We start from the raw sequence: 461,373 nt of genomic DNA on the forward strand, positions 1-461,373 counted from the left end.
TTTTTTCTTGCTATCACTTGATCCATCCCCAAGATCAGAGTTCAATTAAGTTGAACCACCGACCAGTGAACATTTTTGGGGCTTTTATGATTTCAGCACATTTTTTTCTCACGGCCCTGGTTGTCGTACTGGCACCGGGAACGGGTGTGATCTTTACAATCGCAATGGGGCTGGGCCGTGGACCAAAGGCCGCTCTTTGGGCGGCTTTGGGATGCACTTTCGGCATACTTCCCGCTCTAATAGCTGCAGCTTTAGGTCTAGCAGCGATCCTGCATACAAGCGCTGTTCTATTTAATATCATGAAACTCCTTGGTGTTGCCTTCCTGCTATATCTTGCTTGGCAGGCCGTGAAAGAGGGCGGAGCGCTCTCTGTGCGCGCCGAGACTGACCGAAGCAGCGGATGGACCATCTGTCGGCGCGCCGCTTTGATCAACATCCTGAATCCAAAACTGTCCGTTTTCTTCCTCGCTCTGCTTCCGCCTTTCCTGAGCGGCCAAACAGCCACGGCCTCTCAAGAAATGTTTCTGCTTGGTGGCGTATTCATGGCCATGACGTTTTTCGTTTTTGCCGGGTATGGCATCTTTGCAGCTCAAGCGCGTGAAGTTTTGCTAGGGTCCGAGCGCATCATGCGCTGGCTCAACCGCAGTTTTGCCGCGATTTTCGTCGCCCTCGCAGGACGCCTTGCATTTGAACGCGCATGAACGGTATGGCTGCCGGCCAAGAACTTCAAAAAGGATAGCAGGCCATGGCCGAACTCTTTGCCTATACCGACGGAGCCTGCTCAGGCAATCCAGGCCCCGGCGGATGGGGCGTGCTTCTGCGTGCCACAGACGGTGATACCGTTGTGAAAGAACGAGAGCTGAGTGGCGGCGAAGCAGAAACGACCAATAACCAGATGGAGCTGATGGCAGCAATCATGGCGCTTGAAACGCTCGAACGCGCCAGCACGCTCACGGTGGTAACAGACAGCGCCTATGTGAAAAATGGCGTCACCGGATGGATTCATGGCTGGAAGCGCAATGGTTGGCGTACCTCCTCAAAAAAACCGGTTAAGAACGTTGAACTTTGGCAGCGCCTAGATGCGGCGCAAGCGCGTCATTCGGTGACTTGGGAATGGGTTAAAGGCCACGCAGGCCATCCAGAAAACGAAAAAGCAGATGAACTGGCCCGTGCGGGTATGGCCCCCTTCAAACCTAGCAAAGCATCATGACGGCGATCACGTTTCTCGACTTTGCATCTGTCTTTGTCTTTGCTTTGACGGGCGCGCTGGTAGCCAGCCGCGCACAGCTTGATCTTGTCGGGTTTGCCTTTGTCGCCTGCCTCACTGCAGTCGGCGGGGGCACATTAAGAGATCTACTTTTGGGCCGCGACCCTGTCTTCTGGGTCGGCCAACCCAGTTACATCCTACTCGCCTGCGCAGCCGCACTGCTTGTGTTTTTCACAGCGCATCTTTTCGAAAGCCGGTATCGTCTGCTGCTTTGGCTCGACAGCATCGCACTTTCGGTTGCTGTTGCCGCGGGTGCTGGCGTTGCAATGGACTTAAATCAGAACGCCATCATTGTGGTCCTGATGGGCATTTCAACCGGGTGCCTCGGCGGCCTCATGCGCGATGTGGTTTGCAACGAAGTACCATTGGTTCTGAAACAGGGTGAAATCTATGCCACAGCAGCCTTTGTAGGTGCCACCAGCGGTGTTTTGGCCATGTATGCTGGCTTAAATGGGCTACCTGTTCTTGCCATTTGCGCGGCAGTGACATGGGTCCTCAGAGCCGGCTCGATGATCTGGGGTTGGAAGCTGCCTGTTTACAAAGCACGACCACCAAAACAATGATCAGTTGAAAACTGTACCAACTTTCACAGACATGCCACGCGCAAAAACATCTGCGTCCTGCGCGCCCTTGCCCGCACGCTGCAACCGCAGCAGCTGCACGGCACCATCACCGCAAGCCACGATCAACTCATCCGACAGCACTTCGCCAGCTGGGCCAGTGCCCTCGGCAAGACGGGATCCTAGCAATTTGACACGTTGCCCATCCAACTCGCACCATGCGCCAGGGAACGGCGATAACCCACGTATCTGACGATCCACTTCGATCGCAGGTTTTGTCCAATCAATTCGCGCCTCTGCCTTGTCGATCTTATGCGCATAGGTCACGCCAGTTTCCGGCTGAACCTCGGGCACCAACTGAGACAAATTAGCCAGCGCATCAACAATCGCGCTCGACCCAATCTGAGACAGGTGATCGTGCAATTGCGCAGTGGTTTCTTCTACACCAATCGACGTGGATTGACGTAGCAAAACCGGCCCAGTATCCAGCCCGGCTTCCATCTGCATGATGCAAACACCGGTTTCGGCATCACCCGCCATGATCGCGCGATGGATCGGCGCAGCCCCACGCCAACGCGGCAAAAGGCTGGCATGAATATTCAAACATCCGTGTTTCGGCGCATCCAAAATGACCTGCGGCAGCAAAAGCCCGTAGGCAACAACAACAGCCACGTCAGCATTTAACGCAGCAAAGGCATCTTGCTCTTCAGCCTCCTTCAACGACTCCGGATGGCGAACATCAACGCCCAACTCTTCAGCGCGCGCATGAACTGGCGTTGGGCGTAGTTTTTTCCCGCGCCCGGCTGGACGTGGCGGTTGGCAATAAACTGCAGCGATCTCGTGGCCGGCATCAACCAAAGCATTAAGCACCGGAACCGAGAAATCTGGCGTGCCCATAAAGACGACCCTCATGAAAGCTTCCTCGCCTTCTTGATCAACATCTCGCGCTTGGTGCGGCTCAGATGATCAAAGAACATTTTCCCGTTGATATGGTCGATCTGGTGCTGAACCGACGTAGCCCAAAGACCAACAAAGTCTTTCTCCGTCATCTCACCATTTTCATCCATATAGCGCACAGTCAAAGCGCGCGGACGCTTGATCACGGCAGACACACCCGGCAAGTTTGGGCTCGCCTCTTCGTGCTCGCGCAGCTCGATCGACTTATGCAGGATTTCTGGATTGGCCATTTTCACGACCTGGCCACGTTCGTTTGAAGCATCGACGACAATCAATCGACGCAGCACGCCAATCTGGTTTGCTCCCATGCCAACGCCGGGCATGGCTTCCATCGTGTCGATCAGATCATCCCAAGCTTGGCGATCTTCATCTGTCAAAACTTCAACCGGCTCGGCAGCGGAGCGTAGGCGCTTATCGGGCCAAGGCAAACATGTCCGAACAGTCATGACCGCGCCAATTCGCGTTTCATCTTGGCAGATTTGCGCGTCATCATCTGACGTTTCATCGGACCTAAATAATCAATGAACAGCTTGCCGTTCAGGTGGTCAATCTCGTGCTGCACACAGGTCGACCAAAGCCCGTCAAAGTCCTTTTCCTGCGGATTGCCGTCGGCGTCGATCCAGCCCACTCGCACCTCTTTCGGACGCGTGACTTCGGCAAATTGATCCGGGATCGACAGGCAGCCTTCTTCATAGACATTGGTGTCATCAGACGACGCAAGAACTTCTGGGTTAAACATCACCACCGGCTCCGGTTCACCGTCTTTCACGCAATCCATCACGATCAACCGATCAAGCACACCGATCTGCGGTGCAGCAAGACCAATGCCCGGTGCTTGATACATGGTCTCAAGCATATCCTCGGCCAATGTGCGCAAGTCATCACTAAGGTCAGCCACGGGTGCGCAGACCTTTTTCAAACGGGGATCAGGGTGGATCAGGATCGGTTTTAACATGGCGCTGACATAGGCCAAAGGGGCTGCTACTGCAACGCCTCTTGCGCTCGTCTCGGAATTGGATAGCGTGCCGTTGAACACTGACAGGAGAGCCACATGAGCTTTGATAACATCGTAAATCGCCTCGGCACTGGATCGTCCAAGTGGGATCTAATGCAACGCGGCTTTGGTGTGCCGGAAGATGGCGGCATTGCGATGTGGATTGCGGATATGGATTTCGCGGCCCCTGAGTTTCTTAAGAAGGCCACGCAAGGCATCGTGGACAATGGCAACTATGGCTATTTCTGCGGCATGGAAGCTTTTCACGAGGCCATGCATTGGTGGATGGACACGCGCCATGGCTGGAAAGTGGACCCTACCTGGACATTCGTCACCTTTGGTCTTGGCCACGGGATTGCGACGGCAATGCAGGCCTACACGGCAAAGGGCGACAGGATCGCTACCTTCACGCCAGTTTATCACGAGTTCCAGTCGAAGATTGAAAAATCAGGCCGCATTAATACCCAATTGCCTTTAAAAAAAGATGCGACCGGTCGCTATGTCATGGACTTTGACGCCTATGACTCCCTGATGACCGGTGAGGAGAAAATCCTGCTGATCAGCTCTCCGCACAACCCGGCGGGCCGCGTGTGGACACAAGACGAGCTAACAGCCATGGCTGCTTTTGTCGAAAAACATGATCTGCTTTTAATTGCGGATGAAATCCACCACGACTTGGTCTTCTCTGGGCACAAACATCTGGTGGCCCCGCTGGCGATGCCAGAAATTGCAGACCGCATGATCATCACCACGGCCGCATCTAAAACCTTCAACATAGCCGGCGGGCGCTGCGGGTGTGTCATCATACCGAATGAAAAACTACGCGCGACCTTCGAAGCCTTTTACAACTCTTTTGACATCAACCCCAACCTTTGGGGCGTCGAGCTGACCAAAGCCGCCTATTCGCCTGAAGGCGCTGCATGGGTCGACCAATTGGTCCCCTATCTCGAAGAAAACTACCAAACTTTCAAAACTACGTTTGATTCCATACCAGGCATCGAGATGATGCCAATGGAGGCAACTTATCTTTCGTGGGTAAATTTTGCAGACTGCGGCCTGTCGATGGATGAGGTGAACGATCGTGTCTACAAACAGGCAAAAATCGCGGCCACTCCAGGCAAAGGTCTGGGAAATGGTGGCGAGACCTATTTGCGGTTTAACCTCGGCACTCAACGCGCTCGGATCAACGAGGCGGCAAGCCGCCTAGCTGATGTGTTTTCTGATCTAAACGGCTGATGACGCATCGCGCCGTCACAGGTCAATTGCGTTGGTCAGTCACCAAAGCCACAGGCGTGTCGTCTTCGACAACATAGTCCCGCGCCGGCGCATTGCTGGCGGCGGTGGCCCGTTTGAACTCGTAAAACATCTCCCCGTCTTCTTCGACGGAGGCGATGACAAGACACTGATACAGGTGTTTGGCCCCATCATAGAGGTCCACGAAGCCGCGCAGATGCGGGGCTTCTTCGACGTCCAACGTAAACCCGTCCTCTCGGAAACGCAGCACTTTGAAAATTTCTTCGCCCGCCTTCACACGCAGGCGGTTTTTCTTTTTCAACTCTGCTTTCCGAGCCGCGTCTAGACCGGCTTGAACTTCTTTCGGAAGATACATTTTTCTCTCCGTTAACCGCTAAACCCTCGCGTTAAATACACATAACGTCAAGCGAGGGCTGACTTTTCCGAACCGTTATGTGCGCATATGCGCAACACTTCTGCGCAGGCTTGGGTTTGAGCCACTTTGATTTGGCCCTAGTTTAAAGCCGAATGATTAAGGAGATACGACATGGGTTTGCTCGTAGACGGCAAATGGGTCGATCAATGGTATGACACTAAGGCAAGCGGCGGAAAATTTGTGCGTTCCGAAGCGCAATTTCGCAATTGGATCACTGCCGACGGTAGTGCCGGCCCCAGTGGCAAAGCTGGATTTATAGCCGAAAGTGGGCGCTATCACCTCTATGTGTCACTTGCATGCCCCTGGGCGCACCGCACATTGATTTTCCGTAAGCTCAAGGATCTCACCAACCATATCTCGGTCTCCGTTGTGCATCCGGACATGCTGACCGAAGGCTGGACCTTTGAAACAGATGATCATGGCGCTACTGGCGACACGCTTTTTGGGAATGCGTTTGCCCATCAAATCTACACGCGCGCGGATCCTACCTATTCCGGCCGCGTCACAGTCCCGATCTTATGGGACAAGCATCAGAACACCATCGTTTCCAACGAAAGCTCTGAAATCATCCGCATGTTCAACTCGGCATTCAACGGGCTAACGGGCAACACATTAGATTTTTGGCCAGAAAATCAACGTGATGCGATCGAAGAAGTCAATCAACGCATCTATTCGAACGTCAACAATGGCGTCTACAAATCAGGCTTTGCCACAAGCCAAGAGGCTTATGAGGCGGGCGTAAAACCGCTCTTTGAAACTCTTGATTGGCTTGAGAAACGTCTCGAAACTTCGCGATACTTGATGGGTGATCACATCACCGAAGCAGACTGGCGTCTATTCACCACACTGATCCGCTTTGATCCCGTTTACCATTTGCATTTCAAATGCAATCTCAAGCGACTGATCGATTACCCCAATCTGTGGGCCTATACGCGCGAACTTTACCAGGTGCCGGGCGTGGCTGAGACCGTGAATATGCAGCACATTGTGCGCCATTATCACTACAGCCATGAAAGTATTAACCCGCACCGGATCATCCCGATAAATCCTAAAATCGATTATCTGGAACCCCACGGACGCGGCGCATAACCCCTACCCTGCCCGCCGCAATATCAACGCGGCGGGTTCGAAACATTGACCCAAAAATCCCACGAGCACCCCGCCGCCCCTTGCCAAAGCGTTCAATTTCCGCAAACAGGCTAGGGACGGACGGAGGGTGTTATGCAAGAAAGAGATCACGGGGGCGGGCTAGACGCAGCCATCGCACGCTGGGGGGGAATGCGTTCTGATTGGCTCGATCTATCTACAGGCATCAATCCAACCCCCTATCCACTGCCTGAATTTTCGGAAAACGCGTGGACAGCCCTTCCTGACAAAGCCGCGCAGACCGCTTTGATAGAGACTGCACGCAGGTTTTGGAACGTCCCCGATGGTGCCGAAATATTGGCCGCACCGGGTGCCTCAAGTTTAATTGCGCGCATGCCGCAGCTTTTTGAGCAGCAATCCGTTGATATTCCCAAGCCTACCTACAATGAACATGCCGCAGCCTTCGCAGCGCAAGGTTGGGATGAAGACACATCCGCAAGTGTCCGCGTGCTGGTTCACCCAAATAATCCGACAGGTCAGCTTTGGACCCAAGATGATCTGACCGCGCCGGTCACAATCATCGACGAAAGCTTTTGTGACGTCACGCCTGAACACTCACTTATCGCAGAAGCAGACAAACCTGGTCGCGTTGTATTAAAGAGTTTTGGCAAATTCTGGGGCCTTGCCGGTTTACGCCTTGGCTTCATTGTGGCTGAACCAACCCTGATCGCCAAAATGCGCGATATGATTGGTCCATGGGCCGTTTCAGGCCCAGCCTTGGAAACTGCCACCAAAGCTCTAGAAGACTTGGCTTGGGCAGAGGAGGCGCGAAAGTCTCTGGCACAGGATGCAAAAAAACTCGACGGCCTAATGCTGCCACAGGGGGCTCAGTTAGAGGGCGGTTGCGATCTTTTCCGACTTTATTCTGTTGATCACGCCCAGCGCTGGCATGATCGGCTGGCGGAACATCACATCCTCACCCGAATTTTCCCATATTCAGACAATTTCCTACGACTGGGTCTTCCCCCCAAATCCGGCTGGCAGCAGCTCGAAACCGCGCTGAAAGGGTAAGTCATGGATACGGCCACCATCCTCTTAATTGCGATGCTTCTGGATGCCATCTTTGGAGAACCAAAATGGCTTTGGGATCGCGTTGCGCACCCCGCAGTCCTGATGGGCAAAATCATCGGCTGGGCAGATCAGAGACTAAACAATGGCAATGCCCGCGCTAAGGGCATCGTCGTATTGGTTGCGCTAGTGCTTGGCGGTTGGTGGATCGGTGGCATCATCGAATGGTTTGGCGCGCTACCAACTGTGCTATTGGCCGCCATTTTGATCGCACAAAAATCACTCGTTGATCATGTCAAAGCTGTTGGCCAAGCCCTGCGCCGGTCGGTTTCCGAAGGCCAAATAGAGGTCGCCAAAATCGTAGGTCGTGACACAAAAGAGATGTCTGAACCCGAAGTTGCACGCGCAGCCATCGAAAGCGCCGCTGAAAACCTATCAGACGGCGTGAATGCCCCAGTGTTCTGGTTTCTGATCGCGGGCCTACCCGGACTGCTGGTTTACAAAGCAGTGAATACAGCTGACTCCATGATCGGCTACAAAAACGAAAAATATGAAGATTTCGGTTGGGCCTCTGCCCGCTTTGACGACTTGTTGAACTGGATTCCGGCTCGCCTCACGGCATTCCTGATTATGCTCAGCAAAGCAGATTTCACATTCGGGGCGAGCTTACGCGAAGATGCGCAACTTCATCGCAGCCCAAACGCGGGTTGGCCTGAGGCTGCCATGGCTCGGGTCCTTGATATAGCCCTGTCAGGTCCACGTTCTTATGACGGTGAAATGCGCGAGTTTCCTTATGTGAATGAATTCGGCCGTCGCACAATCGGGGCAAATGACATCGATCAAGCCACCGCTATCCTATGGCGCAGTTGGGCCATCATGCTGGCTGCCGTCGTCGTGATCGCCCTGATCTAACGGTTGAGCCTCCGTTTAAAACCGCTACTCTGCGACCAAATTCCCTTATCGAGTTTCTAAAGAGGACCTACATGCGTTTTGCTCTTACCTTAGCTGGCTTCTGCCTGTCCGCCACTGCAGCCTTGGCCAATACGCCCTGTGGCGGGCCCTTTTCTGGGTTCGTCGGAGACCTGAAAAAAGAGGCCGTCGCCCAAGGTCACGACCGCAAAACCGTAAACACCTTTTTTGCCAACGTCTCCAAAGATCAACGCACCTTAAAAGCCGACCGCGCGCAGGGCGTTTTTCAGAAACCGTTTCTAGAATTTTCACAACGCTTGATCAGCTCACACCGTTTGAACCGGGGCAAATCCAAAGGCAATCAACACGCAAACACCTTTGCACGGATCGAGCAAAATTACGGTGTGTCTCGCGGAGTTCTACTGGCGTTCTGGGCCTTTGAAACCGATTTCGGCGGGTTCCAAGGCGATTTCAACACGTTGAACTCGCTTGTGACGTTGGCGCATGATTGCCGCCGACCAGAGCTGTTTCGACCGCAGGTCTTTGCTGCACTGAAGCTTTATGAAAGCGGTGATTTCTCTCCAACCAAAACCACGGGTGCTTGGGCTGGCGAAATCGGCATGGTGCAGATGCTGCCTCATGACATTCTGATCAACGGTGTGGATGGTGACGGTGATGGAAAAGTCCGTCTGAAAACCTCGGCCACCGACGCGTTGATGTCTGGGGGTAAAATGCTTCAACACCTCGGTTGGCAGAAAGGCCAGCCTTGGCTGCAAGAAGTCACAGTTCCAGCAAAGATGGATTGGTCGCAATCCGGCCTAAACACCAAGAAGTCCACTAACGAATGGGCAAGTCTTGGCGTGAAACCACGGCAAGGCAAGCTGGCCAATCTGCCAGCCTCTTTGATTTTGCCACAGGGCCACAAAGGGCCAGCCTTCCTCGCTTACCCGAATTTCGACGTTTATTTCGAGTGGAACCAAAGCTTTATCTACGTGACCACGGCTGCCTATTTTGCAACCCGCCTAGAAGGCGCTGCGCCTTATAACACAGGCAATCCTGACACAGGTCTGAGCGGTCAGCAGATGAAACAGCTGCAACGCAAACTGCAATCCAAAGGTTATGACGTGGGCAAGGTTGACGGCATTCTTGGTGCGAAAACCCGTGACGCCGTTCAGCGCGAACAACAACGCCTTGGGATGCCAGCAGATGCATGGCCAACACCTAAGCTACTAAGCCGTCTTTAAGTCTACTAAGGCCGAAGCGGGAAACGATCTCCGGCTTCGGTCAACAGAACCAATCCTGCGCCTGACAACACAAAGCGGTCGCAGCGCTTGAAACCATTGACATAGTCAATGCAGACTACCCCGTTTGGATGCAGCTCAAAATACCCGTAGGCCGTGCCGCCACCATCATACGTGTAGGTATAGCGCCCATCGTCATAAAATTCACTTTTGCCATTGTCGTAGAAAATGATCGTTTGACCGACGATGCGATCCGCCAGTTCACTTTCCGAAAGGAGCTGATCGGTTGCCCTCGCGTTCCAATCCTGCGCCATCAACGGTGTCGCGGTCAGCATCAAACTCAATAAGATTCTGTTCATATTCGCCTGCCCCTTTCCAAGCAGCGTAGCGAATAAAAGTTGAACTGCGCGTCACGATCAGGTGACTAGGCCACCAAAGTTTCAGCTGCCTTCAGATCGACGCTGACCAATTGGCTAACGCCCTGTTCCTGCATGGTCACACCAAACAGTCGATCCATACGCGCCATGGTCACGGCATGGTGCGTGATGATCAGGAAACGCGTATCTGTTTGCCGGCACATTTCATCAAGCAGGTCACAGAAACGCGTGACGTTTGCGTCATCCAGCGGCGCGTCGACTTCGTCCAACACACAGATTGGCGCTGGGTTCGCCAAGAACACCGCAAAGATCAGCGCCATAGCAGTCAGAGTCTGCTCACCACCAGAAAGCAACGACAAAGTCGACAGCTTCTTGCCCGGCGGTTGGCACATGATCTCCAGCCCTGCATCCAGTGGATCTTCGCTTTCCACCAAAACCAGATTGGCTTCACCACCACCAAAGAGATGTTTGAACAACATGGCGAAGTTTGTGTTCACCTGTTCAAAGGCCGTCAGCAAACGCTCGCGCCCTTCTGAGTTCAAACTTGCGATACCTGACCGTAGCGTGCGAATAGCCTCTTCGAGATCCTGCTTTTCGGTCACCAAGGTCGCGTGTTCTTCTTGAACTTCACGACTGTCCTCTTCGGCACGCAGGTTCACAGCCCCCAAAGCGTCGCGCTGGCGTTTCAAGCGGTTTACATCGGCCTCAATCGTATGGCTCGCTGGCATGTCGTCGGGCGCGACATCTATGCTTTCCAACAAGCCTTCAGGAGTCAGCTCCATTTCATCGCGAATTCGTTCAGCAGCGGCCCCGACGGTTTCTTGTGCCGCATCTGTCAAAGCCTCAGCACGCGCCCGGCTTTCACGTGCTTCAGAGGCTGCGCGTTCTGCCTCACGTTCCGCTTTCTCTGCTTCACGCAGCGACGTCTCCGCTTCTGACAAGGCATCCGAAGCCTCTTTGCACCGCATCTCTGCAGTCTCGATGGCAGAGGTGAGCTCTTCGCGCTTTTCTGCAATCTCTTCAGGTGCAAGCTGCGCTTCTTCCAACTCCATCTCTGACGATGTCTTACGTTCCGCGAGCTCCCCGGTGCGCTTCTCAGCGGTTTCTAGGCGATGTTTCCAACCTGAAATTTCTTTGGTGACTTGCTGACTGCGCCCTAACCGACTTTCGCCCTCGCGGCGCAGCTCATCATGCGCTGAACGCTTAGACATCATTGTGATCCGCGCGGCTTCGACGGTCATCTTGATGTCTTCTACTTTGGCCCGCGCAGCATCCAAATCCCCCAGGTCCTGCATTGCACGTTGCGCTTCCTGCAGGCGCCCCCGGGATTCCAAGGCCTCCTCTTCGTGACGACGTACGGCATCCCCTAAAGTTTCAAGCTTGCCCTCTGCCAGATTACGATCGGCTTCTGCACGGCTTAGTGCACGAGCCGCATCCGCCACTGCACGATCAGCAACCTTACGGGCTTCCCGCGCACGTCGGTCTGCTTCGGCCAGTTCTTTCAAGCGCGTTTGCAACGCTTCATGAGCTTGAACTGCACCATCGGCCCGCGCTGTCGCGCGCGCCATTTCCTGCTTGAGCTCTTCCAATCGGTTCAGCTGTTGCAAGCGCAGAGCGGCGGCACTTGGTGCATCCTCGGCCCAAGCCCTATAGCCGTCCCAACGCCACAAGTCGCCTTCCAAAGACACCAAACGCTGACCGGGTTTCAACAAAGGCTGAACCTCAAGCGCATCCTCGGTGGCCACCAAACCAATCTGGCTCATGCGGCGCTCCAGCACCTCAGGCACCGAGACGTGCTGAACCAAGGATGTCACCCCATCTGGCAGCTCTTGATCGCTGTCATAAGGCGGCAAAACATGCCAGCCAGACGGGCCGTCTTCGTCAACTTCGGGTGCGCGCAGATCATCTGCCAGCGCAGCCCCCAAGGCTTTTTCAAATCCTTGCTGCACTTGCAGACGATCCAAAATCTGACCGCCTTCAGCGGTGTCGCGCTCTACCAATTTCGCCAGCGCCGTGACTTCAGCCCTCAGGGCATTCAACTCACCTTCGGCTTCCGAACGTTCAGCCCGAGCATCTGCTTCGCGCGATTGGGTTTCCGCGCGCGCCTCTTCGGCCATGGTCAATGCATCTTCGACCTCAGAAGCTTGCTCAACCGCTGCTGCCTCTGCGCTTTGTGCAGATGCGAAATCGTGTTCTGCATTTTCCAATGCAGATTGGCTGGCCGTAACAGCCATCCGGGCTTTTTCAGCTTCGGCTTCGCTTTTTTCCTGTTGCCGCTGTGTATCTGTCAGCAATCGCTGTGCAGATTGATGCCGCGCCGCCAAGCGCGCCACGTCTTCGGTCAACTCAGACAAATCACTTTCACGATCCTGAAGCAATGAAGCTGCTTCACGGGATTCATCCGCAGCGTTTTCTAGGCGATCATCATGCCCTTCAGCAGCTTTTGCCAACTCACGTTGCTCCCATTCAAGCTGCTGAATGGTTTCGCCCGCATCACGGTTTAGCCCGCCTTCGCGTTCGATATCTTTGGCCAACTGTTCAATTCGGTTGGTCAAGGTAAAGATGATCTGGCGTGCGTGATCTTCCTGATCTTTTAGGCTGTCCCTTTGTACCTGAAGACGTTGCAGAATCGCCGCGGCAACCGCTTCTTCTTCACGCAACGGAGGCAATTTCTCATCCAAGGTTTCCCGTGTCTTGGCAGCCAAGCGCGCGGCAGATTCCCCCTGCGCTGCCAACACCGTCCGGCTGCGAAGTTCTTCGTCTGCCTTTGCACGCGCCTCTTCAGCATCACGCCACCGACGGTAAAGCAGCATGCCCTCTGATTGTCGCAGCTCTGCACCGATGGCCTTATACCGTGCGGCTTGGCGTGCCTGTCGCGCAAGGCTGGAAAGCTGACTCGCCAATTGCTCAATCACATCATCGACACGCGTCAGATTGGATTCTGCGCTTTTCAGTTTAAGCTCGGCTTCGTGACGCCGTTGATAAAGCCCCGAGATGCCCGCGGCTTCTTCCAAAATACGACGACGCGCCTTTGGCTTTGAATTGATCAGTTCAGAAATCTGACCCTGCCGCACCAAGGCTGGCGAATGCGCACCGGTAGAGGCATCCGCAAACAGCATTTGCACATCGCGTGCCCGCACATCTTTAGTGTTAACCTTATAGGCCGACCCCACGTCACGCGTGATCCTGCGGGTGATCTCAAGATTATCGTCATCATTGAAACCTGCGGGTGCAAGGCGTTCATCATTGTCGATTTGCAGTGCCACTTCGGCGAAGTTGCGTGCCGGGCGCGTGGCTGCACCTGCAAAAATAACATCCTCCATACCGCCACCGCGCATGGCAGTCGGGCGATTTTCACCCATCACCCAGCGTAGCGCTTCAAGCAGATTGGACTTGCCACAGCCATTTGGTCCCACCACCCCAGTCAAGCCATCGGCAATGATCAGGTCGGTCGGATCCACGAAGCTTTTAAAGCCGGTCAATCGAAGTTTGGAAAAGCGCAAATGGCGAGTTCCTGTGATTCCTAGTCCACTCAGAGTGCGAAGCCCAGGCCTTACAAGTCAACGTTTTTCCCCCGAATATGGGGCATTTGGCCGAGTTATCCACAAGATATTGCGAATATCACAATCATTGCCATGGAATTTCGACATACACCCAATATGCCCTTTCCATGAGCATTTGGAGTTTCTACCAGCGCTTTGACCCAGCGTATTCATTGAAAAACTGGACCTAGGTGCACATCCCTGCAACATAGGGTGCCACGAAGAGCGAGGACGACAAAATGACAAAACTTGAGGTCACACGCGGCGATCCCAGGGACCCAGAAGCGACCGCGCTTCTTCAACAAAGCCATGCGTTGATGCAAGAGCTGTTTGATCCTGAAGATAATCACTATCTGGAAATCGGTGCTCTATGTGTGCCAGACATTCATTTTTTTGTTGCCCGAACATACGGTAAAATCCTCGGTTGCGCGGCGCTTGCCAACAAAGGCCAGTATGGTGAAATAAAATCTATGTTTGTCGATGCTGAGGCGCGGGGCACCGGGCTTGCGGATGCATTGATGGAAGCTCTGATTCAAGATGCGCGCGGGCAGTCGCTGGCAGTGATCAAATTGGAAACCGGTGATTTGCTGCAAGCGGCGCATCGGTTGTATGCGCGACATGGTTTTGCTGAATGTGGCCCGTTTGGTGACTACCAGGAAAACAAATCATCCATATTTATGGCGAAAGAGCTTTCAGCTCAGTAGCACTCCAGCAAAATGTCGCTCCAACCGCCCCACCGCGAGGGGCTGCTTTGGCCATCACAAATCAAAGAGCGGCGTGGCGGAGCAGTCCATTTTGCCCATTCCCCAACCTTTAATGGCTTGGAGCAATCCAGCTGCCCAACCATAACGGCAACGTCGCCGTAGATTTCGGTCACAGGGCAATGCGCGGCTTCTTCAATCGCACGTTCAGCCTGTCTTGAAATCACACGAATGTCCGGCTTTTTTGCAAAATTGGTGCGAATGACTTGCGCCCTATCGCCTTTTACATGAACCGAAAATGAATGACCGCCGATCTCATGCACGGATTTTTCGCCGTCCATAAATTCAATCGACGGTGAATCACAGGCCACCAGCCCCAACAAAACAAAAGAGCAAAGAAAATACCGCATGCATCCTCTTTGCCCAATCTTGCTTAATAAGTGATTAAGCTCTCAAAGGACGGTCTTAATCACTTTACTCAAACGACGAATACCTTCGCGGATAGTTTCTTGATCCGCGCAGGAAAAGCTTAAACGCATTGTGTTGCGACCCGATCCATCTGCAAAAAAGGAATGACCCGGTACAAAAGCGACGTTTTCCGTTTCAATCGCAATCTTGAAAACCTCTGTCGTATCGACATGAGCAGGCAAGGTCATCCAGACAAACATGCCCCCTTCGGGCTTGGTCCACTCGACACCTTCAGGCATCATCTCAACCAAGGCCGCCAACATGGCATCGCGCCGTTCAGAGTACACACGGTGCAACGTGTCCACATGTTCATCAAAGTAGGCCTCTGCAACCTGGGCCATCGCCATTTGGTTAACTGTGGACACATGCAAATCCCCTGCTTGCTTCAACAGGACCATCTGCGAAATCAAAGGTTCAGCTGCGCAGACCCAACCGATGCGCAGACCCGGCGACAGAGTTTTCGAAAAACTGCCGCAATAAATGGTCCGGCACTCTTCAATGCTGCCTTTACGCTCAATCTCAAGCGCCAAGATTGGCGGGATAACCTCTCCGTCATAGCGCAGCGACTGATAGGCGGCATCTTCGATGATAACGCAATCCAATTCTTCAGCCGTATCAATCAGGTTTTCGCGGCCACGTCGATCGACGGTTTCACCGGTTGGGTTTGAGAAATCTGCTGAAAGGTATGCAAACTTAACGCGGCCCCCAGCAGCTTCGGCGTCAGATGCGAAGTCTGCGGCAGAACGGTTGCCATTAATGCTGAGTTTATCATAACGCGGCTCATAGGCATTAAACGCACCCAAAGCGCCTAGGTAGGTTGGCCAATTGACCAGCGCAGTATCACCCGGCGACAGCAACATCTTACCCAGATAGTCCAGCGCCTGTTGGGAGCCCGAGGTGATCATGATGTTGTCTTCGGTACAAGGCACACCGATCTTGCCCATTTCAGCTGCCAACCATTGACGCAAAGGGCGGAACCCTTCGCTGATCGAATACTGCAATGCTGTACCTGATGTTTCAGAATTCAACGCATCTTGAAAAGCCGCGCCAAATTGCTTTGCCGGAAAATAAGATGCATCCGGGATGCCGCCTGCGAAGGAAATCACCCCTGGTCGATCCAAGAGCTTTAACAGTTCGCGAATTTCAGATGCCTTCATCCGCGATGCACGGGTGGCGAAATAGTGCTGGAAGTCCATCGAATCCTCTCCCTTCCAATGAATTGAAAGGACAGTAATACAGACCTAATTAATGTCAATAACTCTGTCCTAAATACAATCGACACGCGACGTCACTTGCGAGCGCCCATCAGCCGTGGTCAAATGACCTGACCAAAACATTCCGAGGCCCCATGCCCTTTCAAAAAGTTGTCCCCGAGAAACTGTCCACATCGGTTGTGAAGCAGATTGAACTTCTGATCCTTCGGGGCGTGCTGCGTCCAGGTGAACGCCTGCCTGCAGAAAGAGAACTCGCCGACAAATTAGGGGTATCACGCCCCAGTCTTCGCGAAGCCATCGCAGAGCTGCAGGAACGAGGCCTGTTGTCTGCGAAAGCCGGGGCCGGTGTGTTTGTTGCTGATGTCTTGGGCAATGCATTTGCGCCCGCTTTGGTGAAACTTTTCGCAGCACATGAGGATGCGGTATTTGATTACGTTTCTTTCCGCAAAGACATGGAAGGCTTGGCCGCAGAACGGGCAGCGGTTTATGCATCAGACACGGATCTTCAGGTCATAGATTCAGTTTTCAAAAAGATGGAAGCCGCCCATCCAAAACGGAACCCAGCAGATGAAGCCCACCTGGATGCAGAGTTTCATTTGGCGATCATTGAAGCCAGCCACAATGTCATCATGCTGCATATGATGCGGTCGATGTATGATTTGCTGCGCGAAGGTGTCTTCTACAACCGATCAATGCTGTTCAAACACCGCGCCACACGGTCCGAACTTTTGGACCAACACCGGCTCATCAACGATGCGCTACAGGCGCGTGATGCAAAAGCCGCCCGCGCTGCCGTCGAAGAGCATCTAACATTTGTGGAACACTCATTGACGGATCACAGCAAATCTCTTCGCAACGAAGTGGTGGCACGTCAACGTTTGGAGCACGAACAAGCTCGAGGATAACAAAAAACCCGGCCGCTAAGGCCGGGTTCTTTAGATTTGAATGAAGCTCAGCTTAGTGCAGCTTCGCGTCAACCTCAGCAATCGCCGCGTCGATCAGCTTATTGCCGTCCGCCGCAGTAATGCCTTTCGCGATGACTTCGTTGGCAGCACCAACGGCAATCACGATCGCTTGGTCGCGTACTTCTTTCACAGCAGATGCTTGAGCAGATTCAATCTGATCTTCCGCAACGGCCAGACGGCGCGCGATGGATGTTTTTAGATCTTCTTTTGCTTGCTCAGCAGCAGCTTCAGCATCGGTCTTAGCTTGCGCTACGATACGGTCAGCCTGTTCCTGAACTTCTTTTTGCTTGCGCTCATAAGAGGCCAGGATGGTCTGTGCTTCTTCACGCAGAGCACGTGCTTCATCTAGCTCGGACTGAATGCCTTCGGCACGTTTGTCCAACATACCTGCAAGCATGCCCGGCACCTTGAACTTGATAAGAACAAGAATGAACAGGATGAAAGCAAGCAGCACAACGAAGTCTGTGTTGCCCAAAGAAAAGAACGGGCCAGACGCTGCAAAGGCAGGCGTCGCGGCGGTCAGGGCAAGAAGAGTAGCCAGTTTACGCATGTCTCTTACCCTTTCATCCGTGCTTCAACCGCAGCAGTGACAGCTTTGGCATCAGCCTTGCCGCCCAATGCGGATACGATTTCGTTTGCCGTGTCGGCTGCAACGTCGCGGATACTGTCCACTGCGCCTGCGCGGATTTCGGCGATTGCCTTTTCCGATTCAGCCGCTTTGGCAGAAATCTCTGCGTCCGCTTTCGCGGTTGCTGCATCCAGGCCGGCCTGAATGTCTGCTTTTGCTTCAGCAACGATACGCTGTGCTTCCGCACGTGCATCTTGAAGCGCCTTGTTATAGGCCTCTTCTGCTTCAGCAGCTTTCGCCTTCAGCTCTTCAGCTGCGGCGATGTCATTGGTAATGGTCCCCTGACGCTCGGCCAGAACCGCGGCAATACGCGGAAGCGCGATGCGCGACAGGACGAAGTAGATCACAACAAGTGTGACCAAAAGCCAGAAGATCTGGTTGCCCCAGTTCGAGAAATCCAGCTGTGGCATGCCGGGTGCGGATGCAGCCTCGGCGGCGTTTGTATCAGTCGCCATAACGTCCTCCTGGGAACTTCCGTTTGATTACGGGTGGGGCGTCAAGCGCGCCCACCCGCACGTAAGGATGGTTCCGCTAGATTAGACGGCGAACATCAGCAGAAGTGCAACCAGGAACGAGAAGATGCCCAGTGCTTCTGCGAACGCGATACCGATGAACAGTGTCGCTGTTTGGGATGCTGCTGCGGATGGGTTGCGCAGTGCGCCTGCCAGGTAGTTACCTGCAACGTTACCAACACCGATAGCTGCTGCGCCGGAACCGATTGCTGCAAGACCTGCGCCGATGTGTGCGAGTTGACCTTCCATGGTGAATTCTCCTTACGTTGGAAGTTAATAGATAGATAGATGTTCGACTTGCCGTAGGCCGGGCTTCAGCCCGGCACCACGTTGTTAGTGCGATGGATGCAGTGCGTCCTTCAGGTAAACACAAGTCAGAATGGTGAAGACGTAGGCCTGAATGAAGGCCACCAAGACCTCAAGACCGTACATTGCAGTGATTGCGACCACGGACACCGGGGAAACCACGGCGATGGCTGCGAAACCTGCGAAAACTTTGATAACAGCGTGGCCCGCCATAACGTTGCCCGCCAAACGAATAGAGTGGCTCACTGGACGCACGAAGTAAGAGATCAATTCGATGATCGCCAGAATTGGTCGCAATGGCAGAGGTGCTGAGCTGACCCAGAACAGGCCCAGAAAGCCTAGGCCGTTTTTCACGAAACCAACAATGGTCACGGTCAGGAAAACCAGCAGCGCCAGGACAACAGTCACAGCAAAGTGCGAAGTGGTTGTAAAGGACATCGGCAGCAAGCCAAGGAAGTTGGCAAAGACGATGAACATGAAGAGCGTCATGATATATGGGAAGAATTTAATGGCATCTTTGCCAGCAACATCTTCAACCATTTTGTATACAAAACCGTAGGCCAGCTCTGCAACGGACTGACCGCGTCCAGGAACAATTTTGCGGCTGGATGTGCCGAAAACCATCAAAGCAACAACCGCTACGATCGATAGGGCCAACCACAGCGTAACGTTCGTAATGGTGAACATACCAATCGTGTCACCACCGAACAGCGGTTTCACAATGAACTGATCCATTGGGTGGAAAACAAGACCACCCTCTTCTGCGCCATGTGCTTCGCTCGCCACGTCTAGTCCCTCTCATCCTTCTCGGCCTGCTCGGCCAATTGTTTCGACTGGATTTCCTTCGCGCTGCGGATCATCACATTGACCCCGGCGGCAAAACCCAAAAATATGAACAGAATTAGGAAAATCGGCTTAGTCCCGAATAGGGTGTCTAGCCCCAACCCAACTCCGAAACCGATCAAAAGACCGGCAACTAGCTCAATCACCATCCGCCAGGCCAGCTGTGCCTGAGAATAGTGTTCCTCCATGTGGTCCTTGGGTGCCTGGGTCTTTTTGACCGCCTCGATCCGTTCCTCAAGCTGCTTAAGCCGCTCTGTGTCTTCAGGATCGGTCACGCGCATTCCCACTGGTTGAACTTGCGCGCATTCCTAGGCGGGTGAGGGCTATGAGTCAATGTGAGTCTTTAAGCGGCACAAATTCACCCTAAGTCAATGATAATTAATGTTTTATTTTGAGGGCGAATAAGTGAATTTCCTCACCATTCCGCCCCCAAACCTGTCAAAGGTGAGAATTACACGTATTCAACTATTTGGTTGAATATCGCGGCGTTTGAAAAACCGCCCATCTACAAAGAGCATCCCCACAAAAATCACTGCCATTCCCGCATATTGGATTGGCACAAGAATTTCGTTCAGGATCATCACTCCCAAAACAACAGACGCGACCGGCGCAATGAATGTGATGGTTGATGCCGTTGTGCCGCCCACTTTGGGGATGAGCCAAAACAGAAGAATGAATGCCGCAGAGGTCAGAACAAATCCGATCATCAATAATGCGTACCAAGTCTCGGCGTTGGTCACGGCGGGCAAGCCCTCAAACCCAATCGCGAATGGCGCGAGCATGACTGTAGCGATGGTAAGCGACCAGGTCGTCAAAAGCACGCGATCCATCTGGTCAAGGTAACGGATCAAGTTCAAGGCAATAGCATAGCAAAGCGGTGCAGCCATTGTTGCGAATAACGCGAAGGGATCTGACTCGCCTTGGCCTTGCAAAGCTGGCAAGGCAATCAACACAATCCCAAAAAAGCCAAACAAGACACCGATGCTTTTGAGAAAGGTGATCTTTTCACCCTGCGGCCAAAGATGGCTGACAATCACAACCATGATCGGCGTGACCGCATTTACGATGCCTGCAGCTGATGAGGTTATATACTGCTGCGTCAGCGGGTAAACAGTCAGCGGAATCGCATATTGGAAGGCACTGAAGAGAACAAGCACCAGCAGGCTCACCTGCCCTAACCCCAAAGATCCGCCATGCACGGTTTTCTGACCGATAAGCCAAATCCAGCATCCCAACGCCCCAAAACCAACCCGGCCAAAGCCGACCATCATCGGACCAAGCTCTCGCAAAAGAATTTCATTGAAAAAGAACGACGAACCCCACCCCGCTGCAAGTAGCAAAATGGCGGCCCAATAACGCAATGGCATAGCGACCTCGATAAATTGATACCGGAGCACTATGCAAGAATGGGGACCGCTGTCGACCCGTTCCATGCGGAATGGCTTTCACTTGCTGTTTCAGCCCTGTAGGATTGACGCCAATGAGCGACCTCGACACCAAATTTGCGGCCCTTGCCGATGCCACACGGCGCAGCATTCTTTCAATGTTGCTTGAGGACGACATGGCGGTGACAGATGTAGCTGAACCGTTTGATATGTCGCTCGCTGCGATTTCCAAACATCTGATGATCCTCGCCAATGCAGGATTGATCAGCCAGGAAAAACGTGGCCGCGTGAAATGGTGCAAGCTGGAACCTGACGCCCTAAAGGGCGCCAGCGTTTGGATGCAAGGATTTGGGCAATTTGAACCGGTGAACTTGGATGCGTTCGAGAGGTTTCTAGAAACCGAGCTGCCAAGTTCAGATGCGAATAGCGCGCCTGACTAGCTTTATTCCCAGCTCAGCGCCTTCTCTTTTAAGAAGTTCAAAAACGCCTGCACCTTAACTGTTCTATGCAAATCCACGTGGGTCACAAGCCAGACTGCACCATGCCATTCCGCTTCAGGTTTCCAAACCTCATGCAAACCATCTTGATCGCGCGAAAACCACTTAGGTAAAAAACCTATGCCCGACCCCTGCAATACGGCTTGTTCAATGGCGGCGGCATCAGTTGCGCGAAAACTGATATTCTCACGCGGGACGACATTGGACAGCCACTGATAAAATGGTGCGCGGCTTTTCTCATTGTCAACGCCGACAAACCTGTGGTTTCTGAAATCTTCCAAAGTTTCGGGCTTTCCATGCTCTTTGACGTAAGCATCTGTCGCATAAAGTCCCACCTGCATGGTCGCCAAATCTTGCACAACGTTATCAGGTTCCTGCGGCACAGCCCCGGCCCGAATGGCCACGTGAGCCTCACCATATTCCAAGCGAAAAACCCGGTCATCAGTCAGGTACCTGATCGTCAAGCCGGGATGAATTTTCTGAAATTCCGCCAAAATAGGCGTGACCAACCGGGACATCGTTGCCAATGACGTCACAACGAGCTCACCGCTCACGTCGTTTCCGCGTCCTTTAATACGACCTTCCAGCTGACCGAACTGATCGTCTGTTGCCTGACCAACGCGCATCATGTCCTGACCTGCTTCGGTAGGTGTGTAACCTCGAGCGTGGCGTTGGAAAAGTTTCACACCCAGCCGCGCCTCAAGCGCATCGATATGCCGTATGACTGTCGCATGATGAACGCCAAGTACCTCTGCAGCGCCACTGACTGTGCCGTGCCGCGCCACTTGATAGGCGGTTCGAATTTCATCCCAGTTATCCATCAATCACCTTTAAGTCCAAGCAATACTTAATGTGCATAATATCACACTCAGAGTTCATTTTGAGAGATTGAGTTTAAATTTGCAATGCTCAAATCTACCGGCAGATCTGATTGAAGGAAAACAACATGACCAAGACAATCTTGCACATCGATGCATCTGCACGCCGTAACAGTTCTGTCTCGCGAGAGCTCTCCGCCAAATTGGTAACCGAGACCGGCGCCGAAAATGTGATCCGTCGCGATCTGAGCGAAGAAATACCTTACTTAAACGAAACTTGGGTTCAAGGTACTTTCACGCCTCCTGAGAACCGCAGTAAAGAGCAGGTCGCAGCGCTTGATTTCTCCGACACTTTGGTTGCCGAGCTCACAGCGGCAGATACAATTATCATCGGAACCCCGATCTACAACTTCAGTATCCCAGCGGTGCTTAAGGCCTGGATCGACCAGATCGCACGTGCCGGCGTGACGTTTAAATATACAGAGAATGGTCCAAAGGGGTTGCTGGAAGATAAAAAGGTTATCATCGCTGTAGCCAGCGGAGGCACAGCCATTGGCTCGGACTATGACTTTGCTTCGCCATATCTGAAATTCGCATTGGGTTTTCTAGGCATAACCGATGTCACAGTTCTGGATAAAACTGAAATCCTTGGCGCAGAAGCCGCATAAGAACGCATATTAAAGCCATCCCTTTGGGGCTTTCCAAAGGGATGACTGCATTGTGCGCCTTAACCCGCCTCTGCCAGTTCAGGGTCATCGTCTGCCGAGATCAAAGCAACGTCCGCACGCATCAAGGTGAATCGGAAAGTGCTGCCTTCCCCGACCTCGCTTTCGACAGAAATATCCCCACCGTGCATCTCGATGATCTTCTTACTGATCGCCATGCCGAGGCCCGTGCCCCCAACACGTCGTGTCGTGCTGCTGTCCACCTGTGAAAACTTCTGGAACACTTCATCCAGCTGCTCTTTGGGAATACCGCATCCGGTATCCTGAACCGTGACGATCACTTTCGCCCCGTGATCCTGGGCCGAAATTGATACCCCACCGGTTTCGGTAAATTTGATGGCGTTGCCTACAATATTGATCAGCACTTGCCGCAGACGCCTGCTGTCAGCATCCACAAAAATCTCGTCATCATCGGTGATTTCATTTGTGAGATGCAGGGATTTGGCAGAAGCCCGAGCTGCAAATTCCTGAGTAATCCCCTCCACGACATCGCCGAGGCTCAATGGTTCCAGAGCAATATCCATGCGGCCAGCTTCGATCTTTGAATAATCAAGAACGTCGTTGATCAGAGTCAGCAGATGTTTTGCAGATCGATCCACCTTTCCGGCCAGAGTTTTCAAAGCACCCAACAATTGATTGACCTCAGCTGTGAGAGCTTCGGCATCCTCTCCGCGGGCTTCAAGCGAATTGAACAGCTTCGTCGCTGCAGGCAACATTTCTGGTTTGCATAAAAACGGAGTGCCTCCCAATACAACTGTAAGAGGCGTGCGCAATTCGTGACTCATCACATCCAGAAATTCAGACTTTGCCCGATTGGCAGTTTCGGCTGCGTCGCGCGCGTTTTTCAATTCTGTAATGTCGACCCGAAAGCCGATTGTTCCACCTTCAGGAGATTTCGATTCCCTGATTTTCAACCAACGGCCGTCCTCAAGTTTTTGCTCGATATCCACACCGCCTTTGCGGTGGGCTTCAAGCCTTTCTTGCAGGAACTCTTCTTCGCGCCCAACGGCTTCAGCATATTGGCCGTGCACCAGACCAAATCGAATAATATCTTCAAACTTAGCCCTTGGCACCATCGCTTCTGCCGACACCGCATAAAGCGCTTTATACTTATCGTTGCACAGAACCAGTCGGTCATCGCTATCGTAATAAGCGAAACCATCATCGATACTATTGATAGCCGAAGACAGCTGCGCATCTGCCCGCATGCGCAGCTGAACAAGCCGCATGATACAGGTGATCACAAACGCCAAAGCAAGCCCGCTCAAGGCAAAGCCAACACGTACGCTCCAATAAGCTGATGCCGCAATACCCCATCCCATTTCCGGTACCGCCGCCATAACCCAATGACCGTGTGGCAGATCTACGCGCACACGCTCTGGGTCTTGCGCAAAAACAGAAGGCTGCCCAGTGATTTTCCCACCACTGGCACCCAAACCATCTTTCCCACGAATAGCCAAATTTAAAGAAGTTTCCGTGGCTCCTGCCACTTTCAAAACCTCGTCCAAATCCAAGACAAGCGAGACGATCCCCCAAAGCCTAGAATCAAATGCCCCTTTATCAACGACTTCTACAGCTCTGCGCGCGATCAAAGCGCGACCGCCTTGCACCAAATCAACTGGCCCAGCGATCACGACATTGCCTGCATCGATTGCTTGGTTTACCGCATCAAGCTGGGCTTCGTTCGCGGTATAATCCAACCCAATCGCAGCTTGATTGCCTTCGGCAGGGAAGACTTGTGAAATCACCAAATCTGGCGCAAGCGCGACCAATCTAAATTCTGGGCTGCGCAGAAACGTGCGCCGGCTATAGGCCTCAAATTCTGCGGTCGAAATATCAGGGCGCAATGACACCATGGCAGCCAAGGCATCAATCGAACTTGAGTGTCGAACAAATGTGGTTTCAAACGCCCGCGCAATCGAAGCAAGCTCAGATTGCACTTCTGCGCGCTGTTGCTCCAATGCTGCAACACGCGCTTCACGCTCGTAAAAACTCCAGACCACATAAGTGAGCGTCGCAATTAACGCGACAACAGCGACATAACATGCGCCCCATCCTAGACGGCCTCGCAGAAGCATCACGATTTTGACCTTTTAATAGAATTTTCAGTCAACCAAGTCTCCTCAGTGATCTCAAAGGCAGCGTAATGAGAGGGGAGGTTAAAAATCAACCAAAGGTAGACAAAAATTGTATCTTTTTGAGACGATTCTTTTGCTTTCACCGGACAACAAGCAACATTACCTCCCTTCAGCAATGCCCTGAAGAACATCAGCAAGGTCACGCATTCCCACGCCGGCTAAACTGTGCCCCCCAGATATCTCGGTGAAATTCCAGCCGCGCCAGATCTCTAAATGCTTACCGTAGCTTCTAAAAATTTTGGATTTGCTTTCTTTGCCAACAACATATGTACCTGGGGTATCGGGCAACGGGCCGCTGCCGAGTGTAACCTCACCATAAACAGACTTTATGGATTGCGAGGCCAGAACCTGAGAATAGCTTTGCTTCAATCGCGCTGGAACAGGCAACATGCCTTGTTCTACCAATGCGGGATATCGTTCCATGATAAACCTCATCGATTTATGATCCTTTGGAATGGCGATTGAGTCGTCATTCACGGGCGCTACGCTTTCGACGTAAACAACATGCGCAATCTCTTCTCTGAGAGTATCCCATGCGGCCGTCAAAGGTCGGCCGCCATAGCTGTGACCCACGAGAATGATATCCTCCATTTTCAACTGCTCAACGGCAGAGATGATATCAGCCGCATGATCGGCAATAGAAACCTTGGGCCCACCCTCCGCTCGACGTTGACCATGACCTTTTAAAGAAACCGCATGTGGCCGGTGCCCAGCTGATTTTAAAATTGCAACCAAATCACTCCAATACCACTCGCCAACCCAAGCCCCATGCACCAAAACAATATCCCGCCCAGCAGCATCGTCAGCTTTGGCCCCCATAGAGCAGACGCCAAAGACAATCACAGAAAGAATAGTGCGCGCTACTTTCGCTGAAATCCCCAATAAATACACAGTTTCTCCTCCCTTTCTTGACCCTACATCGCTTGACTCTATGGCGCACCCTCTGTATTCCGCGCAGCAATTCCGGGAGTCCGTAAAAGCTTCCGGTCCTAGGCAAAGGCCAGGATCGCCCCCCGTCAGCGAGTTTCGCCCACGGGGGCCTTCATGCATTTGCTTTTGGAATTGGTCGGATCGTACCTATCTTCGGTCCATGTCGAAACGGTCATAAGGAGCCGAAAAAGATGTTTGAGAATCTAAGCGAACGCCTTTCCGGTGTCTTTGACCGGCTGACAAAACAAGGTGCGCTCAGCGAAGATGACGTTAAAGCAGCGCTGCGCGAAGTGCGTGTCGCTCTGCTTGAGGCTGACGTATCCCTGCCCGTGGCCCGCGACTTTGTAAAAGCGGTTCAAGAAAAGGCCACAGGCCAGTCCGTGACCAAATCCGTCACTCCCGGCCAGCAGGTTGTCAAAATCGTTCATGACGAGCTGCAACATGTTCTGGCGGGCGGCGACGATAATCCGGGCGAGTTGAAAATCGACAACGCCCCTGCGCCTATCCTGATGGTGGGTTTGCAGGGCTCAGGTAAGACCACCACCACTGGTAAGCTTGCAAAACGGCTGACCGAAAAGAACGGCAAGCGCGTTCTGATGGCATCGTTGGACATCTACCGTCCAGCAGCGATGCAACAGCTTGAGATCCTTGGCCAGCAAATTGGCGTTGATACCCTGCCAATCGTGGCCGGTGAATCCGCCGTTCAGATCGCCAAACGCGCCAAGCAACAAGCCACATTGGGTGGCTATGATGTCTATATGCTCGACACTGCGGGTCGCCTGCAGATCGACGAAACCCTCATGCAAGAGGTCGAGGACGTTCGCGATGCGGTGAACCCACGCGAAACGCTTCTGGTCGTTGACGGCCTGACAGGTCAGGTTGCTGTTGAAGTTGCTGAAGAGTTTGACGGCAAAATCGGCATCTCTGGCGTCGTCCTGACCCGGATGGACGGTGACGGTCGCGGTGGTGCAGCGCTGTCGATGCGCGCAGTCACTGGCAAGCCAATCAAGTTCGTCGGTCTTGGCGAAAAGATGGACGCGCTGGAAACTTTCGAGCCCGACCGTATCGCAGGCCGTATTCTTGGCATGGGTGACATCGTTGCCTTGGTTGAGAAAGCTCAAGAGACCATCGAGGCTGAACAAGCCGAGAAAATGATGAAGCGCTTCCAGAAGGGTCGCTTCAACATGAACGACCTGAAGATGCAGCTTGAGCAGATGATCAAGATGGGCGGCATGGAAGGCGTGATGGGCATGATGCCTGGCATGGCCAAGATGAAAAACCAAGCTGCTGCCGCCGGCATGGATGACAAAATCCTGAAACAGCAAATCGCGCTGATTCAGTCGATGACCAAAAAGGAACGCGCCAACCCGCAGATCTTGCAGGCTTCCCGTAAAAAGCGGATCGCGAAGGGTGCAGGCATGGACGTGTCTGATCTGAACAAACTTCTGAAAATGCAGCGCCAGATGGCGGACATGATGAAGAAGATGGGCAAAATGGGCAAAGGCGGCATGCTGAAACAGGCCATGAAAGGCATGTTCGGCAAAGGCGGCATGCCTGATATGCCTGCCGGTATGGACCCATCCTCGATGGATCCAAAAGCCCTTGAAGCTGCGGCCAAGCAAATGGGCGCGGGCGGTCTTGGCAAAGGCATGCCGGGCGGTTTGCCTGGGCTCGGTGGTGGTGCGTTGCCTCCCGGCCTCTCTGGCTTTGGAAAGAAAAAGTAAGTGACCGGCAGCGCCGCATATCCTTGGACCCTTCCCGTCCAAAACCAGCCAGCTGCGCTGGCTGCGTCTTTGCGCGCATTGGTACCAGTGATCAAGACCGAACGGTTGATTCTGCGCGCGCCTGAACTGCTGGATTTTGCGGCCTATGAAACCATCATGGCTGCGGATGTGCACGGCTATATGGGCGGCCCATTTAATACCGAAGATGCATGGCTCGACTTCAACCAAGGCCTCGCAGGTTGGTCCCTGCGCGGCCAAGGCATGTGGACCGTGACGTTGGCGGATGAAACCGTCGTTGGTTTTGTCTGCGCAATGTCGGGCTGGGGCGATCAGGAAACCGAACTTGGTTATCTTTTTCTCGCCGACCACCATGGCCGGGGTTTCGCAACCGAAGCCTGCCGCGCAGCGCGCGACTACGCTTGGGACACACAGGGCGAGACCAGCATGGTCAGCTACATCGATCCCAAAAACCTCACCTCCCGGAAACTCGCTGAGCGTCTTGGTGCTCAGGTTGATGCCAATGCGCCTATGCCGGATGACGCGTCTTCTGAAGACACAATCGTTCTGCGCCACCTATCTGGGAGGCGCTCATGACACAGACGTTGACCACAGAGCGCCTGATCCTGCGTAAGCCGGCGGCACGCGACGTTGATACTGTTGTGGCCTTTTTCCTGTCTGATCGCGCCGCTCACGTAGGTGGCCCGTATGATCAGGGCAAAGCCTGGCGCCAGTTCGCAGCAGAGGTTGGCCACTGGGACTTGCTTGGCTTTGGCATGTGGGCTGTGACCACCAAAGATAGCAATAAAATCATTGGTCTCGTCGGGCCTTGGTGCCCAATCGATTGGCCTGAAACCGAAATCGGTTGGCTGATGTTTGAGGGCTCTGAAGGTAAGGGCTACGCGTTTGAAGCAGCGCAAGCGGCCGTAAATCATGCCTTCACAGAACTCGGCTGGGAAACCGCAGTCAGTTATATCGCTGAGGAAAACACTAGATCCATAGCTTTGGCTGAACGTCTAGGTGCGGTCTATGACCCCAGCGCTCCGCAGCCAAAGCCAGATCAACCTTGCCTGATCTACCGCCATCCACGCCCAGCATCTCAGCCAGCACCCAAGACGGAGACGTCCCAATGACCGACGCAGTCACCCGCGCCGCGGAGCTTTTGAAAGAACACCGTGAAAGCATCGACCGTTTGGATGCGATCCTCGTCTATACCCTAGGCGAGAGGTTTAAACACACACAGGCTGTCGGCCAACTCAAAGCCGAACATGACCTCCCGCCATCCGACCCGGCCCGCGAAGAAATGCAAATCGCGCGCCTCGAAGATCTGGCCAATCGGGCCCACCTGGACCCCGACTTCGCCAAGGCTTTCCTGAATTTCATCATTCAGGAAGTCATCCGACATCACAAGAAACACCAGGAATAACAGAGCTGAGGCTCTGCTCACGCCATCTAAGGAGATTACACCATGGCTATGAAAATTCGTTTGGCCCGCGGCGGCTCTAAAAAACGTCCATTCTACCGTATCGTTGCAGCGGATTCCCGCATGCCACGCGACGGCCGCTTCATCGAGAAGCTGGGCACATACAACCCGCTGCTGCCTAAAGACAGCGAAGAGCGCGTAAAAATGGACATGGAACGTGTTCAGTACTGGGTTGGCCAAGGCGCACAGGTTACTGACCGTGTTGCACGCTTCCTGGAAGCGGCAGGCGTGAACGAAAAGACCGAGCGCAAGAACCCTAAGAAAGCGGAACCAGGCCAAAAAGCTAAAGACCGCGCAGAAGAAAAAGCAGCTAAAGCAGCTGAAGCGGCTGAAGCAGCGGCTGAGCCAGCGGCAGCTGAAGAGTAAGAAGGAGGGGGTTGCGGATGCAGTCTTTCCCAAAAGACTTTCAATCCGAATTGACCCGCCTTCTTCTGTGGCGGCGCGACGTGCGCCGTTTCCGCACCGATCCGGTGGACGAGGCGCTCCTAATAGAGTGCCTCGACGCCTTTCTGCTCGCCCCTTCAGTGGGCTTGTCAGAACCATGGCGTGTTGTACGTGTTGAATCCGACACGGCCCGCAATGCTGCCTATGAGAATTTCAAATCCGCAAACGCAGATGCGCTGACTGGCTATGGAAGCGAAAAAGCCCAAACTTATGCCGGGCTGAAGTTATCAGGCATGTCCGACGCGCCAGTGCAATTGGCAATATATTGCGATGAAGCAACCGACAAAGGATCAGGCCTTGGCGCGAAAACGATGCCAGAAATGCGCCGTTATTCCGTTGTTGGGGCGATTAATTTGTTCTGGCTAACCACGCGCGCGCGCGGGTTGGGTGTGGGTTGGGTCTCGATCTTGGACCCCGAGCAATTGAACAAGGACCTGAATGTCCCCGATGATTGGTCGCTCGTGGCCTATCTGTGTGTAGGATGGCCTGAAGATGTCTCTAAAACCCCTGAGTTGGAACAACTCGGGTGGGAAGACCGACGCAAGCAGTTGCCAATCCAGCGTCGTTGATCACCGCATAGGGCACTTGCACCTTGCGGTGGAATACGCGAAAAACCCAAAGTCTTTGCGCAACCCCATCTAGAGTTGGAAAAACCATGTCTGAAATGATCTGTGTCGGTGTGATCAGCGGCGCATTCAGCGTTCAAGGCGAAGTTAGGCTAAAAAGCTTCACCGCTGACGCGATGGCAATTGCTGACTATGCGCCTCTTTCAACCGAAGATGGCAGCCGCGAATTTGATGTGGTGATCACACGTTCAATCAGCAATGGTCTGGCCGCGCGACTATCCGGAGTGGTCACCAAAGAGGACGCGGATGCGCTCAAAGGCACCAAGTTATTTGCACCACGCGACCGTCTGCCTGAACTGTCCGAAGATGAATTCTACCACACCGACCTCATAGGGCTTGAAGTTCGGGACACAGGCGGAACAGTTTTGGGTAAGGTGAAATCTGTGCAAAACAATGGTGCAGATGACATGCTAGAAGTTCATGGGCCGGGGTTGAAAAACACAGTTCTGTTGTTGTTTACTCGCGCCTCTGTCCCAACGGTCGATCTTGCAAGCGGCCGCATCATTGTGGATCCTCCTGAAGGTTTGTTTGAATAAGTCCTAAAACGCGTGAATGCCGTTCGCGCTTAATACAATTCACCTGAACGCGGTGCGTGCAGAACGGAGCAATGGATGACCAGCCTCAATAAGTCCCTCGGCCGCAAGGCAATTTCAGTATCTCTGAAGCCACGGGAATTGATGACCCATAATCCGACTCTGGCCAATGTCTGGACGGCGCGGATCATCACCTTGCTTCCACAGGCTTTCCCCGGCGTTTTGGGCGAAAGTTTAACAGGCAAAGCCTTGAAAGACGGCAAATGGCAGCTGGAAACCACAGATCTACGCCCTTTTGGGGAAGGCAAACATCGCAATGTCGATGATACGCCTGCAGGCGGCGGCGCAGGTATGGTTTTGCGTCCCGATGTGCTCGGCAAAGCGATAGACCATACTTTGCGCGGCCTGCGCGGCAACACGCCACTGGTTTACCTCAGCCCGCGTGGCGTACCATTCACTCAAAAGATCGCCAGACAATGGAGCCAATGCGACGGTGTCACCATGCTCTGTGGCCGCTTTGAAGGCGTCGACCAACGTGTTTTGGATCACTACAACATTCAAGAAGTTTCGCTTGGGGATTTTGTCCTGACCGGCGGCGAAATTGCGGCCCAAGCGATGATTGACGCGACCGTACGTCTGTTGCCTTCAGTTCTTGGAAATGCGGAAAGCATCGAAGATGAAAGCCATTCCAACGGCTTGCTGGAACATCCGCAATTTACACGCCCAGCCAAGTGGATGGGGCGTGAAATCCCAGATGTGCTGACATCTGGAAACCACGGTAAAGTCGCTGAATGGCGTCAAAAAATGTCTGAGGAGCTCACCAAAGAACGACGCCCTGACATGTGGGAAAAGTGGCAAAGCAGCCGCAAAACCTAAAATGCGGCTGTCGTGAATTGTTCACACTCAATCTAAATGATCTGCGGCAATTTCGATCCAGTCCCAGCCGCCTGATCGCCCTCCAAGGTGTTGATGCAAAAAGTCTTCCACCTTCCGCGCGTGCTGCACTTTGGATTGCCAGCGATTAAGTCCATGTCCTGCTTTTTCGAACAACAACAACTCAGCGTCTTTTCCGAACGCTTCCGCTTGACGCATAAAGCTCTCGGTTTGCTCAAAACCAACGACACTGTCTCGTTTGCCAGCAACCAACAATACAGGCACCTTCAATTTCTCGACAAGTTTATTAGGAGAATACCGATCCATAACAGCAGCATCGGCTTCAAGTGAAGCGTCCCCGAAGTACCGCCTCCATTGCGAAATATTCAGGCCCCAAGAATGAGGTGGATATTGAGACTGGTATTTCACATCCAACATCGCATGTTCAATAATTGCAGCTTTAAAGGGGCTTTCGTCTGTCATAACCGACATTGCACTAGCATAACCGCCATAACTTGCACCCATCACTGCTAAGGCATCGGGAGCAGCAATTCCTTGGCTTACAGCCCAGTTCGCTGCATCAACGAGATCGTCCTGCATTTTGCGACCAAATTGCCGGAAGCCTTTTGATTGAAATTCAAGGCCAGCCCCAGTCGATCCTCGAAAATTCACTGACAAAATCGCATAGCCGCGATTTGCTAGGAATTGTCGGAAATGATCGTACTGCCATTCTACGTGCCCGGCCGGACCACCATGAACTTCAATCACCGTGGGAACAGCGCTCTGAACACCTTTGGGACGAACAAGGATCGCGTTCAGCATTAAGCCATCACGCGCTTGGATTTCGACTTCTTCTGATGTCGAAAGTCGATCCAAATTTCGTCGACGGAAGGCTTGCTCTTGCACCAACTCCGATGTGCCATTTACCAAATCCATCAAAACGAAAACGTAATTCATAGCGTCCGGCGATAAAGAAGCCATCACGCTGTCACCAACGCCAGACCAGCTAAGATGTTCAACTTCAACTCGCTGACCATATTGCGCGATCAACTTGGCTAAGACTTCGCCCTTTTTACTTAATGGAATAACGTCAGACGACCCTCGTTTCGGAAGTACGGCATCGACCAGTCCGTCAAATGGATCAAAGTTCACAACATCAAACACGTCCTCATCAGCCTCAGCGTGAATGACTTCCTCTGTGCCTGTGAGAAGATCCACCTCAACCAACGCTGCTTTGTCTCGGCCGCGTGACGAGATCGCTATCACTGTTTCGTTGTCTTCGAGAGCCTCTACAATCCAAAAGTTTGTGTTTACCGAAAGGTCCAAAACTGTTTGCCATTCGATACCGTCCCAACGCTCAACTGTGCGGTCTAGCAAATCCTTGGCACGACGAATGCGAAGCAGTGGCTCAAGGTCCTTTGACAAAATCCAATTCAAGGTTCGGCCATCATTTTCGACCAAAAGTTGTTTATCGCTGCCGTCCTGTCGAGTGGTATACAAATCGCTGAAAGCAGGATTGCGATCACTTGAAGATACCAACCATCGCTCTTGTGACTGGTGCAGGTGATTGGGCCATGTCCAATGCCCAAAACCACGTGGCGTGACGTCGGACCAATTGTCCTTGTCGGAGGCCTCTGGGTCCACCTTCCAAAGTCGGCCATTTGATACAAGCATCAAATGAGCAGACACATCATTCCAATAAAAGCCGTGAATATCCTTTGCCCAACCGAGGGGTTTCTCGCCAACACGACCGAAAAACACGACCTCTTCAGTTAACCGTGTTCCGCGCCAAGCCAAATATTCGCCATCAAAACTTGCGCGATATGACCACTGAGCTCGCTGATCCGCGTAAAACTCTCGAACCGGGATGATTGATGGCAGATCACTGTTCCGCAATACTTCATGCGTTGCCTCGTAATCGCGTGTCACCCAGGCAAGCCCAACCACACCGAACAAGGTAGCACCTAATAGAATCCCGGCGACCCATTTAAATACACGTTTCAATAATTCAGACCTTTAAAAATAAGTACTAAAAGACGCCAAATGCTTAAAAGGCATCCGTTTCAATTTCAACCTAAAGAAGACCTCAGAACGAAGTTAAAACAATTATAAATTGCAGTGAAAAATTTTGGCCTAACCCCACACCCCTTTGCGAAGCAAGTTTAGACCCGCAAATATCAGTACAATCAGTGTGACCTTTCGAAAAACCGCTTGGTCCAAACGGTCCTGGATCCGAAAGCCAATCCATAATCCGATCATCGCGACGGGCAGAATACTGAGCGATAGTGGGGCTGTTTCTCTGTTCATCACTCCGGATTGAAGATGCGCCATAATCAGCGTGACAGAACCAGCTCCATACACCACTCCCTGAACAATCATCTGCTTAGCCTTTGGGGTATTTATAGCCATCAGATATAAAACTGTGGTCGGCCCCCAGGTGCCGGCAAAGCCTCCAAGTGTCCCGGAAACCACTCCGAGCACCCATTCCGCACGGTTTCTGTTTTCGGGCGCAACAGACATTTGCACCCCTAAAAGCTGGAGCACGGACAAGGCTACTACTGGCACGCCCAACACTAAGTAGAAAACTTGACTGGAAATATGGGGCACCATCTGCGCTGATAAAAAGATGAACAAGCAAACGACCAGCAAGTATCGCCAGTACTCTTGCGCAGCTTCGATCGCAGGGACAACCCCTTGCCTAAACGTCTGAAGGATATTGCTGAACACTGTCGGGATCAGCATCGCGGCAATGGCCAATTTGGGATCGGTCAATGAACTGATGCCGGAGACCAAAATCAGTGGCATCGCAAATCCGATGGCTCCTTTGACAACACCTGCAAGCAGCGCCACCATCAGGCACAAAACAAGCGTGGAAGCATCAAATTGGGAAAGTACGCCGTAGTCCAAGTTACCTCCAAAATATGGGCCAAAGGTCGCGTTTTAATCGCGTAGTTGCAACCTGCGGGTTTGCGGCCGAAATGCAAGCAGGCATTTGCTCACACTTCGGTCCCGAATAGCCTTAAATATTCTCAGATTTCATTTTAGCCATGAATTGCGCTTTCAACTCGTGACCTCGGATCGCTGGGAAGGAGATTGCCGTTAAAGTCAGAACGCCGAGTTTGTTTAGGGCAGCGAAGACCAAGCCATCAAAGAACCACCCCATCGGTGTCGCGAGCGGTCCCCAAAAGGCGGGCAAATCGGCAAAGGCTTGAACAAACCAAGTTCCGGTCGCGCCATGCAAGGCGAGACCAATCCAGAATCCGGCACAATAGGGACAACGCCACTGTTCGTAGAGCGATTTTATTGGTTTTGGCAGTCGCTTCAGAATGGCATTAAACCAACTTCCCCAGTGCGGAAGATGCTCCCAGATGAGCATGTGAATTGAGATGCCAAGTAGCAGATTTGGGAGATTCAGACTTTCCATTGTGAAATCCTTATTTAGTTTGACTAACTTACTATATGGAGAGAGGGAGGTTCCGCTCGATGCAGCCCCTCAGATTTTAGGTTTCTTTGGTTGCAATTGCTTCGGCCACCCGTTCGTAGACCCCGAAGCCCATTTTCAGCAAAGCACGTCCCTTATCGGTTAGCACGATATGCTGCGCTCTTGCGTCCATTTTGCATTGGAACCGTTCCACGAGCTCGCGCCCTTCAAGTTTCGCAATCATTGTGCTGGCCGAGGCTTTGGTAACCCCGAGCGCGTCAACGATATCTTGCAAGTGCTGGCCGTGTTTATCCTCATAGCGTTGAAGGCGTTCTTCTTCATAGACAGCCGAGAGATATTCAAACTCGTTAAAGCTTAACCCCAAACTCCGCGCGGCAGCGTTCCATTCGCGATGGGCAAGCCGATGGACTAGGTGTAGCTGTTCTGCGGATCGGGTCATAGGAAGCTATTTAAGTTAGGCAACCTAACTATTCAAGCCCAGAGTCGGCAATGAGTCAATTTTTTATGGCGATTGCACGCTTGCCAAAGTGCCAAGTTTGCCCTAAACCGCGCCTGTCCGGGACTCTTTTGAGTCGTTCGGACCTGCTTTCTATTGGCACACCCCTTTTTCTTCAAAGGGCCAGCACATTGAAGCAGAAAGAATAAGCAACGACGGACACCCTCTTGCGGGCGCTCTTTTGACTTCAAAGTGCGGACCCGGTGAAGACACAGAGTTCTTGGACGGCACCTAACTTCGTGGACTAAACCACGGGCAACATAGGAGATGGTCATATGGACCTGATCGCACAGCTCGAGGCGGAACAAATCGCCTCCCTGGGAAAAGACCTCCCAGACTTCAAAGCGGGTGACACCATCCGCGTTGGTTACAAAGTGACCGAGGGCTCCCGCTCTCGTGTACAGAACTACGAAGGCGTTTGCATTTCCCGTAAAAACGGTGAAGGCATTGCCGGTTCTTTCACTGTTCGCAAAATTTCTTTTGGTGAAGGCGTGGAACGTGTGTTCCCACTGCACTCCACCAACATCGACAGCATCACCGTGGTTCGCCGTGGTCGCGTGCGTCGTTCCAAACTGTACTACCTGCGCACCCGTCGTGGTAAATCCGCACGTATCGCAGAAGTCACCAACTACAAGCCTAAGCAAGCGTAAGGAGTGGCATCATGAAAAAAGATACGCACCCAGATTACCACTTCATCAACGTAAAGATGACAGACGGCACTATCGTTCAAATGCGCTCCACTTGGGGCAAAGAAGGCGACCAAATGGCGCTGGACATCGACCCATCCGCGCACCCAGCGTGGAATGGCGGTTCGTCCCGTCTGATGGATGCCGGCGGCCGGGTATCCAAGTTTAAAGCGAAATACGAAGGCCTGGGCTTCTAATCCCAATCCTATCGATTTTGAAAACGCCGCTCTTTTTAGGGCGGCGTTTTTTATTGGGGGGCTTTTTAGTAGCCTGATTAATGGCAGCTACGCGGACGAGGCTAGTCGTGGACAGCCACAAAACGAATGACCGCAAAGTGCAGGTGGCGGAAATTGCACAGTTCTGCTCCCAGCCCGAAGCGGACTTTCAGCTTGAAAGCTTTTCCTCAATGCGGAAGCATTAACATAAATCAGCGGCAACAATACTGAGACCGCCAACCTTCACTGCCTTCTCTACTTAGCTTCCCGGAATAACCAGCTTATCTAATGTCCGCCCTTCAGCTTTCAATTGCGCCATCATTTCAGGCGAGCTTTGTACATATTGCCGAAGCTCCGCAGCACTCATCTCGCTCATCTTTAGGTATTCACTGCGCCGCGCATTACCGCTTGCAGTCGCGGCGCCAGACGGATTTTTACCGCCAAAAGGCCGCTTATCGATGCGATCCCAGAATTGAGAGTCATCATAAGCATTAAACCGTTGCGACGGCGGTGCGTTTGGGTCCGATGATCGGGGTGCATCAAAGGCACGCTGGACTTGGCGTGCATTGCCCGCTCGCGCCGCGTCATCCGCCCCTTTCATGGGCATCATCCCGCCAGTATCGAAAAAGACAACGCGGCGGCCCGTAGGCGATTTTAAATCCGGCACAACAGCAAGGTTCGCAAGCTTATGATCGGTAAACGCAATCCCCTGTGCGTTCAGATCACGTATAGCCAATTCCATCGTCAATCGATCCAACGGAGAGGCCGCCGGCGCGCCACGCCAATCATGTTTGGGGTTGAGAGGATTGGCAAATGCGGCCTTCGCATCGGTCACCAGTTCTTCGGTCGCAACGAAATAGTCTTTGCCATTGATCCTCGTGATCCCGTCTTTACTGCTCCGTTTCGCTGTTCGGAAATAGGTGGCCTTGGGCTCGGCCTCTTCCAACAGTTTACGACCCACCTGATCGGCCTCAAAGCCTTTACGGCTTTTACGCGACAAGTCCAATCCCGGCCCTTGTGGAATGCGATCTTTTGAGGTCATCTCAGCAAGCCGTACTGCCTCGCTCCCATCACGTGTTTTATAGACGGTAGAGGTCGTCCCTCCGCCAAGACGTTCACCGACTTTGATGTTCTCGACAGAGCCATCAGGGCGAACAACTTGGAGATCTAGGTCAGCGGCCCCTTCCCGATCTTTCAAGATCGCAGGCTGCCCGTCGGCAGTTTTAGCCGTGCCTTTGATAGGCGTCATCTCAGCCGCGCTTGGCAAGCGGTTTCCATTGAATGGGCTTGCCTCTGATAAGGCCTTTTCCGCTTTCGTCAGACCCTCTGGACGCCCATCCAGCATGGCTTGCAAGGCGGGACTAATCTGAAATTTTTTGTCCTCGGGAACCAACGCGCCGGAATTCGGATTTGCCGCAGCACCTTCAGGTGCATTCGGGACAAATTCATGCGGTGTCGTGACTGTCCCCTCGTCCAGCACACTCGAGCCCGGGATCGGGCCGGTATCTTCGGCAAACATCGCTGCATTGTTGAACGTGCCATCATCCGGCGCATCCTTTACGCTGCTTGGCGGCGCCGTTTCTGCACTGCGTGTCCCCGGTTGAGACGGTGGAGCAGTTTCCGCACTGCGCGTACCGGGTTCCGATGGTGGCGCGGTTTCCGCGCTACGGGTTCCCGGTTCTGACGGGGGCATAGTCTCTGCACTACGTGTACCGGGTTCCGATGGTGGAGTGGTTTCTGCGCTGCGCGTGCCTGGTTCAGACGGTGGCGCAGTTTCCGCACTCCGCGTGCCTGCGCCATCGTTGAATGGAACACGCTCACCTTGATTGGAAAGCGGCGCATCGTTGTTAAAGGTGCCCGGTTCGCTGCGGTTATGTGTCGTTGTACGGTCACCTGACGCATCTGGCATCGCCGAGGTCGTGGGATCAGCGGGGCTATCGGCATTAAAGGTTGCCGTTTTCTCGCCCGTTGGATCTGGTGAAAAGCTTTTAGTCGTCTCAGACGGTGCATCCGCATTGAATGTCGCTGTTTTCTCACTTGGTGCCTCAGGGGTAAAGCTCGCAGTCGCATCCTCTGGTGCGTCCCGGTTAAAGGTAGTTGTGCGATCATCCGGTGTGGCGCTTGGCTGCTTTGACGCCGGCGCAGTTTCCACAGGGGCAAGTGGTGCATCTGTTGGGCGGGTCGGCGGAGGCGCATCTGCCACTTCCGACAGCTTTTGCAGATCAGAGGCATTCCCGCCCTTAGTCACATCCGCTAGCTTATCACCAGACTTCGCAATATCTGTTGCGCTTTCAGCGCCTTCAATTGCTTTCCCAAGCCGTTTGACACCCTTTAGGGCCGATAGTGCTGCAATCCCTGCATCAGAGAACTCACCGACAACCTCGCCCGCGCCTTCGATCGCCACACGCAGCTCTTTTTCGCCGCCTTTAACAATCTTGCCCAAACGCGCATCGCCTGCATCAGCGATAATTCCGGCCGCTTTTTCCGAAACAGAGGCGGTTCGATCTGAAAAAGCCTTGGCGGTTTCTTCCAACATCTGGCCAACTTTACTTGGGTCGTCCCATGCTTCTTTGAGCGTGATGTCATCCCGCACACCACTCCGCGTCTCGGTGCTATCCCAGAATTTTTCCATCGCCATACCGGCTTTGGCAAAGGTATTCGCCGCCGATTTGGTTTTGCGATCTCCGAAATAGTCGATCTTTACGTCTTTGCCCGTCGCCTGGCTAAGTGCATCCTCTAGAATGGCTTCTTGGCGTTCTGCTTCGAGCGCGAGCCCATCCATGCCCAGTTCACCAAGCCCAATCAGGCCCTTTCCCGTCCCGACAATCGCACCTTTGGCATAACGACCGTATCTTTCGCGAAAGGCGATTTGATCATCAACGACTTCTTTCAAAGTGGTTTTACCGTCGGCTATATCCTTAAGCTTTTTAACCGCATCATACGGTGTCATAATCACCTTTTGGCGCTCTTCGCCAAAGGCCATCGCGGTATCGCGGAACTTTTGATAGGAATCGTTTGCGCGGCTGGCGCTGCCCCCTAATGTGGTTTGATCTGACTTGGCAATCCGCGCTGCGCGGTCCATCATGCCGTCTTCGGTGCTCTCTATCCTCTGTTCTGGATCAACGCCGATTTCCGTTATCTGATTGAGAGTTGATTGAACGTCGGTGGGGCCTAAGCCGTCCTCGGCATTTTGCTTAAAGGCCCGATTTAGATCGCGATAGCGCGCTGCTAGACTGCCGCTGGTTTGATCGCTCCAACTGTCGTAGAGCCGCTTATAGCGCGCGCGCGCCTCTTCATAGCCAATGCGCGTGGACTCATCTGGTGCGGTTTTGATTTTTTCGTCATAGTCCCGCAGACCATTTTGATATTCTTGAATGGCTGCAGCGCGTTGTTTTTCGTATTGGCGAACCGCGCGCAGATTGTCTGCCGCTTCTTCTAAACGTTTGGTACGCGCCGCTTTGGTTAAGGCCGGGTCAGCCTTAATCGCTTTGATTTCAGCATCATGGGCAGCTTTGTCGTGTTTCGCTTCTTCAGTTCGAATACGTTTTTCGAGTGTCTCCAATGGATTAGATATCTTGCGAACGGCATTTTCTGCGATTTGGATTTGAACGCCAAGCTTACGCTTACGTTCTGAATCCGTTTCGGTTTTCAAACGCTCGCGCAAGCGACGCAGCCTCTGGCGTGCCGGTTGTAAATCATCTGCGAGGCGTGCAGCCTCGGCTTTCAGAACCAAAAGATGGCTACAGGCCTCCGGTAGGCGGATCGGGCCAGAAACCCGCATATTCGACTGTGGGCTACGTGGCTCTGACGCGATCACTTCCATCTCAAGCGAAGACCACGACTCGCCATTGCTAAGCTCAGTTACCTCTTCGGTTCCAAGGGTAGAGCTCCAGCCCTTCATGCTATTCCCGAGCTGTGATAGATCCTTTCGAATACGCCGCGCGGCCTCTGGCTTGATGCGGTTAACATCAAAATCGACCGACGTATCCACTACGGCCATTTTCACAAACATCGGATCCCCGCTTTTGAAAACGGGCACGACCTTGATCTGACCGTAAGCATAGCGATCCAATTGACGATCAGACACAGAAGGTTGCGTTTCAGCCGTCTCTGCCTCTGAACTGTCTTCTGCGGGTGCGGTCGCTTCTGCAGGACGGTTTAGTTCTGCTTCGGCCTCTGTTGGTGTCAAAGGCGCAACGCGGGTATTCATGTTCAAAATTTCAGACGTAACACCGCAATCGATCGCACCTGTAATACCCCCACCCGAACAAGAGGATGCATCGCCGCCTGTTGGAGCAAACGGAGCAAGTGCATTGTTAAACAAGGCCTCTGAGGTCTCTGGTCGTTCTAAAAGCTCCGGTGGGCGATCCAGATCAAGGGGCCAACGGAAATCCAAGGTCAACGGACTACCTAATAAATCGCCATTATGGCGATGGCAAAATCCATCAGCGATAGCGATCACTGGTGTCGTCATCGTAACCGATAAGGCACCTATACGTAGAAATTTTGAAAAGGCTGGTTTCATTGGTCAGCTCCTCTGACGGTCACGCGCCCATGGTCACTTATCTGCTGAAAGCCAAAGGGCGACCGGTACAAAGGCCAGCTGATCGTCCAACGTCGCAGCGTTTGGTCATCGGTTCCCCTCGTTTCAAAATAGGCATCAACGATTAGATTGGATTGATCTTTTGGTGTCGCTGATAGCTCATAGACATGCACACCGCTTTCAAGCGTACGCAATCTGGTCATTTCGGTCGATTGATCTCCATGACGTAGCACAACGCGCCGCAGCAAATCGCCACCATGGTTGGCAACATTCTTAGCAATAACTTCAGGATGCCGCCCAATGGCTGCAGCAAGACCAGCGTGGGAGGTCCCGTTCACTGAAATCGAAAGCCCAAACAACGTTTGGTTGCCAACCTCAATCGGCGCAAGCTTGGCGGTGCCCGCCAGCCAAAAGAGCTGATGGTTCTCTTTGGCAATCTGGACCGGTTCCAGAAACACACGTGTATCTGCCGCCCCAGTAAAAGGCCCGGTCTGCGCAACCTTTCCACTGGTTGCGACAGACTGATAGGATTTATAGCGACGCATGCCCAAGGTATCATCTGACGCTGCCAAGGCACGGTTACGCATGTAGTCCGGGGCGCTGTCTAAGACATTGATAGACGGGATCGCGTGATCTGCGCGCGCGGTCGCATCTGTCAGCATTTGGTCGGGACTATAAAAAGCGAACCCCCAAGGCTCCGAAAATATGGAGTAATCACGGTTCTCTGGTCTCTCCAAATGGTCCAGAGACGCGCTATCACTTTGGCAATGCGTAGTGCCAGCAGTTGCAACAAACTCTGCCCAATAGCCAGGGCGTGGCACATCGTTTGGAAACAATGTGCCATAGCTCAACAACTTTGATTGCAACGCTTCGGCCCAAGCCGGTTTATCGGCGCGGCCGGCCGTCAGTTTGCAAATGGCAAAGGCAAGTTCGCTGTTGCGCATACCCCTTGGATTTGGGGTGTCCATCGCAACAATGTGCCCCAACAGATCCGCCGGGTTGTCAAAGGCAGGTCCCAAATCAAACATCTGATTCCACTGTGGGATTGGCACATTCAACCGCGCACGGTCCTCCTCTGGCGCAAAGGCGGCCGCATGTAAAAAGGCCTGCAAAAAGGCCGATGACTTATAAAGCCCCTCGTATTGCGCATCCACATCCGCGTCCTTGTGATGCATCAACAAAACCTGTCCTTCAAATTCCTCAACAAATTCAAGGGCAAGTTCGGTGACCGCAGGTACAGGTTCATTCAAGATCACAGAAAACCCAAGAAACCGATCATCATTTGACCACGTCACCGTGGATCGCGTCACAGCAATCGCATCGATCAACGCCTCGGTCGCGTCTCGATCTCCAGATCGAGCACGAAACGCTGCCAAGGGTGCAAAATGAGGATGTTGATAATCTTGTTTCAAAGCGGCCAACGCATCCGCGGTTGCACCAACTGATAATATCCCTAACCGTGTTTCTATCTCGACCACAGTTTCCCAAAGCCGCCGCGCGAGAAAATGCCCCGATCCTCCGATATAAGGGGCCGTTTGAGCAAACAGCCATGACGCATCTTTCTCAGTCCCGACCGACGACAGCACTGCCCGCGCAAGGAGCGTGTGTTGGTAAATGTGCCGCGTCATTTCTTCGCGGGTTTCGCGGCTAAGATCGTTGTATGTCGCGTCTGCGGGGAGGCTGGCAAGAAATTGCACCGCCGCCTCAAGGTCTTTACGCGCTTTTGCACGAGCCAATATGCGGGCTTCAGCCGTTGCATCGGGTCGCGCGACCGGAAGCAATTCATAGGGTCGATACCCAGGCCAACGGCTTTTCATAACTTGCACAAGCTCAGCTTGGCGACGCAACGCCAAAGCCGGTCCGCGACGAATTACATCTCCATCACGCTCTAATCCAAATGGGGACGTGATCGCTGGCAATTCAATCCAATACTCAGCCCCCTCTGCTTGCAGATCAATCTCGGTCCAGCTTTGTTCCTGCTCGAACGCGTAAAGACCCGGCAACATATCAAGCGGCAGATCAGACACATAGATGTCACCAAGCCAATCACGTCGCCCGTCGGCGAAGACCCGGTGCAAATTTCCAAGAGCCGCATTGCCTGACGGCTCAAATGGACTGTTCGATTCAAGGTCAAACAACGACAGGCGTGCCAACCCGCCTTGGGTTTTCGGATAGGCCGCACGCATCGCAGTAATGGCAATGTCTCTGCCTTCGGTATCGGCAGCGCTTACGATATTTTGCCAAAGGACTTGGGCGTCTTCTGCGATCACGATCTGATTGATCAGTGACATATTCGCCGGCGCGGCACCCGCCGAAAGATAACCATCGCCTGGTCCAAAAAAGACCGAATGAATAACTTCAGATGCCCCGAGCGCTTCGCCCCCAAGAGCGATATCTTCGTATACAATGTCGCTTCCGCTCATGTAGAACGGCGCATTAGCATAAACCGCAACACCCGATAGCTCTGGCACAAAGGCCGAATTGGCAATATTAACTGCACCAACCGCTGCGTCTTGGTTAAGCTGCACGCCTGACGAATGTTGCCCGGCAAATTGACTTTCGGCCACATCTAAAGTGCCCGAAAGCACTCCGATCCCAGTGCCTCCACCTTCAAAGACACTTTGCACTACGCTAGCGCCTGCACCACCAGACAGAATGTGAATAGCCTCTTTACCCGAGGTCGTAAAATAAACGCGCTCAAAGTCGACTGGGGAGTGCCCACCATTGATGGACACACCCGTCGCTGCATCGGTCATGTGCACATCGGTAAATGCACCCGCAGCGTCGACCATGGTGATCCCGGTATCCATCGGGCCTGTCAAAGTAGCGCGCTCGACCGAAACCTGTGACCCGTTTTGGGCGTAAATGCCGTAATTCTCGGCCCCTTCTACCCAGATATCTTTTAAGGTTACCGAGGCCGTATCTGCAAAGATTGAGACCTCAGTTGCATTAAAGAACTCAGTATTTTCAACGAAAAGGCTCGCACCATCGTCAACCGCAACCCCCCGTGAACCATAGGACAACAGGCTGTCCTTTAGAACCAACGAAGACTTCTCACCGGTCACCCAAATCGCGCCTTGGACAGAGTTGGAAATTTCTGCGGTTTGAATGGTGCTGGTTGAGCCCTCGGTCAAGGCAATGGCGGTTTGCGCATCCCAAAAACCGCAATCCTTAAGGTTAAGCACCCCACGCCGCATATAGATCGCAAAGCGCCGCTGTGTGGTGAAAAAGCAGTTGTTTAACGTAAGCGTGCCTTGTTCAACATAGACAAGCGTATCGCCGGGTTGGTCCTCTTGGCTGTAAAGCGCAACAAGATCGAGGGTCAAATGCCCCCCATCAACCACCGTAAAGATGGGGGCCTGCGACTGATTGCTAATTGTATAAGAGCTATCGCCATCATTGCTAATTGTGACGCTTCGACCGGCAATAACAGCATTGTCGGCTGTTCCATTTTCAGTCAGCGAAAGTGTGACGTCGCCCTGGTTTTTCCCAAGAAGCGCACCGATATCCTCGGCGCAAAGGGCGTGGCCCGTCGCTAAAACAAAACCCGCAGCGCAGGCCATAGATTTTAGGATTGATACCATAATACCCCTCATCCTTTGGGAAAGCGTAGACAACGATCCCAATCCAATCAAACCCTGAAACAGAACAAATTTCGCGGGGTGTTGGCCTAGAGATCAGTTAGCAACCAATATCAGAGACTTACGAGAGGTAAGGTAATTGCGAAAAAGGTAGTCGCCCTAATAAGGCAACAACCCTCACGCGAATGAAGTTGAAAACCACCTTGGCCCTGTCGCGATATGACGCCGCTTCTTTGATCGCATTTAAGGTAACAAAGAAGACAAACTAAGGACTGAAACGGACGGACGAATTCCACCAGGATGCGGAACGGATCACGTTTAAAAGCGGGCTGACGCGCAGGCAGGTGCCTGACGATCTTGGCGTTGGGATGTCGACGCTGAACAAAAGGATCACTCCGCCTCGATCCGAATTTGTGTCCGCTTTGCAGACAATACTATGTTTACTCCTTGCAATCGAACGGCAGCTTTTTCGCTTTTTTCGACCGTTGCAAACCTCACCTGGGGCGTGGGACCGACATTCGTTTAAAAAGTCATCGAATATGATCCAGATTTGCTATCTCAGAATTTGGACTCGCCAGAAACGAAGCTTTGGCTCAAATGCACTAGACTTGAAAGTTACCTTCAGCACTTTGAAAGAACTAAAGTCACGCTGGCTCCGTTTACTGATCCATTGATTTTAACCTGTCCGTTGTGCCGTTCCGCAACTGAGGCAACGATTGCTAGACCAAGCCCACTGCCGCTTGAGGTGCCAACTTGGGAAAAACGGCTGAATGCAGCGTCGCTTTGGTCTGGATTTAGACCTTTTCCATCATCTTCTACGGTGATTGACGCGGTTTCAGCATCAGCCTTCAGGGTAACGGTGATCTGCGACAAACTTTCGCCGCCATGTATCATAGCATTGTCGATCAGGTTCTTCACCGCCTCCATCAAGTATACCTCGTCGCCTTTGATACAGAGATCTTGATCCGTCACTTTCAGCTCAAATTCCAGACCTTTTGCAAGGACCTGCGGCCCCATGTCAGCGCAGGCCGAATGGAGGAGGTTTCGCAACTCTAGCGGCTCAAAATCCGTTTCCTGGGCTGGTTGTTTAAGCCGATCCAATGAGAGCAGTTGAACAGCGGTTTTCGCGGATTGGCGGGAGGCTGCTATCAACTCGACAACGCGTTGATCTCTTTCCCTGTCATCTTTCGCATCCTTTACCGCCTCTGCCATGGACTGCACGGCAGCGGCGGGATTGCGTAGCTGATGGGCCGCGTTTGAGATAAAGGTTTGCTGTGCCTCAAAGCTACGTTCGACCTGATCAAAAAGCCGATTAAGAGTGCTAACAATACCTTTGGTTTCCTCTGGGATGGCCCGCTTGATACGCGAAAGATCATCGGGGGATCGCATCGCAATTGCGTCTTGTAGGTCAGCTAGGGGGCGCAAACCTAGATGCACGCCAAACCAAACCAGCAGAGAAAGTGACAACAACAACCCACCCATTAAGGCGGCGGCGCGCGTAGCCAGTTCGCGCGCAAAACTGTTGCGATCCGCGACGCGTTGCCAAACTGTGGCAGTGCTGTCTCCGGTAATGCCTTCGATTGTGGTGCGTTCAGTCACCCGCAAGACTCGCACGTCCTCGCCTCTATAGTCGGCCTCAAAAAATTTCAGTGCACTGGTCTCAGTCGTCGATTGATCTAACGAGGGTGGGTAAGCGTAGCCTGTGACGTAAATGCCGCCAGGGCCGGTCGCATGATAAAACACTTCACCTCCAGCGGCGTCATCTACCAACTGCCTGGTAGACGGAGACAACGCATCACCGCCAGAAATCGTAATATCACGCGATATCGCCAATGCCGCTGCGAGAAGAGATCGGTCAAACAGTTCTTCAGCCGTATTTTGTGCGACGGTAAAACGCCAATATCCCAAGAGAATGGACATGATGATCAGGGGGGTCACGATGACCGTAAAGAGCCTAAGCCTTAAGGAATAGGCGCGGCGCATTAATTGGTTTCCTCAAGCATATACCCCAATCCGCGGGCCGTTTTTATGCCAACGCCATAGCCCGAAAGGCGCCCTCGTAACCGCGAGACATGGGGTTCGATGGAGGCTTCATCGACATCCGCTCCCACTCCATAAACAAAGTCGACGAGGTTGGATTTCCCAACGATGCGATCGCGTCGTTCGAGCAGGCATTCAAAGACCGCGAGCTCTCTGCGAGGAATATCGAGCGCCTTCCCATCGGCAAGAATTTCGCGACTATTACGGTTATAGGCAAGCTTTCCGATCACTTCTTGTTCGCCATAATCTAGGTTTTTTCGACGAGATAACGCGCGAATGCGTGCTTCCAATTCGTCCATTTCAAAGGGCTTGACCAGATAGTCATCTGCACCCGCATCCAACCCTTCGACGCGCTCGCTTGTATCACTGCGAGCGGTCAACAAAATGACCGGGGCGCTTTTTCCGTTTGAACGAAAATTTCTCAATATTTCCAAACCATTGATGCCAGGTAGATTGATGTCAAGAATGATCAGATCCGCACCTTCTTGGTGCAAAAACTGCATGCCCTGATCTCCATCGGTGATCACATCCACTGCATGACCTCGATCTCGCAAACGATAGGCGATGGCATTCGCGAGCGTTTCATTATCTTCGATGATCGCAATTCGCATTTTTTGAGACCTACAAGGTTCGCGCAAGGTTGGAAGGTCATGATCAGACGATCGAAACGGGGAATCAATCCCCGAAATTTTTGGTCAAGTTGGTGACGTGGAGGACGTTACCGTGTTTGACTGGTCATTAGGGGAGGAACATATGACCGTATCCAAATTCACTCGTCGGGCCGTGATCGGGGTTATCGCTGCAGCCGGGCTTGCAGCACCTGCAGCGGCCGAAGTTGATTTTTCCGGCAAGACCATCGAATGGATCATCCCATTCTCTGAAACAGGCGGCTCCGCCAAATGGGCGAACTTTTTTGCGCCATTGCTGTCCGAAGAATTGCCAGGCAATCCAACAGTTGTTGTGAAATTCATGCCAGGTGCGGGCTCCACGAAAGGGGCAAACTGGTTCCAAGAGCAAAGCCACGACGATGGAACGCTGCTCTTTGGGACATCGGGTTCGACCCAGTTCCCATATCTGCTTGGCGATCCGCGTGTGCGTTATGAATACAACGACTGGAACCCCGTTATGGCATCCGGCACCGGTGGTGTTGCCTATCTGAACGCTGAAGATGGCGCGAAGTTTGACGGTTCTGCAAACGCTCTGAAAGATGTGGATTTCATCTATGGCTCGCAGGGGGCAACACGTTTGGATCTGGTACCGCTGCTGGCTTGGCAGATGCTTGGCATGAATGTTGAGCCAGTGTTTGGCATCAAAGGCCGTGGCGATGGCCGCCTGATGTTTGAGCGTGGCGAAGCAACCATCGATTATCAAACCTCCTCTGGCTACCTCGGCGGGTCCGTTCCGTTGGTTGAAGCCGGTGCTGCGGTTCCAATGATGACTTGGGGTGCGCTGGACGAAAACGGCGATATTGTACGAGATCCAACTTTCCCAGATATCGCGACCTTCAAGGAAGTCTGTGAAGCAACCGATGGGTGTGAAACCTCCGGTGATGCTTGGGATGCTTGGAAAGCATTCTTCGTCGCGGGTTTCCCGGTTCAGAAACTCGCCTTCCTGCCTGCAGGTACGCCTGATGATGTGATTGCAACCTACACCGATGCGTTCAACGCGGTCGTAGCACGCGCAGATTTCCCGGAAATCTCGTCCAAGCGTGTGGGCAAATACCCTGTCTTCACAGGTGCTGGCTCGCAAGATGCACTCGCAACAGCGACCCAGGTGCCTGACTCAGCAAAAGAGTTCGTCACAACATGGCTGAAAGACGCATACGGCGTCACGCTGAAGTAAGCGACATGCCTCAAGCTCGGCCCAAATAGGGCCGGGCTTCCAAACACACTCAACACTGACATCTTAACAGAAAGCGGCTCCCATGGAGATTTTCGCGACCGCACTTCCTGCGCTTGGTGACGCGTGGGCTCTGATCCTGCAGCCCATCGTTCTTGGTTATCTTATTCTTGGCGTCGTGATGGGCCTCGCCGTTGGGGTCTTTCCGGGGCTGGGCGGCATCGCTGGCCTATCCCTTTTGCTGCCTTTCATGTTCGGTATGGATCCCATTCTGGGTCTCGCCCTGATGATCGGTATGGTGGCCGTTGTTCCCACGTCTGACACTTTCGCATCTGTGTTGATGGGCATTCCCGGCAGTTCGGCATCTCAGGCAACCGTCTTGGACGGCTTCCCAATGGCGAAGAAAGGCGAAGCGGCGCGGGCTCTGTCCGCCGCCTTTGCCTCTTCGTTATTTGGTGGCCTTGTTGGCGCGACCTTCCTGACGATGTTTATCCTGATCGCACGACCAATCGTGTTGGCCTTCGGGTTGCCCGAGATGTTGATGATCACCATCCTTGGCCTTTCCATGGTCGCCATCCTCGCAGGTCGCATTCCCTTGAAAGGTCTCGCAGCCGCAGGTCTGGGCCTGATGATCGGCACCATTGGTGAAGCCGACGCGGGTGGCAGCTTGCGTATGGCGACTTATGACATTCCTTATCTGACAGATGGTCTGAAACTGGTGATCGTCGGTCTTGGCATCTTTGCTGTTCCAGAGATCGTGTCCCTGCTGCGCCAAGATAAATCCATCGCCAAAGGCGCGAAGCTTGGCGGCGGTTGGGCTGATGGCATCAAAGACTGGTTTGCCAATATTTGGTTGTCCATCCGTTGCTCGATCATTGGCGTTATTGTTGGTGTGATCCCGGGGCTTGGCGGTTCTGTCGTCGACTGGATTGCTTACGGCCATTCCGTTCAAACCACAAAAGACAAATCGAACTTCGGCAAAGGCGAAGTGCGCGGTGTGATTGGGCCAGAGAGTTCCAACAACGCGAAAGAAGGCGGGGGTCTGGTTCCAACGCTTCTGTTTGGTATTCCGGGTTCAGGTTCGATGGCGATTTTCATAGGTGCCGTTGCGCTATTGGGCTCGGGCGACATCGAAGTTGGCCCGAACATGCTGAAAGACAATCTGGACATCACCTATTCCATCGTCTGGTTGCTGGCGCTGGCAAACGTTGTCGGCACGATCCTGTGTATCGCGGCTTCTGGTGGCATCGCGAAGCTGACCCAGATCCGCTTCACATACCTTGCTCCCTTCCTCTTCATGCTGATCAGCTTTGCGGCCTTCCAATCAGGTCAAAACTTCGAAGACCTGCTGGCGCTTTTTGTGATCGGCCTGATCGGTATCTTCCTGCGCCGCTTTGATTGGTCGCGCCCAGCTTTCTTGATCGGTTTCGTGCTGTCCAATCCAGTGGAGAAATTCACAAACCAAGCCTTCCAGATCGCAAGCTTCCGCTTCCGCAGGAGTTTTGAGGAAGGCATGGACTATGTGTTCAGCCCAATTGTAATTGTCTTGATCATCGTCACGGTTGTGTCGGTGATCCTGGGAATTCGCCAAGCCAAAACCATCATGGCAGAAGGTGAAGTGCAATCTGGCAGCAAACGTGCACCGCTGGTGTTCCTGCTGATCATCGCGGGTTACCTGGCCTTCGCATTGATCAACGCCAATATGATCCCTGACTACAACATGACGGATAAAATCATCCCGTTGGTTGTGGGTGGCTTTGCTTTCCTGTGCTGCGTCGTCCTGCTGATCCAGATGATGCGCCGCCCCGAAGGCGACGCAATTTTTGCAGACAAAGAAGTGTCAGGTGATGACTCGGAAGCACCCTATGGACTCTGGGGAACATTGGCTTGGTTTGCGAGCCTGATCATCGGCACCTTCTTTGTGGGCTTCATCCTCGCGCTTGTTGGCTTCCTGATCGCTTTCCTGCGCACGCGTGCGCAAGCTAATTGGCCAAAAACACTACTTCTGACTGCCCTAGGCATCGGCTTCATGTGCTTCATGGCTGGCATGTTGAACCGCGACTTCCCTCCTGGGCTTTTGCAAAGGGCAGTTGACCTGCCATGGCCACTGAAATGACCCAGACAGCAATACCATTTGTAATGATGCGCGGCGGGACTTCGCGTGGCCCATACTTCCGGCGGGACGACCTGCCGGAGGATCTGGATCAGCTTGCTGACGTTTTGATCAGTGCTTTAGGTTCGGGTCATCCACTGAACATCGACGGGATCGGTGGCGGTGCTGCCGTGACCACCAAAGTTGCGATGTTGTCTAAGTCTGATGATGACTGGGCTGATATCGACTATTTCTTCGCACAGGTTTCTGTCGAAGAGCAGCTTGTCGATTTCAAACCCACTTGCGGCAACATCTTGTCCGGGGTCGGGGCAGCTGCGATAGAACTCGGGTTGTTCAAGCCGCAGGGCGACAGAACCGAGATCAAAATCCGAGCCGTGAATACCGGCGCACAAGTGAGAGCCGTATTGGACACAACCGGCAAGGAAGTGACATATGAAGGGACCACTGAAATTGCAGGGGTGCCAGGAACGGCAGCGCCGGTGCAGCTGACCTTCATGGGCGTTGTTGGCTCTGCAACCGGGGCATTCCTGCCAACCGATCGATTGCGCGACACCATCGATGGCATCGAAGTCACCTGCATGGACGTTGCCATGCCCATCGTCATGGCGCGGGCTGAGGATTTTCGACTGACAGGCTATGAAAGCGTTGCCGAACTAGATGCAAACACCGAGTTCTTCGCCCGGATGGAGGCCATCCGTTTAAAAGCCGGTGAGTTGATGGGCATGGGCGATGTCTCTAAATCCGTGACTCCAAAGTTTGGATTGCTGGCGCCTGCAAAGAATGGCGGTACCATCGCAACACGCTATTTCATGCCGTGGAAAACCCACCCCAGCATGGCTGTAACGGGTGCCCAATGTCTTGCCTCCTGCGCTTTGACGCCGGGAACAGTGGCAGACGGGCTTCTGGAAAGACCTATCGATAACCCAGCGACTGTTGTTCTGGAGCACGCCTCCGGCACTATCGACGTCATCGTGGATTATGAACAAAACAATGGCTTCAAACTGAATGCAGCCGGTTTGTTGCGCACCGCGCGCAAGCTCGTGGACGGAATGGTCTATGTCCCGAAATCGGTTTGGGCGAAGGAAAGCTGACGCAGCTTGGATGTGAATTGGACCAATCAAGGATGAAAATATGAACGATAAGGCGACGGCTCTGAGCCACATTTCGGATGCGCTTAGGAATCTGGAAGACGCGCGCAAAATCATCAGTGATTTGTTAATCAACAGCACAACGCAAGCAGGTGGCGGGAATGTCGACAAACGCTTCCTTGAAGATTTGCACAAACGCGTCATACAGGCGACTACTGTGTTGCCACATAGCGGACGGAACACGTCCAACAGTACAAAAGGTCGGAACGAGATCTAGGATTGAAGCAGCATCATTGCGAGGCCTTCAGACATTGGGAGTTAAAATGAAAGTTCACATTCTCGATGACTGGTTTGACACGCTTCGCGGGCTTCCTTGCTTTGACACGCTTTCAACGCACGAGGTTACCGTTTGGACTGATCATGTTGACGATGTGAGCATTCTTGCCGAGCGATTGCGCGAAGCAGAGGTTTTGGTTCTGTTTCGTGAGCGCACAAAGGTAACGAGAGCCCTGCTAAATGCGCTCCCGAACCTTAAGCTCGTGTCACAACGCGGCGTGTACCCGCACGTGGATGTATCCGCTTGCTCCGACAATGACGTGTTGTTCTGCTCCAAACAACCCAGCGGCAGTGGGCCAAATTATGCGGCGGCGGAACTCACCTGGGCTTTGATCATGTCTGGCATGCGACAATTGCCGCAGCAGATGGCATCGGTAAAAGCAGGAAATTGGCAGATGGGGGTCGGCAAAACCCTAAGAGGACGCACGCTTGGGCTTTATGGATACGGTCGGGTTGCCAAAACCGTGGCAACCTATGCCGAGGCTTTTGGCATGAAAGTCATATGGTGGAGTTCCAAAGAAGGCCGTGCCCGTGCTCTGGCAAATCAACAGACGGTGCCTGAAAGCCGAGAAGAATTCTTTGCGCAAAGCGATGTTGTCTCTCTACATGTGCGCCTGAAACCAACCACCCGTGGGATCATAACCGCTGAAGATTTTGCGCAGATGCAACCGGGTGCCTTGTTCGTGAACACTTCCCGTGCGGGCCTGATCGAAGAAGGCGCGCTCTTGGCGGCCTTAAACGCGGGCCGCCCCGGTCAGGCTGCCATCGATGTGTTTGACAGAGAACCACTGACAGATCCCAATGATATGCTGCTCAGCCATCCCAATTTGATCGCAACGCCGCATATTGGCTTTGTGACCGAAGATGAGTTCGATCTGCAATTCAGCGACATTTTTGATCAGGTGAACGCATTTGCAAATGGAAACCCAATTCACATGATCAATCCCGAAGCTTACGCAAGTTGATCCGCAACGGATTGGCGGATCGTGTCCTTAAGTGCACTTACCGTGCGTGTCTCCGTCAAACCAAATCGCGTCAACACGCCAATCGGGCGCTTGATCTGCGGGTCGCGTAAATCGCGGAAGGTCAACTCCCGCCCATTTGCTGACGCCATCACCGACTTTGGGAGAAGTGCGAGGCCCAATTGGGACGCTGCAAGATCAAGTGCGGTGGTGGATCGTCCTGTTTCATAGGTCCAAACCAATGAAGCTTCAGCGCGGGCACGGGCTTCGTCAATCAAAAGACGGTTGCCCGTGCCCCGTGCCGGTAAAATTAGTTCCTGATCCGCAATATCGCGCCAGCTTAGATTTGTCTGTCGTGCTAGCGGATGGCTTGGATTAAGCACCACGCCGATTTCCTCTTCAAACAGCACCTCAAAGTCTGTGTTTGCTTCGAGAAGAGGTAAGGAGCAGATCCCAAAATCTGCCTCACCCTGCGCGACCCATTCGGCGACGTCATTGGCGGAGCCATCCTTGATTTGTACCCGTGCATTTGATCCGTGTCCGCGAAACTCGGTTATTGCCGGGGCCAAAATACGGGCCGCAATGGTTGGGATGATTGCAACGGTCACAACTGTACTGCGCTGGTGTTCGAACGCGACGCTTTCATCCCGCATGGCCTGACTGGTTTCAAATGCATCCTCAAGCATGGCCCGCGCCCGCGCCTCAAGCCGTTTTGCTGCCAGAGTGGGTTTCACCGACCGCGTGCTGCGATGGAAAAGCTCAGTGCCCAAAGCTTCTTCAAGCTTCTGCACCCGCCGTGTGACTGCTGATTGTGACAGGTTCAGGCGTTCGCCTGCTAGGTGGAATGACCCGCAATCCTTGACTGTCAGAAAGGCCTCGAGATCCCCGAAATCGTAATTAATGCGCATGACGCATTAATATGGGAACTTACAGCATTGGTCAAAATAATACCCGAAGGCTATCGATGTTTCATCAAGGAATATTGGTATGACCCAGGCTTACGACATCGTAGTGATCGGCGGCGGAAACGCTGCTTTATGTGCCGCCATGACCGCTGCTGAAGCGGGATCAAAAGTTCTAATACTTGAAGCCGCGCCCAAAGCCTATCGTGGGGGCAATTCGCGCCACACACGTAACTTTCGTTGTATGCACAAGAAACCCCTCGGGCCGCTGATTGAGAGCTATCACGAGGAAGAATACTGGAACGACCTTTTGAAGGTCACCGATGGTCAGACCGATGAGACCTTAGCGCGTCTTGTGATCAGCAAAACCGAAAGCTGCTTTGAGTGGATGCAGGACCGTGGCGTGCGGTTTCAGCCAACTTTGTCTGGTACACTATCATTAGGACGCACGAACGCCTTCTTCATGGGGGGCGGCAAGAGTTTGGTGAACGCCTATTACCGCACGGCTGAAACGCTTGGGGTGGACGTATTATACAAAGCCAAGGTCACGCATCTTGAACTGGATGGCGACGCGATCTCCAAAGTCGAATACGAACACGAAGGCGGCACAAAATCCATTTCGCCAAAGGCCGTCGTTGTCGCCTCTGGTGGCTTCCAAGCGGATATGGACTGGCTCGCGAGGGCCTGGGGACCGGCGGCCAAGAACTTCCTGATCCGTGGCACACCTTACAATCGAGGTGTTGTCCTAAACGACCTTCTTGAACAGTGTGCCCAGACGGTTGGCGACCCTACCCAGTGCCATGCGGTCGCCATCGACGGCCGCGCGCCGCAGTATGACGGCGGGATTGTCACGCGCCTTGACTGTGTGCCCTTCTCCATCGTGGTGAACAAGAACGCAGAACGGTTTTACAATGAAGGCGAAGACGTCTGGCCGAAGCGCTACGCGATCTGGGGACGTCTGGTGGCCGCCCAACCGGATCAGGTGGGCTATGCGATCATCGACAGCAAATCGATCGACCTCTTTATGCCATCTGTCTTTCCGCCTTTGAAAGCAGACAGCATCGAAGAGCTTGCAAGCATGATGGACCTGCCGGCGGACGCGCTGAAGCAAACCGTTGAGACCTTCAACGCCGCCTGCGGCGATGATGCCAACTTCCATCCAACCGAGCTAGACGGTGTTACTACCCAAGGTATTGATCCCATCAAAACCAATTGGGCCCGCCCGATCAATTCGCCGCCCTACTACGGCTATTCACTCAAGACGGGCGTCACCTTCACTTACCTTGGTCTCAAGGTTGATGAACGCGCGCAATGCTCCACCGAGCACGGCAAAATTCGCAATATGTGGGCCGCTGGCGAGACCATGGCAGGCTCTATTCTGGGCAAAGGGTACTTAGCCGGCTTTGGCATGGCCATTGGCACCGTTTTCGGCCGCATCGCAGGACAAGAGGCAGCAAATTATGCAAAGTGATCTGATCAATGAAGCCCGGCGTCAGGTGGAGATATGCAACGCGTGCCGCTACTGCGAAGGTTATTGTTCCGTCTTTCCCGCCCTTCACAGCCAGCGCGCCTTTACTGAGGGTGACATCACCCAACTCGCCAATCTGTGTCACAACTGCCGCGGTTGCTATTACGCCTGCCAATACACGGCTCCGCACGAGTTTGATCTAAACCTGCCGAAAGCCTTGGCAAAAGTCCGGCGTGAGAGCTGGGAACACTACGCATGGCCCAGTAACTTCGCGAAGGCATTTCACACATCGGGATCCCGTATAGCGCTTGCGCTGGTTGTCGGCTTCGCCGTGCTGTTCTTTGCGATCCATCTTTTGCGCTCATCAGGCGGCGACGGATTTTATGCGGCTCTGTCACACAACGCCATGGTCGCGATCTTCCTCCCGGCTTTCCTGTTTCCACTGGTAAGCATTGGCATTGGCTTAAAACGCTACTGGTCAGATATTGGAGGCGACCGCATCAGACTACGCGACATCACCGTTGCTTTTGGCCGCACGGCAAAGATGAAAGACCTCGCAGCGGGTCATGGCGATGGCTGTAACTTCGAAGAAGAAGACAAATTCAGTCACGCCCGCCGCTACGCGCATCAGGCAATTATGTACGGCTTCTTGTTGTGTTTCGCCTCCACGAGTGCGGGCACGGTGATGCATTACATCTTTGGTATGCATGCGCCTTATGGATTCTGGTCGCTTCCAAAACTGTTGGGGGTTCCTGGAGGGGTTTTGCTGACGCTTGGCTGTCTGCGGATGGTTGAATTAAAATGGCGGTCCGATCGGGATCTGGGCGATCCGAAAAGCTGGGGTGGTGATATAGCCTTCATTCTTTTGCTGGGCGGCGTCGCATTGACCGGACTTGCGCTCTACGCTGGTGGAAGTACATCCCTCATGCCTGCTCTTCTCGCGATTCACCTCGGCGCGGTCTTGGCCTTCTTCCTGTTGACGCCTTTTACCAAGATGGCGCATGGTTTTTTTCGCTTGGCCGCGATGATACGAAACGCCCAATCAGAATTCGTGAAGTGAGACGGTTTTTCGAAAGATGCAACGTGTGGCGGTTCAGATCATTGTTCTTTCGCTTCAATTTCTTCTGTAATCAAACTCAGCAGAAACCTGCGATTTAGCGTCTAAATGCAGCCCTTAAGGCTGGGCCACATGAATTTCCGAATTATTACGTGCGATTTCAACGCAATTGCCTGCCATTGAAGTCACACGCTGTTCGTACTTGATCTGGAATCTGTACGTATGGGCTAAGACCCGGTATTCGCTGCAAATGGAATTAACCGCTATCGACACAAAAATGGATCGCGGCCAATTTCTAAACTACCTACTTCCGATCCAATACTATCTTTACGATCAACCCAAACACGAGCCCCCAAACCGGGGCGCCGATGTTGAAAAAGCTAATACCGCTGACCACCATCATAAACGTAACCAATGCCGCGTCCCGATCTCGAGCATCAGCCAATGCTGCCGTCAAGCTGGATGTAATCGTGTTTAAGAGTGCAATGCCTGCGATTGCCAGCACCAATGCCTTGGGAGCGATAAGGAACAGGCTAATAATAGTGGCCCCAAACAATCCAGCCAGAACGTTCACTGATCCGCTCACCAACACGGCTTTATAACGTTGTGAAGGGTCTGGGTCCGTTTCAGGTCCTGAACACAACGCGGCAGTGATCGCGGCGAAGTTAAAGGCATACCCCCCGAAGGGTGCGAGCAACAGAGAAGTAACACCAGTTACCGTCAAAGTCCCTGACACCGGTGGCTCATATCCCGCGGATTTCAGCACAACGACGCCTGGCATATTTTGGGATGACATCGTCACAATATAAAGCGGTAAACCGAGCCCTATGATCACGGACCAATTCAGTTCGGGCATCACAAAAACAGGCTTTGCCAAGGCAAGCGTTATGTCGACATCAGGGTTATACATCCCGGTCACTGCGCAAAAAGCTGCGCCTACCAACAGAACGACTGCCACTGTCAATTGAGGGAACCACAGACGTCCAGCCAGCCATGTCATTAACATGATGATCACAAGCAAAGGGGCCTGTTCCAAAGCTTCAAAAGCCCCTAACCCAAAACGAAAGAGAATCCCTGCCAGCATTGCACTGGCCAATGCGGGGGGGATCACTTTGGTAAGGCGCTCGAAAACGCCTGTAACGCCGGTCAGGATCAATAAGATCGCGCAAAACAGAAAGGCGGCGACAGCTTGCTCTATAGGGACGCCCTCGCCTGAAACAGCAATCAATGCAGCCCCGGGGGTCGACCAAGCAGTTAATACAGGCATGCGATACCGAAACGCGAGAACGATCCCGCTGAGCCCCATGCCGATCCCCAGCGCCCAAAGCCAACTGTTGGCCTGTGCCTGCGTCGCGCCTAGCGCCTCAATCGCAGCAAAGATGATAGCAATGCTACCCGTATAGCCTACAAGAGCTGGCAAAATTCCTGAAGTTATATGCGTTAGTTTGAATCCAAACATTCCGACTCGCCTTCACAAATGATTAGCTCAAGCGAGCATCGTGCGTTATAACGCACAAAGCAAGAGGTATTCATGACCGACGACACAATCCAGATCAATCTGAAAGCCATTCGTAAGCAGGCCGGCCTTAGTCTTTCGGCTACCGCGACGTTGACTGGAGTGAGCAAAGCAATGCTTGGACAGATAGAACGTGGAGAAAGCAGCCCTACCATCGCAACGCTTTGGAAACTCTCAAAAGGGTTCAAGCTGCCGCTGTCAGCGTTGATCACTGAACCACCTGTGGCAGGACATCACTTTAAAGAAAGCATCACTGTACAGACCCTATTTGCCTTTGATGCGGCTCTTGGGTCTGAAACATTCATCGTCGGCTTGGCAGCAGGCCTTTCCCACGAATCCGCTGCACACCGCAAAGGCGTGATCGAGGATATTTTCGCGATCGATGGGGACCTCGAGATCTATTTTGATGGCAAGTGGCGCCCGCTTTCACAGGGGAATTCCCTTAGAATCGCCGCTGACCAGCCCCACGGCTACCGCAATCTTGGCCCATTTCCAGTGCATATCCACAACACAATCCATTATCCGAGCTGACCCCGAGCCGAGAGTATTATGAGTAAAAAGTTCCTTGTGCCCCTATTATCGGGCCTGATTTTGATGAGTTGCGTTGAGCCCGCTGGCTCTCCGGAAGTATCCCGCAATGCGCCGCAGAGCCCTCGCATTCTTGCGATGGGCGACTCAATGATGGCTGCGCACAAAGTGTCTGGCCGTGCTGTGGCTGACTATGTTTCCCGCGCATTGAATGAACCCATTAAAGATCACTCCATGGTCGGTGCCAGCATGTCGTATGCTCTGCCGATTACCGGTGCGATGGGATTGAACATTGCGCAACAATTTCGCGGTGGCGAATGGGACTGGGTGGTGTTGAACGGCGGCGGTAATGACTTGTGGTTGGGTTGCGGCTGTAATGGTTGCGAAACCAAAATGGAAAAACTGATTTCCCTGGATGCAACCGTCGGTAAAATTCCAAATCTGGTCACTCGCCTGCGCAACTCTGGCGCACAGGTGCTATGGGTTGGCTATCTGCGCAGCCCGGGAATGAACTCACCAATTGAGAACTGTCGCGATGAAGGCGATGAGTTGGAAAGCCGCCTGCTGCACATGGCGCGATCCCAAGATGGGGTTCATTTTGTATCCATTGCCGATCTTGTGCCACATGGCGACAATTCTTTTCACGGCATTGATATGATCCACCCTTCCCTGAAAGGCAGCGCTGAAATCGGTGCGCGCGTGTCAGAATACATCCGCAGGGTCGATCCGATCCGCTAACTATTGCCCAAGCGCCTTCGAGAAGTCCTCGATCAAATCATCGACGTCTTCAATACCCACTGAAAGCCGCAGCAAGTTCTGCGGCAGGCCAGTGTGGGACTCAATGGAATAACGGTGCTCCACAAGGCTTTCGACTCCACCTAGCGACGTCGCTCGCAGAAACAACTTCAATCGACCTGCCACCTCGAGTGCACGCTCTTTGTCTCCTTTGACTAAGACCGACATCAGGCCGCCAAAGCCGCCTGCCATTTGTGTCTTTGCCAGCGCATGCCCCGGGTCGGTCTCCAAGCCTGGGTACAAAACGGCCTCAACACCGGGATGATCTACAAGGTTTTCAGCCAGCGTTTGCGCATTTGCACTCATGCGTTCCACACGCAAAGCCAGCGTGCGCATGCCGCGCAGCAACAACCACGCCTCAAATGTCCCCATCACTGCGCCTGCATCAGCACGGTCCGTGCGGATGGCCTCCCAAATTTCTGTCTCAGCGCGGCAAGAAAGAACACCGCCCAAAACATCTGAATGCCCATTCAGAGCTTTGGTCGCAGAGTGCATGACGATGTCTGCACCCAGCGACAAGGGCCTAGAAAGAACAGGCGTCGCTGCCGTGCCATCCACAATCAATATACCGCCTGCTGCGTGGGTGACTTTTGCGGCATGCTGGATATCCACCACTTTCAGCCAAGGATTAGAAGGCGTTTCAACAAACACCAAATCCGCGCCGCTGGTGCAGGCCTCCGCCAAAACATAATTGTCACTCGCATCAATCTGGATCAGATCAATGCCGCGACGCGCACAGAATTCTTGAATCCATTTGGTGGTGCCCCAGTAAATTCCCTGCTGCACAACGGCCCGAGCACCAGCTGGTAACCAACGAAAAGCTGCTGCGATTGCCGCCATTCCGGATGGGAAAACCAAAGTATCTGCGGCACCTTCTAGTTCTTTGATCACCGCCTCAACTTGGCGAACATTCTCGCTATGTGGACGTTGATAGATGTTATCTGGATTAAGCGGTGCGTAGCCTTCGTCTCTTGCGAAAGTAGTGGCTGGCTGAATAGCTGGCACAACACCTCCGCTGCTCTGGTCCATGCATCCACCAGCATGCGCCACCCAGGTGGCTGGCTGAACATCTTTCTTCATCGTGATTTTCTCGCGGCAAGGCCTTGTTGTTGCAAGTTAGAGCCAGATTTACGGCGCATCGCAATAGCCATCTCGCCAAGTTGCGTGTAAATGCGGCCCATGCCCAACGTGATCTTATTTAATAAACCCTTCGATGTTCTGTCTCAGTTTACGGATAAAGGCACTGAAGGCAGCCCGCGACGCACACTATCGGATTTCATTGATGTGCCCGGCGTCTATGCTGCAGGCCGATTGGATCGTGACAGCGAAGGTCTGCTTTTGTTGACCGACGATGGCAAACTGCAAAATCGCATCGCAAACCCGAAAAACAAAATGTCCAAATGTTATTGGGCACAGGTTGAAGGCGTGCCTTCAGACGATGCGCTTGAGCAACTTCGAACAGGTGTGACCCTCAAGGATGGAATGACCCGCCCCGCCAAAGCCGAGCGTATGGAAGAACCGGCGATGCTTTGGCAGCGCTCCCCCCCTATCCGGTTTCGCAAGAACGTTCCTGACAGCTGGATCAAGTTGACTCTAACCGAGGGGCGCAATCGACAAGTGCGCAGAATGACTGCAGCTGTCGGCCACCCCACTCTGCGCCTGATCCGCTATCGGATCGGCGCATGGACCATCGACGGTCTTGAAAACGGCGCATGGATCGAAACCCAAGCCTAGGCCGACAACACAAAGCTGTGGATAACCGCAGTGATCGCGCTTCCCCTATTGCCCGACACAACATATAGTGTGACTAACACAGGCTTGGATCGCTCTATCCGGGCAACTGAACATAAATGAGTGGGGACGAGCGCATGGCACATATTATTGTCGTGGGGAATGAAAAAGGCGGTGCAGGCAAATCAACCGTGTCAATGCACGTGGCAACCGCGCTGGCCCGCATGGGGTTCCGCGTCGGGGGCCTTGATCTTGACCTTCGACAGCGCACCTTCGGTCGCTACGTTGAAAACCGTAAAGCCTTTTGTGACACGGCTGAAATTGAACTGCCGAGCCCGTTCTACCACACTCTGCCCGATATCGACCCGGCGACGGTTCAGGAAGGCGAGAACATTTACGATCTGCGCCTATCTGCAGCGGTGGCGGAGCTAGAACCAAAAACCGATTTCATCCTGATAGATTGCCCGGGCAGCCATACACGCCTGAGCCAAGTCGCGCACTCGCTCGCCGATACATTGGTGACGCCACTCAACGACAGCTTTATCGATTTCGACCTCTTGGCGCATATCGACAGCAACGGTGAAAAAATCCTAGGCCCGTCGGTCTATTCCGAAATGGTCTGGAACGCGCGTCAGTTGCGGGCACAGGCCGGGTTGAAACCGATCGATTGGATCGTGGTACGCAACCGTCTGGGCGCGCAGAACATGGTGAACAAGGAAAAGATGGGCAAGGCGATTGAACGTCTGGCCAAACGCATCGGTTTCCGCACCGCACCTGGCTTCAACGAACGCGTCGTGTTCCGCGAACTATTCCCGCGTGGCCTGACACTACTGGATCTGAAAGATATCGGTGTGAAGCAGTTGAATATTTCCAACGTTGCCGCGCGCCAAGAGCTGCGCGATCTGATCAAAGCGCTGGACTTGCCGGGTGTGACCGTCAACTTCTGACGCTGCAGTTCCAACCGCTATATTGGAGAATCAAACCGGCTGAGCAGATTTCATTCAGCAGGTCGGTTTGAACTCAACTCGTACAAAAATCTATCATTTTCGGCTATCGCGGATTTCCGTCCGCTAGGACGCACAAATGCGTTCCATTTCACCATCAATCGTGTTTCGAAATGATAGAAATCACAGGAAAGCGTCGCAGGTGGCCTTTTTTCCTGTGGAAAACAGCGCTAATAGACCACGTCCGAAATTTTGGAGATGATCAATGGGCTATCGCATCGTTGTCGTTGGTGCCACAGGTAACGTGGGCCGCGAAATGCTGAACATTCTGGCGGAACGCCAGTTCCCAGTAGACGAACTTGCCGTTTTGGCAAGCCGCCGTTCGCTGGGCACCGAAGTCACCTTCGGCGAAAAGACCCTAACAACCAAAGATCTGGACACGTTCGATTTCACTGGCTGGGATATGGCTCTTTTTGCGGTTGGTTCTGAGGCCACCAAAAAATATGCGCCAAAAGCCGCAGCAGCTGGTTGTGTGGTGATCGATAACTCTTCGCTCTACCGCTACGACCCTGACGTGCCTCTGATCGTTCCAGAGTGTAACCCACAGGACGTGCATGGCTACGCAAAGAAGAACATCATCGCGAACCCGAACTGCTCGACTGCGCAGATGGTTGTCGCACTGAAACCGTTGCATGACCGCGCAAAAATCAAGCGCGTAGTTGTGTCCACATACCAATCTGTTTCTGGCTCCGGCAAAGAAGCGATGGAAGAGCTGTGGGAGCAAACCAAAGCGGTTTACAACCCAACTTCCGAAGTGCCCGCAAAGGTGTACCCAAAAGAGATCGCTTTCAATGTGATCCCGCATATCGACGTCTTCATGGAAGATGGCTCCACCAAGGAAGAGTGGAAGATGGTTGCGGAAACCAAAAAGATCATCGATCCATCGATCAAAGTCACTGCGACTTGTGTGCGTGTGCCTGTTTTCGTGGGTCACTCTGAATCTGTGAACATCGAATTCGAAGAGTTCCTGGACGAAGACGAAGCACGTGACATCCTGCGCGAAAGCCCGGGCATCATGGTGATCGATAAGCGCGAAGATGGCGGCTATGTGACTCCGAAAGAATGCGTTGGCGACTTCGCAACTTTCATCAGCCGCATCCGTCAGGACAGTACCATCGACAATGGTATCAACCTGTGGTGCGTGTCTGACAACCTGCGCAAAGGCGCCGCGTTGAACGCCGTTCAGATCGCGGAACTTTTGGGCCGTGAGGTTTTGAAAAAGGGCTAACTCCGCCCCAGTACTGAATTTATTAGGCCCCGCCCATTCGGCGGGGCTTTTTTATCCCAGTAGGTCCCGTGCGATCCGTTCAAATATAGCCGCCCCGATTGGGATCAGATCATCTGGAAAATCATAGTCGGGATTGTGTAGCGCTGCATAATCTACGCCTGGCCCTAAACACAGCATCGCTGCCTTGGCATCCCACCCGAACACGCCAAAATCTTCGGACGCCCGCATGGGCAAGCCTTCGTTCCCATGCGCAATACCCAAAGTGCGCATGGCTTTCAGGGCAACCTCGGTCGCATCAGCATCGTTAACCGAAGCCGCGAAATCATCGAAGACGTCAAACACGACATCTAGGCCATGGCGCGCTGCTGCGTCCTGCGCGAGAGCTTTGGCTTGCGTTGAAACACTTGCCATGCCGTCGTCAAACGCCGTGCGTAGAGTCGCATAAATCACAGCATCTGCAGGAGCGATGCCAAATGTTGGCTCACCGATATTCACGTGCGTGATGGTCACCAATCGGAAATTTTCATCAAGCGCCCCACCTTTCCCGAGTGCCGTCAAAGCCGGTATCAACTCCGAGACTGCAAATGCAGGCGAAACGCCATCTTGCGGGTCAGCCGCATGGGCCGTTTTCCCCGTCAATTTGATCTGCAATCCTTGCGATGCGCAATTCATCAGCCCAGCGCGTGTGGCCACAAATCCAAAAGGCTTACCCGGCTCGTTGTGTATTGCAAAAGCCCACTCGGGCGCGATGTCAGCAAACCGTGGATCCGCCACAACAGCACGTGCCCCACTGCCATCTTCTTCGGCGGGTTGAAACATCAAGATCACGCGCCCGTTGGCCACAGGTTGTCGCGACAGCAAGCGACCCAAGGCCAGTAGCATCGTCATGTGGCCATCGTGACCACACAGGTGCCCTTTACCATCAATCTCTGAACGCCAGGGCGCGTCTGACACTTCATGGATGGGCAATGCATCCAATTCAGCGCGAAACAGAACCGTCAACCCAGACTTGCCGCTGTCAAATATGGCAGCAACACCATGGCCACCTAAATTCTTCAAAATTTCAGTCGGGTTTAGCTCTTGAAGTGCTGCACAGATCACCTTTGCAGTTTCCAATTCTTCACCTGAAATCTCAGGGCGACGATGCAAATCGCGCCGGAAGGCCGTGAGTTCTACAAGATCGGAATTTGACAGCATAGGCACCTCTTTGGTTCCACTATGTCATGTGAATTGCATAAGAAACACCATGATCTGGCCTAGATGCAGGTTCTGGACTTGAGACAATTTGGTTTTGATGATTTAAGATTTGTAAAAGTTTGTAACTCATGTCCAATTCTGCACATCCCCCTTCTCCGCGCAGCTCGCGCCAAGTACTCTCCGTGGCCTGGCCATTGGGCCTGAAGGCTGTGATGACCCATGGGCTCATTGCGATCGATGCCTATTTGGTGTCGCCTCTTGGGGAAACTGCCTTGGCCGCGATGGGGCTGGCTGGATCGATTGGCGGATTGATATTGGGCACGCTCTTTGCCTTTTCCACCGCCACGCAAATCCGCGTTGCTCAGGCCTATGGATCGGGCAACGAAGTCTTTATAAAATCCGCCTTTTGGCTCGGCCTTCTGATCAACGCCATTGTTGGATTGGTTGGTCTCAGTCTGGCAGTCCTTTACGCCGATGACATTCTTCGATCCTTCGCACATACGCCGGAAATTGCAGCACAAGCGCAGGCCTATTTGAATATATTTTTGCTGATCGTGGTTGCCGAGATCGGCAATCAACTTTTGACGAGTTATTTTAACGGCTGCGGTCAAACGAAAACGCCATTTTACAGCTATCTTATCATAATGCCGATCAACGTCGGGCTAAGCCTTATATTGATCCACGGACACTTCGGTTTACCAGCCATGGGCGTTGCCGGTGCTGCAGTGGGATCAGCGGTCGCAGCGGGCATTCAAGCCCTCTATTTGGGATCGCGGCTTTACGTGAAAAATCGAGCGTTCAAAGGCGTTCAAGGTTGGCGCAACGACACCTTCATACTGAGCCTCAAGCGCCATTTGGTCTTTGCATTGCCCCTGGCTGCCACGTTTTTTAGCGTCGCATTAACCAATAATATCTGCACGTTGATGTATGCAAAACTACCTGTGAACCAATTCGCAGCCAAGACGTTGATCATGCCATGGGTTCATATCGCAGGAACTGTCGGGATCAGCTGGGCACAAGCAACGGGCATTACCGTCGCCCAGTTGCTCGGCGAGCGCCAGCAGGGATCAACACTTGACGCTTTCCTCAAGCATTCTTGGAAAGGCGCGGCCATTTCAGCTGGAATTGTATCGCTTATTTATCTCGGCATCATTCTAGCGTCCGCCGTCGTCTATGCCGGTCTACAGGATGAAACGAAAGCCACACTTTGGAGTTTTCTTCCGGTCCTGTTGCTATTGCCGTTTCCCAAAACCTCCAATGCCATGTGCGGCCATAGCCTGCGCGCAGGCGGAGATACGGTTTACGTAATGAATATCTTTCTTTCCTCGCAATGGCTTTGCAAACTGCCGCTTACTTTCGCCTTCATCTATTGGTTTGAATGGTCGGCGACCTTGGTCTTTATGATCTTTCTGATCGAAGAGCTGTTTAAGTTCCCCCTGTTTCATTTGCGCCTTTTAAAGGGGAAATGGAAAGAAGGGCCACTTGATGCATAGCTCTGCAATGGGCCCGACAGATTTGCATTAAAAGCCGCGCATTATTTCAGCCAGCTTCAACCAAATCGACAGAGTTCTGTTGTTTGTTCCGCTCGCGCGGGGGTGTGATTTTGAGGTGGCAGAATGGAGCAGGTCAGTGTGCTGTTTCCGGACGAAACGGTATTCTTTGATAGCTTAAAAATCAAAGAACTTGAGGGCCTATTGGGTGCAGAGGATTCAGACAACATCAAGACAAAGGCAATGGAAGAGATCGCCATTCGCTTGTCCCAAAGTGAAAAGCTCTTGGCCCAACTTCAGTGGCCTGAACTACGAAAGGTTTGCGCATCCATCGGTAAGATCAGCGACCAAATAGGCATGACTTCTTTGGTCGAAGTCAGCGCGTTGGTGACCGACTCTATCGATAACAATGATGCTCCCGCAATGGCAGCAACTCACTTTCGGCTGCTGCGGGTCGGCGACAGGTCATTGACCGAGTTTTGGGATCAACAGGATATGTCCGGATAAAAGACTTGCGGCGCGAGGCATAGCGGATAGGTTTAAGAGGAAGAACTACAACCAAAAGAAGAGCAACATGGCCTCTACATTTGCCAAAGTCGCCCCCGACACCATTCCTTTGCATATCGTCGATACCGAGAGTTTCGACGCATGGCTTGGCACGCAACCCAATGATGTGCAGACTCTGCTCAAGGCGACCAGCTTTAAGCCAAGCATCGGTGCGATCTCGATCCTGCCCAACGCCGATGGCTCAATCCTTGCTGCTGTGGCTGGCATTGGTTCTCCTCAAGACCAAAAACGTGGGCGATTTGGACTGGCGGCGGCGGCTTCCAAGCTTCCGGCTCATAGTTATCAAATCATGAGTGCGCCAGACGGTTTTGAAGCTGAAAACGAGGCCTTGGGGTGGTTACTCTCTGATTACCGGTTTGATCGCTATCGCCAGCCTGCCTCGGCTAGACCGTCATTGGTATGCCCGGATGGCGTTGATGCTGCAAAAATTGAAGCCATCGCCGCCGGGGAAGCACTGACACGCGATTTGATCAACACCCCAGCAAACGACATGGGCCCCGATGAGCTGCATCAGGCTGCACGGTCTTTGGCCGATACGTTTTCTGCGGCTATAACAGTAACTGAAGGCGATCAGCTGCTTTCTGACAATCATCCACTCATTCACGCAGTTGGACGTGCATCAACTCGCGCGCCACGATTACTGGACATGCGATGGGGTGATGCCGGACCGAAACTGACGTTGGTTGGTAAAGGCGTGTGTTTTGATACCGGTGGCCTCAACTTGAAGCCCGGCAACTCCATGGGGTTGATGAAAAAAGACATGGGCGGTGCGGCAACTGTACTGGGCTTGGCGCATATGATCATGGCGTTGAAATTGCCAGTACAACTGCGTGTCTTGATCCCAGCCGTAGAAAACGCGGTCAGCGGAAATGCCTTCCGACCAGGAGATATTCTACCTTCCCGCAAAGGTCTTTCGGTTGAAATCAACAACACAGATGCTGAGGGGCGTTTGGTGCTGGCCGATGCGCTGACGCTTGCGGCAGAAGACAACCCTGACCAAATCATATCCATGGCAACTTTGACCGGAGCGGCCCGCGTTGCGGTTGGTCCGGACCTATCCCCCTTCTATGCAAATGACGATGCTATGGCGGCAGCGCTTTCGGACGCCGGCACCCGCGTGGCCGATCCACTTTGGCGCATGCCATTTTGGGATCCATACGAGTCCATGATTGAACCGGGAATCGCAGATTTGGACAATGCCCCTGCCGGTGGATTTGCCGGCTCGATCACAGCTGCTTTGTTCCTACGCCGGTTTGTCGATACCCCGAACTATACGCATTTTGACATCTATGGATGGAACCCGACTGCAAAGCCTGCACGCCCTAAAGGCGGTGTTGGCATGGGCGCGCGCGCAATCCTTGAGGCTCTCCCAGAGGTGCTAAATCTATGAAAGATCGTCGTCTGACCCCCGCCAACAAACGTGTTGCCGATCCGTCGTTGCAATCAGATTGGCCGGGCGTCAGCTACGTCGAACCTGAACCATTTGCAGTACATTGGCCTCTGGTTGATCTGATGAATGCACCCGAAGGCCATCGCGATCGACAGCTGCTGTTCGGTGAAACTGTGGGGGTCTATGAAACCCACGAAGGCTGGGCGTTCATCCGTTCAGACAAAGACGGCTACGTCGGCTATGTGCCTCGATCTTCACTGGCAAGCTCTCCGCAGGCCACGCATCGTGTCTCGGCCGCCGCAACACATGTTTATGATGCGCCAAACTTTAAATCCCGGGACCGTATGAGGCTCAGCCACGGGTGTTTGCTGCACGGCTTAGGCACCGAAGGCAGCTTCTTACAAACCGCAGATGGCTATGTGCCGATGGTCCATTGCGCGCCCATTCAGGAATTTTCGAAAGACCCGGTGTCTGTGGCAAAGACCTTTTTAGACACACCTTATCTTTGGGGAGGAAACAGCCGGTTTGGGATCGATTGTTCGGGTCTCATTCAGGCCGCACTCGTTGCCTGCGGGGCTGCTTGCCCGGGCGATAGTGATCTGCAGGAAGAGACTTTGGGCTATGAGTTGCCTGCAGATGTCTCTTTGCAACGAAATGACCTGCTGTTTTGGAAGGGACATGTCGCAATGATTGTAGACGACGCGCGCCTGATCCATGCGAATGCACATCATATGGCGGTGACTTTTGAAAATACGGAACAGGCAATCAACCGCATTGATCAACAAGGCGACGGCCCCGTGACCTGTCGCAAACGTGTGATTCTATCCCAAGCGGTCTAGACCTTAATCAAGATCAACGGCCCTGATCAGCTTGCGCTCCAGCACCCGTAGCACAGTCTTGAGCTCGTGACCTCGTTTCAAAATCTGCCCATCCATTCCGATCACCGCATAAAGCCCCTGCTTGTTACGCAGCTTCGGACGTTTTTCGATTCGATACAGCGGATGTTCTGCCGTGCGCCGGAACACCGAAAACACAGCGGCGTCCTTTAGATGCGAGATCCCATAATCCCGCCATTCACCTGCAGCAACCATCCGCCCGTAGAGGGATAGGATGACGTTTAATTCTGTACGATGAAAGGCCACCTGCGTGGGGGCAGAGCGATCTCCGGGGAAAGGCGTCGTAGGAGAAATATTCATAAAAACAGGTTCGCCTCGATTTAGAATTAAATCAACCCTGCCTCGATTTTGCCCAAGATTCATCCGTAAAAGGCCTTTGACCTTCCGCGAATCCGCCAAAACCGGTCGTCATAAAGGGATTATAGCGAAAAATACCGCTACCCCGGCGACGTACTCTTTTCTTGCCCCCACCCAGTTACGTCGTCGGGGGCTCTTTTCTCAGAAAACTCCGAAATCACGCAAAGTCGATTTGACTTAGCCACGTGGTCGTGTTGCTTAGATAGTAATCGACCAAAGGAGCACTGTGTGACACGACTGGCAATCATCACTGCATTCACGTTCAGTTTAGTTGGTGCTGCTCTAGCACATCAGGGTGTGAAAGACGCCAAGGTCAAAGCCTGGATGCATGCGATGATGCAGGCGGGCCAAGCCAGCAAAACACTAGGGAATATGGCTAAAGGCACTGCAGCTTTTGACGCAGATCAGGCTGCCGATGCGCAAGCTATTTTGATCGAAGTCTCTGCGGCGATCCCAACTTTGTTTGAAGTGAAGTCCGACGACCCAGTCAGCGAGGCCCTGCCTGCCATTTGGGAAGACTATGCGGACTTTACCGGAAAGGCAGAGGCGATGAAGGCCGCATCTGAGACTTTGGATGTGTCCAGCGCAGAAACGTTGACTGCCGGCATGCGCAGCCTTGGCCGCAGCTGCGGCGGATGTCACCAAAGCTACCGAAAATAAATCTAAAACGACGCAAGCCTGAGGATCGGTGTCGCAGACCGAGTTGAATCGACTCGTCGTTTCGCGCAGAATCCTCACAAATCTATTGGAGGACCGACTATGATGCGTACCCGTGCAGCCGTTGCGCTTGAGGCAGGTAAACCCCTCGAAGTTATGGAAGTAAACCTGGAAGGCCCAAAGGCCGGTGAGGTTTTAGTTGAAATCAAAGCGACTGGCCTGTGCCACACGGACGAATTCACCCGTTCCGGCGCCGACCCAGAGGGCCTGTTTCCGTCGATTCTGGGCCATGAGGGCGCAGGCATTGTGATGGAAGTCGGCGAAGGTGTTACCACCTTGAAGCCAGGCGATCACGTGATCCCGCTTTACACGCCGGAATGTCGCGAATGTCATGCTTGCCTTTCCGGCAAAACCAACCTTTGCACCGCAATCCGCGGCACCCAAGGTCAAGGCTTGATGCCTGACGGAACATCACGGTTTTCCATGTTGGATGGCACGCCAATCTATCACTACATGGGCTGTTCGACTTTCGCGAACCACACCGTTCTGCCAGAAATCGCACTGGCGAAAGTCCGTGACGACGCGCCTTTTGATAAGATCTGCTACATCGGTTGTGGTGTCACCACGGGGATTGGCGCGGTGATAAATACAGCCGGCGTTGAGATTGGCTCATCTGCGGCGGTCTTCGGCCTTGGCGGCATTGGTCTGAACGTAATTCAGGGCCTGAAAATGGCCGGCGCGGACGTCATCATCGGTGTCGATTTGAACAACGACAAAGCGGAAATGGCCAAAAAGTTCGGCATGACGCATTTCGTGAATCCAAGTGAATTGCCAGAAGGGCAATCCGTGACCGAAGCGATCATCGAGCTGACCAAAACCGAACAAGATCAATTCGGCGGCGTGGATTACTCCTTTGATGCAACCGGCAACGTGCAGGTCATGCGCGATGCGCTGGAATGCTCGCACCGCGGTTGGGGTGTGTCGGTCATCATCGGCGTGGCGCCTGCCGGTGCAGAAATCTCAACCCGACCGTTCCAATTGGTCACTGGTCGCATCTGGAAGGGCACAGCCTTTGGCGGCGCGAAAGGCCGCACCGATGTGCCGAAGTTTGTGAATTGGTATATGGATGGCAAGATCGAGATCGACCCGATGATCACCCACAAACTGACATTGGACGAAATCAACCATGGTTTCGATCTAATGCATGAAGGCAAATCGATCCGCGCGGTCGTGGAATTCTAAATTCTGAGAATTCAAACGAAAAGCCCCGCTTATTGCGGGGCTTTTTCATTTTGAAGGATGATCACTTGGGCGCGTAGCTTTTCATGAACATTTCGACAGTCGAGTCTGCGACTTCGCGAATTTCAGCTTCCGTAAACTCAGTGCGCACGCCAAAACACGCCAGATTGAAGTTTCGAGACTTACACAGCTCAGAGAACTGATAGGCCGCCATATCAACGTCCTCAATCTCCAGTTCCCCTTTGGCAACGCTTTCTTTCAAGTGTTCCACCAATTGCTCGTGCCCATTTCCAGGGCCTGCCGCGTAATAGGCCTGACCGAGTTCGGGGAAGCGGTCACGTTCGGCGACACAAATGCGGAAAATCTTTTGCGCGAAATCAGACACCAAGAAGGACGCAAGCCCATAGGCCGCCATGCTTAGCGCATCACAGATCGGCATGGTGTCATCGATCTGCGAGACGATCTCGGTCGACATGCGTTCACATTCCGCCTGTACAACTTCTTGGAAAAGCTGGCGCTTATCAGAAAAGTAGCTGTAGAGCGTAGCCTTTGAAACACCTGCAGCGCGCGCGATGTCATCGACGCTTGCTCCTTCAAAGCCATCCCTTAGGAAGATGTCACGCGCACCGGCAAGGACTTGATCGATCTTGCGACCTTTACGAATGACTGGAGCTTGCGTGTTCATGACTGCCTTTTGAAATTGCTAACTTCGAATATAAACTGATCAGTTCACTTTTGCCAAGGTGACCTAAAGGATGCATCTGCGGAACGCGCTCCAATAGGCGGGGGAACATGGCTTAGCAAGTGATTGAGCAAGACCCTACGCGATATAGCTAATTGTCGCTTGCGATTTGGTCGGGAATTGTTACCAATTCACCATGGTTGATGTATTTCTTCAAACCCTGCCCTTCTTTGCAATTATCGGCCTTGGCTATTTGGCTGGCCGCACCGGTTTTTTTCCTGAGGCAGCCACGGCTTACCTCACAAAATTTGTCTTTTTCTTCGCCTTATCCGCTATGCTCTTTCGCTTTGCAGCCAACCTGTCACTGAGTGAGGTGCTGAATTGGCAACTGATTTATGCCTATCTTGCAGGAACTGGTGTGATTTACATCATTGCTACGGCGGTCGCATTTGCGCGAAACCAAAGCACAGAGGTCACTGCGGTTGAAGCGCAGTGCGCCGTGATTGGCAATACGGGCTTCTTAGGCATTCCAATGCTGGCCTTGTTGATGGGGCCAGAATCCATCGGACCTTTGATGCTGTTGTTGGCGGTGGACCTCATCGTATTTTCCTCGCTGATCGTCATCCTAATCAATGGATCGCGCGACGGACGTATGTCTTTGGCGATCCTGCGGACAGTTGGCATAGGATTGATAAAGAACCCAATGATTGTGTCGATTGTTCTAGGTCTGACCTGGTCCCGCATGGGCTGGCCAGTTGTAGCGCCAATTGATCAGTTCCTGTTGGTGCTCGGCGCTGCCGCGACACCTGGTGCACTCTTTGCCATTGGAGCGTCTTTGGCCAGCAAGTCAGCCGAACGCATGCATGTGGCCACGTGGCTCAGCTTTTGTAAACTGATCTTGCATCCGCTTGCCGTTGCTGGCTTTGCGCTATTCGTATTTGAGCTCAATGCATTCGAAGCCGCAGTGATCATTGCAGCCTCGGCCCTGCCGATTGCGGGCAATGTCTTTATGCTGGCGCAACACTATGGCGTCGCGCCACAAAGGGTATCAGCTTCGATTTTGATCTCGACCACATTGTCGATCATCACATTCTCAATCGCGATTGGCTGGGTGGCTTTGCTGTAATTTTCGACAGTTTGCCCTGAATCCTACGTGCGGCGGACCGCATCGCTTGCCGCCCTGCGCAACGATGTTATAGCCATGCAGTGGATAAAGTGAGGATCACCATGGAAAGCCTATCTGAAAACAGATGTTTCGGTGGCAAGCAGGGCGTATACAAACACGCCTCAACCAGCTGCAATTGCGAGATGACATTCGGCCTTTTCCTGCCCGAAGAAGCCAAATACGGGCCGGTGCCGGTATTGTGGTACCTGTCAGGCCTGACCTGCACCCATGAAAACGCCATGGCAAAAGCCGGTGCACAGGCATGGGCTGCTGAACAAGGCATCGCATTGGTTTTCCCAGACACCAGCCCGCGCGGAGGCGACGTTGCTGATGATGACGCCTACGATCTTGGCCAAGGGGCTGGTTTCTATGTGAATGCAACCCAAGCTCCATGGTCTCCACATTTTCGGATGTGGGACTACATCGCTTCTGAGTTGCCCGAACTACTGGCCGCGAATTTCCCACTGGATATGGAACGCCAAGCCATCACAGGTCATTCGATGGGCGGCCATGGCGCGCTCACTCTCGCGATGTCCCTGCCTGGTCGTTTCAAATCCGTGTCTGCCTTTTCTCCGATCGGCAATCCAACAGGATCGGATTGGGGCCGCAAACAGCTCACCGCCTATCTCGGTTCAGACGAAACCACATGGGCTGGACATGACGCATCGATCCTGATGCGTGACAGGGGTTTTGATGGGCCGGTTTTGATCGACACCGGCACCGATGATCAATTTATGGATCTGCTCAAGCCAGAAACCCTTGCCGCAGCAGCCACCGAGAAACGCCAAGAGGCGACGATCCGCATGCAAAAGGGCTACGACCACAGCTATTTCTTTGTTTCCACCTTCATGGAAGATCACATCTCTTTCCATGCTGAAGCTTTGTACGCGGAGTAACACATGAGCCACTATGATTTGATTGTAATCGGGTCTGGCCCAGCCGGCCGCGCCGCTGCCATCCAAGCTGGTAAGCTGAAACGCCGGGTCCTGGTCATTGACCGCAAGGATCGCCTTGGCGGCGTATCCGTGCATACGGGCACCATTCCCTCCAAGACTCTGCGCGAAACGGTTTTGAACCTATCCGGCTGGCGTGAACGCAGCTTTTATGGCCGCAGCTACCGAGTCAAAGACGAGATCAAAGCAGACGATCTAAAAGCCCGCCTACACATGACACTTGATTACGAAGTCGACGTGCTTGAGCATCAATTCAACCGCAACCACGTTGATACATTGAACGGTGTGGCCAAATTCATTGGTCCACGCAAAGTTGAGGTGGCTACCGAAGCGGGCGAAACAACGGTTCTGACGGCTGAAAATTTCTTGATCGCAACCGGAACCAAGACCTACCGCCCAGAAACAGTGCCTTTTAATGGCAAGAATATCGTCGACAGTGATGAATTCCTGGAAATGGCCAAGATTCCACGGTCTTTAGTTGTGGTTGGCGCAGGCGTGATCGGCGTTGAATACGCCACGATGTTCTCGGCCCTTGATGTGCGTGTGACCTTGATTGAACCACGCGACAGTTTCCTTGATTTCATCGACAAAACCCTCATCCAGGACTTCACACATCAGATCCGCGAAAATGGTGTTGATCTGCGGCTTGGATCGGCCATCGTGAAAGTCGAAGAGCACGGCGACATGGTTGAAATTTCCTTGGAAAATGGCCGCCATGTCCGCGCCGAAATGCTGCTATTTGCAGCGGGTCGCATGGGCGCGACAGAGCGTTTGAATCTGGATGCCGTTGGGCTGGAAACAGATCACCGTGGACGCATCACAGTGGATCGCAAAAACTACCAAACCTCAGTCCCCCACATCTATGCGGCAGGTGACGTGATCGGGCACCCAAGCTTGGCCTCCACTTCGATGCAACAAGGCCGTGTGGCGGCTTGCCATGCACTTGAAACACCGACGTTGCCAGAAAGCCCATGGTTCCCATATGGCATCTATTCCGTGCCAGAAATCTCGACCTGCGGCATGTCCGAGGAAGAGCTAAAAGAACGCGACATCGCTTATGAAGTCGGGGTGGCACGGTTCCGTGAAACCTCGCGTGGGCACATCATGGGGCTTGAGCACGGTATGCTAAAAATGCTGCTGTCGCTGAAAACTCGGCGCCTATTGGGCGTGCAGATCGTCGGCGAAGGCGCAACAGAGCTGATCCACATTGCTCAGGCGGTTATGAACCTGAAGGGCACCGTGGATTACTTTGTTGAAAACACATTCAACTACCCAACCTTAGCTGAGGCATATCGCATTGCGGGCCTTGATGCCTTTAACCGCATGCCGATCCCTGACGAATTCAAAGTTAAACGCGAGGAACGGCTGGAGGAGAAGAAGGCCACCCAAGCGCGCCTAAAAGCGGAAGCAAAGGATAAATCGTGACCGCGATTTATATTGATGCGGACGCCTGCCCGGTCAAAGCCGAGGTCGAAAGGGTCGCCACGCGCCACAAGGTTAAGGTCTTTGTGGTCAGTAATGGCGGCCTACGCCCGTCCCAAAATCCACTGATTGAGAACGTCATTGTACCCGAAGGTCCAGATGTGGCCGATATGTGGATCGCCGATCGTGCAAAAACAGGGGATGTCGTGATCACAGGCGATATCCCTTTGGCGGCAAAATGCGTGGAAGCCGGCGCTAAAGTGTTGAAGCACAACGGCGAAGGCCTGAACGAACGCAATATCGGACAAGCCCTCGCCGTGCGCGACTTAATGAGCGATTTGCGGTCAGCAGACCCTTTCCGCCAAGGTGGCGCCAAGGCCTTTTCAAAATCAGATCGCAGCCGTTTTCTGGATGCCTTAGAACGCGATCTTCGTGCAGCAAAAGCTGCAAAACCTTCAGGTTAGGGTCTATATTCATGACAATCGAAGCAGTGATTTTTGATGTCGGCAACGTGCTGATCGAATGGCAGCCAGAGCGTGCCTATGACCGGTTGATCGGCGAAACACGACGCAAAGAGATGTTCGCTGAACTCGATATGCACGACATGAACAATGACATCGATTTAGGTGCGCCCTTCAAGGAACGGATTTATCAATTCGCCGAGGAAAACCCCAAATGGCGAGATGAAATTCGCATGTGGCACGACAATTGGTTTGACCTTGCCAGTCCAGCGATCGACCATTCTTGGCGATTGCTGCGCGCCCTGCGTGCCAAGGGTATCCCGGTTTTTGCGCTCTCAAATTTCGGTGTTGATAATTGGCCACCAGCGGTTGAAGTCTATCCCGTCCTTGGAGAATTTGACCGCGAATATATCTCTGGCCGCATGGGTCATGTGAAACCCTTCAACCGCATCTATGAAATGGTCGAAGAGGACTGCCAGATCGAACCGGATCGTCTGATCTTTGCCGATGACCGCGAAGAAAATCTGGTGACTGCGCGCGCGCGCGGCTGGAAAACCCATCTCTTTGAAGGCCCGGAAGGCTGGGCAGATCGTTTGGTTGCCGAGGGGCTCCTGACCCGCGAAGAGGCGGCTTAGGCCGCCGAGGCAACCGGTGGCAGGCGTTTTTCGCGAATGGGCAGATGCACAATCGCGCTAAACGCACCCACGCCAACACCGATCCACCAGACCGCCTCGTAACTGCCATAGGCGTCATACATACGCCCGCCCAGCCAGACACCTAGAAAGCTACCAAGCTGGTGGCTAAAGAACACGATACCGTAAAGCGTTCCCATATAACGCAGACCGTAAAGATGCGCGACAAGGCCTGACGTCAAAGGCACCGTCGCCAACCAAAGCGATCCCATGACAATCGAGAAGATGATGACTGTCGTAGGCGTCATCGGCAGCATGATAAAGGCCGCCGCCGCGATGGTTCGACCCAAGTAAATGCCCGCCAATAGATATTTCTTAGAATACCGCTTACCCAGATAGCCCGCATAAAGCGTGCCACCAATATTGGCTGCTCCAATCAAAGCAATCGACCACGCTCCAAGCTGGGATGTCGTGCTGATCCCAACCGAAGCCAAAACGCCTTTTGGATCAATCGCGGCACAGACCTCGGTGACAAAGGCGGGAAAATGCGCTGTCACAAAGGCCAACTGGTAACCACAGCTAAAGAACCCAAGGAAAATCAGTGTATATGATGGGTCTTTGAAAGCGCGTTTCAGGATGGTTCCCATGCTTTCTTCAAGTTCAGCTTTGCTAACGGCTGGTGCACGGACCAATGGCAAAGTGACCAACACAGCCAAGATCATAGCCGCGAATACCAAGAACGTGCTCTGCCAACTCATGAAACTCAGCATCCACTCGGCCACAGGTGCCCCAAAAATCTGCCCCGCGCTCCCGGCAGCAGTGGCAATTGCCAATGACATTGAACGGTTTTCATCAGAACTCGCGCGTCCAACAACCGCCAGAATCACGCCGAACCCTGTTCCAGCGATGCCGAAACCAACCAGTATTTCGTAAAACTGGTGCGCTTCTGGCGAGACTGCGAAGGATGACAAAACCAGACCGGCTGCATAGACCAAAGCCCCCATGATGATGGCTTTTCGGTCGCCGATTTTTTCAGCGATCGCCCCAAAAATCGGCTGGCCGATCCCCCAGGCAAGGTTCTGAATCGCAATCGCCAAAGAAAACTCGGATCGAAGCCACCCGAATTCCTCAGCGATAGGGATCTGGAAAACGCCAAAGCTCGCGCGGATCGAAAACGAGACCAAAATGATGATGCAACCAGCAATCAACACCGGTGTCATAAGAGGCGTGCGTTCCTGCATGGCAGACTCCTTCAGCAGTGAGCAGATGATGCGGGCCACAGCCCCATTTGGTCAATTCATCATTTGTGAGCAAAACGTCACGATCATTGATACGTCAGTACTTATGTCCTGTTTACATAGTATCAGAGTTTGGGAATCGGCCCAACATCTGCTGGAACGCTATACCCACGCTGGAACGCTGGGCGATCTGCCAACCGCAGATACCAGTCTCGAACATTGGGGAAATCATCCAGGTCGATTTGCTGAAACTCGAACCTTGAAACCCAAGGCCAAATTGCAAACTCGCAAATCGACAGGCCACTTAAAATGGTCTCTCGCCCCTTCAGGTGCCCATCCAAAATCCCATAGAGGCGCTTTGCTTCGACCCGAAAGCGCTCTTCTGCATAAGGCGCCTTACCCGGATTGAACTTTAGGAAATGGTGCGCCTGTCCAAGCATCGGCCCCTGCCCCCCCATTTGCCACATCAGCCAGCGCATCATTTCCCAGTACTCGGGATCATCGCGTTTAGGAGCAAACTGACCGGTCTTTTCAGCCAGATATAGCAGAATGGCCCCGCTTTCATTTACGACTGTGTCCCCATCCACCAAAACAGGGATTTTGTGATTGGGATTTAACGCCAAAAAGTCAGGTGTGAATTGATCATCAGCCCCGATGTCGATTGCTTTAACTCCATAGGGCAAGCCCATCTCTTCCAGCGCGATGGAAATCTTTCGGCCATTGGGGGTGGACCAAGTATACAGCGTAATCATGCAAAACCCTTCTCTTTCGACCCACCCTGCCAGCTTTTACCGCACGTTTCTTCTGCTTTTTCTGATCAAGCCTGCGACAGATCACATCTTTTCACGCAGCGCAGCAAAAGCTATGCAGCTCTTATGACTTCTGTCCAAGATACCTACAGCGCGCGTGTTTCGACAGGCGAGCTAACCAGCGACCCGGCGCAAGAAGCCGTTCTCTCCGAATTTGAACGGGTGCGCGCCGGCCTGGCGCAACCTCCTGCGAAAAAGGGTTGGTTTAAAAAGGCCAAACTCGACCCCGTCAAAGGCCTTTACCTTTGGGGCGGGGTTGGCCGAGGAAAATCAATGTTGATGGACCTCTTTGTTGAAACCGTCGACGTGTCTGCCCGCCGTGTGCATTTTCATGCGTTTATGCAGGAAATCCACGCTGGCATGCACCTGGCCCGCCAAGATGGCGTTGACGATGCGCTGGCGCCCGTTGCCGCAAAAGTGTCTGAAGAAGTCCGCCTGCTGGCCTTTGACGAAATGCAGATCACGGACATCACGGATGCGATGATTGTTGGGCGGCTGTTTGAGCTTTTGTTTGCAGCGGGCGTCACAGTTGTCACCACCTCAAACCGCATTCCGGATGACCTTTATAAGGACGGTCTTAATCGTCAATTGTTCCTCCCATTCATCGATGTTCTGAAAGAGCAGATGGTGGTGCATGAAATGGTCTCTCCGACCGATTACCGTCAGAACCGGCTGTCAGGACAGCAAGTCTATTTCGTGCAAGCCAGCGGCGAAGCTCGACAAACCATGCGCGATATTTTTAAAGACCTCTCTGGCGGCGCAACCACTCCTCTCATGCTGACTGTGAAGGGGCGTGAAGTCGAGATTCCCGCATTCCGCAACGGTGTAGGCCGAGCGACGTTCTTTGATCTTTGTGGTAAGATGCTTGGCCCGGGAGACTATCTTGCCATCGCCGAAGCACTGAAGGTTTTGGTGCTTGAAGACATCCCGCGCCTAAGTCGCAACAATTTCAACGAAGCCAAACGTTTCGTTACGCTGATTGATGCGCTTTATGAAGCAAAGGTGCGTCTGATTTGCTCTGCTGCAGCTGAGCCCGAAATGCTTTATGTCGAAGGTGAAGGCACCTTTGAATTCGAGCGTACAGCCAGCCGCCTACGTGAAATGCAGGATGTCGATTGGGGCAAGGATAGCTAAACCACTCTCATGCGTTCCCATGATTTTTTTCACCGAGAATCATCAAAAAATCGGGTGCTTTAAAACGAATCGGGGGACGCCAATTGGCATCCCCCGGTCCCGATAGACTTGCCTGTACTAGGATCAAAGGCGCTGCTCGGCCACCCTCTATCCTACTGCCTTTATTGAAAAAAGTTCTGCTTTGCTAACTATACGCGCCTGTGAGCGAATCGGTCAAGTGGCCGCGAATCGATTTCTTACGCGCGACAACATAACGATTCGCAGAACTGAGTCGTTTCAACCACTTAGCACAGCAAAAAAAATCGCTTTAAGCATTCTCACGCAGCACAACACCGGCCAAATAGAGCGATCCGCAAATCAGCACACGACAATTTGGTGATTTTTCCACAATCGCCTTCAAAGCCTCTGACACGTTTTCTGCGATCTGAGATGGCATGCCGGCCTGCGCCGCCGCAAGTGCGGTTGCTTCAGCGGGCAGCGTGTTGGCCTCACCAGGGATCGACACTGCCGTCAAACTTAGAACTTGTTTGGCAATGGGGTTGAGGTAACCGCTGACGTCTTTCGTGTTCAGCATCCCGCAGATCAAATGGGTTTCGCGCGTTGGCAAAGATTTCAGCAGATCAGCGATTGCGATACCCGCAGCCGCATTGTGCCCGCCGTCGAGCCACAACTCAGCATCACCCGCTACGTCGATTAACGGACCAGCTTTTAAACGCTGCATACGAGCAGGCCATTCCGCCCCCGTCATTGCGGCCTCGCACGCGGCCTCATCCGCCCCTAGGTGGCGCAAGACGGCCAAAGCTGCCCCTGCATTGATCACTTGGTGGGCACCCAACAGGGCAGGCATCGGCAGATCCAGTAATCCGCGCTCATCTTGATAGACCAACCGGCCACGTTCCGTGCTGACATGCCAATGTTGGCCATAGGCCAAAATCGGAGCGCCAAGGCGCATCGCAGTCGCCTCGATGACTTCCATGGCCTCCTCTTCCTGAGGGCCAACCACGACGGGCACGCCACGCTTGATGATCCCGGCCTTCTCTGCCGCGATTTTTGCCAGCGTGTTTCCCAAAAACTGTTCGTGATCGATGGAAACCGGCGTGATTACTGAAATCTCTGGTGTAATCACATTCGTGGCATCCAACCGTCCACCAAGACCCACCTCAAGCAAAGTGTAGTCCGCTTTGCTGCGCGCAAAAGCCAGTAGCGCAGCACAGGTTGTGATCTCGAAATAGGTGATGTCGATGCCACCATTTTTGGCATAACACTCATCCAGCACTTCAGTCAGATAGTCTTCAGAGATCAGCTCTCCGGTCAGTCGGATACGTTCATGAAACCGTGCCAAATGCGGAGAGGTGTAGGCATGTGCTGACTTACCCATGCCTTCGATACCAGCGCGGATCATGGCTTGGGTCGAGCCCTTGCCATTGGTACCTGCAATATGAATGACAGATGGCAGATCATCCTGCGGATTGTCCAGCGCCTTCAGCAGACGCCACACGCGATCAAGCGTCAAGTCAATCACCTTGGGGTGCAAGGCCATCATTCGGTCAAGAATTGCGTCAGATGTTTGGGCTGTCATGGTCAGATCTCAAATAAATTCTATGCAATGCGCTATATAAAAAACGCGCCCGGCTCAATGCGGGGCGCGTCATAAAACTTGGCAAATACGTATAGTTTAATCCGCTTTTTCGACTTCAGGTGCGGCTTCTTCTGCCTCCGCAGCCGTTTCTGCGCCTGGCGCTGGCAAATCACCCTTAATCGCGGGTGGCATATCCAGCAGCATCCGAACGATTGTGATCAACTCTTCGCGCATTTCTGTACGGTTGGTCACGCGGTCCAGCATACCATGGTCCAGCAGATATTCTGCGCGCTGGAAACCCTCTGGCAGCTTTTCACGGATCGTCTGTTCAATCACACGGGCACCCGCAAAGCCGATCAGAGCGTTTGGTTCAGCAATCTGTACGTCGCCCAGCATCGCATAAGACGCAGTCACACCACCTGTCGTTGGGTGAGTCAGCACCACGATATAAGGCAGGCCTGCCTCTTTCAACATTTGAATGGCGATGGTCGTGCGTGGCATCTGCATGAGGCCCAGAATGCCTTCCTGCATACGCGCGCCGCCTGCAGCAGAGAACAGCACCAATGGACGCTTCATCTCAACGGCGCGTTCAGCGGCCGCTATGATGGCGTTGCCCACATACATGGACATGGAACCACCCATAAAGGAAAAGTCCTGCGCACAGGCCACAATCGGAGTGCGCCCGATCTCGCCTTCAGCCACCAGCATGGCTTCTTGTTCGCCGGTCTTTTTCTGAGCCGCTTTCATGCGCTCAGGGTATTTCTTTTGATCTTTGAAGTGCAGCGGGTCCGCAATCGGAGCTGGCACATCGATCTCGGTAAAAATGCCGCCATCAAACAACGCCGTGAACCGATCCCGCGGAGAAATCCCCATGTGATGATCACATTGGGTACAAACGTTAAGATTGTCTTTCAGCTCACGATGGAAAAGCATCGTGCCGCATTCACTACATTTCGTCCAAAGGTTCTCTGGCACTTCTCGGCGAGAGAAGATCGAGTTGATCCGAGGACGGACGTAGTTGGTGATCCAGTTCATGTACAAAACCTCTGATGTCGCGCAACAGAAGTGAAATAATGCGCAATTTCGAGAATTGCAATCAACGCCTGAGCGCGATGCGTGCGATTAGCCAAAAACACAGCAAAATTGGCCCCTCAAGCACGAGGGCCGCCCGCACATGCCCCACATCCTGAGGGCCATAAGGTACATGAAGCAAAGCCAAGCCATCCCAATGATGTTGCATGGCAACAATCATGATCGCGGTGACGTTGTTCACAAAATGCAGTGCTATTGCGGGGCCTAAAGACCCGCTGCGTGCAGTCAGATCAGCAGCTGCAACGCCAAACAACGTGGCCCAAATCGCAATCAGAATTGCGTTTTCACCATATGTCTCTGAACTAAGGTGCAACATGCCAAACAAAACGCTTGGGATCACCATCCAAATCAGTGGGTTGGAGAACCGTGCCGCAAGTTGGCTTTGCAAATAGCCGCGGAAAATCAGCTCTTCAGCGCTGACTTGAATTAAAATCCCAACCAAGGCCGGCAGCACCAGCGGTAACCATCTATCAAAACCCAGATGCATGGTCGGTTGTTGCGACGGCGGAGAAGGCAAGATCATGATCACTGCAACCATGACAATCAGCCACCGAAACACCCGAAAAAAATCCGAAAACGCCAAGCCAAGCGGACCGATCAAACTTGTGAACGACCTGTCATGCACCATGCGCAGAACCACCCACAGAGAGACGATTGGCAGCACAAAGGAATACAGCGTAATCAACAAGGCGCGCGCCGTGTCGCCGGTGATCAACTCGATCTCAATCCGAGCCCAGCTTTCCAAGTTTTGTAGAATCTGCAGCATCCCAACATTGAATGCCAAAATAGCCAACATCAAGACCACAAGCCCGGCACAAAGACGCGGCAAGCTTGAACTTGCACGGGCTGGAGCAATCAATTGCTGATGAGGATCATAGGCGCGCATGTGGCATGGCTATCGTCATTTTCGCCACAGGTATAGAGCGCAATTTTCTTAAACTTGCTCTAATCCAAGCAGTTGACTATCCATCCCGGACCCAAAGAAAGGCCTGTCTAAGGAATGGATATGACCACCAAACGATCGATGATCATGCCCTGCTTCATTATGATGAGTACGTTCTTTTTGACAGCCTGCCTGCCTAACTTTGACAGTTTTAGCAGCGGACGGAGCCAACCCAGCAAACACTTCTTGGCTGACGGAGAAATCGTCGTTGTCGCTCCAAAATCATATTGCGTTGACCCCAACGCCCGCGCATCCCATCAATTCGTCTTATTGACCAATTGCGACCTGCTTGAGGGCGTTCCACAAACCGATCCTAAGGACCGCATCGTCTTAACTGTGAGCTCCGGGAATACACTGAACCAAAGCGAAAGCACTATTCCTTTATCCTCTGCCCTTGGTCAGTCGTCTGCACCATCGACCCGAGTTCCCGGCCTTGTTCTCAGATATATGGCCAACCAAGGCACACCTCGTCTTGCAGGGGCTTCCGCGTCCCATTGGCGCGGAGTGTTCAAATTGAATAACCGAATTGTAACCCTTGCGGCTTATGGACCAGAGGGTGGCATCGTTTTGGGAACAAAAGGGAAAGCTGTGTTAGAACAGCTGGCCGATGAAATCATCTCTGCCAGCCCAAAACTAGTTCAGGATTCTGTAGCCGTCGCACAAAAAAATCAAAAGACTGGTGGGTTTCTTCCACTTCGGAGTTGGTTTCAACGACCTCAATCGGCTAAACAATAAAGAAACAATTCGCGTATTGTTTCTAAATCGCGGTCAGTTGGGGATCATCACGGGGCGGTATGAGTACTCGAACAGGTAAATTTTGGCATCGTTTGGTGAGACGCGGCGTTATTCGCTTTTGGGCACAAGCCGCGCGCGAAGCGGCCGACACGGATGTCCGTGTATTGCGACGCCGACGCAATGTGGCACGCAAACTGCGCAGCCATTTGGACACATTGATTTCCATCGCTGACGGTCGTTTGGCGCTTCCGATCATTGGTTCGAACACTTTCCCTAAGCCCCATGGAACTGACTGGGCTTGGCGCCCCACTGTATGGCGCGACAGCCTGCCTTCGAAAGGCCGCGTTGCTGTGCAAACCAAAGAAGGGCTTGGCGAAGAGGTCACGCTGTTTCACGACTGTTCGATTTCAGAACTCACCCTGCGCCAACTGCGAAATACGCGCGCCAAAGACCTTGCACCCTTTGGCCTGCGCATGGATGTTTTTCGATTTGATGGCTCGTTCTTGTCGCTTGTGATCGATTTCCCCAAGGAAGCATTGCAGGGGTTAGATCGCAAATTTCTAATCCGCATGGATACGATTGTTGAAATGGAAAAGCCGCTGGAAATTTTTGCGCGCTTTAACATCAAGCATGGCCCGAATACGGAGCAAATTGTTCGCGAACTTCCGCTGCATGAAGAAGACATTATGGTGGAATTCGACTTGGCCTATTCCAAGCTGAATGAGAAACGCATTGAACGCGCTTGGGTCGATTTGATTTTTGAAGGCCCGGAAATGAATCAGGTCATCCTACGTGATGTCACCTTTAGCCGCCGCCCACGCGCCGAGATGTAAGGACAAGAGATGAGCCAATACAGCATCAGCAAAACCCGTCTCTTTGAAGGTATCTGGGAAGGTATCGTCACCGCAGAAAAGGGCGTGACAGAGCAACCGCATTTGGAACCTTTGTTCGAAGAAAAACCTTTGGACAATCTTAAGCTGGTCGAAGTGGGTGAAGGTCGCTGGACACTGCGCATTCCGATCCCGGCACATATTCTGACTGACGGTGTGCAAACCATCTTGATCAGAGACGTTCTGGCGCAAGAAACGCTTGAGGTGATCACCATCATTTCTGGTGAACCCATCGCCGAAGACATCCGCGCCGAAATGGACCTGCTGCGTGCAGAACTCGACATGCTAAAACGCGCGTTCCGGCGTCATTGCTTGGAAACCATGTAGTCGCGCTTACGCGACGTTGGCGATGACAGCCCGTCTGGCTTGCGGCACAGTTTAGCCTCGAATATCGGAGGCCGCATGACTCGCTACCCACATCTATTTGAACCATTGGATCTTGGCTTCACCACGCTCAAAAATCGCGTGTTGATGGGATCAATGCACACAGGCCTTGAAGAGACCAAGGATTGGAACCGCGTGGCCGAGTTCTATGCGGAGCGCGCGCGTGGTGGTGTCGCTTTGATGGTGACAGGAGGCATGGCCCCAAGCCGCGAAGGCGGTGTTTTTCCCGGTGCTGCTGGGCTGTTTAGCGACGAAGATATTGCCAATCACAAGGTGGTCACGGATCGCGTGCATGAACATGGCGGCAAGATCGCAATGCAGATCTTGCACGCAGGCCGCTATGCCTATGGGCCGGATTGCGTCAGCGCCTCGCCAATCAAATCTCCGATTTCGCCCTTTCCACCAAAAGAGCTTGATGCAGACGGAATAGAACAGCAAATTCAGGATTTCGTCACAGCAACTCTGCTGGCAAAGCAAGCAGGGTATGACGGGGTCGAAATCATGGGGTCGGAAGGTTATTTCCTGAACCAATTCCTCGTCACACACACGAATAAACGTACGGATCGTTGGGGCGGCGTCTATGAAAACCGCATGCGCCTACCAATCGAAGTTGTGCGCCGCTGCCGTGCAGCCGTTGGTGAGGATTTCATCATCATTTACCGGCTTAGCATGATCGATCTGATCCCAAATGGATCCACACACGACGAGGTCGTTCAACTTGCTCAAGCCATCGAGAAAGCCGGTGCGACAATCCTAAACACCGGAATCGGTTGGCATGAGGCCCGCATTCCCACAATTGCCACCAGCGTTCCACGTCGCGCCTTTGCCTGGGTCACTCAAAAACTGATGGGCAAAGTGTCGATCCCTGTGATCACCAGCAACCGTATCAATACGCCTGAAGTGGCCGAAGAGGTACTGGCCGAAGGCTGCGCTGACATGGTTTCGATGGCACGCCCATTTCTGGCGGATAGCCAGTTTGTTCTCAAGGCGCAGGCTGATCGCGCCGATACAATTGCGCCCTGCATTGCCTGCAACCAGGCTTGTTTGGATCATACGTTCAGCGCGAAAATCTCAACCTGTCTTGTGAACCCACGGGCTTGCTATGAAACCGAACTGCCCATCACGCGCGCGCATGATCCTAAGAAAATCGCGGTGGTTGGCGCCGGACCTGCTGGAATGTCGGCTGCAATGACGGCGGCTGAACGTGGACATAAGGTGACTTTGTTTGATCGTGACACACAATTGGGCGGACAGTTGAACGTCGCAAAACAGGTGCCCGGTAAAGAAGAATTTTGGGGACTGGTCGATTGGTATGCCGCCATGTTGCGCGAAATGGGCGTCACACAGGTTCTCGGCCAAACGGTAGGAACAAGCGAGCTGGACGGATTTGACGAGGTCATTGTCGCCACCGGTGTCACGCCTCGTGATCCAAACATTCCGGGACAGACCCACCAAAAAGTGCTGAGTTATCTTGATGTACTGAAACATGGCGCGCCTGTTGGCAAACGCGTGGCCGTCATCGGCGCGGGTGGTATTGGCTTTGATGTGGCCGAGTTCCTTGTTCAAGAAGGTGAAAGCCTCACTGAAAACCTACCAGACTGGATGGCAGAATGGGGCGTCACCGATCCTGAAGCCGCGCGCGGTGGATTGGCGAAAGCCGGAGCAAAGCCGGAAGCCCCTGCGCGAGATGTCATCTTACTACAGCGCAAGGCCAAGGCTTTGGGCAAAGGGCTGGGTAAAACCACGGGATGGATTCACCGGATGTCGTTGCGCATGAAAAAGGTGCGCATGATCGGTGGCGTGAACTATGAAAAGATCGACGATGCAGGGCTGCATATTTCCTACGGTGAGGCACGTGAGAATCCAGAGGTTCTGGATGTCGATCACATCGTGATCTGTGCGGGCCAATTGTCTGACCGCAGTTTGGCAGATGCGCTTGAAGCAAAAGGTGTCGCTTGTCACGTGATTGGCGGCGCGGATGTCGCCGCAGAACTCGACGCCAAACGTGCGATCCATCAGGGTGTCCGACTGGCCGCTGCGCTTTAACCGTGTTTCGAGAGGCTGTCAGCTGGGACCTCTGCTCGATCTGTCATGCTATAGTCCCGTAGAACCGAAGCAACCCGCAGGCGGTAATTGGCAAATATCCCAGCGCGCCCCTTGGTCTGTGCCATCCGGTGTTCTGCCAAATCGCGCCAGGCAGCGACGGCGCCTTCGTCACGGAAAAACGACAAAGACAGCAACTTGCCTTCATTCGTGAGGCTCTGGAAACGCTCAACAGAGATAAATCCATCGATCTGTTCCAGCAGTGGCTTCAATTCCGCAGCGATGTCCAAATAGTCTGTTTTGCGCCCATCGGCGATTTCGACTTCGAAAATAACAGCGATCATTTAGCGACCCCATGTGGCGTTGAGGCAAGTGTTAGAAAAGTCCGGTCCTCTCGCAAGATGAAACGTTCCTTTTGTGCAAATTCATAGTTTTCACGACCCAGTGGATCTGTTGCCAAACGCGCGCGATATGCTTCGTAATCTGCGAGATTCGCCACATTATAGATACCATAGGCCAGTGTTGTGCTTCCTTCATGCGGCGCATAATAACCAATCAAATCCGCGCCATTGCGTGGAATGGCCTGCCCCCAGTTTCGGGCATACTGTTCAAACTGAGCTTTCTTTGTCGGGTCGATCTGATAGCGAATAACACAGGTTAGCATGGTGACTCCTCTTCGTTGCATCTCACCCTACCCCCTTGCGCGGCTTTAATGCTTCGGCCATGATCGAAGTATGAAAGAAGGCCCAAACTTTGCGCAAATCGCAGCGCTGATCGGTGATCCGGCACGCGGCAACATTCTTACCGCATTGATGAGCGGCAAGGCTTTGACAGCAAGCGAACTGGCAAATGAAGCTGGAGTCAGCGCGCAAACAGCCTCAACCCATTTAAGCAAATTGCGCGATGGCGCTTTGGTGAGCGAACGAAAATCCGGACGCCACAAATACTTCACCCTAGCAAGCGATGACGTCGCTGATGTGCTAGAGGCCTTGATGGGGCTGGCGGCCACAACCGGCAACCTGCGCACGCGCACCGGCCCTAAAGACACGGCAATGCGGGAAGCGCGGGTTTGCTACAATCATCTGGCTGGCGATATGGGTGTTCAAATGTACCGCGCCTTGCGCGCGCAAGGGCATATCGTTGGTTCTGAGGATGCATTGGAACTCACACAGACCGGGCAAGACTTGGTCTCTGCCCTCGGCATCGATCTTGAAACCCTTCCCAATAGCAGATCCCCATTGTGTAAATCCTGTCTGGATTGGAGCGCACGAGAATCCCACCTTGCCGGAAAACTTGGACGCGCATTGTTAACGCGCTTTTATGAATTGGGCTGGGCGAAACAACTGCCCGATAGTCGTGCGATTCAGTTCACGCAGGCTGGTAAAATAGCATTCCAACAACGATTTGGCGCGGATACTAAGGGCTGAGGCAAACCAGTGCTCTGTTTGTTATGTTGTTTCCAGGTTAAGAACGATCCCTGACAAAACCCCGATATTGTCCGCTGCGCGCCCCTTTCACGCCTCATTCTGAGATCAAACCTAGGGTCAACAAGTTTGACCACGAGGAATGCGAAATGGATCGCCTTACGGAAATGGAAGCCTTTGCCACGGTCGTTGACCAAGGTGGCTTCACCGATGCCGCGAAAAAGATGGGCATCTCCAAATCTGCGGTCTCTAAACATGTTTCAAGTCTGGAACATCGTTTGGGCGCCCGCCTGCTAAACCGCACCACACGTCGGGTCAGCCCGACCGAAATCGGCTTGGCCTATTACGACCGTGCCCGCCGCGTCTTAAACGATGCAGGCGAAGCGGACGCCTTGGTGACATCAATGCAATCAGAGCCATCCGGTCTGCTGCGCATTTCTGTAGCCACTGACTTTGGCGTGAATCACCTCAGCCCAGTCTTGGGTGAGTTCCTCGCGGACTTCCCAGAAGTCACGGTGAACATGGTACTGAACAATCGCTACGTCGAGCTGATTTCTGAAGGCTTCGACATGGCCATTCGTGTTGGCGAGTTGGAAGACAGCTCTTTGCGTGCCCGCAAACTGACTGAAACCACGACACGTATGATCGCCAGCCCTGAGTATTTTGAAAAACATGGTCGTCCGGCAAAGATCGACGATCTGAACGAACATAAGCTGCTGCATTATTCGAACCAATCCAATGGTGCGGTTTGGAAGTTGACTGCGCCATCAGGTGAAAAACGTCAGGTGCGCACAGCTGGCTGGCTGAGTGTGAACGACGGGCAATCCCTGTTGAACGCGGCCATTGCAGGTCTCGGCATCGCTTACCTTCCAAGCTACCTTTACGCTGATGCGATGGAGCAAGGATTGGTGACAGATGCCATCCCTGACCTGCCAATCGAAACACAAGGCATTTACGCTGTTTACCCACCCGGTCGGTTCACCCAGCCAAAGGTTCGTGCGTTTATCGACTTCCTTGTGCATTCCTTTGCCGCGAAAGGCCCGTCCGACTGGTAATCAGGTCTGCGCGTTCAATCCCAAAATACCTAGGCCGCTCAAGCCCACTCCCCGGCGTTCCGCGTCGGGGCTTTTTGTTATTTTAGATCAGCACCACGTATTATTCCTGCGGTACTCGGCAATTTTATTGCAAACTCACCCCGATTATAGTCAATGCCATGAAAGATTGCACAAAATGTAGTATAGGGACCGACAGTCCAAAAGGAGGGGTATTATGGACCAGAATATCAATTCAACGGAATATAAATTTGGTGCGGGACAGGCCATACTTGGGGCGCAGATGCTTTTTGTTGCCTTTGGTGCCTTGGTTTTGGTGCCGCTGCTGACAGGCCTAGATCCCGCTGTTGCGCTGTTTACAGCAGGCCTTGGCACACTAATTTTTCAGATAGTTACGCGCGGGCAGGTGCCGGTTTTTCTAGCGTCATCCTTCGCCTTTATCGCGCCAATCATCTATGGGGTTCAGACTTGGGGCATGGCTGCCACAACCGGCGGACTTGCAGTGGCAGGTCTACTGTATGTGGTCATTAGCTTTGCCATTCGCATCTTTGGCACCGACTGGTTGCACCGGGTCTTGCCGCCTGTCGTTGTTGGGCCCGTCATCATGGTGATCGGCCTCGCCTTGGCACCGGTCGCCGTGAATATGGCAACAGGTTTGGCAGGCGACACACAAATTATGCCAAAGGGCCATGCTCTGATCATTGCGGCAATTTCACTAGGCACGACAATGCTTATCGCCATTCGCGGCAAAGGCATGATGAAGGTTCTGCCGATCCTATGCGGTATCATCGTGGGCTATATCTCGGCATTGATCCTCGGTCTTATTACCGGCACGACAATTGTGGGCTTTGCGAACGTGATCAACGCACCTTGGTTTGCAGTTCCTGGATTTATTGCCCCAGAATTCCAGCTCGCCGCGATCTTGTTCATCTTGCCTGTAGCATTGGCGCCGGCCATTGAACACTTCGGGGATATCATGGCAATCGGTGGCGTTACCGGTAAGGACTATATGGAAAAGCCGGGCATCCAAAACACCATGCTTGGAGATGGCTTGGCAACAACTGCAGCAGGCTTGCTTGGGGGACCACCGAATACCACATATTCAGAAGTGACAGGCGCGGTGACATTAACCAAAGCCTTCAATCCAGCGATCATGACTTGGGCAGCGATCTTTGCGATCACCCTATCCTTTGTTGGAAAAATAAGCGGGGCGCTATCTACCATTCCGATGCCTGTCATGGGCGGTATCATGATCCTGATGTTTGGTATGGTGACGGTTGTTGGCCTGACAGTCCTTGCCAAAATCGGCAGCGAAGCCCTGACGAATGCACGCAACATGGTGATTGTCTCCACCATTCTGATCATTGGCATCGGAGGGCTGGCCATCCCATTTGGCGCGGACTTCACGCTTTCCGGAATCGGGCTTGCGGGTATTGCCGGTGTGCTGTTGAATTTGATCTTACCGCAAGAAAGCGCAGCAGATTAATGCAAAACGCCAGCCTTTACAGGCTGGCATTTTTGCAAACAAACTCGAATGAGGCCGGTCTTATCCGGCCTTTTTCAGGTCTGAAATCAGACCATCCAAATCACCACGACGCTTATCAAGCATCGCACCGATTTCACTCTTTTCGGTCAATCGTAGGCTGATGCCTTCGATAACCATATCAAAGAACAAGTCTTTGCCGGTGCGATTGGACACGCGGAAATTCAAGGCAAAAGGTGCCTCGCCGCTCAAACGCGCTGTACTTTGAACTTCGTAATAGCTTTTCACTTTACGTGTGCCATTCACAGTGATTTCAGCGCCAACAAACTCGTTAAACCGCTTACCGTATTTGCGTGAAATATAGCCAGTGAAGGCATCAATATAACGCGTTTTCTGCGAACCGGACAAGCGGCGCGCGTCCGGACCAAGCGCCGAGCCTGCGATAAATGCAACGTCACCGTAACGCTTAAAAATGCGTTCAAAGTCGCTGATCATCCGGTTCAGCGGTTTGCCCGATGCGATCACCTTGTTGATATCGCCCACAACCTTGTCCACGAGAACCTCGGCTTCTGCGCTTGAAAGCGCAAAAAGTTGAGCTGGCAACAAGGCGGCGGCCGCGGAAGTGCTAAGGAACATACGTCTGTTCATAACGTTACTCTCACTGTGCAAATGGGTCGGCAAAGGGATCAAAATCAGGGTCTTCAGCTTCAACGCTTACGCCAAGTTCGAAGCGGCGATTTTGCAAATATAGAATACGGGCCTGCGCGTAGCTATCCGCACTTTCGTACAGAACGGAATCAATTGCACCGCGCAGTTCATAGCGGTCGCCCATGCGATCCGCGATATTGGCTGCAGTGCCTACATAGCTTTCAGGTGCCGGTAGAACCACAGATACCGGATCAAGGGCGAAATCTAGAATAGTGCCCATTGCGTCACGTTCCGTGGACGGTCCAAGAAACGGCAACTCAACATAGGCGCCTTCTTTCATACCCCAGACATGGAAGGTTTCACCAAAATCGGTTTTGCGACGGGGCACATTCAAAGCCTCGGAAGGATCAGCAATCCCGCCAAAGCCAACAACGGTGTTAAAGATAAAGCGGAAACTATTGCTTCCTGCGCTCTTCAGATCACCCTGAAGCAGGTTGTTCACAACATCAGCAGGCAGGGACAAGTGATCCGCAAAATTTGAGACCATTAGACGTGCATTTGGGTGCACGTTTTCACCATAGCCATTAGAGACTGGACGGAAAATAACCCTATCAACCTTAAGATTGAACTCGTGCACCTCACGGTTCGCGGCTTCTTGAGGATCATAAATCTCGGCCGAGCTCACGGCATCATTCTGAGAAGCGCAAGCACCAACCAGAGACAGGCAAACAACAGCGACAGCGCCCCGCACAGGGGAGCGTGATGAAAAGCGACTTAGCGACAACACGGGATTTCTCAACTTACGACAACAGGTCCCATTTAGTTTACAGATTGAAATAGACTACACCCAGCATTGTTTTCACCTTGGGATTGTGGCCGTGCTGCCACAGGCAATTTCTTGCCATTCGGTAAGCAAAACTTTGTAAAGTCGCGATACAAATCAGCACGATGAGCAAAATGAAACTTCAAATCACGCCTGGACGTGATGAATTACGCGCCGTACGTCGCGAAAGTCGCATGCTTTATTGGTCGGTGGCCCTTTTTAGCGCCTTTGCGAATCTATTGATGCTGACGGGGCCGATGTACATGCTGCAAGTATATGATCGCGTGCTCAGCAGCCGTAGCATTGAGACCCTTGTGGCCCTCACCGCGCTGGTGGCCTTTTTGTATTGCATCATGGGTGTTCTGGATTTCACCCGCGGGCGCATATTAGCGCGGATTGGCGCGCGATTTCAGACTCGGCTCGAGCGCCGCGTGTTCGATGCCGTTCTGACCAACTCATCACGCGCGCAAACCGAAGGGGCACAGACTGGGCTCTCTGATCTAGCAGTCCTTCAACGCTTCATCTCATCCCCTGCCCCAACCGTAGTTTTTGATATTCCCTGGACACCCGTATTTTTGGTTGGGCTTTCGATTTTTCATCCTTGGCTAGGCTATCTTGCTATGGCCGGCGGGGGCGTTTTGATTGTCATTGCTTTACTCAATCAGACTTTGATGTCCGGACCATTACAAAGGTCAAACATCAACGCCCACGGTGCGGCACTTTTTGCTGAACAATTGCGCGTTGAATCTGAGTTGGTGCAAAGTCTAGGCTTACAAACAAATGCCTTTAAGCGTTGGCGGACCAAAAGCAAGTTGTCACTTAGAGAGCAACTCGTAACTACAGATATTAGCGGCTTTTTCACAACGTCCACCAAAACCGTTCGACTGTTTTTGCAATCGGCGATGTTGGGTCTGGGGGCTGTGCTTGTCCTACGAGGAGAGCTGTCAGCTGGGGCAATGATCGCAGGCTCCATCCTCATGGGCCGTGCGCTGGCCCCAATCGAGCTCGCAATTGGGCAATGGCCAACGTTTCAGCGTGCACGAAAAAGCTGGGATACCCTTGCTACGCTGTTAAGTAAGACCCCCTATCTCACTCCACAAACCCAATTGCCAAGTCCTAGGGCAAAGCTCAAAGCACAATCATTAACGATTGTACCGCCCGGCCGTACCAAGGCCAGTCTGCGCATGATTAATTTCGTATTAGAACCGGGGCAGGCAATGGGAGTGATTGGCCCTTCAGGAGCAGGAAAGTCAACTCTAGCAAAGGCCATAACAGGAACGTGGCCTGCAGCCGGAGGCAATGTACGACTAGATCAAGCCACGATCGATCAATATCGCCCTGAACGCCTGGGGGAATACATCGGCTATCTGCCACAACGTGTTCAATTGTTTGATGGAACAATTGCCGAAAATATCGCACGCCTATCTCCCGATCCAGATGATGCCCAGATCACTGCCGCCGCCCAGCAAGCAGATGCACACGACATGATCCTAAAGCTCCCCGAAGGATATGACACGCCTGTATCGGCGACTGGTGGGCGATTATCAGGAGGTCAAATACAGCGCATTGGCTTAGCGCGCGCCCTATATTCCGACCCTGTCGTATTGGTTCTGGATGAGCCCAATTCCAACCTCGACAATCAAGGTGCAGACGCACTAAATACTGCCATCCGCCGCGTGAAAGCGCAGGGGAAATCGGTTGTAATCATGGCCCACCGGCCGGCAGCCATTCACGAATGCGACCTACTGTTAGTGCTGAAAAACGGTACAGTTGAGGCCTTTGGACCACGCGACACAATCCTGCATAAATCCGTTCAAAACCACGAAAGCATAATATCTGCATGCGCCGCTGGGGGAATACAATGACCCGACGCAAGCAACATTATTCAGCGATCCGTTTCGTGTGGGTTGGATTTTTCAGCCTAATTCTATTGATCGGTGGCTTTGGCACTTGGGCAGCCCAAACCAAAATTTCCGGTGCGATCATTGCGTCAGGAACTATCGAGGTGGATCGTAATCGACAGGTTGTTCAACATCTAGATGGTGGGCGCGTTTCCAAAATACTCGTAAGTGAAGGGGACACAGTTCAAGCTGGCGATCCCCTCATTCATTTGGATAACGCACCGATCAGCTCACAAATCGCCATTCATGAAAGTCATCTATATGAACTCATGGCGCGACGAGGCCGCTTGGAAAGCGAGCGCGACAATGGCCCCGCAATTTCCTTTGATTCCGATCTTGTTGAAGCTGCTGAAAAATCACCTGAAATCCAAAGCCTGATTAATGGTCAATCACGCCTTTTTACTGCCCGCAAATCCACGCTCGACCGGGAAATTGAACAACTGGGAATACGTAGGGACCAATTACAGAACCAAGTGACCGGTATTCAAGCTCAGGAAGTAGCGTTGTTCAAACAGATTGAGTTGATCGATCGGGAACTATCGGATCAAACGGCCCTTTTAAACAAAGGTCTCGCACAAGCCAGTCGCGTTCTTAACCTGGAACGCGAACGTGCGCGTTTGTCAGGCCAAATCGGCGCCTTAGCAGCAGACAAAGCCCGAACCGAAGGGCGCTTGACTGAGCTCGGCATCGAAGTTCTTAAACTAAAAAGCGCACGTCGCGAAGAAGCCATCACCAAGCTGCGTGATCTTCAATACCGGGAGATCGAAGCACGAGAAGAACGCGATTTGCAAATCGCGCGCTTGTCACGTCTCATCATCCGCGCGCCGGTTTCTGGTGTAGTTTATGGGTTAACCGTGTTTGCCGAACAATCGGTCATCCGACCAGCGGAACCATTGCTGTATTTGATCCCGCAGGATCGCCCTCTTGTCATAGCGACCAAAATTGAACCCATTCATATCGAGCACGTTCACATAAATCAGGATGTGATCTTGCGTTTTAGCGCATTTGATCAGAATACAACGCCAGAGCTAAACGGCATCGTCAGTCGAGTTTCCGCTGATATCTTTGTCGATGACGCCACCCAATTAAGCTACTACCGGGCTGAAATTCTGGTAAACGAAGGAGAGTTGGATAAGCTTCCGGAAAACTTAACTTTGATCCCTGGCATGCCGGTCGACAGTTTTTTGAAAACGGACGACCGCACCCCTTTGGCCTATTTGATCAAACCGTTCCAAGACTACTTTGCTAAAGCGTTTCGAGAAAGTTGATTGACGCAAGAAGTGACTTCTCAAATCAACTAAGAGCGCCTAGCGTCCGCGTAAGATCTTTTTGCGATTCACAGGAGACCGAACATGGGCGTATTCGAAACCAAACTTGCGGAACTGGGCATCACCTTGCCGGAGGCTCCGGCTCCTGCGGCCAACTACGTTCCATATGTTATGGTCGGTGACATGGTTTATGTCTCTGGTCAGATTGCCAACGGCCCTGACGGCTTCATTGTCGGAAAGCTTGGTGATGACATGAGCATCGAGGACGGTGCAGAAGCTGCCAAAACCTGTGCAATTGCTTTGTTGGCACAAGTAAAGGCAGCATGTGGCGGAGACCTAGATCGGCTGGTCAAAGTGGTGAAACTTACCGGATTCGTAAATTCGACGCAGGACTTCACCGATCAACCTCAGGTGATCAATGGCGCATCCAATCTCTTGGGTGAAGCTCTTGGCACGGTCGGGCAACACGCGCGCGCAGCCGTGTCTGCGGCCTCGTTGCCGTTTGGAGTTGCCGTTGAAATCGACGGTGTCTTTCAAATCAAATGATTGGGTTAGATCAACGGTTCCTGACAACACCTATTGCCCATCGCGCATTGCATGACTTGAAAAAGGGCCGGCCCGAAAATAGCCGGGCCGCAATCCGTGCGGCGATTGATGCAGGGTATGGGATCGAAATTGATCTGCAACTGTCCAAAGACAACGTCCCGATCGTCTTTCACGATTATCAGCTTGACCGTTTGTCAGATGGCGACGGGCTTGTTCTTAACAAGACCGCGAACGAATTGGCTCAAATTCCTCTTAAGGGGGGTAGTGAAGGTATCCCAAATCTTGATGAAGTGCTCTCATTAGTAAACGGTAAAACGCCGCTGCTGATTGAATTCAAAGATCAAGATGGGCAAATGGGTGACGCTATTGGGCCACTCGAAGAAAGCGCTGCCGAGTTCCTGAATGCCTATGATGGCCCGTTGGCAGTGATGTCATTTAACCCCAATGCGGTTGCGCGTTTGGCGCAGCTTTGCCCCGATGTTCCACGCGGACTTGTGACCAGCGCTTATGACAGCAAATCTTGGGACAAGCTGCAGGAAAACATCTGTGATCATCTTCGCGAAATTCCAGATTATAACCGTGTCGGCGCCTGTTTCATCAGCCACGAGGTCGCCGATCTGAAACGCGCGCGCGTCTCAGAATTGAAGGCACAGGGCGCTCACGTCCTCTGTTGGACAGTCACCTCCGCCGAAATTGAAGCACAAGCCCGTGAAGTGGCTGATAATATCACCTTTGAGCAGTATCTGGCCGCACATCCCGCTTGAAGCCAGACTGACCAGCGCCAAAGATAGCGCTGTGGAGATCCAGCATGTCAGACACTGCGATTGAAATTCAGGTTCACGGTTCGCTGAGCAGTATTGCGGCTAGCGATTGGGATTCCTGCGCGCAATATGGCGCAAAGGCACGACCCACTGACCCCTTTACAACCTACCGCTTTCTGAAGGCTCTCGAAGACAGCGGTTCTGTTGGTCCGGGAAGTGGTTGGCAGCCGCAATATGTGACAGCACATGCAGGCCATGAAATGATTGGGGCCACACCGCTTTACGCAAAGGGTCATAGCCAAGGCGAATATGTTTTCGACCACAATTGGGCACACGCCTATGAAAATGCGGGCGGGCGCTACTATCCAAAGCTACAGATCGCGGTCCCTTTCACACCTGCCACCGGACGTCGTTTTCTCATCAAACCAGGGCACGCTGAAATTGGGCAAGCGGCTTTGATACAGGGAGCCATGGAAGTAGCTAAAACCAATCAACTTAGCTCAATTCACGCAACCTTTTGCACGGAAAACGAAGCTAAGATCGGTGAAAAATTGGGACTTCTTCATCGCACAGGGCAACAGTTTCACTGGATCAACCAATCCTATGGCAGCTTTGAGGACTTCCTCGGCAACCTTAGCTCCCGCAAACGCAAAAACATCCGCAAAGAACGCGCTCAAGCCAAAGCTTTTGGCGGGGAAATTCGTTGTTACACCGGTGAACAAATTCAGCCTCATCATTGGGATGCGCTTTGGACTTTTTACCAAGACACAGGAAGCCGAAAATGGGGCACACCCTACCTAACCCGCGCGTTTTTTGACATCGCGCATGATACATTGCGCAATGACATCTTGCTGGTGTTTGCCGAACAAGACGGGCAACCCATTGCCGGTGCCATGAACGTCATTGGCCAAGACACGTTGTTTGGCCGCTACTGGGGCTGCACCGAACACCACCCCTGTCTTCATTTTGAAATCTGCTATTATCAGGCCATCGATTGGGCCATTCGGCACGGCATTTCCAAAGTCGAAGCGGGCGCACAGGGTGAACACAAACTGGCGCGGGGTTACTTACCCGTGACCACACATTCTTTACATTGGCTCGCAGATCCCAATTTTTCCGATGCCGTCGCCCGCTATCTGGTGGCGGAACGCGAGGCCGTCGCTGAAGAGATCGAAGTCCTGACTGACTATGGCCCCTTCAAACGCGATGACCGCGAAGAGCAAGACTAATTAGCAAAACAAGTCCTTGTTTCACCTGTCCAAAATACTCTGGGGTGAAAGCGCATCGCGCTGAAGGACAAGGCCCCGCCTCCGAAATTTTCAACAAATTCAGCCCCACTTGCGAATCGATTAAGGCTTCGCCATCTAGGTAATGAATATTCATTATCTAAACAGATCGCAAATGCCTCGCCCGTCAAAAAATCAAATCGCCGAAAACATCCGCTGCGCCGTTGTCCGTGCCACAGCGTCCAAAGGCATCAGTGCTGTATCGATGGCGCATGTGGCTAAAGAAGCAAAAGTATCAGCAGGAACACTTTATCTGCATTTCGACAACAAAACCGACATGCTGCAGAAAACCTATATGCACATCAAACGCGACTTCTACGCGTCACTCATGCAGGCATGCACTGGCCAAGATACCGCAACAAAAGTGCGCCAATTCTGGATGGCAATGTTTGCCTACGTGCAAAAACAGCCAGAGGCCTTTTTGTTCATCGACAACACTGGTGCATTTCAAATCCTGTCGGAGACCCAAGCCAGTGAAACCCGCCTCCTGCAACAGGACATCACGAATGTTCTGTCTGCAGGCATACTGGATGGCACTTTGGCCGACCTGCCACTTAAATTAATGACCACTCTTCTGGTCTCCCCCGCCTTCATCATGGCCCGTACGGGCGCCATGGAGAACTCAACCTACACTCAAGCTGACCTTGATCTGACCTTTGAACGGGTCTGGCTTTCAATCTGCGCGACCACCTTTGAAACTGTCTAACTCTCTACTGGAATCCCTCATGTCTAAAGTCATTCTTGTCACCGGTTGTTCTACTGGTCTTGGTATTTCTATCGCGGTTCAAGCCGCACAAGCCGGTCACATCGTTTACGCAACAATGCGTAATCTCACAAAACGCGACGCCCTCGATTCAGCGGCGTCTGACGCTGGCGTGTCCCTAAACGTTCTGGCCCTTGATGTGCAAAGCACTGAAAGCGTGAATGCAGCTGTCGATCAAGTGATCACAGATCACGGCCGTATCGACGTTCTGATCAACAATGCAGGTGCGGGCTACGTGCGCACCACTGAGCAGGCGACTGAAGAAGAGATCAACTGGGTCATGGACGTGAATTTCAACGGCGTTGTGCGCGGCACAAAAGCCGTGATGCCACATATGCGCAAAGCGCGCAGCGGTCATGTGATCACAGTGAGCTCCGTTGGTGGTTTGGTTGGTCAGCCGTTCAACGAAATCTACTGCGCAGCAAAATTTGCAGTTGAGGGATACACCGAAGCGCTAGCATCATACGCAGGTCCGGCCTTTGGCATCCATTTCTCTGTTGTAGAGCCCGGCGGCATCGCGACCGAATTTGCGGCCAATGTTATGAAACAGGTCGAGGCGACAGGTGGCATGTTGGACGATGAATATCTACCACTTCTGCAAACCTATGTTGCCGGCGCGCAAAATCGCGCAGCGGATGGTCTTTATCAAACGGCTGATGAAGTGGCTGAGGTGATTCTGGATGTCATGAACGCAGAAAAGCCGCCGATCCGCAAACGAACGTCTGAATGGGCTGAAGGATTTGCATCACATAAGACATCTGGTGATCCGGATGGCAAAAAAGGTCAGAAATTAATCCAGACCTTCTTTATGGGCGCAGACACATAAGTGGAAAGGGCGGGGAATTTCCCGCCCTCTTCATAAAACAGCTCGAGACTTAGATCTTTTCAAGCAGTTCCTCGCCAGTTGTCAGGCTACACGCACCGGCTTTCTCCTCAAGGTTCAAAACATTCACGACCCCGTCTTCGGCCAGCAAAGCAAAGCGCTGGCACCGCTTAAAGAATCCTAGTTGTGGCACGTCAAAGGCCAGACCCAGCGCTTCGGTAAGTTCACTTTGCGGATCGGCCAACATCGTGACGCCGGACTCACCCGCTCCGGATTCTTGGTCCCAACGTTGCATTACAAATGGATCGTTTACGGCAATACAGATCACCTCCTCAACTCCCTTGGCCTTGAAGCCGTCAACGGTGCGCACGAAGCTTGGCAAATGCGCCCGATCGCAGGTCCCAGTAAAAGCACCCGGCAAACCAAAGAGCACAACCTTCCGACCTTTCGTCAGACTCTCAAGTTCGACAAATTGCTGGCCCTCTGAACCCATTGTTGAAAGGGTGGCGTTCGGCAAAGTGTCACCAACTGAAATCGTCATACCGCGTCTCCGTAATTGCGTTTCTTTCTTCAAAGGATATAGGGTGAGCGCTGAGAACGACAACGCTATTTATTGAGGTTTGCGCATGTCCCATGTGATTGTAATTGGAGCAGGCCAAGCTGGCGCATCCTGCGTCGCAAAACTGCGTAGCGAAGGGTTTGATGGTCAGATCACTTTAATCGGCAAAGAGCCAGCCTTGCCATACCAGCGTCCCCCATTGTCCAAGAAATATTTGCTGGGAGAAATGGACCTTGAGCGACTGTTTCTACGTCCCGAAAGCTTTTACGCACAAAACGACATCACCCTACGCCTGGGCCAATCCGTTGATCAAATCGATACCGAAGCACAGACCGTCTCTGTAGGCTCAGATACTTTGATCTATGACCATCTGGTACTTGCCACAGGCTCTGATCCGCGGCGTCTGCCTGCTTCGATCGGAGGCGCGCTTGGGAATGTATTTACGATGCGGGATTTGGCGGATGCTGATGCGATGGCTCACGCGTTTGAATCCGGCAAACACGTCCTAATCGTTGGCGGCGGTTATATCGGGCTTGAGGCAGCAGCCGTTGCAGCTGCTAAAGGATTAGAAGTCACTCTTGTCGAAATGGCAGATCGCATTTTGCAACGCGTTGCTGCGGCGGAAACCTCGGATTTTTTCCGCGATCTGCACAGCTCGCATGGCGTCGGTATTCGTGAAGGTGTTGGCCTGAAAACCTTGACGGGTGACGGCAACGTAACCGGTGCGACCTTGTCTGATGGCAGCGCATTGGCTGTCGATTTCGTGATTGTGGGTGTCGGTATCACTCCTGGCAGCGCATTGGCCGAAGCTGCCGGTGTGACCCTGAACAACGGCATCGAAACCAATGCCAAAGGGCAGACTTCTATACCTAACATTTGGGCCGCAGGTGACTGCGCCTCATTCCCATATCGCGGTGAACGCATTCGTCTGGAAAGCGTGCCCAACGCCATTGATCAAGCTGAAGTCGTGGCGCAAAACATCTTAGGGGCGGACAAAGAATATGTAGCCAAGCCTTGGTTCTGGTCGGATCAATATGACGTCAAACTGCAAATCGCTGGCTTGAACGCTGGTTATGACACAGTGATCTCCCGCAAGGGCGACGCGAACAGCCAATCGGTTTGGTATTACAAAGGTGATACGCTTTTGGCTGTTGATGCCATGAACGCGCCGCGCGACTATATGATTGGCAAGCGGCTGATCGAGGCGGGCAAATCGCCAGGCCCAGCGCTGATCCAAGATCCTGACACCGACATGAAAGCCTTGTTGAAAGCATGAGGATCATTGCCGGCCAATTCCGGGGAGTCGCGCTGGCATCGGTTGGCAAAGGCGATGCGGGCGCGCATCTGCGCCCGACAACCGACCGCGTGCGCGAAAGCCTGTTTAACGTCCTGCAAGGTGGCAAATTTGGCGATCCAATCACGGATGCGCGCGTTCTGGACCTATTCGCAGGCACAGGCGCGTTGGGGCTAGAGGCGCTTTCACGCGGTGCAGAACACGTGTGTTTCGTTGATGATGGTCGCAAATCTCAAAGCCTGATCCGCCAAAATATACAAATCACGCGCAGCAAACCTGCCACCCAGCTTCTGGCGCGCGATGCCGCAAGACTACCGATCAACAATGACGCGCCCTATAATCTGGTCATTCTTGATCCCCCATATGGCAAGGGTCTGGGCACCAAAGCTCTCCTGTCTGCGGCCTCTGGTGGTTGGATCGCTGAGGATGCTTTGATTGTATTTGAAGAGAGCTCACCGCAGCTGGCTCCAGAAGGATTCACCCTGCTTGATCAACGCAAATACGGTGACACTCATGTCACCTTTCTTGAGTATTCCACAGTCTAAATTCCGTTAACCCACGCGTTCATCACAGAAAATTTTGACCTTGTGACCCCGGCCGAAGCATTATGTGTTATGCTAACTTCAGGATCGCGGGCCACTCCGGAACTGATGATGACGGCCCGAGGACAAATCGCACTTTAATCGGGCGTATGTTGGTTCCGTGATCACGGCCTGCTTGAGACATCAAGGAGGAGAACATGGTTCAAACCATCGGCAACCCTTTGTCATGGGGGGCGCAAGCTCTCGGCGACGCAGGGCAAACAGCGGGCGAAGTCGCGATACATCTGGGCAGCCACGCCCAGGCAGAGCCCAAAATTCAAACCATCAATATCAACGACGTGCACGCGGCACTGTCGCTTGGCTGGCAGGATGTACTTCGGTTCCGAAGCGACGTGCTGGCCCTGGTCGTGATCTATCCGATGATCGGCTTCGCACTGACTTTCTTAGCCTTTGAACAGGCACTCTTGCCAATGCTCTTCCCAATGGCGGCAGGCTTTGCACTGCTTGGCCCAGTTGCAAGCATCGGCATGTATGAAATCAGCCGCCAACAAGAAGAAAGCGGCACCGCAAGCTGGGGGTCCGCTTTGTCAGCGCTCCGTGGCCGCGTGATCGGGCCGGTCATGATCTTGGGCTTGTTTATGCTCGGCTGGTTCATGCTTTGGATGGCTGCAGCTTTTGCAATCTATTCAATAACGCTTGGCCCCGCGATGCCCACGGGCACCTTTGCCTTCCTATCCGATGTCTTCACAACATCCGCCGGCTGGATGATGATCATCCTCGGCATGGGTGTCGGCGCCTTCTTTGCAATAATCGTTTTGTTTGTTTCCGCGATTGGTTTTCCAATGCTGATCGATCGACCGGTGGGACTGCCCATCGCCGTTGCAACCTCGATCAAAGCTGTCCGTCAAAACATGCGCCCAATGCTGGCCTGGGGCCTAATCGTTTCAGCGCTGCTGGCGCTTGCGACAATCCCGGTCTTTTTAGGATTAATCCTCGTATTGCCATGGCTCGGCCACGCCACATGGCACCTTTACCGGATGGTGATTTCCTACGAATGAACGGCACACGAAAAGGCAAAATGAAAGGGCGCTCACTTGGCGCCCTTTTGCATTAGCTTTGGTAGGTCGGGTGGAATGTCCCGGCGGGTGAGAGCGTAAAGATCTCAAACCCATCTGACGTCACGCCAATCGAGTGTTCAAACTGCGCAGACAAAGATTTGTCACGGGTGACAGCTGTCCAGTCATCAGCAAGAACCTTGGTCTCTGGGCGGCCAAGATTGATCATCGGCTCAATCGTGAAAAACATGCCTTCCTCAAGAACAGGGCCCGTACCCGCGCGACCATAGTGAAGAACATTTGGTGGTTCATGGAATTGTTGACCAAGGCCATGGCCACAGAAATCCCGCACCACGCTCATGCGATTGCCTTCGGCAAAGGTTTGGATTGCGTGACCAATGTCACCAAAGGTATTGCCCGGCTTCACAGCCTCGATGCCCTTCATAAGCGCATCATGGGTGATCTGGATCAAACGTTCCGATTTACGTGACAGTTTGCCTGCCACATACATCCGACTTGAATCGCCAAACCAACCATCCACGATGGTGGTTACATCGATATTCAGGATATCGCCGTCTTTCAGCTTTTTATCACCCGGAATACCGTGGCAGACCACGTGGTTCACAGAGATACAGCTTGCGTGTTGATAGCCTTTATAACCGATTGTCGCAGACTTCGCGCCTGCCTCTTCAACTTTTTCGGTGATGATGCGGTCAATCTCACCGGTAGTTTGGCCCGGGAAAACATGCTCCGCGATTTCATCCAAAATCCGTGCAGTCAACTGACCTGCAGCACGCATGCCTGCAAAATCCGCGTCCTGATAGATTCTGATCCCGTCGCGGGTTCGTCCTGCCTTACCGATCATAAGGGATCTCCACATTCTCAAAGTCCTCCTTACTTAGGATGGTTTCTGAAAAAGAACCAGAGGGGCGCTAACGAATAAATGGCAAGGATTTTCCAACCAAAATTCCTTGCGGAGAAATCTGGCAATCGTAGGCCATAACCTGAACACCCGCAGCGCGCGCCACATCAAACGCAGCAGCATAGGTGGGGTCAATGTCATCCGCCAAAACCACATGATCGCAATCCGTGCGCTGCACCAAATAGAACATCATCGCCTCATGACCTTGGCGCACAACCTCAGTCAATTCGAAAAGATGCTTAGTTCCGCGCGCAGTCACACTGTCGGGAAATTCGCCCTTGCCTGCCACACGCGACAAAGTGACGGATTTCACCTCAACATAAAGATCGGGTGCTCCGTTCTTGGTGAGTAGGAAATCAACACGGCTGTTTTGTCCAAATTTCACCTCGGGCCGGACGGTATCATAATGTGCAAGCTCTGGGATCTCCTTGGCCAATAGCGCGGCCTTCAAAGCGCGGTTCGGCACAGAGGTATCAACACCAGTAAAATGTCCATTTTCGTGATCCACTAGACGCCAGCCGTATTTCAGCTTTTTCTTAGGATCGTCATTTGGCTCTAGCCAAATACGAATGCCTGCATCCTTCAGACCCAACATCGAGCCCGGGTTCGCACAATGGGCGGTGATCTCGCTTCCATCCTCTAACGTGGCATCCGCGAGAAACCGTTTGTAGCGGCGGATCAATTTGGCGGGGATAAGATCTTGTGAAAACTGCATGGGATTTGACTATCCTGCCGTTGAACATTTTCAAAGAAATCTATTCTCTTCTTCCAGTACGTAGCGTTGGTTCATCGGCTTTTACCTTGTCTCCTTCCGCTCGCCCGCTAAGTTGCCGAAGACAAGGAGACCAGAATGCCAAACCCAATCGCAGCAATGATCGTCATCGGTGACGAAATCCTCTCTGGGCGTACCCGCGACGCCAATATGCATTATCTTGCAGGGCAGCTGACGGAAATGGGTGTGGACCTGAAGGAAGTTCGCATGATCAGTGACGATGCGCGCATCATTACTGAGACTGTCTCAACACTATCAGCGTCTTATGATCACGTGTTCACTTCAGGCGGCATTGGCCCTACGCATGACGACATCACAGCTGATTGCGTCGCAGCAGCCTTTGACCAGCATATCGACGTCAGAGATGACGCGCGCGCGCTTTTGGCTGCACATTACGAAAAAACCGGCCGAGAATTGAACGCTGCCCGCCTTCGTATGGCCCGCATTCCCGATGGCGCGACTTTGATCGACAACCCAGTCTCGATTGCACCCGGGTTTACGATTGAAAACGTTCATGTAATGGCCGGCGTACCGTCAGTGTTCACCGCAATGGTGGCGAGTATTTTGCCCACAATCACGGGCGGAGCTCCGCTATTATCCGCCTCTCTCAGAATCGAACGAGGTGAAGGCGACATTGCTGGCCCTCTTGCAAAACTCGCTGAAGACTTTGAAGATCTCTCAATCGGATCTTATCCATTTCAAGACAATGGCGTCTATGGCGCAAACATCGTGGCTCGCGGCACTGACCAAAGCCGCATCGACGCTTTGATGGCTGAACTAAAGGAGGTCTTTGCGTGACTCTCCCGAGCATCCAAACGCTTTACGATGTCTGCGAGCAAACCTGGCCCTGTGCAGCTCAGTTTGAGGCGGGTGGCTTTACCATTCGTGACGGAAAAGGGGGCGGTAAACGAGTTTCTGCTGCAACATTGAACGGAGCGCTTGAAGACGCGAAGTTTGACGACGCTGAAGCCGCAATGACCACCTTAAACCAACCTATGTTGTTTCAATTGCGTGAGGGCGAAAATGAGCTTGATACGCAACTGGAAGCCCGGGGATATCAGATCATTGATCCAGTCAATGTCTATGCGGCAAAAGCAGAGATACTGGCAACGGAATTACCTCCTCGCACAGTGGCAATTCCTGCCTGGGAACCCCTGCAAATCATGAAAGAAATTTGGGCCGAAGGCGGTTTAGGACCTGAGCGCGTCGAGGTCATGATGCGCGCTAACGTGGTCAAAACAGGTTTCATCAGCCGTTGGAACGATCATCCCGCCGGAACGTCTTATCTGGGGATGCACCAAGGGATCTCTATGCTGCACGCACTTGAGATCAAACAAGAACAGCGCCGCAATGGATTGGCCCGCTGGGCCATGCGCCGTGCGGGGTTTTGGACTCTGGAAAACGGAGGGCATACGGTTTCAGTGATTTGTGTCAAAACGAACAAAGCGGCCAATGCGCTTTATCAATCGCTCGGCATGTCACTTATTGGTTCCTATCACTATCGGATCAAAGAACCATACGGCTGACCCGCACAGAGTTGCATCCCCTTATAGGCTCGCGCATACAGAACATTATGAAGACCCTCTCTGCGCTGATACTAGGCCTTTATATGCCCACCGCCTCTTTGGCTTTGGAACTGGCGATGCCGGAAGGCAGCATCTTGGCCTTTGATGATATCGTGGAACAGGGCAGTTACGCGCTCCCTGATGGGCCTTATCTGGACGATGCTTTATCTACACGCCAAATCAATGGGTATGTCTCTCGACAAGCCTGGCACCTATCAGGCGATGGTGTCAGCAGCGAACAACTGATTGCGCCACTACGCAGCCAACTTGAAGCGGCCGGATATGGCATTTTGCTTGATTGCGACGCCGCCAGCTGCGGTGGATTTGATTTTCGCTTTGCAACCGATGTTTTGCCCGCACCAGATATTTTTGTGGATCTTGTGAACTATCGGTTCATCTCTGCAATGCGGGAAACCAGCAATGGGACATTTGCTGTTTCCGTACTCGCCAGCCGCTCTGATGTTCAGGGCTACACGCAATTGATTGCGGTACAGCCTGGCAATGCGGCTGATCCGTTGGAAATCAGCGAAGCCAATCAAGGTGCTCCGGTTGTGCCAGCGCTGCAAATACCAGCGGATGTTTCGGACGTGGTTAAAACGCTCCAATCCACGGGGCACGTGGTTCTTGGGGATCTGGCTTTTGAAACTGGATCAGCAAATCTGGCTGCGGGGGCCTTTGCATCGCTGAAAGCCATTTCTGATTTTCTAAACGCCACACCTGAAGCGCGCATTTCCTTGGTTGGTCATACCGACAACATTGGAAGCCTTGAGGGCAATATTGCTTTGTCAGAAAAGCGCGCGAATGCGGTCAGGCAACGGCTCGAGCAAGATCATGGTATCGCGGCCGAACGAATAGAAGCGCGCGGGGTCGGGTACCTCTCCCCGGTGGCCTCAAACCTGACCGACGAAGGTCGTACCGCCAATCGACGTGTCGAGGCGGTACTGTTGGCTGACTAACTCCTAGTTCCCGCCTAAAATGCCACGCAGCAGCTGTTCCAATACATTTTCACGATTGTTCGGGCGCTGAGGCGGCAAGGGCTGAGGTTTCGCTTTAGGCGTAAATGAAGGCAAAGCAGATGGGGACATGCCGTCTGTGACCCGCAGCATCACTTCCTTCCAGATTTCCGCAGGCAAACCACCACCTGTCACTCCAGTCAAAGGTGTGTTGTCGTCGTATCCCATCCAGACACCCGCCACATAATCCGCCGTAAATCCAATAAACCATGCGTCTTTAGAGGCGCTGGTTGTGCCGGTCTTACCAGCCACCTGCCACCCGGGCAGCTGTGCCCGTGAGCCGGTCCCTTCCGAGACAACTTTGGACATCATATAGATCAGCTCGCGCGCGGCCCCTTCACTAATCACACGTTCCCCGATACCGCCACCGCTGCCCATCAAGGGTTCATTGTCGCCCTGAAGCTTTAGCTCGACCAAACCAAATGGCGTCACCGAAGAGCCACCATTTAGGATTCCAGCATAGGCCCCAGTCATTTCAAGCAATGAAGATTCAGAGGCACCCAAAGCCAAAGCTGGACCATCCGCAAGATCACTGGCGATCCCAAAATCACCCGCGACTTTGCGCACATTATCTCGGCCAACGGACTCAGATATCTTAACGGCCGGAATGTTTAGTGAGTTCATCAGCGACCACTCCAGAGAGACTTCTCCGTAGTGTTTGTTGGTATAGTTGCGCGGACACCACTCCCCTGACCCCGGAATGTTCAAGCAATAAGGTGCATCAAGCACGGTGTCCTGGTGGGAATAGCCAAGCTCAAGCGCAGTTGCATATACAAAGGGCTTAAAGGCCGACCCAGTTTGACGTTTGGCCTGAACCGCCCGATTGAATGCGCCCGACACTTTTGACTGGCGACCGCCAACCATGGCACGCACCGCACCATCGGCTGACATAACCACAATCGCTGCTTCGGCTTTCGATCCTTCGCGAACTTTGTTTTCAAAGACCCAAGCCAAACCTTCCTCTGTGGCTTGCTGGATGCGCTGATCCAGAGTGGTCGAGATGATCACGTCTTCGGTGGTATTGTTCGTAAAGAACTCTGGGCCCGTCGACATGACCCAATCCGCAAAATACCCACCCGCCTTAGCCTGCGCGGCCTCTGACAAAGTGGCCGGATTATCCTGCCACTTTGTGGTCAATGCGTCAGACAAGAACCCTTGATCATTCATCAAGCGCAACACTGTCGCCGCGCGATCCTGCGAGCGCTTCAGATTGCTGGTGGGTGCAAGTCGGGATGGCGCGGTCAAAAGCCCAGCAATGGTCGCTGCCTCAGCTGGGTTCAACGCAGCAGCGCTTTTACCAAAATATCTTTGTGCTGCTGCCTCGGCACCATATGCCCCGCCACCCATGTAGGCGCGGTTGAGATAGATCGAAAGGATATCGTCCTTGGAATACTTGGCTTCCATCGCCAAAGCATAAATCGCCTCTTTGAGCTTGCGCGCCATGGATCCACGGCGGCAATCGGCAACATAAGCCGCTTCGCTCTCCCATTGGTCTTTGTCAAACTCAACACCCAAACAAAGGAGCTTTGCAGTCTGCTGGGTAATCGTCGAGCCGCCGTGACCAGACAAAGGCCCGCGCCCTTCACGCAGGTTGATGCGCACAGCTGATGCTACACCCCGTGGGCTAACCCCGATGTGGCGGTAAAAACGTTTGTCTTCGGTCGCAATCACCGCGTTTTTAAGATGTTCAGACACCGATGTGGCTGTGACTGCGCCACCAAATTGATCTCCCCGCCACGCAAACACATCGCCATTGCGGTCGCGCAAGACCACAGAGCCTTGTGCGCGCCCATCAAGCAAGTCGTCCAAAGCCGGTAGAGACGCATAGACATAGGCGACCGCCAAACCGACGATCAAAGACACAACCATCGCGCTGCGCCAAGTGATCTTCCAGATCAGGGCAAAAACCCAACGGATCAGATTGATGAAAAACCCAAGAATCCCTGTCCGCTTTTTCGCAACGGTCCGCCGTGCAGCACCGCGCGCACGGGTTTTCTTTGGCTTCGGATTCGGCTTTGGCTTGGCCTTGCGTTTCGTCGCAGCCTTACCGCCGTAGCGTTTCTCCGCCACCAAAGGTGGTTTCTTTCGTCTGGAATCAGTCATTGCGATGTCTGCCCGAAATCGTCTCTTTTCGCGCATTCTAACGAAGAGCTCACCAAATGTAGAGCCGATCTTACGGTTAAAATCCCTTCTCTTAACGCACAACTTTTAATCAAAAGCAGTCTTTTGTGCAAAAATTGTGCGTTTTAACCCTATAGAAAGCCCAAAAATCCCGCGTTTTGCTTCGTTTTCAGCCCTTCAGGCGATTTTCTGCCGCTGCATCGGATTGATGGCCGTCTCCCGGCCGTCTGCATTCAGAAAAGGGGAAACGGGTGAAACTGATTATTGCAACAATCAAGCCATTCAAGCTTGAAGAGGTTCGTGAGGCGCTGACAGATATCGGCGTACGCGGCCTTATGGTGACCGAGATCAAGGGCTTTGGTGCTCAGTCTGGCCACACAGAAATTTACCGCGGTGCGGAATACACCGTGAACTTCGTTCCGAAAGTAAAGCTAGAGCTGGTCGTGGCGGAAGCCATGGTCGAGCAAGTTGTCGAGACCATCTCAGGCACCGCACGCACTGGCAAAATCGGTGACGGTAAAATCTTTGTTCTGGATGTGGCGCAGGCTGTGCGCGTTCGGACCGGCGAAACCAACGAGGATGCGCTGTAAGCGCGCGCTTGGGAAAAGGATACAACCAATGAAACTCGTTCAAAAAATTGGTCTAGCCGCTGCGCTGACCACCCTGCCAACTTTTGCACTGGCTCAGGACGCTGCTCCTGGCTTTGACGAAATTGGCCCATATATCATGACAACCCTGCTGTTCTTGGTCGGTGGCTTCCTTGTGTTCTGGATGGCAGCTGGCTTTGCAATGCTCGAAGCTGGTCTTGTGCGCTCTAAGAACGTTGCGATGCAGCTGACAAAGAACATGGCGCTCTTTTCACTAGCCGCGATCGCTTACTGGCTGATCGGCTTTAACCTGATGTACCCAGGTGATGGCTGGTTGATCGGTGGCTGGCTCGGTCCGTTCTTCTCTGTGACATCGCTGGAGCCAGTTGGCCTTGCAGCGGGTGACGCAGCACTGGATTACGCATCCGCTGGTTCTGACTTCTTCTTCCAGCTGATGTTTGTTGCGGCGACCGCATCCATCGTTTCCGGTACCGTTGCTGAGCGTATCAAACTGTGGCCATTCCTGATCTTCGTGATCGTTCTGACTGGCGTTTTCTACCCGATCTCCGGTTCCTGGCAGTGGGGCGGCGGCTGGTTGTCCGAAGCAGGCTTCTCTGACTTCGCTGGCTCCACCATCGTACACTCTGTAGGCGGCTGGGCAGCTCTGACAGGCGCAATCATCCTGGGTCCACGTCTGGGCAAATACAAAGACGGCAAAGTCTTCCCAATGCTCGCGTCTAACCTGCCTCTGGCAACACTGGGTACATTCATCCTGTGGCTCGGTTGGTTCGGCTTCAACGGCGGCTCTCAGCTGGCGATGGGCACAGTAGGTGACGTAACTGACGTATCCCGCATCTTTGCAAACACCAACATGGCAGCGGCATCTGGCGCAGTTGCAGCCCTGATCCTGACACAGGTTGTGTTCGGCAAGGTTGACCTGACCATGGTTCTGAACGGCGCGCTGGCGGGTCTCGTATCCATCACTGCTGAGCCTCTGGCACCATCCCTGTTCGGCTCTCTGCTGATCGGTGGCGTAGGCGGCGTGATCGTAGTCTTCGCGGTTCCACTTCTGGACAAGCTGAAGATCGACGACGTTGTTGGTGCGATCCCTGTTCACCTCTTCGCAGGTATCTGGGGCACAATCGCAGTGGCCTTCTCTGGCTCCGCAACACTGGGTGCACAGATCACAGGTATCCTCGCATACGGTGTCTTCACAGTCGTAGCTTCCGCAATCCTGTGGTTCATCCTGAAAGCGACAATGGGCATCCGCGTCTCTGAAGAAGACGAGATCAACGGCCTGGATAAAGCAGAGCTGGGTATGGAAGCATATCCTGAGTTCTCCAAAGGCTAAGTCCTAAGGACGTAAAACATCTGAAAGCCCGGGGCATATTGCCTCGGGCTTTTTGTTATAGAATTGTCGTAAGCAGTTTTGGGTGTCTATGTAGTGACAATGCGAAAGGACACATAATGGAAACCACCATCTTCCAAGCCGAGGAACTGGCAGCACAGCTCAAAGAGCGTGGATCACTGGTGATCCGTACCATTGCCATGCCAAGCGATACCAACCCCTCGGGGGATATCTTTGGTGGCTGGCTCTTGGCGCAAATGGATTTGGCGGCTGGCAATATGGCAGGTCAGATCGCCCGTGGTCGCTGTGCCACGGTAGCCATCGAAGGTATCCAATTCGTGCGGCCTGTGCATGTTGGTGATGAAGTCACGATCTATGCGAAGCTGGTAAAGCTAGGCCGTTCTTCGATCACCATGGACATCCAAGCCTGGGCGCGCCCGCGTGATGCAGCGCATTCGGAAAACGTGATTAAGGCCAAGTTCATCTTCGTCGCAATTGACGAAGACGGAAACTCGCGCGCCCTGCCAGAAAACGCGCAGGAGAATTTGGTTTATACGCGGCTACCGAAGTCTTAAACGAACTCGATCAAATCCCAAAGGTTGCCGTAAAGGTCTTTGAACACGGCAACCGTCCCATAGCTTTCAGTTTTCGGCTCGCGGGTGAATTCCACACCGCGCTCTTTAAAAAGATGATGATCCCGCCAGAAGTCATCAGTCTGCAAAAAGAACGTCACACGGCCACCAGTTTGATCCACGATGAAGTCATGCTGCCGCGGGTCGCTCGGGCGGCCCAGCACAACCGAGCAACCGTTGCTTCCCTTAGGGCGCACAACCACCCACCGCTTATCTTGGTCTGGCTGATAGCTGTCCTGCAGCAGGTCAAATCCCAAGGTTCCTACAAAAAAATCTATTGCCTCGTCGTAGTCTCGAACAACCAGTGTGACGTGAACCAAATTGTGCTGCAAGGTGAGCCTCCCTTTCTCTTCATATCAAGCCGTAAAACAAAGAAAAGCCCGAGCATCGCTCGAGCTTTCCCTGCGCGCGTCGGGGACACGCATCGGGGTGATCTGGGGATTTGGGCATGGCCCATCACCACCGCAAGCCTTTCGCACCTGTTATGATGATACGGACGGCGCCTTTGGTTCCGTCGCAAAAAGAAAAGGCGCCCCGATACGGAGCGCCTTTGCAATACAATCAGATGTGTTGGGTTACACGCCCGCGTCGATGATCGCTTTTGCCAGAACAGGTACGGTCTGCTTGTTCAGACCTGCGATGTTCATGCGACTATCGCCAACCATGTAGATACCCGCATCCACGCGCATTTTCTCAACCAGCTCCGGTGTCGTGCCGATTTGGCTGAACATACCGCGGTGCTCGGCAATGAAACCAAAGCGGTCAGAGCCAGACAGTTTTTGCAACTCGTCTGCAAGCTGCTGACGCAGCTCGAGCATGCCCAAACGGATCTCTTCCAGTTCAGCCGCCCAATCAGCGCGCAGCTCTGGATCGGTCAGGATCGTGGTCACAACGCGCGCGCCGTGATCCGGCGGAAAGGAGTAGTTCTGGCGGTTCAGGAAGTTCAGGTTCTGCTGAACAATCGGTGTTTGCGCCGCATCATCAGAGATCGCCATCAGGATACCTGTACGTTCACGATACACACCGAAGTTCTTAGAGCAGCTTGCCGCGATCAAACCTTCTTTGATCGAAGACGCTACCAAGCGGGTCGCCGCAGCGTCTTCGTCCAGACCATTGCCAAAGCCCTGATAAGCGATATCGATCATCGCAATCAGACCCTTTTCGTTGATCAGATCAACGACGGCTTGGAACTGTGTGATGTTCAGGTTTGCACCCGTTGGGTTGTGGCAGCAGCCGTGCAGCAGAACGACGTCGCCTGCGTTCGCCTGGGCGAGATCCGCCAGCATGCCTTCAAAATCAACCGCTCGGGTTTCGGTGTCAAAATAGCGATAAGCAACGGTCTCGATGCCCACATATTTCAAGATGGATACGTGGTTTGGCCAAGTTGGATTAGACACAAACACGCGCGCATTTGGATTGGCTAGCTTTACCAGCTCAAACGCCTGACGCACAGCGCCAGTCCCTCCCGGTGTTGCCGCAGCCGCGATATTTTCGCGTGCAACGCTATCACCCAGAACCAGATCAATCATGGCATCTGCAAAAGCAGGATCACCCGCCAAGCCAACGTAGCTTTTGCTGGTTTGTTCTGCGACCAGACGGCGTTCTGCTTCTTTCACAGCGCGCATCACAGGGGTCACGCCCTCTGCGTTCTTGTAAACACCGACACCCAAATCGACTTTTTGGTCGCGCGGGTCTTCCTTGAATTTGGTCATCAAGGCGAGGATTTTGTCAGCGGGCTGAGATTTCAGGTTGCCGAGCATGATTAGGCTTCTCCAGTGGCAATTGGGACGGTTGGGAAGGCACCCCATTCGGTCCATGATCCATCGTATAGCGCATGGTCGGTTTTGCCGAACCGTTCCATGGCCAAAATCAAAATCGCAGCGGTCACACCTGAGCCGCAGCTGGTGATCGCAGGCTTCGCCAGATCGACGCCGGCTGCCTCAAAAATGGCGCGGGTCTCTGCTGGCGATTTCATGGTTTGATCTGCGTTCAAAAGGCTCGCGAATGGCACGTTTCGAGCATTCGGGATATGCCCGGCGCGCATTCCTTCGCGCGGCTCGTCGACTTCACCGCGGAACCGTTCTCCGGCACGGGCGTCAACAATCGCATAGTCCTGCAACTTGGAAGCATGTGACACCTGTGTGACGTCTTTCACCATGTCGCCACGATAGGTCACAAACATATGTCGATCACGGATCACCGCTGGATCAGAGGTCACTGGTCGCTTTTCTGCGATCCATTTCGGCAATCCACCATCCAATACCGCGACATCGTCATGTCCCATAAGCTTAAACAGCCACCAAACCCGCGGTGCGGAAAAAATGCCTTTGCGATCATAGACAACAACCTGATGCCCATCGCCAACGCCCATTGCCCGCACACGTGACATGAACTTTTCAACCGGCGGCACCATATGAGGCAGATCAGAGCGCAAATCAGCGATTTCATCGAGATCGAAAAAACGGGCTTCAGGGATATGCTCGGCTTCGAACTCCGCCTTTGGATCACGACCCTCTGCGGGCATAAACCAAGAGGCATCCAGAATGCGAATGTCTGGATCATTCAAGTGCTCTGCAAGCCATTGGGTGGAGACCAATGTTTTCGGATCATTCTGCGCCATGTCGGACCTCGATTTCGCAGTTCGTGACCTGCCTACATCCGCCGTTCAGCAGAGGCAAGGCCGAGTGCTGTGATAGCATCATCTAGGGCACATATTTGAAGGTATTCATACGAATAATGTGCTGAAATCGACTCTGCTCCAGAAAAGCGGATCAAGTGCTACCGCCCTGCGTGTTTCACAGTGTTGTGACCATGCAGTGAAAGTTTGTCCAAATGTTAAATAATGAGGTAATATGTATCAATTCCTCGAATCGAGGACACGCAATACGAGTGCCAGGGAGTTATGAGTGCCCCCATGCTGTTCAATCGGCATGGGGTTTATTTTTTACTCACCGTGCCGCAGCAAACGCTGCTTTTGACGGCCCCAATCCCGCTTTGCTTCGGTTGCACGCTTGTCGTGATTCTTCTTGCCTTTGGCGATGCCAACCTTCAGTTTCACAAAGCCCTTGTGATTGAAGTACAGCACCAGCGGTACAATCGTCATACCTTTGCGCTGAGTGTCGTTCCAAAGCCGCGCCAATTCGCGCTTGCTGACCAGCAACTTACGGCGGCGGCGCTCGACATGGCTGAACATGGCGCGCTCATAGGGCGCGATATAGCTGTTCACCAACCACAATTCACCATCTGCAACTTCCGCATAGCTTTCTGCAACATTGGCCGAGTTCTCGCGTAGGGATTTCACCTCGGAGCCCGTTAAAATGATCCCGCATTCAATGTCATCTTCGATGGCATAGTCAAACCGTGCGCGCCGATTTTCGGCGATCACCTTATAATTCGGATCTGATTTATCTTTCTTGGCCATAGTCGGGTTTGCTTACAGGTTGCTTGAAACCCTGTCCATCGGATTCACCGCCTCCAGATAAGAGGCGATGATCCACGTTCAAGACCCTATTGATCTAACAAGCGACCGCCATAAGGGTTATCGATCACCATTTTCCAACTGCCATCTTCTTGACGGCGCGCAACAGCCACGGACAGCCCTCCACCTGCGATTTCCTGACCGTCTGGCAGAGTACCTGTCATGGACCAAGGTGAGATATGCAATGCAATATCGCCCTGAACAATTACCTCATGCCCAGAATAAGAAAATTCAGGATTAACAGCCGCGAACTCCTTAAAGGCACCTTTAATCGCTACGAAGTCGCTGGTCTCAACTCCCGGTTCGAACATAATTGTCGCCGATGGTTCGTATGTGGTCATCACCGCGTCGATGTCTTTCGCTTCAAAAGCTGTTGTCATGGATTCGATTAGATTTAGGACGTTAGTTTGTTCAGCGTTCAATTTGCTTTCTCCTGCAAAAGTTGAAGTTGTCGACAGCGCAAGCGCCATCAGCCATGCGGCTGCATGTTTCATCGTGTTTCCTTTGGTTTTAGGTGGGGTGGGTTAGCCGGGAAGTCCCGGCGGGTTGACGATGCGCAGCACATCAGATGCGATGTCGCGCCCCGTATGAAGCGGGCCGGTGGCCTGCTGTAATTTCTTCGAGATCAGGGCCGCATTGGCCTGCTCAGCCATCGCCTCAGTTTCAGAAAAACTTGGTGCGAGCGCAAAAGTCGGCTCATTTTGCCCGATCCGACCCTGCTCGGTCGCAGCTTTCACCCGACGCGGGCAGTGGCACGTCGCCGTTTTAGAGGCGAGGCCGCAGGCACGGGCAGTGAACTCTTGTACCTTTTGCCGAGCCCGCGAAAGCCGTTGTCTGTAGGTCGCGGGTGTGACCTCCAAAACTTCAGCGGCAGGCGCATGCTCCATGTCCAGAATTTCACCCAGCACATAAGCAGCACGGTGATTGGCATCCAAACACAAAAGCATAGCCATGGTGCATTTCAGCCGCAGCTCATTAAGAGCAACCGCATCTACTGCATCCGGTGTATCGTCGGATAACCCGCTTAGAAGGTCATTTTCAAAGGCTGAAAAGTTAAGGCCTGGGTCCGCAGCGCGGACCTTTTTCGCCGTTAGCAAATGGTTCATCGCAACCCGATAGACCCAAGTTTCAAATTTGCTTTCGCCATTAAAAGTCGACAACTTGGTCACGATGCGCAGTAAAATATCCTGAGTGGCATCCTCAGCCAAAGACACATCCGCCATCATGCGCAAAGCCAAGCGATGCACTTGATCTTGAATAGAGCGCACAATGGCCTCCAATGCATTCGCATCACCTTGCTGCGCTTTTTGAACTGTTTTCAACATGCCTATCTCCTGAAGCCTATATTGAGTTAGACAGCGCCGCATGGGAATGTGTGACAAAGAATTTTAAAAATTCGGAGATTTTTATGCCGATGCCCTGGACTTACCGTCACTCACATCGCGAATGGCGTGCGTTTTTAGACGATGTAATGAGTCAAATGTCTCCGCAAACCGACAATACCACTTACACAGCCATTCAAGGTGTTCTGCTCGTGTTCAGACGACGGTTAACCCCGCAACAGGCTTTAAAATTCGCGACGGTTTTACCCACCGTGCCCCGAGCAATATTTGTTGAAGACTGGAATGTGGATGATCCTATATTGCCGTTCTGTGATCGCGAAACATTAACGGCAGAAGTAAAGTCACTCAGACCTCACCACAACTTGACCCCTGATAATGCGATCGAGGCCACCGCCTATGCGCTTTGGCGATCGGTTCAACACCGGGATCTAAACCGTGTTTTGCAATACCTTGGGCCCGACGCTGAATCCTATTGGAAAGTTAATGTGAGCGATCCGCAAGAGCTTGCGCAACGGATCGTTTGATCAAAAATGCTCAGCGAATTCCGCAACAACCTGTTCATAAACCGTCCGCTTAAATGGCACGATGTTGTCCACCAATTCATCAACCGGCAACCAACGCCACTCAGAAAACTCTTGGTGATCGACCTGAATGTTCACCTGATCGTCTGATCCGTGAAAGCGCATAAGGAACCACTTTTGTTCCTGCCCGCGAAAGCGACCCTTCCAGATCCGTGGCACGATGTCATGTGGTAGGTCATAGGCAATCCAACCATCTGTCTCAGCAACCAAAGTCACCAAATCTGCTGAAACACCGGTTTCTTCTTCAAGTTCCCGCAGGGCGGCTGTCGTTGCGTTCTCACCCTTATCGATCCCACCTTGCGGCATCTGCCATGCAGGGACCTCGCTATCCAAACGCTGACCGACAAAGACGCTGCCATTTGCATTCATCAGCATTACGCCAACGTTTTTACGATACGGCAATTTGGCAATCTCTTCGGGGGTCATCGTGTGCTCCTGTATTTGTCTGCGTTAAAGCAGGCCCATCGCAAGGCAGCAAGCCCCGCATCTTGTTCCAAACACCACAAAAAACCCCTCCCCCTGTGGAAGGAGGGGCCACAGGCGCAAGCAATACGCCAAGCATCCACATCAGTGGGGGCTGTCAGACTTTACTCACCCGGAGCCAAGGCAGACAGTCCTTTCAGGATATCGATCGCATAGGCCAACTGATAGTCATCTTCACGCAATTGCGCTGCTGCTTCTGCCGCCGCACGATCATCTTCAATCTGACGTATCTCGTCTTCAGACAGGCTGTCATTGTTCAGACTGCCTCGCAGGTCAGCTTCGGAACGGTTGCGACGCGCGTCTTCCTCTTCGGTCTCGCCTGGACGACGGCGTGGCTGCTCCACCACGATGTCCGGAGAAACACCCAGCGCCTGAATCGAACGACCTGATGGCGTATAATAACGTGCTGTTGTCAGACGCATTGCACCTTCACCGCGCAGCGGCATCACGGTCTGAACAGAGCCTTTACCGAAGCTTTTTGTACCAACCACAATCGCGCGGCGATGATCCTTCAGGGCACCCGCAACGATTTCGGACGCAGAGGCCGAGCCACCGTTGATCAGAACCACCAAAGGCTTACCGTCGATCAGATCACCCGGTGTAGCGTTGAACCGCTCACCATCTGACGCATCACGTCCACGGGTCGAGACAATTTCACCCTTTTCAAGGAAGGCATCGGATACGCGGATCGCCTGGGTCAACAGGCCGCCCGGGTTGTTGCGCAGGTCCAGAACCAGGCCGTTTACGTTATCCAGACCACCGGCAGCTTCGATTTCCTTTTCAATACCTTCTTTCAGGTTAGGATAGGTTTGATCGTTAAACGTTGTCACGCGCATCACCAGTGTGTCGCCTTCACTACGCGCGCGAACAGCTGTCAGCTTGATGGTGTCGCGAATGATGGAAACATCAAACGGCTCAGACTCACCCTCGCGGGCCACTGTAACGATGATCTCAGAACCCACAGGGCCCCGCATCAACTCTACAGCCGCATCCAAAGTCAGACCCAAAACGCTTTCACCATCTACGTGGGTGATAAAGTCGCCCGCTTCGATGCCTGCTTCGTCAGCAGGTGTGCCATCAATCGGAGAAACAACCTTTACGAAGCCTTCTTCTTGTGTGACCTCAATGCCGAGGCCACCAAATTCACCGCGTGTTTGCTGACGCATTTGCGCCGCGTCATCAGGGGCCAAATACCCGGAATGCGGATCAAGTGAGGTCAGCATGCCATTGATGGCCGCTTCAATCAGATCGCCTTCGTCGACTTCTTCCACATATTGCGCACGGATGCGTTCAAAGATGTCGCCAAACAAATCCAGCTGCTCATATACGCTAGCCTGACGATCGCTTTCCTGCGCGATCAGCGGTCCCGCAATCTGAGTTGTCGCCAAAATACCGGCCAATGTGCCGCCCAGCGCTGCAACGACGAATCTTCTCATCTTCATCCATCCTTATTGGTTTGGAACCAATCCTCCGGGTTAATCGGAGTCTTGCCCTGTCTGACTTCTATATAGAGCGTTTCTGAACGCTCCTGACCAGTGCCTTCACTGGACTGTGAAAGAATGGCATCGATCGTAGGATCATTTCCGCCCATTAGACCCACCGGCGCACCACTTGCAACCACTTGTCCAACGTCGCCATAGACGCTCGCGAGGCCGGCAAACACAAAAAGCAGCCCCGGTTGCGGTTCAAGCACCATTACGTTTCCAAAATCCAAAAGCGGACCACGGTATCGTATTGTCGCTGCTGCCGGAGAGGTCACCAATGCATTCGGACGCGTGGCCAGAACCAGCCCCGGTCGCGCCAAACCTGCAGCATCAGCTTCACCCGGCCTGCGTAAGATTTCGGCCTGAACGGGCAGTGGCAAAGCCCCTTTACGATGTGAAATATCTGGTAGTGGCGAAATGCCCTCGGGTTCGGGCGCCATCTCGGTCAACCCGCTGGCGAAACCTTCCAAGGTTTCGGTCGACGCGATCAAAAGCGCAGTCTGAACCGGATCTTCGGTAAAGCGTTGCGGCAAATCAGTGCGATCAGAGATCGCCTTAGCCAATTCGATCCGCGCTGTTTGCGCGCCTTCAAGGCCTTCGCCCAGCGTGTCGGCTGCACTTTGCTGCAACTCCCGCAGAATGCGCACTTCGGTCAAGAGATCCCGAAGCTTGGCCGCCTCACTGTCCATCGCAGGCGTGACATCAGCCAAGATCATCCCGGCGCGTACTGTGCCCTCTGGCCCTTTCGGATGCAGCAGCATCGTTGGGCTTTCAACGCGCCCAACGGCTTGAAGCACCCCCAACAAACGCGCGATCTCAGCCTCTTTGGATTTCAACTGCTGATCCAATTGTTGCTCGCGGATCGCTGCGCGGCGTAGACCTTCCCGCAAGGATGCCAAACCATCTTCATAAGCGTGAATGGTTTGCGTCAATGCCTTCACTCGGTTGCGTGAAGTCTTGGCTTTGGTCAGTGATAACGATGCTTCTTCAAGCTTGGCCGCCGCCGCGCGCGCCGCCGCTGAGGCATCAACCTCAGCAGACACCGGAAAAGCGCATAACACTAGCGCAACAAGGCAGGCGGCTAATCTCATCGCGCTATCAAGCTTTCACCCGTCATTTCACCCGGTTGAGAAATCCCCATCAAATCCAGCAGTGAGGGTGCCAAATCGGCCAGACGTCCTGCTTTCAAGCTTGCACCTTCAGGGCCATTCACCAGCACAACAGGTACCAAATTTGTCGTATGCGCCGTATGCGGACCTTTGGTTTCAGGGTTGATCATGACTTCGCAATTACCGTGATCCGCGGTGACAATCATAGTGCCCCCGACCTTTACCAACGCGTCCCGTACTGCGCCCAAACCTTGATCCACTGCGGCACAAGCCGCCATGGCGGCTTCAACATCCCCAGTATGCCCGACCATATCCGGGTTGGCATAATTGGTGACGATCAAGTCATAGCCTTTCTCAATCGCCGCCACGAATTGCTCCGTCACCTGCGCAGACGACATCTCTGGCTGCAAATCATAGGTCGCCACTTTCGGGGACAGAGGCATAAAGCGATCTTCACCTTCTGACGGTGTCTCTTCACCGCCGTTCAGGAAAAAGGTTACATGCGGGTATTTTTCAGTTTCTGCGAGACGGAACTGCGTTTTGCCCTGCTTTGCAACCCACTCTCCAAGAGTATTCACAATTGCCTTTTTCGGATACGCTGAGGTCATGAATTTCACGTGTTCATCCGAGTAATCCACCATTCCAAGCATGGTCATGGGAGGACGTGCACCGGTATCAAAGGCCTCAAATCCCGGCTGACCAATGGCTGCCAGAATTTCGCGCGCTCGGTCGGCCCGGAAATTCAGGCAGAAGAACCCATCGCCTTCTTTTGCCCCCGCATATTCACCGATCACAGTCGCCTTGATGAACTCGTCGCTTTCGTCACGCGCATATCCATCTTCGACAGCCTGCGCCGCATTTGACGTTTTTAGACCATTTGCAAAGATCATCGCGTCATAGGCTTCTGAAACCCGCTCCCACCGATTGTCGCGATCCATCGTCCAATAGCGACCAATCACCGTCCCAACGGAGGCATTTGCAGGCAAGGCAGCTTCCAAAGCCGCCAAATATGGCAGGGCTGATTTCGGGGCAACATCACGACCATCGGCAATCGCATGAACAACCACGGGCACACCTCGATCTGTCACCGCCTTCACAGCTGCAATTATATGGCTGAGATGCCCATGCACACCACCGTCAGAGACAACGCCCATCAAATGCGCGGTGCCACCGGAGATTTTCAATTTTTCCACAAAGGCGACGATCTCTTGGTTTTCAAAAAACGACCCTTCTTCGATGGCCAGATCGATCTGGCCCAGATCCATCGCGACCACACGGCCTGCGCCGATGTTGGTATGACCCACTTCTGAATTGCCCATTTGTCCAGTTGGCAGGCCAACATCCGGTCCATGAGTAATCAAAGTCGCATTCGGACAGCCTGCCATCATGGCATCAAAATTCGGGGTATCCGCCAGCACAGGCGCGTTTCCTTCAGTGGAGTCTGAAAGACCCCAGCCATCAAGAATACATAGGACAACAGGTTTTGGGGTGCTCATGAGGATCGCTCCGGTCGCAGATTAGCCATTGAGTTTGCCAGTCTTCTAGCCTGCCGAGGCGCGCGTTTGAACCGCTTAGTTGACTTGAAACCGCTATTGCCGCCCCTCGCGCAACCAAGCGCCGATTACGAAGGCAGAAATAATCAACAATATGACCCAAGGCGGCAGCAAAGCTGTTCGTGACACACTCAGGGTTTCATAGGCATTGCGCGGTGTTAGACCGATCCACCCATTGCCAGCGGCAGGCCGTCCGGGACGTACGTTCCGCACAGATGGTAAACCGTCCTCAAACGACAGAATACCGCCGCGCAAGGTTTGAATCACCGGCGCCAGCACTTCACCAGTGGCAATCACTTGGGCATATTCACGCGGCGCAGCGGGCCCGAGGCCGATCACAGAACTCAAATCGCCGTTCGTCAGCCGGTATAGTCCAATTTCTGGGCCATCGTATCTTGCCTCAAACAAACCTGGTTCAATTTCGAGCATCGGCAACGTGGCTGTGTCACCGGATGGAGTTTGCACCTCAACTGAGCCGACTTGCTCTGCCAAAGAACGCCGCAAAATGCGCAGGCGTTGTCCACTAGCTTCGCCCCACAGTGCTTCTTCCTCAAGATCCGGTTCCGCCATCATCCAATGGGCCAAGCGCCGCAGCAATTCTAATTGAGGACCACCGCCATCATATCCACGCGCCCAAAGCCAGGCCTGATCCGAAGCCAAAAGAGCAACGCGCCCTGCGTCAACGCGATCCAGCATTAACAATGGGCGATCATTTGCTCCGGTCATCACCACATGCCCTTTATCAGGAACGACATCGACCAAACGGAGCCATTCGCCCCAAGGCTCTATATCCGGCAGTCCGGCCGTGACGGGATGGCGGCTCCCGATATCACTAACAGTTGGCACGTAGGGTTCATTCAGCACCAAAGCAGTTGGGCCGGCAGGTAGGATTTCAGACAAAGGTGAGCGATAGAGGCTATCTGCTGATGCAAAATCAGGCCCCGCCGCCACCAACACGGCTCCGCCATTGTTCACATATTCCGCGACGTTGCGCAGATACAGAGAAGGCAAAATACCCCGCCGTTTGTAGCGGTCAAAAATAATGAGATCAAAGTCATCGATCTTTTCCAAAAAGAGTTCACGCGTTGGGAATGCGATCAACGACAGCTCATCCACTGGCACGCCATCCTGCTTGGCAGGGGGACGTAAAATGGTGAAATGTACCAAATCTACAGAGCTATCGGACTTCAACAAATTTCGCCAAGTCCGTCCACCCGGATGTGGCTCGCCTGACACCAACAGCACCCTCAGTCGATCGCGCACCCCATTGATTTGAATGATCGATGTGTTGTTACGATCGGTCAGTTCACCCTCAACAGCGGGGGCTTTGAATTCCAATACATTACGCCCACCATGCGGGAGCGTCACAGGGATCTCTATATCCACGCCGATAGGCACCTGGAACGCTTGCGGGGCGCCGCCGTCCACCGAGACTTCGACGCGCGCATCAGCAGACGGCGGCGCTTCTCCAGTGTCTTCAATCCTAAGCCGCAACGTGATCGGCTCGCCTAAAATCGCAAAGGCGGGGGCATCCCTGACGATCAGACGTCGATCCCAATCGCCGGCCCTACCACTGTGCAATAGATGGAAAGGAGCAGGCAATTCTGGCGCCTCTTCAATGTCATGCACGCGGCCGTCTGAAATCGCAATGATTCCGGCAATTCGCCCAAGGGGTTCACTGGCCAATGCCTCATTCATCGCTGCCATCAGCGCTGTACCACCATCTCCGTCGGAATCGGCGACTTTAATGCGACGCACATCTGTGTTTGATCGTGCTTCCAAACGTTCAGCCAAAGTGTTGGCAGCAACTTCAGAGCGTGATGCGCGACCTGACAAAGTCTGACTCGCGGTCGTGTCCTCAAGCAACAAAACCACGTCCGTTAAGGCCTCGCGATCTTCGCGGTGGAGCACCGGCCCCAATAGCGTAGCCAAGATCATAACAGCGCCTAAAGTTCTCAGCCACCAGCCCGTTAATCCGCGCCAAAAAGCAAATCCACAGATCACAAACAAAAGCGCTGCCAAAGCGGCAATCAATCGAAGGTCAATCAAAGGGTCAAAGAAAATCTGACTGTTCATTGGCCCAACCTGTCCAAAAGCGCAGGCACATGCACTTGATCGGACTTATAGTTTCCGGTCAGCACATGCATGATCAGATTGACTCCAAACCGATAGGCCAACTCCCGTTGCCTTTCGCCTGTAACACCGCGGCCGACGCGGAACATTGGCACACCGCGTTCACTGGTCGCCCAAGCCGCAGCCCAGTCATTGCCACCAATCACAACTGGCGTCACACCGTCATTCAGGTTCCGAAAAGGCATACCTTCGACTTGTTCAGCATCCGGTGGCGCCGCCTCGACCCAGACGTCGCGATTGGCATAGCGTCCCGGAAAATCCTGCAGAAGATAAAAGGTTCTGGTTAACACATGATCCCTTGGGATGGGTTCCAGTGCTGGGATCGTTAGACCCGCTGCGATCTGCTGAAGGCGCTTGCCTGCCGGACTGGCCCGACCCAGATGCGCCACATCGGCATCGCGTGTATCAAACAAAATCATGCCGCCAGACCGCAAATAGGCATTCACTTTTTCAAAAGCCTTCGCCGAGGGGAGCGCAAGGTCAGATGTGATGGGCCAATAGAGAAACGGAAAGAATGCCAACTCGTCCTGTTCCAGATCCACACCAATCGGATTGACGGGTTCAACCGAAGTGCGCCGAAACAACACATCACTAAGCCCATACAGCCCGGCGTAAGACACCTCATCAAGGGATTGATCGCCCGTTATCACATAGGCCAAAGCGATCTCATCCGTCAGCTCATTGGGGGTCACAGACTGCGCCTCACTTATGGATGGCGAGACAAGCATCAAAGCAAAGGCCGCCGTCAGCCCGCCTCCACGCAAGCGTCCTGACAGAACCAAAGAGGCAATGGTGTCGACCGCCAACAGGATCAATGCAGAGACTAACAAGGCCCATTTCAAATCGATCGCACTGGGTCTGCCGTAGTCACTCACAATTACACCCGCAGGCCATTGCGCTGGTTCTAAAGATTCACTCTTGCCAACTGTGTTGCGCGCAAAACTGTTTTTGCCACTGCGATACAAGCCTGGCTGCAGATCGGGGCCAAGTGCTCCCGACGCAAGGGCGCTTCCATCCACTCCTGCCAACGCTTGGCCATCGATCAAGCGGCCTTGGCCGGACAACACCTGTAAGGGTTGCCAAACCGTTCCTTCCATAGCGGCAGCCTCATTACTGCCGCTTGCAGATAAGACCGCAAGCCGGTCCAGCATCTGCACAAATAATCCCGATAGCGGCACATCGGACCATTCGGCATTCGCGGTCACATGAAACAGCACGACCTGCCCCTGATCTACATTTTTGCGCGTGACCAAAGGCGTCCCATCACTCAGCTCGGCCAAAACGCGTTCGGCCAAATTCGGATCAGGTTGCGCCACGACCTGAGCGGTAACACGCAATTCGTCTGGAATTTTCAAGCCAGCAAAGGGGCCATCAGATTGAAATGGCGCAAGGGACTTAGGTTCCCCCCAGCTCATCGCGCCACCTACTGATCGCCCTCCGGCCCGCAACCGTACAGGCATCAGCGGATCTTCCTCAACGCGACTTAATTCACTCGCCGCCACCTGCGGACCCGCAAATCGCAATAACAAGCCGCCACTTTGAACCCACTCAAGTAAAGCAGCCTTTTCAGACGGCGCAATCGTCGCAACATCAGCCAAGATAATCACATCAGGATTTGCAGGCAAAACATCGGGAAGCGCGCCTTCCAGTATGTCAGCGGTTTCAACCAATGCCTGTTTTAGGAAATGCGTCGGAGCCAAAAGCTCCAATCCTTCACGGAATGTCCCTTCGGAGATCAAAGCAACCTCGCGGCGGCGAATGCTATCATCGGTCAAAAGAACCGCGCCTGCTGTCGTGCGGTTTTCGATCGCCACGCGCTCCACGCGGCCGCGTAACTCAGCTGGCAGAGCAAACGAAGTCTCAGCCTCCCCACTATCATCAAACGTGAGAGACCCTTTGGCAAAAACGCGATCCACACCTGTCGGATCTTTCCCGATCACTTGAATCACCGGATCCAAAGTAACTGGCGCTGACGTCTTTGCCGACACCACCAAAGCCCCTTCGTTCAATGTTAAATCGCTTAAACCAACAATTGCCCCAGTTCCTTGAAGCACACGCACGTCCCCAGCACGCTCAAGAGCGGCCAACATGTCCAAGCGCCCGTCATAGGCCAAACCATCCGACGCCCAAAGCGTGTCAAATGTCTGCTCTGATAACAGCTCGGCAGCCCGATCAAACTGAGCCTGCATTGGTCGCCAAGGTTTTGGCGCAAATTCGGTAACCCGACGCGCCCAAATCGCAGCTGGTAGGAACTCTGTCGTTTGCGGATCTGTGATCTGCAAAATAGCCGCGTCTTGCCCGCGGCGATCCGCGTCTTCAAGAATGGCCACAAGCGCCGCACTTTGCTGACGCCAAGTTGCGCCGGTCGCCCAGCTGCCATCCATCAGAACCAATAAGGGTCGATCAGAACGGCTTTCGGTGTCTGGATTCAACACTGGCCCGGCGAGCGCAACGATCGCGCAGGCGATAATCAACATGCGGATCAATAACAGCCACCATGGCGTGCGATCCATTACACTTTCGTCGTCTTTTAAACCCAACAACAACACGACACCGGGAAACCGCCGGCGGATCGGGGCTGGCGGCACCGCACGCAACAACAGCCACAACACTGGCAAACCAATCAGCGCAGTCAGCAACCACGGTGTTGCAAAGGCAATCGGCAATCCCAGCATCAGCGCCCCCGTTCTAAGGCCCGGTAGACCCATAACAATGCTGATTGAACCGAGGCATCCGTAAGATGGCATTCATATTGCCAACCCGTAATGCGCGCGAGCTTGCGCAATGCGTCTTTGCGTTCCTGCAACCGCGCCACATAATGATCACGCAGATCATTGGCCTTACGCGTTTCATACAGAACCTGCGCACGCATGCTTTCAAAAATCGCGCGACCCGAAAACGGGAAAGCCTCTTCGGCTGGATCAAGCACCTGCAGGATGACGCCTCTCACACCGCGGTCTGCGGCCTTGTAAAGGGCGTGCTCCATTTGCGCAAAATCACCCAGGAAATCCGAAATGAATAGAGCGCGCGAATGTGGGATCATGGCCCGCGCTTCGGGCGAGCCGTAATCATCCCCTGGATTGTCGTCCAACAAGGCTTGGGACAGTCGCCAAATCTGGCCGTCTCCACGTTGTGGCGGCAAAGCTGTTCCAGCCAAACCAACGCGCTCTCCTGCGCGGATCAACAGGATCGACGCCGCCAATGCCAATAACTGAGCACGGTCCGACTTCGGTGCTAAATCTTTGCGACTGGCGTAGTCCATCGAGGCGGCACTATCGATCCACAGAGAAACTGACTGAGCAATCTGCCATTCTTTTTGACGGACGTATTGCGCATTGGTCTTGGCCGAGCGGCGCCAGTCAATCATCCGGTAACTGTCGCCTTCTTGCAAAGGGCGGTATTGCCAGAAATCGTCCCCAAGGCCCGAACGACGGCGACCATGTTCCCCCAACAAAACTGTATTCGCCAAGTTTTCTGCCCGCGCAAGAAGCGGGGGCAGGCGCGAGGCGGCAGCCTCTGCGCGGCGGCGAAGTTGGGGGTGGGCGCTCACGCAGCAACCTCATTGCTATCCGCGGTCGCGACGATGTTTTCGATCAACTGCCCAAGATTGTCCCCACGCGCACGGGCTGCAAAACTCAAGGCCATTCGATGACTCAACACGGGCCCGGCCAAATCCGCAACATCATCTGCTGATGGCGCAAGTCGACCATCCAGCAATGCCCAAGCACGGGTCATCATCATGAAGGCCTGCGCCGCACGCGGACCCGGCCCCCAGGCCACAACATCTTTGACCTGTTCACTGGCGGTTTCATCATCCGGGCGGAAGGCCCGGACAATGTCGAGAATGCGCTCCATCACGCTTTCGCCAACCGGCATACGACGGAGTAATTGTTGCGCAGCAATCAATTCTTCTGCCGTGAAAATCTGTTTCAACTCATCTTCCACAACGCCCGTGGTAGACAACAAAATCTCGCGTTCCGTTTCGCGATCCGGATAGGGCACATCGATCTGCACCAAGAAGCGATCAAGCTGCGCTTCGGGTAATGGATAAGTACCTTCTTGTTCAATCGGGTTCTGCGTGGCCAAAACATGAAAAGGCTCGTCCAATGCACGATCCTCACCCGCTACGGTCACCTTCTTTTCCTGCATGGCCTGCAGAAGCGCTGATTGCGTGCGTGGGCTGGCGCGGTTGATTTCATCCGCCATCAATAGCTGACAAAAGATTGGCCCTGGGACAAATCGGAACTCCTTGCCACCACTTTTGGCTTTTTCCAGAATTTCAGAACCCAGGATATCCGCAGGCATCAGGTCGGGCGTGAATTGCACACGGTTGCCGTTCAAGCCCATGACTGTAGAAAGTGTCTCGATCAACCGGGTTTTTCCAAGTCCGGGCAGACCAATCAAAAGCGCATGGCCCCCACATAAAAGCGCGGCCAGTGTCAGGTCGACCACCCTCTCCTGGCCGATAAAGCGGTGGGTGATCGCGGCCTTGGCCTGCCCGAGCTTTTCGCCAAGCGTTTCGATTTCACCCAGCAAGCTGTCGGGATCAGTCATGACAAATCTCCTGCTTTCTCTATATTTAAGAGAAGTCTATCGCCTGCAGCAGAAATGGCAAAAACTATGAGTACACAAAATATTGTAAATCTCTCAGCTGACGGAATTGCGGCGAGCGCCAAAAAGGCCAAAGGGCGCGGTTTGCCCCCTGTTCACCTATGGAATCCACCGTTTTGCGGCGATTTAGACATACAAATTCTGAAAGACGGCACTTGGATTCACGAAGGCGGGAAAATCAATCGCCCAGAAATGGTGAAGCTGTTTTCATCTATTCTACGCAAAGAAGGTGAGTCGTATTTTCTAGTGACCCCAGTCGAAAAGGTTGGGATCACGGTCGAAGATGTGCCCTTTGTGGCAACAGGCTTTACGCTATCTGGTGATGGAAAAGACCAAGTACTGACCTTTAAAACCCATGTAGGGGATGAAGTAACGGCGAGCGGCCAACATCCGATCCGGGTCGAGCTGGATTCCAATACCGGGGAACCCTCCCCCTACGTGATGGTGCGCGCGGGTCTTGAAGCGCGGATTGATCGCAAGACGTTTTATCGGATGGTCGAACTCGGTACGGAAAAAGATGGCTGGTTTGGCGTCTATTCCGGTGGCACGTTTTTTTCGCTGATCAAGGCGGATGATCTCTAGGCGTCCCGCCGAAAACTGACAGGGCCATCGGATAGGTCTGTTCCTGTATTCAAATCAGGAGCATTCCCATGACTTACCCCGTAAAAGACACCGTTGTTTGGTGTGAAATCCCCGTCACTGATATGGCCGAAGGTGCTGCGTTTTATGGTGCTGTCTTTGACTCAGAAATGGAGATCACCGACATGGGGCCAAACCCGGTCTCTTTCTTTCCAAAGCAAAACGAAGAAGACGTCGCGGGCCACATATATCCCGGCAAACCTGCGCAAAATGGCGAAGGCATGACCGTGCATTTACATGCACCTGACACACTTGAGGCCACCGTGGGCCGCGCGCAAAAAGCAGGGGCCGAGATCATCGGGCCGATCGTCGATCTGCCCGTTGGTCGCTTTCAATATGCGATTGACCCGTTTGGCAATTCGCTCGGGATTTATTCAAAGCTGCGCTAATCGCGCTTAGTGCGCTTCGGCCCAATTGTCGCCGACGCCTGAATCGACAATCAAAGGCACATCCAGCTGAACCGCTGGGTCTGCCGCCCCCTGCATCACATCGCGCGCTGCTGCAATTGTATCATCGACTGCATCCTCGGCCACTTCGAAGATCAATTCGTCGTGCACCTGTAGCAGCATCTTGGCCGGTAAGTCTTTGATCGCCGTTGGCATGCGGATCATGGCGCGGCGAATGATGTCGGCAGCCGTCCCTTGAATTGGCGCGTTAATTGCAGCGCGCGCGGCAAACCCAGCATGTGGGCCCTTGGCGTTGATCTGCGGCATGTTGATTTTGCGCCCAAACAGGGTTTCCACGTAAAGGTTCTCTTTCGCAAACGCCTTGGTGTCATCCATGTAGGTGCGAATGCCCGGGAAACGTTCAAAATAGCGCGTGATAAAGGCCTGCGCATCGCCCCGTGGGATATGCAGATTGCGAGCCAGACCAAAGGCCGAAATCCCATAGATCACACCAAAGTTGATTGCCTTTGCTTGGCGGCGTACATCGGGCGTCATTTCGTCAAGCGGCACATCAAACATCTCGGACGCAGTCATGGCGTGAATGTCATGCCCATCCCGGAACGCCTGCTTCAAAGAGTCGATGCCAGCGATATGCGCCAAAATACGCAGTTCGATTTGGCTGTAGTCAAGGCTGATCAGCTTATTGCCCGGAGAGGCCACAAAGGCCTCGCGAATACGCCGACCTTCTTCCGTACGCACCGGTATGTTTTGCAGGTTTGGATCGTTGGATGAGAACCGCCCGGTGTTCGCGCCGATCTGAGAGTAGGAAGTATGAACGCGGCCGGTATCCGGGTCGATATGTTCCTGCAGCGCGTCCGTATAGGTGGATTTTAGTTTCTGCAGCTGACGATAGTCCAACACGCGACGTGGGAAATCATGTTGCGCTGCTAGGTCTTCCAAGACATCCGCAGGGGTAGACCATTGACCGGTTTTAGTTTTCTTTCCGCCTTCTAATTCCAGGTCTTCAAACAGGATTTGGCCCACCTGCGCCGGGGACTGCACATTGAAAGGCTTGCCTGCCATCTCATGCAATTCGGCCTCATACTGCGCCATCTTTTGAGCAAAGGAGTTGGACATTCGGCTCAGCGCATCGCGATCAACCTGCACCCCATGCATTTCCATTTCCGACAACACCGGCACCAGCGGGCGCTCCAGTGTTTCATAGACGGTGGTGACTTTCTTCTGATGCAACTGTGGTTTCAGCAACTGCCACAGGCGCAGCGTAATATCGGCATCTTCGGCAGCATATTTCACCGCATCTTCGAGCGGCACCTTGTCGAAAGTGATCGCGGATTTACCAGTGCCGAGCAGTGATTTGATCGAGATCGGTTTGTGATCCAGATAGATCTCGCTCAGAGTGTCCATGCCATGATTATGGATGCCCGCATTCATCGCGTAAGACATCAGCATGGTGTCATCAATCGGTGCGACCGAAACGCCGTAACGTTTGAAAATCTTGCAGTCGTATTTGGCGTTCTGGAAAATCTTTATGACCGCCGGGTCTTCTAGCAGCGGCTTCAGCATCGCCACCGCCTCTTCCAAATTCATCTGCCCTTCAGCCAGATCATCGCTGCCAAACAGATCGTCGGCGTCGCCTTTCTTGTGGGCCAAAGGAATATAGCAAGCCTCACCTGCCTCGACAGAAAGAGAAATGCCCACCAGATCGACCTGCATTTCATTCAGGCCGGTGGTTTCCGTATCAACCGCTATCCAACCGCGCTTATGCGCCTTGGCGATCCAAGCTTCCAGCTCTGCAGCTGTGCTGACCTGCTGGTATTTTTCAACTTCAAACGGCAGCGCAGCTGGTGCCTCAACTGCACTTTCAGACTTGGGTGCTTCTTTGATCACTGGCGCTTCCACACCCAGCTGATCCGCAATGCGTTTCGCCAGGGTGCGGAATTCCATCTCCGCCAAAAACTCCATGAGTTTCTCTGACATAGGATCCTGCGCTTCGAGGCTTTCCAAGCTGAAGTCCAAATCCATTTCGCAATCCAGCTGAACCAGTCGTTTGGACAGTTCAATCTGGTCACGTTTCTCAATCAAAGTCTGACGACGCTTGGGTTGTTTGATCTCTTCAGCGCGATCCAGCAGCGTTTCCAAATCACCAAATTCATTGATCAAAAGGGCTGCAGTTTTGATCCCAATGCCCGGCGCACCCGGCACGTTATCCACGCTGTCACCAGCCAGCGCCTGCACGTCAACAACACGTTCCGGGCCGACGCCAAATTTCTCACGCACGCCATCGCGATCAATGCGCTTGTTCTTCATCGCGTCGAGCATCTCTACCCCGCCACCGACCAATTGCATGAGGTCTTTGTCTGAGCTGATGATCGTACAGCGACCACCGGCATCGCGTGCCTGACACGCCAATGTCGCGATGATGTCGTCAGCTTCAAAGCCTTCGACCTCTTTGCAGGCGATGTTAAACGCGCGGGTGGCGTCGCGAGTCAGTGGAAACTGGGGGCGCAGATCTTCCGGCGCAGGTGGCCGGTTGGCCTTGTATTGATCATACATCTCGTTGCGAAAGGACTTGCCAGAATGGTCAAAAATCACCGCCACATGGGTAGGCGCATCAGGGCCAGTGTTGCCTTCGACATAGCGGTGCAACATGTTGCAAAATCCGGCCACGGCCCCAATCGGAAGCCCATCGGATTTGCGGGTCAAAGGCGGCAATGCGTGATAAGCGCGGAAAATAAAGGCCGAGCCATCAATCAGATGCAGATGGCAACCTTTGCCAAACTTTGCTTCACCATTTTCTGACCCGTTCTCAGCCATGTCGCGCTCCTAAATGTCCTGTCCCCTTGTGCCATGCATGCGTTGCAGCGGCCAGACTTGAATTGCCTGTTCAAAGGTGCTGCTGACAGCTTCTTGCACAAGGTCGCACCCGCGCGATGTCACTTGCTCAGAAACGGCGCTTCGCATAGCGTTTGCGGGGTCTTCTTGAATGGAACGCGCGCTTGATCTTATCCCACCCTCTTCCGCCGCCGTCGGTGCGGCAACAGGTCGGCCAAATTGCACCTTGGACCGAGGATGCACATTGGCAAACGCTGTTCGGTGGACGCACAAATGCGGCTTGGCAAGTCAGTGGTGCCGATGATTCCGCGGTCCTGAAGCTTTATCGTCGTGGCGGGCAAAACCCTCTCTTTCCAAATGATCCAGCCGCCGAGGCCAAGATGCTCAGGCATCTGCAAGGGACGGAAATCGCCCCGCGTCTGATCGCAAATTTCACAACCGACGAGATGGATTGTAATCTATATGAAACCTTGCCAGGTCAGGCTTGGACCGACGGCGTTGAACGGGTTGCGGAACTCATCCAACGGCTACACAAAATCTCCGCACCAACTGGATTAAGGGTGGCGGTGAATGGATCTGAAGAGCTGTTAGACCACGCACTGAAAATCCATAAAGCGGCAGGTATGCGCACAACTCCACCTGAAAAAATGTATCAAATAAGCGTCGCAAAAACCGCATCTATTGGGCTGCTGCATGGGGACATCGTTCCAGGCAACTTGATCGCTGAAGGTGATGATTTGCGGCTGATTGATTGGCAGTGTCCTGCCATCGGAGATCCGACTGAAGATCTCGCGATTTTCCTCTCTCCTGCGATGCAGCTACTTTATCGCGGCGGGGTTCTCTCAGATGAAGAAACACAGTCTTTTCTGTCCGGTTTCTCAGCTGAGCAACAAGAGCGCTATCGCGCCCTTGCCCCTCTCTATCATTTTCGCATGGCCGCCTATTGCCGTTGGCAAATCGCGCGCGGGCAGTTGGATTATGCCGAAGCCTTAACCGAAGAAGAGCAAGCACTCGAAGCGCTCTAACGCAGCTTTTTCAAAATCGCCAAAGACGCATAGCCATCCGGTTCCATACCGATAGACCGTTGATAAGCACGCACTGCATCAATAGTTAAGGGGCCAATCTTGCCATCAATTTTGACTGTATCAAACCCAGCTGCTGTCAGACGCCGTTGTAGCTCTTTGCGTTCGGAGAACGTCAAAGCGCGATCCTGACGGGGCCAGTTTGACTTAAATTTGCCACCCCCTTTGATGCGGTCACTCAAATGGCCCACACCGATGACATAAGCATCGGCGGTATTATAACGCTCAATCGCATCAAAATTTCGGAATATCAGAAGCGCGACGCCATTGTGGCCCGCAGGTAAAAGCAATGAGGCCTGCCCGTGGTTTTTCACGGTCTTACCGTCGAGCCCCTTCACGCCCAGAGCCCCCCATTCGCTGGGCTTCTTTTTAATTTTGCGATTGGCCAGCGCATAGTTAAACCCACGCGGAAGGGTCACTTCGACCCCCCAAGGCTGGCCCGTGACCCAGCCAGACCGCTTCAAGTAAGCCGCTGTTGAGGCCAGCGCATCTGTTGGATCATCCGACCAAATGTCGCGTTTTCCGTCGCCGGTGAAATCCACGGCAAAAGACAAATAAGACGTTGGAATGAACTGCGTATGCCCCATGGCACCCGCCCAGCTGCCAACCATACGGCGCGGTACGGTATCGCCGCTTTGCAAGATTTTGAGGGCCGCGATCAACTGCTGTTCAAAGAAACGACCACGGCGTCCATCAAATGACAATGTGGCCAAGGCCTCGATAATCGGCACGTCACCACGCACTGCTCCGTAAGCGCTTTCCAATCCCCAGACGGCGACAACAACTTCCTTTTCGACGCCGTATTTGCGCTCAATCGCATCCAACGTCTTTCGATGTTTGCGCAGCGCAGCCTTTCCGTTTTTAACGCGGCTGTCAGACGCCGCTGAGTCGAGATACTCCCAAAGGGTCTTGGTGAACTCAGATTGGTTACGATCCCGACGCACGACATCAGCGTTATATTGCACCCCTCGAAAGGCACGATCCAATGTCGATTTTGAGATCCCCTGTCGCGTCGCGCGGGTTTTGAAGGAACGTATCCAAGCTTCAAATCGTGCATTCGCTTGCATAACCGGCGGCTTGATCTGGGCCGGTCTCAACACAGGCCGCACAGAGGTTTCCAGGAAGGCAACCTGCACCTTATCGCTGGCGCCAGTAGACCTTAAAACGGGTCGCAAAGAACTATCGGGCGCGCTGGCCACTGCCATCGTTGCCCCTAAAACCAAAGCGCCAACAATTGCACAGCTATATGTTTTAAATACCATAATTTGATTCACCACTCACTCTCAGAACCAGTCTACTCAGAATTGTAGAGGGCCGAGAAGGGGGAATTCACCCGTAACCATGTTCTAGCGCTTCAGCGCGCATCTGATCCCAATATTGCCGCAGCATGCTAACGCGACGAGGGCGGAAACTTTCGTCCAAAACTTCTAAATTCCCCATACGATCCAAACGGAACACCCTGAAATTATTACGTAAATGGCACCAGCCCACCAGACAATGACTGGATTGCATAAAGACAATCGACAGCGGGTAAACCTCTCGGCAGGAATTCGCACCTTTTACGTCTGAATACTCAAAACGAATACGGCGCTCATCCCAGGTCGCGCGGCGCAACACGCCCGCATCGACCTTGGGTGCAGGCGGCGGGCTATAGCTTTTGGCTGTCAAAACCGCATGTTTTAGACGCCGAGATTGCCCCTCAGGCAGCCGTGCACCCAGTTTGGCCAAAGCAGATTCAGCTCCTTTGGCAAGGGATGGATCACCAACCGCCATGACCTCGCGCAGGCCAAGAACCAAAGCCTCAAGTTCTTCGTCTTCAAACCCCAGCGGTGGCAATGTGGCGTCTTCGATCAACGTATAGCCAAAACCGGCTTCCCCATCGATCACCGCGCCCAACCCACGCAGACTTTCAATGTCGCGATACATTGTGCGGATTGACACATTGGTTTCATCTGCCAACCGCTCAGCGGTGACAGGGGACGGCAGGCTGCGCAGAGCTTGCATCAATTGGAACAGACGTGCGGTACGTGACATGATGGACCTATAGTGCATCACTCCTGCCAAAAAATGGCAAGAGCATCTGCGAGAAAGCGCTTAGACTTGCATTTGGGTTTTACGATGAGCTTTACCGATCCAGCGATCGCCGCCACATTTGACCGCACACCGGAACCTGCACGCACCGGGTTGCTGCGGCTTCGTGATCTGATTTTTGATGTAGCTCAAGGTCTGCCAGATATCGGTCGCGTCGAAGAGGTCTTACGCTGGGGGCAACCCAGCTACATTACGCCTGACAAAAAGGCTGCGACGCCTCTGCGTTTAGGCACACACAAGTCCGCCAGCTTTGCGATTTTCGCCCATTGCCAATCCAATGTGATTGCCAACTACGCCACGCGTTTTCCGGGCTGGGATAGGCTGGATGGCAACAGAGCGGTCTTGTTTGACCGCCCCGATCAGATCGAACCCTTTCGGTTGCGCAGCCTGATTGAGGACGCGCTGACCTATCACCTTCGTTAGCGCCGACGGCGCTCCACCTTGCGTTTAGTTTTCTGCGCCTTTTTCTTAGCGGCAGACATCTTGCGTTTGGTTGGTCGGCCGCGCCCTGACTTGCGCCCTTGCGATGGGCGCTTCCCGTCAATTTCGAGCAGATCAAGAATGACGCCACCGGTCACCGGAGCCGCCTCTGCCAGACGCACCACAACGCGTTGCCCCAATCCAATAACCAGACCTGTATCAGAACCAATCAGCGTATTGCTGTCATGGTCAAACTTGAAATACTCGGTGCCTAGCGCACGCATCGGCACCAAACCGTCGGCCCCGGTTTCATCAAGTTTCACAAAGACGCCAAACCGTGCGATTCCGCTGATTTTACCAGCAAACTCATTGCCCAGACGTTCGCTGAGATAAGACGCCAAATAGCGATCTGTCGTATCCCGCTCTGCCAACATCGACCGGCGTTCGGTTTCAGAAATATGGGTCGCAGTTTGTTCTAAGTTCTCGATGTCATGATGGGTTAGCCCATCCTCACCCCAACCATGCGACGCCACCAGAGATCGGTGCACAATCAAGTCCGCATAGCGCCGGATCGGCGAGGTGAAATGCCCGTAGGATTTCAGCGCAAGGCCGAAATGCCCAAAGTTATTAGGTGAATAATAAGCCTGCGTCATTGACCGAAGCGTCGTTATGTTGATCAGCTCGGCTTCATCCGTGCCGACGGCATCCTTAAGCAACTTATTCAAATGACGTGTTTGCAAAACCTGCCCCTTGGCAAGGTTCAGACCTGAAGACCGCGCCACGTCGCGCAGGCTATCGAGTTTCTCTTGGCTTGGCTCTTCATGGACCCGGAACAGCAACGGAGAGGTCTTTGCTGTCAGAGTTTCCGCCGCTGCCACATTGGCAAGGATCATGAATTCTTCGATCAAGCGATGCGCATCCAGACGTTCACGGAAATTAACCGAAGCGACTTCACCTTCATCCGTCAGAATGATTTTACGTTCTGGCAGGTCTAGTTCCAAAGGCTGGCGTTCTACACGAGCCAATTTGGTAGCTTCGTATGCCTCATACAAAGGCGCAATCACCTCATCCAACAGCTCAGCGCAACGCTCATTTGGCTTGCCATCACGGGCCTGCTGCACTTCTTCGTAGTTCAACGAGGCGACGGATTTCATCATTCCGCGAACGAAACGATGGCCAATCTTATGGCCCTGTGCATCAAGCTTCATGCGCACCGCGACACAGGCACGTGGAACACCTTCATGCAATGAACACAGATCACCTGACAGCCGATCAGGCAACATCGGAACAACGCGATCAGGGAAATAGCTGGAGTTGCCCCGTTTCTTTGCTTCGCGGTCCAGTTCCGATCCCGGCGTCACGTAATGGGCAACATCCGCAATCGCGACCCAAACGATATGGCCACCGATATTGTCCGGGTCGTCATCTGCATGCGCCCAACAGGCGTCATCATGGTCCCGTGCATCAGCCGGATCGATTGTCACCAACGGCATGGTACGCAGATCTGTGCGATCACCCAAGGGCGCGGGCTTGGCCGCGTCAGCCTCGGCAATCACCGCATCAGGAAACGCATCAGGAATGCCGTGCTGATGAATCGCAATCAAGGACACGGCCTTCGGCGCTGTAGGATCACCCAAACGCGAAACGATCTTGGCTTTCGGCAGCCCCATACGAGATCGCGGGCCAATCTGTTCGGCCTCAACTAACTCGCCATCTTTCGCGCCGTTTACTTGCCCATCAGGTACAGACCATTCTTTGTCAGTGCCTTTGTCGATCGGCACAATGCGCCCGCCTTCGGTGCCTTTACGAAAAAGCCCCAAAACCCGTTTCGGATTTGTGCCGATGCGGCGGATCAAACGACCTTCATAAGCGTGGTCTTCGCCTTTGACTTCAGTCAGACGCGCCAAAACCTTATCACCTTCACCCAGCGCAGGATCAGACGCCTTTAAGACCATTAAGATGACGGGTTCCGCGCCCTCACCTTCCCACTCCATCGGCTCTGCGAACAGATCGCCGTCAGAATCGGCCCCCAAAATTTTCAACACGCTAACGGGTGGCAATTGATCAGGGTCACGATAGCTGCGACTGCGTTTGCGCAGATGCCCCTCAGCCTCCAGCTCGCGCAGGATGCGTTTTAAGTCGATCCGCGCGGCGCCTTTGATGCCAAAGGCTTTGGCGATATCGCGTTTGCTGGTGAGGGTCGGGTTTTCAGAAATCCATTCCAGAATCTCTGCTTTGTTAGGCATTTTCATGCCCTCGCCCTAACACGCCCTGCCCGGCGCGTCACCGGGAAAGCGCTTGTAAATCCGCCAGAGTATCCACATCGCGCAAAGTCGCAATTTCTGCGATCCTCAAGCCAGGCATCGTGGCTTTGCTATCTGCTAAGGCATGTTCAGTGGACCAACGGACGCCCTCAAACAGGCGCAAAGGAACAGGTCCAACGCGCTTCATACCGACCAACCAATATCCACCATCATCCGCCGGGCCATATACCGCATCATGTGCGCCCAGCGCCCCAAAAGCCTCTTCGATCCGCACTGCATTGATGCCAGGAATGTCGGCTCCGATAATACAGACTGGCCCGTTTGGCAGGCCACGGAATACCCGCGCCATGCGATCCCCAAGATCGCCTGCACCCTGGCGAATACGTGGTAAATGGCCGGGCCATACTCGGCTACTCATGCCTGCGACATCAGGTGCCACTGCCAGAACCACATCCCATTTAGGGCTCTCAACACGCTTCAAGAGTGCTTTGACTTGATGGCGAAACCACCAGGCCGAGGTCGTCAATCCAATATCCCGCCCAAGACGCGTTTTAACCCGCCCCGGTCGCGGTTCTTTGACCATAACAACCAGCGTTTTCCTCACAGCAGAATTTCCATCTCGCGATGCGGAATTCCTGCGTCGTCATATATTGGGCCACAGACCTGAAAGCCCAGTTTCTCATAAAACCCTATGGCATATTCCTGCGCACCCAACGCGATGCGCGCTAGATCCCCGCGGTCTTTCAACTGCTCTGCACTGAATCGTACAAGTGCAGCCCCCAGACCGGTGCCCCGCTGCGATTGAAGCACACAAATGCGACCGATCTTTCCAGTGGTTCCTGAAATCAACAAGCGCGCAGTCCCAACGGGATTGCCCTCGACCGTCGCCAGAATATGGGTCGCCACATCATCCAGATCATCAATTTCATCTTCTTCGGCAATGCCCTGTTCATCGATGAAAACCGCACGGCGCAAGTCGACACAAGCTGCGATGTCATCTGTCTGGAAGACCTCCCAGTTCATGAGAAATAGTCTCTCAGGATGCGCGTATAAATCTCTTTCAACTGATGGATTTGCGCCACTGGTACATTCTCATCCACTTGGTGCATGGATTTGCCAACAAGTCCAAATTCCACGACCGGACAATGATGCTGCACAAACCGCGCATCAGAAGTGCCGCCACTCGTAGACAGCTCGGGTACCAAACCTGTTTCCGCCGTTACGGCCTTAGCAATCAGATCAGAAAGCGCACCCGGAGGCGTGATGAAGCTCTCGCCAGATACACGCGAGACCATCTCGATCTCAACACCGGTGTCCTGCTGCACTTGATCCACAAGCCCTTGCATCCAATCGATCAAGGATTGGCCAGAATGTACATCATTAAAGCGGATGTTGACCGCAGATTTGCATTCCGCCGGAATGACGTTGGTGGCAGGATTGCCAGTATCCATCGTCACGACAGCCAAGGTTGATGCATCAAAGTGGTCTGTCCCCTGATCCAGCTCGTGCGATGCCATCATGTGCATCAATTGCGCCATGGCTGGCAGAGGGTTTTTTGCGCGGTGCGGATAGGCCGAATGCCCCTGAATACCCTTAAAAGTAAACCAAGCTGTCAAAGACCCGCGTCGGCCGATTTTCATCATCTCGCCCATCTCATTCGGGCAAGTCGGCTCGCCCACCAGACAGACAGACATCTGTTCGTTCTGGGCGTCCATATAGTCCAGCAATGCAGTCGTACCATCGATGGCATCGGCTTCTTCATCGCCTGTAATGGCAAGAATAATCGATCCATCCGGTGGGGTTTCACGCACAAAATCAATCGCAGCAGCAGCGAATGCCGCCACGCCTGATTTCATATCTGTCGCGCCCCGGCCATACATAACGCCATCTTCAATAATCGCGCCAAACGGCGGTTTCGTCCATGCAGCTTCATCACCAACTGGCACAACGTCGGTGTGCCCATTGAAGCCAAAAGTTTGCGCGTGACCCTTGTCACCCCAACGCGCGAACAGGTTTGATACTTCGCCGCGATCCACGCGTTGACAAGCAAAACTAGCCTGACTCAGCAGCTGTTCTAGCAACACCAATGCACCGCCTTCAACAGGCGTTACAGAGGGGCATTTGATCAGATCGGCGGTTAAGGCAGCAGCATCAATTTTGGACATAGGATCCTCGTTCATTTCCGCATCACGCCTAGCCCGAAATCAGGACCGGTGCAAACCTCAGAAATCACTATTGGTTTAGCTTGCTGCCATGTTAGGCTAGGGAAAACCAAAAAACGGCCAACAAATGAGCCGATACATGGGACGCGCAGTGATGACCAAGAATTTGACGCCCAAATCTACACCCGGACTCCGCCCGGAGGGTTACACATGAGTTGGCTGGCACTCGCAGATAATCACACACATTCTTTGGCATCATTCTCATATGATCAGCCTTTGCCGCGTGGCACTGTGATGTTGGAAACACGCGTGGCCCCAGACAGCAAACCGCAGACTATTGTCGGGCTAGAAATGCGTGGCTCAACCACGTGTGATCTGACAGTCCAAGCCATGCCAAATGGTGGGATCCACTTTTTGTTGCGCCATGAAGAAGAAATCATCCACGCTGCGCTCTCTCATGATGCCGAAGATCAGGCGAACCTGCTGCGGATCAGCTATTCTTGGGATATCCCCGCGCAGCTTGGCCGTTTGGTGATCGAGCGACCGGGGACCAACAAGCTTTACATCCGCCACATCGAGCGCGCGTTGCCGCTAAGCCCAGAGGCGATTTTGGCATTAATGCAACCGTCTGGGCTGCGCCATTTTTGTGATGATCTGGTATTCATCGCTGTGTCTGATCAAGTTGAACCCATTGGCCCGATGCCGGGCATCTGTCCAAAAACCCCGGTTCAAACTCCAGAGGGGATGAAACCCATTGGCACGCTTAAGAGAGGCGATCTGGTCACCACCTTGAATGGTGACGCCATTCCGATTTTGCAAGTTCTGCGAAAAACTGTCCCGGCGCGCGGATCCTTTCAGCCAGTGCGCTTACGAGCCCCTTATTTCGGACTGGCGCAGGACATCGTGCTTACGCCCGAAGCGCGGCTGGTGGTTGGTGGCTCTCAGGTGGAATACCTTTTTAGTGCCGAAAATGTACTGGTTCCGGTAAAGCATTTGACCTCCGCAGCTTCGGCCACATTTGAAGGGGATCATAACCTTGTCACCTATGTGCAATTGTTGCTGCCAGACCATGAACCCATCATTGCCGGTGGCACAGCCGTTGAAAGTCTAAGCATTGGTCGCATCAGGCGTAAACGCGATCTGATCGGCGCGACCCTTTTAGGCGAGTTTGATCCACATACTCTACCAGAGCACTCAAAAACTGCGTTTCCGGTGCTCAAAAGCTACGAAGCTGTCACCTTAGCTGAGCTACGCGCCGCATAATTGTTGATCAAAAGCAATGGATTGGGTAGGCAGATTGGCGACGTGGGGACGGCCAATGCTTAAACGCTTTTTCACAATTCTGATTTGGATTGCCTTTTGGGCACTCCCACTTTCGGCACAAACGATTTCAGTTGGCACCGTGGAACGCATGCCCTTTTCTTTTGAAAAGGATGGCGCTGCTGACGGGTTTTCGATGGCGCTCTGGGCACAGATTGCCGCGGATTTGGGTCATCCATTTGAAGTCACCTACTTTGACACATTTGCAGAGATGTTATCTTCCGTTGAAAGCGGTGAAAGCGATGTCGCCGTGGCCAATATCTCAATCACGGCGTCCCGCGAACAGGTGATGGATTTCACCCACCCGATCTTTGAAAGCGGCTTACAAATCATGGTGCCCAAGGATGGAATGTCCGGCTCTCCGCTGTGGGCGGCACTTGCCTCAAAGGACATCCTCATCGCGATCGTTTTGGCATTCGCTCTGCTATTTGGCGGCGGTATGTTGATGTGGGTTTTTGAACGAAAATCCCAACCCTATTTCGACCGGCCAGCAAGCGAAGCCATGTTCCCAAGTTTCTGGTGGGCGCTGAACCTGGTGGTGAATGGCGGATTTGAAGAACGCGTGCCACGCTCATTTTTTGGCCGCATCTTTGCCGTGCTCCTGGTGCTGTCTTCGCTCTTTATCGTATCGGTTTTTGTGGCGCGGATCACAGCCGTTATGACCGTTGATGCAATCAACGAGAACATCACGTCGGTGAATGACCTATACGGCAAAGAGGTCGCCACGATCCAAGGCTCAACCGCTGCGAATTTCCTGAACAATCGCGAAATTGACTTCACGAGTGTTGAAACGCTTGCTGCACTTAAAGCAGGCTTTGAAGCAGAAGAATTCCAAGCCGTGATTTTTGATGCGCCTGTCTTAGCCTTTTACGCACAAACCGCAGGAAAAGGCTTTGCTGATCTCGCAGGCCCGATTTTCCTGCGTGAAAACTATGGTATCGCCCTGCCAAGTGGCAGCACTCTGAAAGAGCCAATCAACCAAACACTTCTGAAACTGCGAGAAAATGGCGAATATGATCGCCTGCACCACAAGTGGTTTGGCTCACTGAACTAGGCTTTCGTCCGCACCTTCTTCACCGTTGAAAAACGGAGTGAGTTGCGCAACCACTACAGAGTTTTCATCCAAAGCACGCTGCATCAGTTCGCGTTCATCCTGCGCAATCTCATGACCCTGTGCCTCACGTTCTTTCAATGTGCCATAGCCAGTCACATCCAAAGGCGCCAAATCTGCTTGTTTTAGAATCGCTACCGTTTCGCGCACGGCCTCGGCCTCATCCACACCAGAGGCATAGATCATCAATGCGCCACCAGTGGCACCTTCTGGCAGGCCATCGTCTTCTTTGCGGCCCACTTGGACCAAAAGCGTGTAGACTTGCTGGCGGGATTTTTTCTTTGGTTTATCCATGGCTCTTCCTTGAAAGTCTGACCTCTGAAAGTCAAGTTGCATTCAGAAATTGATATCGTTACCTTATAACGTAACACCATCAACGCCCCAAATTTCGAACCCCGTGACGAGAAACCTAAACACCCAGCTACGACGGCGCCGGCGTCAGGCAAATCCCATGGCTGAATACGATGCCTTACCCACAGAACTGCGTCTTTGGCTGGCGGATGCCGCACTGCCTTGGTCACCACATTCAGTGCGTAAATTGTGGCAAAAAGCTTTGAACAAGTCCGGCGGACAGACCGAAGGGGCTTTGGCTTTCATGACCAACTGCGAGGTCAACGCCATAAAAAAAGACGCGCCCAAAGTCTGGAGCGCGTCTTATCCAATTGCCTAAAGCGCGAATTTAGTCGCGCAACAGCTCGTTGATACCAGTCTTGCTACGCGTACGCTCATCAACGCGTTTCACAATCACCGCGCAATACAGGTTAATCCCGTTTTTGGAAGGCATAGAGCCCGCCACAACTACGGAATAAGGCGGTACTTCGCCGTACATCACTTCACCTGTTTCACGATCGACGATCTTTGTGGATTGGCCGATGAACACGCCCATCCCCAGCACCGAACCTTCGCGAACGATACAACCTTCGACCACTTCGGAGCGCGCGCCGATAAAGCAGTTGTCTTCAATGATGGTTGGGCCAGCTTGCATTGGTTCAAGAACACCACCGATACCAACGCCACCAGACAGGTGTACGTGTTTACCAATCTGTGCGCAGGACCCAACAGTCGCCCAGCCATCAACCATGGAACCTTCGCCGACATAAGCGCCGATGTTCACAAAAGAAGGCATCAAAACCACGTCTTTTGCGATATAGGCAGACCGGCGAACAATCGAACCAGGGACCGCACGGAAACCCGCAGCACGCCATTGGTTTTCACCCCAACCAGCAAACTTTGACGGTACTTTATCCCACCAAGTTGTATCGCCGTTACCACCGTTAATAGGTGCCATATCGTTCAGACGGAAGGACAACAGAACGGCTTTTTTCGCCCACTGGTTTACATGCCAGTCGCCGCTTTCCAGCTTTTCAGCCACACGCAAAGAACCAGAGTCCAGCGCATTCAGCGTATCTTCGATCGCTTCGCGGGTTTCACCAGTGGTGGATGGCGTGATCGTATCTCGGGCTTCCCAAGCGGCTTCGATCGCTGTTTCCAATTGCGCATTAGACATGAATTTCGGCTCCAAATTTACGGATTCGAGCTTTCATAGCGAACCTGACAAGGCCCGTCACCCGGAGTCCGCCCTATCACAGCTAAAAAACGTCAAAAGTGACGGTTCACACGTCTTGGTGTTTCCCCCTAACCTTCTCTGGTCACACAGGCCGCTTCACGCTAGGCGTTAGGAAACGGCGCACAATTAAGGACGACCCCGTATGAAAGACGATCACCGCACCCCGTTTCGCGACGCCCATTCTGACCGCAGTTCTGCGCAAGAGGTCCCTGATACTCCGCAGACACGCGCCCCGGCCTATCGTTTGGCCTTTGCCGACGAAGATTTTCTATGCCGCGAAGAGCTACGCCCAGTCCGCCTACAGCTTGAGCTGCTAAAGCCACAAATGCTGCTTGATGAACATGGCATCGAAAGCACGATCGTCATGTTCGGTGGCGCACGCATTCCAGAACCGTCTCAGAAGGACAAGGCGCGAACTCAAACGCTGGCAGACCTGTCTAGTTTCTATGACGAGGCCCGTGAATTCGCGCGCTTGATGACAGAACGCTCGATGAAATCTGATGGCCGCGAAGACGTGATTGTCACTGGCGGCGGGCCGGGAGTGATGGAAGCAGGTAACCGTGGTGCGATAGATGCAGGCGGTGCTTCGATTGGCCTTAACATCGTTTTGCCGCACGAGCAGGCGCCAAACGAATATGTCTCGCCTGACCTGTGCTTTAACTTCCACTATTTTGCGATCCGCAAAATGCACTTCCTGATGCGCGCCCGCGCCATCTGCGTTTTCCCGGGCGGCTTCGGAACCTTGGATGAATTGTTCGAAGCGCTCACTCTGATCCAAACCGGTCGAATGGAACGTGTGCCGTTCTTGCTGTTTGGCCGCGCCTTCTGGGAAAAAATCATCAACTGGGACGCTCTCAGCGATGCTGGCACCATTTCTGCCGAAGATCTTGATCTGTTCAAGTTTGTCGAAACCGCCGCAGAAGCCATCGAAGTGATCGACACTTGGGGTGAAACCGAGTGCCGGGACGCGTTGCCGGGTCGCTAAGCGCGCGCAATTCTAAAACGTTCAAGCAATTTGAAGGGCGGCTTTTGAGCCGCCTTTTGTTTGTGCCGCGAAATTTCACGGTAAATCGCGATACGGGCGATATCGCTTACTGCAACTCTTTTATCTCGTGCCAACCGCGTGAGCTCCGACCAAGCCTTGTCATCCAATGACAGATTAATTGGGGCGTCAGGCAAGACAGTTTTCATTGTACGTGCCTAACTGCGGCCACAACCGATTGAGGTTGCGCCAACAGATGACGGCACAAAGCGGTTCGCAAAATGTCAGCCTCGCTGACTTCACGACGTCCAGCTTCCAGTCTTAGAATTTCCAGAAGTCTCTGATCGATTTCAAACATAACAGTCACTTGGTCCATAAGACCAAAGTGACCTCAACGATCTAAGAAACCGTTAACCCTTAAGACCCGCCTCGGCTTCAATTTGCTTGCGCGACTTGCGTGCACGCTCGGTTGCAGATTTCAACTGGCCGCACGCCGCCATGATGTCCTCACCACGTGGTTTACGTACCGGGCTCGCGAAGCCTGCATCGTGAACGATGTTTGAAAAGGCGCGAATGCGGTTGTTGGAAGACCGTTTGTAAGGTGCACCCGGCCATTCGTTAAATGGAATCAAGTTGATCTTCGCCGGGATGTTGTGGCGCTTGATATGACCAATCAAACGATGCGCATCTTCGTCGCTGTCGTTCACACCATCCAGCATCACATATTCAAAGGTGATGCGTTCAGAGTTGGATACCTTTGGATAGGCCGCCAAAGCCGCCAGTAGTTCTTCGATGTTCCAGCGCTTGTTGATCGGAACCAACATATCACGCACATCATCTGTGGTTGCGTGGAAGGAAATTGCCAGCAAACAACCGATCTCATCTGCGGTCCGCGCGATCTCTGGCACCACGCCAGAGGTAGATAATGTAATCCGGCGACGGCTAAGGGAAATCCCTTCAGGATCCATGGCGATTTTCATCGCGTCGCGCACATTGTCAAAATTATAAAGTGGCTCGCCCATGCCCATCAAAACAATGTTGGACAGCAGGCGTGCCTGGTTTGTCGGCTCACCCGGAATGGGCCATTCATCCAAATCGTCACGCGCCATCATAACCTGACCAACGATCTCACCTGCGGTCAGGTTGCGCACCAGTTTCTGAGTGCCCGTGTGACAGAAAGAACAAGTCAGCGTGCAACCAACCTGTGATGACACACACAGTGTTCCGCGGTCTTCTTCAGGGATGTAGACCACTTCAACTTCGTGACCGCCTGCAATCTTAACCAGATATTTCCGTGTCCCGTCGGAAGAGACTTGCTTAGAAACAACTTCTGGAACTTCGATCACAAACTTTTCGTCCAAATCCGCACGGAACGCTTTGGACAGATTTGTCATCTCGTGAAAATCACGTTTGCCCCATTGATAGATCCATTGCCAGATCTGACCCACACGCATCTTCGCCTGTTTCTCAGGTGTGCCATTCTCGATCAGCAATGCACGCATCGCATCACGCGTCAGACCAACAAGGTTGATCTTATCGCCTTCTGGCATTTTGCGCGGAATGGTGTGTACGTCCTGCGTAATCGGTGCGCTGGCGGTCATGGTTTTCATCTCCGGGAGTTCAGGCGCGTCTGATACACGATACACAGAATTTTGCAAATCACCGAACGCACTGCCGTTTTATGGCAGCGCGTTGGTTCATAAGCGCCACACGAGAACAATAAGGAGACATCAATGTCTGTCATCGAAACTGTCCGCTACCGTCTCAAAGAAGGGGCAACCGCAACCGAGGCGCTTGCAGCATGGGAGGAAAGCCAAAGCTTTGCCCGCGCTCAAAAAGGCTTTCTTGGCCGCAAATTGGCTGTCACTTCGGAAGGAGACTTTCTGGATCATGTCGAATGGGCCAGCATGACGGACGCTAAAGCCGCGGCGGCCAATTTCGATCCGGGTAAATACCCCGAACTTTTAGGGCTCGTTCAAGTGCTCGATGAAAGCAGCATGGTCATGACACATTACGAAGTTCTGGGTGAAGCAGCGGCTTAAGCCAAACTTGGTAAGCATTTTGGGAAAGCAAATTTCGACCAAACAGAACTTAAAGAAAAACCCCGGAGCAGGCTCCGGGGTTTCGTAAAATCATAAAGGCGGAAGGCCTTACCCACAGCGTTTGCCCGCATCGTCATGCGCTGCTGTGAACCCAAGCAAAGAAAACGTATCTTTTGTGCGCGTGCCACGGCCACTTTCACCAGACAAAACAGCCTGTTTGCCGCGTTTCATGGCCGCCACGATTTTCGCGTCGTCTTCGACACTTTGTGGCCACGCCCACTCACCCTCGGTGAATAGATCATAGGTATTTTCGTCCACTTGCATGGTCACAGTGGAACCGGACCGAAACGGATAGCCGCCGGTAAATCCAACTTGGCCTTTCACGTTTTTATCTGGACGGAAGAACACCATCAGCAAAGTTTGTGAGCGATTCACAGCCACAACAGCGCCGTTCCGCGTGTTCACACTTTCTTTAAAGGTGCTGACAGCCCAGCATTCTTTTGGACTGCTTTCTACAAAGACGCTCCAATCGGTCTTTGCGGCCACTTGATTGCTGCTTTCCTGTGCCACCACAGCAGAGCCAACAAGCGTTAATGCGCCCAATACTGTCCCGATGACGGACGCGCGCAATGTCTTTGATCCCATATCTACAGCCTCCAAGCTGTCTTTGCCTTCACTTCCGAGGCCCTCAATTCCGAGGTCGACCGCACCGTTATCCGGCTTTCAATTTGCGGCATTCCCTTCTCGATGGGCTTACAATACCCTTATTTTTATCAAACGCGAAAGCCCCGTTGGCACGAATTTGCGCATAAGTTGGGAGCCCCTATGCCTGAACCTGTTAACCTTGTCGAAATCTGGCGTGGATCGCTGCTTGAAAGCATCCATCAAGGCCATGCTGTGGTCTGTCATGCAAACGGAGATATCCTGCATGCCTGGGGTGATCCAGACGCTTTGGTCTACCCACGTAGCTCGGCCAAAATGATCCAAGCCTTGCCTTTGATTGAAAGTGGAGCTGCCGATCGGTTTGGCTTGAATACTGCACAATTGGCTCTGGCGTGCGCCTCGCACAATGGGGCTGCGATCCATACGGATCGAGTGCAATCTTGGCTATCAGACCTGGAATTGGATGATTCCGCGTTCCGCTGCGGGGCACAGTTGCCACAGGAAAAATCGGTACGCCACTCCATGCTCAAAACCGACTCGTCCCCATGCCAATATCACAACAATTGTTCTGGCAAGCATGCGGGCTTTTTGACTCTTTCAAAACATCTGAACGCAGGGTCCGAATATGTCGAGGCTGATCACCCTGTCCAACAGGCTATTTTTGAGGCATTCAATGAGGTTACGGGCTTTGAAAGCCCAGCCTATGGCATCGATGGCTGTTCCGCTCCAAATCCAGCGACAACCATACGTGCCATGGCGCGGGCGATGGCTTTTTATTCCGCCGCCAATCCTGAAGGCGACCGACGCAACCAAGCCGCCGCGCGATTGCGTGACGCCATGATGACTTATCCAGAACTTGTGGCTGGCGAAGGCCGGCCTTGCACACGCCTGATGCGGGCAATGAATGGCAAAGTCGCCATCAAGTTCGGCGCAGAGGCCTATTTCATCGCCATCATTCCGGAAAAGAAATTAGGCCTGGCGTTGAAGATCACCGATGGCAGCACACGTGCTGCAAATTGCGCGATTGCTGCGATCTTGGTGAAACTTGGCGTGCTTGACCCGAACCACCCAGAGGCACAGGCCTATATCAATGAGCCAATCAAAAATTGGCGTGGCATTCAAACTGGCTGGATGCGGCCTGCGTCAGCGCTGAATTAGACCTGAAAAAGGCGGCTCATAAGCCGCCTTTCTGTTTTTTTGTCACTTCGATATCGAAGTTACATTTCCATGCATTCCGCGACTTCAACAGTGCCATTGTTGTCGCCGACGATTGGGCATCCTTTGGCCATTTCAATCGCTGCATCGATGGAATCGGCGTTCACAACGGTGAAGCCAGACAATGGGTTTGAACCACCGTTATCTTCGACGCCATTTTCAGTCACTGTTTTAGACATTCCAACCGGCGCACCACCGTCAGCAAGGTTCGGTCCAATCTGCTCATACCAAGCCGTCCAAGCCGCCATAACTTTTTGACCCTCTTCTGGGGTCTCCGGCATGCCGCCGCCGTGATATGCAAAAATAAACTTAGGCATCGTTATTCTCCTACTGGTCAAATTGATGGGCGCGCAGCCCTTTTGGATCAGATAAGCCAAACGCACCTAGCCTATCGGAATTCTAGTGTTTTTCGTTCAGCTCGATTTAGCCGTTCAAAATGCGGGTCATAGTGCCCAGCGCATAGGTCCAACCGTTGTTGTGGTTGGCCGCTGCTTCCTCATCAGAGAACTCTCGGTGATCAATAGTAAGTTTGGCACCCGTCTCTGACTGAGACACCGTGAACATCACATGACTTTCCGGGCCACGTTTGTCTTCTGGATCGTGCCAGCCCCAAGTAAAACCAACGGTCTTGGGCGGATCAACATGGGTCACATGACCCGACAGTTTCAACTTGTTACCATCCTTGGTCAGCATCTCGACAAACCAAGGTCCCTTGCGTGAAAAATCCATCTCTTCTGCAGGGAAGGTCATTCCTTCATAACCAAACCACTCAAGTACGCTGGCGCGTTTGGTGACGAAGTCGAACAAACGTTCTGGCGTCACGCTAAATTCGCGTTCCAATCTGATGTCAGTCAATTGTCCTCCTCCGCTGCCAAATCAATCTCAAGCGCAGCTTCAATACGGTTCAGGCTAACCTCCCAGAAAGCCCGATGATCAATGGTCCAATCTGAAATTGTTTTCAGCGCTTCCGGCCGCACAGCATAAAGCCGTTTGGTGCCCTCAGCGCGCTGAGACACCAAGCCTGCTTCTCGCAACACCTTGAGGTGGCGCGAGATTGCCGGCCCGCTGATGGCGACGTCAGAGACCAGATCACCAGCAGGAAGCTCGCCGTCCTTCATCAATCGTTCGACAATGTCAAAACGCGTCCCATCTGACAGGGCAGCAAATACAGATCGTAAATCATTCATATGTTATATTTAACACAAATGTTAAATAATAAAAGGATTCTTTTTACTCAATCAAAAACGACGAAACGTCATATCGCTCACGCCCAACTCAAAAGGGTTTAACCCTATGGTAGCTTAGCGATTTGCGCTAGGATTTCCGCAAACACACAGGCGCATTTGAGCGCTCAGAATTCATGAAAGCCAATGCATCATGCCCTTGAAAGCCAAAGATAACCCAAGCCTTGCAGCCTTTAAGTGGGACGATCCCTTTCTGCTGGAAAACCAGCTCTCCGAAGAAGAACGCATGCTGCGAGATGCGGCTCAGTCTTATGCCCAGGATAAGCTGCAGCCGCGGGTCACTGAGGCTTATGAATCCGAACACACAGATCCAGAAATCTTCCAGGAAATGGGTCAGATGGGCCTCTTGGGTGTCACCATACCCGAAGAATATGGCGGGCTGGGTGCGGGGTATGTGGCCTACGGTCTGGTAGCGCGCGAGATTGAGCGCGTGGATTCGGGCTATCGTTCGATGATGTCCGTACAAAGCTCGCTGGTGATGTATCCGATCTACGCCTATGGCACAGAAGAACAGCGCCAAAAGTATCTTCCCAAGCTCGCAAGTGGTAGCTGGATTGGGTGTTTCGGGCTGACAGAACCTGATGCAGGTTCTGACCCTGGGGGCATGAAAACCACAGCTACAAAAACCGAAAACGGCTACGTGTTGAATGGCTCGAAAATGTGGATTTCCAACGCGCCAATCGCTGATGTTTATGTGGTCTGGGCTAAGTCTGATGCACATGGGGGCAAAATCAAAGGATTTGTCTTAGACAAAGGCACGCCGGGTCTTTCGGCGCCAAAAATTGCCAACAAAGCCAGCCTGCGTGCGTCTATCACAGGTGAAATCGTCTTAGAGAATGTCGAGGTCGGCGAAGACGCCTTGCTGCCCGACGTTGAAGGCCTAAAAGGGCCATTTGGCTGCTTGAACCGCGCGCGATACGGTATTGCTTGGGGCGTGATGGGTGCAGCCGAGTTCTGCTGGCATGCCGCATTGCAATACGGTCTGGATCGCAAGCAGTTCAACAAGCCTTTGGCGCAAACCCAGCTCTTTCAACTGAAACTGGCCAATATGCAGACAGAAATCACATTAGGCCTCCAAGCCGCCCTGCGCGTTGGCCGCCTGATGGACGAGGCCCAAGCTGCACCTGAAATGATCTCTATGATCAAACGCAACAACTGCGGCAAAGCGCTTGAAATCGCGCGTCATGCGCGAGACATGCATGGTGGCAATGGGATCTCGCTGGATTTCCACGTCATTCGACACATGGTCAATCTTGAAACTGTCAACACCTATGAAGGCACCCATGATGTACATGCATTGATTCTAGGCCGTGCCCAGACCGGACTGCAGGCCTTCGCCTAGAAGGTCTAGACCAGAACTTCCTGTGCAGCCTGTGCGCCTACGCCGAACACCCGTTTGTATCGCTCGATCTGATCCGTCGGCCCCATGGCTTTCTTGGGATTATCCGACAGTTTCACGGTCGGGCGGCCATTGGCGGACACCGCTTTACAGACCAAAGAAAACGGCGCAAGGCTATCGTCTGGCACCAACCCACGGAAGTCATTGGTCAGCAATGTGCCCCAACCAAAGCTGGTCATCACCCGACCCTCAAATTGTCTTTGCAACTCGCTGATTTTGTCGACATCCAACCCATCTGAGAAAATCACCAATTTCTTGGTTGGGTCTTCACCACGGGAAACCCACCAATCAATCGCGGTTTCAGCACCGGCCGCAGGGTCCCCGGAATCAATCCGCATCCCGGTCCAACCCGCAAGCCAATCTGGCGCGCGATCCAAAAAGCCCTTCGTGCCGTAAGTATCAGGCAAGATCATGCGCAGGTTGCCATCATGCTCTTCATGCCAATCAGCTAAAACCTGATAAGGGGCCTGCGCCAATTCTTCATCAGTTTCAGCAAGGGCCGCATAGACCATCGGCAGTTCATGCGCGTTGGTGCCAATGGCCTCTAAATCACGGTTCTTCGCAATCAGACAGTTCGACGTTCCAACGAATTTCTCGCCCAGCCCCTCACACATGGCCTGCACCGCCCAGTCCTGCCACAGGAAGGAATGCCGCCGCCGCGTGCCAAAATCTGCAATACGTAGATTGTCGACACCGCGAAGGGTTTCGACCTTTTGCCAAAGCTTGGTCATGGCGCGAGCATAAAGAACCTGCAGCTCAAACTTCTCCATCCGGTCGAGCACTGCGCGGCTCCGCAACTCCATCAAGACGGAAAGCGCCGAAATTTCCCAAAGCATGACCTCAGGCCAACTGCCTTCAAAAGTCAGTTCAAACTGGTCGCCAACCCGCTCCAAATGGTAATCGGGCAAGCGCATATTCTCGAACCACTCCATAAAATCTGGACGGAACATCTGGCGTTTTCCGTAAAAGGTATTGCCGCGCAGCCAAGTGCTTTCCCCACGGCTGAGCGACAGCGAGCGCACATGATCCAGCTGTTCGCGCAACTCACTTTCATCAATCAATTTTGCCAAGGGCACCGAGGTCGTTCGGTTGATCAGCGAAAATCTGACCTGAGTGTCACGGCGGTTGCGAAAGACGCTTTGGCACATCAGCAGCTTGTAGAAATCCGTGTCGATCAAAGACCGTACAATCGGGTCAATCTTCCACTTGTGATTCCAAACGCGTGTTGCGATGTCGACCATGTTGTCCTCCGGGTGCAATTCTAGCAAAGCACCGATTGATCTTGGCGAAAGCCTGCCCAGAGGGCAAGGCAGTTAACGCAAGTGCACACCCGCATCAGCCATCCCATTCAGCGCGGCCCCAAGCGAGCCATTCAGATCAATCGCCCGGCAAAGAGACTGCAAAACAGTGACATCAAACCCAAGCTTCGCTGCATCCACAGCAGAGAAGTTCACACAGAAATCCGTTGCCAGCCCCACCATGGTCAGATCGCTTAGTCCTCGGTTGCGCAAGTAGCCTTCCAGGCCCGTCGCTGTGCTTTGGTCATTTTCAAAAAAAGCAGAGTAACTATCGATGGCAGGATTAAACCCCTTTCGGATGATCAGATCAGCACGTTCCGATTTCAGGTCTTTGTGAAACACCGCTCCGTCATTGCCTTGCACACAATGGTCCGGCCACAAGACCTGCGGCCCATAGGGCATTTCGATCATGTCATAAGGATCTTTTCCCCCATGCGAACTGGCAAAAGACGAATGCCCCGCTGGATGCCAATCCTGCGTCAGGATCACCGCGTCAAAATCCGCCATCAGATCGTTAATGCCACCAACAATCTGGTCTCCGCCTGGTACAGCCAAGGCGCCACCCGGACAAAAATCGTTCTGCACATCGATCACAATCAGGGCTTTGGACATTGGTCATTCCTTTGTTGATCCGCCTTGGTTCATTCATGGGTAGGAATTGCGACACGTAAGGTCAATGGGCGGCAAAGGGTGGTCTTGAAGCGAGACTAAAATAGGCGTACAGGGCGGCCATGTTTACAGTCTGCGCCCTTTATCACTTCACCCGCTTTGACAACCACGAGGCCCTTCGCGCGCCTCTGCTAGAGCTGTGCGAAAAGAACAGCATCACTGGCACGCTCCTATTGGCACATGAGGGCATCAACGGCACCATCGCCGGTCCACGCCAAGGCATCGATGCGGTGATTGCGCATATTAAAACTCTGCCGGGCTGTGCGGATTTTGAATGGAAACTCAGCAATGCGGCAGAAAAACCTTTCCCGCGCATGAAGGTGAAGCTGAAGAAAGAGATCGTGACTTTGGGCCAGCCCAATGTTGATCCAAAGGCCCATGTCGGCAACTACGTGAATCCTCAAGACTGGAATGAGTTGATCCAATCCCCAGACGTGGTGACCATCGACACGCGTAACGATTACGAAGTGGCCATCGGCACCTTCCAAGGCGCTGTTGATCCGGAAACCGCCACCTTCCGCGATTTCCCAGCCTGGTGGGACGAAAATAAAGACCGTTTCCACAACAAACGCGTCGCCATGTTCTGCACCGGCGGTATTCGCTGTGAAAAATCCACCAACTTCCTGATGAGTCAAGGCGTCGAAGACGTTTATCACTTGAAGGGCGGCATCCTGAAATACCTCGAAGAGGTCCCTCGAGAAGAAAGCACTTGGGAAGGTGAATGCTTCGTTTTTGATGGGCGTGTTTCTGTTGGTCACGGACTTGAAGAAGGCCCACACGTGTTGTGTCACGCCTGCCGTCGTCCCCTATTGCCCGAAGACGCCAAGCGGCCAGAATACGAGGCAGGTGTAAGCTGCCATCAATGCATCGACGATTATTCGGACGCCGACAAAGAACGATTCCGCGAACGTCAAAAACAGATGCAACTGGCCCGCGCTCGTGGTGAACAACACATCATCGGTTTAGATTGATTTTCACCCTTTGTTCCTGTTTGATGGCTCCAAAATACGGAGAGCATCTTGCGGGCACCTTTAAAGATCGACAATCGTACTGCGCGCCGGCTTTGGCTGGCGTCTCAAGGCCTGTCTGACACGCCGACTGGTCCACTCGACCTTTATGGCACCATCCAGAAACTTGGCATGGTGCAGTTGGATACGATTCAAGTCGTCTCGCGTGCGCATCACCATATCCTTTGGTCGCGCAACCAAAATTATCGCGAGAAAATGCTGAACCCGCTTTTGGCCAAAGATCGGGCGATCTTTGAGCATTTCACTCATGATGCCAGCGTTCTACCGATGGAATTCCTACCCGCCTGGCAACGGCAATTCCGACGCATGGTTGTGACTGCACGTCGATGGCATGGCGACCTAGAGGGCAATCCATATCTTGATGAACTCAAGGATCGCATCCGCGCAGAAGGTGCGCTTTCGACCCACGCTTTTGACACTAAGATCGAAGGCGAGAAAAAGATGTGGGCCCGCCCGCCCCACAAAAAGGCGTTGGATTACATGTGGATGACTGGGCAGCTAGCAACCTGTTTCCGTGATGGGTTTACGAAGTATTACAACCTGCCCGAACGCGTTTTCCCAGACCACCTACGCAATCGCAGCCTTTCAGAAAAAGACGAGCTCGATTTTCTAATGAAAGCCGCCGTGGATCGCATCGCTATTGGCACCCAGGGCGAAATCCAAAAATTCTGGGAAACCACCTCTGCCAAAGAAACAAAAGACTGGCTTGAAACGGCCAACCTTATCCCGGTCGAGGTCACAAACGCCGATGGCTCCACCACCCCCTGTTTCGGGGCAATTGATATCGAACAACGACTCACACAGCTATCTGCCCCAACCTCACGTCTACGCATTCTAAACCCATTCGATCCTGCAGTCCGCGATCGCAACAGATTAGAACGGCTCTTTGGCTTTAATTATCGCAATGAGATGTTCGTGCCTGCCACCAAACGCATCTGGGGATACTATGTCTTTCCGATCCTTGAAGGGGACCGGTTTGTGGGGCGGATCGAAGCCAAGGCAGATCGCAAAGCTGCGCGTCTGAATGTGATCGGTTTCTGGCCCGAACCCGGGGTGAAATGGACCAAGGCCCGTCAGGCGAAACTTGATGCTGAACTGGACCGGTTGGGGCGATTTGTTGATTGCACAGAGGTGCATTGGGTCAAACCAATTCAAGTCTAATCAGACGGATTCGCAACAAACATGCTGCGAGCCTTTCAGTATCAGACTGGTAGCGCTCACAGAATTGTGATTAATTTCTTTATACTTACACCTGCGCAACCCGCCGCCCCACCGATAGGCTGGCGGAGTTCACACGTTCGTGTGTAACCTCAGATAAGTCCCCTAACAAAAGGGGCCACTTGGGAGATGAATATGAAAAAACTATTCGCGGCCACCGCTGTGGCCTTGGTGACGGCACATGCCGCCAGCGCAGAGACCTTCCGCTGGGCGGGCACGACCGACCCACAGACCCTAGACCCACATGCTGTAAACTCAGCACCTGTTCTGGGGTTCTTGAACAATGTTTACGAAGGCCTCGTGCGTCGTGATCAGAACATGCAAGTCGAAGGCGCGTTGGCGACAAGCTGGGAAGCCCTTGGCTCTGACGGCTGGCGTTTTAACCTGCGCCAGGGCGTTAAGTTCCAGGATGGGTCTGATTTTAATGCCGAAGATGTCGTGTTCTCATACGAACGTGCAACACGGCCTGAATCAGATGTTGCAAGCTGGTTCTCAACGATTGCCGAGGTTAAGGCCGTGGACGACTACACGGTCGATTTCCTAACCAAAGCACCAAACCCGATCTTCCCTGACACGATCGCGAACTTCATGATCATGGACAAAGGATGGACCGAAACCAACAACTCGGCCGTTCCTGCCAAGGAAGAAGAAAACCACGCCACCCGCAACACAAATGGCACCGGTGCCTTTAAGGTTGTTGAGCGTCAGGTTGACCTGAAAACGGTTCTCGAGCCGCACTCAGGTTGGTGGGACGAAGCAACACATAACATCACGCAGGGTGTTTTCACTCCAATCCAGAATCCAGCGACTGCCGTTGCGGCTCTGCTCTCTGGCGAAGTGGACATGATCAACCCAGTGCCAACGCAGGACGTTGCGCGCCTGTCTGCAAGCGATGAAGTCAAAGTGATGGTGGGCATCGAAGCCCGCGTCATCATGTTTGGCTTTGCCCATCAAGCGGATGAGCTGAAATATTCCGCCGACGCAGGCAAGCCGAACCCATTCAAAGACGTGCGCGTCCGTCAGGCTGTGAACCATGCAATCAACGTGGATGCCATTGTGCAAACCATCATGCGCGGCTCTGCAGAGCCGATCTCGCAGCTGGTGAGCTCCACGATGCGTGGCTACTCTGACAGCCTCGCGGCACGTCCAGAGTTCAACCAAGACAAAGCTCGCGCCTTGCTGGCCGAGGCTGGTTACCCGGATGGTTTCAGTTTTGGCCTTAAGTGCCCGAACAACCGCTACATCAACGACGAAGCGGTCTGTCAGGCTGCAGTAGGCATGCTCGCACAAATCGGCCTGAAGGCAGAACTGGATGCAATGCCGGTCAGCAACTACTGGCCTGAACTGCGCGCGGATAACTTTGACATGTATATGCTGGGCTGGTCCCCGGGCTCTTTTGACGCCGAGCACCCAATCCGCTTCTTGGTGACAACGCCAAACCCAGAAAAGAAACTGGGCAGCTGGAACTTTGGTGATTTCTCAAACGCCCGCGTCGACGAGCTGCTTCCGATGATCCAATCCGAGGTTGATGACAGCAAACGCCAAGCGATGCTAGATGAAGCCGCGAAGATCCTACAGGACGAAGCAGGCTATGTACCGATGTATGTCCAGGCCCTGCTTTGGGGCGCACGCAGCAACGTAGACGTGGTACAGCGTGCGGATAACTTCTTTATCCTGCGTTGGGCCTCTGTGAACTAAGCGAATGAACGACAGCTTCGGCGGCCCTGTTGTCGCCGAAGCCCTAAAGACCTAGATGTCTGGCATGATTACTTTCTACGGCCATGACACGATCAACTCCCTCAAAGTCTTGATGCTTTTGATGGAGGCCGACCTTCCCTTCAAATTCAATCCGATCAACATCCGAAAGGGTGATCAGAAAACGGCGGACTTTCTCGCGATCAACCCTGCGGGCAAAGTTCCAGTGATTGCGGATTGCGGTGTCGTGATCAGCGAGTCCAACGCGATCTTATTGCAGCTGGCAAATAAAACCGGCTGGGGTCACTACGCTGAAAATCACGATCAAATCCTGCCATGGCTCTTTTACCAAGCCTCTACGCAGGGGCCGTTTTTTGGACAGGTCGAATACTGGTCATTCCTGTCACCCAATCCCAACCCGGACACGCTCGCGCATTGCAAATCCATCGCACAGCGTGTGATTTCGCACCTAGACGATACTTTGACAAATCACCCTTATTGCACCGGGGAAACCTACAGCATCGCCGATATCGCGCTGTTTCCATGGATCAACAAGCATACGCACTTGGGATTATCATTGGATACTGCAGAACACGTGCAGCGCTGGCTTGGGGAAATCCACGCGAGACCCGGCACTCAGAAGACCTTTGAATTCTTAAAGCCGTATCGCCTCCCTCCACTTAGCAGAGGGTAACTTAAAAAGAAAAAAGCCCTACCAAATGGCAGGGCTTTCTAATTCTCACATCAGCAAAGGCTTACGCAGACTTTTTGCCTTTGTGTGGCGCCCAAAGACGCTTGTTTGTCAGGTACAGCAGCACTGTCAGCAGGAACAATGCAAGTACACCAATGAAGCCCGCCTTTTTGCGATCCATCATCTTTGGTTCAGCTGTCCACATCAGGAAAGCAGAAACATCTTCTGCTGCGTGATGCAGATCTGTGGCGTGACCGTCGTCAAACTCTACGGAACCATCTTCCAGCGGTGGACCCATTGCGATCCAGCCACCTGGGAAGGCGGTGTTTTCGTAGAAGGTTGTGCCCGCTTGAGTCTTTTCCTTGCCGGTATAGCCGGTCAGGATCGACGTGATGTACTCTGGACCACCCATGCCTTTGAACAGCTGGTTCAGGCCTGTGCCCTGTGGACCGTGGAAGCCCGCACGCGCCTTTGCCATCAAGGATAGGTCAGGTGCGTTTTCCAGTGCGGAACCCGGGAAGAAATCCGCAGGCTTCGCTGGGCGAGTATCGTCCAGTTCTGCATCAAACACTTCGAAGTTCTCAGCTGAATAAGCGCGAACCTGTGCTTCGGAGAAGTGAGGCCCACCTTTGTCAGACAATGTACGGAACGGTACATAGCGCAGACCATGACAGGCTGAACACACTTCGGTGTAGACTTTCAAGCCGCGTTGCAGCTGGTTTTCATCGAATTTCCCAAAAGGGCCTTCGAAGGAAAAGTCCACGTCTTCGATGTGACCGGCGCCGCCGGCTGCCATCGCACCACCTGCCGCAAGGGTCAGGGCGGCTATTGCGGAAATCGCAAGTTTCTTAAGCATTATCCCTTGTCCTCTTATTCGGCTGGTTTGCCGTAGTGGTCATTGAAGTCGTCTTCGATGGTCGCTGGTGGATGCTCTGGTGTTTCAAACACGCCCAGAAGCGGCAAGATCACCAAGAAGTATGCGAACCAGTAGGTCGACGCGATCAAGGAGATGATCGAGTAGATCCCTTCCGCTGGCATCGCACCCGCCCACATCAGGACAAAGAAGTCCAGAAGCAGCAAGCGGAAGTACCATTTGAACATCGGACGGAAACGACCGGAACGTACAGTGGAAGTATCCAACCATGGTGTCAGCGCCATGACAGCAATCGCACCAAACATCGCCAGAACACCAAAGAACTTCGCGTCAACGATGCCACCAGTGATCCAGCTTGCAAACATCACAACCCAAACAGAGGAGTCGAATGCGCGCAGGATCGCGTAGAACGGCAGGAAGTACCATTCAGGCACGATGTGTGCAGGCGTGGATAGCGGGTTCGCTTCCAAGTAGTTATCCGGGTGGCCCAGATAGTTTGGCATGAAGCCAACGATCGCAAAGAAGATGACCAGAACAACGCCCAGCGCGAACAGGTCTTTGATCACGAAGTATGGCCAGAATGGCAGCGTGTCTTTCTGTGCCTCTTCTTTAGAGCCCTTACGAACATCAACACCTGTTGGGTTGTTGTTGCCAGTGTGGTGGAACGCCCAGATGTGAAGGATCACAAGGCCTGCAATCACGAATGGCAGCAAGTAGTGTAGCGAGAAGAAGCGGTTCAGAGTTGCGTTATCAACCGCTGGTCCACCCAGCAGGAATGTCTGCAGCGCGTCACCAATGAATGGGATCGCACCGAAGAGGCCGGTGATAACAGTCGCCCCCCAGAAGGACATCTGACCCCAAGGCAAAACGTAGCCCATAAAGCCAGTTGCCATCATCAGAAGGTAGATCAGCATACCGATGATCCATGTGATCTCGCGTGGGGCTTTGTAGGACCCATAGAACAGACCACGGAACATGTGGATGTAGACCGCTGCAAAGAACAAGGACGCGCCGTTCATGTGCAGGTAGCGGATCATATGACCGCCGTTCACGTCGCGCATGATGTGCTCAACAGAAGCGAACGCCAGATCAACGTGTGGGGTGTAGTGCATCACCAGAACGATACCGGTGACAATTTGCAGAACCAGGCAGAATGCCAAAACGATGCCCCAGATCCACCACCAGTTCAGGTTTTTCGGGGTTGGGATCATCAAAGTGTCGTACAGAAGGCCAACGATTGGCAGACGGTGGTGAATCCACTTTTCAGCGCCAGTCTTAGGCTCGTAATGATCGTGAGGAATACCGGACATATGCGCGTTCCTTATCCAAGCACCAGTTCGGTGCCATCAAAGCGGGCAACCGGAACAGGAAGGTTTTCAGGAGCCGGACCTTTGCGGATACGGCCGGAGGTGTCGTAGTGGGAACCGTGACATGGGCAGAACCAGCCACCAAATTCACCTGCATCACCCAGTGGAACACAACCAAGGTGCGTACAAACGCCGATCATCACCAGCCATTCGCCCGCTTCGTCCATCGCGCGGTTTTCATCCGCAGCGTCGGTGCCAGGCTTGTTGGCGTTTTGAGATTCGGCGTCGATGGTCAGATCTTCCAAAGGCACAGCGCGCGCTTCGTCGATTTCAGCCTGAGTACGGCGGCGAATGAACACCGGCTTACCAAGCCATTTCACTGTCAGCTGCGTACCTGGCTCAATGCCAGAGGTATCAACACGGATAGAGGCCAGAGCCTTAACATCCGCGGATGGATTCATCTGGTTGACCAAAGGCCAAACAGCCGCACCTGCGGTCACTGCACCTGCGCCTGCTGTGGCGTAGTAGAGGAAATCCCTCCGGGTGCCTTCGTGATCTTCTGCGTGGGACACGAGGTTTACTCCAATTTCTTGGCCTGCTGGCCTATACCGGTTCGGGCCGTGTTCACGCACAGCCTCTCCAGCCCGCTTATTAACGAAGCCAATACAACCCGTCCAGATGACATTCGCTTGATATGGATCAAAGCGTTGATGTGTCGCGCTTGAGAACTATGTATTTGAGGTGTATTCGCTATACCAAGACGTGAATTTCGACAAATGGCCTACAAACCTAAGGGGTTTTCATGCGCAAACTTGGCGTTAAAGCAGCTGCCGCAGCAGTGATTCTTGCCTCTCCGGCCGCAGCCGAGATGGAATATAGCTTCTATATCGGCTCTCAATCAGCGCCACATAGTGTCCTTTCGGGCACAATCGATGGCACAGCCGGGACAGCAATCGACAGCACCGTTGCATGGGAAGGCCGCTCAACAGCACCTCCGCCTTATTACGGCATGCGCGGTGTCTACTGGCGCGAAAGCGGTTGGGGTTACGGTTTGGAATTCACCCATGCCAAAGCCTATGCCTCTGATGCCGATCGTGCCTCGCTTGGTTTTGACAGCCTAGAATTCACCGATGGACACAACATCATCACAGCAAACATTCACCGCCGTTGGAAAAACCAATGGTGGAATGGTCGCCTAACACCCTTTGTCACCGCCGGTGTCGGTGTTGCGATGCCGCACGTTGATATTCAACACGGCGGAGGCGCACATACATTTGGGTATCAATTAACGGGTCCTGCCGCGCGTCTGGGTGCAGGTGTCTCTATGGCAATCACTGATCGCATGAGTGCTTTCACTGAATATCAGTTCACTTATTCAGATAATAAGATTGATTTGGACAGTGGCGGCACATTGGAAACCTCTTTGATTACCAATGCGCTGAACTTCGGGATCAGCTACAGCTTCTAACATGAAACCCCGCCAAGAGCGGGGTTTTCTTTTGCCGATCATTCACGCCAAATCAAGCGGCTCTGTTTTGACCATCGCAGGCCTCTGACGGAAACCTTCGTACCAAACCGCCAAAGCATCATTGCCTTGCCGCCAATTTCGATGATCCAGCCTGAAATCCAAATACCCAAGAGCACAACCCACTGCGATGTGTCCCATGTGGACGGGTCCATTAAGATGGCTTAGCCATTTATCGTTCAAAGCTGACAGACCATTTTGAACCTTGCTCCATTGCGCATCCAGCCAAGTTGCATTCTGTTGCGCCTCGTCACGAAAGCGCGTTTCGTAGACAATCGACAACGCCGAATCCAACATACCATCCGCCGTGGCTTCGATGGTCAGAACATCCCAAATGTTGCGATCAGGGTAATATTCACCACCCGCTCGCGCGTCCAAAAATCGACAAATAACCCGGCTGTCATACAGGGCCGGACCATCCGTTCGTACAAGGCTGGGGATTCGCCCCAAGGGATTCGCTGCTTGCGCCTGCGGATCGACGGCCAAGGGAGATGTTTTAACCTGGACCATCTCGACGTCATCCATTTGCCCCGTTTCCAGAATAAGAGTTTTGACTTTACGACTATACGGGGAAGCCGGGGCGGTAATCAGTTGCATGAAGGCGGTCTCGCGCTTGAAAATGTCGGATTTCATGTTGCAAGCTCTCGCCGCTCTTGGCAAGTTGCGCGCGTTCTCAGGGCGGGGTGAAATTCCCTACCGGCGGTAAATGGCGAAAGTCATGAGCCCGCGAGCGGCCCATTGTTGGGTGTCAGCAGATCTGGTGAGATTCCAGAGCCGACGGTTATAGTCCGGATGGAAGAGAACGTAGGGTCTACGCGCCATTGGCGGGTGGAACCTTCGTGATCGCCTTGGGTGACGTGTCTGTTGCTGAAAAGGAGTTCAAACCATGACACACACCCGATTTGCTTTCATCAAAGCACAGTGGCACGCAGATATTGTGGACCGCGCGCATGAAGGATTTTGCGAAGTTATTCCGGCAGAGCAAGTGGACGTGTTTGACGTTCCCGGTGCTTTCGAAATGCCGCTTTTGGCCAAAGAGCTGGCCGCAACCGGTAAATATGGTGCCATTGCCTGTGCCGCCTTTGTGGTGGATGGCGGGATCTATCGTCATGATTTCGTCGCGCAAGCAGTCGTAGATGGGCTGATGCGCGCTGGTATGGATACAGGCGTTCCTGTGTTGTCAGTCTCTTTGACGCCACATCAGTATCAGGAAACTGATCACCACAATGCCATCTATCGCGCGCATTTTGTCGAAAAAGGTCGCGAAGCGGCGCGAGCGGCGCTTGGAGTTTTAAAAACCAAGGCTGCACTGGTTACCGCTGCCTAAAAAGGCTTTGCCCTTCGGGTGAAACCCATGGTTTCACCCTCACCCCAGAATACTTCGACAAAGAAGCAACCCTATTCGGGAAACAGTGTCGGAGCATCCCCCTCAACCCACTTTGGATATTTGGCCATGATCGATTGAAAGCGGTCAGAGACAAGGAAGCTCTCAAGCCAGCGCGACAGGTTGGGCCAGTTCTCAGTATCAAAGCGTGCTTTGTCGATGAAGGCGAACTGGCGCACGAAAGGCAGAATGGCCATATCAGCCAAATTAGGCGTTTCTCCAAAGAGAAATGGCGTCGTAAGCTGATTGTTCAACCTGTGCAGAAATGCGTGCGCCTGAATTCGTTGATCTTCTGGATTGGCATCTGGATAGCGTGACGCATATTTTGTTCGATCCAGCGCTTTTTTGAATGGGCCGTCAGCCTCGGCGATCAGATCATGACCAGCCGCTGGCATATTCAACCAACCTTCAGGATCAGACTGCCCCAATGCCCACTTCATGACATCGAGAGATTCGTCGATCACATCGTCTGCAACTTGCAAGCAAGGCACCGTGGCGCTTGGGCTCGTTTCAAGAAAAGCGGGGGCTTTGTCGCGCAACAGAATTTCGCGCAATTCGACTTGTTGACCCGAAGCCGCAACCGCCAGCCGTGCACGCATCGCATAGGGGCAACGGCGAAAGCTATAAAGGATCGGCGTCATACAAGCAGCTGCCCGGCGCGTTGCCCAATGATCTGAGCCTTCACAACAGCGCCTTCGATCTGTGGCGCGTCGAAATGCACTTCGGTGAATTGCTCGGTACGGCCCATATGCGGATTTTCCATCAGGATGTGATGAACCTTCCCGATCTGAGCCGCCAAGTGGGTTGCGACCTGTGCTTCTCCCGCAGCACGTAACTGCGCGGCGCGTGCTTTAATCACAGGACCAGGCACTTGCGTTGGGATTTTTGCCGCCGGTGTCCCTTCGCGTTTGGAATATGGAAAGACATGCAGCCAAGTCAGGTCGCACTCTTTCACCAGCTTCAAGCTGTTTTCAAAATGCGCATCAGATTCGGTTGGGAAACCCGCGATGATGTCCGCGCCGTAGGTCATCTCTGGACGCAGTTTTTTGGCTTCTTCACAAAAGCGGATCGCATCATCACGCAGATGACGGCGGGCCATACGTTTCAGAATCAGATCATCGCCATGCTGTAAAGACAGATGCAGATGCGGCATCAGGCGCGATTCCGTCGCGATGGCCATCATCAGGTTTTCATCCACCTCAATCGAATCAATCGAGCTGATCCGCAGGCGCTGCAAATCCGGTACGAGCTTTAGAATGCGCATCACCAGATCGCCCAGCTTTGGCGTTGCAGGAAGATCTGCACCCCAAGAAGTCAGATCTACGCCGGTCAAAACAACTTCATTGAACCCTTTGTCCACAAGCCGCTTGATCTGATCGACAACAACGCCCGCAGGCACAGAGCGAGAATTCCCGCGACCATAGGGGATGATGCAGAAGGTGCAGCGGTGATCACAACCGTTTTGCACCTGCACATAAGCGCGGCTGCGCGTGCCGAATCCATCAATCAAATGACCCGCGGTTTCAGTCACCGACATGATGTCATCGACTTGCACTTTTTCGGTCTCGCCGATGAAATCGCCAGCCATCTGCTTCCAGGTGTCCGGCTGCATTTTCTCTGTGTTGCCAATGACACGATCGACTTCATCCATCGCAGCAAAGGTCTCCGGTTCGGTCTGTGCCGCGCAGCCCGTCACGATAATGGTGCTGTCGGGATTTTCCCGGCGCAATTTGCGGATCTCTTGCCGTGCCTTACGCACCGCCTCTGCTGTCACAGCGCAGGTGTTCACCACCACAGCATTAGACAGCCCAGCTTGTTGGCTGAGGTCCTTCATGGCTTCGGTCTCATAGGCATTTAGCCGACAGCCAAGTGTTGTAAACTTAGGAGGTTGAATCACATTCTCGGTCACTGTGAGGCTTCCACGAAATCAACTGTGAAAGTGCCGGAAAAGACATGCATCGTCGCACCCGTCATCCACACACCGTCTTCGGCCCAATCGATGTGCAAAGTGCCACCATCCAGATCGATCTGGACTTGGCGACCAGTTAGACCACGACGCGCGGCGGCCACAGCGGTGGCACAAGACGATGAACCAGAGGCCAGTGTCGGTCCCACGCCACGCTCCCAAACACGCATGCGAAGATGGTTTTCACCGACCAAAGATGCGAATTGTACGTTGGTGCGTTCCGGATAAAACGGATGATGCTCCATCCGTGCGCCCAGAGCCTCTAGATCGACCTTTTCAGCATCTTCCACAAAAAAAGTACAATGCGGATTGCCCATGCCTGTGGCAGTAGGTGCGCCTTCAATCGGCAACTCCAGCGTGTCCATTTCATGGGCCAAAGGCACCTCATGCCAATCAAGCTGAGGATGTCCCATATTAACCGATACAAGCCCGTTTTCGGCCTCGCGTGCAACCAAAAACCCACGTGCTGTGGTCAGCGTCAGCGCAGCCTGCCCGCCCTCATCCAACAATTTGCGCGCAATACAGCGTGTCGCATTTCCGCATGCAGCCGAAGTTGACCCATCCGCATTGTAGAAAACCAGATGCGCATCCGCATCTTCGGCCTGTTCAATGACAGCCAATTGATCAAAGCCAACACCGCAATGGCGATTTGCAATGGCCGTGATCAGCGACTCGGATAGACCCGAGTCGCGCGTCCGCGCGTCTATCACCACGAAATCATTGCCGAGTCCGTGCATTTTTTCGAATTCAATTGTATGTCTATCAGCTGTCATAAGGCGGCATATAAAGGGGAAAAACGGGTAATTCCAGTCGCGTGCAATTTTTGTGACTTTTTGGCTTGACCCTACCCGTCGTTATTCTTAGAAGCCCCCTCACGCAAGGCATTGTGGGCCGTTAGCTCAGTTGGTAGAGCAACTGACTTTTAATCAGTAGGTCGAAGGTTCGAACCCTTCACGGCTCACCACTTTGTCCAAAACCCGAGCAGAAATGCTTGGGTTTTTGCGTTTAAGGGCTGAAAATACTGCCAAAATCCACGTCTTAAATAAAAACCGCCCACCTGAATGAGGCGAGCGGCATGTCTTGCAAGTTTAGCACTTGGAACCCGTTTAGTGACCCAATGCCACGCCTTCGCGCCGTGGATCAGCAGCGCCAATCAGCAGCCCGTCCTTGATCTGAATCGCGTGCAAGCCAGAGTTCAAGTTCCGCACCTTCACCTCATGGCCAAACGCCTCAAGTGCCGCCTGATACTGAGTCGCGTCCGAGCCCTCTTCCAGATCAGTTGCGCCATTGCGGTTCACTACATGGCCCAGGTTGATGGCATCCTGCGGATCCATATTCCAATCGATGATCGCGACCAAAGATTTAGCCACGTAGTTGATGATGCGCGATCCACCAGGAGAGCCGATCAACAATACTGGTTGACCATCTTTCAGGACAATCGTTGGCGACATCGAAGAGCGTGGACGCTTGCCAGCTTCAACACGGTTCGCGATCAGCTTGCCGTCTTTCTCTGGCGCACGAGAGAAATCTGTCAGCTCGTTGTTTAACAAGAAGCCACCTGACATCACACGCGAGCCAAAACCGGTTTCAATGGTCGTCGTCATCGACACCATATCACCTGCCGCATCTACAATAACAAAATGCGACGTCCCTGGGCGTTCCAATTGCGTGTCAGGAGAGCGCAGCTGCGCGTCCTGCCATGGTGGATTGCCCGCTTCGGCTTTACCCATGGACGCCGCTGCATCAATCAAGCCGGCACGTTCTTTCAAGTAGCCTTTGTTCAGCAGACCTTCTGGCATCTTCACGAAGTCAGAATCAGCCATATAAAGGCCGCGGTCCGCATAGGCGAGTTTCGCCGCCTCAGCATAAAGGTGCCAAGCTTCCGCATTTGGCTTTGACCCCAAATCGTGATGCTCCAGCATACCTAAAATCTGCCCAACCGTCAGACCACCAGATGTCGGAGGCCCCATACCGCAAACTTCATACCCACGATAATCCGCGCAAACAGGATCGCGTTCGATGACCTCATAAGCCGCAAGGTCTTCTTCAGTCAGAATCCCCGGGTTAATGTCAGTTCGTGTCGCCGCAACCAAGTCCGCACCAATCTGGCCATTATAAAACGGTTCAGCGCCACTTTCAGCGATCAAACGCAGAGTATTCGCGAATTCAGGGTTAGTTAGAACTGTCCCCGCTTCTTTGGGTGTCCCATCTGCGTTGAAGAAATAACTGCGCGTTGGTTCGAACAAGTCCAATTTGCGCTTTTGTGCACCTGCAATTGAGGCTGCCATGCGTGGTGAAATCTCAAAACCAGATTCGGCCATCTCGATGGTAGGCGCCAGCAGATCACCCCATGGCATCTGGCCATGCGCCTTATGCATATCCTCAAGCAGTTTCAGCGTTCCGGGCACGCCAACAGAGCGTCCACCAACAACAGCATCCCACCAACCAATTGGTGCGCCATCATCGCCCAGCCAATAGTCAGGGGTCGCCGCCATAGGTGCTTTTTCACGGCCGTCCAGTGTGAGCAATTTTTGTTCAGAAGCATCCCAGTAAAGCAGGAAAGCACCACCACCGATGCCAGAGCTTTGTGGTTCAACCAGGTTCAGCATCATCTGAACCGCAACTGCGGCATCAGCAGCGCTGCCCCCCTTTGCCAAAACTTCACGCGCCACCACAGCCGCATGTGGATTGGCTGCAGAAACCATGTAATTTTTGGCAATAACTGAAGTATTTTGAGCGACCGCAGTCGTTTCCTCTGGCTGCTGCGCTTCCTGCGCATAGGCTGGCAACGCCAACGCCAAACACATCGCAACAGATGCGAAATATCTCATAATATTCTCCCAATTTATGTGGTCGGAATTTCATGTTCCGACTCTTATGACTTGATGCTAGCACAACCCTAAGAAGCATTTTTACAAGCGTCTATACTCAAACCCATCCGCCGAGAAAAATTTGTCCATTTGGACAATTTTCAACAATAAACCAAGATCTTTGCGCTTACGCTGTCATTTTAGGCACAACACAGGTCCGTACTATCCGCATCAAAATCCGCGCATTACGCTGAAAAAGTTGAATTATCGGCCAATCCACCCACCATCAACAACGAGAATTTCACCATTCACATAAATTGAAGCCGCGGATGCTAGAAACACAATTGACCCCGCAAAGTCTTTGGGTTTCCCCCATCAAGCTTGCGGAATATTTGCATGAATTACTTGCGATCAATCCCCACCCTCATGCAACGCATGCGTGTTGTCCGTTTCGATATCGCCAGGTGCAATCAGGTTAACTTTCAACCCATTTGACACCTCTTTGTTTCTAAAGCTTTGGTGAGCTGTTCAATGCCTCCTTTTGTGGCTGCGTAGCCAGGCTCAGAGATGCCGCCTTGGGAGATCAACAACGAAGCGGTCATGCGAACTCCCCCACCTTCAGCAAGCTTTTCACCGCGCTTGGGTTAGCCGCGAGATCGTCAAAAGCAGCTTGGACCTCCGTAAGTGGGCGAATATCAGTAATGATAGTATCTGCATCAATCGCGCCAGAACTGACTTTTTCAATCGCTTTGTCATAGTCCTGCGGCTCATAAACCCGCGCACCCAGCAATTTAATTTCACGCCAGAAGAATTGGAACAAATCCACTTTGGGTCGATCAGCATGTATTGCAACCATCACAATGCGCGCACGCGCTGCGGCTATTGCCGTCATCGCATCTACTCCAGCCTGAGTGCCGGAAACTTCAAAGATAACATCAGCCCCTTTGCCATCTGTCTGTCCATCGATGGCTTCAGCCAGGCCCGTTTTCAGTGGATTTAGGGTCGAAAAACCCAAGGATTTCGCCACATTCAGGCGGCTTTCGTTCACTTCCGAAATAATGACTTCACCGCCTGCATCCCGGGCAATCATGGCGACCAACATGCCAATCGGACCACCGCCAATCACCACCACCGTTTCGCCTGGTTTTAGGCCGGATAAGCGCACGTCATGGCAGGCAACGGCGACAGGTTCGATCAGCGCAGCATGTGTAAGCGGCAGTGTTTGCGGCAGCGTACGCAATGTATCTGATGGCACCGCCCAATATTCTTGCATCGCCCCATGCGTGTCGATGCCCAGCACTTTTAGATTGTGACAAATATGCTGCAAACCTTCATCGCAGGCAGGGCAGTTATCGCAGTGGGCAAGCGGGCGCACTACGACTTTCTGCCCGATCTCATAGCCTGTTACGCCCTCACCTAAAGCATGAACCACTCCAGACATCTCGTGTCCAATCACGCGTTCAAATCCAACACGCGCATCCATGTGACCTTGGAATATGTGCATGTCTGTGCCGCAAATTCCGCAGTAAGCGACCTTGATCTGCACCTCGCCGGGCTCAGGCGCTACTGCCTCGATTTGATCTACAGAAAATTGCTTTTCACCGCGATAATGCGCTGCTGTCATGGTTTTGGTCATTACGTCCGCCCTCCCTATCCGGTTGACACTTTATGACACCCACCACCCCCTGTCCTTACAAAATATTACAAATCATCTTGTTTATTCATCGCCTCGACTATACATCGTGCCGCGAACCACTACGGCCTTGAAAAATCCGTTAGCGCGAACATACCTTGAGCGCCCACCCTTTTTGCGCCCTAAACCGGAGATCAGAATGTCGACCGCAAAACGCCCAATCCGCAAAATTGCCTGCGTTGGCGAAGTGATGATCGAAATGATCGCGACATCTGAAACAGATGCCAAGCTTGGCGTCGCAGGAGACACGTTTAACACCGCCGTCTACTTAAACCGCGCTTTGCGAGACACAGATGTATCCGTTGCGTATGTTACAGCCCTTGGCACGGACTCCTATTCTGACCGCATCATGAACGCGCTCAGCGGCCACGCACTCGATACAAGCTATGTAGAACGTCGCGACGGGATCATGCCCGGTCTCTATGCAATCGAAACCGATGATGAAGGCGAACGCAGCTTTAGCTACTGGCGCTCAGCGGCGGCGGCGCGCACCTTGTTTTCGATGCCATGTGATGTGACTTTGGACCGCCTGAACGACTTTGACATGGTGCTATTGTCCGGCATCTCAATGGCCATTCTTCCGCAATCCATCCGCGAATCGATTTTGGACTGGGCCGATGAGTTCTGCGCCAATGGTGGTACCTTAGTTTATGATAGCAATCACCGCCCCCGCCTATGGGAAAGCGTTGAAGTTGCGCGTACCGTGAACAGTTCAATGTGGACCCGCGCTGATATCGCACTTCCATCTGTCGATGATGAAATGGCACTTTATGATGACCCGACACCAGAGGCAGTTCTAGATCGGCTCACCAAACTGGGCGTTGCACGCGGTGCCTTAAAACGTGGCTCAGAGGGTCCAATGGACCTTGCCAGCGGGGAAACCCCGACAGATCTACCCAGCGTCTCAAAAGTGATCGATACCACCGCGGCAGGGGACAGTTTCAACGCAGGCTTCCTGGGCGCGATCGCAAAAGGCGAAACCGATCTGGATGCGGCAGCGGCAGGGCATAGGTTAGCGGCAATGGTCATCTGCCATCCAGGCGCCATTCTCCCAGAATGATCGCTCGGCGGAAACTTGCGGCCTAGCACGATGCCAGGATCCATTCTGGCTTTCTATCTATAATTCCATCTGCAATTCGCTAAGCTGCACCCGCTGAAACGGGAATAAAGTCGGACGGATGCAGCATCATACTGGCGCGCTATTGGTGCGGGATCTTCATATTCAAAGCCCACGCGGCCGCAAGCTTTTGCATGCTGACCACCTAGAGCTCGATGCCGGGCAATCTCTTGGCATAAAAGGTCCATCTGGCGCAGGTAAATCGACATTATTGTTTGCTCTTGCAGGTATTCAGCCCAACGCCACTGGCACAGTGCGTTGGGGTATATTCGATTTGGTCGCTTCTACTGAAAAAGACAGCTCGGCCTTTCGACGTACCCATCTGGGCATCGTGTTCCAGGATTTCCTGTTATTTGACGAACTTGGTCCGTTAGAAAATGGAGCGATTCAGGCTCTATTTCAGCCAAAAACGGCCAGAAAGGCACTTTGGAGCGCAGCCCAAAAACAGCTAAATCATCTCGGCGTGGCGCGTGATACCGATGATGTAACCTCTTATTCTGGCGGGGAGCGTCAACGCATATCCATCGCCCGCGCCTTGGCGCATAACCCAGCCATTCTACTGGCGGATGAACCAACCGCTAATTTAGATCGTGACGCTGCAGATGCCTTGGCGACCGACCTAGTGAGCCAATCAAAAACAGATGGGCGTACTTTGATTGTGGTCAGCCATGACCCAGCGGTGCTGGATCAAATGGACCGCGTGGTCACAGTGAAGGACGGGAGTGTCACATGACCTCGCTATGGAATACGCTTTCGACACAGGCTCAGGATATCATCTTTTTTGCCGTACTCCTACTGCCCCTGTTGATGTGCGCCGCTGTTCTGATGCGCGGCTACGCCCCTGCTCCATTGGTACGCGCGCTGCTTTGGCGGTTCCGTTGGGCAAATATCACTTTCGTCTTATTGATCGCGATTTCGGTGGGCGTCGGAATTGGCCTTTTGGCCCAAGAACGCGGCCTCAGGATCGGATCAGCCAAGGCGGCGGATAAGTTTGATCTGGTGATTAGCGCGCCGGGATCAGACCAGACCATGATGCTGGCAACTGTGTTCCTGCAACCCACAGTGACGCCGCTCTTAAACGGCAACACTTTTGCTGAGGTGGCAAATCATCCCCGCACTGAATCTGCCGCTCCGCTTGCGTTTGGTGACAGTTACCAAAGTCATCCGGTCGTCGGGACAACCGCAGACTTTATCAAAAATTTGACGGACGATCAGATCGAAGGTCGTATGTTTGAAACAATCGATGAAGCCGTCGTTGGTGCGGAAATCGATCTGCCCATTGGCGGGCATTTTGAACCATCGCATGGCGTCGCCGATTCAGTGGAAGGTGGCCATGGATTCAATATCACCGTGGTTGGGCGGATGGCTCCGACAGGATCACCGTGGGATTACGCCTTGATCGTTCCTGTGGAGAGCGTCTGGGACACGCACGGCTTGGCCAATGGCCATGCGCCCAATCAATCCCATCTGGGTGCACCGTTCGATCCAGAATTCTTCCCGGGAACCCCAGCCATCATCGTAAAAGCCGATAGTCTTGTCGGGAATTACCAGCTGCAAAGTCAGTTCAACCGTGATCTGGAAACCATGGCGTTCTTTCCGGGCGGTGTATTATCCAATCTCTACCGGATCATGGGGGACATGCGCCAAGCCATGTCGATCATGGCGCTGATCTCACAAAGTCTTGTCGCGGTTTCGGTTTTGCTGGGCATGTTTATCCTAAGCCGCCTTTTTGCCCGCCAATTGGGCCTTTTACGCGCAATTGGGGCACCGCGCAGGTTCGTACTTTCCGTCGTCTGGAGCTACGCGACAGTTCTGGTGACAACTGGCAGCCTCTTAGGAATAGGCCTTGGCCTCGCGGCGAGTGAGGTCATTGGGCAGATTATTTCAGAACGCACACAGATTTCAGTGCCAACGGGCCTTAGATGGAGCGAGCTGCATCTGGTCGCAGCTTTTGTTTCTGCGACCAGTATCTTGTCATTGATCCCTGCAGCTTCGGCGCTGCGCGGTTCTATTCTGGCCGCGCTTCACGCGTGACAGAAGCAGGTTCGAAATGGCGGCCGTCATAGGTCGCAGTTTCAGCACCATAGTTAAACCAGAACCGTTCCGTTGCCGTATCCCGCACGCGCAAGCCGCCTTCTAACGCCAAGACGTCAATCCCAGCACTTTCGACAATCGGTGCTAAGAGACGACGCAAACCGGCTTGATCGAGCCAAGCCCCACAATAAGTCACCTTCTCGTTCGTGACAGCAACGGGTTGGCCGTTGGCCATCTGCAAGACAACTTCGGCCGTTCCAATAAGATCTTCGCGATATCCGGTGACGAACCCACCGCCTTGCAGTGGCTCAGGGCAATCCGGGCGCAAAGATTCAACGCGATCCACAGTGACATCCAGGCCTGGTATCGCAGGCGGCAACGGCAGCGGTATCGTCATATCTCCATCACGCGCGCCACTGCGTGGCCCAAGGACAATCTTCGCATCGGCCTGAGTTAGAGCCTGTTTTAGGCCCTCATCCATGTGCATCATCCCCGGTGCCAAAACGATTTTATACCCGGCAAAATCGCGCGTCTCTGGCCGTAGAATGTCAATGGACAGTCCCATCTTGCGAAGGGCTTTGTAGGTGTCAAAGAACAGCGAGAAATAGCTTAAGCCCGCGCCATGCGGCTGCACGGCCCATGCATATTCGGCGTCGTAGTCAAAAATCATCGCAACGGGTGCCTGAAGCGGAGCAACGTCTGGTGACTTCGCGATCTCATCACGGACTTGCTTGGCTTCGGCCATTGCTGGCGCATCGACGCTATCTGGCCGCAACAGTCCTGCATGCATCTGCTCTTGTGCCATTGGCGCCTGACGCCAACGGAAATAACAAACGGCCTCAGCGCCATGGGCGAATGCCTCCCACGACCATAAGCGTACCATCCCCGGCAAAGGCGCCGGGTTATATGGCGCCCAATTCACGGGGCCTGGTTGCTGTTCCATCACCCACCAGCGGCCCTTGCCGACGGCACGATACAAATCGTGGTGCAATGCTTGGAAATCAGGATCGCCTTGCCGCGCATAAGCGCGTTGCTCTTCAACGGTGGCCCCTACTCGATCTTCAAGGAAGCCCATCGGGTAGCTATCCCAAGTTGCGATTTCGAGATCATCGCCAACCTGATAGTGATCAAAGTCAGTGATCCGCCCCATGTAGTTATGCGACAGCGGCGCTGAGGAATGCGCGCGAATTATATTCGCCTGCAGCCGATTAAAACTAACCACTTGATCCGAACTAAATCGACGGAAATTCAAAGAATGTGCTGGATTAGGCTCTGTTACTGTGAGGTTTGGCAACTCGATCTGGTCAAAATCATTATACTCCATTGACCAAAACACATTGCCCCAAGCCGAATTCAACGCATCGATGTCATCGTACTTTTCACGCAGCCATAGTCGGAAAGCGCGCAGTGCCGCAGGGCTGTAGGAAATGACCGTATCATGACAGCCATATTCGTTGTCAGTCTGCCAAGCCGCCACGTGAGGATTTGCGCCATAGCGCTTGGCAACGAGTTCAACGATCCGTTCGCATTCACTGCGATAGCCTTGGTGGCTGAAACAATAGTGACGACGAGAACCAAAACCGCGTGGCTTTCCGTCAACATCCACAGCAAACATATCCGGGTGTTTGTCAGCCACCCAGCGCGGAGGTGTCGCTGTGGGCGTTCCCAGCACAACCTTCAGGCCAGCAGCGCCCAGCACCTCAATGGCGTCGTCCAGCCAATCCCAGTGAAATTCTCCTTCGCGCGGTTCAATCCGGCTCCAAGCAAATTCCCCAATGCGGACCCAAGTGAGACCAGCATCCACCATGCGACGGGCATCTTCTGCCCACATCTTTCGGTCCCAGTGCTCTGGGTAATAACAAGTACCAAGCGTGCGTTTCATATTCAGTCCAGAATGACTTGATGTTCCAGCTGGCCCGTAACACCAGCTAAGGTGATTGCAAAGGTCAGGCCTTCTTTAGCTCCAGTCAAGCCAACGGCTGCTGTGGTTGCAAACAACGTGTTCAGATCCTTGCCGCCAAAGGCCGGGCAACTTACTTGTTCGGCAGGAAACTCCACCGCCTTCACGAAGGTGCCATCCGAAGCATAACATGCAACACGGTTCGCGCCCCATTGAGCATTCCACAGATTACCATCTGCATCGACTACAGACCCATCTGGGTTCAGGCGTGCAGAGCTAAGATCGATGAAGACCTCCGGTGCGCCAACAAGCCAACCGCTGTCATTTTCCAGCGCTACAGACATTATCTGTTTCGTCACAGTGTCTGTGAAATAGGCGCGGCTGCCATCTGGTGCAAAACAGATCGAATTACTGATCGTAATATTACTGACGATACGACGTAGTTCGCCTTTATAGAGCCTATAAATCGCCCCTGCACTGGACTCAGAACCTTTGCCCATCGTCCCGATCCAGAAGCCACCATAGGGGTCAGCACGCCCATCATTTGAACGGGTCGTGGCGTTATCGGCTTCAAGTGAACACACTGGCTTTTGCGCGCCAGTGGTCAGATCAAAGGTGAACAAGGCTGTTTCCGACGCAATCAACAGCGTCTCTTTGTCTACCCAGCCAGCTGCTGAAACATGTTCGTCAAACGCCCAAGACAGTTGTTCACCATCCCTTTGGCTCAGCAAGCGCTTTCCAAGTATATCAAACCAGAACAACTGCTGGCGCAAAGGGTGCCAAAGTGGCCCCTCTCCCAGTTCACATGGGCGATCATCAAAGATCTGAACAGACATCAGCCAAGTGCCTTATCATATGCCGCAACAATAGCGTCGGCACGCGCGCGAACTTCGGCGACGCTAAGCCCGGCTTTATAGATCGCAGACCCAATACCAAATCCAGTCGCACCCGCTGCAGCCCATTCGGCAAAGTTATCTGGTCCAGCACCGCCAACGGCATAAACCGAAGCATCAGATGGAAGCACAGCCCGATATGCCTTAAGGCCTTTCGGCCCCACCAGATCACCCGGGAAAATTTTCAAGCCATCGGCCCCTGCATGCAGCGCAGCAAAACACTCTGTCGGAGTCATCACTCCCGGCCAAGATTGCATGCCTAGCTCTTTGGCCTTTTTGATCACCGCGACATTGCAGTCAGGCGATACAATCAATTCGCCCCCAACATCTTTGACGCGCTGAACGTTTTCGATATTCAGTACAGTGCCCGCACCAATCAGCGCTTGCCCTCCAAAAGCACGCGCAATCGCGCCAATGCTGTCAAATGGATCCGGCGAGTTCAGAGGCACTTCGATTTTATCGATGCCAGCCTCAAGTATGGTCTCGCAGAGACCTACGACTTCGTTTGGTTGCACGCCACGTAGAATGGCAATGATTTCACGGTTCATGAAAGAGTTTCCCTTACATCGGAAAAGGCGGCGATCAAGCCAGCCAAAGTCATATCGCTTGCGGAATAGGTATTGGCAAAACACCCCTGTGCCGCCAAGCCATCTTTGTAAATATCACACAGTGCGGGTGCGCCAATCAGGGCGATGTCCATGCCCAACCAATAGGGGCGCGCACCCGCCAGTTCCATGCCAATTAAATAGCCTGAAAGTGCCGACTTGCCGTGACTTAGAGACTGATCAGACACCAGATGTGCAGCCCGCAGCCCAAAGAGCTTGCTGGCAATGCTCTGCGGACGAGACATGGCGTCAGACAAAGCATCACGGAAGACGTCGCCATCAAATTCGGCTGTGTTCACCGAATGGCGCAGCACTGATTGCTTTGAAAGCAAAGCAAACAGTTCGCCGGTCATGAAGGTTTGAAAACTGACGATTTCTTTAGCGCTGATACGTGCCCATTTGGTATGGGTACCGGGCAGACAGACAACCCCATCAAAATCAGGATTCTGCGCCAGAAATCCTGCGACTTGGGTTTCTTCCCCCCGCATCACATCATCTGGCCCAATCTGTTTCACTCCCGGAACAATCCAAAGCGCGAGACGTTGGTCCTGAACTTCCGCACGTGTGGCTTTGGCCCCACCCGGCGCTTCGCACGGAACCGTCATGTAGCCGGCTTCTTTCCACCCTTGCCGCGAACCAACCATGCCACAGCACATGACCGGTGTTACCCGATCGAATGGTAAATCCCCGTCGATCAAATCAAGCAAAGCGGGTTCAAATTCACTTTGGGCAAGCGTGCCCATGCCTTTTTCAGACTCGCGTATTCCTAAGACATTTCCCGGCGCATCAAGCAGCCAGACACGCAGATTGCTGGTGCCCCAGTCAACGGCCACAAGGGCCAATTTATCTTTGATAATATCGCTCATCCCGTCACCACGACGCCACCGTCAACCACCATGGCTTGACCGGTCATCATCTTGCTGGTGTCAGAGGCCAAGAACAACGTCGCGCCAACGATATCATCTGGGTCCAAAGTGTCCTTCAAGCACTGGCGTGCCACATGGCCTTCCAACGCTTCGGGTGTCACCCAAAGATCTTTTTGTTTCTGCGTGAGAACCCAGCCCGGTGCCAAAGCGTTGACGCGAATGCGATCCGGTCCAAATTCGCGCGCAAGACTGCGGGTCATTCCGTTTAGACCAGAGTTCGCGGTTGTATACGCAGGATATCCAGTGTTGCCCATGATGTAGGAAATAGAGGTGAAGTTGATGATCGAGCCACCCCCGGCTTTTTGCATGCCCGGCATCACATGCTGACAGGCAAAGAAGTAGGCCTTCAAGTTGATCGACATCGACCAATCCCAGAACTCTTCATCTACGTCCGGTGTCTCGTGACGTTTGTCATTGGCCGCATTGTTCACCAAAGCGGTGATCGGGCCATGAGCCGCAGCAGATTGATCGATCGCCGCTTTCAGTGCAGGGATATCGGTGATGTCACACTGGATGAACAAAGGGCGGGTGCCGTGTTTGGCCTCCATTTCATCGCAAAACTCAGTCGCATCAGAGCGGCCAACAAAGGCCACTTTTGCGCCCTGCGCCATGAAACCATCGGTCAAGGATGCGCCGATACCAGCGCCGCCTCCAGTGATAAAAACGGATTTACCTTTTAGGTCATGAAAGGTTGCATTGAGGGGCATCAGTGACTCTCCCGCGTGACAGGGCGGGTGTCTTTACCCACCAAGAAATCCAAGTCCGCGCCTTTGTCAGCCTGCAGGACGTGGTCTACATAAAGTTTCGCGTAACCGCGTGTGTAATACGGCTCCGGCGCAACCCAAGCCGCGCGACGCTTTTCCATCTCTTCTGCGCTGACCAGCAATTCTAGAACACCAGTCGAAGCAGAAACCTTGATCCGATCACCAGTCTGCACCAATGCAATTGGGCCACCTGCGGTCGCTTCAGGGGCAACATGCAGGATCACTGTTCCAAAGGCAGTACCAGACATGCGCGCATCAGAGACTCGCACGATGTCTTTCACACCTTCTTTGGCAAGCTTTGCAGGAATCGGCATATCGCCAACTTCAGGCATACCCGGATAACCTTTTGGTCCGCAATTTTTCAGCACCAGAATGCTATCCTTAGTCACCGGCAAGTCGTCACGATCAATGTTGGCTTTCAGCTCTTCAATCGATTCAAACACATAGGCCTCGCCTTCGTGTTCGAGCAGATGATCAGAGGCCGCCGACGGTTTCACAATCGCACCATTTGGCGCAAGATTCCCCCGTAGAACCCGCAGACCTGCTGCGGGTTTCCGCGGTTCGTCAAAGGCATAGATGACATCGCGGTTATAGCATTCGGCCCCATCGTAATAATGGGAAATGTCTTTGCCCATGACCGTATTGGCTTTGCGCAGCTTGTGGCTAATTTCTTTCAAAACAACAGGCACGCCGCCTGCGTAGCAGAAATCTTCCATCAAGTATTTACCGGATGGCATACAGTTGACCAGCAATGGAATTTCACCGCCGATTTCGATGTCTTCCATCGTCAAATCGACCCCAACACGGCCCGCAAGCGCTAAAAGGTGCATCACGGCATTAGTCGAACCACCAAGGGCTGCATTCGCAAGGATCGCGTTTTCAAAGCTTTCCTTGGTCAGAATGTCAGACGGTTTCAAATCTTCTTCGACCATCTCAACAATACGTTTGCCGGTCATATGCGCCAGCGCCATGCGTCGCGCATCAACTGCTGGCAAAGACCCGTTCATCGGCAGCGAAAGCCCCATCGCTTCGGACAAAGACGACATGGTCGAGGCTGTGCCCATGGTCATGCAGACGCCTCTAGAGCGGGACATGCCGGACTCAGTTGCCATGAAGTCCTGCAGAGTCATCTCCCCCGCTTTCACAGCGGTCGCGAATTTGCGCACGTCAGTGCCAGACCCGAGATCACGGCCCTTCCATTTGCCGTTCAGCATTGGGCCAGCAGAAACAACGATCGACGGCAGGTCAACTGACGCAGCCCCCATCAATTGTCCCGGGGTTGTCTTGTCACAACCACCCAGCAACACAACACCATCCATCCCATAGGCACGCACGGATTCTTCGACATCCATCGCCAGCAAGTTGCGGAAGAGCATCGCGGTTGGTTTCATCTGTGTTTCACCCAGCGACATCACCGGGAATTCCACTGGGAAGCCACCGGCCTCCCAGACGCCACGTTTCACACCCTCAGCCAGCTCGCGCAGACCAGAATTACAAGGCGTCAGTTCAGACCAGGTGTTGCAAATGCCAATGACCGGGCGGCCATCGAATGCGTGATCAGGGAAGCCCTGATTTTTCATCCAACTGCGACGGATAAAGCCATCTTTATCCATCATGCCGTACCAGCTGCGATTGCGTCTATCTTTACTCATAAACGAGTTCCTTCAAGCACCCACATCTTGTCGGGGAAGCTCCACGGCAAGGTCAGGCCATGCGACATAAGATATGCTCCGCTGGCAACCAATGGCTCGGACTTGAGCAAGGGTGTGCCGCGCGAGAGTTCTGGCGCATCTTCTTTGTTGATCAGTTCGACGCGGTACATTGCGTCAGCGGTCAAGCGCGTCAAGCGCAAAGGCCGAGGGGCGATCTGCGTTGACGTGCCGGCACGACCCGCAAAGACCACAAAGCGTCCACCACCTTCGGCCAATTGCTGTTCGGCAATCAACGAAGGATCAGAACTATCCAAACGCAGAATATCTGCCCGGTTCATCCAGTCACGATTGTCTTTCCACCACGTGGTCACGTCTTTTAGAACCGTGGCTTCATCTTCGTTCAGCTCGCGCGGGTCCATTTCAAAACCCATGTGGCGCTGTGCTGCAACCCATGCACGGAAGCGGATATCATAGACACGCCCAGAGGTATGGCACTCGCGCGGGCCAACGTGGCTGCCGGTGACAGCCGAGGGCAAGAAGATCGCCGCATTGTGTTGCATTTTTAGACGTTCATGCGCGTCGTTGGAATCTGACAACCAAACACGATGCGTGCGGCTCAGTATGCCAAAGTCGATGCGGCCGCCGCCTGAGGCGCAGCTTTCTATTTCCACATTTGGGAAGGCTTCGCGCAGCCGATCGATCAACGCATAAGAGCCACGGGTTTGCGACGCATCCGGGCTTGGCAGCACACGGTTGTGGTCCCATTTGATATAGTCGATCTCATGATCGCTTAGGATTTTACTGATCCGATCGAACAGAAACTCCTGCACCTCAGGCAGCGACATATTCAGCGCTTTCTGTTGGCGGCCAAGGATTTGATCTTCGCCCCCCAAAGCCCAATCAGGATGAGCACGGTGGATATTAGAATCTTCGTTGATCATTTCCGGCTCAAACCAGATGCCAAAGGACATACCTTCGGCATGTACATGGTCAATCAACGGCTTTAAGCCTTCTGGGTATTTGCGCGGATCAACTTCCCAATCAGACAACGCCATAGTGTCGTCGTCACGGTTCCCAAACCAGCCATCATCCAGCACAAAGCGTTCTGCACCAAGCGAGGCAGCACGGCTGGCGATGTCTTTGAGTTCAGGTAAGTTGTGGTTGAAATAAACAGCTTCCCAGCAGTTGTAATGCACAGGACGCGGGCGATCAGGATCGGGCCAAGTCACCACGCGATCGCGCAGGTGGCGTTGGAAAGCGACTGCGCATCCGTTGATGCCGTCGTCAGAAAACATGGCGTAGAGTGTCGCCGTTTCAAACCGTTTCTTGGCTTGAAGTTCAACACGTGTAGCATGGCCAAATTGAATTTGGCGACGCCCATCCGGCAGCTCTTCGGCAGCCATACGATGACCACCAGACCAGCCGTAGTGGAAGGCATAGGCATGACCAGAGGCATTCGTGGCGCCTCCGCATGGCACAATCAGACCTGGGAAGTGTTCGTGCCCCGTACGGCCCGTACGGTTCTCACGGAAACGGATACCGGCAGACCAAGGTGTGCGGTTCATTTGGAACTCGCCACACCACCGACCTGCAAAGTCAATCATCTCATCAGAATTCTGCGGCGCTGGGAAAACAGGCGCAGATAGCCAGTGCAAATGCACCGGGCGATCGGCATCAACCCAGGCCCTCGCCTCGATCATATGGGTCTGCCCATCGATGGCGAAACGCGCCGTATAGGTCAGCTCGTCGTTCTGATCCTTAAAGATCAACGTCAGAGCATCTCCCTCTTCCTGCGCGTCGGCAAAACAGAATTTCGGCAGCAAAGGCGTGCCATCCTGTTCACGCAGGCTCATCCCCGGTTGGCCGGGGAAGGTGCGTGTTGCCTCTGGGCAAATTGAGAGTTCGGGGTTTTGATCTAGCATGCCCCCAGTCACGTCCGGGACATGCGCCTTGTATAGTGTTGTCAGATCTTCTTGATCTGACAAACGCGGCCCCCAGTAGACCACCTCAGCGAGGTGGCCATTCTGAGAACCTAGAACAAGCGTTTGACGTGAGTCATCAAGACGCCAGCATTGGATCATTTAACGGCTCCTAGTGTTAGACCGGCAATAAAGTGTTTTTGCATCAGGAAGAACATAGCAACCGGAGGCAAAGCAGCGACAATGGATCCCGCACTCATCAGGTGATAGGCCGCACGGAACTGAGCGTTAAAGCTCGTGATACCGGCGGTCACAGGTTGACTTTCAACCCCCTGCGTCAGCACGACAGCCCAGAAGAAGTCGTTCCAGATGAAGGTAAAGATCAGGACCGCCATTGCTGCCAAGGCAGGCTTCATAAGCGGCAAGATCACATACCAGAAGATCCGCCATTCAGCGACACCCTCCACACGAGCAACCTCGATCAGATCGAATGGAAGCGCGCGGATGAAGTTCCGCATAAACAGAGTACAGAAACCTGTTTGGAAGGCGATATGGAACAACACAAGGCCGGGGATAGTATTATACAGCCCCATATCCAGAGTTAGATCACGTACAGGGACCATCAGAATTTGGAACGGAACAAAGTTTCCCGCAACAAACATGAAGAAAATCCACAGGTTCGATCTGAACTTGTAAACGCCCAGCGCAAAGCCTGTCATTGAAGACAGAACCACGCAACCGATCATGGTAGGCACCGTGATCAGCAACGAATTCAGCATGTAGCGCGGCATGTCTGACGCGAAGAAGACCTTTCCATAGTTGGCCACAAACTCAAACGAAGTTGGGAAACCCCAATAGTTACCGGTGGTGAAATCGGTGTCTGGTTTGATGGAAAACACTGCAACGGCTATGAGCGGCAGAAGCCAAAGGATCAACGCGACCGGCAATAGTGCTTGGTAAGAAATCTGCCAGCTGCGTGAAGTTTTATCGATGGGAGTCGGAAACATATCAGCGGCCTCCTTTGTCGTCTTGGTACATCGAGTACAGGAAGTAGACGATGAAACAGAGCATGATCAGGAATAGGACAACTGCAATGGAAGCACCGTAACCCATACGGAATCCGTATTCTGACAAAGCAACTTCGAACATGTAGAAAGAAAGCACGCGGCTTTCACCAAATGGGCCACCATTTGTCATGATCGAAATCAAATCAAACGACCGCAATGCGCCAATGATGGTCACAACAAAAGCGATAAAGGTCGCCGGTTTCAGCTGAGGGACAATAATGTGCCAGAGCATGCGCCAGCCCTTCGCGCCATCGAGACGCGCCGCCTCAATTTGCTCTGGGTCAACTGCATTCAAACCTGTGAGATACAGGATCATACAATAAGCAGTCTGCGGCCAAAGACCTGCAGCAATGATACCGTATGTTACATAACGCTCATCACCGAGGACGTTGATTGGATCGATGCCGAATACGCCAAGAATCTGGTTCAGCATGCCAAAGGTCGGATCGTAGAACCAAGTGAACACAAGGCCAACGACGATCTGGGAAATCACGAACGGGAAGAAGAAGAGCGATTTATACAGGCGAATGCCTGTGACTGTCTGATTAAGAAACAATGCGATAAATAGGCCTGCTGGGATCGCAAGAAGATACAAAACCAGCCAGATCAGATTGTTGCGTAAAGAGACATAAAACGCATCGTCCCAATACAATTCTTCGTAGTTACCAAGGCCAACCCAAGTGGCCTCACCCAAACCGTCCCAGTCATAGAATGAGACGTTGATAGAAGAAAAGATCGGGTAAATTACATAGAGCAGAAAGAACGCGACACCTGGGATGAGGAACAACCATGGTGTGACAGAAATCTCATTCCGCTTGTACCACGACGAACGGTTCGTGGCTTCGGTGGATGAAGACATAGTCAATCTCCGATTTGTGAGGGATTCACAGTCAAAAATTGCTGGCATTACAAATTTCGGCGCCAGCTAATCGCCGCGAATTTTCAAAAAAGACGCAGCACAGTTGTGCTGCGTCTTTCAGAGATGGATTACTTGTAGATACGCTTTGCTGCGCGATCCAGACGATCCAGGATTTTGTCGAGGTTGTCAGGTTTCACCATGAACTCCTGGAAACCTTCCATGGCAACTTTCGCCATTTCAGCTGGAGCATCACGGTCAAAGAACTGCGCAACACCGCCTGGGCTGTTGGAAGACAGCATCGCAAAACCTTCCTGCAGGAACTTGTCGTCATCTACGGAAGAGTTAGCATTCACAGGCAACTGACCCAGGTTCTCACCATTGTTGATCAGAGTCTGGTTTTCTGCAGAAACCACGAACTTCAAGAATGCTTTTGCAGCTTCTTTGTTCTTCGCACCAGATGGGATGTGGAAAGTATCTGTTGGCGCATCTTCCGCCAGTGCAACACCTTCAGTGATCGCTGGGAACTGATAGAAGTCCAGCTTGCTGTCATCCAGACCCGCTTCGCGCAGTGGTGGAACCGCAAAGTTACCTTTCAGGATCGCTGCTGCGTCACCGGAAACGATGAACGGCAGAGATTCCTGCCAGCTGTAAGCTGTATGGTTGTCGATGAACGCACCCATATCGATCAGCTCACGCCAGTTGGCAAAAGTCGCTTTAACGCCGTCATCTGTCCAAGCGATTTCACCACCAGTCAGTTTTGCGTGGTAGTCATAGCCATTGGTACGCATGTTCAAGTAGTCAAACCAACCACCTGCAGTCCAAAGGAACTTGGTGCCGATTGTATAGCAAGAACGACCAGAATCGATGATGGTCTGGCAGTTAGACTTCATCTCGTCGAAGTTTGCTGGCTCGTTTAGGCCCAGCTCTTCGTAGATGTCTTTACGGTAGTAAACACCCCATTGGTAATAAGTGTATGGAACACCCCACTGTTTACCATCCAGAGTCATCGCACCTTTAGTGGATGCCAGAGCTTCCAGCTCATCGGATTCCCAAACATCAGAGATGTCTTCGAACAGACCAGCGTCTACGTATGGCTTCATGCGGTTTGCCGCATACCAGTTCGCAACATCCGGAGAGTTTGCAGTCAGGAAGTTCCGGATCTGAGTTTTATAAGCTTCACGGTCGATAACCGTCAGCTCGATGTTCAGATCTGGATGCATCGCGCCGAAACGCTCTACCATGCCTTCCATAACCGCACGCGGTGCTGGGTTAGACATGTCAGAGAAGATCACGAGATCCCCTGATAGTTTCGCGTGGCCATCAGCCATTGCACCAGTGGTAAGTGCGGCGGTTGCAGCCAAAGTCGCCAAGACGGACTTGGTTTTATGGAACATGGTTTTCCTCCCCATTTCGCTCCAAGGATAGTTCCAAATAATGAAACTAAGTTTTAACTATTGAAAACAATGGGCCGTCACACTAGGGTTGTCAACATGTTTCGGCAGGCTTAGCCCGTCGAAGCTGGGAGGAAAAATTAATGGCGCAAGCTGAAAAAAAGGACGGGACGGTCGGTAAGGCCTTGGAAATTCTAGATTTGGTCGCATCTGCGGAGCGACCCATCCGGTTTTCCGAGCTTCTGGTGCAAAGCGCGCACCCAAAGGCGACTCTATACCGTTTCCTACAGACCCTAACGAATCAGGGCATGCTGTCTTATGACGATGACCGTCAAACCTACAGCCTTGGCCTACGCTTAGTACGCCTTGCCCATGCGGCATGGGGTCAATCATCATTGGCTCCAGTGGCGCGTCCACATTTGGATTCTCTCGCTGAAGAAACCGGTGAAACTCTGCACCTCGCACAATTTGACAATGGCCAAGTGCTCTATGTCGATAAACGCAACGCGGCGAGACCCGTCGAAATGTTTGCTGCCGCCGGTAAAGTCGGCCCAGCTTATTGTACCGGTGTTGGCAAAGCCATCATGGCCTACATGGCGGATGACAAACTTGAACGTGCCCTCAGCCAGCAGGCCTATCTTCAATATACATCTACAACGCTAACCTCCGCAAAGGCACTTTGTGATGAGCTAAAAACCATTCGCGCTGAAGGCTTTGCCTATGATCGCGAAGAACACGAACCGGGGATTATCTGCATTGCAGCCCCCATTCATTCCGGCGGCAACCGCGTGATCGGCGCGATTTCCGTCACAACCACAACTCAACGACGCTCTTTGGAAGACCTGGACGAACTTCGCCCCCGTCTTCTCAAGTGCGCCACAGAAATTGGGGAAGATGCTGCCGCGTGGCAATTCCCCGTTCAGAGCTAGGAGTAAGCCGCAATGTCCGGTGTTGAACTATCAAACGTCATTAAAAAATACGGTAAAACCCAGGTTATTCATGGCGTTGACCTAAAAATCGAAGATGGCGAATTCTGCGTCTTTGTTGGCCCATCAGGTTGCGGCAAGTCTACTCTCCTGCGTATGGTTGCAGGCTTAGAAGAGACCACAAGCGGTCAAATCGACATTGGATCCCGCGATGTGACGCACATGGACCCATCCGAACGCGGCGTGGCCATGGTATTTCAGACATACGCACTCTACCCGCATATGTCGGTCGAAGAGAACATGGGCTTTGGCCTAAAAATGAACGGTGTCGCCAAAGACGAGATTGCAAGAAAGGTGGGGGAAGCCTCCAGCATTCTGAAGCTTGATGACTACCTGAAACGCAAACCAAAAGCATTGTCCGGTGGCCAGCGCCAGCGTGTGGCGATTGGTCGTGCTATTGTCCGTGGTCCTGAAGTGTTCCTATTTGACGAACCACTGTCAAACCTAGACGCCGAGCTGCGTGTGGACATGCGCGTTGAGATTGCACGCCTGCATAGCGAAATCGGTGCGACGATGATCTATGTCACCCACGACCAAGTCGAAGCGATGACGTTGGCGGACAAAATCGTTGTTCTACGCGCGGGTCATATCGAACAGGTCGGCGCACCGATGGATCTATTCCGTGATCCGGACAATAAATTTGTTGCAGGCTTTATCGGCTCTCCAGCGATGAACTTCCTAAGCGGGATCGTCAAAGGCGGAAAAGTGAGTGTTCCGGCATTGGACAATGAAATGGTTGAAGCAAACGTGGCTCTTCCGGCCGAAGGTTCGGAAGTTCTGGTCGGTTTGCGCCCACAGCACCTCACAGTTTCTGCGGCAGATAGCACCGTCAAAGTTGATCTTGCTGAACAGCTGGGTGGTGTGTCTTACGAATATTTGACCGCCGCAACTGGCGAGCGAATTGTCGTTGAAAGCAAAGAAGAAGACGTCTTGGCAAAAGGCACCACTGTCAAAGTGAACTATCAGCCAGAAAAAGTTCTGTTCTTCGATGCCAAAACAGAGTTGCGCATTCGCTGATCTGATCGCCATATAAAGTTGAAAAGCGGCGCCCTAATCAGGGCGCCGTTTTTTGTTACCTTAGCGCAGGGCGTGATCTGCGGCACGCGTAGCCAGCGCCATGATGGTTAAGGCAGGGGCTTCCCCGCCACCAGTGGATGGGAACACGCTGGCATCGCAAATCCAAAGATTGGGATGATCATGGGTCCGGCATGTTGCATCGACCACTGAATTTGATGCATCAGCCCCCATTCGCGCGGTACCAAAGACATGCGTTGATAAAAACGCCGAATAGCAGCTGCTTTCTTCTAAAACTTCTGCGCTGGCTGCTGCGAGTACCTCGCGACAAGAATTCGCCATCTCGCGCAACAGCAAGTGGCTGTTGGTTGTTAGTACTGAATTGATTTGCGGCACCGGAAGGCCGTTTTGATCCAATTGATCTGGCGACAAAGCAATAAACGATCTGTCATCGGGAATGGTTTGCCCAACAGCACTCACGGCTAAAGCTGACCCAAATTTTTCCCGCAATTCTCGTTTCAATTCCGCACCAAACCCTCCCAGCATCCGTGTAGCGAAGCCGATCGGCCCATTAAGGCCAGTGTCCAACGTCGTATGGGTAAGCTTAAAGCCACCGGACACACCTGGAACGGATCCAGGCGCTGTGCGTGACCAATCAGCGACATCCGCTGGCAGACCCATATGACTGTTTTTCAAACCCGGCACGAGCCCTGCACTGCTCCACCAAAGGGTCTCCATAAAATTGCGACCCACTTGCCCAGAACTATTGGCCACCCCATTGGGCTGGGATGTGCCTGATGATAGCAACAATAACCGAGGCGTCTGAACGGCGCCTGCCGCCAGAATTAAGATCGGAGTTTCGATCTCTTGTTTCTGGCCCTTATAAATCACTTCGATATGGCTGACCCGCCCATCTCGTCCAAGTTTCAACTTGGTGACAGGCGTGTTTTCCGCAATCACCAATCGTTCGGTCACGTTGGCTTTGCGCAAAAATGTAACGTCAGCGCTGCCTTTGTCCCCCAAAGGGCACCCGCGTGAACATTGGCCACAATAATTACATGCCGGGCGCTCGTCATAAGCTTCAGAATTTGCTGCACGTGGATTCAGATGCCACTGACTGCCTAGCTTCTCCCCTGCACGCATGAGAGTGGTTCCGCCTGGACTAACGGGATGCCCCTTCATCGGAAAAGGCATGCTACGCCAACGATCAGGGGTGGGCTCATCACAGGCAACACCAATCATGGTCTCGCAATGCGTATAGTAGGGCTCTAAATCGTCGTATTTTATGGGCCAATTCGCCCCTGTTTCTGGGGAATTCGCTTCAAAACTGTTTGGATGGATGCGATTGGCTTCGCCTACAAAGTGTAAAGTCGAGCCCCCAACCCCTTGCACATGGGAATATCCATCTATCTCCGCACGCCGAGGCTCCCCCAACACTGGTAAAACGGATGGACGATGACGCGACCAAGTTTGCAAATCCGCGAATTCAGTCTCTAACCTACCCAGATCACCATATTGAACTGTGCCTTGGCTGCCCGGCTTAATTGGAAATAGGTTCTTTTCCCAATCCCAATTACTTTGTGGATAATCCACTACCGGATCAAAGCGTGGTCCCGCTTCTAGCATCAGCACTTTCGCCCCTTGCTGCACCAATCGCAGAGCGGCGGCAGCGCCACCTGCTCCCGAGCCCACAACCACAACATCGTAGCGCGCGTTTAGGTCCACGGCGGCAGATACCCTTCAGGTTGGGGAGCTTCATTCAGCGCGAGGCCTTCCAAGGCGCCAGGGTGACTGAAGTAGGCCTCAAAGAACATGGATTTTAAAACGTGAAAGAAACGGCCAGGGATTTGGTTGTAGTCCGAGCCTTCGGCCCAAGCCAATATTTGTTGCTGCTGTTCCAGCGTTAAACCCGCAAAGGGACGCCCCCCGGCCTGATCCAACCACCCCAAGCCAGCAGCAATCAGGCGATACAACAACGGCTGACTATCGATGGCGATAAGCACTTCCGACACGATCCCAAGTTCCGATGCCGAAGGTGTTAATTCATCGCGTGGCAGCAGCGTATTCGCGACATGCTTCAGTGCCTCGAAATCAATCCTTTGCTGGGCTTGAACCGGCAGCGTTTGAATGGCCAAACTTGCGGCCAATGCAGAAAGCGCGTCTCGCCGGTTCATTGCAATAAACTTTCCTGGTTGTTCAGCCGCTGCCCTAATCGGGTATTTCCGTTGTCGTTGTGGGCTTTTTGATCGCTCCAAGGCCAATCACAGGCAGGCTGCGGCAGAAATCATAACCGACAGTCAGGCTAGCGCCACCGTTGTTAACCGCCCCACCAATGTCACAACCAAAGCTACCATCAAAATAATATGTAAGGCCGATCGCGCCTGCCAGAGTATCAGGTTTATTTGTGCTCAAGTAACGCAAACTAAAACCAAATGGGTTTGATCCCGAAGCTGCGCTTTCACTTCCCGCACCAAACGACCAAGTGAAACCTGCAAAGAATGTCGGATCATATTCTGTGGTCGTCGTAGATGGAAGCGAGCCAGCAAAGCCAGATGTCGCCATTCCCATAGCAAGCGCTGCAATAATTAACTTTTTCATTTTATCCCCCAGTATAGATGCAAGCAGTTTACGCTTAGAGTTTGAAAGGCCTAAGTAAATTTCAACCGTTTGGGTAATTTGCGGCATCTTTCAACATATAGATGTATCAACTACTGCACCATATCACGCATAGCGTGCTAATTTGCACCCATTTCGCCAGTTTATTCAAAGAACCGTGCCAAAACCTCAGGCAAATCAAATTCTTCAAGCACTCGCGCACGCGCATTTTCTGACATTTTGCGCGCGGTCTTTTCGACGATACTGTGGATTTTTTCCTCAGAATGCTTGGCTGCAAATGGGGCGAAATACCATTTGAGAAAGACAAAGCAGATCACGTCTTCCAGTGCTTGGACGCCAGTATCTCGCTTAAGACCTTCCTTGCGCAGCATCCTTTCAGCTTCAGCACAGGCTTCTGCTGAATATCCCGCATCTGACATCAAGCCAGAAACCGTAGCCGCGTGGTGCGCGCCCAGATCACGGCGCCACTTCAAGTAACCTGCACGCCCTTCTGGGTAATCCGCACGTTTCAGAACCCAACGTTCAACGTGTTGCCCGCGCGCTGCGATTTGAAGAGGTTCAGATGCGTTTGGGAACAGCCTTTCACATTCCGCGCTCATCCGTTGGCCGTAAAGCAATGCTTCGGGCCGACCGTCGTCCAGGCGCGGATCTTTGGCATTTGCAGTGTCAATTGCGGTCAGTACTTGCTGTAGCTGTGTGCTCATTGCGGCATCCTCATTCTGTCTTACCTCATCCTACGCGGAAGGGGTCGCCAATGACCATACGAGGCAAGCAACTTACAGCTTAAGAGGTGCAATTCACCACAGCATGTCATTGAATAACAACGCGCGACCCCGTAAGTCGGAATGAAGTCAAAACATGAGGGCATCATGGCAAACCATCTTTATCAGGGCGATCTGCCCGACGGACTTGATTTGGGTTCGGTTGTAGCAATCGATTGCGAGACGATGGGCCTTAATCCGCATCGTGACCGACTGTGCGTGGTGCAAATGTCAGGTGGCGACGGCGACGCGCACATTGTTCAAGTCGGCAAGGGCCAAACAGAAGCACCGAACCTGTGCAAAATGCTCACCGACCCAAACGTGTTGAAACTGTTCCACTTCGGGCGCTTTGATATTGCTGCAATGCATAATGCTTTTGGTGCGCTGACAGCGCCGGTTTATTGCACAAAAATCGCCTCCAAGCTGGTGCGCACATATACAGATCGCCATGGGCTCAAAAACCTGCTTCAAGAATTGTTGAGTGTCGATATTTCAAAGCAACAACAAATGAGTGACTGGGGGGCCGAAACCCTCACAGATGCTCAGTTGGAATACGCGGCATCTGATGTTCTTTACCTGCACCAGATGCGTGAAAAACTAAACGAACGCCTTGCCCGTGAAGGCCGTACCGAACTGGCACAATCCTGCTTTAATTTCCTACCAACACGAGCGGTTCTGGATCTTGAAGGCTGGCCAGAGATCGACATCTTTTCTCACTGATGGCACGCCGGGGTCTGACATATTCGCAAACGATAACTTGGTTGAAGGTCCTGCTACCGCTTTTTGCGCTGGCTCTATTTTCAACCATGTTCCTTTTTGCGCAATCTGTTGCCCCCACCAGCACCATCCCTTTTGCAAAAATTGAACTCGAAGATCATGCCCGCGAACAACGTCTAGGTGCGCCCTTTTTGACTGGTCAAACAGTTAATGGGCATAACATTCAGGTCACGGCTGCCTCCGCAACGCCCGACCCGGATCATCCGAGACGGTCCTTTGTAGAAAAACTGAACGCCAAGCTGGACCAACAAGACGGTGTCTCGCTTGAACTTGATGCGCGAACTGGAACCATCAACAGTGGTCTTCTGACGGCTGATTTAGCTGGCGAAGTCCGCCTAAACGCTTCAAATGGATACCAGTTTCAAACAGAAGCGCTAACCTTGAATATCGATCAGGGCACCGCCATGTCGGACACCACGACCACGGGCTCTGGTCCCTTCGGGTCATTCGAAGCCGGTGCGATGGAATTGACCTTTGAGGGGGAACAATTGGGCGGCCGTTTCCTTTTCACAAAAGGCGTAAAGCTGATATACACGCCTTAGAAACGCATGAGGTCCACCTTGTATCGATTATTCGCTTTTTGTATCGCCTGTATGATCGCACTAACGATCACGACTGGCAGCCCAGTTCATGCGCAGGAATTCAAAGTTGATTTTGGCCTGACGAATAACGATGCCAACGCCCCAATCGAAGTGCAGGCCGACAGCCTGAGCGTTGACCAAGACACTGGAAACGCTCGATTTGAGGGCAATGTCGAAATCACGCAAGGTGTGATGAGCTTTAAAGCACCACTCGTGGAAGTCGTCTATTCCGCGGATCAAACAGGCATTGCCAGTCTGAAAGGGTCGGGAGGCGTTTCAATTGTCAGTGGCGCCGACACTGCCAAGGCAGAGACCGCAGAATATAACGTCGACACCGGTTTTATCTACATGGCAGGCAATGTTGCATTGGCGCAGAAGGGATCAACGATCTCGGCCCAGCGCATGACGGTGAACACCAACAATTCAACCGCAGAACTGCACGGACGTGTGCGCACGGTTCTGCAGCCGAGGCAGTAATGACCGCTCCGACCCTGACAGTGACCGAAGGCCAATCTGGCCTGCGTATTGAAAACCTACGCAAAAGCTATCGCAAACGCGTCGTGATCCGCGATGTCGGGCTGGAACTGCAACGTGGCGAAGTTGTTGCACTTCTCGGCCCCAACGGCAGCGGCAAGACAACTAGTTTCTATGCCATTGCAGGGCTTGTGGTCCCCGAAGGCGGCCGCGTCATCATCGATGGGCAAGACGCAACCACCTTACCTATGTATCGCCGCGCCAAATTGGGCATCGGATACCTACCACAAGAAATGTCGATTTTCCGCGGACTGAGTGTCGAAGACAACATTCTCGCCATTCTCGATATCGCGGTGAAAGACCGTGTGAAACGTCGCGAACGTCTGGAAGAATTGCTGTCAGAATTCTCAATTGAGCACCTCCGCCGGGCCCCCGCATTGGCGCTTTCCGGTGGTGAGCGACGCCGCGTAGAGATCGCGCGCTGCCTTGCAGCCGATCCAAAATACCTATTGCTAGATGAACCTTTTGCAGGCGTCGACCCGATCAGTGTTGGCGATATCCGCCACCTTGTCGCGGATTTAAAAAAGCGTGGGATCGGCGTGTTAATTACCGATCATAACGTGCGCGAAACCCTTGAAATCGTTGATCGCGCTTACATTTTGCACGACGGCAAAGTGTTGATGTCTGGCAGCCCAGATGAAGTTGTCGAAAACGAAAACGTGCGTCGCGTCTACCTTGGTGACGGTTTTAAAATCTCCTGATCTCTGCTCGGAAATTTGCCGATATCTAATCGCACAATTGACATTTCCGCGAATGGCTGGCCCAATGGTGTCATGACGCTGATGCACTTCTTCTTGGCGAATCTGACAACCCTTTCCAAAGGGCCTTTCGCCTCGCAAACCATCAAAGCGTCCAATTCCTACATTCCGAACTAAAGAACGCGGGCGCCGGTTTACGGTGTTAACCCCCCGTTTTTTGTTTTCGGACATGTTCATAACTAAGGAGATAGAATGCGCTATCAGATTTCAGGAAAACAGATCGATATCGGCAACGCGTTGCAAACGCATGTAGAGGGCGAACTCGGCAGTATTATGGGCAAATATGCCGGCCGACCGACGGATGCTCAAATCGTCTTTTCCAAAAGCGCGCACGAATTTGTTTGTGAAACCACCGTGCATTTGTCCACCGGGCTCACCGCCCAAGCCAAAGGACGCGCCAATGAGATCTACGCAGCATTTGAAAACTGCAGCGAAAAGATGGAAAAACAGCTGCGCCGCTATAAGCGCCGCTTAAAGGACCATCACAAGGATCGGGAGGTCCCGGTTGAACTTTCCGGCGCTTCATCATATATCCTCGCCACAGATAACGCCTCAGAAGAGACAGAGCCGGACAGCTTGCAACCGGTAATTGTCGCAGAGATGGAAGCAAAGATTCCATCTCTCTCTGTAGGTGAAGCGGTTATGCAAATGGAAATTGCTGGGGCACCTGTGTTAGTGTTCCGCAACGAGGGAAAAGACGGGCTGAATGTGGTCTATCGCCGTGAAGACGGCAACATAGGCTGGATCGACCCGCAATAACGCACCAGAGCAGTCTGGTGCAGGGATACAGGCTAAATGGATTTTTCTACCATCCTTCGCCCGGAGGCGGTCAAAGTGATTTCGGCCACCTCCAGTAAAAAACGTTTGCTGCAGGATTTTGGTGATCTTGCAGCCAATGCCTATGGCCTTGCGGCCAATACTGTTGTTACGGCTCTGCAAGAACGCGAAGGCCTTGGCCCAACAGGTGTGGGCAATGGTGTGGCGCTACCGCACGCACGTCTGGATGGCCTAGGCTCAGTCCGCGGGGCATTCATTCTTTTGGAAAACCCTGTTGATTTCAATTCTGTAGACCGCCAACCTGTTGATCTGGCCTTTGCTCTATTTGCGCCTGAAGACGCTGGAGTTGAGCATTTGAAAGCGCTGGCGCATGTATCGCGTCGACTGCGTGAAAGCAATGTGTGCACCAAGCTGCGTGCGAACCCACAGGCTTCGACGCTATACACCATTCTGACTGAAACAGACACGATGCAGGCGGCTTAACGCCTGCCGCTCAAACTCAACTATTCGAGTTTGAACCTAATGTTGAGTGGCTTTCCCACTCCGTTTTAGTTGTTATTTCCAGCGATCAAATCCGAAAATAACGTAGTCCCGCTGATACACATCTTGGCACATGCGTTCGATTTCAGTGTCATAAATATCAGAGATAGAATGCGGTGTTTCAGGCTGATACGGCGTGAAATTCGGTGCAGTTTCAAGGCCAATTTTAGCCGCAAGTTCGGCCAGGCCAAATTGTAATTCCTGCTCGCGCAGCACCGCATCTGGCAGCATATGGCCCGCAAACCCCGCAACGATACTGGCCTGGGACGACCAATGCGCATCTTGCCGAATCGTCGTTTGACCAGACAGATTAGCCTTCACAAAGTTCAAATATTCTTTGAATGCCAGACGGTGCTCGTCAACGCCATAGCCCGCATTTGGCATCTCTTCCGGTATGGGCAGACCAAATCGATTGCGCAATGTGCGGCGGATTTTTGAAAAACTGCCCGGCCCTGTCGAAAGGATAGTCTTACAGAAACTGACATGCGCGCGCTCCACTGGGTGTCGCAACACGCAGAATGTCCGGTTTGGAACGAACTTTCGCTTCCATTGACGCAGCTCTTTCTGGTTCATCCCAGTTTTCAGCTCCGCCGTAGTTTCTTTGCCGATTTGGGAGAACCACTGTGTGATTTCATCGCGTGGCCCACCGGGAATAGGAAGGAACATTAAACCTAAATCAGGATGGGCGATGTAGCTTGGTACAGCGGCACCGCGGCGCGGCTCAAAGTTTGGAGTTCGGGACAGGTTAAACTGATCCAATTCCTTTAAAGCTGCAGAGATGTCTTCAAAATTTTCAACTTTATCGGAAATATGGCTTGGGTTTTGGCGCTTAAGCTTACTATCCAACTCTTCCAAACGCGCATCAACACCTAGGAACTTCGCCAATCCATTCATGATCTCAACATCTTGCAAATCTTCGTAGGCGACGTAAAAAGCCGTCTGTCCCGATTTCTGCAGCGTGTTCATCAACTCGATTTGGAAAGCCTGCAAACGCGCGACGTGACGTGCAAATTCAGAGCCATCAAATGTAACTTTGCTATCCTTGCGCTTGCGTACATCGGTCAATTTCCACTGCCCGGTCGCCTGCGCAATCTTCAAGCTGACATAGCTGTCCATCGGGTTCCGAGTCAGAACGATTTTCGCGCATTTTGGATCTTGAAGAATTTGCTCCATAACCCTTGGATCATGGTCGTTAAAAAACCGAAACCCGCCTAAAACACCCTCCTCCCCCTTAACCGCATCCAACAGTAAATTGGGGTCCGTCTCGCGCTGTTCTGCTGTAACACCTAGGATCTCTGACTTGTTTGGATAGCCGATGAAATGCGGGTTGAACGCTTCGCCATGACAAGTCACCCCTTCAAGGGCATTCAAGTTTGCTTCTAGAAAATTGGACCCTGTCCGCATCTCTGCAAACACAACGAAATAATCAAATCGGTTCGACATAGCGGTTTATTGTACCAAGTAGGGGCGCCGAGGCGGCTTTGTTTCGTTAAAGTCAGCGGGTCCAACCGGAAAGTCGCCCATCAGATAGGGGTGCATGCCCTGATTTTTCAAATTCTGCAGGAATTGTCCGAACCCTTTGAGATCCGTCATACGTGGCGCTTCTGACAACCGTCGCGTCGCACTATGGGCGATCTCATCGATCACGGATTGCAATGGCTCCATCGGAGCCTCAACAAATTCCGCCATCGTCCATATTCGCACCCGCGCCTTCGCCCAAGGAGAGCGTAGGACATCCAAAAAATCAGCCTCTGCTTTTTGCAAGCGCGCCGCTTCTTTTCGTAGGTCAGAAAAGTTGCGGTTGGATTTGAACAAGGGCACGGCCCAAGCGCCGGAAATTACAGAGATCTGCGCATTTGGATCTTTGGCCATGAGCCAGTTATTGGCCTGTGAGTCCCGTGGTCCGTACTGAAAACACTGCCGTTCACCACGCGTGTTCCAGATCAGATTGGTCAGAAACGCTTGCGAGTTATAATCACGCAGTTTCGCACTATCGGTAAGCACGCCATTTAGCACCTTTTCACCACCCGAAAATTCGGCTCGATCAGGTGCAAATAAATGACCGTGAACTCGACAATCCGTTGCTTTCGTCAGCCAGCTCTCGAAGTCTTCAAAAAGTTCAGCAAACCCTTGGAACACTGAATACTGTGCCGAGGTCACACCGTTTTCCCAGTGCTGATCCAAAAATCTCGACTGCATATAAAGCCCTGCACGACCAATCGTGCGACGCTCCACAGCTTTTGCAAAAATGCGATCGATCTTGGCTGGGTTCGGTTCGACTTTGCGCATTTGGGTGTCGGCGTCAGTTAAGAAAGCCTCATACAGGCGGCCTGCCTTTGGCCAAATTTTCCGCGCCACAAAACAATCGGAGCGACGCAGCAACTGAAGGTGGTCATCGTAAAAGATATGCGGCTTACCCTGAAAATCGAATTTCGAAAGGGTCAATGACCGACTTTCAATCGTTTTAGAATAAAGGCGTGCAAGGGACTGAAAATAGCTTTCGTCAGGAATCCAAACTTTCTTGAAATACCGATCATAAGCATCCCGATCAGGATCTTCGAGGATGGCCGAAAGCGTTTGTCGCGTCAGACACCACCATTGAGAACCCATATGCGGTACCAGCCCTTGAGGGATGCGGCGCTTGAATTTTATGCGGCGTTGCAAGTCGACATATTTGTCAAACAGGAACCGTTGGCGTTTCCATGAAAATGGGAACCTAAATATGAACCGCTCTTCATCCAGACCGCCGACTGTCCAAGGCACATCAGAAGTGGTCGCCGACTCGATGAAATCCACCTGTGGGCGTTCATCCAAATAAGCAATCAGTTCGGCCACAGGACGCAAAGGCAAACATGATCCTGAACTGAGGTAAACATGGCGCACATCTGGGTAGGATTTTAGGATCAATTCAGAGGCAGATTGCGTCGCTGCCACCAAGCCCCACATGCCCCATTCGCATTTGTGGCGCTTGCTGAACTGTACGTTTTCATTGCCATCAAAGCCGGCTTTGAACGCCCGGAATGTTTTGCGATCAACTGCGGCATCAACATGAATAACGACGGAGCATCCCGCAGCAACCCAATGGTTCGCCACCTGTGTTGCGCGATCCAAAGAGTTATGAACAAGCATAATGACGCCTAAGGTCATGCCCAGTTCCCCTTTGACATCAGACCTAAAATTTCGAGCTGCCTCCAGTTGATATATCGCTCGGACCATTTGCACCAAAGCTGTGGTTGTTCCCGCAATGCCTGTGCATAGGCCGCATATTCATAGCTCCCAGCATAATGCTGTTTGCGCAGCAATTCCTCGCCAGCCTTATGGGCAAACGTGTCTAAGAACTTGGTGTGTAAAAGCATTCCACTAGCTTTTTCACCCCCCCATTCTTCGTAGACAAGGTTCAAGCCTCGCGGCAATAGCGCATGTGTCGAGCTCGCATAGGCATAGTGTTTATCCCATTTCACCAACGGCGTTTTATTCAATGCAGGCGCACGTTTCGGCGCATCTTTGAAAAACATGCGTGCACGTGGTCCACCTTGTATCCAAAGGTTGCCATATTCCCGGTTCTTGGAAATCGTGTAGTTTCCAGCATCAAACCAATTTGCGATCTCAAGCGGATCTTGGCCTTCGTGATACGGGGTCTCATCCAGCCGACCCTTCGGATACATGTCCAAAAGCATCGCAGAAAAACTGCGGATCGCTGAATTGTCTAGCCAATCCGTCAATGCATTGATCGGGCGGCTGTCACAAAATGGGTAAATAAAGAACTCATCCGGATCGACAACCAGAGTCCAGTGATCATGTGCGTAGCGACGCTTCAGGCTATTCATCCAGTCGATGCCATATCCCGCAGACTTATAGCTAGAGTCGGTATACCAAACGGAAATATCAGACTGCCCAGCGAGGTGATCCATCAAACCATCTGCGCTGCCATTATCCACGATTAGGAAATGACTAACGCCCATGCGCCGGTAATATTGCAGGAAGTACGGGATCCGAATAGCTTCATTTCGCACTGTTGTGACCAGCAAAATATCGCCTTTTCGGATGTTGTTTGTATGATCCTGCTTCACGCGCAATTGCAGGGACTTTCGCATCGCCCTGACAATGCGTCGTTTCCGACGCAACCGCATCTTATAGGAATCTAATAGCCCCAACGATCCAACCGCTTTTCTGCTGCGCAGGCCTTATGACCCGTTCTACTGCCCTTAAAGCACAGTATGTCACGTTTTTCTTATACGAATCAATGAATTTAGATCGTCTTAGCTCGGATCAAAAAATACCGAAAATGCGACCTAATTTGATTTGTTCAATCACTCAGCAGCCAATCTCGGTTTGTGATCAAACCAAGATCAGCCAGTTGCTGGGGATCTTTGTACCGCACTGAGGAGTCGCACATCAAATTTGGCAATGCCAAAATATCAGCATAGTAGCCTTCAAAATCCTGGGGTGTATGAAAGTGCTGTTGCCGCGCGCGTTCTGTTTCTGATTTGAAAACAATCTCGGGTAGAAACTTCGTGTGCAACAGCGCGCCCGACGGCATTTTGCCTAGCGGCCCATCATATTGATAATTCAACCGCGCTGGCAGCAAGGAATGGCAAGAGTTCACCCATGCGAACCGTCGGTTCCATTTTATCAACGGGATTTTATTCAAAGTTGGTGACTGATCCGGAGTCGATTGGAAAAAGACCCGTTCGCGCGCACCACCTTGCAGCCACAGATTTTGCTTTGGAAGCTGGCGCACTTGACGATACGGCCCTGCATCGAAGTGCGTAAGTACATCACGCGGATCGCCCTCAGCGTTATAAGTTTGCGCCCCTAATGGGCCGTCGGGGTAAAGATCCAGCAACAAGGTTCCAAACCCGATCTGCCCCGACCGATCCAAAGACTTTGTGAGGTCAGTCAATGTGCATTGGTCATCACCGTCAAACACCAAAAGCTCGTCCGCATCGGCCATCAGGCACCAGCGGTTGTGACCGAATTTGATCATCAGCCAGGTCAGCCAATCCAATCCAAATCGCGCATCGCGATAAGACTCAGATGTGCTCCAAACCGAACAGTCATCTTGCTGATGTAAAAGCTGCAGACTGCCGTCATCGCTTTCATTGTCGATAAACAGAAACTGCGAAACTCCGAGCTTCCGGTAGAACTCTAAGAAATACGGTAAGCGATTGACCTCGTTTCGAATAACCGAAAACACCAAAACACCGTCTTGCGGAATTTCGTTGACACGGACCGCTGTCAGATGATGTCGCGCCCGAAAAGAACGCCAAAGCAACCTACGGCGCTTTAGGCGCAGCCGATATTGTTGCCAAAGAGAAACCAGACCTGTCATCGCCTCTTTGATACGCCAAAACCGGGTAGGACCAATAGGGATAAAATCCAAGATCAAAAGCGAAGCGCCGCTGGGGTCATCCAGCGACGCAAATCGCTCAGCTCAAGCTTTCTTCAATTCAACGCTTGGTGCGTAGGCGATGAAGAACGGGTTCGCAAAATCATCCTTGCCGTAGGTAAGCGGTGTGTGATCATCAAACCGCACGACATCGCCACCCGCACCGAGCAGAACCGCATGACCTGCGGCGGTGTCCCATTCCATTGTACGTCCGACGCGCGGATAGATGTCAGCTTCCCCTGTCGCGACAAGGCAGAACTTCAGCGAGGAGCCGGCACTTTTGCTATCTTTGACGCTATATTTGTTAATGTAGTCTTCGGTGGCCTGATCCCGATGCGATTTTGACGCAACAATCATCACAGCATCATTATCTGCTTCAGACACATTGATCGGTGTCACAGCGCCGATCTGATCAAGGTCAAACTGACCTGTCTCTTCAACTGCTTGTCCATCAGCTTGGGTAAAGAACATGCGATTTTTTGCAGGGGCAAAGACCACGCCACGCTGTGGTACGCCATCTTTGACATAAGCAATGTTGACGGTGAAATCACCGCGGCGATGAATGAACTCTTTAGTGCCGTCAAGCGGATCAACGATCAGGAAGGTATCGCCTTTGGCTTTGTGACTGTCGGACTGCTCTTCAGTCACAAGCATGACGTCTGGAAACGCGGCACGCAAACCCGCTGCGATGATTGCATCGGCAGCTTCGTCAGCAACTGTCACAGGGCTATCATCTGACTTCAGCTTCACATCAAAATCGTCGGCATCATAAATCTCCATGATTTTCTGACCGGCTTCGATTGCCAAACGGCGCATGACGGGGACAAGCAGTTCGTAGTTCAAAGTGTGCTCCAATACAGGCATTTGTTGAATATTTACCTCGCGCCCCTTATGCTGTGGGCAATACGGAACGGCAAGAAATCCGTCCGATATATCAGGCAATTCAAGCAGGATGCCCCATGTTTGAGAAAACTGGCCCCAAAACCAGCCTCCAATCCGTGTTTGCGATCTCGGAATTGGTGTACCATTCGATCGTACGTAAAGTGCGCAAGAAGCATGGCAATGCTTTGATGTCCATTTTGCTGAACATGATGCAGACCGCCATTTTGGTGCTGGTCTTCTATTTGATGTTCTCAGTTCTTGGTATGCGCGGCGCGGCACTACGCGGGGATTTCCTGCTGTATCTGATGACCGGCATTTTCAACTTCATGACCCATACGAAAACGATGGGGGCGGTTGCCGCGGCTGAAGGCCCAGCGTCGCCGATGATGAAACACGCGCCGATGAACACAGCGATCGCCATTTTGGCTGCTGCAATTGGAACGCTTTATATCCAAATGTTGTCGCTGTTTAGCATCCTGTTCATTTATCACGTCGCCATCACACCAATTGTTGTGGATGACCCGGTGAATGCGATTGGAATGGTCCTGCTGTCATGGTTCACGGGCGCTGGCGTCGGTCTGGTCTTGCTGTCGATCAAACCTTGGTACCCAAACTTTGTGCAGCTCATGACCACAATCTATGCCCGTGCGAATATGATCGCCTCAGGCAAAATGTTTGTCGCCAACACTTTGCCGAGTTTCATGCTGGCGATGTTTGACTGGAACCCATTGTTTCACACCATCGATCAAGCGCGCGGCTATACGTTTATCAATTATGTGCCCCGAAACAGCACCACGGATTATCCGCTGTATGTCGGGCTTGCCCTGCTTGTGATTGGCATGATGGGAGAGTTCTTTACCCGCCGCCAAGCCTCACTCAGTTGGGGGTCAAAACGATGATGCGTTGGGCCATTCGACTACTGATTTGGCCCATAATGATCTGGCCGCTTGCTGCCGTCGCTGATTGGCACAACCAAGATCAATTCCCTCAACTTGGCAATGTGATCAATGTTGCCAGCGATGATGTATTAAACATTCGACTAGAGGCGGATCACACCTCTGAGATCATCGGAACTCTCGCGCCCGCTGCTCGTGACATCGAGATCGTCTCTGTTGATGAAACAGGTGACTGGGGTCTTGTGAACAGTGGCGAAGGCAGCGGTTGGATTCGGCTTTCATTCTTTGAAATTCCAGAACAGCCGCGCTGGCACGAATTTGAAACGCCGATGACCTGCTTTGGCACAGAACCCTTCTGGGACTTCAATTTGAACATTGGCGCTTCTGAAGCTGTATACACGGATTACGACAGCCAGGCGCATCCATATCCAATCGACTGGAAGTCAGGAATAGCCGCACGCCCACATGGGACAATTGGCATGGGGTCAAATGATCCAACGGGCGGGTTTTCCGCTGTGATTGAAAACCAAATGTGCCACGACGGCATGTCTGATCGCGAAAACGCATTACGCATCCGGCTATTCATTCAAATGAACGGCGAAGCCTTTGGCTTGGACGGTTGTTGCGGTCTTGCGCCGTGATCAGCTTGTTTGATCAACAACCCGTAAAGTCAAATTAATCCGGCCACCTTTGGGCAATAGCGAAGAGCTTTGAAAGCGTATGCGGTCGATACCATGATAGCTCAAACGGGCGTCCCCTCCCATGACAACGACATCGCCTGATGTCAGCCAGATCGACTCCGTTTTCCCGCCGCGCGTGGGGTTGCCCATGCGAAACAGCGCGTCATCGCCCAGCGATACCGAAACCACGGGCCATTCAAAATCGCCTTCATCTTTGTCTTGATGCAGGCCCATGCGTGCATCTGCGCCATAAAAATTCATCAGACAGCTGTCCGGCAGTCGGTCAGGAGAGGCAACTGCGCTCCAGATATTCAGAATGACGTTTGGAATTTCAGGCCAACTTTGCCCGCGCGGATGAGCAGTTTGATACCGATATCCAGTTCGATCCGTCACCCACCCTAATCGACCAGCAGAGGTCATCTTGACCGACATAGGCTTTCCACTCGGAGTAGTGGGCTGAAAAAACGGCGCTTCAGTCGCCAATGCGCGCGATTCTGCCACCAATTGTTCCTGAGAGGCGCGGTTTAGAAACCCTTTGTAAACCTTAAATCCGCGAATGTTCAGCGGTGGGACCTCGGTCAATTCGGCCTCCTTAGGCATTCTTGATGCGATCTAGGTGCCAAACCCGCAGAAATTGGACTTTGGACACCAAACAGACGCTTGCAGCAGCTTTTCCGGCTCCCTATATACCCTGCGAAGCGTGGTGACCAAAGGGTCATCGCCAACCAGATCGGGGCGGGATGCCAAAACGGGTCTCGTCTCGGATTATCGCCTTAATTTAGAAGGGATCAAATATGGGCAAAGTGATCGGTATCGACCTCGGTACGACTAACTCCTGTGTCGCCATCATGGATGGTTCTCAGGCACGTGTGATCGAAAACGCGGAAGGTGCACGCACCACGCCGTCGATCGTCGCATTCACAGAAGACGAGCGCCTTGTTGGCCAGCCGGCGAAACGCCAGGCCGTCACCAACCCAGAAAACACAGTTTTCGGTGTGAAGCGCCTTGTTGGTCGTCGTTTTGACGATCCAGCGGTCGAAAAAGACAAGAAAATGGTGCCATTTGCCATCGTCAACGGTGGCAACGGTGATGCATGGGTTGAAGCACGCGGTGAGAAATACTCCCCGTCTCAAATCTCTGCTTTCACTCTGGGCAAAATGAAAGAAACCGCTGAGTCCTACCTCGGCGAAGAAGTGACACAGGCGGTTATCACCGTTCCTGCGTACTTTAACGATGCACAGCGTCAGGCAACCAAAGACGCCGGTAAAATTGCCGGCCTGGAAGTTCTGCGTATCATCAACGAACCAACTGCGGCTGCTCTGGCTTACGGTCTGGACAAAGAAGAAACCCAAACCATCGCGGTCTATGACCTTGGCGGCGGTACTTTCGACGTAACCATTCTGGAAATCGACGACGGTCTGTTCGAAGTGAAGTCCACCAACGGTGACACCTTCCTGGGTGGTGAAGACTTTGACATGCGCATCGTGAACTACCTCGCGGATCAGTTCAAAAAAGAGCACGGCGTAGATCTGTCTAAAGACAAGATGGCCCTGCAGCGTCTGAAAGAAGCAGCAGAAAAAGCCAAGATCGAACTGTCTTCTGCAAGCCAAACAGAGATCAACCAACCGTTTATCTCTATGGGCAAAGACGGCGCGCCATTGCACATGGTTATGAAACTGACACGTGCAAAGCTGGAAAGCCTTGTAAACGATCTGATCAAGAACTCCATGAAGCCATGCGCAGCGGCTTTGAAAGATGCTGGCCTGTCCGCATCTGACATCGACGAAGTTGTTCTGGTGGGTGGTCAAACACGTATGCCGAAGGTCATCGAAGAAGTGACCAAATTCTTCGGTAAAGAGCCAAACAAGGGCGTGAACCCTGACGAAGTTGTAGCCATGGGTGCTGCAATCCAAGCGGGCGTTCTGCAAGGCGACGTGAAAGACGTTGTTCTGCTGGACGTGACACCACTGTCCTTGGGTATCGAAACTCTGGGCGGCGTGTTCACACGTTTGATCGACCGCAACACAACAATCCCTACGAAAAAGTCCCAGACTTTCTCGACTGCGGAAGACAACCAGAACGCCGTAACCCTGCGCGTGTTCCAAGGTGAACGTGAAATGGCGGCGGACAACAAGATCCTCGGCCAGTTCAACCTGGAAGACATCCCGCCGGCACCACGCGGCATGCCTCAGATCGAAGTGACTTTCGACATCGACGCAAACGGTATCGTATCCGTTGGCGCGAAAGACAAAGGCACCGGCAAAGAGCAGTCGATCACCATCCAAGCCTCCGGTGGCCTGTCTGATGAGGACATCGAAGCAATGGTTCAGGATGCAGAAGCAAACGCTGAAGCAGACAAAGACCGCAAAGAGCTGGTGGAAGCACGCAACCAAGCAGAAAGCCTGATCCATTCGACTGAAAAGTCCATGGAAGAGCATTCTGACAAGGTTGACCCAACCACCATCGAAGCGATTGAACTGGCAATCGCTGCGTTGAAAGACGATCTGGAAGACGAAAAAGCAAACGCTGACAAGATCAAGTCTGGTGTTCAGAACGTCACTGAGGCGGCAATGAAGCTGGGCGAAGCGATCTACAAAGCCTCCGCTGAGGATGCAGGCGAAGAGCCGGCAGCCGCGGATGCAGGCCCAGCAGACGATGACATCGTCGACGCTGACTTCGAAGATCTGGATGGCGACAAGCGCTAATCGCGCGGTCGGAATGAGACATGGGGGCCGGTCCGCTTGCCGGATCCGGCCCCTGACTTTTTCCGGCTCGAAGGAATAAACCCAGGAGGTTTTCCATGGCGAAACGCGACTATTACGATGTGCTGGGCGTGGGCAAAGGTGCCTCGGCGGATGAAATCAAAAAGGGCTATCGCAAGAAAGCCAAAGAATTTCACCCGGACCGCAATGCCGACAATCCAGATGCTGAATCCAAGTTCAAAGAAGCCAACGAAGCTTACGAAATCCTAAAGGATGCCGAAAAGAAGGCGGCTTACGACCAGTATGGTCATGCAGCCTTTGAACACGGTATGGGCGGTGGCGGCGCAGGCCGTGGCCATCCAGGCGGTGATTTCTCGTCTGCCTTCTCTGATGTGTTTGACGACCTGTTCGGCGACTTCATGGGCGGCGGTGGACGCGGAGGCGGGCGCCAGCGTGCAACACGTGGCTCTGATCTGCGTTACAACCTGCGTGTCACTCTGGAAGAAGCCTATTCAGGCATGCAAAAGACCATTCAGGTACCGACATCCGTCAGCTGTGGCGAATGTAATGGCACCGGTGCTGAAGGCGGCGCAGAGCCTGTGACCTGCCCAACATGTTCCGGCATGGGTAAGGTGCGTGCACAACAGGGTTTCTTCACTGTTGAACGCGCATGCCCAACCTGCTCTGGTACAGGTCAGATCATCAAAAACCCATGCCGTTCCTGCGGTGGTGTCGGCCGAGTTGAAAAAGACCGTTCGCTGGCTGTGAACATCCCTGCTGGTGTAGAAACCGGCACGCGCATTCGTCTGGCTGGCGAAGGCGAAGCTGGTTTGCGCGGTGGTCCGACAGGTGATCTCTACATCTTTATCGAAGTGTCAAAGCACAAGATATTTGAACGCGAAAGCACCAACCTTTTCTGCCGCGTTCCGGTGTCTATGACAGCGGCCGCATTGGGCGGAGACATTGAGGTGCCTACGATCGATGGCGGACGCAGCCGTGTAAAAATTCCGTCTGGTAGCCAATCTGGTCGCCAGATGCGGTTGAGGTCCAAAGGCATGCCAGCGCTGCGCGGTGGCGGTCAGGGTGATATGTTCATCGAACTGGCCGTGGAAACCCCTGTGAACCTGACAAGCCGTCAAAAAGAGCTGCTGAAAGAGTTCGATGAACTCTCTGAAGACAACAGTCCGGAAAGCAGCAGCTTCTTTAAGTCCGTCAAAGGCTTCTGGGATTCGATGAAATCCTGATCCCTGCAACAGATGAATGAAAAGGCGCGTCTTCGGATGCGCCTTCTTTATTTGAGTTTACCGAATCCTAAGATTGATCCTGCAGCCTGGCGGCATGACCCAGCAAAACGCCTTCCAAGAAAGCGCCCTGCCATTGCTACACGGCGTGCAGCCCATTGCAGGTAAGACCCGCCTGCCCTCTTATATTCGCGATCATCGCAAACGCCTGCGCGATCGCTTTATGAAAGGCGGTGCGACTGCGCTCCCGGATTATGAACTCTTAGAGCTTGTCCTCTTCCGGGCCATCCCTCGGCGCGATGTAAAACCAATTGCACGCAGATTGCTTGACCGGTTTGGCAGTTTTAACGGTGTGATTGCGGCACCCGTTGCGCGCTTAAAAGAATGTCATGACGTCGGGGACGCCATTATCTGCGAACTGAAAGTTGTTGAGGCCGCAGCGCAGCGCCTTGCACAGTCCAAAGTCATGCGCCGGCAGGTTATAAGTTCTTGGGATGCGCTGCTTGATTACTGCCAAACATCCATGGCGCATCTTGAAACAGAACAATTTCGCATTCTGTTTTTGGACACAAAGAACACCTTGATTGCTGACGAAGCACAGGCCCGCGGCACCGTGGATCACGTACCGGTTTATCCCCGAGAAGTGGTCAAACGCGCACTGGAGCTCAGTGCCAGCGCTTTGATCTTAGTGCACAACCACCCCTCAGGCGATCCGACCCCATCACAGGCTGACGTCGAAATGACGATGAAAATTCAGCAGGCTTGTTCCGTGATGTCGATCGACCTGCATGATCATCTGATCATCGGTCAATCGCGCCACCTAAGCTTCCGATCCGAAGATCTTCTTTAACGCAGCCAGACCTCGACCCGGCGGTTCACTTGCCGACCCCAAGCGCTTTCATCGCAGGCCATAGGCAGCGCTTCACCAAAGCCCTCAACCGCAATATTGAGCTTGCTATGATCCGCCGTTTCAGCAGCCTCAAGAACGGCATCGCGAACAGATTTCGCCCGACGCAATGCAATGGTGCGGTTGGCCTCGGAAGAACCCTCTCCATCACTAAAGCCAACAAAGACCAGTTCGCGGCCTTCATAGGTGCCAATCTCTAAGGCTCGGGCCAGTTGCTGTGCGTTGGATTGCGATTGCGGATCTAGGGCTGAAACACCCGGACGGAACCGGAAGGTCGTCGTCAGGCGTTCATGATTGCCAAGGCGTGCGACAATGGCTTGCACATCCGCCAATGGCACAGACTTATCCGCCTGCGCAATGGCATTAGCGAAGCGTTCACCTTGTAATGAAATTGGCACTTCTTCTGGCGACTGATCAACAAACCCTGCGCGTCGAATGACAATCTGGGCGGCAGGACCCCGCGTATACGTCAGGAAATCGCGCGCCATTTTTGGCAAGCGGCGCGCAGGCAGATACAAGAACATCGGCGCTGTCAGCGGGTAGTCTTCGGTTTTAATGCCACGTCGCGTGGCGTGTACCGCAAAACCACAGCCCCCTGACAATGGAAGACGTAAAGCGCTGCCAGAGCTTTCATAAGTCGCCAGCCCAATGGCAAATGGGTCGCGCTGCACTGCGCTCACCAAGTCAGCTGACTTTGTATGGTGTTCTGCCTTAGGCGCCAGGGTTTGCGCAGCCGGCGCAAGCAGCCGGTCTTCGATAGCCTGAAGCAGTCCGGACGTTTGTTCCGGGACATGCAATGCAATCGGCGCATCAGGGCCGCCTAAGGCTTGCCAATTGTCGATGCGACCAGAAAACACCTCTGCAAGCTCTGCTGTTGTGATGCGCGACACGAGATTGCCTGGGGCAACAATGGGAACCAAGGCATTTAACGCCAAAACACGGCTTCTGTTTTTGCCACGCAAATCACCAAGCCCGGCCTCATACCCACGTTTTGCCTCTGCTGCGCGAATTTCACGCAAAGACATCGCGATGTCAGCCTCATCCGCCAAAAGATCAGCGAAGCCCTCATCCGTTGTGGAGGCCTTAAACCGAAACCGTGCCAAATCAGAACGCGTGACCGGATCACTGAGAACATATGTGAAGTTAGTCGTGCCAGTGATGTCCCGTTCAACCGCGTAGCCATTACGAAGGGCAAAGCCGTCTAACAATGCAGGCATCAGAATGTCCGCCATGCCGCTGGACCCAGAAATGGTAATATCAGCCACAAAGTCGATCAGGTTCGGACAACCTGGGCCATCACAGGTCACCCCAGAACCATCCACGGTCAGCTCTCCGTAGACGGTTTCAACACGATAGAACTCCCCATCAAAGCCAAGAAGGGTCCCGGATATTTCAACTGCCCCATCAGGCGAGGTTAAAGTGATATCCTGTGCAACAGCGATAGAGCTGAAAATAGAAAGTGCGGCGATACACGCCGCACGCAAAATTGTCATAATAAGACCCTACGCTACGCTTTGTTACTTTTGCGCAATTGTCAGGTCTTTGAGCAGGTTTGACAACACCAGAAAGTCACCTGTTGCACCACAATCGGGCATGATCATTTCAAGCTCATTTGTCAGCTTGTCACCACCGCCATGCACCTGCAAGGTTTGTGCAGAAATTGGGCGATTGCAATTGGCACCATTCACTTCGGCCTCAACAGAAAGAGCGACTTCTCCGACACGCGCAGGATTGCCGACAGGGAAGGTATAGACATCAGCCATCCGCGAGATTTCGCTTTCGCCTGCGCCCATGCGCATCAGAAATCCACCCTCGCCCCCAATGACAGAGGTCAAATCACGCGGATTTCCAAACCAGACATGACCCTCTTCGCCATAGTCAGCTTCGAACTCTAACGCATGAATTTGCAGACCCGTTTCGCCCAACCACTGCACCGCAACGCGATCATAGAACACAATCGATGGCACCTGCGTTTCGACCAATTCTTCGGCACCATTCGGGAAGGTCACCGAAAATTCTGCGAATTCATCAAAGGCCGGCACAGTGATTTCCAGGTGCCCTTGATCATCCAACACTTCATGAAAGCCTACGTCAGCATGCGAGATCGCAATGCGAGCATCTGGCATACAGGTCGCATTGATCGACAGGTTCACCAAAGCTGCAATTGTTGGCTCTGCGGTCAAACTGATTTCACAGCCAAGCAAAGGTGCAGGCTCTTCTTGCGGCATCGCAGAAATCGGCTCATCCTTTGACGGCGTAAACGCTGCGGGCAGCACAGGCAAAGACGCCTCCGGATCGCTTGGAACCGCCGGAAGATACTGCCCGGTTAATCCAACAGACGAGGCGATTTGTAATTCTGCCTGCGCTGGCACCTCAAACTTCTTGACCCTTTCAGGCTGCACAGCCGAAGCTTCCGTCGCGGTGCCGCTTTGCAAAAAGAAACCAGTGACAGCCACAAGAGCCGAAGATCCAGCAACCAACGCCAGCCTTACGGAACGGCCAGACATAGTGATTAGTTTTATGGGAAGCTTCATGACTTCCTCCTACTCGCAATAACTCAAGGGCGAAGCTATGCAGCAAAAAGGGCGCCGCTGTGGCGCCCTTTAGGAGAGAGTCAGACGATTCTTTGCCGAGTTAGGCCAGTTTGCCGTGGCAATGTTTGAACTTATCACCCGATCCACATGGGCATGGATCATTACGGCCAGGGTTGCCCCAGGTGCTTGGATCGTCCTCATTGAAACCTTCGATCAGAGGCACACGCGCGGCCTTTTCAGCAGCCTCAGCCTGCGCCTGAACCGCTGCGGCTTGCTGGGCCTGAACCTGTGCAATCATCGCGGCCTGCTCTTCTTCAGTCAGAGGGCGAATTTGGCTTAGGTTACGTGTGACGTCAGTGCGCAGCCCATCCAACATGCTTTCAAACAGCTGGAAGGCTTCTGATTTATATTCGTTCAACGGATCACGTTGCGCATAACCACGGAACCCGACAACAGAGCGCAGGTGTTCCAGCGTCAACAGGTGCTCACGCCATTTGCGGTCGATGATCTGCAGCAAAAGCTGCTTTTCGATACCGCGCAGTTGCTCTGGTCCAAACCGCGCCGCTTTCTGGGCCATATGTTCGTCAGCTGCTTTTTCTAGACGTTCGATGATGTCTTCATCATCCACGCCCTCTTCCTGCGCCCAATCGATCACAGGCACATCAATGCCCAGTTGTTCGATGGTGGCCGCGTAAAGACCTTCGGTGTTCCACTGATCAGCGTAGGTTTTTGGTGGCATATATTCATCCACCAGATCACCAATCACCTCGTGGCGCATGTCCTGAACGATTTCGGACAGATCCTCAGCTTCCATGATTTCGCGACGTTGAGAGAAGATCACCTTACGCTGATCATTCATCACATCGTCAAATTTCAGCAGCTGCTTACGAATATCAAAGTTGCGGCCTTCGACTTTCGCCTGCGCGCGCTCCAAGGACTTGTTCACCCAAGGGTGTACAATCGCTTCGCCTTCTTTCATGCCCAGAGTGGACAGAACCTTGTCCAAACGATCAGATCCAAAGATGCGCATCAGATCGTCGTCCAGAGACAGGAAGAACGCCGAACGGCCCGGGTCACCCTGACGACCTGAACGGCCGCGCAGCTGGTTATCAATGCGGCGGCTTTCGTGACGTTCTGTGGCCAGAACAAACAAACCGCCAGCAGCTTTCACAGCATCTTCGTCAGCCTGGTGACCTTCTTCGATCTTGGCACGGATTTCATCTGGGTTCGCTTCTGGGTCCGCCGCAATGGCTTCCATGATTTTGAACTCGACGTTGCCGCCCAATTTAATGTCCGTACCACGGCCCGCCATGTTGGTCGCGATGGTCACGGCGCCCAGTTTACCGGCATCTGCAACGATCTGCGCTTCTTGCTCGTGTTGGCGCGCGTTCAAAACGTTATGCTTGATGCCTGCTTTCGTCAGCAGTTCAGACAGCAATTCAGATTTATCAATTGACGTTGTCCCAACCAGCGTTGGCTGACCTTTGGCAGAAGCCTCTTGAATGGTTTCAACGATGGCGTTGTATTTTTCCTGAGCCGTCCGGTAGACCGCATCGTCATCATCGACACGGGCGATGGGACGGTTGGTTGGCACTTCGACCACGCCCAAATTGTAAATTTCACCGAATTCTTCCGCTTCTGTCAAAGCGGTACCAGTCATGCCGCCCAGCTTGTCGTATAGACGGAAGTAGTTCTGGAAGGTCACCTGCGCCAAAGTCACGTTTTCAGGTTTGATCGACACACCCTCTTTGGCCTCAATCGCCTGATGCAAACCTTCTGACAAACGACGACCCGCCATCATACGGCCAGTGAATTCGTCAATCAGCACAACTTCATCGTTGCGCACAATATAGTCTTTGTCCTTTGTGAACATCTTGTGCGCACGTAGGCCTTGGTTCACGTGGTGGACGATGGATGTGCTTTCAGGGTCATACAAAGACTGGCCCTCTGGCAGAATACCACGCGCCAACAGTTGCTCTTCGAGCCAATCGTTGCCTTCATCCGTAAAGGACACACTACGGGCTTTTTCATCCAAGGTGTAATGTTCGTCGCCGATCTCGGGGATCACCTGATCCACAGCCATATAGAGATCGGTGCGATCCTCAGCAGGGCCCGAGATAATCAGCGGTGTCCGGGCTTCGTCGACGAGGATCGAATCTACTTCATCGACGATGGCAAAATAGTGATCGCGCTGTGCGAGATCTTTTAGTTCGGACTTCATATTGTCGCGCAGATAGTCAAAACCGAGTTCGTTGTTGGTCGCATAAGTGATGTCACACTGGTATGCGGCTTTTTTTTCGTCTTCGGGCTGCTGCGGGTAAATCACACCAGTGGACATACCAAGAGCGCCGTAGACTTTGCTCATCCATTCCGCGTCACGGCGTGCAAGGTAATCGTTCACGGTGACGATATGCACGCCACGGCCGGTCAAAGCGTTCAGATAGGCAGGGAAGGTCGCAACAAGTGTTTTACCCTCGCCGGTTTTCATTTCTGAAATATTGCCCTCGTGCAAAAAGATACCACCCAAAAGCTGCGTATCAAAAGCACGCAGACCCAGCGCACGTTTCGCGGCTTCGCGGCAGTTGGCAAAAGCTTCCGGCAGGATTGCGTTCAGCGCTTCGCCGCCGGCAATTCGTTCACGATATTCGGCTGTTTTTTCGATCAGTTGTTCGTCGCTCAAAGGTTCGAACTCTGCTTCAAGTGCATTGATCTTTTCGACAATCGAACGGGTAGCTTTGATCTTACGGTCATTCGGGGTTCCGAAGACCATTTTCTTCAATTTACCAAAACCCAACATGTTCGCTTGTCCTTTGTTGACAATTTCTTGCGCCGCTTATGCTTGCCCGTTCTGTGCCCTGCTCATACAAACGGGGAAGAAACTCTTGCGACGGCCTCAAAGCGATGTAAGGGCCCAGTTATACAGTGTCAACGTCGCCAGCCAGTGCGGCCCCCACTTGGGGTAAAACCAAGGACGAAACGATGTCAAAAACCCTCAATTTCCTGCGTGGCTCCGCCATTGCTCTTATGCTTGTAACACCTGCGTTTGCAGACGATTCGGTCAATGCAGACACGGTTGTCGCAACCGTTGCTGGTTCTGACATTACAGTCGGCCATATGCTGGCTGTTCGCGCTGGGCTTGATCCACAGTATCAATCACTTCCTGATGACGTTTTGTTCAACGGCATTCTGGAACAGTTGGTGCAACAGGCTCTACTGAGCAGCGCTTTTGAAGGCGAGCTTCCAAAACGTTTGCAACTTGAGCTGGACACACAGGCCACAGCAATGAAAGCAACCGCCGCAATGTCCCAGCTTGTCGAAGACAAAGTCGACGATGCGGCCATCCAAGAAGCCTATGACGCGCGCTACGCAAATTTCGAAGGCACACCTGAATATAACGCCTCACATATTTTGGTCGAAACAGAAGAAGAAGCCAAAGCAATTGCCGAAGACATTCGCGGCGGTGCTGACTTCGCTGAAACAGCCAAAGCCAAATCCACCGGCCCTTCTGGACCAAATGGTGGCCAATTGGGTTGGTTCGGCCCAGGTCAAATGGTTCCAGCCTTTGAAGGAGCTGCCGCCGCATTGGAAAAAGGGCAGGTGTCTGATCCTGTAAAAACCCAGTTTGGCTGGCACGTGATCATCTTGAACGATGCGCGCCAAACATCAGCCCCCGAGTTAGCGTCTGTGCGCCCTCAGATTGAAGGTGAATTGCAGCGTCAAATCATCGAAGCTGAATTGGCTCGCTTGGAAACAGAAATTGAAGTAGACACAGCTGCCGCTGGTGACATTGATCCTGCTATCTTGAAGCAAACAGATTTGCTGGAGAATTAAGTTGGCGACAATTGAAAATATTTCTCCGCTGGCTCCGGCGGAGTTTCCAGCATTGCCTGTCATCGAAGGCGTTCAGTTTGCCTCTGATGCAGCAGGTGTAAAATACAAAGATCGCAAAGACGTCTGTCTGATTACACTTGCGCCGGGCAGTGCCGTTGCTGGCACGTTCACACGCTCTGCTACACGATCTGCCAACGTCTTGGATTGCCAACGAAAACTTGGTGGGGATGCGAGCTCCGGCGCGGCATTTTTTATCAACTCTGGCAACTCAAACGCCTTTACGGGGCGCGCAGGTGAAGGGTCTGTCAAAGCAATCAGCACATCAATCGCAGAAGCCACTGGCCTGCCGGAAGATCGGGTTTTCACCTCTTCCACCGGTGTCATTGGCGAACGCTTACCACACGACAAGATCACCGCGAAAGTCGGCGATCTGGTGGCTGGATTAGATGCTGCCGGCATCGAGGGCGCCGCGGAAGCGATCCGCACCACGGATACCTTCGCAAAAGGAGCCACGGTCTCAGTTGAAATCGATGGCACGCCGGTAAAAATCGCTGGCATAGCCAAAGGTTCTGGCATGATCGCGCCAGACATGGCGACAATGCTGGTCTACATCTTCACTGATGCGAAAGTAGCCCAACCTCTGTTGCAGCAAATCCTTTCGGAACTAACAGACACAACTTTCAACTGCATCACCGTCGACAGCGATACCTCGACATCAGACACGCTTTTACTAGGTGCAACCGGTGCATCTGGCGCTGAAATTACCTCCTCAAAAGGCGCATTTCGCGATGCCTTAGAAGAGGTGATGTTAGAGCTCGCCCACCTCGTCGTGAAAGACGGCGAAGGCGCGACCAAATTTGTGGAGGTCCAAGTGACGGGTGCCGCCAATGATGCGGATGCAAAGACTCATGGATTGGCCATTGCAAATTCACCTTTGGTGAAGACCGCGATTGCCGGCGAAGACGCGAATTGGGGCCGTGTGGTGATGGCAATTGGTAAATCCGGAGCTGCCGCTGATCGTGATCTTTTGTCGATCCGTTTCGGGGACATACTGGTTGCCGATAAAGGTTGGGTTGCTGAGGGTTATTCCGAAGACGATGCCGCCGCCTATATGAAACGCGATCATCTGGTTGTTACTGTGGATCTGGGCATCGGCGAAGGTCAGGCCAAGGTTTGGACCTGTGATTTGACCCATGGCTATATTTCCATCAATGCAGATTACAGATCATAAGGCTGGCAGATGAAAACAGTTCTAGTATCCGCTGTCGCCCTGATCGATCCAGACGGGCGGGTGCTGCTAGCGCAGCGCCCGGAAGGCAAATCTATGGCTGGCCTATGGGAATTCCCCGGTGGAAAAATCGAACCAGGAGAAACACCTGAAGCGGCATTGATCCGCGAACTTGAGGAAGAGTTGGGCATCAACACCTGGGCTAGCTGCCTTGCGCCACTAACCTTCGCAAGCCACAGCTATGAAGACTTTCATTTACTGATGCCGCTCTTTGCCTGCAGAAAATGGGAAGGCACCCCGATTGCACGCGAAGGCCAAACGCTAAAGTGGGTTTTGCCAAAGGATTTCAAAAACTATCCGATGCCACCTGCAGATGTTCCATTGATCCCAATTCTGCGAGATTGGTTATAAAAGCCTTAACATTTTGGCGGGAAATCAAGTTCATTCGAGTAGGAAACCCCTATTTTTTCTTGGCAAAGTTAACTTTTTGCGCGATTAAGAATACGTCTGACGATTTATGTGCTGTCAGAGAAGAACCGCGATCTATCTTAGCGTTATGTCAAATCAATCTGGGGGGATTGGACATGCTGAAGACAATCATGATGGGCAGCTGCATTTCCGTGCAGGGCTTTTTCGTAAAAACTCTTCCGAACGGGCTTATTGCTGTCCGTGTTGGGGATAAAATCTATCAAGGCAAGCCAGTCTGAAACCTGATAACACTCCTTAAAAAGGCGCTCTTGCAGAAATGCACGAGCGCTTTTTTCATGTCTTCATTCCTGTGCCAGCTAGAAACAAAGAGCCCGCCATCAAGGCGGGCTCTTTATATTCAGAATGTAGGGACCATTAGTCCAAAGAACGCTCTACTTCTTCACGCTCAAAGATCTCGATCACGTCATTTGCGCGGATATCGTCGTAGTTCTCAAACGCCATACCGCATTCCTGACCAGAGATGACCTCTGCAACTTCGTCTTTGAAGCGTTTCAGGGTTTTCAGCGTGCCTTCGTGGATCACCACGTTATCGCGTAGCAGGCGGACACCTGCAGAACGACGTGCCACACCTTCAGTGACCAAGCAGCCAGCAACCTTGCCAACGTTGGACACTTTGAAGACGTCTTTAATGGTCGCGTAACCAATAAAGTTCTCTTTGATTTCCGCAGAAAGCAGACCAGATGCCGCCGCTTTCACATCATCCACGAGGTCGTAGATGACGGAATAGTAGCGGATCTCAACGCCCTTTTGGTTCGCAGTGTTTCGCGCAGATGCGTTGGCACGGACGTTAAAGCCCATGATTGGTGCACCGGAGGCTTCGGCCAGACCAACATCAGATTCCGTGATCGCACCAACACCAGAGTGTAGGACGCGCACGCGCACTTCGTTGTTGCCGATTTTTTCCATCGCTTGAACGATAGCTTCCGCAGATCCCTGCACGTCAGCTTTGACCAGAATTGGTAGCTCAGAGACGTTCTCGTCTTCTTTCGCTTTCTGCATCAGCTGTTCCAGAGTAGTCGCTGCACCTGCTGCGGCACGCTTATCTTTGGCGGCCTTTTCACGGTATTCCGCAATCTCGCGCGCCTGAGCGTCCGTTTCGGTCACGTTCAAAACGTCACCTGCTTCAGGTGTGCCGTTCAGACCCAAAACCTCAACCGGAACGGATGGGCCAGCTTCTTCAACGCGCTCACCCTTGTCGTTGATCAGCGCACGGACCTTACCGTACTGCTCACCCACAACAAAGATATCACCCTGACGCAGCGTACCCTTCTGAACCAGAACAGTCGCAACCGGGCCACGGCCCACGTCAAGCTGCGCTTCGATCACAGCACCTTGAGCGGCGCGATCAGGGTTGGCTTTCAGTTCCAGAATTTCAGACTGTAGCGCAATCGCTTCCAGAAGTTCATTTAGGCCCTGGCCGGTGATGGCAGAGACTTCAACGTCCTGAACTTCACCAGACATGGCTTCCACGATCACTTCGTGCTGCAGCAGTTCTGCGCGCACTTTGTTTGGATCAGCCGCTGGTTTGTCACATTTGTTGATTGCAACGATCATCGGCACTTCTGCCGCTTTCGCGTGGTTAATCGCCTCGATGGTCTGTGGCATCACAGAGTCATCCGCCGCAACAACCAAAACAACGATGTCAGTCACCTGAGCACCACGGGACCGCATGGACGTAAACGCCGCGTGGCCCGGAGTATCAAGGAAGGACAGGGTTGTGCCGCTGTCGGTGGTCACCTGATACGCACCAATGTGCTGGGTGATGCCGCCGGCTTCGCCTGCAACAACCTTCGCGTCACGGATCGCATCCAGCAAGGATGTTTTACCGTGGTCAACGTGGCCCATGATGGTGATGACCGGAGGACGATCCTGAAGGTTTTCTTCTTTCTCTTCCACATCTGTGATGACATCTTCAACATCAGAGTCTGAAACCCGCACGACCTTGTGGCCGAACTCTTCGATGATCAGTTCTGCAGTATCCGCATCAAGCGTTTGGTTCTGCGTCACCATCATGCCCATGTTCATGAGCGATTTCACAACGTCAGCAACACGTTCCGCCATACGGTTCGCCAGCTCAGAAACAACAATGGCTTCTGGCAGCTGCACGTCACGGATCACCTTTTCACGCTCAACCGTGCCACCCATCGCCTTTTGACGCGCGCGCTCTTGCTTACGCTTCATGGCTGCCATGGATTTCTGACGACCGCCCGCACCACCGGTGGCTTGGCTGAGAGTCAGTTTACCGGAACGGCGACCATCGTTCTGGCCTCCGCGACCACGACCACGCTGATCACGTTCGCGATCCGCTTTGCGCGGTGTCGCCGAAGGTGCTGGCTTGTGGTTTGGTTCACGTTTTGCTGCAGCAGCAGCGGGCGCGGCCTTAGGGGCCGATTTCGCAGCGGCGGCAGCATCTGCAGCGGCGCGTTTTGCGGCGTCTGCATCTTTGCGTTTTTGCTCTTCAGCTTCCGCTTTGGCTTTCGCCTTTTCTTCCGCTTCGCGCTGTTCGCGTTCTTTGGCTTCAGCCTCGGCGCGACGACGCTTGCGTGACTCTTCACGCTCACGCTCTTCAGTAGCGCGACGCTCATTGTCTTCGGCTTCGCGCGCTTTCGCGGCTTGCAATGCCTTCAGACGACGCGCCATTTCCGCATCGGTAATCCCACCGGGACGTTTGGAAGGGTCTCCGCCCGGGCGACCTGGGGTCACACCTGGTTTCGCTGCGCCTGGCTTTGGCACCACAACGCGCTTGCGTTTGGTCTCCACCACGACGTTCTTGGTCCGGCCATGGCTAAAGCTTTGCTTTACGTTACCCGGACGGGCACCTGCGCCACGTAGACCCAGAGTCTTTTTACCGTCGTTATCGCTCATCTAGCTGTCTTACCCTTTCCGACGGCCCCTGCCGCCGTAATTTCGCGTACGCCCTTTAGTCTTTGGGCTTCCTCTACAACTCTTTTCGTGAGTCCACCAGACGCAAGCGCCCCATGTATCACAGTTTGTCGCCCAAAAGCCAATCCAAGCTCCTCTGTGGTCAGCCAACCGATGTAGCTGCCGTAGTGCGGCGTGCTAAGTTTCGATTTTCCGCGTCCAGATCCATCCGAAGATTGAATCAGAACCTGCGCCACCTCTTTCGAGAGCCAGTCTTTCACTTTTTCGTATCCAGCAACTGCATCACCGGATTTGCGCGCCAGGCTAATCAAATCAACCACCCGACGTACCAATTGTCTTTCGACTTCATCGGCCAATCCTTCAGGTACTTTGACCTTGGTCTTGGCAGAGCGCGCGAACGCGCCCTTTGATGCTGCCTTTTCGATCGCTGAGCGATCTGCAGAAACCCACATGCCCCGACCGGGCAATTTGCCCAGCACGTCCGGGTACACCATGTCATCAGGCCCAACCACAAAGCGCACCAGCCCGTGTTTGGGCTGGGTATCACCTGTCGCGATACATTTGCGTTCCGGGCCGTCTTCCCGGTTTTTCGGCTGACCACCGCGTGACATGTCGTTTCGTCCTTAAGTCTTAGGCTTCAGGAGCCGCGTCGCTTGAAAACACAGATTCAGCAGTTTCTTCGCCTTCAACAGTTTCTTCAGCGCCATCTTCTTGGGACTGAGCGATCAATTCCTCAGGATCAACCCAACCCAGAACGACACGGGCGGTCATAACCATATCCTGTGCTTCTTCCAAAGTTGTGCCGAATGGTTCCAGAACGCCGTCGTCTTTAACGCGTTGGCCATCGACTGTTGTCCAGCCACCCGCCAATTCCCAGTCAGCGCAGGTCGCGAAATCTTCCAATGTTTTCACATCATCCTTCGCCAGCGCTTCTACCATTTGGGCAGTCAGGCCTTCAAATGCAATAAGGCTATCCTCAGCACCCAGCGCACGCGCTGCATCCAAGGCTGCTTTTGCAGCGGCTTCTAGGTATTCACGAGCACGTGTTTGCAATTCACCAGCTGTACCTTCGTCAACACCATCGATGACCAGCAGCTCGTCGATTTCGACATAGGCCACTTCTTCGAGGTTTGTGAAGCCTTCGGAAACCAGCAACTGTGCAAAGAATTCGTCGATATCCAGCGCATCCACGAACAGTTTAGTGCGGGCTTCGAATTCTTTTTGACGACGTGCGGATTCTTCCGCCTCGGTCATGATGTCGATGTCGAGGTTGGTCAACTGAGACGCCAGACGCACGTTCTGACCACGACGACCAATCGCTAAAGACAGCTGCTCTTCTGGAACAACAACTTCGATTTTACCGGCTTCGTCATCCAGAACAACCTTGGTCACCTCTGCAGGCTGCAGTGCGTTCACAAGGAACGTTGGCTGATCTTCGTTCCAAGGAATGATGTCGATCTTCTCGCCTTGCAGCTCGTTGACAACGGCCTGCACGCGAGAACCGCGCATACCAACGCAGGCACCAACAGGATCGATGGAGTTATCAAAGGAGATCACAGCAATCTTCGCGCGGGAACCCGGATCGCGGGCCACAGCTTTGATTTCGATAATGCCGTCATAGATTTCTGGCACTTCCATTTTGAACAGCTCTGCCATGAATTCTGGCGCTGTACGGGACAGGAAGATTTGTGGGCCACGCTGTTCGCGACGCACGTCTTTGATGTAAACGCGGATACGATCGTTCGGGCGATAGCTTTCGCGGCCGATCTTTTCGTTACGACGCAGAACCGCTTCGCCACGACCGATATCAACAATAACGTTGCCGTATTCTTCGCGCTTCACCAGACCATTGATGATGGTACCGGCCTTGTCTTTGAACTCTTCGTATTGACGATCACGCTCTGCTTCGCGGACCTTCTGCAGAATAACCTGTTTCGCGGATTGCGCTGCGATACGGCCCAGTTCAACTGGTGGAATTTCTTCCACGTAAGTTGCGCCAATTTCCGGAGCTTCCATGTACTGTTTGGCTTGCTCAACGGTGAATTCTGCCTGGTAGTTTTCCAGCTCTTCATCTTCAACCACGGTGCGCACACGTGTGAAGGTCGCTTTACCGGTCTTGCGGTCGATGTGAACACGAATGTCCATTTCCGCGCCGTAGCGAGACTTAGCCGCGCGGGCTAGCGATTCTTCCATCGCCTCGACAACCAAACCTGGGTCGATCATCTTCTCGCGTGCAACGGCTTCGGCAGTTTGCAGAAGCTCTAGCTGGTTTGCAGAGGTAATTGCCATTTACTCAGTCCTCCTTGGAACCGGTGTCGGTTTCGGTCTCGTTAATAGTATCTTCGTTCAGATTGCCAGCCGCTTTACGCTGCTTCAGCATCTCGGCGATCAATTCATCAGTCAGAACCAGCTTGGCATCAGCCAACCAATCCATCTGCAAACCAACGGTTTGCACTTCGCCTGCGGCGTCAATGTTCACCAGAACCTCTTCGCCTTCGACGCCAGCCAAAATGCCGCGGAACCGTTTCTGACCATCGATCAGTTCTGTGGTTTCGATTTTGGCGTCATAACCTTCGAAGGTTTCAAAGTCCTTCAAACGGGTCAGCGGACGGTCAATGCCCGGGCTGCCAACTTCAAGCACATAGGTATCTTCAAGCGGGTCTTCGACATCCAGAATGGCGCTGACAGCAGTGCTGATCTGGCCGCATTCGTCCACTTCAATCCCGCCCTCAGGGCGTTCCGCCATGATCTGCAGCGTATTGGTTTTGCCACCCATCAAGCGCAGACGGACCAGTTCGAACCCCATGTCTTCGATGACTGGGGCAACAATATCAGCCAAACGCCGATCCATCGCTGTTTTTGCAATCAAGTTGCTCATGTATATCGTGTCCATCCACTGAAGCAGGCACAAAAAAACGGGCGCGCGGCCCGTTGGAAATTCCGGTGGTGCGTTCGACCCGAAGGTCCAGCGCGCCGCTGTTGAAAAGGCATATACGCACAAAGCCCTGAGTCTGCAAGTGCCGTTTCAAAACAGGGCTATCTCGATGAAAAAACCTACGATGGTCGGTTAGGGGATATTGGCAGCACTCTACGGACAACAGCGTCCACGCGACGATGCAAATCGTTTTATTTACCCCAGGGACAAAGTTTTTCGACCTGTTGGCGACCAAGTTTTTTCAATGTTTCGATGTTATCTTCATAAATCTTCTCGGGATCCGAAACCTGAGCAAGGACTTTGGTCATCTGATCCTGACGCAGAAGATGAATGGTTGGATAGGGCGCGCGGTTGGTAAAGTGACTAAGATCGTTCCGCGCCACACCCTCAAATTGATATTGTGGATGAAAGGACGCCAATTGGACATGCTCTGTCAGATCGGCTTGCTCTAACAACTGCTCAAACCAATCGAGTACATCGAGGTAGTCATCAAAGGCTTCTAGTCCTTGGGTAAACATCAGCAAGCTGGTTGCAATGTCATTTTCGTTGGCCCCAAGCAGACGTTCAAGTTCATTCAAATAGAACTGCTTTAGCTCTGTATCAGATGTGGCGTCACATACGGCATAGCGCACTTGACCTCGGGCTATAACGCTTGAGGAAAATGGGCATAAGTTTAATCCGACGACCATTTTCTCAAGCCATAGTCGGGTGTTTGTAACCACGTCTTGATGCGCTGGTGATAGCGTTTTGAGGTCAAACTTTGTGATGGGAGAGATCCTTACTTGTTTGACGGAACTTAAGTATGTTGGCGAAAATCCAAACCATAGAATTTGTAGTGCCGCAACCGTCTAAGGGTACTAAACCATCCAACCCCTTTTAGCACGCGAACAAAAGCGAGCGCGACCCTAAAACCTCAAAGCATCAGCTTGCCCCGGTTCTAATCATCCCGCCACTTCGCATCACGGTGCGACCCATCACAATACGGTTTGTTGCCAGACTTCCCGCAGCGGCACAGTACATACTTCCGCTCTGACATGTTCTCTGCCTGCGGTGGCACCGGACTTGGCACATCCAAAACCCAATAGGGGCCATTTTTCTCAATTTGAATTTGAGCACGCTCCGCAGTCAAATGCGGCTCATCCACATCGGCCAAAGCCAAAGCGCCTGACGGGCAGGCCGCGATCACAGCTTTGACTTCTTCAACCGTACCATTGTCTGGCTGCACCCAAGGGCGTTCATTTGCATTAAAGATGTGTTTCGCCAATTTTCCACATTGCGCGGCATGTGAACACAGCAGCGGATTGAACGTCACTGAGATATCTTTGCCTTCATAGGTCAGCAGGCGATCCCGACCGGCTGGCGTACCACCCCTGCTCTCAAATCCAGCGTCTTTGTGGCTACCATCACAGAAGGGTTTATTTTTACTTTCTCCACACCGACACAGCGCCATCACCGGTTTGGCTTCAACATCGGACCCGTCAGGCATCCGCAAATGCGTGATGCCCTTCACCATAAGTGGCCCGTTTTCACGTTCTTCGATGATTGGTGCGTCTGACATGGCTAACCCTCTTGGCATGATGTGGCTGTGTCCTTGAGCTCAGCCTATATGCAGAGTGGAAATCCACAAACGCTTAACTCTGTGCACAGACGCAGGGGAAGACTGCGTTAAGAGAACCACCATCGTTCAATCATGCGCCCACTGTCCTGCGCATAAAGATTGCCGACCTGTGCGCCATGGCGCAGTCGATCATGATGCGCATCGGCAAAATGCGCAAAGGCCGGGATCAGCGCTCCGCCCTCATCAGACATCAATGTCTGCATGTCTTTATAAAGCGACTGCCGTTTGGTGGTCGACAGCTCAGCACGCGCGCTCAGCAGAAGATGTTGGAAATGTGGATTCTCCCAATGACTAGCGTTCCAAGGACTGTCGCCCGCCATCATTGTGAACATCCAATCTTCAGTGATGCGCCCTGACCAAACCGATGCTTGAAGCGTCAAATCCCTATGCGAATCTTGATTTGCAACGGATAGTCCTGCAACTTCTGCCGAAGTCGCAAATGCGCTCGCCAAACGACCCATCGCTGAATGATCCTGCCCCTCGGCCGGGATCGTCACACTCAGCTGTTTCACCCCAGCTTTGCGTAGATAGAACCGCGCTTTGTCTGGGTCAAAAGCAGTTGCATCTGCACCCATCGCCATGAATTGGTTCACAGGACCAATTGGATGATCTTGTGCCACACGGCCATGCCCAAAAAGGGCCTGATCCACAACGGCCTGACGATCGATAGAATACTTCAATGCACGGCGCAGATTCACGTCATGAAACGGTGCCTGATCAGCACGCATGGAAAACCCAAGGTGCTGATTGCCCACAACTTCAGACAAACGCAGCGCTTTGTGCGCCTTTAACTCAGCTTTACGTGCCAGATCAAAATCATCGATCGCATCGACCTGACCCGTCATCAAAGCCCGTGCACGCGTGGTTGGATCATTCAACGCAATCAGTTCGACCGCATCAAACCAGCCCTCTTTGCCATCTTTGTAGTGCCCCTGCACGCGGCCCAACATGGCGCGCTTACCGGGCTCAAAACCGATGACCTTATAAAGCCCCGTGCCAATCCCCTGCGCTAAAGCGAGGCCCAGATTGTCAGACGGATAAATGCACAGATGATAGTCAGCCAGTAAGAACGGGAAGTCCGCATTAGGCGCGGCCAACCGGAACTGCACCTTATGGGTCTCTACGGCCGTCATCTCGGAGATCGATGCCACGATCCCGCGTGCCGGAGAGCGTACAGTTTGATCTAAGTGCAACCGCAGCGAAGCAATCACATCATCCGCGTCAAACAATTTGCCGTTATGGAACTCAATGCCTTTGCGCAGAGTAAACGTCCAAAGCTTGGCATCCGCCGAAGCTTCCCAGCGTTCGGCCAATTCACCAACCAGCTCGCCGCTCGCAGCGACCTGCGTCAGCGTATCAAAGACCGCTCCGTGACCGGCCATGATCATAAACTGCCCAGCGTGTGTCCGTGCATCCCAGCTGTCACTGGTGCGAGCTCCGCCAACACCCAATCGCAACACGCCCCCCCGGCGCGCAGCGGCACCCAGTGGCAGACCAGACGCCGCAAGAACACCGGCTGCAGCGCCGGTCTTCAAAAGGCTACGTCTGTCCAAACGAGTCATCGTTCAAGTGTCCTCGGTCAAAACCAGCCAACAGGAAAGCGCGGATCGCTGCGAATAGCAACCACGCAAACGCATATTTATAGCTTCACGAAGTCTTTCATAATCTGCACGAGTTCTGACGTAATCCCCGGCTCACTCAGCGCGTGGCCAGCATCGCGGATCATTCGCAATCGCGCATTTGGCCAGGCTTTTGCCAGCGCATAGGCAGAATGTGGCGGGCAGATCATATCATAGCGCCCCTGCACAATGACGCCGGGAATATGCGCAATCTTATCCATATGCGCGAGGATCTGACCGTCAAAATCCAAGAAGCCCGCGTTGCTGAAATAGTGATTCTCTAGCCGAGAAAACGCCCGCGCGTATTCAGCGTTGGGCTGCCCTGACATGCCGTTTGAGGCCATCGACGCTAAAGAGTTCTCCCAGGCGGCCCAGGCCTTGGCGTATTTCACCTCAGTCGCATGGTCTCCGGAGAACAGCCGCTTGTGATAGGCCGCGATCATATCATCCTGTTCGTCCTCAGGAACGATATTGGCAAACCGTGCCCAAGCCTCTGGCCAAAACTGCCCAGCGCCACCGCCATAAAACCAATCCAGTTCGCGCTGCATCATCAGGAATACGCCGCGCAGCACCAAAGCCACAGGCCGATCAGGATGAGTCTGCGCATAAAGCAACGCCAATGTCGCGCCCCAGCTGCCGCCAAAGACCACCCATTGATCAATGCCCAGCGCCTCGCGGATGCGTTCGATATCCGCAATCAGATGCCAGGTGGTATTATCCTCAATCGAGGCATGTGGTTTTGAGCGTCCACATCCGCGCTGATCAAACAGAATGATCCGGTACACACTTGGATCAAAATACCGTCGCATCGCCGGGCTTGCCCCGCCGCCGGGGCCGCCGTGAAACACCACAACCGGAATACCATCTTGCCGACCCGACTGTTCGACATAAATCGTATGCCCATCACCCATATCCATCATCCGCTGATCAAACGGCTCGATCGGCGGAAATAAATTCTGCGCTGCGCTTTTATGTCCTGAATGTTTGTCCATATTCGATCTATATAGTATTGCGCGCCCAAATGAGCACATGGAGGCTAGAATGCAACCCACGATGACCACTGTCGACCCGGCTGAAGTCGCCAAGTTTCAGGCCATGGCCGCTGAATGGTGGGACCCGAACGGGAAGTTCAAGCCACTGCATATGCTTAACCCCTGCCGCCTAGACTACATCACCCGTCAAATCGCCGCAGAATTTGATCGTGACCTGGCGTCCGATAAGCCATTTGCGGGCCTGACGCTGCTGGATATCGGTTGCGGCGGCGGTTTGCTGAGCGAGCCAATGGCGCGTCTAGGGGCAACCGTTGTTGGTGCCGATGCCGCCGAGCGCAACATCCCCGTCGCGCAGGTACATGCGGAACAGTCGGGCCTAGAGATCGACTATCGCCACACCACCGCCGAGGCCATCGCTGAGGCAGGCGAGCAGTTTGACATCGTTCTGAACATGGAGGTCGTCGAACACGTCGCTGATCCGCAGGAGTTCATCACAGTCTGCCAGCAATTGGTGAAACCGGGTGGTCTGATGATCTGCTCGACCCTGAATCGAAATGCCAAAAGCTTTGCGATGGGCATCATGGGTGCCGAATGGATCATGCGCTGGCTGCCAAAAGGAACTCATGAGTGGAACAAGTTCATCACGCCAGATGAGCTATACGCGATGCTAGAAACCGGCGGTCTGAAACCGGTGGACCGTAAAGGTTTTGTGTTCAATCCGCTGGGCTGGAGCTGGTCGATTTCAGATCGGGATCTGAGCGTGAACTATGTAACGACGAGTTTGAAGGCTGGGTAAATTCAACTCAGCTTGCCATTGTGTATCCAACTTGATCTGTTCAAAATGATTAGGCGACAATAGTCTTATGGGTCCGAAGCACGATGTTGAAAACCGAACCTCAGCCCTCAGAAACCGCGATAGAGTTTATACAACGGGCGGAGGCTCAGGGTGCATCCGACTCGTCGATCACCAAAGCACTTCGAACACATTTCAAAATCGATCAAGAGGACCAAATTAAGTCACTGCGACTTAGGTCTGAAATCTTTTGGAAAAACATCTATTTGGATCATGCTCGCCAACTGATTGCGCGCGGAGGATCAAGATATGCCGCAGTGACGTTTATCAAGCGAAAAAACGGCGAAGCCGGTCAGCGTTTTCTAACTGATGAAGAAATTGATTCCATCGTCAATTCGGTTGGCGACTGGCGGGATTAATTTGCTCAAGTGAAAATTGAGAATTCTCCCAGCTTCTTAGTTTGAATGAGAATTTCAACAGGGTTGCTAATATATCGCCCTCGTCGGTAATACTTACGTCACGCCCTAGCGTAAGACTCAACTTTTCACAGAATCCCAAGACTGTATCTAAATCCGCTTGAGAGTTTATCTCGCGGGGGTCAATATCCACCTCGATCTCATCCACAAGATAAAACCCAGTATTCAAAACGAGACCATCAAGTTGCAGCCTCATGCAATGCGCATGGTCCGAATCTTCGAATATCGACTCGGCGGAAGATGGAAGTGCGGTCAACGCACCGTCACGGATATAAGACACTTCGCCAATTTGGCGCGATAGACCCATCAGCTTTTCCCAATCCACTATCGTGGTTTCGCCCACGATAATGTCGCGAAGCGATCCATCGCTGTGAAAAAACTGTGAGACTTCGTTCCAACGCATAAGGGTTTCTACCGCTCACAAACCCCTTCAGAGTGCATCCAACGCCCACCCTGTTCTGCGCAGGCCTCAACCTCCGCGGCATTCCGCAAAGTCGGCACCGTATAAACCAAAAGAAAAATCACAGCCGCAACGACCGCAAACAGGTTCATGCCCTTGCGGCCCTTCACCCGTCGTCCTCCAGCTTCACCCGCAACTCCCGCAGCACGGGCAACACGCCTCGCACGCGGTGCTCTCCCAGCTCTGTGACCACCTCGTTCAGGAGCGGCGCAATGCCAGCCAGCGCCGCATCGCGGGCGGCCTGACCTGCTGGACTAATCGCTACCATCTTGCGGCGGGCGTCGTCCCAGTCAGGCCGGATATGCACATAGCCTGCGGTTTCAAGCTTGCCCAAGGTGTTCGTCATCGCACCACGCGTCACATGAAAGGCCTTCGCCAGTTGCGCCGGGCTTTTCTCTCCGTGGGAATGTGCCAGATGGTTCAAAACCGAGAAATGCGACAGCTCCATCCCCTTGGGCAGCGCCTTGGTCAGACGGCTGCGCGCCAACTGATCCGCCATCAAGATTTCGCTGAACAGAGAAACCGCTAATGCGTTGGAGTCATTTGCGTTCTGGGCCATCGAAATCCTTGTCATGCGTCAGCGACGGAATGCGCTTGCGTGCTTCTGCCACTTTTTCACGGTCCAAATCAATGAAGATGATGCCGGGATCCGTGCCGGCATCCTGCAGGATCTCTCCCCAAGGGGAAATAATCAGCGAATGCCCATAGGTTTTGCGCTGCGGGCCTCGACTGGCCACGTGGATGCCTGTCTGCGCAGGTGCCAACACCCAACAGCCCGTTTCAATGGCCCTTGCCTGCAACAACGGATGCCAATGCACCGCTCCGGTGACGCTGGAAAACGCTGATGGGACCATTAGCACCTCGGCCCCGGCCTTTGCGAGTTTGCGAAAGAACTGCGGAAAACGCAGATCGTAGCAGATCGACAAACCGATCTTGGCAAAGGGCGTTTCCGCAACGACCGCTTGCTCGCCTGGTCGATAGCCTGCGGATTCCCTGTAGGTCTCTGTTTCAGACACCTGCACATCAAACATATGGATTTTATCGTAACGGGCGTGAATATCGCCCGTTGGGCTAATTAGGAACTGGCGATTGGCAAAACGCCCATCGGCATCTTTGGTCTTCAAAGCCAGTGACCCTATAGTCAGCCAAATCCCATGCCGCGCAGCCGCATCGCGAAGGCCAGCGAGGGTTTCATCCTCGGCCTCTTGCTTCAATACGGCGGTTTGATACGTGCGACTGCCCGAGACACAATTTGTGACCTCAGGTGTCAGCACATAGCCCGCGCCATCTGCCACCGCCCGCGCCATCTGTTCTTTGACCACAGCCAAGTTCTGCTGAGGGTCATCTGACGAGGTGATCTGCAGAAGCGCGGTTTTCATTTAGGCGGCCAGCAACGGGTCCAATTTGCCAGAACGTTCCAGCGCCATGATGTCATCACAGCCGCCAATGTGTTTGCCATCAACAAAAATCTGCGGGAAAGTGCGGCCACCATTGCTGCGCTGGATCATCTCATCCTTGCGCGCGGGTTCTTTCCAACCGTCATATTCTACAAAAGCCACACCTTTGCTTGTCAAAAGGCGCTTTGCAGCGGTGCAAAATCCGCACATTGGGCGGGTGTAAATTTCGATCTGTGCCATATCGTGAACCTTTATGTGACCCAGCGGCCTATTCGTTGCGTTGTCTCAGTCTTGAGCCATCTAGGGACGCTTTGCAACGCGTGCCAGTGAGATCACGTTCACTTGATCTGCACCTGTTGCCAAACACGCCTCTGACGCTGCGGCAAATGTCGCGCCACTGGTCATGACGTCATCTACTAGCAGAATATCTGCGCCTTGGATGTGATCAACGAACTTGGGATTCGCGATGATACTGTCATCTAGGTTCGCAAATCGCTCCGCCTTTGACATGCCCTCCATGCTGACTGTTGCGCGGCACCGCAGCAGTAGGTCTGGAATATGGCGCAGGTTCAGTTGACGTGCCATGGCATCGGCCAATAGGGCGGATTGATTGTATCGGCGGCGCAAAAACCGACCCCAATGCAGGGGAATGGGACAAACTATTGTGTCAGATTGAATAAGCACGCGCGCAGCCTTGGCCATCCAGCGTCCTGCTGGGTGAACTACATCATGACGATCTCCGTGTTTCAATCGCATCACCATCTGCCTTGCCTTATCTTCATAGACCAAAACAGCGCGCCCCTGCTCCCATGGCCGCGGGGTCCGCATACAATCGTCGCAAATTTCGGTCTGCCCTGTCTCTTCGCCAGGCAACGGCGCACCGCAAACATCGCAAATCACACCGCGAATAAAGGGGGTATCGCTCCAACAGCGACCACAGAGCTGAAAGTCGATCTCGACCAAATCACCACAGCCGATACACCGGGGGGGGAAAATCAATTGCAAGGCTGTTTGAACTTGCCGACGAGGGATCATATGGTCCGCACCATGCAGAACACTCCGCTTCTCACCGATCGCAGCGCCCTTTTGGCGCACAGACATCGTGCCGACCACGATGGCGGAATGTTCCTGCAAACCACCGCGGCCGACGACCTGCAAGATCGCCTATCAATGGTTAACAGAACCTTTACATCCCCTGCGATTGTCACGGGATTTCCGCATATTTGGGAAGGTCGTCTGGACAACGCTATTGTTGTCCCTGACGACGAAGTGCTTTCACTTAAACCCGGCGCGCATGATCTCGTGATCCATGCCATGTGTCTGCATTGGGCCAATGACCCTGTCGGGCAGTTGATCCAGTGCCGTCATGCGTTGAAAAACGATGGGCTCTTGCTAACCGCAGGATTTGGCGGCCAGACGCTACACGAACTGCGCGCAAGCCTCGCGCAGGCCGAATCCGAAATATCCGGTGGCCTGTCGCCTCGTATCCTGCCTATGGGAGAAATTCGCGACCTTGGTGGGCTTTTGCAACGCGCAGGGTTTGCTTTACCTGTCACCGATGCCTTCCCGCAAAAAGTCAGCTATGAAAGCGCATTCCGCCTGATGCGTGATTTGCGCCTTATGGGCGAAACCAGCGCGCTTTCTGGCCGTAAAAGAATCTTCACACGTCGAGATGTGCTTGAACGTGCCGCAGAGATTTACGCCGAGAATTACTCGGAAGACGGCCGTATTATCGCAACTTTTGAGTTCATTTTTATGACCGGCTGGTCCCCTGATGCCTCGCAGCCAAAACCACTGCGACCGGGGTCTGCAGAACATCGATTGGCGGATGCATTGGGCACTAAAGAAGACAAATTGCCCAAGTTCTGAATAAAGTTCGTTTTCCTCTTTGACCTAGGCCATCAGAACGCTATCTCAGATAGACCAAACCGAACCCAATGCAGGACGCCATCATGTCAGCCACCAGCCCAGAAAATGCGCCAGCCGATCACCCGAAGGTACCCCGTGGCAAGACTGGCATCCTGCTGGCCAACCTCGGCACACCTGATCATTACAGCTATTGGCCAATGCGCCGTTATCTGAACGAATTCCTATCGGATCAACGCGTCATCGATTATCCGAAATGGAAATGGCAACCGCTGCTCCAACTGATCATCCTAACCAAACGACCGTTTAGTTCTGGCGAAGCTTACAAATCGATTTGGAACCATGACAAAGGCGAAAGCCCTTTGATGACCATCACCAAAGCCCAAACCGAAAAATTCCGCGCGGTGATGAATGAAGCTTATGGCGACAAGGTGATGGTGGATTTCTGTATGCGCTATGGCAACCCGTCCACCAAATCCAAGGTGCGCGAAATGGTTAAAGCAGGCTGTGAGCGCATTCTGTTCTTCCCGCTCTATCCGCAATACGCAGGGGCGACGACCGCAACAGCAAACGACAGTTTCTTTCGGTCTTTGATGTCAGAAGCTTGGCAACCAGCCGCGCGTACAGTGCCCGCTTATTCGAGCCACCCCGACTATATCGAGGCTTTGGCGCAATCTGTTGAAACCGCCTACGGGCAAATGGACAAGCGCCCAGATATTCTTGTGGTCAGCTATCACGGCATGCCAGAACGTTATCTGCAGCAAGGTGATCCCTATCATTGCCAGTGCGCGAAAACCTCGCGGCTGCTGAAAGAGCGTCTGGGCTGGGAGAACACGGATCTCGTAACAACTTTCCAATCCCGCTTTGGCCCGGAGGAATGGCTAAAGCCGTATACGGTCGAAGAAGTCGCGCGCCTTGCGCGGACCGGTAAAAAGAACATCGCGGTGATCGCACCAGCCTTCTCAGCCGACTGCATCGAAACACTGGAAGAGATCAACGAAGAGATAAAAGAGAGCTTTGAAGAAGCTGGCGGTGAAAACTTCACTTACATTCCCTGTCTCAACGATGACGATGCCCATATTCAAGCCTTGGCGACAATTGCGAAGGAAAACCTGGGCGGTTGGCTCTAAGCGTATTGGAGCGTAGCTCGCGCAAGCTTAGGAATGCCATCCGGAAAACGAAAAAGGGCGCCGCAAGCGCGGCACCCTTTTAATTTTAGATCAGCATTACTGCCGATTGATAGCTTAGTTAGAAGAAACCGCTGCTGCTACCACTGCTAGGATCAGCAAAGGAACAACAAAGTTAGAAGAAGAAGACGCTGCTTCTTCCATGATAACTGGTGCTTCAACCATTGGTTCGGACATGCCGCCTGCGAATGCAGTGGATGCTGCTGCAGTCAGTGCTGCTGCGAGAACGAGTTTTTTCATAGTAACCTCCAAGAATTTGGCTTACGTCATGTTTAATGCGACGCAAGCCCCCAAGACTTACCTCGTAGTTCAGGTGTAAACAGTAAACCAGAGGGTTTGCAAACCTAAACATGGGGAAATTTTCGGCCAGAAGCCCCCTTGTCGTCAAATAAGCAACACTTGTGTGCCGATTTTCGCCAATCCGAACAGTTCGGCAATATGCTCGTTGTAGAGACCAACGCAACCATTGGATGAACGACGCCCGATCTTGCGCGTGTCATGGGTTCCGTGGATTCGGTAGTATGTCCAGCTCAGATAAAGCGCGTGGGTTCCCAACGGGTTATCTGGACCCGGACCAACATATTCTGGCCATTCAGGATTACGCTTGCGCATGGATGGCGTTGGGCGCCAGCTTGGACCTTCGACTTTGCGAATAACCTTTGTACGACCACGGCGTGTCAGATCTTCTGTCAAAGGAACCGAGCTCGGATAGAGTTTATAGCTCCCATCTTCTGCCCAAAAATGCAGCGCTCGGCTGGTGATATCTACCAAGATTGCGCCGTTCTTCAGGTTGTCGAAATAGGGCTCCCATTTCATGGTGCGGAAGCTCGACGTGTTCCGGCGAACGGTCTCAGTGATGTCGCGTTCAACTTCGGTTGTCGCTGTGGAATTTACATCCTGCGCCAGTGCCGGTGCGCCGACAAATGCAGCGCCAGCAGCCAAAAAGGTCCGCCGTCCCAATTTCAGTTTTTGATCTTCACTCATGTCTTCGCCCTACTATCTTGCGCGATTTTGCGCCAATCTATGACCGGAATGCCTCAGTCGCAAATCAAACAAGCGTCATTTGGCCGAACTCACGCGAAAGTGGGCTTTCAACGCAACGAGCCCCGCGTTACACCCCTATCCCAAATGATTTCCCAGGTGGAAGGGTTTAAAAATGCGTCTGATTTCAGCCTTGATGGCAGTTTTGCTAGTAGTTTCGGCCTGTACCACATCGGTTCCAGACCAATTGGGTGCAGATGGAAAACCACTGCCGCGCCTCTATCGCATCAAAGATAAAGACACATCCAAGATTCAGTTCCGCATGGTTGATTCGGTGAATGCCCTACGATCCGCCTCTGGTCTCGGTGCGGTCGAGTTGGATTCCAAACTGGTGGCCGCCGCCGCAACCCATTCGCGTGATATGTCGATCCAAAACCGCCCGTGGCATTTCGGATCTGACGGCTCCTCACCAATCGATCGCGTAGCACGTGTTGGATATACCGGTACTTTGACCGGCGAAGCCATTTCGGAAACCTATGAAACCGAGCTGCAAACCCTCGGTGCCTGGATGGAAGACCCAGGCCCACGCGCCGTCATTCTTGATCCAAATGCAAAGCACATGGGCTTTTCCTGGCATCAAGAAGGTAATGGGAAAATCTGGTGGACTTTGGTGATGGGCGCACCCGCTAGCTTAGCGCCTGCCCCAGCAGAGTCCTTTCTAGATGTCGCCGCTGCAGCAATTCCCCAGTAAAATCTATTTATAGACTGAGATCGGCGTTCCGTTTTTCACCATCGCATAGATTTCCTGCATCTCGCGATTGGTGACGGCAATACAGCCCGCTGTCCAATCATCAGGTGCCTTGCGATATCTCTTAGGGCGGCCGTGGATGAAGATATCTCCGCCAGGGCTAACCCCAAGCTTTTTGGCATAGGCACGGTCATTGTTGTTTGGGTAAGAAATCCCCAAAGACAAATGGAATTGGCTGTTTGGGTTGCGCCGGTCAATCTTGTATTCACCTTCTGGTGTGCGCCCATCACCTTCGCGGGTTTTGTGCCCTTGTGGCGCAAATCCCAACCCAACGTCGTATGCCTTTAGTGCCTTTGTACCATGCATCAGATACATCTTGCGCTCGGCCTTATAGACAAGGATCCGCGTGACCTCTGGACCATGATAGGATTGGAATTTCGACGACCCACATGCCGCGAGGGCCAATAAAAGCCCCAACAATAGTGCTATTTTACGCATCTTTTATCTCATGACTGCTCACCCGATCCGTAGCACAGATCAAGCTGTGACCACAGGCCCAAATCCGCACTCAGATCCGCCTCACAGTAAATTGAGCATCAAATCCGCGTAAATTTGCCGACAAGTTCGATGTGCGGCGACCAGCGGAACTGATCGACGACCTGCACCCACTCCAGCGTATAATCGCCACGGATCAACGTTGCCGAATCTCGCGCAAAGGTCACAGGGTTACAAGACACGAAGGCGACGGTTGGGACTTTGGACTTTGCTAAGGCCAAGGATTGCGCCTCAGCACCTGCCCGTGGAGGATCAATAACCGCCGCATCAAACCGCAAATCCTGCGCCATAATGGGGTTGCGGAACAAATCACGGGTTTCAGTGGTGACGCGCTTAAGGCCCGTGGATTTTCGCCACCCAGCATCTAAGGCTTTCATCATCGACTTCAAACCCTCAACAGCGTGCACCTCGGCGTTTGCCGCCAATGGCAAAGAGAAAGTCCCGCATCCGGCAAATAAATCGACCACTTTGCTAGCATCGCCCACAATGTCCTGAACCGCTGCAAGCAATGCGGCTTCGCCATGCTCTGTGGCTTGCAAAAACGCGCCCGGAGGTGGCGTGACTTTGGCCGCACCAAATGACTGATAAGGCGGGTAGCTGGTGGCAATCACCTCATCATCCCACGTCAATCGAGCCAAGCCCAATCGCTGTGCTTCTTGCCCCAATTGCGCCTGAAACGGACCATCAAGCGGCTTGCCGCCAGACACCGCAATATCCAACCCTTCAGCCGACAAAGTCGCTGTTACTGACAAGGCACCTTTGCGCGATGATCCGATGACCGCCAACTGCTTGGCCACCTCCAACGCAGGTTTCAAATCGGGGTGCAGCACCTGGCAATCTGGAATTTCAACAATCACATCGCTGGCGCGCTGATGAAATCCGGCCATCGCCCCTTTTTTGGTTCGGCGTGCCGAAATCGTCGCTCGACGCCGTGATTGGGCAGGCGAAATTGAGATCGGTTTAAACTCTGTCACCACCCCCTGCGCGGACAAGGCGTGGCGCACAACATCAATCTTCCAATCTGCCAGAAAGCCGTCTGACACATGCTGCAGATTACAGCCACCACAGGATTTGAAATGCCGGCAAGGCGCTTTCACGCGATGTTCTGACGGGGTCAAAATACGGACATCTGTCAACTGGGTGCCATCCACGGTTCCGGTAACAACCTCTCCCGGAAGGGTCAAAGGCGCGAACAAGGGGCCATCTGCGATCCCGTCGCCCTGATGCCCCAAACGATTGATGTGATATTCCGTCATGAGGCGGCAATAGCCTGCGAAGGCCCGTTAGAAAAGTCTATTCCGCAGCCTCGGCCCCAATGAACCCACCCGATTGGCGTTGCCAGAACCCAGCATAAAGCCCGTTCTGAGCCAATAAATCCAAATGCGAGCCCTGCTCGACAATGCAACCTTCCTCCATAACAACAATCCGGTCCATTTCAGCAATTGTGGACAGGCGGTGCGCAATGGCGATCACTGTTTTACCTTCAACAACTTCATGTAACGCCTCTTGGATTTCGGCTTCGACTTCGCTGTCCAGGGCCGAGGTTGCCTCATCCAAAATCAGTATCGGTGCATCTTTCAGAATGGCCCGTGCCAAAGCAATGCGCTGTCTTTGCCCACCTGAAAGCTTAACGCCCCGTTCACCTAAAAAGGCCTCGTAGCCTTTGCGGCCGCTATAATCCTGCATTTCCACGATGAATTCATGCGCGCGCGCCTGTTGCGCAGCTGCGATGACCTCTTCTTCGCTGGCATCCGGTCTTCCATAGCGAATGTTTTCCATTGCTGATCGGTTAAACATCGCCGTTTCCTGCGTCACCATCCCGATTTGCCGGCGCAGGCTTTCTTGCGTCACGGATTGGACATTCTGGTCCCCGACCAGAACCGCACCTGCATCCACCTCATAGAGCCGCAAAAGCAACGACACAAAGGTCGACTTACCCGCACCTGAAGCGCCAACAAGCCCGATTTTTTCGCCTTGAGGCACCTTAATTGAAACATTGCGAATGCCTGCAGCAGAGTCGCTATAAGCAAAGGTCACGTCTTGGAATTCAACTGATGCTGGACCCGTCAGTTCAGCCGCGCCCGGTCGATCTTCTATCCGCATCGCAGGTGTTAACGTGTTCATTCCATCTTCGATTTCACCAATCCGCGCATAGATCCCCATCAATGCAAAAGACACCCAGTTGGTCATCTGTCCCAGCCGAATGGCCTGCGCACCAACGGATGTGATCTCTCCCGGCGTGGCTCTACCCAACGACCAGAAGTAAACCGAGGTCAAAACGATCATGATCGGCAGGAACCCCGCCAAAATCATCAGGCAAGCTCGGAAACTGACGGATACAAAACCAAAGTTAATCGCCGTTTCTCGGAAATCTGCCATGGCCCCAATGGCCGCCGAGTCTTCATGTTTGTTGTTCGCAAAAAGATGCACCGTGCGCATGTTGGTGATCGTATCCACCATCTGCCCACTGATCGCAGACCGCGCATTGGCACGCAGCTTGGCCTTCTTGCGCACCCGTGGGATGAAAAACCGAAGGAGCATCACATAGGCGATGCTCCAGACCAGCAAGGGAAGTGCAATCCACCAGTCCACCATGGCCATCAACACTGCAGCTGCGACAACTGAAATCAGCGCAAAGACAACGGTGTTCACAACCTCAACCGCTGCATCGGAAATCGCGCCTGACGTCTGCAGCTGTTTCTGTGCAATGCGCCCGGCAAAGTCATTGTCGAAAAAAGACACCGACTGCCCCATGGCCCAGCGATGAAGCCGAGCATTGACCATCGGGGCAATATTGGGCTGCAAAACTAAGTTCTGAACCGCCAGGTTTGTCGTGAACAACAGCGGACGGAATACGATAAAAAACGCGGTAAACCCAATAAACACCCAAGCGTTTTCAATGAATACGGTTGCAGGGTCACTGGCCAGAACGGAATCGATCAAGTTACCCAGTAGGAAGGCCGCAATGGCATCCACCGTTCCGGCGATGGACGAAAAAACAATCCCCAAAGCCAACAGACCAAAACTGCCCTTGAGCGCCCAGCGCACAAACCCCATCAGATGATGCGGCGGCGGCGTATCCACGCGGCGGAAAGGATCAATTCGCCTGATCAATCGGGCAATGCCCAAACGCTCAAAAACAGCGTGTTCCTGCATGTCGGGCTCCGATGGTTAACGCATAGACGCCGAGGAAATAACTAGTCTTTTAAAAGTGGGTCGCGACCCAGGGTAAATCCAGATGAAATCCATTTTTCTTTGAGCGCACGTAAACGGTCGCCCAATTCTTTACCCTGAAACTCAGGCATCAAATCTGCAGGTTGAATAGGAAATTCAGCGTTCGCCCCTAAAATGATTTCCGACTCGAAATCTGAGGGAACGGGCTGCTCAAAAATAGCAGAGCGCAAGATCATCACCGAGCGCGCGATATCAGCATCATGCCGATAGGCCATTTCCGCCGGGCTCATCATGCTACCCATCAGCTCACGCAGGATCATCAAAAGTGCCGCGCTCTTTTTAGAAAGCCGCAGCGCGGCCTCAGCATTTTGACCACCCAACACTGCCAAACGACGGACAGGGTCTGCGGGCAGACCTGCGGTTTGCTCAAAATGCACAAGCAAAGCCAACGCTTTGTCATCGGCACCAGATATGACCTCGGACAGGACATTGCAGTGTCGCATGGCCGCGACCGCGGGCGCTGGATCTGGAGCGGAAAGCAGCTTTATCATCTCCGCCCCGACCCGTTCTTTAGACAGGGAGGCAATCCCTGCAGCATGTGATGCGATGGCGGACAAAGCATCAGGATCAAGCCCTACATCCGGGTCGCCATACCAGGCGTTAAACCGAAAGAATCGCAGTATACGAAGGTAATCCTCGCGGATGCGCATGTCAGCGTCATCGATAAATACAAATCGGCGCGCTTTTAGATCCGCCAAACCGCCCAAAGGGTCCACAACCGATCCATCAGCATGCGCATAGAGCGCATTCATCGTAAAATCACGACGATGGGCGTCGTCTTCTAGAGTGTCTGAAAAGGCAACAACGGCGCGGCGACCATCAGTTTCAACATCTTTGCGATAGGTCGTAATTTCATGCGCAATACCACCCGCGATCACCGTGATTGTGCCATGGTCCTTGCCTGTTGGCACAGGCTTAAGGCCGGCGGCGTATGCCAATTCGATGACCCGATCTGGTCGCGCGTCGGTCGAAATATCAATATCTGAAACCGGCGCGCCCAAAAGCGCGTTTCGCACGCATCCACCAACTAAAAAGGCCTGATGCCCTGCGTCGGTGAGCATTGCACACACGGTTTGAGTTTCCACCCGTGTCAGCCATACTCCGGTCACCTTCATGTCGCCACCTGCTGCGCCAATCCAAACAACATGCGCGCAGTCGCGCCCCAAATGTAATAGGGGCCAAACGGCACAGTGTGATACTGCCGCCGTTGACCGCGCCAGCGCCGACCTTCGATTAGAAAATTTGCGGGGTTGGTGACATGACTTAAAGGGACGCGGAAAACCTCGTCAACTTCACCCGGCTCGGGTCGGAATTCAAATGGAGCCAGAACTTCGCCAATCACTGGCGTCACAGTGAAGCTTGTCACCGTTTCATGCCGGGGCAATGTCCCCAAAACGCGCACATTGTCTGGCGCAAGGCCGATCTCTTCGTTCGCCTCGCGTAGCGCGGCGGCCACGACATCGGCGTCACCTTCATCTTGCTTGCCACCCGGAAAAGCGATCTGCCCCGGGTGATGTTTCAAGTGTGAGCTTCGTTTAGTCAGGATCACATGAGCGATCCCATCGATCACCTCAACAGGGATCAAGACGCCTGCAGGTCGCAATTTACGCCCTTCGGGCAGCACCACGTCGGGGTTTAGATCAAAATCCGATGACGCCACACCTTCGCGGCTTAGCGCGGTCAAAAGTGGCGTCATCGCGGAATTCATTCGGCAGGTTTCTCCGCTTGGAACCCAACAGACTTTGGATCCATATCGTAATGTGACCCACAGAACTGACAATCGGCGGTGACGCGACCTACCTCATTGGTCATTTTCTCGATGTCTTTCGCAGAATAGATCGACAACGATTGACGCACGCGATCCTCAGAACAGGTACAGCCAAACTTGACTTGCTGCGCGTCATAAACCCGAGGAGCTTCCTCGTGGAACAACCGGGTCAGCAAGGTTGTTGGCTGTACAGTTGGGCCAATCAGCTCAAATTCTTCGACCGTATCCAGTAGGATATTCGCACGGTTCCAATTCTCTTCTTCGTCATCTTCCAACAGATCATTTGCCGCTAGTTGGCCATTTTCACCTGACCCACCTTCGCCACTCACATGCGGAGAGGCCTTCGGCATATGTTGCAGCATCACTCCGCCAGCGCGCCAATGTTCGCCCACACCCGGCTCTGACGATTTGCCAAACCGCAATGCAAACCGTGTTGGCAGCTGCTCAGACTGAGCAAAATACCCTTCAGCGCTCGCACTCAGCGATCCACCCGTCAACGGTGCGATGCCCTGATACGGCTTGGTGCCTTCGCCCTGGTCGATCAACACAGCAAAATACCCATCACCCAATTGATCAAACGGAGCGGCATCGGTCAGACGATCCGCGTCGAATCCGGCGTAGGCACGGATTCGGGCAGGCTCGCCTTCCTTTTGCGGCGCATAGTAATCCGTGGCGATCATGCGCACTGGGCCATTTGTCTGCACTTGCAAAGACAGCTTCCAGCGCAGGCTGATGGTTTGGCCAATCAGGGCAGTCAGCATGGCAACCTCAGCCACCAGCGCTTCAACCACTTCGGGATAGTCGTGCTGTTTCAGGATACCGTGCAGCACGTTATCCAGCCGCGCCACGCGGCCGCGAATGTCTGATTTATCCAGCTGAAACGGCAGAACCGTGTCGTCCCAGGCGATTTTAGTTCCGAGGGTCATGGGGTTTCCTTACAGGCCTGATCTTGGCATACCGCAGCTATATAGGTGCGGCAAGACGAACGAAAAGGGCTGGTAGCGTATGATCAGGCGGTTTGGAACCCCACCAGAGGTTGGACGTGTCTATAAACCCCGCCCCGGCGCCTATGCGATACTATTGCTGGGCGATCAAATGCTGGTCACACGTCAAAATGCATCCGCAGGGCTACCGGCATCTGAAATTCAATTGCCCGGAGGCGGCATCGATCCGGGCGAATCTCCCATTGCTGCCTTGCATCGCGAAGTCTTTGAGGAAACTGGCTGGCATATTGCCTCTCCACGTCGGTTGGGCGCCTTCCGGCGGTTTGCGTATATGCCCGACTACGACAAATATGCCGAAAAGCTTTGCACCATCTATGTTGCGCGTCCCACCCGACAGCTTGGACCGCCGTCAGAACCTGATCACGAAGCGCTCTGGATCCATCGAGAAGAGGCCAAGAAGGTTCTAGCCAATTGGGGAGATCGATCCTTTATTGATCTTGCGCGGCTTTGAAGAACTGAAATTCAAATAAGATGCCCGACACGTCATCGGGAATTGCTTGCTCACCGGCAAATTCCTGAAGCCGCCACAACAGACCCTCCAGGAAATCTCCCCCGCATTCCTGTTCTAGATCTTTGATGATCGCCTCGAGCCCTTCATCATCCAACATATTCCCTGATGGGTCCGGGCATTCGATACATCCATCCGATAGGATCAGCAGCCGATCTCCAGGAGACAATACCACTTCAAATTCGGAATAATCTGCACCTGGAATGAGCCCCACCGGAAGCCCTCCGCCCCCGAGCGTTTCAATCTTACCGCCCGCGCGCTGCACCAATGGATGAGGATGCCCAGCCTGCGACATGCGTACCTTACCCGACCGCAGATCAACTTCTGCCAAAATCATGGTGAAATAGTGCTCAGTTTCGATTTCATCGAGGAACAAACCGTTGAGCTGTTCAATGACCTGATGCGGCGGTAAGGCGTCATAGCCCCCATCATCAGTTGGGATCAGCGCAATGTTTTGATCCCGAGCTGTCGACGACAAATAGCCCGCTAAGCGCGCTGTCATCAAAGCAGAACTAATCCCGTGGCCGCTCACATCAATGGCAAACAAACCAAAGCGCGAGCCATCGATCTTATAGTGCCCCACCAAATCACCGCCGACATGACCGCTGGATTCCATCATCAAAGACAGCTGCCCATTTGGAAACTCGACGATCCGATCGCGAACCAAGGATTTTTGAAATCGTTTCGCCGCCTGCAGGTCCTTATCAACCAAATCATGAACGCGCCGCAGCTCAGACAAGGTGTCATTGATGATCCGATGTTTTTCTGAAATTTCCCGCTGCATTCGTAAAATCCGCTCTGCCGCTGATAGACGCGCGTGCAACTCATGGGCATCCACGGGCTTCAGAAGGAAATCATCCGCCCCATGTTTTAACGATTTCACCACGTCATCCTTTTCCGACTTGGCCGTTAGTACAACAAAATAGCAGTAGTGATCTGATGGTAGATCGCGAAAGCGGTTACAAAATTCTAATCCACCCAAATCGGGCAAGATCCAATCCGACAGAACAAGATCTGGCATGTTCTGTTGGCAAGTCAGCAGCGCGTCATCCGCGCTTTCTGCTTCCAGCACCTCAAAGCCTTCCCGCTTCAAAGACGCCGATAATATCCGACGCTGCAATCGACTGGCGTCTACCAACAAAACACGCCTCAAAACACCCATCTCAGGTACTTTTTGATCTATGGCTTGCTCGGCAGTCAGCACGTGTGATTCCCATTCTTTGCCAGACCAATCTGCAACAAAGATACTTAAGAGCGCATGAAAATCGCCTTTACGACATTAAAAGGCAGACTCACGGTTTCTTAAAACATTGCCTTCACACTGAAATCCGGAGGCAAGATGCTTGACTGGACACATATTGATCAACTGAAGAAGGATGTCGGATCAAACGAGTTTGCTGAAATCGTTGATTTGTTTTTTGTCGAAGTTGAGGGGCTGTTTAAGCGCTTAAACCGCGAAGGTGCTGTGGCCAATGACCTGCATTTTCTCAAAGGCAGCGCTGCGAATTTGGGGTTTGCTGAGTTTTCTAAATCTTGCCAAATCGCGCAACATCAATTGGTCGCAGGACAGCAGGCAGATCTGCAACAAATTGTGGCGGTGTTCGAACAGTCCAAACACGCTTTCATCGCAGGCCTCGCCCAGCGCCAAGTCTAATCGATATCAAATCAGGAACTGCGCCAGCATTTCATCGTTGGTGATATCTGTGTAGGTCATCCCGGCAGCCTCTAGGCGTTCAAAATACGCGGCGAAATTTTCAGGCTTCTTGGTTTCAATCCCAATCAAAACAGACCCAAAATTGCGAGCTGATTTCTTAAGATACTCAAAGCGCGCAATATCATCTTCAGGGCCCAGAAGATTCAAGAATTCCTTCAGGGCTCCGGGGCGCTGTGGAAGACGCAAAATGAAGTATTTCTTAACACCTGAATAACGCTGCGCCCGTTCTTTGACTTCGGGCAAACGTTCAAAATCAAAGTTCCCGCCAGACGTGACACACACGACGGTTTTCCCTTTAATGTGATCCGCAACATCGACCAAAGCATCAACCGCCAAGGCACCGGCAGGTTCAAGCACAATGCCTTCAACGTTCAGCATCTCAAGCATCGTTGCGCAGATGCGATCCTCAGATGCCGCCACAATGTCTCTCAAATCGGTCTTGGCCAGTCGCGCAAATGTCCTTTGGCCAATCCGCGCTACGGCAGCACCATCAACAAAGCCATCAACTTGCGGCAACGTCACAGGCGCACCCGCCTCAAGTGCCGCCGCAAGGCTGGTGCCTCCAGCAGGTTCAACCAAAGTGAAATGTGTATTTTGTCCAAAAAAGCTTGTGACGCCTGCCGCAAGGCCGCCGCCGCCTACTGGTAGAATAACGCGATCAGGTGCTTTGCCAAGTTGCGACATGATTTCCGCCGCCACAGAGGCCTGCCCTTCGATGACGTCTTCATCGTCAAACGGAGAGAGGAACATCCCCTTGGCCTCGTCACAAAAGGCCTGTGCCGCAGCCAAAGTATCGTCGAAGTAGTCACCAACAAGGCGAATTTCGATTGCGCCTTCCCCAAACACTTTGGTTTTAAAGATCTTCTGCTGCGGGGTGGTGACAGGCATGAAGATAACGCCCGTCACCCCAAAGTGTTTGCACATATAGGCGACGCCCTGCGCGTGATTTCCAGCAGAGGCACACACAAACAAATCGCGGCTAGGATCGTTCGCTAGAACTTTGCGCATTGCATTAAACGCGCCACGCAGCTTGTAACTACGTACCGGCGTCAAATCTTCGCGCTTGAGATAAATCTCAGCCCCAAACCGTTGCGACAGATGGGCATTGCGTTGCAATGGCGTCGCCTCAAAGACGTCGCGCATCGCCGCTTCGGCAGCTCGGGCTTGGGTACGGAAATCAGTCATGTCGCTCTTGGTGCCGGATGCCTCACCAGAGGGCAAGGCTTCGCAGCAAAGAATACCAATGAATACCGGATCAGAGGTCGCGGTTTTCGACGAAGTAGCCGAAAAGCGTGGTTAATGCTCTAGCCTCGGCATGGGTAGCAAGCAAACTAAATCCTTTACCAAAAATCATATCCAAAACTGGGGCAACGCCGTTTATTGTTCAGAAGCGAGCCCATCAAAACGAAATTTCATTAGTTAAATTCCGCCAACACGTCGTGTTTTTCGTCCGCTTTGACAAGCCCGATAGGTCACAACGCTTGCCCCTTTGCTGAAAAAGCGCTATCGGCGCAACGTTATCCCGCACGATGCCCGTTTGAAGGAAAATGAAATGTCTGCGCCTAAGAAAGTTGTTCTGGCCTACTCCGGTGGCCTTGATACCTCGATCATCCTGAAATGGCTGCAAACCGAATATGGTTGCGAAGTCGTCACCTTTACCGCTGACCTTGGTCAGGGTGAAGAACTGGAACCAGCCCGCAAAAAGGCCGAGCTGCTGGGCATCAAGCCAGAGAACATCTTTATCGAAGATGTACGCGAAGAATTTGTGCGCGATTTCGTCTTCCCAATGTTCCGTGCAAACGCGGTTTACGAAGGTCTTTACTTGCTTGGCACGTCTATCGCGCGTCCGCTGATCTCCAAACGTCTTGTCGAGATTGCGGCTCAGACCGGCGCCGATGCCGTCTCTCACGGTGCAACCGGTAAAGGCAACGACCAGGTGCGTTTCGAACTGGCAGCCTATGCTTTGAACCCAGATATCACCGTAATCGCCCCTTGGCGTGAATGGGATCTGTCCAGCCGCACCAAACTGCTGGAATTCGCAGAAGCAAACCAAATTCCAATCGCCAAAGACAAACGCGGCGAAGCGCCATTCTCTGTGGATGCAAACCTGCTGCACACCTCATCAGAGGGCAAGGTTCTTGAGGATCCGGCTGAAGAAGCGCCAGATTACGTTTATCAGCGCACCGACAGCCCAGAAAATGCGCCAGACACACCTGAGTTCATAGAAATCGGCTTTGAAAAGGGCGACGCGGTCAGCATCAATGGCGAGGCCCTAAGCCCGGCCACAATCCTGACCAAGCTGAACGAATATGGCCGCATCCACGGCATCGGTCGTTTGGACTTTGTTGAGAACCGTTTTGTCGGCATGAAGTCCCGCGGCATGTATGAAACACCAGGCGGCGAAATCCTTCTGGAAGCGCACCGTGGCATCGAACAGATCACTCTGGACAGTGGCGCAGGCCACCTGAAAGATTCGATCATGCCGCGTTACGCAGAGCTGATTTACAACGGCTTCTGGTATTCTCCAGAGCGTGAAATGCTGCAGGCCCTGATCGACAAGAGCCAAGAGCACGTCACCGGCACTGTTCGCGTGAAACTCTACAAAGGGTCTGCACGCACTGTTGCGCGCTGGTCAGATCACAGCCTCTATTCCGAAGCACACGTGACCTTTGAAGAGGACGCAGGTGCATACGACCAAACAGATGCGGCGGGCTTCATTCAGCTGAACGCTCTGCGCCTGAAACTTCTAGCAGCACGTAATAAACGCGTATCTGACAAATAATTCGTTAAAACTCTAGGTTAAAAGCCCGCTGTTTCGCGACAGTGGGCTTTTCTTTTTAGCCCAAATACCCCGGAGGAGAGCGCATTCTGCGCTCGGGGGCAAAGCCCCTCTTCACCGTCGCAACTGTTCACGTGCGCGTTATGTCACGCGCCCGTGACTTGAGGCGGCCCCTAGCGCTGTGCAACCTGCGATCAACCTGATTGGAGGACACCCCATGGATCGCATGATCAATCTAAAAACACTTTTGCTGGGCGGGCTGATCACCGTCGGTGCAATGTTGCAATGCACTCAGGCTCAGGCGGGCACCGAAAAACTGATCGTCGCCGGCGGCTGTTTCTGGTGCGTCGAAAGTGATTTCGAAAGCGTAAACGGCGTCAAAGGGGCAGTGTCGGGCTATATTGGCGGCGCTGCTGAGACAGCAGAATACAAAAAGATCAGCAAGGGTGGCACAGGCCATTACGAAGCGGTTGAGATCACCTTTGACAACAAGAAGGTCTCTCGCGATCAGCTGCTACACATGTTCTTCCGCTCGGTTGATCCAACCGACGCAGGTGGTCAGTTCTGTGATCGTGGCGACAGCTATCGCACGGCGGTTTTCTATAAGAACGACGCTCAGAAAGCGGCTGCAGATTCCGCAAAATCATCTGCACAACAAGACTTGGGTCGAAAGGTTGTGACCCCAATCCTTGCAGCAGGCGAATTCTACAAGGCGGAAAAATACCATCAGGATTACTACAAAGGCAAAAAGCTTGTGCTGACACGCTTTGGACCCAAAAAGCAGTCCGAAGCCTACAAAGCCTATCGAGATGCCTGTGGCCGCGATCAGCGGGTCAAACAGCTCTGGGGCAAGGACGCACCATTTGCCAGCAAGTAAGGCTTAAAACCGTGCGCTCTGGACCTCTTTGAGGTCCGGAATCACATCCGCTGTGCCCTCGCGCGTCACCATCAGAGCCCCTGCTTTCATAGCCAACCCTATGGCTTGTTCCATCGGCATACCGCGATCCAATCCAGCCAGCAGATACCCGGTGAATGTATCGCCAGCGCCTGTGGTATCCACCACATTCACAGAATGTGCAGGGAAATCTTTAGCGACGCGTTTGACGGAATTGGTCCAACGGCAGCCTTTCTCGCCGAGGGTCACCACCACATCCGCCACGGGCAGATCTTCGATCTCGATCCCAGTGGCTTCGGTCAGCTGCGCGGCCTCGATTTCATTCAAGATCAGAAAATCCAGATAAGGCATCACGGCCTGAACAGCCTCAGCATCAAACGGTGCAGCAGCATAAGCGACATACATGCCTAGCTCATGACCCATTTTCGCGGCATAGGCTTGCTGATTGGATTCATTTTGAATCAAAAGCGTATCACCGCGAGCGCTTTCGCTTAATGCCTGACCAACAGCACTTTCTGTGATCTCATGATTGGCACCCGCAAAAAGCACGATTGCATTCTCGCCACCCTCTTCAACATTGATTACTGCATGGCCTGTCGCGATGTCTGGCAGGATCGCAATATGCCGTGTGTCGACCCCATATTCCAAAAGCCGTTGTTTGGCCCAAGCGCCATCAGCGCCAACCGCACCAATATGCGACACCAGCGCGGCACCGCGCGATGCGGCGACAGACATATTCGCGCCTTTGCCACCCAGACCTTTGGTTAAACTCTTCGCCGCCAATGTCTCGCCCGGTCCGGGCAAGTGCGGCACATGATAAAACAGGTCGGCATTAATGGAGCCGAGGTTATAAATCGACATAAATTACTCACACAAAATGTATCCCTGAGACCATTGTTGGATGGGTCTCAGGGTGAGTTCAAGCGCTAATTGGTATAACAATCGCTGATACAGCTCATGAAAATAGCGTAATATTAACCGAATTTATTCGACTGCATTTCGCATAAGTAAACCCAATTTCAAAACGCCTAATCTGGCAATTGAGTTGCAGCCATTCTCCGAAAATAGTCTCCTAAAGAAGCATCAACCAACCTTACAAGCCGCCAAGATCGCCATATTCACGATGTCATTGGCTGTGGATGTGGTTGAACAAATCTGGATCGACTTATCTACACCAGCCAAGATTGGGCCAATCACTGTCGCGCCAGCCATTTCCTGCATCAATTTGGTAGAAATACTTGCCGAGTGGCGCGCCGGTACCACCAGAACGTTTGCAGGCCCAGATAGACGCTGGAACGGGTAAGCCTCTTGTGCCGCGGTATTCAGCGCAACATCTACGGTCATCTCGCCTTCGTATTCAAAGTCAACACTGCGCGTATCCAAGACGTTTGGCGCGAGATGCATTTTCTCAGCGCGCTCCGATACAGGGTAGCCAAAGGTTGAAAAGCTAACGAAGGCCACGCGTGGCTCCAATCCCATATTACGGGCCACTTCGGCACAGCGTTCAGCGATATTCGCCAGATCGGTTTCGTCAGGCCACTCATGCACCAGCGTATCTGATATCAGGATGACGCGACCATTGTGCAGGATCGCGGTGACACCGACTGCGCCTGCCTCAGCATCCGCATCAAACACGTGATTGATCAGCTCCATCACATGGGCAGATTTACGAGTTGCACCTGTGACCAAACCGTCGCCGTGGCCATGCGCCAACATGAGGGCGGCGAAGACGTGACGATCCCGCGCTGCGAGGCGGTGTACATCGTGGCGGTCATAGCCTTTGCGCTGTAGTCGTTTGTACAAGAAATCTTTGTAGGAACGGAAATGCATAGAATTTGCGGCGTTCACAATTTCAAGCTCTGCAACTGCATCACCCAGACCAGCCGCCTCAAGCTTTTCAGCCACATCCGATTCACGGCCCACAACCAAGGCCTTACCAAGGCCAGAGCGCTGATAGGTCACGGCGGCGCGCAAGACACGTGGGTCATCGCCTTCTGCAAAGATCATGCGCGCCTGCGCATTCCGAGCGCGCGCATTCATATTGCGCAGCATGTTTGCAGTCGGGTCCATGCGGGATTTCAGGCTTGCTTCGTAGCCGTCCATATCCACGATTGGACGACGAGAGACCCCGGTTTCCATGCCCGCTTTTGCTACGGCAGATGGAATGCGATAAATCAGACGGGGGTCAAACGGCGTTGGAATGATATAGTCACGACCGAAAGACAGCTTGCGGCCATAAGCCATCGCAACTTCGTCTGGCACATCTTCCCGCGCCAGTTCCGCCAGCGCTTCAGCACATGCAATTTTCATCTCGTCATTGATGGCCCGCGCATGAATATCCAGCGCACCACGGAACAGGTATGGGAAAGCCAGAACATTGTTCACCTGGTTTGCATAGTCAGAGCGACCTGTGCCAACAATCGCGTCAGGGCGCACGGCCTGCGCTTCTTCCGGTGTGATTTCTGGATCAGGGTTTGCCATTGCAAAGATCAAAGGATCCGACCCCATGGATTCCACCATCTCTGGCGTCACGGCGCCACGTGCGGAAACACCAAGGAACACATCGGCACCCTTCATGGCATCATCCAAAGTACGCAGCTCTGTTTTGATCGCATGCGCTGACTTCCACTGGTTCATACCTTCGGTGCGTCCCTGATAGATGACGCCTTTGGTGTCACAGACAACGCAGTTGTCGTGTTTTGCACCCATGGATTTCAATAGCTCGATACAAGCGATGCCCGCAGCACCCGCACCGTTCAGAACGATCTTAACGTCTTCGATTTTCTTTCCCGACAAACGCAGCGCGTTGATCAGACCGGCAGCACAAATCACCGCAGTACCGTGTTGGTCATCATGGAAGACTGGAATGTCCATCTCTTCTTTCAGACGCTGCTCGATGATGAAACACTCTGGTGCTTTGATGTCTTCCAGATTGATGCCGCCAAAGGTCGGCCCCATCAACTTAACGGCCTGACAGAACGCATCCGGATCTTCGGTATCCAATTCGATATCGATCGAGTTCACGTCGGCAAAACGCTTGAACAGAACCGCCTTGCCTTCCATCACAGGCTTAGAGCCCAGCGCGCCAAGGTTCCCAAGACCCAGAACCGCGGTCCCGTTTGAAATCACCGCAACAAGGTTGCCCTTGTTGGTATAATCATAGGCCGTGGACGGATCTGCAGCGATTTCCTCACAAGGCACAGCCACACCCGGAGAATAGGCCAGCGACAGATCGCGCTGCGTTGTCATCGGCACAGTTGCCTTGATTTCAAACTTGCCTGGGCTTGGCTCTAGGTGAAAGGCCAGCGCCTCTTCACGCGTCACTTTGGTCTTGGTCATGCCGGTCATTCCTCCTGCGGTCTCTTGCTCTTAGACAAGCCGCGCGGGGGCCTCAACATGTTAGCGCCCAAACTCGATACGTTTTCACCTTTCGCCTCCCTTGTTTCCTTTGCTACACCAACTGGAACAACGTTTGGGGGAACGGGCCGTGAGTGCAGCCAAACCTGCTGTAACGCCGATGATGGCGCAGTATCTGGAAATCAAAGAGGCGCACGCAGATGCGCTGCTGTTCTATCGAATGGGTGATTTCTATGAAATGTTCTTTGACGACGCGGTTGCGGCGGCTGAGGCGTTGGACATCGCGCTGACCAAACGCGGCAAACATGATGGCAATGAAATCCCCATGTGTGGCGTGCCACATCACGCGGCTGAGGGCTATTTTCTGACGCTGATCCGAAAAGGGTTTCGCGTGGCAGTTTGCGAACAAATGGAAAGCCCGGCCGAAGCCAAAAAACGCGGATATAAAGCAGTCGTGCGCCGTGAAGTTGTGCGGCTTGTCACACCCGGTACACTGACCGAGGACAGTCTGCTAGATGCCCGTCGCCACAACTTTCTGGCCGCCTTTGCGCAGGTCCGAGATGAGGCCGCATTGGCTTGGGCTGATATCTCCACCGGTGCGCTGCATGTGATGACGCTTCCTCAAGTTCGCCTAGGTGCAGAACTCGCGCGGCTCGCACCATCTGAATTACTGATCGCTGAGGGTTCAGAAGCAGATTTGGCTGAAACAGTCTCTGATATGGGGGTTTCAACCACATCCGTATCCCGTGGCTCTTTTGACAGCACCGCCGCTGGCAAACGCGTTGCAAGCCTCTTTGGCACTCAAGATTTGGATGCTTTTGGCAGCTTTACCCGCGCAGAAACTGGCGCGCTTGGGGCCATCGTCGATTACTTAGAAATCACCCAAAAGGGAAAGCTGCCGCTGTTGCGTCCACCCGTCAAAGAACTGACCGGTGGCACCATGCAAATCGATGCATCAACACGGCGGAATCTGGAACTCACACATTCCTTATCAGGCGGCAAATCGGGCACGCTCTTGGCCACAATCGACCGCACAGTCACATCAGCCGGCGCGCGTCTGTTAGAGCGTCGCTTGTCGTCACCTTCCCTATCACTTGAAACCATCCATGCGCGCCAAAATGCTGTGACCTTCAACGTGGAAAACGCCCACTCGGCACGTGATCTCAGAGACATGCTGCGCAAAGTGCCGGATCTAGATCGCGCCCTTTCGCGCCTATCCTTGGATCGCGGTGGCCCGCGGGACTTGGCGGCGATCCGCAATGGCCTCGCGCAGGCCATCGACATTTGCGGCTTGCTGGGTGCACTAGACCTTCCCATCCTGCTCACCGAAGCGATGAACAATCTGCAGGGTCATGACGCGCTTTTGGATCTGCTGGATCAAGCGCTGATCGCTGAACCACCTCTACTCGCCCGTGATGGTGGGTTTATCGCTCCGGGGTACGATGATGAATTGGATGAGTCGCGTCGTCTACGCGACGAAGGGCGCGGTGTGATCGCCGGGCTTCAGGCGCAATACAGCGAGCTTACCGGTATTCAGGCGCTGAAGATCAAGCACAACAACGTCCTTGGTTATTTCATCGAAACCACGGCCAAACACGCAGATACGATGATGTCTGCGCCGCTGTCTGAAACCTTCATTCACCGCCAAACCACAGCCAACCAAGTGCGGTTTACGACGGTAGAGCTGTCTGAACTCGAAACTAAAATCCTGAACGCAGGCAGCAATGCGCTTGAGATCGAAAAGCGTCTCTATTCCAGCCTAAGGGAAGCAATTTTGGCGGCTTCAGGTCAAGTCTCTAGTACGTCGCGCGCGCTTGCTGAGTTGGATTTACAAGCCGCAATGGCCGATCTGGCCACGGCTGAAAATTGGAACCTGCCACAGGTTAATGACAGCCGTGATTTTGATATTGTCGCAGGCCGCCATCCTGTCGTCGAAGCCGCGCTCCGCAAGCAATCAGGCGCGCCTTTCGTGGCCAATGACTGTGATCTATCCGGTGGGGACGATGCGAGCATTTGGTTGCTCACTGGTCCAAACATGGCCGGTAAGTCGACCTTCCTGCGCCAAAACGCTTTGATCGCTCTGCTCGCGCAAATGGGCAGCTATATACCAGCGGACAGCGCCAAGATTGGGATTGTCAGCCAACTCTTCTCGCGCGTCGGTGCTTCTGACGACCTCGCCCGTGGTCGATCAACTTTTATGGTTGAGATGGTGGAAACCGCGGCCATTCTAAACCAATCAGATGACCGCGCACTTGTCATCCTAGACGAAATCGGGCGCGGCACCGCGACTTATGACGGCCTGTCGATCGCATGGGCAACCCTGGAGTACTTGCACGAAGTAAACCAATGCCGCGCATTGTTTGCGACCCACTATCACGAAATGACGGCGCTTTCCGGCAAGCTAAAAGGCGTTGAAAACGCCACCGTGACCGTCAAGGAATTTGATGGTGAGGTGATCTTTCTACACGAAGTCAAACGCGGTGCTGCAGATCGCAGTTATGGTGTGCAGGTGGCCCAATTGGCGGGCCTTCCGGCCTCCGTCATCAACCGCGCACGCGATGTACTAGATATGTTGGAAAAGAATGAACGCGAGGGCGGTGCTCAAAAAGCTATCATCGACGATCTGCCGCTTTTTGCAGTTGCACCAAAACCGACACCGCAACAAAATGCCGGGCCTTCACTTGTCGATGAACGGCTAAATACAATTATCCCTGATGAGCTTACACCGCGTGAAGCGCTTGATTTATTGTATGAATTGAAAGGCTTGGCGAAGCCAGAAAGCTAACCTTACCAACTTCCGCTTGCCCCACCACCAGACGAAGACCCACCACCAAATCCGCCAGAAGATGACGAAGAACTTTTGGACTTTTTCGGAATGGTCACATGGGTATGGTAACGGTCATCACAGTGTTTGCAGTGATAATCGATGCGCTTAAGGCCTGTACTAGATGTTGTCGCGCTTTCAAGGATCGTAGATTCCCCTTCAAGCGTTCGGTAGTTGCAGGTTCGGCAGGCGCCATAATTTGAAAACCAGGACTTGTAGCTTTCAATCGTGCGATGATCACATTGATCGCATAGCCAGACGTCATAATCGACGCTCTGCAACCGCTCCTCGAGCTTTTGCCCATCTTTTAAATACTTGTCGTCTTCGAGCTCTGCGACGCGATGCATTTTTGTCCCATCAATCGGACAAATACGAGGCTTGTTGCGCTTCCAGCGTCGATACAAACGAAACAACAGCCCCGCCGCAAAGGCATAGAATACTGCAATCCAATCCCCAATGGCATTGAGACCAAACGACAGCCGGTTGCGCAGTTTTTCAAAGAAGTTGGCGTTGAATTCGCCAGGCCAGGCCCCGCCCACTTCGCGAATGATGGCATCAACACCGCGGTTGATGCCCTTTTCATATTCATCATCTCGAAAGAGCGGTACGATTTTGTCATCAATGATCGCAGCCATAGCGTCATTCTTAGTATCACCGTAGCCAGCGCCCACCTCGATCCGCAGCACACGATCCAGACGTGATACCAGCAACATCACCCCATCATTTCGCGCAGAGTTTCCGATGCCCCAATAATTGAACAAACCTGTGGCAAAGGGCTCGATGGGTCCGTCATGCCCATAGGTGCTCATCTGATCAATGATCACGACTGTGAACTCAATATCGGTTTCGGTTTTCAGCTCTTTCAGCTTGTCGCGAAGGGCATCTTCTTCTTCAACAGACAGCAGATAAGCAAAGTCGTTCACATAGACTTCGGTGTAATCCGGATAGCTCTGCGCATTCGCGAAGGACGCGGTGATGAAGAAAAGAAAGCCAACAATCAGATGTCGCAAAGAAAAAGCCCCCGAAGTCTCGGGGGCTTTGTAGCAGATTTTTTAAAAACTGTAGAGGTTTAGCCAGCCATAGAGCTGACGCCGACCTTTGCAGGGCGCAGCAAGCGGTCATAAAGCATAAAGCCTTCAGCAGAGACCTGAATGATCTCGCCAGCTTTGGTGCCCGGCACAGGTGCTTCGAACATTGCTTCGTGATGGTTCGGGTCAAACTTATCGCCGACCTCAGGCACGATGATTTCAAGACCGTGCTTTTTAAACACGTTCAGCAATTCGCGCATGGTCAGCTCGATGCCTTCGATCACAGCTGGCGCTGCCGCCTTCTGTTCTTCAGTGATCGATTCCATCGCGCGTTTCATGTTGTCGTAGACCGGCAGCATGTCACGCGCCAGCTTGGAACCGCCATACATCTCTGCATCACGACGCGCTTTATCCGCACGCTTACGGGAATTTTCCGCGTCCGCCATCGCGCGCATCCAGCGATCTTTATACTCGTCGCGTTCTGCTTTTAGTTCATCCAGCTCAATGGCTTCATCTTCCAGCTCATCCAGATCCTGCAGCTCTGCTTCCAGGTCATCCACGTCGTCTAGAAAATCGTCTTCTCTTGGCTCTGCCATAATCTACCTCTAGGTCCGGTCGGAGATCAGCTTTCCAACCAGCTGCGCCGTATAATCTACAATCGGCACGATGCGTCCATAGTTCAGGCGCTTGGGTCCGATAACCCCAACAGCACCCACAATCTTACGATCAGAGTTCATATATGGAGAGACCACCAAAGAGGAACCCGAAAGTGAAAAAAGTTTGTTCTCAGACCCAATAAAAATGCGCACACCGTCGCCTTGATCGGCCAATTCGAGAAATTCAGCGATATCACGCTTGCGTTCTAGGTCGTCAAACAGCGTTCGGATCAGCTCTAGCTCTTCTTCGCCCTGCGCATCGCCCAGCAAATTGGACCGCCCCCGCACGATGAGTCGCTCATCCGCGGTACCATCGTCGGCCCATGCCGCTAGACCTGAATCGATCAGTGCACGCGACAGTTTATCAATTTCTTGACGGCGTTTGTTGATCTCTTCCCGAATCACAGTTTGCAGCTCGGACAAAGTCCGCCCTTCGATCAACGCATTCAAAAAATTTGCAGCTTCGCGCATGCTGCTGGGTGTCTGCCCGGGCGGCGGTGTGAAAAGACGGTTTTCCACATGACCATCTGCCATAACCAAAACCACCAAAGCCCGATCATGGGCCAGGCTCACAAATTCAATATGTTTGATGGGTGCTTCATGCTTGGGCGCCAATACCAGCGACGCCCCATGCGTCACCCCGGATAAGGCTGCACCGACACGGTCCAGCATAGTGCCAACATCGCCGCCGTTAGCCCCAAGCGTATCATCAATTTTCTGTTGATCTCCGCGGTCCAGATCGCGCACTTCCAGCAAGCCATCAACAAACATGCGCAAGCCCTGCTGTGATGGAATACGCCCCGCACTGACATGAGGCGAATCCAGCAGCCCCAGAAACTCCAGGTCCTGCATCACATTGCGAATGGTCGCAGCGCTGACCTTTTCAGAAAAGTCTCGGGTCAACGTACGCGACCCCACAGGATCACCCGTCGCTAGATAGCCTTCAACCACGCGCCGGAAAACCTCGCGACTGCGGTCATTCATTTCACCAAGGATGTCTTTGCTATCACTCATCTAGGTATCCACTTTAGACGTCCCTTAACGAGCCTCAAGCAGAAAGGTCAATCGGGCTTGCGTCTGACCCGCGTCGCCCTGTATCTCATGGCCCAACACGTTACCCCGATCAAAGGAATGTCCTATGCGTCCATCTGGCCGTCAGCTGAACGAAATGCGCTCTGTCTCTATCGAGACAAATGTCACGAAACACGCAGAAGGCTCCTGCATGATCAAAATGGGTGACACCCATGTGTTGTGCACGGCCACTTTGGAAGCACGTGTTCCGCCTTTCATCAAAGGCTCTGGCCTGGGTTGGGTGACGGCTGAATACGGAATGTTGCCGCGTTCCACCACATCTCGCATGCGCCGCGAAGCGGCAGCAGGCAAGCAAGGTGGTCGCACTGTAGAAATTCAACGCCTCATCGGCCGCTCCCTACGCGCAGGTGTAGACCGTGTTGCCCTAGGCGAACGTCAAATCACCATCGACTGCGATGTTATTCAAGCAGACGGTGGCACACGTTGCGCATCCATTACAGGCGGCTGGGTTGCCCTACGTCTGGCAGTAAACAAGCTGTTGAAATCAGGCGAGATCACAACCGATCCGCTGATCTCGCCTGTTGCGGCGATTTCTTGCGGCATCTACGCAGGCCAGCCAGTGCTTGATCTGGATTACCCAGAAGACAGCGAAGCCGGTGTTGATGGCAACTTCATCATGCTCGGCAATAAAAACCTGATCGAAGTACAGATGAGCGCAGAGGGTTCTGTCTTCTCTCGCGATCAGATGAACCAACTGATGGACCTTGCGGAAAAAGGCGTCGAGGAACTGGCAGCGAAACAGCTGGAAGCCACTGCATGACCCGCAAGTTTGAGGGCGACTGCTTGTTGGTCGCCACACACAACGCAGGTAAACTGAAAGAGATCACAGAGATCTTGGCACCGCATGGTGTTACAGTTGTCGGCGCGGGCGACATGGATCTTCCCGAACCCGAAGAAACCGAAGACACTTTCGTCGGCAACGCGCGCATCAAAGCGCATGCGGCTGCGAAAGCCACCGGCCTTCCCGCGCTCGCCGATGACAGCGGTATCACTATTGATGCGCTGAATGGTGCGCCCGGCGTTTACACCGCGGATTGGGCAGAAACCGGAAATGGCCGCGATTTCATGATGGCCATGACGCGTGCCAACGATGAAATCACAGCCGTCGGTCCAGATGCCCCACGTACAGCGCAGTTTCGCTGCACCTTGGTTCTCGCTTGGCCTGATGGACACGACGAAGTCTTCGAAGGCGTGATGCCGGGGTCGTTGACTTGGCCGATCCGCGGCGAAGGCGGCTTTGGCTATGACCCAATGTTCATTCCTGAAGGTCTGAATACAACCTGCGCCGAAATGGACAAAGCCGAGAAAAACAAAATCAGCCACCGCGGCCGCGCGCTGCAAGCCTTTGTGGCAGGCTGTTTTGGGTGAAGACTGGCAAAATGGGGGCTTTGGGCTTTATATCCATTGGCCCTTTTGTCAGGCCAAGTGCCCCTATTGCGATTTCAACTCGCATGTTTCCAGAAAAATAGATCAAAAACAATGGCTTAATGGGTACTTAGCCGAATTGGATCGCGTCGGTTCCGAAACCTCCGGCCGCGTTCTTAACTCGATCTTTTTTGGCGGTGGTACACCGTCTTTGATGGACCCAGATGTGGTCGCAGAGATCCTCTCAAAAGTCCAAACGCTCTGGCCATCTGCCAACGATCTAGAAGTCACCCTAGAAGCCAACCCCGGATCCGTCGATGCTGGCCGTTTTGCCGCCTACCGCCAAGGCGGGGTCAGCCGCGTTTCAATGGGCGTGCAGGCCTTAAACGACCGAGACCTCCAGCGCCTCGGTCGCATCCATTCTGTCGACGAAGCCAAAGCCGCTTTCGAGATTGCGCGCACCACTTTCGGCCGCGTCAGCTTCGATCTGATCTACGCCCGCCAAGACCAAACCTTGGATGCTTGGAAAGCCGAACTCCGCGAAGCGCTCTCAATGGCGATTGACCACCTGTCGCTTTACCAACTGACGATCGAGACCGGCACCGCCTTTGGCGACCGATACGCTAAAGGTAAACTGCGAGGGCTTCCCGAAGATGACCTTGCAGCCGATATGTACCAGGTGACCGGCGACATCTGTGCTGAAGCAGGTCTCGAGGGCTACGAGGTCTCCAACTACGCCAAGCCCGGATCAGAAAGTCGGCACAATCTGATCTACTGGCGCTACGGAGATTACGTCGGCATCGGCCCTGGCGCTCATGGACGCGTCACTTTGAACGGCCAACGCTATGCAACCGAGTGCTCGCGTAATCCAACCAAATGGCTGGAAGCCGTCGAAACCGGTTCTGCTGAAAACATCCGTCGCGCCATCACCCTGCCCGACCAAGCGGATGAAATGATGATGATGGGCCTACGCCTGTCTGATGGCATTGATCTAGCGCGATGGGAAAAACTTTCCGGCCGCCCTTTAAATCCTGAACACATCGCCCATCTGCAAGACATTGGCATGATCTCCCATTCCGGCGATCGCCTTTTTGCAACGCAAGACGGCCGTATGGTTCTAAATACCCTGCTCGCCGAGATATTGGTGGAGTGACAATATGCGGTATATTTGGGGAACCATCGGCCTAATTGCAGTAGGCCTTGGCCTTTTGGGCATTATCCTCCCGCTGCTGCCAACTGTTCCCTTCTTACTTCTCGCCGCATTCTGTTTCGCCCGTAGCTCAGAGCGCCTGCACTCCTGGATGATGGACCACCCAACGCTCGGCCCACCGATCCAAGATTGGCAAGACAATGGGGCGATCAGTCTGAAAGCCAAAAAGCTGGCGACGCTTTCGGTTGTCGCCGTATTCGCAATTTCTTGGGTTTTAGACGTAAAAGCCACGGTGCTGATCATTCAGGCCGTGACTTTATCTTGTGTAATGCTGTTTATCTGGACGCGCCCAGACGCATAAAGCGTCTCTAATCCAGCGGAAGTTACTGTAACGTTAGAATACGGCACAGCTCATCCAGCTGTTCCATATCTTTGTATTTGATGGTGATCTGACCAGATTCACCGCCAGCTTTGTGATCAATCGCAACCTTCATGCCAAGGTTGGCAGACAAATCGCCTTCCAGAGCAGCGGTATCCGCATCCTTTGCAGGCTTCGCCTTCTTCGGCTTGTCCATGTCGCCAGAGGCATACTTTTTCACAAGCGCCTCAGTCGCGCGCACAGACAGCCCTTCTTTGACAATCCGCTTTGCAATCTCTTGCGCATGATCAGACGTAATCAGCGCCCGGGCATGGCCAGAGCTTAACTGACCTTCCTCAACAAGCGTCTGAATGTCCTGAGGCAAGTTCAACAAGCGCAGCAGGTTCGCAATATGACTACGGCTTTTGCCAAGCGCCTTGGACATCGCCTCCTGCGTATGACCAAACTTCTCCATCAGCTGGCGATAGCCCGCTGCTTCTTCAACCGGGTTTAGATCAGAGCGCTGAATGTTTTCAATGATCGCAATTTCAAGGACTTCAATATCCGTGAATTCTCGCACAACAACGGGAAGCTCATGAAGTTGCGCTTTTTGCGACGCACGCCAGCGACGCTCACCCGCGACGATCTCGTATTTGCCACCTGGCTTTTCACGCACAATCAGCGGCTGAATAACGCCCTTTTCGCGAATGGAATTGGCCAGGTCTTCCAAATGCTCAGGATCAAAGCGCCTACGCGGCTGATCTGGATTTGGTTCAATTTTCTCAATAGGAACCACCAGATCTGGCCGACGCTGCCCGTCAGCGGTCGTCGCTGTAACCGGCGCCTCATTTACATCTGCCATCAATGCAGACAAGCCTCGGCCCAAACCGCGAGATTTTGATTTACCTTCAGCCATTGCTCAGCCCCTATTTCGTGTTCTTATTCAATTTTACCGAAATGCTTGTCCAACATTTCCCGCGCAAGTGCTCGATATGCATTTGCGCCTTTTGACGTTGGATCATACTGCAAAACTGGCTGCGCGAAAGAGGGCGCTTCAGAAACGCGGACATTGCGCGGAATGCGAGTTTCATAAACAAGATCGCCCAAATTGCTACGCGCATCATCTTCTACCTGCTGAGACAGGTTATTGCGCGCATCAAACATGGTCAAAACCACGCCCTCTATGCGCAAATCCGGATTAGCAGTTTGGCGCACTTCACGCACGGTCAGCATCAACTGAGAAAGGCCCTCAAGCGCAAAGAACTCACTTTGCAACGGGATCATCACTGAATGCGCAGCAACCATCGCGTTGACCGTCAGAAGGTTTAAAGAGGGCGGGCAATCGATCAGGATGTAATCCCAATCAAAGGTATCCATTGCCGTTTGGCGCAGAGCGTCATGTAATAGGAAAGAGCGCTTCTCATTCGACATAAGCTCCATATCGGCCGAGCTTAAATCAACGGTCGCTGGAATGATGCCAAATCCCTCTGGGTCGACCATTTGAATAACATCTTCAAGATCAACGTCATCGACCAGCAGATCATAGGTTGTCAGAGGTCGCTCATCCACCCCTAATCCAGTTGACGCGTTTCCTTGGGGATCTAGGTCTACCAAGAGAACTCGAACGCCTTCTTCAACAAGCGCCGCGGCCAGATTGATCGTTGTTGTGGTCTTACCCACCCCACCCTTCTGATTGGCGATTGCAATGATTTTTGGCCCGCTGCCGCGTACTGGATCAGACACGTTTGATATCCCTGACTTTCAGAATAACTGCACCCTCTAGGGTTCCACTATTAATCACATCAGAGGTAAAAGACCACGATTTCTCAGCGACTTGCACTTCTTTTTTCCAATTCACACCTTTGGGAAAAATCGCCAGCCCGTCAGGCAATAGGTGGCGTTCGGAAAATTCAAAAAGTTTACTTAGATCTGCAAGTGCGCGCGCAGAAATAACTGACGCGGAATGAGGGTCCGCCTGTTCTATTCGAGCCGTAACCACGCTCGCTGAAACACCAGTTTCTCGAAGTACGGTTCTGAGGAAAGTACATTTTCGCACGTCGCTTTCCATCATTGTAACCTGCCAAGGTGAATCAATATCAGCGTTCAGTATTGCAACAACCAAGCCTGGAAAGCCGCCGCCGCTACCAATGTCCAGCCAATGACCACCCGATTGCTCAGTCAAATTAAAGAGCTGAACAGAATCTAAGATATGTCGTGTCCACAGATCTTGAATTGTGGACGGGGAAACCAAATTGATTTTGCCGTTCCACTTTTCTAGAAGTTCCGCCAAAATCTGTAAACGAGCTAATGTTTCACGTGAAACATCTAGCTGCGCCTCAATATTCTTTGGAATCATGCTCTCTTTTCCATGCGCTTGCGCTGCCTGAGCTTAGCGAGAAGAAGAGTCAACGCCGCTGGTGTCATACCATCAACTTTCGCTGCTTGGGCCAAATTAGACGGCTTTGCGCGATTGAGCTTTAACTTAAGCTCATTCGAAAGCCCTTCAATTTCATCAAACACAAAGTCGACCGGTATCGGCTGAGCTTCATCGCGGCGAACAGCTTCAATATCTTTCTGCTGGCGCTGGATATAATTTGAATACAAGGCATCGCGGTTAAGCTGTTCACGAATTTCAGGTTCCACCGATGAGAACTCGTCATTAAGACCAGTTAAGTCATCAAAATCTACTTGCGGAAACGCCAACACCTGAAAGGCAGTACGGCGCTGACCATCGCTATTTACGGAAATCCCCGCTGCATTGATCTGCTTCGGAGTATAGCTGGACGATTCCAAAAGGGATCTCCCAGATTCAAGTTTCTCTAGCTTTTCATCGAACACACGCGCCCGTCTTTCTTTGACGAGGTTCAATTCCTGCCCCATCGGCGTCAATCGCTGATCTGCATTATCAGCTCTCAGCGACAGTCGAAACTCTGCACGCGATGTGAACATCCGGTAAGGTTCTGTAACACCTCGCGTAATAAGGTCATCGATCATCACGCCAATGTAGCTGTCGGATCGACTGAAATGATGCTGCTCCAGGTCCTGAGACGAGCGCGCGGCATTCAGACCTGCGACCAATCCCTGTGCCGCCGCTTCCTCATACCCTGTAGTACCATTGATTTGCCCCGCCAGATAAAGGCCAGGAACATCCCGCAATTGAAGATCTGCAGTCAAGCAACGTGGATCGACATAGTCATATTCAATTGCATAACCAGGCTGCAAAATTTTTGCGTCTTCGAGACCATAGATTGAATGAACATATTCATCTTGCACATCTACGGGCAACGACGTCGAAATTCCGTTCGGGTAAACCGTGTAGTCGTCTGCCCCTTCTGGTTCTAAAAACACCTGATGAGAATTTTTATCAGCAAAGCGAACGACTTTGTCTTCAATAGAAGGGCAATAGCGCGGCCCCACCCCATCGATATGTCCGCCATACATTGCTGAACGACTGAGGTTCTCGCGTATAAGGTCGTGAGTCCTCTCGTTGGTGTGGGTGATTCCGCAGCTAATTTGCCGAGCAGACACCGACTTTGACAAAAACGAAAACAAGACAGGGTCATCATCGCCAGGCTGGCTGTCTAGCAAATCCCATTTGATCGTCCGACCATCCAAACGAGGTGGCGTACCGGTCTTTAAGCGTCCAAGTTTAAGATCGAAACTATCTATTCTTTCTGCGAGTTTGATGGATGGCTTATCCCCAATGCGCCCACCAGGTTTAGATACATCACCAATATGGATCACACCTCTAAGGAAAGTGCCGGTCGTTAGGACAACTGCGTGTGCGTGGATCTCCGAACCATCAGACAGTTCAACTCCTGCGACTCGCTCACCGGACATGAGAAAATCAGTTGCTTCTCCCTCAATGATCGTAAGGTTTTCGCAATTCGATATCTCTTTGAACATTTCCGTCCGATAGATTTTACGGTCTGCTTGCGCCCGCGGCCCCTGAACAGCAGGACCCTTTTTTCGATTGAGCAAACGAAACTGAATGCCAGCAAGGTCGGCAACACGACCCATGACACCATCCAGCGCATCAATTTCTCTGACCAGATGCCCCTTACCCAGGCCGCCTATAGCAGGGTTGCAAGACATCACCCCAATCCCCGACTTGGTCAGGGTGATGAGCGCTGTATGAGCCCCCGCACGTGCAGAAGCATGTGCGGCATCGCAACCTGCATGGCCACCACCAACAACAATGACGTCAAAATGTTTCACGTGAAACACTCCCTACTTACCAATGCAGAAGCTAGAAAAAATTTCGTCTAGCAGGTTTTCAACATCCACACGCCCTACAATCGAATCTAACGCTCGAATCGCAGTACGCAGTTCCTCTGCAGCTATATCATACTGCTCAGGACCGAGGGCGAGCACGGCTTGTCCAGCAGACAGCGTTTCCGTTGCTCGAACCATTGCAATGCGGTGTCTCTCTCGTGTCGCGATACCAAGATTCGCTGTTCGTTTTGAAAGAACATTTTGGATGTCAGAAATTAACTCAGGAACACCGACACCAGTCTTTCCAGAAATCGCGCCAGTCGCATCTGTAAGTGTATCGGATTTTCCGATCAAAATGATGTCATCCGGTTGCGATGTTAACTCAGGCGACTGTCCCTGCTCTACCAGAAAAACACGAAGATCAGATTGCTCTGCACGTTTCTTTGCAAGCTCGATCCCAATGCCTTCTACATGATCATCCGTCTCGCGCAGGCCGGCTGTATCTAGCAAAGTGACGGGCAAACCACCAAGATCCATGCGGACTTCGATCACGTCACGTGTGGTGCCTGCATATTCTGATGTAATCGCTGCTTCGCGACCAGCGATCGCATTTAGCAGCGTAGATTTACCCACATTTGGTGCCCCTACAATGGCAACTTCGAATCCTGTTCGAATACGCTCTGCAGTCTCTACACCATTGATTTGTTTAGATAATTCCTGTGAAACACCTTCTAATAAGGCGTCAACTTCGGGTGTCACATCAACCGGGACTTCTTCGTCTGCGAAGTCAATTGTTGCCTCGATCAACGCAGCTGCACGAATAAGATCGACACGCCACTTTTCCGCAAGATTACCGAGATCACCAGATAAAACACGTAATGCTTGGCGGCGTTGGGCTTCTGTTTCTGCTTCAATCAAATCGGACAGGCCTTCGACCTGCGCGAGATCCATACAGCCATTTTCCAAGGCTCGTCGCGTGAATTCCCCAGCCTCAGCAAGGCGTAATCCTGGCATATCACCAAGGACACGAAGCAGTCGATTTACGACTGCTATGGAGCCATGCGTATGAAGTTCTAAGACCTCTTCCCCAGTAAAAGAATTTCCTTCTGGGAAGTATAATATTAGAGACTGATCCACCCGAATACCTTCGGAATCGCGGATCAATTTCAAAGTTGCTAGGCGCGGTTCAGGAACCTCACCGCAAAGCGCCTTTGACACAGCTTGAACGCTCGGACCGGACACCCGAACGACAGCGACCCCCGATTTCCCGGGGGCCGAAGCCAAAGCAAATATGGTGTCATTGACCAAGGTCATGACACATCACGCATTCATGGAGTCAAAGAACTCGCCATTGGTCTTGGTCTGCTTGAGTTTACCAAGCAGGAACTCGATCGCATCGGTTGTACCCATCGGGTTGAGGATGCGACGCAGAACAAAGGTCTTCTGCAAGTCTTTTGGATCGGTAAGCAGGTCTTCCTTACGCGTACCAGACTTAAGAATATCGATCGCTGGGAAGACGCGTTTATCTGCAATCTTACGATCCAGAACGACTTCACTGTTACCAGTACCTTTGAATTCTTCGAAGATAACTTCGTCCATCCGAGACCCAGTGTCGATCAACGCTGTAGAGATGATAGTCAAAGAACCACCCTCTTCGATATTACGTGCCGCACCGAAGAAACGCTTAGGCCGTTGCAGCGCATTCGCATCCACACCACCAGTCAGAACTTTACCTGAAGAAGGCACAACAGTGTTAAAGGCCCTACCAAGTCTTGTGATGGAATCCAATAGAATCACAACATCTCGTTTATGTTCCACCAAACGCTTGGCTTTTTCGATCACCATTTCGGACACAGCTACGTGGCGTGTTGCTGGTTCATCAAAGGTAGAAGAGATCACTTCACCCTTTACAGAACGCTGCATGTCGGTGACTTCTTCCGGACGTTCATCGATCAGCAGAACGATCAGATAACACTCTGGGTGGTTCTTTTCGATGCTGTTCGCGATGTTCTGCAGGATCACCGTTTTACCCGTACGCGGTGGCGCAACAATCAGGGAACGCTGACCTTTACCAATCGGCGCGACCAGGTCGATCACGCGGGCGGATTTATCTTTGATGGTTGGATCTTCGATTTCCATCTTCAGGCGCTCATCCGGATACAGCGGCGTTAGGTTGTCAAAGGCAATCTTATGTTTCGCTTTTTCAGGTTCTTCGAAATTGATCGAAGTGACGGTTGTCAAAGCAAAGTAACGTTCTGCGTCGTCAGGCGCCTTGATCACGCCATTGATGGTGTCTCCGGTCCTCAGGCTGTGTTTGCGGATCATCTCTGGGCTGACATAGATGTCATCTGGACCCGGCAAGTAGTTCGCTTCAGGGGACCGCAGGAAACCAAACCCGTCTTGTAGAACTTCCAGCACGCCTTCACCGGATACTTCCCAACCCTCGTCTGCGCGTTCTCGCAGAATTTGGAACATCATTTCACCCTTCCGCATCGTGGAGGCGTTTTCGATTTCCAATTCCTCTGCCATTGCCAGCAGATTTTTCGGGCTTTGTGCTTTCAATTCAGAAAGCGCGAGTTTGTTCTCGGACATGCGTAAACCTAACGGGCCCTAAAGGCCGCGAATTCAAAGATGTAAGTCGGAAGACACTTAGCCCGGACGGGCCAGTTGCTAGCAGAAATAGGCGGATTCCCCAGCTAAGTCAAACCGCGATCAAAACTTCACAACGACCGAAAGAACAATGATCACCATCAAGACTGTCGGGAGCTCGTTCATCATTCGATAAGCTTTGCCATTGAGCTTATTCTCAGCCCGTACGAAGTCCTTACGACGCGCCATAAGCCAATGGTGAAACCCTGTCATCAAAATCACTGCGACAGCCTTCGTGTAGGGCCATACAGCGCTCCAATCGACTATTCCTGGGGTGAAGACCAGTAAAAGACCAAAAAGCCACGTAGCGATGCTTGCTGGGCCCATGATGTAGCGAAGAAGCTTGTACTCCATGATCTGGAGCGTCTGATCCAATTGATCACCCTTCTTTGCTTTCTCTGCGTGATACACGAAGAGACGTGGCAAATAGAAAAGTCCTGCCATCCAACTGATCACTGCCATGATATGGAGCGATAGGATCCAAGGATAAAGCGTTGCGAGAATATCCGACATGTGTGTGTTCCGTCCGAACTGATCCCCTCTCTAAATAAATAATATTATTTAAAAAGGAAGATGATTTGGTAGGGAGATCAATTTCTGTGGATTACTGAGTTCTACGTTACTTTTCCACAGTTTGAAGCCGGTGGGAAAGTTAAATCTCTCAAAGGTCTGCAAATTGTATTTTCTTTTTTCTGTATTTTGAATCAAGTGTTTAGTTTGATATTATATTTAGATGAGCTGTGGATAACCTGTGGGATGAATCTGACTGTGGACGATTCCATCACCGTTTTGATTTATCCCTATCCACGCGGGAGGAATCAGCGGGAAAAACTTTAAACGGGTGGAGTTATCTACCGCTTGCGGCGGGCTTCGATTTACCCGACAAATCATACGCAAGTTATGGCACCAATTATCCAGCGGGTTATCCACATGAGCCAACCATTAATCTTGGCAAGCGGGTCAAAAATCAGGGCAGAAATGCTGAAGAACGCAAATGTGCCATTTGAGGTGCTGACCTATCCTGTAGACGAAGAGATGATCCGCATGAGCCTTGATGCCGAGGGAACATCTCCACGTGATATTGCGGATTCTCTGGCTGAAGCGAAAGCACAAAGAGTAAGTGCCAAGGTGCCAGGCGCTTTGGTTTTAGGCTGCGATCAGGTGCTGGACTTTGAGGGCGAGGTTTTTTCCAAGCCAAAAAACAAAGATGACGCGCGGGCGCAACTAAAACGGTTGCGAAATAATCGTCATGCCCTGCTGTCGGCTGCCGCTATATATGAAGACAACAAGCCGATTTGGCGGCATGTTGGAATGGTCCGACTTCGGATGCGCGATTTCTCGGATGAATTTCTGGATGACTATGTCGAACGGAATTGGGATGAAATTCAACATACCGTGGGCTGCTATCAATTAGAGGCCGAAGGCGTGCGCCTATTCACGCGTGTCGACGGCGATTATTTTACGGTTTTGGGAATGCCGCTGCTTGAGCTGCTGTCCTACCTGACCCTTCGAGGAGATTTGAAACGATGACATTGCCAAAGGTTCCTCTGGCCGCCGTGCTTGGCCATCCGATTGCGCATTCTAAATCTCCGATATTGCATGGCTATTGGTTGAAAGAATATGGGATCGACGGACATTACATTCCGATGGATGTAGCGCCGGATGATCTAGAAGTTGTTTTGCGCAATATGCACAAAATGGGGTTCGTCGGGGCCAATGTGACCATTCCGCATAAAACCCGTGCTTTGGAAATTGCTGATCAAGTGACGGATCGTGCGACGCTGATTGGTGCTGCAAACACCCTTATATTTCATGAAGATGGTAAAATTCTTGCTGACAATACAGATGGTTACGGGTTTATTCAAAACTTGCGTCAATCTGCGTCGGACTGGGATCCTGAATCTGGGCCTGCAGTTGTTTTAGGCGCTGGCGGGGCTGCGCGCGCGGTTGTTGCGTCTTTGCTGGATGTAGGAGTTCCTGAGATTTTTATCACCAACCGGACCCGTGTTCGGGCGGAACAGTTGCGTGATGATTTCGGTGCGCGTTTGAAAGTGATCGAATGGGTGCAGGCCGGTGAGGTCATGGAAGATGGCGCAACGGTTGTGAATACAACGTCTTTGGGGATGGCAGGAAAGCCAGAGCTAAAAGTCTCTTTGGATGGTTTGCGTGCGGGTAGCCTGGTGACGGATCTGGTTTATACGCCGTTGCGCACGCCGTTTTTGGATGAAGCCGAACAACGCGGTTGCGTGACAGTTGATGGTCTTGGGATGTTGTTGCATCAGGCAACGCCCGGATTTGAGCGCTGGTTTGGCCCACGCCCAGAGGTCACAGATGAATTGCGCCAGGTGATTTTGGGATGACCTTCAAGCTTGGTCTGACGGGGTCGATAGGGATGGGCAAATCCACGACGGCGAAGATGTTCGCCGACTTGGGTTGCGCGGTTTGGGATGCGGACGCAGCAGTCCATCGGATGTATGCCGAAAGTGGTGCAGCTGTGGAACCAATGCGAACTGCCTTTCCAAGTGCCATTGTCGATCAGGCTGTATCTCGGAATGCACTGAAAGAAATCATTTCTACCGACGCCTCAGCGTTGAAAAAGATCGAACAAATTGTGCATCCACTCGTGGCGGCAGACCGGGATCAATACCTTTCCGAAACCAGTGCAGAGATCACAGTTTTGGATATTCCTTTGCTCTTTGAAAACGGAACCGAAAAGACTTTGGATGCTGTCGTATGTGTTTCTGTTTCGCCAGAAATTCAAAGAAAACGCGTGTTGGCACGTGGCACCATGACAGAAGTGCAGTTTGAAAACATCCTGTCTAAACAGATGCCGATTGCTGACAAAATCGCCAAATCTGATTATGTGATTGAAACAGATACGCTGGATCATGCGCTGGTGCAGGTGAAAGCGGTGATTGCAGATATTAAGCAAGGGTTGGCCAATGCGTGAAATCGTTCTGGATACGGAAACCACAGGTTTTGATGCTGAAGGCGAGGACCGGATTGTTGAAATCGGGTGTGTGGAACTTTGGAACCATATGCCAACAGGCGAAACCTATCACGTCTACATCAACCCGGAACGGTCCATGCCTGAAGAGGCCTTTGGAGTTCACGGGATTGGCCCGGATTTGCTTGAACCACCGTGCCAGCCAGAGCCGGGTCAGATTGTGCTGCGTGATAAGCCCGTGTTTGCCAAAGTTGGTCAATCCTTTGTAGATTTTGTCGGTGACGCAAAAATGGTGATCCATAATGCGGCCTTCGACATGAAATTCTTGAATGCCGAACTCAAACGCATGGGGCTGGCTACGCTTCCAATGGAACAGGCCGTCGATACGCTGGCGATGGCACGTAAGAAATTCCCCGGTGCGCGCGCGACTTTGGATGCGCTCTGTTCGCGATTTGGTATTGATAACAGCAACCGGACGCTTCACGGCGCGTTGCTTGACTCTGAAATTCTCGCCGAAGTTTACTTAGAACTGATTGGTGGTCGACAGCCAGACTTTGCGCTTGCTTCGTCGGCTGGAGCATCTGGCGGTGCTGCACAAGATGATTGGCGACCAACGGCACGACCAAACCCCCTCTCCTCGCGTTTGACCGAGGATGAAAAGGCAGCACATGCTGAATTTGTCGATGGCATGGGGGAAGAAGCGCTTTGGACAAAGCTAGGGTGACGTCCCCGGATTGGACCTGATCCACCGAGGACATCGAAAGATTTAGGCGTCCAGTTTTTGTTCGCCTGCTGCGGCCTGACGGCGCGCGATTTCGCTACGATACAGAGCAACAAAGTCGATTGTTTCCAGGTTCAGAGGCGGGAAGCCACCGTCACGAGTCACGTCTGAAACGATGCGACGCACAAATGGGAAGATCATACGTGGGCATTCGATCAGCAGGAATGGGTGCAGCTGTTCGTCAGGAATGCCTTCGATTGAGAAAATACCGACATAGTCCAGTTCCAGCACAAACAGGGTCTCATCACCGTTTTTTGCTTTGTTGGTGATGTTCAGTTTGATTGCGCACTCATACTGGTTTTCCTGGGTGCGTTTTTTCGCATCCAGATTGACCTGCACCTGCACGTCTGGCTGAACGTCGCCTTGAATGCCCTTTTGCGCGAGGATGTTTTCAAAAGACATGTCGCGCACATATTGTGTCATGACATTCATTTTGATCTGAGGGGCTTGTTGCGGTGCAGCCGCTGCGCCGCCGTTTTCAGGCGTGTTTTCAGCCATGGTTATCTCCGAAAATATCTAAATTTGCAGCAAGGCTTAACAGAGGCCGGGGGGGGCCTCAATGCTTTGTCCAGCCAGAAGGTCCACGCGTTGGATCATGGGTAGGCTTTTTTGACGTATCAACCTCTGCAAACTCGCCATCGATGACGTTTTCATCCTGCTGGGCATGGCTGCGAAACTGCATGCCTTGCGCGTTTCCGCCCATGCTGAAGCTTTGCGCGTTGATGCGTTTGCGGGCGTATTTCATGATTGCGACGCGTACCGGCGGCATCAGAAGCGCAAATCCAACAGCATCGGTGAAAAATCCAGGTGTCAAAAGCAAAGCGCCTGAAAACAGGATCATTGCCCCATGTGCCAAAGGTTCTGTGGGGTCATTGAGTTCACTAAAGGATTTGCGCAAGTCGCCCATCGCCATTGCGCCTTGTGTGCGAACGAGCCAAGTGCCCAAAACGGCTGTTAAAACCACAATCGCTAGCGTCGGGAATAGTCCGATCGCACCGCCGATTTGAATGAACAAACCGATCTCGATCAACGGTACGGCCAGAAAGGCCAAAAACAACCACATGTTCTAAACTCCTTGTCAGCTTGCGCGTGTGGACTTGACTGCGCGTGTGACATACATAAGTCCAGTACATGTTGATTTCCACGCCTGACACGAGGTTCTTATGAATTCGCCAATTATTCAGCTTTTGGTTCTTGCCGGTATCGCTGTCTTTCTGATCCTGCGGCTGAAAAATGTGCTTGGCACACGTGATGGGTTTGAAGCTCCGCGTGAAGCCGCACCTGCGCAACGTCGCGGTCCAGAACTTGAAGTGATCGAAGGTGGTCCAGATCGGGACATCACGGATCATGTCGAAGAAGGCAGCGCGTCTGCTGAGGCGCTGGGTAAAATGAAAGCCGCAGAGCCGAGTTTCGGCGTCAGTGATTTCCTTGGCGGCGCAAAGGGCGCATACGAGATGATCCTGATGGGTTTCGAAAAAGGCGATCTGTCTGGGGTCAAAAACTTCTTGGCTGATGACGTTTACGAAACCTTCGATCAAGTTGTGAAAGCGCGTGAAGAACAAGGTTTGACCATCGATGCTGAATTCATCGGTGTGCGCGAAACCACTTTGCAGGAAGCGACATTTGATGACGCGACCCACGAGGCTGAGCTGACGGTGAAATTCATCGGCGAGCTAACTTATGTGGTGCGCAATGCAGAAGGCGAAATCGTCGAAGGCAGTGAAACGCAAGTCAAACGTCAGAAAGACGCTTGGACCTTTGCGCGTGTCATGGGTTCTGACGATCCTAACTGGCAGCTTGTTGCCACGGGCGAATGATTGCGGCGCTTCGGGCGGCACTGGTTGCGGGGATTGCAATGATGACAAACATTGCAACCGCCGAAACCTCGTACACGATTTTAGACTATAAAGACCTTGAAGGTTGGGAGCGCGACGATCACCACGCCGCGCTTCGTGTGTTTCAGAATACCTGCCCCGATCTTGACGCGCCCGACTGGCGCGCGATCTGCGCTACAGCACCGACGTTCGGCAACGCCAAGAAGTTCTTTGAACTCTTGTTCCGCCCGGTCCTGATTGAGGATGGGGCTGATGCAAAATTCACAGGTTATTTTGAGCCAGAACTGCAGGGCTCTCGTGTCCCGACTGCCCGGTATCGCTTTCCTGTTTATCGTAAACCGCCTGAGGTGCGACTGGGGCAACGGTTCTTATCGCGGGCAGAGATTGAAAACACCGGTGCGCTTGTGGGCCGTGGGCTGGAAATTGCCTGGGTGGACGACTCGGTAGAGCTGTTTTTCCTGCAAATCCAAGGGTCTGGCCGTATACGTCTGCCAGATGGCAGTGCCATCCGCGTGGGATATGGTGGTGCTAATGGGCACCCATATCGGTCCGTGGGCACAGAATTGGTGCGACGTGGAACCTATGCCAGCCATCAGGTATCAGCCCAAGTCATTCAGAATTGGGTGAAGCGCAATCCGGTCGATGGTGCTGAATTGTTGCGGCACAACCCGTCGTACGTTTTCTTCCGTACTGTGAATCAAGTACCCGCGCACAAAGGGCCTTTGGGGGCGATGAATCGCTCCATCACAACCATGCGCTCAGTGGCGGTTGATCCTGCCTATACGCAGTTGGGGGCCCCGGTTTGGGTGGAAAAGGATGGCGATAACCCCATCCGTCGTTTGATGATTGCGCAGGATACCGGTTCTGCCATCAAAGGCGCGCAACGAGCAGATATTTTCTTTGGTACCGGGGATGAAGCGGGCCGGCAGGCGGGCCGTTTGAGGGATCCGGGGCGCATGATTGTGCTACTTCCCATCCAGCGGGCTTATTCACTTTTGCCTGAGGCTGTGATGTGAAACGCAAAGGCTTAAGTGAAGAAGACAAGGCGTTGTGGAAACAGGTTTCTAAAACCGCAGAGCCTTTGCATCCTCAAAAACGAACCTCAATCGCTCCAGAAGATCGCCCCTTGCCGATGCCAAACCCGGTCATGGTGGAGCCTGCGCGCCTGCAGGCTTTTGAACTGGGTGCGAAGGCCAAGAAAAGCGCCAAGGGCCACGATCTGATGCCGTCAATTTCAGAGCGGGTCGGTCGTCAGCCGGTTCAGATGGATAAGAAGGCTTATAGCCGCATGACCAAGGGCAAACTGGTGCCTGAAGGGCGGATTGATTTGCATGGGATGACCTTGGATCAGGCGCATCCTGCGCTGATTGGCTTTGTGATGCGCTCTTATACCGAAGGTAAGCGGCTGGTTCTGGTGATCACAGGTAAAGGTAAAACCAAACGTGATGACGGCCCAATCCCAGTGCGTCGTGGCGTATTGAAACATCAGGTGCCGCAGTGGCTGCAGATGGCGCCTTTGCGGTCTGTGGTGTTGCAGGTGCGTGAAGCGCATCTGAAACACGGTGGCTCTGGCGCATATTACGTCTATCTGCGCCGGGGGATGTAATCTGGAATTAAGCCGGGCCTTTGATGGGCGCGAGGCGCCATAGAATGGCCCGCCCCTTGGTTTCTTTTGTGACGGCAATCTTTTTAGAACCAGCTTTTAAGATCAAAGATGTACCGGTGTCCGCTGTCAGCAAGTGTTGAACCCCACCACTTGTGATGAAATCCAATAGCGCTGGAGACGTCGCGATGGCGAAATGGTCCGTGTTTCGATCATCGCCAAAGGCCGAGATATCGAATACCAAAATCTGGTGATCGGCGAGCGCAGCAATATCGCTGTCATTGCCCAAACGACTTGGTCGGCCACTGATGAGGCCTGAAAGCCGTAGGGCTGCATCTCTCTCCGATACAAAAAGCAAGAAGGGTTGAGGCAAGGATTGCAGCTTGGTCAACTGGCTGTTGAAAACATCAATGTCGATATCAGGCACGATCAGCGCAACGCCAAATAGGTTCTTTGCCGCCCAGCCGGGTTGCCCGATGTCGAGCTGTCGTAAAGCTTCCATCGATAGCAAGGCCCCCATTGAGTGGGCCAGTAGGAATGGTTTGGCGCGGGTGCCTTTGCGCGTTGATTCTAGCGTCTCCACCAAGGCGTCGCGGCTAAATAATGCGCTGTCTCGGTCGTGCCCATATCCGACAACAGTTGCAGCGCTAGGCCATGCGAAATTCACCTGAACGTCAAAGGCATCGGCATCGTGCAGCATCTGGGCCTGCCGATAGAGCGCTTCGGAATAGCTGTTGTTAAAACCGTGTACAAATACCATGGCCCGACGGTCATCTAGGCTGCGCCCTTTCGTGTGCCGGGCTAATGCGTTTTCAAATCCGGTGTCATTTTTAAGATCATGGAGTGCTGCGATTGAAAAATGGGTCTGCGGATCTGGTTTTTTGTGTTTGATGCTTAATTGGCCCCGCACGTGGTCTTTTGGAACAACCACTGTGGCTTGCTGATAAGCAACATCGAATGACCGGGATTTGCCATAACCATGCGCGTTGGATTTGGGTTGGCGATTGGTTGCGACAAAGATTTGATGGGGCGTTCCGACGTGAACGGCTTCTGGTCCAAGGATCAATTGTTCCCGATCAGCACAGGCCGTCAAACAGAGCGAAATGAAAACGCCTAAAATCCAATTTCGCATCACAACATACCAATACATACCCTAGCTGGACTATCTGCAGCTAGGGTATTTAAGGCAAGAAGAAGTTAGAGCACGTAGCGTGAAACATCTGTGGATTTTGACAATTCACCTAGATGCTTTTCAACGAATTCCGCATTCACGGCGATATCGGTGCCGGCTTGGTCAGGTGCGGTAAAGCTGAGGTCTTCAAAGACCCTCTCTATCACGGTGTACAAACGGCGCGCGCCGATGTTTTCGACCGATTGGTTCACCTCTGCCGCGATTTTTGCCAGTGCCGCGATGCCGTCATCGGTGAAGGTCACTGTGACTTCTTCGGTTGCCATCAAGGCGGAATATTGAAGGGTCAGCGCGTTATCGGTTTCCGTCAGGATACGCACGAAGTCATCTTCGGTGAGCGCGCGCAACTCGACGCGGATCGGCAGTCGACCTTGGAGTTCCGGCAAAAGGTCAGATGGCTTGGCGATATGAAACGCACCCGACGCAATGAACAGGATGTGGTCGGTTTTCACTGGGCCATGTTTCGTACTGACAGTTGTTCCTTCGATCAGTGGAAGCAGGTCACGCTGCACACCTTCGCGAGATACATCACCGCCACGCGCATCCGAGCGGGCGCAGACCTTGTCGATCTCGTCCAGGAATACGATGCCGTTTTGTTCAACAGCTTCCAAAGCTGCCTTATTGACGGTTTCATCATCCAGCAGTTTATCGGCTTCTTCGCCGATCAACACATCGTAGCTTTCAGCAACAGAAAGGCGTTTTTTCGTGGTGCGACCACCCATGGCTTTGCCAAAGATATCACCTAGGTTCATCATGCCCATCTGGCCACCTGGTTGACCCGGAATATCAAACATTGGCAGCGGGTTAGACGTATCAGAGACCTCTAGATCGATCATTGTATCGTCGAGCTCACCTGCATGAAGTTTCTTGCGGAACATTTCACGCGTGCCTTCGCGTGCGTCTTCGCCTGCAATGGCGGTGATCACGCGCTCTTCGGCCGCGTTTTGGGCGTTGGCTTTGACCTCATCGCGCATCAACTCGCGGGTCTGGATGATGGCGGCATCCACCAGATCGCGCACAATCTGTTCAACGTCGCGGCCGACGTATCCGACCTCGGTGAATTTGGTGGCTTCAACTTTGATGAACGGTGCTTTGGCGAGCTTTGCCAGGCGGCGTGAAATCTCGGTTTTACCAACACCTGTCGGCCCGATCATCAGGATGTTCTTTGGATAGACTTCATCGCGCAGATCATCGGTCAGTTGCTTACGCCGCCAGCGGTTGCGCAGCGCCACGGCAACGGCGCGTTTGGCGTCGTTTTGGCCGATGATAAAACGATCTAATTCAGAGACGATTTCGCGAGGGGTCAGGTCTGTCATGGGTATCCGTACTTAATGGGCAGGTGGCAGCCGCTTAAGCGGCAGAACACCTGAGAATGTTTTTAGAAGCGCAGCGCGGATGCGGGCCCAGAAGGCCCCCAGCGCCACAAGGAAGATGCCAAGCAGCAGGATCGATAGGCCCGCGCTGTCACCGTCAAAGACAGTGAAGGTCAAGGCCACGACATAGCCGATGGCGGTGATCAGGAAGGACCGGCGATCGATGATGATCGCGATCAGAGCGAAGGTCAGTAGAACGACCAGAAGAACAGCGTTGCTTTCGCTTTCCATCAGCGCCAGCGCGATGGTGTTGACCAAAGCAGGTGCTGCCACAACGTGCAGCCAGAACCCCTGCGCAGACCGACGGGTCACGCGGTGTGGATCCGACATGTCAAAAATCATGGCCACAACAAAAACCGCAAGACCAACAGCCAGGGTGATCCAAGCAAATGGCCCCTGCGCACTGAGGCGGAAAATATCGGTGATATCAGCCGGCGTGCCTGCACTGTTCGCCCCGATGATCATCGCGAGACCAAACATGCCAAGCGCAATCAAGGCCATGGCAAAAGGCACACGGAACCGCCACCAATAGATCGTCAAAGCAGCAACGCTTGCACCCATTGCCATGGGCAAAGAAGAAAAATCTTCCTGTGCCACCATAAAAGGTTCCGCGAAATAGGCGGCGCAGCCAGCAACGGCGTTACCAGCGAACATGATTGATAAGGCAATCGCCGGGGCAACCATGCGTCGGATGCGGATGAAATATTCTGAGATGCCCCACAGCACCCCTGCCCCGATCAAGGTCGCAGTCAGGATATGGGATTGGTAGTTCACGATCTCAGTCGCCATGGTCACGGAGTTCACTGTGACCCAGCCCGCGGCAAGGATCACCAAACCAACGACAATGAAAATCTCGTTGAAGCCTTTGAACAATTCAAACGGCTCGTCTCCGGGATCAAGCCCTTCGCGTGCTCCCCTTCGGCTATCGGCCAAAGCGCGCAGCGACACAGCTTGGGCTTCGGTCAACAGACCAGACCCAACAGCTGCCCGGAGATCATCAGGTGCGATCATGCAGAGATCTTTTCCACCGTCAGACGGCCATTTGTGTAGACGCAGATATCAGCGGCAATCGCCATGGCATCGCGTGCGATGGTTTCGGCGTCTTTGTCGCTGTCCATCATGCCGCGTGCGGCTGCGAGGGCGAAGTTGCCACCCGAGCCAATCGCGGTCACGTCATGTTCAGGTTCCAAGACATCCCCTGCCCCGGTGATGACAAAGATGTCTTTGCCATCGGTTACGATCAGCATCGCTTCAAGTTTCTGCAGGTATTTGTCGGTGCGCCAGTCTTTAGCCAGCTCGACCGATGCGCGCGCCAGTTGGCCCGGCGTGGCCTCGAGTTTGACCTCAAGCCGTTCCAGCAAGGTAAACGCATCTGCCGTAGAGCCAGCGAAACCAGCCACAACTTCGTGCCCACCTGGCTTCAAGCGACGCACCTTGCGCGCGCTACCTTTGATCACCGTTTGGCCAAGGCTCACCTGCCCGTCACCTGCGATGACAACTTCGTCGCCTTTTTTGACGCCGATGATCGTCGTGCCGTGCCAACCTGGGAATGAGTCTTCTGCCATGGGGATCTCCGTAATTTCGTCCACATTATATGGGCCGCTGGCAGGCGAGGTGCAAGACAAAGCCCGCGTTTTCAAATCGCCTAAAAGATATGCACAAAACGCAAGGCGGACATTTGCGATGGGCATTTGTCAGACTCAGGCCCTCGTCCTAGTTAGGCGCTACAACCGACGCTGTGTCGGCTGACGCACAAAGGACATGACATATGGCTACTCAAGCTATCGCCGCTCACGCGCCTTTCGGAGCTGTCAACGCACTCCGGGAGTACAACCTTGCCTCCGAAATCTTCGCAGGCATCGTTACATGGTACCAAAAGCATAAGACACGTCAGGAGCTGATTAAGCTGACAGACGCGCAGTTGGATGACATCGGTCTGGCACGTAAAGACCTGATCTAAATCGATCTGAAGTTTCGATCCTTCGTCGTGAGACGCCGGATCAACGGAAAGCCGCTCTTACCCCTCAAGAGCGGCTTTCCACTATTTAAGGCCTATGGATTAGTCTTCAGACAGCGCCCATTTCCCGGTTTGATCCGGTACAAAGGCTTCGATCGCCGCGGTTGCAATCACATGGCACGTGCCGGTTTCGTCGTGATCGACATTCAGCCCTCCTTTGACGGCTGTGACCTCGGCAACCCCGCGCGGCAATTCTTGTGCCACAGCTTCACAATCCACATTCTCAGGCTCGGCAACCCCAATGGTCACCTTCACGCTCATCTCCAGATGATCCATGCCAATGCTTGGGAATAACGTAATGGACGAGTGATGCAGGGCGTCTTGGACGGCGCGTTTGGCCGCTTTGGTGTAATCCTTGCCGTACAGATCGTTGCCGGTGCCCATTTCGAGAATGATACGTTTCTTGCTCATTGCGCTGGCTCCATATCAAAGGACACGATAATAGCGGCATTGGCGATCACGGTATGGCCGTCCCGATGCTGGGCATCTACGTCAAGCCCGCCTTCTTCCACCGTGATATTTGGCTGTCCATATGGGAAAATCTTTTCCAGTTCGGTCACGTCCACCTGTTCTGGCTTGGCACAGCCGATCTTGGCATCGATGATCATGGCGCTTTTTTCAAAACCGAACAGTTCCGCCATATTGATCGAGTTATGCCACAGCGCGTCTTTGAGGGCGCGACTCGCAGCTTGGGTGTAATCTTCGCGGCGCAGGGATGTGCCCATCCCGAATTCGACCAGCACACGTTTTTTGGCCATTGGGGTTCCTTTCTGAAGTTGCCGCCAGACTGGGCAAAGGCGTTGTGAAAGGAAAGAGGCCAAATGGACGCTTTGTTAGGTCCAAAAGAAAATGGCGCCCCGATATGGGACGCCACTTTTAAATTCGAATGATCATTCAGATCAGATGGATTCGTCGATCCAGCTTTGTAGGGCTGCCTTTGGCGCTGCACCGGCGCGGTTGGACACAACCTGACCGTCTTTGAAAACGAAAAGTGCAGGGATACCGCGCACGCCCATCGCTGCTGCCGCGTTTGGATTGGAGTCGACGTCGACTTTCACAATCTTAACTTTGCCTTCGTAGTCAGCGGACAGCTCTTCAAGCGCTGGGCCGATTTGTTTACATGGGCCACACCATTCTGCCCAGAAGTCTACAACAACTGGGATATCGGAATTTTTGACTTCGGCGTCAAAAGTGGCATCGGTGACAGCAACAGTTGCCATGTGAGTCTCCTAAGGAAGAAATTGGGTCGGTCATGAACCTAGGTACCCGATGTTGTGTCGTCAAGCGCGATACACGTTTCCGAGAGCTTCTGTGATCAGCCCGTCCGGCAATGGCATCAATTGTCCCGTTTTTGTCCAAAGCAGCGCGGTTTTGATGACCCTGTCCGGGTAGATTTGTTTCAAAGCATGGGCATAGGCCCCCATTTGACGCAACAGGCCTTCAGGGGTTTTCGCAATCTTTTCTGGGACAACCGCATTGGTTTTGAAATCAACAGCCAGAACCTCTGTGTCACTGACAATAAGGCGATCAATGGTGCCGTGCAGTTTTTGGTCGCCCAAATTTGCGGTCAGAGAGACCTCGGCCAAAGTGTCAGCCGCAAAGAGATGCTTGAGTTTCGGCGCGGTCAAAACTTGCGCTGCCTCTGCAAGTAGGTCATTCCAGGCCTCTGCCCCCTCCCCGGCGTTTTCCAGAACGCGTGGTGCCAGTTCTGGCCAGTTATTTTCGGGCTCATCAACCAAATGTTCCAATAATAGGTGAATTTGACGACCGCGTTTTTTGGCTTCTTCTTCGTCCAAGCCGGCCTCGCCCGGCAAGGCTTTGGCACCACCTAGGTCCGACGGGCTAAGCGCTGGATCAGAAGCCACCGCCTTGGGAGCGACGGATTTGAAATGGGCTGGCAGATCAGGAGTTATGGTTTCGGCTCTGGCTTCTTCTGCAATCAGGTTGCCTGACCAATCACCGTGCTCAAACCGCAACCCCAGCCCTCCGGCAAAGGCTTGCGGTTCAGCGTGCAGGTGTTTCATGCCTGACTCAATTGTTTGATACCAAGTGTCGCCAGACTTATCCAAATCGCCCGCCGCGGCCACGATCAGCCATTTCTCGGCCCGTGTCATCGCCACGTAAAGCAACCGCATTCGCTCTTCGCGCTGGGCGTCAGCCTTAGCTTCGCGCGCCGTGCGCACCGCATCAGGCGCCGTTGCGCCACCTGAATTCCAAAGCGCCACATCTTCACTGTGCACAATCTGGTCCGTCATCCGCAGCAACCGTTTGCCGGTGTCTGGCATGATCACAATCGGCGCTTCCAGCCCTTTAGAGCCATGCACCGTCATCACCCGGATCTGATCGCTGGCGCTGTCCATCTGGCGTTTGATTTCCAGATCGTCGGTTTCCATCCAGACAAGGAAACCGGTTAGACTGGGTACCGCACTGCGTTCATAGGCAAGCGCCTGCGATAACAACGCATTGATCCCGTCCTCGGCTTCATTTCCCAGTCGCGCCAGCAATTTCCGGCGGCCATCATGGCGGGTCAAAATACGCTCGATCAAATCGTAAGGGCGTAAAAAGTCCGTCTGCCCCATCAGATCGCCAAGGAAAGCCATGGTTTTGGGGAATTCCTCGCCTCGACTGCGCAGGGCTTGCCATAGGAATGGCGTTGTGCGGCGGTGGGCAAGATCAAACAGTTGCTGTTCACTCCAGCCAAGCAAGGGTGATCTAAGGACTGTCGCCAAAGACAGGCTGTCTTCGGGTGTACCGAGGAATTTCAGCAGCGCTTCAAGGTCTTTCACAGCCATTTCTGCGCCGACTTTCAGGCGGTCAGCCCCCGCAATGGGTAGTTTCGCGACCTTACAAGCACGGATGATTTCTTGGAACAAATCAGAGCGACGTTGCACCAGAATCAGGAAATCACCGGCTCTTACTGGACGCTGTGAATAGATCCCGTTTTCACCCTTTTTGGCAGGAATAGAGACTTTTTCCCGGATCATGCGCTCGATTTCCCAGGCGATGTTTTGGGCTAATTGTACTGTATGGTGCGTGTCACTTAGCCGGTCCACAGGATCGAACCACTCGCCCTCTTCCGGCGTTTCGGTTTTCTCAACCGCCGGCCAAAGGTCCACGCGCCCAGGCAGGTCATTGTTAAAGGCGATGTGTTTTTCAAATGCGGTGCTTGGTTGGACTTCGAAACATGCATCGACAACGCTCAAAACCGCATCAGACGAGCGGAAGGAATATTCCAGCTCGAGGTTTTGTAGCGGCGTTTCGGACGCTTGAAGCCGCTCACCAAATTCTGCACGCATGCGGTCAAATTCAACCGGGTCAGCCCCTTGGAAGCTGTAAATCGACTGTTTTTTATCCCCGACAACAAAGATCGTGCGCTGAGTATCGCCCCGCGCGCCAGTGCCAGACGTGAACTCCTGCGCCAATCGCTCGATCACCTGCCACTGAACAGGGCTTGTGTCTTGCGCCTCGTCCACAAGGATGTGGTCGATGCCGCCATCAAGACGGTAGAGCACCCATTGCGCCACGTTGGGGTTGGACAACAGGTTCCGCGCCCGTAAAATTAGGTCATCAAAATCGAGCCAGCCCAGACGTTGCTTGTTGGCCTTATAATGTTCCAAAAACCGGTGGGCAAAGGCCCAAAGCGCAAGGCTGCGGCGGGCATTTGCCAGCGCAAGCCGGTCGTTGCGCGCGTCCTCGACACGCATCATAAATTTGTCCAACCGCGCAACCAGATCTGGGTGATCCTTTTGCAGTCTCTTGGTTGGAAAAGACCCTATCTTGGCTGAAAATGGCTCTTTTGCCTTCTCTCCGGTCAGAAATATTCCTTCAAGGTCGGGCAAAGAATCGTAGCCAATTGAAGGTAGTGCCGCGAGTTTCACCGCAGCTTTGTTGTCATTCGCTCCGCCCGTTTTCAGAACCTCGATCAAAGCTGAAATCAAATCTGCTTCGTCGCCCAAAAACACTGATTGCGCGATGTTTTCTTCGCTGGTTGCGGGTTTAAGCCCAAGCACTTCATATAACCGCTCACTGGCCACGGGTTGATCATAGCTGCTTGCAGATCGCACGATGTCAGTAGTTAACATTTCAAAGCTATCGCCGGTGAAATGCCGCGCCATATCGGTGATCAGATGCGCATCTTCGCCATCTGCCATCTGATCGACAATTTCTTCGCGCAGGAGCGCAGCCGAACGATCTTCCATCTCTTTGAATAATGGACTGACGCCAGCCTCGAGTGGGAAGCGTCGCAAAAGAGACGAGCAAAACGAGTGAATGGTTTGAATTTTCAAACCACCTGGTGTTTCGATCGCACGGGCAAAAAGCGTGCGCGCGTCATTCAAACGAGAGGTATCAACCGCCCCTTCCACACCCAGCTCCAGCAGCTCGGCTTTTAGGGCCGCATCGTCGCGCATGGCCCAAGAACCAAGTCGTTTGAACAGCCGGTTTTGCATCTCTGACGCTGCTGCTTTGGTGTATGTCAGACATAGGATATGTTGTGGTTGTACGCCTTCCAAAAGCAAACGTGCCACGCGGTCGGTTAATACGCGGGTTTTGCCAGACCCAGCGTTGGCTGATAGCCAAGTCGAAGCATCCGGGCGAGCGGCTTGAACCTGGCGTTCGGTTGCATCGTTGCGCTTCATACCAGATCCTCCGACGTGGGCTCTTCGGTCACGTCCCATTCGCCAAATCGTGCAAGCTGGTCGTAATCGCTGTGGTCCGTGTCCTTGCGCAAAGCACGGCGCGAGGTAAAGCCTTGGTCGGCATCCAGATAGCGCGTGATCAGCTGTTCAAATTCTGCCCAAACCTGTGCCGTTGGCATTTCAATCAGCGGCGCGGCTACGGTTTTTGGATTGTTGGAAAGGCCAATATAGATCGCCTCGGCAACTTCGGCCGGGTCGATGTCTCGGAAACCGTCTTTTTCTGCCATGGCTGCTTCAAGCAGCAATTGCTTGTCAAAGTATCGCTGTTCAGCAGGCGTTGGCGGGGAGCCGGTTTTGTAGTCATAAATCACCAGATCACCGGTTTTAGTGCGGTCAATCCGGTCAGCCGTCCCGGTGAGCGTAAATCCGAGCTGTGGAATGTCGGTTTTGGCTGATGTTTCAAACCCGATCGGTTTGCCGCGGTTTTGGCGGGCATTTTCGTCGGCAACAAATTGATCTGAAATGCGATCAATTCGCGCTTTCCACAGGCTGCGCGCTGTGGCCCAAGGGACATTTTGGGCCAGTATAGTCTCTGATATGTTGACTAAATGCGCGCGCGTCAGCAGGTTCCGATCTTTGCTGACGTCTTTGATGAACTCTTCCAGGACTTCATGGATCACAATACCTCGCAACAGCGCATCTGGTGTGCGCATCAACGGATCCATCGGGCGCAAGCGCAAGGTGTGGCGCGCATAAATCGCATAGGGATCGCGGATCAGTTTTTTGATCTCGGTGACTGAAAGCTTGGATGGGCGCGACGCAACAGGTGGTTTCGGCGAAGGGCGTTTGGCAGCCGGAACCGTTGTAACCGTTTCCAAAGCGCGGGACATATCCAGCCATGTTTGGCCGCGTTGCCGCATGCCTAGTAAAGCCATCGGGCCACCTTGTTCTGGTAGTCCATCCAATAGGTTGGTCAGCCGGTTGATCCAGCGCGATGGCACGGTTTCGGCGTCATCTGAACGGATCGAGCGCGTCAGCCAGACTTCTTTGGAGCCAACGGCTTGCTGAAAATCATGGGCAGATAGGCCAATGCGGCGCTCGGGCAGTAAAAGACCTGCATCATGGCGCATTTTGCGATTGAGCCATGGATCAGGCTTAGCATTTTCTGGCCAGCTGCCTTCGTTCAAGCCACCGAGGATTGTCAGCTCAGCCCCCTGAACGCGTGCTTCCAACGTCCCCCAGATCAGAATGTTGGGATGCGGGGCGTCACGATCACGCACTTCGCCCTGAGACAGCACGGCTCCAAAAAGATCGTTGTAGTCAGCAGCACTGATTTCGCCCGCGTGAGGCGCGTTTTCGCGCAGATTTTCGATGATCCGAACAGCTTCGCGACCCGCTTTTTCATCCCATAACCCACCGGTGCCATCCGCATCAACGCTGCCGCGTGCGATGGATTCAGACAGGGCCAAATGCGTTTCCAGGCGTGTTTCAAAGGGCAGGGAACTTGGCTGCTCTTGATTACAAAACGTTGTTGTTAACCAGCTGCCCCAAGCCTCAGCAACATCGATGGTTTTGCTCCAGGCAGACAAGATATCGGGTTCGGGAAAAGTGATACCTTTGCGGCGAAGATAGAGTTCCAGCTCGCGGGTGAAACGCAGATGATGGTTCCGATCCGTGCCAGAGTGAGTTAGCGGATGTTTCAGCAGGGTTAAGAGGGATTCCGATGTGAGCGGACGAAAGTACAGCGCTGCTACGTGGCGCAGGAATCGGCCCGGAGGCGATAATTGTAGCGGCGTACCAGCGGAATCGTCGGGCAGGATATCCCACCGATCCAGCGCGGCCGTGACTTGCCGGGTCAGCATCCGATCAGGCGTGATCAGTGCAGCGGTTTGCCCGTCTTCGGCAGCTTGTCGTAGACGCATAGCGATCGCCAAAGCCTCTTCGCGCATGGAGGGTGCTTCTAGCAATGTAACGTCTTGTGTGGCTTGATCCAGATTGGATAGATTTGGGCCTTCGCGGCGCCATTGATCCGTGACGGGTGCAGGTCGAAGAGCAAGTGAAATCAGAGTGTTACGCGCGGGACAGGGTGCGGTTTCAGCGGTCCATTCAGCCACGTCATCTGAGGTCAGATCAAGTTCGGACAGGATTTTCTGGAACCGATATTGTGGGTGATCTTCGGCGGTTAAGGCGTCAGACAGCGCGGACCAAACTGATTTTGGTGTATCAAAATCAAATCCCGGAAGAATTAGCGCACCTTGGGGTAATTTGGCGACCGCCTGCATCAACAGCATAGTTGTGCCGCGTGATCCAGTGGAGCCCGCCAAGATCACAGGATGTTGCGGCGGATTATGCTGCCATTCTTCGGAAAGGCGTTGGATCACCATGCGCTGACGGGTTTCGCTGTCAGGTGCTTGATCGACAGTTTCAAGGAAACTACGGGCAATGCCAAAAAACGCCTGCGCGCGCTCCCAATGGCCAGACTGGTCAGAAACATCCAGCGCTTCGATCGTGTCAGGGGACACGCCTTCGCCGCTCATCTCATCCATAAGGCCGGCAAGACTATCGGCCAGATCATAAAGTGAAGCTCGCGGCGCAAGGTCGGGTTGCTGTTCTAGCAGGCGCGAGATCAGTTGGATCAGCTCGAACCGCCGACGTAGTGGGTTCACGGCCGCTGGAATCTCTTTGTGGGCGAGGGTCTTACCGACGTGTGACAGCAAATCAATGCGTGGCATTAGCGTGGCGGGGCCTGCATCGGCGATCATGCGCATGCGGCGCGCCATGCGTTGGGTGTTCACGATGATCTGGACCTGTGCCATGGCTTCGGGCGACTGATCATCCATCCTTGTGCGAAGCCCATTCCAGAGCGCCTGTGGGAAATCAATACCCGGCGCAATGCCGTATACGCGGGGCTTTATGGCGGGTTTAAACATCGTCACCCCGTAGCATGTTTTCAGCAAGCCTAATGCCCTCAGGGTGGCCAACGTCGCACCATTTTCCCGGATATCTGAGGCCAAAGAGGCGGTCATCTTTTAGCAATTGGTTCCAGATCACATTCAAGGAAAAAACCTTCTCAGGCGTAGCTGCAATAAGATCGGTTTTCAGAATTTGAATACCGCTATAGACCACATCGCCGGGGCCTCGGGTCAAAGCACCATTTTTTTCAATAACAAAGTCGCCTTTGCCGGTATGCCCAAGGCAGTTCTGTAGCGGGACACAGACTAAAAGAGCATCCATCCTGTCCGGGCTCCAAGCGTCAAGCGCCATTTCAAATGGGTTTGGACCCTTCCAGACCGCATCTGTGTTTGATGTCACGACAGGCTCAGATCCAAGCAAGGGAAGGGCGTTTTTCAAGCCCCCGCCGGTTTCCAGAACGTCCGGTGTTTCATGCAGGGTTTGCACATTGCGTGGAGCAAGGTGGGTTTCCAGTACCTCTGGTAGGTAATGCAAATTGGCGATGGTTCGGTCGAACCTGCTGGTTTGTGCGAGGTCCAATGTGTGGTCGATTAGCGGCTTGCCGGCAACTTCAATCATTGGCTTGGGTTGATGGGCTGTGAGGGCACCCATGCGCGTGCCAAAGCCCGCCGCGAATAGCATCAAAGCGTTGGGACGGTGCCGCATTGGTCTCTCAAACTTTGTAGAATTTCAGGGGTGGGGGCAGGGAGGTCTGTGGCGATTAAATCACGGACTCGTGCGGACACTGAATGGGCCAGATCGCGTTCGATGAAGCCCCAGACGCGAGGGATGAAATCGACGTAATGGGGTTTGTTGAAATGCATGGAGAGGCGGGCAAAAATGCCGAGGATACGTAGGTTTCGCTGCAGGCCAAGAAGATGATACGCGGCATCGAAGTCATCTGCGTTTTGCCCAGTTTGCTGGATGTAATACGCGATCATTTCGCGCTCGATATCTGGCGAAACATCGCGCCGCGCGTCTTGCAGCATAGACACCAGATCATAAGCGCGGTGGCCAGACATGGCATCCTGGAAGTCCAGTAGACCAACGCGCGCTTGGCCGTTGCGATCTGGTAGCCACAAAAGGTTTTCAGCGTGGTAATCTCGTTGGATCAAAACATCACACTCTGGAACGTTCTGGGCCAGAATAGTTTCGAATTTGCTTTCGAAATTTTGCGCTGATTGTTCAAATTCTAGCCCGCAGCCACGGCGATACCAGCGCCAAGCATGGGCGGCCATTTCTGCCATAACTTTTGGCGAATAAGAGAGCAAATCGGATGGTGCTGGCGCTTGGTGTAACGTGACCAGCACATCGGCTGCGGCTTGATAGAGCTGAGTTTCCAAAGACGGATCCGCTTGAACCACACGTGCAAACAAATCGTCGCCTAAGTCTTCCAAGATCAGAAACCCATTTGCAGCGTCTTCAGCGAGTATTGCTGGCGCAGATAGGTTTAAAGACTGCAGATGACGCGCAATGTTAACGAAGGGGCGGATATCCTCACCCTTGGAGGGTGGTGCATCCATCAAAACGCGCGTCGACCCATCCGCAAGATGAAGCCTTTCATAGCGGCGATTGGAGGCATCTCCTGCGAGGTTTTTACGCTCTACTTCTAAGAAGCCGGAGCTTGCTAGAAATGAAGTCAAAAGCGTCGCGCGATCAGTCACTGAGAGCATCCTTTAGTTTGCTGTCCCACTTTGGATCCGTCCACGCCAGCATCATCTGACGTTGTCCGGTTTCGTCCGTCATTTTAAGCGACATTGATAGGGCGTTTGCTGGGGCAAGCTCCTGTAAGCGGTCGGGCCATTCGACCAAGCAAATCTCGGTTTCGAAAGCATCAATTAGGCCCAGTTCGATCACTTCTTCTGGGCTGCTGAGCCGGTAGAGATCTGAATGCCAAATCTCGCAGGTCGGGCCATCATAGGTCTGTACCAGAGTAAAGGTTGGCGAGGGCACATCTTCTAAACACCCAAGGCAATTCTGGATCAGGTGACGTGAAAAATGGGTTTTGCCAGCGCCAATATCACCGGTCAAAAGTATGGTGTCACCAATCGCAATTACCCGCGCGAAACGAGCCGCAAAATCTGCGGTTTCTTCGGGGGAATTCAATAGGATTTCGCGGTACTGCTCTGCCATGTATCGAGGATACAAGCCCGGAGCACAGCTGCAAGCCAGAACCGTTTATTCGGCAGGGTTTTTCAGGGCCTCAAGATGCGGCAGGGCGTGCAAGGGTTTTTGTGTCAAAACCTGAATTTTACCTTCGGCAGATGTAAGGTGAAATTCTGCATTCTGGCATGAAGTGATTTGATTGCGATCTGGCTTTTGTGTTTTGAGTGATTTACGCAAGCGGACAAGTTCGGCGGCACTCATTTCTGGCTCAATCAGGTTGAGCAAATCATCTATCGTAAAATCAGCAAAACTGCTTTCAGGATCAGTTTTCCAACGGTCTTTGAAAGCTTTGTTGGTAAAGAACACCACGCCATGTTGATTGATCGCTGCCATTGGATCGGGCTGCGCATCCATCAACCCATAGGCGCGCGATACGTCTTCTTTAAAACGCCGCGATAGCGAAATTTCGGCAGTGATATCTTCAAATAGAAAGCCCAGCGCACCTTCGGGGTGGGATTGTCCTGTGACGCGGATGGTTTCGCCTGTCGGAAGCTGCCAGTTTTCCCTGTATTTGCCTTCACTGGCCCCCAAAATCAGGTTTGTCAGTTGCTCGCGCCAAGACACATAGTTGCGTGGTTCGGGAATCATGCGATATTCACGCATGTGGTCAAAGAGGCTTTGTAGCGTCGGGCGTGACGATAGGAATTCCGCGCTGAGACCAAATATATCGGTAAGCGCAGGATTGAACATGACCAGTCGGGGGCCGTTGTCAAAGACCGCAATACCGGTAGAAAGCTGTGCAAAGGTTTTCCCTAAGGTCTGAACAAAATCACGGCGAATGGATTCGGCTTTCACAGCGCAATCGGCGTTTAGTCCATAGTAGATCTGACCGCGAAACAAGTTTTGCGTCAGAACATCAAAGTAACGAAGCTCATGACTTTTAGGATCGGTGACGGAAATGCGATTTTGGGCGGGGTTCGTATTCAGCTTTTTGGCTGCAATTGGAACCTTAGGGAAACCGAACTCCTCAAACTTTCTGTTTTTCCAAGTGATTATTCCCTTTTCGTCGGTTTGCCAGATCGGGAACGGAGCGGTGAGCGCAGCGAGGCCCAAAGACGCTTTCGGGGTGATTTGAATGTCGTTAGTGCCCTCAAACATATTGATTAGGGAAAGGCGGGTGAAGGCGCCGCTTTCTTCTAAAACGGCTTGCGGCTCATCGGGACGCGGATCCTCAGGGTAGGTTGTCATTTTTCCGTGGCCATCCATTAGGACTTTTGGCAGGCCCTCGATGCGGGCAGACAGGCCCTCGGACACATCTTGCCAAGTGATGTTCGGCGCATCTGTGAGGTGCAGCAGTTTCAGACCTGCAGGGTCAGCTTGGGTGAGTTGCCCCTTTTCAAAAAGAAACCTCAGCTGGTTTGCTGCTTCAGATCTGTTGGGTGTTTCCCGTATGCCATTTGATGATTTTGAATAGCGGTATCCGCAGACCATCCCAATGCAGAGAGACGTCAAAACCACAATCGCCAGCAATGCCAATGTATCAAATGCCACTTTCGAACCCTCGGTTTTGATCCCAAAAAGGAAAATCCAAAGGTGCGAAAATATGATTAATAAGCCGTTAAGAACTTAGCGTGAAATCACCGGGTTCTGGCCGGCAACTTCCTTGGTTCGGTCTACTTCAAGCCGGGTGCGAGGCCATGAAACTTCGACAATCGCGCCGCGGCCTCGGGTAAGTGTATCGGCAGGGTTAAACGGGTCTGATCCATTGGCAAAACTGAGTTCCGCGCCAGTGCGTTCCAAAAGCGTTTTGGCGATGAATAGACCAAGTCCCATGCCCTCATAGCCAGGGCGCTGCCTGCGTTCTTTTTCAGTGCGGCGCTCGCGCACAAAGGGGTTTCCGATGCGGCCAATCAGATGTGGCGGGTAGCCACGCCCATCATCCATGATGCGCACAGTAATGCGATCCGCAGTCCAATCGCTTTCGATCCAGACGTTGGATTTGGAAAAATCGACAGCGTTTTGGATCAGGTTGCGCAGACCATGGATGATTTCCGGGCGGCGATAGACCGTGGGTTCCTCTCCCTCTGGTAGCTGAGAGAACTCTTCTGAAAAACTTAGGTTTTTGCCTCGATCCAGATGAGGTTCGGCGGCTTCTTCGATCAAAGTTAAAAGAGGAGCTTGGCGCAGTTGCAGGTCGTCTTTGCCCGCCCGCCCCATCGAGCGCAAAATGTCACGGCACCGGTTGGCTTGGTCACGGATCAGCGCGGCGTCCTCATAGAGGTCGGTTTGGTCTGACAGCTCCTCCATCAGCTCTGCACTTGTTAATTTGATGGTCGCCAGTGGGGTACCAAGTTCATGGGCTGCCGCTGCAATAACCCCACCTAGATCCGTCAATTTTTGCTCGCGCGCCAATGCCATCTGAGTCGCAGCGAGGGCTTCTGACATTGACGACATTTCAGACACAACGCGGCGAGAGTAAATGGAGGAAAACAAGATGGCGATGGTGATGCCGGCAAGATTACCGAATAGAAAAATATCGGGAATGCGTAGGAATGACCCATCGGCTGTTTGCAGCGGGAGGTGGAATTTCAACATCAAAACCACCAGTACGATTGCGACCGTGGCCAGCGTTATGGTCGACCGCACCGTCAACGTTGCCGCGGAAATAGTCACGGGTCCTACGATCAGCATCGAGAAGGGATTATTTAGACCACCAGTGAGGAACAGTAGAAAACATAGTTGCAGCAGATCAAACAGTAACATGCCTGCGTTTTCTGTTTCCGACAAAAGCTTGTTTTCAGGAAAAACTAGGGTGCCAACCAGATTGGCGATGACCGAAACGCCGACGGCGAGGTAGCAAAACCCGTATGCAAGTTCGAGTTGAAAATATTGATCGGCGACTATGAGGGCGGTGATTTGACCGACAATTGCGATCCAACGGACCATTGTAATTGTTCGCAGGCGAATCCAATTGCTGCGACGATGGTCAGAAATCAGATCGTAGGAAAGATCGGTCATGATCGCATTTTGCCTTCGTTATCCCATTCTACCCATTGTTAGGTTTTGTTTGCGCCTTTTACAAACGCCTGCGATCCACCCCTGCGGTTGATTGGCGCGGATAGGCAATCGTGATCCGCTGCATGTTGCGCGCTAACAGGCTCACCTCTACATATCTGCCAGATTTACGTGAGTGAGGGAACGTAACGATGATCCGTACAATTGCGGCTGTTTCAACGATTGCCATGGTCGCCTTGATGGGCGGTATTTGGTATGCCAGCCAACCCAATTCAGACGATGCATTTGCACAATGTCGATCCAGTACCGTTGCAGGTGGGGCTGGGGCGATTGGTGGTCCGTTTGAGCTGGTGAATGAAGATGGCGCGACGGTTACAGATACTGAGGTTATCACAGAACCAACTTTGTTGTACTTCGGCTATACCTTCTGTCCTGACGTTTGCCCGATGGACACTGCTCGGAATGCAGAAGCTGTGGAATTGCTTGAAGAGCGCGGGATCATGACTAATCCGGCGATGATCACCATCGACCCTGAACGCGATACACCTGAAGTCATGGCAGAGTTCACGGATTACTTACATCCGCGCATGATTGGTCTGACGGGCAGCGAAGAGCAGATCAAAGCTGCGTCCAAGGCCTATAAGACTTATTACAAACGCCAACCCGCAGAGGATGAGTTTTATTTGGTCGACCATTCCACGTTTACCTATTTGGTTCTGCCAGAAGTCGGTTTTGTGGAATATTTCCGTCGTGAGACCACACCCGAACAGATTGCCGAAACGGTCGCTTGTTACGCGTCTCATTCCTAACTGCGACCAAGGTGCGTTTGACGACCGATGGAACGCGGGCTAAAACCTAATGAATACAGGATTGTCTCGGAAAGGCGCGCATGTCTGAACCCAATCTGAAAGACATCGGACCAGATAAATCTTTGCTTTTGGTCGACGATGACGAACCGTTTCTGAAACGCTTGGCCAAGGCCATGGAGAAACGTGGTTTTGAAGTAGAAACAGCAGGCTCGGTTGTGGCAGGCTCTGCCATTGCGACGGCTCGACCCCCCGCCTATGCGGTGGTGGATTTGCGACTAGAGGATGGCAACGGCCTTGATGTGGTCGAAATCCTGCAGAGCAAACGCGAAGATTGTCGTGTGGTTGTTTTGACCGGATATGGTGCGATTGCGACAGCAGTTGCAGCGGTCAAGATCGGGGCGACGGACTATCTGTCAAAGCCTGCTGATGCCCAAGACATCACCAACGCACTACTGACCGCCGAGGGTGAATTGCCACCGCCACCGGAAAACCCGATGTCTGCGGATCGCGTGCGTTGGGAACATATTCAGCGTGTGTATGAGCTTTGTGATCGCAACGTGTCTGAAACCGCGCGCCGCTTGAACATGCACCGTCGGACTTTGCAGCGTATTTTGGCGAAACGCTCTCCGCGTTAGTATTAAAGATCGTAGCGTTTCAAAACCTTGTCGACGATTGTACCGTCGGCAAGCGTTACGTTCTTTTCGACGCCGTAGTCTTCAAAACCGCGCGATTGGTAATAAATTAGCCCGCCACTGTTGTCCGAACGGATATTGGCTCTGATCCAAGTATAATCCAGAGCGACTGCCACCTTTTTGGTTGCTTCAAAAAGTTTGCTGCCAATGCCCAAACCCGTTTTCCCCACTTGGGCAAAGGTTGCTATTTCGGCGGCTTTGACAGGTAGCGCGCCGGATTGCTCAATCCACTGAAATCCCAAAACCTCTCCTTGACTACTTTCAGCAAGGTGCCAGGCGCTTCGGGTACCACTATTAATTTTCTGTTGGATGTAGGAGCTGGTCACTTCATTCGTATAGGCTGTTGTACCACCTACGTTGATAATTTCATTCAGTAGTTCTGCCAAAGCGCGGCAATCCATGTCACCTACGCGACGAATTATTATGCTGGTCATTTCAAGTCTTTCAAAAGAGCTTTGTGTCGCGCAGTGAAGTCATTTCTAACCTCAACCGGCGGACGTAATGAAATGGACAAGTCGTCGATGAGCTCAGGCTTGGGTTTGCCAAAGAACTTTGCAGCCTCATTTTCGGAGAACCCCGCAATTTGCGTGGCTTCCATATAGGCGCTGACCTTATCGGCGCGTTTTATTTGCGCCTTGATGGTTTTGGGTAGGGCCGCCGGCAGACCAAATCGAATGTGGATTGCGGCCATCAGCCGGTTGTCGAGCTCTCCATAGTCAGGCCCAACCGCAGCTTTCACAGGCGAGATCATATCACCGATGACATATTCTGGCGCATCATGCAGCAGGGCCGCCAAGCGCCATTTGATCGGTGCCTTTGGATACATTCTGGAAAACAAGGCTTCGACCAGCAGCGAATGTTCGGCCACCGAATAGGGGTAATCGCCTTCGGTTTGTCCATTCCAGCGCGCAACAAAGGCTAGCCCATGCGCGATGTCTTCGATTTCGATGTCCATCGGTGTTGGATCCAATAAATCCAACCGCCGTCCGGACAACATACGTTGCCATGCCCGCGCCATATGCTCTTGCCCTAACGATTCAGTTTTGTGGAGTGTCGATCACATTAGGGCGGGATTCAATGTGTTCTGAGACGAAACAAACAAAATTCTTGGCCCGAAAAAACGAGAGGAATGTATTGCTCGATCTTGTTCATCACAGAGGGGGATCTGTGACTATTGAGTCCTAATTTACCACAAAACCTGCATAAATTCAACGATCTGACTTGATTTCGCGCAAAACTGGTCTCATGCTTGAACTATATCAAGATCACTGCTGCCGACAAATCTGTGAAGCCATGTGCTTAAACGTGTTTTGAATTTGGCGCTGTTGATCGCGATATTGGAACCGAAAGGGGGGCACATACAGTCCTCCCGTGTGCCTCCCTCTCAGCAAACTTAAGAACTATGAGAAGGAGCTATGTCATGTTCAAACGTATCTTAGCAGCCGGGCTCTTGTTCGGCATGGCCGCCACCGCGCCTCCGGCGCAGGCCAGCAACTGTGCATTGCGCGATCAAGTGGTTGATCGGTTGCAAAGCAAGTATTCCGAAACGCTGACTGCAGGCGGACTGCAGGGAACACAAAGCATTCAGACCATGGTAGAGGTCTGGGCATCTGAAAAAACCGGAACGTTCACTGTGATTTTGACCAACCCACAAGGTGTGTCTTGTATCGTGGCAACCGGAACGGATTTTTTCAAACGTGAGGCACCCATCGTTGCAGATGGGATCAAAAGCTAAATAGACGACATACTCGCCACTTGTTTTGTGGATCGGCCTGCCATTGTCGTAGAGCCCTTGCAGTGCTATCTGACCCTTGAATTCATGTGGCAAGGAGCACGGCGAGATGCCGACAGACTACATCGTAAAAGACATTTCTCTGGCAGATTTCGGCCGGAAAGAACTCGACATTGCTGAAACCGAAATGCCTGGCCTGATGGCGCTGCGCAAAGAGTACGGCGAAAGCAAACCATTGGCAGGTGCCCGGATCGTTGGATCGCTGCACATGACCATTCAGACCGCAGTTCTGATCGAGACACTCGTGGCGCTGGGCGCAGATGTGCGCTGGGCGTCTTGCAATATCTTCTCAACCCAAGATCACGCTGCAGCAGCGATTGCAGCGGCAGACATTCCGGTCTTTGCAATCAAAGGCCAAAGCCTTGAAGAGCATTGGGATTATTTGGATAAATCCTTCCTATTTGACGAAGGCCCGAACCTGATCCTGGACGATGGCGGCGATGCAACCTTGTACATCCTGCTGGGTGCACGTGCGGAAGCGGGCGAAGACGTCATCGCCGTGCCAGCGTCTGAAGAAGAAGAAGTGATCAAAGCGCAGATCAAGAAACGTTTGGAAGCAAGCCCAGGCTGGTTCACCAAGATGCGCGATCAGATCAAAGGCGTGTCTGAGGAAACCACAACTGGTGTGAACCGCCTGTACCAACTGGTGAAAGAAGGCCATCTGCCATTCCCAGCGATCAACGTGAACGACTCGGTCACCAAGTCCAAGTTCGACAACAAATACGGCTGTAAAGAATCGCTCGTCGATGGCATCCGCCGCGCGACCGACACCATGATGGCTGGTAAAGTTGCTGTTGTTTGTGGTTATGGCGATGTGGGCAAAGGCTCTGCAGCTTCTTTGCGTGGCGCGGGTGCCCGTGTGAAAGTCACCGAAGTTGATCCAATCTGTGCCCTTCAGGCGGCGATGGACGGTTTCGAAGTGACCTTGTTGGAAGATGAAGTGGCCACCGCCGACGTTTTCATCACCACCACCGGCAACAAAGACGTCATTCGCATCGAGCACATGCGCGAGATGAAGGACATGGCGATCGTTGGCAATATCGGTCACTTTGACAATGAAATCCAAGTGGCAAACCTGAAAAACCACAAGTGGACGAACATCAAAGAACAGGTGGATATGATCGAGATGCCATCCGGCAACCGTCTGATCCTGCTGTCCGAAGGCCGTCTATTGAACCTTGGTAACGCGACAGGCCACCCGTCTTTCGTGATGTCTGCGTCCTTCACCAACCAAGTGTTGGCCCAGATCGAGCTGTGGACCCGTGGTGAGAACTACAAGAACGACGTTTACATCCTGCCAAAGCATCTGGATGAAAAAGTCGCACGCCTGCATTTGGACCGCATTGGCGTCAAGCTGACCAAGCTCGACAAAGACCAGGCGGACTACATCGGTGTTGGCACCGATGGTCCATTCAAGCCAGAGCATTACCGCTACTGATTTTGAATTTATTGAATCAAGAGGCTCCCAATTTTGGGAGCCTTTTTCTATTTGAATTACTTTACGAGGCCGCTGCTTCCCATTCATTTAGGAATGCCATGATTTCCAAAGAGTCTTTGAGGCGAGGGGAGGGGCGCTCTGCTTCCGTTGTACCTTTTAAGAGGTTTGCTTCGACCATCTTAACCTGATGATAGAAAGCATCGTTTGGATCATCACTTTCGATGGCTTCAGAGTGGCCCTCATACGGCACCCAGTTGAAACTGTTGCGCGCCCCTTCAGGCAGCCACGGGTTGGTGTCAAAGCGGATTGTGCCTGTGGTGGTCGCAATGACAAATTCATGCGCCATGCCGTAGCTGTCGGTCGATTGCAATGTCGCCAAAACACCATTGCTAAACCGTACCGTCGCGGCAGTGTCTTGCAGATTACCATCTTTTCTAATGTTGCCAAGCGCGGTCAGCTTGCGATCAGCAAAAGCCTCTTCGCCACACATGGTCTGTACTGTCAGATGCAAAAGGGAAGCAGGGTAACAACCGAGGTTATAAAGCGTGCCCTTGCCGGCTGGGTTCACAACCTGCCAGATGTCGGCTGAATAGAACCCGCTGACATGACGCAATTCACCAATGTCATCTCGTTGTAGGAAGGCGTGGAGCTTTTTGATGATTGGGTGAGCTGTGTACATCAACCCTTCGACAAAGAACTGTCCGGAGGTTGTGACGGCCTCCGCAAGGGCTTCGGCATCGGCGACGGTTGTTGTCAGGGATTTTTCGCAAAGAACGTCTTTGCCAGCGGCAACAGCCAATTCTGTCGCCATGCGATGCAGGTGGTTTGGCAAAGCGATATAGATGGCATCAACCTCTGGGTCGGCCACGAGGGCCTCAAGCGTATCTGTTCCGCGCTCAATGTCATATTCCGCCATCAGTGCTTCACGGGTTTCTGCGTTTCGACCATAGACCGAAACCGCACGTGACCCGTCACTGAGCGCAATGGCTTTTAACATCGCATGCGAAATAAAGCCGGACCCGGCAATGCCCCAACGGATCATGTTCCACCTCTCAAAAAGTCTTCTCTGCGTTAACTAGGATTGAGGCTCGCAGCAAGGTTTGTCGGTTTACGGGGAAAAACCGTGCAAACTTTTCCTTTGTGATTGGCACATTTAGCCGTAACGTTTTGCCATCTGGGGTAAGCCCTCTGTTTTTTGTACTGGGAGAGTGACTATGGGAAAACGCGACGACCTGATCGCACAATATGCTGACGACCTGCGTAACAAATGCGGGATGCAGCCTGATATGGATCTGCTGACAAAAGTGACCATCGGTTGCGGTCCAGCGATCTATAACGCGGATGCTTCTACGGTTGCAGCAACCCAAGAAGCTGAACTTGAAACGGTTAAAAACAACTTCCTCATTAAAAAGTTGGGTTTGGCCGATGGTCCCGCGCTTATGGAAGCGATCAATTCTGTGATCGAAACCTACGGCCGTTCCGAACGCAATAAATATCGTGCCGTTGTCTATTACATGCTGACAAAGCACTTTGGTAAAGAAGCTGTTTACGGCTGATTTTCACAATCGACACAGATCGATTTTCTGAAAATCTGAACTGAATTCGAGGCACTTAGCACATCTGCTAGGTGCCTTTTTCATTGGGATGTAAGGCTTTGGATTTATGCACGAAGCGTGCGTCCGTGGTGTGGTGAAGGCATAAGGGGAGCGGGGGTTTCGTGATGGACACGAAACCCCCGCTTACAAAACGCTAGCACACGGCTTTTGCCGCCTTGCGATTTGATTTTAAAATGCAGTCAGCACGATGCCCATGATGGTGCAGCCGATGGTCGCGTAGCCGCCATCGATGACGATCAGGGCCTTGGGGCGACCAGCAAATGTGTAGTTGGTCGCAATCCAAGGCGTTGCGATAAACAGGCCTGCACCCAAACCTGCGATCAAACCTTTGTCGATTGATCCAATGCCCGCGAGGCTAAAGATGTGGCGCATCATACCCGCCACAACGATCAAACAGATGATCGAAACGATATAGGGTACCTTGTCAGATGAATTTGCTGGGCGGCCGTCTTCGCCAACCTCAACACCGGACGCCGCCATCCAAGGTTTTGCCAACGACATGTACCAAATTGCGCCGAATACGTAGGCCGCAATTGCGGCTGCGATTACGTTGATGAATTCCATGTCCCTCTCCATGTCCACCGTTAAGTCGAACGAACTATGCCTAGGTTTTGGGCATCTGGCTAGGGTTTAACACCACCCATGGTGGTGATGATGCTCCATTCAGCCTCAGTCACAGGTTGCACGGATAGGCGAGAGTTTTTGACAAGCACCATATTCTCAAGACGTTCAACAGCCTTGATCTGATCCAGCGTCACGGCAGAAGGCACCGTTTTTACAGCTTTGATATCGACGCATTCCCAGCGTTCATCATCAGTGGTGGAGTCCTGATGCGCCTCGGCGATCACCTCCACAATGCCAACCACGGATTTCTCTTTCTGAGAATGATAGAAAAACCCGAGGTCGCCGATTTTCATTTCGCGCATGAAGTTGCGCGCTTGGTAGTTGCGCACGCCGTCCCACTCTTCGCCCTGATCGCCTTTATCGATCTGGTTTTGCCAGCTCCAGGTTGAGGGTTCAGATTTGAACAGCCAGTAGCGCATCAGCCGATCACCTTGTTCCAGGCGATGATTTCCACAGATTGGAACAGATCAGCCTTTTTATAGGGATCGTTGGCCGCCCAGGCCTGCGCGTCGGCGATGCCTTCGAATTCTAGAACGATCAAAGAGCCGCACATCTCGCCGTTTTCGTCCAAAAACGGTCCGGCCATTTCAACAGCATCAGTCGATTTCAGGTAAGCGACATGCGCCTCGCGGTTGGCTTTCCGGATGTCCAGCGCGCCGGGTTTGTCTTTTGCAATCAAAGCAAATCGCATTGTTATTCCTCTTTTGGGGGCCGCGCGAGCAGCTGGGTCACAGCCTCGCGCACGTTGAGTTTCTGGTCAAGCAAAGCGACCACAGATTGGGTGATCGGCATGTCAATTTCGAGTGATTTGGCACGTTCAAACGTCGCTCGCGCCGTGGCGGCACCCTCGACTGTGATTGCTGCATCAAAGGCCTCGTCGCGTCCCAAAGATAAGCCAAAGCGATAGTTGCGCGATTGTTCTGATGTGCAGGTGAGGATCAAATCACCAAACCCAGACAAACCCGCCAGCGTATCTGGCTGCGCCCCTAATGCGAGCGCCATGCGGTTCATCTCGGCAAAGCCGCGCGTGATTAAAGACGCCCGCGCGCTTTCACCCAGTCCCGCACCCATCGCGGCCCCGCAGGCGATGGCCATGACGTTTTTTAGTGCACCACCCAGCTCGGCTCCGGAGGTGTCGGTGGTACGATAGACGCGCAGATTTGGCGTGATGAGTTCGGATTGTAGGTGTTCTAATGTGTCAGCATCATCGCAGGCCAACGTCAGCGCGGTGGGCAGGCCCTTGGCAATGTCCGCGGCAAAACTTGGCCCTGTCAGGATCGCAGCCTTTGCCTTTGGCGCGATGTCTTTGATGACGTCAATCGGGCCAGCCCCAGACGTTAGTTCGATGCCTTTGCAACAGGCGACCAGTGTTTTTCCATGCAGCTCAGGTGCTGCTTGTAGGGCGGACCTTAGCTTTTGCATTGGCACGGCGAGCAAAACGATCTCATCCTCGAGATCGCCCAGTTCGGCAGTGATAGAGACGGTATCTGGCAGATCAGCCCCCGGCAAACGCGCTGTATTCAGGCGTTGGGTCTGCATCATCTTCGCGGCGTTGTTGTCACGCGCCCAGAGGGTTACAGGTTTTCCACCCAGTGCCTGTGAAATCGCCAATGAGGTGCCAAAAGCCCCAGCGCCCATGATGCTGATACTCATGCTTTTGCGCCTTTCTTGCCGCTGCCGAGCAAAGCAGGCGCGGTTTTATCCAGCGGCCAACGCGGGCGCGCAACGAGGGTTAAGCCGTCTTGTTGTCCGGATTTGAACCGCTCAAGCCCGGCATAGGCAATCATAGCAGCGTTATCCGTGCACAATGCCAAGGGCGGTGCGGTGAAGGTCAGGCCATGCTGATCACAAACAGTCTCTAATCCTGCGCGAATGCTTTTATTCGCAGCAACGCCGCCTGCCACAGCCAAAAGGGGTTCTTTAGGGCTTTCCTCAAGATAAGCGACGATGGCGCGCGCGGTTTTCTTGGCCATAACGTCAACAACTGCCGCTTGGAATGACGCGCAAAGATCGTTGCGATCCTGTTCCGTTAGGCCACCCTTTTCAGCAACCAGTGCGTCGCGGGCGCGCAGGAGCGCTGTTTTAAGCCCTGAAAAACTAAAATCGCAGCCGGGGCGGTCCATCAAAGGGCGCGGAAAAGCAAACCGTTTCGGATCACCCAGCTTGGCAGCATTTTCTACCGAGGGCCCGCCGGGCTGTGGCAGGCCTAACAGACGTGCAGTTTTGTCAAAGGCTTCGCCAGGCGCATCGTCGATGGTGCCGCCTAAGCGCGTGAAGTCTTCAGCACCGCGTGCAATTAGGAACTGGCAGTGGCCACCAGATACCAGAAGCATCAGGTAAGGAAAGGCAACTTGGTCAGTCAGGCGTGGTGTCAGGGCGTGACCGGCTAGGTGGTTTACGCCCACGAGGGGAATGCCCAATCCGGCTGACAGGCCTTTCGCGCACATCACGCCTGACATTACACCGCCGATAAGGCCTGGACCTGCTGTCACGGCAACCGCATCGATGTCAGCCAGGGTAACACCACTCTCGGCCAGAGCCTCTTCTACACAAATATCTAATTTCTCAGCATGGGCCCGCGCTGCGATTTCAGGAACCACACCGCCAAAAGCTGCGTGCAGCTCGTTCTGGCCATGCACAACAGAAGCTAGGATTTCAGTCGGGGCATCGCCGGTTTGGCGCAAAATTGCAGCGGCTGTGTCGTCACAGCTGCTTTCCAAACCTAGAATTGTAAGGACGTCTTGTGTCATCCGATCGCCGCAACCCATTGCACGTTTTGATATCGGCAGGTAACACCGTAAGGCGCTGTAAACAATGGGTCTGCCTTTGCCAAAGCCAATACCAAGCCTTCTTTTGACCCGCCCGCAGGCGCAATCAGAGCAATTTGCCAATGATCTGCGCGAGGCTGGGTTTGAGGGAGAGATTGTGATTTCCCCGCTGATGGAAATCCAAGGGGTTGGATCAGAGGTCGATCCTGACAGTTACGATGTCGCGATTTTCACCAGCCGGAACGCAGTCGATTTTGTGCAGCCTGCACAGAAATTGGCATGGTGCGTCGGTAATAAAACAGCCGAGAAGGCCCGTGCTTCAGGATGGATGACGCGATCTTCTGGCGGAGATGTTGAAGATCTATTGGCTGCCATTCAAGCGGCAGTCCCGGCAGGCCGAGCCATGCATTTTCGCGGGGAGCATAGTCGAGGCGCAGTGATTGAGCGCTTAAAGGCTGCGGGTTTCATAGCGCAAGAGCGGATCGTTTATCGGCAAGTCAGCCGCTGTTTGTCGCCCAGCGCCTTGGCATTGTTATCCGGGGAAACACCAGTGATAGTCCCCTTGTTTTCACCGCGCTCAGCCAGTTTCTTTGCAGAAGAAGTTCCAAAAGGGGCGCTGATTTGGGGCGTGGCGATGAGTGAGGCTGTGGCGAAAGAGATGGAGTCGATTTCTTGTGATCGCTTGCACATTGCGCAAGCACCGACTGCGGCGGACATGATGAGAGGCATTCTTTCGCTAATAGATGCAGCTTGACGCATTGTCGTTGATGACAACGCCGCCTAAGTTCAGCAGTAAGAATTAAAAACAACGGATTCGAAAGGGTAGGTATACGTGGCCAAGGCTGACAAATCCGACACGTCCAATGAAGAAGAGAAGGCCGTGGAGGCCAAGATTTCGCATGACGTGGTTGATGCCGAGATCATCGAAGACAGCTCTGATGAAGGCACTGAAGCCAGCGTTGAAGACTCTTCAGATGAAATCACTGAAGAAGCAGCGGAAAACACTTCTGACACAAGCGACGAAGATGTTTCTGAGCAGGGTAGTGCTGAAGATGGCTCTGAACTTGAAGAAGCCTCAGATGATGTGACCGATAATGAGGCTGTCAGTGATGAGCCGTCTGAGGACGCAGATGCCGTGCTTCCTGAAACTGAAGCGTCCGAAGATGCGCCAGTGACGCCTCAGGCAGCCGTCGAGCCCGTTGTTAAAAAGACCGGATTTATGCAAGTTGCTTTGGGTGGCGTGATTGCAGCTGGCCTCGGATTTGGCTTGTCGCAATATGTCGGACCATTGTCTGCTGAAAAAGACCCCGCGCTGGTGGAGCTTGAAGCCGTTGTTGCAGCACAGTCTGAAAAGATCGCACAATTGCTGGCGGGGCAAACAGAAACCCAGACAGCTATGAGCGCGGCGCAGGATGCGTTGACCACGGCGAGTGGAAATGTTGATGGACTGACCGGTGCAGTTGCCGCAGTCAATGGCCGGATCGATGATGCCGCTGGGGCGCTGGCCATTTTGGACGGCCGTATCGCTGCGATTGAAAAGCAACCGATCACACAGAGCCTGCCGTCTTCTGCCATCGAAGCCTATGAGCGCGAAGTGGAAGAGCTGAAGGCAGCTGTTGCATCGCAACGCGCAGAAGCAGCCTCGATGGAAGAAAACGCCAAATTGACCGCGCAGCAGGCTTTGGCCCGCGCAGCGTTGTCGCGGGTTTTGTCCGCACTTGATTCTGGTGCTGCATACCGCGTGGCTTTGACGGATTTCTCTGCTGCGACGGGCACGGCCTCTCCGGCGGATTTAGAAGCCTTTGCTGATACAGGTGTGACTTCGTTGGCAGCATTGCAAAACGAATTCCCTGATGCGGCGCGTGTGGCTTTGGCGGCTGCCCGCAGTGGTGAGCAAACTGAAGGCAACAAATTGACGTCGTTCTTTAAGGCGCAATTGGGTGCGCGGTCTGTCACGCCGCAAGAGGGCGATGGTGCAGACGCGGTTCTAAGCCGCGCAGAAGCCGTATTGCGGGCAGGGCGCGTCAGTGACGCACTTGCTGAATTGGCAACATTGCCAGAGGCCGCGCAGCATGCATTTGACGCTTGGATCGCAAAAGCCAACGCGCGTCAGGCAGCCTTTGCTGCAGGCGAAGCGCTGTCCCAACAACTGAACTCAAACTAAAGGTCTGCAGATGCTCTGGTCCCTTACAAAAATCGTCATTTTTGTCGCCGCCATCGCAGGTCTGACCCTGGGTGCTGGTTATCTTATGGAAAGCGACGGTGGTATAATGCTGACCGTTGGTGGCGTGGAATACACGCTGACTCCATTGATGTCCGCGATTGCTCTGGCTTTGCTGGTGGTGGCGCTTTGGGTGCTGCTGAAGCTGGCTTCGCTGACCGTCGCGGTTTTGAAATTCCTGAATGGTGATGAGACTGCGATATCCCGTTACTTTGACCGTAATCGTGAACGTCGCGGATATCAGGCGCTGACCGAAGGCATGATGGCTTTGGCGTCTGGCGAAGGTCGCACTGCAATGGACAAGGCGCGTAAGGCAGAAAAACTGCTGCGCAAGCCAGAGCTGACCAACCTGATCACCGCGCAGGCGGCAGAGGTTTCCGGTGACCGCCGCAAGGCGGAAGAGGTCTACAAACGTTTGCTGGCGGATGACACAACGCGCTTTGTTGGTGTGCGGGGGCTGATGAAGCAAAAGCTGGATCAAGGTAAAACGGATGTAGCTCTGAAGCTGGCTGAAACCGCGTTTGCGCTAAAGCCACGCCATGTGGAAACGCAGGATACTTTGCTGAAGCTACAAGCCGGTGAAAAGGACTGGTCTGGTGCGCGTGAAACGCTGAAAACCAAGTTGAAACACGGCAGCCTGCCGCGGGATGTGCATCGTCGTCGAGATGCGGTTTTGGCGTTGTCTGAAGCCAAAGATCTGATCGGCAAAGACACCAGCATCGACATGCGCGAAGCATCAATTGAAGCCAACCGCCTGTCGCCAGATTTGATTCCGGCAGCGGTGATGGCGGCCAAAAGCTATGTCACCGAGGGTAAGCCCAAATACGCGACACGCGTTCTTAAAAAGTCATGGGAAGCGCAGCCGCATCCTGATCTGGCAGCAGCCTTTGCGACCATTGCACCAGCGGAATCCCCGACAGAACGGATCAAGCGGTTTGGGGCTTTGGTGAAAACCACAGCCGACCATCCAGAATCCAAGATGCTGATGGCAGAGCTGCAGATCGCAGCTGAAGATTTTCCTGCGGCACGCCGTGCGCTGGGCGATTTGACCGAAAAAGACCCGACAGCCCGCGTGCTGACTATCATGGCTGCGATTGAGCGTGGCGAAGGCGCGGAAGATGCTGCTGTTAAAGGCTGGCTGGCCAAAGCGCTGACGGCTCCGCGTGGCCCTCAGTGGGTCTGTGACAGCTGCCACAATATCCATGCGGAATGGGCTCCAGTTTGTGAAAACTGCCAGAGCTTTGACACATTGAGCTGGAAGACGCCTCCTACCACGGAAAGTGTCAGCTCAACCGGTGTAGAAATGCTGCCGTTAATCGTTGGTGCGTTGGAAAAAGCCGAAGACGCTGAAGCGCCGGTGGATGTCACGCCCGTGTCTGAGGATGTAAAATAACACCATTTGGCAATGGATCGGGGTAGATATTGCCCCGATCACTCAATGATTTTTCGCTAGTTTTGTTGGCAATGACGCCTGTTTTTTAAGCAGAACGATTTGTGGCCGTGGAATCTCTAACTGGTCTCTCGCTGTGTATCTCGCAGCGGCCTAAATCATAGGCAACTTCACCAGCCAGAGACATGATCTTGGATCTTCCAGCGGCGAATGCCCTAACCATTGTTATTGTGGAACACGATAAGGATCGTGCTCTTTCGATCGTTGACAGTCTGCGCGAGACAGGCCCGCATAAAATCCATGTACTGGCTGAAGAGAGTGGCTTGTCTCGGTCTGTGTCGCAGTTGAAACCCGATGTGGTGTTGATCGATGTCGCCAACCCGTCGCGGGATTCAATTGAACAGCTGGCGACGGCTTCCTCTCCGCTAGAGCGGCCTGTGGCGTTTTTTGTGGATCGCAGTGATGCGCAAATGACCAAAGCGGCGATCGAAGCTGGTGTCTCTGCCTATGTGGTAGACGGTCTGCAGATGGACCGGATCAAACCGGTTATGGATGCGGCGATTGCGCGGTTTCAGATGTTTCAGCGGATGCGGACAGAACTGGAAACTACAAAGCGGGCACTGGAAGAACGCAAAGTGATCGACCGGGCCAAAGGCTTGTTGATGAAGGTGCGCGGCATTTCCGAAGAAGAAGCCTATGCCTTGCTCAGAAAAACCGCCATGGATCAAGGAAAGCGTGTAGCAGATGTGGCGCAGGCTTTGGTGACAGCGGCGGATTTGCTGTCATGACCAAACATCACATTAAAGCAGGCTACATTCCCCTAATCGACGCAGCGCCTTTGATCGTGGCCCATGAAATGGGGTTCGCTGAAGAAGAAGGCGTAACATTGGCACTGGAAGCTGCACCCAGCTGGTCCACATTGCGAGATCTCTTGGCCTTTGGGCAAATTCAGGCTGCTCATATGTTGTCACCTGTGCCTGTTGCGTCCGCACTCGGGCTGCTGGCAGGGTTGCCTCGATTGAATGCGCTAATGGTGACTTCAGCTAATGGCAACGTCTTTGGTGTGTCCAAAGAGATGTCAGATCAGTTGGAAGCGGCCGGATTTGATTATCAGTTCCAAGATGCGACTTCGGCAGGTCGGGCGATTGCCTCATTGCCTCGGCCTTTGCGGATTGGCGTACCTTTTGATCTGTCGATGCATTCGGAATTGATCACCCTGTGGCTGTCGAGTTTTGATCTGGAAAAGGGCAAAGATTTTCAAATTATGGCGGTGCCGCCCCCGATGATGGCGCGCGCGATTGAAAATCGGGAATTGGACGCATTCTGTGTCGGAGAGCCTTGGGGTTCGATCACCGTTGAGCGCGCTGCAGGGTCTCTGATCCTGCCGGGTGCTGCGATTTGGTCCTGTGCGCCGGAAAAGGTGCTGGCTGCCCGCGAAGATTGGATTGCTGATAATCCAGCGGCGGTCTCCGCGCTGATGCGCGCTGTGTGGCGGGCCTGTGTGTGGTTGTCGACACCTGGTAATAAGACCATGGCTGCGGAGATATTGTCGGCGGATGTCTACTTGGGGCTTGGGTCTGAAATTATCGACCGCGCTTTGTCTGGTCGTTTCATTGTGAACAGTGACGGAGATCTGCGTCGGTTTGATGACTTCATGCTGTTTGCGGGTGATGGCATTTGTTTTCCTTGGCAATCCCAAGGTCGATGGATTGCGGATCGATTGTCCAAACGCTTCGATCTTGCTTCAAATGTACATTTGGATGATGCCCAGAAGGTTTTTCGCAGCGATCTATACCGTGACAATCTGATGCCAATCGGCGCAGAAATGCCGCTGCGATCTTCTAAAGTTGAGGGTGCTTTGGCCAATCCAGTTGAGGTGCCAACGATCTCTGGCAGCATGATTCTGGGACGGAATTGCTTTTTTAATGGCGAAATTTTCGATCCGGGTCAGTAAAGCTGCCCATTTTTTCAGCACCGCAGAAAAATCACGCTGCAATGCAGAAAAAATCACCCATTCGACTCGTTTCATGAAAAAGTTAACGACATACTAAGTTCAAAGCAGAGCAAAGGCGCTCTGTGACAACATCACTCTCTGGGGCCGCTGTTTGGTCTTGGAATGATTGAGCAAAGCCGCTCGACAATGGGTCCCTCCTCCTCCCTGGGCCCTTTTTGTCGGCGGCTTTTTTATTGCCCATCCGTTGAGTGGATGGGCCCGAACAAGGACGGAACGAATGAAACGCATAGCTTCCATTCTCGCAGCAACAGTCGCGATGGCCACCCCTGCCATGGCTGATCTGGAGCTCGAAAAAGACGAACTGACTTTCGGATTTATCAAGCTAACCGATATGGCGCCTTTGGCAGTTGCCTATGAACAGGGGTATTTCTTGGACGAAGGCCTGTTCGTGACACTTGAAGCGCAAGCGAACTGGAAAGTTCTGCTGGACGGCGTGATTGACGGTCAGCTGGACGGCGCACACATGCTAGCGGGTCAGCCTCTGGCCGCAACCATTGGTTACGGTACCGAAGCGCATATCATCACCCCATTCTCCATGGACCTGAACGGCAACGGCATCACGGTTTCCAACGAAATCTGGGAAGCGATGAAGCCAAACGTTCCAAAGATGGAAGATGGCCGCCCACAGCACCCAATCAGCGCCTCAGCTCTGAAGCCAGTGGTTGAAGAATACACGGCTGCCGGTAAGCCATTTAACATGGGCATGGTTTTCCCTGTTTCCACGCACAACTACGAACTGCGCTACTGGCTGGCCGCAGGCGGTATTGAGCCGGGTTACTACTCTCCTGAAAACATCACAGGTCAGATCGGTGCGGAAGCGCTGCTGTCCGTGACACCTCCTCCGCAGATGCCAGCAACAATGGAAGCGGGCACCATCTATGGTTACGCCGTGGGTGAGCCTTGGAACCAGCAGGCTGTTTTCAAAGGCATCGGTGTTCCAGTGATCACTGACTACCAGATGTGGAAAAACAACCCTGAGAAGGTTTTTGGCATCACCAACGAATTTGCTGAAGAATATCCAAACACCACCAAAGCAGTTGTGAAGGCTCTGATCCGTGCAGCGATCTGGCTGGATGAAAACGACAACGCCAACCGTGAAGAGGCCGTGGAAATCCTGAGCCGCCCAGAATACGTGGGCGCTGATCCAGAAGTCATCGCGAACTCTATGACCGGTTTCTTTGAATTCGAAAAAGGCGATAAACGCGACATCCCGGATTTCAACGTGTTCTTCCGCTACAACGCGACTTACCCTTACTACTCGGATGCGATCTGGTACCTGACACAGATGCGTCGCTGGGGTCAGATCTCTGAAGCGAAATCTGACGAATGGTACATCGACGCCGCGAAATCTGTTTACCGTCCTGATATCTATCTGGAAGCAGCCCGTCTGCTGGTGGATGCCGGCATGGCCAACGAAGCGGACTTCCCATGGGATAGCGATGGCTTCAAAGCGCCAACACCTGCTGCCGACATCATCGATGGCATCGCATACGACGGTAAAGCACCAAACGCTTACATCGACAGCCTGCCAATCGGCCTGAAAGGCGCGCAGACAGTCGTGGGCACCGAAGTTCAAGGCTAATCTAAATCACTCTTGGTGGGGTACCAATTCCGGTGCCCCATCATTCCCATTTCGCGCTTTGGCCTGTGCCTTTGAAACAGGACGCAGCTCTAAGCGCAAAACCCAGGTCCGGCTAACGGTTACACGCCGGCCCACCCAAGGAGCAAAACAATGACTGCCATCGATCCACAACAGTTGGATGACCAAGCCGCCCGCGAGGCGCGGAAGGCCAAGATCTTTACATGGATCAACAAAGCCGACACTTGGTTCACCGTCTTGGGCCTCGGCTGGCTGACTCCGATTTTCCGTGCCATTGCGGGTGACAACCCAAAGGCACAGTACAAAGAAATCTGGAAACTGGCCGGCGTTCCGATGCTGGCAATCGTGGGTTTCTTGTTCTTGTGGGCCACCTTGGCGCCGCAAGTACAGACCTCGCTGGGTGCGGTTCCGGGACCGGGTCAGGTTTGGGAGCAGGCCGTAAACCTGCATGAAGATGCGCAGGCGAAAGCGGAAAAGAAGGCGCAGTTTGAAGCCAAAGTTGCTCAGTTGAACGAGCGTCTGGTCGCGCAAGGCAAAGAGCCTAAAGAGCGCGCCTTTACCGGAGCGCCAAGCTATTACCAGCAAATCTGGACATCGATCAAAACCGTGTTCTTCGGCTTCTTGATTGCGTCTGCTGTGGCCATCCCGCTTGGTATTCTGGCCGGTCTGTCGCCCTACGCAAATGCGGCCATCAACCCGCTGGTGCAGATCTTTAAACCAGTTTCACCGCTGGCGTGGTTGCCGATCGTAACCATGATTGTGTCCGCGACTTATGCCGTAGATGGTGACGGTTGGTTTGCGAAATCCTTCCTGAACTCGGCCATTACAGTGACGCTCTGTTCCTTGTGGCCAACTTTGATCAACACGTCACTGGGTGTGGCATCGATAGACAAAGATCTGGTGTCGGTTTCCAAGGTTCTGAAAATGAATGCCTGGACCAAGATCACAAAGCTGGTTCTTCCGTCCTCATTGCCACTGATCTTTACTGGTCTGCGTCTCTCGCTCGGTGTGGGCTGGATGGTTCTGATTGCTGCGGAAATGCTGGCGCAAAACCCGGGTCTCGGCAAATTTGTATGGGACGAGTTCCAGAACGGCTCTAGCCAATCTTTGGCGAAGATCATGGTGGCTGTGTTCACCATCGGCATCATCGGCTTCCTGCTGGACCGCTTGATGTACGCGATCCAAGCCGCCTTCACTTTCACAAACAACCGGTGATCTGACCCATGGCTATTCTGAAACTCGATAACGTTTCTAAAAGCTTCGGCGAAGGCACAGCCAAAACCGACGTTTTGAAGAACATCAATCTGGAAGTCGAAGAGGGCGAGTTCCTTGTTCTCCTCGGCTTCTCAGGCTCCGGCAAAACCACTCTCATCAACTTGCTCGCAGGTCTGGAAAAACCTTCGCACGGTGAGCTGACGTTTAAAGGCAAAGAGATCACTGGCCCGGGCCCCGAGCGCGGTGTGATCTTCCAAAGCTACTCTTTGATGCCTTGGCTCTCTGTTGCCGGCAACGTGCGTCTGGCGGTCGACAGCGTCTTTCCAAAGATGCCAGCTGCGGAAAAAGATGAGAAAGTTGCGCACTACGTTAAGATGGTGGGTCTAAGTCACGCCGCATCGCGCCGTCCTGCGGAACTGTCTGGTGGTATGCGCCAACGTGTGAACGTGGCGCGCGCCTTGGCAATGAACCCAGAGGTTTTGCTGCTGGATGAGCCACTGTCTGCGCTCGATGCTTTGACACGCGGCAACCTTGCGGATGAGATCGTTTCGATCTGGGCTGCGGAAAAGCAGACCTGCGTTCTGATCACCAACGATGTGGACGAAGCCATTGTGATGGCGGATCGCATCATTGCGCTGAACCCAGATGGCACCTTGGGAGAAGAGTTCAAAGTTCCGCTGGCGCGTCCACGTGATCGCACCGCGATGAACAATGACGAGACTTTCAAGAAGCTGCGCATGGAAGTGACCAACTACCTGATGGATGTTGGCATTGAAGCGAAGGTTGAAGGCTCTAAGCAGCTGCCGAACGTGACGCCAATTCACGGTGTTCCCGCGGCTGTTGCGCAGGCGCAAGAAGGTCTGATTGAAAACCGTTTCCTGGATTTCTCGCAACTGCACAAAGTCTACCCGACACCAAAGGGTCCACTGACTGTGGTTGAGGATTTTGATCTAAAAATCAACAAAGGTGAATTCATCTCGCTGATTGGTCACTCTGGCTGTGGTAAGTCCACAGTTCTGACCATGGCGGCTGGTCTAAACGAGATTTCAAAAGGCGCCATTAAACTGGACGGTCGTCACGTTGAAGGTGCTGACCCTGAACGTGCCGTGGTGTTCCAATCACCTAACCTCTTCCCTTGGCTCACCGCGCGTGAAAACTGTGCGATTGGCGTTGACAAAGTCTACCCCAAAGCCTCTCAGGCAGAGCGTCAGGATGTTGTTGAATACTATCTTGAACGTGTTGGTCTGGCCGATGCGATGGATAAATCCGCGTCTGCGATGTCCAATGGCATGCGTCAACGCGTGGGTATTGCCCGTGCCTTTGCTTTGTCGCCGAAGCTGCTTTTGTTGGATGAGCCTTTCGGCATGCTCGACAGTCTTACGCGCTGGGAGCTGCAAGAGGTTTTGATGGAAGTTTGGTCTCGTACCAAAGTCACAGCGATCTGTGTGACCCATGATGTGGACGAAGCCATCTTGTTGGCTGACCGCGTGGTCATGATGACTAATGGCCCACAGGCGACCATCGGTAAAATCACTGAGGTTGACCTGCCACGCCCGCGCACCCGCAAGGCGCTGCTAGAGCACCCCGATTATTATACTTATCGCCAAGAGGTTTTGGATTTCCTTGAGGAATACGAGCACGGCGCTAAGCCCAAACCCAAACCTGTCAAAATCGCAGCGGAGTGACCCTTATGATGTCCCAAGCGCTCGGATTTAGTATTTCTAAAGCAATCAACCCTATCGTCTGCTCCGACAAAAAGGAGTGCGTTGATGGGTGTTCTGAACAACGAAGAAATCGAATTGATCCAGGATTCTTACGAAAAGATCCGTCTCAGCAAAGGCTATCTGGCCGACGCGTTTTATCGCAAACTGTTTCGCCTCGCACCCGAGGCGCGCGGGCTGTTTCAAGCCGATCTCAGTCAACAGATGGGCAAATTTTCCAGCATGCTCGACTTTCTGGTGCACAATCTGCATCAGCCTTGGTTTTTCACGGGAAAACTGAAGAAGCTCGCCAAGCGCCACGTCGCCTACGGGGCACTGCCGGAACACTATCCGATCGTCGGGCAAGCCTTACTGGCCGCCCTGCACGAGGTGGCACCTGGCGGGATGAGCGATCCGGAAGAACAGGCTTGGAAACTACTGTTCAGAGATGTGTCTGGCACGATGATCGAAGCGGCCTATCCCAACGCCGCCTGACAGAAAGAAACTGTGCCTCAGTTCAAAAGTGCGGAGGCACAAATGTCTAAAAAGCTTGTTGTTATTGGTGCTGGCATGGCCTCGGGCCGTGCGATTGAGCACCTGTTGGAGGCTAATAAAGATGCCTACGACATCACTCTTTTCAACGCGGAACCACGCGGCAACTACAACCGGATCATGCTGTCTCCGGTCCTGTCTGGCGATAAATCCTATGAGGAAATCGTCACACATGATGCGAATTGGTATGAAGACAATGGCGTAACCTGCCGCTTTGGCGAGCACGTTGTTGGCATCGACCGTGAACGCAAAGTGGTGGTGGGTCAAAATGGCGAAGTGGCCTACGACAAACTGCTGATCGCAACGGGTTCTGCCCCTTTCATCATTCCAATTCCGGGTAAGGATCTGCCTGGTGTGATTGCTTACCGTGATCTAGACGACACAAATACCATGATCGAAGCGACCCAGAAACCGGGTGCCAAAGCTGTGGTCATCGGTGGTGGTCTGCTGGGTCTGGAAGCAGCCGCTGGCCTGAAAGCGCGCGGAATGGACGTGACGGTTCTGCACCTGATGGGCCATCTGATGGAGCGCCAGTTGGATGAGGCAGCAGGTTATTTGCTGCGGCGTGCGCTGGAAGACAAAGGCATTGAAGTGAAATGCCAAGCTTCTACTGCTGCGATCCTTGGTGAAGACAAAGTCGAAGCCGTTCTGCTGCAGGATAAGACCACGATTCCTGCCGATCTGGTTGTTATGGCTGTGGGGATCCGACCTGAAACACGTCTGGCAACTGACACCGCCATCGAGGTTGAGCGCGGTATCACCGTGGATGACGCAATGCGCACGTCGGATCCAGATATCCTTGCGGTTGGTGAATGTGTGGAGCATCGCCAGCAGCTCTTTGGTTTGGTTGCGCCTCTGTATGATCAGGCAAAAGTGGTCGCAGCGACGCTCTTGGAAGAGGACGCTGTTTTCGCGCCGAAGGAAGTTTCTACTAAGCTGAAAGTCACAGGATGTGATCTATTCAGCGCAGGTGATTTCGCGGAAGGTGAAGGCCGAGAGGACATTGTGTTCCGCGATCCAAGCCGTGGCGTCTACAAACGTTTGGTGATCGAAGACAACGTGATTGTCGGCGCTGTGATGTATGGCGACACTGCGGATGGCAACTGGTTCTTTGGACTGATCAAAGACAAGACCGACATCTCAGAGATGCGCGATACGTTGATCTTTGGCCCAGCATTCCAAGGGGGTGCCGCGCTGGACCCCTTGCAGGCCGTTGCAGCCTTACCGGATGACGCAGAAATCTGCGGTTGCAACGGCGTATGTAAAAGCCAAATTGTCGATGCCATCAAAGGTGGTGCTACTGATCTGGGTGCGGTACGCGCCACGACGAAAGCCTCGGCCTCATGTGGTACCTGTACCGGTCTTGTTGAGCAGCTAATGGCAGTCACCCTAGGGGATGACTTCCAAATGCCCGCCGCGCAATCTGTTTGCGGCTGTACCGATCTGACCCATGAAGATGTGCGCCGTCTGATCAAAACCAAAGAGTTGAAATCACAAGCCGCGGTCTGGCAGGAACTGGGGTGGAGCTCTCCGAACGGGTGTCACGTATGTCGCCCGGCGGTGAACTACTATCTGCTGGCGGATTGGCCGGTGGAATACCAAGACGACCCGCAAAGCCGTTTTGTGAACGAACGCAAACACGCGAACATCCAGAAGGACGGTACCTATTCTGTTGTTCCTCGGATGTGGGGTGGGATGACCACACCAGACGAGTTGCGCGCGATCGCCGATGCAGCCGATAAATACAACGTCCCGACGGTGCATGTCACCGGCGGCCAACGGATCGACTTGCTGGGTGTGAAAGGCGAAGACCTTCCTGCGATTTGGAAAGATCTGAATAACGCGGGCATGGTCTCGGGCCACGCCTATGCCAAAGGTCTGCGCACGGTGAAAACCTGTGTGGGCAAGGATCATTGCCGCTTTGGTACGCAGGATTCAACGGGTCTTGGAATTAAGCTGGAAGAGAAGCTCTGGGGCTCTTGGTCACCGCACAAGGTGAAGCTCGCAGTTTCAGGCTGCCCGCGCAACTGTGCGGAAGCCACCTGCAAGGACATCGGCGTTATCTGCGTCGACAGCGGCTATCAGGTTGGTGTCGCAGGTGCTGCCGGTATGGACGTGAAGGAAACCGAACGTCTGATGGATTGCGAAACCGAAGAAGAAACCATCGAGGTCGCAACCGCCTTCATGCAGCTTTACCGCGAGAACGCGAAGTATCTGGATCGCGCATACAAGTGGATCGCTAAGGTCGGCTTGGATTGGGTCAAAGAGCAGATCGTGGATGATATCGAAAACCGCAAGGCGCTTGTTGCCCGGTTCGAGCTGTCGCAGTCGATCTATCAAAAAGACCCATGGGCAGAATTGGCACAACCTGATGAGGCGCCAAAGTTTGGCCCTCTGGCAAATCTGACATTGGAGGCAGCGGAATGAGCTGGATTGATATTGGATCCGTTGAAGACATCCCATTGCGTGGCGCGCGCGTTGTAAAAACCGCGTTGGGCTGCGTGGCGGTGTTTCGCACCAGTGAAAACGAGGTCTTCGCGACCTCGGATCGCTGCCCTCACAAAGGCGGCCCGCTGTCAGAAGGTATTGTGCACGGCCAAAGCGTAACCTGCCCGCTACACAACTGGGTGTTTGATTTGAACACCGGTGTGGCGCAGGGAGCAGACGAAGGAAAAATCGACACGTTTCCAGCCAAAGTCGAGGCTGGACGCATCTTGCTTGATAGCACTTTGTTAATGAGCCGAGCGGCCTGATGACTTCAAAAATCCGGTCTACATGCCCCTACTGTGGGGTCGGTTGTGGGGTTCTTTTGACCCCTCAATCAGATGGCGGCCTGAAGGTCGAAGGTGACCCTGAACACCCTGCGAACTTTGGGCGGCTGTGTTCTAAAGGTCTCGCGCTGGGCGATACTGTTGGGCTGGAGGGGCGCTTGCTAGCCCCTAAGGTCCTTGGAGAAACCAAGCCTTGGGATGAGACGCTGCAATTGGTAGCGGATCGATTCAAAGACACCATCGCAACGCATGGACCGGATAGCGTTGCCTTTTATGTGTCGGGGCAGTTGTTGACCGAGGATTACTATGTCGCCAATAAGCTGATGAAAGGCTTTATGGGGTCAGCTAACATCGACACCAACTCGCGGCTTTGCATGGCGTCGACCGTTGCCGGGCACAAACGCGCCTTCGGAACCGATACGGTTCCTGGTGAATACGAAGATCTTGAATTGGCCGATTTGGTGGTTCTGGTCGGTTCGAACCTCGCGTGGTGCCACCCGGTTTTGTATCAAAGACTTGCGTCCGCAAGGGCGGAACGTGGAACGAAGGTTGTGGTGGTTGATCCACGCCGGACGTCGAGCTGCGACATCGCTGACATGCACCTGAAAATTGCACCGGGTGGCGACGCGGCCCTGTTCAATGGTCTGTTGGCCTATTTGGCTGATTCAGGTGAAATAGACACTGAATACTTGGAAAAAGGCGTGTCAGGTTTTGACGATGCCTTGCAAGCTGCCCAGCAGGACAATCCGAATATAACAGGTCTGGATCCCGCCGAGCTTCAGGCCTTTTACGAGCTCTTCACCAAGACTCAGAAGGTGGTCACAGTCTTTAGTCAGGGCATCAACCAGTCGTCTTCTGGTAGCGACAAGGTTAATGCCATTCTGAATTGCCATCTGGCAACCGGTCGGATCGGCCTGCCTGGGTGTGGCCCATTCAGCGTGACAGGTCAGCCAAATGCTATGGGAGGCCGCGAAACCGGTGGGTTGGCAAATATGCTGGCTGCGCATTTGGATCTGGAAAACGTTGACCATCGTGCGGCAGTCCAAAGCTTTTGGAACGCACCGCGCATGCCTGAAAAGGCCGGGCTGAAAGCCGTGGATATGTTTGACGCGATTGAAAATGGTCAGATTAAGGCGCTTTGGGTGGCATGTACTAACCCTGTGGTTTCGATGCCGGACGGAGATCGAGTGGCAAAGGCGATTGAGAACTGTGATTTCGTTGTCGTCAGTGATCTGAATGATCGCACCGACACTGCAAAACTGGCTGAAGTTGTGTTGCCTGCCTTGGGGTGGGGTGAAAAATCAGGAACGGTCACCAATTCAGATCGGACGATTAGCCGTCAGCGCGCCGCGCTGATGCAACCGGGAGAAGCGCGCGCTGATTGGGAAATTTATGCTGAAGTTGGGCGTCGCATGGGCTGGAAAGAGGCCTTTGCCTATCGATCAGAGGTCGATATTTTCCGCGAACATGCCGCGTTGTCTGAAGTCGCCGGAAAGCTGGGTAAGGATTTTGATATCTCTGCGCTGAGTGATTTATCTGACGAGGGCTACGAAAAGTTTGAACCGCAAAAATGGCCTATTACCGCAGCGCGCCAAGGTGGTCGGTTCTTTGCGGATGGCAAGTTCTTCACGCCCTCGGGCCGCGCGAATATGTTGCCAATCACCTCGCGTGTTCCTGAGGCGAAGTTGGATGACGCCTATCCATTGCGCTTGAACACAGGGCGCGCGCGGGATCAGTGGCACACCATGTCGCGCACAGGTCTATCCGCAAAACTGTGCAAACACCTTGCGGAACCCTTCCTACAGATCCATCCAGAGGATGCCTTGGCTTATGGCGTGAAATCTGCGGATTTGGCATTGGTCAAAGGCCACTCCGGAGAGGCAATTTTCCGGGTTTGGATCACCGAAGATGTGCAGCGCGGCAACCCGTTTGCGCCAATTCATTGGACTGGAGAAACCGCTTCGGCATCAGTTGTGGCGTCTGTGATCCCTGCGATAACGGATCCGGTTTCTGGTCAACCTGAAAGTAAGTCGGCAGCCGTGAATGTGACGCGGCTTGAGGCCAATTGGTATGGATTTGCCATGTCCACACAGCCGTTTTCGCCGCGCTCAGAATATTGGGCTCAGGTGCCTGTAGATCATGGATGGCGGGCAGAATTGGCTGGATCAGAACCGCAAGACTGGTCCGCCTATGCCAAAGCGCTATTTGGGTTTGAAGCGGATCCGATGATTATGACGGATCCAAAACGTGGCCAGACACGTATCGCCTTTTATGAAGGAGATACATTAATGGCGGCCCTATTTGTCGGTCCGGAACCAGTTGCAGTGGCACGCGATTATTTGGTGACGCAACTTGGAAAGCCCGCGCTTGGCGTTTTGGCTGCGCGCCCGGGTCAGAATGTGAAAGACCCTGGCCCCACCGTGTGTTCCTGCATGAACATCGGCCGCAACCAAATTCTCGATGCTGTTCCGGCAAATGGGCAGGCCTCGGTCGAGTTCATTTGCCAATCAACAGGAGCAGGTACAAATTGTGGCTCTTGCCGGTCAGAAATCGCGCAGCTAATCTCGTCTCAGAGCACCCAAATCGCGGCGGAATAAAGACAACATGCGAGCCTTTCCTATGTTTATCAAAACCAGCGGTCGGCGGGTTGTTGTCGTTGGCGGGGGTGAACAGGCCGCGCAGAAAATGCGTCTATTGGCCAAGACAGACGCAAAGCTGATCGTTCTCGCGGAAACGTTGAACGCTGAACTCAGTGGCAAAGCCACGGCAGGGCAGGCGGCGCATCGCAGCGGAATGGTCTCAGCGGACTCCTTCAAGGGCTCGGCGATGACATTCATTGCGACCGGTTGTCCTGGCGCAGACGCGTCTTATCACCCGATTGCGAAAGATGCTGGCGCGATGGTGAATGTGGTCGATAACCCAGCCCTATGTGACATGACCACGCCGTCGATTGTGGATCGTGATCCTGTCGTTGTGGCGATCGGTACCGAAGGAACAGCGCCTGTCTTATCGCGCCTGATCAAAACCCGGATCGAGGGCATGTTGATCTCAAACCTTGGCCGGATGGCCGCCTTCTGCGGGGCGCAGCGGCCTGATGTGGATCGCGCCTTTTCGGGGAGACAACGGGCGTATTGGGCCTGGGTGTTTCGCAAGGCACCAATGGCGTTGTTTGCGGTAGGTCGGGATGATGATGCAGAAACTGTCATTTTGGATGCAATCAAGAACCGCGAGATACCAGAGGCTGACGCACGGCCCGCGATCAATATTATCGGAACAAACCTGCAATCGCACGATTTGCTGACGATGCGAGCCGTGGCGTGCTTGCAGGAAGCAGATGTAGTGTTTCACGAAGCCGAGGTGGATCCCGCAATTTTGGAATTACCCCGCCGCGATGCCGAACGTGTTGAGATCGATGGGCGGGCGAGCGCGCCGTTTGATGTGGTCGCAGATGCTTATTCGCGTCAGGCAAAAGGGAAAAAAGTCGCGGTTTTGACGGCTGCAAAATCTGCTCTTGGCCAGAGCTTTGCCTCAGATTTGGTAGATGCCGAAGAGGCAAAGATCATTTATCACTTCCAAGGCCACGTGCACTAAGGCTCATGGCCCTTGGATGATAGCGCTTTCCCATTCTTTTAGGAAATTGCGACGCTTTAACTCGTCAAGATAGGTCATGAGGGCGGGCTCCAAAGCAATATTGGACCGGCCTGTGGTGTCGTTGGACACATCCAACCGTGGCAAAGGTAGCTCGGCGCCCGTGGTTTGCAAGGCCAGTAGGTGTTTGATGAAGTTTTCTGCGGCGCTCGCATTTTTGGACTGTGCCGATACCAATGCGGTACGCATCATGGTGGTTGGGAAGTCAGACGGCAGGATGATTGTCAGGTTTCCTTCGTCCTTCTGGCGCGCCTCCGCGTAGCTGCCAAGCACGTTATAGGCGACGGCGATTTCTCCGCTGATCAAATCGTCGATCATGGCGCTGGAACAGCAGTAAAGGCGCGCATCTAGGCTGCCCATAACTTCGGTCAAACGCCAGTAGGTTTCCGAGGCGCGGGCATCCTGCGTTGCAAAAAGATATCCCAATCCCGATTGGCGCACATCATAGGTGCCGACGCGGTTATGGAATACTTCAGGACGATCCCTGAGCGCGCGGATCAAGTCCTGGCGGGTCTGCGGCGTGGCGATGTCTTTAAAGGCATTGCTGTTGATTACGATCGCTGCTGGTTCCGTGGTGAAGGCAAACAGGCTCGACCGCCATTGCGCCCAATCCGGTATGTTAGAGACCGATATTTCACGTGCATAGCCGTCATTGGCGAGCTTTAGTTGTAGGTCCATCGCGCTGGAAATCACGACGTCAAACTCATCAGGTTTGCGCCGCACATGACGGTTCAAGTCAGCAGTGCTGGTTACAAAATACTCCACAGATAGAGTGGGGTTTCTTGTGATAAAGCTTTGCAGAATCGGTGCGAAAAACGAGGTGTCGGTGCTGGAAATCACGCGCAGGGTCACACTGGATGCGCTGCCTTCAAAAACCTGACGATCCTCCCATTCCTGGGCGTGCGTTAGGATTGGGATCAGGGACAAGATCAGAACGATAAGGTTACGCATGCGCCCCCCTCTGCATGGTTTTCCAAATGCATTTGACCGCCATGGGCTGCAACCACATCTTTTGCGATGGTCAACCCAAGACCCGAACCTGTGATTCCTTCTGCGTTTGCACCGCGGGTAAATCGATCCGCCAACTGCGCAATGTCATCTGGTGGAAATCCGGGCCCTTCATCACGTATCATCACTCGGCTATCAGCATTATTAGAGACTGTTATTGTGATGTCGCTTTCGGCGGGTGAGTATTTCAGAGCGTTATCGATGACATTGCGGATTGCGTTTTGCAGAAGGATCGCATCGCCTGACACTGTAACTTTCTCGGGCGTGATCAAGCGCAGGTGGACATCTTTCATATCCGCAATTGGAGTGAGGCCCCGGACCATTTCTTTTACAAGCTCCGTAAGGTCCAGATCGACCCGTTCTAGATGATCGGCGCGGAAGGTGATCATGGCGTGGTCCAACAACTGCCCGGCCGCGCGCGAGCTTTCGTCAATGGCGCGGACCATTGAACGCAGCGCATGGCGGTTTTCTTCACGTCCGACTCGTTGCAGCGTGGCTTCGGCGTATGACCGTACCGTGGCCAGAGGCGTACGGACGCGGTGGGCCGCTTCGGCGATGAAATCCTCTGATTGGCTGAGCGATTGATCCAGCCGCCCCATGAGGTTGTTGAGCGACGAAACCAGTGGTTCCATCTCGGTGGGTACGGGCTGCACGAAGGGGCTGAGGTCTTGCGGACCCCGGCGCGTGATGGATGATGTGAGGCGTTTGAGAGGACCAATGGTGGTCGACGTGGCCCAAAACGACAGGATCGCGGCCAGCAAGAAAAAACCAGTACCAAAGGCGGCTGCATTGCGAGAAATCCGGTTCAGTGTAACCGACAAGGCATCTTGGGTTTGGGCGACAGAAACCGAAATCACAGTGGTGAATCGTGCGCCAATCAAGGTGCGCGACGCAGTCGCGATCCGAACCGTCGCATCTTGAAATGTATCAGTGCGAAAGGCATGGCCCGCATCCATCGGCGCAGTTTCATAGGCGATACCTTCATAGCCTGAAATCAGGGACTGGTCCTGGTAGATGCCGTAGAAAACGCGGTCATCCGAGGCTGTGCTGAGCATCGAAAAGGACGCATAGGGGAAATCGACTTCAACCTGACCATCGCGCAGGATGGCCGCGTCCAGAATAGAGGTGACGGAAGCCGCAAGAATGCTGTCTTGGCCCTGTTGCGCGATCTGAGCAGCGTAGCTGCGAACGACCAGATAGAGCAGGATCGCCAAGACTGCCGCGCCGCCGATCAAGGTGATTGCAAGTCGGTTGCGCAGCGACCGAAAGATGCCGCCGAATATGTCGGTGGCCTCAGTCATGATCCAGGCGATATCCCAACCCGCGCAATGTCTTGATCTTAACATTGGTGTTTTCAAGGTGTTTGCGCAGCCGGCCAATATAGACTTCAACCGCGTTCTCAGAGACATCATCGTCGTAGGAAAACAGCCGGTCCACCAGTTTTGTTTTTGGGAATATTTGTCCGGGCGCATTCATCAGAAGCTCTAGCAAACGCAATTCTCTATTGCGTAGAGAGATCACCTGATCATGGATTTTAAGGTTGCCTGCGACAGGGTCCAACGCCACATCGCCAAGCCGTACGACAGTCTGTGCATTGCCGGATTTGCGACGCAGAACGGCTCGGCAACGGGCCTTGAGTTCAGCATGATCAAACGGCTTGGTGACATAGTCATCCGCCCCCAAATCAAGCATGCTGATTCGATCTGAAACCTGACTGCGTGCAGTTAAAACGATCACGGGAGTGTCCATTTTCCCGGCACGGTGGTGTTCTAAGAAGGTGCGACCGTCCCCATCGGGCAGCATAATGTCCAATAAAATCAGGTCGTATTCCCCAACCTCTGAAAAAGCAGTCGCATCGCCTAAAGTTTCAGCGTGATCAATAACATGGCCGTCCAACTGCATTCGCGAACTTATAGCGTTTGCGAGGTCCAGATTGTCTTCGACAAGGAGGAATTTCATAAGAAATAAGGGCCCAGTTAAGACCGTGACAGGTTTGTGTCAGGTTGGTTTGCTTGTTTCGTTCAACTGAACCGTCAATCGGTCAGTTGTCAAATGGGAGGCTTACATTATGACATTTAAAATTGCTCGCCGCGCCATCATGGCGTCGGCAGTCGCAGCGATGGCTTTGGGTACATCTGCAATCGCCGGTGGTCACAAGGTTCTAGACGAAATTCACTTCCTGATTCCAGGCGGCGCTGGCGGCGGCTGGGACGGGACAGCACGTGGTACTGGCGAAGCTCTGACAGGTGCTGGGCTTGTTGGCAGCGCATCTTACGAAAACATGTCTGGCGGCGGCGGCGGTAAAGCCATTGGCTTCCTGATCGAAAACGCAGACAGCAACCACGGCACATTGATGGTAAACTCCACCCCAATCGTGATCCGTTCCCTGACTGGCGTCTTCCCACACAACTTCCGCGACCTGACCCTCGTATCCGGCACCATCGGTGACTATGCGGCAATCGTTGTTGGCAAAGACAGCCCAATCAACTCTATGGCGGACCTGCTGGCAGCTTATGACGTGGACCCATCTGCGACAGCGATCGGTGGCGGTTCTGTTCCAGGCGGCATGGACCACCTGGTTGCAGCCATGGTGATGGAAGCAGCTGGCAAAGACGCGCTGGGTGTAAAATACATCCCATACGACGCGGGCGGCAAAGCGATGGCGGCGCTGCTGTCTGGTGAAATCGCGGCTCTGTCCACTGGTTTCTCCGAAGCGGTTGACCTGTCCAACGCTGGCGAAGTCAAAATCATCGGCGTTACATCTGACGAGCGTGTTTCTGCAGCACCTGACGCGCAGACCATGATGGAGCAAGGCATCGACACAACCTTCGTCAACTGGCGTGGTTTCTTTGCTGCACCTGGTCTGCCAGAAGATAAGCTGGCGATGTACCAAGACGCGATTGCGAAAATGTACGACACCCCAGAGTGGGAAGAAGTGCGCGCGCGTAACGGTTGGGTCAACATCCATAACTCTGGCGATGACTTTAAAACCTTCCTGGAAGCGCAAGAACAAGTCATCGGCGATCTGATGAAGAAACTGGGCTTCCTGTAAAGGTTCGTTTGTTACTTTGGCAGAGCGGGAGATCGCTCTGCCATTTTTATATGGGGATACTGCAATGGCACTGGATCGCTGGATTGCACTGATTTTATTGGGGATATGCCTCGCCTATGGCTATACGGCCTGGTTTACGATGGACGGGTCCTTGGCCCCCTTCATGCGGCGCAACCCAATCTGGCCAAGCACCTTTCCAAAGGTTCTTTCCATTCTGGCCATCATCGCTTGCCTGACTATCCTTTTGGGATTGGAAAAGGGAGAGCCAAAAGAAGCTGACATCGATTACCGCCGCCTCGGTGAGTATCACCTTGGCCAAGCAATCCTGCTGCTGGGCCTTATGGTTGTCTATGCGCTGTGCCTACGTCCAATGGGGTTCCTGTTTTCCACCGTCGGTTTCCTGATGCTTGGATCGGTTATTCTCGGTGAACGCAAATGGATCACCATGATCATTGTGTCCGCAGTCGCAACCGGCGTCGTTTGGTACCTCGTGCAAGAGGTTCTGGGTATCTACATGCGACCACTGCCAGGCTTTATCGGAGGTTAAAATGTTAGAAGGACTTCTGATCGGCCTGCAAACGGCCCTGTCCCTACAGAACTTGTTAATGGTGATCGGTGGCTGTCTGATCGGCACATTCATTGGTATGTTGCCGGGCCTAGGCCCAATGTCGATCATTGCAATTATGATCCCTGTGGCGATCTCCATGGGAGATCCATCCGCCGCGCTGATCCTGCTTGCCGGCGTCTACTATGGTGCGATCTTTGGTGGCTCGACGTCTTCGATCCTGCTGAACGCGCCGGGTGTTGCCGGTACCGTAGCCTCGAGTTTCGATGGCTACCCGATGGCCAAAAAGGGCAAAGCAGGTAAAGCGTTGACCGTTGCGGCGATTGCGAGTTTCGCAGGCGGAACCATCGGTGCGATCCTGTTGATGGTCTTTGCTCCGGCGCTGTCGTCGGTTGCGCTGCTGTTCCACTCTGCGGAATATTTCGCACTGATGGTCGTAGGACTTTCCGCGATCGCGGCTTTTGCGGGCACCGGTCAGGTGGCCAAAGCGATGTTGATGACCTTGCTGGGCCTGATCATGGCGACCGTTGGCGAAGGTGCGCTGTTTAACATGCCACGCTTCACCATGGGCATCATGGATCTGCAGTCTGGCTTTGGCTTTATCACCCTAGCGATGGCGATGTTCGCCCTGCCAGAGGCGCTGTTCTTGGTTCTCAAACCAAAAGTGACAGCGGGCGGTGATGAAGGTGAGATCAAAGATTTGCGCATTACGCGTTCTGAAGCGAAATCCATTGCGCCGGTCATTGGACGTCAATCGATCCAGGGCTTCTTTATCGGCGTTCTGCCGGGTGCCGGCGCGACAATCGCGAGCTTTCTGGGCTATGCGGTTGAACGCAATATCGCGACCAAAGAAGAGCAGGAAGAGTTCGGCAAAGGGTCGATCAAAGGCCTGGCGGCGCCTGAGACCGCAAATAACGCGGCCTGCACCGGCTCTTTTGTACCGCTGCTGACGTTGGGAATTCCCGGGTCCGGGACCACGGCGATCTTGTTGGGTGCGCTGATTGCGCTAAACGTTACTCCGGGTCCGCGTTTGATGATCGACGAACCGCAGGTGTTCTGGGCTGTGATCATGTCGATGTTCATCGGGAACTTGGTGCTGCTGGTGCTGAACCTGCCGCTGATCCCTTACATCGCCAAAGTGCTGATGGTTCCGCGTAACTATCTGATCCCGTTTATTTTGTTCTTTACCTTGATGGGGGCCTATATCGGCCAGAACAACGCAACTGAGCTTCTGCTGTTGGTTGGCTTCGGTATTTTCGCGACGGCTTTGAAGTTCGCAGACTACCCCCTAGCACCGCTGTTGATTGGCTTCATCCTGGGCGGCATGCTGGAAGACAACTTCTCACGCTCCATGCAGCTTTATGATGGCGTGGCGTTCATCTGGGAACGCCCAATGACATTGGGTCTTCTGGTGATCGCGTTGCTGCTGGTGTTGCTGCCAAGCTTCCGCGCCCGTCGCGCTAAGGCGCGGGCGCAGGGAGTGGCAGATGGCGACTAAACAATAACGAGCTAGGTGAACTCACCACACAGGCAAGTAGGCAGGCGATCCTTTGGGTCGCCTGTTTGCGTTAGGACGTGGCGCAATTTGGCGTAAGCGGCTTCGACCGTCATGTCGCGCCCGTCGATCACGCCGTTGTCCCGCAGCACGCCGCCTGCGGCATAGGTGCCAAGCGCCATGCCGCCTTCAGGGCATTGGCTGACAGCCAGAACCGGGATGCCGCGGCTTTGCGCCGTTTGCAGAGCTGCTACCAAACCCTGGCTTTCTGGTGCGGTGCCAGAGCCATAGACTCGCAAGAGCAAGGCATCGCTGTGCTCGGCTGCAAATTGTATCAAATCGGTGCCCATGCCGGGAGCAGTGGCTAAAACCGCTACCTTATGGCTGCCATAGGTGTGAAGACGAAGTTGATCGCCCGAGCGCACAGGAGCAGCGCCACCGGTGTTGGCTTTGAAGGCGTCAAAGTCGGTGGAATGCGATTTGCGTACCCGAGCACCGTGCAGCAACTGCCCGGAGAATTGTACCCAAACGCCTTTCGGTGTCGCCTCCACCTTGGTTAACGCATCCAATAGGTTACGGGTGCCGTCAGAGCCTTCTACGGTCAGCGGCAGCATCGATCCGGTTATGATCACTGGTTTTGCTAACCCTTCTAGAGCAAAGCAAAGTGCTGCTGCCGTATAAGCCAGTGTGTCTGTACCGTGGCTAATCACGAACCCGTCGTATTCTGAGTGATGGATGGCAACCACTCTTGCAACACGCGACCAATCAGTAGGCGTAGCATTGGCGCTGTCGATGAGCGGTGTTAGCGGGTGAATCTCGATTTTGGATTTTACTTGCCCAGAGGCGATCAGCCCCTGCACGTGGTCTTCGACGACGCCTTTTTGTGGTGTAAATCCGTTTTCGGATTGCATCATGCCAATTGTTCCGCCGGTATGTATCAAAAGAATAGCCATAACCCTGCCTAAGGCAGTTGGCAGCCGAGTGAAAAGTGCTTATGCGGTTTCCTGCTGATGTTAGCGATAACATTTTGAGTCACGCTGTGGATGGTTTAGGTTGCTCACAGCGTTGTTTTGCGAGAGGGCGCGAGATGATTTTATGTGCTGGTGAATGTCTGATCGACATGCTGCCAAGGGAAATAGATGAGCAGGCCATGTTGGAGCCTGTCGCAGGCGGTGCTGTAATGAATACTGCCGTGGCGCTTGGGCGTTTGGGAGTCCCGGTGGAATTCCTATCTGGCCTTTCCAACGATCAATTCGGGCGTGTAATCGAGACACATTTGCACAACAGCAAGGTTGGTCTCAGCCATTTGGTGCGCAGTGATCGCCCGACGACATTGGCTTTCGTCGACTTTAGCGACGGCGTCGTTTCCTATGATTTCTATGATGAAGGTACAGCGGGCCGCATGATCAGCTCTGACGATCTGCCTGCATTGCCGGATTCAACACAGGCGGTTTTCTGTGGCGGCATCAGCCTGATCAATGCCCCAGCTGCGGATACTTACGCTGCTCTTGTGGAGCGCAATGCAGACCGGTTGGTGATGCTGGATCCAAATATCCGTCCAACTTTTATTAAGGATGAACCCGCCTTTCGTGCGCGTTTGGCCGGAATGCTGAGTCATGCAGATGTTGTTAAAACCTCTGATGAAGATCTTGAGTGGCTGTTTCCCACTGCGGAGACTGCTGAAGCTGCCATCGAACAGATGTTAGCCCTTGGTCCGAAGATCGTCTTGTTTACTGAGGGCTCTAAGGGCGCAAGTGTTTATCGAGCCGGCAAGAAAGCAGTATTTGTGCCGTCTGAGAAGGTGAAAGTTGTTGATACGGTAGGGGCCGGTGATACGTTTAATGGTGGCTTTTTGGCTTCCTTGTTTGATCAAGGGTTGCTCTCTAAAACGCAATTGGCATCCGCGACTGATCAGGAATTGGCTACGGCCCTTGCATTTGCGGGCAAGTGCGCCGCGCATTCCGTACAACAGGTTGGCGCGCAGCCTCCGTGGCGTCAGGATGTGAAGGCATAGCGACCCGTCTTTGTCATCATCAGGTATAAAGTCCCCCCCCAAAAAGCGAGGCGCAAGCGGATCTAAGCTGAGAGGGGGGTGAAAACTGCACATTATCTCTGTGAGACCCAGTGCGTGCTTCTTTTCAATGTAATGAAGAGTGGTGCCCAGAAGAGGACTCGAACCTCCACGTCCATACGGACACTAGCACCTGAAGCTAGCGCGTCTACCAATTCCGCCATCTGGGCTTAGATGTCGTGAAGGGGGATTTAGTGATATGGACCCAAGGAGTCAACGCGGTTTTTGAAGTTTTTGCGAAAATCGTGAATTTCACATTGCTGCATTGGCGGTCTGTATTTAACGCATTGTTATACCACCGAAAAAATTGATCGCCTGCGGGCCGTTTGTACTTTCTAGACGGGAAGAGGCTTCACCGAGGATGCTGCTTTGCTTGGTGAATAAGCTTGTGAATGCAATTGCGCCTTGTTTGGTGTGCTTTCGGTGGGTATTTCTCGGTGAGAGATCAGAAAGCGGAGGCCTGCCAATGTCTAAACTCGTCACTATTTACGGCGGATCGGGATTTGTCGGGCGCTATATTGCACGACGCATGGCCAAAGAAGGTTGGCGGGTTAGGGTCGCGGTACGGCGACCAAATGAGGCGATGTTTGTAAAGCCTTACGGTACCGTAGGGCAGGTTGAGCCAGTGCTTTGCAATATCCGCGACGATGCGTCAGTTCAGCATGCGATGTCTGGAGCTGATGCTGTGGTAAACTGCGTTGGTATCTTAGCGGAAGATCGTAAGAACAAATTTGACTCTGTGCAGCACGAGGGTGCTGAGCGTATTGCGCGGTTGGCCGCTGATGCCGGCGTGTCTACGATGGTGCATTTGTCGGCCATTGGAGCGGATGCAGAATCCGCAAGCGAATACGCCCAGTCTAAGGCTGAAGGAGAGGCGGGTGTTTTGGCCTATATGCCAAACGCTATGATCTTAAGACCGTCGGTAATTTTTGGGCCCGAAGATCAGTTTTTTAACCGCTTCGCGGCCATGACCAAGTTCGGACCGGCCCTGCCTCTGGTGGGCGGCGATACAAAATTCCAACCTGTTTACGTGGATGATGTCGCGGAGGCAGCAGTGAAAGGTATCTTGGGGCAAGCCAGTGGTGTCTACGAACTTGGCGGGTCCGAAGTGAAGTCATTGAGCGGTTGGATCGCAGAAATGCTTACTGTGATCCACCGTCGCAAGCTTGTTATGAATCTGCCGTTTGCAGTTGGGTCGTTGATGGCTTTTAGTTTTGATCTGCTGCAAAAGCTGACCTTTGGACTTTGGCGCAACACTGTTCTGACGCGCGATCAGCTGAAGCTTCTGCGTCACGATAATGTTGTTCCTTCGGGTGCAAAAAGTTTTGCGGATTTGGGTATGACGGCAACGCCCGCGTCTGCTGTGCTTGAGGACTACCTTTGGCGCTTCCGCCCATCTGGGCAATATGACGCCATCAAAGAGTCAGCCAAGAATATGAGCGCTTAAGGGCAATCAGGCTGCGCTTACGTGTAAGCGACGCCTAGCAAGATCAGTCCTAAAATCACGCGGTAGATCACGTAGGGTGTGAAGCTGACGGATTTCAAAAGCGCCATCATGAGCTTGAGCGCAAGAAGAGCTGATAGAAAGGCTAATGCTGTCGCGATGAGTGCGTCGCGTGCTTCTGGACCGGAAAGATGAATGCCGGTGTCTAAAAGCAAATAGCCGCCGCTTGCCATGATGGCAGGAATGCTCATCAACATCGCAAGACGCGCGCTGTTCTCTCGATCATACCCCAAGGCACGGGCGCCGGTGATGGTGATGCCTGATCGCGATGTGCCGGGGATCAGGGCAACCGCTTGCCAAAGACCCATGATGATGGCGTCCCGCATGGACCAATCGCCAGACACTTTCGTTGTGCCTCCCTTTTGATCCATCCACCACAGCAACAGCCCGAAACCCAACATGGTCCAGCCGATCACAGCCATGGACCGCATCGCATCATTCAAGCCGGTCACAGCCAGGAAAACGCCAAAGATCATCACCGGGATTGTGGCGATGATCAGCAGTAATGACAGTTTTGCACCGCGGTGATCTAACTTACCCATCACGAGATGCGGCAGGCCGGAAAGCGCCTGTTTTACATCTTTCCAGAAATACAGAATGACGGCACCTAGCGTGCCAATATGAACCGACACATCCAAGAATTGCCCCTGATCCTCGGTGCCCAATGCGTTTGGAAGCAAAATTAGATGGCCAGAAGATGAGATGGGCAAAAACTCGGTAATACCCTGCACAATTGCCAAAAGAATCAGGTGATACAGTGCCATAGAAAATTCCAAATTGGTGTTGGGCAGAGGTATAAAGGAGCAGAAAAATTAGGGAAGAGTGCATTTGGGTCCGTACCGGATCTAATTTTCGCAACAAATCGGCCTGCCAAAGCGATATTTTCACAATAAACTGAATATAGGTCAGCTTAGTTGACTTTTATCCTGTTTTGACTTCCCTTACTACGAACTCAACCTAGGAAATTGCAGGAGGCAGCCGCCGTGGCGAAGCAACCGATGCTGAAATTTGTATCTGTCGATCGTGACATGCCGTCAAAACGGGATGCTGACGAGCGCAACAAGGATTTCAACGAAATCTACGCGGCCTATGCCGAAGCGAAAGCAGAAGAGCAGGCAAGCCGCTGTTCACAGTGTGGCGTGCCATATTGCCAGTCTCATTGTCCGCTGCACAACAACATCCCGGATTGGCTGCGCCTGACCGCGACTGGCCGACTTGAAGAGGCCTACGCGGTTTCTCAAGCCACCAACACGTTCCCAGAAATCTGTGGCCGTATTTGCCCGCAAGACCGTCTGTGTGAAGGTAACTGCGTGATTGAACAGTCAGGCCACGGAACTGTGACTATCGGCTCTGTCGAAAAATACATCACCGACACCGCATGGGAAAAGGGTTGGGTCAAGCCGGCTTCTCCGACAGCAGAACGCAGTGAATCGGTTGCCATCATCGGTGCTGGTCCTGGTGGCCTAGCAGCGGCTGACATGCTGCGCCAAGAAGGTGTACAGGTCACAGTCTATGATCGCCACGACCGTGCAGGCGGCTTGCTGACCTACGGCATTCCGGGCTTCAAGCTGGAAAAAGACATTGTCATGCGCCGCAATGAATTGCTGGCCGAAGGCGATGTAACGTTCAAGTTGAACTGTGAGATCGGCAAGGACATTTCGTTCGAAGAGATCCGCAAGGCACATGACGCCGTGATCATCGCAACTGGCGTTTATAAATCTCGGGATCTGCAAGGGCCGGGTGCTGGTGCAGCCGGCATCGTGAAAGCGATTGATTATCTGACCGCATCTAACCGTCTAAGCTTTGGTGATACGGTCCCAGAATATGACAGCGGCGAGCTGAATGCCGAAGGCAAAAAGGTTGTTGTCATCGGTGGTGGTGACACTGCAATGGACTGTGTTCGTACGGCCCTGCGTCAAGGCGCTAAAAGCGTGAAGTGCCTGTATCGTCGTGATCGTGCAAACATGCCGGGATCCCTGCGGGAAACACAGAACGCCGAAGAAGAAGGCGTAGTCTTTGAATGGCTCGCAGCGCCGAAAGGCTTTAGCGGCGATCCGGTCAATGGCGTGATGGTTCAGCGCATGCGTTTGGGCCAGCCCGATGCATCCGGCCGTCAGTCCCCTGAAGTGATCGAGGGTGCGGATTATGTCGAAGAGGCTGATCTGGTCATCAAGGCACTGGGTTTTGAGCCAGAAGATCTGCCAACTCTTTGGGATCAGCCGGAGCTGGAAGTGACGCGCTGGGGCACCGTGAAAGCGGCCTTCACAACGGGTGCGACCGATCTGGATGGCGTTTACGCGGTGGGTGACATCGTGCGTGGTGCGTCTTTGGTGGTCTGGGCGATCCGCGACGGTCGCGACTGCGCCGAGGCGATCCTGAAAAACTTCGATGCCGCGAAAGCCATCGCAGCCGAATAATTCAATGAATTGATCCGGCAGGTGCCAATCCATCTGCGCACCGCCGGGCTGACATGTGACCTACCGAATTGGGGAAGGGTTCAAGAATGACAAAATACGATCAAAACTGGGTTCGCGACGAAGAAGCCAAGCGCCAGTATATGGCTGAGAACGGCCTTTACAGCGAATCTGAAGAGCACTCTTCTTGTGGTGTTGGCCTTGTTGTTGCCGTTGACGGTAAGAAAAGTCGCAAGGTTGTTGAGGCGGGTATCGATGCGCTAAAAGCGATCTGGCACCGCGGCGCGGTTGATGCAGATGGCAAGACTGGTGACGGCGCGGGTATCCACGTCGATATCCCTGTGCCGTTCTTTTATGATCAAATCAAACGCACTGGCCACGAACCTCGTCAGGATGAATTGGTTGCTGTTGGTCAGGTCTTTCTGCCACGCACAGACTTTGGCGCACAAGAAACTTGCCGGACCATCATTGAATCCGAAATTCTGCGGATGGGGTACTTCATCTATGGTTGGCGCCATGTGCCTGTCGACATCAGCTGCCTTGGCGAAAAAGCCAACGCGACACGCCCAGAGATCGAACAAATTCTGATCTCAAATTCCAAAGGTGTCGATGAAGAAACCTTTGAGCGTGAACTCTATGTGATCCGTCGCCGGATTGAAAAAGCTGCTCAGCGTGCTGGGATTGGCGAGCTATATGTGGCGTCACTGTCCTGCCGTTCGATCATCTACAAAGGCATGATGCTGGCCGAGCAGGTTGCCGTGTTCTACCCGGACCTGATGGATGAGCGCTTTGAATCCACATTCGCGATCTACCACCAGCGTTATTCCACCAACACCTTCCCACAGTGGTGGTTGGCACAACCGTTCCGCATGTTGGCGCACAACGGCGAAATCAACACGCTGAAGGGCAACATCAACTGGATGAAGTCGCACGAGATCCGCATGGCCTCCGATTATTTCGGTGACCTGGCTGAGGACATTAAGCCGATTGTTCCTGGCGGAGCCTCTGACTCTGCCGCGCTGGACGGCGTATTCGAAGTGCTGGTGCGCGCAGGGCGTTCAGCGCCAATGGCCAAAACCATGTTGGTTCCCGAAAGCTGGTCCAAACAGGCAGTCGAGCTGCCGCAAAGCTGGATCGACATGTATTCCTACTGCAACTCGGTGATGGAGCCATGGGATGGCCCAGCCGCGCTGGCGATGACCGACGGTCGTTGGGTTTGTGCAGGTCTGGACCGGAATGGCCTGCGCCCGATGCGCTATGTTGTGACCGGTGATGGCCTACTCATCGCAGGCTCCGAAGCAGGCATGGTGCCAATCGACGAAGCAACTGTTGTTGAAAAAGGCGCTTTGGGTCCTGGTCAGTTGATCGCTGTCGATAAGGTCGAAGGTAAGCTTTACCGCGATACAGAGATCAAAAACAAACTCGCTGAAGCGCGCCCATATGGCGACTGGGTTGGCAAAATCCGTGATCTCGACACAGAGTTGAGCAAAGTCACTGAACGTCCTTTGTTCACAGGCGAAGAGCTGCGTGAACGTCAGATTGCAGCCGGCTACACCATCGAAGAGCTAGAGCAGATTCTGGCCCCAATGGCTGAAGATGCCAAAGAGGCCTTGGCCTCGATGGGTGACGACACGCCGAGCGCGGTTTTGTCGAACAAATATCGTCCACTCAGCCATTTCTTCCGTCAGAACTTCTCTCAGGTGACAAACCCTCCAATCGACAGTCTGCGCGAATTCCGCGTGATGTCTTTGAAGACCCGGTTTGGTAATCTGAAGAACGTGCTGGATGAGGATGGCAGCCAGACTGAAATCATTCTGCTTGATAGCCCGTTTGTGGGTAACGCGCAGTTTGAAACTCTACTGGAAGCCTTTGACGACACCGTCGTTCGCATCGACTGTACTTTCCCAGCAGGTGGTACATCTGGCGCGTTGCGTGACAATCTGGAGCGTATCCGCGCTGAGGCAGAAGACGCCGTGCGTGCGGGTGCAGGCCACATTGTTCTGACTGATAAAGATCAAGGTGCGGACCGCGTTGCGATGCCGATGATCCTTGCGACATCCGCGGTGCACAGCCATTTGACACAGAAAGGTCTACGGACCTTCTCGTCACTGAACGTGCAATCTGCGGAATGTATCGACCCGCATTACTTCGCGGTTCTGATTGGCTCTGGCGCAACAGTTGTGAACGCCTATCTGGCTGAGGATTCCCTTGCGGATCGTATTCAGCGCGGCCTGTTGGACGTGGATCTGACAACCGCAATCGCGCGTTATCGCGAAGCGATTGACGCGGGTCTTCTGAAGATCATGGCGAAGATGGGGATTTCGGTGATTTCCTCCTACCGTGGTGGTCTGAACTTTGAGGCCGTGGGCCTGTCTCGCGCCATGGTGGCACAATACTTCCCGGGCATGACCTCTCGGATTTCTGGGATCGGTGTCTCTGGTATTCAGAAAAAGGCTGAAGAAGTTCACGCCAAGGGTTTTGTATCCGAACAAAACGTTCTGCCAATCGGTGGCTTCTACAAGGCGCGTAAGTCTGGCGAGACCCACGCTTGGGAAGCACAGTCCATGCACATGCTGCAGGCGGCCTGCAACCGCGCATCGTTTGAGTTGTGGAAGCAGTATTCAGCGAAGATGCAAGCAATGCCGCCAATCCATTTGCGCGATCTGCTGGACATCAAAGCCATCGGCAAACCAGTTCCGATTGAGGAAGTGGAAAGCATCACATCGATCCGTAAGCGTTTCGTGACGCCGGGCATGTCCCTGGGTGCGCTCTCTCCAGAGGCACACAAGACACTGAACGTTGCGATGAACCGCATCGGTGCGAAATCTGACTCCGGTGAAGGTGGTGAAGATCCGGCACACTTCGTACCAGAGCCAAACGGTGACAACCCATCTGCAAAGATCAAGCAGGTTGCATCTGGTCGTTTCGGCGTCACAGCTGAGTATCTGAACCAGTGTGAAGAGCTGGAAATCAAGGTGGCTCAGGGTGCGAAACCCGGTGAAGGCGGTCAGCTGCCAGGCATGAAGGTCACCGATCTGATTGCACGTTTGCGTCACTCGACCAAAGGTGTGACACTGATTTCGCCTCCGCCACACCACGACATCTATTCGATCGAAGATTTGGCTCAGCTGATCTACGATCTGAAGCAGATTAACCCGACCGTGAAAGTCACCGTGAAACTGGTGGCCTCTTCTGGCGTGGGCACAATTGCAGCCGGTGTTGCGAAGGCGAAAGCTGACGTGATCCTGATTTCTGGCCACAACGGTGGTACAGGCGCATCCCCAGCAACCTCGATCAAATACGCGGGTCTGCCATGGGAAATGGGTCTGACTGAAGCGCACCAAGTTCTGGCAATGAACAACCTGCGTGAGCGTGTGACTCTGCGGACCGATGGTGGTCTGCGCACAGGTCGTGACATCGTCATGGCGGCAATGCTGGGTGCTGAGGAATACGGCATTGGTACAGCGGCGCTGATCGCGATGGGCTGCATCATGGTGCGTCAGTGTCAGTCCAACACATGCCCTGTGGGTGTCTGCACGCAAGACGAAGCACTGCGGGATAAGTTCACTGGCAATGCCGACAAGGTTGTGAACCTGATCACTTTCTATGCTCAGGAAGTGCGTGAAATCCTTGCCTCCATCGGCGCACGTTCTTTGGATGACGTCATTGGCCGTGCTGACCTGCTGGCTCAGGTTTCTCGTGGCTCTGCGCACCTCGATGATCTGGATCTTAACCCGCTGTTGATCACCGTCGATGGCGCGTCTGAAATCGTCTACAACCGTGACAAAGACCGCAATGTTGTTCCTGACACGCTTGATGCAGAAATCGTGCGCGACGCTGCACGCTTCCTGAACGACGGTGAGAAAATGCAGTTGTCCTACGCGGTGCAAAACACGCATCGGACTGTGGGTACGCGTACTTCGAGCCACATCGTTCAGAACTTCGGTATGCGTAACGCGCTGCAAGAGGATCACCTTACAGTCAAACTGACCGGCTCCGCAGGTCAGTCCCTGGGTGCCTTTGCGGCTCCGGGTCTTAAGATCGAAGTGTCTGGTGATGCCAATGACTACGTCGGCAAGGGTCTGTCTGGCGGTACCGTTGTGGTGCGACCACCGATGAATTCGCCGCTGACAGCAGCTGACAATACCATCATCGGTAACACGGTGCTGTATGGTGCGACTGACGGTCACCTATTTGCGGCAGGCCGCGCGGGCGAGCGTTTCGCGGTGCGGAACTCTGGTGCGAAGGTTGTGATCGAGGGCTGCGGCACCAACGGTTGTGAATATATGACCGGCGGCGTGGCTGTGATCCTTGGGTCCATTGGTGCGAACTTTGGCGCGGGTATGACCGGCGGCATGGCGTACTTGTATGACCCAGAAGGCAAAGCCGAAGAGGTGATGAACCTTGAGACGCTTGTGACCTGCGCAGTGACTGTCGATCATTGGCACGATCAGCTGAAAGGCCTGGTTGAACGTCATTTGGCGGAAACCGGATCCCGCAAAGCCGCAGAAATCCTGCAGCATTGGGACACTGAAAAGGTCAATTTCCTGCAGGTGTGCCCAAAAGAGATGTTGAACAATCTTCCGCATCCTCTGTCGCTTGAAGACGCAGCGATCCCAGCGGAATAAACGCAAAACATAAAACCGACAAACCCCGCCAGTGCGCGGGGTTTTTCTTTGCGCCCTGCGCAGGTGCTTGCCTCACAGCTGCGCTTTGACTATCCCGATTGGGCAGGGTTAGAGCAAATTTGATGGCAAAAGCAGCGACGAAATCGAAAAAGAAGACCAAGACGCAACCGAAAGAGCGTTGGCATAAGCGTCAGATCAAGCGCGCGCGTCGCCTTCTGTTTCGTACGGTCATTTGGTCTATTTCGATCTTTTTGTTCGCCATACTGATATTCACTCTATTCAACCCGCCCATCACTTGGACCATGTATTCCGAGAAATCTCGATTGGGCCATGTCGATCACCAATGGGTGCCCATAGAAGAGATCTCGCCAGTAATGGCCCGCTCTGTGGTGGCCGCTGAGGATGCGAATTTTTGTGAACATTGGGGATTTGACGTCAACGCCATTCGGGCGGCCATCGAAGATGGCGGTGGGCGCGGGGCGTCGACGATCAGCCAACAAGTGGTGAAAAACGTCTATCTCTGGCAAGGGCGCAGCTGGGTGCGCAAAGCCATGGAAACCGCGATCACGCCGTTTGTGGAACTGGCCTGGAGCAAGCGCCGCATTGTCGAGGTCTATTTAAACATCGCGGAATTTGACGAAGGTGTCTTTGGTGTCGAGGCCGCTGCGCGTCATTACTTTGGCGTTGGTCCCGAAGACCTAAGCGCCAGTCAAGCTGCGCGCTTGGCGATGGTTTTGCCAAATCCGAAAAAGCGCTCTGCCGCGCGCCCGACGCAATCGCAAATTCGACGAGCGTCTTCGATCCTAGATGGAGCTGCCACAATCAAAAATGACGGGCGTTCGAGCTGTTTCGAATAGATAAGTTTCGCCTGTCACGAGAATAGCGAGTTGAAACCCGCCCTAAATTTCGGCAATTAGGAGGTGGTTTTCTCTGATCTTGGTTCCCAAATGGCCCGTTTATTCCACGCTCCTCTATCTCCTTTCTGCCGCAAGGTGCGCCTGAGCTTGGCGGAGAAAAAGATCGAATGCGAGCTGGTCGAAGAACGCTATTGGGAACAGGACCCGGATTTCATGCGCCGCAACCCGGCAGGCAAGGTGCCGATTCTTAAGATCGACGGTAAAATCCTGACCGAAAGCGCCGCGATCTGTGAATATCTGGAAGAGCTGCACCCCGAACCTTCATTGATGCCCAAAGGGGCTGACGCGCGCCACGAAGTGCGCCGCTTGATTGGCTGGTTTGACGATAAATTCCACAGCGAAGTCACTGCAAAATTGCTGAACGAGCGGGTTTATCGAAAGCTGCAAGGTACGGGTTATCCGGACAGCACCAATCTGAAAGCAGGTGCGAAAGCGATCAAATATCACCTCGACTATATGGCGTGGTTGCTTGAGCACCGTCGGTGGTTGGCAGGGGACAACATGACCCTGGCCGATTTTGCTGCCGCTGCGCATCTGTCGTCACTCGATTACATTAGCGATGTCGATTGGAACCGGTCGGAAGCCGTCAAAGATTGGTACGCAAAGATCAAATCGCGTCCGGCGTTCCGCTCGATTCTCGCGGATCAAATTCCAGGGTTCTTGCCGCCGCTGCATTACGCAGATCTTGATTTCTAAGGGATCAGAGCGGTGGATCTAAAAGCACGCCTGGTGGCAGAAGCAGAGGCAATCGGATTTGACCTTTGCCGTATTTGCCGCCCCGATGCTGTGCCGCAGGTGCCCGAAGGACTGCGTGGTTTTCTGAACCAAGACTATCACGGCCAAATGGGGTGGCTCGCTGATCGCGTGCATTGGCGCGAAAATCCCGCCGCCCTGTGGCCAGAAGCCCAATCCGTGATAATGCTTGGAGAAAGCTATACCCCGCAACATGATCCGCGCGCGGTTCATGCGATGGCGGACCGAGGCGCGATTTCAGTTTACGCCCAGAACAAAGACTATCATGACCTTGTCAAAAAACGCCTCAAGCGATTGGCGCGCTGGCTGATTGCGGAGGCTGGCGAAGAGGTCGAAGTAAAGGTTTTTGTCGATACCGCTCCGGTACCTGAAAAGCCGTTAGGGCAGGCAGCCGGGCTGGGATGGCAAGGCAAACACACCAATCTTGTCAGCCGAGATTTAGGCAGTTGGTTCTTTATCGGATCCGTATTCACGACGCTGAAATTAGACACTGATCCAGCGGAAATCGATCATTGTGGGTCTTGCCGTGCCTGTATCGATGCGTGCCCAACGAAGGCGTTTCCAGCACCAAATCAAATTGATGCACGACGCTGTATTTCCTATCTCACGATCGAGCACCACGGTCCGGTCGATGAAGAACTTCGCCCGCTGATGGGAAATCGTATTTATGGTTGTGATGATTGTCTGGCGGCCTGCCCATGGAACAAGTTTGCCGTAGAAGCGCGCGAAATTCGTTACCATTCCCGCGACGATCTGGCTGCGCCGAAACTTGCAGAGTTGGCTGCCCTTGATGACGCGGCTTTTCGCATGAAATTTTCCGGCAGCCCAATCAAGCGCATTGGCCGCAACAGGTTTGTCAGGAATGTGCTTTATGCGATGGGGAATTCAGGTTTGGTCGAGTTCATTCCCCAAATCGCAAAGCTTAAGAACGATCCCGATGAAACAGTTTCCGACGCCGCACATTGGGCGCAGCGCCAGCTGTCTTAAGCAAGTTCATCCCGTTACTTCTCTGTAAAATACTCCCGGGGTGAGGCCACAGGCGGAGGGGCAGCGCCCCTCTTTTATCCTGCGCGCTTAGGCAAAACCCAGTCAGCGCGCGGGAAGTGGCAAGTGTAGCCACCCTGGTTCTTTTCCAGATAATCCTGATGGTAGTCTTCAGCTTCCCAGAAATCGCTGACCGGCGCGAGCTCTGTGGCGACCTTTCCAGGCCAAAGACCAGACGCATTCACATCCGCGATTGTGTCTTCGGCCACAGCTTTTTGTGTTTCGTCCACATAGAAAATGGCAGAGCGATAGGCTGTCCCAATGTCATTGCCTTGACGGTTCACTGTGGTTGGGTCGTGGATCTGAAAGAAAAACTCCAGCACTTCGCGATAGCTCGTGAGTGCTGGATCAAACATGATCTCAATTCCTTCAGCATGGGTGCCGTGATCTTTGTAGGTCGCATTTGGAACATCGCCGCCGGTATAACCGACGCGGGTCGACACAACGCCTTTTTGACGTCGGATCAGATCCTGCATGCCCCAAAAGCACCCACCTGCCAATACTGCGCGTTCTGTCATGTTACATCCTCTACTTGATCAACGTAGGCTCCGTAGCCTTCGGCCTCCATGTCATCGCGATGCACAAAGCGCAAGGAGGCGGAATTGATGCAATAGCGCAGTCCACCGCGATCAACTGGGCCATCCGTAAAAACATGACCTAGATGGCTATCACCATGCTGCGAGCGTACCTCAACACGCACCATGCCATGGGTTGCGTCGTGGTGTTCAGTGACATTGTCGATGGGCTTGGTGAAGCTTGGCCATCCACAACCTGATTCATATTTGTCAGCGCTTGCAAACAGCGGCTCACCAGAGACGACATCTACATAGATGCCGGGTTCTTTGTTGTTCAGAAGCTTACCGGTCCCCGGGCGTTCGGTGCCATTTTCCTGGGTCACCCAGAATTGCTCATCCGTCAGGTTTGCGACAGCGTCGGGGTCTTTGCGATAGGTGCTCACACGGGGTCTCCCTTATTCGTTTCCACGCCTATTAGATGGAGCCAGACGTGGAAATTCAAACGGATATTTCAAAGGGGTGACCAGGATGTGATCATCTATCTAAGCTGCGAGCGCCGCATCCATCAGCTTTTTAATCTTTCTAGAACTGGTATCTGCCACGATCCGGCCAATTTCGGCATCACCTTTCAAGGCGACCAAAGTGGAACGGCGCGGAACGCGGAGGGATTTCACCAAATCAGACCGCCCGTACTGATCCCAATCCACGTCGATAAATACGATCTTGGCATCATAGTCAGGATTTTCAGATTTCAGCGCATTGATTACGCGTTCTTGCGCCCGGCATGTTGAGCACCAAGCCGCTTTGAAATCCAAAAATACCGTATCGCCTTGGTCGAGGTGTTTTTTCACCAGACCGGGTGTGTAGTCGGTTGCTGCAAAGCCAAGGGTTGGTAAGGCAGCAGCTGCGCCGGTGAGCGCGAGGAATTGACGTCGGAACATAGAAACCTCCTTAAAGGGATCGTTACAAGGCAACAGAAAAGTCGATAAGCCAATGTGGCAGGTGGTCTAGCAACCATGCCTCGGCGATGTGATGTAGCCGGAATAAAAGCGCGAGGCCGACCAGAAGGAACACAGCACCCATCAATGGTTGTGCGGCATTGGCAATTTTACGCATCAAAGCTTGATTGCGTTGCAATGCACCCCGTGCGCCATATCCCAGTGCCAGTATGATTGTCGAAACCCCAAGCGCAAAGAACACCATGATGGCAGTCGCAAACCCAAGGCTTTCCCCCTGGCTTGCCAAAGAAATCGCGCCGCCCAGTGTTGGACCAACGCATGGGCTCCATACGGCACCCAACAAAAGTCCGCCGATGAATTGGCCGCGTAGGGTGGAACGGTCCACCGTATCAAGGCGGTGGTCAGCCTTTGCCGCAACACCAGCGGTTGCGAGCGAAAAGGCCGATGAAAAGCGTGGAACCAGCAGGATCAGGCCAAAAGCGATCATCAAGACAGCACCTGCCTGTGCAAGTGTATCGACGGTCAGACCAATCGCGTGACCAAAGGCTGTGATCAACATACCCAGTGTCACAAAAGAGAGGCTCATGCCGGCAGCAATTGCCAGCGGGCCGTGACGGCTTGCTTGCAGTGCAGTAGCCAGAACAATCGGCAGGACCGGCAAAACGCAGGGGTTTATCAGGGTGAGCAGGCCAGCCGCATATGCAAAGATTAGTTCCATGCGGGCAAAATGCCGTGGCCTATTCAAAAAGTCATGCAAAAGCAGCTTGCTGTGGCTTCAATATTTCGTGTGACAGGTGTCATAAGAATTAAATTGGTATGCTTGAATTGCATAATTTTGGATGTTTTTCTGATGCCGGATCTGGTCCAATTTCGGAATGAGCAAGACGGGAACACTCCATGGCCAAAGATTTTGATACGCAGCCAAAAGGCGAGATAAAGGTGCTTCCAAGCGTTTGCCCCTTGGATTGCCCCGATACCTGCAGCCTATCTGTAGATGTGATCGATAATCGCGTGACAAAGGTGCGTGGATCTGGCGCCAATGCTTATACGGCTGGGGTGATATGCAACAAGGTTGCGCGCTCTTATCCTGAATTCGTGCATGGCCCGAACCGTTTAACCCATCCTATGAAACGTGTCGGTGATCAATTCGAACAGGTGACATGGGAAGAGGCTTTGGATCTTGTTCACGCAGGTTTCTCAAAAGCGACTTCATCCTATGGACCGCAGTCTGTAATGCCGCTGAATTATGCTGGCCCACATGGGCTACTGGCTGAGGGCTCAATGGACTTACGGTTCTTCTATCGTCTTGGTGCCACCCTCTTAGATCGCAAACCGCTATGTGGTGGTGTGCGTGGAGCAGCCTATTCGAGCCTCTTTGGTGCGACCCCAGGAATGCCGCCTGCGCAGGCGGTGCATAGTGATTTGGTAATGATTTGGGGGTCCAATATTACCGTGGCGAACCTGCATTTCACGCGGGTTTTGAAAGAAGTCCGCAAGGCTGGTGGGCGCGTTGTGGTGATTGATCCGAAGCGGATTAAACAAGCGCAGCAGGCGGACCTGTTTTTACAAATCAAACCCGGTACGGATGTTGTTTTGGGTCTCGCACTGGCCGCAGAATTACACCGACGTGGGGTATTGAATGATGGGTTTGTTGATGAATGGACCCATGGTGCTGACGAGTACCTTTCGCATGCGGCACAATATTCTGTTGCGGATGTCGTGCAGATCTGCCGGATATCAGAAGGTGCGTTTCATCAGCTTGCAGATTGGATTGCTGACGCCAAAGCCATGGCAACCTGTGTTGGCGTTGGCTTGGAACGCAGCGCGTCTGGCGGGGCGGCGATCCGGGCGGCCATGTCGCTTAATGCTTTGATGGGCCAGCATGGCCGTTTGGGCGCTGGGGTGGTTTCTAAATCCGGTGCGATGGTCGACAAAACACTAGATCAACTGCAAAACGCGGATGCAATGCCGGATGCGCGGGTGGTGAATATCCTGGATGCTGCCAAGGTCATTTTGGATCGCACGGCGGATGTGCCGATTGGTGCTGTCATGGTCTACAACCACAACCCCGTGGCCACGCATCCAGATCAGGCAAATATGATCAAAGCCCTGCAGCACCCAGATGTGTTTGTGGTGGGCTGTGATGTGGCGATGACGGACAGCATGAAGCTCTGCGATGTGATCCTGCCAGCCTGCACCCATTTTGAACATGACGATATTTTTGGGTCTTATGGGCACAATCATGTGCAGCGCGCAGCGCCTGTGATTGCGCCAGTTGGCGAAAGCTTGCCAAACACCGAGATCTTCCGTCGCCTGGCGGCACGGTTTGGGTTTGAGGAACCGATGTTCAAAGCCACCGATGATGAATTGATGGATCAATCGATGACAGGTTTGGGCATGAAGCCAAGTGAGTTTCCCTTGGGCACTTCAAAACCAATCGGTGGAGATATCGGCGAAGAAAAGATCATTTGTGCGTCGATCACACCCGCCACGCCAAGTGGCAAGATTGAACTTTATAGCGAAGACCTTGAGAGCCGTTTTCAGGCAGGTCTGCCGCGGTACATAGATGTACCAAAGACCCGTTCATTGACGCTCGTGACACCTTCCTCAGACAAACGCATCAACGCCACTTTCGGCGGGTGTAGCCAATCTGACGGTATCGAGCGACTTGAAATGCATCCAAAGGACGCAGAAGCACGCGGGCTGTCAGATGGCCAAAAGGTTGTGCTTTGGAATGAGCTTGGCGAAGTCACCTTGTCGCTTTGGGTATCAGATGCCGTACAGCCCGGTGTCGTCTTTGTTCCCAAAGGGGCGTGGTGCGAAACCAGCGAAACGGGGCTGACAGTGAACGCTCTGATTTCGGCTGACAGCCGGTGTGATCTTATTCAAGGGGCTGCTTATTACGATACCTTTGTCGATGTGCGGTCTGCGTAAATTGGTCTATGCTTGTTCTGTAGATATATCCCATTAGAGCAAACCAATCGCATGAGACCCGTTAGCCTTTCGATTCCCATAGATCGGGAAAGCCCTATACCTATTTTCGAGCAGATTGCGGCGGAGCTGCGTGCTCGGATCATGTCTGGAGCAATCGCAGCCGGTGCTCAACTGCCTCCGACGCGCGCCTTTGCACTGCAGCTTGGCGTGTCGCGCAGCACGATGGTCACAGCCTACGATCAGCTTGTGGCCGAGGGGTATATCTCGGGCAGGAGAGGCGCTGGGTTTGCCGTTGAAAATATTGGTGATGTCAGCCTCCCCAGCGCGTCGAGAGCGCGAGAGGTTGTTGAGCCGGTTGCGCGTTTGTTGCTTCCATTTCGTCCCGGTGAACCGGATATGCGCCTGTTTCCGCATCGTGCTTGGGGGCAGGCCGTGTCCCGGATATGCAGGCGTGTTCCTGAAGCCATGCTGGGGGCTGCACCGCGGTTTGGATTGCCGGCCTTGCGCCACGCAATCGCACAACATGTGGCTGACTGGCGCGGGTTGGAAGTGGATCCAGCGCAGATCATTGTGACGTCCGGGGCAAGCGATGCTTTGGAGCTGTGCTTGCGGGTCTTTTGCAGACAGGGTGATTTTGCTGCGATTGAAGATCCCGGGTATCGCCCGCTGCGAGAATTCATTGCCGCGCAAGGTTTAACACCTGAGTATCTCGCTGTGGGCGCGCAAGGCGCAGAACTGCCTTTGCAGGCCAAAATCGCGGTTCTCACGCCGTCACAACACTTCCCTTTGGGTGGCTCGATGACCCCGCAGCGTCGTCACGCCTTTCTGCGCTGGGCGCAACAGAACGATGGCTGGGTGATCGAAGACGATTATGATTCAGAGTTTCGCTTTTCAGGCCGGCCGATACCAGCACTGGCCAGTTTGGATGGGCAGGGACGGACGATCTACGTTGGCAGTTTTTCAAAAATCTTTTCGAATAGCTTGCGGATTGGCTATGCGGTTGTCCCGCCAGAACTGCAGCAGCGTTTTGCGGATGTGCAACGCCGATTTGGCATGCGTGCAAGCCTGATGCCGCAAGCCCCACTGGCTGAGTTTATGCAGACCGGTGAATTCTATCGCCACCTGCGCCGCGTACGACGGACCTATGATCAACGCAGGCAGTTTTTAACCGATGCGCTGCGCCGCGATTTTTCAGATGTCGGCACCTTTGATGACCATCAAGCCGGCATGCAAATCGCTTTTCATCTAAAGAATGGATTGCGTGACACCCAAGTGGCAGAGCAAGCCGCAAAGGCGCAGGTCGAGGTTGAAAGCCTCTCAGCCTATTGCGCTGAGGATCGAGGATACAATGGCTTGTTGATGGGGTTCTGCGCCTTTGATGAGGAAGAGATGGCGCAAGCGCTGACGCGGCTTCGCGCGGTCTTTGATCAACTTTAGGCAAAGCAAAAGGGCCGCCGATTGGCGACCCTTTCGTATTCAAAACAATTCAAACAGATCTGAAAATCAGATTAGCCGTTTACGCTGTCTTTCAGAGCTTTCGCGATTGTCATTTTAACAACCTTGTCCGCTTCTTTTTTGATTTGCTCACCAGTTGCTGGGTTGCGAACCATACGCTCAGGACGCTCACGGCAATAAATTTTGCCGACGCCTGGCAGAGTGACAGCGCCACCAGCCGACACTTCACGGGTGATCAGAGCGCAAACTGATTCCAGTGCAGCACCCGCGGATTTTTTGTCGGCGCCCATTTCCTCGGCCAGAGCGGCAACAAGTTGGGTCTTGGTCATTGGCTTTGCCATTGTTGGTTATCTCCTTTTATCTGCCCGGTTCAGGGCCTCATGCCGGGCATTTAAAGGAATATATTTCTGGATGACAACGAATTGCTGCACGAAAACCCCTAAAAACATGCATTTTCTGTGGATATCCGCCGTTTATAGGAATGCAGTCTCATCAAAAGACCTAAGTTTTCGTGAATGAAGCCGTTCAAGCGGCATTTCTCGCAGGCATTCCATGGCTCGAATTCCGATCATCAAGTGGCGTGCGACCTGTGTTTTATAGAAATCTGAGGCCATACCGGGCAGCTTCAATTCACCATGCAGCGGTTTATCCGAAACGCACAGCAGCGTGCCGTATGGAACACGGAAGCGATAGCCATTTGCAGCGATAGTGGCGCTTTCCATATCTAAGGCAATGGCGCGGGATTGGCTGAGGCGCTGCACAGGACCGGTGTGTTCTCGTAGCTCCCAGTTGCGGTTGTCGATGGTGGCCACTGTTCCTGTTCGCATTACGCGCTTGAGTTCGTAATCTTTCAATTCTGTGACTTCAGCCACCGCTTCTTCCAGGGCAATCTGCACCTCGGCCAGTGCCGGGATCGGAACCCAGTTTGGTAGGTCGTCATCCAACACGTGATCCTCGCGCAGATAGGCGTGGGCCAGAACGAAATCCCCAAGGCTTTGAGAGTTGCGCAGACCGGCGCAGTGTCCCACCATGAGCCATGCATGTGGACGCAAGACGGCGATGTGGTCTGTGGCGGTTTTAGCGTTGGATGGGCCAACCCCAATGTTGACCAGCGTGATGCCTGATCCATTTGCGCGTTTCAAATGGTAGGTCGGCATTTGCGGTTGCTTCTCGACCGGCGGAATCAAAGCTTCGGGATCGGTGATTTCCACATTCCCGGTCGAGACAAAGCTGGTGTAGCCGCTTTTGGGGTCAGCCAGCATCTGGCGTGCGTATGCTTCGAATTCGGCGACGTAGAACTGATAGTTAGTGAAGAGAACGTGGTTCTGGAAATGCTCGGGGTCGGTCGCCGTGTAGTGGGACAGGCGCGCGAGCGAGTAATCAACCCGTTGTGCCGTGAACGGCGCGAGGGGTTTGGGGCCGTCGTTGATATTGGCAAAGACGCCATTCACGATGTCATCGTTGGTGGTGGACAGGTCAGGCACATCAAAGATGTCACGCAATGTGAAATCTGCAGCCCCTTCTTGCGGCACAGTGATGGAGGCGTCATTTGCGACGGCAAAATGCACCGGAATTGGAGTTTCCGACACACCGATGGTCACCGCGACATCGTGATTGCTAATCAGGAGGCTGATCTGCTGTTCTAAGTAATGACGGAACAGGTCCGGGCGGGTCACTGTGGTTATATATGTGCCAGGTTCTGCCACGTGGCCAAAGCTCAGACGGCTATCAATCTGTGCAAAGCTTGTCGTCGTGATGCGGATTTCCGGATAAAACGCGCGGATGCGATGCTTGGGCGCGCCACCACTAATGGCGGCTGAGAATTCTTTGCAGAGATAGTCGGACGCGGTTTGATAAAGCTCGCAGAGACGATCTACGGCGGCCTTCGGATCGGTGAAGGCTTCGGGCGTTTTCACCGAAGGAGATTTCACGGTTGTATGGATCGGTGTCATTGTTGCGCCTGTATTACGTCTGTCATTTCAAATTTGGTTACGTCTACCAGCCCGAGGTCGGAAATTCTGAGTTCCGGGATCACCACAAGAGCCAGCAGGGAATGTTGCATGTAAGCGTTATTCAGCGTGCAACCGCAAGCTTCCATTGCCTCGACCATCTTTTGCGTCTTGGCGGCGACCTCGGTGGCGGGTTGGTCGGACATAAGACCAGCGATGGGCAATTCAACCAAGGCGAGCTCATGGCCGTCTTTAAAGATGGTCACGCCACCACCTACCTGGCTGAGGCGGTTTGCAGCTTTGGTCATGTTCTCACGGCAGGTGCCAACGACAATCATGTGATGACTGTCATGCGCCACGGTCGAGGCCATGGCCATATCGCCTTGATAGCCAAAGCCACTGACAAAGGCGTTGGTGGTTGTCCCAAGCGCTCGATGGCGCTCAACCAAAGCAATCTGGCAAACGTCGTTTTCAACATCCATCTGGACGCGACCATCTTTGACGTTGAGCTCTGCTTTCAACGCTCTGGTCGGAGCTTGGTTTTCGACCACGCCGATCACGTTCACGGTGACGCGGTTTGCCCCTTCAGGTGCTGAGACGATGAAATCATTTGCGGTGCGATCTGAGCCCATGCGTACGGTTTGGCGGGCTGTATCTGGCCAGTCGAAATGTGGGCACTCGACAAGGCACGCGCCGTCTTTGGCAATTGTTTGCCCTCGTGCAATGACATGTTCGATTGGCAGAGTATTCAGATCACTCGTCAAAATAACATCCGCACGTCTTCCCGGCGTAATAGAGCCCAACTCGCGCTCTAAACCGAAGTGCGTTGCGGTATTTATGGTTGCCATCTGCAAGGCCACCATTGGATCACATCCGCAATCAATGGCATGACGCACGACTCGGTTCATGTGACCGTCGTTGACCAGAGTTCCAGAGTGGCAATCATCCGTGCAAAGAATGAAATTGCGTGGATCGAGCCCCTTTTCGGTGATTGCGGTGATTTGTGTTTCCACATCATACCAGGCGGATCCCAATCGCATCATCGAGCGCATGCCCTGTCTCACTCTTGCGATTGCATCAGCTTCGCAGGTGCCTTCGTGATCGTCAGCTGGCCCACCGGCGACATAGGCATGAAAGGCCGGTCCGAGATCAGGCGAAGCATAGTGGCCGCCAACGGTTTTACCGGCACGTTGAGTGGCTGCGATTTCGGCCATCATCTTCGGATCAGCATTGATCACGCCGGGGAAATTCATCATCTCGCCTAGACCGATAATGCCAGGCCAGGACATGGCTTCGGTGACATCTTCTGGTGTGATTTCAAACCCGGTGGTTTCCAAACCCGGTGCAGAAGGCGCGCAGCTTGGCATTTGGGTGAAGATATTGACCGGCTGCATCAGGGCTTCGTCATGCATCATGCGCACGCCGTCCAGCCCCAGCACGTTTGCAATCTCATGCGGGTCAGTGAACATCGTGGTCGTGCCATGCGGGATGACTGCGCGGGCAAATTCCGCCGGGGTCAGCATGCCGCTTTCGATATGCATGTGACCATCGCAAAGACCGGGGATTATATAACGACCATTGGCCTCGATGATCTGAGTGCCCTCGCCAATACAATGGCTGGCATCGGGACCAACGAAGGCAATACGCCCCTCTGCTATAGCAATGTCGTGATCGGCCAGAACCTCTCGGCTGTGGACATTCACCCACTGACCTTTGCGAATAACCAAGTCCGCCGGGGCGCGCCCTGCGGCCACGGCAACCAATGTGGGGGCCACATCGGCCCAAGATTTTACTGAAATACGCTCCATGTCCCAAGGTGCCACGCACCACCAGAAGGATCAAGCGGCCCAAAGGTGAAGCTTTTGCGAAAGCAGTTTCAAATCAGACAAGATATGGCGCGTTGAGCACGGCAAACTCGACCAAGTCAGGTGCAATCGAGTCCTTGTACCGGATAGAAAACTGGAGTTTCATAGGTGAGCAAAAAACGGAGTCTCGCCTTGCCCATCGATATCGTTTTGACTTTCTCTATCGCTGTATTTCTGTTGGCTCTGGCTCCCGGTCCTGACAATCTTTTTGTTTTAACACAGTCCGCTTTGAACGGAGCCAAATCCGGCCTTTGGGTGGTTTTAGGCCTGTGTTCGGGTCTAATTTTTCATTCTGCCGCGGTCGCACTTGGATTGGCGGCTTTGCTTAAAGCGAGCGTTGTGGCCTTTACGGTGATCAAATTTGCTGGCGTCGCTTATTTGCTATATCTTGCCTATCAGGCCCTTCGAGCCCCGGTGCAGGCGCTTAGTCAAGACGCGCCAAAACGCAGTGCATTTTCGCTTTATCGCCGTGGGTTGATCATGAATATAACCAACCCCAAGGTCGCCATCTTCTTTTTGGCGTTTTTCCCGCAATTTACAGATCCAGTGTATGGTTCAATGATTGGACAAATTGCCTTATTAGGCACTGTTTTTATCATAGTGACCTTCCTGGTTTTTGGGGGTGTGGCGATTCTGGCTGGCGGGCTTTCCGATCGTATGGCGCGCACTCCGAAAGTGCAGTTGTGGATGAACCGAGTGGCCGGTGTGGTGTTTATCGGTCTGGCAGCCAAGATCGCATTAGGAGACCGCTGATATGGCCAAGCCCAACGTGACGATCACCTATTGTACCGGTTGCAATTGGCTATTGCGCGCCGGTTGGCTGGCGCAGGAACTGCTATCGACTTTCCGCAATGATCTAGGGGGTGTGACCTTGGTGCCGGATGATTTGGGTGGCGTCTTTGAAATTCGCTGCGATGGCGCGCTGATTTGGGAGCGAAAGCGCGATGGCGGCTTTCCTGATGCCAAAACGCTCAAGACGCGCCTGCGCGATGTGGTCGAACCCGACCGCGACTTAGGGCATATTGATCGAGACTGACTATTTGAAAGGATCCCATGGCCACGATCCATGATCTTGAACGCTTTCTGATGCCGCAGGAGATGACCCACGCCAAAGCCTTGGCGGAAATTCGGGCCGGCATGAAGTTGAGCCATTGGATGTGGTGGGAATTCCCGCAGCTGCGGGGACTTGGGCGATCGAAACGCGCGAAAGATTACGGTTTGAAAGACCTAGATGAAGCGACGCGTTATCTGGCGCACCCTGAAATGGGTAAACGATTGGTCGAGCTTTCGATGGCCTTGATGATGCATCAGAACAAAAGTCCCGAAATGATCATGGGGCCTGTTGATGCGGTGAAACTGCGCAGCATGGCGACTTTGTTTGCTGAGGTGCCCGGCGCGCCTGCAGTGTTCAAAGATATTCTGCAGGTTTTTTATGCAGGTATGGCCTGCCAAAAGACTTTGACGGTGTTGAATGACCCTGAATAGCGGCCTTGCGCTTGCAACCCGGCCCACGCGCGCGCAGATTGTCGGCCATGACTAAAACCTTACTTTCTATCGGCCACGGCTTTTCTGCGCAGGTCTTGGCAGCAGAGCTGATCGCCCAAGGGTGGCGCGTGATAGGCACCACGCGTAAACCAGAAAAACTCTCTAAATTGGAAGCGACTGGTGTTGAGCCACTGCTTTGGCCCTGTGATCTAAGCGAAGCTTTAAGTGAGGCGACGCATGTGCTGACATCCGCGGGGCCTGATGCGGAAGGCGACCCAATTCTTCGCGTAGCGGGTGAGGCAATTACTCAGGCTGCATCCAATTTGGAGTGGGTTGGGTATTTGTCGACAACCGGTGTCTATGGCGACCACGATGGCGGCTGGGTTGATGAAGAAACAGAGACTGATCCAGCGACGTTGCGCGGTCAGCGCCGGGTGAAGGCCGAGCAAGAGTGGCTAGGACTTGATGGGCTGCCGGTCCATGTGTTCCGACTTGCGGGCATCTATGGCGATGGGCGCGGGCCATTCATGAAGCTGCGCCGAGGCATGGCGCAACGGGTGATCAAGAAGAACCAGATTTTTTCCCGCATCCACGTCGAGGACATCGCCCAAGTGTTGATGGCCTCGATGGCAAAGCCCAATCCGGGGAGGGTGTATAACGTATGCGACAACGACCCGCAGCCGCCAGAAGTGGTGTTGGAATATGCGGCGCATCTTTTGGGCATGGAGCCACCCCCTGCGGTGTCTTTTGAAGAGGCTGAGCTAAGTCCGATGGCGCGCAGTTTTTATTCCGACAGCAAACGCGTGCGGAATGATCGGATGAAAGATGAGTTGGGGGTTACGTTGAAATACCCTGATTTCAAATCCGCGCTGCATGGGATGCTTGAGGCTGAAAAACAGGGCTAAGCTCTGTTGTTATGCTGACTGACTTTCAATCTGAGCGATGCCTAGAACGTCGAGCACTTTCGCCTCGATCTGCGCTGCATTCAGGCCCGCTTGATCGTACATCTCAGCAGGTGTTGCTTGGTGAATGAACTCATCCGGCAGCACCATAGAGCGGAATTTCAGGCCGTGGTCAAACACGCCTTCGTCAGCCAGCATTTGTGCCACATGTGAGCCGAATCCACCCACAGCGCCCTCTTCAATGGTGATGAGTGCCTCGTGTGAGGAAGCCAGCGACAATATCAATTCGCGATCCAATGGCTTTGCAAATCGTGCGTCTGCGATAGTTGGCGTGATCCCCTTGGCAGTCAGAGCCTCGGCTGCTTTCTGCACTTCTTCAAGACGTGTCCCAAATGACAGCAACGCAACGCGGTTTCCCTCTTGGATCATGCGGCCCTTGCCGATCTCCAGCACCTCGCCTTTTTCAGGTAGCTCCACGCCAACGCCTTCGCCACGTGGATAGCGGAAGGCAATCGGGCCATCTTCATAGGCTGCCGCAGTGACTGTCATGTGTTTCAAATCGGCCTCATCGGCGGCCGCCATGACCACCATTCCTGGCAGGTTTGTCATAAAGCCGATGTCAAAGGATCCCGCATGCGTGGCACCGTCTGCACCGACCAATCCCGCACGGTCGATTGCAAAGCGCACGGGCAGACCTTGAATCGCAACATCATGCACAATCTGATCATACCCGCGCTGCAGGAAGGTTGAGTAGATGGCGCAGAATGGCTTCATCCCGCCAGCTGCCAATGCAGCGGCAAAAGTCACCCCGTGTTGTTCTGAGATGGCCACGTCAAAACACCGGCTTGGGTATCGTTTTTCAAACAGGTCGAGCCCTGTGCCATCGGGCATCGCAGCGGTGATGGCGACGATTTTATCGTCTTCGCCAGCGAGTTCCACCAATGTCTGGCCAAAGACCGATGTATAGGTTGGCGCGTTGGATTTCGCTTTTCGGCGCTCTCCGCTGATCACATCGAACTTAGCGGTGGCGTGCCATTTGTCTTTGGAGTTCTCAGCTGGGGCAAACCCCTTGCCCTTTTTGGTGACCACATGGATCAAAACTGGTCCGTCGGCACGCTCTTGAACCGTGCGCAACACAGGCAACAGCTGGTCCAGATCGTGTCCGTCAATCGGGCCGAGGTAGTCGAACCCCAGTTGTTCAAACAGAGTGCCGCCCACGGCCATAGTTTTCAGTATATCGCGCGCGCGTTCGGCGCCCAGACGCATTGGGCCTGGAAGTAAGGAAAAGGCCCCTTTTGCGGCGGTGCGTAATTCTTGGAAGGATTCGCCTGCATAGAGCCTAGATAGGTAGGTCGACATCGCGCCGACGGGTGGGGCGATGGACATGTCATTGTCGTTCAGGATGACGATCAGGCGGCGATTAAGGGCTCCGGCGTTGTTCATTGCTTCATAAGCCATGCCGGCGCTCATCGCTCCATCGCCGATCACGGCAATCGCATCACCCAAACCGCCCTCGCATTGCCCGCCCAGATCGCGAGCAACGGCAAACCCTAAGGCCGCAGAAATCGAGGTCGAACTATGGGCCGTGCCAAAGGGATCAAAGATTGATTCATCGCGTTTGGTAAATCCACTCAGCCCATCTTTTTGGCGCAGAGTGCGAATACGATCGCGGCGTCCGGTCAGGATTTTATGGGGATAGGCCTGATGGCCTACATCCCAGATCACCTTATCTCGTGGAGTATTAAAAACAGCATGTAGCGCCACCGTCAGTTCGACCACACCCAAGCCAGCGCCCAGATGGCCGCCGGTTTCCGAGACTGCCGAGATCGTCTCAAGCCGCAATTCATGGGCCAGCTGCGCCAGCTGGCTGTCTGAAAGCTGCTTAAGATCTTCGGGTTTGTGCACCCGATCCAGCAGAGGTGTGTCGGGTCGAACCGTCATGGATGCCCTTTATTTATTTCGCGTAATCACGAATCGCGCGACGTCCTTGAGTATATCCGCTTCGGCCCCAAAGGGATCAAGCGCTGCGCAGGATTGGTCGATCAGCTCGTTCGCGCGCGCTTTTGCGGTGTCGATGCCCAACAGAGACACAAAAGTTGCCTTGCCCGCGTCAGAGTCTTTGCCAACCGCCTTACCGACGACTTCGGCATCGCCTTCGATGTCCAAAACGTCGTCCCAAATCTGGAAGGCCAACCCGAGCCCTTTGGCGTAGTCCGCCCAAGGTGTCGTATCGGCCTTTGCCATCCGAGCCCCCGCCATCGCGGACCAGCCAAACAAGGCACCGGTTTTGCCGTCTTGCAGTTCGGTGATCTGTTCCAGAGTCAGCGGCGTATCAGAGGATTCCGCAGCCATATCCAAAGCCTGACCCAAAACCATGCCCTGCGCGCCCGCCGCACGGGCGAGTTCCAACGCAAGTTCCGCGCGCACTTCAGCCTTTGCTGAAACTTGTGGATGAGAGGTCAACTCGAATGCCAAAGATTGCAGGGCGTCGCCTGCAAGAACTGCGGTGGGGTAATCCCATTTCACATGCACGGTTGGTTGACCGCGGCGCATGTCATCGTCGTCCATGCAAGGAAGATCATCATGCACCAATGAATAAGCATGCATCGCTTCAATCGCAGCGGCGGGCCAGATCGCTTGTTCTGTCGGGATGCCATGCAAGCGGGCGCTTTCCAAAACAAGAAAGGCACGCAAACGTTTGCCGCCATGAGACGCATAGCGCATGGCTTGCACAACGGGCAAATCCCCTGCTTGGCCATCCTTAGGGGCCAGCACAGAATCCAAATGCAGCTGCACCCGCGCAGCGCAGTCCATCAGTCGTGTTTTGAACATGGATTACAGACCTTCGACCGGCTTCAGACCATTTGGGTCGCCGTTGGCATCCAGCGTGATCGCCGCTACTTTTTCCTCGGCTTCTTTCAGCTTGGCCTCACAGCGCGCCTTTAGTTCGGCACCGCGTTCATAAAGCTTGATGGAATCCTCCAGCGCAACGTCGCCGCGCTCTAGCTTGTTCACGACTTGCTCAAGTTCAGCCATCGCCGCCTCAAAGCTCATTTCTTTCACGTCGCTCATGCGCTTTTCTCCATCAAAACTTGCACGTGGGCGGCCACGGAAGCCGCCAAAGCCGTCAGATCATATCCGCCTTCCAGAGTCGAGACAACGCGGCCCTGACAATGGGTCGCTGCCAGATCGCAAAGCTGACGCGTCAGCCAGGCGAAGTCTTCGGTCTGCCAGTTCAGATTAGCCAATGGATCCGCCATATGCGCATCAAATCCGGCAGAAATCAGGATCAGTTCCGGCTTGTAGCGATCAATCGACGGTAGGATCTCTGCCTCGTAGACGCGGCGCATGTCTTGGCCGGTCGAGTGCGGATCCAGTGGGTAATTACAGATATTATTGTGACCACCGGTTTCGTTTTCATGGCCTGATCCAGGCCAGAGCGGGCTTTGGTGGCTGGAGATGAACTGCACACGCGGTTCGTTCCACAAAAGCGCCTGCGTGCCGTTGCCGTGGTGGACGTCAAAGTCAACGATCGTGACGCGTTCAAGACCGTGGCGTTCCAAGGCGTATTTTGCAGCAATGGCGATATTACCAAAAAGGCAGAAGCCCATCGGAGTAGTCTGCTCTGCGTGATGTCCCGGAGGTCGTGTTGCAACAAAGGCGTTATTGATCTCACCCGCCATGACCGCGTCCACGGCAGCAACATTGGCCCCAACAGCGCGGCGCGCGGCTATTAGGCTGCCCGGCGACATATGGGTATCTGCATCCAACGACCGCCAACCACTGTCGGGTGCGGCACCAATGATGGCTTGCAAGTGGTTTTCCGGGTGGCACAAAAGGATGTCAGCGTCCTGACAGTCCGGGGCTTCGCGGCGCTCAAGCTGAGGGAATCCTGCAAGCGCTGCATTAATGTGTTCCAAACGGGCAACCTGTTCCGGGTGGCCGTCAGGGGTCACGTGGTCAAGGCAATCGGAATGTGTATAAACTGCTGTCGTCATGGGTGGCATCAAAGCCGCAAGTTCAACCGTAAAGCAAGGTTCCAGATATGAGAATGTTATCGCTGTTTCTGATTTTTCTAAGTCCACCGGCCTGGGCAGAAATGCAGACAAAACTCAGCGCCGATCTGAACGGGAACGAAGTGCCGGAGTTTTATGAGCTTTTGGTCAACGAGGAAAACATCGTGACGCTGCTGATTTCCGAAGATGATGCAGAGCCAATTGAGGCGGCTGATATTGCTTGGAAGGGTGGGCTTTATGGGCAGGAACCTGAGCTGGAGCTTGCGCCGAACGGATCGGTACGTGTGATTTCACAAAACGAAGGCTGTTGTAGGCATCGATGGAGACAGACACTCACCCTCGCCTATCGCCAAGGCGCGATCCGGGTTGCAGGCATGACCTACCAGTGGCGAGATACGCTCGATTTGGATTTATATGGCACCTGCGACGTGAACCTGCTGACCGGGAAAGGTGTTGCAGAAAACGGTGGCCGTTCGCCCAAATGGTTTGCTGTGCCCGCTGTCGCACCAAGAGTGACGGACTGGACACTGGATGCCAGCCTGCCAGAGGCCTGCGAAATTCAATAGGCTTTAGTCTGGGGCCAGCATGTAACCTGCGCCACGTACGGTTTGTAGGTAACGAGGCTGTTTCGGGTCGGTTTCGATCTTGCGCCGCAAACGTGTGATTTGAACATCAACCGCACGTTCCTGTGCCTGACCGCGATCACGACCAAGGTCTTCAACCAACTTCGCACGGCTGATCGGCTCGCCCGGTGTTGCCGAGAAGATTTTCAACAATTGGCTTTCGGTCGCCGTTAAGCGCACCAAATCATCACCCTGCCACATCTCGCCGCGCTCAATGTCATATCGAATCGGGCCAAGGTTCAGGAATTTGGGCGTAGTATCCACATCGCCCTCGTCAGGTACGCGCCGCAAGATGGCATTGATACGCAACAGCAATTCCTTGGGCTCAAACGGCTTGGACAAATAATCATCTGCCCCGGCTTCAAGTCCGGCAATCCGGTCTTCGGTTTCGCCCTTGGCAGTCAATAACATGATCGGCGTTGAAGAGGTTTCGCGGATAGATTTGGTCAAGCTGACGCCGTCTTCGCCTGGCATCATGACATCTAATACGATCATGTCGAAATCCAAGCCGGCCAAAATACGCCGCGCATGGGCGGCGTCTCGCGCCGCAGAAACCAAAAACCCATTCCGGATCAAAAACTTCTGCAACAGACCTCGAATACGCTCGTCATCGTCGACGATCAGAAGGTGGGGTTGCGGATCCATCATGAATTTGACTCCCTTAGAGACATGTATTTGCGATGCAATTCAGCATCCATCATGGCTTCCATGACCTTGCGAAACCCAGCCACAGCCTCTGGTCCTGCCGCGCGGTAGGTTGCGCGCATTCGGGTGCGTTGGGCGTCTGATAAACGCGCTTCTAATGCGGTTCCTGAGTCTGTTAAAAACAGGTTCCGCTCGCGTTTGTCGATTTTCCCGACCCTGCTTTCTACCAAACCGTCTTCGATCAGCGTGCGCAACACACGATTGAGCGATTGCTTGGTGACACCCAGCATTTCAAGCAGGTTGGTCACGGTGGTTCCCGGTGCGCGATTGATAAAGTGGATCGCCCGGTGGTGTGCCCGGCCATACGCCATGGTTGCCAAGATTCGATCTGGTTCATTGGTCAGGCCGCGATATGCGAAATACATAGCCTCAATGCCCTGCCGAATTTGCTCATCCGTCAAGAACAGCCGTTCACTGCCAAGGGGTTCACCCATTTTTCAATACCCGCTCGCTGGTTTTGATATTTAGCCTTCACATTAAGTCAGCCTTGTTGACACTCCAAGAGCGAATTGGTAGCGAAACCCAGTTTCCGCGTAACATTATGACCGCATCGGACATATTTTGCGCAACATTCGAAATTCTAGGCATGAAGAAGGTGCACCATGGCGGGCTCTTACGACGATCGCGACGGAAAAATCTGGTTGGACGGCAAACTTGTGGAATGGCGCGAGGCCAACGTCCACATCCTGTCCCACGCGCTGCATTATGCAAGCTCGGTTTTTGAAGGCGAACGCGCCTATAATGGCAAGATTTTCAAAAGTGTAGAGCACTCTGAACGTTTGCTGAAATCCGGCGAATTGCTTGACATGCCGATCCCTTACACCGTCGAGGAGATCGAAAAAGCCAAATACGACGCGCTAGAAGCCAATGGTTTCAAAGATGCGTATGTACGCGTCGTTGCATGGCGTGGCGCTGGCGAAGACATGGGTGTTGCCTCTTCGAAAAACCCTGTCCGTATGGCGGTCGCGTGCTGGGAATGGGGCGCGTATTACGGCGACGCCAAGATGAAAGGTGCAAAGCTCGACATCGCACAGTGGAAACGTCCAAGCCCGGAAACTATTCCAACTGCTGCAAAAGCAGCGGGTCTTTATATGATCTGCACCATGTCCAAACATGCGGCAGAGGCGAAAGGTTGCTCTGACGCGCTGTTTTACGACTATCGCGGCTACGTGGCTGAAGCGACCGGTGCGAACGTCTTCTTCGTGAAAGACGGAGAAGTGCACACGCCGATCCCTGACGCGATCCTGAACGGCATCACCCGTCAGACCATCATTCAGATGCTGAAAGACAAGGGCATCACCGTGAACGAACGTCACATCATGCCAGAAGAGCTGGCAACGTTCGAACAGTGCTGGCTTACCGGTACAGCGGCAGAAGTGACGCCAGTGGGTCAAATCGGCGAGCATACTTTTGAAGTCGGCGATATCACCCGAGATGTGGCGGAAAGCTACGAGGCGCTGGTGCGGGCATAAGCGTCCAAAGTCTGTTCTTGAACGAGGCCGGGAATATCCCCGGCCTTTTTTGTCAGCCCTGTGGCGTTACACTCGGACGCGCCTTACCGCGTTTCAGGCCCAGCTGGCGTTCGCGCCAGATAATGGCGATGCCAGCAGCGACAATGATGAGAGACCCCCAGATCGTCGTTGCGGTTGGGATTTCTGAGAAGACAAAATACCCAATCAATATGGCAAAAATCATAGACGTATAGTCGAATGGTGCGAGTAACGATGCCTCGGCAAAGCGATAGCCGCTGGTTAGGAAAATCTGCGCCACACCGCCAATCAAACCAGCACCTATCAAATACATGGTTTCAGTTGTGCTGGGCATGACCCACCCAAAAGGGATGGTAAACAACGCAAGCAAAGTCGAGGTAAGCGAAAAGTAAAAGACAATCGCTGAGGTCTCGTCTGTCTGTACCAGCCTTCGAATGTGAATCTGTGCCAAGGCGCGAAAGGCCGCGGAGGCCAAAGTGAAAATTGCACCCCACAAAGCCAGTGTCGAAGCCGTACCACCGTCAAAAACAGTGATGCGCGGGTAGAGAATGATCCCGACACCGATCATCCCCACAAAGACCGCACTTAAGCGAAACAGCCGGACTTTTTCGCCCAGCAGAATGGCGGCGAAAATGACGATCAGGAAGGCAGAGGCAAAGCCAATGGCTGTCACTTCAGGAAAAGGCAGCAGGGCAAGGCCGGTAAAGCCAAGCGCCATAGCGGTCGTGCCAATGACGCCGCGCCAAAAGTGGCCCCAGGGATTCTTGACTTTTAATCCTGTGCGCAGATCGCCTCGCTGCGCGAGCCATATCAGGATCACCGGCAGGGCAAAGAACGAGCGAAAGAAGACAGCCTGCCAGGATGGTACATGCTCGGTGGCAGCCTTAATCAAAGACGCCATGATTGCGAATAGGAACAAGGCAAAGACCTTGTACATGATGCCTTTGGTGGGATTCATAAGCTGTCTCTTAAATTACCTGCGGATCGTAACCTCGCAAATGCCAAAGGCAAGGGGGTGCGGCTATATCTACCTTGCGCCTTGGCTTTGATTTTGCTGATTAGAGCAAATCCAATGGAGAGACCCGCAATGTCAGCCACCAATCACCTGATTTCCCGTTTGCAAGCGGCCAGCCTTGGACGCAAGACTGATGTCTTTGCGACATTGCCTTATGGGCGCAAGGTTAGTTTTGGAGAGCTGTTTGATGGTGCGGCGAAGGCTGCAGGTGCTTTGATTTCACTGGGCCTCGCACCTGGAGACCGCGTGGCGGTTCAGGTCGAAAAGACCATCGAGGCAATCCAGCTCTATCTGGGAACGGTCATGGCGGGCGGGGTCTTTCTGCCATTGAACACCGCCTATACGGTCTCGGAACTGGAGTATTTTCTAGGCGATGCGACGCCGAGCGTGGTGGTTTGTGATCTCTCTAAATTAGAGTCTATTTCAGAGATTTCGGGCACTGCAAAAGTTTTGACATTGGACGCGGATGGCCTAGGGAGCTTGACTGATCTGGTGCGATCCAGTGATCCGATTGAACCGATCGCTCGGAGTGCCGATGACCTGGCGGCGATCCTTTATACTTCTGGCACCACTGGGCGTTCCAAGGGGGCAATGCTGAGCCACAACAACCTCTCGTCCAACTCGGAAATGCTGCGGGATTATTGGCAGTTCACTTCCGAGGACGTATTGATCCACGCCTTGCCGATCTTCCATACCCATGGGCTCTTTGTTGCCACCAATGTCGCTTTATTGGCGGGGTCTTCGGTGGTGTTCCTGCCGAAATTTGATGCTGATGCGATCCTTGAGGCAATGCCAAAAGCCACAGCGCTGATGGGCGTTCCAACATTCTATACCCGACTTCTGGACGATCCTCGCCTCACCAAAGAGCGTGCGAAGAATATGCGGCTCTTTATTTCGGGGTCCGCGCCTTTGTTGGTCGACACACATGAGAAATGGCTAGGTCGCACAGGTCACCGTATTCTCGAGCGCTATGGCATGACCGAAACCAATATGAGTACCTCAAACCCCTACGACGGTGAACGCCGCGCCGGGACTGTTGGGTTTCCGCTACCGGGCGTTGAGACCAAGGTAATGCTGGATGGACAAGAACTGCCCGAGGGCGAAACCGGCGTGCTTTGGGTGCGGGGTGCGAACGTCTTCCAAGGCTATTGGCAAATGCCTGAAAAGACCGCTGAGGAATTGATGGAGGATGGCTGGTTTATCACGGGCGACCTCGCTCGGATTGATCAAGATGGCTATGTGACAATCGTCGGGCGTGAAAAGGATCTGGTGATTACAGGTGGCTTTAACGTCTATCCAAAGGAAGTTGAAAGCCTGATCGACGATCTGAATGGCATTCTGGAAAGTGCCGTAATTGGTGTGCCGCATCGGGATTTTGGTGAGGCGGTTGTTGCGGTTGTTGTCGCGACACGGGACGGTACCACAATAGATGCGATATCAGGTGCATTAGAGACGAAACTGGCCAAATTTAAACGACCAAAACAGATCATTTTTGTCGATGCCTTGCCGCGCAACACGATGGGTAAAGTTCAGAAAAAAGCGCTACGCGAAACCTACGCGGGGCTTTTTGCCTGAGGCGCTATTTCAACAGGTTTGACCAATGGTTTGGCAAATCTGTGTCCATCTCTTTTGCAAGTTGCTTGAGGTAGGCCAACATCAGCCGTGCGCGTTTGCGCGCGATCTTACGCCCTTTGCGCGTCACCATCTCGCCTGGCAATTGCAGCAATTTCAAGTGCCAATGATCGATGGACCAAAGCTGATCATCTAATGCTCTGCCCGCAGCAAAGGGGTCCTCTGGGTCCGCTAGCGGACGATCCATTTGCCCTGCAACCATGAAAGTACGCGCGATGCCAACTGCTCCAAGCGCATCCAGTCTGTCTGAATCGCGTAAAATAAAGGCTTCGGTCGACTTCGGCTCAATCCCAGCAGAGTAGCTATGCGCCATGATCGCGTGTTGGGCCGCCCTAATTTCCGCGTCGGAATAGTCGAGTTTGGCCAAAATAGGCTCTGCTTTTTGTGCGGATAACGTTGAAGCCTTTTTGCGGTCCGGGTGGTCTTTCGGCAGGTTCACAAGGTCATGCAGGTAGGCGGCAGCCATCAGCACGCGGAGGTTTACGTCGCCTTCGTCGAGCGCAATGCGATGCGCCTGTGCCCAGACGCGGTCCAGGTGCAAAACATCATGTGCCGGGTCCTGTGCCATTTCTTGTTGAATGACTTTGCGCAACCGCGCACGTAGAGTATCCATCAACCGATCGTGCCTTGGTTTTCACCGATTTGACCGCGGTGCAGCAACAAATGGTCCAAGATAACGCAGGCCATCATGGCCTCGGCTACTGGAACCGCGCGGATGCCAACACAGGGATCGTGGCGGCCTTTTGTGACCACCTCAATCGGAGTGCCGTCAATCCGGATCGACTTACGAGGGGTTAGGATGGATGACGTTGGTTTAACCGCAAAACGCACAACCACGTCTTGGCCTGTCGAAATGCCACCAAGAATACCGCCTGAGTGGTTGGACGAGTAGACCGGTTGCCCGTCATTGCCCATGAAAATTTCGTCTGCGTTTTCTGTGCCCTTTAGGCGTGCAGCGGCCATACCTTCGCCAATCTCAACGCCTTTTACGGCGTTGATCGACATCATCGCTGCAGCAAGATCAGTGTCTAGCTTGCCATAAACGGGGGCACCGATGCCGGCAGGCACACCGCGTGCAACTACCTCGATTTCGGCCCCAACAGAATCATGCGCCTTGCGCAGGGATTGCAGGTAGTTTTCCCACTCGGTTGCTTTTTCGGCACCGTTTGGAATCCAAAAATCATTTTTTTCGATGGCGTCCCAGTCAAAGGCCTTGCGGTCGATTTCGACGTCGCCCATGCGGGTCATATAGCCTTTGATTTCAAGACCTGGCACCAATGCCTTGATCGCCTCACGTGCCACCCCACCGGCGGCCACGCGGGCTGCAGTTTCTCGGGCTGAGCTGCGTCCGCCGCCGCGATAATCGCGATTGCCGTATTTCTGGTGATAGGTGATGTCAGCGTGGCCCGGGCGGAAGGTCTGGGAAATCTCGCCATAATCTCGGCTTCGCTGATCGGTGTTTTCAATCATCAACTGAATGGGTGTGCCAGTGGTTTTGCCGTCAAACACGCCCGACAGAATTTTCACCGCATCCGGTTCATTGCGCTGGGTGGTGTTTTTGTTTTGTCCTGGGCGACGTTTGTCCAGCCATACCTGCAACATCTCAGGTTTAACCGGCACGTTCGGCGGGCAACCATCCACAGTGGCACCCAATGCAGGCCCATGGCTTTCGCCCCATGTTGTCACACGAAAAAGATGGCCAAATGAATTCACGGACATGTGCGGTCTCCTATTACAATGACCCGTTTAGCGGCAAAGCGCGAAAGGGGAAAGCCCATGATAAAAAAGGCCGTCCTGCGGGGGCGCAGAACGACCTTCCTTCGCGGCCCGAGGGTGCCGAGCGCTTGCGAACTTAGAAGCCAGATCGTTCGGTAACGTCACCGAAGTAGGATAGCGTGTCGACTTCGACCGAATGGCGATGCACAGGCTTTGCACCTTTTTGAGTTGCACCACCCAAAGGCACCGTGAGCGTTAAGCGGGTGATATTCGTGTCGCCAAAGAAGCCTTCGTTTTTGCCAAAGGCCGCATTCAAATAAACCGGCTGGGGCAGGGGGCCATCTAGCTCGACCCCGACTGTCACACCGTAAGATTTAACCTTGCCAAGAAAGTCAGCTTCTTCGTGTTTGTAGAAAGCCCCGAAATCAATGCCATTTTCGAGGATATGGACGACATCAAGACCCGCAACAGTGCTGCTTTCGTTCACCAATTTATAGTCACCCTTGCCAACAAACCCGCGGAATTGGGTGGCCCCCATTTGGTAGGCCGCTTCAAGCCCATAGTGATCTACGATAGAGGATCCCATGAAACCTGTTAGTTCGGTTCGGTCAAAGAAAATGCCCAAGGCCAGTGTATCTGTTGCTTGATACATGCCCAGAAGGGAAGCGACCGTTAGATCCAAATCAAAAGGACTAACGTCGGTCTTGGTTGCTCCGACGCTTAGGTCAAATTTGTCAAAAATGCCGAAAGTGAGAGCGCCGCTGATAGATTCATTTCGCGCTTTCTCTGGTGCAAATGGATCGCTGAAGGTCATAAGGCTGGTTCCGACAGTGATTTCTGCATTTTTCAATTCAAAAGCGTGCACGGTTCCGGCCGCTGCGACGGTTGCCGCAGCGATGATCAATGTGGTTTTCATTGGTATTCCCCAGTTTAATATTGGGGCGGGGTGTAAGCCCGAAGCGAAAACGAGAAAAGAATAGATATTTGATTTAATTGAATTTAATTGGATTGTCGGTCAAATCGGAGATTTTATGTAACATAAACTCATAGGGTTTATGAGTTGCGCCGAAGGTTTGTGGCGGGTTTATGAGGAACATACGTCGGAAATCAAAAGCGGTATGCCTGTAGAGAAAAGGCATACCGGTAGTGAGCCTCATTTGAGCGTCACTTTAACCGCAAAGGCACGGAGGGCGGCCTCCGCTGAAGCGCCCGAAGTTAGATAGGATATTGAAGTCTGCGGAATGTGCGTGGAAGTGATGTGTTCCGCGAGGTGCGGCGTTACCCAATGGCACAGTAATGGACGCACCAATATGGTTTGCTGTTTCGAAGAAGCCTTCTGAGCGCCCGAATGTCAAATTCAGATAAACGGGAGCTGTACTGTCACCTTGCAGTGCGTAACCGACATGCACTCCATATTGTTTAATGGCGTCATACTTGAAATCTGCATGAAGAAAGAAGAACCCTGCATCAAATCCGCTGGCAAAATTATACTAGCCATTGACGCCGTAGACGGTGCTTTCGATATCGTCGTCGCTGCCTCGACCTGCAAACCCCATCACCTCGAAGTTGTTAATGTTAAGTGAGCTTTGGACACCGATGTGTCTTATGGTTGCGGATATATACATGTTTGAAAGTTGAGTTTGGTCAAGGAAGACACCCAGACTGAACGTGTCTGAAAACTTATAATCGGCTAACAGGCTAAAGACCGCCATATTTTCAAAGAAGATCTCTGAATTCGCGTGGTTGAAACCGAAATTCAGATCAAAGTTTTAACCAAATCCAAACGTTACTTGGCCGCCGATGAATGAATTGTTTAGTTCAACGCCTGGCCCGTGCTTGAATGTCATTTCGCCATAACCCAGAGTGATCGCACCTGATTTGACCTCAAAGGCCCGTACACTGGTTGCCTTCGTTGCGAGCGCCAAGCCCGCAAGTATTTTCTTAAACATCTGGTCATCCCAACCTTACTAGTGGGGTTGGACCCTGGTTCGACCATTTCGGAAATTTGCAGCATAGTCAGGGGGTTATGACTATGCTGCAGAGGGCGTTCCAAAGCCTACAGCAATAAGACCGCTATAGTTGAAGCAGACCCTAGTTCTCGAGTTTCGTTGCTGGAGCGCTTAGTTCGTTTTGTTTCAAGAGGGCGGTAGCAATATCAAACTGTGGATTGGATCTAATTTGTGCGCTGCCTACGATTGTTGCATGCGTATCGTTGCGTTGTGGTGAGGTATGCGCGGAAGCATTAGGTGCGATGGCCGCCACGAAGCTTGCCGCTAGAACTGTGAACCCAATTCTATTTTTTGCAAATTCGTTCATGTCGTGTCCTAACCAATGAAGTGAATACACCGTTCATATGGGTCCAAAGGAGTAGGGATGTTAGAGGTGTTTGGGTAAAGTTTGGTCACAGTTTTGCGAAAGAAGATGAGCGTTTTCGTGACCCGGTCAGGGGTTGAAATCGCCTTTGAACTCTCGCCGGGAATGGTCTACCCAGAACAGGAGCGGCCCCGTGGCTCAACTGGATAGAGCAGCCCCCTCCTAAGGGGCAGGTTGCAGGTTCGAATCCTGCCGGGGTCGCCAAGTTTCTTAGATGCCTAAAAAACCAAATGTCTGCGCAAAAAACAGAACAAACATTGCGCAAAATGTTGGTTCGGTAAGTTGAGTTTTTGTTAAATAGTTGATTTAGAAGTGAAAATTACCCAAGCGAATTTGTGGTTGCTATCAACGTATTATTTTTTCAGCGACATTTCTCGTAAAGAGACGTTCTTATCTAAGTTCACGGTAGCCTTTGATTGCTGTTTCAAGAGTGTATGCATGCGCAAAAAGGGCGGAAAGCGGACTTTCGCTGCGATTGGCAAACACGATATTTGACTTTCAGCGAGCGGACGTTGCCCATAGTGCGACGCTTTCCATCTAGTTGGTTTTCAGCATAGGGTTGAGCGGAAAAAGGCAAAAGTGATTTTTGATGTACGATCCCACATTTGGCAGCGCAGCACTTGCAAGGCACCTGAGCAAAAGTGATTTTCTAAAACAGCCTGCATTGAAGAATGAGGTGAACAAGGAAGCTTTAGTTACTCAAGCTGTTGCCACAGCACGAAATGGTTTTTCCGCTCTGCCATTGACACCGAATAGCTTGGCTGGCCGGACCATCTATCAAGTAAATGATCTGGCGTGCGATCTGGTGCTGAGAAAGGCCGCTCAGAACATTCGCAGAATCACAGCGTCAAAACAGGGAAGTCGGATCGAGATCGTTCGCCGTCTAAAGTTACTCTGCGAAGAAGGGTTGCCATTTACCGTCGCAAAGATGGACATCGAGAAATTTTATCCGTCCATTGATCAGGATTCTCTGTCAAGCCAACTTAGCAAAAGACTTATGACGGCTCCAAGCACGAGATCTGTTGTCAAGTCATTGATTGAGCAATGCAAAGCCAACTCGGTGAACGGCTTGCCCCCGGGTTTGGCAATAAGCGCGGAACTCAGTGAGTTCTACATGCAAGATTTTGACCAAAGAATGCGGGAACAATTAAGCGCGCATTACTTTGCCCGATATGTTGATGACATAGTGTTGATCCTACCGGAATTGGATAATCCGAACTCGCTTAGGGTACAGGTCGAAGAAGCTTTGCCAGCGGGGTTGAAGTTGAATTTCTCCAAGTCGAAAATCTACGCCTTCGGAAACACGAAGAAAAAATCGACATCCGTTGAGCACAGCTTTGATTACCTCGGCTTTAATTTTAACGTCTACGAGACCAGTAAGGACCGGCCTTTTGGTCGTCGAGTTGAGTTGGATATCGCTTCGTCAAAGGTCAAAAAGAACAAGACGAGGATCGTGAAATCCCTTCTGCAGTACTTGGCTGACGGAAACTTTGATGACCTCATAGATCGCGTCCGTATTTTGACCTGTGGCTATCAGTTCTTTGACGAAAGGCAGCACAAGAAGCGAAGCGCGGGTTTGCAGCATACATACAGCCTCATCAACAGTAACGCACCGGCACTCGCCGAGCTTGATAAGTTTTTCTCGGGGATGGTCCTGTGCCGTTCAGGGGCGATTGGAGGGAGGCTCGCACTAGTTCTGACAAACCGTCAAAGAAAAGAGCTTCTGAAGTACTCATTCGTTTGCGGGTTCGCCAATCGCGTTCACTTCCGACTCAATGCTGATCGGTTGGCCGACCTAATGGAGTGCTGGAAGTATGCCTAGCAAGAGAAAGTCACGGGTCAACCTTAACCGAGCCGACAATTGGCGAGTGGTACTCACAGACACGTCACCTTTTGAGGTGCCGATAATCGTAAGCAACGATGGCTTCTACAAAAACCTTCATGGGGTAGCCAAGAAATCGGAGCACTTCCAAGAATTGGTGAACGCCCTTTTGCTGAAAGACGACGGCAAGAGCTACACCGTTCCGCTAAAGTACAATATCGTCAAAGATTCTCGAAGCGTCAGAACCTTGAGCCTCCTGCATCCGAGGGGTCAGGTTATATTGGCTGATTTCTATCAGAAGTACGAGGAGTTGATCTGCGAATTTTCAGGGCGCGGACCGTTCTCCATTCGTGCGCCGAAGAAAGTTGGGAGTTCCTTTTTTGTGCCATCCCCCTTGCAGGACAAGAATCAATACAAGAGCGCGACCGTCGATACTGCGGAGTTGGATAAACTGGTGCGAAACCCGGCAAGCTATTTTGCATATTCAGGATTTGAGCGCCTCTACAAGTTCTTCGCCTCGAACGATCACATTCGCTTAGAAAAGAAGTTTCGTTACCAGTTGTCTTTGGACATTACTAAGTGTTTTGACAGCATTTACACACACTCTATGGCTTGGGCCACCAAGAGCAAGGAGGAGGCGAAAGAAAATACGTTCGCACATAGTTTTGGAAACCGGTTCGATAAGGTAATGCAGCGGCTCAACCACAACGAAACTAGTGGAATCTGCATTGGCCCGGAGGCCAGCCGCATTTTTGCAGAAATCATTCTTGCAAAGGTGGATCAGAACGCACGCCGTAACCTTGAAGCGAAGAGCCCTCCCATACGTGATGGCGTCGACTATGAGTGCAGGCGGTACGTGGACAACTACTATGTGTTTTCCAATGACCCTGCGATTGCCGAGCAGGTGGAGCACGAGCTATCAATCGCGTTGCGAGAGTACAACCTGCACCTGAATACTGGGAAAAGAGAGCTCGACAAGCGCCCATTCTACTCGAAAAAGTCTCTGGTGATCGACGAGATCAATAAATCCCTTGGAGCTCATTGGGAAAAGCTCTTTGAAGCTGTTACACTGCCTGCGAGCGGCAAGCGGGTGTTACTTCCGAAGTACATTTACAAGTATCGATCATTGTTTGGAAAGTTCACTAGAGAGGTTAAGGCAGCATGTTTTTCCTCCGAGCTTGGGTACGACGCAGTTGCAAACTATGTTATTGGGGCCGTGCGCCGGAAAGTTATTGAGATAGCTGACGGGTACATTGACCTTGTCGCGTTGGAAGAAAGTCCTGTTGTCCGGGACTATCGCCAAATGTTCTTTTTCCTGCTCGATGTTGGATTTTACTTCTTTACGCTTCACCCAACAGTCGCGTCATCGCTTCGCCTGTCTCACGCCATCGTGCGCGCAGCGCAGCATCTGCAACAACATGACCCCGAAGGTTTTGACATTCTCAAAGAAGCCTCTCTTCGGTGGGCGTCACAATTGGCGAGAGCGCCTAGCTTCGAAGGCTTGTTCTCGAAAAATTCTGTGATCCCAATCGAGATACTTAACATTTTGGTTAGTCTTCAACAATTTGGGGGCGATGGGCGACTGGAGCACGAACTGATCTCGCTCGCCAAACTGGACAGAAAGAGGCAAGGCTACTTCGAGTTGGTCGTAAAGCTATTCATCTATGGTGATCGGTTGGAGTTCGTTAACCAAAGGAATGAAATTTGGGATTTCATCTGTAAGCGAGTTTCGTCAGAGAAGTACCTGAATAGGGATTCTGAGACAGTGCATCTGTTGCTGGACTCCCTTGCTTGTCCCTATCTGGAAAGGGCCAAGAGAGCTAAGTTGCTTCGGGCTTCATGGAGCAGGATCGGCGCGAACTCCGGAAACATCACTGTTGCTGAGGCCGAAGCGCTAATTGACGAAATCCAAAAGCAGCATTGGTTTGTTCGCTGGGATGGTATCGATCTATTGAACATGATCGAAAAGAAAGAATTGAGCAGCGTCTACGCCTAGGATACCTAGAAGGTGGGTGCCAGCCACGTTTTGCCGTGACTCGTTTTGCGGTACAGACGGGCGATCAAACTGCGGTGTTCAGCCTTGCGTTGACCACATGGATCGTACAGTCCGCGTAAGAGGTCGTCTTGAGCAGCAATGCACACACTTACTGTGACTGGCATCCAAACGTTAATTCCGTCATTGTCTGCTAAGTGGGCTGCAACCGCAGCATTTCAGCCCATCGATGAACGGCAGGTTTGGGCCCGCAAGCGACGGCTATTGATCTTCTGCAAACGTAAATGCTGCACCGCATCCGATGTCCACAATGAGCCCAATCCATCTCAATTCGGCGGAGCGACGAATTTCCGCATTGCGGATAGATGGCTTAGCCTCATTCACACGCAGCAATTGAAGGCGCTGACAACGCTCGTTAGAGTTTGTCGCAGATGAAACCTCAGCAAAGAGGAATTGAGCAGTGCATTATCTAATTACACGTCGCACGATCCTCCTGGGAGCCTTGGCGACCTTTCTTTCTGGATGTGCTAACAAATTCCGCACTTACAGTGGGCCAGAGGTGACCCGGGTGCGGGTTTACAAGGGGCAGCGCATGATTGTCCTGGATGGCAACGAGGGTATTTTGCGTACTTTCCAGATGGGTCTAGGTTTCGCCCCAGAAGGTCACAAACAGTTTGAAGGGGACGGGCGCACGCCGGAAGGCTCCTATGTGATTGACAGGCGAAATCCAGACAGCCTTTTCCATCTTTCGATAGGAATATCTTACCCAAATGATGCAGATATCGCATACGCAAAAGCTCAGGGTCGTTCCCCTGGTGGAGATATTTTCATCCATGGGGGGCCGCGCCCTGGCATTGACCCGACAAACAAGCGCGACTGGACGGCTGGGTGCATTGCCGTTTCGGATCGGGAGATTGAAGATATCTACGCAATGGTGAAAGACGGAACGCCTATTGATATCTATTCGTAACCGACTTGGCTTGGAAAAGGTGGCGTTTGAACGCCTAAAGAAGATAGTGCCGTTACGCTATTCTGACGGTTTCAAAAAAAAGACGGTTCAAACTGAAAAACACAGATATTGAGTGAGTTAGGCGCGCCTCTTTTCAACAGATTTGATCAGCGGCCAGCAAAGTTATTTGAAGGGCACTTCGAAAAATTAAACACAGCAAAGCCCAAGGCACCCGACCTCCCTAGGCCGGACCATTCATGAAAACCGCTTTTGTAAAACCGTATTGAAACCTTCGAACAGCAGTACCAGAGAGATGATAGCAAGCGTGACAGTCGCAGCCTTGTCATATTGGAATGAACGCACGTAAGTCTGAACGTGCAGCCCTATGCCCCCGGCGCCAACGATGCCCAAGATCAAGCTTTCCCGGAGGTTCAGTTCAAAGCGGAAGACTGTGTCGCGGAGCACCACCGGAGCCATCTGTGGCCAGATCGCCCACCGTAGTAGTTGCGCCCGGCTGGCGCCTGCGCTTTCCAGTGCAGCAAGCGGAGCAGTACCGACATTGTCGATCGCTTCAGCATAAAATTTCGCCAGCATACCGGTGGCATGAAAAGTGATTGCAAGAATACCGGGTAACGGACCCAGCCCGACAGCCCCCACCATCAGCATCGCCACCAGGATCAGTGGAATTGAACGGATTGCTGCCAGTAGCGCCCGCACCGGGCGCCAGATGGTTGCGGGTACAAGTGTCTCAGACGCAAGCACAGCCAGCCCCGCAGACAGGACGATGGCAAACAGCGTACCAAGAATGGCGATTCTCAGTGTTTCGGCCAGGCCTGTAAGGACCTCCGGCCAGACAGAAAGGTCTGGTGGCATCATACGGCCTAGAAATTCTGCCAGCCTAGGCCCCGCTCCGGGCAGTTTGTCCAAACCGATATTAGCGTTTCCCGCAGCCCACAGAAGTGCAAGCCCGAGCACGATCCAAACCAAGATCCGGCTCATCAGCTTACAACCCGCAATCCGTCACCAGGTACTGTTCCATGGTATAATTCACTTATGTCGTCGTTGCCGACCATTGCAGAGGGCTTGTCAAACAGCACCGCGCCCGCGCGCAACCCAATGATGCGGCTGGCGAAGCGCCGCGAAAGCTCTGGCTGGTGCGAACTGAAGACAACGGTGATGCCACGCTTTCGTGCTGCATCGGTGATCAGTTCCAGAATACGTTCCGCATGGGCTGGATCAAGGTTGCTGACCGGTTCATCTGCCAAGATCAGCTCAGGCTCCTGCGCCAAGCAGCGGGCGATGGCTACCCGCTGGCGCTGCCCGCCGGAAAGTTGATCCACACGGCGCTGCGCCAGATCCGTCAGGCCTGTGTCCTCAAGCGCAATGGCCGTCTTGAGGTGATCCTCCGCGCCGTACCACCCCCAAAGCGAAGACCAGGTGCGCATCCGCCCGAGCCGTCCATTCATCACATTCTGATATGCGCTCTGCCGATCGACCAATGCGAACTCCTGAAAGATGAAGCCGGTTTCCAGTCGAGTTTCACGCTCCGGAGCCCTGTTATTTGGAAGTCGGTTACCGAGCACCTCGGCTCTGCCGCGCCAGCCCCGGATCCGTCCATCCAGCAAAGCCAGCAAGGTCGACTTGCCGGCACCCGAAGGCCCCAGCAAGGCTACGCATTCACCCGGTGCTATTTGCAGGGATACGTCCTGCAGCACCTCTGCACCGTCAAAGCAGTGCGATATTGCATGGAGGGAAAGCGCGTGGGTCATTTCAAATAACCATAGCGGCGTGCCATTTGCCTGACCCCGTCATAGGCCTTGGGGTCTGCAACCACATAGCCGTCGGGACCATAGAGATAGGCCAGCAAATACTGGTTCTCAGCCTTGTTCAAGCGCAGCATAGCATCCACGAAGCGGCCCTGCAGACCCGAATCCAGGTCAGGCCGAGCAATGATGGCATGGCTGGGAATTTGCTCGCTTTCGCCCAGCACCATGATCTCGGCCTGCTGTTCGGGCGTTAGATAGAGGTCGGCATACTGGCTAGCCCCCGCCGCATCGACCAAACCGTTGACCATAGCCTGCATGGCCTGCTGATAACCGCCTGCAAAAAACTTTTGGCCAAAGAACCGGTCCGCATCGCCTGCATCGGTCACCAGACCCTCACGGACGAACAGGTCCAACGGATAGAGATAACCGGATTCCGACACTGGATCGGCAAAGGCAATGTCGCGGCCCTGTAGGTCAGCCAGCGTCTCAATGCCACTATCCTTGCGTACAAACACCCTCCCCGCATAGCTCGGCTGGCCGCGGTAAACCTCGGACAGAAGCGGCACCGCTCCGATCTGGTCTTCTGCCAGCACAAAGGGCAGGGCGCCCATGAAAGAGATATCGGCATCGCCATTGCGCAATGCCTCTACTGCCGCAGCATGATCAAAGGTAACAAAGCCGGTGACTGGAACCTCCAATTGCCGGGACAGCCAGGCAGTGATCACCTCGATATCCCCCAACAGCTTCTCTGGGTTTTCTTGCGGAATGAAGGCGAGTTTCAGCGCCTCCTCCGCAGAGGCCGTTGCTGGCACTGTCAGGGCGGCAGCGGCAGTGGTAAAAAAGGTACGGCGCGACAGCATCAGAACATCCTCTCATCAATCTCGGCTTGCATGGTTTTGAAAGCGTCCCACTGGCGGCTCGCTTCAGCCCAGTCGCCAGTGGCGCTGGCATCGCCAACTGCCTGGAGTATTGCGGCAAGCTGGTAGATTTCAGGCTTGGCGTTTTGGTTGGTCATAACGCTCGCATCCGCCGCCAGGTCCGGCGCAACAGTGTCAATCAATACGGCAATGTTCTCTGCGTCGCGCATCGGGATCAGCGTGTCCAACGTCGAAGCAAAGGTGGTGAGCTCCTCCCACGACAGGCGGAACACGCTGTCTCGGCCTTCAAAGCGCTGGTAGGGCTCCTCACCATCTCCGACCGCCTGCACATAGGCAGTTAAATCGGCGCGCTGTTCCGCATCCAAGCCCAGATCCTTGGTATCGTTGAACCAGTCTACAACGCTTGCTAGGGTCGGCAGCGATCCGTCATGCATATAGGGTGCGGTGAAGTTGGCATTGCGCAATGTGGGCGTTTCGAATGCGGTTGTGGTGCCGCCTGGGAACGGCGGTTCGGCCGAGCCGATGTCATAGGTCTGTCCGTCTCGGAAAAACCGGTCCGGGGTGTGGCAGGAGGCGCAGGACCTGTCGCCAAGCCCGGCAAATTCGGTATTGAACAGTACCTCACCGCGTTTCGCAGCCTCAGAGGCCTTGTCTGTCAGCCGCCCGGCTTCGTCGATCTGAGGGTTCGGCAGAAAGTCAAAGGCGCGCAAGTAGGCGACCATCGCATCGAGTTGGAACGGCGTTGGCTCCGCCCCGGCAAACTCGGTCACGATCACATTGCGTACAAAACGGCGCAGGCTCGGCTCGCGCCCATCACGCCCGTATGGCGCTGTAAAGCGGATGCCCCGCATTGACGGCGTATCCAGGTGATCGTCTTCCCGGTCGTTGAACATCGGATTGAAGAAGGAACTGTCCACATCCATCCCGCCGGCATGGCTTGAGAGGCCGGGGATGAAGAAATCCCGGTTCACGTCGGACCGGTTGTGGCAGGTGGAACAGGCTATCCCCAGATCACGTGCTGGAGAACCGAAGATCTCAGGGCTATCGAACAGCATGTCGCCATAGGCTACAAGCGGCAGGTTGGCCTCGTCCTCGCCAGCCTCTTCAAACTGGAGCACCAGCCGGGGTAGCTCGCGCTGATCAGCAATATTGGAGCCCGGTGGGAGTGTGGCGGGCAACACTACCGGCGTACCGGAGCGAACTGCGCTCTCCGGTGCCGGGGTCAGCTTGCCACGTTCGACAAAAACGGAGGGCAGATAGTTTTTCTCAATGTACTCCACGATAACTTTTTGCGCCTCAGTAAATCGCGCGACATTCGGGTCCTGAGCGCCATAATCCAAAATACCGGAGCTACCCAGAGAAGAATTCAGAACCAGCCAGGCGCGACCTAGATCGTATGCGGCCTGCTTGTCCGCCGCCAGGATGCCGTCCTCAAACGCGCGGTACAAGGCCGTAGACTGCGCAACCTCAAACGCGGCTTCAGGCTGGCCAAGTGTCGCCTCGGCTGCCTCTAGGTGCTGTAGAATACCTTTGGCCAATGCTGTTGTAGTCGCTGCAAACAGGGCCTGTCGGTCTTCCGAAGCCAGCGCTGCGCGAATGTTCTGGGCGTCGCTATCCGATACCCGTGACAGAGCCTCCACCGCAACTGCGCTGCCGGGTGCCGGAGCGGTCCAGTTGTTTTCAATCTTCTCCCAGGGAACGGGTGTCAGGTTCGCCATGAATAGGCTCAGCCGGTAGGCTGCGGCTCGTGGTGCCCATGGGGCTTCTTCAATGGCAGTGGCCCCCACACTAAGCGGAAGAAGGCCAATCAAGGCGGATGCAATCAGGTGTTTCATGGTTCAGTCTACAATTATTAGCCTTGGCTAAGTTTTGTAGAAAGGTCTATGTCATTGTCAAGCCCCACGTTGCTGGTGCATACACATTAGGGTGCGGTAAGCAGGGTTCCGCGCCAGCAATAGACACCGAGAGCAGAATGACCGACCAGAAACCACAACCCTTCGGACGCAACCCTGACGACCAAGCGAGCGGTTTCGAGGCAGCCCGCGCCGCTCGACAAAGCGAAGTTGTTGAGGATTATGTTGAGCTGATCTCAGAGCTGATTCACCAAAACGGTTCAGCAAGGCCAGTGGAGATTGCCGAGCGTCTCGGCGTGACCCAACCCACTGTGTCCAAGAACCTGTCGCGGCTAAAACGCGAGGGGTTCATTGTGCAGGAACCTTACCGCTCAATTCGCCTGACAGATGCCGGGCGGCGACTGGCCGAGGCTTGTCGAAAGCGGCACCGAATTGTGGTGGAGTTCCTTATCGCCTTGGGTATTTCCAAAGACGTGGCCGAGCACGATGCCGAAGGTATCGAGCATCATGTAAGCGAAGAGACACTTCGCGTATTCAAGGATTTTTCGCGGAGCTAAATGAGCCAATAGCGATGTGGTCAACGCAATTGCCATTTCCTGAAATAGCGCGTCGAGGAATGGCATTGTGCATTCAAATCTGATCTGCAAACAAAAGGCAAAGCAGGGGCGCAAGACCCCCGCAACCGAAACTCACCTAGATTTGAAATGTCGCTCAGGAGCCGTCATCGTCTGCTTGAACGATCAGTTTGGCCTCGACGGGCACGCCCCCAACCATTAGCGGGCTGTGGCTGTTGCCATTGAGAGAGACTTTTACCTCAACGTCGCCATCCGGCAGGGATGGGAGGTGTAACCAGTTGGCATAAAGGCGCCCCAGCTTTTCGCCGTTGATATAGACATGCGCGTGCCCTTCACCAAGTATATCCTCAGTAGAGGCATTTTCAGGAGAAAATCGGAAGTTTTGCGGTGTCACGTGCAAGTTCCAACCTGCCATCGGATCTTTAATCATCTTGATCGCCACGCTGGGGGCATTGCTGTCAGCCGGTAAGTTAGTGGCAGCAGAATGGTCATGGGCTGCCATCTCCGCATTGCTACCATGTTGAGACGGGTCAGCGTGGTCGTGGCTGTCAAAGGTGCCGCCGCTGCTGGCGGCGATCACAAAGCCGACACCACCACCAAAAATCAGCCCGATGGCAAAGAGCGCGAGAGAACGGGACATTTTGTCCTCCTCAATAAATGAAAGCTCCTGCCGGCGGTGACCGGCGGGAAAGCAATAGAGGAAAGGAATCAGGCGGCGGCGTTCGCGCGTTTGCCTTCAGCCTGCCAGAAGTATCCGGCAAAGCTTCCCAGCAACACCCAAGCGGCCATGCCGATGCCAAAGGCTCGGGCGGCAAAAAGCGCGCCGATCTCGGTCGGAACCGGGCCAGCGAAGGTGTCGGGTTCAGGCGCACCGACGACGTGTGGCGCTATCAGCAGTGCAGCGGCGATCAGATAGCTCACCAAGTTGCCTCCAAAGGCGATCAACCACATGGCGACGCCAGCCGTGGCAACAGTAGCAGTCCACCATACTTGGCGCACACCGACATCTGCTGCGGCTACGCCTGGCACTTCAGGCGCCAGAGACAAGCCAGGCGCAAAGTGGAAGGCAACAAAGCCAGCCAAGCCCCAAAGCAAACCGGTGCGACCGTTAATCTCACGACCCTGTTGTTCGGCAATCGACATAAGCGCCACAAGGGCCAATGCATAACCAGTATACGTCAGCATCGTGAAGATGATGCTCAGGCCGTCGCGCACCGGCTCGGCGAACATGCCGGGCAACTCGGGATGCGCAGTCACAGGATCAGCGCCAAAATGCACCAAATCACCACCCTCATAAAGTTCGGCGTGGAGAAGTACAGGCTGCACGAAATAAAGCTGCAGCAAGGCGGCAATCAGCCCCGCTGCAGCACCAGCGAACAACGCGCTGGTCAGAATACGACTGAACATGGTCTTAGTGGCAGGGGAAACCAGTTGCGTGGCGCACATCGTGAGCAGCGTCATGCAGGCCAGAAGCTTGAGCATGGCCGGTCACAGTAACAACACCCAAACCCAGAATAAGGGCGAAAACTGCGGGCAGAATGGTTGATCCTACAGCGGATGCTTTGATAGCGTTTGTCGTCATTTTAGTCCTCCTTGCCGTCACACCCGACGGCGCAAGTTACGTTCAATATACGGCCGGTCTCCTGACTCGCGGGTCGATGCGGTCTTCCTCCTTCCCAGCGCTCTCGCGCCAGTGGAAATGGAAGGTAGCTCGCCGCTCACAGTCGCGGGGGCGGTTAAGGTTGGGTGCCGTTGAATCGGTCCACCGTCCTCATTCCCGTTTCAGTTCCAGTGCATCCGCACCTTTGAACACCGTAATGATCGTTACTGGCTCATAAAGCGGCGGTTGGTCAAGTAGGAAACCGGCATGTCCGGGTTCTAAAGCGCCAAAGTCATAGCTGGAACTTTCTCATTGGGTCGCGGGCGGGCTACTATATATTTGCCGGAATACGAGCAATAGCCTTGAAACGCAGGTTTCCCAGTGGTCTTGCATCAGTGAAGTTGCCGTCTGTGCTCTCTTGATACATCTGGATGAACTTCAGTATGTCCGGCAAATCTAGCGCCGTAATTTCACCAAATAGATAGGCAGTCTTGCCGTTCTGTCGAACGGCCAACGTTTGTGGTCGCAGGCAACCGGACATACAGTCCACCTGCTGCAATCTTACCTTCACGTTCGCGAGCTCTAGCGTTGATACCACTTGATCATACAGGGTTGGGTCAGCGTCACGGCAGGTACGGCATAAAGTAAGTGTCGGTAGGTGCATGCGCCGGGCAAGTCCTTATTTGAGCGACCCTCTTAACGGTTCAATCACCGTTGGTCGTTTATTAGTTTGACTTCGAGACCTGATTTTGACGTGATGCTTGGAGAAAAGTCCATACTTTGCGATTGGCGTGCTCACCGGAGTAAGTTTCCTTGAAGGCATTTTGGAATACTCAGACCTGTGCCTTGGTAGGTTTCCACTTTCCGGACCAAACTGCTCTCAGGTAAAACTGATGCTGGCTGCTTGCGTTTTTTTACCTGTCAACATCTTGTCACGTCACTACTTCGGCTACTTTTGGTCGGCCTGCGCTGCAGCTGCTGAACAGGCCGGGCAAGATTGAGGGAGGGACTTCCACCAATCGGCTCGGTTACTCTTCCGGGTAGCTCGAAAAGACCTCGGTCGAACTGTCCCTTTGAATCAAGTATACGTCGTAGGCCTCGCGGTCGTCCTCGGGTCCCATGCCTGGCGAACCATAGGGCATTCCTGGCACTGCAAGGCCGACAGCATCGGGACGCTCTTGAAGCAGGCGGTGGATGTCGGCGGCTGGTACGTGTCCCTCGATCACGTAACCTTCGACGAGCCCAGTGTGACAGGAGACCATGCGTTGCGGCACTCCGTTGTCGAGCTTGAAGCGTACGAGAAGACCGCCGAACATGTCCTGACCTGTTGGCGCGAAGCCGTTCTCTTCGAGATGGCTCATCCAGGACAGACAGCAGCCGCATCCATTGGTCTTGCGGACATCGACTGGAATTGCCTCCGCGAGAGCCTGCGCCGCCGGGAGAAATGCAAAAACGATGGTCAGAGCTTGGGTCAAGTGTTTCATGGGTCAGAGCCTTTTGGTTTCTGCCGGTGTAATTTCACCGAAGAGATAGTTGGAATGGAGCGCGGGCCTCGGCCAGTCGGGACAACGCGGTAGCTTGGCAGGCCTCGCGCTCGGCGGCTTCAATGAATGCCCAGGCAGTCGTGGTTTGGGTCAACATCGCTTGAGGCTGCTCGAGTACCCAAACCAAACGCGGTGTCCAAAGTGTAAACCTCAGCTGTTGCCAAAGTCTTTGCGCGTACAATTCGCTAGACCTCAGAATTGCCGAATAGGTTGCTTCAGGCACCACTAGGCCCAAGAATGTATGTGTGAATTTCACTATGCTTCGGCGTGCGTGTGAGCTGACGCTTCTTTCCTTTCTGCCAACGCTTGTCGGACGATCTGGAATGCAGATGAAAGGAATAAGCCCGCCATTATTGCGGCAACGATAAGATCAGGCCAACCGGTTGCTGTGCCCCATACACCCAAGGCCGCGAACATCACCGCGACGTTTCCGATGGCGTCATTACGAGAACAGAGCCAGACTGAGCGCACATTGGCGTCCCCATCCTTGTAACGGACGAGCAGGAGAACACTTGCGAGATTGGTCATCAGAGCGAAGAAGCCAATAATCCCCATAATCTCTGCTTCCGGAACGCCGACATAGAAGACACGGTACACTGTCGATCCGAAGACCCAAAGGCCCATCAACAGCAAGCTAACCCCTTTGGCCAAAGCCGCATTGGTGCGCGCCCGGATCGAAGCTCCGATCACCGCAAGCGAAATACCATAGGTCAATGCGTCTCCCAGAAAGTCGAGAGCATCAGCCTGAAGCGCCTGTGATTTTGCGTAGTGACCGGCGGTCATCTCGACAACGAACATGATTGCGTTCAGTGCAATGACGATCCACAATCGCCGCTTGTAATCATCTGATACGCCGTCGAACTTGGCGTCATGTCCACAACATCCTGACATTGGGAAGCCCTTTTGATTCTATGTTACATCTAGTCTAGAATCTCTAGTCACTAGAGGTTCAAGAGGTTTTTATGCATCTCGAGCACCTTCGAAATCTGATGGGTTCACATTCAATCGGCCTGACCAGAATGCTTGGGTTCTACAGAATGCTGCTTAGTCCAATGTGCGCCGGATTTTTGGCACGGCGAACTCCCTTGGCTCATGATAATCGATCATTGTGGTGAACCGCCCTTCAATATCGAACAGAAAAACGCTGGCGGTGTGGTTCATTGTGTAATCACCGCCATCTGTTGGCACACGCTCATAGCGCGCACGGAAGCCCTGTGCTGCGCGAGCGATTTCCTCTTGCGTGCCGGTCCAGCCACGGATCGAAGGATGGAAATAGCCGACATATTCAGCGATTGCCTCGACAGTATCCCGCTCTGGATCGACGGTGATGAACACCACGTTCATTCCCTCTGCGTCTTCGCCTAGGTCATCAAGCCAGCCGGAGATGTCCGACAGTGTCGTCGGACAAACGTCCGGGCAGTAGGTGAAGCCGAAGAAAACCATCGTTGGCCGACCGATTAGAGTTTCGGGTCCAACCTCGTCCCCCTCGTGATCTGAGAGGCTGAACTCCATTTCGGTTAGGGCGAACGGTTGCCGTTCCGTCTGTTCGGATGCACCGGGGCCATCGACCTGCCACCACCCGACAGCAAGTGTCAGTGCAATCGCTGCGATGCCTGCATAGGCACACTTGAGGGTCGTTCGTCCCGTCATCAGCCCTCTGGGCCACGCGCCGCAATACCGAGAATTGGGACTTCGACGGCGATCTCACCACCATCTGAGAAGTCGAGGATCACAGAGAAATTTTCCCCCTCGGTCATTGGTCGCTGCAGGTGCATCAACATGGCGTGCAGTCCTCCCGGTTCCAGCGAAACAGCTTCACCCGGCGCAATTTCGATCTCGCCTGCGGGTGCCATTGAACTGACACCTTCTGCATTTGTAGATGTCTGGTGAATGTCAGGCATCATCGCCAAATCTGTGCGGAGACCGGTCAGTGTGACCGTCTCGTCGCCTGTATTGCGGATGGTCATATACGCAGCGCCCGGACGATTGACCCCGACCGATGCGCGCGACCAGGCATCTTCGACGACTACGCTCTCTGAACCAGCAAAGGTTGGTGTCGCCGCGCTTGATGTAAACATCAGTGCAGCCATCAGGCCATAGAATATTGTTTTCACTTTGCTGTTCCTTTTTTGACCACTAACTACCAACCGCAGCTACTTCGGCGTCTACCTGCTGTCTCAATTCGTCCATTCCAAACGGATCCAGCGGCTTGCCATTGATGAAGAACGTTGGGGTCTGACGAACGCCTATTGTGTCTACGTCTGCTTTGTCTTGATTGAAGATTGCCACGATATCGGGTGATTTCATCTGCTCAATCGCAAGTTCGAGATCGAGCCCGGCTCCGGCCGCGATCTTTCCGAGCTTTTGTTGATCGAACGCCCCATGCGCCGCCCAGACGTCTTGATACGCCATTAGAGCATTGAGCACCGGTTCGAACTTGCCCTGCATCCGGGCCGCTTCAAGTAACTTGACGGCTGTATCCGAAATCGGTCCGTGAAACGGTGTGTAGCGTATTACAACGCGCACGGTTTCGGCGTTTTTGTCCAAAATATCTTTTACAACGGGATGAAATGCCCGACAGGCCTCACAGGCCGGATCGAAGAACTCGACAATGGTTACGGGCGCGTCCTCAGGGCCAAGGATGGGAGAGTAAGGCCGGATCAGAGATTCTGCCAATTCTGGGGCGATGGTTTCTTTCTTTGATGCTGGAGTAGGTCGGTTCACATACCAGGTTGCTCCGCCAAAACTGGCGATACCAAGGGCTGCGACAGAGAGGATGAGGCCACGACGGTTCATGAGTTTTTGTCCTTTAGTGAAAGAGCGCTCAGCGCCGCAATTGCGGCAAAAGCAGCAAGCGCCATCAGCGGGATTGGGACGCCAAAAATCAATTGGTTGTCGTCCACGCAGGAGGGTCCTGTTGCGGTGCAGGGCTGAATCCGTTCCGGGATGACACCGACATAAAGCCCGAGGTGCCAGAGCGCGACAGCGCCGCCGCCAATTGCGAGTGCGACCCCGTACCGGCCCACGCGATCATCGTGCCACCAGAAGCCGAGCCCCAGCACGATGGCCAGCGGAAACATGAAGGCCCGTTGGAACCAACACAACAGGCAGGGTGTTTGCCCCAGCACCTCGCCAATGAACAGAACGGCAAGCGAGGCGATGAGAGCGATTACCCAGGCCAACCCAAGGGCCGTTTCTCCGTATAAGCGGGTCATTTCGGTCAGAGCCTCGCTTTTAGGTCGGTGAGTATCTCTTCTGCTGGCGTGCCATAGGCCCACGACTCCGCGAAACCTGCCTTAGGATCGAAGAGGAACAGATGCGATGTGTGGCCCATTGTGTAGCCATCTGGCGCGGAGGCCTCTTCGATCCGCTCATAGAATATCGGAAAGGTCTCAGACGTTTCTGCAATTTGTTCCGGAGTACCCGTCAGGCCGATGATCCCTGCATCAAACAAGGGCACGTATTCCGCCAGCGCAGCCGGTGTGTCGCGTTCAGGGTCAACCGAGATGAAAATTGGTTGCACTTTTTTGGCATCTGGACCGAGGTCTTCCATAACCGCGGCAACTTCGGCAAGCGTTGTTGGACAAACATCTGGGCAGTTTGCGAAGCCAAAGAAGACGAGCAGCCACTGCCCAGCAAAGTCGCGCTCGGTTTGCGTCATTCCGTGGTGATTTGTCAGTTCGAACGCGGCGCGAAACGCAGGATCAGACATGTCCGCGTTAGTGTCGACCCGAATACCAGCGAACTGGAATGCCGCAAATGCAAGCAGCGCTATGCTTGCCAGACTCCACAATATTTTCTGAATAACTGAAAGACGCATGTCGTTCCGCCTGTTTGATTCATTACTTTGAGTCGGGTTACACCCTCTAGCTGCTGTAGGTTCAAGTGATTTTCTGCCGCACCTGCGAGTGATCGCCAATGCATGAGTTCCGCGGTTGCGCCGCTGGTCATGCAAACCTACATTCACTTGACGATTAACGGGGTTTCGACATGCTCACAATTGGTTCGCTCGCAAAAAGAACTGGCACCAAGGTTCAGACGATCCGTTACTATGAGCAGATCGGATTGATGCCCGAACCTGGTCGGACCGAAGGCGGTCAACGGCGCTATGGTGACGCTGAACTCGATCGCCTCGCGTTCATTCGGCACAGCAGACAGTTGGGATTTCCGCTCGACGCGATCCGGGAGTTGCTTGATTTGTCCGACGCTCCGGACCGGCCCTGTCACGAAGCCGATGAAATCGCTCGCCGACAATTGAAGCTCGTTGAGCAGAGGATGGAACGCTTGAAAGCGTTGCGCGCGGAATTGAAGCGCATGGTCAAGGAATGCAGCGGCGGTAACGCCGCGCAATGCCGTGTTCTTGAGGTGCTGAGAGACCATTCAGAATGTCTGACCGAGCATGATCAGATTGGCGTCTGATTAGGCGCATACAACTTTTTGATATTCTTACTTGAACCTACAGTGACTGTAGTAATTATCTATATCCTCGAAAGATTCGAGGAGACCCATTGTGGCATATGAAGACCCCTTGCTGACGGCAACCCCAATCCTGGATTTTGGTGCGGCTTCCATCGCGCAGTTAATTGATGGAAGGGGCTGGGCCAATCTGTCCGATACTGACAAGATCGGAGCTGTTTATGACTTTGTGCGTAATGAAATCGCATTTGGTTACAATCGAGCCGACGACATTCCGGCGTCCGAGGTGCTTTCCGATGGATATGGTCAGTGCAACACCAAGGGTACGCTCCTTATGGCGCTGCTTCGGGGTGTAGGCATAAAGTGCAGGATCCACGGATTCACGATCCACAAGGGCCTTCAGCGCGGCGTTGTGCCGGAGCTTGTCTACCCGATCGCACCGGAAGAAATTCTCCACTCGTGGATCGAGGTCGAACTGGACGGCAGGTGGATCAACCTGGAAGGCTTCATTCTCGACAGCGCGTTTCTGAAGGTTCTGCAATCTTCGTTTGCCAACACTGAAAGCCTCTGCGGTTACGGCGCTGGAACAGATTGCCTGAGCGCCCCGCCAATCGAATGGAACGGGCAGGACACCTACATCCAGAAAACCGGGATCGTGCAGGATTTTGGCACGTACGATACGCCCGATGCCTTCTACGCAGAACATCAACAACAGTTCGGGCGACTGCGCGGTTGGTTCTATCGAAGTATTATCCGGTATTGGATGAATGCACGCGTACGGGCCTTTCGCGCTGGCCGACTGAAACCCGACGTATCTGTAGCGCACAGCCATGAGGACGAGATCCATGCCGCATGATCACCACGGTCATAGCCATGCCCATTTGGACCCATCCAGCGGAGATCGTCGGGTCGCCATTGCAATTTGGGCCAACGGTCTTCTGACCGTTGCCCAGATCGTGGGTGGCATTTTTGCAGGCTCACTCGCTCTGATCGCGGATGCGCTCCATAACTTTTCGGACATGGCGGCGCTCGTCATTGCCTTTGCGGCCCGCAAGATCGCACGTCGGCCTGCCGATGAAAGGATGACTTTCGGCTATGGTCGTATCGAGACCGTTGCAGCTTTGATCAATTACACGACACTGATCGTGATCGGACTCTATCTTATTTATGAAGGCGGCATCCGCCTTTTCGAACCGCCCGAAGTGCAAGGGTGGACAGTGGTCATCATCGCGGGATTAGCGCTGGTCGTTGACGCCGTGACGGCGGCACTAACCTATTCAATGCAAAAGGGCAGTCAGAACATTCGCGCCTTGTTCCTCCACAACCTCTCCGACGCTTTGGCCTCGGTCGCCGTGATCGTCGGCGGCACGTTAATCATTTTTTACGACATGCGGTGGGTTGATCCTGCGATCACGATTGGAATAGCGATCTATATTCTATACTTGGCCTTCGCAGAGATCGGTGGTCCGATCCGAACCCTCATGCTCGGTAGTCCGCCGGACATTGACGGCGGAGACGTGGTGACCGCTCTGCGCCAAACAGATGGCGTCATGGACGTCCACCATGTTCACCTGTGGCAGATGGAAGAGAATGCACCGGCGCTCGATGCCCATATAGTCGTCGAAGACGCTGCATGGGGCCGGTTGGAGCATATAAAGGCAGAGCTAAAGGCGCAAATTGGTGCAGAATTCGGGATCAATCACTCCACTTTGGAGTTAGAGCGCGACGGAGTTTGCGAGGACGAGGTTCCGCTGTTCGGCCATGATTTGCTCTAAACCTCATAGCTTGCCGTTTCGAAATACCGTTTGCACTTGACGCTCAAAAGCTCTTTTCGAAACTCACTCGTAAGTGGCTGTCGCGGCTCAGCCCATAGACAAGATCTTGCGGATCGGCGTCTTGCCAAAGAACTGCTTCGGCCTTTGCAACCAGACCGTCCATCACCCTGTGCTCGAACCCCAACCTCCACGCAGATGAGTCGAATGAAAGGTCCTGCTGATAGCCGATCTCAAATTGCGTGTCCGCAGTGTTCTGAAGGCTCCAACGAAGTCCCGCATAAAGATCGTTCTGATTGTTCTGCCATGCTTGCTTACCGCGTTCATCCCGAGCGTATTCGACAGCTACGGTAATATCGCCAGGTGACCCGAAAACCCCATAAAACGAGTGCTCGGCACCGACAGATATCGCCCAACCGTCGCTGCGTACGCCAGTGCGATCAAGTTGATTGCTGGTGTGGCGAAGCTCGAGTTTTGCGGCGCTGGACCCAAAGGTCACTTGTGCGTCGAAACCGGCCTGTTGCACCCAAGCATAATACGGAGCAAAGGCTGAGCCAACGGAGACGATCGCCGCTTCGCGTGTCGGGCCGACATAGCCGTAAATGCCAAAGTCTGTGATCCCGATGCTTGCCTCATAGCGCAGTGCAAAGGCATGCGTGTTCTGATTTTTCTCAAACTGGGCATCGCCTGTGACTGGAAGGCGGGATCTAAGGCGGCTTTCGGCACTTGGATAGCGCGACGGAAGTGGGCGCGGGACAACAACCGAGGTTAACACGCCCGGTCCTAGCGGCAGATCCCAACGGAACATTGGTTGACCCAAGGTTGTCTCACCGCTGGGATCGAAACGATAGTCGCGCGGATTGATCACATCCGATAGCCTTGCGAATTCGCTTTTCGACCAAATCAGAGTGTCATAACCAAAGCTGAGAATTGAAGCCGCGATCTGTTGATCCAGGCTGAGCCTGTTAATCCGACCAAACGCAAAGCCGTGTTCGCCACCTGACCAGCCACCGGTACTGTCAAATGACAACGTCAGAGTGTCTGACAGTTCAAGCCGGCCAATCAAATCCAAGGCGATGCGGCTTGGATTGTTCGTTTGTTGTGGCGACAGAGCATCCTCGGCAAAGGCATATGCGTCCACCCGTAGGGTCGCGCTGAGATCTGACTGCGCACTGACAGCTTGCGCGCAGGCTAATATAGACCACGCGACGAACCCGGTTCGAACGGACGGCATCACTTATCAAGCCTTTGCGGCGATAGTTCAGTGCTTGAGACATTTACGCCGAACTTATAGCCTGACCACTTCAATATCGTTCGCTTGCCTGTTTGAAGGTTGAGCATGTCTAGCTGGGCCGGACGCCAATGACCGCCGTAATTTTTGAAACCGGTGCTGGTCATCCGCTTTTCTAGCTTGCCGCGCTTGTTGAAATACTCGGTCTGAAAAACTCTGTATTCTTGCGTGTCGAGCCAAAGAATACGCTGCTTATAGCCGGATTTTTTGTTCTTGGGATAAGCGGCGACCACATGGCAGGACAGCTTTGCATTGTCCGGGCAGGATTCATCGCGCAGCCAGCCATAGGTGTTATCCTCGAGTTCGCTGCCCCCCATATCCTCATAACTGAACTCAGATGACAGGAATTTGCCTGATCGGTTCCCCGAAGAAATGCGGCGCGCCTTGCGCGTGGCAGGCAGAAACAGCCATTGATGGTCATCCTTGGGTTCGACATTGCCATGTGTCAGCAACACGGTTCCCTTCACGTCCGCTGGAGTGGAAAAGGTCAGGCGGGAATTATCCCCCTTGCTGCGCGACGGGCGTTCCGTACGAACCAGTCGAAATGCGCGGGACGCCGAAATGCTGGATCCGCTTTGTAGGATCATTTCACCGTTCACCCGAACAGTCTGCCATCCTGCATCGCGGCGATCCTGTTCTTGCATTATGCGCAGACCTTTGGCGGTATCAGCGGCATTGGAGGACGTCGCAGGTGCGAGAGCGGCGAGAACCAGCGCCAAAACTCCTATTCGCAGACGACCAGTTGCCGAAATAGATGAACAATTCATGATTTCTCTCCCAAAACTGTTAGTTCTTCTGTTGAGATGGGCCGATCGCGCCGGGCAAGCGCGCTCAAAAGGACGGGCAAAAGAAACAGGTCGGCCAAAACGGCAAACCCAACCGTGCATGCCGTTAGAAGGGCCATATCGCTGTTTAGGGCAAAGCCCGAAAACGACATCACAAAGAATCCAGCCATTAGGCTGAGTGACGTGATGAGTACGGGACGACCCACCTCGCTAACTGCGGCAACGGAGGCTTCTTGGTTGGATTTACCCGCGCGACGGTTGCGGTTGAAAGCCATCATCATATGGATTGTGTCATCCACCACGATGCCAAAGGTCATGGCGGCCACGACAGAGATCGCAAGCGTTACCTGACCACTTATGAAGCCCCACAACCCAAAGGCCAACGCAGCAGGCAATAGGTTCGGTACAAGGCTGATAAGAGCCAACCGGGGATTGCGCAGCAAAACCATCATAGCGACTGAGACCAGCGCAAGCGCGAGTAGTGTTCCCACCACCATGGCCTTTGCGTCTCGAAATGCGATCAGGGTAAAGACATGAGCAATCCCAGTAGGATCAGCGCTAAGCAAAGGTGCATTTGCCGCAATCCAAACCGCGGCCTTTTCTTCGAAGTGGCGGGTGTCGGCTGTGGTGACATTTTGCAGCACTACCGTGGCTCTAAGCGCGCTTTTGTCCATTGAAAGCCGGTCCGAAAGATCCATGCCGTAGCCCAGCGACATTTCGTAAAGTAGGACATATTGCGCAGTGCTCGCGCGCGCGTCCGGCAGACGATAGGCCGCTGCTTCGTCCTCGTTCATGTTCATCGACAACTGCTTTATCGTGTCCGTGACAGACTGGACTGATACAACATTCGGCTGGGTGCGCGCCCAGGCGACAAACGCGTCAACCTGCGTGAGAAAAGCCGGGTTATAGACACCTTCGGGCTGTCCAGAATCGAATGGATACTCAAGAGTGCGTAGTCCAGTCAGGTTTTCCTCAATCCGGTCGGTATCGCGCCGAAATTGAAAACTCTCGTCGAAATAGGCAACAAAATCATCTTCGAATTGCAGTCTGGCAATGCCCGGGACGATAGCGCTCACGATCAATGCACTGACCAGCAAAACCACGATTTTGTGGTCCAAGGTCCATTGGGCCAGAATGGTCAGTCCCCTATGATGGTGCCTAGCTCCAACCGAGCGGGGGGGCCAGATTACTACCAATGCCGGCACCAGAGTCAGGATTAACAGCAGTGCCACGAACAGCCCGGCAGCAACAGCATTACCCAATTGCCAAAAAGGTGGTGAGATTGAGAAATTCAGCGCCAGGAAGCCGATGATCGTCGTAATCAGGGATAAGGTGATCGATGGTGCCAGTCGCTGCAATGCATCAGCGACGGCGTTTTGGCGTGCGTACTGATCGGTTGCTGACAGGCCTTCGGTTGCAGAACCGGTGGCGGACAAAAGATGTGTCACCCCAGCCACGCTTAGTGTCAGGATGATCAACGGCGCCATGACGGTCGCAGTATTCAGCGGCACTCCCGCCCAGCACAATGCGGATATGCCAGATAAGGCTGAGATCAACGAGACCGTCAACGCAATCGCCGCGCCGCGGAAAGAGCGGAGCGAAAGGCCGAGTATCAACATGGCGACGAACACCATTGCAGGCAGCAATGTCTTAAGATCCTGGCGAGCAGCCAATGTAAATGATGCATTCATTGCCGCGGTGCCTGACACAAGGATTTCGATCTCTGGGAACTCGGCCTCGATTTCTTGCTCTAATTCCAGCATCGCACGATAGGCTTCAGGGGCTTCATTACGCAGATCAAGACCTGGCAACATAAACAGAACTCGTACTTGAGTCATGCTGGCATCAGGATTGAGCAGGCTGCCTACGATTTCAGGTCGTTGCAGTGCGCGGGCGCGGGCGACATCCAGCTCAACCTGGTCGGCGTTGAGTGGATCGGGCAACAGATCACCTACGAGAACCGCATCGTCTTCGGCCCGCGAGTCCTGAAAGGTAATCACCGAGTCTATGCGGCGCACGTAGGGAAGATACCAGGCTCGTTCAACGACCTCATGTACTGCGCGGATGGCGTCGGGAGTGAAGACATCACCCGATTTTGCGGCGATCGCGATGATACCACTATCTTCACGCACGAAGGCTTCTTCAAAGTCGTCCAAGGCGATCTTGTCAGGATTTCCATCCGAAAAGAACACCCGCAAATCGGGACTCATTCCGATGTATTGTAAGCCAGTCGCCGCTATGGAGACCAATAGCAGGGTCGCTGCAAGGATTGCTCGAGGGTGAGAGACTACCAGCTGAGCTGCGTTGCGCTTAGGCATGGTGCTGATCTCCGATTGCAGAGGGAAGCTCAGTTTGCGGAATGGCCATTGGACGGGATGACAGATACAATTCTACTTGGGCCATCACGCGTTCTGCATCGCGGGGGGCGCCAAGAACCAGTTCTGAGGCACGACTGGTCAACCAACGGCGCCCGGCCACAAACAAGCCCGGCACATCGGTCTTGCCGCGTCCATCGGTGTACCAGCTGTCCAATTTGCCCGTAGCAAAAGTATTGAATGGACTGTTTTCATTATAACCGACACACCAGACGATATGATCAAAATGACAGGCGGAACCGCCCTCGAAGTTGGCCTGCCCGCAAGGTTTTCCTGTCCCATCCAGCGATGCCAGAGTGCCGATTAATTTTGCCCTCTGCACGACGCCCGCCTGCTTTAGAGACGCGTCGCCCAGTGTTTTTTTGTTTGGAACCGGATTTAGCTTTCGCAAAAGACGGGCACGAAATGTGTCGCGATCTGCGCGCAGCAGGCGTGCGGACAGCAGCCAGGCAAACAAACTGCGTCCCAACAGGTGCGCAGGTGCTAGTCGGCGTCCTGCACCGGAAAGTGTGGTCTCATATCCTTTACCAGCAAAGTCCAGTGCCGTCTGGCGACCGCTGGCTCCATCTCCCACCACAAGCACCCGCGCGCCGGGCGCGGGGAGTGATTGCCAAAAGTCACGCGCGGTACCTTGTGTCGTGCATTGACGGATAGGTTCTGCAAGCGAGGCAGGAACAAGCGGCTCTTGGTTGGATCCATTTGCCAAAACGACAGTGTGAGACCGGAGCGTAGTGCCATCGGCCAATTGCACAACGAACAAACCCGCGTTGCGCGAGAGGTTGGTTACGGTACTTCCGGTGCGTAGGGGAAGATCAAATGTGATCGCGTATTGGGTAAAATAACGTGCCATTTCAGAATTGGAGGGGTAGCCGGATGCTGGCCCCTCAATCAAATCCAACCCTGGTAACTTGGAAAGCGCGCGCGGTGTGAACAGCAAATGCTCCGGGGCTCGACGGGACCATTCAGCTCCGGCCGCCTCACCGCGCTCAAGGATCATGAAATTTAGCCCAGTGTGCTGAGCCAGCCGTCCGGCAGACAATCCGGCTTGTCCCGCGCCAATAATCAGACAGTCGAGAATACGTTCATTCTTGGGCATGTGGTACCCTCTGCATCTGGCCGATGAAATCGGCCAATGCATTAATCGTGGGATAGTTGAAGGCCAGTTCCGGCTCGAGTTCGATGTCCAATCGCTCTTCGATCAATGTCACTAAATTGACCATGGCCAAAGAATCCAGTCCGAAAGACGTTAAGGACGCGTCGCGATTCACCGTTGCGGGTCGCGTGCCGCTGCTGGTCTCGACGATATCGGCTAGTGCATCCGCAAGGATTTCAGCAAGAGCGGGCTGCGTGATCGTATCAGGCATGAAGTATTCCAGTTTGGATTGCGTGGGTAGAAAAGGCTTCGTCAATTTCGCCGCGTCCGAGCGCGGCCTTCAGCCCAAAGCGAGAAATTTTACCGCTGGTGGTACGCGGTAGGGTATTGCTGCGCAAAAGCAGAACTTGCGCCGGCACTATGCCCACGTGATCCAAAATGCGTCCTGCGATATCGGTTCGCAATGCGTCCGGATCCAGATCGCGCATCGAGGCGGCAGGTATTTCCTGCGCAACAACCAGTGACTCCGTTCCATCTGTTGATGTCAGACCTATGGCGGCACAGGAATTGGCGCCAGCACGTGGAGTACAGGATTCGCTTAGCGTCTCGATATCGGTTGGATAAAGGTTGCGTCCACGCAAAATGATGAGATCTTTCTTGCGACCGGTGACGAATAGTTCTCCATCCCAAAGAAAGCCAAGATCTCCAGTGCGCGCGAGCCCAGTATGGGGCGTTTTGCCCCAATATCCGACGCATACGTTGGCGCCGCCAACTGTGATCTCTCCTTCGACACCTTCAGGGCAGTCCCGCCCTTGCTCATCAAGGATGCGCAGATCCAAGCCAGTAGCAGGATATCCGCATGCAACAAGTTCAGTTGTACCCTTGCAGGCAATTGGACCGTCTAACTCTGGTCGCAAGGTGCGGATGCGCGAGCTGCGCGGATGCGCGGACACCATCAAGGTTGCTTCGGCCAGTCCATAGGTTGGCATGGGTGCCGTTTCGGCCAACCCACAAACGGCAAGTGATTTCACAAACCTGTCGAGCACATCAGCATTGATCGGCTCCGAGCCACACATCAGTGTGGTAACACAGCTCAGATCTAGCCCTTCCAAGTCGCCTGGGCGTAACCGATCTAGGACGTAAGAGAACCCGAAATTTGGAGCAACAGATCCATGGGCGCGGTACTCGGATAGCGCCTGCAACCAACGAATTGGGCGCTGAACGAATTCCAACGGTGACATGTAGGTGGTTTGAATGCCTGCGAAGATTGGCAAGAGCATAGTGCCGATCAAGCCCATATCGTGGAACTGCGGTAGCCAGCTAACTATGCGACTATGGGTGTGGCCAATAGCGTTTTGGATTTGTGTAAGATTGACCGTCAGGTTCTCATGACTGACGATCACGCCCTTTGGCTGGCCTGTCGAACCGCTTGTATACTGCAAAAAGCAAATGTCACTTGGCGCAACGCTGGGAAGCGTAGCATCATCGTCTCCCTCGGCAAGGGTGGCGTGCTCTACTGCCAAACAACCTTCGGGGACCGCGCAAGTCAGGCCCACGCTGTTCAGGGATGGGCTGACAAGCAACCGCGCATCGCAATCCTTGCCAATTGCTGCGATACGTTCTCCGTTGCGCACATTGCTTCCGAGGCTGACGGGAACGGCAATCCGTCCAGCATAAAGACACCCCAGAAACGCGATGACGAATGCATTGCTCGACGGATAGGCCAGAAGCACCCGATCATGTGGCTTCGTCAATGTGCAAAGGGTCCGGGCGAAGCGTTGTGCAGCCTGCTGTAGATCAGCAAATCCCAATTCATCATGTGGTTTTTCGCGAAATCCCAACCGCCGCAGCACGATCGCATTTGGGCGCTCTTTGGCGTTATGGTCTAGCGCATTGAGCAACGTGGGAAAGAGAGTGGGAAACTGTTGCATCCGATACTACTCCGCTGCTGCCAAACGCTGAAAAACGCCCAATCCATCTTCAAGCGCAGCTGCCAATCGGGTGATGTCGCCACGTGTGGTATAGCGCCCAAAGCTGATGCGCATCGAGCCGACAAGGCGTGCTTCGTCCAGCCCCATGGCTTGAAGGACATGTGAATGACGGCTGTGCTTGTTGGTGCTGCACGCGCTGCCAAGCGATACTTTGATGCCATCTACCAGTCCCAGGCGCGCGACCAGCGACTCGGCACGGATGCCGGGGAATGACAAGTTTAGGGTACACAGGGCCGTCTGCGCCTGATCTGAAGGACCGTTGACCTGGAATGACAGGTTGCGCGTGTGCAATTCGCTCAGCAGCGCGGTGCGTAGCGCATGCACATGTACGGTCCGATCCGCAAGCCGCGCGCGGGCCTCGGCCGCCGCGGCCCCCATGCCTGCTATACCGACAATGTTTTCGGTGCCTGCCCGCAACCCTGCCTCTTGACCGCCACCCACAATCATCGGTGTCAGCGCGTCGGGGTTTTTGATGTACAGCGCACCTACGCCCTTTGGTCCGTGGAATTTGTGAGCGGAGAGTGAAAGGCTGTCGCAGCAGAGTGAACTTACATCGACAGACAACTTGCCCGCAGCCTGAACGGCATCGACGTGAAAAAACGCATTGGTCTGCCGGGCAATCCCCGAGACCTCGCGAACCGGCTGGATTGCCCCCGTTTCGTTGTTGGTCAACATAAGCGACACGAGCGACACGTCGCCCTGGCAGGCCTGCTCAATTGCAGAGGCCGGCACAATACCTTCACTATCAGGAGAGACGATCCGGAGGTCGCGTCCCTGCTGATCACATATCATCTTGCCTGAAGCCAGCGTTGCGTCATGTTCGATGGCTGAGGTAACAAAAGCCCCCGAGCGATCTTGGCATTCGAGGATCGACCTCAGCACCCAATTGTTGCTCTCGGTGGCACCCGAAGTAAATACAATTTGTTCCGGATCGGCACCAATCAAGGCCGCCACATCCGCACGCGCTTGGGCCATCAAAGTCTTAACACCGTCAGGGGCCGCATAAGCCGCCGATGGGTTTTCAAACTGCTCCATTGCATCGACCATCGCCGCCTTGACAGCGTCGGACAAAGGCGTTGTCGCATTGTAATCAAAGTATCCGCTAAGATTGCTCATGCGACGCTCTCTGGTTGAAGTTGCGCGACCAGGTTGACGGCAATCTCATGGCAGTGGCGCTGCTCAGGCGTCAGCGTGCCCAACTGCTCTGCCAACTCTTCCGGTGTCGCGGCGACACAATCGGTCAGTTGCTTGCCCTCCATCCACACACACAGAATGTTTGCCGTCGCAAGCGATGTTGCGCAGCCCCAGGCCCGAAACCGGGCCTGGGTGATTGAGCCATCATCGACTGCGATAGAAATGCGGATCTGGTCACCACAGACCGGATCTTTATTTTCTAGAACGATGTGCGGATCGGCCAATTCTCCACCATGGGTCGGACTAGTGAAATTCTCTGCGATACGTGCGCTAAACATGTTTGTTTCCCTCTCTCAGGCGTCCTGAGCGTCCATCTTCTTTTCAAGGTTGACGGCGCAGCAACCGAACTCAGTGGAGACAGGCGCGCGCATGATGTACTTGATCCGCTGGCCAGATCGAGTATCGCCGTCACGCTTAGGTTCTTGCGTGACGATGTCTTCGGTCAGAAGAAAACCGGGCACTGTGAAGTTCGTAGGGTCATAGATCGCGAGTTGTCCGGGTTTGCCCAACGGCATTTCGCGCGAAAGGTCGTTCTGATCGCGGACTGAAATGCGCGCGGTGGGTGACACGTGCTTGACGCCATGTTCGTCCTCGATGGCAACGATGTTGGATTCCACTAGTGCATAAATGTCCCGGACGTTTTGCGTTGGTACACCCAGCCATTCCTCGCATTCCTGGTTGAATTCCACCCGCGAGATCATCGCGCCACTGAACCGCTTCCAGCCCCCAAGGGTGATGATCAGGCTACCTGGGTCAAGTTTAAGCTTGGTATTCGTGGCCTTGAGAAACGATATAAAGCGATGGATCAGGAACGGTGGCCCAATGATATGTCGCGTAAAGGTATCCCACTCTTTAAGCTGGGCCACCGCATCCTCAGGAATCATCTGTTCATTCCGAACCATAAAGCGATGTGTGTCCAGAAGACCGGCGAGCATGTTGAGCGCTTTAATCATGCCCATCTCAGGGATTTCCTCGGTCGATGGACACAGGTACAGTCCAGCTCCCTTTGAGATTCCGAGAAACTCACGGTACATGCCGTAAACCGACTGTACACCGCCATCGACTGTCGTCGTGCAACGGCGCGCAACAGAAGGCACTCCGGATGTACCAGTAGAACGCATCTCGTGCTCTACTTCAGTGAGGCCAACTGACAACAACCGGTGGCTGTCCTGACCTTTGTAGGCTGAAACCGGGATAAGCGGGATTTTTGCCAGGTCGGCTTCGGTGTGCAACGCATCTGGCGTCAAATCGGCACATACCGCTAGATCGCGATAGAAAGCATTATTTTCGAAATGATAGGCGTAGCTGCGCTTGATCATCTCGAATTGAAAGGTTGCAAGATCTTCATCAGAGAGTGCGAAAAGCTGAGAAACCGCACCATTGGCGAGCCGGATTAGATCAGTGTTATTGGTCAGTTTGTTAACGATTTCGTTCACTTTATAGATCCTCAAAACAATAGGTTCTTTGCCGGAGGGGCATGGAATTCGATGTGAGGTCGATAACGCGATGTTGCGGCACCGCGCACTAAACGCCAGTTGGTGACAACCGAATGTTTAACTAAGGTTTAGGAAGAGATTAGCGCCAGCTCATTTTGAAGATGTCCCCTTCGTAAGGGCACACGAAATTTCAATTTTGAGCGTTAGAGCCAGCAGGAGCAGCGCTTTTTAAAACAGAGCCAAAACATAGACTATTAGCTTCGCAACGACGTTGAACCGGTACAATTCGGCTCAGGCTCGAAGATGGATGCCTGCGATCTTGTAGGAGATAAAATTTAGTGGAAACTTGATGTGTCTTAAATCGAAAGGCTCAAACGCTGCTGGGTTTTCAGCTTGCCACGAACGAATTGGCTCCAATGAGGATAGCCTCAACCGGTGGCGCAAGTTAGGTGTTTGAGCAAATTCCTTAGGGAGTGTTTCAACCAGTTTCACAACCAAGCCGTCCACTGACGTGCAGTGAACGATTTTGATCATAACTTCAATCAGCAAGATCAGATAGGTTGCTTGATCAATTTACGTATTACGCTCTGATCTTGATGCGTCGTCGATTTTTCATTCTCTGATAGGCTACCCAACTCGATAAAGCTTTCCAGACAAGTTGCCAGTAGCTCGGTCCGAGACGATACATTGGCTTTTCGAAAAATCGCGTTGAGATGCGCTTTGATAGTGCCTTCACGCGAGTTCCGGTACTCGGCAATTTCGCTGATTTTCAACCCCTTGAGTGACAATAGGGCGACGTCCCGTTCGGAAGATGTTAGGCTCCAAGTTTCGAATTGCCAGTTGATATGACCGCGCAAAACATGGGCGATCTCCAAATTTTTTTGGCGGCTTTTCTCAAGTTTTTTAGAAACATTGCCAATGTTTCGCTTCAATGGCGACACCCACATATACAAAATGACAGCGATCATTGAAACGCTGATTAAATGGTTGAACGCGTTGACCCAGTAGTGGGGATCGTTGGGGTCAAGCGGTGCGCGGGCTAACCACGAGAATAGGACACATCCTGCGATTTGGATAAAAGCAAAAAAGGACAAAACCACGAACTCAGGGCGATTGCGTGCTTCGGATGCCATAGCGCTGAGCAACTTAGAAAACCTAGACATAATCATAAATTGCCATTCAATCAAAGCGGGTTTGGTAAATTTCTTAGACACGTATTGAGGGAATTTCATTTTAGCAAGTGATTCCAGCCTGACCAAAGACTCCTGGCGACCGGTTAAGCGGCAACTCGCCTATCAAAAGGTGAGCGCACTGAAACTTACGATGCCGGTCTGGGTAGCCCTTTTCGGGTATCGGTTAATAAGGAACCGACTAGCCGGGTGGCTTTTTACAACGGTAGCGATCCTATCGACTTTTCCCGCCTGCCGCCCGTCGCTCACATCGGATACTACTTCTCAGGCAAAGTTAATTATGTAAGGCCGCTGTTGGATGGGATGACGGTCTTTGGTTCCAACTACGATGCCCTGAGGAATGAGGTGCGGCGATGAAAGCGGCTAAACAAGCAATATTCAATAGTTTGGGCTCGTTGCTGACCTTTGCTGCTACTACTTTGAATGGCCGCTTGGTCTGCCTATTCGACATTGGTAGGAGCACAGTGAACCACTACTTTCCGCCCGAATTGTGGGTCGGACATGCTCGTTTTTTGCACGCGAGCGGCCATAAAATGCGAATGGAAGGCAAGTCCGCAATGGGTCGGGAGTTGACAGCAAGGTAGCTGGATCACACAACTATTGCTTCCATTGTCATACTTTGGGCATTCAGGTCTGAATGCTAGACGTAGGTACCGTGATCAATCTGCAGCAGGAGTTGCCTTGTCGCCAAAATCCCCGGATGTGACCTAAGCATGTCAATTGGCCTCTGATTATTCAGCCCAATTGACGGCCTGAGAATCCAGTTTTCGGCTTCCACGGGATCGCCGAAAACCTCGGTTGCCCGTGCAAGGAGCGCAGCGAAATTCCAAAGGTGATTTCCTTGTGTTGCCTACAATTTAGTGTTTTTGGAATTGCCGTTTCTCTTTCGTTGAAGAGTTCCCGACGACAAACCAACGACTTGCGACAAAATTTCAAATGCAAGCGGGTGTTTCATAATGTCAGAGAGATAGAATACCGAGTGGACTGGAAGACCACTTTCGATTGCATGATGCGCTCCAATAAAGTCACGCACCTCAACCGGTAGAAGGTTTTTGCCTCCCAGTAATTGATAGACTTCCGCAGAAGGATCTGAAAACGCGGCCTGCGATTTGAAGCGCATGGCCTGAACTTGATTGGTATGTGACGTAGCCCCAGTCATTGCCGTGTCCTCCTCGCTGAAAATACTCCGTCCTTGGTCCGCACCATTTGTTGTTTCAAGCATCGCATTATCGGCCAGAAATGCGAAAAACGCCAACACTGGTGACATACTTAAGCTCGATCGTGTTTGCGAAAAACGCGAAGTTTGTAACGGACACAGCGCCATAGTAAGGCAAGAATCACTAGTAAGCGCATTTTCAGATCACCCAGTTTTCTTGATCCCAGCACTTATCGAGTTTTGTTCTGAGCACTTAAACTCCAGGTTTACACCCACTTCTTTGAAAGTTTTTTTACTCGAAAACCCGTTTGCGAAAAACGCCGATTTTGGCTTGCGACTTTTTGCTATCTTCCCGACCGCATTGAAGAATTGCGATTGATGCGCGTTTGCGAAAAATCGAAGAAAGTCATGCAATTTCAATGTATTGCCTAGGCTGTTCCGTGAGCCCCCTCTTTTCGAATCTGAATGTTCGTGTTATGTTCTGTGTAGCTGGGGGGATTTATCAGCCGCCAAATCACCGCAGATTGTTTGGTCTGACACACGGTTTTCGTGAACGCATACGCTTTGCCAGAAGGAGGACGAATATGCCTAGTCAGCAGCCCTATGAGAGTTGGCCTCGTACAGCATTTGCTAAGATCTCTGAGTATTTGGAGTTCCTTGCAGAAGAGAACGACCTGCCTGCGCTTCCGTCGGCAAACGGGCGAAACGGGGAGAACATCGGAGATTTTGAAATCTTCCATAACGGAGAGATGGATTTGAGGCTCTTCATTCTGGTGCTGCTTCTCAGCCGTGCAATCTCCAAGATGCAACGAGATATCTTCCGGGCTAAAGCCGTCACATGCATCCGGACAGATCTGCCTTTAGATGACTGCTTCAAAGCGCTGACGATCCTCGCTCCGAGAGGCAAAAGGGTAAAAAGCGGTCGCTACGGTATGAAGGACACAAGCGATAGCATTTACCTATGCGAAATTGACTGCACCACAAGTACAGAGCGCAAGAGTGAGGAGCTCAAATCTCTCTTCGCGCGAAGAGAGCCAATCATTTTGGTTTTGGACCAAACTGGTGAGCCAGAGAGACTCCTCCCGCAGTGTTCCTACGATGTCATTGAGCTTCAACCTATACCCGGTGAGATTGTCGGCATAGCGCTTGCATTCGAATACCCAGGCCTCGATCAAAATGCACTTGGTGAAGCACTGCATCAATTAACTGAAGACAATGATCTTACAGGTCTGTCTTTTGATGATTTGGTCATGGCATTCCGTGCGGAATCTGCTTTGGACGCTGCTAAGCTGATCAACGCTCTGCTCCAAGATTTAGACGCAGATGTGCCAATCCAGAAAACTGCTAGCGCGGATGAGATCGCAGAAGCCGTTGTGCCGCTCGATGAGATCGTCGGGCTTGGCTCGGCTAAGACTGCAGCTCAGGACATTGTTCTTGCGCTAGAGGCCTACCGGGAGGGCCGTTTAGATTGGCAAGATGTTCCACGAGGGCTTCTTCTTGTTGGCGATCCGGGAACCGGAAAGACTGAGCTTGCGCGCGCCATGTCTCAAACCGCAGGCCTCTCTTTTGAAGCAGCATCATATTCCGAATGGCAGCGTGGAAACCATCTCGGATCCTTCCTGAAGGCCATGTCTGACTCATTTGAGAACGCCCAGGCAAAAGCACCCTGCATAATATTCATCGATGAATTGGACGGTTTCCAACAAGCTCTGGATGGCAGGAACTCAAGCTACGATCAAAAAGCGACCAAAGGCCTACTAGAGCAGCTAGACGGTATCCGTGGACGTGAAGGAATAGTGGTTATTGCCGCTGCCAATCGGCTTGGGGCCATTCCAGTATCAATTCGTCGAGCCGGACGGTTCGATGACGTTGTGAACATTCCTCTGCCAAGCCTGGCCGATCTGGCGGTGATCACGCGTCAGCATTTGCGGCCTTCTGAGCGCGATATCGACGTTGAAACATGTGCGGTTCATGCTGTTGGCAAGACGGGTGCAGACTGTGCCGCAGCAATACGCAAAGGCCGCGCTGCTGCTCGGCGTTCAAATCGGCCGCTCAGGACAGAGGACATCACGCAAGCCTTGATTGGCGAGCTTATGAGCTGCCCAGAGGATGTCCGTTTTCGGATGGCGGTTCATGAATGCGGGCATGCTTTTGCGGCAAACGCATTTCCAGAGCTGACGGTCGAATACGTCTGTGCATACCCGCAGAGCGCGCAATGCAACGTATCTGGGCAATTGCCCATCCACACCACAGAAACCCTGCACAGAGATCGCATCATATGGGCCGCAGGACGCGTTGCAGAAACTCTTGTCTGTGGGTCTCCGTCCAGTGGAGCTGGAGGTGACCATAGGTCTGATCTGGGCCGGATCATGTTCTCTGCCGCTAATGAAATCGGTGCATATGGGTTGGGGCAAAATGGTCCACTTTGGTTGGGTGCCAGCTACTCAGACAATCTGTTCAAGGTGGTCGCGCGCAATCACCAACGTGAAATCGCGGAGCTTGTGTCGAGAGCTGAGACGGCGGCGCAACGGCTGCTCGAACCGATGGTGCCCCAAATTGTCACTGCGGCTGAAGAGCTCATGAAATCAGGTGTTCTGGCGGGTGATCGTCTCACCAACCTGCTGTCAAACGACAAGTCATCCGCGCCCCACTTTTGACCAAGCCTCAGGATGCTGACCGGAATTTCTAGCTACTGAAAGTCAATCAAATCCCAAAAGGAAGGAGAGTAAAATGAACGATAGATTGGTGTTATATGAGATCGACAGCGCCATCGATATTCTGAGCGATATTGTTGAGGTGAAACGTTCCAGAAATCTTGGCCATGCTCCGACCATCCATAAATGGATCACCGTCAAAACTGGAGCGCGTGTTGCGTTGTGGGGACAGGTCACAGGTCACCCGGAACGCATTGAACAAGACGTCATGACCTCGCCTTTGTTCTACATCGATCCAGAGACCGGCTTTGCGCGAACGAGGTCTCGTTGGTACTGGTTGGACAAGCCGCTACGCGATGAAAATGATCTGGCCCACGAAGCAATGGTTTTTGGTCCGGATAGCGTTGAAGTGCCTTTGGAAGAAGCTCTTTCTGTTACTAGGACAATTCCCAATTTGTTGCTTATCGAAGTTGAAATTCTCGGTGACGAACACAGGAGCGAGAGGGTGAGGGAAATTCAGAAGCAGTTGCTCAATTACTGATGTGCAATCACCGCTCAGTTCAGAGGAAGTACACGTTCAACATCTGCTTTCCAAAACACTTTGGTAAGGACACGATCACCGATTTCCACTCCAGTAACTCCTAGAGATCTAAGCTCCCGTGCCATAGACCGATTGTCTTTCTGACAGAGTTTTGAGAGCAGTTTCAGCGTGGTGAATTGCGCATGGAAAGCGGCTTGGTCCTCGTCGGTGCAGTAAATACCTGTTTTCAGAGTTTCTGGGTTGAAGAAGGAAGTTGTCTGGATTTTCCCCGCTTCAAATAGCGCCTGCAAAGCGCCGTCTTTCTGTAATCCAACAGTCAGACCAAACTGAGCCAGGGTAGGGTATCGGGGTTTTTCTGGCCTAAGGGCATCCATTTCAGACTGTTTCACAACGATGGCAGCGTAGCCAAATTTTCCGGCGCGCGTTCCGACCCTTAGGGTGCCTTCGTCAACGGCTCTGATGGCTTTGCTGAGGTCAACACGAGCTCGCCCAGCGGCAACTCCGAAAGCAACCCAGGTGCTGTCATCGAAATTCACAGGCATTGGGTTGGCCAGTAGGGTCTTGAGCAAAGCATCGGCGTCAGCCGTGTCCCAATGAAGTTTCGAAATCGTCGTTGGCAATGCTGGCACCAGCACACGTTGTTTGGTGAGCGTTTCGAATTGACTGGGTGTCGCTCCAAGATGCTTCATCATTTGCTTGGTCATGACGAGTCTGTTTGCCATCGAAAGCACTGGGGCGGCGCACTTTGCATCAAAGGTGAGGCGTTTATCTGTGCGTGAATCGTCGGCAGAGATGAGGTTCTTATGTGCTAAGATTTGACGAGCGACTTTGTTAGATCGGCCAATCTCTCTAGCAGCACTGTCAACCGAGTGTAGCCGCCGCGCTTGGAGCACTTTGCCTAATACCTCTTCACCTTCGGGAATGGCCCATGTCTCAAGAATGACCTTGCGCATGAGATCTCTAAATGCATCCCAGCGTTGGTCGGCTATCCCGTACTGGCTTAGCCACGTGTAGAGTTCGCCGAACGCTTTCTTGGGGCGGTCTTGAGGGCCATCAGCTGCGGCCGTAAGAAACTTGAAGGCATTCAGAATTTCCTCCGGGCCTTGCTTCGCAACGTTGAAACCAACCAATGATGCCTCTGTGTTTTTCGGCTCAAGTGTGGCATTAACGCGCTTCAATTCAGCACCGAGCAAAGTACAAAAGTTTGCCGCGATTTCAGTATCATGGTTCGCAAGCCATGTTGAATCTTTGCTGTATTCTAGCCGCTCATCCAGCCAGACGTCATAGTCTGTGATTGGTGTGTCACATTGCGAGAGACGTCCATTCAAAATGTCATCGGATAGATCTCTGAGACGTGCGGCGTGGTCAAATCTATGCCGTGGATTGCTGATTTCCCAAAGAGGGACCAGTTCCTTTTTGTGAAGCAGACATTTTTGCACATATTTGACTTGCCATTGACCCTGCATGACCATTTGTCCTGCGGGCAGCAATGAGGTCGTCGTAACATTGTCACGAAGGCATGCGGGACAGCCCCGCACAACTGGATTCATCAATGTGCGAGAGACATATGTCTCGTTTCTAAAACGCACTTTTACGCCAGGCAGCGGCACCAGCGACCAAGATTGCACCTCTTCACGTGTTTCTTGGTCTAGTCCAAGTAGCTCTACAAGTCGTGAGATTTGCGCAGGATCATGAACCAAGAGTTTCTTATAAGACAAGCCAAGCTCTGCGCAGAACGATGCTGTAGATAGGTTGCGACTCCCGGCCGCCCTAGCGACGAGCGAGAGCATTCCTTCTCGAGGCTTGGGTTCAGGTGTTTGTGGGATTGGTAAAGACAGAGTTGGCTCCAACTTTTTTGGTTTTTGGCGCGGAAGTGCGGTGTTCAACGAAGCTATGCGCTCAACTCGTCAGTTTCCAATCTTACTGTGCAGAGCTTTCTCTCGTGATTTGAAAAGAGTAATGCTGCGCCATGCAAGAAGAGCCGTTCCAAAGCTATGAACAAGAGCGTACCCACTGGCTCACCTTATATCTGAGGCTGCCAGCTGAGGGGGTAGCTGCTGAGTTTCCGACAGAATCAATTTGTGAGAACCGCCTGGAAGCCGTTCGCTGGCCTCAGGGCCCCAAATGTCCGAACTGCAAAGAAAAAAAATTCGGCTATTTGGAAGCGCGAAAACTCTATTATTGCAAAAAATGCCCTACGCATTTTTCTTTGACTTCAGGGACACTGTTTCATCGGCGACGACTAGATTTGCGTGTATATTTTTTGCTCGCAGAAAAACTGATTGAAGCAGAAGTCAAACGATTGAGGCCGACAGGGCATCAAATCAAAGACGAATATCAAATCGCATATGCAACGGCTTTTAAGTTGAAAGCCAACATCTCGAATGCACTAAGAGACGCTGAAGGAGGACTGCTGGGGCGCTGCATATGCTTACGCGAACTGCATCTGCCGCCAGATTTAGATCGAGAAACAACTGGTCATTTGAACTGGCTGGAGAACGAGCTGCAGCAACGGCAACGGCAGTCGTTTGGCTGTTGATTAAAGTAGACAGTCCATCCACATGTGAAATCTTTGGACATCTTCCATCTCTGAAATTCAACGCGTACATCATTTTTCAAAGCACAATGACAACCTTGAGTTGCGCGAATGTTGAGTGGAGAAAGGGGATCAAATTGCACGTGAAACACATGCGAAAACAGGCAGCGTGAATGCTTTCAAGCCTCTGATAAAAAACAACAATTGACTCGAAGTGGTTCTGTGTGAACGCTTAGGGTGCCTAGGAAGCCTGATGTAGCGGACAACGTCGACTGGGCTCCCACAAAGAATAAGACGCGGGCTAATCGCGCACTGAACATGGAGATGATCGCCGTCGCGCTGAGGTCTCCCAAAAGCAACCTGGAGCATGCGAGTCTGCTTGCTCTGTAAAACCGAAATTTTAATTGAAAGGCTCGGGAGCGCACGCTTTCGAGAACGGAGAAGCTATGTCCTATCCACTAGACTGGGATACCTCTCTCGTAAAAACGGCGAAACAACCGCCGCTACAATTGGGGCCGATCCCAGGCGTTTTGCCCTATCAAGGTTACAGGAGCCCACTCAGCCGTAGCAATACGGCTCATCGGATCTCTATGGCACTCCCAACACCCGCGACCAATGGGGTGCCGCAGGTGTATCACTTTGAGAGTGCTCGCGAGATGGCCGTTGCTATCGAGGCGCTCCTTATACCTGAGTTTTTTAAGCTCGAGGTTCAGTTACCGCCGATTGCTTACGTCAACCATCGCGGCAAGCGCAGTCAACACAGTTTCGATCTGCGCATCACGTATCGGTGTGGCTACCGAGAGGCAGTATTCGTGCGGAACGGAACAAGCCTTCTCAGACCCGAAACGCGCGCTGACATTGAGGCGATTTTCGAGGGCGCACCTGCGACCTTCGCTGACAAAAAGGTTGTCATTAACGGCGATGGATACACCAGAGCATATAGGGACAATCTGTTACTCGTATGGGAGGCAACTAAGACCCCTGACGAAGAGTTCGATAGGTTTGTGTTGGACAAAGCCAAGCGTACGTCTTTTTGGGACATAAAAGGCTTGATGGCTGCCTGCGACCTTGAGTGCTCGCGTGTATTCGATTCCATTCTGCGGCTGGTCGGTCTCAAAAAGCTCGGTACGAACTGGCACACAGCTATGTCCATCAACAATCGGGTTTGGGTCCTTTAATGCCTAGCGCTCCCCTCTATAAGGTCCCCGCAGGGTCGGAGCTTGTCCTCGATCACGTGCGTTGGCGTGTGATTGGCAAGGACGCTGACAGTTATGCTGTGGAGAGCATTGACAATGGGGAGTGCTGTTCGCTCTCATTTGAGCGTGTAGATACGGCCCTCGCGGCCAATGATGCTCAGCTGATCACGCCAACGGCTTTGGAACTGCATAAGGAGCTGTTGGCTTATACTGGCGGTATCGAGAATACTGCTCAGTTACCGGACCAAGAGCGGCGCGATATTCGTGCCAGGACTGGGCTGGCTGAGGCGATGCTTGAACTCGAAGAAGAGGGCCAAAAGCTAACACAGAGATATCTGAATCGTCGTGATGTCAGAGCTCGTTTGAAATCATCGGCCTGTTCTCTAGCTAATGACCCGCACCTTTTTCATGGCGTTTATATTGGCAGTGCAAGTTCACCCCATTCTTTGCCAAATGGACGCTCTCTGCAGGAGATGTATCGCCGCTACATAAAGTTTGATCGCAATCCGGTTGTGTTGCTACGCAAGCATCATGCGAAAGGGCCCCAAGGCAGTTCGTTTAGTAGGCTTACGAAATTGCAAGAACGGTTTATCGAATATGTTTTCAATATTATGGTGGAGGAACATCAAACAAAGCTTTCGAAGACCTACGAGTGGTCGGTGGCCGTCTGGGACAAAGATCCCGATATGATCCTCAAAAATTTTGTGGCCCCTTCGTTGACGACGGTTCGGGCAAGATACAATGCTAGCAGTCTTGTAACCCGAGAAGCAGGTCGAAATGGGATCAAATATGCGCGCAACAAGTTCGGTGCAGGGTCAACCGATGTTCGTGCTTTGAAGTACGGTCAACGTGTTGCAACTGACCAAGTCTACCTTTCCATCTTTACCAATGATCAAGGCAACGTCGATTTTAGGCCGCTGGCCAAGGAGGACATAGACACTGAACTGGAAGAAAATGAGATTTGTCGGCTGTGGTTGCATGTTATGTTTGACGTTGCAACACGTATGCCACTGGCGTGGGTCTTGACTGAAACAGCTGACTCAGATGCACAAAGGCAGCTGCTTAGAATGGCAACCAGCGATAAGAAGCGTGAGAAATTGCGTTATGGCTGCGTGAAAGACCCAGCGCCTGCTGTAGGCCTATCTCTCGTTCAGTCCGACAACGGGACCGCAACTCGGAATGCGAAAATCTATCAAAGTGAACTTGGAATAGGATCGTCGATCATGATGGGACGCACCTATCACTCGTCGGACAATCCTTTCGTTGAAAGCGCAATTGGGACCTTACAATGGGAAGTTTTGAACTTTCTTCCAGGATACACAGGTAGTCGGCCAGGCGAGTTAAGCGCTTACGATGGAAAGAAAGAAGCCACTCTAACCAAAGATAATCTCATGGGGATTATTACGCGATATTTCGTTGACGAATACCCTTTCCGAAAGCACTCAGGCACAGGCATGTACGGCGCGATGCCAGTCCAGAAATTGGATGAGGCTATTGAGATTTACGGTGGTATTGACGCTCCTGATCCAATTGCTCGACGTCTGCATCTGGGTGAAAAAGACACCGTAACCACGAGCTCAGAAGGTGTTCGTGTTTACGGCATTTGGTACAATTCAACTGAGCTGCAGCGTTTTGCGGCGGGTGTGTCCAAGAATGTGACCGTATGCCTTGATCCTGACGATCTGCGCGAAGTTACAATTTTTAGTCAGGATACGAAGGTCGTTATGACCGCGCAGTTAAGAATGACTGTCTTTGCGGATATGACATTGGCCGAGGCAATAAACCTGCAGCGCCAAACGGCTGAGCGTAATCCTGAAAAGCGTCTAATGTATGAGCAGCACCTTAAGGACGAGAGGGCCCGTCGCGCTAAAGAGTCCGGCCTTTTCCTTGATCCGAATGACCCCGACGCATACGTCAATATTGAAAAGCTGAGAAAACAGTCTGAACAGTTGGATAATGTCGAGTACATTCCGATGCCGAGATCGCAGCCAACTGTTTCGCCCGCCAGCGTTTTGGGGCCGCCCCGAAGGGAAAACTCGGCTCCTGTGAAGTACCAGCCAGCCGAAACAGAGGTTTCTCCAGAGACCGACAAGATCACTGATGTCCTGCCGACTTCAGTCAGTGCGGAAAACTTGTCTGAAAAGCCCGCCCCAATGTTCGCTCCAATTAGGAAGAGTAAGCTATGAACGAATTTGTCGACGAAACGATCCGCGACTTGGTCGAACAGCAAGGAAACCGCATCTACCCTCTTTCCAGAGGCGAAGAGCTAAAAGCAGATCTGAGGCAACTGTTCAGCACCCACCTGGGCAATCTTAGTCATGGCGGGCATTTTGAAGCAGAGGGACTCTTGGTAACCGGACAGTCAGGCAGCGGGAAAACCACTGAGCTTGTAAATCTTATCGAGAAGTTCAATGCCAGTGGAGCCAAACTGCCAAACGGCCAGCAAGCCAAGTTTGCATCTTGCCTTTTGAAGAGTGTCGCCGGTTGGAAGGATCTAGGCTATCGCACGGCTCGTTCTTTGCATTACCCAATTGAATCAAAATCCAAACTCACTCAAATCGAAATTTGGGATATCGTTGTTCGCGAAGCAAAACTCGGAGGCTATGTCGGGATTCATTTTGATGAAGTGCAGCATATCTTTCGGAAGAAGAAAGACACTGATCAGTTGGCAATTTTTGATGCCTTCAAGACATTGATGAAGTCGCATGATTGGCCCCTAATTTTGATCTTTTCTGGTATCCCCGAGTTGGATGACTACATGCGTCAAGAGATGCAGCTTTATCGGCTTTTGAAAAGGTTTCCATTCGATGATGTCGTCCTTCCCAAGGACTACGAAACCGTACATGAAATTGTTGGGAGTTATGCGCTCGAGCAAAATCAAGAAGTTGACCCTGACCTTATGTCCCAGGACTTTTTCGATCGCTTGGTCACGGCAGGGGCGTATCGATGGGGTCTGATCATCAAGCTGGTCGAAACTGCTGTAATTCAGGCAAAGAGAGTTGGCTCAAGCGTGCTTTTGCGGGAGCATTTCGTGCAATGGTGGGTAACCAAAACAAAAGCCGCGCCTGCAGTAACGCCTTATCTGCACCGAGACTTTGAGACGATGTATCGAAAGGAACATCCGTTTCTTGAGGCGATCCAAAGTTAAAGCGACATCAAAACAGGAAAATTGACTGAACCCGTGTCATCCGACGCGGGTTTTTCTTTTTGATTAGAGGCGCTTCCGCAGCCCACTCACAACTTGAGAATAGTTTGCGCAGACATTTGCTTTCTTGCGCAAACTATTTCTTTCTCTATTTTTCGTCACCTTGTAAGTCATTGAATTTTAACGGATTTTATAGCCCGTTTTGGGTGGTAAATTTGATTTGCGCGAACAATTGGTTTCTTAGGCATTAGAATGTGCCTAAAAAACGAAATGTCTGCGCAAAACGCAGAACAAACACTGCGCAAAGTGTTGGCTTGGGTAGCGTGGTATCTATTTAAGGTATTGATTTATAGTGATAAATTGCGATGGCGGGTGGTAGGGCTTTACCAATATAACCTTTATCTTCTGAAGCATCGTTCGTAATGAGACGCACCCATCAAAACTAACGATATCCTTTGATTGCTGCTTTTAGAGTGTTTGCTTATGTAAAGGGCGGAAAGAAGACTTTCGCCGCAACCTGCACCAAGGCCAGCTCTGCGATCAGGCTATTTTGATGCCAACGAACAGAATTGCACGCGGCTCTTTCCAATTGTGCATATGTTATGCTGAGTAATTCGTGGTATCTGCGCCTTTACACATGATCCTGGAGAACGTGCATGTTTCGTTTGGTTTTAGTGGCTGCATTTGTGATGCTCGCTGTCCCGCAATCGGCTTTCGCTCAAGATGCGCCAAGCCTTGTGAAGTTGATGAAGGTAAATTCTGGTGTCGAGAAGGTGACCCGTGTCTTTTTTGGACAGGTCAAAGCAAAGGAAACCGTGGATCTTGCTTTCCAAGTTGGTGGTCAAATTGTCGACCTTCCGATTGTGGAGGGGACAACGGTTTCTAAGGGCGCAGCGATTGCGATGCTTGATCTTGAGCCTTTCGAGCTCGCACTGGATCAGGCAGTTGTTCAGAAGCAGCAAGCCGACCGCACGGTTGATCGTTTGACTAAACTTCAGGGTAACACCGTGAGTCAGGTCACGGTTGACGATGCCCAGACACAACAGCAGCTTGCGGAAATCTCTCAGCGCAACGCACGGCGCTCATTGAACAACGCGACCTTGCTCTCTCCGTTTGATGCTTTGGTCGCCACTCGCAATGTTGCCAAATTCTCTACGATCAACGCGGGTACGCCGGTTGCGCGTTTGCATGATATGTCTGATCTGCGAATTGAAATTGACGTTCCTGAAGTCCTATTTCAGCGGACAGGTGAGGACGCTGATTTCACGCTGACAGCAAAATTTCCTTCAAGCGACACGACCTACCCACTTCAGGTGCGCGAATACAACGCTGAAACATCGCCGGTTGGACAAACCTTTCGGATCACATTGGGCATGACGCCTCCTGAGGGGCTGACAATCTTGCCCGGTTCGTCTGTCACCGTCTCCGCAACGCAGAATAATTCGGATGACCGTATCCTGATCCCATCTTCGGCGATCCAAACCGCCAATGACGGCACGCCAAAGGTTTTGGTGTTTGAGCCAGCAGGTGCGGATGAAGGCATTATTCATGCAGTTGAGATCGAGATTTTGCCCGATGTGAAAGGACAATTCCAAGTGGTATCCGGTCTCAGCGATGGACAAGAGATCGTGGCAAGCGGTGCCAGCCGATTGACTGATGGCGCCGCAGCGCGCCGTTTCACCGGCTTTGCAAATTGAGGGTGAACCTATGAACGTTGCGAGCGCATCAATTTCACGACCGGTTCAAACTTGGATCATCATGTTGATCTGTATGATCGGCGGAATTTGGGGGTTCTTTTCCCTCGGCCGACTTGAAGACCCGGCTTTCACAATCAAAACTGCTGTTGTCGTGACCGAATATCCTGGCGCTGACGCCAAACAGGTTGCGCGTGAGGTGTCTGAACCCCTTGAATCCGCGATCCAGAAAATGGCTGAGGTCAAGGAAATCCGGTCCATGAACCAACCTGGTCTGTCGTGGATTACGGTTGATATGCAGGATCAGTATGACGGCGATGAGCTGCCTGAAGTCTGGACCAAACTGCGCAATCGCGTAAACAGCGCTCGGCTACCGTCCGGTGCTGAACGTCCGTTTGTGAACGACAGTTTTGGTGATGTTTTTGGGATTTATTATGCGGTGACGGCCCCTGGATTCACGGATGCAGAAATCCATGACCTAGCGACTTTTCTGAGGCGTGAAATCCTGACCGTTCAAGGTGTCGCTGACGTAGATGTTTCTGGCTTGCCAAATGAGGTAATCTACGTCGAGCCCGATTTGGAAATCTCGACAAACCTAAACGTTTCTCCAGCCGCGATTGCCAATGCGATTGCCACGTCAAACTCTGTTGCGGATGCTGGCTCTATCCAATCCGTAGATGGCCGCACGCTCATTCAGGGCCCAACGGGATCGGACTCGGTTTCCGACATTGCAGGCCTCTCGGTGGGGGTCGGCGGACAGGTGTTGAACCTTTTTGACTTTTCTCAAGTCAGCCGTGATCGCGAACAAACCCCGGGCCTGCTGATCCGTCATAATGGCGAAAGTGCCTTTACGCTTGGCGTTGCCGGGTTGGGTAGTGAAAACATCGTCGAAGTTGGGCATCGCACCGATGCCAAGATTGCCGAACTTGCCCCACAAATCCCAGTCGGAGTCGATCTACACCCGGTTTACCAACAACATATTGTTGTCGAAAACGCCTCGAACGATTTCCTTGTGAACCTTGCCATGTCCGTCAGCATCGTCGTTGTTGTGTTGGCCCTATTTATGGGTTGGCGAGCCGCGATCGTGGTCGGTAGCACCCTTTTGTTGACCGTTGTGGGCACGCTGTTCTTCATGGCGATCTTCTCAATTGAGATGGAACGCATCTCTCTCGGGGCCTTGATCATTGCGATGGGCATGCTGGTGGATAACGCCATTGTGGTTGCCGAAGGTATGCAAATCTCGATGCGGCGCGGGATGACCTCTCGTCGGGCAGCAGAAGATGCTGCAGGCAAGACACAAATCCCATTGTTGGGCGCGACGGTTATTGGGATTATGGCTTTTGCCGGTATTGGCCTTAGCAATGATGCGACGGGCGAGTTTCTGTTTTCACTCTTTGCTGTGATTGCCATCTCCTTGATGCTTTCTTGGGTGCTTGCGCTGACCGCAACTCCGATCTTGGGGCATTACTTTTTCCGCCAAGGCAGCTCTGACACAGATGACGCTTATAGCGGTGTCATGTTCCGCGCCTATTCCGGTTTGCTGCGCCTTTGCCTAAAAGTTTGGTGGCTGGTTATTCCGGGACTATTGGCTGTGACGGTCGTCTGTTTCGCTCTCTTTGGGCAAGTGAAGCAGCAGTTCTTCCCGGACAGCAACACACCACTCTTTTTTGTGCATTACAAGTTGGCGCAGGGTGCATCGATCCACGAGACCTCCCGTGATCTCGAAGTGCTGGAGGAATGGCTGAGAACGCAGGAAGACGTTGTGTCTGCAACCGCATATGCAGGACAAGGTGCAGCGCGCTTTATGCTGACCTACCAGGCAGAAGATCCGAACCCAAGTTACGGTCATATCATCGTGCGCACCGAGACCATCGATGAAATTGCACCTTTGATCTCTGAAATGGAAGCCTTTGCTGCGGAAGCATTGCCACAGGGTGAATTCCGCGCAAAACGTCTGGCATTTGGTCCAGGCGGCGGCGATCCAATTCAGGTGCGTTTCTCTGGGTCTGACCCTGAGGTCTTGCGCGATCTCGCGGATCAAGCAAGTGTCATTCTGAGCAACGCTTCAGAGAACATCGTGGCTCCACGTGTTGATTGGCGCGAAATGGAGCAAGTTCTGCGCCCGGTCTATGCGACGGAACGTGCACAGGAAGCAGGCATTACGCGCGACGACATTACAAATGTTATGCGGTTTGCGACGGAAGGCTTTGACGCCGGTGTCTATCGCGAAAGCGATCGTCAGATTCCGATCATTGTCCGTGTTGCTCCAGAAGATGACCTCTCTTTTGCTGATCAGGTGATCTACTCTTCAACCGGTCAGATCTACGTGCCCTTTGAACAGGTTGTTGAAGGTCTGCGGTTTGAGCCGCAAAACACCTTGATCATGCGCAGGGATCGCGTTCTGACAATCACAGTTGGCTCAGACGTTGTTAAAAACGTGACTGCAGCGCAGGTTCAAACCGAAGTGCAGGATGCCATCGAGGCCATGCCGCTCCCCGCAGGATATAAGATGGAATGGGGTGGTGAATACGAAAGCTCACGGGATGCGCAGGCCAGCCTCGGCCGACAACTTCCTTTGAGCTTACTGATCATGGTGTTAATTTCGGTTCTGCTGTTTAACGCACTTCGTCAACCGCTGATCATCTGGTTGTTGGTGCCAATGTCAGTAAACGGCGTTGCTCTCGCGCTGCTAGGCACCGGGATGCCTTTCACGTTCACAGCGCTTCTTGGTCTGTTGTCTCTGTCCGGCATGCTGATCAAAAACGGCATCGTATTGGTCGAAGAAATCGATATTGTACGGGAAAATAAACCGGAGCAGCCTCAAGTGGACTCGATTGTCGAAGCGTCTACGTCGCGACTACGTCCTGTCATTTTGGCAGCTGCAACCACTATTCTCGGGATGACACCTCTGATTTGGGACGCATTCTTCCAATCCATGGCTGTCACGATCATGGGCGGTCTGGCATTCGCCTCGATTTTGACGCTCATCGCGGCACCGGTGTTCTACCATGCCTTCTTTGCCAGTGGTCGTAAATTAGCTACATCCAATAAATCAATCGCAGCGTGATTTTGCCACTGAGTAAGAAAATCACCTAGTTATCGTTGGGGCGAGGTTACTCAATTCCTTCCCTCGCCCCATCAAACGCGCAAAAGCCATCTTTCTTCTGCTCTGTCTGAGCTCAGCAAATTCCAATGTCAGAATTGGGCTGCGTGTAGTCACTAGGCAGAGGTTGCACGGATGTCCGGCAAAGGCTTTGAGCAATCTTGTCTGCGACCATTTTTCTGCGCATTCCTGTCATCGGAATAGGCTGCAGCGAAAGTCCGCTTCCCGCCCGTCGTGCAAAAAATGCGTGGACTACAGCAAGCTGACCGAGATTGCCGTGGAGGTGACACATTTCGCGTTGCCAGAAGCAATATATCTGACCAAAAAGGCAGAACTTTGTGATAATTTACATCTGCGCAACCGTAATCCAAAGGTTCGTCAGCTACCACCCTGCAGCGTGCGGCCGCTTCGTCCGCAAAGCCGACCTTGAACTAACTTTAAGTCATGTAATGGAAACGAACGTCCATTGCGACGCACTTCACCGCGGATATGCGTTTCAGTCAATGCTAACGGAGGCTACGAGTTGGATTGTGTTGCTTCAATGCGCACAGCACCTTTTTGCCGAATTTGAGCGCAGTTTCCGCCAAGTCCAATAAGGGAGTTGCCGCCCTTTTTAGCAATTATAGCATTGCGAGGTCATTTCAGAACTGCGTTGACACATTTATCAATGTCTCCAGCAAGTTCGAAATCTGAGAAACCAGCGCGTGCTCGAAAAACCATGCCTTGCCGCAGGTCGAACATCAGCTTAGCGCGATCAGCGCTTGGGAAGTCTTGCGGTAGTTTCCCCAGCATTATTTCATGATCAAAGCGCGCTTTGATGCGATTGTCTGTTGATGTGATTGCGTCACGCAGCAATTCGGCAGTGCCCTCAACATGCCCTGCACTTGTTGCAACACAAGAGACAAGGAAGCAGCCTTTTGCCCCGCTTGTATGAAGGGTTGAGTAGTCAAGCACCGCTTCGAAGAACGCCCTTACAGCCTGATGAATGTCTGATGCCGTTTCCAATGCGACCAATGGGGAACAGGCATCGTTGTTTGCATAGCTGTTAATGGCTTCCAGGTAGAGGCCATGTTTGTCCCCAAACTCTGCATAGAGGCTGGGGCTGTTTATTCCCATCTCGTCTGTCAGCAGTTTCATTGACGCCCCTTCATAGCCCTGTTTCCAGAACACGCTGATCGCCTTGGTTAAGGCTTCGTTCCGGTCGAAGGTTTTAGGGCGACCAACTTTTTTTGTGACGTTCATTACAAAAATCCTTGACGTTTTACTTTTTCATATTTTATAACGATCATCACAAAATGCAAGGACGACCGATATGTCATCACAAAAGACACCTGCTGGATCCTTGTTTCCAGCCATTACAACAGCCAAACTGGGCGGCGGCGAACTGACGCTCGGTACTCCGCAGGCGGGATACGACTGGCAAATGGTGGTCGTGTATCGCGGCAAATATTGCCCAATGTGCACCAGCTACCTGAAAGAGCTGGAGGCATTGCTGCCAGAGTTTCATGCTCTTGGCGTAGATGTTGCCGCGGTTTCAGCAGACCCAGAGGCCAAAGCAGCGGATCAAATCGCGCTTGTGAATCCAAGCTTCCGTGTCGGCTGTGATCTTACCTTAGATCAGATGCACCAACTCGGGCTGTATGTATCCGATCCTCGATCAGCGGAAGAAACAGATCGTCCCTTTGCTGAACCAGGAATCTTCGTCGTAAATGCGGATGGAAAGTTCCAGGTCACGGATATTTCCAACGCGCCATTTGCTCTGCCTGACCTGAGAACCCTTCTGGGTGGGTTTCGATTTATTCGCAATCCTCAGAATAAATACCCAATCCGGGGGACACGCGCAGCGTAAGGCCGAGTTCCTCTAACCACCTAAAGCTAAATAACTAACTTGAAAGGACAAGCTCATGCGCTTGACATCCGTACTCTCTGCTATTGCCGTTTTCGCGTCTTTGGCTCTACCTGCAATCGCTGAAACACACGCTCAAGCCCAAGCTCGCGAAAGCCTGATCGCCTTCAATGATCGTTTCAATGAATTTGCTGCAACCCATGACGCGTCGGGGCTACTTTCGCTCTATGGCGAAGATGCATTCTGGATCGCACCTGCGACACGTCCAGCAAAGGGACGCGATGGCGTACCGCGCCAGACCATCAACTTCATGAGCGAAAACAAAGGTCAGTTGTCGCACACTATCGAAGACCTGTTCATCTCTGATGACGGCACGCAAGCAGTTATGAAGGGTGTGACCCGCGCCGCTGTTGAAAGCCAAGGTTTCAAGCTTGAAGGTTCGTACATCTACGTCCTTGAGCGCGAGAATGAAGACGACCAGTGGCAGATCGTTTTGGATATGTTCAGCAACTACGCGCCAAAGTGATCTTCAGCGTCATCTCCCCGCAGGACACCTAATCTTATAAGGAGCACAGCAATGGCAATGACTGAAGATCACGCAAATTCCGCTATCGTCAAAGAGACACTGGATGGATTGATCCACGGTGTATCCGGGCACTCTTTTGAAGTTCTGGATCAACTCTATCACCGCGACATGCAGACGTATGTTCTGTTAAATGATGGAACCCTGATGCTGAACGACAAGAACGGGTTCATGGAGTTCATAAAGAATAACATGGGTGCGTTGATAGATGACAACCCATGGGTGAAGTACCATTTGGTCGAAGCCGATGATACGCACGGGCATATTGTGGTAAGCCGGAAGAACGACGCCACTGGGCGGTATCAGCTTATCTCACTTAGCATTGATTTTGTGCTAGAAGATGGCCGCTGGCAGATCATTCGGGAAATCATCATGACGCGGAGCGATCCGACTGATGCGTAAGTGAGGATCCGTGATGTGACTACACATATCAATTCGCGACCAATGTTTAGTCACGCTCAATTCAACTTGAGTTTAGGGCGGACCCTTCTGAGAAAATGAGTGGCATGGCGTTTTCGCGCCATGCCTTTTTTGACTCGGATGTTTTGAAATTATCCACTCAAATATGGTCCTAAGGAGTAATGCGTAACTCTGATCAGGCGTTGCGGTTTCTTCTTCAAGCAATCAGTCCGGTGCCTGATCCAATACCGCAAAATCCCGGGGCGAGAGTTAAGACACAAATGCCGCTGGTTTTTGCCGAAGAAAATTCAGGCCCATCAGGCCTCTTGCAAAAAAAGCGCATACCTCGGTAATTGGGACAAAACTGGCGCTCATTGATATAGCCATGGCCACCGGATTTGCATCAACGTCTAGTTTATCAGTCGCGTTTTTTGCTAAGTTTGGGCAACGTCCAAAGGAGTGCAGGCACAAAAGCTTTCAATAGTAATGTTAAACAACAGCTATCGAGCTGTCGCAGTGGAAGTATTTGAAATTACCCATTTGCTGCTGTTCTGAGGTGAACAACGTTTGAAATTTGGACTATCGAAAGTGGTGAATAATTGACGGCCTAACGGCCGCCAATCTCAATTTGAGTGCGTTATTTAGCCCAGAACCAAGCTTGAGGCATAAATACGTTTGCTGGGCTAGGGAATTGGCTGGTTGACTTCATTCCCGGTAGAACATTTCTCAGTTCCTTTGCCACCACACCATATGTCGAAGCATTTTTGGTTACTCCAAAGGCTTCGAATTCATCCGCTGCGATATCCGCAATCGCGTGGAATAGGCGAATACGTTCCTTTGGATCCGCCGTCGCAAAGATGGCTTCCCAATGCTCGTAACGTTTCTTGGTGTGCTCTGGTGGTTCAACACCAGACTTGCCGCCAGAACGATACCATTCGGTCCAAAGTGGCGCGTGACGCGAGCTCGAATCGATTGGCAGGATCGCAGATGGCAGCTGACCAGGCATCCAAGTCGCGTTACCTGAGTCAGATGTCATGTCGTGATCAGCATTCTTGGAACGCAGCTTGTGAAGGGAACGGTCCACAACGTTCAGATCGATAGAGACACCAAGCTCTTCTTCCCACTGGTCTTTGATCACAAGCATCATGTCGACGATGTGCGGATATGTGTTGCGGATATCAACCAGGAAGCGCGCAGGGCGACCGTCAGACATCAGGCGAATGCCATCGTCGTTGCGCTCTGTCAGGCCAAGACCGTCCAAAAGTTCGTTGGAGCGGTCTGGGTCAAACTCAAGGTGCTGGGTTGCAACACGTTCGTGATACAGATCAGTGTCTTCAAACGGTCCGGTTTGCCAAGGAGTGCCCTCACCCAGAAGCGCCGTGTCGATCACTTCTTCACGGTCGATGCCGATGGAAAGCGCAACGCGGAAGTCTTTTTCGTTAAAGAGCGCGTTGATGACAGGGTCTTTGTGGTTCAGGTTTGGCTGGATCCAGTTGTAGTTACCACCTGCGGCAGTCACTTCATAAAGCTCATAGCCACCAGCATCGCGGTTGTCTGCGAGAACAGGACGGTTACCAGGCGCATCAATGTGACGGTATTGGAAGTCAAACTGACCACCGATTGCTGCCAAAGTCATGGCTTCCGGGTCTTGGAAGATACGACCTTGCAGATCGTTAATGTATGGTAGCTGGTTACCGGCTTGGTCGACTTGCCAGAAGAATGGGTTCGCTTTCAGGGTCACAACAGTCGCTGCGCCATCCAGAGGGTTCACGATGACCCATGGATCCAGAACAGGACGTTCTGCATTCAACCAACGCTGACCTTCACGTGGGTTACCACATTGCTGCAGGAACAGGGTTTGCCAGTCTGGCGCCCCATTGGCTTCCATCGCAGCCGAAAGGTCATCGGTGTAGGTTGGGTGAAACTTTTCGCAGTAGTGACGTGGGAAGAAGTTCAGGTTTGCACCTTCTTCACGGGCCATCTGGCCGAGAAACTCACCGTTTGGATGATCAAAAACAATCTTGAATGTTGTTTCGTCAATGACTTCCAGGCGCAATGCCTCGCCACCAGATTTGAAGCGGGTCGAAAGATCTTCGTACTCGCCATTCAAAAGAACATCATTGATGCTGAACGCGATGTCCGACGTGGTGAATGGTGCACCGTCTGACCACTTCATGCCTTTACGCAGGAAGAAGGTAAACTCACGTGCGTCCTCAGAAACTTCCCAGTCTCGGGCGACGTTCGGTGTCAATTCTTTCAGATTGCGATGCCAGCGCACCAATCCATTTGTCCCGACATGTGACCGCAATGTGCCATCGTCACCTGTGCTGGACAGGCCAAAGCGCCAAGAACCGCCGTATGTACCAACTTCGCCAAAGTCGATGACTTCAGGTTCCATTGATGCGCGTTCCGCAACAGGCGGTAGCTCTCCGTTAGCTACCATTGCTGCGAATTCAGGGCTTTCGCCAGTTGCTTGCGCAAAAGCGACGCTGGTGAAAGCAGTGGTTAGCGCGACCGTGCAAGCACTCATTTTGAGTGTTTGAAAATTCATAGAGTCTCCTCCTCCGTTGAACGACAGCCACCCCGACTCGGATTCGGGCCTTGGGTGTTGTCTTCCATAGTTAAGAAGGGTTCAAAGTGGTTTTTCAAGCATAAAAACCAAAAAAACTGTAGATTTGATCTTGATTATAGGATTTCTAATTTCATATAGCCAATAGACGCCACTCAAAATTCAATGAAGAATCGGCGCTGGGAGGAGAATTTATGGCGGCATATGTCTTGCGGCGGCTCTTATGGGCCGTGCCATTTTTGTTTGTTGTTTCACTTATTGCTTTCGCAATCATTCAGGCACCACCGGGTGATTACCTGACCACATATGCTGCGCGGCTCGAGGCCGCTGGCCAACAGGTGAACTACGCGCGGCTTGAGACTTTGCGCGAGCGCTTTGCCCTAGATGACCCATTTTTGATCCAATATCAGAAGTGGATCACCAATATTATTTTCCACGGCGATTTCGGGATTTCTTTTGAGTTCCAACAGCCTGTTTCCGAGCTGATCGGTGATCGTATGCTGCTTTCAATCGTTTTGGCGACATCCACTTTGCTTTTCACTTGGGCGGTCGCGTTGCCGATCGGGATTTACTCTGCGGTAAAACAATACACAGCCGGTGATTACTTCATCAGTATTCTTGGTTTCTTGGGCTTGGCTACGCCGAATTTCTTACTGGCATTGGCCTTGATGTACTACGGTGTGGTCTACCTTGGGGCTGATGTGACGGGTCTATATTCACCTGAATATGCAAACGCGCCCTGGAGCTGGGACAAGTTTGTTGACCTGCTCAAACACTTGATCATCCCGGTGATCATTGTGGGGACCGCATCCACGGCAAGCCTTATCCGCGTCATGCGCGCTAACCTGTTGGATGAGCTGTTCAAACCCTACGTGACCACAGCGCGCGCCAAGGGTTTAAGCGAATTCCGCATTCTGATGAAATACCCTGTGCGTCTGGCGTTGAACCCCTTTGTATCCACAATTGGCTGGGCGTTTCCTCAGATTATCTCGGGATCAACGATTGTTGCAGTGGTTCTCTCTCTGCCGACCTCTGATCCGCTGATGCTCGATGCTCTGCTGTCGCAAGACATGTATCTGGCCGGTGCCTTCATCCTTTTGCTTAGCATTCTGTCCATCATCGGGATGCTGGTTTCTGACATTCTTCTTGCGCTGGTTGATCCGCGTATCCGCTATCGCTGAGGTAAATTATGACTGACACTACGATTGATCCTCGCCTCGCTGGCCATTCTCTGGATGAGGCCTCTCAGTGGAAACTGATTTGGTATAAATTCCGTCGCCACCGCGTTGCGATGGTGAGCCTCTATGTGATCATCTGTTTCTATGTTGTCGCGCTGTTTGCTGAGTTTTTTCAGCCTTTTGATCCAAACGACACGTCTCGCGGGAATGTTTATCATCCGCCGCAGATGATCAAATTCATCGATACCAATGACGATGGAAGTAAGTCGTTTAGACCGCATGTTCAGGACATGAAGTTGAAGCGTGACAAGCTGACCCTAAAGGCGACCTATACGCCCGAAGAAGATGAAAAGACGTACATCAAATTCTTCCCGAAAACCGAGACATATTATATGACCGGTTTCATTCCCATGAATTTCAAACTGATAGGCGTAGAAGGAAAGCGTGATCGTTTCTTCCTTTTTGGCGCTGACCGACTTGGACGCGATATGTTCAGCCGCGTGATCGCGGGCACACGTATCTCTATGTCCATTGGTCTTGTGGGTGTTGGCTTGAGCCTCGTTCTGGGGCTCATGATCGGGGGGGTTGCCGGGTACTTCGGCGGATGGTTTGATACGGTTTCCTCCCGTGTGATTGAACTCACTCTAGCCATTCCAACAATTCCAATCTGGTTGGGATTGAGCGCGGCGATCCCTCCAACCATGGATCCACTGACTCGGTATTTCTTAATTACTGTGATCTTGTCACTCATCGGCTGGACCGAACTGGCGCGTGTGGTGCGCGGACGATTCCTCGCAATGCGGCACGAAGACTTCGTGATTGCTGCACGCCTAGATGGTGCAAAACCCTCGCGCGTTATCTTCCGCCATATGATGCCATCCTTGGTGAGCCACATCATCGCCTCTGTATCGTTGGCAATTCCTGTGATGATCCTTGCGGAAACATCCCTGTCTTTCCTTGGCCTTGGTTTGCTACCGCCTTCGATTTCTTGGGGTGTTCTTCTGAAAGAAGCGCAAAATATCCGCGCCATCGCACAGGCGGCTTGGTTGTTTATCCCTGGTATATTTGTCGTGATCGCCGTGTTGGCCCTGAACTTCTTTGGCGACGGCCTGCGTGATGCCGCAGACCCATACGCGCAGGAGAGCCACTAATGAAAGACCTTAAGATGTCTCAAGAACCGATCCTGCGGGTTGAAAATCTGGTCACCAGTTTCAAAACCCGCCATGGCGATTTCCGCGCTGTTGATGATGTGTCTATCGAACTTTTCCCGGGCGAAACCCTGTGTCTGGTTGGGGAAAGTGGCAGTGGTAAATCTGTTTTGTCCCGTTCTGTTTTGCAAATCGTAGACAAACCGGGCCGCATTGCTGAAGGGCAGATCTTGTTCAAACAGGGCGCCAGTTCCTCTGATGTTTCCGCTGACGACGCCGTTGATATTGCACGGCTGAAAGCTGACAGCACCATCATGCGCGGCATTCGCGGCAAGCATATCTCTATGATTTTCCAAGAACCGATGAGCTCGCTATCGCCAGTACATCGTATCGGCAATCAAATCGATGAGATGATCCGGCTGCATAACAATGTTTCCAAAGCCGAGGCACGCAAACGGACTGTCGAGTTGCTGCGTGAAGTGGAAATTCGCAATCCCGAAGTGGCAGCAAACCAGTTTCCGTTCGAGTTTTCTGGTGGGATGCGGCAACGCGCTATGATTGCGATGGCTTTGGCGTGCAATCCGGAAATTCTGATTGCGGATGAGCCGACTACTGCGTTGGATGTAACCATTCAGGCGGAAATCCTGCAGCTCTTGAAGAAGCTGCAGAAGGACCACAACACGGCCATTCTTTTTATCACCCATGACATGGGCGTGGTCGCCGAAATCGCTGATCGAGTGGCCGTGATGCAGCATGGTAAGATCGTTGAACAGAACGATGTTTTTGCCCTGTTTGATGCTCCACAGCACCCATACACACAGTCACTTTTGTCTGCGGCCAAGCGCTTTGATCGCCCTTCAGAGAAACGGCTGAAACTGCGCCAAAACCGCCCGCTTGGTGAACCGGTCTTGGAGGTGAAGAACCTTTGCAAAACCTTCACCATGCGCTCTGGTGGATTGTTTAAAAAGACCTTCAACCACGTGCACGCAGTCGACAATGCAAACTTTGCGCTTTTGGACGGTGAGAATATTGGCGTCGTTGGGGAGAGCGGATCAGGCAAAACTACGCTCGCGCGCTGTATCCAACGCATCCACAACTTTCAAAGCGGTTCTTTGAATATGCGGGATGATAAAGGGAATATGGTCGATATCTCGCAATTCAGTGATGATCAGTTGCTGCCCTATTGGCGCAATATACGGATGATTTTCCAAGACCCGTTTGCGTCCTTGAACCCACGTATGACAGTTGAACAACTGATCGGTGAGCCATTGCTTCTTCAGGGCATGACCTCGTTGAAAGAGCGCCGTGCCCGTATTCATGAGTTGCTAGAACAAGTTGGCCTTCCTGCGAATGCTGCTCAACGCTATCCGCATGCCTTTTCTGGGGGGCAACGTCAGCGCATATCAATCGCGCGCGCCATCGCGCCGCAGCCAAAGGTGGTCATCGCCGACGAAGCGACGTCTGCGCTGGATTTGAGCATCCGGTCCAAAGTCATGGATCTGCTGTTGGATATTCAACAAGAGTTGGATCTAAGCTTCCTATTCATCAGCCATGACATTGGTTTGGTGCGTTACTTCTGTGACCGTTGCCTGGTGATGTACCACGGCAAGGTGGTGGAATTTGGAGGTTCCGAGCAAGTCTGCACTGATCCTCAACACCCTTACACGCAGGCGCTGCTGAGCGCAGTTCCCGTGCCTGATCCGCATCAGAGATCAGACCGTGAAATTCTGCGTTACGTCCCAGCCGAATAAGTCATCTAAGGAAGATTGACAGTGATTTATGAGCTCTTTCTGACCTGCGTCGGCCTCGCCGTGCTTATCTATTCCGCTGATACTTTGGTGGAAACTTCAGAGACCATTGCGAAACACTTTGGTATTTCGGCAATGATCCTCGGCCTCACGGTGGTTGCCTTTGGTACATCCTTGCCGGAGCTCGTTGTCTCACTGCAATCAGCGATCTTAGATCGCGAAGGCTTGGCAATTGGTAATGTTGTTGGAAGCAATATTGCCAATACACTCTTGGTTTTGGGCGTGGCAGCAGCCTTGCGTCCAATCCCGCTCAAACAATCCGTCCTCAAACGGGACGGAGCCGTCTGGATCCTCTCCAGCATTCTCTTCCTCGTAGCCTGTGGCCTTGGCATGATCCCGCGTTTGATGGGTATTTTTATGGTCATTGCGCTACTGGTCTACGTTTGGACATCGTTCAAAGCAGACAGAGCAGGGGATGACGCAGAGGACGAAGAAGATGAAGATCAGGACAACGAATTTGGTATCAAAAGCGTTGTCTTTATCATTGGCTGTCTGGTTGGTGTCGCCGCAGGTTCACATCTTACGGTCACACATGCTGTGAACGTGGCAACCCTAGCCGGTATTCATGAATCCATCATTGGCATCACTTTGATCGCGATCGGCACCAGCCTGCCAGAGCTGACAACGACCATTGCCTGTGTTCGCCGCGGTCAGACAGATATGTTGGTCGGGAACATCATTGGCTCCAATATCTTCAATATCTTGGCGGTTCTCGGCGTGACGGCTACGTTCATACCATTGACCATACCAGAGCGGATGCTGGGGATCGACCTATTGGCCTTCTCAGTTGCGACTTTGGCGGGCTACTTCTTCTTGCTGACTGATCTGAAAATGACCCGAAAAGAGGGAGCTGTGTCGATACTTATGTATTGTTCATATATCTCAATACTTGTGTATATTTTGTAACCCGTGACCGGACGCTATGACGCGTTAAAAAGACGACAATAATAAATAGCACTGCCAAGACAGTGACCCAGCCGGTGAAGTAACCTTATGAAGCAACCGAAACTCCCACATGCCATAGCGAATTCGATCCTTCGCAACATTGCCGGACGGAAAATCAAAGAGGGGACACGTCTGAAAACTCAATCAGTTGCTGATGAGTTCGGAGTTAGTCGTTCTCCTGTACGGGTTGCACTTGAAATACTCGATGGCAAGAAAGTCCTGAGGCGCGAGCTAAACAAAGGATACTTCGTCACAGAAGAGGCTTTGAGAATTGCCGAAGAAGCTGATCTCGCTGATGACTATCAGGACATGGACGGGATCTATGATCGGTTTGTGAATGACTGGCTGAATGATCGGATCTCAAATGAGGTCAACGAAAGTTCATTGCGCAAGTTCTACGATATCACTGCCTCGCGGGCCAACTCGATCATGTTTCGCGCCGTTCACGAGGGGTGGGCAGAGCGCAAACCCGGTTATGGCTGGCGACTCAGGGAAGTTGCAAAGACTGAAGAAGCGTTCAACCAAATCTATCGCTTCCGTCTACTGATTGAACCAGCCGCCTTGTTGGAACCAGGCTTTACTCTGGATCACAAAGCGATTGAACGTTTACGTGAGGATCAGGAGGGAATTCGTGGTCTAGATGTCGCTGATATCAAGATGTTTGATCAGTTAGAACGCGGTTCACAGTTTCATGCGGAACTCGCGCGGATGTCTGGCAATCTAATGTTCCACTTCGGCGTGATCCGTGCCAACAAAATGCGCCGCCTATTGGAATATCGCGCCCCGATCGACAAAGAACGATTGGTCATCCAATGCGCAGAACATCTTGAGATTTTAGATCTTATTGAAGCTGGGGATATGACCGAAGCATCATTTAAGATGCGCATTCATCTAGATGGCGCATTGAACTTCAAACGACGCTCAATTCCCTTCGGTGCAAATTCCAAGATGTGATGCCAATGAAAAATTCGAGTGCTTTTGCGGTGTTTCGCCGCCGCTAAACCTTAATCCGCTCATCTTTTTTCGCATCCGACCAGTTCCACGCTATCGGTGACTTCCGCTTTAGAGCGCCACTGAGATGGCGTCTCATGAGATAAGACGCATCAGCGATTTCGCCACGTTCAAGCAGGTTGATGATCTCAAGGTGATCGCTGCACTGTTCAACAATGCGCTCGTGGTTGATTTCTGCGCGATACTCCATAAGGCGGCGCATTCTGTTGACGCGTTGCAGCGCCATCAGAAAGAACGGGTTTCCGGACAGACGAATGATTTCTTCGTGAAATTCGGATCCGTTCCGAAGAAGGACTTCACCAGGAATTTTGGATAAGTCATCTTCCAACATACCGTCTTGGGTGCGCTTTAAATCATCAAGTACTTTCCGATCAACTTCGAAACTCGGCTCGAGCATTGCCGCCGGTTCAATAGCCATGCGAAATTGATAAATTTCGTCGAAGGCTTCAGCAGTTTTTGCGACTGGCAGTAGTTTCCAACCGTAGCCATCCTTGGGTTCAACCCAACCTTCTCGCGTCGCGCGACTTAGAAGTTCTTGCGTGCCGGATTTTGTTAAGCTGTATCGCTGGCGCAGGCTTTGCTCTGTTACAATTTCCGGAAGAATGTCTGTAAGCCAGTCTTCTGCGAACTGCTGATACACATTGGAATCTGTGTCTTGTTCATCCGCGAATTCTTCGATGCTCGAGCGGTTTATTCTTTCTGGAACAAAGTACCCGCGATTGGGTATTCTTGTTAGAATGTTTGCTTGTTCTAATGTGATCAATGCATCCCGTACCGGGGTACGGGACACCTGGTAGTTATTCGCAATGCTTTGCGTCACAATATGTGATCCGGCCTCAAGCGCGCCGCTCAAAATTTCTTGAGCTATTCGGCGTGCAATTTTGTTGCTCAGATCGGTCGTTCGCAAGTCTTTGCCCTCACATTAGTCTTTTGATTTTTAGCTAGCATTGGATTTGTGCCTAATTCTAAGCCAAAACTCAAACAGGAATTAGTTTTGGTTATCTTGTACCTAATATCCAATTTATCCAATGAAATTTTTTCATTTTGGGTGAAAGTATCAAAGTACATTGAATTTCTTGGGGTTTTTCAGAGTCAGGGAGTTGTCAGATTGGCTTTTGGATTTTGTAGATGCAAATTATTATTGGCTTTTAGTATTTTAATATGCAAATTTACTGCGACGAAGATTCGTCTAACAAAACTGGGAGGAAAAACATTTTGTTTAGAAAAATCGCAATCGCAGGTGTTTCCGCAGCAATGATGATGGGTGCAACAGGCGCCTATGCAGACTTCAAAGCGGAAAGCCCACAGTGTATCGCTCCGTCCAACCCTGGTGGTGGCTGGGACTTTATCTGCCGTACAACGGCAAAATACCTGTTCAACTTGGATATCATTGAAGATTCCATGCAGGTTACAAACATGTCCGGTGGCGGCGGCGGTGTTGCTTTCGCACACGTGACTAAAGAGCGTAACGAAGACAACAACCTGATCGTTGCTGCTTCTATGTCTACAAGCGCACGTATCGCTCAAGGCATCTATGAGAACGCGACTCAAGACGACGTTCACTTCCTGGCAACATTTGGTGCGGAATACGGTGCGATCGCTGTTCGTGCAGATTCCCCATACCAAACACTTGCTGACATGATGGATGACATCATGAAAGATCCACGTTCCGTTGGTATCGCAGGTGGTTCATCTGTAGGTAGCTTCGACCACATCAAACCGATGCTGGTTGCACGTGAAGCTGGCATGGAAGATGTAACAAAGCTGAAGTACGTTTCCTTTGATGGTGGCGGCGAAGCGATGACTGGCCTGTTGTCTGGTGCAACTGAAGCACTTTCCGGCGACTTCTCTGAAATGCTGGGCTTCTTGGAATCTGGCGACATCCGTATCATTGGCATCATGGCGCCTGAGCGTCTGACAAACTACCCTGATATCCCAACAGCCAAAGAGCTGGGTTATGACGTAGTTGGTGCGAACTGGCGCGGTCTGTACATGCCAGCAGGTGCTTCTGACGAAGCGAAAGAGTTCTGGTCCAACGCGATCAAAACTTTGACTGAGAACGAAGACTTCCAAGCGGAACTCGAAGCGGCTGCGATCGCTCCGTTCAATAACTTCGGTGACGACATGTACAACTTCGTAGCGGGCAGCATTGCTGACGTTGAAAAGCTGTCACGTGAGATCGGCATCATCGAGTAAGCCATATAGCTTACTAACAGTTCGGGCTGATCTGAAGATAATTCAGATCAGCCCACATGCACACTTTATTGGAGGCAATTATGAGTGACCGCATCTTTGGCGGCTTTGGATTGGCGTTGGCCATATTCTACATCTGGGCCGCTTCAACAATCAAAGACAGCTTTATGGTGGATGTGGTCGGACCACGTGCCTTCCCATACATCGTTGGTTCAATCGTAGGTCTTTGCTCAATCTATTTCATCGTTCGTCCGGATGATGAGCCAGAATGGCCGCATATGCGCGCCTTTGCAGAGATCTTCTTCGCAGCGGCAGTGATGTTCGCATATTGCGTCGCTTTACCAGAATTCGGTTTTGTCATCTCCACGATTTTCGCAACTGCCTATTTGACATGGCGACTTGGTACAGAACCGCTTTGGTCTCTTGTGTCGGGTGTTGGAACATCGGTTGGCATCTACGTCGTATTCCACCTGATCCTCGGCCTTTCGTTGGCTGAAGGTCCACTGGGTTTCTAAAGGGTTAAACTATGGAAATTCTATCACTTCTTGCGGATGGTTTCGGGGTTGCACTTACTCCTACAAACCTATTCCTCGCGGTTGTCGGCTGTTTCTTGGGTACCCTGATGGGTGCACTGCCAGGACTTGGCCCAGCAAACGGCGTTGCGATCCTTATCCCAATCGCGTTCTCTTTGGGGCTTGACCCAACCGGCTCTTTGATCTTGCTCGTCAGTGTTTACTACGGTGCGATGTATGGCGGTCGGATCAGCTCGATCCTTTTGAACATTCCGGGCGATGAGCCTGCAATGATGACCTGTCTCGATGGCTTCCCGATGGCCCAACAAGGCAAAGCGGGTGAAGCACTGTCTCTATCCGGTGTGGCTTCATTTGTTGGTGCGTTCGTGGCGACCTGTGGTCTGGTTCTGCTTGCGCCACAGTTGGTGAAAATCGCGTTGTTGTTCGGCCCAGCTGAATACTTCGTTCTCTTCACCGTGGCCTTCGCGACACTTGGCGGTATCTCATCCACCAACCAAGCCAAGTCTGCATTCGCTGCAGCATTGGGCCTTGGTATCGCGATGATCGGTTCCGACAGCCAAACCGGGTCTCAGCGTTTCACTTTCGATCATGTACACCTGTATGACGGAATCGACTTCCTTATCGCGATTGTTGGTCTGTTTGCTTTGAGCGAAGTGTTCATCTTCCTTGAGCATCACCGCACCAATAAGGGTGTTGCACCTAAAGCAGCAACAGTTGGCCGCATTATGCCGGACTTTGCCATGATCAAGCGCTGTATCCCGTCCATGGCACGCGGTACTGGTCTTGGCTTCTTCTCGGGTGTTCTTCCAGGTGCGGGTGCCTCTTTGGGTTCCTTCTTGGCGTACTCCCTTGAAAAGCAAGCGGTTGACCGTGACGGTAAAACATTTGGTAAAGGTGACCCACGTGGTGTTGCTGCTCCTGAAGCGGGTAACAACGCGGCATCTGGTGGTGCATTGGTTCCAATGCTTGCGCTGGGTGTTCCAGGTTCCGGTACAACTGCGGTTCTCTTGGCTGTTCTCCTGCAGCTGAACATCACGCCTGGTCCTCTGTTGTTCACTAAGAACCCAGACATCGTTTGGGGTCTGATCGCGGCACTGTTCCTTGCGAACTTCATTCTACTTGCGATGAACATTCCACTGGTTGGTATCTTCACACGCGTTCTGATGGTTCCAACACGGATCCTGATGCCAATCGTTGCGATGATTTCCTTTGTGGGTATCTACAGCATCACCGGCTCTTCTTTCGACGTGATGTTGATGGTTGGTTTTGGCATCGCGGGCTGGGTACTTCGTAAACTCGACGTATCTCTGGTTCCTGTGATCCTCGGCATCCTCTTGGGTAACCAAATGGAAGTGAACTTGCGCCGCGCGATGACCATCTCTGATGGTGACTGGCTCATCCTCGTGGGTAGCCCACTGGCTATCATTCTCTGGATGATCGCGATCGCGGGCTTTGTCCTTCCAATGATGATGGGACGTCGCATGAAGAAGCGCATGGAATCTATGCGCGATAACGAAGAGTTCGTTGGCGACTAATCCTTAACAGAAACAACCGGTCCGCATCTGCGGACCGGCCCCTCAAGAAAGTGTCACGCTGCGTGACGAACTTAGGAGACAAAAATGCGTATTATGACTTTGCCGTGTGACGGTATCGGCCCAGAGATTATGGCGGAAACGCTGAAAGTTGTTGAAGCAGCTAACAAGAAATTTGATCTTGGTCTGACCTTCCACGAAGAAGAGTCTGGCTTCAAAAGCCTCGAAAAGCATGGCATCACGTTGCGCGAAGAAGTTTTGGATCGCGCACGCACTGAATTTGACGGCGTAATCTTGGGCACGCAATCTCACATGGATTACCCACCGCTGGTTGAAGGCGGTCGTAACGTTTCTGCAGGTTTCCGTATTGGCCTTGACCTGTATGCAAACGTTCGTCCAGCACGTACACGTGACTTCATCCCGAACAAAGCGCCAGACATGGATCTGGTTATCATGCGTGAAGCGACTGAAGGTTTTTACCCAGACCGCAACATGTTCAAAGGCGTTGGTGAAATGATGCCAGACGAGAACATGGCGTTGTCTGTACGTAAGATCACACGCCACGGTTCCATGCGTATCTGCCGCGAAGGCTTTAAGCTGGCGATGCAGCGTGACAAGAAGATCGCTGCGATCCACAAAGCGAACTCCTTCTTGATGACTGACGGTCTGTTCCTAGAGTGCTTCCGTGAAGTTGCGAAAGACTTCCCAGAAGTTGAAACAGAAGAGTTTATTGTTGACGCATTTGCAGCTCTGCTGGTGCGTAAGCCAGAAGCGTATGACGTTGTTGTTGCAACAAACTTCTACGGCGATATCCTGTCTGACCTAGCGTCTGAGCTGTCTGGCTCCTTGGGCCTTGCAGGTTCTATCAACGCAAACGCCGAAACTGGTCTGTGCTGTGCTCAGGCGCAACACGGTTCTGCACCAGACATCCAAGGCCAGAACGTTGCAAACCCAACGTCTCTGATCCTGTCTGCAGCTATGATGCTGACATGGCTTGGTGAGCAGCGCGGCATCCAGAACTTGCAAGACGCAGGTGCAGCAATTGCCGCCGCTGTTGATGCAGTGATCGACGATCCAGCAAAGCGCACACGCGACCTGGGTGGCTCTGTAAACTGTGATGATTTCGGTACATTTGTTGCCGATGCAGTAGCCTCTGCCTAATAGCTCCCTTGGCCGGCTCCCTCAGCCGGCCATCTCTGGGTGGCGCTGGTCGGTCGGCGTCACCCAACCTAATTCCGAGGAATTCAGATGTCTTCACATCCACGCATTGCCCTGATCCACGCCACACGTATTTCGGTTGACCCAATCGAAACCGCAATCTCAGAACAATGGCCTGATGCGGAAACCGTCTGCATTCTAGAAGAAGGTCTTTCTGCAGATCGCGCAAGCGGTCGAGCGACTCTGGATGAACTGAATGCCCGCATTGTGCGCTTGGCACGCTACGCCGAAGACATGGGCCCTGACGGTATTCTTTACACATGCTCTGCCTTTGGTCGCGGTATCGAAGAAGCGGCAGCCACATCAGATATTCCAGTTTTAAAGCCTAACGAAGCCATGTTCGAGGCCGCCTTCGAAGAGGGTGACGACATTGTCATGTTGTATACGTTCAAACCCGCAGTTGAGAGCATGGAAGTCGAATTCCGTGAAGAAGCGGAACGTCGGGACTCTAGCGCGAAGATGCGTTCTGTTCATGTTGCAGGCGCACGTGAAGCTCTATTAGCCGGGGACGGGGAAACTCATAACCGTCTTGTTGCTGAGGCTGCAAAAGCCTTGGGTAAAGTCGATGCGATCTTGCTCGCCCATTTTTCAATGGCCCCTGCCGCCGCGGTCGTTCGGTCGATGACAGATGTACCTGTCTTGTCCAGCCCCGAAGCAGCCATCAAGAAACTTCAATCCGCCTTGCGCGGAACGCCAGAATAAGGAACCCTTCATATGCTGATTGGTGTCATTGCCGACGATTTCACAGGCGCAAGTGATATTGCCAACACTCTTGCAAAAGGGGTTGCCCCTGAAGGTGGTTTGGCGACGGCGCAATTCCCCGGGGTTCCAACATCACCTGCACCTGAGCATGTCGAAGCGGGCGTGATTTCCCTAAAAAGCCGCACCGCGCCAATTGACGAAGCTGTCGCGGAGAGCCTCGCGGCACTGGAATGGCTGCTAGAGCAGGGCTGTCAGCAGATCATCTTCAAATATTGCTCGACCTTTGATTCAACCAGTGAAGGCAACATCGGCCCAGTCGGCCAAGCGCTTGCGCTGGCAATGAACGCACGCGGTGTCGTGGTTTGCCCCGCATTCCCAACAGTGGGACGTACGGTCTATCAAGGGCACCTATTTGTCTTTGACAAACTGCTGAGCGAAAGCGGAATGCAAAACCACCCGCTTACTCCAATGACAGATCCTGATATTCGCCGCGTCCTGTCCCAACAGACAGAATGGGGCGTTGGTCATGTGGCGCAAGCAACTGTGGATGCTGGGTCTGAAGATGTCGCCAAAGCGCTGGCTGCCGACGCAAGTGCCGGTAACATGTTTACGGTTGTCGACGCGACATCTGACGGAGATCTTCTGACCATCGGTGCAGCGCTGCAAGATGCATCGTTGATTACAGGTGGTTCTGGCATCGCCCTTGGTTTGCCTCGTAATTTCATCCGCAAGCGTTTGGCGCGTGGAGGTGAAACGACACTAGAGGCACAGGCTGGCCCAGATGCGATTTTGGCCGGGTCCTGCTCTGGTGCGACTCGTGGACAAGTGGACCTGCACGAAAGCAAGCACCCGTGCTACGCGATTGACGTGCCACAGGTTATGTCTGGCGATATCACGGCGGAAACGCTTGTGGCGTTTATCTCAGAAAACAAAGGCAAACAGCCATTGGTCTATTCTTCTGGTACGCCTGAAGCGGTGAAAGAAATTCAAAATACCTACGGTCGCGAAAAAGTGGCGGCGACGCTTGATGCGTTGTTTGCAGACACGGCGCGCCAACTGATCCAAAGCGGCTATCGTAAGATTGTCGTGGCGGGTGGTGAAACATCTGGTGCGGTTGCACAGGCTGTAGCCGAAGAACTTGGCAATCCAGCGATGCAAATCGGCCCGGAAATCGATCCGGGTGTGCCTGTCCTAAAAGTGGGCGAGACAGACGCCGTTCTGCTTGCCTTAAAATCCGGTAATTTTGGCGCCCCTGATTTCTTCAGTAAGGCACTGTCTATCATGGGAACGAAGTGATGAATTCAGCTGAACTCAAAGCGCGCGAGGATATGGCGCGACTGTGTAAGTCTATGTTTGATCGTGGATTTTCCGTTGGAACCGCAGGCAACGTTTCGGTGCGATTGGAAGATGGGATCTTGATGACCCCGACCAATGTGACTTTGGGCGACCTTGTGCCAGACCGGATTTCTAAGATCGATCTGGAGGGCAACCACGTGGGTGGTGATCGCCCGACTAAAGAGGTCTTTTTGCACCAGGCGTTTTATGAAACGCGTCCAGAAGCTGGGGCCGTTGTGCATCTTCATTCGACTTGGGCGACTGCGTTGTCGTGTCTTGCGGATGTTGATCCGGATGATTGCGTTCCACCGCTTACGCCATATGTGGTTATGCGGGTCGGCACGGTGAAACTGGTGCCATATGTCAAACCGGGTGATCCGAAGTCTGGCGAATTGATCCGTGACCTTAAAGGTAAATACGCCGCTGTTCTGCTGGGCAACCATGGCCCTGTTGTCAGCGGCAAAAACCTGTTCTCCGCCGTATGTGCAGCGGAAGAGCTGGAAGAAACAGCCAAGCTTTTGGTTGCCCTGCGCGGTCAGAAAACCAAGCTTTTGTCCGACGAAGAGGTTGCTGATCTAAAAGCCACCTTTGGAACGATTTGAGGGCATCATGAAAACTGCTGATCTAATTGACTCGTATGCTGCCCAACTGGAATTTGTCGATCTGCCATTCCGAAAATTTGGACGAAAAACATTCATTGGCGGAATGATCGAAACAGTTAAGTGTTTCGAAGAAAACACCAAGATGCGTGAATTGCTGCAGTCGCCCGGCGAAGGGCGCATTCTTGTTGTCGACGGTGGCGGATCAACTCGCACAGCCATTCTTGGCGACAAAATGGCGGGCTGGGCAATCGATAGCGGTTGGGCTGGTTTGATCATCAATGGCTGCATCCGCGATAGCGTTGAAGTCAATGAAATGGATATTGCTGTATTTGCACTTGGGACCTCGCCAGTAAGATCGCAAAAGACGAATGCTGGACAGGCAGGTATCGACGTGAAATTCGGCGGGGTTCGGTTTGAATCTGGTCACTATGTTTACGCGGATGCAGATGGGGTTCTTTACAGCCCGGCCAACTTGGTTTGAACCGTCTAAAAGTTAATATCGAGCCAGCCGCGACAATCGCTATTGCCGCCCTTGTAGGTTGGCTCGTTTCATTAACTGGCATCCCCCTTGCCTGGCTGATCGGCGCTATGTTGGGCGTTGTCGCCATGTCGCTTTTCAAAATTCCGGTGCATCAACCGCGTCGGATCATGCCCTTTGTAAGGGCCTCGGTTGGCACTATGTTGGGTGCTTCTGTGACCCTTGGCGTACTGCAATCGTTAACGATGTGGTGGCCATCTTTCGTCTTTATGGTAGCGGTGATGTTGCTGGGTGGTTTTGTGAACTACCATCTCCTGCGCCGTGCCTTTTCCTTCGGGAAATCTGAATCCGCATTGTGTTCGGTCCCCGGTGGGATTGCTGAAATGATCCTTCTGAGTGAAACCACAGGCGGGGAGCAATGGCGGGTTGCGATCGTACATGCGGTACGCATTGCATTGGCGATCCTGCTTATCCCGATCCTGATTGGTTTCATCGCTGAAAACGAAATCGTCCGGGGCGGTGGTCCGGTGCTTCCTGATATGGAATGGGATGACGCCTTCTGGTTCGCGGTCTGTATTGCAGCGGGGCTGCTATCTCAGAAGCTGAAGTTTATTCCCGCCCGTATTGTGCTTGTACCAATGCTTGTTTGCGGCGTGCTGCATGTCACTGGGGTAACGGATTTTGTGGTCCCGACGCAGCTTTCGAACGTGGTGCAGATATTCATCGGCATCAATGTAGGAGGCCGCTTTGTCGGGGTCTCTACCAAGCTTTTGATGCAGGTGATGCTGGCGGCAGCCTGCGTCGTCATGGTGCAGATTTGTTTCGCCTTTGGTTCCGCCATTGTCGGCGCTGGCTTCTTGAATGTTGATCCCATCACTCTGGCCTTGGCTTATTCGCCCGGCGGGCTTGCCGAGATGTCTCTGATCGCCATCGCCATCGGGCAAGAGGTCGCGATCATTGGCTTTCACCATATCGCCCGGGTTCTTGGCGCTTTATTCACTGCGCCACTTATTCTGAAATCCCTGACCAGGAGGCCCTAATGTTTCCTCAGAAATCCACCCAAACTCCAAGCCAATCTGTCCAGTGCGTAGATCTTCCTGAAATCCTCGGAGATCGCCTGCCACATCTGCCGCATGTACTGCGGCTGCTTGCAGAAAACCACGTACGGGCCGGTGCTAGCCTTGAGAATTTGCGCGTTGCGCTGGATGGGTGGCTCGCAGGGAAGCCATCGCAAGCAGAGCTGTCCTTCCGGCCCAACCGGATTTTGATGCATGACACGACCTGTACACCTGCGCTGGCTGATATTGCAGGCCTACGCGATGCCGTGGCGGAGGCAGGTGGTGATCCAAGCAGCCTAACACCGACTTTGCCGGTTGAGGTCTCCGTCGACCACTCCCTAGCTGTCGATGTCTATGCCCAAAGCGATGCGAGCACCATCAACCGTCGCAATGAGATCACGCGGAACCGCGAACGTTACGCCTTTATGAAATGGGCTTCGTTGAATATGGATGGGGTGACTGTGAACCCTCCGGGCACCGGGATCATGCATACGATCAACCTTGAACAGCTGGCGACCTTGCTGGTGATGGGCGAGGATGGTTTTGCGCATCCTGATATGTTGCTGGGCACAGACAGCCACACGCCCATGATCAATGGGATCGGCGTATTGGGCTGGGGCATCGGCGGTTTGGAAGCAGAAAGTGTAATGTTTGGCCAAACCGTTTCTTTGGCCGTACCCGAGGTGGTTGGGGTGGAGCTGAAAGGCGCGTTGAAAGCTGGCATCACACCAACGGATTTGGCTTTGGTGGTCACCCAAAAGCTGCGTGAGATCGGCGTGGCTGGCAACTTTGTAGAATTTTTCGGGTCGGGGGTGTCGACCCTGTCAGCAGATGCGCGTTCCGTGATTGCTAACATGGCACCGGAATATGGTGCCTCCACCGGGTTCTTCCCGGCGGATGAAGAAGTGGTGAGCTATTTGCGCCGCACGGATCGTCCTGACGCGCTTACCACCAGTATTGAACCTGTGTTCAAAGCGATGGGGCTTTGGTTTGATCCGGCAGAGCGTCCTCGATTTGACCGCTGCATTTTGATTGATCTGGATAGCATCGGCACCAATATCGCAGGCCCACGCCGCCCGCAGGATTGCTGTCTGCCAAAAGATGCGCAGGCGCGTATTGAAGAGGCGATCGGGCGCGATTTAGAAACGCTCCCTGCGGATCTTGATCGCGATGTCGGTGATGTGCCTGATGGAGCCATAGGGGTTGCGGCGATCACCAGCTGTACGAACACGTCTGACCCGCGACTGTTGATCTCTGCCGGTCTATTGGCACGCAAAGCACGCGCTTTCGGTCTGCGTCCGCCACATTGGGTCAAGACGTCACTGGCACCGGGATCTCCTTCGGCTCGGGCCTATCTGGAACGCGCGGAGCTAACGGAAGATTTGGATTCCGTTGGGTTTTCCATCGTTGGCTTTGGGTGCACGACCTGCATCGGCAACCCGGGCCCGCTGCCTGAAGTGATTGAACATGCCCTTGGCGAACAGAAAGCCATCCCGGCGATCCTTTCAGGTAATCGCAACTTCCCGGGCCGTGTGCATCCGAAGCTTGATTTGGGGTATTTGGCCTCTCCACCATTGGTCGTGGCTTTTGCGCTAAAGGGCACTATTCAGGGTGACATTCTAAGTGACCCGATTGGCCAATCAGCGAATGGCAACGACGTCTATTTGACAGACATCTGGCCAGACGAGGTAGAGATCGATGCGGCGCTGACCAAAGGCTTTGAACCCACTGACGTGCCACTGGCCTTCTCAGAAGCGTGGCGCAGCAAACAGTGGGATGACATCGAAGCGCCGAAAGCTGCACAATTCCCATGGAGTACCGGATCGCGCTATCTGCGTCGTCCGAAGTTTGCCTCTTTGGAAGAAACCTCACGTTTGGGCCACTATCAGGCCGCACCGCTTTTGGTGTTGGGGGATGATATGACCACAGATCACATCTCTCCAGCGGGTTGGATCGATCCGAACAGTGAAGCGGGCGATTGGTTGATTGAGCGCGACGGTGATCCGAAAGACTTGAACGTTTATGCCGCCTATCGCGGCAATTGGGAGGTCATGGTGCGGGGCCTCTTTACCAACCGGCTGGCGACCAACTATTTGGCAGAAGGTTTGGCACCACCACAGACCGTGCTGGAAGATGGTTCCGTGCATCCGGTTTATGCAGCGTCACAAATTCTTGCAGATCGTGGCCAATCTGTCGTGATCCTTGCAGGTGAACGCTATGGCATGGGCTCCAGTCGTGACTGGGCCGCGAAGGGTGCCGCGCTTTTGGGCGCGCGCGCGATCATCGCAAACGGGTTTGAGCGAATTCACCGCACCAACCTGATCGGGATGGGCGTTCTGCCGTTGCAGATTATTGATGACTTTGTCCCAAAAGAAGCAGGCGTTACCGCCGCTGATCGTCTTGAAGTGAATATCTCAAATGAAGCGCTGACACCGTTGCTGGAAACAGAGGTGATCCTTCATGCTGCGGATGGATCACAACGTACGATCAAGTGCCGTGCTGCGGTGGAGACCTGGCAGGATGTCGAGACCTTGAAAATGGGTGGAATCTTGCCGGCGATATTGCAGGAAACAACTGAGAAGAAAGCGTTTTAACCGTGATCCATCATTTTGCACCAGATGTGCTGAACTCGTTTGCCGCTGAAGTATTTCAAAAGGCTGGGCTGCCTGAAGGGGACGCCAAAATTATTGCTGAAGATCTCGTTAAGGCCAATCTGCGTGGTTTGGATTCTCATGGGGTCTCTCGTATTCCGATGTATCTTAACCGGCTTGAAAAAGGTGTGGTTAATCCAACACCGAATATTCAGATCGAACACATCACCCCGGCTGTGTCTCGCGTAGATGGAGACAATGGCATGGGGTTTTTGCCATCCCATATCGCGATGGATGAAGCCATGCGTCTGGCGGAAACCATGGGCATTGGTCTTGTGGCTGTCCACCGTTCCACCCACTTCGGGATGAGCGCGCTTTATGTAGAACAAGCCATCGAGAAGAACTTTGTATCGATGGTTTTCACCAACTCCTCGCCAGCTTTAGCGATGCATGGAGGGCGTAGTGCATTCCTAGGGGCCGCCCCTATGGCGGCTGGTATACCGGGCGGACCAAATGGCGAGCCATTTGTGATGGATATGGCGATGACCGTTATCGCGCGCGGTAAAATCCGCCTAGCTGCGATGCGTGGTGAGCCAATCCCAGAAGGCCTTGCTCTAGACGTGGAGGGTCGGCCAACCACGGATGCGGATGACGCATTTAAAGGGGTTTGTTTGCCGTTTGGTGGCGTGAAGGGATCTGTCTTGGCAACTATGATGGACCTGATGGCGGGGGCGTTGACGGGTGCAAACTATGGCGGCGACGTAAAGAGCCTCTATTTTGACCATTCAGAACCGCAGAACGTGGGGCATCTGTTCTTTGCCATTAAGCCTGATCTCTTCATGGCGCTGGAACAGTTTGAGGGCCGCATGGACACGTTCCATGACCGGATCAAAAATCTGCCAAAGGCCGCAGGCGTGGATGAAATCCTGATGCCGGGTGAACCTGAGGCTCGCACACAGGCCAAACGCGCGGCAGAGGGTCTGCCAATCACCGACAACGTGGTGCGTGATCTTAGCGGAGTGGGTGAGAAGTTCGCGGTGGACTTTCCGGCAGCCTTGGGCTGATGGGGTACCACTTTTCTGCGCATCTTGGGTTTCTGTTTAAAGATCTCCCTCTTGAGGTACGGTTTGAAGCAGCAGCAGCGGCGGGGTTTGACTATGTCGAGCACCCGTCGCCGTTTGAATTGCCCGCAAAACGGTTCCGGGAGTTGCTGGACCAAAACGGTTTACGCATGGCGCAGATGTCCTCTGGTAATGGCGGTGCTGGGCTGAAAGGCTTCGCGGCGCTTTCTGATCATACAGATGCGTTTCGAGAAGGATATTTGCGAGCGGCTGACTATGCCGAAGAGGTCGGCAGCCCGTTTTTACACCCGATGGCCGGGTTGATGACAGAGGCGCATGACCGCGCTGAATGTCAGAAGACCTGGTTGGAAAACGTTCTTTGGGCTCAAGAGGCGCTGAAGGGAAGGGCGCTGAATGTGATTGTTGAACCGATCAGTGAAGCAACGTTTCCGGGGTATTACCTATCAACTTTGGGGGTTTTGGAAGAGATGCTACCGGAGCTACCTGAGAATGTTTACGCCTTCGTTGATATTTTCCATGCGGCTTGCAATCACGAAGATGTCTGCGCCTTTATCAGAAAATATGCGGACCGCGTTGGGCATTTGCATATCGCGGACCATCCGGGGCGGCATGAACCTGGAACCGGAGAGATCGATTTTGCACCAGTAGATCGCTGTTTGAAAGAGGCCGGTTTTACCGGTTGTCTGGGGCTTGAGTATCATCCAATGGCATCGACAAATGACGGTCTGATTTGGCGGGATTCATGGCCAATTTTTCGAACCAAATCAGGTGAATGAGAAAATGACTGTACGTTTCTGCCAGAATCGCTACAAATGATTAGCTATTAACGCAGTTACAGTCGAGGGTGCCCGTTATCGCCGGAGTTACAGCCAAACAGCGTATTTACGATCATTTTGTTCATCAGATCCGTAGCCAAGAACTGAAGACCGGACAGCAATTGCCGACCGAAAAGCAGATTGCGCAACAGTTTGAGGTCAGCCGTTCAACGGTACAAGCTGTCATGGCGCGACTTGCGCTTGAAGGGTTTGTCCGGCGGCAAGCGGGGCAGGGGACATTCGCGGGCCGGCCTCAGGATGATATGAATGTGCGGGTGAATCTGGATATTCATAATATCCAATCCTTTGAAAACGAAATGGCGGTATCGGGCGACCACATAACCTACAGGTTGCTTTCTTTTTCGCGCAGTTCGGTGAGCTCAGTAATTGCCTCAAAACTTAGCATTGATCCTGCTACAATGGTTAATACGTTGCATAGACTTCGTTTTCTCGGCGACGATTGTATTGGGTCCGAACTGCGATATTTCTCACCTAATATAATCTTGGATGTTTCCGCCCACGCATTGGAAAACCAAGGTGGGCACGACCTTATTGAAAAGGGCTTGGGGTTGAAAATTGGGCGTATTGATGCGGCTCTCCGTGCTGTTGTTGCGAGCAAAGAGCAATCCATGCAAATGAATGTCGCAGAGGGAGCGCCATTGCTGGTGCGCTCTCACACATTATTCTCTGATGACGAAAGTATCATCCTTCACGGAGAATCCTTCTATGTTGAACCCTTTTCGTTTCGTTACACGGCCACCGTGCGAGGCACTTAAAAACCAAATAAATTCAATGACGTATCTCTGGTAATGGCCTGAAATTCAACCTGGTTAGAAGCCCAGTCTTGTAGATACCTAAGCGACATTTGATCATCTATATTCATGAAGGGTTCAATTTCGGACAGAGGCCGCGCTGCGCGTTCGGAGGACTTCCCAGTGTGGGGCCAATCGCTTCCCCAAATCGTACGTCCTTTAGCTGCATTTAGCATAGAAGGCGCAAAGGGGGCTAACAGGTCGTAGTTGGCGGCATAGTCGACTACACGGCATTGGCCTGAGGTCTTTAGAATGACATTCGGCAAGGCGAGAACTTCGAGTAATTGTTCGAATGTGTTCTCGAAATCATCAGTGCCGAGTTTCAGTCCTGCACAGTGATCAAGAATGGTGGGGCGGCCCATTTCTGCGATGGTGTCCTTCAGAGCGATGATGACATGTGCTGGCAGAAAAATCTGCATCATCATGTCGGTTCCCGTCATTTGACCATTCAATTGCTTAAGCTGAGTTTTGGCAACTTCTACTGCCGTATCGCCGCTTGTTTTCAGGTTGGCCCGAAGTCCCCGCACCCCTGCTGCCCAAAGAGATTGAATGTAGTCCTTGTTTTGTAAGGCTGGATCGACAACTGCAATCGCGCGCGCGGTTTGTTGGCCCAGGATGTCTACAGCTTCTAGAGTCGCCCGATTGTCCGGCCCGTAGGGGCTTGGCTGCACTATGACCACTTTCTCAGCGCCGATTCGTTTCATATGCGCGGCCAGTTTTTCCGCGTTCGCATCCCCCGGAGTGTAGCTTCTTTTATCGGCGTAATGGTATTTTTTAGGAGCAAAAACATGTACATGAGCGTCGATTATTGGGAAATGAGTGGTCATTATATTATTTATCCATACATTTGGCTTGCGTTGGCAGTATTATTGTATTTATCATCGTTAAAAAGCAATGTGAGTCTGCCAATGTTCTTTGCCCCACCAGAAGATTTAACCGCTGAGGTCTTTGCCCAAGTTCCTGAGGAGCTGGCGCCTAAAAGCGGTTCTGAGTGGGGTAATGTTCAACATCCTGGCAAGAATTTCCGGGCCTTCTTGGAAGGTCCGTCCTTTGACCGCGACGGCAATCTCTATTGTGTGGACATTTGTCATGGCCGTATCCTGCGCTGTGATCCAGAGGGTCAGTTTTCTGTTGCCGCAGACTATGATGGTGAGCCAAACGGCCTGAAAATCCACAAAGATGGCCGCATTTTCATTGCCGACCACGCACATGGTATAATGGTGATGGACCCCGTGAGTGGCACTGTTGAGCCTTACTTGACGCGGCCCGCTCTGGAACGGTTCCACGGTTTGAACGACCTGCATTTTGCATCGAACGGCGACCTATATTTTACCGATCAGGGGCAAAGCGGATTGCAGTCGGCACATGGCAGACTGTTCTGCCTTCGTGAAGGTGGTGAACTGGAGTGTCTGATCGACAACATCCCGAGCCCAAATGGCTTGGTACTGAACGAAAACGAAACTCAGCTTTATCTCGCCGTTACGCGCATGAATGCCGTATGGCGCATCAGGTTCCTTCCCGGAAGTCGGACCGTCATCAAATCGGGCACTTTCATCCAGCTCTCTGGTGGGCTGGCTGGTCCTGACGGTCTGGCTCTGGGGGAAGGTGGCGAATTGATCATTGGTCACATGGGCCTTGGAACAATTTGGGTGATGTCTCGTCTGGGTGAACCGATGTATCGCATCCGGTCTCCAAAAGGGATCTTAACTGCCAATTGCGCCTTCGGAGGAACGGAAGGACGTCACCTCTATATCACTGAGGCTGAAAGCTCTTCGATCCTTCGGGTTGAACTGCCCTTCGCAGGGAAGAAGATGTTCGCACACATGTAATACCGGCCAGCCGTTGGGGGTTGGCCGTTTGGGAGGGAAAAATGCTTAAGAAGTTTGATAGCGTGTTATGCGTCATAGAAGATTGGATCATGGTGGCCCTGTTCTTGGCTGGCTTGATCATGGCGACGTTGCAGGTTGTCCTGAGATATCTTTTCAATACCGGTATCCACTGGTTGGAGGCAGGGCTCGTGACTGCTTTGATCTGGGCCATGCTATTTGGTGCAGTGCGCGCGGTGCGCGACGGGTTCCATCCTAGGGTCGATCTTTTGCCTACTCTCGTGTCACCGAAGGTACGCGCAATTTTGAATTTCTGTGCCCTGGGTGCTGCTTTCCTTCTGTCAGCCTATGTGCTGATAGATTCCGTATTCTACGCCAATTTCCTAAACTTAATCAATGCGTTGCACCCTGAGCTGGGTATCAAGTTGGTCTACCCATTCTTGATCATCCCAGTGATCACCGTACTTATGACAATTCGTTATGGGCTGCTGATTTACACACTGTTTTATCGACCCGACGCTTTGTCTCCTGAAGATCAATACCGCGACCACATCGGCGCGAAATACAAAAAGGGCATTGTAGAATGATCGTCCTAACCCTTGTCCTGGCCTTCTTTGGCCTCATCGTTATTGGCGCGCCAATCGCTGTCGCTCTTGGCGGTTCTGCGCTTATCAGTTCCATGCTGTTTTCCCCGATTGCAGACGGAATTGTTGGGCAAAAATTCTTCGCGAACCTGAACCACTTTACCTTGATGGCGATCCCGTTCTTCTTCCTCGCAGCAGGACTGATGGAGCGTGGCGGTCTGGTGCAACGTCTTGTCGCTTTTGCGCAATCCCTAGTCGGTCACTTGCGTGCTGGCCTTGGCATGACGACGGTTCTGACCTGCATCTTTTTTGCAGCGATTTCTGGTTCAAGCCCGGCGACCGTGGCAGCTGTCGGGAACATCCTATACCCATCGCTGAAGAAGGAAGGCTATTCTGATAACTACGCAATCGGTGCTTTGGCGACGTCAGGTTCCATTGGTATTCTGATCCCGCCATCCATTCCTTTGATCCTCTATGGCTTTGTGACCGAGACATCGATTCCTGCATTGTTCTTGGCCGGTATCATTCCAGGGCTCCTATACGGTGCACTTCTTCTCTTCACTGCGCGTTTTTTGGCAGTCAAAGAGGGGATCCAAGTGCGAGAAAAAGCCAGCCGCAAAGAAATGCGCTCTGCTTTTGCGTCAAGTATTCCTGCTCTATCGCTACCCGCCTTTATCGTGATCGGCATCTATGGTTTCCCAGAGTTCAGCCTGTTTGGCATGTACTATGACGGCGGTGCGATCTTTACACCAACCGAAGCGGCTGCGATCTCGGCTGTACTAGCGATGTTCATAGGTTTCTTCATCTACCGTGAGTTGACTTTCCGTGAGCTTCTGAAGGTGACCGCTGAAACAGGCCCACGTGTCGGTATGATCTTCTGGATCACGGCAAACGCGCTGCTCTTCGGCTTCTTCCTGACGAAAATCGGTGTTCCAGCGGCAATGGCTCAATTCGTACTCGACATGAACGTGTCCCCGATTGTCTTCCTGCTCTGCGTGAACGTCCTGTTGGTGATTGTAGGCTTCTTCCTCGAAGGCGTTCCAACCATCCTGATCTTCTCTCCACTGTTGGTTCCAGCAGCCGAGAGTTTGGGCATCGACCCGGTTCACTTTGCGATCATCATGGTTGTGAACATCGAACTCGGCCTGATCACACCACCGGTTGGTATCAACCTCTTCGTTGCAAGCTCGATCTCTGGATTGCCTGTTCTATCCGTCTTCAAGGCGACCCTGCCTTGGATGATCGCAACGATCATCACCTTGATGATTGTCACCTTCTTCCCGCCACTGTCTTTGTACCTACCTGGTCTGACGCAGTGACGAGAATACAAACTACTCAAGTGTTGAAAACATAAACTGGAGGAGAAGATATGTTCCTTAAACACGCAAAGACCGTTACCGCGGCACTGGCAGTTGCTGTTGCAGCAACTGCAGCATCGGCAGAAGTCAAAATGATTATGTCGAACGACAACAACAACAAGGGTCTGAAAGGGCAGACCTTTGACTATCTGGTCGCTCAACTGGAAGAGCGTCTGGGTGATAAAATCGACGTGGAAATGCACCACGGTGGCACGCTGTTTGATCAGCAGTCCCAGATCCAGGGCCTGCAACTGGGTGGCACGCACATTATCTCCCCAACTGCGGGTATTTACAGCTCTGTAAATCCAAAAGTTGCGGCTTTGCAGCTGCCGTTCCTGCTTAACACGCCTGAGAAAATTCAGGCTGCAGTTGCGGATCCTGTTGTACGTGACGCGATCATGCCAGGCCTGAACAACCAGAATATCGAGGTTGTTGCGGTTTGGATGAACGGTCCACGTGATCTGGGCTATAAAGCGCAAAAGCCAATCCTGCTGCCAACCGATGCAGAAGGCCTGAAGGTTCGTGTTCAGTCTGCTCCGATTTTCGTAAAAACTTGGGAAGCCATTGGTGCTAACCCAGTGGGTATCAACTGGTCTGAAGCCCCAACTGCTTTGCAGCAGGGTGTTATCGATGGTGGGGAAGTGACGCCAAACTCATGGCGTGGGTCTTCCACATACCAGTTTGTTGATCACATCACGATGACTGACCACCAGTACTCGTTCTACCTGGTTGGCGCGAACAAGCAGTGGTGGGATGGTATCCCAGCGGCTGAAAAAACAGAGATCAATGCAGCTCTGACAGCGGCGACTGAGTGGAACATGGCGAAGAACGTTGAAATCAACGGTGCTGCAGCTGAGTTTATCGCAAGCGAAGGTGTTGGTGTTCATTATCTGACGGAAGAGCAGCGTGCTGTTTGGGCGGAAGCAATGAAGCCAGTATGGCAAGAGCTTGGCAACGAGCTGGTTGGTGACGAAGTCATGGACCGTCTGAAGGAAATCGCAGGCGTAAGCTAATTAGCGATCGTAAAGAAGAAAAGGCGGCACTTGTGCCGCCTTTTTTACGTTTGAACAGATGGTTGCTTGGAAGCGCCTTAGTTCATGCTGCGAAGTGAGTTAGGTTGTTCAGAAACTTCCACTTTCAAATCGTACTCCGCCCAGTTTTCAAGCAAGGTTTCAGGCAGTGCGGCGTCAGTGAATAGCGTATCGATGTCTTGGACTGAGCCAATTCGCCCAGGGGCAGTTCGCATGATCTTGGAATTGTCAGCGACCACAAAGGTCGAACGCGAGCGCGAAATAATGGCTTGCGTGGCATGAACCTCTTGCAGATCGAAATCCAAGAGTTCCCCGTCTGCATCAATGCCAGCACAACTGATGACCGCGTAATCGAACTTGAAAAAATCGACGACTTGGGTGGTCAAATTTCCCAAAAGCCCGCCGTCTGCTCGGCGCAACGATCCACCGGCGACTACAATATCAATGTTCGGATTGGCGGAAAGGATATTGGCCGTGTTCAAGCTGTTGGTCACAACAATCAGATCTCTGTGGTTCAACAACTCGCGTGCGACAGCTTCAGTGGTAGTGCCAATGTTGATAAACACGCTGACTTTGTGAGGAATGGCGGCGGCGCAGGCTTTTGCAATTGCTTGTTTGCCGGTTGCGTTCAGCTGTTGACGCTGAACGTAGTCGATATTGGTCGATCCATCCGCGATCACTGCACCCCCATGGACGCGTTCAACGTGCCCACTATCAGCGAGATCAGATAGGTCACGGCGAATGGTATGAACTGTTACGTCAAAGTGCTGGGCAAGGCCTTCCACGGTGACGCGCCCGTCTTGACGCGTGATTTCAAGAATCTGTGCTTTTCGCATTCCGCCGGTCAATCGGTCGCCATGTTCCATAAGAGTAATCCCTTGCTCGGTTTTGCTCGTTTCGGTTCCAATTTAGCGGTTTTCGCGAAAACCTCCAGCGAAAAAGCGAATGCATTGTCTATAAAGGGTGCTCGTTTGTGCTCGTATTGTTGACATGTATGCGCGAATATGCTCTTTTGTGGATCAAATCGAGCAGAAAAGAATCGAGTTTTTGATTCAATATGCAGAAAACCGAGAAATTAGGCGCGATATGTAGCTTTTTGTTCGGATTAAACGATGACGCGGAAGCGCGATGGGAGGAAAAATTATGAGTTCTGACAGTCAGACATTGCGTCAGTTCCTTTTGGCTGAGCAACGCCAGGGACGTGTTGAACAGGATATGGTCCTGTTGATAGAGGATATCGCAACCTCTTGCCGCACCATCGCGCATCAAATTCGAAATGGGGCGTTCCTTAATATTCTGGGCGCGACCGAAACATCCAACGTGCAGGGCGAAACTCAGAAGCAACTTGATGTCATCGCCAATGATATTTTCATCAAGCACTGCCCGAATTGCGCGCGCGTCGCGGCGCTGGTTTCTGAAGAGATTGACGATGTCATCTGGCTCAAGGACGCGCCAAAGGCAGGAGACTATTTGGTCTATTTCGATCCTTTGGACGGATCTTCGAATTTGAACGTGAACCTGTCGGTTGGATCCATCTTCTCAATCGTTGAACTGGCTGAAGACATCACCGAGCTCAGCAATGAAGCGGTGTTGTTCTCAGGTGCGAAACAGGTTTGCGCTGGCTACAGCCTATATGGTCCATCGACGTCTCTGATCCTGACAACAGGTCACGGCGTAAATGGCTTCACCCACAAGATCGGCACAGGTGAGTTTAACCTAACGTTCCCGGATATGCGCCTGCCAGAAGAGACCGAAGAGTTTGCGATCAACGCATCGCGCTTTAAAAAATGGGACGCGTCGATCACGCGTTATGTCGAAGAATGTCTTGAAGGCAAAGATGGTCCGCGCGGCAAAACATTCAATATGCGTTGGACTGCATCCATGGTGGCCGAAGTGCATCGCATCCTGATGCGAGGCGGCATCTTCCTTTACCCAAAAGATACAGGCAACGCGGACATGGGCGGCAAGTTGCGTCTTCTTTATGAGGCCAACCCGATGGGATTCATTGTCGAGCAAGCAGGTGGCAAGGCGTCCACTGGAATTGAGCGCATTCTGGACGTTGAACCAACATCTCACCACCAACGGGTTTCGGTCATTCTGGGCAGTGCCTCAGAGGTCGACCTGATCGATAGCTACTATAAAGAAAACGCCTGATCTCGGCGAACGGCGAAACAAAGAGGACATCCCAAATGGCACTTATTTCATTGCGCCAGCTGCTGGATCATGCGGCGGAACACGGTTACGGCTTGCCGGCATTTAACGTTAACAACATGGAACAGATGTTGGCCATCATGAAGGCAGCGGATGCCGTGGGCAGCCCTGTGATTATGCAGGCGAGCCGCGGCGCGCGGCAGTTTGCAAACGACATTGTTCTAGGCCATCTGATTAAAGCGGCAATTGAGATGTATCCACATCTGCCAATCTGTATGCACCAGGACCACGGCAACTCGCCCCAGACCTGCCTGTCTGCGTTGATGAATGGATTTTCATCTGTGATGATGGATGGCTCGCTTGAAGCAGACGGCAAAACACCGTCTGACTTTGAATACAACGTTGGTGTGACCGCTAAGGTGTCAGAGATGTCTCACCTTGTCGGCGCATCCATCGAAGGCGAGTTAGGCCACCTTGGTTCATTGGAGACCGGCAAAGGCGAGGCCGAAGATGGCCACGGCTTTGATGGCGAAATGACCATGGACATGTTGGTGACCGACGCTGATGAAGCCGCCGAATTTGTGAAACGCACCAATGTTGATGCGCTGGCAGTTGCCATCGGCACCTCGCATGGTGCTTACAAGTTCACCCGCAAGCCAGATGGTGACATTTTGGCGATGGGCGCCTTGAAGAAAATTCACAAAAAACTCCCTGATACGCACCTTGTGATGCATGGCTCGTCTTCTGTGCCACAGGAACTGCAGGACATCGTCAACGAATATGGCGGTGAGATTGCACCAACTTGGGGTGTCCCGGTTGAAGAAATCGAGGTTGGCATCAAACACGGTGTGCGGAAAGTGAACATCGATACTGACCTGCGCCTCGCTTTGACAGGTGCGATCCGCAAGCTTCTTTGGACAAAACGGGGTGAGTTTGATCCGCGTAAATACCTTGCGCCAGGCATCGAAGCCATGTCCGAGGTTTGTAAGGATCGCTTTGAACGCTTCGGAAGTGCAGGCCAAGCGAACAAAATTAAACCAATCCCGCTTTCTGATATGGCCAAGCGCTATGAATCCGGTAGCCTGATGGCTCAGGTTAACTGAGCTGTAGAAACGGCGACAAACGATAGGTCTTGGAATGACACAAGAAAAACCAGGTCAATTTTATATGGATTCTCTGACAGCTGATATCATCCGCCATCTCCGGTATGATCTGGGGAAGGATGAAAACCATGCATCCCTTTACGATTGGCGCATGGCGATGTCTTTGGCCATTCGTGACCGCTTGGTTGATGCATGGTTTGACAGCACCCGCGCGACTTATGCGCAAAAAGGAAAGCGCGTCTATTACCTGTCGATGGAGTTTCTGATCGGCCGTTTGACCGAAGACATGGTAATTAATGCCGGTCTCGAAGACGCCACACGCACGGCGTTGGAAGCTTTGGGTCTGGACTATGATCAAGTAGTTCAAGATGAACCTGATGCGGCGTTGGGTAACGGCGGTTTGGGACGACTGGCGGCCTGTTTCATGGACTCTTTGGCCACCCTTGGCATCCCGGCCTATGGCTATGGCATTCGTTACGAACATGGTCTGTTTGAACAGGACTTTGTGGAAGGTCGTCAGGTTGAGACAGCGGAAAGTTGGCTTTCACAAAAACACGTTTGGGAGTTTGAACGCCCAGAAGTGTCTTATGAAATCTGCTTTGGTGGCCATGTGGAATATCCAGATGGCAAGGCCGTTTGGTACCCGCATGAGCGCGTAAATGCGCGTGCCTTTGATACGCCGGTCATCGGGTGGAAAGCGGAATGGGGAAATACGTTGCGCCTTTGGTCTGCGACTGCGGTCCATCACTTCGACCTCGCAAGCTTTAACCGTGGTGACTATCTGGCAGCGAGCCGGTCTGAAGCTTTGGCACGAACCATTTCGCGCGTGCTTTATCCAGATGACACCACCGAAGCCGGAAAAGAGCTGCGCCTTAAGCAGGAATACTTCTTCACGGCCGCATCGATCATGGACCTGATCCGCCGCTTCCTGTCTGAACATGATGATATCCGCAAATTGCCGGATCACGTGGCTATTCAGCTGAACGACACACACCCAGCGATCGCTGCGCCAGAGCTGATCCGTATTCTTTTGGATGAACACGGTCTGGAAATGGATGAGGCTATCGACATCACGCGTCAATGTATGGGTTACACCAACCACACTTTGCTGCCTGAAGCGCTAGAGCGTTGGAATGAATGGCTTTTCGGTCGTGTTCTGCCGCGCCACATGGACATCGTGCGCGCCATTGATGCCGACCATCAGGAGAAGTATCCGGGCTCCCCTCGTATTCTGGACCATGGCAACGTGAACATGGGCGAGCTGGCCTTTATCATGGCGCATCGCGTCAATGGCGTGTCGGCGCTGCACTCTGAATTGGTCAAGGAAACCGTCTTTGCGGACCTGCATAAAATCCACCCGGATCGGATTATCAACCAGACCAATGGGATCACCCCGCGTCGCTGGCTCTATAACTGTAATGCCCCGCTGCGGAAACTGATCAACAGCGAAATTGGCGAGGGTTGGGTGTCTGACCTAGAGCAGTTGGAGGCATTGACCAAGCTGTCTGATGACTCCGCTTTCTTGGAAAAGTTCCAGGATGCGAAGACGCAGAACAAGGCAGCGCTTTCCAACTGGCTGAAGGAAACCACTGGCGTTGAGGTTGATCCTCAGGCGATGTTTGACGTGCAGATCAAACGTATTCACGAATACAAACGCCAGCACATGAATATTCTGGAGACGATAGCGCTTTGGAATGCAATCCACGAAAATCCAGATGCCAACTGGACCCCGCGCGTGAAGATTTTTGGCGGTAAAGCTGCACCGGGTTATGTGGTTGCGAAAGAGATCATTCAGCTGATCAACGATGTGGCGCACACCATCAACAATGATCCGGTGACAAGCAAATATTTAAAGGTTGTCTTCCCGCCAAACTACAACGTTTCGATGGCTGAAAAGTTGATTCCGGCGGCGGATCTGTCAGAGCAGATTTCGACAGCTGGTAAAGAGGCATCTGGCACAGGCAACATGAAGTTTGCCCTGAACGGTGCGCTGACCATCGGCACACTTGACGGTGCCAACGTAGAAATCCGCGAACATGTTGGTGCGGAGAACTTCTTCCTCTTTGGCCTGACAGCGCATGAAGTCATGGAGCGTCGCCAGCACCACGGCTATGCCCGAGCTGCGATTGAAGCAAGCCCGCGTTTGGCACGCGTTTTGGGACAGATTGCTTCGGGCGTTTTCTGCCCGGGCGATCCAAGCCGCTATCATGGCCTTGTCGGCAATCTTTATGATCACGACTACTTCCTCGTGACCTGCGATTTTGACGACTACTACGACACGCAGCGTAAGGTGGATGCGACCTATCTGAACCAGCGCGAGTGGACGTCGAAAGCTCTGATCAACACTGCGAAGATGGGGTGGTTCTCCTCAGACCGGACGATCCAAGGCTATGCCAAGGATATCTGGGGCGCAAAAAGCCTTAATCGGTCATAAGGAGGCACACCGTGGGACATCAGGTTGGATCTTTGCAGATCGAAGAAGCTCAGGCCTTGGCGGATGGTCGCCACGGTGATCCTTTCGCGGCCTTGGGGCTGCATAATGTGGACGGCAAATTGGTTGTCCGTACGGTTCACCCAGAAGCTGATGCTGTCGATGTTCTAGATGCAAAGACCAATCGCAAATTGGCCAGCCTGACTCGCCAAGACCACACCGACGGGCTGTTTATTGGTGTGATCCCTCGGCGCAAAAACCGCTTCGCCTATGTCCTACGCCTGTCTCAGGGGGATCAAGTTTGGGAGCAACATGATCCGTTCGCCTTTGGCCCCGTGATCGGGGAAATGGATGAATACCTTCTGGCGGAAGGCTCTCATGGCGCGGTTTGGAAAGCGCTTGGTGCCCATGTGCTCGAACATGAAGGCGTATCAGGCACGCATTTCGCGGTCTGGGCTCCAAACGCCACCCGGGCCTCCATTGTTGGTGATTTCAACGGCTGGGATGGCCGCCGTACGCCGATGCGTCGTCGTGGTGGCACTGGGATTTTTGAAATCTTCATCCCAGGTTTGGGCGATGGAACTACCTATAAATATGAATTGCTCGATCAACACGGAAACCTATTGCCTGAAAAGGCTGATCCGGTTGGCTTTGGGTCGGAGTGCCCGCCGAAAACCGCCTCTGTGGTGCGCGATCTGTCTGGCTATGATTGGAAAGATCAAGCCTGGATGACCACCCGCGCCGAAGCGCAGCGGCATGACAAACCGATCTCAATCTATGAAGTGCATCTGGAAAGCTGGCGACGCGTGCCTGATGAGAACGGGCGCAGCCTGTCTTATGAGGAAATGGCCACACAGTTGGTCAATTACGCGCGCGACATGGGGTTCACTCATATCGAGCTATTGCCGATTTCCGAATACCCGTTCGGCGGATCATGGGGTTATCAGCCTGTCGGGTTGTTTGCACCGACTGCGCGCTTTGGCGACCCAAATCAGTTCCGCGCTTTGGTTGAAGCCTGCCACGCTGCAGGCCTTGGCATGATCCTTGATTGGGTACCTGGTCACTTCCCAAGTGATGCGCATGGGTTGGGTCAGTTTGATGGCTCTGCACTTTATGAACATGCCGATCCCAAAGAAGGCTTCCACCCGGATTGGAATACCTTTGTCTATAATTTTGGTCGCGCGGAAGTTCATAACTTCCTCGTTTCAAACGCGAAATTCTGGATGGAAGAATACCATATCGATGGTCTGCGCGTGGATGCAGTGGCCTCCATGCTGTATCGCGACTATTCGCGCGATGAAGGGGAATGGGTGCCAAATGAGTTTGGCGGCCGCGAGAACCTTGAGGCGATCGCGCTTTTACAGCGCATGAATGAATCCGTCTATGGCTACTATGACGGTGTCATGACCATCGCTGAGGAATCCACATCCTTCCCAATGGTGTCTGGTCCAACGGATGCCGGTGGTCTGGGCTTTGGGTTCAAGTGGAACATGGGCTGGATGAACGACACACTGGACTACATCGGCAAAGATCCTGTGCATCGCAAATATCACCATGATCAGATCACTTTTGGCCTGCATTACGCGTTTTCTGAAAACTTCGTGCTGCCTTTAAGCCACGATGAAGTGGTGCATGGCAAAGGCTCTATCTTGTCTCGCATGCCGGGGGATGACTGGCAGCAGTTTGCGAACGTTCGCGCCTATTACGGCTTTATGTGGGGGCACCCCGGCAAGAAGCTGTTGTTTATGGGGTGCGAGTTTGCGCAGCGGGATGAATGGAACAATGAAAGCAGCTTGGATTGGCATCTGCTAGATGCGCCAAGCCATGCGGGTGTGCAAACACTGGTGCGCGATTTGAACACGCTTTATCGCACAAAACCTGCGCTCCACCAGCTTGATAGCAATGCCCGCGGATTTGAGTGGATTGACGGCGGCAACGCCGAAGCATCCGTCTTTAGCTGGGTGCGATACGGAGAAGAGGGTGAAAGCCCGATTTTGGTTGTGACCAACTTCACCCCGGTCTTGCACCGCTCATTCCGCCTTGGCGTGCCAAAGGCAGGCTTCTGGAAAGAATGCCTGAACACCGATGCAGAACGCTACGGTGGCAGCAATCAAGGCAACATGGGCGGCGTTCACGCCCAATCGGTCAGCGAACATGGCCGCCCATATTCAATTGAAATTACGGTGCCCCCTCTGGCCACCGTCTTTTTTGAGCTCTCAAACGAGATTTGAGTCTCATGCCCATTCTGGAGGAGGAATTCATGAAGAAAGTTGACAGACGCGTCACGCAGCAAACCATGGCGTTTGTATTGGCAGGAGGCCGGGGGAGCCGCCTGAAAGAGATGACGGATATTCGCGCAAAACCCGCCATGTATTTTGGCGGCAAGGCACGGATCATCGACTTTGCCTTGTCCAACGCTGTGAATTCCGGCATCCGCCGGATTGGTGTGGCGACGCAATATAAAGCGCACAGCTTGATCCGCCATATTCAGCGCGGTTGGAGCTTCTTTCGTGCCGAGCGCAATGAATCCTTGGATATTCTCCCAGCCTCTCAGCAGCTGAACGAAGACAACTGGTACAAAGGCACCGCAGATGCCGTAACCCAGAACATCAGCGTTCTGCGTGGCTATGGTCCGAAATACATCCTCATCCTCGCGGGCGACCATATCTATAAACAAGACTATTCTGTGATGATCGAAGAGCACGTGCGATCTGGTGCGAAAGTCACAGTTGGCTGTATCGAAGTGCCGCGCGAAGAAGCCAAAGGCTTTGGTGTGATGGCCGTTGATGGCAAGGACAAGATCCTTGAGTTCGTTGAAAAACCAGCCGACCCGCCTGCAATGCCGGACAATCCGGAGAAATCCCTGGCCAGCATGGGTATCTATGTTTTTGAGGCCGAATACCTTTATGAACTTCTGGAAAAAGATGCGGTTGATCCAGACTCCAGCCATGACTTTGGTCATGACATCATCCCGCAGATTGTGGCCGAAGGTAGCGCCTACGCGCATCCGTTCAGCCGCTCTTGTGTAATGTCGGGGCTTGAGCCCGAACCATACTGGCGCGATGTGGGAACGATTGATGCCTTTTGGCAGGCTAATATCGACCTGACGGATTTCACCCCTGAACTGGATATCTATGCCAACGACTGGCCAATCTGGACTTATTCAGAGCTGACGCCTCCGGCAAAGTTCATTCACAACGAAGAAGGTCGTAGAGGTCAGGCTGTCTCCTCCATGGTATCCGGTGGCTGCATTATTTCGGGTTCATCGCTCTATCGCTGCTTGCTTTTCACCGGTGTGAAAACTCACTCGTTTGCGCAGCTCGAAGGCGTGGTGGCCATGCCATATTCCACAGTAGGGCGTCGCGCATTCCTGAAGAATGTTGTGCTGGATCGCGGTGTGAACATTCCTCCGGGGCTGATCGTTGGCGAAGACCCGGAGCTGGATGCGAAACGTTTCCGTCGGACGGACAACGGCATCTGCCTCATCACCCAAGCGATGATCGACAAACTGGAAAAGTAACATGAATGTCTTGATGGTCGTCTCAGAATGCGCGCCTTTCATTAAAACCGGCGGTTTGGCCGATGTGGCGGGGGCTTTGCCAAGCGCTCTCGCCACACATGACATCAGCTGCCGCACGCTTATGCCCGCCTATCCGGCACTGAAACCTCTTCTTGCGAAAGGCAAAGAGGTTGCGGTTTTGAAAGATCTGCCCGGCGGCAATGCGCGCGTTGTTGCAGTGAAAGCAAAGGGCATCGACCTGCTGCTTTTGGACCAGCCTGATCTTTATGATCGTGAAGGCGGGCCATATACCTCAGCGCAGGGCAAAGACTGGGACGACAATCACATTCGGTTTGCGGCGCTGGCCATGGCGGGCACGCGGATTAGCGCAGATGGCATCAACGGGTGGCGGCCTGAGATTGCCCATGCGCATGATTGGCAGGCGGCCTTGCTGCCTGTCTATTTGAAGCAGTTGAACATCACGGATGTGAAATCTGTTCTCACCATCCATAACATCGCCTTTCAGGGCCGTTTTGGTCCTCATGTTTTAGGTGCGCTGGGCTTGCGGCAGGATTGGTTCCACCCGGAGGCGCTGGAATATTATGGTGATCTTGGGTTCTTGAAAGCGGGTCTGACTATGGCCGATCAGATCACAACAGTTAGCCCAACCTATGCGCGTGAAATCCTGACACCTGCCTTTGGGGCCGGGCTGGAAGGCGTGCTGAGTGCAAGGTCTCATCGTTTGACTGGTATTCTGAATGGCATTGATCTGGATGTCTGGAATCCGGCGACGGATGATGCACTGCAAGCGACCTATGATGCGCGCAGTCTGAAGCGGAAGGCAAAGACCCGGGCAGCAATTGCTAGGCGTTTGGGGCTATCCGCGAAATGCGATGGGCCATTGTTTTGTGTGGTCAGCCGCCTGACTGAACAAAAAGGGTTGGATATCCTGCTCGAAGCCGTTCCGCATTTGGTTGCCAAAGGTGGGCAGTTGGCTGTGCTTGGGTCTGGTGATCCGGTGCTAGAGCAAGGATTTGAGCGCGCGGCAAAGCAATTTGCCGGGCAGGTGGGAACTTTCATCGGCTATGACGAAGCTTTCTCTCATGAACTGCAGGGCGGTAGTGATGCTATCCTGATCCCATCAAGGTTTGAACCTTGTGGCCTGACACAGCTTTATGGTCTGCGCTATGGCACATTACCTGTTGTCAGTCAGACGGGCGGCTTGGCGGATACGGTTGTAGACGCCAATGTTGCGGCTTTGAATGCCGGCGTGGCCACTGGCTTTAAAGTTTATGATCTGACAGCTGATGGCCTACGAGGTACGCTAGATCGAGTGTTTGATGTTTATCAATCGCCAAAACGCTGGCAATCCATGCAACGCGCCGCAATGAAAAACGCCTTTGATTGGGATGCATCGGCGCAGGATTACGCCGATGTTTACAAGGCCCTGCACGCATGACGACGCGACTAAACCGGCCGTCTGAGCTGTCGCCGGGAAGCCCCCACAAACTGGGCGCGCATTTTGACGGTGAAGGTACGAACTTTGCGGTGTTTTCGGAAAACGCGGCTCAAATGTATCTGTGTCTGTTTTGCCCAGAAACCGGTGAAGAAACTGCTCGCCTTCCGATGACGGAAAAGACTGGGTCGATCTGGCATGGCTATTTGCCAAAGGCGCAACCCGGTACGCTTTATGGCTATCGCGCAGATGGGCCATATGCACCCGAGGAGGGCCATCGGTTTAACGTCAATAAATTGCTGATTGACCCCTATACCCGTGAGTTTCATGGTTCTTTCCACGAAGACCCGGCTCTGCTTGGATTTGAAAGCGGCTCTATCGCGGGGGACTTGGCTTTTAGCCCGGATGACAGCGCTGATTTCATGCCGAAATCTGTGGTCTCTGATCCAGAAGATTTTCAACCGACAGCCAAGCAATTGGGGCGCAATTGGGGGGATGACGTCATTTATGAGGCCCATGTAAAAGGCCTCACCCAGCGCCACCCGGATGTACCAGAAGCTCTGCGCGGCACCTACGAGGGTCTTTGTAGCCCTGCCATCACTGATCACCTGAAGTCTTTGGGCGTTACCGCCATTGAGTTGCTGCCTGTTCACGCTCTACGTTCGGAAGGTCAGCTGACGGCACGCGGGCTGAAGAACTACTGGGGTTACAACACCGTTGGCTTCTTTGCAGCAAACCCCGAATACTTCGGTCCAGACGGCATCCAAGGATTTCGCAAGATGGTCAAAACCTTCCACGATGAAGGGATCGAGGTCATTTTAGATGTGGTCTATAACCATTCTGCAGAAAGCGACCAGTTGGGGCCGACGCTGAGTTTTCGTGGGCTCGACAATGCCTCTTACTATCGACTGCTCGATACACAAAAGCGCTACTATGTGAACGATACCGGATGCGGAAACACTCTGAATGTTGAGCATCCCTATGTGATGCGCATGGTGCTGGATAGCCTACGCTTCTGGGTTGAGGTCATGGGCGTGGACGGATTCCGCTTTGATCTGGCGACCACCCTCGGGCGGCAGTTCGACGGGTTTGACCCTTACGGAGCATTTTATTCCGCCCTTCGGCAAGATCCGGTTTTAGCAGGGACAAAGCTGATTGCTGAGCCTTGGGACGTTGGGCCCGGCGGCTATCAAGTCGGGCAATTTCCGGCAGATTTTTGTGAGTGGAACGACCAATCCCGCGACGCAGTGCGCAAATTTTGGCGCGGTGATGAAAACGGCGCGCAGCAATTGGCCTCTGTTCTGTTGGGGTCAGCGGCGCAGTTTGATCACAGTGGACGGCGCGCTTGGACGTCGATCAATTTCGTGGCGGCGCATGATGGGTTCACGGCGGCGGATACCACACGGTATTTGGAGAAACATAACATCGCGAACGGCGAAGCAAACCGCGATGGGCACCATGCGAACTTCAGCGACAATTTTGGCGCGGAAGGGGATAGCGATGATCCCGAAATCCAAGCGAAGAGAGATCGTCGGGTCCGCAACCTTTTGGCCACGGTTTTTCTGTCACAGGGCACTCCAATGCTTTTGGCGGGGGACGAAGGCTGCAATAGCCAAATGGGCAACAACAATGCTTACTGCCAAGATAACGAAACGACTTGGATCGATTGGGTTGGGTTTGATCACGAGCTAAAACAGTTCGTTGCGGATCTGACCTCGCTGCGCCGCCGCCTGCCTGCATTGCGGCAAACACGCTTCCTTCATGGCAATCTGCGTGCGACTGACGGTCTGAAAGATGTCGAATGGTTCGGCTTTGACGGAAAAGGCCCTGAATGGCACAACTCGCGTCTGGATCGTCTGGCCGTTCTGCTGCGAGGGAGCGCTGAAACGACACAATCCCAGATGGATATGGCCGAGGTCTTTGTCGCTTTCAACCGATCTGACCAACAGTTGGGCCTTGTGATGCCCACGCCCACAAATGGGCGCTGGAGCAAGGTGTTTGATACCGCCAAGCCAAAGCAGTCAGAGCTATCGATTGACGGGAACACGATCGTTGAGCCGCATTCGATAAGTGTTTTCGCGACGACAGGTGATGGGGCCGAAAATGCAGCATGACATGTCATTGCGCGAACTCGCGCGGGCCTATGGCATCTACACAGAGTTTCATCAGTTCTCTGGGGAATTGCATGAGGCCAGCCCGGATTCCCTGCGCTTGCTGCTCGCCGCGTTGGGTGTGACCGCGGACAATGACGGTGCTGTTTCCGATGCTCTGGCATCCAAACGCCACGCTGATGCGTCTCGGGTTGTGCCAAGCGAATATGTGATCCGGGCCGGCGAGCATGTGGACATCCACGTGACCCAGCCTTGTTCTTGGCAGTTGCTCGATGCAGCGGAACAGGTGTTCGCCGAGGGCTTCGCCGAGCACACAATCCACTTGCCACCTCAATCGGTAGGCTATGCGTTTCTACACGTGAATGGACAGGGCTTTGAACAAGTTGCTTTCATGCCAATCCGCCCACATTCGGCACCCATTTTGGACCGGCGTGGATGGGGCTGGGTGACGGCGCTTTATGGATTGCGGTCGAAATCCAATGGCGGTTTAGGCAATTTTCGTGACTTGAAACACGCCGCCAAAGGTCTGGCGCGTGGCGGGGCGGCGTTCCTTGGGATCAATCCGGTGCATGCCTTGGGCTGGGCCGAGACAGAAATGATCAGCCCCTATTCGCCATCCCATCGTGGCTTTTTCAGCACTGATCATATTGCGCCCGACACCGATCTTGGACCGACCCCAAAAGAGGAGTTGGTGGATTACGCAAGCATCCGCCCTAAGCACCGCGCGACCCTAGAAGCGGAGTTTGCTGCCTTTGAAAAAGCCACTGGGAATGCAGAGAAGGCCACCTTTGAAACCTATCTTACTGAAGGACCTGACGGGTTGGAAGACTTCGCGCGCTTTGAGGCGCTGAGCGAAGTACTGGGCGGTGATTTCCGTCAATGGGATTCGAAGGCACTAAAAACTCAGAAAGTTGATCCCGCGCGTGTGCGGTTCCACTGCTGGCTGCAATGGCGCGCTGAAACCCAGATCGATGCAGCGCAGACCGCAGCCAAGTCGGCTGGAATGAACCGTGGGCTATATCTGGATTTGGCCGTTGGCTCTCGGCGTGGTGGGGCCGAGGTTTGGATGAACCAGACCTCAATTGCTCAGGGCGTCTCTGTCGGAGCCCCCCCGGATCACCTGAGCCCCGATGGGCAATCTTGGGATCTTGCAGGATACGCGCCAAACCGATTGGCAGAAGAGCATTACCTACCCTTCAGGCGGTTGCTGTCACGGCTCATGCGGCGCTGTGGCATCCTGCGGATTGACCATGCGCTTGGCATGTTGCGCAGCTTTTGGGCGCCTGATGACGGTAACCCAGGCACTTATATTGCTCAAAGTTTTGAGACCCTTCTCGCGATTGTCACAATCGAGGCGCATCGCAACGATTGTGTTGTGATCGGAGAGGATTTGGGTCTGGTGCCAGACGGGTTTCGCGAAAGACTGCAGGGAAGTGGGCTATATAGCTACGCGGTCTGGCAATATGAGACCTACGAGGATGGCTGGCTTTATCACGCCAATGATCTGCGTGCCTTCAGCCTATCGGGCTTTAGCACCCATGATACGCCGACGGTTTCCGGGTTTTGGACAGGACGCGATCTGGATCACTGGGAGCGCCTGGGTTGGGTTGCAGAAGACGATAAAGAAAATCAGCGAAACCGTCGCGAGCATCAGCGCAACAGCCTGCGGGCACATTGCGAATTTGAAGGCGATATCGCGCCAAATGAGCTTAACCGGAAGATAAATGAGCAGTTGGTCCAGTCGCCTGTGGCCTTGGTCGCTTGTCAATTGGATGATGCTTTTGGCGTCGTTGAAGCACAGAATTTGCCCGGAACAGTCTCAGAGCACGTCAATTGGCAACGCCGATGCCCTGAATGGGTCGAAGACTTTGAAAAATCAAAAGACATTACGGATCTCTGCGCGGTGTTTGAGCCGCTTACAGAGAACAGTTAACCTTGGAGGACAAGATGACAATCTCGACCGTAAGCTGTGAGCCATTTGAGGGTCAAAAGCCGGGCACCTCTGGCCTCCGAAAGAAAACCCGCGTTTTCATGCAGCCCCATTATCTTGAAACCTTTGTGCAATCGACGTTTGACGCGATTGGTGGACTTGAGGGCAAACGCCTCGTGGTAGGGGGCGATGGTCGTTACTTCAACAAAGACGCGATCCAGACCATTCTGCGCATGGCCTCCGCCAATGGAGCGTCAGAGGTCATCGTCGGGCGGGGCGGTCTGCTTTCCACGCCTGCTGCTTCTAACCTGATCCGAAAGAACAAAACCGATGGCGGTCTGATCCTGTCAGCCAGTCACAACCCCGGTGGCATCGATGCGGATTTTGGTATTAAATACAACATTTCAAACGGCGGCCCCGCGCCAGAGGGCGTGACCAATGCCATCTTTGAAAACACGAAATCCATCAATGAATACAAGACTCTGACGACAGAAGATATTGATCTGAGCGCAATTGGAACTCAGCAACTAGGTAAGATGACCGTTCGAGTTGTTGATCCCGTGGCGGACTATGCCGAACTGATGGGGCAGATGTTTGACTTTGACAGGATCAAAGCGCTCTTGGCAGGTGGTTTCACCGTGCGTTTCGACGCCATGCATGCGGTCACCGGACCCTACGCGACACAGATCATCGAAGGTATCCTCGGGGCTCCGAAGGGAACAGTGATCAATGGCGTCCCATCCGAGGACTTTGGCAAGGGTCACCCCGATCCAAACCCGATTTGGGCCAAACCTTTGGTGGATGAGGTCATGTCGGCTGAAGGTCCTGATTTTGCAGCAGCAAGCGACGGGGACGGAGATCGCAATATGATCCTTGGTAAAGGGATTTATGTTACTCCGTCCGACAGCCTTGCTGTGCTTGCCGCCAATATTCACTTGGCACCCGGGTATAGCCAAGGCCTAGCAGGCGTCGCACGCTCCATGCCGACAAGCCGTGCCGCCGACCATGTGGCCAAATCATTGGGCGTAGAATGTTATGAAACGCCGACCGGCTGGAAATTCTTCGGTAATCTTTTGGATGACGGCCGGGTCACCCTTTGTGGCGAAGAAAGCGCGGGCACCGGTTCAGACCATGTGCGTGAAAAAGACGGGCTTTGGGCGGTTTTGCTGTGGCTCAATATTCTGGCTGAACGGAAGGTTTCCGTTGCAGAGATTATGGCCACGCATTGGGAGACCTTTGGCCGCCACTACTATTCCCGCCACGACTATGAGGCGATTGATAGTGATGCAGCGCATGCCCTTATGTCAGCAACCGAAGCGCAATTCTCAACGTTGCCGGGAGTTCAGATTGGCGATCTGACAATCGAGGCAGCCAACCAATTCTCTTATGATGATCCCGTAGATGGCTCGGTCAGTAAGAACCAAGGTCTGCGTCTGTTTTTTGAAAGCGGAGAGCGAGCTGTTTTGCGCCTCTCGGGTACAGGCACAGAAGGCGCGACATTGCGGGTCTACTTGGAAAGCTATGAAGCACCTAACGGTGATCTAACAAAAGATCCGCAGGAAGCATTGCAGCCGGTGATTGAAACCGTTGCAGAACTTATTGGATTGGAAGCCAGAACAGGGCGGAGCGCACCTGACGTGATCACCTGAATTACGCTTTAAGTTTTCGAACGCAGTAGTGATCAATCGGAGAAAGGTTGAGGGCCATAGCTCGCGATTCCGTTGTTTGATCTGAAACACGAATTTCGTGAATGCATGCGCTTTGTCTGAAGGAGGATGAACATGCCTAATCAACACCTACGTGTGAGATGGCGCCATACGGCATCTTCCAATATCTTTGAGTTCTTAGCCCTTGCTGCAGAAGCGAACGACTTGCTTGCGCCGTTTACTGACCAAATCGCAGAATACTGATCGAATACTCATCCTTTGAGGTTATCCAATTTATGACCGGAGGGAAGTTAAACATTCCTGAAATCTTGGTAATGCGCCAACAATCAATAAATGGATCACCGTCAAAACCAGAGCGCGCGTTGCATTGTGGGGCCAGGTACGGGCCACCTGGAATTGATTGGACAAGACGTCATGACGTCCCCTTTGGTCTACATAGATCCATTAGCCGCCTAAGCCATTTTGCGGCCAATTGTATAAAACACTTTGCTTTGAGATCCTGCTCGGGCATCGTTGCGATCAGGAAATTTTATCAGTAGGCCGAACATGATCAAAAGCCAGATCACCCTGAAGCAGTTGGAGGCTTTTGCCTTTGTTGTCGATACTGGCACCTTTCGTGCTGCGGCATCGGCGCTTGGGACGACGCAGCCCAATATTTCGGCACGGATCAATTCTTTGGAAGCAGCGCTTGATACGACGTTGCTGATCCGAGATGCAGGATCGGTGCGCCTAACCGTCAGCGGTGAAAGGTTACTTAAGAAAACGCGCGAGGTTCTCTGGGCTGGTGAAGCCCTGATTGAAGACGCTGGTCGCCAAGAGTTGATTGAAGAAACTTTAAGGCTAGGTGTGACTGAATTGGTCGCTTGTACGTGGCTGCAAAGATATCTGCGCCTGATGAGGGAAGCCTATCCCAAGCTGCGCATTCAGTTGGAAGTCGACCTATCAACCGCAATTGATGCACGATTGATGGAAGGGCAATTTGATCTGGCCTTGCAGACTGGACCATTTAGATCAAAGTCATTCGCCAGCGACATTCTTGGGCAGGAAAACTATTGCTGGGTTGCAAATTCGGACCTGTTTCAAAAGATCGGTGCACAAACATCTTTGCCTGAGCTCTTTGATTTGACGGTCTTAACACATGCCAAACACACCCAAGCCTGTGCAGCACTTCATCAGCTGGCGGCCGAGCAGGGGCTACGCCGTGAGCGCATCGTGCATTCAAGTGCGCTATCTGCATGTGTTCCAATGGTGCTTGAAGGCCTAGGGGTTGCTTTGATTCCCGAACGTTTGGTCAAAGCCGAATTGGTGTCGAAGGTGTTGCACAAAGTCGATCCGGATTGGCTGCCTGATCCTTTGTCTTTTTATGCGCGGTATGCGCCTGCGCGTTCTGGTCTCTATGTTGAAAAAGCAGCGCAGATTGCGAAAGAAGCAATGCAGTCTCTTTAGATAAAGAAAATTGATTGGGGTGAAAAATATAATCGATTTGATTATTTGTGGCGTTTTAGGTCACCTGCAATTGTAACCCATTGCAGGAGCCCCACGATGGCAACATCCTCCATCCGTCTTGGCGTCGATATCGGCGGCACATTTACTGATGTTGTATTGGAAAAAAACGGTGAGCCGTTTTCCACAAAAGTACTTACGACCTACGCGGCACCAGAGAACGCAATAATCGATGGTATGCATCAGGTTTGCGCAAAGGCTGGAATCTCTCCATCCCAGATTGATCAGATTATCCATGGCACAACGCTGGCAACCAATGCCCTGATCGAACGTCGTGGTGCAAAGACCGCTTTGATCACCACCGAAGGATTTCGTGACGTTATTGAGATGCGGACGGAATCCCGGTTTGAGCAATATGACTTGAACTTAAACCTGCCCGATCCACTTCTGCCACGCCAAATGCGTTTCACTGTGGCAGGGCGCATTGATGCCAATGGGCAGGTGCTAGTGGACATCGACCGCGCAGAGGTTGAAGCAGTGGTCGATCAAATTGCGGAAGCCGGTTTTGAAAGCGTTGCTGTTGGTTTGATCCACTCATATCTGAACCCAACACACGAACAGTTGGTACGCGAGGTATTGGCTGATAAACTGCCCGACGTTTCAGTGTCGATTTCCTCTGAAGTGTCGCCTCAAATGCGCGAATATGAGCGTTTTAATACCGTTGTCGCCAACGCTTATATCAAGCCTTTGATGGCCTCTTATTTGGGACGTCTTGAAGATCGTTTGAAAGGCGAAGGTGTGTCTTGCCGCATCTTCTTAATGCACTCCGGTGGTGGCATTATTTCGATTCAGAATGCAGCGGATTTTCCAGTGCGCTTGGTTGAATCAGGCCCGGCTGGTGGCGCAGTTTTTGCAGCCCATATCGCAGCACGCTACGGGCTGGATAAAGTGCTGTCCTTCGACATGGGTGGCACCACAGCCAAGATTTGTTTGATCAAAAATCAGACACCGAAGACATCACGTGTCTTTGAGGTTGCGCGGACCTATCGGTTCAAGAAAGGGTCCGGCATGCCAATTTCGATCCCTGTGATTGATATGGTCGAGATCGGTGCGGGAGGTGGCTCGCTGGCACATGTGGATGCGATGCGTCAGATCCGGGTTGGACCTGAAAGTGCAGGTTCTGAACCTGGTCCTGCCTGCTACGGTCGTGGTGGCGAACGGCCAGGTGTCACCGATGCAGACCTGGTATTGGGCAAGCTCGACCCTGATAATTTTGCGGGCGGTTCGATCAAGTTGCACCCGGAAGAGTCCAAATCTGCGCTGTCTAATCACGTTGCAAATACGTTGGATATGGATGCTGTAGAAGCGGCATTTGGTGTGGCAGAAGTTGTCGATGAAAACATGGCCAACGCTGCACGGGTGCATGCGGTTGAGAATGGTGAAGATCTATCCGAATACACGATGATCGCATTCGGCGGCGCAGCTCCGCTTCATGCCGGCCGTCTGTGTGAAAAGCTGGGTGTGGAGCGTCTTTTGGTGCCACCGGGAGCAGGCGTGGGTTCGGCGATTGGTTTCCTGCGAGCACCGTTTAGCTTTGAGGCGAACCGCTCTGTTTATATGAAGTTGAGTGACTTTGATGGCGATCGGATCAAATCCTTGCTGACCGACCTTAAGTCCGAAGCGACAGGGTTTGTGCGCACCTGTGACGAAGTCAGCCCGATTTTGTCAGAGTTCAAAGTTTACATGCGCTACACTGGTCAGGGTTGGGAAATCCCGATTGAGTTGACCGAAGAGCAGGCGATGAACCCGGATGTGGCAACCTTTGAAGCACGGTTCATCGAAGACTATTCCAAACTCTTTGGCCGCCCAGTTGAGGGCATGGATATCGAAATCACAGTCTGGTCTGTGAATGCAACCACGCCGCCTGAAGAGGTCGCGCGTATTGGCGAGACCGAGGGATCGGATACGGCAACAGCCGTTGGTGAACGCCCGCTCTTTGATGCCGCATCGGCCAAATATTTGGATGCCAAAATCGTAAACCGATTTGACATGAACACGGGCGAACGGGCCTCTGGACCGGTGGCCGTTGTCGAAGACGAAACTACAATCATTGTACCAGCAAGCCGCGATGCAATTCGCCAGCCTGATGGCTGTATTGACGTGGTCGCGAAGGGATAATCCAATGACTCAAGAACATTCCAAAGTCGCCTATCAAGTCATGTGGAACCGCTTGATTTCGGTGGTTGAAGAACAGGCCCAAGCGCTGGTGCGCACCGCCTTTTCAACCTCGGTTCGTGAAGCGGGAGACTTGTCAGCAGGTATTTACGATACGCAGGGTCAGATGCTGGCGCAGGCCGTCACTGGCACGCCGGGGCATGTGAACGCCATGGCGGATGCAGTGGCGCACTTCATCCGCCGGATTGGTCGCCAGAACATCCTTAAAGGGGATGTTTATATCACTAACGATCCGTGGGAAGGGACAGGCCACCTGCACGACATCACGATGGTGACACCGTCCTTCCACAAGGGTGCTCTGGTTGGGTTCTTTGCCTGTACAGCGCATATCGTAGATATCGGCGGGCGTGGCTTTGGGGCAGATGCGCAATCTGTTTATGAAGAAGGTCTTTACATTCCAATCATGAAATTTGCCAACAAGGGCAACGTTGACGATACTTTGGTCCGCATCATTCGCGGGAATGTTCGTGAACCTGATCAGTTGATTGGGGACATTTACGCGCTTGCGACATGCAATGAAATTGGGCATCGCCGATTGATTGACATGATGGAAGAGTTTGAGCTTGATGACCTAAATGGGATTGCGGATTTCATTTTGGAGAACTCTCGTCGTGCAACCATCGAGCGGATCGCTGCTCTGCCGCAACAATCGGCCGAAGGTGAAATGACGATGGACGGCTTTGATCGCCCCATCACTTTGAAAGTGAAAGTCAGCGTGGAAGGCGACAAAATCGTTTCGGATTTCACGGGCACATCTGGATTGGACAAAAAGGGTATCAACTGCCCATTGGTCTATGCCAAAGCCTATGCCTGCTATGCGCTTAAGGTTGCGATTGCGCCTGAAATTCCTAACAACGCCGCATCGCTTGCGCCTTTTGAAATTAGCGCGCCTGAAAACTCGATTGTGAATGCTTTGCATCCGGCACCTGTCGCGCTGCGTCACATCGTTGGCCATTTTGTTCCAGATGCCGTGTATGACGCGTTTGATAAAATTGTACCGGGGTTGGTGCCCGCGGAAGGGGCAGGTTGCCTGTGTAACTTCCAAGTTTCATTGCGTCCGCGCATGGACGCGCCTGCCCCAGCAAGCGCACGCCGATCTGAAGTGTTAACGTTTAACTCAGGTGGATCTGGCGCGCGTCCGGAACATGACGGATTGAATGCTACGGCTTTCCCATCAGGCGTGATGACCATGCCAATTGAGGCCACAGAACATGCCGGCCCAGTAATCATTTGGCGTAAAGAGCTGCGCCCGGATTCAGGTGGCGCAGGTAAAACCCGTGGGGGTCTTGGTCAATATATGGAGGTCGGCGCCCAGGAAGGGCATGAATTCGACATCCAAGCCATGTTTGACCGCGGAGAGCACCCGGCCCGTGGTCGCCGTGGCGGTAAGAACGGTGCAAATACCACCATCGTGCGCAGTGATGGCGCTGAGATGCATGTGAAAGGCAAACAGTTCGTGCCGCATGGTGAACGTGTGATCATGGCCTTCCCTGGAGGTGCGGGATACGGTTCTGCCAGCGAGCGCCCTATCGATCTGGTGAAACGCGATCTTGCACGTGGATATATCTCCGCCGAGACTGCTGCGAAGGACTATAATCTATCTGTAACTGAAATCGCTGAAGTCGAAGCAGCTGTCGCGCGAGGGGATGCAATATGAAGACACAGGCTCCTCAGAACACCTCATATGACGTGATCATCATCGGGGGCGCCATTATGGGCGCCTCCGCTGCGTGGTTCTTGTCAGATGACAAAGATTTCGATGGCAAGGTTTTGGTGGTCGACCGAGATCTGACCTACGAGAACACATCGACGATGCACACCAATTCCTGCATGCGCCAGCAATTCTCTGGTGAGTTGAACGTGCGGATCAGCCAATTTGCAGCGGATTTTGTAAAGAACCTACCGCGCTACATGGGCAATGATGACCGCGTGCCTGAGCTATCGATCCGCTCGTTCGGATATATGTATCTCGCAGACAACGAAGGTTTTGCAAATGTGCTGCGTGAAAGCCGCGATGTGCAGATCAATGCAGGTGCCGCCACACAGTTGATGACACCCGACCAGATCAAAGAAGCCTACCCGTTTTACAATGTGGATGACATTGTATTGGGGTCGATCAACCTCGTTGACGAGGGCCTTTGGGATGCGACTGCGGTGTTTGATTGGTGGCGCAAATCAGCCCGTGAACGTGGTGTTGAGTATATTGAAAACGAGATTGTCGCGATCACAAAAAACGCCTCCGGCACACGT

443 protein-coding genes, 3 tRNA genes, 2 pseudogenes and 2 riboswitches (1 of these 450 running past the window's edge) are annotated in these 461,373 nt (G+C 53.1%); of the genes and pseudogenes, 223 read left to right on the forward strand and 225 right to left on the reverse strand.

All coding sequences use genetic code 11. The annotated features are described in order from the left end of the window. Positions 1-86 precede the first annotated feature (86 nt). From JXQ85_RS00285 to JXQ85_RS00295, 3 genes are read left to right on the forward strand one after another with little or no spacing between them, the layout of a single operon-like run. The gene (locus JXQ85_RS00285) at positions 87-701 is read left to right on the forward strand and encodes a LysE family translocator (protein WP_421746848.1); all 615 of its coding nucleotides are present in this window, start codon (positions 87-89) and stop codon (positions 699-701) included. Between the two features lie 44 nt (positions 702-745). After that, a complete protein-coding gene (rnhA, locus tag JXQ85_RS00290; protein WP_421746849.1) occupies positions 746-1,210 on the forward strand; it encodes a ribonuclease HI in 465 nt (154 codons plus the stop codon). Further along, complete coding sequence (locus tag JXQ85_RS00295) at positions 1,207-1,830, forward strand: trimeric intracellular cation channel family protein (RefSeq protein WP_421746850.1); 624 nt, start codon at positions 1,207-1,209, stop codon at positions 1,828-1,830. Before rnhA ends, JXQ85_RS00295 begins: the two co-directional genes overlap by 4 nt. On the opposite strand, the gene fmt is transcribed toward JXQ85_RS00295, so the two are convergent. The 3 genes from fmt to def (JXQ85_RS00310) are packed head-to-tail and all read right to left on the reverse strand — an operon-like array spanning position 1,831 to position 3,739. Then, positions 1,831-2,739, reverse strand: coding sequence for a methionyl-tRNA formyltransferase (gene fmt, locus JXQ85_RS00300; protein WP_421746851.1), 909 nt, complete (start codon positions 2,737-2,739; stop codon positions 1,831-1,833). Next, entirely contained in the window at positions 2,736-3,230 is a 495-nt protein-coding gene (def, locus tag JXQ85_RS00305) for a peptide deformylase (protein ID WP_421746852.1), read from the reverse strand. Before def (JXQ85_RS00305) ends, fmt begins: the two co-directional genes overlap by 4 nt. Further along, positions 3,227-3,739, reverse strand: a complete 513-nt coding sequence (def, locus tag JXQ85_RS00310; protein WP_421746853.1) for a peptide deformylase — start codon at positions 3,737-3,739, stop codon at positions 3,227-3,229. Before def (JXQ85_RS00310) ends, def (JXQ85_RS00305) begins: the two co-directional genes overlap by 4 nt. Before the next feature lie 96 nt (positions 3,740-3,835). Here def (JXQ85_RS00310) and JXQ85_RS00315 point away from each other — a divergent pair, with 96 nt between their 5' ends. Then, complete coding sequence (locus JXQ85_RS00315) at positions 3,836-5,014, forward strand: MalY/PatB family protein (RefSeq protein WP_421746854.1); 1,179 nt, start codon at positions 3,836-3,838, stop codon at positions 5,012-5,014. A 22-nt stretch (positions 5,015-5,036) separates the two neighbouring features. Here JXQ85_RS00315 and JXQ85_RS00320 read toward each other — a convergent pair whose 3' ends face one another. Continuing rightward, positions 5,037-5,387 carry a hypothetical protein gene (locus tag JXQ85_RS00320; RefSeq protein WP_421746855.1) on the reverse strand — a complete coding sequence of 117 codons (351 nt, stop codon included), beginning with the start codon at positions 5,385-5,387 and terminating at the stop codon, positions 5,037-5,039. Positions 5,388-5,558: 171 nt separating this feature from the next. Here JXQ85_RS00320 and JXQ85_RS00325 point away from each other — a divergent pair, with 171 nt between their 5' ends. From JXQ85_RS00325 to JXQ85_RS00340, 4 genes are all read left to right on the forward strand, one after another. Then, positions 5,559-6,536 carry a glutathione S-transferase family protein gene (locus tag JXQ85_RS00325; protein WP_421746856.1) on the forward strand — a complete coding sequence of 326 codons (978 nt, stop codon included), beginning with the start codon at positions 5,559-5,561 and terminating at the stop codon, positions 6,534-6,536. Between the two features lie 132 nt (positions 6,537-6,668). Continuing rightward, a complete protein-coding gene (locus tag JXQ85_RS00330) occupies positions 6,669-7,604 on the forward strand; it encodes a threonine-phosphate decarboxylase (protein WP_421746857.1) in 936 nt (311 codons plus the stop codon). Positions 7,605-7,607: 3 nt separating this feature from the next. Continuing rightward, positions 7,608-8,513 carry an adenosylcobinamide-phosphate synthase CbiB gene (gene cbiB / locus JXQ85_RS00335; protein ID WP_421746858.1) on the forward strand — a complete coding sequence of 302 codons (906 nt, stop codon included), beginning with the start codon at positions 7,608-7,610 and terminating at the stop codon, positions 8,511-8,513. Positions 8,514-8,584: 71 nt separating this feature from the next. Then, on the forward strand, positions 8,585-9,754 hold the full coding sequence (locus JXQ85_RS00340; protein ID WP_421746859.1) for a lytic murein transglycosylase: 1,170 nt from the start codon (positions 8,585-8,587) through the stop codon (positions 9,752-9,754). A 5-nt stretch (positions 9,755-9,759) separates the two neighbouring features. Here JXQ85_RS00340 and JXQ85_RS00345 read toward each other — a convergent pair whose 3' ends face one another. Both JXQ85_RS00345 and smc read right to left on the reverse strand, forming a co-directional pair. Beyond that, on the reverse strand, positions 9,760-10,110 hold the full coding sequence (locus JXQ85_RS00345; protein WP_421746860.1) for a hypothetical protein: 351 nt from the start codon (positions 10,108-10,110) through the stop codon (positions 9,760-9,762). 65 nt (positions 10,111-10,175) lie between these two features. Continuing rightward, entirely contained in the window at positions 10,176-13,631 is a 3,456-nt protein-coding gene (gene smc, locus JXQ85_RS00350; protein WP_421746861.1) for a chromosome segregation protein SMC, read from the reverse strand. A 278-nt stretch (positions 13,632-13,909) separates the two neighbouring features. Between smc and JXQ85_RS00355 the strand changes: the two genes are divergently transcribed. After that, positions 13,910-14,374: a GNAT family N-acetyltransferase gene (locus JXQ85_RS00355; protein ID WP_421746862.1), complete on the forward strand. Its 465-nt coding sequence runs from the start codon at positions 13,910-13,912 to the stop codon at positions 14,372-14,374. Here the strand turns inward: JXQ85_RS00355 and JXQ85_RS00360 are convergent. Both JXQ85_RS00360 and JXQ85_RS00365 read right to left on the reverse strand, forming a co-directional pair. Next, the gene (locus tag JXQ85_RS00360) at positions 14,368-14,781 is read right to left on the reverse strand and encodes a hypothetical protein (RefSeq protein ID WP_421746863.1); all 414 of its coding nucleotides are present in this window, start codon (positions 14,779-14,781) and stop codon (positions 14,368-14,370) included. The genes JXQ85_RS00355 and JXQ85_RS00360 overlap by 7 nt on opposite strands. Positions 14,782-14,823: 42 nt before the next feature. Beyond that, positions 14,824-16,035 (reverse strand): PLP-dependent aminotransferase family protein, encoded by a 1,212-nt coding sequence (locus tag JXQ85_RS00365; RefSeq protein WP_421746864.1) that lies wholly within the window; start codon positions 16,033-16,035, stop codon positions 14,824-14,826. A gap of 152 nt (positions 16,036-16,187) precedes the next feature. Here JXQ85_RS00365 and JXQ85_RS00370 point away from each other — a divergent pair, with 152 nt between their 5' ends. Next, on the forward strand, positions 16,188-16,958 hold the full coding sequence (locus JXQ85_RS00370) for a FadR/GntR family transcriptional regulator (RefSeq protein ID WP_421746865.1): 771 nt from the start codon (positions 16,188-16,190) through the stop codon (positions 16,956-16,958). A gap of 52 nt (positions 16,959-17,010) precedes the next feature. Here JXQ85_RS00370 and JXQ85_RS00375 read toward each other — a convergent pair whose 3' ends face one another. The 6 genes from JXQ85_RS00375 to JXQ85_RS00400 all read right to left on the reverse strand — a co-directional run bounded on the left by JXQ85_RS00375 (position 17,011) and on the right by JXQ85_RS00400 (position 20,674). Then, a complete protein-coding gene (locus tag JXQ85_RS00375) occupies positions 17,011-17,568 on the reverse strand; it encodes a F0F1 ATP synthase subunit B (protein ID WP_421746866.1) in 558 nt (185 codons plus the stop codon). Positions 17,569-17,573: 5 nt separating this feature from the next. After that, positions 17,574-18,101 carry a F0F1 ATP synthase subunit B' gene (locus JXQ85_RS00380; RefSeq protein WP_421746867.1) on the reverse strand — a complete coding sequence of 176 codons (528 nt, stop codon included), beginning with the start codon at positions 18,099-18,101 and terminating at the stop codon, positions 17,574-17,576. Positions 18,102-18,182: 81 nt separating this feature from the next. After that, the gene (locus tag JXQ85_RS00385; protein ID WP_022572950.1) at positions 18,183-18,407 is read right to left on the reverse strand and encodes a F0F1 ATP synthase subunit C; all 225 of its coding nucleotides are present in this window, start codon (positions 18,405-18,407) and stop codon (positions 18,183-18,185) included. Between the two features lie 84 nt (positions 18,408-18,491). Beyond that, complete coding sequence (locus tag JXQ85_RS00390; protein WP_421747453.1) at positions 18,492-19,199, reverse strand: F0F1 ATP synthase subunit A; 708 nt, start codon at positions 19,197-19,199, stop codon at positions 18,492-18,494. Between the two features lie 53 nt (positions 19,200-19,252). Beyond that, positions 19,253-19,582: an AtpZ/AtpI family protein gene (locus tag JXQ85_RS00395; RefSeq protein ID WP_421746868.1), complete on the reverse strand. Its 330-nt coding sequence runs from the start codon at positions 19,580-19,582 to the stop codon at positions 19,253-19,255. A gap of 186 nt (positions 19,583-19,768) precedes the next feature. Next, positions 19,769-20,674, reverse strand: a complete 906-nt coding sequence (locus tag JXQ85_RS00400; protein WP_421746869.1) for a DMT family transporter — start codon at positions 20,672-20,674, stop codon at positions 19,769-19,771. 113 nt (positions 20,675-20,787) lie between these two features. On the opposite strand from JXQ85_RS00400, the gene JXQ85_RS00405 reads away from it, so the two are divergent. Next, complete coding sequence (locus JXQ85_RS00405) at positions 20,788-21,132, forward strand: ArsR/SmtB family transcription factor (protein ID WP_421746870.1); 345 nt, start codon at positions 20,788-20,790, stop codon at positions 21,130-21,132. Between the two features lie 2 nt (positions 21,133-21,134). Here the strand turns inward: JXQ85_RS00405 and JXQ85_RS00410 are convergent, their stop codons facing one another. Then, the gene (locus JXQ85_RS00410) at positions 21,135-22,010 is read right to left on the reverse strand and encodes a LysR family transcriptional regulator (protein WP_421746871.1); all 876 of its coding nucleotides are present in this window, start codon (positions 22,008-22,010) and stop codon (positions 21,135-21,137) included. Positions 22,011-22,135: 125 nt separating this feature from the next. Here JXQ85_RS00410 and JXQ85_RS00415 point away from each other — a divergent pair, with 125 nt between their 5' ends. Further along, on the forward strand, positions 22,136-22,675 hold the full coding sequence (locus JXQ85_RS00415) for an FMN-dependent NADH-azoreductase (RefSeq protein ID WP_421746872.1): 540 nt from the start codon (positions 22,136-22,138) through the stop codon (positions 22,673-22,675). 59 nt (positions 22,676-22,734) lie between these two features. Here the strand turns inward: JXQ85_RS00415 and JXQ85_RS00420 are convergent, their stop codons facing one another. Beyond that, positions 22,735-24,810 carry an ATP-binding protein gene (locus JXQ85_RS00420; protein ID WP_421747454.1) on the reverse strand — a complete coding sequence of 692 codons (2,076 nt, stop codon included), beginning with the start codon at positions 24,808-24,810 and terminating at the stop codon, positions 22,735-22,737. Between the two features lie 159 nt (positions 24,811-24,969). Then, positions 24,970-25,761, reverse strand: a complete 792-nt coding sequence (locus JXQ85_RS00425; RefSeq protein WP_421746873.1) for an alpha/beta fold hydrolase — start codon at positions 25,759-25,761, stop codon at positions 24,970-24,972. A 230-nt stretch (positions 25,762-25,991) separates the two neighbouring features. On the opposite strand from JXQ85_RS00425, the gene ffh reads away from it, so the two are divergent. The 8 genes from ffh to trmD all read left to right on the forward strand — a co-directional run bounded on the left by ffh (position 25,992) and on the right by trmD (position 31,483). After that, positions 25,992-27,524 (forward strand): signal recognition particle protein, encoded by a 1,533-nt coding sequence (ffh, locus tag JXQ85_RS00430; protein WP_421746874.1) that lies wholly within the window; start codon positions 25,992-25,994, stop codon positions 27,522-27,524. Continuing rightward, on the forward strand, positions 27,525-28,118 hold the full coding sequence (locus tag JXQ85_RS00435) for a GNAT family N-acetyltransferase (protein ID WP_421746875.1): 594 nt from the start codon (positions 27,525-27,527) through the stop codon (positions 28,116-28,118). Beyond that, positions 28,115-28,654 (forward strand): GNAT family N-acetyltransferase, encoded by a 540-nt coding sequence (locus JXQ85_RS00440; protein ID WP_421746876.1) that lies wholly within the window; start codon positions 28,115-28,117, stop codon positions 28,652-28,654. The genes JXQ85_RS00435 and JXQ85_RS00440 overlap by 4 nt, the downstream gene beginning before the upstream one ends. Then, positions 28,651-28,947, forward strand: a complete 297-nt coding sequence (locus tag JXQ85_RS00445; protein WP_421746877.1) for a chorismate mutase — start codon at positions 28,651-28,653, stop codon at positions 28,945-28,947. Before JXQ85_RS00440 ends, JXQ85_RS00445 begins: the two co-directional genes overlap by 4 nt. Positions 28,948-28,989: 42 nt before the next feature. After that, complete coding sequence (rpsP, locus tag JXQ85_RS00450) at positions 28,990-29,370, forward strand: 30S ribosomal protein S16 (RefSeq protein ID WP_421746878.1); 381 nt, start codon at positions 28,990-28,992, stop codon at positions 29,368-29,370. 17 nt (positions 29,371-29,387) lie between these two features. Continuing rightward, entirely contained in the window at positions 29,388-30,017 is a 630-nt protein-coding gene (bluB, locus tag JXQ85_RS00455) for a 5,6-dimethylbenzimidazole synthase (RefSeq protein ID WP_421746879.1), read from the forward strand. An 86-nt stretch (positions 30,018-30,103) separates the two neighbouring features. Then, the gene (gene rimM / locus JXQ85_RS00460; protein WP_421746880.1) at positions 30,104-30,610 is read left to right on the forward strand and encodes a ribosome maturation factor RimM; all 507 of its coding nucleotides are present in this window, start codon (positions 30,104-30,106) and stop codon (positions 30,608-30,610) included. Positions 30,611-30,685: 75 nt separating this feature from the next. Beyond that, positions 30,686-31,483, forward strand: coding sequence for a tRNA (guanosine(37)-N1)-methyltransferase TrmD (trmD, locus tag JXQ85_RS00465; RefSeq protein WP_421746881.1), 798 nt, complete (start codon positions 30,686-30,688; stop codon positions 31,481-31,483). Positions 31,484-31,510: 27 nt separating this feature from the next. Here trmD and JXQ85_RS00470 read toward each other — a convergent pair whose 3' ends face one another. From JXQ85_RS00470 to JXQ85_RS00485, 4 genes are all read right to left on the reverse strand, one after another. Beyond that, positions 31,511-33,484 (reverse strand): alpha/beta hydrolase family protein, encoded by a 1,974-nt coding sequence (locus tag JXQ85_RS00470; RefSeq protein ID WP_421746882.1) that lies wholly within the window; start codon positions 33,482-33,484, stop codon positions 31,511-31,513. 129 nt (positions 33,485-33,613) lie between these two features. Further along, positions 33,614-34,387, reverse strand: coding sequence for a sulfite exporter TauE/SafE family protein (locus tag JXQ85_RS00475; RefSeq protein ID WP_421746883.1), 774 nt, complete (start codon positions 34,385-34,387; stop codon positions 33,614-33,616). Positions 34,388-34,499: 112 nt separating this feature from the next. Continuing rightward, a complete protein-coding gene (locus JXQ85_RS00480; RefSeq protein ID WP_421746884.1) occupies positions 34,500-34,904 on the reverse strand; it encodes a hypothetical protein in 405 nt (134 codons plus the stop codon). A gap of 76 nt (positions 34,905-34,980) precedes the next feature. Next, positions 34,981-35,361: a MarR family winged helix-turn-helix transcriptional regulator gene (locus JXQ85_RS00485; protein WP_421746885.1), complete on the reverse strand. Its 381-nt coding sequence runs from the start codon at positions 35,359-35,361 to the stop codon at positions 34,981-34,983. Positions 35,362-35,693: 332 nt separating this feature from the next. On the opposite strand from JXQ85_RS00485, the gene rplS reads away from it, so the two are divergent. Next, a complete protein-coding gene (gene rplS, locus JXQ85_RS00490) occupies positions 35,694-36,068 on the forward strand; it encodes a 50S ribosomal protein L19 (RefSeq protein ID WP_421746886.1) in 375 nt (124 codons plus the stop codon). Positions 36,069-36,079: 11 nt separating this feature from the next. Further along, on the forward strand, positions 36,080-36,301 hold the full coding sequence (gene rpmE / locus JXQ85_RS00495) for a 50S ribosomal protein L31 (RefSeq protein WP_421746887.1): 222 nt from the start codon (positions 36,080-36,082) through the stop codon (positions 36,299-36,301). 277 nt (positions 36,302-36,578) lie between these two features. Here the strand turns inward: rpmE and JXQ85_RS00500 are convergent, their stop codons facing one another. Together JXQ85_RS00500 and JXQ85_RS00505 are read right to left on the reverse strand one after the other, a co-directional pair. Beyond that, on the reverse strand, positions 36,579-40,844 hold the full coding sequence (locus JXQ85_RS00500; RefSeq protein WP_421746888.1) for a hypothetical protein: 4,266 nt from the start codon (positions 40,842-40,844) through the stop codon (positions 36,579-36,581). After that, positions 40,841-44,446, reverse strand: a complete 3,606-nt coding sequence (locus tag JXQ85_RS00505; protein WP_421746889.1) for a right-handed parallel beta-helix repeat-containing protein — start codon at positions 44,444-44,446, stop codon at positions 40,841-40,843. Before JXQ85_RS00505 ends, JXQ85_RS00500 begins: the two co-directional genes overlap by 4 nt. A 269-nt stretch (positions 44,447-44,715) precedes the next feature. On the opposite strand from JXQ85_RS00505, the pseudogene JXQ85_RS00510 reads away from it, so the two are divergent. Then, positions 44,716-44,847, forward strand: a pseudogene (locus tag JXQ85_RS00510) (IS3 family transposase); the annotation flags it as partial. Positions 44,848-45,064: 217 nt separating this feature from the next. Here JXQ85_RS00510 and JXQ85_RS00515 read toward each other — a convergent pair. After that, the gene (locus JXQ85_RS00515) at positions 45,065-46,426 is read right to left on the reverse strand and encodes a sensor histidine kinase (protein ID WP_421746890.1); all 1,362 of its coding nucleotides are present in this window, start codon (positions 46,424-46,426) and stop codon (positions 45,065-45,067) included. After that, entirely contained in the window at positions 46,426-47,094 is a 669-nt protein-coding gene (locus JXQ85_RS00520) for a response regulator transcription factor (protein WP_421746891.1), read from the reverse strand. Before JXQ85_RS00520 ends, JXQ85_RS00515 begins: the two co-directional genes overlap by 1 nt. A gap of 142 nt (positions 47,095-47,236) precedes the next feature. Between JXQ85_RS00520 and JXQ85_RS00525 the strand changes: the two genes are divergently transcribed. The 5 genes from JXQ85_RS00525 to JXQ85_RS00545 all read left to right on the forward strand — a co-directional run bounded on the left by JXQ85_RS00525 (position 47,237) and on the right by JXQ85_RS00545 (position 52,824). Then, on the forward strand, positions 47,237-48,325 hold the full coding sequence (locus tag JXQ85_RS00525; protein WP_421746892.1) for a tricarboxylate transporter: 1,089 nt from the start codon (positions 47,237-47,239) through the stop codon (positions 48,323-48,325). Between the two features lie 82 nt (positions 48,326-48,407). Next, on the forward strand, positions 48,408-50,438 hold the full coding sequence (locus tag JXQ85_RS00530) for a tripartite tricarboxylate transporter permease (RefSeq protein WP_421746893.1): 2,031 nt from the start codon (positions 48,408-48,410) through the stop codon (positions 50,436-50,438). Further along, a complete protein-coding gene (locus tag JXQ85_RS00535) occupies positions 50,435-51,526 on the forward strand; it encodes a 4-oxalomesaconate tautomerase (protein ID WP_421746894.1) in 1,092 nt (363 codons plus the stop codon). The genes JXQ85_RS00530 and JXQ85_RS00535 overlap by 4 nt, the downstream gene beginning before the upstream one ends. A 40-nt stretch (positions 51,527-51,566) precedes the next feature. Next, on the forward strand, positions 51,567-51,800 hold the full coding sequence (locus tag JXQ85_RS00540) for a hypothetical protein (RefSeq protein WP_421746895.1): 234 nt from the start codon (positions 51,567-51,569) through the stop codon (positions 51,798-51,800). A gap of 46 nt (positions 51,801-51,846) precedes the next feature. Further along, positions 51,847-52,824: a D-2-hydroxyacid dehydrogenase family protein gene (locus JXQ85_RS00545; RefSeq protein WP_421746896.1), complete on the forward strand. Its 978-nt coding sequence runs from the start codon at positions 51,847-51,849 to the stop codon at positions 52,822-52,824. Here JXQ85_RS00545 and JXQ85_RS00550 read toward each other — a convergent pair. Continuing rightward, positions 52,812-53,729, reverse strand: a complete 918-nt coding sequence (locus JXQ85_RS00550; protein ID WP_421746897.1) for a LysR family transcriptional regulator — start codon at positions 53,727-53,729, stop codon at positions 52,812-52,814. The genes JXQ85_RS00545 and JXQ85_RS00550 overlap by 13 nt on opposite strands. A gap of 79 nt (positions 53,730-53,808) precedes the next feature. On the opposite strand from JXQ85_RS00550, the gene tcuA reads away from it, so the two are divergent. Together tcuA and tcuB are read left to right on the forward strand one after the other, a co-directional pair. Next, on the forward strand, positions 53,809-55,194 hold the full coding sequence (tcuA, locus tag JXQ85_RS00555; protein WP_421746898.1) for an FAD-dependent tricarballylate dehydrogenase TcuA: 1,386 nt from the start codon (positions 53,809-53,811) through the stop codon (positions 55,192-55,194). Next, a complete protein-coding gene (gene tcuB / locus JXQ85_RS00560; RefSeq protein ID WP_421746899.1) occupies positions 55,184-56,251 on the forward strand; it encodes a tricarballylate utilization 4Fe-4S protein TcuB in 1,068 nt (355 codons plus the stop codon). Before tcuA ends, tcuB begins: the two co-directional genes overlap by 11 nt. Before the next feature lie 301 nt (positions 56,252-56,552). Here tcuB and JXQ85_RS00565 read toward each other — a convergent pair whose 3' ends face one another. Beyond that, entirely contained in the window at positions 56,553-57,707 is a 1,155-nt protein-coding gene (locus JXQ85_RS00565) for a benzoate/H(+) symporter BenE family transporter (RefSeq protein WP_421746900.1), read from the reverse strand. 72 nt (positions 57,708-57,779) lie between these two features. On the opposite strand from JXQ85_RS00565, the gene JXQ85_RS00570 reads away from it, so the two are divergent. Together JXQ85_RS00570 and JXQ85_RS00575 are read left to right on the forward strand one after the other, a co-directional pair. Then, positions 57,780-58,295 carry a helix-turn-helix domain-containing protein gene (locus JXQ85_RS00570; protein ID WP_421746901.1) on the forward strand — a complete coding sequence of 172 codons (516 nt, stop codon included), beginning with the start codon at positions 57,780-57,782 and terminating at the stop codon, positions 58,293-58,295. Between the two features lie 18 nt (positions 58,296-58,313). Then, a complete protein-coding gene (locus JXQ85_RS00575; RefSeq protein ID WP_421746902.1) occupies positions 58,314-59,030 on the forward strand; it encodes an SGNH/GDSL hydrolase family protein in 717 nt (238 codons plus the stop codon). On the opposite strand, the gene JXQ85_RS00580 is transcribed toward JXQ85_RS00575, so the two are convergent. Next, a complete protein-coding gene (locus tag JXQ85_RS00580) occupies positions 59,031-60,167 on the reverse strand; it encodes a trans-sulfuration enzyme family protein (protein WP_421746903.1) in 1,137 nt (378 codons plus the stop codon). Between the two features lie 99 nt (positions 60,168-60,266). Between JXQ85_RS00580 and JXQ85_RS00585 the strand changes: the two genes are divergently transcribed. From JXQ85_RS00585 to JXQ85_RS00595, 3 genes are all read left to right on the forward strand, one after another. After that, positions 60,267-60,821 carry an rRNA large subunit pseudouridine synthase E gene (locus JXQ85_RS00585; RefSeq protein WP_421746904.1) on the forward strand — a complete coding sequence of 185 codons (555 nt, stop codon included), beginning with the start codon at positions 60,267-60,269 and terminating at the stop codon, positions 60,819-60,821. A 134-nt stretch (positions 60,822-60,955) separates the two neighbouring features. After that, complete coding sequence (locus JXQ85_RS00590; protein ID WP_421746905.1) at positions 60,956-61,765, forward strand: division plane positioning ATPase MipZ; 810 nt, start codon at positions 60,956-60,958, stop codon at positions 61,763-61,765. 262 nt (positions 61,766-62,027) lie between these two features. Beyond that, positions 62,028-63,050, forward strand: a complete 1,023-nt coding sequence (locus JXQ85_RS00595; protein WP_421746906.1) for an aspartate-semialdehyde dehydrogenase — start codon at positions 62,028-62,030, stop codon at positions 63,048-63,050. Positions 63,051-63,101: 51 nt separating this feature from the next. Here JXQ85_RS00595 and JXQ85_RS00600 read toward each other — a convergent pair whose 3' ends face one another. After that, entirely contained in the window at positions 63,102-64,247 is a 1,146-nt protein-coding gene (locus tag JXQ85_RS00600) for an amidohydrolase (protein WP_421746907.1), read from the reverse strand. 128 nt (positions 64,248-64,375) lie between these two features. On the opposite strand from JXQ85_RS00600, the gene JXQ85_RS00605 reads away from it, so the two are divergent. The 4 genes from JXQ85_RS00605 (at position 64,376) to JXQ85_RS00620 (ending at position 68,533) form a co-directional block, all read left to right on the forward strand. Beyond that, the gene (locus tag JXQ85_RS00605) at positions 64,376-65,740 is read left to right on the forward strand and encodes an MATE family efflux transporter (RefSeq protein WP_421746908.1); all 1,365 of its coding nucleotides are present in this window, start codon (positions 64,376-64,378) and stop codon (positions 65,738-65,740) included. Between the two features lie 123 nt (positions 65,741-65,863). Continuing rightward, positions 65,864-66,244, forward strand: coding sequence for a hypothetical protein (locus JXQ85_RS00610; protein ID WP_421746909.1), 381 nt, complete (start codon positions 65,864-65,866; stop codon positions 66,242-66,244). 67 nt (positions 66,245-66,311) lie between these two features. Beyond that, positions 66,312-67,694, forward strand: coding sequence for a leucyl aminopeptidase family protein (locus JXQ85_RS00615; protein ID WP_421746910.1), 1,383 nt, complete (start codon positions 66,312-66,314; stop codon positions 67,692-67,694). Further along, positions 67,691-68,533 carry an NlpC/P60 family protein gene (locus tag JXQ85_RS00620; RefSeq protein ID WP_421746911.1) on the forward strand — a complete coding sequence of 281 codons (843 nt, stop codon included), beginning with the start codon at positions 67,691-67,693 and terminating at the stop codon, positions 68,531-68,533. Before JXQ85_RS00615 ends, JXQ85_RS00620 begins: the two co-directional genes overlap by 4 nt. 3 nt (positions 68,534-68,536) lie before the next feature. On the opposite strand, the gene JXQ85_RS00625 is transcribed toward JXQ85_RS00620, so the two are convergent. After that, the gene (locus JXQ85_RS00625) at positions 68,537-68,890 is read right to left on the reverse strand and encodes a DUF2794 domain-containing protein (RefSeq protein WP_421746912.1); all 354 of its coding nucleotides are present in this window, start codon (positions 68,888-68,890) and stop codon (positions 68,537-68,539) included. A 285-nt stretch (positions 68,891-69,175) separates the two neighbouring features. Here JXQ85_RS00625 and JXQ85_RS00630 point away from each other — a divergent pair, with 285 nt between their 5' ends. Further along, positions 69,176-69,607 (forward strand): c-type cytochrome, encoded by a 432-nt coding sequence (locus JXQ85_RS00630; RefSeq protein WP_421746913.1) that lies wholly within the window; start codon positions 69,176-69,178, stop codon positions 69,605-69,607. 102 nt (positions 69,608-69,709) lie between these two features. Beyond that, entirely contained in the window at positions 69,710-70,846 is a 1,137-nt protein-coding gene (locus JXQ85_RS00635; protein ID WP_421747455.1) for an S-(hydroxymethyl)glutathione dehydrogenase/class III alcohol dehydrogenase, read from the forward strand. A gap of 61 nt (positions 70,847-70,907) precedes the next feature. Here JXQ85_RS00635 and JXQ85_RS00640 read toward each other — a convergent pair whose 3' ends face one another. Continuing rightward, positions 70,908-71,528 carry a TetR/AcrR family transcriptional regulator gene (locus JXQ85_RS00640; RefSeq protein WP_421746914.1) on the reverse strand — a complete coding sequence of 207 codons (621 nt, stop codon included), beginning with the start codon at positions 71,526-71,528 and terminating at the stop codon, positions 70,908-70,910. A gap of 193 nt (positions 71,529-71,721) precedes the next feature. Between JXQ85_RS00640 and JXQ85_RS00645 the strand changes: the two genes are divergently transcribed. The 5 genes from JXQ85_RS00645 to JXQ85_RS00665 all read left to right on the forward strand — a co-directional run bounded on the left by JXQ85_RS00645 (position 71,722) and on the right by JXQ85_RS00665 (position 76,161). Continuing rightward, positions 71,722-72,651 (forward strand): AEC family transporter, encoded by a 930-nt coding sequence (locus JXQ85_RS00645; RefSeq protein WP_421746915.1) that lies wholly within the window; start codon positions 71,722-71,724, stop codon positions 72,649-72,651. 101 nt (positions 72,652-72,752) lie between these two features. After that, positions 72,753-73,586, forward strand: a complete 834-nt coding sequence (gene fghA, locus JXQ85_RS00650) for an S-formylglutathione hydrolase (RefSeq protein ID WP_421746916.1) — start codon at positions 72,753-72,755, stop codon at positions 73,584-73,586. Positions 73,587-73,589: 3 nt separating this feature from the next. Beyond that, positions 73,590-75,068 (forward strand): Si-specific NAD(P)(+) transhydrogenase, encoded by a 1,479-nt coding sequence (gene sthA / locus JXQ85_RS00655; protein WP_421746917.1) that lies wholly within the window; start codon positions 73,590-73,592, stop codon positions 75,066-75,068. Beyond that, positions 75,065-75,529: a YaiI/YqxD family protein gene (locus JXQ85_RS00660; protein ID WP_421746918.1), complete on the forward strand. Its 465-nt coding sequence runs from the start codon at positions 75,065-75,067 to the stop codon at positions 75,527-75,529. Before sthA ends, JXQ85_RS00660 begins: the two co-directional genes overlap by 4 nt. An 11-nt stretch (positions 75,530-75,540) precedes the next feature. Continuing rightward, the gene (locus JXQ85_RS00665; protein ID WP_421746919.1) at positions 75,541-76,161 is read left to right on the forward strand and encodes an HAD family hydrolase; all 621 of its coding nucleotides are present in this window, start codon (positions 75,541-75,543) and stop codon (positions 76,159-76,161) included. Here JXQ85_RS00665 and JXQ85_RS00670 read toward each other — a convergent pair. Beyond that, positions 76,158-77,399 (reverse strand): MFS transporter, encoded by a 1,242-nt coding sequence (locus tag JXQ85_RS00670; RefSeq protein WP_421746920.1) that lies wholly within the window; start codon positions 77,397-77,399, stop codon positions 76,158-76,160. The genes JXQ85_RS00665 and JXQ85_RS00670 overlap by 4 nt on opposite strands. 122 nt (positions 77,400-77,521) lie before the next feature. Next, a complete protein-coding gene (locus JXQ85_RS00675) occupies positions 77,522-78,148 on the reverse strand; it encodes a glutathione S-transferase family protein (protein WP_421746921.1) in 627 nt (208 codons plus the stop codon). A gap of 123 nt (positions 78,149-78,271) precedes the next feature. Here JXQ85_RS00675 and zapE point away from each other — a divergent pair, with 123 nt between their 5' ends. Further along, positions 78,272-79,339: a cell division protein ZapE gene (gene zapE / locus JXQ85_RS00680; RefSeq protein ID WP_421746922.1), complete on the forward strand. Its 1,068-nt coding sequence runs from the start codon at positions 78,272-78,274 to the stop codon at positions 79,337-79,339. Between the two features lie 307 nt (positions 79,340-79,646). On the opposite strand, the gene JXQ85_RS00685 is transcribed toward zapE, so the two are convergent. From JXQ85_RS00685 to JXQ85_RS00695, 3 genes are all read right to left on the reverse strand, one after another. Then, positions 79,647-80,918, reverse strand: a complete 1,272-nt coding sequence (locus tag JXQ85_RS00685) for a bifunctional folylpolyglutamate synthase/dihydrofolate synthase (RefSeq protein WP_421746923.1) — start codon at positions 80,916-80,918, stop codon at positions 79,647-79,649. A gap of 96 nt (positions 80,919-81,014) precedes the next feature. Next, positions 81,015-81,953 (reverse strand): acetyl-CoA carboxylase, carboxyltransferase subunit beta, encoded by a 939-nt coding sequence (accD, locus tag JXQ85_RS00690; RefSeq protein WP_421746924.1) that lies wholly within the window; start codon positions 81,951-81,953, stop codon positions 81,015-81,017. A 61-nt stretch (positions 81,954-82,014) separates the two neighbouring features. Further along, positions 82,015-82,896 (reverse strand): CPBP family intramembrane glutamic endopeptidase, encoded by an 882-nt coding sequence (locus JXQ85_RS00695; RefSeq protein ID WP_421746925.1) that lies wholly within the window; start codon positions 82,894-82,896, stop codon positions 82,015-82,017. A gap of 120 nt (positions 82,897-83,016) precedes the next feature. Between JXQ85_RS00695 and JXQ85_RS00700 the strand changes: the two genes are divergently transcribed. From JXQ85_RS00700 to JXQ85_RS00715, 4 genes are all read left to right on the forward strand, one after another. Continuing rightward, positions 83,017-83,688, forward strand: coding sequence for a hypothetical protein (locus JXQ85_RS00700; RefSeq protein ID WP_421746926.1), 672 nt, complete (start codon positions 83,017-83,019; stop codon positions 83,686-83,688). A 59-nt stretch (positions 83,689-83,747) separates the two neighbouring features. Further along, positions 83,748-84,521 carry a DUF6478 family protein gene (locus JXQ85_RS00705; protein ID WP_421746927.1) on the forward strand — a complete coding sequence of 258 codons (774 nt, stop codon included), beginning with the start codon at positions 83,748-83,750 and terminating at the stop codon, positions 84,519-84,521. A 9-nt stretch (positions 84,522-84,530) separates the two neighbouring features. Next, the gene (locus JXQ85_RS00710) at positions 84,531-84,905 is read left to right on the forward strand and encodes a hypothetical protein (protein ID WP_421746928.1); all 375 of its coding nucleotides are present in this window, start codon (positions 84,531-84,533) and stop codon (positions 84,903-84,905) included. A gap of 75 nt (positions 84,906-84,980) precedes the next feature. Beyond that, a complete protein-coding gene (locus tag JXQ85_RS00715; protein ID WP_421746929.1) occupies positions 84,981-87,008 on the forward strand; it encodes an FAD-dependent oxidoreductase in 2,028 nt (675 codons plus the stop codon). Here JXQ85_RS00715 and JXQ85_RS00720 read toward each other — a convergent pair. Beyond that, complete coding sequence (locus tag JXQ85_RS00720; RefSeq protein WP_421746930.1) at positions 87,005-87,349, reverse strand: antibiotic biosynthesis monooxygenase family protein; 345 nt, start codon at positions 87,347-87,349, stop codon at positions 87,005-87,007. The two genes, JXQ85_RS00715 and JXQ85_RS00720, sit on opposite strands and share 4 nt — an antisense overlap. Continuing rightward, positions 87,346-87,669 (reverse strand): NIPSNAP family protein, encoded by a 324-nt coding sequence (locus JXQ85_RS00725; RefSeq protein ID WP_421746931.1) that lies wholly within the window; start codon positions 87,667-87,669, stop codon positions 87,346-87,348. The genes JXQ85_RS00720 and JXQ85_RS00725 overlap by 4 nt, the downstream gene beginning before the upstream one ends. Positions 87,670-87,739: 70 nt before the next feature. Between JXQ85_RS00725 and JXQ85_RS00730 the strand changes: the two genes are divergently transcribed. The 3 genes from JXQ85_RS00730 to JXQ85_RS00740 all read left to right on the forward strand — a co-directional run bounded on the left by JXQ85_RS00730 (position 87,740) and on the right by JXQ85_RS00740 (position 90,967). Further along, on the forward strand, positions 87,740-88,432 hold the full coding sequence (locus JXQ85_RS00730; protein WP_421746932.1) for an ArsR/SmtB family transcription factor: 693 nt from the start codon (positions 87,740-87,742) through the stop codon (positions 88,430-88,432). Between the two features lie 146 nt (positions 88,433-88,578). Then, positions 88,579-89,484 carry a LysR family transcriptional regulator gene (locus JXQ85_RS00735; protein ID WP_421746933.1) on the forward strand — a complete coding sequence of 302 codons (906 nt, stop codon included), beginning with the start codon at positions 88,579-88,581 and terminating at the stop codon, positions 89,482-89,484. A gap of 214 nt (positions 89,485-89,698) precedes the next feature. Next, positions 89,699-90,967, forward strand: a complete 1,269-nt coding sequence (locus tag JXQ85_RS00740; protein WP_421746934.1) for a uracil-xanthine permease family protein — start codon at positions 89,699-89,701, stop codon at positions 90,965-90,967. A 60-nt stretch (positions 90,968-91,027) separates the two neighbouring features. On the opposite strand, the gene JXQ85_RS00745 is transcribed toward JXQ85_RS00740, so the two are convergent. Continuing rightward, positions 91,028-91,612, reverse strand: a complete 585-nt coding sequence (locus tag JXQ85_RS00745; RefSeq protein ID WP_421746935.1) for an MlaC/ttg2D family ABC transporter substrate-binding protein — start codon at positions 91,610-91,612, stop codon at positions 91,028-91,030. A gap of 10 nt (positions 91,613-91,622) precedes the next feature. After that, positions 91,623-92,297 carry an MlaA family lipoprotein gene (locus tag JXQ85_RS00750; protein WP_421746936.1) on the reverse strand — a complete coding sequence of 225 codons (675 nt, stop codon included), beginning with the start codon at positions 92,295-92,297 and terminating at the stop codon, positions 91,623-91,625. A 263-nt stretch (positions 92,298-92,560) separates the two neighbouring features. Between JXQ85_RS00750 and JXQ85_RS00755 the strand changes: the two genes are divergently transcribed. The 7 genes from JXQ85_RS00755 to JXQ85_RS00785 all read left to right on the forward strand — a co-directional run bounded on the left by JXQ85_RS00755 (position 92,561) and on the right by JXQ85_RS00785 (position 99,786). Then, the gene (locus tag JXQ85_RS00755; RefSeq protein ID WP_421746937.1) at positions 92,561-94,300 is read left to right on the forward strand and encodes a type I secretion system permease/ATPase; all 1,740 of its coding nucleotides are present in this window, start codon (positions 92,561-92,563) and stop codon (positions 94,298-94,300) included. Then, the gene (locus JXQ85_RS00760) at positions 94,297-95,604 is read left to right on the forward strand and encodes an HlyD family type I secretion periplasmic adaptor subunit (RefSeq protein WP_421746938.1); all 1,308 of its coding nucleotides are present in this window, start codon (positions 94,297-94,299) and stop codon (positions 95,602-95,604) included. The genes JXQ85_RS00755 and JXQ85_RS00760 overlap by 4 nt, the downstream gene beginning before the upstream one ends. Before the next feature lie 84 nt (positions 95,605-95,688). Next, positions 95,689-96,150 (forward strand): RidA family protein, encoded by a 462-nt coding sequence (locus tag JXQ85_RS00765; RefSeq protein WP_421746939.1) that lies wholly within the window; start codon positions 95,689-95,691, stop codon positions 96,148-96,150. After that, positions 96,147-96,914: a glycerophosphodiester phosphodiesterase family protein gene (locus JXQ85_RS00770; RefSeq protein WP_421746940.1), complete on the forward strand. Its 768-nt coding sequence runs from the start codon at positions 96,147-96,149 to the stop codon at positions 96,912-96,914. The genes JXQ85_RS00765 and JXQ85_RS00770 overlap by 4 nt, the downstream gene beginning before the upstream one ends. Before the next feature lie 44 nt (positions 96,915-96,958). Continuing rightward, positions 96,959-98,140 carry a GNAT family N-acetyltransferase gene (locus JXQ85_RS00775; protein WP_421746941.1) on the forward strand — a complete coding sequence of 394 codons (1,182 nt, stop codon included), beginning with the start codon at positions 96,959-96,961 and terminating at the stop codon, positions 98,138-98,140. 172 nt (positions 98,141-98,312) lie between these two features. Continuing rightward, positions 98,313-98,903 (forward strand): TetR/AcrR family transcriptional regulator, encoded by a 591-nt coding sequence (locus JXQ85_RS00780; protein ID WP_421746942.1) that lies wholly within the window; start codon positions 98,313-98,315, stop codon positions 98,901-98,903. A 19-nt stretch (positions 98,904-98,922) separates the two neighbouring features. After that, positions 98,923-99,786: an SDR family oxidoreductase gene (locus JXQ85_RS00785; RefSeq protein ID WP_421746943.1), complete on the forward strand. Its 864-nt coding sequence runs from the start codon at positions 98,923-98,925 to the stop codon at positions 99,784-99,786. 49 nt (positions 99,787-99,835) lie between these two features. Here the strand turns inward: JXQ85_RS00785 and JXQ85_RS00790 are convergent, their stop codons facing one another. Continuing rightward, entirely contained in the window at positions 99,836-100,324 is a 489-nt protein-coding gene (locus JXQ85_RS00790; protein ID WP_421746944.1) for a peroxiredoxin, read from the reverse strand. An 85-nt stretch (positions 100,325-100,409) separates the two neighbouring features. Between JXQ85_RS00790 and JXQ85_RS00795 the strand changes: the two genes are divergently transcribed. The 3 genes from JXQ85_RS00795 (at position 100,410) to JXQ85_RS00805 (ending at position 103,236) form a co-directional block, all read left to right on the forward strand. Continuing rightward, positions 100,410-101,618 carry an NAD(P)/FAD-dependent oxidoreductase gene (locus JXQ85_RS00795; RefSeq protein ID WP_421746945.1) on the forward strand — a complete coding sequence of 403 codons (1,209 nt, stop codon included), beginning with the start codon at positions 100,410-100,412 and terminating at the stop codon, positions 101,616-101,618. Beyond that, the gene (rsmD, locus tag JXQ85_RS00800) at positions 101,615-102,181 is read left to right on the forward strand and encodes a 16S rRNA (guanine(966)-N(2))-methyltransferase RsmD (protein ID WP_421746946.1); all 567 of its coding nucleotides are present in this window, start codon (positions 101,615-101,617) and stop codon (positions 102,179-102,181) included. The genes JXQ85_RS00795 and rsmD overlap by 4 nt, the downstream gene beginning before the upstream one ends. A 194-nt stretch (positions 102,182-102,375) precedes the next feature. Further along, on the forward strand, positions 102,376-103,236 hold the full coding sequence (locus tag JXQ85_RS00805; RefSeq protein ID WP_421746947.1) for a DUF2189 domain-containing protein: 861 nt from the start codon (positions 102,376-102,378) through the stop codon (positions 103,234-103,236). A 52-nt stretch (positions 103,237-103,288) separates the two neighbouring features. On the opposite strand, the gene map is transcribed toward JXQ85_RS00805, so the two are convergent. Next, a complete protein-coding gene (map, locus tag JXQ85_RS00810) occupies positions 103,289-104,098 on the reverse strand; it encodes a type I methionyl aminopeptidase (RefSeq protein ID WP_421747456.1) in 810 nt (269 codons plus the stop codon). 67 nt (positions 104,099-104,165) lie between these two features. Further along, positions 104,166-104,870 (reverse strand): DNA/RNA nuclease SfsA, encoded by a 705-nt coding sequence (sfsA, locus tag JXQ85_RS00815; RefSeq protein ID WP_421746948.1) that lies wholly within the window; start codon positions 104,868-104,870, stop codon positions 104,166-104,168. A gap of 135 nt (positions 104,871-105,005) precedes the next feature. Here sfsA and JXQ85_RS00820 point away from each other — a divergent pair, with 135 nt between their 5' ends. Genes JXQ85_RS00820 through JXQ85_RS00830 form a run of 3 tightly spaced genes read left to right on the forward strand, consistent with a single transcriptional unit; the run spans position 105,006 to position 107,448 of the window. Next, the gene (locus tag JXQ85_RS00820; RefSeq protein WP_421746949.1) at positions 105,006-105,725 is read left to right on the forward strand and encodes a competence/damage-inducible protein A; all 720 of its coding nucleotides are present in this window, start codon (positions 105,006-105,008) and stop codon (positions 105,723-105,725) included. Further along, positions 105,722-106,453, forward strand: coding sequence for a GNAT family N-acetyltransferase (locus tag JXQ85_RS00825; RefSeq protein WP_421746950.1), 732 nt, complete (start codon positions 105,722-105,724; stop codon positions 106,451-106,453). The genes JXQ85_RS00820 and JXQ85_RS00825 overlap by 4 nt, the downstream gene beginning before the upstream one ends. 47 nt (positions 106,454-106,500) lie before the next feature. Next, positions 106,501-107,448 (forward strand): OmpA family protein, encoded by a 948-nt coding sequence (locus tag JXQ85_RS00830; protein ID WP_421746951.1) that lies wholly within the window; start codon positions 106,501-106,503, stop codon positions 107,446-107,448. A gap of 3 nt (positions 107,449-107,451) precedes the next feature. Here JXQ85_RS00830 and JXQ85_RS00835 read toward each other — a convergent pair whose 3' ends face one another. After that, positions 107,452-109,608, reverse strand: a complete 2,157-nt coding sequence (locus JXQ85_RS00835) for a transglycosylase domain-containing protein (protein ID WP_421746952.1) — start codon at positions 109,606-109,608, stop codon at positions 107,452-107,454. A 269-nt stretch (positions 109,609-109,877) separates the two neighbouring features. Here JXQ85_RS00835 and JXQ85_RS00840 point away from each other — a divergent pair, with 269 nt between their 5' ends. From JXQ85_RS00840 to JXQ85_RS00850, 3 genes are all read left to right on the forward strand, one after another. Next, positions 109,878-110,216 carry a P-II family nitrogen regulator gene (locus tag JXQ85_RS00840; RefSeq protein WP_421746953.1) on the forward strand — a complete coding sequence of 113 codons (339 nt, stop codon included), beginning with the start codon at positions 109,878-109,880 and terminating at the stop codon, positions 110,214-110,216. A 28-nt stretch (positions 110,217-110,244) separates the two neighbouring features. Beyond that, positions 110,245-111,564, forward strand: a complete 1,320-nt coding sequence (locus tag JXQ85_RS00845; protein WP_421746954.1) for an ammonium transporter — start codon at positions 110,245-110,247, stop codon at positions 111,562-111,564. A 116-nt stretch (positions 111,565-111,680) separates the two neighbouring features. Continuing rightward, positions 111,681-112,136 carry an acyl-CoA thioesterase gene (locus tag JXQ85_RS00850; RefSeq protein ID WP_421746955.1) on the forward strand — a complete coding sequence of 152 codons (456 nt, stop codon included), beginning with the start codon at positions 111,681-111,683 and terminating at the stop codon, positions 112,134-112,136. Here the strand turns inward: JXQ85_RS00850 and JXQ85_RS00855 are convergent. From JXQ85_RS00855 to JXQ85_RS00880, 6 genes are all read right to left on the reverse strand, one after another. After that, positions 112,133-112,525: a VOC family protein gene (locus JXQ85_RS00855; RefSeq protein ID WP_421746956.1), complete on the reverse strand. Its 393-nt coding sequence runs from the start codon at positions 112,523-112,525 to the stop codon at positions 112,133-112,135. The two genes, JXQ85_RS00850 and JXQ85_RS00855, sit on opposite strands and share 4 nt — an antisense overlap. Before the next feature lie 243 nt (positions 112,526-112,768). Further along, entirely contained in the window at positions 112,769-113,953 is a 1,185-nt protein-coding gene (locus tag JXQ85_RS00860) for an aromatic amino acid transaminase (RefSeq protein WP_421746957.1), read from the reverse strand. Positions 113,954-113,955: 2 nt separating this feature from the next. After that, the gene (gene sseA, locus JXQ85_RS00865) at positions 113,956-114,813 is read right to left on the reverse strand and encodes a 3-mercaptopyruvate sulfurtransferase (protein WP_421746958.1); all 858 of its coding nucleotides are present in this window, start codon (positions 114,811-114,813) and stop codon (positions 113,956-113,958) included. A gap of 324 nt (positions 114,814-115,137) precedes the next feature. After that, positions 115,138-115,614, reverse strand: coding sequence for an SsrA-binding protein SmpB (gene smpB, locus JXQ85_RS00870; RefSeq protein WP_421746959.1), 477 nt, complete (start codon positions 115,612-115,614; stop codon positions 115,138-115,140). Positions 115,615-115,700: 86 nt separating this feature from the next. Next, the gene (locus JXQ85_RS00875; protein WP_421746960.1) at positions 115,701-116,165 is read right to left on the reverse strand and encodes a YybH family protein; all 465 of its coding nucleotides are present in this window, start codon (positions 116,163-116,165) and stop codon (positions 115,701-115,703) included. A gap of 30 nt (positions 116,166-116,195) precedes the next feature. After that, a complete protein-coding gene (locus tag JXQ85_RS00880; RefSeq protein WP_421746961.1) occupies positions 116,196-116,996 on the reverse strand; it encodes an RNA polymerase sigma factor in 801 nt (266 codons plus the stop codon). Positions 116,997-117,046: 50 nt separating this feature from the next. On the opposite strand from JXQ85_RS00880, the gene JXQ85_RS00885 reads away from it, so the two are divergent. Further along, complete coding sequence (locus tag JXQ85_RS00885; RefSeq protein WP_421746962.1) at positions 117,047-117,538, forward strand: DUF2267 domain-containing protein; 492 nt, start codon at positions 117,047-117,049, stop codon at positions 117,536-117,538. Here JXQ85_RS00885 and JXQ85_RS00890 read toward each other — a convergent pair whose 3' ends face one another. From JXQ85_RS00890 to JXQ85_RS00925, 8 genes are all read right to left on the reverse strand, one after another. Then, positions 117,539-118,021: an RNA pyrophosphohydrolase gene (locus tag JXQ85_RS00890; RefSeq protein WP_421746963.1), complete on the reverse strand. Its 483-nt coding sequence runs from the start codon at positions 118,019-118,021 to the stop codon at positions 117,539-117,541. It abuts the gene before it with no gap. Positions 118,022-118,182: 161 nt separating this feature from the next. Then, positions 118,183-119,514: a S41 family peptidase gene (locus JXQ85_RS00895; protein WP_421746964.1), complete on the reverse strand. Its 1,332-nt coding sequence runs from the start codon at positions 119,512-119,514 to the stop codon at positions 118,183-118,185. Between the two features lie 2 nt (positions 119,515-119,516). Next, positions 119,517-120,653 (reverse strand): murein hydrolase activator EnvC family protein, encoded by a 1,137-nt coding sequence (locus JXQ85_RS00900; RefSeq protein WP_421746965.1) that lies wholly within the window; start codon positions 120,651-120,653, stop codon positions 119,517-119,519. Then, positions 120,650-122,167 carry a 2,3-bisphosphoglycerate-independent phosphoglycerate mutase gene (gpmI, locus tag JXQ85_RS00905; protein WP_421746966.1) on the reverse strand — a complete coding sequence of 506 codons (1,518 nt, stop codon included), beginning with the start codon at positions 122,165-122,167 and terminating at the stop codon, positions 120,650-120,652. Before gpmI ends, JXQ85_RS00900 begins: the two co-directional genes overlap by 4 nt. Before the next feature lie 93 nt (positions 122,168-122,260). Beyond that, entirely contained in the window at positions 122,261-124,300 is a 2,040-nt protein-coding gene (locus JXQ85_RS00910) for a hypothetical protein (RefSeq protein ID WP_421746967.1), read from the reverse strand. Then, entirely contained in the window at positions 124,297-127,032 is a 2,736-nt protein-coding gene (locus tag JXQ85_RS00915) for a DUF4159 domain-containing protein (protein WP_421746968.1), read from the reverse strand. The genes JXQ85_RS00910 and JXQ85_RS00915 overlap by 4 nt, the downstream gene beginning before the upstream one ends. After that, positions 127,032-127,907 (reverse strand): DUF58 domain-containing protein, encoded by an 876-nt coding sequence (locus JXQ85_RS00920; protein ID WP_421746969.1) that lies wholly within the window; start codon positions 127,905-127,907, stop codon positions 127,032-127,034. The genes JXQ85_RS00915 and JXQ85_RS00920 overlap by 1 nt, the downstream gene beginning before the upstream one ends. Further along, complete coding sequence (locus tag JXQ85_RS00925; RefSeq protein WP_421746970.1) at positions 127,904-128,911, reverse strand: AAA family ATPase; 1,008 nt, start codon at positions 128,909-128,911, stop codon at positions 127,904-127,906. The genes JXQ85_RS00920 and JXQ85_RS00925 overlap by 4 nt, the downstream gene beginning before the upstream one ends. Before the next feature lie 66 nt (positions 128,912-128,977). Between JXQ85_RS00925 and JXQ85_RS00930 the strand changes: the two genes are divergently transcribed. Together JXQ85_RS00930 and JXQ85_RS00935 are read left to right on the forward strand one after the other, a co-directional pair. Next, entirely contained in the window at positions 128,978-129,550 is a 573-nt protein-coding gene (locus tag JXQ85_RS00930) for a DUF1285 domain-containing protein (RefSeq protein ID WP_421746971.1), read from the forward strand. 68 nt (positions 129,551-129,618) lie between these two features. After that, a complete protein-coding gene (locus JXQ85_RS00935; RefSeq protein ID WP_421746972.1) occupies positions 129,619-129,996 on the forward strand; it encodes a VOC family protein in 378 nt (125 codons plus the stop codon). A gap of 6 nt (positions 129,997-130,002) precedes the next feature. Here JXQ85_RS00935 and polA read toward each other — a convergent pair whose 3' ends face one another. Beyond that, a complete protein-coding gene (gene polA / locus JXQ85_RS00940) occupies positions 130,003-132,828 on the reverse strand; it encodes a DNA polymerase I (RefSeq protein WP_421746973.1) in 2,826 nt (941 codons plus the stop codon). A gap of 182 nt (positions 132,829-133,010) precedes the next feature. Between polA and JXQ85_RS00945 the strand changes: the two genes are divergently transcribed. Further along, positions 133,011-133,871: a phosphotransferase gene (locus tag JXQ85_RS00945; protein WP_421746974.1), complete on the forward strand. Its 861-nt coding sequence runs from the start codon at positions 133,011-133,013 to the stop codon at positions 133,869-133,871. On the opposite strand, the gene JXQ85_RS00950 is transcribed toward JXQ85_RS00945, so the two are convergent. After that, on the reverse strand, positions 133,868-135,190 hold the full coding sequence (locus JXQ85_RS00950) for a lytic murein transglycosylase (RefSeq protein WP_421746975.1): 1,323 nt from the start codon (positions 135,188-135,190) through the stop codon (positions 133,868-133,870). The genes JXQ85_RS00945 and JXQ85_RS00950 overlap by 4 nt on opposite strands. A gap of 67 nt (positions 135,191-135,257) precedes the next feature. After that, a complete protein-coding gene (locus tag JXQ85_RS00955) occupies positions 135,258-135,962 on the reverse strand; it encodes a helix-turn-helix transcriptional regulator (protein ID WP_421746976.1) in 705 nt (234 codons plus the stop codon). Between the two features lie 84 nt (positions 135,963-136,046). Here JXQ85_RS00955 and JXQ85_RS00960 point away from each other — a divergent pair, with 84 nt between their 5' ends. Continuing rightward, entirely contained in the window at positions 136,047-136,442 is a 396-nt protein-coding gene (locus tag JXQ85_RS00960) for a DUF1801 domain-containing protein (RefSeq protein ID WP_421746977.1), read from the forward strand. Here JXQ85_RS00960 and rnr read toward each other — a convergent pair. The 4 genes from rnr to dapE are packed head-to-tail and all read right to left on the reverse strand — an operon-like array spanning position 136,439 to position 140,868. Next, positions 136,439-138,691, reverse strand: a complete 2,253-nt coding sequence (gene rnr, locus JXQ85_RS00965; RefSeq protein ID WP_421746978.1) for a ribonuclease R — start codon at positions 138,689-138,691, stop codon at positions 136,439-136,441. The genes JXQ85_RS00960 and rnr overlap by 4 nt on opposite strands. A gap of 31 nt (positions 138,692-138,722) precedes the next feature. Further along, positions 138,723-139,307 carry a TIGR04282 family arsenosugar biosynthesis glycosyltransferase gene (locus tag JXQ85_RS00970; protein WP_421746979.1) on the reverse strand — a complete coding sequence of 195 codons (585 nt, stop codon included), beginning with the start codon at positions 139,305-139,307 and terminating at the stop codon, positions 138,723-138,725. Then, on the reverse strand, positions 139,304-139,726 hold the full coding sequence (locus tag JXQ85_RS00975; RefSeq protein WP_421746980.1) for a GNAT family N-acetyltransferase: 423 nt from the start codon (positions 139,724-139,726) through the stop codon (positions 139,304-139,306). Before JXQ85_RS00975 ends, JXQ85_RS00970 begins: the two co-directional genes overlap by 4 nt. Further along, positions 139,723-140,868: a succinyl-diaminopimelate desuccinylase gene (gene dapE, locus JXQ85_RS00980; RefSeq protein WP_421746981.1), complete on the reverse strand. Its 1,146-nt coding sequence runs from the start codon at positions 140,866-140,868 to the stop codon at positions 139,723-139,725. The genes JXQ85_RS00975 and dapE overlap by 4 nt, the downstream gene beginning before the upstream one ends. 207 nt (positions 140,869-141,075) lie before the next feature. Here dapE and JXQ85_RS00985 point away from each other — a divergent pair, with 207 nt between their 5' ends. Together JXQ85_RS00985 and JXQ85_RS00990 are read left to right on the forward strand one after the other, a co-directional pair. Beyond that, positions 141,076-142,128: a Hint domain-containing protein gene (locus JXQ85_RS00985; RefSeq protein WP_421746982.1), complete on the forward strand. Its 1,053-nt coding sequence runs from the start codon at positions 141,076-141,078 to the stop codon at positions 142,126-142,128. A 55-nt stretch (positions 142,129-142,183) separates the two neighbouring features. Next, complete coding sequence (locus JXQ85_RS00990; protein WP_421746983.1) at positions 142,184-143,239, forward strand: transporter substrate-binding domain-containing protein; 1,056 nt, start codon at positions 142,184-142,186, stop codon at positions 143,237-143,239. Here JXQ85_RS00990 and JXQ85_RS00995 read toward each other — a convergent pair. Next, positions 143,228-143,590: a hypothetical protein gene (locus JXQ85_RS00995; protein WP_421746984.1), complete on the reverse strand. Its 363-nt coding sequence runs from the start codon at positions 143,588-143,590 to the stop codon at positions 143,228-143,230. The two genes, JXQ85_RS00990 and JXQ85_RS00995, sit on opposite strands and share 12 nt — an antisense overlap. A 103-nt stretch (positions 143,591-143,693) precedes the next feature. Here JXQ85_RS00995 and JXQ85_RS01000 point away from each other — a divergent pair, with 103 nt between their 5' ends. Further along, complete coding sequence (locus JXQ85_RS01000) at positions 143,694-143,966, forward strand: DUF6525 family protein (protein ID WP_421746985.1); 273 nt, start codon at positions 143,694-143,696, stop codon at positions 143,964-143,966. 9 nt (positions 143,967-143,975) lie between these two features. On the opposite strand, the gene dapD is transcribed toward JXQ85_RS01000, so the two are convergent. After that, the gene (dapD, locus tag JXQ85_RS01005) at positions 143,976-144,803 is read right to left on the reverse strand and encodes a 2,3,4,5-tetrahydropyridine-2,6-dicarboxylate N-succinyltransferase (protein WP_421746986.1); all 828 of its coding nucleotides are present in this window, start codon (positions 144,801-144,803) and stop codon (positions 143,976-143,978) included. Between the two features lie 202 nt (positions 144,804-145,005). Between dapD and JXQ85_RS01010 the strand changes: the two genes are divergently transcribed. Then, on the forward strand, positions 145,006-145,848 hold the full coding sequence (locus tag JXQ85_RS01010; RefSeq protein WP_421746987.1) for a TIGR00730 family Rossman fold protein: 843 nt from the start codon (positions 145,006-145,008) through the stop codon (positions 145,846-145,848). Between the two features lie 407 nt (positions 145,849-146,255). On the opposite strand, the gene rlmN is transcribed toward JXQ85_RS01010, so the two are convergent. Next, the gene (gene rlmN, locus JXQ85_RS01015; RefSeq protein ID WP_421746988.1) at positions 146,256-147,446 is read right to left on the reverse strand and encodes a 23S rRNA (adenine(2503)-C(2))-methyltransferase RlmN; all 1,191 of its coding nucleotides are present in this window, start codon (positions 147,444-147,446) and stop codon (positions 146,256-146,258) included. 132 nt (positions 147,447-147,578) lie between these two features. Here rlmN and JXQ85_RS01020 point away from each other — a divergent pair, with 132 nt between their 5' ends. Continuing rightward, positions 147,579-147,887 (forward strand): antibiotic biosynthesis monooxygenase family protein, encoded by a 309-nt coding sequence (locus JXQ85_RS01020; protein ID WP_421746989.1) that lies wholly within the window; start codon positions 147,579-147,581, stop codon positions 147,885-147,887. A 108-nt stretch (positions 147,888-147,995) separates the two neighbouring features. Here the strand turns inward: JXQ85_RS01020 and JXQ85_RS01025 are convergent, their stop codons facing one another. Continuing rightward, entirely contained in the window at positions 147,996-148,532 is a 537-nt protein-coding gene (locus JXQ85_RS01025; RefSeq protein WP_421746990.1) for an invasion associated locus B family protein, read from the reverse strand. 180 nt (positions 148,533-148,712) lie between these two features. On the opposite strand from JXQ85_RS01025, the gene JXQ85_RS01030 reads away from it, so the two are divergent. After that, positions 148,713-149,708, forward strand: a complete 996-nt coding sequence (locus tag JXQ85_RS01030; protein WP_421746991.1) for an asparaginase — start codon at positions 148,713-148,715, stop codon at positions 149,706-149,708. 59 nt (positions 149,709-149,767) lie between these two features. Here JXQ85_RS01030 and JXQ85_RS01035 read toward each other — a convergent pair whose 3' ends face one another. The 3 genes from JXQ85_RS01035 to JXQ85_RS01045 all read right to left on the reverse strand — a co-directional run bounded on the left by JXQ85_RS01035 (position 149,768) and on the right by JXQ85_RS01045 (position 150,952). Then, positions 149,768-150,082 carry a YciI family protein gene (locus tag JXQ85_RS01035; RefSeq protein WP_421746992.1) on the reverse strand — a complete coding sequence of 105 codons (315 nt, stop codon included), beginning with the start codon at positions 150,080-150,082 and terminating at the stop codon, positions 149,768-149,770. A gap of 106 nt (positions 150,083-150,188) precedes the next feature. Beyond that, entirely contained in the window at positions 150,189-150,620 is a 432-nt protein-coding gene (locus tag JXQ85_RS01040) for an SRPBCC family protein (RefSeq protein WP_421746993.1), read from the reverse strand. Further along, complete coding sequence (locus JXQ85_RS01045; RefSeq protein WP_421746994.1) at positions 150,617-150,952, reverse strand: ArsR/SmtB family transcription factor; 336 nt, start codon at positions 150,950-150,952, stop codon at positions 150,617-150,619. The genes JXQ85_RS01040 and JXQ85_RS01045 overlap by 4 nt, the downstream gene beginning before the upstream one ends. 190 nt (positions 150,953-151,142) lie before the next feature. Here JXQ85_RS01045 and JXQ85_RS01050 point away from each other — a divergent pair, with 190 nt between their 5' ends. Then, positions 151,143-152,351, forward strand: coding sequence for an acyl-CoA dehydrogenase (locus JXQ85_RS01050; protein WP_421746995.1), 1,209 nt, complete (start codon positions 151,143-151,145; stop codon positions 152,349-152,351). Positions 152,352-152,356: 5 nt separating this feature from the next. On the opposite strand, the gene pncB is transcribed toward JXQ85_RS01050, so the two are convergent. Beyond that, positions 152,357-153,649, reverse strand: a complete 1,293-nt coding sequence (gene pncB / locus JXQ85_RS01055) for a nicotinate phosphoribosyltransferase (protein ID WP_421746996.1) — start codon at positions 153,647-153,649, stop codon at positions 152,357-152,359. A 72-nt stretch (positions 153,650-153,721) separates the two neighbouring features. Next, positions 153,722-154,318: a bifunctional nicotinamidase/pyrazinamidase gene (gene pncA, locus JXQ85_RS01060; protein WP_421746997.1), complete on the reverse strand. Its 597-nt coding sequence runs from the start codon at positions 154,316-154,318 to the stop codon at positions 153,722-153,724. 119 nt (positions 154,319-154,437) lie between these two features. Here pncA and JXQ85_RS01065 point away from each other — a divergent pair, with 119 nt between their 5' ends. From JXQ85_RS01065 to JXQ85_RS01080, 4 genes are all read left to right on the forward strand, one after another. Next, a complete protein-coding gene (locus JXQ85_RS01065) occupies positions 154,438-155,346 on the forward strand; it encodes a rhodanese-related sulfurtransferase (protein WP_421746998.1) in 909 nt (302 codons plus the stop codon). 48 nt (positions 155,347-155,394) lie between these two features. Then, complete coding sequence (locus JXQ85_RS01070) at positions 155,395-156,564, forward strand: winged helix-turn-helix domain-containing protein (protein ID WP_421746999.1); 1,170 nt, start codon at positions 155,395-155,397, stop codon at positions 156,562-156,564. A 192-nt stretch (positions 156,565-156,756) separates the two neighbouring features. Continuing rightward, positions 156,757-158,319, forward strand: coding sequence for an ABC transporter substrate-binding protein (locus JXQ85_RS01075; RefSeq protein WP_421747000.1), 1,563 nt, complete (start codon positions 156,757-156,759; stop codon positions 158,317-158,319). Positions 158,320-158,374: 55 nt separating this feature from the next. Continuing rightward, complete coding sequence (locus tag JXQ85_RS01080) at positions 158,375-159,010, forward strand: glutathione S-transferase family protein (protein ID WP_421747001.1); 636 nt, start codon at positions 158,375-158,377, stop codon at positions 159,008-159,010. A gap of 61 nt (positions 159,011-159,071) precedes the next feature. Here the strand turns inward: JXQ85_RS01080 and JXQ85_RS01085 are convergent, their stop codons facing one another. From JXQ85_RS01085 to petA, 3 genes are read right to left on the reverse strand one after another with little or no spacing between them, the layout of a single operon-like run. After that, positions 159,072-159,863: a cytochrome c1 gene (locus JXQ85_RS01085; protein WP_421747002.1), complete on the reverse strand. Its 792-nt coding sequence runs from the start codon at positions 159,861-159,863 to the stop codon at positions 159,072-159,074. A 14-nt stretch (positions 159,864-159,877) separates the two neighbouring features. Then, the gene (gene petB, locus JXQ85_RS01090; protein ID WP_421747003.1) at positions 159,878-161,191 is read right to left on the reverse strand and encodes a cytochrome b; all 1,314 of its coding nucleotides are present in this window, start codon (positions 161,189-161,191) and stop codon (positions 159,878-159,880) included. A gap of 11 nt (positions 161,192-161,202) precedes the next feature. Then, a complete protein-coding gene (gene petA, locus JXQ85_RS01095; RefSeq protein ID WP_421747004.1) occupies positions 161,203-161,760 on the reverse strand; it encodes a ubiquinol-cytochrome c reductase iron-sulfur subunit in 558 nt (185 codons plus the stop codon). A gap of 230 nt (positions 161,761-161,990) precedes the next feature. Between petA and JXQ85_RS01100 the strand changes: the two genes are divergently transcribed. Continuing rightward, the gene (locus tag JXQ85_RS01100; protein ID WP_421747005.1) at positions 161,991-162,656 is read left to right on the forward strand and encodes an outer membrane protein; all 666 of its coding nucleotides are present in this window, start codon (positions 161,991-161,993) and stop codon (positions 162,654-162,656) included. 42 nt (positions 162,657-162,698) lie between these two features. Here the strand turns inward: JXQ85_RS01100 and JXQ85_RS01105 are convergent, their stop codons facing one another. After that, on the reverse strand, positions 162,699-163,310 hold the full coding sequence (locus tag JXQ85_RS01105) for a glutathione S-transferase (RefSeq protein ID WP_421747457.1): 612 nt from the start codon (positions 163,308-163,310) through the stop codon (positions 162,699-162,701). 68 nt (positions 163,311-163,378) lie between these two features. Then, positions 163,379-163,521, forward strand: a riboswitch (FMN riboswitch). A gap of 78 nt (positions 163,522-163,599) precedes the next feature. Here JXQ85_RS01105 and JXQ85_RS01110 point away from each other — a divergent pair. Next, complete coding sequence (locus JXQ85_RS01110; RefSeq protein WP_421747006.1) at positions 163,600-164,040, forward strand: 6,7-dimethyl-8-ribityllumazine synthase; 441 nt, start codon at positions 163,600-163,602, stop codon at positions 164,038-164,040. Positions 164,041-164,111: 71 nt separating this feature from the next. On the opposite strand, the gene JXQ85_RS01115 is transcribed toward JXQ85_RS01110, so the two are convergent. From JXQ85_RS01115 to dapF, 3 genes are read right to left on the reverse strand one after another with little or no spacing between them, the layout of a single operon-like run. Then, positions 164,112-164,738, reverse strand: coding sequence for a glutathione S-transferase (locus tag JXQ85_RS01115; RefSeq protein WP_421747007.1), 627 nt, complete (start codon positions 164,736-164,738; stop codon positions 164,112-164,114). After that, entirely contained in the window at positions 164,735-165,991 is a 1,257-nt protein-coding gene (gene mtaB / locus JXQ85_RS01120; RefSeq protein WP_421747458.1) for a tRNA (N(6)-L-threonylcarbamoyladenosine(37)-C(2))-methylthiotransferase MtaB, read from the reverse strand. The genes JXQ85_RS01115 and mtaB overlap by 4 nt, the downstream gene beginning before the upstream one ends. A gap of 11 nt (positions 165,992-166,002) precedes the next feature. Continuing rightward, positions 166,003-166,836 (reverse strand): diaminopimelate epimerase, encoded by an 834-nt coding sequence (gene dapF, locus JXQ85_RS01125; RefSeq protein ID WP_421747008.1) that lies wholly within the window; start codon positions 166,834-166,836, stop codon positions 166,003-166,005. A 115-nt stretch (positions 166,837-166,951) separates the two neighbouring features. On the opposite strand from dapF, the gene JXQ85_RS01130 reads away from it, so the two are divergent. Continuing rightward, positions 166,952-167,027 (forward strand) — tRNA-Lys (locus JXQ85_RS01130). 142 nt (positions 167,028-167,169) lie between these two features. Here the strand turns inward: JXQ85_RS01130 and ggt are convergent. The 3 genes from ggt to JXQ85_RS01145 all read right to left on the reverse strand — a co-directional run bounded on the left by ggt (position 167,170) and on the right by JXQ85_RS01145 (position 170,509). Continuing rightward, a complete protein-coding gene (gene ggt / locus JXQ85_RS01135) occupies positions 167,170-168,894 on the reverse strand; it encodes a gamma-glutamyltransferase (RefSeq protein ID WP_421747009.1) in 1,725 nt (574 codons plus the stop codon). A gap of 243 nt (positions 168,895-169,137) precedes the next feature. Continuing rightward, positions 169,138-169,215 (reverse strand): hypothetical protein, encoded by a 78-nt coding sequence (locus JXQ85_RS01140; RefSeq protein WP_421747459.1) that lies wholly within the window; start codon positions 169,213-169,215, stop codon positions 169,138-169,140. Between the two features lie 256 nt (positions 169,216-169,471). Then, positions 169,472-170,509, reverse strand: a complete 1,038-nt coding sequence (locus tag JXQ85_RS01145) for a zinc-dependent alcohol dehydrogenase (RefSeq protein ID WP_421747010.1) — start codon at positions 170,507-170,509, stop codon at positions 169,472-169,474. A gap of 196 nt (positions 170,510-170,705) precedes the next feature. Here JXQ85_RS01145 and JXQ85_RS01150 point away from each other — a divergent pair, with 196 nt between their 5' ends. The 3 genes from JXQ85_RS01150 to JXQ85_RS01160 all read left to right on the forward strand — a co-directional run bounded on the left by JXQ85_RS01150 (position 170,706) and on the right by JXQ85_RS01160 (position 173,717). Beyond that, a complete protein-coding gene (locus JXQ85_RS01150; RefSeq protein ID WP_421747011.1) occupies positions 170,706-171,626 on the forward strand; it encodes a sugar kinase in 921 nt (306 codons plus the stop codon). A gap of 118 nt (positions 171,627-171,744) precedes the next feature. Next, positions 171,745-172,416, forward strand: a complete 672-nt coding sequence (locus JXQ85_RS01155; RefSeq protein WP_421747012.1) for an ABC transporter ATP-binding protein — start codon at positions 171,745-171,747, stop codon at positions 172,414-172,416. Beyond that, positions 172,413-173,717 (forward strand): FtsX-like permease family protein, encoded by a 1,305-nt coding sequence (locus JXQ85_RS01160; protein WP_421747013.1) that lies wholly within the window; start codon positions 172,413-172,415, stop codon positions 173,715-173,717. Before JXQ85_RS01155 ends, JXQ85_RS01160 begins: the two co-directional genes overlap by 4 nt. Here JXQ85_RS01160 and JXQ85_RS01165 read toward each other — a convergent pair. From JXQ85_RS01165 to JXQ85_RS01210, 10 genes are all read right to left on the reverse strand, one after another. Continuing rightward, a complete protein-coding gene (locus tag JXQ85_RS01165) occupies positions 173,692-175,599 on the reverse strand; it encodes a beta-galactosidase (protein ID WP_421747014.1) in 1,908 nt (635 codons plus the stop codon). The two genes, JXQ85_RS01160 and JXQ85_RS01165, sit on opposite strands and share 26 nt — an antisense overlap. Before the next feature lie 2 nt (positions 175,600-175,601). After that, positions 175,602-176,453, reverse strand: a complete 852-nt coding sequence (locus JXQ85_RS01170; protein ID WP_421747015.1) for an SMP-30/gluconolactonase/LRE family protein — start codon at positions 176,451-176,453, stop codon at positions 175,602-175,604. Next, the gene (locus JXQ85_RS01175) at positions 176,453-177,058 is read right to left on the reverse strand and encodes a 2-dehydro-3-deoxy-6-phosphogalactonate aldolase (protein WP_421747016.1); all 606 of its coding nucleotides are present in this window, start codon (positions 177,056-177,058) and stop codon (positions 176,453-176,455) included. Before JXQ85_RS01175 ends, JXQ85_RS01170 begins: the two co-directional genes overlap by 1 nt. Beyond that, a complete protein-coding gene (locus JXQ85_RS01180; RefSeq protein WP_421747017.1) occupies positions 177,055-177,981 on the reverse strand; it encodes a 2-dehydro-3-deoxygalactonokinase in 927 nt (308 codons plus the stop codon). Before JXQ85_RS01180 ends, JXQ85_RS01175 begins: the two co-directional genes overlap by 4 nt. Further along, on the reverse strand, positions 177,978-178,748 hold the full coding sequence (locus tag JXQ85_RS01185) for an SDR family NAD(P)-dependent oxidoreductase (RefSeq protein ID WP_421747018.1): 771 nt from the start codon (positions 178,746-178,748) through the stop codon (positions 177,978-177,980). The genes JXQ85_RS01180 and JXQ85_RS01185 overlap by 4 nt, the downstream gene beginning before the upstream one ends. Beyond that, the gene (locus JXQ85_RS01190; RefSeq protein ID WP_421747019.1) at positions 178,748-180,457 is read right to left on the reverse strand and encodes an IlvD/Edd family dehydratase; all 1,710 of its coding nucleotides are present in this window, start codon (positions 180,455-180,457) and stop codon (positions 178,748-178,750) included. Before JXQ85_RS01190 ends, JXQ85_RS01185 begins: the two co-directional genes overlap by 1 nt. Further along, the gene (locus tag JXQ85_RS01195; protein WP_421747020.1) at positions 180,454-182,538 is read right to left on the reverse strand and encodes an alpha-galactosidase; all 2,085 of its coding nucleotides are present in this window, start codon (positions 182,536-182,538) and stop codon (positions 180,454-180,456) included. The genes JXQ85_RS01190 and JXQ85_RS01195 overlap by 4 nt, the downstream gene beginning before the upstream one ends. Continuing rightward, positions 182,535-183,383, reverse strand: coding sequence for a carbohydrate ABC transporter permease (locus JXQ85_RS01200; protein WP_421747021.1), 849 nt, complete (start codon positions 183,381-183,383; stop codon positions 182,535-182,537). The genes JXQ85_RS01195 and JXQ85_RS01200 overlap by 4 nt, the downstream gene beginning before the upstream one ends. Position 183,384: 1 nt before the next feature. Then, positions 183,385-184,302, reverse strand: coding sequence for a carbohydrate ABC transporter permease (locus JXQ85_RS01205; RefSeq protein ID WP_421747022.1), 918 nt, complete (start codon positions 184,300-184,302; stop codon positions 183,385-183,387). A 128-nt stretch (positions 184,303-184,430) separates the two neighbouring features. After that, positions 184,431-185,696 (reverse strand): ABC transporter substrate-binding protein, encoded by a 1,266-nt coding sequence (locus JXQ85_RS01210; protein ID WP_421747023.1) that lies wholly within the window; start codon positions 185,694-185,696, stop codon positions 184,431-184,433. A gap of 140 nt (positions 185,697-185,836) precedes the next feature. On the opposite strand from JXQ85_RS01210, the gene JXQ85_RS01215 reads away from it, so the two are divergent. Next, the gene (locus JXQ85_RS01215; protein ID WP_421747024.1) at positions 185,837-186,622 is read left to right on the forward strand and encodes an IclR family transcriptional regulator; all 786 of its coding nucleotides are present in this window, start codon (positions 185,837-185,839) and stop codon (positions 186,620-186,622) included. Between the two features lie 12 nt (positions 186,623-186,634). Continuing rightward, entirely contained in the window at positions 186,635-187,696 is a 1,062-nt protein-coding gene (locus JXQ85_RS01220; RefSeq protein ID WP_421747025.1) for an ABC transporter ATP-binding protein, read from the forward strand. A 60-nt stretch (positions 187,697-187,756) separates the two neighbouring features. On the opposite strand, the gene JXQ85_RS01225 is transcribed toward JXQ85_RS01220, so the two are convergent. The 4 genes from JXQ85_RS01225 to JXQ85_RS01240 form a co-directional block, all read right to left on the reverse strand. Next, positions 187,757-189,418, reverse strand: a complete 1,662-nt coding sequence (locus JXQ85_RS01225; protein ID WP_421747026.1) for a GMC family oxidoreductase — start codon at positions 189,416-189,418, stop codon at positions 187,757-187,759. Beyond that, positions 189,409-189,867 (reverse strand): gluconate 2-dehydrogenase subunit 3 family protein, encoded by a 459-nt coding sequence (locus JXQ85_RS01230; RefSeq protein WP_421747027.1) that lies wholly within the window; start codon positions 189,865-189,867, stop codon positions 189,409-189,411. The genes JXQ85_RS01225 and JXQ85_RS01230 overlap by 10 nt, the downstream gene beginning before the upstream one ends. A 34-nt stretch (positions 189,868-189,901) precedes the next feature. Continuing rightward, the gene (locus JXQ85_RS01235; RefSeq protein ID WP_421747028.1) at positions 189,902-190,291 is read right to left on the reverse strand and encodes a hypothetical protein; all 390 of its coding nucleotides are present in this window, start codon (positions 190,289-190,291) and stop codon (positions 189,902-189,904) included. A gap of 161 nt (positions 190,292-190,452) precedes the next feature. Continuing rightward, positions 190,453-191,013: a DUF4202 domain-containing protein gene (locus JXQ85_RS01240; RefSeq protein ID WP_421747029.1), complete on the reverse strand. Its 561-nt coding sequence runs from the start codon at positions 191,011-191,013 to the stop codon at positions 190,453-190,455. Positions 191,014-191,178: 165 nt separating this feature from the next. Here JXQ85_RS01240 and JXQ85_RS01245 point away from each other — a divergent pair, with 165 nt between their 5' ends. The 6 genes from JXQ85_RS01245 (at position 191,179) to JXQ85_RS01270 (ending at position 194,980) form a co-directional block, all read left to right on the forward strand. Continuing rightward, positions 191,179-191,790: a ribonuclease D gene (locus tag JXQ85_RS01245; RefSeq protein ID WP_421747030.1), complete on the forward strand. Its 612-nt coding sequence runs from the start codon at positions 191,179-191,181 to the stop codon at positions 191,788-191,790. Between the two features lie 41 nt (positions 191,791-191,831). Further along, the gene (lptC, locus tag JXQ85_RS01250; protein WP_421747031.1) at positions 191,832-192,389 is read left to right on the forward strand and encodes an LPS export ABC transporter periplasmic protein LptC; all 558 of its coding nucleotides are present in this window, start codon (positions 191,832-191,834) and stop codon (positions 192,387-192,389) included. 51 nt (positions 192,390-192,440) lie between these two features. Continuing rightward, positions 192,441-192,905 carry a lipopolysaccharide transport periplasmic protein LptA gene (lptA, locus tag JXQ85_RS01255; protein WP_421747032.1) on the forward strand — a complete coding sequence of 155 codons (465 nt, stop codon included), beginning with the start codon at positions 192,441-192,443 and terminating at the stop codon, positions 192,903-192,905. Next, positions 192,905-193,663 carry an LPS export ABC transporter ATP-binding protein gene (lptB, locus tag JXQ85_RS01260; protein ID WP_421747033.1) on the forward strand — a complete coding sequence of 253 codons (759 nt, stop codon included), beginning with the start codon at positions 192,905-192,907 and terminating at the stop codon, positions 193,661-193,663. Before lptA ends, lptB begins: the two co-directional genes overlap by 1 nt. Positions 193,664-193,912: 249 nt before the next feature. Continuing rightward, positions 193,913-194,479: a ribosome hibernation-promoting factor, HPF/YfiA family gene (gene hpf, locus JXQ85_RS01265; protein ID WP_421747034.1), complete on the forward strand. Its 567-nt coding sequence runs from the start codon at positions 193,913-193,915 to the stop codon at positions 194,477-194,479. A 36-nt stretch (positions 194,480-194,515) separates the two neighbouring features. Continuing rightward, the gene (locus tag JXQ85_RS01270) at positions 194,516-194,980 is read left to right on the forward strand and encodes a PTS sugar transporter subunit IIA (RefSeq protein WP_421747035.1); all 465 of its coding nucleotides are present in this window, start codon (positions 194,516-194,518) and stop codon (positions 194,978-194,980) included. Between the two features lie 72 nt (positions 194,981-195,052). Here the strand turns inward: JXQ85_RS01270 and JXQ85_RS01275 are convergent, their stop codons facing one another. From JXQ85_RS01275 to cysQ, 5 genes are all read right to left on the reverse strand, one after another. After that, positions 195,053-196,480 (reverse strand): sulfotransferase family 2 domain-containing protein, encoded by a 1,428-nt coding sequence (locus tag JXQ85_RS01275; RefSeq protein WP_421747036.1) that lies wholly within the window; start codon positions 196,478-196,480, stop codon positions 195,053-195,055. Between the two features lie 6 nt (positions 196,481-196,486). Continuing rightward, the gene (locus tag JXQ85_RS01280) at positions 196,487-198,184 is read right to left on the reverse strand and encodes a beta-1,6-N-acetylglucosaminyltransferase (RefSeq protein WP_421747037.1); all 1,698 of its coding nucleotides are present in this window, start codon (positions 198,182-198,184) and stop codon (positions 196,487-196,489) included. Next, positions 198,181-199,167, reverse strand: coding sequence for a glycosyltransferase family 2 protein (locus JXQ85_RS01285; RefSeq protein ID WP_421747038.1), 987 nt, complete (start codon positions 199,165-199,167; stop codon positions 198,181-198,183). The genes JXQ85_RS01280 and JXQ85_RS01285 overlap by 4 nt, the downstream gene beginning before the upstream one ends. 176 nt (positions 199,168-199,343) lie before the next feature. Next, complete coding sequence (locus JXQ85_RS01290; RefSeq protein WP_421747039.1) at positions 199,344-200,426, reverse strand: glycosyltransferase family 2 protein; 1,083 nt, start codon at positions 200,424-200,426, stop codon at positions 199,344-199,346. Between the two features lie 45 nt (positions 200,427-200,471). Next, a complete protein-coding gene (gene cysQ / locus JXQ85_RS01295) occupies positions 200,472-201,269 on the reverse strand; it encodes a 3'(2'),5'-bisphosphate nucleotidase CysQ (RefSeq protein ID WP_421747040.1) in 798 nt (265 codons plus the stop codon). Positions 201,270-201,385: 116 nt separating this feature from the next. Here cysQ and JXQ85_RS01300 point away from each other — a divergent pair, with 116 nt between their 5' ends. Together JXQ85_RS01300 and JXQ85_RS01305 are read left to right on the forward strand one after the other, a co-directional pair. Then, a complete protein-coding gene (locus tag JXQ85_RS01300; protein ID WP_421747041.1) occupies positions 201,386-202,207 on the forward strand; it encodes an ABC transporter permease in 822 nt (273 codons plus the stop codon). Beyond that, complete coding sequence (locus JXQ85_RS01305; protein WP_421747042.1) at positions 202,204-202,845, forward strand: hypothetical protein; 642 nt, start codon at positions 202,204-202,206, stop codon at positions 202,843-202,845. The genes JXQ85_RS01300 and JXQ85_RS01305 overlap by 4 nt, the downstream gene beginning before the upstream one ends. On the opposite strand, the gene JXQ85_RS01310 is transcribed toward JXQ85_RS01305, so the two are convergent. Then, positions 202,846-203,484: an alpha-ketoglutarate-dependent dioxygenase AlkB family protein gene (locus JXQ85_RS01310; RefSeq protein ID WP_421747043.1), complete on the reverse strand. Its 639-nt coding sequence runs from the start codon at positions 203,482-203,484 to the stop codon at positions 202,846-202,848. Between the two features lie 194 nt (positions 203,485-203,678). Between JXQ85_RS01310 and dnaK the strand changes: the two genes are divergently transcribed. From dnaK to radC, 3 genes are all read left to right on the forward strand, one after another. Continuing rightward, positions 203,679-205,589, forward strand: coding sequence for a molecular chaperone DnaK (gene dnaK / locus JXQ85_RS01315; RefSeq protein WP_421747044.1), 1,911 nt, complete (start codon positions 203,679-203,681; stop codon positions 205,587-205,589). Between the two features lie 95 nt (positions 205,590-205,684). Further along, positions 205,685-206,830 (forward strand): molecular chaperone DnaJ, encoded by a 1,146-nt coding sequence (gene dnaJ, locus JXQ85_RS01320; RefSeq protein ID WP_421747045.1) that lies wholly within the window; start codon positions 205,685-205,687, stop codon positions 206,828-206,830. 94 nt (positions 206,831-206,924) lie between these two features. Then, positions 206,925-207,677, forward strand: coding sequence for a RadC family protein (radC, locus tag JXQ85_RS01325; RefSeq protein WP_421747046.1), 753 nt, complete (start codon positions 206,925-206,927; stop codon positions 207,675-207,677). On the opposite strand, the gene JXQ85_RS01330 is transcribed toward radC, so the two are convergent. From JXQ85_RS01330 to secA, 3 genes are all read right to left on the reverse strand, one after another. Then, complete coding sequence (locus JXQ85_RS01330; RefSeq protein WP_421747047.1) at positions 207,674-209,227, reverse strand: phosphate ABC transporter substrate-binding/OmpA family protein; 1,554 nt, start codon at positions 209,225-209,227, stop codon at positions 207,674-207,676. The two genes, radC and JXQ85_RS01330, sit on opposite strands and share 4 nt — an antisense overlap. Positions 209,228-209,251: 24 nt before the next feature. After that, complete coding sequence (locus JXQ85_RS01335) at positions 209,252-210,268, reverse strand: translocase (RefSeq protein ID WP_421747048.1); 1,017 nt, start codon at positions 210,266-210,268, stop codon at positions 209,252-209,254. Positions 210,269-210,368: 100 nt separating this feature from the next. Beyond that, positions 210,369-213,065: a preprotein translocase subunit SecA gene (gene secA, locus JXQ85_RS01340; protein WP_421747049.1), complete on the reverse strand. Its 2,697-nt coding sequence runs from the start codon at positions 213,063-213,065 to the stop codon at positions 210,369-210,371. Positions 213,066-213,247: 182 nt separating this feature from the next. Between secA and JXQ85_RS01345 the strand changes: the two genes are divergently transcribed. The 4 genes from JXQ85_RS01345 (at position 213,248) to JXQ85_RS01360 (ending at position 216,034) form a co-directional block, all read left to right on the forward strand. Continuing rightward, positions 213,248-214,099 carry a peptidylprolyl isomerase gene (locus JXQ85_RS01345; RefSeq protein WP_421747050.1) on the forward strand — a complete coding sequence of 284 codons (852 nt, stop codon included), beginning with the start codon at positions 213,248-213,250 and terminating at the stop codon, positions 214,097-214,099. Between the two features lies 1 nt (position 214,100). Then, complete coding sequence (gene argJ, locus JXQ85_RS01350) at positions 214,101-215,330, forward strand: bifunctional glutamate N-acetyltransferase/amino-acid acetyltransferase ArgJ (protein WP_421747051.1); 1,230 nt, start codon at positions 214,101-214,103, stop codon at positions 215,328-215,330. Positions 215,331-215,339: 9 nt separating this feature from the next. Continuing rightward, a complete protein-coding gene (gene mutT, locus JXQ85_RS01355) occupies positions 215,340-215,738 on the forward strand; it encodes an 8-oxo-dGTP diphosphatase MutT (RefSeq protein WP_421747052.1) in 399 nt (132 codons plus the stop codon). A 173-nt stretch (positions 215,739-215,911) separates the two neighbouring features. Beyond that, on the forward strand, positions 215,912-216,034 hold the full coding sequence (locus JXQ85_RS01360; protein ID WP_421747053.1) for a hypothetical protein: 123 nt from the start codon (positions 215,912-215,914) through the stop codon (positions 216,032-216,034). A 136-nt stretch (positions 216,035-216,170) separates the two neighbouring features. Here JXQ85_RS01360 and infB read toward each other — a convergent pair whose 3' ends face one another. From infB to pip, 8 genes are all read right to left on the reverse strand, one after another. Then, entirely contained in the window at positions 216,171-218,681 is a 2,511-nt protein-coding gene (gene infB, locus JXQ85_RS01365) for a translation initiation factor IF-2 (RefSeq protein WP_421747054.1), read from the reverse strand. Then, positions 218,678-219,310: an RNA-binding protein gene (locus JXQ85_RS01370; protein WP_421747055.1), complete on the reverse strand. Its 633-nt coding sequence runs from the start codon at positions 219,308-219,310 to the stop codon at positions 218,678-218,680. The genes infB and JXQ85_RS01370 overlap by 4 nt, the downstream gene beginning before the upstream one ends. 19 nt (positions 219,311-219,329) lie before the next feature. Continuing rightward, positions 219,330-220,988 (reverse strand): transcription termination factor NusA, encoded by a 1,659-nt coding sequence (gene nusA / locus JXQ85_RS01375; RefSeq protein WP_421747056.1) that lies wholly within the window; start codon positions 220,986-220,988, stop codon positions 219,330-219,332. A gap of 4 nt (positions 220,989-220,992) precedes the next feature. Then, positions 220,993-221,577, reverse strand: a complete 585-nt coding sequence (gene rimP / locus JXQ85_RS01380) for a ribosome maturation factor RimP (protein WP_421747057.1) — start codon at positions 221,575-221,577, stop codon at positions 220,993-220,995. A gap of 248 nt (positions 221,578-221,825) precedes the next feature. Further along, positions 221,826-222,356, reverse strand: coding sequence for a DUF1415 domain-containing protein (locus JXQ85_RS01385; protein WP_421747058.1), 531 nt, complete (start codon positions 222,354-222,356; stop codon positions 221,826-221,828). A gap of 215 nt (positions 222,357-222,571) precedes the next feature. Further along, positions 222,572-223,192, reverse strand: a complete 621-nt coding sequence (locus tag JXQ85_RS01390; protein WP_421747059.1) for a CDGSH iron-sulfur domain-containing protein — start codon at positions 223,190-223,192, stop codon at positions 222,572-222,574. A 107-nt stretch (positions 223,193-223,299) separates the two neighbouring features. After that, complete coding sequence (locus tag JXQ85_RS01395) at positions 223,300-224,814, reverse strand: ABC transporter substrate-binding protein (RefSeq protein ID WP_421747060.1); 1,515 nt, start codon at positions 224,812-224,814, stop codon at positions 223,300-223,302. 77 nt (positions 224,815-224,891) lie between these two features. Next, positions 224,892-225,863, reverse strand: a complete 972-nt coding sequence (pip, locus tag JXQ85_RS01400) for a prolyl aminopeptidase (RefSeq protein ID WP_421747061.1) — start codon at positions 225,861-225,863, stop codon at positions 224,892-224,894. 49 nt (positions 225,864-225,912) lie between these two features. On the opposite strand from pip, the gene ubiG reads away from it, so the two are divergent. Both ubiG and JXQ85_RS01410 read left to right on the forward strand, forming a co-directional pair. Continuing rightward, a complete protein-coding gene (gene ubiG / locus JXQ85_RS01405) occupies positions 225,913-226,659 on the forward strand; it encodes a bifunctional 2-polyprenyl-6-hydroxyphenol methylase/3-demethylubiquinol 3-O-methyltransferase UbiG (RefSeq protein ID WP_421747062.1) in 747 nt (248 codons plus the stop codon). A gap of 83 nt (positions 226,660-226,742) precedes the next feature. Continuing rightward, the gene (locus JXQ85_RS01410) at positions 226,743-227,075 is read left to right on the forward strand and encodes a hypothetical protein (protein ID WP_421747063.1); all 333 of its coding nucleotides are present in this window, start codon (positions 226,743-226,745) and stop codon (positions 227,073-227,075) included. On the opposite strand, the gene JXQ85_RS01415 is transcribed toward JXQ85_RS01410, so the two are convergent. The 6 genes from JXQ85_RS01415 to JXQ85_RS01440 are packed head-to-tail and all read right to left on the reverse strand — an operon-like array spanning position 227,047 to position 230,147. After that, the gene (locus tag JXQ85_RS01415) at positions 227,047-227,535 is read right to left on the reverse strand and encodes a hypothetical protein (protein WP_421747064.1); all 489 of its coding nucleotides are present in this window, start codon (positions 227,533-227,535) and stop codon (positions 227,047-227,049) included. The two genes, JXQ85_RS01410 and JXQ85_RS01415, sit on opposite strands and share 29 nt — an antisense overlap. A gap of 8 nt (positions 227,536-227,543) precedes the next feature. After that, positions 227,544-227,702, reverse strand: coding sequence for a hypothetical protein (locus JXQ85_RS01420; RefSeq protein ID WP_421747065.1), 159 nt, complete (start codon positions 227,700-227,702; stop codon positions 227,544-227,546). Then, complete coding sequence (locus JXQ85_RS01425; RefSeq protein WP_421747066.1) at positions 227,699-228,151, reverse strand: MarR family winged helix-turn-helix transcriptional regulator; 453 nt, start codon at positions 228,149-228,151, stop codon at positions 227,699-227,701. The genes JXQ85_RS01420 and JXQ85_RS01425 overlap by 4 nt, the downstream gene beginning before the upstream one ends. Next, positions 228,132-228,971 (reverse strand): carbon-nitrogen hydrolase family protein, encoded by an 840-nt coding sequence (locus JXQ85_RS01430; RefSeq protein WP_421747067.1) that lies wholly within the window; start codon positions 228,969-228,971, stop codon positions 228,132-228,134. The genes JXQ85_RS01425 and JXQ85_RS01430 overlap by 20 nt, the downstream gene beginning before the upstream one ends. Then, the gene (grxC, locus tag JXQ85_RS01435) at positions 228,972-229,229 is read right to left on the reverse strand and encodes a glutaredoxin 3 (protein ID WP_421747068.1); all 258 of its coding nucleotides are present in this window, start codon (positions 229,227-229,229) and stop codon (positions 228,972-228,974) included. It abuts the gene before it with no gap. Between the two features lie 60 nt (positions 229,230-229,289). Beyond that, positions 229,290-230,147, reverse strand: coding sequence for a double zinc ribbon domain-containing protein (locus JXQ85_RS01440; protein ID WP_421747069.1), 858 nt, complete (start codon positions 230,145-230,147; stop codon positions 229,290-229,292). On the opposite strand from JXQ85_RS01440, the gene JXQ85_RS01445 reads away from it, so the two are divergent. Further along, positions 230,037-230,858 (forward strand): SAM-dependent methyltransferase, encoded by an 822-nt coding sequence (locus tag JXQ85_RS01445; RefSeq protein WP_421747070.1) that lies wholly within the window; start codon positions 230,037-230,039, stop codon positions 230,856-230,858. The genes JXQ85_RS01440 and JXQ85_RS01445 overlap by 111 nt on opposite strands. A gap of 68 nt (positions 230,859-230,926) precedes the next feature. Then, positions 230,927-231,985: a ferrochelatase gene (hemH, locus tag JXQ85_RS01450; RefSeq protein WP_421747071.1), complete on the forward strand. Its 1,059-nt coding sequence runs from the start codon at positions 230,927-230,929 to the stop codon at positions 231,983-231,985. Positions 231,986-232,099: 114 nt separating this feature from the next. Here the strand turns inward: hemH and JXQ85_RS01455 are convergent, their stop codons facing one another. Together JXQ85_RS01455 and JXQ85_RS01460 are read right to left on the reverse strand one after the other, a co-directional pair. Further along, positions 232,100-232,282: a hypothetical protein gene (locus JXQ85_RS01455; protein WP_421747072.1), complete on the reverse strand. Its 183-nt coding sequence runs from the start codon at positions 232,280-232,282 to the stop codon at positions 232,100-232,102. Positions 232,283-232,426: 144 nt separating this feature from the next. Continuing rightward, positions 232,427-233,026 carry a L,D-transpeptidase gene (locus JXQ85_RS01460; RefSeq protein WP_421747073.1) on the reverse strand — a complete coding sequence of 200 codons (600 nt, stop codon included), beginning with the start codon at positions 233,024-233,026 and terminating at the stop codon, positions 232,427-232,429. 172 nt (positions 233,027-233,198) lie between these two features. On the opposite strand from JXQ85_RS01460, the gene JXQ85_RS01465 reads away from it, so the two are divergent. Next, positions 233,199-233,774, forward strand: coding sequence for a CAP domain-containing protein (locus tag JXQ85_RS01465; RefSeq protein WP_421747074.1), 576 nt, complete (start codon positions 233,199-233,201; stop codon positions 233,772-233,774). 3 nt (positions 233,775-233,777) lie between these two features. Here the strand turns inward: JXQ85_RS01465 and JXQ85_RS01470 are convergent, their stop codons facing one another. From JXQ85_RS01470 to JXQ85_RS01495, 6 genes are all read right to left on the reverse strand, one after another. Continuing rightward, positions 233,778-234,269: a L,D-transpeptidase family protein gene (locus tag JXQ85_RS01470; RefSeq protein ID WP_421747075.1), complete on the reverse strand. Its 492-nt coding sequence runs from the start codon at positions 234,267-234,269 to the stop codon at positions 233,778-233,780. Positions 234,270-234,367: 98 nt separating this feature from the next. Next, complete coding sequence (locus JXQ85_RS01475; protein WP_421747076.1) at positions 234,368-235,582, reverse strand: class I SAM-dependent RNA methyltransferase; 1,215 nt, start codon at positions 235,580-235,582, stop codon at positions 234,368-234,370. A 37-nt stretch (positions 235,583-235,619) separates the two neighbouring features. Next, positions 235,620-237,482, reverse strand: coding sequence for an ABC transporter ATP-binding protein (locus JXQ85_RS01480; RefSeq protein ID WP_421747077.1), 1,863 nt, complete (start codon positions 237,480-237,482; stop codon positions 235,620-235,622). Between the two features lie 41 nt (positions 237,483-237,523). After that, positions 237,524-238,675: a CCA tRNA nucleotidyltransferase gene (locus JXQ85_RS01485; RefSeq protein WP_421747078.1), complete on the reverse strand. Its 1,152-nt coding sequence runs from the start codon at positions 238,673-238,675 to the stop codon at positions 237,524-237,526. Continuing rightward, a complete protein-coding gene (locus tag JXQ85_RS01490) occupies positions 238,672-239,256 on the reverse strand; it encodes a CoA pyrophosphatase (RefSeq protein ID WP_421747079.1) in 585 nt (194 codons plus the stop codon). The genes JXQ85_RS01485 and JXQ85_RS01490 overlap by 4 nt, the downstream gene beginning before the upstream one ends. Before the next feature lie 8 nt (positions 239,257-239,264). Then, entirely contained in the window at positions 239,265-240,254 is a 990-nt protein-coding gene (locus JXQ85_RS01495; RefSeq protein WP_421747080.1) for an Hsp33 family molecular chaperone HslO, read from the reverse strand. Positions 240,255-240,333: 79 nt separating this feature from the next. Between JXQ85_RS01495 and JXQ85_RS01500 the strand changes: the two genes are divergently transcribed. Beyond that, positions 240,334-240,783: an NUDIX hydrolase gene (locus JXQ85_RS01500; RefSeq protein ID WP_421747081.1), complete on the forward strand. Its 450-nt coding sequence runs from the start codon at positions 240,334-240,336 to the stop codon at positions 240,781-240,783. Here the strand turns inward: JXQ85_RS01500 and JXQ85_RS01505 are convergent. After that, on the reverse strand, positions 240,761-242,044 hold the full coding sequence (locus tag JXQ85_RS01505) for a PP2C family protein-serine/threonine phosphatase (RefSeq protein ID WP_421747082.1): 1,284 nt from the start codon (positions 242,042-242,044) through the stop codon (positions 240,761-240,763). The two genes, JXQ85_RS01500 and JXQ85_RS01505, sit on opposite strands and share 23 nt — an antisense overlap. A 135-nt stretch (positions 242,045-242,179) precedes the next feature. Between JXQ85_RS01505 and JXQ85_RS01510 the strand changes: the two genes are divergently transcribed. Next, positions 242,180-242,494, forward strand: coding sequence for an Hpt domain-containing protein (locus tag JXQ85_RS01510; protein WP_421747083.1), 315 nt, complete (start codon positions 242,180-242,182; stop codon positions 242,492-242,494). A gap of 6 nt (positions 242,495-242,500) precedes the next feature. Here the strand turns inward: JXQ85_RS01510 and ilvA are convergent, their stop codons facing one another. Beyond that, positions 242,501-243,739 (reverse strand): threonine ammonia-lyase IlvA, encoded by a 1,239-nt coding sequence (ilvA, locus tag JXQ85_RS01515; protein ID WP_421747084.1) that lies wholly within the window; start codon positions 243,737-243,739, stop codon positions 242,501-242,503. A 367-nt stretch (positions 243,740-244,106) separates the two neighbouring features. Between ilvA and JXQ85_RS01520 the strand changes: the two genes are divergently transcribed. Both JXQ85_RS01520 and msrA (JXQ85_RS01525) read left to right on the forward strand, forming a co-directional pair. Beyond that, on the forward strand, positions 244,107-245,336 hold the full coding sequence (locus JXQ85_RS01520; protein ID WP_421747085.1) for an argininosuccinate synthase: 1,230 nt from the start codon (positions 244,107-244,109) through the stop codon (positions 245,334-245,336). Positions 245,337-245,550: 214 nt separating this feature from the next. Beyond that, positions 245,551-246,210: a peptide-methionine (S)-S-oxide reductase MsrA gene (gene msrA, locus JXQ85_RS01525; protein WP_421747086.1), complete on the forward strand. Its 660-nt coding sequence runs from the start codon at positions 245,551-245,553 to the stop codon at positions 246,208-246,210. A 3-nt stretch (positions 246,211-246,213) separates the two neighbouring features. Here the strand turns inward: msrA (JXQ85_RS01525) and JXQ85_RS01530 are convergent, their stop codons facing one another. Both JXQ85_RS01530 and JXQ85_RS01535 read right to left on the reverse strand, forming a co-directional pair. Further along, positions 246,214-247,089 (reverse strand): ribokinase, encoded by an 876-nt coding sequence (locus JXQ85_RS01530; RefSeq protein ID WP_421747087.1) that lies wholly within the window; start codon positions 247,087-247,089, stop codon positions 246,214-246,216. 222 nt (positions 247,090-247,311) lie between these two features. Further along, positions 247,312-249,567, reverse strand: a complete 2,256-nt coding sequence (locus JXQ85_RS01535) for an NADP-dependent malic enzyme (protein WP_421747088.1) — start codon at positions 249,565-249,567, stop codon at positions 247,312-247,314. Between the two features lie 178 nt (positions 249,568-249,745). Here JXQ85_RS01535 and mutS point away from each other — a divergent pair, with 178 nt between their 5' ends. Continuing rightward, positions 249,746-252,370, forward strand: coding sequence for a DNA mismatch repair protein MutS (gene mutS, locus JXQ85_RS01540; RefSeq protein WP_421747460.1), 2,625 nt, complete (start codon positions 249,746-249,748; stop codon positions 252,368-252,370). A gap of 2 nt (positions 252,371-252,372) precedes the next feature. Here the strand turns inward: mutS and JXQ85_RS01545 are convergent, their stop codons facing one another. Genes JXQ85_RS01545 through hrcA form a run of 3 tightly spaced genes read right to left on the reverse strand, consistent with a single transcriptional unit; the run spans position 252,373 to position 255,107 of the window. Next, on the reverse strand, positions 252,373-253,419 hold the full coding sequence (locus JXQ85_RS01545) for a TPM domain-containing protein (protein ID WP_421747089.1): 1,047 nt from the start codon (positions 253,417-253,419) through the stop codon (positions 252,373-252,375). Positions 253,420-253,478: 59 nt separating this feature from the next. Next, positions 253,479-254,033: a nucleotide exchange factor GrpE gene (locus tag JXQ85_RS01550; RefSeq protein ID WP_421747090.1), complete on the reverse strand. Its 555-nt coding sequence runs from the start codon at positions 254,031-254,033 to the stop codon at positions 253,479-253,481. A gap of 9 nt (positions 254,034-254,042) precedes the next feature. After that, complete coding sequence (gene hrcA / locus JXQ85_RS01555; RefSeq protein WP_421747091.1) at positions 254,043-255,107, reverse strand: heat-inducible transcriptional repressor HrcA; 1,065 nt, start codon at positions 255,105-255,107, stop codon at positions 254,043-254,045. Positions 255,108-255,231: 124 nt separating this feature from the next. Here hrcA and rph point away from each other — a divergent pair, with 124 nt between their 5' ends. Genes rph through JXQ85_RS01575 form a run of 4 tightly spaced genes read left to right on the forward strand, consistent with a single transcriptional unit; the run spans position 255,232 to position 258,061 of the window. Next, the gene (gene rph, locus JXQ85_RS01560) at positions 255,232-255,945 is read left to right on the forward strand and encodes a ribonuclease PH (protein WP_421747092.1); all 714 of its coding nucleotides are present in this window, start codon (positions 255,232-255,234) and stop codon (positions 255,943-255,945) included. Next, entirely contained in the window at positions 255,942-256,553 is a 612-nt protein-coding gene (rdgB, locus tag JXQ85_RS01565) for an RdgB/HAM1 family non-canonical purine NTP pyrophosphatase (RefSeq protein ID WP_421747093.1), read from the forward strand. Before rph ends, rdgB begins: the two co-directional genes overlap by 4 nt. Further along, entirely contained in the window at positions 256,546-257,703 is a 1,158-nt protein-coding gene (hemW, locus tag JXQ85_RS01570) for a radical SAM family heme chaperone HemW (RefSeq protein WP_421747094.1), read from the forward strand. Before rdgB ends, hemW begins: the two co-directional genes overlap by 8 nt. 4 nt (positions 257,704-257,707) lie before the next feature. Then, positions 257,708-258,061 carry a YbaN family protein gene (locus JXQ85_RS01575; RefSeq protein WP_421747095.1) on the forward strand — a complete coding sequence of 118 codons (354 nt, stop codon included), beginning with the start codon at positions 257,708-257,710 and terminating at the stop codon, positions 258,059-258,061. Between the two features lie 22 nt (positions 258,062-258,083). On the opposite strand, the gene JXQ85_RS01580 is transcribed toward JXQ85_RS01575, so the two are convergent. The 7 genes from JXQ85_RS01580 to hemJ all read right to left on the reverse strand — a co-directional run bounded on the left by JXQ85_RS01580 (position 258,084) and on the right by hemJ (position 265,435). Then, positions 258,084-258,974, reverse strand: coding sequence for a ParB/RepB/Spo0J family partition protein (locus JXQ85_RS01580; protein WP_421747096.1), 891 nt, complete (start codon positions 258,972-258,974; stop codon positions 258,084-258,086). A gap of 23 nt (positions 258,975-258,997) precedes the next feature. After that, positions 258,998-259,801, reverse strand: a complete 804-nt coding sequence (locus tag JXQ85_RS01585) for a ParA family protein (protein ID WP_421747097.1) — start codon at positions 259,799-259,801, stop codon at positions 258,998-259,000. Next, entirely contained in the window at positions 259,794-260,414 is a 621-nt protein-coding gene (gene rsmG / locus JXQ85_RS01590) for a 16S rRNA (guanine(527)-N(7))-methyltransferase RsmG (RefSeq protein WP_421747098.1), read from the reverse strand. The genes JXQ85_RS01585 and rsmG overlap by 8 nt, the downstream gene beginning before the upstream one ends. Then, on the reverse strand, positions 260,411-262,285 hold the full coding sequence (gene mnmG, locus JXQ85_RS01595) for a tRNA uridine-5-carboxymethylaminomethyl(34) synthesis enzyme MnmG (RefSeq protein ID WP_421747099.1): 1,875 nt from the start codon (positions 262,283-262,285) through the stop codon (positions 260,411-260,413). Before mnmG ends, rsmG begins: the two co-directional genes overlap by 4 nt. Positions 262,286-262,288: 3 nt before the next feature. Beyond that, entirely contained in the window at positions 262,289-263,587 is a 1,299-nt protein-coding gene (gene mnmE / locus JXQ85_RS01600; RefSeq protein WP_421747100.1) for a tRNA uridine-5-carboxymethylaminomethyl(34) synthesis GTPase MnmE, read from the reverse strand. A 6-nt stretch (positions 263,588-263,593) separates the two neighbouring features. After that, a complete protein-coding gene (rho, locus tag JXQ85_RS01605) occupies positions 263,594-264,865 on the reverse strand; it encodes a transcription termination factor Rho (protein WP_421747101.1) in 1,272 nt (423 codons plus the stop codon). 120 nt (positions 264,866-264,985) lie between these two features. Beyond that, positions 264,986-265,435: a protoporphyrinogen oxidase HemJ gene (hemJ, locus tag JXQ85_RS01610; RefSeq protein ID WP_421747102.1), complete on the reverse strand. Its 450-nt coding sequence runs from the start codon at positions 265,433-265,435 to the stop codon at positions 264,986-264,988. Positions 265,436-265,852: 417 nt separating this feature from the next. On the opposite strand from hemJ, the gene JXQ85_RS01615 reads away from it, so the two are divergent. The 4 genes from JXQ85_RS01615 to dnaQ are packed head-to-tail and all read left to right on the forward strand — an operon-like array spanning position 265,853 to position 268,593. Further along, the gene (locus JXQ85_RS01615; protein WP_421747103.1) at positions 265,853-266,452 is read left to right on the forward strand and encodes a Maf family protein; all 600 of its coding nucleotides are present in this window, start codon (positions 265,853-265,855) and stop codon (positions 266,450-266,452) included. Beyond that, a complete protein-coding gene (locus JXQ85_RS01620) occupies positions 266,449-267,282 on the forward strand; it encodes a shikimate dehydrogenase (protein WP_421747104.1) in 834 nt (277 codons plus the stop codon). Before JXQ85_RS01615 ends, JXQ85_RS01620 begins: the two co-directional genes overlap by 4 nt. Next, a complete protein-coding gene (coaE, locus tag JXQ85_RS01625; protein ID WP_421747105.1) occupies positions 267,279-267,872 on the forward strand; it encodes a dephospho-CoA kinase in 594 nt (197 codons plus the stop codon). Before JXQ85_RS01620 ends, coaE begins: the two co-directional genes overlap by 4 nt. Then, positions 267,865-268,593 (forward strand): DNA polymerase III subunit epsilon, encoded by a 729-nt coding sequence (gene dnaQ / locus JXQ85_RS01630; protein WP_421747106.1) that lies wholly within the window; start codon positions 267,865-267,867, stop codon positions 268,591-268,593. Before coaE ends, dnaQ begins: the two co-directional genes overlap by 8 nt. Positions 268,594-268,635: 42 nt before the next feature. Here dnaQ and secB read toward each other — a convergent pair whose 3' ends face one another. Then, on the reverse strand, positions 268,636-269,148 hold the full coding sequence (gene secB, locus JXQ85_RS01635) for a protein-export chaperone SecB (RefSeq protein WP_421747107.1): 513 nt from the start codon (positions 269,146-269,148) through the stop codon (positions 268,636-268,638). A gap of 58 nt (positions 269,149-269,206) precedes the next feature. Continuing rightward, positions 269,207-269,713, reverse strand: coding sequence for an FxsA family protein (locus JXQ85_RS01640; RefSeq protein ID WP_421747108.1), 507 nt, complete (start codon positions 269,711-269,713; stop codon positions 269,207-269,209). 100 nt (positions 269,714-269,813) lie between these two features. Between JXQ85_RS01640 and JXQ85_RS01645 the strand changes: the two genes are divergently transcribed. The 3 genes from JXQ85_RS01645 to JXQ85_RS01655 are packed head-to-tail and all read left to right on the forward strand — an operon-like array spanning position 269,814 to position 272,091. After that, positions 269,814-270,467, forward strand: a complete 654-nt coding sequence (locus tag JXQ85_RS01645) for a Tim44/TimA family putative adaptor protein (RefSeq protein WP_421747109.1) — start codon at positions 269,814-269,816, stop codon at positions 270,465-270,467. Beyond that, positions 270,464-271,501, forward strand: a complete 1,038-nt coding sequence (locus JXQ85_RS01650) for a murein transglycosylase A (protein WP_421747110.1) — start codon at positions 270,464-270,466, stop codon at positions 271,499-271,501. The genes JXQ85_RS01645 and JXQ85_RS01650 overlap by 4 nt, the downstream gene beginning before the upstream one ends. Next, positions 271,498-272,091, forward strand: a complete 594-nt coding sequence (locus JXQ85_RS01655) for a Smr/MutS family protein (RefSeq protein WP_421747111.1) — start codon at positions 271,498-271,500, stop codon at positions 272,089-272,091. The genes JXQ85_RS01650 and JXQ85_RS01655 overlap by 4 nt, the downstream gene beginning before the upstream one ends. Before the next feature lie 7 nt (positions 272,092-272,098). On the opposite strand, the gene JXQ85_RS01660 is transcribed toward JXQ85_RS01655, so the two are convergent. The 4 genes from JXQ85_RS01660 to hslV all read right to left on the reverse strand — a co-directional run bounded on the left by JXQ85_RS01660 (position 272,099) and on the right by hslV (position 276,215). After that, positions 272,099-273,220 (reverse strand): alpha/beta hydrolase, encoded by a 1,122-nt coding sequence (locus tag JXQ85_RS01660; RefSeq protein ID WP_421747112.1) that lies wholly within the window; start codon positions 273,218-273,220, stop codon positions 272,099-272,101. A gap of 65 nt (positions 273,221-273,285) precedes the next feature. Then, entirely contained in the window at positions 273,286-274,593 is a 1,308-nt protein-coding gene (hslU, locus tag JXQ85_RS01665; RefSeq protein WP_421747113.1) for an ATP-dependent protease ATPase subunit HslU, read from the reverse strand. A 12-nt stretch (positions 274,594-274,605) separates the two neighbouring features. Continuing rightward, positions 274,606-275,661, reverse strand: a complete 1,056-nt coding sequence (locus JXQ85_RS01670; RefSeq protein WP_421747114.1) for a hypothetical protein — start codon at positions 275,659-275,661, stop codon at positions 274,606-274,608. Beyond that, positions 275,658-276,215, reverse strand: a complete 558-nt coding sequence (hslV, locus tag JXQ85_RS01675) for an ATP-dependent protease subunit HslV (RefSeq protein WP_421747115.1) — start codon at positions 276,213-276,215, stop codon at positions 275,658-275,660. Before hslV ends, JXQ85_RS01670 begins: the two co-directional genes overlap by 4 nt. 203 nt (positions 276,216-276,418) lie before the next feature. Here hslV and JXQ85_RS01680 point away from each other — a divergent pair, with 203 nt between their 5' ends. Beyond that, positions 276,419-276,610 (forward strand): DUF1127 domain-containing protein, encoded by a 192-nt coding sequence (locus JXQ85_RS01680; protein WP_421747116.1) that lies wholly within the window; start codon positions 276,419-276,421, stop codon positions 276,608-276,610. A 99-nt stretch (positions 276,611-276,709) separates the two neighbouring features. Here JXQ85_RS01680 and JXQ85_RS01685 read toward each other — a convergent pair whose 3' ends face one another. The 10 genes from JXQ85_RS01685 to regB form a co-directional block, all read right to left on the reverse strand. Further along, entirely contained in the window at positions 276,710-277,078 is a 369-nt protein-coding gene (locus JXQ85_RS01685; protein ID WP_421747117.1) for a Lin0512 family protein, read from the reverse strand. Beyond that, a complete protein-coding gene (locus JXQ85_RS01690) occupies positions 277,075-277,425 on the reverse strand; it encodes a Lin0512 family protein (RefSeq protein ID WP_421747118.1) in 351 nt (116 codons plus the stop codon). The genes JXQ85_RS01685 and JXQ85_RS01690 overlap by 4 nt, the downstream gene beginning before the upstream one ends. A 141-nt stretch (positions 277,426-277,566) precedes the next feature. Further along, positions 277,567-277,887, reverse strand: a complete 321-nt coding sequence (trxA, locus tag JXQ85_RS01695; RefSeq protein ID WP_421747119.1) for a thioredoxin — start codon at positions 277,885-277,887, stop codon at positions 277,567-277,569. A 60-nt stretch (positions 277,888-277,947) separates the two neighbouring features. Beyond that, on the reverse strand, positions 277,948-281,304 hold the full coding sequence (addA, locus tag JXQ85_RS01700; RefSeq protein ID WP_421747120.1) for a double-strand break repair helicase AddA: 3,357 nt from the start codon (positions 281,302-281,304) through the stop codon (positions 277,948-277,950). After that, positions 281,301-284,234 (reverse strand): double-strand break repair protein AddB, encoded by a 2,934-nt coding sequence (gene addB, locus JXQ85_RS01705; RefSeq protein WP_421747121.1) that lies wholly within the window; start codon positions 284,232-284,234, stop codon positions 281,301-281,303. The genes addA and addB overlap by 4 nt, the downstream gene beginning before the upstream one ends. Beyond that, a complete protein-coding gene (locus tag JXQ85_RS01710) occupies positions 284,227-284,922 on the reverse strand; it encodes a nucleotidyltransferase family protein (RefSeq protein WP_421747122.1) in 696 nt (231 codons plus the stop codon). Before JXQ85_RS01710 ends, addB begins: the two co-directional genes overlap by 8 nt. Further along, entirely contained in the window at positions 284,898-285,920 is a 1,023-nt protein-coding gene (locus JXQ85_RS01715; protein ID WP_421747123.1) for an aminoglycoside phosphotransferase family protein, read from the reverse strand. Before JXQ85_RS01715 ends, JXQ85_RS01710 begins: the two co-directional genes overlap by 25 nt. Then, positions 285,913-286,389: a tRNA (adenosine(37)-N6)-threonylcarbamoyltransferase complex ATPase subunit type 1 TsaE gene (gene tsaE, locus JXQ85_RS01720; protein ID WP_421747124.1), complete on the reverse strand. Its 477-nt coding sequence runs from the start codon at positions 286,387-286,389 to the stop codon at positions 285,913-285,915. Before tsaE ends, JXQ85_RS01715 begins: the two co-directional genes overlap by 8 nt. Before the next feature lie 45 nt (positions 286,390-286,434). Beyond that, on the reverse strand, positions 286,435-287,913 hold the full coding sequence (locus tag JXQ85_RS01725; protein ID WP_421747125.1) for a PAS-domain containing protein: 1,479 nt from the start codon (positions 287,911-287,913) through the stop codon (positions 286,435-286,437). 75 nt (positions 287,914-287,988) lie between these two features. Then, positions 287,989-289,380, reverse strand: coding sequence for a sensor histidine kinase RegB (gene regB / locus JXQ85_RS01730; RefSeq protein WP_421747126.1), 1,392 nt, complete (start codon positions 289,378-289,380; stop codon positions 287,989-287,991). A gap of 188 nt (positions 289,381-289,568) precedes the next feature. Between regB and JXQ85_RS01735 the strand changes: the two genes are divergently transcribed. Continuing rightward, entirely contained in the window at positions 289,569-290,186 is a 618-nt protein-coding gene (locus JXQ85_RS01735; RefSeq protein WP_421747127.1) for an SCO family protein, read from the forward strand. An 80-nt stretch (positions 290,187-290,266) separates the two neighbouring features. Next, positions 290,267-290,821, forward strand: a complete 555-nt coding sequence (locus JXQ85_RS01740; RefSeq protein WP_421747128.1) for an ActR/PrrA/RegA family redox response regulator transcription factor — start codon at positions 290,267-290,269, stop codon at positions 290,819-290,821. Positions 290,822-290,823: 2 nt separating this feature from the next. Here JXQ85_RS01740 and JXQ85_RS01745 read toward each other — a convergent pair whose 3' ends face one another. Both JXQ85_RS01745 and JXQ85_RS01750 read right to left on the reverse strand, forming a co-directional pair. Continuing rightward, positions 290,824-291,264 (reverse strand): GNAT family N-acetyltransferase, encoded by a 441-nt coding sequence (locus JXQ85_RS01745; protein ID WP_421747129.1) that lies wholly within the window; start codon positions 291,262-291,264, stop codon positions 290,824-290,826. A 44-nt stretch (positions 291,265-291,308) separates the two neighbouring features. Next, the gene (locus JXQ85_RS01750) at positions 291,309-291,896 is read right to left on the reverse strand and encodes an HD domain-containing protein (RefSeq protein ID WP_421747130.1); all 588 of its coding nucleotides are present in this window, start codon (positions 291,894-291,896) and stop codon (positions 291,309-291,311) included. A gap of 402 nt (positions 291,897-292,298) precedes the next feature. On the opposite strand from JXQ85_RS01750, the gene JXQ85_RS01755 reads away from it, so the two are divergent. Both JXQ85_RS01755 and ahcY read left to right on the forward strand, forming a co-directional pair. Beyond that, positions 292,299-292,613 carry a hypothetical protein gene (locus JXQ85_RS01755; protein ID WP_421747131.1) on the forward strand — a complete coding sequence of 105 codons (315 nt, stop codon included), beginning with the start codon at positions 292,299-292,301 and terminating at the stop codon, positions 292,611-292,613. Positions 292,614-292,719: 106 nt separating this feature from the next. Then, on the forward strand, positions 292,720-294,108 hold the full coding sequence (ahcY, locus tag JXQ85_RS01760; protein ID WP_421747132.1) for an adenosylhomocysteinase: 1,389 nt from the start codon (positions 292,720-292,722) through the stop codon (positions 294,106-294,108). A gap of 61 nt (positions 294,109-294,169) precedes the next feature. On the opposite strand, the gene JXQ85_RS01765 is transcribed toward ahcY, so the two are convergent. Next, on the reverse strand, positions 294,170-295,150 hold the full coding sequence (locus tag JXQ85_RS01765) for a Gfo/Idh/MocA family protein (protein ID WP_421747133.1): 981 nt from the start codon (positions 295,148-295,150) through the stop codon (positions 294,170-294,172). A gap of 172 nt (positions 295,151-295,322) precedes the next feature. On the opposite strand from JXQ85_RS01765, the gene JXQ85_RS01770 reads away from it, so the two are divergent. After that, positions 295,323-295,664: a DUF2853 family protein gene (locus JXQ85_RS01770; protein ID WP_421747134.1), complete on the forward strand. Its 342-nt coding sequence runs from the start codon at positions 295,323-295,325 to the stop codon at positions 295,662-295,664. Positions 295,665-295,892: 228 nt separating this feature from the next. On the opposite strand, the gene JXQ85_RS01775 is transcribed toward JXQ85_RS01770, so the two are convergent. From JXQ85_RS01775 to tsaD, 5 genes are read right to left on the reverse strand one after another with little or no spacing between them, the layout of a single operon-like run. Continuing rightward, complete coding sequence (locus JXQ85_RS01775) at positions 295,893-296,288, reverse strand: DUF1761 domain-containing protein (protein WP_421747135.1); 396 nt, start codon at positions 296,286-296,288, stop codon at positions 295,893-295,895. Between the two features lie 59 nt (positions 296,289-296,347). Next, positions 296,348-296,767 (reverse strand): EVE domain-containing protein, encoded by a 420-nt coding sequence (locus tag JXQ85_RS01780; protein ID WP_421747136.1) that lies wholly within the window; start codon positions 296,765-296,767, stop codon positions 296,348-296,350. After that, on the reverse strand, positions 296,767-297,039 hold the full coding sequence (locus tag JXQ85_RS01785) for a YciI family protein (RefSeq protein WP_421747137.1): 273 nt from the start codon (positions 297,037-297,039) through the stop codon (positions 296,767-296,769). Before JXQ85_RS01785 ends, JXQ85_RS01780 begins: the two co-directional genes overlap by 1 nt. Positions 297,040-297,041: 2 nt before the next feature. Then, the gene (locus tag JXQ85_RS01790) at positions 297,042-298,001 is read right to left on the reverse strand and encodes an NAD(P)H-dependent glycerol-3-phosphate dehydrogenase (RefSeq protein ID WP_421747138.1); all 960 of its coding nucleotides are present in this window, start codon (positions 297,999-298,001) and stop codon (positions 297,042-297,044) included. Further along, a complete protein-coding gene (gene tsaD / locus JXQ85_RS01795; protein ID WP_421747139.1) occupies positions 297,998-299,098 on the reverse strand; it encodes a tRNA (adenosine(37)-N6)-threonylcarbamoyltransferase complex transferase subunit TsaD in 1,101 nt (366 codons plus the stop codon). The genes JXQ85_RS01790 and tsaD overlap by 4 nt, the downstream gene beginning before the upstream one ends. 64 nt (positions 299,099-299,162) lie before the next feature. On the opposite strand from tsaD, the gene JXQ85_RS01800 reads away from it, so the two are divergent. The 13 genes from JXQ85_RS01800 (at position 299,163) to JXQ85_RS01860 (ending at position 316,170) form a co-directional block, all read left to right on the forward strand. Continuing rightward, positions 299,163-299,870: a uroporphyrinogen-III synthase gene (locus JXQ85_RS01800; RefSeq protein WP_421747140.1), complete on the forward strand. Its 708-nt coding sequence runs from the start codon at positions 299,163-299,165 to the stop codon at positions 299,868-299,870. A 78-nt stretch (positions 299,871-299,948) separates the two neighbouring features. After that, positions 299,949-301,280 carry a hypothetical protein gene (locus tag JXQ85_RS01805; RefSeq protein WP_421747141.1) on the forward strand — a complete coding sequence of 444 codons (1,332 nt, stop codon included), beginning with the start codon at positions 299,949-299,951 and terminating at the stop codon, positions 301,278-301,280. A gap of 10 nt (positions 301,281-301,290) precedes the next feature. Further along, complete coding sequence (locus tag JXQ85_RS01810) at positions 301,291-302,730, forward strand: heme biosynthesis protein HemY (protein WP_421747142.1); 1,440 nt, start codon at positions 301,291-301,293, stop codon at positions 302,728-302,730. 182 nt (positions 302,731-302,912) lie between these two features. Then, positions 302,913-303,515: an ANTAR domain-containing response regulator gene (locus JXQ85_RS01815; protein ID WP_421747143.1), complete on the forward strand. Its 603-nt coding sequence runs from the start codon at positions 302,913-302,915 to the stop codon at positions 303,513-303,515. After that, positions 303,512-304,681 (forward strand): ABC transporter substrate-binding protein, encoded by a 1,170-nt coding sequence (locus JXQ85_RS01820; RefSeq protein WP_421747144.1) that lies wholly within the window; start codon positions 303,512-303,514, stop codon positions 304,679-304,681. The genes JXQ85_RS01815 and JXQ85_RS01820 overlap by 4 nt, the downstream gene beginning before the upstream one ends. Before the next feature lie 277 nt (positions 304,682-304,958). Further along, positions 304,959-306,323 (forward strand): CmpA/NrtA family ABC transporter substrate-binding protein, encoded by a 1,365-nt coding sequence (locus JXQ85_RS01825; protein WP_421747145.1) that lies wholly within the window; start codon positions 304,959-304,961, stop codon positions 306,321-306,323. Between the two features lie 150 nt (positions 306,324-306,473). Further along, on the forward strand, positions 306,474-307,556 hold the full coding sequence (locus tag JXQ85_RS01830; protein WP_421747146.1) for an ABC transporter permease: 1,083 nt from the start codon (positions 306,474-306,476) through the stop codon (positions 307,554-307,556). 8 nt (positions 307,557-307,564) lie between these two features. Further along, complete coding sequence (locus JXQ85_RS01835) at positions 307,565-309,241, forward strand: ABC transporter ATP-binding protein (RefSeq protein ID WP_421747147.1); 1,677 nt, start codon at positions 307,565-307,567, stop codon at positions 309,239-309,241. A gap of 84 nt (positions 309,242-309,325) precedes the next feature. After that, complete coding sequence (locus JXQ85_RS01840) at positions 309,326-309,751, forward strand: globin domain-containing protein (protein ID WP_421747148.1); 426 nt, start codon at positions 309,326-309,328, stop codon at positions 309,749-309,751. 42 nt (positions 309,752-309,793) lie between these two features. After that, entirely contained in the window at positions 309,794-312,235 is a 2,442-nt protein-coding gene (nirB, locus tag JXQ85_RS01845; protein WP_421747149.1) for a nitrite reductase large subunit NirB, read from the forward strand. Next, on the forward strand, positions 312,232-312,561 hold the full coding sequence (nirD, locus tag JXQ85_RS01850; protein ID WP_421747150.1) for a nitrite reductase small subunit NirD: 330 nt from the start codon (positions 312,232-312,234) through the stop codon (positions 312,559-312,561). Before nirB ends, nirD begins: the two co-directional genes overlap by 4 nt. Further along, positions 312,561-315,176, forward strand: a complete 2,616-nt coding sequence (locus tag JXQ85_RS01855) for a molybdopterin-dependent oxidoreductase (protein WP_421747151.1) — start codon at positions 312,561-312,563, stop codon at positions 315,174-315,176. Before nirD ends, JXQ85_RS01855 begins: the two co-directional genes overlap by 1 nt. Before the next feature lie 22 nt (positions 315,177-315,198). Next, positions 315,199-316,170: an NAD(P)-dependent oxidoreductase gene (locus tag JXQ85_RS01860; RefSeq protein WP_421747152.1), complete on the forward strand. Its 972-nt coding sequence runs from the start codon at positions 315,199-315,201 to the stop codon at positions 316,168-316,170. 3 nt (positions 316,171-316,173) lie between these two features. Here the strand turns inward: JXQ85_RS01860 and JXQ85_RS01865 are convergent, their stop codons facing one another. Genes JXQ85_RS01865 through JXQ85_RS01875 form a run of 3 tightly spaced genes read right to left on the reverse strand, consistent with a single transcriptional unit; the run spans position 316,174 to position 319,194 of the window. Continuing rightward, a complete protein-coding gene (locus JXQ85_RS01865; protein ID WP_421747153.1) occupies positions 316,174-317,178 on the reverse strand; it encodes an ABC transporter substrate-binding protein in 1,005 nt (334 codons plus the stop codon). After that, positions 317,157-318,536, reverse strand: a complete 1,380-nt coding sequence (locus tag JXQ85_RS01870; RefSeq protein WP_421747154.1) for an ATP-binding protein — start codon at positions 318,534-318,536, stop codon at positions 317,157-317,159. The genes JXQ85_RS01865 and JXQ85_RS01870 overlap by 22 nt, the downstream gene beginning before the upstream one ends. After that, positions 318,529-319,194 (reverse strand): response regulator transcription factor, encoded by a 666-nt coding sequence (locus JXQ85_RS01875; RefSeq protein ID WP_421747155.1) that lies wholly within the window; start codon positions 319,192-319,194, stop codon positions 318,529-318,531. The genes JXQ85_RS01870 and JXQ85_RS01875 overlap by 8 nt, the downstream gene beginning before the upstream one ends. Before the next feature lie 109 nt (positions 319,195-319,303). Here JXQ85_RS01875 and JXQ85_RS01880 point away from each other — a divergent pair, with 109 nt between their 5' ends. The 3 genes from JXQ85_RS01880 (at position 319,304) to JXQ85_RS01890 (ending at position 322,350) form a co-directional block, all read left to right on the forward strand. Continuing rightward, the gene (locus JXQ85_RS01880) at positions 319,304-320,287 is read left to right on the forward strand and encodes a Bug family tripartite tricarboxylate transporter substrate binding protein (RefSeq protein ID WP_421747156.1); all 984 of its coding nucleotides are present in this window, start codon (positions 319,304-319,306) and stop codon (positions 320,285-320,287) included. Between the two features lie 64 nt (positions 320,288-320,351). Continuing rightward, complete coding sequence (locus JXQ85_RS01885) at positions 320,352-320,834, forward strand: tripartite tricarboxylate transporter TctB family protein (RefSeq protein ID WP_421747157.1); 483 nt, start codon at positions 320,352-320,354, stop codon at positions 320,832-320,834. 1 nt (position 320,835) lies between these two features. Beyond that, a complete protein-coding gene (locus JXQ85_RS01890) occupies positions 320,836-322,350 on the forward strand; it encodes a tripartite tricarboxylate transporter permease (protein WP_421747158.1) in 1,515 nt (504 codons plus the stop codon). Between the two features lie 11 nt (positions 322,351-322,361). Here the strand turns inward: JXQ85_RS01890 and JXQ85_RS01895 are convergent, their stop codons facing one another. Then, entirely contained in the window at positions 322,362-323,300 is a 939-nt protein-coding gene (locus JXQ85_RS01895; RefSeq protein WP_421747159.1) for an asparaginase, read from the reverse strand. 134 nt (positions 323,301-323,434) lie between these two features. Here JXQ85_RS01895 and JXQ85_RS01900 point away from each other — a divergent pair, with 134 nt between their 5' ends. Further along, positions 323,435-324,361: a carbohydrate kinase family protein gene (locus JXQ85_RS01900; protein WP_421747160.1), complete on the forward strand. Its 927-nt coding sequence runs from the start codon at positions 323,435-323,437 to the stop codon at positions 324,359-324,361. Between the two features lie 140 nt (positions 324,362-324,501). Here JXQ85_RS01900 and JXQ85_RS01905 read toward each other — a convergent pair. Further along, positions 324,502-324,588 (reverse strand) — tRNA-Leu (locus tag JXQ85_RS01905). 296 nt (positions 324,589-324,884) lie between these two features. Here JXQ85_RS01905 and JXQ85_RS01910 point away from each other — a divergent pair. Further along, positions 324,885-325,865 (forward strand): complex I NDUFA9 subunit family protein, encoded by a 981-nt coding sequence (locus JXQ85_RS01910; protein WP_421747161.1) that lies wholly within the window; start codon positions 324,885-324,887, stop codon positions 325,863-325,865. A 17-nt stretch (positions 325,866-325,882) separates the two neighbouring features. Here JXQ85_RS01910 and JXQ85_RS01915 read toward each other — a convergent pair whose 3' ends face one another. Continuing rightward, positions 325,883-326,686, reverse strand: coding sequence for an undecaprenyl-diphosphate phosphatase (locus JXQ85_RS01915; protein ID WP_421747162.1), 804 nt, complete (start codon positions 326,684-326,686; stop codon positions 325,883-325,885). Between the two features lie 219 nt (positions 326,687-326,905). On the opposite strand from JXQ85_RS01915, the gene JXQ85_RS01920 reads away from it, so the two are divergent. The 5 genes from JXQ85_RS01920 (at position 326,906) to queG (ending at position 335,621) form a co-directional block, all read left to right on the forward strand. Further along, the gene (locus JXQ85_RS01920; protein ID WP_421747163.1) at positions 326,906-328,339 is read left to right on the forward strand and encodes an NAD(P)-dependent oxidoreductase; all 1,434 of its coding nucleotides are present in this window, start codon (positions 326,906-326,908) and stop codon (positions 328,337-328,339) included. Between the two features lie 86 nt (positions 328,340-328,425). Then, a complete protein-coding gene (gene gltB / locus JXQ85_RS01925; protein WP_421747164.1) occupies positions 328,426-332,964 on the forward strand; it encodes a glutamate synthase large subunit in 4,539 nt (1,512 codons plus the stop codon). A gap of 122 nt (positions 332,965-333,086) precedes the next feature. Further along, positions 333,087-333,821: a monofunctional biosynthetic peptidoglycan transglycosylase gene (gene mtgA, locus JXQ85_RS01930; RefSeq protein WP_421747165.1), complete on the forward strand. Its 735-nt coding sequence runs from the start codon at positions 333,087-333,089 to the stop codon at positions 333,819-333,821. A gap of 90 nt (positions 333,822-333,911) precedes the next feature. Continuing rightward, positions 333,912-334,577 (forward strand): glutathione S-transferase family protein, encoded by a 666-nt coding sequence (locus JXQ85_RS01935; protein ID WP_421747166.1) that lies wholly within the window; start codon positions 333,912-333,914, stop codon positions 334,575-334,577. 3 nt (positions 334,578-334,580) lie between these two features. Then, the gene (gene queG / locus JXQ85_RS01940; protein ID WP_421747461.1) at positions 334,581-335,621 is read left to right on the forward strand and encodes a tRNA epoxyqueuosine(34) reductase QueG; all 1,041 of its coding nucleotides are present in this window, start codon (positions 334,581-334,583) and stop codon (positions 335,619-335,621) included. A gap of 74 nt (positions 335,622-335,695) precedes the next feature. Here the strand turns inward: queG and msrA (JXQ85_RS01945) are convergent, their stop codons facing one another. The 4 genes from msrA (JXQ85_RS01945) to JXQ85_RS01960 form a co-directional block, all read right to left on the reverse strand. Further along, positions 335,696-336,196 carry a peptide-methionine (S)-S-oxide reductase MsrA gene (gene msrA / locus JXQ85_RS01945; RefSeq protein ID WP_421747167.1) on the reverse strand — a complete coding sequence of 167 codons (501 nt, stop codon included), beginning with the start codon at positions 336,194-336,196 and terminating at the stop codon, positions 335,696-335,698. After that, positions 336,193-336,636, reverse strand: a complete 444-nt coding sequence (msrB, locus tag JXQ85_RS01950; RefSeq protein ID WP_421747168.1) for a peptide-methionine (R)-S-oxide reductase MsrB — start codon at positions 336,634-336,636, stop codon at positions 336,193-336,195. Before msrB ends, msrA (JXQ85_RS01945) begins: the two co-directional genes overlap by 4 nt. 99 nt (positions 336,637-336,735) lie before the next feature. Continuing rightward, the gene (locus JXQ85_RS01955) at positions 336,736-337,134 is read right to left on the reverse strand and encodes a thioredoxin family protein (protein WP_421747169.1); all 399 of its coding nucleotides are present in this window, start codon (positions 337,132-337,134) and stop codon (positions 336,736-336,738) included. A gap of 22 nt (positions 337,135-337,156) precedes the next feature. Next, a complete protein-coding gene (locus JXQ85_RS01960) occupies positions 337,157-337,870 on the reverse strand; it encodes a cytochrome c biogenesis CcdA family protein (RefSeq protein WP_421747170.1) in 714 nt (237 codons plus the stop codon). A gap of 179 nt (positions 337,871-338,049) precedes the next feature. Between JXQ85_RS01960 and JXQ85_RS01965 the strand changes: the two genes are divergently transcribed. Both JXQ85_RS01965 and JXQ85_RS01970 read left to right on the forward strand, forming a co-directional pair. Continuing rightward, complete coding sequence (locus JXQ85_RS01965) at positions 338,050-340,086, forward strand: molybdopterin-containing oxidoreductase family protein (RefSeq protein ID WP_421747171.1); 2,037 nt, start codon at positions 338,050-338,052, stop codon at positions 340,084-340,086. A 51-nt stretch (positions 340,087-340,137) separates the two neighbouring features. Beyond that, positions 340,138-341,523: a PLP-dependent aminotransferase family protein gene (locus JXQ85_RS01970; protein WP_421747172.1), complete on the forward strand. Its 1,386-nt coding sequence runs from the start codon at positions 340,138-340,140 to the stop codon at positions 341,521-341,523. 71 nt (positions 341,524-341,594) lie between these two features. Here JXQ85_RS01970 and JXQ85_RS01975 read toward each other — a convergent pair whose 3' ends face one another. From JXQ85_RS01975 to ade, 3 genes are all read right to left on the reverse strand, one after another. Beyond that, the gene (locus JXQ85_RS01975) at positions 341,595-341,882 is read right to left on the reverse strand and encodes an HU family DNA-binding protein (protein WP_421747173.1); all 288 of its coding nucleotides are present in this window, start codon (positions 341,880-341,882) and stop codon (positions 341,595-341,597) included. Positions 341,883-342,014: 132 nt separating this feature from the next. After that, entirely contained in the window at positions 342,015-343,493 is a 1,479-nt protein-coding gene (locus JXQ85_RS01980) for an AMP nucleosidase (RefSeq protein WP_421747174.1), read from the reverse strand. Continuing rightward, positions 343,490-345,298, reverse strand: a complete 1,809-nt coding sequence (gene ade / locus JXQ85_RS01985; RefSeq protein WP_421747175.1) for an adenine deaminase — start codon at positions 345,296-345,298, stop codon at positions 343,490-343,492. The genes JXQ85_RS01980 and ade overlap by 4 nt, the downstream gene beginning before the upstream one ends. Positions 345,299-345,463: 165 nt before the next feature. On the opposite strand from ade, the gene JXQ85_RS01990 reads away from it, so the two are divergent. Genes JXQ85_RS01990 through JXQ85_RS02005 form a run of 4 tightly spaced genes read left to right on the forward strand, consistent with a single transcriptional unit; the run spans position 345,464 to position 347,745 of the window. Beyond that, complete coding sequence (locus JXQ85_RS01990) at positions 345,464-346,108, forward strand: LysE family translocator (RefSeq protein WP_421747176.1); 645 nt, start codon at positions 345,464-345,466, stop codon at positions 346,106-346,108. A gap of 1 nt (position 346,109) precedes the next feature. Beyond that, a complete protein-coding gene (locus JXQ85_RS01995; protein WP_421747177.1) occupies positions 346,110-346,391 on the forward strand; it encodes a SelT/SelW/SelH family protein in 282 nt (93 codons plus the stop codon). 17 nt (positions 346,392-346,408) lie between these two features. Then, entirely contained in the window at positions 346,409-346,840 is a 432-nt protein-coding gene (locus JXQ85_RS02000) for a DUF1810 domain-containing protein (protein ID WP_421747178.1), read from the forward strand. 47 nt (positions 346,841-346,887) lie between these two features. Continuing rightward, positions 346,888-347,745, forward strand: coding sequence for an SDR family oxidoreductase (locus tag JXQ85_RS02005; RefSeq protein WP_421747179.1), 858 nt, complete (start codon positions 346,888-346,890; stop codon positions 347,743-347,745). Positions 347,746-347,754: 9 nt separating this feature from the next. Here JXQ85_RS02005 and dxs read toward each other — a convergent pair whose 3' ends face one another. From dxs to JXQ85_RS02025, 4 genes are read right to left on the reverse strand one after another with little or no spacing between them, the layout of a single operon-like run. Continuing rightward, positions 347,755-349,683 (reverse strand): 1-deoxy-D-xylulose-5-phosphate synthase, encoded by a 1,929-nt coding sequence (dxs, locus tag JXQ85_RS02010; protein WP_421747180.1) that lies wholly within the window; start codon positions 349,681-349,683, stop codon positions 347,755-347,757. Positions 349,684-349,692: 9 nt separating this feature from the next. After that, positions 349,693-350,574, reverse strand: coding sequence for a polyprenyl synthetase family protein (locus JXQ85_RS02015; protein WP_421747181.1), 882 nt, complete (start codon positions 350,572-350,574; stop codon positions 349,693-349,695). Between the two features lie 3 nt (positions 350,575-350,577). After that, positions 350,578-350,814 (reverse strand): exodeoxyribonuclease VII small subunit, encoded by a 237-nt coding sequence (locus tag JXQ85_RS02020; protein WP_421747182.1) that lies wholly within the window; start codon positions 350,812-350,814, stop codon positions 350,578-350,580. Further along, positions 350,811-351,740, reverse strand: a complete 930-nt coding sequence (locus JXQ85_RS02025) for a histone deacetylase family protein (protein ID WP_421747183.1) — start codon at positions 351,738-351,740, stop codon at positions 350,811-350,813. The genes JXQ85_RS02020 and JXQ85_RS02025 overlap by 4 nt, the downstream gene beginning before the upstream one ends. Positions 351,741-351,787: 47 nt before the next feature. On the opposite strand from JXQ85_RS02025, the gene JXQ85_RS02030 reads away from it, so the two are divergent. Continuing rightward, positions 351,788-352,324, forward strand: a complete 537-nt coding sequence (locus JXQ85_RS02030; RefSeq protein WP_421747184.1) for a hypothetical protein — start codon at positions 351,788-351,790, stop codon at positions 352,322-352,324. A 3-nt stretch (positions 352,325-352,327) separates the two neighbouring features. Here JXQ85_RS02030 and JXQ85_RS02035 read toward each other — a convergent pair whose 3' ends face one another. Together JXQ85_RS02035 and JXQ85_RS02040 are read right to left on the reverse strand one after the other, a co-directional pair. After that, positions 352,328-353,029, reverse strand: a complete 702-nt coding sequence (locus JXQ85_RS02035) for a response regulator (RefSeq protein ID WP_421747185.1) — start codon at positions 353,027-353,029, stop codon at positions 352,328-352,330. Then, a complete protein-coding gene (locus JXQ85_RS02040) occupies positions 353,026-353,520 on the reverse strand; it encodes a MarR family winged helix-turn-helix transcriptional regulator (protein WP_421747186.1) in 495 nt (164 codons plus the stop codon). Before JXQ85_RS02040 ends, JXQ85_RS02035 begins: the two co-directional genes overlap by 4 nt. Positions 353,521-353,688: 168 nt before the next feature. On the opposite strand from JXQ85_RS02040, the gene JXQ85_RS02045 reads away from it, so the two are divergent. After that, entirely contained in the window at positions 353,689-354,558 is an 870-nt protein-coding gene (locus JXQ85_RS02045) for a branched-chain amino acid aminotransferase (protein ID WP_421747187.1), read from the forward strand. 52 nt (positions 354,559-354,610) lie between these two features. Here the strand turns inward: JXQ85_RS02045 and JXQ85_RS02050 are convergent, their stop codons facing one another. Beyond that, on the reverse strand, positions 354,611-355,534 hold the full coding sequence (locus JXQ85_RS02050; protein WP_421747188.1) for a DMT family transporter: 924 nt from the start codon (positions 355,532-355,534) through the stop codon (positions 354,611-354,613). 129 nt (positions 355,535-355,663) lie between these two features. Here JXQ85_RS02050 and JXQ85_RS02055 point away from each other — a divergent pair, with 129 nt between their 5' ends. Beyond that, complete coding sequence (locus tag JXQ85_RS02055) at positions 355,664-357,166, forward strand: malonate--CoA ligase (protein ID WP_421747189.1); 1,503 nt, start codon at positions 355,664-355,666, stop codon at positions 357,164-357,166. Between the two features lie 4 nt (positions 357,167-357,170). On the opposite strand, the gene JXQ85_RS02060 is transcribed toward JXQ85_RS02055, so the two are convergent. The 5 genes from JXQ85_RS02060 to JXQ85_RS02080 all read right to left on the reverse strand — a co-directional run bounded on the left by JXQ85_RS02060 (position 357,171) and on the right by JXQ85_RS02080 (position 361,255). Next, a complete protein-coding gene (locus JXQ85_RS02060) occupies positions 357,171-357,836 on the reverse strand; it encodes an HD domain-containing protein (protein ID WP_421747190.1) in 666 nt (221 codons plus the stop codon). Next, on the reverse strand, positions 357,836-358,942 hold the full coding sequence (gene aroC, locus JXQ85_RS02065; protein WP_421747191.1) for a chorismate synthase: 1,107 nt from the start codon (positions 358,940-358,942) through the stop codon (positions 357,836-357,838). Before aroC ends, JXQ85_RS02060 begins: the two co-directional genes overlap by 1 nt. 133 nt (positions 358,943-359,075) lie before the next feature. After that, positions 359,076-359,855 (reverse strand): hypothetical protein, encoded by a 780-nt coding sequence (locus JXQ85_RS02070; RefSeq protein WP_421747192.1) that lies wholly within the window; start codon positions 359,853-359,855, stop codon positions 359,076-359,078. Between the two features lie 853 nt (positions 359,856-360,708). Next, a complete protein-coding gene (locus tag JXQ85_RS02075) occupies positions 360,709-360,888 on the reverse strand; it encodes a hypothetical protein (protein ID WP_421747193.1) in 180 nt (59 codons plus the stop codon). A gap of 142 nt (positions 360,889-361,030) precedes the next feature. Then, positions 361,031-361,255, reverse strand: a complete 225-nt coding sequence (locus tag JXQ85_RS02080) for a hypothetical protein (RefSeq protein WP_421747194.1) — start codon at positions 361,253-361,255, stop codon at positions 361,031-361,033. Positions 361,256-361,439: 184 nt separating this feature from the next. Here JXQ85_RS02080 and JXQ85_RS02085 point away from each other — a divergent pair. The 4 genes from JXQ85_RS02085 to JXQ85_RS02100 all read left to right on the forward strand — a co-directional run bounded on the left by JXQ85_RS02085 (position 361,440) and on the right by JXQ85_RS02100 (position 366,097). Then, positions 361,440-361,516: transfer RNA gene (locus tag JXQ85_RS02085), tRNA-Arg, on the forward strand. 385 nt (positions 361,517-361,901) lie between these two features. Beyond that, positions 361,902-363,134, forward strand: a complete 1,233-nt coding sequence (gene drt3a / locus JXQ85_RS02090; protein WP_421747195.1) for an antiviral reverse transcriptase Drt3a — start codon at positions 361,902-361,904, stop codon at positions 363,132-363,134. A 46-nt stretch (positions 363,135-363,180) separates the two neighbouring features. After that, on the forward strand, positions 363,181-365,130 hold the full coding sequence (gene drt3b, locus JXQ85_RS02095; protein WP_421747196.1) for an antiviral reverse transcriptase Drt3b: 1,950 nt from the start codon (positions 363,181-363,183) through the stop codon (positions 365,128-365,130). A 490-nt stretch (positions 365,131-365,620) separates the two neighbouring features. Continuing rightward, the gene (locus JXQ85_RS02100) at positions 365,621-366,097 is read left to right on the forward strand and encodes a L,D-transpeptidase family protein (RefSeq protein WP_421747462.1); all 477 of its coding nucleotides are present in this window, start codon (positions 365,621-365,623) and stop codon (positions 366,095-366,097) included. A gap of 234 nt (positions 366,098-366,331) precedes the next feature. On the opposite strand, the gene phnE is transcribed toward JXQ85_RS02100, so the two are convergent. The 4 genes from phnE to JXQ85_RS02120 are packed head-to-tail and all read right to left on the reverse strand — an operon-like array spanning position 366,332 to position 370,555. Next, positions 366,332-367,075: a phosphonate ABC transporter, permease protein PhnE gene (gene phnE, locus JXQ85_RS02105; protein ID WP_421747197.1), complete on the reverse strand. Its 744-nt coding sequence runs from the start codon at positions 367,073-367,075 to the stop codon at positions 366,332-366,334. After that, positions 367,075-367,845 (reverse strand): phosphonate ABC transporter ATP-binding protein, encoded by a 771-nt coding sequence (locus tag JXQ85_RS02110; RefSeq protein WP_421747198.1) that lies wholly within the window; start codon positions 367,843-367,845, stop codon positions 367,075-367,077. Before JXQ85_RS02110 ends, phnE begins: the two co-directional genes overlap by 1 nt. Beyond that, positions 367,842-368,702, reverse strand: a complete 861-nt coding sequence (locus tag JXQ85_RS02115; protein ID WP_421747199.1) for a phosphate/phosphite/phosphonate ABC transporter substrate-binding protein — start codon at positions 368,700-368,702, stop codon at positions 367,842-367,844. The genes JXQ85_RS02110 and JXQ85_RS02115 overlap by 4 nt, the downstream gene beginning before the upstream one ends. After that, a complete protein-coding gene (locus JXQ85_RS02120) occupies positions 368,702-370,555 on the reverse strand; it encodes a cytochrome c peroxidase (protein WP_421747200.1) in 1,854 nt (617 codons plus the stop codon). The genes JXQ85_RS02115 and JXQ85_RS02120 overlap by 1 nt, the downstream gene beginning before the upstream one ends. A 137-nt stretch (positions 370,556-370,692) precedes the next feature. Between JXQ85_RS02120 and mntR the strand changes: the two genes are divergently transcribed. Then, a complete protein-coding gene (gene mntR / locus JXQ85_RS02125; protein WP_265019373.1) occupies positions 370,693-371,130 on the forward strand; it encodes a manganese-binding transcriptional regulator MntR in 438 nt (145 codons plus the stop codon). A gap of 154 nt (positions 371,131-371,284) precedes the next feature. Here mntR and JXQ85_RS02130 read toward each other — a convergent pair whose 3' ends face one another. The 11 genes from JXQ85_RS02130 to JXQ85_RS02180 form a co-directional block, all read right to left on the reverse strand. Then, positions 371,285-371,788: a hypothetical protein gene (locus JXQ85_RS02130; RefSeq protein WP_421747201.1), complete on the reverse strand. Its 504-nt coding sequence runs from the start codon at positions 371,786-371,788 to the stop codon at positions 371,285-371,287. Positions 371,789-371,856: 68 nt separating this feature from the next. After that, a complete protein-coding gene (locus tag JXQ85_RS02135) occupies positions 371,857-372,555 on the reverse strand; it encodes a CbtA family protein (RefSeq protein WP_421747202.1) in 699 nt (232 codons plus the stop codon). Positions 372,556-372,559: 4 nt separating this feature from the next. Continuing rightward, positions 372,560-372,730, reverse strand: coding sequence for a CbtB domain-containing protein (locus JXQ85_RS02140; protein WP_074964317.1), 171 nt, complete (start codon positions 372,728-372,730; stop codon positions 372,560-372,562). A gap of 34 nt (positions 372,731-372,764) precedes the next feature. Further along, a riboswitch (cobalamin riboswitch) is annotated at positions 372,765-372,978 on the reverse strand. A gap of 101 nt (positions 372,979-373,079) precedes the next feature. After that, positions 373,080-373,412 (reverse strand): DUF1636 family protein, encoded by a 333-nt coding sequence (locus JXQ85_RS02145; RefSeq protein WP_421747203.1) that lies wholly within the window; start codon positions 373,410-373,412, stop codon positions 373,080-373,082. 364 nt (positions 373,413-373,776) lie between these two features. Further along, a complete protein-coding gene (locus JXQ85_RS02150; protein WP_421747204.1) occupies positions 373,777-374,232 on the reverse strand; it encodes a DUF411 domain-containing protein in 456 nt (151 codons plus the stop codon). Positions 374,233-374,547: 315 nt separating this feature from the next. Then, positions 374,548-375,183: a cation transporter gene (locus tag JXQ85_RS02155; RefSeq protein ID WP_421747205.1), complete on the reverse strand. Its 636-nt coding sequence runs from the start codon at positions 375,181-375,183 to the stop codon at positions 374,548-374,550. Between the two features lie 153 nt (positions 375,184-375,336). Next, positions 375,337-375,942 carry an SCO family protein gene (locus tag JXQ85_RS02160; RefSeq protein WP_421747206.1) on the reverse strand — a complete coding sequence of 202 codons (606 nt, stop codon included), beginning with the start codon at positions 375,940-375,942 and terminating at the stop codon, positions 375,337-375,339. Next, complete coding sequence (locus JXQ85_RS02165) at positions 375,942-376,382, reverse strand: copper chaperone PCu(A)C (RefSeq protein ID WP_421747463.1); 441 nt, start codon at positions 376,380-376,382, stop codon at positions 375,942-375,944. The genes JXQ85_RS02160 and JXQ85_RS02165 overlap by 1 nt, the downstream gene beginning before the upstream one ends. Positions 376,383-376,428: 46 nt before the next feature. Further along, positions 376,429-377,088, reverse strand: a complete 660-nt coding sequence (locus tag JXQ85_RS02170) for a DsbA family protein (protein WP_421747207.1) — start codon at positions 377,086-377,088, stop codon at positions 376,429-376,431. Next, on the reverse strand, positions 377,085-377,507 hold the full coding sequence (locus JXQ85_RS02175; RefSeq protein ID WP_421747208.1) for a disulfide bond formation protein B: 423 nt from the start codon (positions 377,505-377,507) through the stop codon (positions 377,085-377,087). Before JXQ85_RS02175 ends, JXQ85_RS02170 begins: the two co-directional genes overlap by 4 nt. 5 nt (positions 377,508-377,512) lie before the next feature. Continuing rightward, positions 377,513-378,112 carry an SCO family protein gene (locus tag JXQ85_RS02180; RefSeq protein WP_421747209.1) on the reverse strand — a complete coding sequence of 200 codons (600 nt, stop codon included), beginning with the start codon at positions 378,110-378,112 and terminating at the stop codon, positions 377,513-377,515. A gap of 170 nt (positions 378,113-378,282) precedes the next feature. Here JXQ85_RS02180 and JXQ85_RS02185 point away from each other — a divergent pair, with 170 nt between their 5' ends. The 3 genes from JXQ85_RS02185 to JXQ85_RS02195 all read left to right on the forward strand — a co-directional run bounded on the left by JXQ85_RS02185 (position 378,283) and on the right by JXQ85_RS02195 (position 380,483). Further along, on the forward strand, positions 378,283-378,711 hold the full coding sequence (locus tag JXQ85_RS02185) for a MerR family transcriptional regulator (RefSeq protein WP_421747210.1): 429 nt from the start codon (positions 378,283-378,285) through the stop codon (positions 378,709-378,711). A gap of 91 nt (positions 378,712-378,802) precedes the next feature. Continuing rightward, entirely contained in the window at positions 378,803-379,564 is a 762-nt protein-coding gene (locus JXQ85_RS02190; RefSeq protein WP_421747211.1) for a transglutaminase-like domain-containing protein, read from the forward strand. Further along, the gene (locus JXQ85_RS02195) at positions 379,554-380,483 is read left to right on the forward strand and encodes a cation diffusion facilitator family transporter (RefSeq protein ID WP_421747212.1); all 930 of its coding nucleotides are present in this window, start codon (positions 379,554-379,556) and stop codon (positions 380,481-380,483) included. Before JXQ85_RS02190 ends, JXQ85_RS02195 begins: the two co-directional genes overlap by 11 nt. Before the next feature lie 43 nt (positions 380,484-380,526). Here JXQ85_RS02195 and JXQ85_RS02200 read toward each other — a convergent pair whose 3' ends face one another. The 12 genes and pseudogenes from JXQ85_RS02200 to JXQ85_RS02255 all read right to left on the reverse strand — a co-directional run bounded on the left by JXQ85_RS02200 (position 380,527) and on the right by JXQ85_RS02255 (position 393,102). Continuing rightward, positions 380,527-381,714, reverse strand: a complete 1,188-nt coding sequence (locus JXQ85_RS02200) for a hypothetical protein (protein WP_421747213.1) — start codon at positions 381,712-381,714, stop codon at positions 380,527-380,529. Continuing rightward, positions 381,714-382,538, reverse strand: coding sequence for an outer membrane lipoprotein-sorting protein (locus JXQ85_RS02205; protein WP_421747214.1), 825 nt, complete (start codon positions 382,536-382,538; stop codon positions 381,714-381,716). Before JXQ85_RS02205 ends, JXQ85_RS02200 begins: the two co-directional genes overlap by 1 nt. After that, on the reverse strand, positions 382,535-384,874 hold the full coding sequence (locus JXQ85_RS02210) for an efflux RND transporter permease subunit (RefSeq protein WP_421747215.1): 2,340 nt from the start codon (positions 384,872-384,874) through the stop codon (positions 382,535-382,537). Before JXQ85_RS02210 ends, JXQ85_RS02205 begins: the two co-directional genes overlap by 4 nt. Continuing rightward, positions 384,867-386,027 (reverse strand): NAD(P)-binding domain-containing protein, encoded by a 1,161-nt coding sequence (locus JXQ85_RS02215; RefSeq protein ID WP_421747216.1) that lies wholly within the window; start codon positions 386,025-386,027, stop codon positions 384,867-384,869. Before JXQ85_RS02215 ends, JXQ85_RS02210 begins: the two co-directional genes overlap by 8 nt. Next, positions 386,014-386,295, reverse strand: coding sequence for an acyl carrier protein (locus tag JXQ85_RS02220; protein WP_265019356.1), 282 nt, complete (start codon positions 386,293-386,295; stop codon positions 386,014-386,016). The genes JXQ85_RS02215 and JXQ85_RS02220 overlap by 14 nt, the downstream gene beginning before the upstream one ends. Further along, on the reverse strand, positions 386,288-387,955 hold the full coding sequence (locus tag JXQ85_RS02225; protein ID WP_421747217.1) for a fatty acyl-AMP ligase: 1,668 nt from the start codon (positions 387,953-387,955) through the stop codon (positions 386,288-386,290). The genes JXQ85_RS02220 and JXQ85_RS02225 overlap by 8 nt, the downstream gene beginning before the upstream one ends. A gap of 6 nt (positions 387,956-387,961) precedes the next feature. Further along, positions 387,962-389,131 (reverse strand): cysteine desulfurase family protein, encoded by a 1,170-nt coding sequence (locus JXQ85_RS02230; RefSeq protein WP_421747218.1) that lies wholly within the window; start codon positions 389,129-389,131, stop codon positions 387,962-387,964. After that, positions 389,128-389,487 (reverse strand): iron-sulfur cluster assembly scaffold protein, encoded by a 360-nt coding sequence (locus tag JXQ85_RS02235; protein ID WP_421747219.1) that lies wholly within the window; start codon positions 389,485-389,487, stop codon positions 389,128-389,130. Before JXQ85_RS02235 ends, JXQ85_RS02230 begins: the two co-directional genes overlap by 4 nt. Positions 389,488-389,502: 15 nt before the next feature. Continuing rightward, a complete protein-coding gene (locus JXQ85_RS02240) occupies positions 389,503-390,645 on the reverse strand; it encodes a hypothetical protein (protein ID WP_421747220.1) in 1,143 nt (380 codons plus the stop codon). 551 nt (positions 390,646-391,196) lie between these two features. Then, a complete protein-coding gene (locus JXQ85_RS02245) occupies positions 391,197-391,859 on the reverse strand; it encodes a helix-turn-helix transcriptional regulator (RefSeq protein ID WP_421747221.1) in 663 nt (220 codons plus the stop codon). 616 nt (positions 391,860-392,475) lie between these two features. Continuing rightward, positions 392,476-392,625 (reverse strand): annotated as a pseudogene (locus tag JXQ85_RS02250) (antitoxin Xre/MbcA/ParS toxin-binding domain-containing protein); the annotation flags it as partial. Between the two features lie 60 nt (positions 392,626-392,685). Continuing rightward, positions 392,686-393,102, reverse strand: a complete 417-nt coding sequence (locus tag JXQ85_RS02255; protein ID WP_421747222.1) for a hypothetical protein — start codon at positions 393,100-393,102, stop codon at positions 392,686-392,688. Positions 393,103-393,575: 473 nt separating this feature from the next. Here JXQ85_RS02255 and JXQ85_RS02260 point away from each other — a divergent pair, with 473 nt between their 5' ends. Beyond that, on the forward strand, positions 393,576-395,648 hold the full coding sequence (locus JXQ85_RS02260; protein WP_421747223.1) for an AAA family ATPase: 2,073 nt from the start codon (positions 393,576-393,578) through the stop codon (positions 395,646-395,648). 73 nt (positions 395,649-395,721) lie between these two features. Then, positions 395,722-396,186 (forward strand): DUF6634 family protein, encoded by a 465-nt coding sequence (locus JXQ85_RS02265; RefSeq protein WP_421747224.1) that lies wholly within the window; start codon positions 395,722-395,724, stop codon positions 396,184-396,186. 14 nt (positions 396,187-396,200) lie between these two features. Here the strand turns inward: JXQ85_RS02265 and JXQ85_RS02270 are convergent, their stop codons facing one another. Next, entirely contained in the window at positions 396,201-398,072 is a 1,872-nt protein-coding gene (locus tag JXQ85_RS02270) for a TniQ family protein (RefSeq protein WP_421747225.1), read from the reverse strand. An 83-nt stretch (positions 398,073-398,155) separates the two neighbouring features. Here JXQ85_RS02270 and JXQ85_RS02275 point away from each other — a divergent pair, with 83 nt between their 5' ends. The 6 genes from JXQ85_RS02275 (at position 398,156) to JXQ85_RS02300 (ending at position 407,824) form a co-directional block, all read left to right on the forward strand. Then, entirely contained in the window at positions 398,156-398,725 is a 570-nt protein-coding gene (locus JXQ85_RS02275; RefSeq protein WP_421747226.1) for a transposase, read from the forward strand. A 443-nt stretch (positions 398,726-399,168) separates the two neighbouring features. Next, the gene (locus JXQ85_RS02280; RefSeq protein WP_421747227.1) at positions 399,169-399,900 is read left to right on the forward strand and encodes a hypothetical protein; all 732 of its coding nucleotides are present in this window, start codon (positions 399,169-399,171) and stop codon (positions 399,898-399,900) included. After that, entirely contained in the window at positions 399,900-402,104 is a 2,205-nt protein-coding gene (locus JXQ85_RS02285) for a Mu transposase C-terminal domain-containing protein (protein ID WP_421747228.1), read from the forward strand. Before JXQ85_RS02280 ends, JXQ85_RS02285 begins: the two co-directional genes overlap by 1 nt. Beyond that, a complete protein-coding gene (locus tag JXQ85_RS02290; RefSeq protein WP_421747229.1) occupies positions 402,101-403,066 on the forward strand; it encodes an ATP-binding protein in 966 nt (321 codons plus the stop codon). The genes JXQ85_RS02285 and JXQ85_RS02290 overlap by 4 nt, the downstream gene beginning before the upstream one ends. 653 nt (positions 403,067-403,719) lie before the next feature. Then, on the forward strand, positions 403,720-404,760 hold the full coding sequence (locus tag JXQ85_RS02295) for an efflux RND transporter periplasmic adaptor subunit (protein ID WP_421747230.1): 1,041 nt from the start codon (positions 403,720-403,722) through the stop codon (positions 404,758-404,760). 10 nt (positions 404,761-404,770) lie between these two features. Beyond that, positions 404,771-407,824 (forward strand): efflux RND transporter permease subunit, encoded by a 3,054-nt coding sequence (locus JXQ85_RS02300; protein WP_421747231.1) that lies wholly within the window; start codon positions 404,771-404,773, stop codon positions 407,822-407,824. A gap of 672 nt (positions 407,825-408,496) precedes the next feature. Here the strand turns inward: JXQ85_RS02300 and JXQ85_RS02305 are convergent. Next, positions 408,497-409,102 carry a TetR/AcrR family transcriptional regulator gene (locus JXQ85_RS02305; protein ID WP_421747232.1) on the reverse strand — a complete coding sequence of 202 codons (606 nt, stop codon included), beginning with the start codon at positions 409,100-409,102 and terminating at the stop codon, positions 408,497-408,499. 70 nt (positions 409,103-409,172) lie between these two features. Between JXQ85_RS02305 and JXQ85_RS02310 the strand changes: the two genes are divergently transcribed. The 3 genes from JXQ85_RS02310 to JXQ85_RS02320 are packed head-to-tail and all read left to right on the forward strand — an operon-like array spanning position 409,173 to position 410,691. Further along, positions 409,173-409,709, forward strand: a complete 537-nt coding sequence (locus JXQ85_RS02310; protein WP_421747233.1) for a redoxin domain-containing protein — start codon at positions 409,173-409,175, stop codon at positions 409,707-409,709. A 55-nt stretch (positions 409,710-409,764) separates the two neighbouring features. After that, positions 409,765-410,232 (forward strand): YybH family protein, encoded by a 468-nt coding sequence (locus JXQ85_RS02315; protein WP_421747234.1) that lies wholly within the window; start codon positions 409,765-409,767, stop codon positions 410,230-410,232. A gap of 51 nt (positions 410,233-410,283) precedes the next feature. Next, positions 410,284-410,691 (forward strand): hypothetical protein, encoded by a 408-nt coding sequence (locus tag JXQ85_RS02320; protein WP_421747235.1) that lies wholly within the window; start codon positions 410,284-410,286, stop codon positions 410,689-410,691. Between the two features lie 634 nt (positions 410,692-411,325). Here the strand turns inward: JXQ85_RS02320 and JXQ85_RS02325 are convergent. Next, positions 411,326-413,239: an ABC transporter substrate-binding protein gene (locus JXQ85_RS02325; RefSeq protein ID WP_421747236.1), complete on the reverse strand. Its 1,914-nt coding sequence runs from the start codon at positions 413,237-413,239 to the stop codon at positions 411,326-411,328. A 212-nt stretch (positions 413,240-413,451) separates the two neighbouring features. Here JXQ85_RS02325 and JXQ85_RS02330 point away from each other — a divergent pair, with 212 nt between their 5' ends. From JXQ85_RS02330 to JXQ85_RS02350, 5 genes are all read left to right on the forward strand, one after another. Beyond that, complete coding sequence (locus JXQ85_RS02330; protein ID WP_421747237.1) at positions 413,452-414,438, forward strand: ABC transporter permease; 987 nt, start codon at positions 413,452-413,454, stop codon at positions 414,436-414,438. A gap of 8 nt (positions 414,439-414,446) precedes the next feature. After that, positions 414,447-415,586, forward strand: coding sequence for an ABC transporter permease (locus JXQ85_RS02335; protein ID WP_421747238.1), 1,140 nt, complete (start codon positions 414,447-414,449; stop codon positions 415,584-415,586). Next, entirely contained in the window at positions 415,586-417,334 is a 1,749-nt protein-coding gene (locus tag JXQ85_RS02340; protein WP_421747239.1) for an ABC transporter ATP-binding protein, read from the forward strand. The genes JXQ85_RS02335 and JXQ85_RS02340 overlap by 1 nt, the downstream gene beginning before the upstream one ends. Positions 417,335-417,355: 21 nt before the next feature. Beyond that, positions 417,356-418,297 (forward strand): calcium/sodium antiporter, encoded by a 942-nt coding sequence (locus tag JXQ85_RS02345; RefSeq protein WP_421747240.1) that lies wholly within the window; start codon positions 417,356-417,358, stop codon positions 418,295-418,297. 87 nt (positions 418,298-418,384) lie between these two features. Further along, the gene (locus tag JXQ85_RS02350; protein WP_421747241.1) at positions 418,385-419,290 is read left to right on the forward strand and encodes a GntR family transcriptional regulator; all 906 of its coding nucleotides are present in this window, start codon (positions 418,385-418,387) and stop codon (positions 419,288-419,290) included. A 43-nt stretch (positions 419,291-419,333) separates the two neighbouring features. Here the strand turns inward: JXQ85_RS02350 and JXQ85_RS02355 are convergent, their stop codons facing one another. Further along, positions 419,334-420,254 (reverse strand): GntR family transcriptional regulator, encoded by a 921-nt coding sequence (locus JXQ85_RS02355; RefSeq protein ID WP_421747242.1) that lies wholly within the window; start codon positions 420,252-420,254, stop codon positions 419,334-419,336. A gap of 308 nt (positions 420,255-420,562) precedes the next feature. Between JXQ85_RS02355 and JXQ85_RS02360 the strand changes: the two genes are divergently transcribed. The 13 genes from JXQ85_RS02360 to JXQ85_RS02420 all read left to right on the forward strand — a co-directional run bounded on the left by JXQ85_RS02360 (position 420,563) and on the right by JXQ85_RS02420 (position 434,262). Next, complete coding sequence (locus JXQ85_RS02360; RefSeq protein WP_421747243.1) at positions 420,563-421,543, forward strand: Bug family tripartite tricarboxylate transporter substrate binding protein; 981 nt, start codon at positions 420,563-420,565, stop codon at positions 421,541-421,543. An 80-nt stretch (positions 421,544-421,623) separates the two neighbouring features. Next, positions 421,624-422,055: a tripartite tricarboxylate transporter TctB family protein gene (locus tag JXQ85_RS02365; protein WP_421747244.1), complete on the forward strand. Its 432-nt coding sequence runs from the start codon at positions 421,624-421,626 to the stop codon at positions 422,053-422,055. 11 nt (positions 422,056-422,066) lie between these two features. Beyond that, positions 422,067-423,608, forward strand: a complete 1,542-nt coding sequence (locus tag JXQ85_RS02370) for a tripartite tricarboxylate transporter permease (RefSeq protein WP_421747245.1) — start codon at positions 422,067-422,069, stop codon at positions 423,606-423,608. 84 nt (positions 423,609-423,692) lie between these two features. Then, a complete protein-coding gene (locus JXQ85_RS02375; protein WP_421747246.1) occupies positions 423,693-424,766 on the forward strand; it encodes an isocitrate/isopropylmalate dehydrogenase family protein in 1,074 nt (357 codons plus the stop codon). An 87-nt stretch (positions 424,767-424,853) separates the two neighbouring features. Continuing rightward, complete coding sequence (locus tag JXQ85_RS02380; RefSeq protein WP_421747247.1) at positions 424,854-425,525, forward strand: aspartate/glutamate racemase family protein; 672 nt, start codon at positions 424,854-424,856, stop codon at positions 425,523-425,525. Positions 425,526-425,537: 12 nt separating this feature from the next. After that, positions 425,538-426,821, forward strand: a complete 1,284-nt coding sequence (gene otnK / locus JXQ85_RS02385; RefSeq protein ID WP_421747248.1) for a 3-oxo-tetronate kinase — start codon at positions 425,538-425,540, stop codon at positions 426,819-426,821. Then, positions 426,821-427,462: a 3-oxo-tetronate 4-phosphate decarboxylase gene (gene otnC / locus JXQ85_RS02390; RefSeq protein WP_421747249.1), complete on the forward strand. Its 642-nt coding sequence runs from the start codon at positions 426,821-426,823 to the stop codon at positions 427,460-427,462. The genes otnK and otnC overlap by 1 nt, the downstream gene beginning before the upstream one ends. Positions 427,463-427,469: 7 nt before the next feature. Beyond that, a complete protein-coding gene (gene rraA, locus JXQ85_RS02395; protein WP_421747250.1) occupies positions 427,470-427,943 on the forward strand; it encodes a ribonuclease E activity regulator RraA in 474 nt (157 codons plus the stop codon). Then, complete coding sequence (locus JXQ85_RS02400; RefSeq protein ID WP_421747251.1) at positions 427,940-428,980, forward strand: AbrB family transcriptional regulator; 1,041 nt, start codon at positions 427,940-427,942, stop codon at positions 428,978-428,980. The genes rraA and JXQ85_RS02400 overlap by 4 nt, the downstream gene beginning before the upstream one ends. Beyond that, a complete protein-coding gene (acnA, locus tag JXQ85_RS02405) occupies positions 428,980-431,592 on the forward strand; it encodes an aconitate hydratase AcnA (RefSeq protein WP_421747252.1) in 2,613 nt (870 codons plus the stop codon). Before JXQ85_RS02400 ends, acnA begins: the two co-directional genes overlap by 1 nt. Positions 431,593-431,594: 2 nt before the next feature. Continuing rightward, positions 431,595-432,653 (forward strand): Ldh family oxidoreductase, encoded by a 1,059-nt coding sequence (locus JXQ85_RS02410; RefSeq protein WP_421747253.1) that lies wholly within the window; start codon positions 431,595-431,597, stop codon positions 432,651-432,653. After that, entirely contained in the window at positions 432,653-433,447 is a 795-nt protein-coding gene (locus JXQ85_RS02415) for a hydroxypyruvate isomerase family protein (protein ID WP_421747254.1), read from the forward strand. The genes JXQ85_RS02410 and JXQ85_RS02415 overlap by 1 nt, the downstream gene beginning before the upstream one ends. Positions 433,448-433,515: 68 nt before the next feature. Then, positions 433,516-434,262 (forward strand): GntR family transcriptional regulator, encoded by a 747-nt coding sequence (locus tag JXQ85_RS02420; protein ID WP_421747255.1) that lies wholly within the window; start codon positions 433,516-433,518, stop codon positions 434,260-434,262. On the opposite strand, the gene JXQ85_RS02425 is transcribed toward JXQ85_RS02420, so the two are convergent. Next, positions 434,259-435,125, reverse strand: a complete 867-nt coding sequence (locus JXQ85_RS02425) for an amidohydrolase family protein (protein ID WP_421747256.1) — start codon at positions 435,123-435,125, stop codon at positions 434,259-434,261. The genes JXQ85_RS02420 and JXQ85_RS02425 overlap by 4 nt on opposite strands. Positions 435,126-435,206: 81 nt before the next feature. On the opposite strand from JXQ85_RS02425, the gene JXQ85_RS02430 reads away from it, so the two are divergent. Genes JXQ85_RS02430 through JXQ85_RS02445 form a run of 4 tightly spaced genes read left to right on the forward strand, consistent with a single transcriptional unit; the run spans position 435,207 to position 439,079 of the window. Next, complete coding sequence (locus JXQ85_RS02430) at positions 435,207-436,127, forward strand: SMP-30/gluconolactonase/LRE family protein (RefSeq protein WP_421747257.1); 921 nt, start codon at positions 435,207-435,209, stop codon at positions 436,125-436,127. 41 nt (positions 436,128-436,168) lie between these two features. Next, complete coding sequence (locus tag JXQ85_RS02435; protein ID WP_421747258.1) at positions 436,169-436,711, forward strand: TRAP transporter small permease; 543 nt, start codon at positions 436,169-436,171, stop codon at positions 436,709-436,711. Further along, a complete protein-coding gene (locus JXQ85_RS02440) occupies positions 436,708-438,027 on the forward strand; it encodes a TRAP transporter large permease (protein ID WP_421747259.1) in 1,320 nt (439 codons plus the stop codon). The genes JXQ85_RS02435 and JXQ85_RS02440 overlap by 4 nt, the downstream gene beginning before the upstream one ends. A 50-nt stretch (positions 438,028-438,077) precedes the next feature. Next, positions 438,078-439,079, forward strand: a complete 1,002-nt coding sequence (locus JXQ85_RS02445; protein WP_421747260.1) for a TRAP transporter substrate-binding protein — start codon at positions 438,078-438,080, stop codon at positions 439,077-439,079. A gap of 77 nt (positions 439,080-439,156) precedes the next feature. Here JXQ85_RS02445 and JXQ85_RS02450 read toward each other — a convergent pair whose 3' ends face one another. Beyond that, the gene (locus JXQ85_RS02450; protein ID WP_421747261.1) at positions 439,157-439,963 is read right to left on the reverse strand and encodes a DeoR/GlpR family DNA-binding transcription regulator; all 807 of its coding nucleotides are present in this window, start codon (positions 439,961-439,963) and stop codon (positions 439,157-439,159) included. A 277-nt stretch (positions 439,964-440,240) separates the two neighbouring features. On the opposite strand from JXQ85_RS02450, the gene JXQ85_RS02455 reads away from it, so the two are divergent. The 14 genes from JXQ85_RS02455 to JXQ85_RS02520 all read left to right on the forward strand — a co-directional run. Then, positions 440,241-441,251 carry a class 1 fructose-bisphosphatase gene (locus JXQ85_RS02455; protein ID WP_421747262.1) on the forward strand — a complete coding sequence of 337 codons (1,011 nt, stop codon included), beginning with the start codon at positions 440,241-440,243 and terminating at the stop codon, positions 441,249-441,251. 35 nt (positions 441,252-441,286) lie between these two features. Continuing rightward, positions 441,287-442,351, forward strand: a complete 1,065-nt coding sequence (gene fba, locus JXQ85_RS02460; protein ID WP_421747263.1) for a class II fructose-bisphosphate aldolase — start codon at positions 441,287-441,289, stop codon at positions 442,349-442,351. Between the two features lie 34 nt (positions 442,352-442,385). Further along, complete coding sequence (locus JXQ85_RS02465) at positions 442,386-444,785, forward strand: glycogen/starch/alpha-glucan phosphorylase (RefSeq protein WP_421747264.1); 2,400 nt, start codon at positions 442,386-442,388, stop codon at positions 444,783-444,785. A gap of 11 nt (positions 444,786-444,796) precedes the next feature. Next, on the forward strand, positions 444,797-447,013 hold the full coding sequence (glgB, locus tag JXQ85_RS02470; RefSeq protein ID WP_421747265.1) for a 1,4-alpha-glucan branching protein GlgB: 2,217 nt from the start codon (positions 444,797-444,799) through the stop codon (positions 447,011-447,013). A 29-nt stretch (positions 447,014-447,042) separates the two neighbouring features. Beyond that, entirely contained in the window at positions 447,043-448,302 is a 1,260-nt protein-coding gene (gene glgC / locus JXQ85_RS02475; RefSeq protein ID WP_421747266.1) for a glucose-1-phosphate adenylyltransferase, read from the forward strand. Between the two features lies 1 nt (position 448,303). Beyond that, positions 448,304-449,740, forward strand: coding sequence for a glycogen synthase GlgA (gene glgA / locus JXQ85_RS02480; RefSeq protein WP_421747267.1), 1,437 nt, complete (start codon positions 448,304-448,306; stop codon positions 449,738-449,740). Continuing rightward, a complete protein-coding gene (gene glgX, locus JXQ85_RS02485; protein WP_421747268.1) occupies positions 449,737-451,851 on the forward strand; it encodes a glycogen debranching protein GlgX in 2,115 nt (704 codons plus the stop codon). The genes glgA and glgX overlap by 4 nt, the downstream gene beginning before the upstream one ends. Continuing rightward, positions 451,841-453,781 (forward strand): 4-alpha-glucanotransferase, encoded by a 1,941-nt coding sequence (gene malQ, locus JXQ85_RS02490; RefSeq protein WP_421747269.1) that lies wholly within the window; start codon positions 451,841-451,843, stop codon positions 453,779-453,781. The genes glgX and malQ overlap by 11 nt, the downstream gene beginning before the upstream one ends. A gap of 14 nt (positions 453,782-453,795) precedes the next feature. After that, a complete protein-coding gene (locus tag JXQ85_RS02495) occupies positions 453,796-455,427 on the forward strand; it encodes an alpha-D-glucose phosphate-specific phosphoglucomutase (protein WP_421747270.1) in 1,632 nt (543 codons plus the stop codon). A gap of 132 nt (positions 455,428-455,559) precedes the next feature. Continuing rightward, positions 455,560-455,688, forward strand: a complete 129-nt coding sequence (locus JXQ85_RS02500; RefSeq protein WP_421747271.1) for a hypothetical protein — start codon at positions 455,560-455,562, stop codon at positions 455,686-455,688. A 303-nt stretch (positions 455,689-455,991) separates the two neighbouring features. Then, positions 455,992-456,891, forward strand: a complete 900-nt coding sequence (locus JXQ85_RS02505; RefSeq protein WP_421747272.1) for a LysR family transcriptional regulator — start codon at positions 455,992-455,994, stop codon at positions 456,889-456,891. A 96-nt stretch (positions 456,892-456,987) separates the two neighbouring features. Next, positions 456,988-459,066 carry a hydantoinase/oxoprolinase family protein gene (locus JXQ85_RS02510; RefSeq protein WP_421747273.1) on the forward strand — a complete coding sequence of 693 codons (2,079 nt, stop codon included), beginning with the start codon at positions 456,988-456,990 and terminating at the stop codon, positions 459,064-459,066. Between the two features lie 4 nt (positions 459,067-459,070). Continuing rightward, a complete protein-coding gene (locus JXQ85_RS02515) occupies positions 459,071-460,780 on the forward strand; it encodes a hydantoinase B/oxoprolinase family protein (RefSeq protein WP_421747274.1) in 1,710 nt (569 codons plus the stop codon). Then, a protein-coding gene (locus JXQ85_RS02520) for an NAD(P)/FAD-dependent oxidoreductase (protein ID WP_421747275.1) crosses the window boundary here: on the forward strand, positions 460,777-461,373 show its 5' end (the start). The gene runs 615 nt beyond the window's last position; 597 of the gene's 1,212 nt are visible here — the first part of the coding sequence; it begins with the start codon at positions 460,777-460,779; the stop codon falls past the right edge of the window. Before JXQ85_RS02515 ends, JXQ85_RS02520 begins: the two co-directional genes overlap by 4 nt.

Origin of the sequence: Cognatishimia sp., assembly GCF_049116455.1 — a bacterium.
Classification (GTDB): domain Bacteria; phylum Pseudomonadota; class Alphaproteobacteria; order Rhodobacterales; family Rhodobacteraceae; genus Cognatishimia.

Bases quoted from the DNA above. Each gene is read 5' to 3' on its own strand.
- JXQ85_RS00595 (WP_421746906.1), top strand. From the start codon at position 62,028: ATGGGCTATCGCATCGTTGTCGTTGGTGCCACAGGTAACGTGGGCCGC.
- JXQ85_RS01430 (WP_421747067.1), bottom strand. From the start codon at position 228,971: ATGAAAACCGCGCTTCTGCAGATCACCTCGTCAGATGACCCTCAGCAG.
- JXQ85_RS00955 (WP_421746976.1), bottom strand. From the start codon at position 135,962: ATGTCACGTACCGCACGTCTGTTCCAATTGATGCAAGCTCTGCGCAGC.
- JXQ85_RS00600 (WP_421746907.1), bottom strand. From the start codon at position 64,247: ATGCTGTCAAATTCCGATCTTGTAGAACTCACGGCCTTCCGGCGCGAT.
- JXQ85_RS02015 (WP_421747181.1), bottom strand. From the start codon at position 350,574: ATGTTCAAAACACGACTGATGGACTGCGCTGCGCGGGTGCAGCTGCAT.
- JXQ85_RS02285 (WP_421747228.1), top strand. From the start codon at position 399,900: ATGCCTAGCGCTCCCCTCTATAAGGTCCCCGCAGGGTCGGAGCTTGTC.
- cbiB (WP_421746858.1), top strand. From the start codon at position 7,608: ATGGATACGGCCACCATCCTCTTAATTGCGATGCTTCTGGATGCCATC.
- JXQ85_RS01310 (WP_421747043.1), bottom strand. From the start codon at position 203,484: ATGCCTAAGGAGGCCGAATTGACCGAGGTCCCACCGCTGAACATTCGC.
- JXQ85_RS02030 (WP_421747184.1), top strand. From the start codon at position 351,788: ATGAGAATGTTATCGCTGTTTCTGATTTTTCTAAGTCCACCGGCCTGG.
- JXQ85_RS00410 (WP_421746871.1), bottom strand. From the start codon at position 22,010: ATGGATAACTGGGATGAAATTCGAACCGCCTATCAAGTGGCGCGGCAC.
- acnA (WP_421747252.1), top strand. From the start codon at position 428,980: ATGTTTCCTCAGAAATCCACCCAAACTCCAAGCCAATCTGTCCAGTGC.
- hpf (WP_421747034.1), top strand. From the start codon at position 193,913: ATGCGCTATCAGATTTCAGGAAAACAGATCGATATCGGCAACGCGTTG.
- JXQ85_RS00785 (WP_421746943.1), top strand. From the start codon at position 98,923: ATGTCTAAAGTCATTCTTGTCACCGGTTGTTCTACTGGTCTTGGTATT.
- rph (WP_421747092.1), top strand. From the start codon at position 255,232: ATGCGTCCATCTGGCCGTCAGCTGAACGAAATGCGCTCTGTCTCTATC.
- mtgA (WP_421747165.1), top strand. From the start codon at position 333,087: ATGGCAAAAGCAGCGACGAAATCGAAAAAGAAGACCAAGACGCAACCG.
- JXQ85_RS00285 (WP_421746848.1), top strand. From the start codon at position 87: ATGATTTCAGCACATTTTTTTCTCACGGCCCTGGTTGTCGTACTGGCA.
- dapE (WP_421746981.1), bottom strand. From the start codon at position 140,868: ATGTCCAAAATTGATGCTGCTGCCTTAACCGCCGATCTGATCAAATGC.
- JXQ85_RS01020 (WP_421746989.1), top strand. From the start codon at position 147,579: ATGTCTGTCATCGAAACTGTCCGCTACCGTCTCAAAGAAGGGGCAACC.
- JXQ85_RS01530 (WP_421747087.1), bottom strand. From the start codon at position 247,089: ATGTCGATTTATAACCTCGGCTCCATTAATGCCGACCTGTTTTATCAT.
- JXQ85_RS01815 (WP_421747143.1), top strand. From the start codon at position 302,913: ATGATCTTGGATCTTCCAGCGGCGAATGCCCTAACCATTGTTATTGTG.
- JXQ85_RS00645 (WP_421746915.1), top strand. From the start codon at position 71,722: ATGGTTGATGTATTTCTTCAAACCCTGCCCTTCTTTGCAATTATCGGC.
- JXQ85_RS02035 (WP_421747185.1), bottom strand. From the start codon at position 353,029: ATGATGGATCCGCAACCCCACCTTCTGATCGTCGACGATGACGAGCGT.
- JXQ85_RS02335 (WP_421747238.1), top strand. From the start codon at position 414,447: ATGACTGACACTACGATTGATCCTCGCCTCGCTGGCCATTCTCTGGAT.
- JXQ85_RS00935 (WP_421746972.1), top strand. From the start codon at position 129,619: ATGACTTACCCCGTAAAAGACACCGTTGTTTGGTGTGAAATCCCCGTC.
- JXQ85_RS01960 (WP_421747170.1), bottom strand. From the start codon at position 337,870: ATGGAACTAATCTTTGCATATGCGGCTGGCCTGCTCACCCTGATAAAC.
- JXQ85_RS00445 (WP_421746877.1), top strand. From the start codon at position 28,651: ATGACCGACGCAGTCACCCGCGCCGCGGAGCTTTTGAAAGAACACCGT.
- JXQ85_RS02310 (WP_421747233.1), top strand. From the start codon at position 409,173: ATGTCATCACAAAAGACACCTGCTGGATCCTTGTTTCCAGCCATTACA.
- nirD (WP_421747150.1), top strand. From the start codon at position 312,232: ATGAGCTGGATTGATATTGGATCCGTTGAAGACATCCCATTGCGTGGC.
- JXQ85_RS02110 (WP_421747198.1), bottom strand. From the start codon at position 367,845: ATGACCCACGCGCTTTCCCTCCATGCAATATCGCACTGCTTTGACGGT.
- JXQ85_RS00950 (WP_421746975.1), bottom strand. From the start codon at position 135,190: ATGGTATTTAAAACATATAGCTGTGCAATTGTTGGCGCTTTGGTTTTA.
- zapE (WP_421746922.1), top strand. From the start codon at position 78,272: ATGACTTCTGTCCAAGATACCTACAGCGCGCGTGTTTCGACAGGCGAG.
- JXQ85_RS00700 (WP_421746926.1), top strand. From the start codon at position 83,017: ATGACCACCAAACGATCGATGATCATGCCCTGCTTCATTATGATGAGT.
- hemJ (WP_421747102.1), bottom strand. From the start codon at position 265,435: ATGTCGGATATTCTCGCAACGCTTTATCCTTGGATCCTATCGCTCCAT.
- JXQ85_RS01370 (WP_421747055.1), bottom strand. From the start codon at position 219,310: ATGTCACGCGGTGGTCAGCCGAAAAACCGGGAAGACGGCCCGGAACGC.
- JXQ85_RS01285 (WP_421747038.1), bottom strand. From the start codon at position 199,167: ATGCGGTTGCGTCGGAAACGACGCATTGTCAGGGCGATGCGAAAGTCC.
- JXQ85_RS01840 (WP_421747148.1), top strand. From the start codon at position 309,326: ATGGGTGTTCTGAACAACGAAGAAATCGAATTGATCCAGGATTCTTAC.
- ubiG (WP_421747062.1), top strand. From the start codon at position 225,913: ATGCAACCCACGATGACCACTGTCGACCCGGCTGAAGTCGCCAAGTTT.
- JXQ85_RS02455 (WP_421747262.1), top strand. From the start codon at position 440,241: ATGAGTTCTGACAGTCAGACATTGCGTCAGTTCCTTTTGGCTGAGCAA.
- JXQ85_RS01185 (WP_421747018.1), bottom strand. From the start codon at position 178,748: ATGCCCCTCAATGCAACCTTTCATGACCTAAAAGGTAAATCCGTTTTT.
- JXQ85_RS01180 (WP_421747017.1), bottom strand. From the start codon at position 177,981: ATGAGCGATATTATCAAAGATAAATTGGCCCTTGTGGCCGTTGACTGG.
- JXQ85_RS01550 (WP_421747090.1), bottom strand. From the start codon at position 254,033: ATGGCAGAGCCAAGAGAAGACGATTTTCTAGACGACGTGGATGACCTG.
- JXQ85_RS02170 (WP_421747207.1), bottom strand. From the start codon at position 377,088: ATGAACCGTCGTGGCCTCATCCTCTCTGTCGCAGCCCTTGGTATCGCC.
- pip (WP_421747061.1), bottom strand. From the start codon at position 225,863: ATGGACAAACATTCAGGACATAAAAGCGCAGCGCAGAATTTATTTCCG.
- sthA (WP_421746917.1), top strand. From the start codon at position 73,590: ATGAGCCACTATGATTTGATTGTAATCGGGTCTGGCCCAGCCGGCCGC.
- JXQ85_RS02330 (WP_421747237.1), top strand. From the start codon at position 413,452: ATGGCGGCATATGTCTTGCGGCGGCTCTTATGGGCCGTGCCATTTTTG.
- regB (WP_421747126.1), bottom strand. From the start codon at position 289,380: ATGACCGATCTTTCCTACGATCTGATTTCTGACCATCGTCGCAGCAAT.
- JXQ85_RS01115 (WP_421747007.1), bottom strand. From the start codon at position 164,738: ATGACGCCGATCCTTTATAGCTTTCGCCGTTGCCCCTATGCGATGCGT.
- JXQ85_RS00535 (WP_421746894.1), top strand. From the start codon at position 50,435: ATGACCCAGACAGCAATACCATTTGTAATGATGCGCGGCGGGACTTCG.
- tcuA (WP_421746898.1), top strand. From the start codon at position 53,809: ATGACCCAGGCTTACGACATCGTAGTGATCGGCGGCGGAAACGCTGCT.
- JXQ85_RS02340 (WP_421747239.1), top strand. From the start codon at position 415,586: ATGAAAGACCTTAAGATGTCTCAAGAACCGATCCTGCGGGTTGAAAAT.
- JXQ85_RS02375 (WP_421747246.1), top strand. From the start codon at position 423,693: ATGCGTATTATGACTTTGCCGTGTGACGGTATCGGCCCAGAGATTATG.
- JXQ85_RS01955 (WP_421747169.1), bottom strand. From the start codon at position 337,134: ATGTTCCGACGTCAATTCCTCGCGCTCACCGGCGCAGCTGCTGCCTTA.
- JXQ85_RS02025 (WP_421747183.1), bottom strand. From the start codon at position 351,740: ATGACGACAGCAGTTTATACACATTCCGATTGCCTTGACCACGTGACC.
- JXQ85_RS02165 (WP_421747463.1), bottom strand. From the start codon at position 376,382: ATGGCTGCACTGATGTTTACATCAAGCGCGGCGACACCAACCTTTGCT.
- JXQ85_RS00355 (WP_421746862.1), top strand. From the start codon at position 13,910: ATGACAAAACTTGAGGTCACACGCGGCGATCCCAGGGACCCAGAAGCG.
- rdgB (WP_421747093.1), top strand. From the start codon at position 255,942: ATGACCCGCAAGTTTGAGGGCGACTGCTTGTTGGTCGCCACACACAAC.
- JXQ85_RS02295 (WP_421747230.1), top strand. From the start codon at position 403,720: ATGTTTCGTTTGGTTTTAGTGGCTGCATTTGTGATGCTCGCTGTCCCG.
- JXQ85_RS00780 (WP_421746942.1), top strand. From the start codon at position 98,313: ATGCCTCGCCCGTCAAAAAATCAAATCGCCGAAAACATCCGCTGCGCC.
- trmD (WP_421746881.1), top strand. From the start codon at position 30,686: ATGACCAGCCTCAATAAGTCCCTCGGCCGCAAGGCAATTTCAGTATCT.
- dxs (WP_421747180.1), bottom strand. From the start codon at position 349,683: ATGACGGTTCGACCCGACACACCTCTGCTGGATCGGGTGCACAAACCC.
- otnC (WP_421747249.1), top strand. From the start codon at position 426,821: ATGAATTCAGCTGAACTCAAAGCGCGCGAGGATATGGCGCGACTGTGT.
- JXQ85_RS01050 (WP_421746995.1), top strand. From the start codon at position 151,143: ATGCCCTTGAAAGCCAAAGATAACCCAAGCCTTGCAGCCTTTAAGTGG.
- JXQ85_RS01645 (WP_421747109.1), top strand. From the start codon at position 269,814: ATGAATTCGCCAATTATTCAGCTTTTGGTTCTTGCCGGTATCGCTGTC.
- JXQ85_RS02320 (WP_421747235.1), top strand. From the start codon at position 410,284: ATGGCAATGACTGAAGATCACGCAAATTCCGCTATCGTCAAAGAGACA.
- JXQ85_RS01575 (WP_421747095.1), top strand. From the start codon at position 257,708: ATGCGGTATATTTGGGGAACCATCGGCCTAATTGCAGTAGGCCTTGGC.
- hslU (WP_421747113.1), bottom strand. From the start codon at position 274,593: ATGACAGACCTGACCCCTCGCGAAATCGTCTCTGAATTAGATCGTTTT.
- JXQ85_RS02000 (WP_421747178.1), top strand. From the start codon at position 346,409: ATGGCCACGATCCATGATCTTGAACGCTTTCTGATGCCGCAGGAGATG.
- rplS (WP_421746886.1), top strand. From the start codon at position 35,694: ATGGACCTGATCGCACAGCTCGAGGCGGAACAAATCGCCTCCCTGGGA.
- JXQ85_RS00860 (WP_421746957.1), bottom strand. From the start codon at position 113,953: ATGCTCGGCAACCTGAAATCTCAGCCCGCTGACAAAATCCTCGCCTTG.
- JXQ85_RS00540 (WP_421746895.1), top strand. From the start codon at position 51,567: ATGAACGATAAGGCGACGGCTCTGAGCCACATTTCGGATGCGCTTAGG.
- JXQ85_RS02040 (WP_421747186.1), bottom strand. From the start codon at position 353,520: ATGGGTGAACCCCTTGGCAGTGAACGGCTGTTCTTGACGGATGAGCAA.
- JXQ85_RS00610 (WP_421746909.1), top strand. From the start codon at position 65,864: ATGGAGCAGGTCAGTGTGCTGTTTCCGGACGAAACGGTATTCTTTGAT.
- JXQ85_RS00625 (WP_421746912.1), bottom strand. From the start codon at position 68,890: ATGAATATTTCTCCTACGACGCCTTTCCCCGGAGATCGCTCTGCCCCC.
- gpmI (WP_421746966.1), bottom strand. From the start codon at position 122,167: ATGAGCACCCCAAAACCTGTTGTCCTATGTATTCTTGATGGCTGGGGT.
- JXQ85_RS01240 (WP_421747029.1), bottom strand. From the start codon at position 191,013: ATGAGCACACAGCTACAGCAAGTACTGACCGCAATTGACACTGCAAAT.
- addA (WP_421747120.1), bottom strand. From the start codon at position 281,304: ATGAAGCGCAACGATGCAACCGAACGCCAGGTTCAAGCCGCTCGCCCG.
- fmt (WP_421746851.1), bottom strand. From the start codon at position 2,739: ATGAGGGTCGTCTTTATGGGCACGCCAGATTTCTCGGTTCCGGTGCTT.
- JXQ85_RS02235 (WP_421747219.1), bottom strand. From the start codon at position 389,487: ATGTTTAGCGCACGTATCGCAGAGAATTTCACTAGTCCGACCCATGGT.
- secA (WP_421747049.1), bottom strand. From the start codon at position 213,065: ATGTTGGGTTTTGGTAAATTGAAGAAAATGGTCTTCGGAACCCCGAAT.
- JXQ85_RS00725 (WP_421746931.1), bottom strand. From the start codon at position 87,669: ATGCTAACCTGTGTTATTCGCTATCAGATCGACCCGACAAAGAAAGCT.
- JXQ85_RS02435 (WP_421747258.1), top strand. From the start codon at position 436,169: ATGCTTAAGAAGTTTGATAGCGTGTTATGCGTCATAGAAGATTGGATC.
- rimM (WP_421746880.1), top strand. From the start codon at position 30,104: ATGTCTGAAATGATCTGTGTCGGTGTGATCAGCGGCGCATTCAGCGTT.
- JXQ85_RS00340 (WP_421746859.1), top strand. From the start codon at position 8,585: ATGCGTTTTGCTCTTACCTTAGCTGGCTTCTGCCTGTCCGCCACTGCA.
- def (WP_421746852.1), bottom strand. From the start codon at position 3,230: ATGACTGTTCGGACATGTTTGCCTTGGCCCGATAAGCGCCTACGCTCC.
- drt3a (WP_421747195.1), top strand. From the start codon at position 361,902: ATGTACGATCCCACATTTGGCAGCGCAGCACTTGCAAGGCACCTGAGC.
- JXQ85_RS00390 (WP_421747453.1), bottom strand. From the start codon at position 19,199: ATGGATCAGTTCATTGTGAAACCGCTGTTCGGTGGTGACACGATTGGT.
- JXQ85_RS00375 (WP_421746866.1), bottom strand. From the start codon at position 17,568: ATGCGTAAACTGGCTACTCTTCTTGCCCTGACCGCCGCGACGCCTGCC.
- JXQ85_RS00760 (WP_421746938.1), top strand. From the start codon at position 94,297: ATGACCCGACGCAAGCAACATTATTCAGCGATCCGTTTCGTGTGGGTT.
- JXQ85_RS01910 (WP_421747161.1), top strand. From the start codon at position 324,885: ATGTCTAAACTCGTCACTATTTACGGCGGATCGGGATTTGTCGGGCGC.
- JXQ85_RS01035 (WP_421746992.1), bottom strand. From the start codon at position 150,082: ATGCCTAAGTTTATTTTTGCATATCACGGCGGCGGCATGCCGGAGACC.
- JXQ85_RS00620 (WP_421746911.1), top strand. From the start codon at position 67,691: ATGAAAGATCGTCGTCTGACCCCCGCCAACAAACGTGTTGCCGATCCG.
- ahcY (WP_421747132.1), top strand. From the start codon at position 292,720: ATGCCGACAGACTACATCGTAAAAGACATTTCTCTGGCAGATTTCGGC.
- JXQ85_RS01535 (WP_421747088.1), bottom strand. From the start codon at position 249,567: ATGACCAAGACCAAAGTGACGCGTGAAGAGGCGCTGGCCTTTCACCTA.
- JXQ85_RS00880 (WP_421746961.1), bottom strand. From the start codon at position 116,996: ATGTTGAAAACAGTTCAAAAAGCGCAGCAAGGTGATGCGAATGCATTG.
- JXQ85_RS00515 (WP_421746890.1), bottom strand. From the start codon at position 46,426: ATGCGCCGCGCCTATTCCTTAAGGCTTAGGCTCTTTACGGTCATCGTG.
- rimP (WP_421747057.1), bottom strand. From the start codon at position 221,577: ATGAGCAACTTGATTGCAAAAACAGCGATGGATCGGCGTTTGGCTGAT.
- map (WP_421747456.1), bottom strand. From the start codon at position 104,098: ATGATCGGTAAGGCAGGACGAACCCGCGACGGGATCAGAATCTATCAG.
- JXQ85_RS02425 (WP_421747256.1), bottom strand. From the start codon at position 435,125: ATGACCACTCATTTCCCAATAATCGACGCTCATGTACATGTTTTTGCT.
- JXQ85_RS00890 (WP_421746963.1), bottom strand. From the start codon at position 118,021: ATGACCCCCGAAGAGATTGCCAAATTGCCGTATCGTAAAAACGTTGGC.
- JXQ85_RS01085 (WP_421747002.1), bottom strand. From the start codon at position 159,863: ATGCTTAAGAAACTTGCGATTTCCGCAATAGCCGCCCTGACCCTTGCG.
- JXQ85_RS00385 (WP_022572950.1), bottom strand. From the start codon at position 18,407: ATGGAAGGTCAACTCGCACACATCGGCGCAGGTCTTGCAGCAATCGGT.
- JXQ85_RS02430 (WP_421747257.1), top strand. From the start codon at position 435,207: ATGTTCTTTGCCCCACCAGAAGATTTAACCGCTGAGGTCTTTGCCCAA.
- JXQ85_RS01755 (WP_421747131.1), top strand. From the start codon at position 292,299: ATGTTCAAACGTATCTTAGCAGCCGGGCTCTTGTTCGGCATGGCCGCC.
- JXQ85_RS02145 (WP_421747203.1), bottom strand. From the start codon at position 373,412: ATGCACCTACCGACACTTACTTTATGCCGTACCTGCCGTGACGCTGAC.
- JXQ85_RS02305 (WP_421747232.1), bottom strand. From the start codon at position 409,102: ATGAACGTCACAAAAAAAGTTGGTCGCCCTAAAACCTTCGACCGGAAC.
- JXQ85_RS00565 (WP_421746900.1), bottom strand. From the start codon at position 57,707: ATGTTTGGATTCAAACTAACGCATATAACTTCAGGAATTTTGCCAGCT.
- JXQ85_RS01785 (WP_421747137.1), bottom strand. From the start codon at position 297,039: ATGCGATTTGCTTTGATTGCAAAAGACAAACCCGGCGCGCTGGACATC.
- JXQ85_RS01160 (WP_421747013.1), top strand. From the start codon at position 172,413: ATGACCTCGCTATGGAATACGCTTTCGACACAGGCTCAGGATATCATC.
- JXQ85_RS02020 (WP_421747182.1), bottom strand. From the start codon at position 350,814: ATGAGCGACGTGAAAGAAATGAGCTTTGAGGCGGCGATGGCTGAACTT.
- JXQ85_RS02195 (WP_421747212.1), top strand. From the start codon at position 379,554: ATGCCGCATGATCACCACGGTCATAGCCATGCCCATTTGGACCCATCC.
- rnr (WP_421746978.1), bottom strand. From the start codon at position 138,691: ATGAAAATGCCTAACAAAGCAGAGATTCTGGAATGGATTTCTGAAAAC.
- dnaK (WP_421747044.1), top strand. From the start codon at position 203,679: ATGGGCAAAGTGATCGGTATCGACCTCGGTACGACTAACTCCTGTGTC.
- JXQ85_RS01735 (WP_421747127.1), top strand. From the start codon at position 289,569: ATGATCCGTACAATTGCGGCTGTTTCAACGATTGCCATGGTCGCCTTG.
- ilvA (WP_421747084.1), bottom strand. From the start codon at position 243,739: ATGACTGATTTCCGTACCCAAGCCCGAGCTGCCGAAGCGGCGATGCGC.
- JXQ85_RS00480 (WP_421746884.1), bottom strand. From the start codon at position 34,904: ATGGAAAGTCTGAATCTCCCAAATCTGCTACTTGGCATCTCAATTCAC.
- rnhA (WP_421746849.1), top strand. From the start codon at position 746: ATGGCCGAACTCTTTGCCTATACCGACGGAGCCTGCTCAGGCAATCCA.
- JXQ85_RS01190 (WP_421747019.1), bottom strand. From the start codon at position 180,457: ATGAGTAAAGATAGACGCAATCGCAGCTGGTACGGCATGATGGATAAA.
- JXQ85_RS00605 (WP_421746908.1), top strand. From the start codon at position 64,376: ATGTCCAATTCTGCACATCCCCCTTCTCCGCGCAGCTCGCGCCAAGTA.
- hslV (WP_421747115.1), bottom strand. From the start codon at position 276,215: ATGGCAGAAGACTCATTCCCAGGTTGGCACGGCACGACGATCATCGGC.
- JXQ85_RS02300 (WP_421747231.1), top strand. From the start codon at position 404,771: ATGAACGTTGCGAGCGCATCAATTTCACGACCGGTTCAAACTTGGATC.
- JXQ85_RS00505 (WP_421746889.1), bottom strand. From the start codon at position 44,446: ATGGTATCAATCCTAAAATCTATGGCCTGCGCTGCGGGTTTTGTTTTA.
- JXQ85_RS00615 (WP_421746910.1), top strand. From the start codon at position 66,312: ATGGCCTCTACATTTGCCAAAGTCGCCCCCGACACCATTCCTTTGCAT.
- JXQ85_RS00975 (WP_421746980.1), bottom strand. From the start codon at position 139,726: ATGAACTGGGAGGTCTTCCAGACAGATGACATCGCAGCTTGTGTCGAC.
- JXQ85_RS01195 (WP_421747020.1), bottom strand. From the start codon at position 182,538: ATGATCCAATGCTGGCGTCTTGATGACTCACGTCAAACGCTTGTTCTA.
- aroC (WP_421747191.1), bottom strand. From the start codon at position 358,942: ATGTCCGTGAATTCATTTGGCCATCTTTTTCGTGTGACAACATGGGGC.
- JXQ85_RS00850 (WP_421746955.1), top strand. From the start codon at position 111,681: ATGGAAACCACCATCTTCCAAGCCGAGGAACTGGCAGCACAGCTCAAA.
- JXQ85_RS02180 (WP_421747209.1), bottom strand. From the start codon at position 378,112: ATGCGTCTTTCAGTTATTCAGAAAATATTGTGGAGTCTGGCAAGCATA.
- JXQ85_RS01580 (WP_421747096.1), bottom strand. From the start codon at position 258,974: ATGGCTGAAGGTAAATCAAAATCTCGCGGTTTGGGCCGAGGCTTGTCT.
- JXQ85_RS00365 (WP_421746864.1), bottom strand. From the start codon at position 16,035: ATGGACTTCCAGCACTATTTCGCCACCCGTGCATCGCGGATGAAGGCA.
- JXQ85_RS01105 (WP_421747457.1), bottom strand. From the start codon at position 163,310: ATGCAACTGATTACCGCCCCGGCTTCCCCGTATAGTCGTAAAGTCAAA.
- lptA (WP_421747032.1), top strand. From the start codon at position 192,441: ATGATCGCACTAACGATCACGACTGGCAGCCCAGTTCATGCGCAGGAA.
- JXQ85_RS02175 (WP_421747208.1), bottom strand. From the start codon at position 377,507: ATGACCCGCTTATACGGAGAAACGGCCCTTGGGTTGGCCTGGGTAATC.
- JXQ85_RS01900 (WP_421747160.1), top strand. From the start codon at position 323,435: ATGATTTTATGTGCTGGTGAATGTCTGATCGACATGCTGCCAAGGGAA.
- JXQ85_RS01980 (WP_421747174.1), bottom strand. From the start codon at position 343,493: ATGACACCGATCCATACAACCGTGAAATCTCCTTCGGTGAAAACGCCC.
- rsmG (WP_421747098.1), bottom strand. From the start codon at position 260,414: ATGATTCCAAAGAATATTGAGGCGCAGCTAGATGTTTCACGTGAAACA.
- JXQ85_RS00985 (WP_421746982.1), top strand. From the start codon at position 141,076: ATGAGTTGGCTGGCACTCGCAGATAATCACACACATTCTTTGGCATCA.
- JXQ85_RS01860 (WP_421747152.1), top strand. From the start codon at position 315,199: ATGTTTATCAAAACCAGCGGTCGGCGGGTTGTTGTCGTTGGCGGGGGT.
- JXQ85_RS01690 (WP_421747118.1), bottom strand. From the start codon at position 277,425: ATGGCCAAAAAACGTGTGCTGGTCGAATTCGGGATGGGCACATCCCTG.
- JXQ85_RS00735 (WP_421746933.1), top strand. From the start codon at position 88,579: ATGGATCGCCTTACGGAAATGGAAGCCTTTGCCACGGTCGTTGACCAA.
- pncA (WP_421746997.1), bottom strand. From the start codon at position 154,318: ATGTCCAAAGCCCTGATTGTGATCGATGTGCAGAACGATTTTTGTCCG.
- JXQ85_RS00670 (WP_421746920.1), bottom strand. From the start codon at position 77,399: ATGCAGGAACGCACGCCTCTTATGACACCGGTGTTGATTGCTGGTTGC.
- JXQ85_RS02495 (WP_421747270.1), top strand. From the start codon at position 453,796: ATGACAATCTCGACCGTAAGCTGTGAGCCATTTGAGGGTCAAAAGCCG.
- sfsA (WP_421746948.1), bottom strand. From the start codon at position 104,870: ATGCAGTTTTCACAAGATCTTATCCCCGCCAAATTGATCCGCCGCTAC.
- JXQ85_RS01150 (WP_421747011.1), top strand. From the start codon at position 170,706: ATGTCGACCGCAAAACGCCCAATCCGCAAAATTGCCTGCGTTGGCGAA.
- JXQ85_RS01915 (WP_421747162.1), bottom strand. From the start codon at position 326,686: ATGGCACTGTATCACCTGATTCTTTTGGCAATTGTGCAGGGTATTACC.
- ggt (WP_421747009.1), bottom strand. From the start codon at position 168,894: ATGAGATATTTCGCATCTGTTGCGATGTGTTTGGCGTTGGCGTTGCCA.
- JXQ85_RS01820 (WP_421747144.1), top strand. From the start codon at position 303,512: ATGACCAAACATCACATTAAAGCAGGCTACATTCCCCTAATCGACGCA.
- JXQ85_RS00405 (WP_421746870.1), top strand. From the start codon at position 20,788: ATGAGCGACCTCGACACCAAATTTGCGGCCCTTGCCGATGCCACACGG.
- JXQ85_RS01870 (WP_421747154.1), bottom strand. From the start codon at position 318,536: ATGACTGAGGCCACCGACATATTCGGCGGCATCTTTCGGTCGCTGCGC.
- JXQ85_RS00745 (WP_421746935.1), bottom strand. From the start codon at position 91,612: ATGAACAGACGTATGTTCCTTAGCACTTCCGCGGCCGCCGCCTTGTTG.
- JXQ85_RS00500 (WP_421746888.1), bottom strand. From the start codon at position 40,844: ATGAAACCAGCCTTTTCAAAATTTCTACGTATAGGTGCCTTATCGGTT.
- JXQ85_RS02215 (WP_421747216.1), bottom strand. From the start codon at position 386,027: ATGCCCAAGAATGAACGTATTCTCGACTGTCTGATTATTGGCGCGGGA.
- def (WP_421746853.1), bottom strand. From the start codon at position 3,739: ATGTTAAAACCGATCCTGATCCACCCTGATCCCCGTTTGAAAAAGGTC.
- JXQ85_RS02080 (WP_421747194.1), bottom strand. From the start codon at position 361,255: ATGAACGAATTTGCAAAAAATAGAATTGGGTTCACAGTTCTAGCGGCA.
- JXQ85_RS01890 (WP_421747158.1), top strand. From the start codon at position 320,836: ATGTTAGAAGGACTTCTGATCGGCCTGCAAACGGCCCTGTCCCTACAG.
- JXQ85_RS01975 (WP_421747173.1), bottom strand. From the start codon at position 341,882: ATGGCAAAGCCAATGACCAAGACCCAACTTGTTGCCGCTCTGGCCGAG.
- JXQ85_RS00525 (WP_421746892.1), top strand. From the start codon at position 47,237: ATGACCGTATCCAAATTCACTCGTCGGGCCGTGATCGGGGTTATCGCT.
- hemH (WP_421747071.1), top strand. From the start codon at position 230,927: ATGCAGGACGCCATCATGTCAGCCACCAGCCCAGAAAATGCGCCAGCC.
- JXQ85_RS01030 (WP_421746991.1), top strand. From the start codon at position 148,713: ATGCCTGAACCTGTTAACCTTGTCGAAATCTGGCGTGGATCGCTGCTT.
- JXQ85_RS00875 (WP_421746960.1), bottom strand. From the start codon at position 116,165: ATGAAACATGCAGCCGCATGGCTGATGGCGCTTGCGCTGTCGACAACT.
- JXQ85_RS00640 (WP_421746914.1), bottom strand. From the start codon at position 71,528: ATGAACACGCAAGCTCCAGTCATTCGTAAAGGTCGCAAGATCGATCAA.
- JXQ85_RS00910 (WP_421746967.1), bottom strand. From the start codon at position 124,300: ATGAACAGTCAGATTTTCTTTGACCCTTTGATTGACCTTCGATTGATT.
- JXQ85_RS01205 (WP_421747022.1), bottom strand. From the start codon at position 184,302: ATGTCTTCATCCACCGAAGCCACGAACCGTTCGTCGTGGTACAAGCGG.
- tsaD (WP_421747139.1), bottom strand. From the start codon at position 299,098: ATGACACAAGACGTCCTTACAATTCTAGGTTTGGAAAGCAGCTGTGAC.
- rpsP (WP_421746878.1), top strand. From the start codon at position 28,990: ATGGCTATGAAAATTCGTTTGGCCCGCGGCGGCTCTAAAAAACGTCCA.
- JXQ85_RS01895 (WP_421747159.1), bottom strand. From the start codon at position 323,300: ATGGCTATTCTTTTGATACATACCGGCGGAACAATTGGCATGATGCAA.
- accD (WP_421746924.1), bottom strand. From the start codon at position 81,953: ATGAACTGGATCACCAACTACGTCCGTCCTCGGATCAACTCGATCTTC.
- JXQ85_RS01445 (WP_421747070.1), top strand. From the start codon at position 230,037: ATGCAGAACACTCCGCTTCTCACCGATCGCAGCGCCCTTTTGGCGCAC.
- JXQ85_RS02225 (WP_421747217.1), bottom strand. From the start codon at position 387,955: ATGCAACAGTTTCCCACTCTCTTTCCCACGTTGCTCAATGCGCTAGAC.
- JXQ85_RS01710 (WP_421747122.1), bottom strand. From the start codon at position 284,922: ATGCGGCACCGTCCCAACGCTTTGATGCTATTCGCGGCGGGCTTTGGC.
- JXQ85_RS02465 (WP_421747264.1), top strand. From the start codon at position 442,386: ATGACACAAGAAAAACCAGGTCAATTTTATATGGATTCTCTGACAGCT.
- petB (WP_421747003.1), bottom strand. From the start codon at position 161,191: ATGTCCGGTATTCCTCACGATCATTACGAGCCTAAGACTGGCGCTGAA.
- JXQ85_RS01875 (WP_421747155.1), bottom strand. From the start codon at position 319,194: ATGAAATTCCTCCTTGTCGAAGACAATCTGGACCTCGCAAACGCTATA.
- trxA (WP_421747119.1), bottom strand. From the start codon at position 277,887: ATGGCAACTGTTGCTGTCACCGATGCCACTTTTGACGCCGAAGTCAAA.
- JXQ85_RS01510 (WP_421747083.1), top strand. From the start codon at position 242,180: ATGCTTGACTGGACACATATTGATCAACTGAAGAAGGATGTCGGATCA.
- JXQ85_RS00590 (WP_421746905.1), top strand. From the start codon at position 60,956: ATGGCACATATTATTGTCGTGGGGAATGAAAAAGGCGGTGCAGGCAAA.
- JXQ85_RS02130 (WP_421747201.1), bottom strand. From the start codon at position 371,788: ATGTCCCGTTCTCTCGCGCTCTTTGCCATCGGGCTGATTTTTGGTGGT.
- JXQ85_RS00675 (WP_421746921.1), bottom strand. From the start codon at position 78,148: ATGATTACGCTGTATACTTGGTCCACCCCCAATGGCCGAAAGATTTCC.
- JXQ85_RS00330 (WP_421746857.1), top strand. From the start codon at position 6,669: ATGCAAGAAAGAGATCACGGGGGCGGGCTAGACGCAGCCATCGCACGC.
- JXQ85_RS01800 (WP_421747140.1), top strand. From the start codon at position 299,163: ATGGGTCTGCCTTTGCCAAAGCCAATACCAAGCCTTCTTTTGACCCGC.
- JXQ85_RS01065 (WP_421746998.1), top strand. From the start codon at position 154,438: ATGTTTACAGTCTGCGCCCTTTATCACTTCACCCGCTTTGACAACCAC.
- JXQ85_RS02050 (WP_421747188.1), bottom strand. From the start codon at position 355,534: ATGAATCCCACCAAAGGCATCATGTACAAGGTCTTTGCCTTGTTCCTA.
- JXQ85_RS00770 (WP_421746940.1), top strand. From the start codon at position 96,147: ATGATTGGGTTAGATCAACGGTTCCTGACAACACCTATTGCCCATCGC.
- JXQ85_RS00790 (WP_421746944.1), bottom strand. From the start codon at position 100,324: ATGACGATTTCAGTTGGTGACACTTTGCCGAACGCCACCCTTTCAACA.
- JXQ85_RS02220 (WP_265019356.1), bottom strand. From the start codon at position 386,295: ATGCCTGATACGATCACGCAGCCCGCTCTTGCTGAAATCCTTGCGGAT.
- JXQ85_RS00695 (WP_421746925.1), bottom strand. From the start codon at position 82,896: ATGCGCGCCTATGATCCTCATCAGCAATTGATTGCTCCAGCCCGTGCA.
- lptB (WP_421747033.1), top strand. From the start codon at position 192,905: ATGACCGCTCCGACCCTGACAGTGACCGAAGGCCAATCTGGCCTGCGT.
- JXQ85_RS01280 (WP_421747037.1), bottom strand. From the start codon at position 198,184: ATGACCTTAGGCGTCATTATGCTTGTTCATAACTCTTTGGATCGCGCA.
- JXQ85_RS00720 (WP_421746930.1), bottom strand. From the start codon at position 87,349: ATGATCGCTGTTATTTTCGAAGTCGAAATCGCCGATGGGCGCAAAACA.
- JXQ85_RS00545 (WP_421746896.1), top strand. From the start codon at position 51,847: ATGAAAGTTCACATTCTCGATGACTGGTTTGACACGCTTCGCGGGCTT.
- JXQ85_RS00570 (WP_421746901.1), top strand. From the start codon at position 57,780: ATGACCGACGACACAATCCAGATCAATCTGAAAGCCATTCGTAAGCAG.
- JXQ85_RS01110 (WP_421747006.1), top strand. From the start codon at position 163,600: ATGACACACACCCGATTTGCTTTCATCAAAGCACAGTGGCACGCAGAT.
- JXQ85_RS00835 (WP_421746952.1), bottom strand. From the start codon at position 109,608: ATGACTGATTCCAGACGAAAGAAACCACCTTTGGTGGCGGAGAAACGC.
- JXQ85_RS01200 (WP_421747021.1), bottom strand. From the start codon at position 183,383: ATGTTTCCGACTCCCATCGATAAAACTTCACGCAGCTGGCAGATTTCT.
- JXQ85_RS02415 (WP_421747254.1), top strand. From the start codon at position 432,653: ATGGGGTACCACTTTTCTGCGCATCTTGGGTTTCTGTTTAAAGATCTC.
- JXQ85_RS00820 (WP_421746949.1), top strand. From the start codon at position 105,006: ATGCCAAACCCAATCGCAGCAATGATCGTCATCGGTGACGAAATCCTC.
- JXQ85_RS00345 (WP_421746860.1), bottom strand. From the start codon at position 10,110: ATGAACAGAATCTTATTGAGTTTGATGCTGACCGCGACACCGTTGATG.
- JXQ85_RS00740 (WP_421746934.1), top strand. From the start codon at position 89,699: ATGGACCAGAATATCAATTCAACGGAATATAAATTTGGTGCGGGACAG.
- glgC (WP_421747266.1), top strand. From the start codon at position 447,043: ATGAAGAAAGTTGACAGACGCGTCACGCAGCAAACCATGGCGTTTGTA.
- JXQ85_RS01825 (WP_421747145.1), top strand. From the start codon at position 304,959: ATGAAACGCATAGCTTCCATTCTCGCAGCAACAGTCGCGATGGCCACC.
- JXQ85_RS01475 (WP_421747076.1), bottom strand. From the start codon at position 235,582: ATGACGGAATATCACATCAATCGTTTGGGGCATCAGGGCGACGGGATC.
- dapD (WP_421746986.1), bottom strand. From the start codon at position 144,803: ATGTCTAATGCGCAATTGGAAACAGCGATCGAAGCCGCTTGGGAAGCC.
- JXQ85_RS01670 (WP_421747114.1), bottom strand. From the start codon at position 275,661: ATGATCGCACCTGATGATCTCCGGGCAGCTGTTGGGTCTGGTCTGTTG.
- JXQ85_RS01480 (WP_421747077.1), bottom strand. From the start codon at position 237,482: ATGCAGGAACACGCTGTTTTTGAGCGTTTGGGCATTGCCCGATTGATC.
- JXQ85_RS01360 (WP_421747053.1), top strand. From the start codon at position 215,912: ATGCTGAAGACAATCATGATGGGCAGCTGCATTTCCGTGCAGGGCTTT.
- dnaQ (WP_421747106.1), top strand. From the start codon at position 267,865: ATGCGTGAAATCGTTCTGGATACGGAAACCACAGGTTTTGATGCTGAA.
- JXQ85_RS02115 (WP_421747199.1), bottom strand. From the start codon at position 368,702: ATGCTGTCGCGCCGTACCTTTTTTACCACTGCCGCTGCCGCCCTGACA.
- phnE (WP_421747197.1), bottom strand. From the start codon at position 367,075: ATGAGCCGGATCTTGGTTTGGATCGTGCTCGGGCTTGCACTTCTGTGG.
- JXQ85_RS00995 (WP_421746984.1), bottom strand. From the start codon at position 143,590: ATGGATAAACCAAAGAAAAAATCCCGCCAGCAAGTCTACACGCTTTTG.
- JXQ85_RS01415 (WP_421747064.1), bottom strand. From the start codon at position 227,535: ATGCGTTGGAACGAAGTCTCACAGTTTTTTCACAGCGATGGATCGCTT.
- JXQ85_RS00845 (WP_421746954.1), top strand. From the start codon at position 110,245: ATGAAACTCGTTCAAAAAATTGGTCTAGCCGCTGCGCTGACCACCCTG.
- JXQ85_RS00915 (WP_421746968.1), bottom strand. From the start codon at position 127,032: ATGCTGGGATTGCCGATTGCCTTTGCAACACCGTGGTTGCTGACTGCG.
- JXQ85_RS01500 (WP_421747081.1), top strand. From the start codon at position 240,334: ATGATCAGGCGGTTTGGAACCCCACCAGAGGTTGGACGTGTCTATAAA.
- coaE (WP_421747105.1), top strand. From the start codon at position 267,279: ATGACCTTCAAGCTTGGTCTGACGGGGTCGATAGGGATGGGCAAATCC.
- JXQ85_RS01780 (WP_421747136.1), bottom strand. From the start codon at position 296,767: ATGCGCTACTGGCTGTTCAAATCTGAACCCTCAACCTGGAGCTGGCAA.
- ffh (WP_421746874.1), top strand. From the start codon at position 25,992: ATGTTTGAGAATCTAAGCGAACGCCTTTCCGGTGTCTTTGACCGGCTG.
- JXQ85_RS00325 (WP_421746856.1), top strand. From the start codon at position 5,559: ATGGGTTTGCTCGTAGACGGCAAATGGGTCGATCAATGGTATGACACT.
- infB (WP_421747054.1), bottom strand. From the start codon at position 218,681: ATGAGCGATAACGACGGTAAAAAGACTCTGGGTCTACGTGGCGCAGGT.
- rsmD (WP_421746946.1), top strand. From the start codon at position 101,615: ATGAGGATCATTGCCGGCCAATTCCGGGGAGTCGCGCTGGCATCGGTT.
- JXQ85_RS01640 (WP_421747108.1), bottom strand. From the start codon at position 269,713: ATGTGGTTGTTTTTGGCCTTTCTGGCCGTACCGTTGATCGAGATCGGT.
- mnmE (WP_421747100.1), bottom strand. From the start codon at position 263,587: ATGACCTTGGTCAATGACACCATATTTGCTTTGGCTTCGGCCCCCGGG.
- JXQ85_RS02070 (WP_421747192.1), bottom strand. From the start codon at position 359,855: ATGAAAACCACATTGATCATCGCTGCGGCAACCGTCGCAGCGGCCGGA.
- JXQ85_RS00710 (WP_421746928.1), top strand. From the start codon at position 84,531: ATGAGCCAATACAGCATCAGCAAAACCCGTCTCTTTGAAGGTATCTGG.
- JXQ85_RS01210 (WP_421747023.1), bottom strand. From the start codon at position 185,696: ATGTTCCATAAAACCAAGTCCGTCTTGGCGACTTTGGCTGCAACCGCC.
- JXQ85_RS00805 (WP_421746947.1), top strand. From the start codon at position 102,376: ATGGTTCAAACCATCGGCAACCCTTTGTCATGGGGGGCGCAAGCTCTC.
- JXQ85_RS02255 (WP_421747222.1), bottom strand. From the start codon at position 393,102: ATGTCACCAGTGTTGGCGTTTTTCGCATTTCTGGCCGATAATGCGATG.
- JXQ85_RS01660 (WP_421747112.1), bottom strand. From the start codon at position 273,220: ATGCGAAATTGGATTTTAGGCGTTTTCATTTCGCTCTGTTTGACGGCC.
- polA (WP_421746973.1), bottom strand. From the start codon at position 132,828: ATGGCTGAGAACGGGTCAGAAAATGGTGAAGCAAAGTTTGGCAAAGGT.
- tcuB (WP_421746899.1), top strand. From the start codon at position 55,184: ATGCAAAGTGATCTGATCAATGAAGCCCGGCGTCAGGTGGAGATATGC.
- fba (WP_421747263.1), top strand. From the start codon at position 441,287: ATGGCACTTATTTCATTGCGCCAGCTGCTGGATCATGCGGCGGAACAC.
- JXQ85_RS01810 (WP_421747142.1), top strand. From the start codon at position 301,291: ATGCTCTGGTCCCTTACAAAAATCGTCATTTTTGTCGCCGCCATCGCA.
- JXQ85_RS01080 (WP_421747001.1), top strand. From the start codon at position 158,375: ATGTCTGGCATGATTACTTTCTACGGCCATGACACGATCAACTCCCTC.
- JXQ85_RS00295 (WP_421746850.1), top strand. From the start codon at position 1,207: ATGACGGCGATCACGTTTCTCGACTTTGCATCTGTCTTTGTCTTTGCT.
- malQ (WP_421747269.1), top strand. From the start codon at position 451,841: ATGCAGCATGACATGTCATTGCGCGAACTCGCGCGGGCCTATGGCATC.
- JXQ85_RS01965 (WP_421747171.1), top strand. From the start codon at position 338,050: ATGGCCAAAGATTTTGATACGCAGCCAAAAGGCGAGATAAAGGTGCTT.
- JXQ85_RS02505 (WP_421747272.1), top strand. From the start codon at position 455,992: ATGATCAAAAGCCAGATCACCCTGAAGCAGTTGGAGGCTTTTGCCTTT.
- JXQ85_RS00635 (WP_421747455.1), top strand. From the start codon at position 69,710: ATGCGTACCCGTGCAGCCGTTGCGCTTGAGGCAGGTAAACCCCTCGAA.
- radC (WP_421747046.1), top strand. From the start codon at position 206,925: ATGACCCAGCAAAACGCCTTCCAAGAAAGCGCCCTGCCATTGCTACAC.
- rpmE (WP_421746887.1), top strand. From the start codon at position 36,080: ATGAAAAAAGATACGCACCCAGATTACCACTTCATCAACGTAAAGATG.
- JXQ85_RS01520 (WP_421747085.1), top strand. From the start codon at position 244,107: ATGTCTGCGCCTAAGAAAGTTGTTCTGGCCTACTCCGGTGGCCTTGAT.
- JXQ85_RS00755 (WP_421746937.1), top strand. From the start codon at position 92,561: ATGAGCAAAATGAAACTTCAAATCACGCCTGGACGTGATGAATTACGC.
- JXQ85_RS02290 (WP_421747229.1), top strand. From the start codon at position 402,101: ATGAACGAATTTGTCGACGAAACGATCCGCGACTTGGTCGAACAGCAA.
- JXQ85_RS01230 (WP_421747027.1), bottom strand. From the start codon at position 189,867: ATGAACCGGCGAGACGCGCTTTCTGCATTGGCCGCAAGTTTGGCCATT.
- JXQ85_RS00580 (WP_421746903.1), bottom strand. From the start codon at position 60,167: ATGAAGAAAGATGTTCAGCCAGCCACCTGGGTGGCGCATGCTGGTGGA.
- JXQ85_RS00440 (WP_421746876.1), top strand. From the start codon at position 28,115: ATGACACAGACGTTGACCACAGAGCGCCTGATCCTGCGTAAGCCGGCG.
- JXQ85_RS02450 (WP_421747261.1), bottom strand. From the start codon at position 439,963: ATGGAACATGGCGACCGATTGACCGGCGGAATGCGAAAAGCACAGATT.
- JXQ85_RS01275 (WP_421747036.1), bottom strand. From the start codon at position 196,480: ATGTCGAACCGATTTGATTATTTCGTTGTGTTTGCAGAGATGCGGACA.
- JXQ85_RS00400 (WP_421746869.1), bottom strand. From the start codon at position 20,674: ATGCCATTGCGTTATTGGGCCGCCATTTTGCTACTTGCAGCGGGGTGG.
- mutS (WP_421747460.1), top strand. From the start codon at position 249,746: ATGATGGCGCAGTATCTGGAAATCAAAGAGGCGCACGCAGATGCGCTG.
- nusA (WP_421747056.1), bottom strand. From the start codon at position 220,988: ATGGCAATTACCTCTGCAAACCAGCTAGAGCTTCTGCAAACTGCCGAA.
- tsaE (WP_421747124.1), bottom strand. From the start codon at position 286,389: ATGGCAGAGCAGTACCGCGAAATCCTATTGAATTCCCCCGAAGAAACC.
- JXQ85_RS01455 (WP_421747072.1), bottom strand. From the start codon at position 232,282: ATGAAAAAACTCGTTCTCGCAGCAGCACTGACTGCAGCAGCATCCACT.
- JXQ85_RS00485 (WP_421746885.1), bottom strand. From the start codon at position 35,361: ATGACCCGATCCGCAGAACAGCTACACCTAGTCCATCGGCTTGCCCAT.
- JXQ85_RS01750 (WP_421747130.1), bottom strand. From the start codon at position 291,896: ATGGCGCGGGCATGGCAACGTATGTTGTCCGGACGGCGGTTGGATTTA.
- JXQ85_RS01620 (WP_421747104.1), top strand. From the start codon at position 266,449: ATGACATTGCCAAAGGTTCCTCTGGCCGCCGTGCTTGGCCATCCGATT.
- JXQ85_RS02005 (WP_421747179.1), top strand. From the start codon at position 346,888: ATGACTAAAACCTTACTTTCTATCGGCCACGGCTTTTCTGCGCAGGTC.
- JXQ85_RS01330 (WP_421747047.1), bottom strand. From the start codon at position 209,227: ATGACAATTTTGCGTGCGGCGTGTATCGCCGCACTTTCTATTTTCAGC.
- JXQ85_RS00775 (WP_421746941.1), top strand. From the start codon at position 96,959: ATGTCAGACACTGCGATTGAAATTCAGGTTCACGGTTCGCTGAGCAGT.
- JXQ85_RS02045 (WP_421747187.1), top strand. From the start codon at position 353,689: ATGGCGGGCTCTTACGACGATCGCGACGGAAAAATCTGGTTGGACGGC.
- JXQ85_RS01175 (WP_421747016.1), bottom strand. From the start codon at position 177,058: ATGAACCGTGAAATCATTGCCATTCTACGTGGCGTGCAACCAAACGAA.
- pncB (WP_421746996.1), bottom strand. From the start codon at position 153,649: ATGGTCGACATCGCAACACGCGTTTGGAATCACAAGTGGAAGATTGAC.
- JXQ85_RS01470 (WP_421747075.1), bottom strand. From the start codon at position 234,269: ATGCGTAAAATAGCACTATTGTTGGGGCTTTTATTGGCCCTCGCGGCA.
- mntR (WP_265019373.1), top strand. From the start codon at position 370,693: ATGACCGACCAGAAACCACAACCCTTCGGACGCAACCCTGACGACCAA.
- JXQ85_RS01215 (WP_421747024.1), top strand. From the start codon at position 185,837: ATGGCGCAAGCTGAAAAAAAGGACGGGACGGTCGGTAAGGCCTTGGAA.
- nirB (WP_421747149.1), top strand. From the start codon at position 309,794: ATGTCTAAAAAGCTTGTTGTTATTGGTGCTGGCATGGCCTCGGGCCGT.
- JXQ85_RS02325 (WP_421747236.1), bottom strand. From the start codon at position 413,239: ATGAATTTTCAAACACTCAAAATGAGTGCTTGCACGGTCGCGCTAACC.
- gltB (WP_421747164.1), top strand. From the start codon at position 328,426: ATGACAAAATACGATCAAAACTGGGTTCGCGACGAAGAAGCCAAGCGC.
- JXQ85_RS02200 (WP_421747213.1), bottom strand. From the start codon at position 381,714: ATGCCGTCCGTTCGAACCGGGTTCGTCGCGTGGTCTATATTAGCCTGC.
- otnK (WP_421747248.1), top strand. From the start codon at position 425,538: ATGCTGATTGGTGTCATTGCCGACGATTTCACAGGCGCAAGTGATATT.
- JXQ85_RS01855 (WP_421747151.1), top strand. From the start codon at position 312,561: ATGACTTCAAAAATCCGGTCTACATGCCCCTACTGTGGGGTCGGTTGT.
- JXQ85_RS00380 (WP_421746867.1), bottom strand. From the start codon at position 18,101: ATGGCGACTGATACAAACGCCGCCGAGGCTGCATCCGCACCCGGCATG.
- JXQ85_RS01075 (WP_421747000.1), top strand. From the start codon at position 156,757: ATGAAAAAACTATTCGCGGCCACCGCTGTGGCCTTGGTGACGGCACAT.
- JXQ85_RS01245 (WP_421747030.1), top strand. From the start codon at position 191,179: ATGGCAAACCATCTTTATCAGGGCGATCTGCCCGACGGACTTGATTTG.
- JXQ85_RS02120 (WP_421747200.1), bottom strand. From the start codon at position 370,555: ATGAAACACCTGATTGCATCCGCCTTGATTGGCCTTCTTCCGCTTAGT.
- JXQ85_RS01790 (WP_421747138.1), bottom strand. From the start codon at position 298,001: ATGAGTATCAGCATCATGGGCGCTGGGGCTTTTGGCACCTCATTGGCG.
- addB (WP_421747121.1), bottom strand. From the start codon at position 284,234: ATGTTTAAACCCGCCATAAAGCCCCGCGTATACGGCATTGCGCCGGGT.
- fghA (WP_421746916.1), top strand. From the start codon at position 72,753: ATGGAAAGCCTATCTGAAAACAGATGTTTCGGTGGCAAGCAGGGCGTA.
- hrcA (WP_421747091.1), bottom strand. From the start codon at position 255,107: ATGAGTGATAGCAAAGACATCCTTGGTGAAATGAATGACCGCAGTCGC.
- JXQ85_RS00320 (WP_421746855.1), bottom strand. From the start codon at position 5,387: ATGTATCTTCCGAAAGAAGTTCAAGCCGGTCTAGACGCGGCTCGGAAA.
- JXQ85_RS01425 (WP_421747066.1), bottom strand. From the start codon at position 228,151: ATGGCCCAGAACGCAAATGACTCCAACGCATTAGCGGTTTCTCTGTTC.
- JXQ85_RS00585 (WP_421746904.1), top strand. From the start codon at position 60,267: ATGCCCAACGTGATCTTATTTAATAAACCCTTCGATGTTCTGTCTCAG.
- JXQ85_RS00550 (WP_421746897.1), bottom strand. From the start codon at position 53,729: ATGCGCATTAATTACGATTTCGGGGATCTCGAGGCCTTTCTGACAGTC.
- JXQ85_RS01460 (WP_421747073.1), bottom strand. From the start codon at position 233,026: ATGAGTGAAGATCAAAAACTGAAATTGGGACGGCGGACCTTTTTGGCT.
- JXQ85_RS01885 (WP_421747157.1), top strand. From the start codon at position 320,352: ATGGCACTGGATCGCTGGATTGCACTGATTTTATTGGGGATATGCCTC.
- JXQ85_RS02265 (WP_421747224.1), top strand. From the start codon at position 395,722: ATGAACGATAGATTGGTGTTATATGAGATCGACAGCGCCATCGATATT.
- smpB (WP_421746959.1), bottom strand. From the start codon at position 115,614: ATGGCCAAGAAAGATAAATCAGATCCGAATTATAAGGTGATCGCCGAA.
- JXQ85_RS02260 (WP_421747223.1), top strand. From the start codon at position 393,576: ATGCCTAGTCAGCAGCCCTATGAGAGTTGGCCTCGTACAGCATTTGCT.
- JXQ85_RS00730 (WP_421746932.1), top strand. From the start codon at position 87,740: ATGAAAGAAGGCCCAAACTTTGCGCAAATCGCAGCGCTGATCGGTGAT.
- JXQ85_RS01155 (WP_421747012.1), top strand. From the start codon at position 171,745: ATGCAGCATCATACTGGCGCGCTATTGGTGCGGGATCTTCATATTCAA.
- JXQ85_RS01490 (WP_421747079.1), bottom strand. From the start codon at position 239,256: ATGACGCCACTTTTGACCGCGCTAAGCCGCGAAGGTGTGGCGTCATCG.
- JXQ85_RS00925 (WP_421746970.1), bottom strand. From the start codon at position 128,911: ATGACTGATCCCGACAGCTTGCTGGGTGAAATCGAAACGCTTGGCGAA.
- JXQ85_RS02365 (WP_421747244.1), top strand. From the start codon at position 421,624: ATGAGTGACCGCATCTTTGGCGGCTTTGGATTGGCGTTGGCCATATTC.
- JXQ85_RS02140 (WP_074964317.1), bottom strand. From the start codon at position 372,730: ATGACGACAAACGCTATCAAAGCATCCGCTGTAGGATCAACCATTCTG.
- JXQ85_RS01335 (WP_421747048.1), bottom strand. From the start codon at position 210,268: ATGAAGCTTCCCATAAAACTAATCACTATGTCTGGCCGTTCCGTAAGG.
- JXQ85_RS02135 (WP_421747202.1), bottom strand. From the start codon at position 372,555: ATGTTCAGTCGTATTCTGACCAGCGCGTTGTTCGCTGGTGCTGCAGCG.
- JXQ85_RS01010 (WP_421746987.1), top strand. From the start codon at position 145,006: ATGAAAGACGATCACCGCACCCCGTTTCGCGACGCCCATTCTGACCGC.
- JXQ85_RS01345 (WP_421747050.1), top strand. From the start codon at position 213,248: ATGTCAAAAACCCTCAATTTCCTGCGTGGCTCCGCCATTGCTCTTATG.
- dnaJ (WP_421747045.1), top strand. From the start codon at position 205,685: ATGGCGAAACGCGACTATTACGATGTGCTGGGCGTGGGCAAAGGTGCC.
- glgX (WP_421747268.1), top strand. From the start codon at position 449,737: ATGACGACGCGACTAAACCGGCCGTCTGAGCTGTCGCCGGGAAGCCCC.
- JXQ85_RS00420 (WP_421747454.1), bottom strand. From the start codon at position 24,810: ATGCTTCTGCGAGGCCGTCTAGGATGGGGCGCATGTTATGTCGCTGTT.
- JXQ85_RS01220 (WP_421747025.1), top strand. From the start codon at position 186,635: ATGTCCGGTGTTGAACTATCAAACGTCATTAAAAAATACGGTAAAACC.
- JXQ85_RS02055 (WP_421747189.1), top strand. From the start codon at position 355,664: ATGTCAGCCACCAATCACCTGATTTCCCGTTTGCAAGCGGCCAGCCTT.
- msrA (WP_421747086.1), top strand. From the start codon at position 245,551: ATGGATCGCATGATCAATCTAAAAACACTTTTGCTGGGCGGGCTGATC.
- JXQ85_RS01880 (WP_421747156.1), top strand. From the start codon at position 319,304: ATGACATTTAAAATTGCTCGCCGCGCCATCATGGCGTCGGCAGTCGCA.
- secB (WP_421747107.1), bottom strand. From the start codon at position 269,148: ATGGCTGAAAACACGCCTGAAAACGGCGGCGCAGCGGCTGCACCGCAA.
- JXQ85_RS02230 (WP_421747218.1), bottom strand. From the start codon at position 389,131: ATGAGCAATCTTAGCGGATACTTTGATTACAATGCGACAACGCCTTTG.
- JXQ85_RS01865 (WP_421747153.1), bottom strand. From the start codon at position 317,178: ATGCGTAACCTTATCGTTCTGATCTTGTCCCTGATCCCAATCCTAACG.
- JXQ85_RS02500 (WP_421747271.1), top strand. From the start codon at position 455,560: ATGCCTAATCAACACCTACGTGTGAGATGGCGCCATACGGCATCTTCC.
- JXQ85_RS01485 (WP_421747078.1), bottom strand. From the start codon at position 238,675: ATGAAGGTGACCGGAGTATGGCTGACACGGGTGGAAACTCAAACCGTG.
- JXQ85_RS00960 (WP_421746977.1), top strand. From the start codon at position 136,047: ATGAGCTTTACCGATCCAGCGATCGCCGCCACATTTGACCGCACACCG.
- JXQ85_RS01830 (WP_421747146.1), top strand. From the start codon at position 306,474: ATGACTGCCATCGATCCACAACAGTTGGATGACCAAGCCGCCCGCGAG.
- JXQ85_RS01970 (WP_421747172.1), top strand. From the start codon at position 340,138: ATGAGACCCGTTAGCCTTTCGATTCCCATAGATCGGGAAAGCCCTATA.
- JXQ85_RS00830 (WP_421746951.1), top strand. From the start codon at position 106,501: ATGAAGACCCTCTCTGCGCTGATACTAGGCCTTTATATGCCCACCGCC.
- JXQ85_RS01995 (WP_421747177.1), top strand. From the start codon at position 346,110: ATGGCCAAGCCCAACGTGACGATCACCTATTGTACCGGTTGCAATTGG.
- JXQ85_RS01300 (WP_421747041.1), top strand. From the start codon at position 201,386: ATGTTTGAGAAAACTGGCCCCAAAACCAGCCTCCAATCCGTGTTTGCG.
- JXQ85_RS01270 (WP_421747035.1), top strand. From the start codon at position 194,516: ATGGATTTTTCTACCATCCTTCGCCCGGAGGCGGTCAAAGTGATTTCG.
- JXQ85_RS00315 (WP_421746854.1), top strand. From the start codon at position 3,836: ATGAGCTTTGATAACATCGTAAATCGCCTCGGCACTGGATCGTCCAAG.
- JXQ85_RS00900 (WP_421746965.1), bottom strand. From the start codon at position 120,653: ATGAGATTAGCCGCCTGCCTTGTTGCGCTAGTGTTATGCGCTTTTCCG.
- JXQ85_RS00360 (WP_421746863.1), bottom strand. From the start codon at position 14,781: ATGCGGTATTTTCTTTGCTCTTTTGTTTTGTTGGGGCTGGTGGCCTGT.
- bluB (WP_421746879.1), top strand. From the start codon at position 29,388: ATGCAGTCTTTCCCAAAAGACTTTCAATCCGAATTGACCCGCCTTCTT.
- JXQ85_RS02150 (WP_421747204.1), bottom strand. From the start codon at position 374,232: ATGAAACACTTGACCCAAGCTCTGACCATCGTTTTTGCATTTCTCCCG.
- JXQ85_RS00765 (WP_421746939.1), top strand. From the start codon at position 95,689: ATGGGCGTATTCGAAACCAAACTTGCGGAACTGGGCATCACCTTGCCG.
- JXQ85_RS02370 (WP_421747245.1), top strand. From the start codon at position 422,067: ATGGAAATTCTATCACTTCTTGCGGATGGTTTCGGGGTTGCACTTACT.
- JXQ85_RS01685 (WP_421747117.1), bottom strand. From the start codon at position 277,078: ATGAGCAAGAAACGTATCATTCTCGAAATGGGCACCGGCAACGATCTG.
- JXQ85_RS02350 (WP_421747241.1), top strand. From the start codon at position 418,385: ATGAAGCAACCGAAACTCCCACATGCCATAGCGAATTCGATCCTTCGC.
- JXQ85_RS01045 (WP_421746994.1), bottom strand. From the start codon at position 150,952: ATGAATGATTTACGATCTGTATTTGCTGCCCTGTCAGATGGGACGCGT.
- JXQ85_RS00990 (WP_421746983.1), top strand. From the start codon at position 142,184: ATGCTTAAACGCTTTTTCACAATTCTGATTTGGATTGCCTTTTGGGCA.
- JXQ85_RS00715 (WP_421746929.1), top strand. From the start codon at position 84,981: ATGACTCGCTACCCACATCTATTTGAACCATTGGATCTTGGCTTCACC.
- JXQ85_RS02315 (WP_421747234.1), top strand. From the start codon at position 409,765: ATGCGCTTGACATCCGTACTCTCTGCTATTGCCGTTTTCGCGTCTTTG.
- JXQ85_RS01680 (WP_421747116.1), top strand. From the start codon at position 276,419: ATGGCTACTCAAGCTATCGCCGCTCACGCGCCTTTCGGAGCTGTCAAC.
- JXQ85_RS01650 (WP_421747110.1), top strand. From the start codon at position 270,464: ATGATTGCGGCGCTTCGGGCGGCACTGGTTGCGGGGATTGCAATGATG.
- JXQ85_RS02060 (WP_421747190.1), bottom strand. From the start codon at position 357,836: ATGGATACTCTACGTGCGCGGTTGCGCAAAGTCATTCAACAAGAAATG.
- JXQ85_RS01495 (WP_421747080.1), bottom strand. From the start codon at position 240,254: ATGACCCTCGGAACTAAAATCGCCTGGGACGACACGGTTCTGCCGTTT.
- JXQ85_RS01935 (WP_421747166.1), top strand. From the start codon at position 333,912: ATGGCCCGTTTATTCCACGCTCCTCTATCTCCTTTCTGCCGCAAGGTG.
- glgA (WP_421747267.1), top strand. From the start codon at position 448,304: ATGAATGTCTTGATGGTCGTCTCAGAATGCGCGCCTTTCATTAAAACC.
- JXQ85_RS00685 (WP_421746923.1), bottom strand. From the start codon at position 80,918: ATGACAGCCCAAACATCTGACGCAATTCTTGACCGAATGATGGCCTTG.
- JXQ85_RS02160 (WP_421747206.1), bottom strand. From the start codon at position 375,942: ATGACGGGACGAACGACCCTCAAGTGTGCCTATGCAGGCATCGCAGCG.
- JXQ85_RS02280 (WP_421747227.1), top strand. From the start codon at position 399,169: ATGTCCTATCCACTAGACTGGGATACCTCTCTCGTAAAAACGGCGAAA.
- JXQ85_RS00705 (WP_421746927.1), top strand. From the start codon at position 83,748: ATGAGTACTCGAACAGGTAAATTTTGGCATCGTTTGGTGAGACGCGGC.
- JXQ85_RS01165 (WP_421747014.1), bottom strand. From the start codon at position 175,599: ATGAAACGCACGCTTGGTACTTGTTATTACCCAGAGCACTGGGACCGA.
- JXQ85_RS02445 (WP_421747260.1), top strand. From the start codon at position 438,078: ATGTTCCTTAAACACGCAAAGACCGTTACCGCGGCACTGGCAGTTGCT.
- JXQ85_RS00930 (WP_421746971.1), top strand. From the start codon at position 128,978: ATGAGTACACAAAATATTGTAAATCTCTCAGCTGACGGAATTGCGGCG.
- JXQ85_RS02510 (WP_421747273.1), top strand. From the start codon at position 456,988: ATGGCAACATCCTCCATCCGTCTTGGCGTCGATATCGGCGGCACATTT.
- JXQ85_RS01305 (WP_421747042.1), top strand. From the start codon at position 202,204: ATGATGCGTTGGGCCATTCGACTACTGATTTGGCCCATAATGATCTGG.
- JXQ85_RS02440 (WP_421747259.1), top strand. From the start codon at position 436,708: ATGATCGTCCTAACCCTTGTCCTGGCCTTCTTTGGCCTCATCGTTATT.
- ade (WP_421747175.1), bottom strand. From the start codon at position 345,298: ATGGAGCGTATTTCAGTAAAATCTTGGGCCGATGTGGCCCCCACATTG.
- JXQ85_RS00370 (WP_421746865.1), top strand. From the start codon at position 16,188: ATGCCCTTTCAAAAAGTTGTCCCCGAGAAACTGTCCACATCGGTTGTG.
- JXQ85_RS02205 (WP_421747214.1), bottom strand. From the start codon at position 382,538: ATGAATTGTTCATCTATTTCGGCAACTGGTCGTCTGCGAATAGGAGTT.
- dapF (WP_421747008.1), bottom strand. From the start codon at position 166,836: ATGACAGCTGATAGACATACAATTGAATTCGAAAAAATGCACGGACTC.
- JXQ85_RS01145 (WP_421747010.1), bottom strand. From the start codon at position 170,509: ATGACCAAAACCATGACAGCAGCGCATTATCGCGGTGAAAAGCAATTT.
- JXQ85_RS00575 (WP_421746902.1), top strand. From the start codon at position 58,314: ATGAGTAAAAAGTTCCTTGTGCCCCTATTATCGGGCCTGATTTTGATG.
- JXQ85_RS02380 (WP_421747247.1), top strand. From the start codon at position 424,854: ATGTCTTCACATCCACGCATTGCCCTGATCCACGCCACACGTATTTCG.
- JXQ85_RS02515 (WP_421747274.1), top strand. From the start codon at position 459,071: ATGACTCAAGAACATTCCAAAGTCGCCTATCAAGTCATGTGGAACCGC.
- rraA (WP_421747250.1), top strand. From the start codon at position 427,470: ATGAAAACTGCTGATCTAATTGACTCGTATGCTGCCCAACTGGAATTT.
- JXQ85_RS02185 (WP_421747210.1), top strand. From the start codon at position 378,283: ATGCTCACAATTGGTTCGCTCGCAAAAAGAACTGGCACCAAGGTTCAG.
- JXQ85_RS01775 (WP_421747135.1), bottom strand. From the start codon at position 296,288: ATGGAATTCATCAACGTAATCGCAGCCGCAATTGCGGCCTACGTATTC.
- rho (WP_421747101.1), bottom strand. From the start codon at position 264,865: ATGTCCGAGAACAAACTCGCGCTTTCTGAATTGAAAGCACAAAGCCCG.
- JXQ85_RS02275 (WP_421747226.1), top strand. From the start codon at position 398,156: ATGCAAGAAGAGCCGTTCCAAAGCTATGAACAAGAGCGTACCCACTGG.
- mutT (WP_421747052.1), top strand. From the start codon at position 215,340: ATGAAAACAGTTCTAGTATCCGCTGTCGCCCTGATCGATCCAGACGGG.
- JXQ85_RS01395 (WP_421747060.1), bottom strand. From the start codon at position 224,814: ATGACTCGTTTGGACAGACGTAGCCTTTTGAAGACCGGCGCTGCAGCC.
- JXQ85_RS02155 (WP_421747205.1), bottom strand. From the start codon at position 375,183: ATGTCAGGATGTTGTGGACATGACGCCAAGTTCGACGGCGTATCAGAT.
- JXQ85_RS00520 (WP_421746891.1), bottom strand. From the start codon at position 47,094: ATGCGAATTGCGATCATCGAAGATAATGAAACGCTCGCGAATGCCATC.
- JXQ85_RS01170 (WP_421747015.1), bottom strand. From the start codon at position 176,453: ATGTCTGTTCAGATCTTTGATGATCGCCCATGTGAACTGGGAGAGGGG.
- grxC (WP_421747068.1), bottom strand. From the start codon at position 229,229: ATGGCACAGATCGAAATTTACACCCGCCCAATGTGCGGATTTTGCACC.
- JXQ85_RS00665 (WP_421746919.1), top strand. From the start codon at position 75,541: ATGACAATCGAAGCAGTGATTTTTGATGTCGGCAACGTGCTGATCGAA.
- sseA (WP_421746958.1), bottom strand. From the start codon at position 114,813: ATGGCGCAGAATGATCCGAAAACATTGGTCTCCACCCAATGGCTTGCA.
- JXQ85_RS00530 (WP_421746893.1), top strand. From the start codon at position 48,408: ATGGAGATTTTCGCGACCGCACTTCCTGCGCTTGGTGACGCGTGGGCT.
- JXQ85_RS00415 (WP_421746872.1), top strand. From the start codon at position 22,136: ATGACCAAGACAATCTTGCACATCGATGCATCTGCACGCCGTAACAGT.
- JXQ85_RS01235 (WP_421747028.1), bottom strand. From the start codon at position 190,291: ATGAAAAAGTTAATTATTGCAGCGCTTGCTATGGGAATGGCGACATCT.
- JXQ85_RS01100 (WP_421747005.1), top strand. From the start codon at position 161,991: ATGCGCAAACTTGGCGTTAAAGCAGCTGCCGCAGCAGTGATTCTTGCC.
- JXQ85_RS01465 (WP_421747074.1), top strand. From the start codon at position 233,199: ATGCGTCTGATTTCAGCCTTGATGGCAGTTTTGCTAGTAGTTTCGGCC.
- msrA (WP_421747167.1), bottom strand. From the start codon at position 336,196: ATGACAGAACGCGCAGTATTGGCAGGTGGGTGCTTTTGGGGCATGCAG.
- JXQ85_RS01835 (WP_421747147.1), top strand. From the start codon at position 307,565: ATGGCTATTCTGAAACTCGATAACGTTTCTAAAAGCTTCGGCGAAGGC.
- JXQ85_RS02075 (WP_421747193.1), bottom strand. From the start codon at position 360,888: ATGTTTAAGAAAATACTTGCGGGCTTGGCGCTCGCAACGAAGGCAACC.
- JXQ85_RS01390 (WP_421747059.1), bottom strand. From the start codon at position 223,192: ATGTCAGACGCACCAATCATCGAAGAACGTGAAAACGGGCCACTTATG.
- JXQ85_RS01410 (WP_421747063.1), top strand. From the start codon at position 226,743: ATGTTGAAAACCGAACCTCAGCCCTCAGAAACCGCGATAGAGTTTATA.
- JXQ85_RS01765 (WP_421747133.1), bottom strand. From the start codon at position 295,150: ATGATCCGTTGGGGCATTGCCGGGTCCGGCTTTATTTCGCATGCGATG.
- JXQ85_RS00795 (WP_421746945.1), top strand. From the start codon at position 100,410: ATGTCCCATGTGATTGTAATTGGAGCAGGCCAAGCTGGCGCATCCTGC.
- JXQ85_RS01025 (WP_421746990.1), bottom strand. From the start codon at position 148,532: ATGGGATCAAAGACATTGCGCGCGTCCGTCATCGGGACAGTATTGGGC.
- JXQ85_RS02210 (WP_421747215.1), bottom strand. From the start codon at position 384,874: ATGCCTAAGCGCAACGCAGCTCAGCTGGTAGTCTCTCACCCTCGAGCA.
- JXQ85_RS01615 (WP_421747103.1), top strand. From the start codon at position 265,853: ATGAGCCAACCATTAATCTTGGCAAGCGGGTCAAAAATCAGGGCAGAA.
- JXQ85_RS01740 (WP_421747128.1), top strand. From the start codon at position 290,267: ATGTCTGAACCCAATCTGAAAGACATCGGACCAGATAAATCTTTGCTT.
- JXQ85_RS01770 (WP_421747134.1), top strand. From the start codon at position 295,323: ATGGGAAAACGCGACGACCTGATCGCACAATATGCTGACGACCTGCGT.
- rlmN (WP_421746988.1), bottom strand. From the start codon at position 147,446: ATGACCGCCAGCGCACCGATTACGCAGGACGTACACACCATTCCGCGC.
- JXQ85_RS00895 (WP_421746964.1), bottom strand. From the start codon at position 119,514: ATGAGAAGATTCGTCGTTGCAGCGCTGGGCGGCACATTGGCCGGTATT.